404 protein-coding genes, 1 tRNA gene, 3 rRNA genes, 2 other RNA genes and 4 pseudogenes (2 of these 414 only partly in view) are annotated in these 461,373 nt (G+C 38.2%); 180 read left to right on the top strand and 234 right to left on the bottom strand.

Translation table 11 applies throughout. From position 1 onward, the window contains the following. The 3 genes from LW139_RS03805 to LW139_RS03795 form a co-directional block, all read left to right on the top strand. A protein-coding gene (locus LW139_RS03805; protein WP_166539499.1) for an efflux RND transporter permease subunit crosses the window boundary here: on the top strand, nucleotides 1-2,868 show its 3' portion. The gene continues 282 nt to the left of window position 1, outside the view; 2,868 of the gene's 3,150 nt are visible here — the last part of the coding sequence; its start codon lies beyond the left edge, outside the window; its stop codon occupies nucleotides 2,866-2,868. 631 nt (nucleotides 2,869-3,499) lie between these two features. Next, on the top strand, nucleotides 3,500-3,862 hold the full coding sequence (gene tomB, locus LW139_RS03800) for an Hha toxicity modulator TomB (RefSeq protein WP_109407971.1): 363 nt from the start codon (nucleotides 3,500-3,502) through the stop codon (nucleotides 3,860-3,862). Between the two features lie 46 nt (nucleotides 3,863-3,908). Continuing rightward, entirely contained in the window at nucleotides 3,909-4,112 is a 204-nt protein-coding gene (locus LW139_RS03795; protein ID WP_006535062.1) for an HHA domain-containing protein, read from the top strand. Between the two features lie 359 nt (nucleotides 4,113-4,471). On the opposite strand, the gene ffs is transcribed toward LW139_RS03795, so the two are convergent. After that, nucleotides 4,472-4,568: signal recognition particle sRNA small type (gene ffs, locus LW139_RS03790), an RNA gene on the bottom strand. A 320-nt stretch (nucleotides 4,569-4,888) separates the two neighbouring features. Between ffs and tesB the strand changes: the two genes are divergently transcribed. Then, complete coding sequence (tesB, locus tag LW139_RS03785; RefSeq protein WP_166539498.1) at nucleotides 4,889-5,764, top strand: acyl-CoA thioesterase II; 876 nt, start codon at nucleotides 4,889-4,891, stop codon at nucleotides 5,762-5,764. 43 nt (nucleotides 5,765-5,807) lie between these two features. Here the strand turns inward: tesB and amtB are convergent, their stop codons facing one another. The 5 genes from amtB to LW139_RS03760 all read right to left on the bottom strand — a co-directional run bounded on the left by amtB (nucleotide 5,808) and on the right by LW139_RS03760 (nucleotide 11,724). After that, nucleotides 5,808-7,100, bottom strand: coding sequence for an ammonium transporter AmtB (gene amtB / locus LW139_RS03780; RefSeq protein WP_227336449.1), 1,293 nt, complete (start codon nucleotides 7,098-7,100; stop codon nucleotides 5,808-5,810). 12 nt (nucleotides 7,101-7,112) lie between these two features. Further along, nucleotides 7,113-7,451 (bottom strand): P-II family nitrogen regulator, encoded by a 339-nt coding sequence (locus LW139_RS03775; RefSeq protein WP_227336448.1) that lies wholly within the window; start codon nucleotides 7,449-7,451, stop codon nucleotides 7,113-7,115. Between the two features lie 235 nt (nucleotides 7,452-7,686). Then, nucleotides 7,687-9,474 carry a SmdB family multidrug efflux ABC transporter permease/ATP-binding protein gene (locus LW139_RS03770; RefSeq protein ID WP_166539496.1) on the bottom strand — a complete coding sequence of 596 codons (1,788 nt, stop codon included), beginning with the start codon at nucleotides 9,472-9,474 and terminating at the stop codon, nucleotides 7,687-7,689. After that, a complete protein-coding gene (locus LW139_RS03765; protein ID WP_166539495.1) occupies nucleotides 9,461-11,206 on the bottom strand; it encodes a SmdA family multidrug ABC transporter permease/ATP-binding protein in 1,746 nt (581 codons plus the stop codon). The genes LW139_RS03770 and LW139_RS03765 overlap by 14 nt, the downstream gene beginning before the upstream one ends. A 56-nt stretch (nucleotides 11,207-11,262) precedes the next feature. Continuing rightward, entirely contained in the window at nucleotides 11,263-11,724 is a 462-nt protein-coding gene (locus LW139_RS03760; protein WP_036911686.1) for an Lrp/AsnC family transcriptional regulator, read from the bottom strand. A gap of 158 nt (nucleotides 11,725-11,882) precedes the next feature. Between LW139_RS03760 and queC the strand changes: the two genes are divergently transcribed. Continuing rightward, complete coding sequence (gene queC / locus LW139_RS03755) at nucleotides 11,883-12,581, top strand: 7-cyano-7-deazaguanine synthase QueC (RefSeq protein ID WP_166539494.1); 699 nt, start codon at nucleotides 11,883-11,885, stop codon at nucleotides 12,579-12,581. 149 nt (nucleotides 12,582-12,730) lie between these two features. Here queC and LW139_RS03750 read toward each other — a convergent pair whose 3' ends face one another. The 9 genes from LW139_RS03750 to bolA all read right to left on the bottom strand — a co-directional run bounded on the left by LW139_RS03750 (nucleotide 12,731) and on the right by bolA (nucleotide 23,741). Beyond that, entirely contained in the window at nucleotides 12,731-13,135 is a 405-nt protein-coding gene (locus LW139_RS03750; protein ID WP_247850635.1) for an acyl-CoA thioesterase, read from the bottom strand. A 245-nt stretch (nucleotides 13,136-13,380) separates the two neighbouring features. Beyond that, nucleotides 13,381-13,746 (bottom strand): ComEA family DNA-binding protein, encoded by a 366-nt coding sequence (locus LW139_RS03745; protein ID WP_432652209.1) that lies wholly within the window; start codon nucleotides 13,744-13,746, stop codon nucleotides 13,381-13,383. 293 nt (nucleotides 13,747-14,039) lie between these two features. Beyond that, nucleotides 14,040-15,917 carry a peptidylprolyl isomerase gene (gene ppiD / locus LW139_RS03740; RefSeq protein WP_166539492.1) on the bottom strand — a complete coding sequence of 626 codons (1,878 nt, stop codon included), beginning with the start codon at nucleotides 15,915-15,917 and terminating at the stop codon, nucleotides 14,040-14,042. Between the two features lie 476 nt (nucleotides 15,918-16,393). Then, on the bottom strand, nucleotides 16,394-16,669 hold the full coding sequence (gene hupB / locus LW139_RS03735; protein WP_036911695.1) for a nucleoid-associated protein HU-beta: 276 nt from the start codon (nucleotides 16,667-16,669) through the stop codon (nucleotides 16,394-16,396). Nucleotides 16,670-16,883: 214 nt separating this feature from the next. Beyond that, nucleotides 16,884-19,244 carry an endopeptidase La gene (gene lon, locus LW139_RS03730; RefSeq protein ID WP_109407980.1) on the bottom strand — a complete coding sequence of 787 codons (2,361 nt, stop codon included), beginning with the start codon at nucleotides 19,242-19,244 and terminating at the stop codon, nucleotides 16,884-16,886. 260 nt (nucleotides 19,245-19,504) lie between these two features. Further along, on the bottom strand, nucleotides 19,505-20,776 hold the full coding sequence (gene clpX / locus LW139_RS03725) for an ATP-dependent protease ATP-binding subunit ClpX (protein ID WP_036932880.1): 1,272 nt from the start codon (nucleotides 20,774-20,776) through the stop codon (nucleotides 19,505-19,507). Between the two features lie 144 nt (nucleotides 20,777-20,920). Then, on the bottom strand, nucleotides 20,921-21,544 hold the full coding sequence (gene clpP / locus LW139_RS03720) for an ATP-dependent Clp endopeptidase proteolytic subunit ClpP (RefSeq protein ID WP_004245088.1): 624 nt from the start codon (nucleotides 21,542-21,544) through the stop codon (nucleotides 20,921-20,923). A 256-nt stretch (nucleotides 21,545-21,800) separates the two neighbouring features. Next, complete coding sequence (gene tig, locus LW139_RS03715) at nucleotides 21,801-23,105, bottom strand: trigger factor (protein WP_166539491.1); 1,305 nt, start codon at nucleotides 23,103-23,105, stop codon at nucleotides 21,801-21,803. A 321-nt stretch (nucleotides 23,106-23,426) separates the two neighbouring features. Beyond that, nucleotides 23,427-23,741, bottom strand: a complete 315-nt coding sequence (gene bolA, locus LW139_RS03710; RefSeq protein WP_109407982.1) for a transcriptional regulator BolA — start codon at nucleotides 23,739-23,741, stop codon at nucleotides 23,427-23,429. A gap of 339 nt (nucleotides 23,742-24,080) precedes the next feature. Here bolA and LW139_RS03705 point away from each other — a divergent pair, with 339 nt between their 5' ends. Together LW139_RS03705 and ampG are read left to right on the top strand one after the other, a co-directional pair. Then, nucleotides 24,081-24,659 carry a YajG family lipoprotein gene (locus LW139_RS03705; protein ID WP_109407983.1) on the top strand — a complete coding sequence of 193 codons (579 nt, stop codon included), beginning with the start codon at nucleotides 24,081-24,083 and terminating at the stop codon, nucleotides 24,657-24,659. 55 nt (nucleotides 24,660-24,714) lie between these two features. Then, on the top strand, nucleotides 24,715-26,235 hold the full coding sequence (gene ampG, locus LW139_RS03700; RefSeq protein ID WP_166539490.1) for a muropeptide MFS transporter AmpG: 1,521 nt from the start codon (nucleotides 24,715-24,717) through the stop codon (nucleotides 26,233-26,235). Between the two features lie 109 nt (nucleotides 26,236-26,344). Here the strand turns inward: ampG and dbpA are convergent, their stop codons facing one another. Beyond that, a complete protein-coding gene (gene dbpA, locus LW139_RS03695; RefSeq protein ID WP_166539489.1) occupies nucleotides 26,345-27,718 on the bottom strand; it encodes an ATP-dependent RNA helicase DbpA in 1,374 nt (457 codons plus the stop codon). Between the two features lie 366 nt (nucleotides 27,719-28,084). Between dbpA and LW139_RS03690 the strand changes: the two genes are divergently transcribed. From LW139_RS03690 to LW139_RS03660, 7 genes are all read left to right on the top strand, one after another. Further along, complete coding sequence (locus tag LW139_RS03690) at nucleotides 28,085-28,846, top strand: outer membrane protein OmpK (RefSeq protein ID WP_109407986.1); 762 nt, start codon at nucleotides 28,085-28,087, stop codon at nucleotides 28,844-28,846. Between the two features lie 496 nt (nucleotides 28,847-29,342). Continuing rightward, complete coding sequence (gene cyoA / locus LW139_RS03685; protein WP_166539488.1) at nucleotides 29,343-30,293, top strand: cytochrome o ubiquinol oxidase subunit II; 951 nt, start codon at nucleotides 29,343-29,345, stop codon at nucleotides 30,291-30,293. Between the two features lie 4 nt (nucleotides 30,294-30,297). Beyond that, nucleotides 30,298-32,280: a cytochrome o ubiquinol oxidase subunit I gene (gene cyoB, locus LW139_RS03680; protein WP_166539487.1), complete on the top strand. Its 1,983-nt coding sequence runs from the start codon at nucleotides 30,298-30,300 to the stop codon at nucleotides 32,278-32,280. Continuing rightward, nucleotides 32,280-32,891, top strand: coding sequence for a cytochrome o ubiquinol oxidase subunit III (locus LW139_RS03675; RefSeq protein WP_072069390.1), 612 nt, complete (start codon nucleotides 32,280-32,282; stop codon nucleotides 32,889-32,891). Before cyoB ends, LW139_RS03675 begins: the two co-directional genes overlap by 1 nt. Beyond that, on the top strand, nucleotides 32,891-33,223 hold the full coding sequence (locus LW139_RS03670; RefSeq protein ID WP_006535101.1) for a cytochrome o ubiquinol oxidase subunit IV: 333 nt from the start codon (nucleotides 32,891-32,893) through the stop codon (nucleotides 33,221-33,223). Before LW139_RS03675 ends, LW139_RS03670 begins: the two co-directional genes overlap by 1 nt. 11 nt (nucleotides 33,224-33,234) lie before the next feature. Further along, nucleotides 33,235-34,119, top strand: coding sequence for a heme o synthase (gene cyoE, locus LW139_RS03665; RefSeq protein ID WP_072069392.1), 885 nt, complete (start codon nucleotides 33,235-33,237; stop codon nucleotides 34,117-34,119). Nucleotides 34,120-34,292: 173 nt separating this feature from the next. Next, nucleotides 34,293-35,663 carry an MFS transporter gene (locus LW139_RS03660; RefSeq protein WP_166539486.1) on the top strand — a complete coding sequence of 457 codons (1,371 nt, stop codon included), beginning with the start codon at nucleotides 34,293-34,295 and terminating at the stop codon, nucleotides 35,661-35,663. A 78-nt stretch (nucleotides 35,664-35,741) separates the two neighbouring features. Here LW139_RS03660 and LW139_RS03655 read toward each other — a convergent pair whose 3' ends face one another. Then, nucleotides 35,742-36,233, bottom strand: coding sequence for a YajQ family cyclic di-GMP-binding protein (locus LW139_RS03655; RefSeq protein ID WP_072063676.1), 492 nt, complete (start codon nucleotides 36,231-36,233; stop codon nucleotides 35,742-35,744). Nucleotides 36,234-36,460: 227 nt separating this feature from the next. Between LW139_RS03655 and panE the strand changes: the two genes are divergently transcribed. The 3 genes from panE to LW139_RS03640 all read left to right on the top strand — a co-directional run bounded on the left by panE (nucleotide 36,461) and on the right by LW139_RS03640 (nucleotide 38,734). Beyond that, nucleotides 36,461-37,381 carry a 2-dehydropantoate 2-reductase gene (panE, locus tag LW139_RS03650; protein WP_166539485.1) on the top strand — a complete coding sequence of 307 codons (921 nt, stop codon included), beginning with the start codon at nucleotides 36,461-36,463 and terminating at the stop codon, nucleotides 37,379-37,381. Continuing rightward, nucleotides 37,350-37,967 carry a protein deglycase YajL gene (gene yajL / locus LW139_RS03645; RefSeq protein ID WP_109407991.1) on the top strand — a complete coding sequence of 206 codons (618 nt, stop codon included), beginning with the start codon at nucleotides 37,350-37,352 and terminating at the stop codon, nucleotides 37,965-37,967. Before panE ends, yajL begins: the two co-directional genes overlap by 32 nt. A 440-nt stretch (nucleotides 37,968-38,407) precedes the next feature. Next, entirely contained in the window at nucleotides 38,408-38,734 is a 327-nt protein-coding gene (locus LW139_RS03640) for a phosphoribosyltransferase (protein WP_247850633.1), read from the top strand. 172 nt (nucleotides 38,735-38,906) lie between these two features. On the opposite strand, the gene thiI is transcribed toward LW139_RS03640, so the two are convergent. Further along, a complete protein-coding gene (thiI, locus tag LW139_RS03635; RefSeq protein WP_247850632.1) occupies nucleotides 38,907-40,358 on the bottom strand; it encodes a tRNA uracil 4-sulfurtransferase ThiI in 1,452 nt (483 codons plus the stop codon). 201 nt (nucleotides 40,359-40,559) lie between these two features. Between thiI and xseB the strand changes: the two genes are divergently transcribed. The 12 genes from xseB (at nucleotide 40,560) to LW139_RS03575 (ending at nucleotide 51,609) form a co-directional block, all read left to right on the top strand. Then, nucleotides 40,560-40,823, top strand: a complete 264-nt coding sequence (gene xseB, locus LW139_RS03630) for an exodeoxyribonuclease VII small subunit (RefSeq protein ID WP_109393245.1) — start codon at nucleotides 40,560-40,562, stop codon at nucleotides 40,821-40,823. After that, on the top strand, nucleotides 40,824-41,747 hold the full coding sequence (ispA, locus tag LW139_RS03625; protein WP_247850631.1) for a (2E,6E)-farnesyl diphosphate synthase: 924 nt from the start codon (nucleotides 40,824-40,826) through the stop codon (nucleotides 41,745-41,747). A 66-nt stretch (nucleotides 41,748-41,813) separates the two neighbouring features. Next, nucleotides 41,814-43,679, top strand: a complete 1,866-nt coding sequence (gene dxs / locus LW139_RS03620; protein WP_109407997.1) for a 1-deoxy-D-xylulose-5-phosphate synthase — start codon at nucleotides 41,814-41,816, stop codon at nucleotides 43,677-43,679. Nucleotides 43,680-44,226: 547 nt separating this feature from the next. After that, nucleotides 44,227-44,646: a D-ribose pyranase gene (gene rbsD, locus LW139_RS03615; protein ID WP_109407999.1), complete on the top strand. Its 420-nt coding sequence runs from the start codon at nucleotides 44,227-44,229 to the stop codon at nucleotides 44,644-44,646. Nucleotides 44,647-44,653: 7 nt separating this feature from the next. Beyond that, nucleotides 44,654-46,162 (top strand): ribose ABC transporter ATP-binding protein RbsA, encoded by a 1,509-nt coding sequence (gene rbsA, locus LW139_RS03610; protein ID WP_166539480.1) that lies wholly within the window; start codon nucleotides 44,654-44,656, stop codon nucleotides 46,160-46,162. Nucleotide 46,163: 1 nt separating this feature from the next. After that, nucleotides 46,164-47,129, top strand: a complete 966-nt coding sequence (gene rbsC / locus LW139_RS03605; protein ID WP_166539479.1) for a ribose ABC transporter permease — start codon at nucleotides 46,164-46,166, stop codon at nucleotides 47,127-47,129. A gap of 42 nt (nucleotides 47,130-47,171) precedes the next feature. Next, nucleotides 47,172-48,062: a ribose ABC transporter substrate-binding protein RbsB gene (gene rbsB / locus LW139_RS03600; RefSeq protein WP_166539478.1), complete on the top strand. Its 891-nt coding sequence runs from the start codon at nucleotides 47,172-47,174 to the stop codon at nucleotides 48,060-48,062. 75 nt (nucleotides 48,063-48,137) lie between these two features. Continuing rightward, nucleotides 48,138-49,064, top strand: a complete 927-nt coding sequence (rbsK, locus tag LW139_RS03595) for a ribokinase (RefSeq protein ID WP_247850630.1) — start codon at nucleotides 48,138-48,140, stop codon at nucleotides 49,062-49,064. Between the two features lie 4 nt (nucleotides 49,065-49,068). Next, nucleotides 49,069-50,076: a ribose operon transcriptional repressor RbsR gene (rbsR, locus tag LW139_RS03590; RefSeq protein WP_227336440.1), complete on the top strand. Its 1,008-nt coding sequence runs from the start codon at nucleotides 49,069-49,071 to the stop codon at nucleotides 50,074-50,076. A gap of 118 nt (nucleotides 50,077-50,194) precedes the next feature. Beyond that, on the top strand, nucleotides 50,195-50,437 hold the full coding sequence (gene vapB, locus LW139_RS03585; protein ID WP_088493701.1) for a type II toxin-antitoxin system VapB family antitoxin: 243 nt from the start codon (nucleotides 50,195-50,197) through the stop codon (nucleotides 50,435-50,437). Next, nucleotides 50,430-50,834, top strand: coding sequence for a type II toxin-antitoxin system tRNA(fMet)-specific endonuclease VapC (gene vapC / locus LW139_RS03580; RefSeq protein ID WP_166539476.1), 405 nt, complete (start codon nucleotides 50,430-50,432; stop codon nucleotides 50,832-50,834). The genes vapB and vapC overlap by 8 nt, the downstream gene beginning before the upstream one ends. A gap of 439 nt (nucleotides 50,835-51,273) precedes the next feature. Further along, entirely contained in the window at nucleotides 51,274-51,609 is a 336-nt protein-coding gene (locus LW139_RS03575; RefSeq protein ID WP_166539475.1) for a zinc ribbon domain-containing protein YjdM, read from the top strand. A 94-nt stretch (nucleotides 51,610-51,703) separates the two neighbouring features. On the opposite strand, the gene thiL is transcribed toward LW139_RS03575, so the two are convergent. The 10 genes from thiL to queA form a co-directional block, all read right to left on the bottom strand. Continuing rightward, nucleotides 51,704-52,687, bottom strand: a complete 984-nt coding sequence (gene thiL / locus LW139_RS03570) for a thiamine-phosphate kinase (protein WP_109408008.1) — start codon at nucleotides 52,685-52,687, stop codon at nucleotides 51,704-51,706. A gap of 103 nt (nucleotides 52,688-52,790) precedes the next feature. After that, entirely contained in the window at nucleotides 52,791-53,207 is a 417-nt protein-coding gene (gene nusB / locus LW139_RS03565) for a transcription antitermination factor NusB (RefSeq protein ID WP_109408009.1), read from the bottom strand. 28 nt (nucleotides 53,208-53,235) lie between these two features. Continuing rightward, nucleotides 53,236-53,706, bottom strand: a complete 471-nt coding sequence (ribH, locus tag LW139_RS03560; RefSeq protein ID WP_036932916.1) for a 6,7-dimethyl-8-ribityllumazine synthase — start codon at nucleotides 53,704-53,706, stop codon at nucleotides 53,236-53,238. Nucleotides 53,707-53,918: 212 nt separating this feature from the next. Further along, complete coding sequence (ribD, locus tag LW139_RS03555) at nucleotides 53,919-55,073, bottom strand: bifunctional diaminohydroxyphosphoribosylaminopyrimidine deaminase/5-amino-6-(5-phosphoribosylamino)uracil reductase RibD (RefSeq protein ID WP_166539474.1); 1,155 nt, start codon at nucleotides 55,071-55,073, stop codon at nucleotides 53,919-53,921. Nucleotides 55,074-55,143: 70 nt separating this feature from the next. Then, on the bottom strand, nucleotides 55,144-55,593 hold the full coding sequence (gene nrdR / locus LW139_RS03550) for a transcriptional regulator NrdR (protein WP_006535128.1): 450 nt from the start codon (nucleotides 55,591-55,593) through the stop codon (nucleotides 55,144-55,146). A 116-nt stretch (nucleotides 55,594-55,709) separates the two neighbouring features. Next, a complete protein-coding gene (gene secF, locus LW139_RS03545) occupies nucleotides 55,710-56,678 on the bottom strand; it encodes a protein translocase subunit SecF (RefSeq protein ID WP_099074192.1) in 969 nt (322 codons plus the stop codon). A 10-nt stretch (nucleotides 56,679-56,688) separates the two neighbouring features. Beyond that, a complete protein-coding gene (gene secD / locus LW139_RS03540; RefSeq protein WP_075672033.1) occupies nucleotides 56,689-58,536 on the bottom strand; it encodes a protein translocase subunit SecD in 1,848 nt (615 codons plus the stop codon). 32 nt (nucleotides 58,537-58,568) lie between these two features. Next, entirely contained in the window at nucleotides 58,569-58,904 is a 336-nt protein-coding gene (gene yajC / locus LW139_RS03535) for a preprotein translocase subunit YajC (RefSeq protein WP_006535133.1), read from the bottom strand. Nucleotides 58,905-58,989: 85 nt separating this feature from the next. Further along, nucleotides 58,990-60,132: a tRNA guanosine(34) transglycosylase Tgt gene (gene tgt, locus LW139_RS03530; RefSeq protein ID WP_109408011.1), complete on the bottom strand. Its 1,143-nt coding sequence runs from the start codon at nucleotides 60,130-60,132 to the stop codon at nucleotides 58,990-58,992. Nucleotides 60,133-60,315: 183 nt separating this feature from the next. Then, nucleotides 60,316-61,389 (bottom strand): tRNA preQ1(34) S-adenosylmethionine ribosyltransferase-isomerase QueA, encoded by a 1,074-nt coding sequence (gene queA / locus LW139_RS03525; protein WP_247850629.1) that lies wholly within the window; start codon nucleotides 61,387-61,389, stop codon nucleotides 60,316-60,318. Between the two features lie 107 nt (nucleotides 61,390-61,496). Here queA and LW139_RS03520 point away from each other — a divergent pair, with 107 nt between their 5' ends. From LW139_RS03520 to ydhT, 9 genes are all read left to right on the top strand, one after another. Beyond that, nucleotides 61,497-62,084 (top strand): ACP phosphodiesterase, encoded by a 588-nt coding sequence (locus tag LW139_RS03520; protein ID WP_166539472.1) that lies wholly within the window; start codon nucleotides 61,497-61,499, stop codon nucleotides 62,082-62,084. A 601-nt stretch (nucleotides 62,085-62,685) separates the two neighbouring features. Continuing rightward, entirely contained in the window at nucleotides 62,686-63,288 is a 603-nt protein-coding gene (locus LW139_RS03515) for a peroxiredoxin C (protein ID WP_109408013.1), read from the top strand. A gap of 302 nt (nucleotides 63,289-63,590) precedes the next feature. Then, nucleotides 63,591-65,351, top strand: coding sequence for a gamma-glutamyltransferase (gene ggt / locus LW139_RS03510; RefSeq protein WP_227336437.1), 1,761 nt, complete (start codon nucleotides 63,591-63,593; stop codon nucleotides 65,349-65,351). Nucleotides 65,352-65,961: 610 nt separating this feature from the next. Next, nucleotides 65,962-66,591 carry a ferredoxin-like protein gene (locus LW139_RS03505; RefSeq protein WP_247850628.1) on the top strand — a complete coding sequence of 210 codons (630 nt, stop codon included), beginning with the start codon at nucleotides 65,962-65,964 and terminating at the stop codon, nucleotides 66,589-66,591. A 53-nt stretch (nucleotides 66,592-66,644) separates the two neighbouring features. Continuing rightward, nucleotides 66,645-68,747: an aldehyde ferredoxin oxidoreductase gene (locus tag LW139_RS03500; protein WP_109408015.1), complete on the top strand. Its 2,103-nt coding sequence runs from the start codon at nucleotides 66,645-66,647 to the stop codon at nucleotides 68,745-68,747. Between the two features lie 22 nt (nucleotides 68,748-68,769). Then, complete coding sequence (locus LW139_RS03495; RefSeq protein WP_227336436.1) at nucleotides 68,770-69,483, top strand: YdhW family putative oxidoreductase system protein; 714 nt, start codon at nucleotides 68,770-68,772, stop codon at nucleotides 69,481-69,483. Nucleotides 69,484-69,549: 66 nt separating this feature from the next. Next, the gene (locus LW139_RS03490; RefSeq protein ID WP_109408017.1) at nucleotides 69,550-70,221 is read left to right on the top strand and encodes a 4Fe-4S dicluster domain-containing protein; all 672 of its coding nucleotides are present in this window, start codon (nucleotides 69,550-69,552) and stop codon (nucleotides 70,219-70,221) included. After that, entirely contained in the window at nucleotides 70,218-71,015 is a 798-nt protein-coding gene (phsC, locus tag LW139_RS03485) for a thiosulfate reductase cytochrome B subunit (RefSeq protein WP_166539470.1), read from the top strand. The genes LW139_RS03490 and phsC overlap by 4 nt, the downstream gene beginning before the upstream one ends. Before the next feature lie 25 nt (nucleotides 71,016-71,040). Further along, nucleotides 71,041-72,006 carry a protein YdhT gene (ydhT, locus tag LW139_RS03480; RefSeq protein ID WP_166539469.1) on the top strand — a complete coding sequence of 322 codons (966 nt, stop codon included), beginning with the start codon at nucleotides 71,041-71,043 and terminating at the stop codon, nucleotides 72,004-72,006. A gap of 76 nt (nucleotides 72,007-72,082) precedes the next feature. Here the strand turns inward: ydhT and brnQ are convergent, their stop codons facing one another. The 3 genes from brnQ to phoB all read right to left on the bottom strand — a co-directional run bounded on the left by brnQ (nucleotide 72,083) and on the right by phoB (nucleotide 75,914). Then, nucleotides 72,083-73,423 carry a branched-chain amino acid transport system II carrier protein gene (brnQ, locus tag LW139_RS03475; RefSeq protein WP_109408020.1) on the bottom strand — a complete coding sequence of 447 codons (1,341 nt, stop codon included), beginning with the start codon at nucleotides 73,421-73,423 and terminating at the stop codon, nucleotides 72,083-72,085. Nucleotides 73,424-73,902: 479 nt separating this feature from the next. Continuing rightward, nucleotides 73,903-75,201 (bottom strand): phosphate regulon sensor histidine kinase PhoR, encoded by a 1,299-nt coding sequence (gene phoR / locus LW139_RS03470; RefSeq protein ID WP_109408021.1) that lies wholly within the window; start codon nucleotides 75,199-75,201, stop codon nucleotides 73,903-73,905. 23 nt (nucleotides 75,202-75,224) lie between these two features. Further along, nucleotides 75,225-75,914 (bottom strand): phosphate regulon transcriptional regulator PhoB, encoded by a 690-nt coding sequence (phoB, locus tag LW139_RS03465; protein WP_072069424.1) that lies wholly within the window; start codon nucleotides 75,912-75,914, stop codon nucleotides 75,225-75,227. Between the two features lie 219 nt (nucleotides 75,915-76,133). On the opposite strand from phoB, the gene sbcD reads away from it, so the two are divergent. From sbcD to LW139_RS03450, 3 genes are all read left to right on the top strand, one after another. Continuing rightward, complete coding sequence (sbcD, locus tag LW139_RS03460) at nucleotides 76,134-77,366, top strand: exonuclease subunit SbcD (protein WP_227336434.1); 1,233 nt, start codon at nucleotides 76,134-76,136, stop codon at nucleotides 77,364-77,366. Further along, nucleotides 77,363-81,091, top strand: coding sequence for an AAA family ATPase (locus LW139_RS03455; RefSeq protein ID WP_166539467.1), 3,729 nt, complete (start codon nucleotides 77,363-77,365; stop codon nucleotides 81,089-81,091). The genes sbcD and LW139_RS03455 overlap by 4 nt, the downstream gene beginning before the upstream one ends. 130 nt (nucleotides 81,092-81,221) lie before the next feature. After that, nucleotides 81,222-81,821 carry a nitroreductase family protein gene (locus tag LW139_RS03450; protein ID WP_109408025.1) on the top strand — a complete coding sequence of 200 codons (600 nt, stop codon included), beginning with the start codon at nucleotides 81,222-81,224 and terminating at the stop codon, nucleotides 81,819-81,821. A 284-nt stretch (nucleotides 81,822-82,105) separates the two neighbouring features. Here LW139_RS03450 and LW139_RS03445 read toward each other — a convergent pair whose 3' ends face one another. From LW139_RS03445 to LW139_RS03430, 4 genes are all read right to left on the bottom strand, one after another. Then, entirely contained in the window at nucleotides 82,106-83,728 is a 1,623-nt protein-coding gene (locus tag LW139_RS03445) for a bifunctional metallophosphatase/5'-nucleotidase (RefSeq protein ID WP_166539466.1), read from the bottom strand. A 19-nt stretch (nucleotides 83,729-83,747) separates the two neighbouring features. Next, on the bottom strand, nucleotides 83,748-84,524 hold the full coding sequence (locus LW139_RS03440; RefSeq protein WP_109408027.1) for a ribonuclease T2 family protein: 777 nt from the start codon (nucleotides 84,522-84,524) through the stop codon (nucleotides 83,748-83,750). Between the two features lie 85 nt (nucleotides 84,525-84,609). Further along, nucleotides 84,610-86,565, bottom strand: a complete 1,956-nt coding sequence (locus LW139_RS03435) for a bifunctional 2',3'-cyclic-nucleotide 2'-phosphodiesterase/3'-nucleotidase (protein ID WP_166539465.1) — start codon at nucleotides 86,563-86,565, stop codon at nucleotides 84,610-84,612. Nucleotides 86,566-86,648: 83 nt separating this feature from the next. Next, nucleotides 86,649-87,827 (bottom strand): porin, encoded by a 1,179-nt coding sequence (locus LW139_RS03430; RefSeq protein ID WP_227336432.1) that lies wholly within the window; start codon nucleotides 87,825-87,827, stop codon nucleotides 86,649-86,651. 1,328 nt (nucleotides 87,828-89,155) lie between these two features. Between LW139_RS03430 and rdgC the strand changes: the two genes are divergently transcribed. Next, nucleotides 89,156-90,064, top strand: a complete 909-nt coding sequence (gene rdgC, locus LW139_RS03425) for a recombination-associated protein RdgC (protein ID WP_109408029.1) — start codon at nucleotides 89,156-89,158, stop codon at nucleotides 90,062-90,064. A gap of 317 nt (nucleotides 90,065-90,381) precedes the next feature. Here rdgC and LW139_RS03420 read toward each other — a convergent pair whose 3' ends face one another. Beyond that, on the bottom strand, nucleotides 90,382-91,083 hold the full coding sequence (locus tag LW139_RS03420; RefSeq protein WP_227336431.1) for a DAPG hydrolase family protein: 702 nt from the start codon (nucleotides 91,081-91,083) through the stop codon (nucleotides 90,382-90,384). A 92-nt stretch (nucleotides 91,084-91,175) separates the two neighbouring features. Between LW139_RS03420 and LW139_RS03415 the strand changes: the two genes are divergently transcribed. Further along, nucleotides 91,176-91,814: a TetR/AcrR family transcriptional regulator gene (locus LW139_RS03415; RefSeq protein WP_227336430.1), complete on the top strand. Its 639-nt coding sequence runs from the start codon at nucleotides 91,176-91,178 to the stop codon at nucleotides 91,812-91,814. 77 nt (nucleotides 91,815-91,891) lie between these two features. Here LW139_RS03415 and yedF read toward each other — a convergent pair whose 3' ends face one another. From yedF to exbB, 14 genes are all read right to left on the bottom strand, one after another. Continuing rightward, entirely contained in the window at nucleotides 91,892-92,134 is a 243-nt protein-coding gene (gene yedF, locus LW139_RS03410) for a sulfurtransferase-like selenium metabolism protein YedF (protein WP_006535172.1), read from the bottom strand. Continuing rightward, the gene (gene yedE / locus LW139_RS03405) at nucleotides 92,131-93,357 is read right to left on the bottom strand and encodes a selenium metabolism membrane protein YedE/FdhT (protein ID WP_166539461.1); all 1,227 of its coding nucleotides are present in this window, start codon (nucleotides 93,355-93,357) and stop codon (nucleotides 92,131-92,133) included. Before yedE ends, yedF begins: the two co-directional genes overlap by 4 nt. A gap of 209 nt (nucleotides 93,358-93,566) precedes the next feature. Then, nucleotides 93,567-94,586 carry a hydrogenase expression/formation protein HypE gene (gene hypE / locus LW139_RS03400; protein ID WP_247850627.1) on the bottom strand — a complete coding sequence of 340 codons (1,020 nt, stop codon included), beginning with the start codon at nucleotides 94,584-94,586 and terminating at the stop codon, nucleotides 93,567-93,569. Continuing rightward, a complete protein-coding gene (hypD, locus tag LW139_RS03395; RefSeq protein ID WP_075674243.1) occupies nucleotides 94,583-95,719 on the bottom strand; it encodes a hydrogenase formation protein HypD in 1,137 nt (378 codons plus the stop codon). The genes hypE and hypD overlap by 4 nt, the downstream gene beginning before the upstream one ends. Then, complete coding sequence (gene hybG, locus LW139_RS03390) at nucleotides 95,706-95,972, bottom strand: hydrogenase maturation factor HybG (RefSeq protein WP_072069437.1); 267 nt, start codon at nucleotides 95,970-95,972, stop codon at nucleotides 95,706-95,708. Before hybG (LW139_RS03390) ends, hypD begins: the two co-directional genes overlap by 14 nt. Next, nucleotides 95,963-97,198, bottom strand: coding sequence for a hydrogenase nickel incorporation protein HypB (hypB, locus tag LW139_RS03385; protein ID WP_247850626.1), 1,236 nt, complete (start codon nucleotides 97,196-97,198; stop codon nucleotides 95,963-95,965). The genes hybG (LW139_RS03390) and hypB overlap by 10 nt, the downstream gene beginning before the upstream one ends. 62 nt (nucleotides 97,199-97,260) lie before the next feature. After that, nucleotides 97,261-97,755 (bottom strand): hydrogenase-2 assembly chaperone, encoded by a 495-nt coding sequence (gene hybE / locus LW139_RS03380; RefSeq protein WP_166539458.1) that lies wholly within the window; start codon nucleotides 97,753-97,755, stop codon nucleotides 97,261-97,263. Further along, nucleotides 97,752-98,240, bottom strand: coding sequence for a HyaD/HybD family hydrogenase maturation endopeptidase (locus LW139_RS03375; RefSeq protein WP_109408036.1), 489 nt, complete (start codon nucleotides 98,238-98,240; stop codon nucleotides 97,752-97,754). Before LW139_RS03375 ends, hybE begins: the two co-directional genes overlap by 4 nt. Continuing rightward, nucleotides 98,240-99,943, bottom strand: coding sequence for a hydrogenase 2 large subunit (gene hybC / locus LW139_RS03370; protein WP_166539457.1), 1,704 nt, complete (start codon nucleotides 99,941-99,943; stop codon nucleotides 98,240-98,242). Before hybC ends, LW139_RS03375 begins: the two co-directional genes overlap by 1 nt. Then, nucleotides 99,940-101,121 carry a Ni/Fe-hydrogenase cytochrome b subunit gene (gene hybB / locus LW139_RS03365; RefSeq protein ID WP_109408038.1) on the bottom strand — a complete coding sequence of 394 codons (1,182 nt, stop codon included), beginning with the start codon at nucleotides 101,119-101,121 and terminating at the stop codon, nucleotides 99,940-99,942. The genes hybC and hybB overlap by 4 nt, the downstream gene beginning before the upstream one ends. Continuing rightward, nucleotides 101,108-102,121 carry a hydrogenase 2 operon protein HybA gene (hybA, locus tag LW139_RS03360; protein WP_036911746.1) on the bottom strand — a complete coding sequence of 338 codons (1,014 nt, stop codon included), beginning with the start codon at nucleotides 102,119-102,121 and terminating at the stop codon, nucleotides 101,108-101,110. Before hybA ends, hybB begins: the two co-directional genes overlap by 14 nt. Beyond that, nucleotides 102,118-103,242, bottom strand: a complete 1,125-nt coding sequence (hybO, locus tag LW139_RS03355) for a hydrogenase 2 small subunit (RefSeq protein WP_072069443.1) — start codon at nucleotides 103,240-103,242, stop codon at nucleotides 102,118-102,120. Before hybO ends, hybA begins: the two co-directional genes overlap by 4 nt. Before the next feature lie 1,927 nt (nucleotides 103,243-105,169). After that, nucleotides 105,170-105,598: a TonB system transport protein ExbD gene (exbD, locus tag LW139_RS03350; RefSeq protein WP_072069444.1), complete on the bottom strand. Its 429-nt coding sequence runs from the start codon at nucleotides 105,596-105,598 to the stop codon at nucleotides 105,170-105,172. Nucleotides 105,599-105,604: 6 nt separating this feature from the next. Next, nucleotides 105,605-106,624: a tonB-system energizer ExbB gene (gene exbB / locus LW139_RS03345; RefSeq protein WP_166539456.1), complete on the bottom strand. Its 1,020-nt coding sequence runs from the start codon at nucleotides 106,622-106,624 to the stop codon at nucleotides 105,605-105,607. A gap of 328 nt (nucleotides 106,625-106,952) precedes the next feature. Here exbB and metC point away from each other — a divergent pair, with 328 nt between their 5' ends. Together metC and LW139_RS03335 are read left to right on the top strand one after the other, a co-directional pair. Further along, nucleotides 106,953-108,143: a cystathionine beta-lyase gene (metC, locus tag LW139_RS03340; protein ID WP_166539455.1), complete on the top strand. Its 1,191-nt coding sequence runs from the start codon at nucleotides 106,953-106,955 to the stop codon at nucleotides 108,141-108,143. Nucleotides 108,144-108,267: 124 nt separating this feature from the next. After that, the gene (locus tag LW139_RS03335; RefSeq protein ID WP_109408041.1) at nucleotides 108,268-108,936 is read left to right on the top strand and encodes a DedA family protein; all 669 of its coding nucleotides are present in this window, start codon (nucleotides 108,268-108,270) and stop codon (nucleotides 108,934-108,936) included. A 161-nt stretch (nucleotides 108,937-109,097) separates the two neighbouring features. Here LW139_RS03335 and LW139_RS03330 read toward each other — a convergent pair whose 3' ends face one another. Then, nucleotides 109,098-109,880, bottom strand: a complete 783-nt coding sequence (locus tag LW139_RS03330; protein ID WP_166539454.1) for a class I SAM-dependent methyltransferase — start codon at nucleotides 109,878-109,880, stop codon at nucleotides 109,098-109,100. A gap of 180 nt (nucleotides 109,881-110,060) precedes the next feature. On the opposite strand from LW139_RS03330, the gene LW139_RS03325 reads away from it, so the two are divergent. From LW139_RS03325 to LW139_RS03315, 3 genes are all read left to right on the top strand, one after another. After that, nucleotides 110,061-111,218 carry an iron-containing alcohol dehydrogenase gene (locus LW139_RS03325; protein ID WP_247850625.1) on the top strand — a complete coding sequence of 386 codons (1,158 nt, stop codon included), beginning with the start codon at nucleotides 110,061-110,063 and terminating at the stop codon, nucleotides 111,216-111,218. Nucleotides 111,219-111,246: 28 nt separating this feature from the next. Next, complete coding sequence (gene dkgA / locus LW139_RS03320) at nucleotides 111,247-112,077, top strand: 2,5-didehydrogluconate reductase DkgA (protein ID WP_247850624.1); 831 nt, start codon at nucleotides 111,247-111,249, stop codon at nucleotides 112,075-112,077. Between the two features lie 214 nt (nucleotides 112,078-112,291). Continuing rightward, nucleotides 112,292-115,198: an inverse autotransporter beta domain-containing protein gene (locus LW139_RS03315; RefSeq protein WP_247850623.1), complete on the top strand. Its 2,907-nt coding sequence runs from the start codon at nucleotides 112,292-112,294 to the stop codon at nucleotides 115,196-115,198. Nucleotides 115,199-115,260: 62 nt separating this feature from the next. On the opposite strand, the gene LW139_RS03310 is transcribed toward LW139_RS03315, so the two are convergent. The 15 genes from LW139_RS03310 to ribF all read right to left on the bottom strand — a co-directional run bounded on the left by LW139_RS03310 (nucleotide 115,261) and on the right by ribF (nucleotide 137,075). Further along, on the bottom strand, nucleotides 115,261-116,484 hold the full coding sequence (locus tag LW139_RS03310; RefSeq protein WP_247850622.1) for a RhtX/FptX family siderophore transporter: 1,224 nt from the start codon (nucleotides 116,482-116,484) through the stop codon (nucleotides 115,261-115,263). A gap of 12 nt (nucleotides 116,485-116,496) precedes the next feature. Continuing rightward, on the bottom strand, nucleotides 116,497-117,903 hold the full coding sequence (locus tag LW139_RS03305; protein ID WP_247850621.1) for a PepSY-associated TM helix domain-containing protein: 1,407 nt from the start codon (nucleotides 117,901-117,903) through the stop codon (nucleotides 116,497-116,499). Continuing rightward, a complete protein-coding gene (locus LW139_RS03300; RefSeq protein ID WP_109408048.1) occupies nucleotides 117,900-118,154 on the bottom strand; it encodes a hypothetical protein in 255 nt (84 codons plus the stop codon). Before LW139_RS03300 ends, LW139_RS03305 begins: the two co-directional genes overlap by 4 nt. Continuing rightward, nucleotides 118,154-120,346 carry a TonB-dependent siderophore receptor gene (locus tag LW139_RS03295; RefSeq protein WP_227336423.1) on the bottom strand — a complete coding sequence of 731 codons (2,193 nt, stop codon included), beginning with the start codon at nucleotides 120,344-120,346 and terminating at the stop codon, nucleotides 118,154-118,156. The genes LW139_RS03300 and LW139_RS03295 overlap by 1 nt, the downstream gene beginning before the upstream one ends. 132 nt (nucleotides 120,347-120,478) lie before the next feature. Beyond that, the gene (locus tag LW139_RS03290; RefSeq protein ID WP_247850620.1) at nucleotides 120,479-122,119 is read right to left on the bottom strand and encodes an ATP-binding cassette domain-containing protein; all 1,641 of its coding nucleotides are present in this window, start codon (nucleotides 122,117-122,119) and stop codon (nucleotides 120,479-120,481) included. Next, nucleotides 122,109-123,803: an ABC transporter ATP-binding protein gene (locus tag LW139_RS03285; protein ID WP_247850619.1), complete on the bottom strand. Its 1,695-nt coding sequence runs from the start codon at nucleotides 123,801-123,803 to the stop codon at nucleotides 122,109-122,111. Before LW139_RS03285 ends, LW139_RS03290 begins: the two co-directional genes overlap by 11 nt. A 212-nt stretch (nucleotides 123,804-124,015) precedes the next feature. Then, nucleotides 124,016-124,909, bottom strand: coding sequence for an AraC family transcriptional regulator (locus tag LW139_RS03280; RefSeq protein ID WP_109393200.1), 894 nt, complete (start codon nucleotides 124,907-124,909; stop codon nucleotides 124,016-124,018). 501 nt (nucleotides 124,910-125,410) lie between these two features. Then, the gene (gene carB, locus LW139_RS03275; RefSeq protein WP_166539448.1) at nucleotides 125,411-128,638 is read right to left on the bottom strand and encodes a carbamoyl-phosphate synthase large subunit; all 3,228 of its coding nucleotides are present in this window, start codon (nucleotides 128,636-128,638) and stop codon (nucleotides 125,411-125,413) included. 17 nt (nucleotides 128,639-128,655) lie between these two features. Further along, nucleotides 128,656-129,819 (bottom strand): glutamine-hydrolyzing carbamoyl-phosphate synthase small subunit, encoded by a 1,164-nt coding sequence (gene carA / locus LW139_RS03270; RefSeq protein ID WP_166539447.1) that lies wholly within the window; start codon nucleotides 129,817-129,819, stop codon nucleotides 128,656-128,658. A 435-nt stretch (nucleotides 129,820-130,254) separates the two neighbouring features. Then, a complete protein-coding gene (gene dapB, locus LW139_RS03265) occupies nucleotides 130,255-131,076 on the bottom strand; it encodes a 4-hydroxy-tetrahydrodipicolinate reductase (protein ID WP_166539446.1) in 822 nt (273 codons plus the stop codon). Between the two features lie 224 nt (nucleotides 131,077-131,300). Further along, nucleotides 131,301-132,254: a 4-hydroxy-3-methylbut-2-enyl diphosphate reductase gene (gene ispH, locus LW139_RS03260; protein ID WP_109408056.1), complete on the bottom strand. Its 954-nt coding sequence runs from the start codon at nucleotides 132,252-132,254 to the stop codon at nucleotides 131,301-131,303. Beyond that, entirely contained in the window at nucleotides 132,235-132,705 is a 471-nt protein-coding gene (fkpB, locus tag LW139_RS03255; RefSeq protein WP_166539445.1) for an FKBP-type peptidyl-prolyl cis-trans isomerase, read from the bottom strand. Before fkpB ends, ispH begins: the two co-directional genes overlap by 20 nt. A gap of 69 nt (nucleotides 132,706-132,774) precedes the next feature. After that, nucleotides 132,775-133,290 (bottom strand): signal peptidase II, encoded by a 516-nt coding sequence (gene lspA, locus LW139_RS03250; RefSeq protein ID WP_072069464.1) that lies wholly within the window; start codon nucleotides 133,288-133,290, stop codon nucleotides 132,775-132,777. A 3-nt stretch (nucleotides 133,291-133,293) separates the two neighbouring features. After that, nucleotides 133,294-136,104: an isoleucine--tRNA ligase gene (ileS, locus tag LW139_RS03245; RefSeq protein ID WP_247850618.1), complete on the bottom strand. Its 2,811-nt coding sequence runs from the start codon at nucleotides 136,102-136,104 to the stop codon at nucleotides 133,294-133,296. Nucleotides 136,105-136,133: 29 nt separating this feature from the next. Continuing rightward, nucleotides 136,134-137,075: a bifunctional riboflavin kinase/FAD synthetase gene (gene ribF, locus LW139_RS03240; protein WP_109408058.1), complete on the bottom strand. Its 942-nt coding sequence runs from the start codon at nucleotides 137,073-137,075 to the stop codon at nucleotides 136,134-136,136. A gap of 430 nt (nucleotides 137,076-137,505) precedes the next feature. Here ribF and rpsT point away from each other — a divergent pair, with 430 nt between their 5' ends. Continuing rightward, nucleotides 137,506-137,766: a 30S ribosomal protein S20 gene (gene rpsT, locus LW139_RS03235; RefSeq protein WP_004248964.1), complete on the top strand. Its 261-nt coding sequence runs from the start codon at nucleotides 137,506-137,508 to the stop codon at nucleotides 137,764-137,766. Between the two features lie 72 nt (nucleotides 137,767-137,838). On the opposite strand, the gene nhaR is transcribed toward rpsT, so the two are convergent. After that, nucleotides 137,839-138,759, bottom strand: coding sequence for a transcriptional activator NhaR (gene nhaR, locus LW139_RS03230; RefSeq protein WP_166539443.1), 921 nt, complete (start codon nucleotides 138,757-138,759; stop codon nucleotides 137,839-137,841). Nucleotides 138,760-138,949: 190 nt separating this feature from the next. Then, nucleotides 138,950-140,128 carry a Na+/H+ antiporter NhaA gene (nhaA, locus tag LW139_RS03225; RefSeq protein WP_166539442.1) on the bottom strand — a complete coding sequence of 393 codons (1,179 nt, stop codon included), beginning with the start codon at nucleotides 140,126-140,128 and terminating at the stop codon, nucleotides 138,950-138,952. Nucleotides 140,129-140,579: 451 nt separating this feature from the next. On the opposite strand from nhaA, the gene LW139_RS03220 reads away from it, so the two are divergent. Next, complete coding sequence (locus LW139_RS03220; RefSeq protein WP_166539441.1) at nucleotides 140,580-141,425, top strand: DMT family transporter; 846 nt, start codon at nucleotides 140,580-140,582, stop codon at nucleotides 141,423-141,425. Between the two features lie 75 nt (nucleotides 141,426-141,500). On the opposite strand, the gene dnaJ is transcribed toward LW139_RS03220, so the two are convergent. The 5 genes from dnaJ to tal all read right to left on the bottom strand — a co-directional run bounded on the left by dnaJ (nucleotide 141,501) and on the right by tal (nucleotide 148,090). Then, complete coding sequence (gene dnaJ / locus LW139_RS03215) at nucleotides 141,501-142,640, bottom strand: molecular chaperone DnaJ (protein WP_109408062.1); 1,140 nt, start codon at nucleotides 142,638-142,640, stop codon at nucleotides 141,501-141,503. A 104-nt stretch (nucleotides 142,641-142,744) separates the two neighbouring features. Next, complete coding sequence (dnaK, locus tag LW139_RS03210; RefSeq protein WP_166539440.1) at nucleotides 142,745-144,670, bottom strand: molecular chaperone DnaK; 1,926 nt, start codon at nucleotides 144,668-144,670, stop codon at nucleotides 142,745-142,747. Nucleotides 144,671-145,159: 489 nt separating this feature from the next. After that, complete coding sequence (gene mog, locus LW139_RS03205; RefSeq protein WP_109408064.1) at nucleotides 145,160-145,747, bottom strand: molybdopterin adenylyltransferase; 588 nt, start codon at nucleotides 145,745-145,747, stop codon at nucleotides 145,160-145,162. 222 nt (nucleotides 145,748-145,969) lie between these two features. Then, on the bottom strand, nucleotides 145,970-146,953 hold the full coding sequence (locus LW139_RS03200; protein ID WP_166539439.1) for an SEL1-like repeat protein: 984 nt from the start codon (nucleotides 146,951-146,953) through the stop codon (nucleotides 145,970-145,972). A gap of 183 nt (nucleotides 146,954-147,136) precedes the next feature. Next, nucleotides 147,137-148,090: a transaldolase gene (tal, locus tag LW139_RS03195; RefSeq protein WP_109371855.1), complete on the bottom strand. Its 954-nt coding sequence runs from the start codon at nucleotides 148,088-148,090 to the stop codon at nucleotides 147,137-147,139. Between the two features lie 304 nt (nucleotides 148,091-148,394). On the opposite strand from tal, the gene yaaA reads away from it, so the two are divergent. Beyond that, the gene (gene yaaA / locus LW139_RS03190; protein WP_247850617.1) at nucleotides 148,395-149,177 is read left to right on the top strand and encodes a peroxide stress protein YaaA; all 783 of its coding nucleotides are present in this window, start codon (nucleotides 148,395-148,397) and stop codon (nucleotides 149,175-149,177) included. Between the two features lie 71 nt (nucleotides 149,178-149,248). On the opposite strand, the gene LW139_RS03185 is transcribed toward yaaA, so the two are convergent. The 4 genes from LW139_RS03185 to thrA all read right to left on the bottom strand — a co-directional run bounded on the left by LW139_RS03185 (nucleotide 149,249) and on the right by thrA (nucleotide 162,289). Beyond that, nucleotides 149,249-157,438, bottom strand: a complete 8,190-nt coding sequence (locus LW139_RS03185; protein ID WP_247850616.1) for an RTX toxin — start codon at nucleotides 157,436-157,438, stop codon at nucleotides 149,249-149,251. Between the two features lie 163 nt (nucleotides 157,439-157,601). Further along, nucleotides 157,602-158,894: a threonine synthase gene (gene thrC / locus LW139_RS03180; RefSeq protein ID WP_109408068.1), complete on the bottom strand. Its 1,293-nt coding sequence runs from the start codon at nucleotides 158,892-158,894 to the stop codon at nucleotides 157,602-157,604. 3 nt (nucleotides 158,895-158,897) lie between these two features. Beyond that, the gene (thrB, locus tag LW139_RS03175; protein ID WP_166539436.1) at nucleotides 158,898-159,848 is read right to left on the bottom strand and encodes a homoserine kinase; all 951 of its coding nucleotides are present in this window, start codon (nucleotides 159,846-159,848) and stop codon (nucleotides 158,898-158,900) included. After that, nucleotides 159,830-162,289, bottom strand: a complete 2,460-nt coding sequence (gene thrA / locus LW139_RS03170; RefSeq protein WP_166539435.1) for a bifunctional aspartate kinase/homoserine dehydrogenase I — start codon at nucleotides 162,287-162,289, stop codon at nucleotides 159,830-159,832. Before thrA ends, thrB begins: the two co-directional genes overlap by 19 nt. A gap of 811 nt (nucleotides 162,290-163,100) precedes the next feature. Between thrA and arcA the strand changes: the two genes are divergently transcribed. Then, a complete protein-coding gene (gene arcA / locus LW139_RS03165) occupies nucleotides 163,101-163,817 on the top strand; it encodes a two-component system response regulator ArcA (RefSeq protein ID WP_006535263.1) in 717 nt (238 codons plus the stop codon). Nucleotides 163,818-164,026: 209 nt separating this feature from the next. Here the strand turns inward: arcA and creA are convergent, their stop codons facing one another. After that, nucleotides 164,027-164,485, bottom strand: a complete 459-nt coding sequence (gene creA / locus LW139_RS03160) for a protein CreA (RefSeq protein WP_176694743.1) — start codon at nucleotides 164,483-164,485, stop codon at nucleotides 164,027-164,029. A 221-nt stretch (nucleotides 164,486-164,706) separates the two neighbouring features. On the opposite strand from creA, the gene robA reads away from it, so the two are divergent. Then, on the top strand, nucleotides 164,707-165,615 hold the full coding sequence (gene robA, locus LW139_RS03155) for an MDR efflux pump AcrAB transcriptional activator RobA (protein ID WP_166539434.1): 909 nt from the start codon (nucleotides 164,707-164,709) through the stop codon (nucleotides 165,613-165,615). A gap of 44 nt (nucleotides 165,616-165,659) precedes the next feature. Here the strand turns inward: robA and gpmB are convergent, their stop codons facing one another. Then, complete coding sequence (gpmB, locus tag LW139_RS03150; RefSeq protein ID WP_166539433.1) at nucleotides 165,660-166,307, bottom strand: 2,3-diphosphoglycerate-dependent phosphoglycerate mutase GpmB; 648 nt, start codon at nucleotides 166,305-166,307, stop codon at nucleotides 165,660-165,662. 51 nt (nucleotides 166,308-166,358) lie between these two features. Here gpmB and yjjX point away from each other — a divergent pair, with 51 nt between their 5' ends. After that, nucleotides 166,359-166,895, top strand: a complete 537-nt coding sequence (yjjX, locus tag LW139_RS03145) for an inosine/xanthosine triphosphatase (RefSeq protein ID WP_109408072.1) — start codon at nucleotides 166,359-166,361, stop codon at nucleotides 166,893-166,895. 107 nt (nucleotides 166,896-167,002) lie between these two features. Here the strand turns inward: yjjX and trpR are convergent, their stop codons facing one another. Both trpR and sltY read right to left on the bottom strand, forming a co-directional pair. Further along, entirely contained in the window at nucleotides 167,003-167,314 is a 312-nt protein-coding gene (gene trpR / locus LW139_RS03140; RefSeq protein WP_072063739.1) for a trp operon repressor, read from the bottom strand. A 100-nt stretch (nucleotides 167,315-167,414) separates the two neighbouring features. Further along, on the bottom strand, nucleotides 167,415-169,334 hold the full coding sequence (gene sltY / locus LW139_RS03135; protein ID WP_247850615.1) for a murein transglycosylase: 1,920 nt from the start codon (nucleotides 169,332-169,334) through the stop codon (nucleotides 167,415-167,417). 342 nt (nucleotides 169,335-169,676) lie between these two features. On the opposite strand from sltY, the gene ettA reads away from it, so the two are divergent. From ettA to LW139_RS03120, 3 genes are all read left to right on the top strand, one after another. Continuing rightward, entirely contained in the window at nucleotides 169,677-171,344 is a 1,668-nt protein-coding gene (ettA, locus tag LW139_RS03130) for an energy-dependent translational throttle protein EttA (protein WP_166539431.1), read from the top strand. 182 nt (nucleotides 171,345-171,526) lie between these two features. Next, nucleotides 171,527-171,814 (top strand): hypothetical protein, encoded by a 288-nt coding sequence (locus LW139_RS03125; RefSeq protein ID WP_247850614.1) that lies wholly within the window; start codon nucleotides 171,527-171,529, stop codon nucleotides 171,812-171,814. An 89-nt stretch (nucleotides 171,815-171,903) separates the two neighbouring features. After that, entirely contained in the window at nucleotides 171,904-172,479 is a 576-nt protein-coding gene (locus LW139_RS03120) for a type II toxin-antitoxin system PemK/MazF family toxin (RefSeq protein WP_247850613.1), read from the top strand. A gap of 217 nt (nucleotides 172,480-172,696) precedes the next feature. On the opposite strand, the gene LW139_RS03115 is transcribed toward LW139_RS03120, so the two are convergent. Beyond that, the gene (locus LW139_RS03115) at nucleotides 172,697-173,494 is read right to left on the bottom strand and encodes an energy transducer TonB (RefSeq protein WP_247850612.1); all 798 of its coding nucleotides are present in this window, start codon (nucleotides 173,492-173,494) and stop codon (nucleotides 172,697-172,699) included. Nucleotides 173,495-173,665: 171 nt separating this feature from the next. Here LW139_RS03115 and LW139_RS03110 point away from each other — a divergent pair, with 171 nt between their 5' ends. The 5 genes from LW139_RS03110 (at nucleotide 173,666) to LW139_RS03090 (ending at nucleotide 182,644) form a co-directional block, all read left to right on the top strand. Further along, nucleotides 173,666-174,214: an RNA polymerase sigma factor gene (locus LW139_RS03110; protein ID WP_166539428.1), complete on the top strand. Its 549-nt coding sequence runs from the start codon at nucleotides 173,666-173,668 to the stop codon at nucleotides 174,212-174,214. Beyond that, on the top strand, nucleotides 174,204-175,232 hold the full coding sequence (locus LW139_RS03105) for a FecR family protein (protein WP_227336409.1): 1,029 nt from the start codon (nucleotides 174,204-174,206) through the stop codon (nucleotides 175,230-175,232). Before LW139_RS03110 ends, LW139_RS03105 begins: the two co-directional genes overlap by 11 nt. A 103-nt stretch (nucleotides 175,233-175,335) precedes the next feature. After that, nucleotides 175,336-178,083, top strand: coding sequence for a TonB-dependent receptor (locus tag LW139_RS03100; protein WP_247850611.1), 2,748 nt, complete (start codon nucleotides 175,336-175,338; stop codon nucleotides 178,081-178,083). A gap of 63 nt (nucleotides 178,084-178,146) precedes the next feature. Beyond that, the gene (locus LW139_RS03095) at nucleotides 178,147-179,856 is read left to right on the top strand and encodes an ABC transporter ATP-binding protein/permease (RefSeq protein WP_247850610.1); all 1,710 of its coding nucleotides are present in this window, start codon (nucleotides 178,147-178,149) and stop codon (nucleotides 179,854-179,856) included. Then, nucleotides 179,846-182,644 (top strand): M16 family metallopeptidase, encoded by a 2,799-nt coding sequence (locus LW139_RS03090; RefSeq protein ID WP_247850609.1) that lies wholly within the window; start codon nucleotides 179,846-179,848, stop codon nucleotides 182,642-182,644. Before LW139_RS03095 ends, LW139_RS03090 begins: the two co-directional genes overlap by 11 nt. Nucleotides 182,645-182,795: 151 nt before the next feature. Here LW139_RS03090 and LW139_RS03085 read toward each other — a convergent pair whose 3' ends face one another. Continuing rightward, complete coding sequence (locus LW139_RS03085; RefSeq protein WP_075671373.1) at nucleotides 182,796-183,212, bottom strand: DoxX family protein; 417 nt, start codon at nucleotides 183,210-183,212, stop codon at nucleotides 182,796-182,798. 269 nt (nucleotides 183,213-183,481) lie between these two features. Between LW139_RS03085 and LW139_RS03080 the strand changes: the two genes are divergently transcribed. Beyond that, on the top strand, nucleotides 183,482-185,500 hold the full coding sequence (locus LW139_RS03080) for an NADPH-dependent 2,4-dienoyl-CoA reductase (RefSeq protein ID WP_166539424.1): 2,019 nt from the start codon (nucleotides 183,482-183,484) through the stop codon (nucleotides 185,498-185,500). Nucleotides 185,501-185,610: 110 nt separating this feature from the next. On the opposite strand, the gene sstT is transcribed toward LW139_RS03080, so the two are convergent. Further along, the gene (gene sstT, locus LW139_RS03075) at nucleotides 185,611-186,864 is read right to left on the bottom strand and encodes a serine/threonine transporter SstT (RefSeq protein WP_166539423.1); all 1,254 of its coding nucleotides are present in this window, start codon (nucleotides 186,862-186,864) and stop codon (nucleotides 185,611-185,613) included. Nucleotides 186,865-187,601: 737 nt separating this feature from the next. Here sstT and LW139_RS03070 point away from each other — a divergent pair. The 10 genes and pseudogenes from LW139_RS03070 (at nucleotide 187,602) to LW139_RS03025 (ending at nucleotide 193,490) form a co-directional block, all read left to right on the top strand. Then, a complete protein-coding gene (locus LW139_RS03070; protein WP_166539422.1) occupies nucleotides 187,602-188,258 on the top strand; it encodes a DedA family protein in 657 nt (218 codons plus the stop codon). Nucleotides 188,259-188,502: 244 nt separating this feature from the next. Beyond that, nucleotides 188,503-188,808 (top strand): DUF883 family protein, encoded by a 306-nt coding sequence (locus tag LW139_RS03065; protein WP_072071048.1) that lies wholly within the window; start codon nucleotides 188,503-188,505, stop codon nucleotides 188,806-188,808. 6 nt (nucleotides 188,809-188,814) lie between these two features. Continuing rightward, nucleotides 188,815-189,225 carry a phage holin family protein gene (locus tag LW139_RS03060; RefSeq protein ID WP_109410240.1) on the top strand — a complete coding sequence of 137 codons (411 nt, stop codon included), beginning with the start codon at nucleotides 188,815-188,817 and terminating at the stop codon, nucleotides 189,223-189,225. Continuing rightward, nucleotides 189,206-189,511 carry a YqjK-like family protein gene (locus LW139_RS03055; RefSeq protein WP_243733291.1) on the top strand — a complete coding sequence of 102 codons (306 nt, stop codon included), beginning with the start codon at nucleotides 189,206-189,208 and terminating at the stop codon, nucleotides 189,509-189,511. The genes LW139_RS03060 and LW139_RS03055 overlap by 20 nt, the downstream gene beginning before the upstream one ends. 184 nt (nucleotides 189,512-189,695) lie before the next feature. After that, a complete protein-coding gene (locus tag LW139_RS03050) occupies nucleotides 189,696-190,088 on the top strand; it encodes a DoxX family protein (protein WP_075671385.1) in 393 nt (130 codons plus the stop codon). A gap of 106 nt (nucleotides 190,089-190,194) precedes the next feature. Further along, nucleotides 190,195-191,125 (top strand): annotated as a pseudogene (locus LW139_RS03045) (integrase core domain-containing protein). Between the two features lie 84 nt (nucleotides 191,126-191,209). Beyond that, the gene (locus tag LW139_RS03040; protein ID WP_247851201.1) at nucleotides 191,210-191,512 is read left to right on the top strand and encodes a hypothetical protein; all 303 of its coding nucleotides are present in this window, start codon (nucleotides 191,210-191,212) and stop codon (nucleotides 191,510-191,512) included. A 355-nt stretch (nucleotides 191,513-191,867) separates the two neighbouring features. Further along, the gene (locus LW139_RS20615; RefSeq protein ID WP_244179701.1) at nucleotides 191,868-192,455 is read left to right on the top strand and encodes a hypothetical protein; all 588 of its coding nucleotides are present in this window, start codon (nucleotides 191,868-191,870) and stop codon (nucleotides 192,453-192,455) included. A gap of 96 nt (nucleotides 192,456-192,551) precedes the next feature. Continuing rightward, nucleotides 192,552-193,196, top strand: coding sequence for a hypothetical protein (locus LW139_RS03030; RefSeq protein ID WP_247850607.1), 645 nt, complete (start codon nucleotides 192,552-192,554; stop codon nucleotides 193,194-193,196). A 24-nt stretch (nucleotides 193,197-193,220) separates the two neighbouring features. Beyond that, nucleotides 193,221-193,490: pseudogene (locus LW139_RS03025) on the top strand (PAAR domain-containing protein). 90 nt (nucleotides 193,491-193,580) lie between these two features. Here LW139_RS03025 and LW139_RS03020 read toward each other — a convergent pair. Beyond that, nucleotides 193,581-194,483 (bottom strand): LysR family transcriptional regulator, encoded by a 903-nt coding sequence (locus tag LW139_RS03020; protein ID WP_023582840.1) that lies wholly within the window; start codon nucleotides 194,481-194,483, stop codon nucleotides 193,581-193,583. 113 nt (nucleotides 194,484-194,596) lie between these two features. Here LW139_RS03020 and LW139_RS03015 point away from each other — a divergent pair, with 113 nt between their 5' ends. Then, nucleotides 194,597-195,301, top strand: a complete 705-nt coding sequence (locus LW139_RS03015) for a pirin family protein (RefSeq protein WP_227336399.1) — start codon at nucleotides 194,597-194,599, stop codon at nucleotides 195,299-195,301. A 67-nt stretch (nucleotides 195,302-195,368) separates the two neighbouring features. On the opposite strand, the gene rnpB is transcribed toward LW139_RS03015, so the two are convergent. Continuing rightward, an RNA gene (rnpB, locus tag LW139_RS03010) (RNase P RNA component class A) lies at nucleotides 195,369-195,744 on the bottom strand. Between the two features lie 60 nt (nucleotides 195,745-195,804). Beyond that, nucleotides 195,805-196,683 (bottom strand): 16S rRNA (cytidine(1402)-2'-O)-methyltransferase, encoded by an 879-nt coding sequence (rsmI, locus tag LW139_RS03005; protein WP_194951798.1) that lies wholly within the window; start codon nucleotides 196,681-196,683, stop codon nucleotides 195,805-195,807. A gap of 61 nt (nucleotides 196,684-196,744) precedes the next feature. On the opposite strand from rsmI, the gene LW139_RS03000 reads away from it, so the two are divergent. The 4 genes from LW139_RS03000 to dolP all read left to right on the top strand — a co-directional run bounded on the left by LW139_RS03000 (nucleotide 196,745) and on the right by dolP (nucleotide 200,173). Further along, entirely contained in the window at nucleotides 196,745-198,514 is a 1,770-nt protein-coding gene (locus LW139_RS03000) for a penicillin-binding protein activator (RefSeq protein WP_227336398.1), read from the top strand. An 80-nt stretch (nucleotides 198,515-198,594) separates the two neighbouring features. Beyond that, nucleotides 198,595-198,972 (top strand): YraN family protein, encoded by a 378-nt coding sequence (locus tag LW139_RS02995; RefSeq protein WP_227336397.1) that lies wholly within the window; start codon nucleotides 198,595-198,597, stop codon nucleotides 198,970-198,972. Between the two features lie 22 nt (nucleotides 198,973-198,994). After that, a complete protein-coding gene (diaA, locus tag LW139_RS02990; protein WP_004245257.1) occupies nucleotides 198,995-199,585 on the top strand; it encodes a DnaA initiator-associating protein DiaA in 591 nt (196 codons plus the stop codon). Between the two features lie 9 nt (nucleotides 199,586-199,594). Then, a complete protein-coding gene (gene dolP / locus LW139_RS02985; RefSeq protein WP_036933029.1) occupies nucleotides 199,595-200,173 on the top strand; it encodes a division/outer membrane stress-associated lipid-binding lipoprotein in 579 nt (192 codons plus the stop codon). A 110-nt stretch (nucleotides 200,174-200,283) separates the two neighbouring features. Here the strand turns inward: dolP and ureG are convergent, their stop codons facing one another. The 7 genes from ureG to LW139_RS02950 are packed head-to-tail and all read right to left on the bottom strand — an operon-like array spanning nucleotide 200,284 to nucleotide 205,293. After that, the gene (ureG, locus tag LW139_RS02980) at nucleotides 200,284-200,901 is read right to left on the bottom strand and encodes an urease accessory protein UreG (RefSeq protein WP_006535303.1); all 618 of its coding nucleotides are present in this window, start codon (nucleotides 200,899-200,901) and stop codon (nucleotides 200,284-200,286) included. A 9-nt stretch (nucleotides 200,902-200,910) separates the two neighbouring features. Next, on the bottom strand, nucleotides 200,911-201,576 hold the full coding sequence (locus LW139_RS02975; RefSeq protein WP_162557008.1) for an urease accessory protein UreF: 666 nt from the start codon (nucleotides 201,574-201,576) through the stop codon (nucleotides 200,911-200,913). A 24-nt stretch (nucleotides 201,577-201,600) separates the two neighbouring features. Then, nucleotides 201,601-202,071, bottom strand: a complete 471-nt coding sequence (gene ureE, locus LW139_RS02970; protein WP_247850606.1) for an urease accessory protein UreE — start codon at nucleotides 202,069-202,071, stop codon at nucleotides 201,601-201,603. 26 nt (nucleotides 202,072-202,097) lie between these two features. Next, a complete protein-coding gene (ureC, locus tag LW139_RS02965; protein WP_247850605.1) occupies nucleotides 202,098-203,801 on the bottom strand; it encodes an urease subunit alpha in 1,704 nt (567 codons plus the stop codon). Next, entirely contained in the window at nucleotides 203,798-204,124 is a 327-nt protein-coding gene (locus LW139_RS02960) for an urease subunit beta (RefSeq protein ID WP_072069747.1), read from the bottom strand. Before LW139_RS02960 ends, ureC begins: the two co-directional genes overlap by 4 nt. A gap of 8 nt (nucleotides 204,125-204,132) precedes the next feature. Next, entirely contained in the window at nucleotides 204,133-204,435 is a 303-nt protein-coding gene (locus LW139_RS02955; protein WP_004908484.1) for an urease subunit gamma, read from the bottom strand. Between the two features lie 21 nt (nucleotides 204,436-204,456). Continuing rightward, a complete protein-coding gene (locus LW139_RS02950; protein WP_227336394.1) occupies nucleotides 204,457-205,293 on the bottom strand; it encodes an urease accessory protein UreD in 837 nt (278 codons plus the stop codon). Nucleotides 205,294-205,779: 486 nt separating this feature from the next. On the opposite strand from LW139_RS02950, the gene LW139_RS02945 reads away from it, so the two are divergent. Continuing rightward, on the top strand, nucleotides 205,780-206,670 hold the full coding sequence (locus LW139_RS02945; protein WP_109409280.1) for an AraC family transcriptional regulator: 891 nt from the start codon (nucleotides 205,780-205,782) through the stop codon (nucleotides 206,668-206,670). 2 nt (nucleotides 206,671-206,672) lie between these two features. Here LW139_RS02945 and mtgA read toward each other — a convergent pair whose 3' ends face one another. From mtgA to arcB, 3 genes are all read right to left on the bottom strand, one after another. After that, nucleotides 206,673-207,374, bottom strand: coding sequence for a monofunctional biosynthetic peptidoglycan transglycosylase (gene mtgA / locus LW139_RS02940; protein ID WP_109409279.1), 702 nt, complete (start codon nucleotides 207,372-207,374; stop codon nucleotides 206,673-206,675). Nucleotides 207,375-207,394: 20 nt separating this feature from the next. Further along, entirely contained in the window at nucleotides 207,395-208,045 is a 651-nt protein-coding gene (gene elbB / locus LW139_RS02935) for an isoprenoid biosynthesis glyoxalase ElbB (protein WP_227336936.1), read from the bottom strand. Between the two features lie 237 nt (nucleotides 208,046-208,282). Then, a complete protein-coding gene (gene arcB / locus LW139_RS02930; RefSeq protein WP_247850604.1) occupies nucleotides 208,283-210,619 on the bottom strand; it encodes an aerobic respiration two-component sensor histidine kinase ArcB in 2,337 nt (778 codons plus the stop codon). A gap of 673 nt (nucleotides 210,620-211,292) precedes the next feature. On the opposite strand from arcB, the gene gltB reads away from it, so the two are divergent. From gltB to LW139_RS02910, 4 genes are all read left to right on the top strand, one after another. Beyond that, nucleotides 211,293-215,753, top strand: a complete 4,461-nt coding sequence (gene gltB, locus LW139_RS02925; protein WP_247850603.1) for a glutamate synthase large subunit — start codon at nucleotides 211,293-211,295, stop codon at nucleotides 215,751-215,753. A 9-nt stretch (nucleotides 215,754-215,762) separates the two neighbouring features. Then, entirely contained in the window at nucleotides 215,763-217,160 is a 1,398-nt protein-coding gene (locus LW139_RS02920; RefSeq protein WP_247850602.1) for an FAD-dependent oxidoreductase, read from the top strand. 508 nt (nucleotides 217,161-217,668) lie between these two features. Further along, nucleotides 217,669-218,943 (top strand): C4-dicarboxylate transporter DcuC, encoded by a 1,275-nt coding sequence (gene dcuC, locus LW139_RS02915; protein ID WP_166539194.1) that lies wholly within the window; start codon nucleotides 217,669-217,671, stop codon nucleotides 218,941-218,943. Nucleotides 218,944-218,957: 14 nt separating this feature from the next. Next, nucleotides 218,958-220,226, top strand: a complete 1,269-nt coding sequence (locus LW139_RS02910) for an amidohydrolase (RefSeq protein ID WP_072069755.1) — start codon at nucleotides 218,958-218,960, stop codon at nucleotides 220,224-220,226. Between the two features lie 119 nt (nucleotides 220,227-220,345). Here the strand turns inward: LW139_RS02910 and sspB are convergent, their stop codons facing one another. From sspB to zapE, 5 genes are all read right to left on the bottom strand, one after another. After that, nucleotides 220,346-220,855, bottom strand: a complete 510-nt coding sequence (gene sspB, locus LW139_RS02905) for a ClpXP protease specificity-enhancing factor (RefSeq protein WP_166539195.1) — start codon at nucleotides 220,853-220,855, stop codon at nucleotides 220,346-220,348. A 6-nt stretch (nucleotides 220,856-220,861) separates the two neighbouring features. Beyond that, complete coding sequence (gene sspA / locus LW139_RS02900; protein WP_023582862.1) at nucleotides 220,862-221,503, bottom strand: stringent starvation protein SspA; 642 nt, start codon at nucleotides 221,501-221,503, stop codon at nucleotides 220,862-220,864. A gap of 657 nt (nucleotides 221,504-222,160) precedes the next feature. Further along, nucleotides 222,161-222,553: a 30S ribosomal protein S9 gene (gene rpsI, locus LW139_RS02895; protein ID WP_004245284.1), complete on the bottom strand. Its 393-nt coding sequence runs from the start codon at nucleotides 222,551-222,553 to the stop codon at nucleotides 222,161-222,163. A gap of 15 nt (nucleotides 222,554-222,568) precedes the next feature. After that, a complete protein-coding gene (gene rplM / locus LW139_RS02890) occupies nucleotides 222,569-222,997 on the bottom strand; it encodes a 50S ribosomal protein L13 (RefSeq protein WP_006535327.1) in 429 nt (142 codons plus the stop codon). Between the two features lie 434 nt (nucleotides 222,998-223,431). Next, complete coding sequence (zapE, locus tag LW139_RS02885; RefSeq protein ID WP_166539196.1) at nucleotides 223,432-224,547, bottom strand: cell division protein ZapE; 1,116 nt, start codon at nucleotides 224,545-224,547, stop codon at nucleotides 223,432-223,434. Between the two features lie 203 nt (nucleotides 224,548-224,750). Here zapE and zapG point away from each other — a divergent pair, with 203 nt between their 5' ends. From zapG to degS, 3 genes are all read left to right on the top strand, one after another. Beyond that, entirely contained in the window at nucleotides 224,751-225,155 is a 405-nt protein-coding gene (gene zapG / locus LW139_RS02880) for a Z-ring associated protein ZapG (RefSeq protein WP_036933053.1), read from the top strand. A 230-nt stretch (nucleotides 225,156-225,385) separates the two neighbouring features. Continuing rightward, nucleotides 225,386-226,777 carry a serine endoprotease DegQ gene (gene degQ / locus LW139_RS02875; protein ID WP_166539197.1) on the top strand — a complete coding sequence of 464 codons (1,392 nt, stop codon included), beginning with the start codon at nucleotides 225,386-225,388 and terminating at the stop codon, nucleotides 226,775-226,777. 207 nt (nucleotides 226,778-226,984) lie between these two features. Continuing rightward, nucleotides 226,985-228,055, top strand: a complete 1,071-nt coding sequence (gene degS / locus LW139_RS02870; RefSeq protein WP_109409270.1) for an outer membrane-stress sensor serine endopeptidase DegS — start codon at nucleotides 226,985-226,987, stop codon at nucleotides 228,053-228,055. Nucleotides 228,056-228,081: 26 nt separating this feature from the next. On the opposite strand, the gene LW139_RS02865 is transcribed toward degS, so the two are convergent. Further along, complete coding sequence (locus LW139_RS02865) at nucleotides 228,082-228,330, bottom strand: CPCC family cysteine-rich protein (protein ID WP_109409269.1); 249 nt, start codon at nucleotides 228,328-228,330, stop codon at nucleotides 228,082-228,084. Between the two features lie 37 nt (nucleotides 228,331-228,367). After that, entirely contained in the window at nucleotides 228,368-229,429 is a 1,062-nt protein-coding gene (locus LW139_RS02860) for a DUF2157 domain-containing protein (protein WP_247850601.1), read from the bottom strand. Nucleotides 229,430-229,730: 301 nt separating this feature from the next. Here LW139_RS02860 and LW139_RS02855 point away from each other — a divergent pair, with 301 nt between their 5' ends. Together LW139_RS02855 and LW139_RS02850 are read left to right on the top strand one after the other, a co-directional pair. Further along, entirely contained in the window at nucleotides 229,731-230,642 is a 912-nt protein-coding gene (locus LW139_RS02855; protein ID WP_247850600.1) for a hypothetical protein, read from the top strand. Next, nucleotides 230,635-231,939 carry an SIR2 family protein gene (locus LW139_RS02850; RefSeq protein ID WP_247850599.1) on the top strand — a complete coding sequence of 435 codons (1,305 nt, stop codon included), beginning with the start codon at nucleotides 230,635-230,637 and terminating at the stop codon, nucleotides 231,937-231,939. Before LW139_RS02855 ends, LW139_RS02850 begins: the two co-directional genes overlap by 8 nt. Nucleotides 231,940-232,018: 79 nt before the next feature. On the opposite strand, the gene murA is transcribed toward LW139_RS02850, so the two are convergent. The 7 genes from murA to mlaF all read right to left on the bottom strand — a co-directional run bounded on the left by murA (nucleotide 232,019) and on the right by mlaF (nucleotide 236,868). Beyond that, nucleotides 232,019-233,281, bottom strand: coding sequence for a UDP-N-acetylglucosamine 1-carboxyvinyltransferase (gene murA, locus LW139_RS02845; protein ID WP_109409265.1), 1,263 nt, complete (start codon nucleotides 233,279-233,281; stop codon nucleotides 232,019-232,021). 48 nt (nucleotides 233,282-233,329) lie between these two features. Further along, complete coding sequence (gene ibaG, locus LW139_RS02840; protein ID WP_006535338.1) at nucleotides 233,330-233,584, bottom strand: BolA family iron metabolism protein IbaG; 255 nt, start codon at nucleotides 233,582-233,584, stop codon at nucleotides 233,330-233,332. A gap of 141 nt (nucleotides 233,585-233,725) precedes the next feature. Further along, the gene (gene mlaB / locus LW139_RS02835; RefSeq protein WP_247850598.1) at nucleotides 233,726-234,019 is read right to left on the bottom strand and encodes a lipid asymmetry maintenance protein MlaB; all 294 of its coding nucleotides are present in this window, start codon (nucleotides 234,017-234,019) and stop codon (nucleotides 233,726-233,728) included. Between the two features lies 1 nt (nucleotide 234,020). Beyond that, a complete protein-coding gene (gene mlaC / locus LW139_RS02830; protein ID WP_227336387.1) occupies nucleotides 234,021-234,650 on the bottom strand; it encodes a phospholipid-binding protein MlaC in 630 nt (209 codons plus the stop codon). Between the two features lie 82 nt (nucleotides 234,651-234,732). Continuing rightward, nucleotides 234,733-235,269, bottom strand: a complete 537-nt coding sequence (mlaD, locus tag LW139_RS02825; protein WP_098941207.1) for an outer membrane lipid asymmetry maintenance protein MlaD — start codon at nucleotides 235,267-235,269, stop codon at nucleotides 234,733-234,735. Nucleotides 235,270-235,272: 3 nt separating this feature from the next. Next, nucleotides 235,273-236,052, bottom strand: coding sequence for a lipid asymmetry maintenance ABC transporter permease subunit MlaE (gene mlaE / locus LW139_RS02820; protein ID WP_072069768.1), 780 nt, complete (start codon nucleotides 236,050-236,052; stop codon nucleotides 235,273-235,275). A gap of 3 nt (nucleotides 236,053-236,055) precedes the next feature. Then, nucleotides 236,056-236,868, bottom strand: a complete 813-nt coding sequence (gene mlaF, locus LW139_RS02815) for a phospholipid ABC transporter ATP-binding protein MlaF (protein WP_072069769.1) — start codon at nucleotides 236,866-236,868, stop codon at nucleotides 236,056-236,058. 243 nt (nucleotides 236,869-237,111) lie between these two features. Here mlaF and LW139_RS02810 point away from each other — a divergent pair, with 243 nt between their 5' ends. The 12 genes from LW139_RS02810 to rnk all read left to right on the top strand — a co-directional run bounded on the left by LW139_RS02810 (nucleotide 237,112) and on the right by rnk (nucleotide 245,769). Further along, a complete protein-coding gene (locus LW139_RS02810; protein ID WP_247850597.1) occupies nucleotides 237,112-238,092 on the top strand; it encodes a calcium/sodium antiporter in 981 nt (326 codons plus the stop codon). A gap of 18 nt (nucleotides 238,093-238,110) precedes the next feature. Next, nucleotides 238,111-239,085 carry an arabinose-5-phosphate isomerase KdsD gene (gene kdsD / locus LW139_RS02805; RefSeq protein WP_109409260.1) on the top strand — a complete coding sequence of 325 codons (975 nt, stop codon included), beginning with the start codon at nucleotides 238,111-238,113 and terminating at the stop codon, nucleotides 239,083-239,085. Between the two features lie 27 nt (nucleotides 239,086-239,112). After that, complete coding sequence (gene kdsC, locus LW139_RS02800; RefSeq protein ID WP_109409259.1) at nucleotides 239,113-239,670, top strand: 3-deoxy-manno-octulosonate-8-phosphatase KdsC; 558 nt, start codon at nucleotides 239,113-239,115, stop codon at nucleotides 239,668-239,670. A gap of 16 nt (nucleotides 239,671-239,686) precedes the next feature. Next, nucleotides 239,687-240,265, top strand: coding sequence for an LPS export ABC transporter periplasmic protein LptC (gene lptC, locus LW139_RS02795; RefSeq protein ID WP_166539201.1), 579 nt, complete (start codon nucleotides 239,687-239,689; stop codon nucleotides 240,263-240,265). After that, entirely contained in the window at nucleotides 240,246-240,779 is a 534-nt protein-coding gene (lptA, locus tag LW139_RS02790; protein WP_109409258.1) for a lipopolysaccharide ABC transporter substrate-binding protein LptA, read from the top strand. Before lptC ends, lptA begins: the two co-directional genes overlap by 20 nt. A 6-nt stretch (nucleotides 240,780-240,785) precedes the next feature. Continuing rightward, nucleotides 240,786-241,511: an LPS export ABC transporter ATP-binding protein gene (lptB, locus tag LW139_RS02785; protein WP_072069775.1), complete on the top strand. Its 726-nt coding sequence runs from the start codon at nucleotides 240,786-240,788 to the stop codon at nucleotides 241,509-241,511. A gap of 59 nt (nucleotides 241,512-241,570) precedes the next feature. Further along, a complete protein-coding gene (gene rpoN, locus LW139_RS02780) occupies nucleotides 241,571-243,052 on the top strand; it encodes an RNA polymerase factor sigma-54 (protein WP_166539202.1) in 1,482 nt (493 codons plus the stop codon). Nucleotides 243,053-243,075: 23 nt separating this feature from the next. Next, a complete protein-coding gene (gene hpf / locus LW139_RS02775; protein WP_036913954.1) occupies nucleotides 243,076-243,363 on the top strand; it encodes a ribosome hibernation promoting factor in 288 nt (95 codons plus the stop codon). Between the two features lie 149 nt (nucleotides 243,364-243,512). After that, entirely contained in the window at nucleotides 243,513-243,980 is a 468-nt protein-coding gene (ptsN, locus tag LW139_RS02770; protein ID WP_023582879.1) for a PTS IIA-like nitrogen regulatory protein PtsN, read from the top strand. 79 nt (nucleotides 243,981-244,059) lie between these two features. Further along, entirely contained in the window at nucleotides 244,060-244,914 is an 855-nt protein-coding gene (gene rapZ, locus LW139_RS02765) for an RNase adapter RapZ (RefSeq protein WP_023582880.1), read from the top strand. Next, nucleotides 244,911-245,183, top strand: coding sequence for a PTS phosphocarrier protein NPr (gene npr, locus LW139_RS02760; protein ID WP_006535359.1), 273 nt, complete (start codon nucleotides 244,911-244,913; stop codon nucleotides 245,181-245,183). Before rapZ ends, npr begins: the two co-directional genes overlap by 4 nt. A gap of 175 nt (nucleotides 245,184-245,358) precedes the next feature. After that, the gene (rnk, locus tag LW139_RS02755) at nucleotides 245,359-245,769 is read left to right on the top strand and encodes a nucleoside diphosphate kinase regulator (protein WP_075671465.1); all 411 of its coding nucleotides are present in this window, start codon (nucleotides 245,359-245,361) and stop codon (nucleotides 245,767-245,769) included. Nucleotides 245,770-245,886: 117 nt separating this feature from the next. Here rnk and pmbA read toward each other — a convergent pair whose 3' ends face one another. Then, on the bottom strand, nucleotides 245,887-247,215 hold the full coding sequence (gene pmbA / locus LW139_RS02750; protein ID WP_227336385.1) for a metalloprotease PmbA: 1,329 nt from the start codon (nucleotides 247,213-247,215) through the stop codon (nucleotides 245,887-245,889). A gap of 187 nt (nucleotides 247,216-247,402) precedes the next feature. Between pmbA and yjgA the strand changes: the two genes are divergently transcribed. Continuing rightward, a complete protein-coding gene (gene yjgA / locus LW139_RS02745) occupies nucleotides 247,403-247,963 on the top strand; it encodes a ribosome biogenesis factor YjgA (protein WP_072069864.1) in 561 nt (186 codons plus the stop codon). 62 nt (nucleotides 247,964-248,025) lie between these two features. Here the strand turns inward: yjgA and LW139_RS02740 are convergent, their stop codons facing one another. The 10 genes from LW139_RS02740 to mreB all read right to left on the bottom strand — a co-directional run bounded on the left by LW139_RS02740 (nucleotide 248,026) and on the right by mreB (nucleotide 259,818). After that, the gene (locus LW139_RS02740) at nucleotides 248,026-248,319 is read right to left on the bottom strand and encodes a barstar family protein (protein ID WP_166539204.1); all 294 of its coding nucleotides are present in this window, start codon (nucleotides 248,317-248,319) and stop codon (nucleotides 248,026-248,028) included. Continuing rightward, a complete protein-coding gene (locus LW139_RS02735) occupies nucleotides 248,319-248,819 on the bottom strand; it encodes a ribonuclease (RefSeq protein ID WP_166539205.1) in 501 nt (166 codons plus the stop codon). Before LW139_RS02735 ends, LW139_RS02740 begins: the two co-directional genes overlap by 1 nt. Before the next feature lie 77 nt (nucleotides 248,820-248,896). After that, the gene (tldD, locus tag LW139_RS02730) at nucleotides 248,897-250,342 is read right to left on the bottom strand and encodes a metalloprotease TldD (RefSeq protein WP_166539206.1); all 1,446 of its coding nucleotides are present in this window, start codon (nucleotides 250,340-250,342) and stop codon (nucleotides 248,897-248,899) included. After that, a complete protein-coding gene (gene nit1, locus LW139_RS02725; RefSeq protein ID WP_088493815.1) occupies nucleotides 250,339-251,199 on the bottom strand; it encodes a deaminated glutathione amidase in 861 nt (286 codons plus the stop codon). Before nit1 ends, tldD begins: the two co-directional genes overlap by 4 nt. Then, on the bottom strand, nucleotides 251,196-254,996 hold the full coding sequence (yhdP, locus tag LW139_RS02720; RefSeq protein WP_247850596.1) for an AsmA2 domain-containing protein YhdP: 3,801 nt from the start codon (nucleotides 254,994-254,996) through the stop codon (nucleotides 251,196-251,198). Before yhdP ends, nit1 begins: the two co-directional genes overlap by 4 nt. Before the next feature lie 45 nt (nucleotides 254,997-255,041). Further along, on the bottom strand, nucleotides 255,042-256,511 hold the full coding sequence (rng, locus tag LW139_RS02715) for a ribonuclease G (RefSeq protein WP_072069784.1): 1,470 nt from the start codon (nucleotides 256,509-256,511) through the stop codon (nucleotides 255,042-255,044). Further along, nucleotides 256,508-257,095 carry a Maf family protein gene (locus tag LW139_RS02710; protein ID WP_166539208.1) on the bottom strand — a complete coding sequence of 196 codons (588 nt, stop codon included), beginning with the start codon at nucleotides 257,093-257,095 and terminating at the stop codon, nucleotides 256,508-256,510. The genes rng and LW139_RS02710 overlap by 4 nt, the downstream gene beginning before the upstream one ends. A gap of 53 nt (nucleotides 257,096-257,148) precedes the next feature. Continuing rightward, nucleotides 257,149-257,637 carry a rod shape-determining protein MreD gene (gene mreD, locus LW139_RS02705; protein ID WP_247850595.1) on the bottom strand — a complete coding sequence of 163 codons (489 nt, stop codon included), beginning with the start codon at nucleotides 257,635-257,637 and terminating at the stop codon, nucleotides 257,149-257,151. Between the two features lie 5 nt (nucleotides 257,638-257,642). Beyond that, entirely contained in the window at nucleotides 257,643-258,683 is a 1,041-nt protein-coding gene (gene mreC / locus LW139_RS02700; protein WP_109409250.1) for a rod shape-determining protein MreC, read from the bottom strand. Between the two features lie 91 nt (nucleotides 258,684-258,774). After that, nucleotides 258,775-259,818: a rod shape-determining protein MreB gene (mreB, locus tag LW139_RS02695; protein ID WP_023582893.1), complete on the bottom strand. Its 1,044-nt coding sequence runs from the start codon at nucleotides 259,816-259,818 to the stop codon at nucleotides 258,775-258,777. Nucleotides 259,819-260,506: 688 nt separating this feature from the next. On the opposite strand from mreB, the gene LW139_RS02690 reads away from it, so the two are divergent. The 4 genes from LW139_RS02690 to accC all read left to right on the top strand — a co-directional run bounded on the left by LW139_RS02690 (nucleotide 260,507) and on the right by accC (nucleotide 264,222). Beyond that, complete coding sequence (locus LW139_RS02690; RefSeq protein ID WP_247850594.1) at nucleotides 260,507-261,481, top strand: MDR family oxidoreductase; 975 nt, start codon at nucleotides 260,507-260,509, stop codon at nucleotides 261,479-261,481. Between the two features lie 430 nt (nucleotides 261,482-261,911). Further along, a complete protein-coding gene (gene aroQ / locus LW139_RS02685; RefSeq protein ID WP_072069788.1) occupies nucleotides 261,912-262,355 on the top strand; it encodes a type II 3-dehydroquinate dehydratase in 444 nt (147 codons plus the stop codon). Nucleotides 262,356-262,389: 34 nt separating this feature from the next. Continuing rightward, on the top strand, nucleotides 262,390-262,860 hold the full coding sequence (gene accB, locus LW139_RS02680; RefSeq protein WP_072069789.1) for an acetyl-CoA carboxylase biotin carboxyl carrier protein: 471 nt from the start codon (nucleotides 262,390-262,392) through the stop codon (nucleotides 262,858-262,860). 12 nt (nucleotides 262,861-262,872) lie between these two features. After that, entirely contained in the window at nucleotides 262,873-264,222 is a 1,350-nt protein-coding gene (gene accC, locus LW139_RS02675) for an acetyl-CoA carboxylase biotin carboxylase subunit (protein WP_166539210.1), read from the top strand. A gap of 72 nt (nucleotides 264,223-264,294) precedes the next feature. On the opposite strand, the gene LW139_RS02670 is transcribed toward accC, so the two are convergent. Then, nucleotides 264,295-264,753 carry an Lrp/AsnC family transcriptional regulator gene (locus LW139_RS02670; RefSeq protein WP_072069791.1) on the bottom strand — a complete coding sequence of 153 codons (459 nt, stop codon included), beginning with the start codon at nucleotides 264,751-264,753 and terminating at the stop codon, nucleotides 264,295-264,297. 343 nt (nucleotides 264,754-265,096) lie between these two features. Here LW139_RS02670 and LW139_RS02665 point away from each other — a divergent pair, with 343 nt between their 5' ends. The 9 genes from LW139_RS02665 to LW139_RS02625 all read left to right on the top strand — a co-directional run bounded on the left by LW139_RS02665 (nucleotide 265,097) and on the right by LW139_RS02625 (nucleotide 273,655). Next, nucleotides 265,097-266,320 (top strand): aromatic amino acid transport family protein, encoded by a 1,224-nt coding sequence (locus tag LW139_RS02665; protein ID WP_413685684.1) that lies wholly within the window; start codon nucleotides 265,097-265,099, stop codon nucleotides 266,318-266,320. A gap of 27 nt (nucleotides 266,321-266,347) precedes the next feature. Next, nucleotides 266,348-267,550: a MalY/PatB family protein gene (locus LW139_RS02660; RefSeq protein WP_166539212.1), complete on the top strand. Its 1,203-nt coding sequence runs from the start codon at nucleotides 266,348-266,350 to the stop codon at nucleotides 267,548-267,550. A gap of 332 nt (nucleotides 267,551-267,882) precedes the next feature. Beyond that, a complete protein-coding gene (locus tag LW139_RS02655) occupies nucleotides 267,883-268,131 on the top strand; it encodes a YhdT family protein (protein ID WP_109409245.1) in 249 nt (82 codons plus the stop codon). After that, nucleotides 268,121-269,566, top strand: a complete 1,446-nt coding sequence (gene panF / locus LW139_RS02650; protein ID WP_166539231.1) for a sodium/pantothenate symporter — start codon at nucleotides 268,121-268,123, stop codon at nucleotides 269,564-269,566. The genes LW139_RS02655 and panF overlap by 11 nt, the downstream gene beginning before the upstream one ends. Nucleotides 269,567-269,589: 23 nt before the next feature. Continuing rightward, nucleotides 269,590-270,471, top strand: a complete 882-nt coding sequence (gene prmA, locus LW139_RS02645; protein WP_166539213.1) for a 50S ribosomal protein L11 methyltransferase — start codon at nucleotides 269,590-269,592, stop codon at nucleotides 270,469-270,471. Between the two features lie 321 nt (nucleotides 270,472-270,792). After that, nucleotides 270,793-271,764 (top strand): tRNA dihydrouridine synthase DusB, encoded by a 972-nt coding sequence (gene dusB / locus LW139_RS02640; RefSeq protein WP_247850593.1) that lies wholly within the window; start codon nucleotides 270,793-270,795, stop codon nucleotides 271,762-271,764. A gap of 20 nt (nucleotides 271,765-271,784) precedes the next feature. Next, nucleotides 271,785-272,081 (top strand): DNA-binding transcriptional regulator Fis, encoded by a 297-nt coding sequence (gene fis, locus LW139_RS02635; RefSeq protein ID WP_004245342.1) that lies wholly within the window; start codon nucleotides 271,785-271,787, stop codon nucleotides 272,079-272,081. Between the two features lie 187 nt (nucleotides 272,082-272,268). Then, nucleotides 272,269-272,901, top strand: a complete 633-nt coding sequence (locus LW139_RS02630; protein WP_247850592.1) for a hypothetical protein — start codon at nucleotides 272,269-272,271, stop codon at nucleotides 272,899-272,901. A gap of 1 nt (nucleotide 272,902) precedes the next feature. Continuing rightward, a complete protein-coding gene (locus LW139_RS02625) occupies nucleotides 272,903-273,655 on the top strand; it encodes a DUF3307 domain-containing protein (RefSeq protein WP_247850591.1) in 753 nt (250 codons plus the stop codon). A gap of 4 nt (nucleotides 273,656-273,659) precedes the next feature. Here LW139_RS02625 and LW139_RS02620 read toward each other — a convergent pair whose 3' ends face one another. Continuing rightward, a complete protein-coding gene (locus LW139_RS02620; RefSeq protein ID WP_166539216.1) occupies nucleotides 273,660-274,187 on the bottom strand; it encodes an SMI1/KNR4 family protein in 528 nt (175 codons plus the stop codon). 137 nt (nucleotides 274,188-274,324) lie between these two features. On the opposite strand from LW139_RS02620, the gene LW139_RS02615 reads away from it, so the two are divergent. The 3 genes from LW139_RS02615 to LW139_RS02605 all read left to right on the top strand — a co-directional run bounded on the left by LW139_RS02615 (nucleotide 274,325) and on the right by LW139_RS02605 (nucleotide 278,103). After that, a complete protein-coding gene (locus tag LW139_RS02615) occupies nucleotides 274,325-275,083 on the top strand; it encodes a hypothetical protein (RefSeq protein WP_166539217.1) in 759 nt (252 codons plus the stop codon). Between the two features lie 343 nt (nucleotides 275,084-275,426). After that, on the top strand, nucleotides 275,427-276,665 hold the full coding sequence (locus tag LW139_RS02610; RefSeq protein WP_247850590.1) for a hypothetical protein: 1,239 nt from the start codon (nucleotides 275,427-275,429) through the stop codon (nucleotides 276,663-276,665). A gap of 247 nt (nucleotides 276,666-276,912) precedes the next feature. After that, nucleotides 276,913-278,103, top strand: coding sequence for a cyanate transporter (locus tag LW139_RS02605; protein ID WP_247850589.1), 1,191 nt, complete (start codon nucleotides 276,913-276,915; stop codon nucleotides 278,101-278,103). A 95-nt stretch (nucleotides 278,104-278,198) separates the two neighbouring features. On the opposite strand, the gene LW139_RS02600 is transcribed toward LW139_RS02605, so the two are convergent. Together LW139_RS02600 and LW139_RS02595 are read right to left on the bottom strand one after the other, a co-directional pair. After that, a complete protein-coding gene (locus LW139_RS02600) occupies nucleotides 278,199-279,146 on the bottom strand; it encodes a carbamate kinase family protein (RefSeq protein WP_227336379.1) in 948 nt (315 codons plus the stop codon). A gap of 323 nt (nucleotides 279,147-279,469) precedes the next feature. Further along, entirely contained in the window at nucleotides 279,470-280,204 is a 735-nt protein-coding gene (locus tag LW139_RS02595; protein ID WP_227336378.1) for a glycerophosphodiester phosphodiesterase family protein, read from the bottom strand. Nucleotides 280,205-280,378: 174 nt separating this feature from the next. On the opposite strand from LW139_RS02595, the gene ugpB reads away from it, so the two are divergent. From ugpB to LW139_RS02570, 5 genes are all read left to right on the top strand, one after another. Beyond that, nucleotides 280,379-281,683, top strand: coding sequence for a sn-glycerol-3-phosphate ABC transporter substrate-binding protein UgpB (ugpB, locus tag LW139_RS02590; RefSeq protein ID WP_166539221.1), 1,305 nt, complete (start codon nucleotides 280,379-280,381; stop codon nucleotides 281,681-281,683). A gap of 62 nt (nucleotides 281,684-281,745) precedes the next feature. Then, the gene (gene ugpA, locus LW139_RS02585; RefSeq protein WP_166539222.1) at nucleotides 281,746-282,630 is read left to right on the top strand and encodes a sn-glycerol-3-phosphate ABC transporter permease UgpA; all 885 of its coding nucleotides are present in this window, start codon (nucleotides 281,746-281,748) and stop codon (nucleotides 282,628-282,630) included. After that, complete coding sequence (gene ugpE / locus LW139_RS02580; protein ID WP_166539223.1) at nucleotides 282,630-283,478, top strand: sn-glycerol-3-phosphate ABC transporter permease UgpE; 849 nt, start codon at nucleotides 282,630-282,632, stop codon at nucleotides 283,476-283,478. Before ugpA ends, ugpE begins: the two co-directional genes overlap by 1 nt. Before the next feature lies 1 nt (nucleotide 283,479). Beyond that, nucleotides 283,480-284,580, top strand: coding sequence for a sn-glycerol-3-phosphate import ATP-binding protein UgpC (locus tag LW139_RS02575; RefSeq protein ID WP_247850588.1), 1,101 nt, complete (start codon nucleotides 283,480-283,482; stop codon nucleotides 284,578-284,580). A 494-nt stretch (nucleotides 284,581-285,074) separates the two neighbouring features. Beyond that, nucleotides 285,075-285,827: a M48 family metallopeptidase gene (locus LW139_RS02570; RefSeq protein WP_247850587.1), complete on the top strand. Its 753-nt coding sequence runs from the start codon at nucleotides 285,075-285,077 to the stop codon at nucleotides 285,825-285,827. 53 nt (nucleotides 285,828-285,880) lie between these two features. Here the strand turns inward: LW139_RS02570 and LW139_RS02565 are convergent, their stop codons facing one another. Further along, nucleotides 285,881-286,348 (bottom strand): MarR family winged helix-turn-helix transcriptional regulator, encoded by a 468-nt coding sequence (locus LW139_RS02565; RefSeq protein ID WP_247850586.1) that lies wholly within the window; start codon nucleotides 286,346-286,348, stop codon nucleotides 285,881-285,883. A 118-nt stretch (nucleotides 286,349-286,466) separates the two neighbouring features. Between LW139_RS02565 and LW139_RS02560 the strand changes: the two genes are divergently transcribed. Together LW139_RS02560 and panM are read left to right on the top strand one after the other, a co-directional pair. Continuing rightward, nucleotides 286,467-287,654 (top strand): MFS transporter, encoded by a 1,188-nt coding sequence (locus tag LW139_RS02560; RefSeq protein WP_247850585.1) that lies wholly within the window; start codon nucleotides 286,467-286,469, stop codon nucleotides 287,652-287,654. Between the two features lie 11 nt (nucleotides 287,655-287,665). After that, nucleotides 287,666-288,073 carry an aspartate 1-decarboxylase autocleavage activator PanM gene (gene panM, locus LW139_RS02555; RefSeq protein ID WP_227336372.1) on the top strand — a complete coding sequence of 136 codons (408 nt, stop codon included), beginning with the start codon at nucleotides 287,666-287,668 and terminating at the stop codon, nucleotides 288,071-288,073. A gap of 51 nt (nucleotides 288,074-288,124) precedes the next feature. Here the strand turns inward: panM and LW139_RS02550 are convergent, their stop codons facing one another. From LW139_RS02550 to ftsY, 5 genes are all read right to left on the bottom strand, one after another. After that, nucleotides 288,125-289,288 (bottom strand): glycerate kinase, encoded by a 1,164-nt coding sequence (locus LW139_RS02550; RefSeq protein ID WP_166539227.1) that lies wholly within the window; start codon nucleotides 289,286-289,288, stop codon nucleotides 288,125-288,127. A gap of 94 nt (nucleotides 289,289-289,382) precedes the next feature. After that, the gene (gene rpoH, locus LW139_RS02545) at nucleotides 289,383-290,237 is read right to left on the bottom strand and encodes an RNA polymerase sigma factor RpoH (protein WP_166539228.1); all 855 of its coding nucleotides are present in this window, start codon (nucleotides 290,235-290,237) and stop codon (nucleotides 289,383-289,385) included. 364 nt (nucleotides 290,238-290,601) lie between these two features. Then, complete coding sequence (gene ftsX / locus LW139_RS02540) at nucleotides 290,602-291,579, bottom strand: permease-like cell division protein FtsX (RefSeq protein ID WP_109409227.1); 978 nt, start codon at nucleotides 291,577-291,579, stop codon at nucleotides 290,602-290,604. Then, nucleotides 291,572-292,237 carry a cell division ATP-binding protein FtsE gene (gene ftsE / locus LW139_RS02535; protein WP_023583735.1) on the bottom strand — a complete coding sequence of 222 codons (666 nt, stop codon included), beginning with the start codon at nucleotides 292,235-292,237 and terminating at the stop codon, nucleotides 291,572-291,574. The genes ftsX and ftsE overlap by 8 nt, the downstream gene beginning before the upstream one ends. A gap of 5 nt (nucleotides 292,238-292,242) precedes the next feature. Beyond that, nucleotides 292,243-294,441 (bottom strand): signal recognition particle-docking protein FtsY, encoded by a 2,199-nt coding sequence (ftsY, locus tag LW139_RS02530; RefSeq protein WP_247850584.1) that lies wholly within the window; start codon nucleotides 294,439-294,441, stop codon nucleotides 292,243-292,245. Nucleotides 294,442-294,669: 228 nt separating this feature from the next. Between ftsY and rsmD the strand changes: the two genes are divergently transcribed. Both rsmD and LW139_RS02520 read left to right on the top strand, forming a co-directional pair. Next, nucleotides 294,670-295,254: a 16S rRNA (guanine(966)-N(2))-methyltransferase gene (gene rsmD, locus LW139_RS02525; RefSeq protein WP_072069813.1), complete on the top strand. Its 585-nt coding sequence runs from the start codon at nucleotides 294,670-294,672 to the stop codon at nucleotides 295,252-295,254. Nucleotides 295,255-295,271: 17 nt separating this feature from the next. Continuing rightward, nucleotides 295,272-295,568, top strand: a complete 297-nt coding sequence (locus LW139_RS02520; protein ID WP_109409225.1) for a DUF1145 family protein — start codon at nucleotides 295,272-295,274, stop codon at nucleotides 295,566-295,568. An 80-nt stretch (nucleotides 295,569-295,648) separates the two neighbouring features. Here LW139_RS02520 and LW139_RS02515 read toward each other — a convergent pair whose 3' ends face one another. Beyond that, complete coding sequence (locus LW139_RS02515; protein ID WP_208105130.1) at nucleotides 295,649-296,035, bottom strand: DUF2500 family protein; 387 nt, start codon at nucleotides 296,033-296,035, stop codon at nucleotides 295,649-295,651. A gap of 147 nt (nucleotides 296,036-296,182) precedes the next feature. On the opposite strand from LW139_RS02515, the gene LW139_RS02510 reads away from it, so the two are divergent. Then, complete coding sequence (locus LW139_RS02510) at nucleotides 296,183-296,809, top strand: lysoplasmalogenase (protein WP_166539736.1); 627 nt, start codon at nucleotides 296,183-296,185, stop codon at nucleotides 296,807-296,809. A gap of 180 nt (nucleotides 296,810-296,989) precedes the next feature. Further along, nucleotides 296,990-299,413, top strand: coding sequence for a zinc/cadmium/mercury/lead-transporting ATPase (locus LW139_RS02505; RefSeq protein WP_247850583.1), 2,424 nt, complete (start codon nucleotides 296,990-296,992; stop codon nucleotides 299,411-299,413). 89 nt (nucleotides 299,414-299,502) lie between these two features. Here LW139_RS02505 and tusA read toward each other — a convergent pair whose 3' ends face one another. Beyond that, complete coding sequence (gene tusA / locus LW139_RS02500) at nucleotides 299,503-299,757, bottom strand: sulfurtransferase TusA (protein WP_166539734.1); 255 nt, start codon at nucleotides 299,755-299,757, stop codon at nucleotides 299,503-299,505. Between the two features lie 205 nt (nucleotides 299,758-299,962). On the opposite strand from tusA, the gene LW139_RS02495 reads away from it, so the two are divergent. From LW139_RS02495 to LW139_RS02485, 3 genes are all read left to right on the top strand, one after another. After that, nucleotides 299,963-300,637 (top strand): 7-cyano-7-deazaguanine/7-aminomethyl-7-deazaguanine transporter, encoded by a 675-nt coding sequence (locus tag LW139_RS02495; protein ID WP_109409221.1) that lies wholly within the window; start codon nucleotides 299,963-299,965, stop codon nucleotides 300,635-300,637. 365 nt (nucleotides 300,638-301,002) lie between these two features. After that, entirely contained in the window at nucleotides 301,003-302,106 is a 1,104-nt protein-coding gene (locus LW139_RS02490) for a glycerol dehydrogenase (RefSeq protein ID WP_072069820.1), read from the top strand. Nucleotides 302,107-302,165: 59 nt separating this feature from the next. After that, nucleotides 302,166-303,311, top strand: a complete 1,146-nt coding sequence (locus LW139_RS02485) for a phosphoenolpyruvate-utilizing N-terminal domain-containing protein (RefSeq protein ID WP_247850582.1) — start codon at nucleotides 302,166-302,168, stop codon at nucleotides 303,309-303,311. A gap of 180 nt (nucleotides 303,312-303,491) precedes the next feature. Here the strand turns inward: LW139_RS02485 and glpC are convergent, their stop codons facing one another. From glpC to glpA, 3 genes are read right to left on the bottom strand one after another with little or no spacing between them, the layout of a single operon-like run. Further along, the gene (glpC, locus tag LW139_RS02480; RefSeq protein WP_109409219.1) at nucleotides 303,492-304,685 is read right to left on the bottom strand and encodes an anaerobic glycerol-3-phosphate dehydrogenase subunit GlpC; all 1,194 of its coding nucleotides are present in this window, start codon (nucleotides 304,683-304,685) and stop codon (nucleotides 303,492-303,494) included. Continuing rightward, entirely contained in the window at nucleotides 304,682-305,989 is a 1,308-nt protein-coding gene (gene glpB, locus LW139_RS02475; RefSeq protein ID WP_166539731.1) for a glycerol-3-phosphate dehydrogenase subunit GlpB, read from the bottom strand. The genes glpC and glpB overlap by 4 nt, the downstream gene beginning before the upstream one ends. Further along, nucleotides 305,979-307,637, bottom strand: coding sequence for an anaerobic glycerol-3-phosphate dehydrogenase subunit A (glpA, locus tag LW139_RS02470; RefSeq protein WP_198624321.1), 1,659 nt, complete (start codon nucleotides 307,635-307,637; stop codon nucleotides 305,979-305,981). The genes glpB and glpA overlap by 11 nt, the downstream gene beginning before the upstream one ends. A gap of 380 nt (nucleotides 307,638-308,017) precedes the next feature. On the opposite strand from glpA, the gene glpT reads away from it, so the two are divergent. The 6 genes from glpT (at nucleotide 308,018) to LW139_RS02440 (ending at nucleotide 313,478) form a co-directional block, all read left to right on the top strand. Continuing rightward, nucleotides 308,018-309,370 carry a glycerol-3-phosphate transporter gene (gene glpT / locus LW139_RS02465; protein ID WP_247850581.1) on the top strand — a complete coding sequence of 451 codons (1,353 nt, stop codon included), beginning with the start codon at nucleotides 308,018-308,020 and terminating at the stop codon, nucleotides 309,368-309,370. A 134-nt stretch (nucleotides 309,371-309,504) separates the two neighbouring features. Continuing rightward, on the top strand, nucleotides 309,505-310,584 hold the full coding sequence (gene glpQ / locus LW139_RS02460; RefSeq protein ID WP_109409216.1) for a glycerophosphodiester phosphodiesterase: 1,080 nt from the start codon (nucleotides 309,505-309,507) through the stop codon (nucleotides 310,582-310,584). A gap of 264 nt (nucleotides 310,585-310,848) precedes the next feature. Further along, nucleotides 310,849-311,406 (top strand): LemA family protein, encoded by a 558-nt coding sequence (locus LW139_RS02455; RefSeq protein WP_072069826.1) that lies wholly within the window; start codon nucleotides 310,849-310,851, stop codon nucleotides 311,404-311,406. Between the two features lie 36 nt (nucleotides 311,407-311,442). After that, nucleotides 311,443-312,516, top strand: a complete 1,074-nt coding sequence (locus LW139_RS02450; protein ID WP_109409215.1) for a hypothetical protein — start codon at nucleotides 311,443-311,445, stop codon at nucleotides 312,514-312,516. 9 nt (nucleotides 312,517-312,525) lie between these two features. Next, nucleotides 312,526-313,068: a LemA family protein gene (locus LW139_RS02445; RefSeq protein WP_166539729.1), complete on the top strand. Its 543-nt coding sequence runs from the start codon at nucleotides 312,526-312,528 to the stop codon at nucleotides 313,066-313,068. Next, complete coding sequence (locus tag LW139_RS02440) at nucleotides 313,065-313,478, top strand: hypothetical protein (protein ID WP_166539728.1); 414 nt, start codon at nucleotides 313,065-313,067, stop codon at nucleotides 313,476-313,478. The genes LW139_RS02445 and LW139_RS02440 overlap by 4 nt, the downstream gene beginning before the upstream one ends. A 43-nt stretch (nucleotides 313,479-313,521) precedes the next feature. Here LW139_RS02440 and epmA read toward each other — a convergent pair whose 3' ends face one another. Further along, complete coding sequence (gene epmA / locus LW139_RS02435; protein WP_109409212.1) at nucleotides 313,522-314,499, bottom strand: elongation factor P--(R)-beta-lysine ligase; 978 nt, start codon at nucleotides 314,497-314,499, stop codon at nucleotides 313,522-313,524. Between the two features lie 944 nt (nucleotides 314,500-315,443). On the opposite strand from epmA, the gene frdA reads away from it, so the two are divergent. From frdA to frdD, 4 genes are read left to right on the top strand one after another with little or no spacing between them, the layout of a single operon-like run. Continuing rightward, complete coding sequence (gene frdA, locus LW139_RS02430) at nucleotides 315,444-317,240, top strand: fumarate reductase (quinol) flavoprotein subunit (protein ID WP_109395364.1); 1,797 nt, start codon at nucleotides 315,444-315,446, stop codon at nucleotides 317,238-317,240. Further along, nucleotides 317,233-317,970, top strand: coding sequence for a succinate dehydrogenase/fumarate reductase iron-sulfur subunit (locus LW139_RS02425; RefSeq protein ID WP_247850580.1), 738 nt, complete (start codon nucleotides 317,233-317,235; stop codon nucleotides 317,968-317,970). Before frdA ends, LW139_RS02425 begins: the two co-directional genes overlap by 8 nt. Nucleotides 317,971-317,984: 14 nt before the next feature. Next, nucleotides 317,985-318,377 carry a fumarate reductase subunit FrdC gene (frdC, locus tag LW139_RS02420; RefSeq protein ID WP_036933153.1) on the top strand — a complete coding sequence of 131 codons (393 nt, stop codon included), beginning with the start codon at nucleotides 317,985-317,987 and terminating at the stop codon, nucleotides 318,375-318,377. Between the two features lie 14 nt (nucleotides 318,378-318,391). Continuing rightward, entirely contained in the window at nucleotides 318,392-318,751 is a 360-nt protein-coding gene (gene frdD, locus LW139_RS02415; RefSeq protein ID WP_006535438.1) for a fumarate reductase subunit FrdD, read from the top strand. A gap of 66 nt (nucleotides 318,752-318,817) precedes the next feature. Here frdD and sugE read toward each other — a convergent pair whose 3' ends face one another. From sugE to hydN, 4 genes are all read right to left on the bottom strand, one after another. Beyond that, nucleotides 318,818-319,132 (bottom strand): quaternary ammonium compound efflux SMR transporter SugE, encoded by a 315-nt coding sequence (gene sugE, locus LW139_RS02410; protein ID WP_072069833.1) that lies wholly within the window; start codon nucleotides 319,130-319,132, stop codon nucleotides 318,818-318,820. 130 nt (nucleotides 319,133-319,262) lie between these two features. Continuing rightward, nucleotides 319,263-319,553 carry a hydrogenase maturation factor HybG gene (gene hybG / locus LW139_RS02405; RefSeq protein WP_036933156.1) on the bottom strand — a complete coding sequence of 97 codons (291 nt, stop codon included), beginning with the start codon at nucleotides 319,551-319,553 and terminating at the stop codon, nucleotides 319,263-319,265. An 8-nt stretch (nucleotides 319,554-319,561) separates the two neighbouring features. Continuing rightward, nucleotides 319,562-319,903, bottom strand: a complete 342-nt coding sequence (gene hypA / locus LW139_RS02400) for a hydrogenase maturation nickel metallochaperone HypA (protein WP_109409209.1) — start codon at nucleotides 319,901-319,903, stop codon at nucleotides 319,562-319,564. Between the two features lie 72 nt (nucleotides 319,904-319,975). After that, nucleotides 319,976-320,533, bottom strand: a complete 558-nt coding sequence (gene hydN, locus LW139_RS02395) for an electron transport protein HydN (RefSeq protein ID WP_109409208.1) — start codon at nucleotides 320,531-320,533, stop codon at nucleotides 319,976-319,978. A 404-nt stretch (nucleotides 320,534-320,937) separates the two neighbouring features. Here hydN and LW139_RS02390 point away from each other — a divergent pair, with 404 nt between their 5' ends. Both LW139_RS02390 and LW139_RS02385 read left to right on the top strand, forming a co-directional pair. Then, on the top strand, nucleotides 320,938-322,551 hold the full coding sequence (locus tag LW139_RS02390; protein WP_109409207.1) for a sigma 54-interacting transcriptional regulator: 1,614 nt from the start codon (nucleotides 320,938-320,940) through the stop codon (nucleotides 322,549-322,551). 171 nt (nucleotides 322,552-322,722) lie between these two features. Further along, nucleotides 322,723-323,610, top strand: a complete 888-nt coding sequence (locus LW139_RS02385) for a 2OG-Fe dioxygenase family protein (RefSeq protein ID WP_247850579.1) — start codon at nucleotides 322,723-322,725, stop codon at nucleotides 323,608-323,610. Between the two features lie 22 nt (nucleotides 323,611-323,632). On the opposite strand, the gene LW139_RS02380 is transcribed toward LW139_RS02385, so the two are convergent. From LW139_RS02380 to fdhF, 4 genes are all read right to left on the bottom strand, one after another. Beyond that, a complete protein-coding gene (locus LW139_RS02380; RefSeq protein ID WP_247850578.1) occupies nucleotides 323,633-324,409 on the bottom strand; it encodes a MurR/RpiR family transcriptional regulator in 777 nt (258 codons plus the stop codon). A gap of 109 nt (nucleotides 324,410-324,518) precedes the next feature. After that, nucleotides 324,519-325,880: a 6-phospho-alpha-glucosidase gene (locus tag LW139_RS02375; RefSeq protein WP_247850577.1), complete on the bottom strand. Its 1,362-nt coding sequence runs from the start codon at nucleotides 325,878-325,880 to the stop codon at nucleotides 324,519-324,521. A gap of 14 nt (nucleotides 325,881-325,894) precedes the next feature. Then, nucleotides 325,895-327,472, bottom strand: coding sequence for a PTS transporter subunit EIIC (locus tag LW139_RS02370; protein ID WP_166539723.1), 1,578 nt, complete (start codon nucleotides 327,470-327,472; stop codon nucleotides 325,895-325,897). Between the two features lie 298 nt (nucleotides 327,473-327,770). Further along, nucleotides 327,771-329,915: a formate dehydrogenase subunit alpha gene (gene fdhF / locus LW139_RS02365; RefSeq protein ID WP_109409202.1), complete on the bottom strand. Its 2,145-nt coding sequence runs from the start codon at nucleotides 329,913-329,915 to the stop codon at nucleotides 327,771-327,773. A 529-nt stretch (nucleotides 329,916-330,444) separates the two neighbouring features. Here fdhF and eptB point away from each other — a divergent pair. Then, on the top strand, nucleotides 330,445-332,136 hold the full coding sequence (gene eptB / locus LW139_RS02360; protein ID WP_166539722.1) for a kdo(2)-lipid A phosphoethanolamine 7''-transferase: 1,692 nt from the start codon (nucleotides 330,445-330,447) through the stop codon (nucleotides 332,134-332,136). A 113-nt stretch (nucleotides 332,137-332,249) separates the two neighbouring features. On the opposite strand, the gene LW139_RS02355 is transcribed toward eptB, so the two are convergent. The 9 genes from LW139_RS02355 to LW139_RS02315 all read right to left on the bottom strand — a co-directional run bounded on the left by LW139_RS02355 (nucleotide 332,250) and on the right by LW139_RS02315 (nucleotide 344,598). After that, entirely contained in the window at nucleotides 332,250-332,825 is a 576-nt protein-coding gene (locus LW139_RS02355; RefSeq protein ID WP_109409200.1) for a tetratricopeptide repeat protein, read from the bottom strand. After that, nucleotides 332,816-333,919: a hypothetical protein gene (locus LW139_RS02350; RefSeq protein ID WP_227336363.1), complete on the bottom strand. Its 1,104-nt coding sequence runs from the start codon at nucleotides 333,917-333,919 to the stop codon at nucleotides 332,816-332,818. Before LW139_RS02350 ends, LW139_RS02355 begins: the two co-directional genes overlap by 10 nt. A 193-nt stretch (nucleotides 333,920-334,112) precedes the next feature. Then, the gene (locus LW139_RS02345) at nucleotides 334,113-335,309 is read right to left on the bottom strand and encodes a lactate oxidase (protein WP_247850576.1); all 1,197 of its coding nucleotides are present in this window, start codon (nucleotides 335,307-335,309) and stop codon (nucleotides 334,113-334,115) included. A gap of 127 nt (nucleotides 335,310-335,436) precedes the next feature. Then, a complete protein-coding gene (gene ycaC, locus LW139_RS02340) occupies nucleotides 335,437-336,060 on the bottom strand; it encodes an isochorismate family cysteine hydrolase YcaC (protein WP_166539719.1) in 624 nt (207 codons plus the stop codon). Between the two features lie 377 nt (nucleotides 336,061-336,437). Next, a complete protein-coding gene (narI, locus tag LW139_RS02335) occupies nucleotides 336,438-337,115 on the bottom strand; it encodes a respiratory nitrate reductase subunit gamma (protein WP_109409196.1) in 678 nt (225 codons plus the stop codon). Beyond that, on the bottom strand, nucleotides 337,112-337,837 hold the full coding sequence (narJ, locus tag LW139_RS02330; protein ID WP_247851200.1) for a nitrate reductase molybdenum cofactor assembly chaperone: 726 nt from the start codon (nucleotides 337,835-337,837) through the stop codon (nucleotides 337,112-337,114). Before narJ ends, narI begins: the two co-directional genes overlap by 4 nt. Continuing rightward, nucleotides 337,837-339,390: a nitrate reductase subunit beta gene (gene narH, locus LW139_RS02325; RefSeq protein WP_166539718.1), complete on the bottom strand. Its 1,554-nt coding sequence runs from the start codon at nucleotides 339,388-339,390 to the stop codon at nucleotides 337,837-337,839. The genes narJ and narH overlap by 1 nt, the downstream gene beginning before the upstream one ends. Further along, entirely contained in the window at nucleotides 339,390-343,151 is a 3,762-nt protein-coding gene (locus LW139_RS02320) for a nitrate reductase subunit alpha (protein WP_247850575.1), read from the bottom strand. The genes narH and LW139_RS02320 overlap by 1 nt, the downstream gene beginning before the upstream one ends. Before the next feature lie 52 nt (nucleotides 343,152-343,203). Continuing rightward, on the bottom strand, nucleotides 343,204-344,598 hold the full coding sequence (locus tag LW139_RS02315; RefSeq protein ID WP_166539716.1) for a NarK family nitrate/nitrite MFS transporter: 1,395 nt from the start codon (nucleotides 344,596-344,598) through the stop codon (nucleotides 343,204-343,206). Nucleotides 344,599-344,894: 296 nt separating this feature from the next. Between LW139_RS02315 and narX the strand changes: the two genes are divergently transcribed. Beyond that, complete coding sequence (gene narX, locus LW139_RS02310; RefSeq protein WP_109409192.1) at nucleotides 344,895-346,700, top strand: nitrate/nitrite two-component system sensor histidine kinase NarX; 1,806 nt, start codon at nucleotides 344,895-344,897, stop codon at nucleotides 346,698-346,700. 25 nt (nucleotides 346,701-346,725) lie between these two features. Next, complete coding sequence (narL, locus tag LW139_RS02305; RefSeq protein WP_082239485.1) at nucleotides 346,726-347,379, top strand: two-component system response regulator NarL; 654 nt, start codon at nucleotides 346,726-346,728, stop codon at nucleotides 347,377-347,379. On the opposite strand, the gene LW139_RS02300 is transcribed toward narL, so the two are convergent. Beyond that, complete coding sequence (locus LW139_RS02300) at nucleotides 347,376-348,278, bottom strand: LysR family transcriptional regulator (RefSeq protein WP_247850574.1); 903 nt, start codon at nucleotides 348,276-348,278, stop codon at nucleotides 347,376-347,378. The two genes, narL and LW139_RS02300, sit on opposite strands and share 4 nt — an antisense overlap. Nucleotides 348,279-348,389: 111 nt before the next feature. Between LW139_RS02300 and LW139_RS02295 the strand changes: the two genes are divergently transcribed. After that, nucleotides 348,390-348,830, top strand: a complete 441-nt coding sequence (locus LW139_RS02295; protein WP_247850573.1) for a PACE efflux transporter — start codon at nucleotides 348,390-348,392, stop codon at nucleotides 348,828-348,830. Nucleotides 348,831-348,868: 38 nt separating this feature from the next. Here the strand turns inward: LW139_RS02295 and LW139_RS02290 are convergent, their stop codons facing one another. From LW139_RS02290 to LW139_RS02260, 7 genes are all read right to left on the bottom strand, one after another. Beyond that, nucleotides 348,869-349,099: a hypothetical protein gene (locus LW139_RS02290; protein WP_072063842.1), complete on the bottom strand. Its 231-nt coding sequence runs from the start codon at nucleotides 349,097-349,099 to the stop codon at nucleotides 348,869-348,871. Between the two features lie 103 nt (nucleotides 349,100-349,202). After that, on the bottom strand, nucleotides 349,203-350,000 hold the full coding sequence (locus LW139_RS02285) for a sulfite exporter TauE/SafE family protein (protein WP_247850572.1): 798 nt from the start codon (nucleotides 349,998-350,000) through the stop codon (nucleotides 349,203-349,205). A 203-nt stretch (nucleotides 350,001-350,203) separates the two neighbouring features. Continuing rightward, the gene (locus LW139_RS02280) at nucleotides 350,204-351,949 is read right to left on the bottom strand and encodes an acetyl/propionyl/methylcrotonyl-CoA carboxylase subunit alpha (RefSeq protein ID WP_247850571.1); all 1,746 of its coding nucleotides are present in this window, start codon (nucleotides 351,947-351,949) and stop codon (nucleotides 350,204-350,206) included. 16 nt (nucleotides 351,950-351,965) lie between these two features. Next, the gene (locus tag LW139_RS02275) at nucleotides 351,966-353,543 is read right to left on the bottom strand and encodes a 5-oxoprolinase/urea amidolyase family protein (RefSeq protein ID WP_247850570.1); all 1,578 of its coding nucleotides are present in this window, start codon (nucleotides 353,541-353,543) and stop codon (nucleotides 351,966-351,968) included. A 14-nt stretch (nucleotides 353,544-353,557) separates the two neighbouring features. Further along, a complete protein-coding gene (locus LW139_RS02270; RefSeq protein ID WP_247850569.1) occupies nucleotides 353,558-354,364 on the bottom strand; it encodes a putative hydro-lyase in 807 nt (268 codons plus the stop codon). 2 nt (nucleotides 354,365-354,366) lie between these two features. Beyond that, nucleotides 354,367-355,152 carry a LamB/YcsF family protein gene (locus tag LW139_RS02265; protein WP_247850568.1) on the bottom strand — a complete coding sequence of 262 codons (786 nt, stop codon included), beginning with the start codon at nucleotides 355,150-355,152 and terminating at the stop codon, nucleotides 354,367-354,369. Between the two features lie 13 nt (nucleotides 355,153-355,165). Beyond that, nucleotides 355,166-356,416: an NRAMP family divalent metal transporter gene (locus LW139_RS02260; RefSeq protein WP_166539709.1), complete on the bottom strand. Its 1,251-nt coding sequence runs from the start codon at nucleotides 356,414-356,416 to the stop codon at nucleotides 355,166-355,168. Nucleotides 356,417-356,883: 467 nt separating this feature from the next. Between LW139_RS02260 and LW139_RS02255 the strand changes: the two genes are divergently transcribed. Next, nucleotides 356,884-357,543: a GntR family transcriptional regulator gene (locus tag LW139_RS02255; RefSeq protein WP_166539708.1), complete on the top strand. Its 660-nt coding sequence runs from the start codon at nucleotides 356,884-356,886 to the stop codon at nucleotides 357,541-357,543. Between the two features lie 136 nt (nucleotides 357,544-357,679). Here the strand turns inward: LW139_RS02255 and rrf are convergent. The 8 genes from rrf to pepQ all read right to left on the bottom strand — a co-directional run bounded on the left by rrf (nucleotide 357,680) and on the right by pepQ (nucleotide 367,459). Then, nucleotides 357,680-357,795 (bottom strand): 5S ribosomal RNA (gene rrf, locus LW139_RS02250). Between the two features lie 116 nt (nucleotides 357,796-357,911). Beyond that, nucleotides 357,912-360,988, bottom strand: a 23S ribosomal RNA gene (locus LW139_RS02245). 367 nt (nucleotides 360,989-361,355) lie between these two features. Then, a tRNA-Glu gene (locus LW139_RS02240) sits at nucleotides 361,356-361,431 on the bottom strand. 84 nt (nucleotides 361,432-361,515) lie between these two features. Beyond that, nucleotides 361,516-363,058 (bottom strand): 16S ribosomal RNA (locus LW139_RS02235). Together the 16S, 23S and 5S rRNA genes with 1 tRNA gene alongside form the textbook arrangement of a ribosomal RNA operon. Nucleotides 363,059-363,476: 418 nt before the next feature. Then, nucleotides 363,477-364,007, bottom strand: a complete 531-nt coding sequence (gene hemG / locus LW139_RS02230) for a menaquinone-dependent protoporphyrinogen IX dehydrogenase (protein WP_109408608.1) — start codon at nucleotides 364,005-364,007, stop codon at nucleotides 363,477-363,479. A 20-nt stretch (nucleotides 364,008-364,027) separates the two neighbouring features. Next, nucleotides 364,028-365,479, bottom strand: coding sequence for a Trk system potassium transporter TrkH (gene trkH, locus LW139_RS02225; protein ID WP_166539232.1), 1,452 nt, complete (start codon nucleotides 365,477-365,479; stop codon nucleotides 364,028-364,030). A 25-nt stretch (nucleotides 365,480-365,504) separates the two neighbouring features. Further along, complete coding sequence (locus LW139_RS02220; RefSeq protein WP_109408607.1) at nucleotides 365,505-366,125, bottom strand: IMPACT family protein; 621 nt, start codon at nucleotides 366,123-366,125, stop codon at nucleotides 365,505-365,507. Continuing rightward, a complete protein-coding gene (gene pepQ / locus LW139_RS02215) occupies nucleotides 366,125-367,459 on the bottom strand; it encodes a Xaa-Pro dipeptidase (protein WP_109408606.1) in 1,335 nt (444 codons plus the stop codon). The genes LW139_RS02220 and pepQ overlap by 1 nt, the downstream gene beginning before the upstream one ends. A 267-nt stretch (nucleotides 367,460-367,726) precedes the next feature. Here pepQ and fadB point away from each other — a divergent pair, with 267 nt between their 5' ends. Together fadB and fadA are read left to right on the top strand one after the other, a co-directional pair. Then, the gene (gene fadB / locus LW139_RS02210) at nucleotides 367,727-369,907 is read left to right on the top strand and encodes a fatty acid oxidation complex subunit alpha FadB (RefSeq protein WP_247850567.1); all 2,181 of its coding nucleotides are present in this window, start codon (nucleotides 367,727-367,729) and stop codon (nucleotides 369,905-369,907) included. Between the two features lie 11 nt (nucleotides 369,908-369,918). After that, nucleotides 369,919-371,082 (top strand): acetyl-CoA C-acyltransferase FadA, encoded by a 1,164-nt coding sequence (fadA, locus tag LW139_RS02205; RefSeq protein WP_166539234.1) that lies wholly within the window; start codon nucleotides 369,919-369,921, stop codon nucleotides 371,080-371,082. A gap of 143 nt (nucleotides 371,083-371,225) precedes the next feature. Here the strand turns inward: fadA and fre are convergent, their stop codons facing one another. From fre to pepE, 3 genes are all read right to left on the bottom strand, one after another. Continuing rightward, nucleotides 371,226-371,927, bottom strand: a complete 702-nt coding sequence (fre, locus tag LW139_RS02200) for an NAD(P)H-flavin reductase (protein ID WP_210812965.1) — start codon at nucleotides 371,925-371,927, stop codon at nucleotides 371,226-371,228. Between the two features lie 15 nt (nucleotides 371,928-371,942). Beyond that, nucleotides 371,943-373,412 (bottom strand): 4-hydroxy-3-polyprenylbenzoate decarboxylase, encoded by a 1,470-nt coding sequence (gene ubiD, locus LW139_RS02195; protein ID WP_166539243.1) that lies wholly within the window; start codon nucleotides 373,410-373,412, stop codon nucleotides 371,943-371,945. 119 nt (nucleotides 373,413-373,531) lie between these two features. Continuing rightward, complete coding sequence (gene pepE / locus LW139_RS02190; protein ID WP_023583493.1) at nucleotides 373,532-374,257, bottom strand: dipeptidase PepE; 726 nt, start codon at nucleotides 374,255-374,257, stop codon at nucleotides 373,532-373,534. Between the two features lie 287 nt (nucleotides 374,258-374,544). On the opposite strand from pepE, the gene rfaH reads away from it, so the two are divergent. Then, nucleotides 374,545-375,045, top strand: coding sequence for a transcription/translation regulatory transformer protein RfaH (gene rfaH / locus LW139_RS02185; RefSeq protein ID WP_109408601.1), 501 nt, complete (start codon nucleotides 374,545-374,547; stop codon nucleotides 375,043-375,045). Between the two features lie 63 nt (nucleotides 375,046-375,108). Here rfaH and tatC read toward each other — a convergent pair whose 3' ends face one another. The 10 genes from tatC to udp all read right to left on the bottom strand — a co-directional run bounded on the left by tatC (nucleotide 375,109) and on the right by udp (nucleotide 383,674). Continuing rightward, nucleotides 375,109-375,897, bottom strand: a complete 789-nt coding sequence (tatC, locus tag LW139_RS02180; protein WP_109408600.1) for a Sec-independent protein translocase subunit TatC — start codon at nucleotides 375,895-375,897, stop codon at nucleotides 375,109-375,111. Nucleotides 375,898-375,900: 3 nt separating this feature from the next. After that, nucleotides 375,901-376,419 carry a Sec-independent protein translocase protein TatB gene (gene tatB, locus LW139_RS02175; protein ID WP_166539237.1) on the bottom strand — a complete coding sequence of 173 codons (519 nt, stop codon included), beginning with the start codon at nucleotides 376,417-376,419 and terminating at the stop codon, nucleotides 375,901-375,903. Between the two features lie 3 nt (nucleotides 376,420-376,422). After that, nucleotides 376,423-376,692: a twin-arginine translocase TatA/TatE family subunit gene (gene tatA, locus LW139_RS02170; RefSeq protein ID WP_006535549.1), complete on the bottom strand. Its 270-nt coding sequence runs from the start codon at nucleotides 376,690-376,692 to the stop codon at nucleotides 376,423-376,425. A gap of 125 nt (nucleotides 376,693-376,817) precedes the next feature. Then, nucleotides 376,818-378,455 carry a ubiquinone biosynthesis regulatory protein kinase UbiB gene (ubiB, locus tag LW139_RS02165; RefSeq protein ID WP_072069492.1) on the bottom strand — a complete coding sequence of 546 codons (1,638 nt, stop codon included), beginning with the start codon at nucleotides 378,453-378,455 and terminating at the stop codon, nucleotides 376,818-376,820. Next, nucleotides 378,455-379,096, bottom strand: a complete 642-nt coding sequence (locus LW139_RS02160; protein ID WP_109408599.1) for a ubiquinone biosynthesis accessory factor UbiJ — start codon at nucleotides 379,094-379,096, stop codon at nucleotides 378,455-378,457. Before LW139_RS02160 ends, ubiB begins: the two co-directional genes overlap by 1 nt. 1 nt (nucleotide 379,097) lies before the next feature. Continuing rightward, nucleotides 379,098-379,853 carry a bifunctional demethylmenaquinone methyltransferase/2-methoxy-6-polyprenyl-1,4-benzoquinol methylase UbiE gene (gene ubiE, locus LW139_RS02155; protein WP_151434096.1) on the bottom strand — a complete coding sequence of 252 codons (756 nt, stop codon included), beginning with the start codon at nucleotides 379,851-379,853 and terminating at the stop codon, nucleotides 379,098-379,100. 83 nt (nucleotides 379,854-379,936) lie between these two features. Then, nucleotides 379,937-381,277, bottom strand: a complete 1,341-nt coding sequence (rmuC, locus tag LW139_RS02150) for a DNA recombination protein RmuC (protein ID WP_247850566.1) — start codon at nucleotides 381,275-381,277, stop codon at nucleotides 379,937-379,939. 102 nt (nucleotides 381,278-381,379) lie between these two features. Further along, nucleotides 381,380-381,910, bottom strand: a complete 531-nt coding sequence (locus tag LW139_RS02145) for a DedA family protein (RefSeq protein WP_109408597.1) — start codon at nucleotides 381,908-381,910, stop codon at nucleotides 381,380-381,382. A gap of 70 nt (nucleotides 381,911-381,980) precedes the next feature. Further along, nucleotides 381,981-382,763 (bottom strand): tyrosine-protein phosphatase, encoded by a 783-nt coding sequence (locus LW139_RS02140; protein WP_247850565.1) that lies wholly within the window; start codon nucleotides 382,761-382,763, stop codon nucleotides 381,981-381,983. A 152-nt stretch (nucleotides 382,764-382,915) separates the two neighbouring features. Beyond that, nucleotides 382,916-383,674: a uridine phosphorylase gene (gene udp / locus LW139_RS02135; RefSeq protein ID WP_023583501.1), complete on the bottom strand. Its 759-nt coding sequence runs from the start codon at nucleotides 383,672-383,674 to the stop codon at nucleotides 382,916-382,918. A 484-nt stretch (nucleotides 383,675-384,158) separates the two neighbouring features. Here udp and LW139_RS02130 point away from each other — a divergent pair, with 484 nt between their 5' ends. Continuing rightward, entirely contained in the window at nucleotides 384,159-384,551 is a 393-nt protein-coding gene (locus tag LW139_RS02130; RefSeq protein ID WP_109408595.1) for a YidB family protein, read from the top strand. Between the two features lie 92 nt (nucleotides 384,552-384,643). Here LW139_RS02130 and LW139_RS02125 read toward each other — a convergent pair whose 3' ends face one another. Both LW139_RS02125 and metE read right to left on the bottom strand, forming a co-directional pair. Next, entirely contained in the window at nucleotides 384,644-385,471 is an 828-nt protein-coding gene (locus LW139_RS02125; RefSeq protein WP_348983668.1) for a hypothetical protein, read from the bottom strand. 175 nt (nucleotides 385,472-385,646) lie between these two features. Next, nucleotides 385,647-387,920: a 5-methyltetrahydropteroyltriglutamate--homocysteine S-methyltransferase gene (gene metE / locus LW139_RS02120; RefSeq protein ID WP_247850563.1), complete on the bottom strand. Its 2,274-nt coding sequence runs from the start codon at nucleotides 387,918-387,920 to the stop codon at nucleotides 385,647-385,649. A 106-nt stretch (nucleotides 387,921-388,026) separates the two neighbouring features. Between metE and metR the strand changes: the two genes are divergently transcribed. Beyond that, the gene (gene metR, locus LW139_RS02115; RefSeq protein ID WP_166539240.1) at nucleotides 388,027-388,980 is read left to right on the top strand and encodes an HTH-type transcriptional regulator MetR; all 954 of its coding nucleotides are present in this window, start codon (nucleotides 388,027-388,029) and stop codon (nucleotides 388,978-388,980) included. Here metR and LW139_RS02110 read toward each other — a convergent pair. The 11 genes from LW139_RS02110 to LW139_RS02060 all read right to left on the bottom strand — a co-directional run bounded on the left by LW139_RS02110 (nucleotide 388,895) and on the right by LW139_RS02060 (nucleotide 400,589). Next, complete coding sequence (locus tag LW139_RS02110; protein ID WP_166539241.1) at nucleotides 388,895-389,767, bottom strand: carboxylate/amino acid/amine transporter; 873 nt, start codon at nucleotides 389,765-389,767, stop codon at nucleotides 388,895-388,897. The genes metR and LW139_RS02110 overlap by 86 nt on opposite strands. Nucleotides 389,768-389,769: 2 nt before the next feature. Then, nucleotides 389,770-391,419, bottom strand: a complete 1,650-nt coding sequence (locus LW139_RS02105; RefSeq protein WP_109408590.1) for a Na+/H+ antiporter — start codon at nucleotides 391,417-391,419, stop codon at nucleotides 389,770-389,772. 393 nt (nucleotides 391,420-391,812) lie between these two features. Beyond that, entirely contained in the window at nucleotides 391,813-392,316 is a 504-nt protein-coding gene (locus LW139_RS02100) for a GNAT family N-acetyltransferase (RefSeq protein WP_109408589.1), read from the bottom strand. 127 nt (nucleotides 392,317-392,443) lie between these two features. After that, nucleotides 392,444-393,790 carry an NCS2 family permease gene (locus LW139_RS02095; protein WP_109408588.1) on the bottom strand — a complete coding sequence of 449 codons (1,347 nt, stop codon included), beginning with the start codon at nucleotides 393,788-393,790 and terminating at the stop codon, nucleotides 392,444-392,446. A 342-nt stretch (nucleotides 393,791-394,132) separates the two neighbouring features. After that, a complete protein-coding gene (locus tag LW139_RS02090) occupies nucleotides 394,133-394,612 on the bottom strand; it encodes a DUF6392 family protein (protein WP_247850562.1) in 480 nt (159 codons plus the stop codon). Nucleotides 394,613-394,773: 161 nt separating this feature from the next. Then, nucleotides 394,774-395,283: a DUF6392 family protein gene (locus tag LW139_RS02085; RefSeq protein ID WP_247850561.1), complete on the bottom strand. Its 510-nt coding sequence runs from the start codon at nucleotides 395,281-395,283 to the stop codon at nucleotides 394,774-394,776. A 161-nt stretch (nucleotides 395,284-395,444) separates the two neighbouring features. Continuing rightward, a complete protein-coding gene (locus LW139_RS02080) occupies nucleotides 395,445-395,954 on the bottom strand; it encodes a DUF6392 family protein (protein ID WP_109408586.1) in 510 nt (169 codons plus the stop codon). 161 nt (nucleotides 395,955-396,115) lie between these two features. Continuing rightward, nucleotides 396,116-396,628: a DUF6392 family protein gene (locus tag LW139_RS02075; protein WP_166540364.1), complete on the bottom strand. Its 513-nt coding sequence runs from the start codon at nucleotides 396,626-396,628 to the stop codon at nucleotides 396,116-396,118. Further along, nucleotides 396,625-398,007 (bottom strand): S-type pyocin domain-containing protein, encoded by a 1,383-nt coding sequence (locus LW139_RS02070; RefSeq protein ID WP_166540363.1) that lies wholly within the window; start codon nucleotides 398,005-398,007, stop codon nucleotides 396,625-396,627. The genes LW139_RS02075 and LW139_RS02070 overlap by 4 nt, the downstream gene beginning before the upstream one ends. Before the next feature lie 441 nt (nucleotides 398,008-398,448). Further along, nucleotides 398,449-399,642, bottom strand: a complete 1,194-nt coding sequence (locus LW139_RS02065; protein WP_166540362.1) for an MFS transporter — start codon at nucleotides 399,640-399,642, stop codon at nucleotides 398,449-398,451. Nucleotides 399,643-399,842: 200 nt separating this feature from the next. After that, a complete protein-coding gene (locus tag LW139_RS02060; protein ID WP_109408583.1) occupies nucleotides 399,843-400,589 on the bottom strand; it encodes a sulfite exporter TauE/SafE family protein in 747 nt (248 codons plus the stop codon). A gap of 184 nt (nucleotides 400,590-400,773) precedes the next feature. Between LW139_RS02060 and LW139_RS02055 the strand changes: the two genes are divergently transcribed. Next, the gene (locus tag LW139_RS02055; RefSeq protein WP_069368071.1) at nucleotides 400,774-401,352 is read left to right on the top strand and encodes a helix-turn-helix domain-containing protein; all 579 of its coding nucleotides are present in this window, start codon (nucleotides 400,774-400,776) and stop codon (nucleotides 401,350-401,352) included. Between the two features lie 47 nt (nucleotides 401,353-401,399). On the opposite strand, the gene ilvN is transcribed toward LW139_RS02055, so the two are convergent. The 11 genes from ilvN to murQ form a co-directional block, all read right to left on the bottom strand. Further along, nucleotides 401,400-401,684, bottom strand: coding sequence for an acetolactate synthase small subunit (gene ilvN / locus LW139_RS02050; RefSeq protein ID WP_006535577.1), 285 nt, complete (start codon nucleotides 401,682-401,684; stop codon nucleotides 401,400-401,402). Nucleotides 401,685-401,687: 3 nt separating this feature from the next. Then, complete coding sequence (ilvB, locus tag LW139_RS02045; RefSeq protein ID WP_166540361.1) at nucleotides 401,688-403,385, bottom strand: acetolactate synthase large subunit; 1,698 nt, start codon at nucleotides 403,383-403,385, stop codon at nucleotides 401,688-401,690. 108 nt (nucleotides 403,386-403,493) lie between these two features. Next, complete coding sequence (gene ivbL, locus LW139_RS02040; protein ID WP_071788573.1) at nucleotides 403,494-403,592, bottom strand: ilvB operon leader peptide IvbL; 99 nt, start codon at nucleotides 403,590-403,592, stop codon at nucleotides 403,494-403,496. A 242-nt stretch (nucleotides 403,593-403,834) separates the two neighbouring features. Beyond that, nucleotides 403,835-405,346 (bottom strand): YfcC family protein, encoded by a 1,512-nt coding sequence (locus tag LW139_RS02035; RefSeq protein WP_166540360.1) that lies wholly within the window; start codon nucleotides 405,344-405,346, stop codon nucleotides 403,835-403,837. Between the two features lie 101 nt (nucleotides 405,347-405,447). Further along, nucleotides 405,448-406,395, bottom strand: coding sequence for a carbamate kinase (gene arcC / locus LW139_RS02030; RefSeq protein ID WP_247850560.1), 948 nt, complete (start codon nucleotides 406,393-406,395; stop codon nucleotides 405,448-405,450). Nucleotides 406,396-406,410: 15 nt separating this feature from the next. Continuing rightward, nucleotides 406,411-407,403, bottom strand: coding sequence for an ornithine carbamoyltransferase (gene argF, locus LW139_RS02025; RefSeq protein ID WP_166540358.1), 993 nt, complete (start codon nucleotides 407,401-407,403; stop codon nucleotides 406,411-406,413). A 135-nt stretch (nucleotides 407,404-407,538) separates the two neighbouring features. Further along, the gene (gene speFL, locus LW139_RS20665) at nucleotides 407,539-407,640 is read right to left on the bottom strand and encodes a leader peptide SpeFL (RefSeq protein ID WP_109372621.1); all 102 of its coding nucleotides are present in this window, start codon (nucleotides 407,638-407,640) and stop codon (nucleotides 407,539-407,541) included. Between the two features lie 306 nt (nucleotides 407,641-407,946). After that, nucleotides 407,947-408,735, bottom strand: coding sequence for a sulfite exporter TauE/SafE family protein (locus LW139_RS02020; RefSeq protein WP_247850559.1), 789 nt, complete (start codon nucleotides 408,733-408,735; stop codon nucleotides 407,947-407,949). Further along, nucleotides 408,735-409,586: a MurR/RpiR family transcriptional regulator gene (locus LW139_RS02015; RefSeq protein ID WP_247850558.1), complete on the bottom strand. Its 852-nt coding sequence runs from the start codon at nucleotides 409,584-409,586 to the stop codon at nucleotides 408,735-408,737. The genes LW139_RS02020 and LW139_RS02015 overlap by 1 nt, the downstream gene beginning before the upstream one ends. A 24-nt stretch (nucleotides 409,587-409,610) precedes the next feature. Beyond that, on the bottom strand, nucleotides 409,611-410,975 hold the full coding sequence (locus LW139_RS02010; protein ID WP_109408576.1) for a PTS transporter subunit EIIC: 1,365 nt from the start codon (nucleotides 410,973-410,975) through the stop codon (nucleotides 409,611-409,613). A gap of 42 nt (nucleotides 410,976-411,017) precedes the next feature. Continuing rightward, on the bottom strand, nucleotides 411,018-411,929 hold the full coding sequence (gene murQ, locus LW139_RS02005; RefSeq protein ID WP_166540377.1) for an N-acetylmuramic acid 6-phosphate etherase: 912 nt from the start codon (nucleotides 411,927-411,929) through the stop codon (nucleotides 411,018-411,020). Between the two features lie 269 nt (nucleotides 411,930-412,198). Here murQ and rhaB point away from each other — a divergent pair, with 269 nt between their 5' ends. From rhaB to LW139_RS01985, 4 genes and pseudogenes are all read left to right on the top strand, one after another. Beyond that, nucleotides 412,199-413,656, top strand: a complete 1,458-nt coding sequence (rhaB, locus tag LW139_RS02000) for a rhamnulokinase (RefSeq protein WP_166540354.1) — start codon at nucleotides 412,199-412,201, stop codon at nucleotides 413,654-413,656. 37 nt (nucleotides 413,657-413,693) lie between these two features. Beyond that, nucleotides 413,694-414,944 (top strand): L-rhamnose isomerase, encoded by a 1,251-nt coding sequence (locus tag LW139_RS01995; protein ID WP_109408573.1) that lies wholly within the window; start codon nucleotides 413,694-413,696, stop codon nucleotides 414,942-414,944. Between the two features lie 10 nt (nucleotides 414,945-414,954). Then, on the top strand, nucleotides 414,955-415,776 hold the full coding sequence (gene rhaD / locus LW139_RS01990) for a rhamnulose-1-phosphate aldolase (protein ID WP_166540352.1): 822 nt from the start codon (nucleotides 414,955-414,957) through the stop codon (nucleotides 415,774-415,776). 75 nt (nucleotides 415,777-415,851) lie between these two features. Further along, a pseudogene (locus LW139_RS01985) lies at nucleotides 415,852-416,082 on the top strand (L-rhamnose/proton symporter RhaT); the annotation flags it as partial. Here the strand turns inward: LW139_RS01985 and LW139_RS01980 are convergent. Continuing rightward, on the bottom strand, nucleotides 416,009-416,515 hold the full coding sequence (locus tag LW139_RS01980; RefSeq protein ID WP_247851199.1) for an AraC family ligand binding domain-containing protein: 507 nt from the start codon (nucleotides 416,513-416,515) through the stop codon (nucleotides 416,009-416,011). The pseudogene LW139_RS01985 and the gene LW139_RS01980 sit on opposite strands and share 74 nt — an antisense overlap. A 460-nt stretch (nucleotides 416,516-416,975) precedes the next feature. Then, complete coding sequence (gene rbsK, locus LW139_RS01975) at nucleotides 416,976-417,896, bottom strand: ribokinase (RefSeq protein ID WP_109408568.1); 921 nt, start codon at nucleotides 417,894-417,896, stop codon at nucleotides 416,976-416,978. Nucleotides 417,897-418,075: 179 nt separating this feature from the next. Here rbsK (LW139_RS01975) and deoC point away from each other — a divergent pair, with 179 nt between their 5' ends. From deoC to prfH, 4 genes are all read left to right on the top strand, one after another. Next, entirely contained in the window at nucleotides 418,076-418,744 is a 669-nt protein-coding gene (deoC, locus tag LW139_RS01970) for a deoxyribose-phosphate aldolase (RefSeq protein WP_072069516.1), read from the top strand. A gap of 55 nt (nucleotides 418,745-418,799) precedes the next feature. After that, nucleotides 418,800-419,576 carry a DeoR family transcriptional regulator gene (locus LW139_RS01965; protein ID WP_109408567.1) on the top strand — a complete coding sequence of 259 codons (777 nt, stop codon included), beginning with the start codon at nucleotides 418,800-418,802 and terminating at the stop codon, nucleotides 419,574-419,576. A 312-nt stretch (nucleotides 419,577-419,888) separates the two neighbouring features. Further along, nucleotides 419,889-421,025, top strand: a complete 1,137-nt coding sequence (locus tag LW139_RS01960; RefSeq protein ID WP_227336331.1) for an RNA ligase RtcB family protein — start codon at nucleotides 419,889-419,891, stop codon at nucleotides 421,023-421,025. Next, nucleotides 421,025-421,636 carry a peptide chain release factor H gene (gene prfH / locus LW139_RS01955; protein WP_166540350.1) on the top strand — a complete coding sequence of 204 codons (612 nt, stop codon included), beginning with the start codon at nucleotides 421,025-421,027 and terminating at the stop codon, nucleotides 421,634-421,636. The genes LW139_RS01960 and prfH overlap by 1 nt, the downstream gene beginning before the upstream one ends. Nucleotides 421,637-421,859: 223 nt before the next feature. On the opposite strand, the gene LW139_RS01950 is transcribed toward prfH, so the two are convergent. The 4 genes from LW139_RS01950 to dpaL all read right to left on the bottom strand — a co-directional run bounded on the left by LW139_RS01950 (nucleotide 421,860) and on the right by dpaL (nucleotide 427,323). Continuing rightward, nucleotides 421,860-423,134, bottom strand: coding sequence for an MFS transporter (locus tag LW139_RS01950; RefSeq protein WP_166540349.1), 1,275 nt, complete (start codon nucleotides 423,132-423,134; stop codon nucleotides 421,860-421,862). Nucleotides 423,135-423,229: 95 nt separating this feature from the next. Further along, nucleotides 423,230-424,816, bottom strand: coding sequence for an N-acyl-D-amino-acid deacylase family protein (locus LW139_RS01945; protein ID WP_109408563.1), 1,587 nt, complete (start codon nucleotides 424,814-424,816; stop codon nucleotides 423,230-423,232). A 73-nt stretch (nucleotides 424,817-424,889) separates the two neighbouring features. Then, complete coding sequence (locus LW139_RS01940; protein ID WP_247850557.1) at nucleotides 424,890-426,074, bottom strand: YgeY family selenium metabolism-linked hydrolase; 1,185 nt, start codon at nucleotides 426,072-426,074, stop codon at nucleotides 424,890-424,892. Nucleotides 426,075-426,105: 31 nt separating this feature from the next. Beyond that, entirely contained in the window at nucleotides 426,106-427,323 is a 1,218-nt protein-coding gene (dpaL, locus tag LW139_RS01935; protein WP_166540347.1) for a diaminopropionate ammonia-lyase, read from the bottom strand. Between the two features lie 363 nt (nucleotides 427,324-427,686). Between dpaL and LW139_RS01930 the strand changes: the two genes are divergently transcribed. The 5 genes from LW139_RS01930 (at nucleotide 427,687) to LW139_RS01910 (ending at nucleotide 435,049) form a co-directional block, all read left to right on the top strand. Beyond that, entirely contained in the window at nucleotides 427,687-429,489 is a 1,803-nt protein-coding gene (locus LW139_RS01930; protein ID WP_247851198.1) for a sigma-54 interaction domain-containing protein, read from the top strand. A 648-nt stretch (nucleotides 429,490-430,137) separates the two neighbouring features. Then, entirely contained in the window at nucleotides 430,138-430,710 is a 573-nt protein-coding gene (locus tag LW139_RS01925; protein WP_166540345.1) for a fimbrial protein, read from the top strand. Nucleotides 430,711-430,768: 58 nt separating this feature from the next. Beyond that, complete coding sequence (locus LW139_RS01920) at nucleotides 430,769-431,449, top strand: fimbrial biogenesis chaperone (RefSeq protein ID WP_166540344.1); 681 nt, start codon at nucleotides 430,769-430,771, stop codon at nucleotides 431,447-431,449. An 18-nt stretch (nucleotides 431,450-431,467) separates the two neighbouring features. Continuing rightward, the gene (locus LW139_RS01915) at nucleotides 431,468-433,978 is read left to right on the top strand and encodes a fimbria/pilus outer membrane usher protein (RefSeq protein ID WP_227336328.1); all 2,511 of its coding nucleotides are present in this window, start codon (nucleotides 431,468-431,470) and stop codon (nucleotides 433,976-433,978) included. A gap of 9 nt (nucleotides 433,979-433,987) precedes the next feature. After that, the gene (locus LW139_RS01910; protein ID WP_247850556.1) at nucleotides 433,988-435,049 is read left to right on the top strand and encodes a fimbrial protein; all 1,062 of its coding nucleotides are present in this window, start codon (nucleotides 433,988-433,990) and stop codon (nucleotides 435,047-435,049) included. A gap of 90 nt (nucleotides 435,050-435,139) precedes the next feature. On the opposite strand, the gene LW139_RS01905 is transcribed toward LW139_RS01910, so the two are convergent. The 8 genes from LW139_RS01905 to LW139_RS01870 all read right to left on the bottom strand — a co-directional run bounded on the left by LW139_RS01905 (nucleotide 435,140) and on the right by LW139_RS01870 (nucleotide 442,333). Next, nucleotides 435,140-436,276 (bottom strand): hypothetical protein, encoded by a 1,137-nt coding sequence (locus LW139_RS01905; protein ID WP_166540343.1) that lies wholly within the window; start codon nucleotides 436,274-436,276, stop codon nucleotides 435,140-435,142. Nucleotides 436,277-436,284: 8 nt separating this feature from the next. Beyond that, nucleotides 436,285-436,800 (bottom strand): fimbrial protein, encoded by a 516-nt coding sequence (locus LW139_RS01900; RefSeq protein WP_166540342.1) that lies wholly within the window; start codon nucleotides 436,798-436,800, stop codon nucleotides 436,285-436,287. Nucleotides 436,801-436,809: 9 nt separating this feature from the next. Further along, complete coding sequence (locus LW139_RS01895) at nucleotides 436,810-437,337, bottom strand: fimbrial protein (RefSeq protein ID WP_166540341.1); 528 nt, start codon at nucleotides 437,335-437,337, stop codon at nucleotides 436,810-436,812. After that, nucleotides 437,330-437,818, bottom strand: coding sequence for a hypothetical protein (locus LW139_RS01890; protein WP_109408553.1), 489 nt, complete (start codon nucleotides 437,816-437,818; stop codon nucleotides 437,330-437,332). The genes LW139_RS01895 and LW139_RS01890 overlap by 8 nt, the downstream gene beginning before the upstream one ends. Before the next feature lie 15 nt (nucleotides 437,819-437,833). Then, the gene (locus tag LW139_RS01885; protein WP_166540340.1) at nucleotides 437,834-438,568 is read right to left on the bottom strand and encodes a fimbrial biogenesis chaperone; all 735 of its coding nucleotides are present in this window, start codon (nucleotides 438,566-438,568) and stop codon (nucleotides 437,834-437,836) included. Nucleotides 438,569-438,589: 21 nt separating this feature from the next. Continuing rightward, the gene (locus tag LW139_RS01880) at nucleotides 438,590-441,094 is read right to left on the bottom strand and encodes a fimbria/pilus outer membrane usher protein (protein WP_432652200.1); all 2,505 of its coding nucleotides are present in this window, start codon (nucleotides 441,092-441,094) and stop codon (nucleotides 438,590-438,592) included. 38 nt (nucleotides 441,095-441,132) lie between these two features. Continuing rightward, nucleotides 441,133-441,717: a fimbrial protein gene (locus tag LW139_RS01875; protein ID WP_166540338.1), complete on the bottom strand. Its 585-nt coding sequence runs from the start codon at nucleotides 441,715-441,717 to the stop codon at nucleotides 441,133-441,135. Nucleotides 441,718-441,778: 61 nt separating this feature from the next. Next, nucleotides 441,779-442,333 (bottom strand): fimbrial protein, encoded by a 555-nt coding sequence (locus tag LW139_RS01870; protein WP_109408549.1) that lies wholly within the window; start codon nucleotides 442,331-442,333, stop codon nucleotides 441,779-441,781. 1,672 nt (nucleotides 442,334-444,005) lie between these two features. On the opposite strand from LW139_RS01870, the gene LW139_RS01865 reads away from it, so the two are divergent. The 6 genes from LW139_RS01865 to LW139_RS01840 all read left to right on the top strand — a co-directional run bounded on the left by LW139_RS01865 (nucleotide 444,006) and on the right by LW139_RS01840 (nucleotide 447,550). Then, nucleotides 444,006-444,260 (top strand): AHH domain-containing protein, encoded by a 255-nt coding sequence (locus LW139_RS01865; protein WP_247850555.1) that lies wholly within the window; start codon nucleotides 444,006-444,008, stop codon nucleotides 444,258-444,260. A gap of 5 nt (nucleotides 444,261-444,265) precedes the next feature. Then, on the top strand, nucleotides 444,266-444,811 hold the full coding sequence (locus tag LW139_RS01860) for a hypothetical protein (RefSeq protein WP_247850554.1): 546 nt from the start codon (nucleotides 444,266-444,268) through the stop codon (nucleotides 444,809-444,811). 41 nt (nucleotides 444,812-444,852) lie between these two features. Beyond that, the gene (locus LW139_RS01855) at nucleotides 444,853-445,098 is read left to right on the top strand and encodes a hypothetical protein (protein WP_166540335.1); all 246 of its coding nucleotides are present in this window, start codon (nucleotides 444,853-444,855) and stop codon (nucleotides 445,096-445,098) included. Beyond that, nucleotides 445,095-445,556: a hypothetical protein gene (locus LW139_RS01850; RefSeq protein ID WP_247850553.1), complete on the top strand. Its 462-nt coding sequence runs from the start codon at nucleotides 445,095-445,097 to the stop codon at nucleotides 445,554-445,556. Before LW139_RS01855 ends, LW139_RS01850 begins: the two co-directional genes overlap by 4 nt. Next, nucleotides 445,550-446,014, top strand: a complete 465-nt coding sequence (locus LW139_RS01845) for a DUF6396 domain-containing protein (protein WP_247850552.1) — start codon at nucleotides 445,550-445,552, stop codon at nucleotides 446,012-446,014. The genes LW139_RS01850 and LW139_RS01845 overlap by 7 nt, the downstream gene beginning before the upstream one ends. Nucleotides 446,015-446,395: 381 nt before the next feature. Beyond that, nucleotides 446,396-447,550 carry a PAAR domain-containing protein gene (locus LW139_RS01840; RefSeq protein WP_247850551.1) on the top strand — a complete coding sequence of 385 codons (1,155 nt, stop codon included), beginning with the start codon at nucleotides 446,396-446,398 and terminating at the stop codon, nucleotides 447,548-447,550. An 859-nt stretch (nucleotides 447,551-448,409) separates the two neighbouring features. Here LW139_RS01840 and LW139_RS01835 read toward each other — a convergent pair. Beyond that, nucleotides 448,410-448,934 (bottom strand): annotated as a pseudogene (locus LW139_RS01835) (tyrosine-type recombinase/integrase); the annotation flags it as partial. 497 nt (nucleotides 448,935-449,431) lie between these two features. Between LW139_RS01835 and LW139_RS01830 the strand changes: the two are divergent. Together LW139_RS01830 and LW139_RS01825 are read left to right on the top strand one after the other, a co-directional pair. Then, nucleotides 449,432-449,791 carry a hypothetical protein gene (locus LW139_RS01830; RefSeq protein ID WP_247850550.1) on the top strand — a complete coding sequence of 120 codons (360 nt, stop codon included), beginning with the start codon at nucleotides 449,432-449,434 and terminating at the stop codon, nucleotides 449,789-449,791. A 187-nt stretch (nucleotides 449,792-449,978) separates the two neighbouring features. Further along, nucleotides 449,979-450,881 carry an HNH endonuclease gene (locus LW139_RS01825; RefSeq protein ID WP_247850549.1) on the top strand — a complete coding sequence of 301 codons (903 nt, stop codon included), beginning with the start codon at nucleotides 449,979-449,981 and terminating at the stop codon, nucleotides 450,879-450,881. A 156-nt stretch (nucleotides 450,882-451,037) separates the two neighbouring features. On the opposite strand, the gene LW139_RS01820 is transcribed toward LW139_RS01825, so the two are convergent. From LW139_RS01820 to LW139_RS01780, 9 genes are all read right to left on the bottom strand, one after another. Next, a complete protein-coding gene (locus tag LW139_RS01820; protein ID WP_247850548.1) occupies nucleotides 451,038-452,108 on the bottom strand; it encodes a Shedu immune nuclease family protein in 1,071 nt (356 codons plus the stop codon). Nucleotides 452,109-452,332: 224 nt separating this feature from the next. Beyond that, nucleotides 452,333-453,169: a DUF932 domain-containing protein gene (locus tag LW139_RS01815; RefSeq protein ID WP_247850547.1), complete on the bottom strand. Its 837-nt coding sequence runs from the start codon at nucleotides 453,167-453,169 to the stop codon at nucleotides 452,333-452,335. Nucleotides 453,170-453,299: 130 nt separating this feature from the next. Further along, on the bottom strand, nucleotides 453,300-453,719 hold the full coding sequence (locus tag LW139_RS01810) for an antirestriction protein (RefSeq protein ID WP_247850546.1): 420 nt from the start codon (nucleotides 453,717-453,719) through the stop codon (nucleotides 453,300-453,302). A 121-nt stretch (nucleotides 453,720-453,840) separates the two neighbouring features. After that, a complete protein-coding gene (locus tag LW139_RS01805) occupies nucleotides 453,841-454,056 on the bottom strand; it encodes a hypothetical protein (protein ID WP_109407369.1) in 216 nt (71 codons plus the stop codon). Nucleotides 454,057-454,145: 89 nt separating this feature from the next. After that, nucleotides 454,146-454,595, bottom strand: a complete 450-nt coding sequence (locus tag LW139_RS01800; RefSeq protein WP_247850545.1) for a hypothetical protein — start codon at nucleotides 454,593-454,595, stop codon at nucleotides 454,146-454,148. A 56-nt stretch (nucleotides 454,596-454,651) separates the two neighbouring features. Continuing rightward, nucleotides 454,652-454,870 (bottom strand): hypothetical protein, encoded by a 219-nt coding sequence (locus tag LW139_RS01795; protein ID WP_109407367.1) that lies wholly within the window; start codon nucleotides 454,868-454,870, stop codon nucleotides 454,652-454,654. Nucleotides 454,871-454,896: 26 nt separating this feature from the next. Then, complete coding sequence (locus LW139_RS01790; protein WP_198801231.1) at nucleotides 454,897-455,577, bottom strand: helix-turn-helix transcriptional regulator; 681 nt, start codon at nucleotides 455,575-455,577, stop codon at nucleotides 454,897-454,899. Nucleotides 455,578-455,616: 39 nt separating this feature from the next. Continuing rightward, nucleotides 455,617-456,348, bottom strand: coding sequence for a DUF3944 domain-containing protein (locus LW139_RS01785; RefSeq protein ID WP_247850544.1), 732 nt, complete (start codon nucleotides 456,346-456,348; stop codon nucleotides 455,617-455,619). 166 nt (nucleotides 456,349-456,514) lie between these two features. Further along, the gene (locus LW139_RS01780; RefSeq protein ID WP_247850543.1) at nucleotides 456,515-457,507 is read right to left on the bottom strand and encodes a hypothetical protein; all 993 of its coding nucleotides are present in this window, start codon (nucleotides 457,505-457,507) and stop codon (nucleotides 456,515-456,517) included. A gap of 483 nt (nucleotides 457,508-457,990) precedes the next feature. Here LW139_RS01780 and LW139_RS01775 point away from each other — a divergent pair, with 483 nt between their 5' ends. Together LW139_RS01775 and LW139_RS01770 are read left to right on the top strand one after the other, a co-directional pair. Continuing rightward, on the top strand, nucleotides 457,991-458,590 hold the full coding sequence (locus LW139_RS01775) for an inovirus Gp2 family protein (protein WP_247850542.1): 600 nt from the start codon (nucleotides 457,991-457,993) through the stop codon (nucleotides 458,588-458,590). A gap of 105 nt (nucleotides 458,591-458,695) precedes the next feature. Further along, entirely contained in the window at nucleotides 458,696-458,905 is a 210-nt protein-coding gene (locus LW139_RS01770) for a helix-turn-helix transcriptional regulator (RefSeq protein WP_247850541.1), read from the top strand. Between the two features lie 194 nt (nucleotides 458,906-459,099). On the opposite strand, the gene LW139_RS01765 is transcribed toward LW139_RS01770, so the two are convergent. Beyond that, complete coding sequence (locus tag LW139_RS01765; protein WP_198801226.1) at nucleotides 459,100-459,492, bottom strand: hypothetical protein; 393 nt, start codon at nucleotides 459,490-459,492, stop codon at nucleotides 459,100-459,102. A gap of 321 nt (nucleotides 459,493-459,813) precedes the next feature. Between LW139_RS01765 and LW139_RS01760 the strand changes: the two genes are divergently transcribed. The 3 genes from LW139_RS01760 (at nucleotide 459,814) to LW139_RS01750 (ending at nucleotide 460,938) form a co-directional block, all read left to right on the top strand. After that, on the top strand, nucleotides 459,814-460,002 hold the full coding sequence (locus LW139_RS01760; protein ID WP_247850540.1) for a YagK/YfjJ domain-containing protein: 189 nt from the start codon (nucleotides 459,814-459,816) through the stop codon (nucleotides 460,000-460,002). A 95-nt stretch (nucleotides 460,003-460,097) separates the two neighbouring features. Further along, nucleotides 460,098-460,307 carry a helix-turn-helix transcriptional regulator gene (locus LW139_RS01755; RefSeq protein ID WP_247850539.1) on the top strand — a complete coding sequence of 70 codons (210 nt, stop codon included), beginning with the start codon at nucleotides 460,098-460,100 and terminating at the stop codon, nucleotides 460,305-460,307. 355 nt (nucleotides 460,308-460,662) lie between these two features. Continuing rightward, the gene (locus LW139_RS01750) at nucleotides 460,663-460,938 is read left to right on the top strand and encodes a hypothetical protein (protein WP_247850538.1); all 276 of its coding nucleotides are present in this window, start codon (nucleotides 460,663-460,665) and stop codon (nucleotides 460,936-460,938) included. Nucleotides 460,939-460,989: 51 nt separating this feature from the next. Here the strand turns inward: LW139_RS01750 and arsC are convergent, their stop codons facing one another. Beyond that, nucleotides 460,990-461,373, bottom strand: the 3' portion of a protein-coding gene (arsC, locus tag LW139_RS01745) for a glutaredoxin-dependent arsenate reductase (RefSeq protein ID WP_247850537.1). It continues 57 nt past the right edge of the window; 384 of the gene's 441 nt are visible here — the last part of the coding sequence; its start codon lies off the right edge, out of view; the stop codon is at nucleotides 460,990-460,992.

Genomic DNA, 461,373 nt, shown 5'->3' with positions numbered 1-461,373 from the left:
GAAGCAGGTACTGATCCTGATATTGCGCAAGTACAGGTGCAAAATAAATTGCAACTTGCTATGCCATTATTACCTCAGGAAGTGCAACAACAAGGGATTAGTGTTGATAAATCCTCAAGTTCATTCTTGATGGTTGCAGGTTTCATCTCAAATGACGGTTCAATGTCACAAGATGATATCGCAGACTATGTGGGTGCAACGATTAAAGACCCATTAAGCCGTGTAACCGGTGTGGGTGAAACCCAGTTATTTGGTACCCAATACGCAATGCGTATCTGGTTAGATCCAGATAAACTGGTGAAATATAACATGACAACACTTGATGTTATCGGTGCGATTAGAGCACAGAATAACCAAGTGGCAGCAGGTCAATTAGGGGGTACACCTCCTGTTCCTGGTCAGCGTTTAAACGTATCTATTATTGCTCAAACTCGACTTAATACCGCAGAGCAATTTGGCGATATCCTGATGAAAGTCAATACAGATGGTTCGCAGGTTAAGCTAAAAGATCTCGGTGTGGTTGAAATGGGTGCTGAAAGCTACAGTACTATTGCTCGCTTTAATGGCCTACCCGCTTCTGGTATTGGTATTAAATTAGCAACAGGTGCTAACGCATTAGATACCGCCACTGCTGTACGTGCTGCATTAGCTGAAATGGAACCGTTCTTCCCTGCGGGATTAGAGGTCGTTTATCCTTATGATACAACGCCATTCGTTAAGATCTCTATTTTCGAAGTGGTAAAAACACTTGTTGAAGCTATTATGCTGGTATTCGTAGTTATGTATCTGTTCTTACAGAACTTCCGAGCTACGTTAATTCCAACAATTGCAGTACCTGTTGTATTGTTAGGTACTTTCGCCATACTCTCAGCGTTTGGTTATTCGATAAATACCTTGACGATGTTTGCGATGGTGCTTGCCATCGGGCTTCTGGTGGATGACGCCATCGTTGTGGTAGAAAACGTCGAACGTGTTATGCAAGAAGAAGGTTTATCACCTAAAGAAGCAACACGTAAATCTATGGGACAAATCCAAAGTGCACTGGTGGGTATCGCCCTTGTGCTTTCTGCGGTATTTATTCCAATGGCATTCTTTGGTGGTTCAACAGGTGCGATTTATCGCCAGTTCTCTATCACCATCGTATCAGCAATGGTTCTGTCTGTTTTCGTTGCATTGATTTTAACACCTGCACTTTGTGCAACGATGTTAAAACCAGTACCAAAAGGCAGTCATGGTGTGCAAACAGGCTTCTTTGGTTGGTTTAACCGTACCTTTGAAAAAAGCAGCCATCACTATACTGATAGTGTATCCCGTACTCTTCGTGGTACTGGTCGTTACTTATTAATTTACGTTTTATTAGTCGCAGGCATGGCATTAATGTTTATTCGCTTACCTGCATCGTTCTTACCAGAAGAAGACCAAGGGGTATTACTGACAATGGTTCAGTTACCTGCTGGCTCCACACAAGAACAGACTCAAGACGTATTAGAAAGAGTAAATGACTACTTCAATACCGATGAAAAAGAACTCGTTAAATCCGTCTTTACCGTAAGTGGCTTCGGCTTCGGTGGTCAAGGCCAAAATATGGGTCTGGTCTTCGTTGTATTGAATGATTGGGATGAACGTAAAGCAGATGAAGACAAAGTTCCGGCAATTGTAGGGCGTGCCAATATGGCATTATCCCAAATTAAAGAAGCCTTTGTTTACTCATTTAATATTCCAGCAATTGTTGAATTAGGCTCTGCGGGTGGTTTCGAATTCGAGTTAGTCGATAAAGCGAATCTCGGTCACGAAAAACTCATGGAAGCACGAAATCAATTACTCGGAATGGCGGCACAACAATCTCAAATGTTGATGGGTGTGCGTCCTAATGGTCAGGAAGATACGTCACAGTATCGTCTATATATTGACCTAGAAAAAGCACAGGCTCAAGGTGTTGCAATCAGCGATATCTATTCAACATTAGGTACCATGTTTGGTGGTAGCTACGTAAACGACTTTATCGACCGTGGTCGTGTTAAGAAAGTTTATGTTCAAGCTGAATCACAATTCCGTATGTTGCCACAAGATATTGGTAATCTTTATGTTCGTAACAATGTTGGTCAGATGGTTCCATTCTCATCATTCATTGATACAAGTAAAGATCCTTGGTTATATGGCTCTCCACGTTTAGAGCGTTATAACGGTTTACCTGCAGTCCAAATTCAAGGTAGTGCAACACCGGGTCAAAGTAGTGGTGATGCAATGCTAATGATGGAAGATCTCGCAAGTAAATTACCAAGTGGTATTGGTTATGAATGGACAGGAATGTCATATCAAGAACGTTTATCTGGTAACCAAGCGCCTGCGCTGTATACCATTTCCTTGATAGTTGTATTCCTCTGCCTTGCTGCTCTTTATGAAAGCTGGTCAGTACCGTTCTCTGTTATGCTCGTGGTTCCTCTAGGTGTTATCGGTGCGCTGTTACTCACCACATTCCGAGGCCTTGAGAACGACGTTTACTTTAAGGTTGGGCTCTTAACAACCATTGGGTTATCGGCGAAAAACGCAATCTTGATTGTTGAATTCGCCAAAGACTTGATGGAAAAAGAAGGCAAAGGACTCATAGAAGCAACGTTAGACTCTGTTAGAATGCGTCTACGTCCAATTCTAATGACCTCTCTGGCCTTTATGTTAGGGGTTATTCCTCTGGTATTAAGTAACGGTGCAGGTTCTGGTGCACAGAACTCCGTAGGTACAGGTGTATTCGGTGGTATGATTGCCGCAACCTCCCTCGCTATCTACTTTGTTCCTATTTTCTTCGTCGTGATCCGTAGACGTTTTGCGAAGAAAAACGAAGATTTAGAGCATCCAAGTAATTCACACTAATTTGTCTGTGAATACAAAAAAGGTCGCATAAGCGACCTTTTTCTTTATCTATTGATATATCGTTTAAAATGAAAACTTATCTCAGTATATTATTTTTAAAAAATATCTCTTTAATCAATAAACTCATTTTATTTTTTTTCTTATATATGACTTTTTGTCAAAATCAAACAGAGTGTTATTTATAAATAACAGCGATAAATAGACCTCATTTACACGCTTAAACATGTAAAATACAATAAAAACAAAGATAATCATAATGTTAAAAAAACATCATCTTGATTGGAATATATTAATTTTTACGAAAATAGACAAAATTCTGTTGTTCAGATAGTGACTTATGCGATAATAGTGCTATATTAAGCAAAGAAGCATTTTATTGTGTATTTTTTAAACTCCTTTGTATGCAATGAGTATTTGATATCATCTTTTGATATGCTATTACTTTGTTAGAAATAATAAATATAATTATTAAACTCTTTTAGCATACGGGTAAATATAAATGCCCAATCTCAAGTTTGTGTTTTTTTATTAATCCATTAATGAATTATGTGATGTGTCTCATTAATAAGTCTAACTATACGTATTTACCATTATTAATGAATATTTTCTATTAATTCAGCCACGATAAGTTATGGACGAATATTCACCAGAAAAAGTAGATTTAGCTGAATTGTCGTTTTTATGTGAAGAGCTATTGCAGCAAGCTTTAGGCTCATTAGATAAAGGCAACACCGTTTGGCACAATGATCTGAGTAGCACAAAAAGCGTTGACCTTAATGTCTTAATTGAACACATTATGGACTTTAGTTGGAAATTTAAGATTAAATACCCTGATAAACAAGTAATTAATACTCTTATAGAAGAGTACCTTGAAGAAACCTATCGTTTATTTGGTAATACATCAATTTCTTACTCAGATATCAATAATTGGAAAGAGTTAAATCATTCACTTTTAACCCTTATAGCCAAAAACCCAAAAAGTTATATTAAGTAAATTTAATTATCTTTAGTTTTATTTTAAATAATAGAGAAAAGACAACATGACTAAGACAGACTATCTAATGCGTTTAAGAAAATGTACCTCAATCGAAACATTAGAGCGAGTAATTGAAAAAAACAAATACGAACTCTCTGATGATGAGCTGGAGCTATTTTATTCAGCGGCTGATCATCGTTTAGCTGAGCTCACTATGAATAAACTCTATGACAAAATTCCAGCATCTGTTTGGAAATTTGTAAGATAATTTAGTTCTATTTAATTACCTTAGTTTTATTTTTGCTATTTTTATTTTTTATAGTAGTAGGGTTATTAGTTCTTAATTTAGATATCGTTTTTATTCACGTTTTCTTATCAGTAGAATGATTACACACCATCATGCCGTTAACTTATTACGGCATGACTGCATTATCTTACTCAAAATCCCTCTTTCATATTATAAATATCATCAGCTATTTTCTAATAATGCATCCAGACATTGAATATATTATTTTCTACATACGTAATATTGATATTCAAAAACGGAGAAATAACACACAAAAAGCATTATTAGTTAGTGAAAAAATAAGAAGAGATAAATTTTAGAAGGCTAGAAATTGGGTGGGGCCTTGCCAGCGACATCCCGGCACACGCGACACCTGCCATGGCTGCTTCCTTCCGGACCTGACCGAGTTAACAAGTTAGCGTTGCGGGAGAACCAACAAGACCCCATAGATTGTCTTATTGCTAAGACGTCACGCATTATGTTTTAAACTCACAAAAATAGCAAGGACAGTGAGCCTAAGTGATGATTAATTACCCAAATTAAGGCTTATCTCTTATTCATCGACCTTTAACACTCTTTTTGCCTTTCTTGATATCCTCCCCGTCCTAAAGTGAAGCCATAAACAATAATCTCATTACCCATGTTCATTTATCATTAGATTGCTACCGAAGATAAAAAGGAGATTGTTTTTTTATATTCTTAGGATTGTATATAATCACTTTATAAAAAATAACCCGATCTAATGGTACAGGTACACTATGAGTCAAGCATTGAAAGATCTCATCAATTTAATGGCACTTGAAAAAATAGAAGAAGGTCTATTTAGAGGGCAAAGTGAAGATTTAGGATTACCACAAGTTTTTGGTGGTCAAGTTGTAGGACAGGCACTGTATGCAGCAAAACAAACTATTGCAGATAATCGCTATATTAATTCCTTTCACAGCTATTTTTTACGCCCCGGTGATAGCCATAAACCTATCGTTTATGATGTAGAATTTATCCGTGATGGAGGTTCATTTAGCACTCGTAGAGTCAGTGCTATCCAACAGGGTAAGCCTATTTTCTATATGACGGTTTCTTTTCAAGAGTTTGAGGAAGGTTTTGAACATCAAGATGCAATGCCTGATGTTCCTTTTCCCGATGAGCTTATCTCACAAGATGATATTTTGAAAAAATTGGCACCTAAATTACCAGAGCCGATTAAATCTTTAGCATTACGAGAAACTCCTTTTGAAGCACGCCCAGTACAATACTTTAGCCCTTTTGGCTATTCTAAAGCACCCGCTGAACGCTATGTTTGGTATCGCAGCCGTGGTGAAATGCCATCAGATCCTTTTTTACATCAATATATGTTGGGCTATGTTTCTGATTTTGACTTCTTACCCACAGCTCTCCAACCTTATGGTTTAGGATTTATGGATCCAAGCCTTCAAGTAGCGACAATAGACCATTCAATGTGGTTTCACCGTCCATTCCGCATTGATGATTGGTTACTGTATGTGATTGAAAGCCCATCGGCATCAGGAGGAAGAGGATTTGTTAGAGGTAAATTCTTTAACACGAATGGCCAATTAGTTGCTTCATCCGTTCAAGAGGGAGTTATTCGTCAAAAACGCCCTAAATATACAAAATAATTAAATAAGCATATTCCCCCCTCAAAAGAGGGGGAATAGACAATTACTGCTGATAAGCACGTTCACCATGAGAGGTTAAATCTAATCCATCATGCTCTTCTTCTTCAGAAACTCGTAATCCCACCAGCTTATCTGCGATTTTAAAACTAAGATAAGCTACAACTCCTGACCAAATCACTGTAATAACAACACTCATTAACTGTATTAAAACTTGCTTGCTTAATGTCATACCATCGCTATAGCCCACTCCCCCTAAAAATGAAGCCGTAAATATCCCCGTTAATAAACATCCCGCAATGCCACAAGTTCCATGGATGCCAAAAACATCACAAACATCATCAGCTTTTAGCCACCGTTTTAAAATAACAACACCCCAAAGTCCGATAATTCCACCTGTAACACCAATAAATAATGCGCCCATAACACCGACAGTGCCTGCAGCTGGCGTAATCGCCACCAGTCCAGCAATACAACCAGAGCAACTGCCTAACATTGATGGTTTTCCTCTAGTGATCCATTCTGATGCAGTCCAAGAAAGCACTGCCCCTGCCGTTGCAATCACTGTATTCAAAAATGCTAAGGCTGCAATTGCATTTGCACTTCCCGCAGAGCCTGCATTGAAGCCAAACCAACCAATATAAAGCACAGCCGTTCCAATAAATACCATCGGTAAATTATGAGGCTTAAGGGCTAAGTGTTGATAATCACGTCGCTTACCGAGTAAGTAAGCACCAACAAGGGCAGCAACAGCCGCATTGATATGAACCACGGTTCCGCCTGCAAAATCAAGTGCGCCATCATCAATTAGCCAGCCGCCTTCTCCCCATACCATATGAGCGATCGGAATATAAGAAAACGTAAACCAAATAACCGTAAAAATAACCAACGCTGAAAAACGGATACGCTCACCCAGTGCTCCAACAATCAAGGCAATCGTTATTACAGCAAAAGAGCCTTGAAAAGCAATGTGTACATATTGATTAATTGAACCTGAAACTGACGCTAAAGAAATATTACTTAAGAAAGTAAGTGACCACCCACCCCACACTTTATTACCCGCAGTAAAAGCTAAACTGTAGCCAAAAGTTATCCAAAGAATGATCACAACACTAAAGATCATCATCACTTGTGTTATCAATGAAAGTACGTTTTTACTTCTCAGTAATCCCCCATAAAACAGGGCAATACCAGGGATAGTCATAAAAAAGACCAGTGCAGTGCAAATCAACATAAAACCATTATCAGCTTTATCGATAACCGAGATTTCAGAGGCAAATGCTGATGAAGAAAAGTTTGTAAGTACTAACATTAATAATAAAGAAAGTAAGCTTTTCATCGAAATTCTCCTTTAAAGAGCCTCATCACCAAACTCACCCGTACGAATACGAACAGCTTGTAATAATTCCAAAACAAAAATTTTGCCATCCCCCACTTTGCCCGTATCTGTCGCTTGCATAATCGTTTGTATAACAGGCTCAAGTTGCTCATCACTGATGGCGAGTTCTATTTTCACTTTGGGAAGAAAATTAACTTCGTATTCGGCCCCTCGATAAAGCTCTGCATGCCCTTTCTGCCGCCCATATCCCTTTACTTCACTGATTGTCATCCCTTTTATACCTAACTCAGAAAGTAACTCTCTGACCTCTTCTAATTTAAATGGCTTAATTATGGCGATGATATATTTCATATAAACCTCGTCGATGTAAGAAAGAACAATGTTTATAGAGCAAAAGACATGCCAATTTTTAATGTATTGATATTTAAATAAAAATTTTAATTATTGAAAAATAAAACCAATAAATTCACCGTATTGGTGCAGACATAAACCTGCTATTTTGATAAAAGCAAAATAGTTGGGAAATAAAAAAGAGCACATAATTTTATGTGCCCTCTAAAAAAATCAAATATTAATTTTAAGTCAATTATTCTACTTCAACAGGATCTTGTTCTTGTAAAGATTCTCTAACCTGCTGTAATTGAAACATATTATAGTATCGCCCTTTTTGTGAGAGTAATTCCATGTGATCACCCTGCTCAACAATTGCACCACGATGAAGCACTACGATTTCATTGGCTTCAATAATAGTTGAAAGTCGATGAGCAATAACAATCAGGGTTGTTTTTTCTCTTACTACTTTTAATGCTTTCTGGATGGCTTGCTCTGTTCCTGAATCAATATTTGCTGTTGCTTCATCAAGAATAAGAATACGAGGTGGTATTAATAATACACGAGCTAATGCAAGTAACTGTTTTTGCCCCGCAGATAAGCGACTACCTTGTTCGCCAAGTTCTGTTTGTAATCCTTCTGGTAATGCTTTAGCCCATTGATCAAGCTGTACTGTTTCTAATACCTGCCATAAATGTGACTCTTCACATTCTCGCCCTAATGTAATGTTGTCATACAACGAACCTGATAATAAAACCGGATCTTGCTGCACCATAGCAATACCACTACGCAATGCATAATGAGAATAATCCTCTAAAGGTTGCCCATCTAAATAAATATTCCCTTTTTGCCAAGGGTAATTTCCCATCAACAGACTTGCTAACGTACTTTTACCACTCCCTGTATGTCCAACAAATGCCACAAAATGGCGAGAAGGAATAGTTAAATTGATATCTTTTAATACCCATTGTTCATCACGATAGGCAAACCATAAGGAATTAACATCAATATTGCCTTGGGTAATGATATGTGATGATGAGCCGTAATGTTGTGTAGGTGCATCCATCAATTCAAAAACACGTTCACCTGAAACAACCGCTTGTTGCAAAATGGACTGCTGTGATGTCAATGTGATTAACGGTTCATTTAATCGCCCCAAATAGCTAATAAACGCATAAATCACCCCAACACCAATAACCGCACTGCCTTGATAGCCAAATAGCATCAATAAGCCACATAAAACCAACGCAGAGAGCATACTTAGCAAAGGGCGCAATAACAGCCCATCGAGTTTTAATGCTTTCATACGGGCTTGATAATGCTGCCAGCTATCATCCGACATTCTTTGACCAAATCGAGCTTGTTGCCTAAATTGCTGGATCACTGACATTCCATTGATAACTTCATGGAAACCATCATTAATATTGGCAAGAAAATGGCGTACATTACGGACTATTGGTGTACTGAGCCGCTGATAAAGCATCATCACACCAATAACTGCTGGGAAGATAGTCATCGCTACCAATGCCATTTGCCACTCTAATAAGAACATAGCAATTAACATAACAACCACTAACGCAATGGCACGGAACAATGTCGGTAAGACGTTAACAAACAAATCTTTAATTGTTTCGGTATCATTCGTTACACGAGAAATTAATTGGCCTACGGGTTGATTATCAAAAGCACTTAATGGCTGTTTTAGTGCCGCGCTCATCACATCTGTGCGTAATTGTTGTACAACCCCAACAGCTGCATGATTAAATACAATTGCCTGATAATAATGAAGTGTCGCAGCTATTATTTGTAAAAGAATAAACGCCAATGCCAAACCTAATGAAGATGTTAATTCAACATTATTCGTAGCCACTTTTTGATCAATGAAATAACCAACAATTAATGGGCCACCCACCTCTGCAACTGCGGCTACCCACAACATAATGACGCCCCATGTCATAGGCTTGCGATAGGTTTTACCATAAGTTAAAAGACGCTTTAATGCAGGGAATAGCGCTTTAACGGATTTATTTTTACTTATCGTCATCCAGCGCGGCCTCTAATTGCTGATAATGGTACATATCTTGATACCAACCAGGTATTGAAATTAATTGTTGATGTGTACCTTGTTCTACAATTTCGCCTTGTTTTAGCACTAGGATATTAGTAGCACCAACCAAAGCAGATAAACGATGTGCACTGATAATCAACGTTCTATCTTTTCGCCATTGCGACAAATTTTGTAAAATTTGATATTCAGTTTGTCCATCAACGGCAGATAATGCGTCATCTAATAACAAAATTTCCGCATCTAAGAGTAGCGCTCGCGCAATAGAAATACGCTGTTTTTGCCCACCAGATAGCATCACACCTTTTTCACCTACCTGCGTTTGATACCCTTCAGGTAAACGCAGAATATCGTCATGAATATTGGCCAATTTAGCTACCGCTTCAATTTCGTCTTTAGTTGCATTAGGACGCCCTAATGCAATATTTCCTGCAATGGTATCTGAAAATAAAAAAGGTGTTTGATTAACCACAGCTAAACGCGCTCGCCATTCATCGAGTTTTAATTGATAAATAGGTATGGATTGAAAACAAATTTCACCTTCAGTTACATCGTAAAGTCGTTGAATAACGGTAAGTAGTGTACTTTTTCCACTTCCAGTCATCCCGCAAATTCCCAACATATCGCCAGGAGATAAGGTGAAATGAATATTCTTAAGCACATCCGTTGTTTGTTCAGGATACTGAAAGCGGTCGATATCAACAGACAATATCCCTCGACCTTGTTTTGGTGATAAATCACCATCAATCATATCGAGTTTTTCATTCAATAAGCTATTAATTCGGCTATAGGCAGCACTACCACGTTCAACAATATTAAACATCCATGCCAGCGCTAGCATAGGCCAAATCATTTGACCTAAATACATAACAAAACTGGTTAACTCACCTAATGTCATTTTGTCATTGAGTACCAAATAACTCCCACCAGCAACTGCGAGTAAATTAGCAAAACCGATCGCCATAAAAATGGTGGGATCAAACAAAGCATCAATTCTCGCAACTCGCATATTTTGACGCCCAGTTTCTTTTGCAACATCATCGAAACGAGAAGCATGCTGTTGTTCAAGTCCAAATGATTTGATCATGCGAATACTACTCAGGCTTTCTTGTGCTTGATTATTCAGTGAAGAAAAAAGTGCCTGAGCAGTTTTAAAACGGCTATGTAACTTATCACCATAACGTTTAATCAAAATGGCCATTAGTGGCATAGGTAATAGTGAAATTAGTGTCAGTTCCCAGCTTAACTGGATGCTCATCATCACAAGTACAGCAAGTCCCATTACCATTGAATCAACTAAAGTTAGAACGCCTTCTCCAGCCGCAAAAACGACTTTATCAACGTCATTCGTGGTACGAGCGATCAAATCGCCAGTACGATAACGATGATAGAAAGAAGAGGATTGCTGATTAAGCTGTTGGTAAATCTGCATTCGCAGTTTTACGGCTAATTGATAAGAAGCACCAAATAACCAAAGTCGCCAAAAATAACGCAAAAGATAAACCGCGAGGGCAATTAACACCATCACGCCAACCCAATTCATTACTTGGCTAAACGACAGACTATGGTTATCAACACCATCCACAATGATCCCTACAATTTTAGGAGGGATCACCTGTAATACTGCGATAACCATCAATAAGAAAATAGCACCGACATAACGACGCCATTCACTGAGGAAATACCAACTGAGCTGTGAAAATAGAGCCACGCCTTAAATCCTAAGGTTATACAAAAAATAAAAGTGCCAGTTGGTAAAGATGAACCTTATTCAGGTATCGGCATTGCCGTTGTGTATTTAATTTTTTCCATTGCGAAGTTAGAAGTCACGTCAATAAGACCAGGTACACCATTAACCATACGCTTATAAAACAAGTCGTAACTTTTCATGTCTACCACTTCAACATGCATTAGATAATCACACTCACCCGCCATTCGATAGAATGTCAGTACTTCTGGCATTTGCTTAACAAATGAAACAAATTGTTCGTACCATTCGCTATTATGTTGCTGTGTTCTAATCATAACAATAACTGTTAGACCTAGCCCAATTTTTTCACTATCAAGTAGGGCAACTCGCTTACGAATATACCCTTCATCCTCAAGTCGTTTCAATCGTTTCCAGCAAGGCGTTGAGGTTAGGTTAACAGCCTCAGCCAAAGTATTCAGTGAGAGGCTTGAATCTTCCTGTAATAGCGCTAATAATTTACGGTCAATCTTATCTAACATAGATACTCCTTCAAAATATGCCCCTACAAAAAATAATGATAACCTGCCCCTTACTATAAGAGTAATCATCTAATGATAAATCGGTAATAAATTGTCATAATATATGTACTTTTATGCGTACTAATCCTTATGTAAATTCAATTTTCAGGAGTATTCCGATGAAAAAAACGGTCGTTGTCTTTAGCGGTGGACAAGATTCGACAACATGCCTTATTCAAGCAAAAGAAAAGTACGATGAAGTACATTGCATTACATTTAATTATGGGCAACGCCATAAAGAAGAAATTGAGGTAGCACAAAGAGTAAGTCAATTACTGGGGGCAACTGCGCATAAAGTTTTGGATGTAAATTTACTCAATGAACTCGCTATCAGTAGCTTAACTCGCGACAATATACCTGTCCCTGATTTCAAAGAAAGTGAAGAAAGTGATATTCCAAGTACCTTTGTACCGGGTAGAAATATTCTTTTCCTCACTTTAGCTGCTATTTACGCTTACCAAATTGGGGCTGAAAGTGTCATTACAGGAGTTTGTGAGACTGATTTTTCAGGCTATCCTGATTGTCGTGATGAATTTGTCAAAGCACTAAATCATGCAGTCAATTTAGGTATTGCACGTGATATTAAATTCATCACTCCATTAATGTGGCTAGATAAAGCTGAAACTTGGGCATTAGCAGATTATTACCAAAAATTAGATTTTGTTCGTCATGAAACCTTGACTTGCTATAACGGTGTTCAAGGTGATGGCTGTGGCGAATGTGCAGCTTGCCATTTAAGACAACGCGGATTAAACACTTATTTAGCTGATAAAACGCAAATCATGCAGGCAATGAAACAGAAAGTAGGGTTAAAATAGTTACTGTAATATCGTCCACTGTTTGTTATCACTGCAACTTGTTGGCTTAGGCAGTGATAACCTCTCATGTATTACCACTGCCTTAAATTACGTTAAGTTAACTCATCTTGACCGCATTATTTTTATTTATAATACGAAATCACTTCGTATTATGATGATTGGCGCACATACTCTAGTTTTTCTCTTAGCTGATCCGTTAAGGTCAGTGCTTTTTTGGTATTGATGTCTACAAGAACAAAAGTGATTAATGCATCAGAGATAAGCGCACCATCTTTTTTTCTGACTATTTTTTGAGACAGTACACCACTTTTAATCCCGACTTCAGCAACTTCACAGTCAATAATCAACTCATCACCAAGACTTGCTGGTAAGTGATAATTAATATTGATATTAGCGACCACTAACGCCAAACCATTGCGCTTAAACCAAGCAAAATCTAAATGTTGTTCAATCCAATCCCATCGGGCTTGTTCTAAAAACTCAAGGTAACGTGCATTATTCACGTGTTCAAAAACATCCAAATGAAAACCATAAACTTTAATTAATGTACTCATACAAACTCATTACCTCTTGATTGTTATATTAAAATTTTTGATAACGTTTCTTTGCGATACAATAAATATAGTCAAAAAAATAAATTTAGTAATATCTCAATTTAGCTCTTTTATCTTTCACTCCATTTAACAAATCAATTCATGGAAATGTGTTTCTCTTATTACGAAGAGAAACACAAGTTATTAAACAATATTTATCTTTTCAATAAACGTGCTACATACAATATAAAATGCAAATTAGCTCATTAGTTTATGACGATAAAATCACGATTTTGTTCGACTAATTTCATCCCTATGCCAAATACTTTTTCAAGTTGTTCAATAGAGGTAAATCGACCCAATTGTTCACGGTAATCAATAATAGCTTGAGCTTTCGCTTTACCAATACCTTTAAGCCCCATTAACTCATCAACCGTTGCTGTATTTAAATCAACCTTACCTTCTACATTTGCTTTTACTTCTTTTACTTCTTTATCAACAGATGTGCTCGTTTCAATAGAAATCGAGGGGGTTGAAACAGGTGTTTCTTCTGCATAAGAAAGCGGTGAAAGTCCTAGTCCTAAAGCAAGGCAGATTGAAGCCATAAATCCTGATAACACTTTTTTATCCATCGTCATAATCATAATTTCCTTTTATAAAATAATTTTAAATTCAATAGCAAACAGTGTTTTCTGAATGCAAAAAAATAATGACAAGATATTGATAAACCTGCAATTACATAAAAATAAAATGTCGAGAGAATAGGAAAAATAAAATGAACAAAAGCTGAGTTACAGAAAAATTATCGGGGTTGCTCTCAAATATTCTTTTTTAAGAAAAATAGATATAAACACTCAATATCAATATTTGATATTCATAAAAAAACCCAGCCTAAGCTGGGTTTCTATTAAGATTTAAAGATAACTTATTGATAATCTTTGTCAAAGATCTCAATTTTAGCGTTGTCTTTTAAGTCACGTAAAATCAGTTGTAAGGCTTCTTCGCCCATCTGTGCACGATAGAGATTAGCCATAAACTCTAATTGCTCTGATGTTGGTTTACCATCTGTCACGCTATCTAATTGAATAAAGACAACCTTAGTGCCTGGCACATTAGTCATACCATATTCTTTTTTGCCGTCAGCAGGTTTAGGCATAGCAAAAATAGCGGTTTGAACTGCATCTGTCGCAGATGAATGAACAATGCTTTCCACATCACCAAAGGAAAGGTTAGCCACTTTTAGTGCTTCATCACCTTTGCCTTCTTTTAACGCAGCTAAAATTTTCTGCGCCTGTGTATTCATTGCTTGCGATGCTTTTTGCTGTTTAACAAGCATAACAACTTGATCACGCACTTTATCTAACGGTAGGCTTGCAGAAGGCTTATAACCCTCTACGCGCACGACAAATGCACTATCATTACCTAACGTCACCATATCTGAGTTCATGCCCATAGGGCCATTTTCATCAACTAATGAGCCACCAAAAATTAATTGGGTCAGTTTTTCATTATTTAATGGTGCTGGTACGCTATTTTCATCAAACCAATCTGTATCAACAACTGTCACATTACCCGCTTTAGCAGCAGGTGCTAATGTGTCGTTATCATTAGAGGCAGCCTGACTCACGCGTTGTTGCAATGCAAAGAAATCATCGATAGCTTTATTTTCGCGCATTTTTGCCAGTAAATCTGTTTTCACTTCGTCAAACGGTTTTACGACAGATTGTTTAATATCATCAAGGCGGAAAATTGCGTAACCATTGCTAATTTTAACAGGCGCAGAAAGTTGGCCTTTTTCTGTCAAGCTCGCATTAGCCAGTTCTGGTAATTCTTGCCCGATAGTTATCCAACCTAAAGAACCATTTTGTTTGGCGGAGAAAGCATCGACTGATTTCTCTTTGACTAACGTAACGAAGTCTGCACCTTTTTTCAGCTCTTCTTCTGCTGCTTTTGCGGCAGCTTCATCAGCTAATACTAAGATGCTGTATTGTTTCTGTCCCGCAGCAGTAAATTCATCGATGTTGCTGTCGTAATACGCTTTTGCTTCATCATCGGTAATATTAATACTATTAAGATCTTTTTGAGCATTTAATTGAATATAACTGACTTTAAATTGCTCTGGCGCGATAAACATTTGGTTATTTTGTTCATAGAACGCCTTCACTTCGTCGTCTGATGCCGTTTCTTTTTCAAGGAATGGCTGAATATCTAATGACGCTAAGCGTACGTTACGACTTTGCAGCATCAGTCCTGCAAATTCTTTAACTTCACTCTCTAAGGCAAAATCAGTGCCTTGGATAGAGAATCTTAATTGCTGATTGATCAGATTTTGGCGAATACCTTCAGCAAATGCATCTGCATCAATATTATTGCCTTTCAATAAATCGACGTATTTTTTATTGTCAAATTTACCATCAGTTTGAAAGTAAGGAAGCGCAAAAATTGCATCTCTAATTTGTTGATCGCCCGCTGAAATACCAAGATTTTGTGCAAATTGATCTAGTAATGCTTGATTAATAAGCAAATCAAGTGATTGTTGGCGGATTAGTTTCTGACCTTCTTCTGATGAAGCAAGAGCAGCAAAGTTTTCACCCATATCTTGTTGTAACTGAGCGCGACGTTGTTGGTAAGTTTGCTCTAATTGAGAACGGCTAATTTTATACCCGTTAACTTCCGCAGCATCATTAACGCCAGAACTAAAGAGATATCCGCCCACACCAGTTAGGACGAAAGAGAGGATGATCACAGCTAATAATATCTTGATAAATGGATTATTAGCAGTTGAACGAATGTTGTCCATCATAACGAGACGAGGCTCCGTTTGGTGAAATAAAAATTATTTTTATGAGTGTTACACGACTATTTTGAGCACAGCGAAAAGATAATATGCCCATGCTGGCTTAATATCAAAATATCGCGACACGCGACAATCGTTAAAAACAGCCAGTCCCGTATTCAATGTGCAGTCTTAAACACGCACTTTCTATCACTAAGAAAACTAAACAGCATTATTTGATTCATTGATTACGATAACCATTTAACTCACCACTGAATCATTCATTGTTGTCTATTTCAGTTATAGAACAACGCGACATTCTATCAAATGACTACTTTAGTTTCACGTCTTATCGCCAGAGAATTCAAGGTTTAATCGTGATTTAACACCTAAAAAAAGAAAAGCGCATCTCAAAAAGATGCGCTTCATTTTTTAATTGAGTCGTTTTCTGTTTATCCATAACGTTAAGTTAATAACCCTTTGGCAGAAAATTCGTTCAACTATTATTGATTAACTGCGTCTTTTAAGCCTTTACCTGCACGGAATGCAGGAACTTTTGCAGCTTCAATTTGAATTTCTTTACCAGTTTGTGGGTTACGGCCAGTACGAGCTGCACGATCACGTACAGTAAAAGTACCGAAACCTACTAATGCTACATCATCACCTTTTTGTAAAGATTCAGTGATAGAAGCAACCAGAGCATCTACAACACGACCAGCTGCCGCTTTTGAGATATCTGCATTTGCAGCAATTTTGTCGATCAGTTGAGTTTTATTCACGCTTTCATCCCCATAATTTTATGCGTTATTTTTCACCATTAATGGCAAATTTTGCAAACGTCGTTATATCAAGCCTTTTTAGATATAGCAAGACCGATAAAACAGCATTATTAATTAAAATCCCCATTAAATTAGCGACACAAAAAAAGGCTGGCAAGCTTTTATTACTTATCCAGCCTTTTTTTTAGCTATAATTTATGACTAGCATCACTTTTTAGTGTGATTTATCCGTCACAATTTCCATGCCAAACGGCGAGTTTTGTAGGGCTAACGATAAAACTTCCTCAATTGTTTTCACCGGGTGAATATCCAGGTCAGCAACAATATTTTCAGGAATTTCTTCTAAATCACGTTTATTTTCATCTGGGATAAGAACAGTCTTAATTCCACCACGATGTGCAGCAAGTAACTTTTCTTTCAGTCCGCCAATTGGCAATACTTGTCCGCGTAACGTAATTTCGCCCGTCATTGCAACATCCGAACGTACAGGGTTACCTGTTAGGCTTGATACCAATGCAGTACACATTGCGATACCCGCACTTGGACCATCTTTTGGTGTCGCACCTTCAGGAACGTGTACGTGCATATCACGTTTTTCATAGAAATCGCTATTGATACCCAGTTTATCCGCACGAGCACGAACAACTGTCATTGCTGCTTGGATAGACTCTTGCATAACTTCACCTAAAGAACCGGTGAATGTTAGTTTGCCTTTACCTGGTACACTAGCTGTTTCAATTGTCAGTAGGTCACCACCAACTTCTGTCCATGCAAGTCCTGTCACCATACCTACTCGGTTTTCAGTATCAGCACGACCGTAGTCCACTTTACGAACACCTAAATAGTCTTTGAGATTATCTTCGTTAATCTCAATATGTTTGATTGTGCTATCCATCAGCAGTTGTTTCACTGCTTTACGGCATAATTTAGAAATTTCGCGTTCTAAACTACGCACACCCGCTTCACGAGTGTAATAACGAATAATGCCCATAATGGCGCTGTCATGGATTGTCAGCTCACTTGGTTTTAATGCATTACGTTCAATCTGTTTTGGTAACAAGTGCTGTTTAGCGATGTTCAGCTTTTCATCTTCGGTATAACCCGATAAACGAATAACTTCCATACGATCTAACAACGGTGCCGGTATGTTCATGGAGTTAGATGTCGCCACAAACATAACATCAGACAGATCGTAATCAACTTCCAAATAATGGTCGTTAAATGCGATATTCTGTTCTGGATCTAACACCTCTAGCAGTGCAGATGCAGGATCGCCTCGCATGTCTGATGACATCTTATCAATTTCATCTAATAGGAAAAGTGGGTTTTTCACGCCAACTTTTGCCATTTTCTGAATTAATTTACCTGGCATAGAACCAATGTAAGTACGACGGTGACCACGGATTTCAGCTTCATCACGTACACCACCTAACGCCATACGAACATATTTACGGCCTGTTGCTTTAGCTATAGATTGGCCCAGAGAGGTTTTACCCACACCTGGAGGTCCAACCAAGCACAGAATTGGTCCTTTGATTTTGCTAACACGAGACTGTACCGCGAGATATTCAAGGATACGCTCTTTAACACGTTCTAAACCATAATGGTCAGTATCAAGCACTTCTTGCGCTTTCACTAAGTCTTTTTTAACTTTGCTACGGCTATTCCAAGGAACTTGAACCATCCAATCGATATAGCTACGTACAACTGTAGCTTCTGCTGACATTGGCGACATCATTTTTAATTTCTGAAGTTCTGCTTCTGTCTTTTCTTTTGCCTCTTTTGGCATTTTTGCAGCGTCGATTTTACGTTTCAGCGATTCCATTTCATCAGGTGCATCATCCATCTCACCTAACTCTTTTTGGATCGCTTTCATTTGTTCATTGAGATAATACTCTCGCTGACTTTTTTCCATCTGCTTTTTAACACGGTTACGAATGCGTTTTTCGACTTGTAGCAGATCGATTTCTGATTCCATCATCGCCATTAAGTACTCTAGGCGTTCAGTCACATCAGACATTTCAAGTACAGCTTGCTTATCTTTCAGTTTCAGCGGCATATGAGAAGCAATGGTATCTGCTAATTTTGCTGATTCTTCGATAGCATGTAATGAAGCCAATACTTCTGGCGGAATTTTTTTATTCAGTTTGATATAACCTTCAAACTGATTAATCGTTGTACGATTTAAGACTTCTTGTTCACGCTCATCAACCGCTGGCGTTTCAAGGTATTCTGCTTTCGCCTGAAAGTACTCACCATTATCAGATAACATCGTAATTTTGGCACGACGAATACCTTCAACAAGGACTTTTACTGTTCCATCAGGCAATTTTAGCATCTGTAAAACAGACGCCACTGTACCAACAGAAAAAAGATCATTAACACCTGGTTCGTCAGTAGATGCATCTTTCTGCGCAACCAGCATAATTTGTTTGTTGTCGTTCATCGCCGCTTCTAAGCAATGAATTGATTTTTCACGACCAACGAACAACGGGATTACCATATGTGGATATACAACAACATCACGTAGTGGCAATACAGGTATTTCAATACATTCTGGACGCTCAGGATTCATAGAGCTCTCTCTTCGTTTTTAGCTTAACGCTTTTACAGGTAATTTTATTCGCATGTCACCAAATAAAATTAATTCCACGGATTGTCAAAATATATAAGGGCACTTTTCTGACATTCAATAGCCTTACCCATTAAAAAAACAAAATGAGGGAAAATTCCCTCATTTTTATTGCGTTGGCGCGCTTTATCTTAAATTTCTCGTCTATTTAAGAGAAAATTACAGATAATGTCAGATAAGAGACATTGCCAAATTACGATGCATTATTCACCTGATGCCTGGTTTTCTGGTTGACTATAAATAATCAACGGCTCAGATTTTCCATTGATGACACCTTCATCAATAACAACTTTCTCTGCATTTTCAAATGAAGGAAGGTCATACATCGTATCAAGTAATGCAGCTTCAACAATTGAGCGTAAACCACGAGCACCTGTTTTACGCACCATGGCTTTTTTCGCGATTGCAGTCAGCGCTTCTTTACGGAATTCTAAATCCACTCCTTCTAACTTAAATAATGCCTGATATTGTTTTGTCAGTGCATTTTTAGGTTCTTGTAAGATTTGGATCAGTGCATCTTCGTTTAACTCACCTAATGTCGCAACAACAGGTAAACGTCCAATAAATTCGGGAATAAGTCCAAATTTAATCAGATCTTCTGGTTCAACTTGGGCTAATAATTCACCTTCGCTGGCTTTTTCTTTTTGGCTTTTGACTTCTGCACCAAAACCAATACCAGAGTGTGTATTTAAACGTTGTGCAACAACTTTATCAAGGCCAGCAAATGCACCACCACAAATAAAGAGGATTTTAGAGGTATCAACCTGTAAAAACTCTTGTTGTGGGTGCTTACGTCCACCTTGTGGAGGAACTGAAGCCACCGTTCCTTCAACTAGTTTCAATAATGCTTGCTGTACACCTTCACCAGACACATCGCGTGTGATTGATGGGTTTTCAGATTTACGAGTGATCTTGTCAATTTCATCAATATAAACAATACCACGTTGTGCTTTTTGCACATCGTAATCACATTTTTGTAGCAGTTTTTGAATAATGTTTTCAACATCTTCGCCCACATAGCCTGCTTCTGTCAGCGTAGTGGCATCTGCCATAGTAAAAGGAACATCTAGGTAGCGTGCTAATGTTTCTGCTAATAGCGTTTTACCACTACCAGTAGGTCCAATCAGCAAAATATTACTTTTTCCTAGCTCAACACCATTGGCTTTATCGCCATTACGCAGGCGTTTATAGTGATTATAAACGGCAACAGCCAGAACTTTTTTAGCCAATTCTTGACCGATAACATAGTCATCAAGGTGCTTACGAATTTCATGTGGCGTCGGCAATTCACTGCGTTCATGATGAGGCGCCAGTTCTTTTATTTCTTCACGAATGATATCGACACAAAGATCAACACATTCATCACAGATATAAACCGACGGACCAGCAATCAATTTCTTTACTTCATGCTGGCTTTTACCGCAGAAAGAGCAATACAGAAGCTTCCCTGAGCTATCTTTGCGCTTATCTGTCATCAGTCAACCTCACTTAGTTATTCTTCTTATCAGGTTATAAGAAGAAGAAAGACTTTTTTACATAGATATTGCTAGCCGTTTCCTTTGGATTAAAGGCTAACAAAGAAAACGTATTAATTCATTTGCTATTACAACGTGCTGTAATTAACTACGTTGTGTATAGACTTTGTCCACTAATCCGTATTCTAACGCTTCGTTAGCGGATAAGAAACGATCGCGCTCAGTGTCTCTTTCTATTTCTTCAATAGATTTACCCGTATGCTGAGCCATTAATTCATTCATACGCGATTTTACTTTCAAAATTTCTTGCGCATGAATTTGAATATCTGTTGCCTGACCTTGGTAACCACCTAATGGTTGGTGGATCATCACACGAGAGTTAGGTAAGCAAATACGTTTACCCTTTGCACCAGCTGATAATAAGAAAGCACCCATTGAACACGCTTGTCCCATACAAATCGTGCTGACATCCGCTTTGATGTACTGCATGGTGTCATAGATGGACATACCCGCAGTAATCACACCACCTGGTGAATTAATATATAAATTGATGTCTTTTTCTGGGTTTTCTGCTTCTAAAAACAGCATTTGAGCGACGATCAGATTAGCCATGTGATCTTCAACTTGGCCAGTCAGGAAAATGATACGTTCTTTTAATAAACGTGAATAAATGTCGTAAGAACGCTCTCCTCGCGAAGTTTGCTCTATAACCATCGGCACCAGAGCCATATTAGGTGCGAATTGTTCCTGTGTGTCGTTAAATGACATGTCTGTCTCCTATTGCATTCTTATTGGTGCCAATGACAACAATTTTACTTGAGATAATTGATCATGACCATTTCTAATGATCTAATCTCTCACAAGACATTCAAGGCGCCTCGCGAGGAGTGATAAAGAGAATATAGAATTATCTGGAGATAATCGCTCAGATTTCAAGGCTAATTTTGATAAATATATACAAACTGAAAAAAACCCGTGGTAAAAACCACGGGTTTTTGCTTAAAACCGATATCGCGGTTAAAAATTAACCCATTTGAACTTCGTTCATCAGTTCAGTGAAGTTAGTCTCTTTTTCAGTTACTTTAGCATTTGCTAAGATTTTTTCTACCGCTTGCTCTTCTAATGCAAGATTACGGATGTTATTCATCAGTTGTTCGTTCTTGTTGTAGAACTCAACAACTTCTGATGGATCTTCGTAAGCTGAAGCCATTTCGTCGATCAGTGTATTAACACGCTCGTCTTCTGCTTTCAGTTCATTACTATTGATCACTTCACCTAACAATAATCCAACGATTACACGACGTTTAGCTTGTTCTTCGAACAGTTCACGTGGTAATTGCAGAGCTTGTTTCTCGTCGCCACCAAAGCGTTGAGCTGCTTGACGTTGCAGAACTTCAATTTCGCTGTCTACAGCGGCTGCTGGTACGTCAACTTCGTTTGCTTTAACTAAGCCATCAATAACTTGTGTTTTAACACGAGTACGGATTGCATTTTTCAGTTCACGTTCCATGTTTTTACGTACTTCTGCACGTAAACCATCAACAGAACCATCAGCAATACCAAAACGCTTGATGAACTCTTCAGTTAATTCTGGCAGTTCACGCTCTTCAACTTTTTTCAGGTTGATAGCGAATTGTGCTTTTTTACCTTTCAGGTTTTCAGCGTGGTAATCTTCTGGGAAAGTCACATCGACTGTGAATTCTTCGCCAGCTTTATGACCGATAACGCCTTCTTCAAAACCTGGGATCATACGACCTTGACCCATTGCCAGTACGAAATCTTCAGCTTTTCCGCCTTCGAATTCTTCACCGTCAATAGAACCATTGAAATCAACAGTTACACGATCTTCTGCTGCAACTTCGCCGTCTTTGTCTTTCCACTCTGCTTGTTGCTTACGCAGTGTTTCTAACATGTTATCAACGTCTTCGTCTTTAACTGTGACAACGGGTTTTACAACTTCAATGCTTTCCAGACCTTTCAGTTCGATTTCTGGGAAAACTTCGAATTCCACAGAGTAAACAAAGTCTTCACCTTCTTTGTATTGCTCTGGTTTGTAGTCAGGCGCGCCAACTGGGTTTACTTTGTTTTCGATGATAGCGTTAATGAAATTACGCGACATTAAATCACCAAGAACATCATTCAGTACAGACATACCGTAACGCTGTTTAACCATAGACATTGGAACGTGACCTTTACGGAAACCATCAATGCGAACAGTTTTAGCAGCTTTTTTCAGTTCACTGTCTACAGCAGTTTGGATATCAGCGGCTGGTACGGTGATTGTGACACGACGCCCTAGGCCTTGAGTCGTTTCAACAGAAACTTGCATCTTGTTACCTCAAAATAAGTTTTAGTGCTCGGTCTACTTTAAAGGAAACTAATATGACATTGGCATATTTAGATTTATTTTCCTTTCAGAACCGGGGCCGCCACATTTAAAAAAACGAGGATCCCTGATATCAGAAGCATCCCGAAACCTTACTGAAAATTAGACGCGACATTATAACGATCTAGAGGGGTTGAGTCGAGAAAGAGCCGTTTTATTCCTCAATTTTTTCATAAAATCGAGTAAGTCGCCCCTTTTTCCCTCTATAAAGAACAAAAAATACGCATCTTAGGATCTATTTATTCACGATTAACGATAACATTGTTAATCTTCTTGGCTCCCACCACGACATCCAGGAGAGCGTAATGCTTTATCCTGTTGTTCATTCCATTCACTCAACGTAAAAGTATGCAATGCGAGAGCATGAACACCATTTTCCATTTCATGAGCTAAGGTTTGATACACACCACGATGGCGTGAGACGCTGCGCTTGTCATTAAATTCATCACTAACAATAATGACTTTAAAGTGACTTTCAGAGCCTTCAGGCACATTATGGCGATGGCTTTCGTTTATTACTTGTAAAAAATGCGGTGAAAAGCGTGAAATCAGCTTATTCTCAATATCATCACGGATCATTTCTGCCCCTAATACTCTGCCTTTATATCATGGCGAACAAAAAATAAGTCGACCAGATTATATTGATTAAGTCTTTATCAATACAAAATGATGAACTCATTCTTTTTTATTTTGCTGATGATAATCGCTTATTTTTCATCTTGAGTAAAACCATTGGCCGAATATTGTCAAATTCACGAGCAAAAATGAGGTTAATTTGAAATAAAATCAATTGATAAAATCAGATAATTTCGTTCGTTAAAGGGATATTAGCAACTTATCAGCAGTGGTATGATAGGCTAAAGTTTGAAGCCTATTCTACTTGTTAACACAACAGACATATTTAACCGAGATTACCTCATGATTAAAAATTTACTCTGTGCTGTTTTTGCATTAACACTGCTTTCAGGTTGTGCAACTCCTAGTAATAAACTCTCTATTGAGCCTGTAATGTCAGTCCCTGCGGCCGATCCAACCATGCGCCCAATTTCACTGAATATTTCAAGCCAAGACAAACGTACATCCAAAAACCTAGCGGAGATTAACCGTAATGGAAAACTGGAAATACTTGTTCCAACTCGTGATATTGCATTTTTAATGCAAGAAGTATTGCAAAAACAAATGACAGCTCGTGGTTTTATGGTGGGTTCTCCTGCTAGCGCTGATGTAATTATTGTTATCAATAAACTCAACGCTGATGTAGGTGAAGGAAGTGTTCGCCATAATATTAGTGCGAAAGCAGATATCTCAGTTATTGTTACCTTGCCAAATGGCAGTTCTAATACCAAAACATTCCGTACTAGCTACAATGTTCAAGGGCCATTTGGTGCAACTAATGAGAAAATTGCGGCTGCAATTAATAATGTCTTAAGTGAGCTCGTTAGCGATATGGCAAAAGACGCTTCAGTCAGTCAATTTATCAAATCTAACGCCCGTTAATTTATTAGAATAAACGACCTGTTATCTTAAACAGGTCGTCGAAAGGAATTCTTGCATGGTTCAGCCTGCCTTCAAACAAACCACTTGGTACAAATCATTTATTTTACTGTTACTTGGCTTTACTTCTGGATTACCACTTGCATTAACCGCAGGTACATTACAAGCATGGATGACAGTAGAAAACATTGATTTAAAAACCATTGGTTTCTTCTCATTGGTGGGGCAAGCTTATGTCTTTAAATTCCTCTGGTCACCCTTTATGGATCGCTATACGCCCTCTTTTCTTGGGCGTCGTCGAGGATGGATGTTACTTACCCAAATAGGGTTGGTAATGGGTATTGCAGGAATGGGGTTTTTAAACCCTAATGATCATTTATGGTGGCTTGCTTCTTTAGCTGTCATTGTCGCTTTTTGTTCAGCTTCACAAGATATTGTCTTTGATGCTTATAAAACAGATATTTTAAAGGCCGATGAACGTGGTACTGGGGCGGCAGTTTCTGTATTAGGCTATCGCATTGCAATGCTTGTTTCTGGTGGTATGGCACTTTGGCTCGCTGATAAATATATTGGCTGGCAAAATATGTACTGGTTAATGGCTGCTTTAATGGGAATTGGTATTATTGCCACACTACTCGCCCAAGAGCCAGAAACTGCGGTAAAACCCCCTCGTACACTCTATGAAGCCGTAATTGAACCCTTAGCTGAATTCTTCTCTCGTAATAATGCTTGGCTTATTTTACTCCTCATTGTTCTCTATAAAATGGGCGATGCTTTTGCACTGAGTTTAAGTACCACATTCCTTATTCGTGGCGCAGGCTTTGATGCTGGAGAAGTTGGTTTAGTCAACAAAACATTAGGACTTGCTGCCACGATTATCGGTGCCTTATTAGGTGGCTTATTAATGCGCCGTTGGAGCTTATTTAAAGCACTAATGATTTTTGGAATAATGCAAGGTGGCTCAAATATTGGCTATTGGTATCTCGCTATCTCAGAACAAAACATTTATAGCATGGGTGCCGTAGTCGCTTTTGAGAATATCTGTGGAGGAATGGGTACGGCTGCATTCGTTGCACTTTTAATGACTCTTTGTCATCTTTCTTTTTCAGCAACACAATTCGCACTTCTTTCAGCGCTATCCGCCATTGGTCGTGTTTATGTAGGCCCTGTTGCGGGTTGGTATGTCGAAAGTCATGGCTGGGAGGCGTTTTATCTTTTCTCTATCGTAGCTTCAGTTCCTGGCCTTATTTTGCTGATGATTTCAAAAAATACGCTTATGTACACGCAAAAAACAGGCGAATTTCTGAGAAGAACACAATTTATAAAACAATACCGCTTTGCTCTCTATGGTTTGGTACTCGCCGTTTTCTTCTTTATTTGTAGCTTAATTCTAGTTATTACCAATTCATTATCTAGTTTAGAGATGTTCCAATCTATTGATTTTATTCAATCAATAAATAATAAATTATTAGGCCATTGGGCTTCATCACTGTTTTTATATGGTGTTGTTGTTGGTGCAATAAGCCTCGTTGTAGGCACAATATTAGATTATTTAGCACTCAGAATAACAACACATTAATTTTGTTATATTTAGTGCAGTTAACGAAAAAAGGACAGTCTAAACTGTCCTTTTTCTTTATATTTATATTAATTTTGGTATTAGTAAAAAAAGTTACTGATTATTTAAATTATCTAAATAGTCTGACTTTGACCGATTTACCTTTAATTTTACCTTGTTGTAACTGTTTCCAAGCTTGCTTAGCAATTGATTGTTTTACTGCAACATAAGCATGTGTCTGATTAATCATAATTTTGCCAATATCAGCACCATTAAGACCCATATCTCCAGTTAATGCGCCTAAAATATCGCCTGGGCGCATCTTGGCTTTTTTACCACCATCGATACATAATGTTGCCATCGTTGCTTCAAGTGGCGCAATTTGTAGACCTGTAGGAACAGGTAACCAATTTATCTTCATATGAAGCATTTCTTCTAAAGCATTAGCACGCTGAATTTCTTCTGGTGCGCAAAAGCTAATAGCCAACCCACTTTCACCCGCTCTAGCTGTTCGACCAATTCGGTGAACATGCACTTCAGGATCCCACGATAATTCGTAGTTAATCACCATTTCTAACGCTTTAATATCAAGTCCACGAGCCGCAACATCCGTTGCAACTAACACACGACAACTCCCATTAGAAAAACGAATTAAAGTTTGGTCACGTTCCCTTTGTTCCATATCACCATGTAAAGCAAGCACACTTTGATTGCTTTCTGTCAGTGTTTCATACACATCTTGGCAATCTCTTTTTGTATTGCAGAACACCACGCAGGAAGCTGGTTGTTCACGACTTAACAATTTTTGCAACAATCCGATCTTGCCATGACGAGATATTTCATAAAATTGCTGTTCAACAGCTGGGAGCTCATCAACTGAATTTATTTCAATAGTGATAGGATTTTGCTGTATTTTACGACTGATTGCAGCAATTTCATTTGGCCATGTTGCGGAAAAAAGCAGAGTTTGGCGAATCGTTGGCATACGAGAAATAATATCATTGATATCATCAAAAAATCCCATATCCAGCATTCTGTCAGCTTCATCAAGCACTAACGTTTTTATATCATCTAAATTGACAGTCTCTTTTTTCAGATGATCAAGTAATCTACCTGGTGTTGCCACAATAATATGTGCAGCGTGAATTAATGAATCACGTTGAATACTAAAGGGAACTCCGCCACATAGAGTTAATACTTTAATATTAGGCAAATAACGAGCAAGGCGACGTAATTCATTTGCAACTTGATCGGCAAGCTCTCTTGTTGGGCATAAAATTAATGATTGGGTATTAAATTGTTTTGCATCAATATGTTGTAATACCCCCAAACCAAAAGCAGCCGTTTTACCACTACCTGTTTTTGCCTGAGCACGGACGTCTTTTCCTGCAAGAATAGCGGGTAAAGCGGCTTCTTGAACAGGAGTCATAGTTAAATAACCCAGTTCATTAAGGTTAGCGAGTTGTTCTGCAGGAAGGGCGTTAAGTTCAGCAAATGAGGTCACAATGAAAATTCCAAGTAAAGTAAAAACAAATATGGGCTAATGATACTATCCCTTTATTCTTGTGTCGTGAGGTATTTTTGCACTGTTTATATTACTTTTTCATCTAAGTGCCATTTTCTACCATTATCTCCTTAAATTTCCTCTTCTTATCAAAAATTTCTTTTTTATTTTTACTATTAACTCGAAAAAACAAATAAAAAATACAAAATTTCCTATTTTTTAAACTAATATCAAAATTCTAGAAATAGATCTTATTTAAAGCTCAAATTCCTACAAAATGGATTTTTATAGTTTATTATTCCAATAAAAAAGAAAAACTGAACATTCACCGCAACTATAATCGGCCATAAAACATCGAGATAATTTATGATCAAAAAACCATTTTTGTTTGTCATCGCAACTACATTCTCTTTATCTTCTCAAGCAACTTATTTAGGGGGATTTGCAAGCACAAGTATTAACTACTTGGATTGGACAACACATACAACACACAAAACAGGCAAAACTTCCCATAAAGATGACTTTGCCTATTTAGAACTTGAAGGTGCAGCTAATTTTTCATGGGGGGAGTTTTATGGCTTTTTCGATTTAGAGAATCCTTTTAATAAAAGAGAAACTCATCCGGGAGATAATCAACGCTATACCATTAAAAGTACTGCTCGTATTTATTTAGGCGAAAGTAACTTTAATTTATATGGACATGTTTATGGTACATGGTCTCTCCCCGGTAAAAAATATGGTGGTAACTTCCATGAAGTAAATACACTTTATGGCTTTGGCTATAACACACAAATTGCTAATTTATGGTTTAAACCTTTTATTGCCCTTCATTATGTCGATCAATCTAAATATTCAGGTAACAACGGTTATGTCGCTGGTTGGGTTGCTGGATATGATTTTAATATAAAAAATCAAAAATTTAGCCTAACAAACTGGCATGAAATGGAATTTCAACGACACAAGCGTTATGGCAATGGAGGTAAAAATGGCATTAATGGCGCTTTAGCCATTTGGTGGCATCCAACAACATCTATCACCACAGGAATTCAATATCGTTATGCTTATAAAAAGCTAGGAGAGAGTTTTCTGCAAGATGGCATTGTATATAGCTTGAAATATAACTTCTGATAGCAAATTGTTAATTTTTATTACAGCGGATCGATTTTTATCCGCTGTAATCCTTTTTTCTTGTTTTAATGAAAAAATTCTCATTGAATATAAATATTCAACAAATGATCTATTATCAACATTAAAAATCACATAGAAGGTAAATTAAGATATTAAACATCAGAATAAAAAGAATTTAGCTCATAAATTCTCCTCTGACCTCCCTGCTGTCACTTTTTTAATCAAAATACGTTTTCTTACATTTTTTATTGCATTTTTATTTGTAAAAATATGTATTTATTTTAGAAATATGGTACTTTATGAAATTATCGTTAATATCCAACAATTAAATTAACAATTATTTAATACTTTAATTACTCGTGATCACATTAACACAAAAGAACAACCAATCACCCACTTACCATTACAATTGTTTACACTGTCGCAACCTTACCGTAAAATGTCCTTACTGATACTGATGAAACAACAATAGAACCTTTGTCATTTAGGTCGTTGGATGAGACTTATGAAATACATAAAAAGTATTGGGACACTCTCGCTATTAGCCGCCGCTCTCTTATTAAGTGGCTGTGACATGGCGTTAATGGATCCCAAAGGCGCTATCGGCGCTGAGCAAAAAACATTAATCCTTATTGCACTTGGTTTAATGTTAATTGTTGTGATACCGGTAATACTGATGGTGATTGTTTTCGCTTATCGCTACCGCGAATCCAATACAAAAGCCACCTACCGCCCAAACTGGGCTCACTCAAATAAAATTGAACTCGTTGTTTGGACCGTGCCAATTATCATTATTGTGATTTTGGCAAGCATCACATGGAAAACAACCCATGAGCTTGATCCTTACAAACCCTTAGAGTCCTCAGAAAAACCGGTCACCATTGAAGTTGTTTCAATGGATTGGAAATGGTTATTTATCTATCCAGAGCAAGGTATTGCGACAGTCAATGAATTGGCTTTCCCTGCTAATGTGCCTGTTAATTTCAAAATCACGTCTGACTCAGTCATGAACTCATTCTTTATCCCTCGTTTAGGTGGACAAATCTATGCGATGGCTGGAATGCAAACTAAGCTGCACTTAATTGCTAATGAACCTGGTGAATATCCTGGGATGTCAGCAAGTTATAGTGGACACGGTTTTTCTGATATGAAATTTACAGCGATTGCGACACCTGATCGCGCCGGTTTCGACGCATGGGTTGAAAAAGTCAAACAATCGTCAGATACGTTAAATACGACCGCTGCATTTAATGAACTTGCTAAACCAAGCCAAAAAAATCCAGTGACCTACTATTCAAGCGTGAAGCCAATGTTATTCCAAGAGACCATTTCTAAATTTGGTCACACAGGTCATGGCGCTCACACCAGTGGCAATCAGACAGCACATACTGATGCAACAATGAATATGAACATGAGCCATGCGGCGCATGCAGGAGCAGAGGAATAAAGGCATGTTCGGAAAATTAACTCTTGATGCAATCCCGTTACATGAACCTATTATCGTAGTAACTTTACTCGGTATCGTTCTGGGCGGACTTGCTGTTGTTGGCGCACTAACTTATTTTCGTAAATGGAAATGGTTATGGAGCGAATGGTTAACCAGTGTTGACCATAAAAAAATTGGTATTATGTATATCATCGTTGCAATGGTCATGATGTTCCGTGGCTTTGCCGATGCCATTATGATGAGAAGCCAACAGGCGCTAGCATCAGCAGGTGAAGCGGGCTTCTTACCTCCTCATCACTATGATCAGATTTTTACCGCACACGGCGTTATCATGATTTTCTTCATGGCAACCCCTTTCGTTGTGGGTCTGATGAACCTCGTTGTGCCTTTACAGATTGGTGCTCGTGATGTGGCCTTCCCTTTCCTAAACTCGCTGAGCTTCTGGTTCTTCGTCGTTGGTGTGATACTTATCAACCTTTCTTTAGGTATTGGTGAATTCGCACAAACAGGTTGGTTAGCTTACCCGCCACTTTCTGGCTTGGAATACAACCCAGGAGTCGGGGTCGATTATTGGATATGGAGTTTACAGATATCCGGTATTGGTACGCTTCTAACGGGAGTTAACTTCTTTGCGACTATCCTGCGTATGCGTGCGCCGGGTATGAGTATGATGAAAATGCCAGTATTCTCTTGGGCTGCTTTATGTACTAACGTCCTGATTATCGCTGCATTCCCAATTTTAACCGTTACGATTACATTGTTAACATTAGACCGCTATCTTGGTACGCATTTCTTTACCAATGATATGGGCGGTAACATGATGATGTACATCAACCTCGTATGGGCTTGGGGTCATCCAGAAGTTTATATCCTTGTTTTGCCTGTATTTGGTGTGTTCTCGGAAGTCACCGCAACATTCTCTAAAAAACGGTTATTTGGTTACACCTCATTAGTTGGTGCAACTGTTGTTATTACCGTATTGTCATTTATCGTTTGGTTACACCACTTCTTTACTATGGGTTCAGGGGCTAACGTAAACGCCTTCTTTGGTATCGCCACCATGATCATCGCCATACCGACAGGGGTTAAGATCTTTAACTGGCTGTTTACGATGTATCAAGGCCGTATCGAGTACAAAAGCCCAATGCTATGGACTATCGGTTTCCTGATCACTTTCTCTGTAGGGGGAATGACCGGGGTTCTGCTGGCAGTTCCGGGTGCTAACTTTGTTTTACATAACAGCTTATTCTTAATTGCTCACTTCCATAACGTTATTATCGGTGGTGTGGTATTTGGCTGTTTCGCAGGTATGACTTACTGGTTCCCTAAAGCATTCGGTTTCACACTGAATGAAAAATGGGGTATTCGTGCATTCTGGTTCTGGTTTATCGGCTTCTTTATGGCCTTTATGCCACTGTATATTCTTGGCTTTATGGGTATGACTCGTCGTTTAAGCCAAAATATCAATCCAGAGTTTAACCCAATGCTGCTAGTTGCCGCGGGCGGTGCTGCACTGATTGCTATCGGTATTGCTTGCCAAGTTATCCAAATTTACGTGAGTATTCGCGACCGTGACCAAAATCGTGATTTAACAGGCGATCCATGGGGCGGACGTACTCTCGAGTGGTCAATTTCTTCACCTGCACCTTTCTACAACTTCGCTGTTGAACCGAATGTTCAAACTCGTGATGAGTGGTGGGATCAGAAAGAAAAAGGCACTGCTTATCAGCGCCCAACCAAATACGAACCAATCCACATGCCTAAAAATACAGGCGCTGGTGTGATTATTTCAGCATTCAGTTTAGTCCTTGGTTTTGCCATGATCTGGCATATCTGGTGGTTAGCTATCGTTGGTTTCGCTGGCATGATTGTCACTTGGATCGTGAAAAGCTTTGATACAGATGTGGATTACTATGTCCAAGTACCTGAAATTGAAGCTCTCGAGAATAAGCATTATGAAGAACTGAAAAAAGCAGGTGTGAAATAATGTCTACTCAAACTGTAAATAACACAAACGCCCATGAGCATCATGGGCACCACGATGCAGGAGCGACGAAAGTTTTCGGCTTCTGGATCTACCTAATGAGCGACCTTATCCTGTTTGCCAGCTTATTCGCCACTTATGCGGTGCTTGTTAACGGGATTGCTGATGGTCCTTCTGGTAAAGAAATATTTAGCTTACCTTTTGTTTTAGTTGAAACCTTCTTATTACTATTTAGTAGTATCACTTTTGGTTTCGCTATGCTGAGCATGAATAAAGGTAGCGTTAGCCAAGTTAATCTGTGGTTATTTGTTACTTTCTTATTCGGCTTAGGTTTCGTCATCATGGAAGTTTACGAATTCCATGAGCTAATCGCAGAAGGTTATGGCCCAGATCGCAGTGCATTCTTATCTGCATTCTTTGCTTTAGTGTCAACGCACGGTCTTCACGTAACAGCGGGTTTAATTTGGATTGTGATCCTAATGATCCAAGTATCACGCCGTGGTTTAACCGAAGTTAACCGTACTCGCTTAAGCTGTTTAAGTCTGTTCTGGCACTTCCTTGACGTTGTCTGGATTTGTGTGTTCACCGTAGTTTATCTGATGGGAGCGATGTAATGAGTCATCCAAATACTTCTCCTTCAGGCGCAAGCCACGGCAGCATGAAGTCTTACCTGATTGGCTTTATTCTGTCTGTTATCCTCACCGTTATTCCATTTTGGATGGTGATGGAAGGAACCGCGACACCAGCAACTATTCTATGGACTGTTGTCGGTATGGCAGTTGTGCAGATTGTTGTTCATTTAGTCTGCTTCTTACATATGAATACGTCATCAGAAGAGCGCTGGAACGTCGTTGCATTCCTGTTCACACTGCTTATTATCGGCATTGTTGTCGTAGGCTCGTTGTGGATTATGTACAACCTGAACATCAATATGATGATGGATTAAGAGTTGTCGCTATGATTAAGCAATACCTACAAGTCACCAAACCAGGAATTATTTTCGGAAATTTAATTTCTGTAATAGGTGGTTTCCTTCTCGCCTCCAAAGGTGAGATTGACTACCCCCTATTTGTCGCGACTCTACTTGGGGTGTCTCTGGTCGTTGCTTCTGGTTGTGTTTTTAACAACTATATTGACCGTGATATTGACCGTATCATGGAAAGAACGAAGAACCGCCCATTAGTTAAAGGATTAATTGACCCTCGAATTAGCCTGATTTATGCCTCAGTATTAGGTATTGCAGGTGTTGTGCTGCTCTATGTAGCAGCCAACCCGCTTGCAATGTTTATCGCTGTATTTGGTTTTATTATTTATGTTGGGGTTTATAGCCTCTATATGAAGCGTAAATCTGTTTATGGCACACTGATTGGAAGTTTATCTGGCTCTGCCCCTCCTGTTATCGGTTATTGTGCCGTTAGCGGTGAATTTGATGCGGGCGCGGCAATCCTATTACTTATCTTTAGTTTATGGCAGATGCCTCACTCTTATGCCATTGCTATTTTCCGTTTTAAAGACTACCAAGCTGCTAATATTCCGGTATTACCCGTTATTAAAGGGATCTCAGTCGCTAAACGCCATATCATTCTTTATATTCTGGCATTTATGATTGCAACCTTAATGCTGACGTTAGTTGGATATGCGGGCTATAAATATCTAATAGTTGCTTCTGCCGTCAGTATTTGGTGGTTGGGCATGGCTTTATCCGGTTATAAAGCAACCAATGATAAAGTTTGGGCACGAAAATTATTTATTTTCTCTATTGTGGCAATCACTTCATTAAGTGTAATGATGTCGGTTGATCCAACAAGCTCAACAGAAACTGTCTTTGCTTATTTAAGATAATGTATTTACTAAAGTAACCGAAAGACCAGTCAGTCTCCTGACTGGTCTTTTTTTATCCTGTTTTGCGACTAAAGAAGATATCAGTACAGTTTTGACTTTTTTGCATCCCATTTATTGATTAACCTCGTTATAAAATGCCATTACAATGGGGTATCAGTAATACGAGGTAATCCATGAATGATAATAAAATGACCCCATTAGAGCGCAAAGCAACATGGGGACTAGGCACTGTTTTTTCTCTTCGCATGCTTGGCATGTTTATGGTACTCCCTGTTTTAACCACTTATGGGCTTCAACTACAACATGCAACAGAATCTCTCATTGGATTAGCCATCGGTATTTATGGATTAACACAAGCGGTATTCCAAATTCCTTTTGGTATTTTCTCTGATAAGTTTGGTCGAAAACCTATGATTGTTTTCGGCCTAATAATTTTTATTGTCGGGAGCCTTATTGCAGCTCTTAGTGACAATATTTACGGCATTATTATTGGTCGAGCACTACAAGGTGCTGGAGCTATATCTGCCGCAGTTATGGCTTTACTCTCCGATCTAACTCGAGAGCAAAATAGAACAAAAGCAATGGCCTTTATTGGTATTAGCTTTGGGATAACCTTTGCTTTAGCCCTCGTTTTGGGGCCAGTCTTAACACATATTTTTGGTTTACATGGGCTCTTTTGGGGGATCGCCCTACTTGCCTTTGGTGGAATTATTATTACGCTTTTTACCGTTCCCAATAGTGAACATCATATTCTTAATCGAGAATCTGGTTTTGTCCGTGGCAGTGTAAAAAAAGTCTTATTTGATGCACAACTTCTTAAGTTGAATACGGGTATTTTTTCACTACATACTTTATTAATGGCGGCATTTGTTGCACTTCCTCTGGTTATGAGTAGCGCAGGTTTAGCAAAAGAAAAGCACTGGATTGTTTATCTTGTCACTATGCTTATCGCCTTTATTACCGTATTACCCTTTATTATCTACGCAGAAAAAAAACGTAAAATGAAACAGGTTTTCTTATTCTGTATCTTTTTACTGATTATCGCTCAAATTATTTTAATAAGCTCAGGCTCTAGTTTATGGCTGATTATTGCTGGCATTCAGGTCTTTTTTATTGGCTTTAATATTATGGAAGCACTACTACCTTCATTAATTAGTAAAGAAGCACCTGCTGGCTATAAAGGTACTGCAATGGGAATTTATTCCACTAGCCAATTTTTAGGTGTGGCATTAGGCGGTATTTTAGGTGGATGGCTTTATCAGCATTATGATGCACAAATCGTATTTCTGGGCTGTTTAGTGATTGGCATTATTTGGTTTTTGATTAGCTTAACTTTACGTCAACCCGCTTATGTGAGTAGTTTACGTATTGAATTACCATCTAATCTGTCTTTAGATCAGCAACAAAAACTACAACAAATATTTAAACAACAACCAGGTGTTAATGAAGTTGTGATTATTGCTGATGAGCAAAGCGCCTATATCAAAGTGGACACCAAACAAACACCGAGAGCAATATTAGAGTCTTTAATCCCTTCTGTTTAACTCACAATCAGTTTGCCTAATGAAAACAAAAATGCGCTGTTTATTCAGCGCATTTTTTATGACTAAATGAATAAATTGTTAGTCACGGAAGTTATTAAATTGGAATGGCTGTCCTAGCTCACCTTCTCGGACTAATTTCATTACAGCTTGTAAGTCATCACGGGATTTACCTGTAACACGAACTTGTTCGCCTTGAATTTGAGCTTGTACTTTTAATTTACTGTCTTTAATTAGCTTAACAATTTTCTTCGCTAATGCAGTATCAATCCCTTGTTTCAAGGTTGCTTCCACACTGTACATTTTTCCGCTGTGAGTCATTTCTTCAGGGATATTTAATACTGCACCATCGATCCCTCTTTTTGCCATTTTCTCACGCAGAATATCTAATAATTGCTGAACCTGAAATTCAGATACGCTGGTCGTTTTCACTGACTCTGCTTTTTCGTTTAATTCAAAACTGGCTTCGACATTACGAAAATCCCAACGAGTAGTCAGTTCACGTTGTGCGTTTTCAACCGCATTACGCACTTCATGTAAGTCAACTTCAGATACGATATCAAAAGATGGCATTCTTTCTTCCTCAATAAATAAATACAACCCAAATAATAGCTTCTTTTAAGGTTGCAAAAAAGCATTGCACATTCAATAACGGCTTTAACACTCAAATTCATACTGATAGTAAAGAGCAAACATACTTTAAACAGAGAAGCACAATCAATGTTATAATTTCAGAAAGATAGTCTAGTAACAGCAAGTCACCGCCTTACTCTATTACGATTTTCAAAAGAAGAGGCACAATGAAAATTACCGTTTTAGGATGTGGTTCAATAGGTAAACTTTGGATCGCCGCATTAACACTTCAAACTCATGAAGTACAAGGCTGGCTAAGAGTGCCACAACCTTTTTTAGATGTGAGTGTCGATAATATTAATGGTGAGCCTTTTTATCAGCGCATTATCGCGAATCAGCTTGAATGGTTAAAACAAAGCGAATTACTTATTGTTTGCTTAAAATCGTGGCAAGTCTCAGATGCTGTAAATGCACTTCTACCTTATTTATCTGCACAATGTCCTATCTTATTAATTCATAATGGTATGGGAACTGCTGATGAATTAACAGCAACACAACACTCTATCACTAGACCAATTTTGCAAGGCATTATTACTCACGGCGCTTATCAACAAGGCCAGAACGTTATTCATACAGCTACAGGTATAACACATATTGGCCCATTGAATGGTATTGCTCAGCAATATAGTCATTTAGCAGAAATACTGCATCATGCATTACCTGATGTTGCTTGGCACAATGATATTCATACCATTAGTTGGCTAAAATTAGCTGTAAATTGTGTTATTAATCCATTAACTGTTTATTATCAATGTCGTAATGGGGATTTATTGCGCTACCCTGAGCATATTCACAAAATTTGTGATGAAGTTTATCAAGTGATGGAGCGTGAAGGTGTTGTCCCTACATCTAAAACACATCTGCATGGCTACATTATTGATACCATAGAACAAACAGCAAATAATTATTCATCTATGTATCAAGATGTGAAATATCAACGCCACACAGAGATTGACTATATTACTGGTTATTTATTGCGTCGAGCGTCAGCACAAGGCCTTGTTTTACCAGAAAATAACCACCTTTTTCAATTTATCAAACAACAGGAAGGCAATTATGACCATATCAGCGATCATCTGCCTAGCTAATGGAAGTGAAGAAACCGAAGTCGTGACCACGGCAGATTTATTAGTTAGGGCCGGTATTCATGTTGTTCTTGCTAGTGCAGAAGATGATGTTGATGATCTTGTTATCACATGTTCTCGTGGTATTAAACTTGTCGCCGATGCGCCTCTAGTTCGTGTTGTTGATCATCACTATGACGTTATTATTCTCCCTGGTGGATTACAAGGTACTGAAACCTTAAGAGACAGCCCTTTAGTGGTTGAGAAAGTCCGCCGTATGCACAGTGAAAATAAACTTGTCGCAGCCATCTGTGCGGCACCTGCCATTATTCTTGAATCTCACAATATTTTCCCCATTGGCAATATGACGGGTTTTCCTGCATTAAAAGATAAAATATCACCGAAAAAATGGGTTGATTATCGAGTCTATTTTGATGAAAGAGTGAATTTAATTACTAGCCAAGCACCTGCAACATCTATCGATTTTGCACTAAAAATTATCGAGCGCTTAAAAGGCAAAGAAGTCGCTGCTGATGTTGCCAAACAACTCGTATTGCCACCCGGTATTTATAATTACCAAGATGAATTCACAGGTTTTGGGGATAGGTAAATAGATAGTTAGAACCGCAAATATATAATATTATTAAAGCGGTTCTATTTTCATTTCAGATATTCTTTATATTTCAGACATTCTTTATATTTAAACTATTTTCAACATATTAGTATTATGAGAAATGAATTTAGTTGCTCGACTAATACATAAGAATAAAATCTTATGGGTATAGATATTTCTGAAAATAAAATAATTGCTTTAAATACTCAGCATGAGCATCGAGTAATAACGAGTACTAATAAAAACCTTAAAGTTAGCATAATAGGTAAGAAAACAAGTTAACTATATTCAAAAGTTATCAACGAACTAAACTTGGTGATAGTAATAGAGATGGTAACCCTTATGCGTCATCTATAGCAGTACCATACTGCTTAGCAAGAAGGATCTCTCACCATTTCAGATCGAATTTTTACAAAAATGTATTTATTAAATGTACTGTGAAAGAAGTAATTAATAATTATTTTAATAAAGAAGTAAATAAAAAAGAACTTCATATAAAACCAATAAAAAGAACATTCTCTGAATTACAAAAGTTACCACCTAATACTATTTTTACAATGAAAAAAATTCCAAACAAAATTAGACACTACTTTTCCCCTTGGAAAACAAACCCATATTTCGATATTAATAGATTAAATCATTATAATGTTATTTTAATTGATGACTTACTCTCAACAGGAACAACATTAAATACAGCAACTATAGAATTAAACAGATCAGGGTTAACATGTTCTACTGCAATCTGCCTTTTAAGTAGTCTTTGAATTTGATCTCTTTTTAAGATTAAAATATATTCCTTAGTATAGATAATATTTCTAGCTTAAGAGCAAAGTAATCATCTGGAGAATGGCAACGACATTCCCCAACATAAAAGTTGTATAATTGAAAAAAACCACTTTATAGTGGCTTTTTTATCAACAATATAAACGTTATATATTATTTTTTACGATATACTTTAACGTTCTCAAAACCTTGCTCACGTAAATAAAGTGCTTGTAAACGGCTCATCATTCCGCGATCACAATAGAGCAAATAAGTTTTTGATTTATCTAAATCACCAAACTGAGTGCTTAATTTATAGAAAGGTAGTTCTTTAACATCAACACCGTCTATTTTTAATGGCGAATTTTCTTGCTCTTCAGGGGAGCGAATATCAAGAATAACGTCATTTGTACCGAATTCAGAGACCATTTCAACTTCTGTGACTTGCTGTACAGTTTCTTCGGCTATACGGCGAATATCCATATTCTTGGCATTTTCAACAACGTTATCAAGAATAGAAAAATCAAACTTCTCTTCTTCAGCTTCAATTTTCGCTTTAACGGCTTTCACTGTTGGGCTTTTTGAGATCACCCCACAGAATTCTGGCATTGTGCGAGCAAAATCTTCTGTGCCAATTTGACGAGCAATATTGATAATGTTCTCTTTATCATGAGTGATAAGAGGACGTAAAATTAACGTATCTGTCGCATTATCAATTAAACGTAAATTAGTTAAGGTCTGGCTAGAAACTTGGCCTAATGCTTCGCCCGTTACAATCGCTTGAACACCATAACGCTCTGCCACTCTTGATGCTGCGCGTACCATCATACGTTTTAGCACAACACCCATTTGCCCGTCATCGACCTTTTCTAAAATTTCTGCGACAACAGGTTCAAAGTCAACTGCAACGAAATGCACTTTATGAGAACGACCAAAACGATTCCATAAATAATGCGCAACTTGTTTAACACCAATTTCGTGTGCAGAGCCACCTAAGTTAAAGAAACAATAGTGAACTCGGCTACCTCGACGCATTAACATATAGCTTGATACACCTGAGTCATAGCCACCAGAGATCAGTGATAAAACATCTTCCTGTGTACCAATTGGAAAACCACCAATACCTTCATAGCGCGCATTCACTAGAATAAGTTTGTCATCTTCAATTTCTAAATTAATGGTGACATCAGGACGCGTTAACTTCACTTTTGCGCTTTCAACGTGTTGGTTAAAACCACCACCTACATAGCGCTCAACTTCATTAGAAGTAAAACTGTGTTTACCACGACGTTTTGCACGAACACAGAATGTTTTGTTTTCAACTAAATGCTTAAATGCTGCAAAAGTTTGCTCAAAAATATTATGTAAGTCGGTATAAGGATGTTCTTCGACTTGTAAAAAGTGATGAATACCAGGAATACGTGTTAAAGCATCACATACAGCTTCGCTTTTACTTTCGTCTTTACTCACCACCACAATGTTATCCCAATTACGGACAACTGTGATTTCATCGCCTAATGTATTAAGTACATTACGAATATTGCTAGTGAGGATCTTGATAAAACGTATACGAACGGATTGGCTTTTGATCGTAATTTCGGGGAATAATTTAATAATAAACTTCATAGTCAATGGTCATAGGTTATTAAGTAGAAACATAAACTACAGTGATGTAAATTGACTGGAGTTTATAAAAGTCACAAAGTATATCACCAATATTTAGGGCTCACCCGCAAAAATCATCGACTGAATAAGAAATTTTCATCTCACTTGTAGTAAGATGATCGCTATTATTCAGCGCTAACATGCTTTATTATCAAAAATATTATGGCTAAGAAAACGACACCAATTAACGAAGACATCGCACAAACACCAAGTTTCGAAGCATCTATGCAAGAACTTGAGCAAATCGTAAACCGTTTAGAATCCGGTGAACTCCCTTTAGAAGAAGCGCTTAATGAGTTTGAACATGGCGTTCGTCTAGCCCGTGTTGGACAAAAAACATTACAAGACGCAGAACAGCGTGTTCGTATTCTTCTTAAAGAAGATGATAATGCAACTCCTGATGATTTTATCCAAGAGGCAGAATAATTGAGTAACGCAACTTCAAGTACGGATGCGTTCCGTCATAAATTAGATTCCGCCCACCAGCGTGTTGATGATGCATTAAACCAAGCGCTATCCACCTTACCATTTACTGACATGCCACTAGGTAAAGCCATGCATTATGGCGCCCTTTTAGGTGGAAAACGCTTACGCCCTTTCCTTGTTTATGCTGTTGGTGAAATGTTTAAAGTCCCTGCGCTAAACCTTGATGCTCCGGCAGCTGCTGTGGAATGTATTCATGCTTACTCCCTTATTCATGACGATTTACCTGCAATGGATGATGATGATCTGCGTCGCGGTAAACCAACATGTCATATCGAATTCGGTGAAGCCAACGCTATTTTAGCAGGTGATGCACTACAAACTCTGGCTTTTGAGATCTTAGCAAAAAATCCAATGCCTGATGTTTCTATGGCTGATCGCGTTGCAATGATTGCTGAATTAGCCACAGCGAGTGGTCTTTCAGGTATGTGTGGTGGTCAAGCACTTGATCTGGAAGCAGAAGATAAATCCATTGATCTCGCCTCTCTTGAAAAAATCCATTTACACAAAACAGGTGCATTAATTCGTGCAGCTGTTCGTTTAGGTGCATATAGTGCAGGCTCTAAAGGCCATGATGTATTACCTGCATTAGATAAATATGCTCACTCCATTGGCCTTGCCTTTCAAGTGCAAGATGACATTTTAGATGTCATCGGAAGTACCGAAGAAACTGGAAAACGCCAAGGTAGTGACCAAGAGTCAGGAAAAAGCACATATCCTGCACTCCTTGGATTAGAACAAGCTCAAAAGAAAGCACAGGAATTGTATAACGAAGCACTGGATGCCTTAGCGTTTCTTGAGCAATACGAGTACGATACGACCACGCTTAAACAATTAGCGAGTTTTATCGTCGAACGGAAAAACTAATAAAAAATAAAGAGAGCAGCTTACCTGTTCTTTCCCTATTACAAGTGATTAATTAATAGGCATCACATGAGCATTGATATCGAAAAATATCCCACATTGGCGTTGGTTGAAACACCAGAAGATTTGCGCCTATTACCAAAAGAGAGTTTACCTAAACTCTGTGATGAGCTAAGGCTATTTCTTCTTAACAGTGTCAGCCGCTCAAGTGGTCACTTCGCCTCAGGTTTAGGTGCTATTGAGTTAACGGTTGCTCTCCATTACGTCTATAAAACCCCTTTTGACAACCTTATATGGGATGTGGGGCATCAAGCCTATCCCCATAAAATCTTAACAGGTCGCCGTGACCGTATTGATACAATTCGCCAAAAAAATGGATTACATCCCTTCCCTTGGCGTGAAGAGAGCGAATACGACAAACTTTGTGTCGGTCACTCTTCAACCTCTATCAGTGCAGGTTTAGGTATGGCTGTTGCCGCTGAACAAGAAAAACTGAATAGAAAAACAGTTTGTGTCATTGGTGATGGTGCAATTACTGCGGGTATGGCTTTTGAAGCAATGAACCACGCAGGTGATATTGAACCAGATATGCTCGTTGTTCTTAATGATAACGAGATGTCGATTTCAGAAAACGTTGGTGCGTTGAATAATCATCTTGCACAATTGTTATCTGGCAAACTGTATACCACTTTGCGTGAAGGTGGAAAAAAGGTCTTTTCTGGTATTCCACCAATTAAAGAATTACTGAAAAAGACTGAAGAACATATCAAAGGCATGGTCGTTCCTGGCACCATGTTTGAAGAGTTAGGATTTAACTATATTGGTCCTGTTGATGGTCATGATGTTATTGCGTTAGTACAGACTCTCGCTAATATGCGTGATCTAAAAGGTCCTCAACTTCTGCATATTATGACCAAAAAAGGTCGTGGATATGCCCCTGCTGAACGTGATCCGATTAGCTGGCACGCTGTACCTAAATTTGATCCACAAGCAGGTACATTACCTAAAAGCCCTAATGCACGACCTACCTTTTCCAAAATTTTTGGTGACTGGCTATGTGAAGAAGCCTCAACCGATCCAAAATTGATGGCAATTACTCCAGCTATGCGTGAAGGCTCGGGTATGGTGCGCTTCTCAAAAGAATACCCATCACAATACTTTGATGTTGCTATCGCAGAACAACACGCCGTTACCTTTGCAGCAGGTTTAGCCATTGGTGGCTATAAGCCGATTGTTGCTATTTACTCAACATTCTTACAACGCGCTTATGACCAAGTGATCCACGATATTGCCATTCAAAAACTGCCTGTTTTATTTGCTATTGATCGTGGTGGTATTGTGGGAGCAGATGGTCAAACTCACCAAGGTGCTTTTGATCTCTCATTCTTACGCTGTATTCCTAATATGGTCATTATGGCGCCAAGTGACGAAAATGAGTGTCGCCAAATGCTTCACACCGGTTATCACTATCAAGATGGCCCTGTTGCTGTACGCTATCCAAGAGGCTCTAGTATTGGTGCGCAATTGCAACCACTTGATCCACTGCCTATGGGTAAAGGTATTATTCGTCGTCAAGGCAAAGGTATTGCTATTCTAAACTTTGGTACATTACTACCAGAAGCGTTAGAAGTCGCTGAAAAACTTGATGCAACGGTAGCCGATATGCGTTTTATCAAGCCTCTTGATAAATCACTTATCCTTTCTCTGGCTGAACAGCATGATATGTTGGTAACACTAGAAGAAAATGCCATTATGGGTGGCGCGGGCAGTGGTGTTAATGAATTACTCATGCAAGAGCGTTGCTTAGTACCTGTTTTAAATCTAGGCATTCCTGATTTGTTTGTACCACAAGGTGGACAAGAAGAGATCCGAGCAGACTTAGGACTTGATGCTGTTGGTATTGAGAAATCTATTACGGATTATCAAGCTAAATAACGTCTTAAATGCCCGTTTTAAACGGGCATTTTTCTATGCTAATCACTTACCAAAACGACTATTAAATCTTTGATTACTAATTCTTTTATTCATTTTTGAATTACAATTTGGGCATAAGTGTTGTTTTTTACCATCGATAGTCCATGTGTAATATTTCCTTTTAAAACTAAGGTTACAAACATCACAATGGCTAGGTTTAAAAATAGCGGACACCAAAGCAAAAAAAATAATAATACCAATTATCCATCCCATACAGCCCCCTTGCATAAGGAAAACTTAATAATAAATTAAACCTAGTACTATTATTACTCAAACTCCTCTATGTAATATGTCGTCTATAACTCATATTTTATGAAAATCACTGCAAATAAAACATTCTCTTATTGAATCCATTCAGCATTAATTTATTCAATCAGTTAGATTTTTCTTTCTTTTTGCTTGTCAACGAAACGTTTCGATCATGCTCACAATCTGAATAAATCAAACTTGTTTTCCCCCTTTTCTTTTCTACTATATAAGTAGCGAAACGTTTCGCTGAGGAGGAAATATGAAAAAAGGCGTATTACTAAATAGTCCTATTTCTAGCGTAATTTCACGTTTAGGACACACTGACAAAATCACTATTGCAGATGCCGGATTACCCATTCCCTCTTCTGTTGAACGTATTGATCTCGCTCTAACACAGGGTATTCCTGACTTTATGTCAGTATTGCAAACAATCACTCATGAAATGCAAGTTGAAGCAGTGATGCTGGCGGAAGAAATTAAGACCATTAATCCCCTCCTTTTTAATGAGATAGTCTCTTACCTCTATTTATTAGAGCAAGAACAGAAGAAACCCATTCAAATAATGTATGTTTCACATGAAGCATTCAAAAAACAACTTACTGAAAATAAAGCTGTTATTAGAACAGGTGAATGTACACCTTATGCCAATATTGTGTTGTTTTCTGGTGTGACTTTCTGAGGACAATATGAAACCTTTACTCGAACTTAAAGATATTGATAAGTCATTCCCGGGTGTAAAAGCACTATCAGGCGCTACATTGCGCATTTATCCCGGTCGAGTGATGGCCTTAGTGGGTGAAAATGGTGCTGGCAAATCAACGCTGATGAAAGTACTTACTGGCATTTATAAAAAAGATGCTGGCGAGGTAATTTATCAAGGTGAAAGTTGTGCTTTTAATGGCCCCAAATCTTCCCAAGAAGCAGGAATAGGCATTATTCACCAAGAGCTTAACCTTATTCCTGAATTAACCATTGCAGAAAATATCTTCCTAGGTCGTGAGTTTACGCGTGCTTTTGGCGCCATTGATTGGAAGAAAATGTATGCAGAGGCTGATAAGTTATTAGCCCGATTAAACCTTGCATACAGCAGTCACCGTTTAGTGTCTGAATTATCGATTGGTGATCAGCAAATGGTAGAAATTGCCAAGGTACTTAGTTTTGGTTCCAAAGTGATTATTATGGATGAGCCAACGGATGCATTAACTGACACCGAAACGGAATCGCTATTTAGTGTTATTCGAGAACTAAGAGATCAAGGTTGTGGCATTGTTTATATCTCACATCGCTTAAAAGAGATCTTTGAGATTTGCGATGACGTGACCGTACTTCGAGATGGTCAATTTATTGGTGAAAAACCCGTTAGCACATTACAAGAAGATACGCTCATTGAAATGATGGTTGGCCGTAAGTTAGAAGACCAATATCCTCGTATCAACATCCCCCAAGGCAAAACCAAACTCAATGTCATTAACCTCAGTGGTGAAGATGTTCACGATGTCAGTTTCTCATTACATGAAAGTGAAATTCTCGGTATTTCAGGTTTAATGGGTGCTGGTCGTACAGAATTAATGAAAATTATCTACGGCGCATTACCCAAAACCAATGGCACCGTAGAGCTAGATGGCAAACCCTGCCAAATCAAAAAACCGGTTGAAGGATTGGAACACGGCATTGTTTATATCTCTGAAGACAGAAAACGAGATGGCTTAGTGCTAGGTATGTCAGTGAAAGAAAATATGTCACTGACCGCACTTCGTTATTTTAGCCGTGGCATGGGAGTACTCAATCATAAAGAAGAGCAACTCACTGTCGGTGATTTTATTAAATTATTCAATATAAAAACCCCTTCAATGGATCAAACAATTGGCTTTTTATCAGGGGGAAATCAACAAAAAGTGGCTATCGCAAGAGGCCTGATGACTCGCCCTAAAGTGCTTATTCTTGATGAACCCACTCGTGGTGTAGACGTTGGTGCTAAAAAAGAAATTTATCAGCTAATTAATAAATTTAAACAAGAAGGATTAAGCATCATATTAATTTCTTCTGAAATGCCTGAGGTAATGGGAATGAGTGACCGTATTTTGGTGATGCATGAAGGTCGTATTAGCGGTGAGTTTTCAGCTCACAATGTCACACAAGAAATGCTAATGGCAGCCGCTGTTGGTAAACAATATGACGCTAAGGTAGGAGTTTGATATGAGCACGAATTCAATTCCAGCGTCAAAACGTTGGTTTTCAAAAGCATGGCTATTAGAGCAAAAATCACTGATAGCATTACTACTTCTGATTGTTGTCGTTTCCACACTCAGCCCTAATTTCTTTACCTTAAACAATATATTCAACATTCTTCAGCAAACATCGGTTAACGCCATTATGGCGGTTGGCATGACGCTGGTCATTTTAACCTCTGGTATCGACTTATCTGTTGGTTCATTGCTTGCATTAACCGGTGCTGTTGCTGCTTCTATGGTTGGCGCTGATATTAATGCCCTTGTTGCGGTTATCGGTGCATTAGCACTTGGTGCAGCTATTGGTGGTGTAACAGGGATTATCGTGGCAAAAGGTAAAGTTCAAGCCTTTATTGCTACATTAGTCATGATGTTATTACTGCGCGGTGTTACCCGTGTTTATACCGACGGCAGCCCAATTAATACTGGATTTAGCGATAATGCCGATCTCTTTAGCTGGTTTGGTATTGGTCGTCCATTTGGGATCCCAACTCCAATCTGGCTCATGATGATTGTCTTTTTAAGTGCATGGTATTTATTACATCACACCCGTTTAGGTCGTTATATTTATGCGCTTGGGGGAAATGAATCAGCAACACGTTTATCTGGTATTAGCGTCGATAAAATAAAAATTATTGTTTATGCACTGTGTGGTTTGTTAGCTGCCCTTGCTAGCGTAATTGAAGTTGCTCGCCTTTCATCAGCACAACCGATGGCTGGTAATGGTTATGAGTTAGATGCCATTGCTGCGGTTGTTCTGGGTGGTACCAGCCTTGCGGGTGGTAAAGGCCGTATTATCGGTACGTTAATTGGTGCACTTATTCTAGGCTTCTTAAATAACGCACTGAATTTATTAGGAATATCATCAAACTATCAAATGATAGTAAAAGCGGTGGTCATCTTACTTGCTGTTTTGGTAGATAACAAAAAATAACTCTCTATTCTCTTAATCCGAACCCCGACAGGAACTTATATTATGAAACTCAAAAAAATGGCGACACTTCTTTCTGTTGTTGCGTTAAGTGCCACAATCAGCGCTAACGCGTTTGCAAAAGAATCTATCGCACTTGTTATCTCTACACTCAATAATCCATTCTTTGTCACCATGAAAGACAGTGCACAGAAAGAAGCAAATCGTTTAGGTTACGATTTAGTTGTGCTTGACTCGATGGATAACCCAGCTAAAGAGCTTGCTAACGTGCAAGATTTAACCGTAAAAGGCACACGCTTAATGCTCATTAACCCAACAGACTCAGATGCTGTAGGTAATGCGGTTATTTTAGCGAATAAAGCTAAGATCCCAGTTATCACCTTAGATCGTGTTGCAAACAAAGGTGAAGTTGTCAGCCATGTTGCTTCTGATAACCGCCTTGGTGGTAAAATGGCGGGTGACTATATTGCTGAAAAAGTGGCCAATGATGCCAAAGTTATTCAACTAGAAGGGATCACTGGAACCTCTGCATCTCGTGAACGTGGTGAAGGTTTTAAACAAGCGGTTGATGCTCACAAACTGAATATACTTGCCAGCCAACCTGCTGATTTTGACCGCACAAAAGGTCTTAACGTGATGCAAAATCTATTAACTGCTTATCCTGCGGTTCAAGCTGTTTTTGCACAAAATGATGAAATGGCATTAGGTGCATTACGTGCATTGCAAACCGCGGGTCGTAGCGATGTATTAGTGATTGGTTTCGATGGTACAGATGATGGGATCAAAGCGGTAAACCGTGGCATGTTAGGCGCAACCATTGCTCAACGCCCAGACCAAATTGGTATTATCGGCATCCAAACTGCAGATAAAATTCTCAAAGGCGAAAAAGTGGATGCAACAATCCCAGTCGAACTTGAGTTAGTTATTAAAAAATAACAACAAATGCCACGGAGTGATGTTGCTCCGTGGTGGCTTTGATCATTAAAACACGTTTTCACAAGGATAAAGGCTATGACAACACCTCGCCTTGCTGTTCTAGGTAGCATTAATGTTGACCACATTATGAATATTTCAAAATTTCCAAAACCAGGTGAAACCATTATTGGTCATCAATACAAAATAGCCTTTGGTGGTAAAGGTGCAAACCAAGCTGTTGCTTGTGGTCGCAGTGGCGCCGATATTACCTTTATTGCTTGTGTCGGTGATGATGCGATTGGCAGTGAGATAATCTCACAATTTAAAACAGATAATATTCATATTGATGCAATTAGTATTATTCCGCAAACACCAACAGGTGTTGCGATGATCCTTGTTAATGAGCAAGGTGAAAACGTAATTAGCATCATTGCAGGTGCTAACGGCGCACTAACACCTATACATCTTGAGCAATATCATCATGTTATTGAACACGCTGATGCCTTATTAATGCAGTTAGAATCACCGTTAGATACCGTATTTGAAGCAGCTAAACTGGCAAAATCACATCATACAAAAGTTATTTTAAACCCAGCTCCAGCTCAACCTTTATCTGATGAATTTCTGAATTTTATTGATGTTATCACCCCAAATGAGACAGAAGCCGAAATATTAACTGGCGTTTCTGTGCATGATGAAGCGGGTGCTGCAAAAGCAGCCGATATTTTACATCGTAAAGGTATCAAACAAGTGCTTATCACTTTAGGTAGCCGTGGTGTATGGTTTAGTGAGCAAGGAAAAGGGATGATAATTCCTGGATTTCGTGTCGATGCTGTTGATACCATTGCCGCAGGTGATACATTTAACGGTGCATTTGTCACAGCAATATTAGAAGGCAAACCTTCTGTTGAGGCTATTCGTTTTGCCCATGCAGCGGCTGCCATTGCAGTTACACGTCATGGTGCGCAATCTTCAGTCCCTTGGCGTCATGAAATCGAATCATTTTTAGCAGAGCGAGCATAGTACTTTGGCAACAATGAAAGATGTCGCCCGTTTAGCGGGCGTTTCAACATCAACAGTCTCTCACGTTATCAATAACAATCGTTATGTCAGTGAAGGGATCCGTAAAAAGGTTAATGATGCTATTCAAACCCTAAATTACGCCCCTTCTGCTTTAGCACGCAGTTTAAAAATGAACTGTACTCACACCATTGGTATGTTAGTAACAGCAAGTAGCAACCCTTTTTATGCCGAGGTTGTGCGGGGTGTTGAACGCAGTTGTTATGAAAAAGGCTATAGTTTGATTCTATGTAATACCGAAGGTGATTATGAACGAATGGATAGTAGCCTTGAAACCTTGCTACAAAAGCGTGTTGATGGCCTATTGTTGATGTGTACGGAAGCCAGAGCGCCCTCTCATGAAGTGCTAAATCGTTATCCTCGTTTGCCTATGGTCATGATGGATTGGTCCCCATTTGAATATGGTGGAGATATTATTCAAGATAACTCCCTGCTTGGGGGAGAAATTGCTACCAATTATCTGATTGAAAAAGGCTTTACTGAAATTGCCTGTATTGCAGGTCCACAAGATAAACTCCCAGCAAAACATCGTTTGCAAGGCTATTACAATGCGATGCAAAAAGCAGGACTCGCTATTCGAGAAGAGTTTGTGTTAACCAGTGATTTTGAATTTGCTGGTGGATTTAGCGCAATGCAAAAATTACTCTCACATTCTGTCTTACCACAAGCGGTTTTTACCTGTAATGACGCAATGGCAGTTGGTGCTTATCAAGCTATTTATCAAAAAGGTTTGCGTGTACCTGATGATATCTCAGTGATGGGCTATGATGATATAGATCTAGCCTCTTATATGATCCCTCCTCTTTCTACTATCCACCAACCCAAAGATGAATTGGGTAAACTGGCTGTCAGCCAATTATTACATCGTATGGAAAATATCGATGCTGATGACAATGTTTTGGTTCTTACTCCCAAACTTATAGAGCGTGGCTCGGTAATAGAAAATAAAAAATAATCTATTAACATTAATGAGTTAAAACTTTTCGTATAGATTTTATACAACTCATTTGGTATCCTTTCTAAACTGCTATATACTTATGCTATATAGCAGTTATTGAAAGGAGGCTATCATTATGATCCAGCATGGCAAAGTATTTATGAGCAATAGAACACAAAATGTTCGTTTACCTGCTGATACTCGTTTTCCTGATGATGTAAAAGACGTTGTGGTTCGTGTAAAAGGAAAAGAGAGAATTATCACACCGATACAGAATGCATGGGATAGCTTTTTCTTATCTGAAAAGTCTGTAACAGATGATTTTTTATCTGAAAGACCAGATCAAGTCACAAGCGAAAGAGAATCCTTTGATGATTAAATATCTGCTAGATACGAATATTGTTATATTTACAATTAAACGTAGACCTGAATTTCTGTTACCAAAATTTAATCAGTATGTTGAACAGCTAGCTATTTCAACAATAACACTTGCTGAACTACTATATGGTGCTGAAAAAAGCTCAAATTCAGCAAAAAATTTAGCTACTGTTAATGATTTCGTTTCTAGACTAAATGTTTTACCTTATGACGAACTTGCAGCCTTTCACTATGGTGATATAAGAGCAACACTCGAAAAGCAAGGTAAACGCATTGGTGATAATGACTTGCATATAGCAGCACATGCCAGAAGCAAAGGATTAATCGTCGTTACAAATAATACCAAAGAGTTTGAGAGAGTTGATGGTTTAAGGATTGAAGATTGGACTCATCATTAACTCAAATACCAAACTTATAGAGCGTGGCTCGGTGAGTTATTTTGTCAAATAATAACAAGAAGATTAACACTATTAATAATGATGCTCTCTTTTAAGATGAGGGCATTTATTTTTAGTTATATTTATCAAACTATCACTTTAATATCATAAAGTTAAGTAATATTTAAAACTACTTTTATTTATATTTATTTTCTATTTAACTCTCTATATCTAGCCTACTTTTTCTCACTTCTTACGTCATAACCTATGAAAGGTGCAAATTTCCATCAAATCCATTATACTATCGCCCTTTCGCATTATCTGATGCCAGATCATTTAGGGCATTACTTTAAATTTTTCATGCTTAAACGATAATGTGTCCTTTAATTTATGGGGCAAGTGTTATCCTCATTTTGACGATTAATCACTTCCCATTTTGATAAAATTTGAGAGTATTATTATGTCATTACCTTCTTGTCCTAAGTGCAATTCAGAATACACCTATGAAGATGGTGCAATGTATGTTTGCCCTGAATGTGCGCACGAGTGGAACGATGCTGAACCTGTCGTTGATACCGATGAGCTAATCGTTAAAGATGCTAACGGCAATTTATTAGCTGATGGTGATTCAGTAACCGTGATTAAAGATCTAAAAGTTAAAGGTAGCTCAACCATGCTAAAAATCGGTACTAAAGTAAAAGGTATCCGTTTAGTGGAAGGCGACCATAATATTGATTGTAAAATTGATGGCTTTGGGCCAATGAAGTTGAAATCTGAATTTGTGAAAAAGAACTAAAATAAGAGATTATTAATAATCTTTTTAAATATAAATTTAGATATTATCAAGATCATCAAAGGCGCTAATAAAGCGCCTTTTGATTAAAGTAAGGTTACTCGTTAGCATCACTAAAGTGATCAAACCCTTTAAGATTAGGGTGTACATCTTTACCATCACGTAAGTAACGGATCCCTTCAGCAATCGGCATAATTTGCCCAATACAATGAAAATCGGCTCCAGTATGCGCTAATGCAATCTCTAGCGCGCCACGGTTGATTTCAGGTACCGTAAAGCATAATTCGTAATCTTCACCGCCACTTAATGCCCAAATCTCCGCTTGTTCTTCGCTTACTTCCGCTTTCATCGCTGGTGAGTAAGGTAATGCGTCTAAATTTAAGCGCGCACCACAACCACTTGCCGTAAGAATATGGTTCAAATCAGAAATAAGTCCATCAGAAATATCAATCGCAGATGTTGCTAAATGGCGCAATGCTTGGCCTTGTAATAAACGAGGCTGAGGACGCAAATGCCTTGCGACAAAATAATCGCTATGTTCTTTTTCTGCTGGTTGTAATCTATTTTGTAGGACGGCAAGCCCTGCTGCACTATCACCTAAAAATCCAGTAACGTAAATCCAATCACCTATTTTAGCACCTGAACGTAATAATGCCGTTCCTTGAGGAACTAGTCCTTGTATTGTGATTGTTAAACTTAAAGGTCCACGAGTCGTATCACCGCCAATTAACTGGATTGCATAATAATCTGCTAATGCAAAGAAAGAACGACTAAAAGCCTCAAGCCATTCACTGTTTGTATCAGGTAATGTTAATGCCAGAGATGCCCAAGAAGGATCAGCGCCCACAGCGGCTAAATCACTAATATTTACAGCTAGCGCTTTATAGGCTAAGTCTTCAGGTGAGATAGAAGGAAGGAAGTGAATGCCACTGACTAAAGTATCGGTACTAATCGCAACTTGCTGCTTTTCGGGTACTGTCAATATTGCGCAGTCATCACCAATACCTGTACTTACGTCTTTTCGTTTTACAGGCTGTGACGTGAAATATTGTTTGATAAGGGAGAATTCACCACAAGGCATTATCAATTTCCTATTTAGCTGTGCCTACTAAACTCGTTTTATTAAACAAAAGGCCGGAAATACCGGCCTTGAATTATTTACCATAGAGGAAACGTGAAAAACGTTATTTTTTACGTCGTACTATTGGTGCTGCTTTATCAAGCACGCCATTAACAAACTTATGGCTATCATCAGCACCAAATACCTTAGCCAGTTCAATCGCTTCGTTAATCGCAACTTTGTAAGGAACATCTTCGCGGAAGCTGAGTTCAAACATTGCTAAACGTAAAATTGCTTTTTCAACTTGACCAAGTTCTTCAAGTTGGCGGGATAAATAAGGCTCCATTGCCTTATCTAAACGTGTTGCATTAATGGCAACACCCACTAAAAGCTCACGAAAATAAGCAATATCTACACCTTGGGTATCCTGCTCGGATAAAAACTCCAATTCCACATCCGCGATGTCATTTCCGGATAATTGCCATGAGTAGATAGCCTGAACAGCACACTCACGAGCACGACGACGAGCAGCAGGTTTCACAAAATTCCCCTTTAGTTAAAACAGATGATTAGCCTTTTATGGCTTTAAGTACATTGATCATTTCAAGTGCTGTCATTGCAGCTTCAGCACCTTTGTTGCCCGCTTTGGTTCCAGCGCGTTCAATAGCCTGCTCAATATTTTCAGTGGTTAAAACACCAAAAGTCACAGGGATCTCACTTTGCATTGCAACTTGAGATAAACCAGAGCTACATTCGCCAGCAACGTATTCAAAATGTGCGGTTCCACCACGGATAACAGTACCTAACGCGATAACTGCATCGTATTTGTCGCTTTCAGCTAAAGCTTTAACTGTTAACGGTAGCTCGTAAGCACCAGGAACCCAAACGACGGTAATATTTTCAGAGGAAACTTGTCCAATACGTTCTAATGCATCAACCGCACCTTCTAATAAGCTGTCGTTGATGAAATTATTAAAACGGGCAATTGCAATTGCTACGCGTGCGTTTGGCGCCGCGACAACACCTTTGATTACGTTCATAGGTTACCTTTTTCTCCTATCCGCGGGGCGCGGATTTTATCATATTCTTTCCCTTACTGCGCTCTGTTTTATTATTACACAGCAAAGGAGCCAAAAACCCTTGATAAATCAAGGCATTTAGTTGGCTGATAACGATGTCGTAACGACAGGAAATAACACACACAGCGCTATTTTACTACAAATAGCGCCGTAGACACACTTATTTGCGTCTATTAATAACGAGGTTTTAAACAAACTCTGATATCAGAGCCAATCTGTTGAAGAGAATCTACTGTAAATTCAGGTGCTTCGGATAATGATGAAAGGGGCGAAAGTGCAAATAAACCTCGTGCATCATTCCCTAAAATTTTAGGTGCGATATAGATAATAAGTTCATCAACAAGCCCAGCTTCTAATAATGCGCCAGCAAAATGTGCCCCACTTTCAACCCATACAGTATTGATATTGCGTTTACCCAATTGCATCATTAATAAAACTAAATCTACACCACTGTTTTTACCATTCGTTGGTAATAGAATTTCTGAAACATTGCCTTGCCAATCACTTGGCTGTGATTTTGTACGCGCTAACCAGCATTCGCCTTCGATTTGAGTAATTTTATGATTGTCTGTTACTCTATTTTGGCTATCAGTGACAATACGAATAGGTTGGCGTAATGTTTCTTTAGGATAAACAGCTTTGATTTCATCTGAAAGCTCATCCCAACGCACATTCATGGAGGGATCATCTGCTAATACTGTCGCACTAGTAGTCAAGATAGCACTTGCTTGTGCTCTGAAATTTTGTACATCACGGCGGGATGCTTTAGACGTTATCCATTGGCTTTCTCCCGATGCTAATGCTGTTTTACCATCTAAAGACGCGCCAAGTTTTAACTGAACGTAAGGAAAGCCGGTTCTCATTCGTTTGAAAAAACCAACATTCAGTTTTTCAGCTTCTTGCATTAATACGCCATGTGAGACATCAATTCCCGCTGATAGTAATTTGTGCAATCCACGACCTGCAACTTGAGGATTAGGATCTTGCATCGCAGCAACAACTCGTTTTACCCCGGCATTAATCAAAGCATCAGCGCAAGGTGGTGTTTTACCGAAATGGCTACAAGGCTCAAGCGTAACATAAGCTGTTGCCCCTTTTGCTTTATCACCAGCCATTTTCAACGCATTAACTTCTGCATGTGGGCCACCAGCATGATGATGATAACCTTCGCCAACAATGTCGCCTTCTTTAACAATCACACAGCCTACATTCGGATTAGGTGATGTTGTAAAGCGACCTAATGCAGCAAGCTCAATCGCTCGACGCATGTAGTATTCATCGTTCAGGCTTTCATTTTCGTGTTGGTTGTTGCTGTTGTTATTTGTCATAATAATTACATTTAATTTTATTATTTATCGTTATTTTTCAAATTATTAAATAAGGCACAGTATTAATATATTAATCCTGTAATTTTGCGATTTCTTCACCAAAATCACGGATATCCTCAAAACTACGATAAACAGAAGCAAAGCGAATGTAAGCCACTTTATCGAGTTTTTTTAGTTGTTCCATTACAAAATTGCCAATTTCTTTTGAAGGTATTTCCCTTTCACCTGTTGCTCTTAATTGTGATTTGATATGGCTTATCGCAGCTTCAACATCATCCGAACTAACAGGACGTTTTTCTAATGCTTTAAGCATACCTCGACGAAGTTTCTCTTCATCAAAAGGCTCACGAATTTCATCACTTTTCACAACACGAGGCATCACTAACTCTGCTACTTCAAAGGTAGTAAAACGTTCATGACAAACAAGACATTGGCGACGACGGCGCACTTGTGAACCATCACCAACAAGTCTGGAATCAATTACCTTGGTATCTACGGCTCCACAAAATGGGCAATGCATAGTTATTCCTACTTTTGACAATACTCATAAACAGTGTACCTGTTCAGTGAACAAAAAACACCCTGTCAGTATACACTGGCAGGGTGTTTGCGATGTTTTATCAGAAAAACGCTCTATTATGGTAAGAGTGTTGTCTGATCGGCACCCTCTTTTTCCACTTTCTGTACAATCAGGTGTTCACGTTTCATTCCCATTTTCAGTGCTAATGCAGAAGCCACATAAATGGAAGAAATAGTACCTATTGAAACACCGATTAACATAACTAAAGAGAAGCCTTGAAGCATTGAACCACCAAAGATATACAGCATTAATACAACCAGTAATGTTGTTGCTGATGTCATGATGGTACGGCTTAATGTCTGTGTCAGAGAAACGTTCATAATTTCATATGATGTTCCTCGACGAATTTTACGGAAGTTCTCACGAATACGGTCTGATACAACGATACTATCGTTCAGTGAGTAACCGATAACAGACATCAATGACGCCACAATGGTTAAGTCAACTTCTATGTGGAACAGTGAAAGAACACCTAGTGTTATCACCACGTCATGCGCAAGTGCAATAACAGCACCTAACGCCAAACGCCATTCAAAACGGAATCCAACATAGATAAGAATACAGATAAGTGCGGATAATAACGCCATTGCACCTGTTTGAGCCAATTCACTTCCCACACTTGGCCCAACAAATTCAATACGTTTTACCACAGCATCGTTATCAACTTTAGCATTGATAACATCGATAACTTTCTTACCTAATTCTTGACCAGCCTGTCCTTCAACAGGAGGCATACGCACCATAATATCGCGGCTGCTACCAAAGTTTTGTAACAGAGGGTCTTTAAAGCCCGCTGCATCTAGGCTATCACGCATTTTATCAAGGTCGGCTGGTTGACTGAGATTGATCTCAATTACTGTACCACCTGTAAAATCCAGTCCCCAGTTAAATCCTTTCACGGAAATGATAGCAATTGATGCTATCAAAAGCAGAAACGAAATACTAAAGGCGACGTTGTCCCAACGCATAAAGTCAATGACTCTACGACCATGGTTTAATTGTTCAACAGTATAATCCTGTGCCACAACGTGCTCCTTAAATAGACAGTTTCTTAACGCGTTTACCACCATACAGCAGGTTTACAATCGCACGAGTACCGACGATAGCGGTAAACATGGATGTTGCAACCCCGATTGCAGTTGTGATAGCAAAGCCTTTGATTGAGCCGGTACCGACTGCATAAAGGATCACCGCTGTAATTAATGTGGTTAAGTTCGCATCAATAATACTGGAGAAGGCACCTTTATAACCTTCATGGATTGCTTGTTGTACTGATCGACCATTACGTAACTCTTCTTTGATACGTTCGTTTATCAGTACGTTGGCATCGACGGCGACGGCAAGTGTTAATACGATACCCGCAATACCCGGCATGGTCAGTGTTGCACCCGGTAATAGTGACATTACCCCAACGATTAACACCAAGTTTGCCATTAATGCAGTACTCGCAATCACACCAAATTTACGATAATAAATTATCATAAAGGCAACTGACGCAATCAGACCCCATAAACACGCTTCTAAACCTTGGGTAATATTTTGCAGACCCAAAGTTGGACCAATCGTTCTTTCTTCAACGATTTGAATAGGTGCAATCAACGCACCAGCACGTAATAACAGTGATAATTGACGTGCTTCATTCGCATTTGAAATACCTGTAATACGGAAGCTATTCCCTAAACGACTTTGAATATTCGCAACGTTGATAACTTCTTCACTTTTAACCAATACAGCGCGATCGTTCTCATCACGTTTACCGCTGTCTTTATACTCTACAAAAAGAGTTGCCATCGGTTTACCGACGTTATCTTTTGTAAAGTTAGACATGATAGAACCACCCGCACTATCAAGTGAAATATTCACTTGAGGTTGACCATATTCATCAGCCTGAGAGGTTGAATCAGTAATGTGGTCACCTGTTAAAATAACGCGTTTATAAAGAATAGTTGGTCTACCTTCACGGGTATATTTCACTTCGGAGTCGCCCGGAATACGGCCAGTCTCTAAAGCAGAAGGATCAACGGTAGTATTGACTAAGCGGAATTCTAATGTTGCTGTCGCACCTAAAATTTCTTTAGCGCGTGCGGTATCTTGGATACCCGGTAATTCAACAACAATTCGGTCAGCGCCTTGGCGTTGAACTAATGGCTCAGCAACCCCTAACTGGTTAACACGATTACGTAAAATGGTAATGTTTTGCTGTACTGCATAAGTACGCGCATCACGTAAACGTTCATCAGTAAAAATAGCTCTTAATGAGTTATTAGCACCATCTCTAAAAATGAGATCTTGGTTACGACGAGTCAGGTAATCTGAAGCTTTAGAGCGATCATCCGAGTTACGGAAACGGATTTCAACGCCATAGTTATCCGTTTTACGAATAGAAGAATACGGAATGCCTTCGTCGCGTAATAATGTACGCAGACTTTCAACATTTTGTTCTTGAAGTTTACCTAGCGCAGTTTCCATATCAACTTCCATTAGGAAGTGAACACCACCACGTAAGTCTAACCCTAGTTTCATCGGTTCACCGCCAATGGCTTCTAACCATTTAGGTGTTGCCGGTGCAAGGTTAAGCGCAACAATGAACTGGTCGCCTAATGCAGGCAACAACACTTCACGAGCACGTAATTGAATGTCAGGGTTACCGAAACGAGCCAAGATTGCACCATTTTCAAGTGCAATAGATTTCGCTTCAATTTTTTCTTTATCTAATAAAGATCGAACTTGATCCAGTGTTTGCTCATTGGCGGCGGTTCCCCGCGCGCCAGTGATTTGAACAGCCGGATCCTCACCATATAGGTTAGGAAGTGCGTAAAGCAGACCGATGAGGATAGCGGCTATCAACATCAGGTACTTCCACAAAGGATAACGGTTTAGCACGGCAGTTCCCTTTTCCCTTTGGGGAAATGTAATTAAATAGCTTTCATTGTGCCTTTAGGTAATACAGCGGCAACAAAGTCACGTTTGATAGTTACTTCAGTTGTTTCATTCAGAGCAACAACGATATAGCCGTTATCTGAAACCTTAACAACACGACCGATTAAACCACCCGTTGTTAAAACTTCATCACCTTTACCGATAGAATCCATCAGTTTACGATGTTCTTTAGTACGTTTTTGCTGTGGACGTAGGATCATAAAATAGAAAATCAGAATAAAGATCACTAACATCGGTAAAATAGACATAAAGCTAGCTTCAGGTGCTGCTTGTCCAGCAGAAGCTACAGCATCAGAAATGAAAAAACTCATTCACTTTTCCTCATTGTTGTCGATATCGACGATATTCAAGTTATAAGCCCAATATCATACACAGAATTGGGCTTTCTCGTATACATTAATCACACTTACTCGCACTGCCATTTAGCGGTGGTACGGGTTTTCCAATACGTTCGTAGAATTCATGTACAAACTCTTCAAAACGCGAGTCTTCAATAGACTGACGAATTTCAGCCATCAAACGCTGATAATAACGCAAGTTGTGGATAGTGTTCAGCCTTGCGCCTAAAATTTCGTTACAACGATCAAGGTGATGTAAATAAGCGCGACTATAATTTTTACAAGTATAGCAATCACAATGTTCATCTAATGTTGATGTATCTGAACGATGTTTTGCATTACGAATTTTTATCACACCATCAGTTACAAATAGATGACCATTTCGTGCATTTCGTGTCGGCATAACGCAGTCAAACATATCAATACCGCGACGCACACCTTCAACTAAATCTTCTGGTTTACCAACCCCCATTAAATAACGCGGTTTATTCGCAGGAATTTGAGGGCAAACATGCTCTAAAATACGATGCATATCTTCTTTAGGTTCACCGACAGCAAGGCCGCCGACAGCGTAACCGTCAAAACCAATTTCGACTAGCCCTTTTACGGAGATATCACGTAAATCTTCGTAAACACCGCCTTGAATAATACCGAATAATGAATTTTTGTTATTGAGTTCATCAAAGCGTTCACGACTACGTTTAGCCCAACGTAATGACATTTCCATTGAATTTTTTGCGTAATCCCAGTCTGAAGGATATGGCGTACATTCATCAAAAATCATCACAATATCAGAACCTAAGTCGTATTGGATTTCCATTGATTTTTCTGGGCTTAAGAAAATCTTTTCACCGTTAATAGGGTTACGAAAGTGAACACCTTCTTCTTTAATTTTACGCATTGCGCCTAAACTAAAGACTTGGAAACCACCTGAATCCGTTAAGATAGGGCCTTGCCATTGCATGAAATCATGTAAATCACCATGTAATTTCATGATTTCTTGACCTGGGCGTAACCATAAGTGGAAGGTATTACCTAAAAGAATTTGCGCGCCTGTCGCTTTAACTTCTTCAGGCGTCATTCCTTTTACAGTACCGTAAGTACCCACTGGCATAAATGCAGGTGTTTCAACAACACCACGTTCAAAAATAAGGCGACCACGACGAGCATTACCGTCGGTTTTATCTAATTCGTATTTCACTCATCCTCCAAGCATCAGAAAAACAGTCCAATGCACAATAAAAAACAGCACATTCTAATCATTTGTTAGACGGCTGTATATGTTACTTCAACAAAAACCCATGCTTAGCCAAAGGGATTAAGCCATAAAATTGAAATAACACTTCATAAAATGAAGAAAATCGTTAAAAAGAATAATAAATCTTTATTCTTGTCCGACTTTTTCATTGATAGCTAAAGGATTACGCGTAATAAACATCGCATCACCATAGCTGAAAAAACGATACTCTTGCTCAACAGCTTCTTTATAAGCATTCATGGTATTTTTATACCCAGCAAAAGCAGAAACCAGCATGATTAATGTTGATTCTGGTAAATGGAAATTAGTAATCAACGCATCAATAACTTGGTATTGGTAACCAGGATAAATAAAGATTTGAGTATCATCAAAGAAAGGAGCAATTAACGCATCGTTTGTTGCTTTCGCTGCACTTTCTAATGAACGAACAGAAGTTGTGCCTACAGCAATCACACGATTACCGCGCGCTTTACACGCTAATACAGCATCAACCACGTCTTGTGGTACTTCTGCGTATTCAGAATGCATTGTGTGTTCTTCAATATTATCAACACGTACAGGTTGGAAAGTTCCTGCGCCAACATGCAGTGTGACAAATGCCATCTCAACCCCTTTTTCTTTTAAGGCTTGAAGTAATGGTTCATCAAAGTGCAATCCTGCAGTAGGTGCAGCAACGGCACCTGGGCGCTCGTTATAGACCGTTTGATAAAGCTCTTTATCCGATTCTTCATCAGGACGATCAATATAAGGAGGTAAAGGCATATGCCCAATACTATTCAGAATGGTGAGAATATCTCTTTCATCATCAAAGCGAATTTCAAAAAGCGTATCATGACGCGCAACCATAGTTGCTTGTACACTTTCATCCTCGCCTAACACAAGAACTGCACCTTCTTTCGGCGATTTAGAGGCTCTAACATGAGCAAGCACGCGATGCTCATCGAGCATACGCTCAATTAACACTTCGATTTTACCGCCTGACGCTTTGCGGCCATAAATACGCGCAGGGATCACGCGAGTATTATTAAAAACCAGCAGATCACCAGCATTTATTTTATCTAACACATCGGTAAAAATACCGTGTGATAAAGCACCAGTCTCACCCTCTAAAGAGAGCAAACGACAACCGCTGCGTTGAGGTTGTGGATAGTGAGCAATCAAGGCTTCTGGCAATTCAAATGTAAAGTCTGATACACGCATAATTAAACGACTACTTTCATAAAAAACAGGCGGACTAGTCTAGTGCTGCCAGCTTATCAGTGCAACAAAGAAGCCCTTTTTTATTCAAAAAGCGCTATGATGATCCAATGAATTATCTCGCTCACCTACATCTGGCCTTTAGAGCAAAAAGCTCTCTATTAGGTAATATGATGGCAGATTACGTCAAAGGCACGCCTAGCTCTGATTACAGCCAAGCTGTTATTGAGGGCATTCGCATGCATAGACGCATCGATGTGCTCACAGACACTCACCCGTTAGTAAAACAAGCTCGTTTGTTGTTCCCTGCCGAATATCGTCGAGTCGCCCCTATAACTTTAGATGTCTTTTGGGACCATTTTCTCTCCTTAAATTGGCCTCAATTCGAACCAAACATGTCTTTAACTGAATTCGTCACTAAAACACGAAATATTATTGAGCCAGATTTATGGCAAACACCTGAAAAATTTCAAGAACTCAACGAATATTTGTGGTCACAATCTTGGTTAATTCGTTACGCTGATAAAACGTATATAGCTCAAACATTAAAAGGAATGGCGAGAAGAAGGCCACGATTAAGTGCGCTAGCTGGCTCTTATATTGCACTTGAAACCCATTATGATGAATTAAGTGAGATTTTCTGGCAATTTTATCCACAATTGCTAGAAAGAGCACAACATCATCAACTGGATAACTGATACATTTAACCGCTATTTTGAGTTTCATCTTGTTGTCATATCGTAGGATTACATTCGTGATATCAAAGAGATGCTAAGTCAATTTATCATATTATTCGTAACGATTTGTTAACAAGCATAGTATTCATTTTCAAAGTTGATTAGAATGAATGGTTATACAAGGAGTCATAAATAATCCTACTTTGTTGTATTAAGTTGATAGTTATAATCTATCAAATAGATTGTTTTGTTTTACTTTATCAATAGCGATTGATTATTTATGCTGTAGTCATTATTTAAAAACAGGGTATACACCCTGAATTTGCTCTAAATAGTTCAAGATGTGGCTAGGCGACAAGTAAATGAGCCGCTAGGAGCATACAAAAGTATGTGACTAGTGCTAATGAACGCACTCAACAACGCTACAACTAGAAATATGATGAGCATAAACAGGGTATACACCCTGAATTTACTCTAAATAGTTCAAGGTGTAGCTAGGCGACAAGTAAATGAGTCGCTAGGAGCATACAAAAGTATGTGACTAGTGCGAATGAACGTAGTCAACAACGCTACAACTTGAAATATGACGAGTATAAACTCTTTCAATTTACAGGAGTACATTATGGTTCTGGTTACTCGCAAAGCCCCTGATTTCACAGCTGCTGCCGTTTTAGGTAATGGCGAAATTGTTAACGATTTCAACCTGCATTCATTTATCAAAGGCAAACCTGCCGTTATTTTCTTCTGGCCAATGGATTTTACTTTTGTTTGCCCTTCAGAACTGATTGCATTTGATCACCGTTTTGAAGAATTCAAAAAACGCGGTGTTGAAATCATCGGTGTTTCTATGGACTCAGAATTCGTTCATAACGCATGGCGTAAAACTCCTATTGATGACGGTGGTATTGGTGAAGTTAAATATCCAATGGTTGCTGATATCAAACATGACATCATCAAAGCTTACGGTATTGAACACCCAGAAGCTGGCGTTGCACTGCGTGGTTCATTCCTGATTGACAAAGAAGGTATTGTTCGTCACCAAGTCGTTAACGATCTGCCATTAGGTCGTAACATTGATGAAATGATCCGTATGGTTGACGCTCTGCAATTCCACGAAGAACACGGCGAAGTTTGCCCTGCTCAGTGGGAAAAAGGTCAAGAAGGTATGGGCGCATCTCCAGACGGCGTTGCTAAATATCTAAAAGCAAACTCTGGCAAACTGTAATTTAACAGTAAGCTAAAGCATTTCTAAAAGCCTGTGAAAACAGGCTTTTTTTATTGTTTATCGCCACATTTAGCTATTCTTAGCTCATCCCCTTATTACCATTATTAATTATCCATAATCTTATTATTTTCCAGCTTAAAGAGAATTTTGTGATCATCACATCAAAAAAAATTCTCCTCAGCAATAACCTCTCTCTATACTTATTGTTACGCAATTGTTAATTAATATTAATAACAGCGTATACCACTCCTATTTTATTTGTCTTTATTCAAGATAACTCACTGTTATTAATGGAGATAATAATGATTATTATAAAAAGAACTCACCTGCTGTTACTCACTACCCTTTTTTCACACTCACTTTATGCAGCCTATGAGCCTGCTGTTGAAGCACAACATGGTATGGTTGTCTCTTCTCAACATTTAGCATCCCAAGTAGGGAATGATATTTTACAAAAAGGAGGGAATGCCATTGATGCGGCTGTTGCTGTTGGTTATGCCCAAGCTGTAGTAAATGCCTGCTGTGGTAACATTGGTGGTGGTGGTTTTATGACCATACACCTTGCTGATGGCACAAATACCTTTATTAATTTTAGGGAAACAGCACCCACTGCGGCTTCTAAAAATATGTATTTAGATAAAGAAGGTAATTTAATTAAAGATGCCAGTTTATACGGTTATCTCGCATCAGGTGTACCTGGTACAGTCAAAGGTCTTGATTCTGCGTTAGAAAAATACGGTACACTTTCACGCAAAGATGTCATGGCGCCAGCCATTAAGCTTGCAAGAGAAGGCTATATTTTAACGCGTGCTGATACGGATGTATTAGAAACAACAACAGAACGCTTTAAGCAAGATCCTGAATCGGCAAAAATTTTCTTAAAACCAGATGGAACGCCATGGCAACCGGGTGATCGTCTCATTCAAACTGACTTAGCCAATACACTTGAACTAATTGCAAACCAAGGTGCTGATGCATTTTATCAAGGTGAAATCCCTAAAAAAGTTGAAGAAGCATCGAAACAACATAATGGCCTGTTAACTCAAGAAGATTTTGCTAACTTCACGATTACAGAAACCAAACCTATCACCTGCACTTATCGAGGTTATGAGTTTATTTCTGCACCACCGCCAAGTTCAGGGGGTGTCACTATCTGTCAAACGTTGAATATTTTAGAAGGTTACGATCTTAAATCGATGGGCTTTAACTCGGCTGAATATGTTCATACTCTGACAGAAGCAATGCGCCATGCTTATATGGACAGAAATACGTTTCTTGGTGACCCCCAATTTATTAAAAACCCAACAGAAAAGTTATTAAGTAAAGCTTACGCCACCGAACTTCGCCAACAAATTAAACCGAATAAAGCAACGCCATCAGAAAATGTACAACCCGGCATAGCTCCTCATGAAAGTCCTGAAACAACACACTACTCAGTAATGGATAAAGACGGCAATGCAGTTTCGACCACTTACACCATTAATGGTCGCTTTGGTGCCGTTGTTATTGCCCCTGGCACTGGCTTTTTCCTCAATAATGAGATGGATGATTTTACAACCAAAGTTGGTGAAAAAAATCTCTATGGTTTAGTGCAAGGTGAACGCAATAGTATTGCACCATTAAAACGCCCACTATCATCAATGAGCCCAACAATTGTCACTAAAGAAGGCAAACCTTTCCTTATTTTAGGATCGCCAGGAGGTTCACGTATTATCTCGATCACCTTACAAACGGCACTTAATATCATTGAGTTTGGAATGCCCCCACAAGAAGCAGTTAATAGCCCTCGCATTCACCATCAATGGTTACCGGATGAGGTTTATTATGAGCAACGAGGATTATCAAAAGACACTTTAGAAAAACTCTCTGCCATGGGATATAAAATGGTAGAACAAACCCCATGGGGAGCCGCTGAACTCATTATGGTTGGGCTTCCTGGAGAAGAAGGTGTTATCCCTGCATCATCAGGCAATGATTCTGCTGTTTCTGGTGCAGTACGTGAAGGTTATCTTTATGGATCAAATGATGTTCGTCGCCCGGCGGGGAAAGCTGTAGGTTACTAGTCCCTAAACCACATAATGATATTAATATAAGAAACCTTCTCTCAATTAGAAAAGGTTTCTTTTTTTATAAAAATGATCTAGTCATGGTTTTACAATTTATTCATATATTATTCTATTAATAATAATCAATATCAATTTTTGACTAAATAAACAATTAATATCAAATATCAATTTATTATTAAAACAATAATATTAGATAGAATATAAGAGCAAATCACCTTTAATTTAATTTCAATAATAGAATATATATAAATGGTATTTATTCTCTTTCTTAATTACAGATAAAAATAATAATCATTTAATTAAATAAAATTAATAGTATGCGCTATTTTTATTTCTATGATAGCAGTCACAGTATTAATTTATTAATACCCACACTATCAAAGAGGATAATAGAAATACGTAAAAAATGGAGATAACACATTGTAAACACAAATATTTAACATTTCATCACAATGTATTTTTATCATAAAAGAGTTGAAATTTATAATATATCCCTTAACGATAGCGTTATTATATTTTTTATATAACGGTAAAGCAAGCGGATAAATAAATAATTTATCATCACAACTTATTTCTTATTAAATTAGTTAAGCGGAGATAAATATTAATGTCTGATACACATCATCGTCCATTATTAGATATTGGGCTATCAAGACTAGAGTTTCTGCGAATATCCGGTAAAGGGCTTGCAGGGATCACTATAGCACCCGCATTGCTTTCTCTTTTAGGTTGTAAGCAAGAAGAAATAGACAGCGGCATCATTCAATTAACCACAACACCTAAAGGCGTTTTAGTTACTAATCGAGCACGTTGCACTGGCTGTCACCGTTGTGAAACAGCATGTACAACATGGAACGATGGAAGTGTTGGTTCCTTCTTTTCTCGAACAAAAATTCATCGCCATTTCTATTTTGGTGATAAAGGTATTGGCTCCGGTGGTGGGCTTTATGGCGATTTAAACTTTACAACGGATACTTGTCGTCAATGTAAAGATCCAGAATGTATGAAGGTGTGTCCTGTAAAAGCTATCCGTTATCAAGAAGAGTTTGGTTGTATTGTCGTAGATACACGCCGCTGCATTGGTTGTGCTGCCTGTACAACGGCTTGCCCGTGGATGATGGCAACTGTCAATCCACAAACTAAAAAATCCGGCAAATGTAATTTATGTGGTGAGTGTGCATCAGCGTGCCCAACAGGTGCGTTGCAAATCATTGAATGGAAAGAAATTACTGTTTAATAAAATCCATACAATCACATCACTGAACCACATTTAGATTAGGAAGCAATATTATGATTAACGGCTGGACTGGAAATATTCTAAGAATCAATTTAACTACCGGTGCCATCACTCGTGAAAGCTCAAGTAAATTTAAATCCTTAATTGGTGGTATGGGCTTTGGTTATAAAATTATGTATGACGAAGTTGGTCCTGGAGTTAAGCCTTTTGATGAAGAAAACAAAGTTGTCTTCGCTGTAGGGCCTTTAACTGGATCAGGCGCACCTTGTAGCTCTCGCGTCAATATCACTTCTCTTTCCACTTTTACTCGTGGCAATCTCGTTGTTGATGCTCATATGGGCGGTTTTTTTGCAGCATGGATGAAATTTGCAGGCTATGACTCTCTGATTATTGAAGGTAAATCAGATAAGCCTGTTTGGATCCATATTGATGATGACCAAGTATCTATTGAAGATGCCTCTTTCTTATGGGGTAAAGGCGTTCGCCAAACCACAGAAGAGTTATGTGCTCAAACAAGCCCTGAAGCTTGTGTTGCAACCATTGGTCCTGCTGGTGAAAACCTTGTACCTTTATCTGGCATTATTAATAGCCGTAACCACAGTGGTGGTGCTGGTGTCGGTGCCGTATTAGGTTCTAAAAAATTAAAAGCCATTGTGGTAGAAGGTAGCCGTGGCGTTAACGTTGCTGATCGTAAAGCATTAAAAGAGCTTAACGACTACATGATGACGCAATTAATTGGCTCCAATAACAACCACGTTGTACCAAGTACACCACAATCTTGGGCTGAGTATTCAGATCCTGGCTCTCGTTGGACTGCACGTAAAGGACTGTACTGGGGAGCTGCTGAAGGCGGCCCAATTGAAACTGGTGAGATTCCTCCTGGTGATATCAATACTGTCGGTTTCAGAACCATGAAATCCACCTTTGACTTAGGCCCTGAAGCAGAAGAATACACTGTCAAAATGGGGGGATGTCACTCTTGCCCTATTCGCTGTATGGCACAACTTAACGTTCCACAAGCGAAAAAATTTGGTGTACCACAAACAGGTGGTAATACTTGTGTTGCTAACTTTGTTCACACAACTATTTTCCCTAATGGCCCAAAAGATGTAGAGAAAAAAGGGGATGGTAACGTTGTTGGTAACTTAGTGGGTCTGAATATTTTTGATGATATGGGGTTATGGTGTAACTACGGCCAACTTCATCGTGACTTCACTTATTGCTACACCCATGGTGTCTTTAAACGCGTTCTTTCTGAAGAGGAATATAATGATATTCCTTGGGATAAGCTTGAAGAAGGTAATCCTGAATTTATCAAAGATTTCTATTATCGCTTAGCGCACCGTAAAGGTGAATTTAGTCACCTAGCTGATGGCTCTTACCTAATTGCACAACGCTGGAATTTAGGTGAAGAGTATTGGGCGAACAAGAAAAATAAACTTTGGTCACCAATGGGCTTTCCTATTCACCACGCCAATGAAGCCTCTGCCCAAGTCGGTTCTATCGTTAACTGTATGTTTAACCGCGATGCGATGACACATACCCATATCAACTATATCGGTAGTGGTTTACCTCTGAAACTGCAAAAAGAGATTGCTGGTGAGCTATTTGGTTCTGGTGATGCTTTTGATGAAACCAAAAACTACACACCAATCAATAAAGCAAAAATTGCGTACACCAAATGGACAATTTTACGTAGTTGCTTACACGATGCAGTCACTTTATGTAACTGGGTTTGGCCAATGACGGTTTCACCTCATAAAAGCCGCAATTATCGTGGTGACTTAGAAATGGAAGCTAAATTCTTTACCGCTATTACAGGTGAACCAACAACCTCTAAAGATCTGGATTTGGCCTCAGAGCGTATCTTCACTTTACACCGTGCTTATACCGTAAAATTAATGAATACCATGGATATGCGTAACGAGCATGACCAAATTTGCTCATGGGTGTTCGATAAAGATCCTGATATTCCTGTCTTTACTGAAGGTACAGACAAAATGGATAGAGAAGATATGCAGCTTTCTCTCACCATGTTCTATGAAGAAATGGGCTGGGATCCGCAGTTAGGTTGCCCAACAAAAGAAACGTTGGTTCGCCTTGGATTGCAAGATATTGCTGACGATTTAGCGTCTCGTGGTTTATTACCAAGTTAATCGGTAAAAGAAGGAGATCATGATGATAGAACAAAATGCATCAGCTTCTATACCACCCGATATTGCTGATGATGCAGATATTGCGTTAGAGCAACCTGATATCTCTCGCCGCCGTTGGCTACTGCCACTATCAGAAACAGGTGTTGGACGCAGTACTAACACCACAACGGTACTTGAGGAAGAACAGGTTGAAGAAATCGCAGAATTATCTGCTGAACAACATCTAGCGAATGCAATACGTCAATGTTCAAAAGAAGGTGAACTGCTAGCTATTTCAACGCTGTATGATGCGCCCTATTCTCTTACTCAAGAAGATATTGTGCAGTTAGAAACCGCGTTAAAAAGCGACGAGTTTATTGATATCGCCCATTTAAGTCTCAATGGTGAGGATTATTTTTACTCTGATGAATTTATGTCAGATAACTTCGCACAATTGCAATTATTAAATCGTCACGCTGATATTTGTACCGCAATTGCTGGTGTTGTTCGATTTGAGTGCGAAACCTATCCTCGTCCATTGAAACAAAGCATGTTGATGTCTGAACCCTTTCATTATACGGCTTCAGAGATCGAAGATGCACTGACACTGATGAAAGACCACCCTGACTTTCAAGATATTCAACAAGTTTTAGCGTCTAACGATGCCCCTTATCTCTTTAGCAATAGGTTAATGAGTTATGGCAAAGCACGAGGCTTAACTGAATGGATAGAGGTAGAACAACATGAAAATCCTTAACGTTCTATCTTATCCACGAAATGTCATGTGGGTATTACAACATCATCAGACTGAGGAGCAAAAATAATGCGTGTTTCTCGCCGTAAATTTGTAGCAGGCATGGGATCGGTCATTTTTTTCAGTGCGCCACTAGGAAGCGCACTTGCGGCAACCGCTGAAAAGAAACCAATCCGTTATGCCATGATCCATGATGAGACGCTTTGTAATGGTTGTAATATTTGTGCCACTGCATGCCGTCGATTAAATAAAGTTCCAACAGGAATGGCAAGAATGGATATTGCTCATATTCCATTAAGCCTAAAAGAAGACAACGATAAGTACCATTTCTTTAGACACTCTTGCCAGCAATGTGAAGACGCTCCTTGTATTCCTGTATGCCCTACAGGTGCATCTTGGCGTGATGAAACCAATGGTATTGTGCGTGTAGATAAAGAGAAATGTATTGGCTGTAGCTACTGTATATCAGCATGTCCATACCAAGTACGTTATCTTAACCCAGTGACACATGTTGCTGATAAATGTGATTTTTGTCTTGAGTCTCGATTACAAAAAGGTTTCCCACCAATTTGTGTGAGTGCTTGTCCACAAAATGCCTTGTTATTTGGTAGAGAAGACAGCCCTCAAATTCAAGAATGGCTTAAAACACACGATTATTATATTTATCAACTTGATGGTGTAGGAAAACCCCATCTCTATCGCCGTGTAGGGCCTCACGTTCAAGAGGAGGGTAAAGTATGAGTATCGTCAATACCATGCCAGACAGTGCCCAGTTCCAAGCTGCACTAAAAGAGTATGTTTTAATTTATACACCAGATTATTTACCGCTTTGGCTTATTGTTGCGGGTGTATTATTCGTTGGCATGCTACTCGTGCTCGCACTTCATGGTTTTTTACGCTATCGCTTTGCTACACCACATGGTCAATCACATAAAGAAGAGAAGCTCTACCTTTACTCTAAAGCCGTACGTTTATGGCATTGGAGTAACGCCTCTTTATTTATTTTATTGCTTCTTAGCGGTGGCATTAACCATTTCGCCCTACTTTCTGCTCACGATACAGCGTTATTAGTCAGTGTGCATGAAATCTGTGGTTATCTTCTCTTGGTGTGCTGGTTATCTTTTGTATTCATTAATCTTGTCGGCGGTAATGGTAAATTTTATCGCATTGATGGTAAAAACTGGTTTCAACGTGCTTTTATGCAAACCCGTTTTTATCTCTATGGAATTATTAAAGGAGAAGATCACCCTTTCCCAGCAACGCCAAATGTGAAATTTAACCCACTGCAACAAATGGCTTATTTAGGTGTGATGTATGCATTAGTTCCACTCCTTTTGATAACCGGTGTTTTACTTCAAAATCCAGCATTTATTCCTGCTGATGCCGTAATGTTTAAAGCTTGGTTATTAATCGCGCACCAAATATTAGCAGTATGTAGTGTCTTTTTTATTATTGGTCACCTTTATCTGTGTACAACAGGAAAAACACCATTCCAAACATTTCGCAGTATGGTTGACGGTTACCATAGACACTAATTAATACATGGATTAAGGAGCTTATATGTCAGTCCCTTCAAAGGAAAATATTAGATTAACAAAAGAAGACTTACGACAACTGCATGTTTCAACTTCGCTTTATCGTTGGTTTTTACGTTATTTTCCTGATGGAGGCACTTACGGTGCTATTCATAGTGAGTTAATAAAACAGCGCCGTACACAGTGGATAGAAAGCTTTATTCAATATATTTATTTACGTCATTTTAGTGAAGCCTCCTTTGCCAAACAGGAACAAGAAGTGATGGAAAACATCTTGTTCCTGCTCGGCAATGAACAACAGCAAGGCGTGACATTACAACGTCTGCCCTATCACAACACTTTGCCAGCTTCTGAAAATATTCAATTTTCTACCGAATGGCATCAATTGATCTTAAAAAGTCAGCAACTAAGCACTGATCTCGCTTTGTGTGGCAATAATAACATCGTGGCTTTTTCTGGTGATGAAAATAGCATTTCCAACACAGGTTATAGCAATCAATTGATGAATACTGGTTTTGCAGGGAAAGTGTGTAATACAGGAAATCAGTGTCGTATTGGTAGTTTAGGTGGACGCTCTCGTATTTGTAATAGTGGCAATGATGTCAAAATTTATGCCTCAGGTAATGGCGTTCATATCGCCAATAGCGGTATGCGTAATTTTATTACAGCCTCTCAAGATCGAGCAAAAGTCACCAATACAGGTGATTTAGCGCAAATCAATGTTACAGGAAATAACTCTGTAGCCATTAATACAGGTGATAACTGTAAAGTCACGGTATCTGGCGACGACAGTATTTGTATCTCAACAGGTGATCTCCATCAGTTCTGCTTAGGAAAAGGCGGTAGTGCAGTTATTGCTTATCATGACGGCAATCGTACTCGTTTTAAGATCTTCTATGAAGGTGAAGATGGGATCGTCGCTGGTATTCATTACTATTTAGATGAAGACCAGCATCCTGTTGCACAGAAAACAGAACTCGACTTCTGTTAATTAATACCTCAAATATATATCATTAAAAAAGGGAAACTTTCGTTTCCCTGTTTATTTTTACAATCAATATACTTTATTACTTATTAATGGCTTCAGTATGGATCACTTTTTTACTCTGTGAGCCTGCCACTTTATCGTAAATACCACAGACAACAATCGTCACTAATACTGGGATCAACCACGCTAAACCTTGCTCACTCAACGGTAGTTTTGTCGCCCATTCTGGTAATAAGTGTTTCAAATAATCAGATGCTTTAATGGCATCAAAAATGCCGAAAAACAAACTAACCGCCATTGCTGGTGCGATAATACGGCTTGGATTATTCCACAGGCGTAATGTGAAACTCATTAAAATAATCACAATACAAGGTGGATAAATCATAATCAGCACAGGGATAGAAAACGCGATCAGTTTGCTCAAGCCTAAGTTTGAAACAACAGCTGAGAATATCGCTAAAATCAACACTAATACACGATAAGAGATAGGCAAATAACGGCTAAAGAACTCTGCACATGCACAGGTTAAACCAACCGCTGTCACCATACAGGCTAAGAAGATCAAGACAGCTAAGAAGAAGCTACCAAAGTTACCGAACGTATATTGAACATAAGCATGTAGAATATCTGCACCATCTTGAGCGCCCGGAATAATGCTGCCACTGCTAGAGCCTAATTTAAATAAACTCAAATAAATTGCAGTTAATAATATACCTGCAATAATTCCCGCCCACATAGTATAACGCGTCAACAGCGATGAATTATCAATACCTCGAGAGCGAGCCGCATTAACAATCACGATACCAAAAACCATAGCCCCCAATGTATCCATGGTGAGGTAACCGTTAATAAAGCCCTGAGTTAATGCCATATCTCGATAAGCTTCTGTAGCAGGAATAGCACCACCAGCAGGCCAAAATATCGCGGCAACACCTAATACCGCCAATGCCAAAATTTTAATCGGTGCCAATATATGACCAACACTATCTAGTAATTTCCCCGGATAAAGCGAAATACCAATAACAATTAAAAAATAGACAATACTATAAATCAGCAATGACATTTCAGTATCACCCACTAAAGGAGCAATACCCACTTTAAAAGAGACGGTTGCAGTACGTGGTGTTGCGAAAAGAGGACCAACAGCAAGATAAGCAACAATTGCTAATAACAGCCCCATTGATTTACCAATAGGTGTACTTAATGCTTCAATGCCTCCACCAACTTTAGCTAATGCAACGATGGTTAATACAGGTAAACCAACACCAGTAATAAGAAAGCCGATTGCAGCTGTCCAAACAAATTCACCGGATTGTAAACCCACCATAGGAGGAAAAATAATGTTGCCAGCACCGACAAAAAGGGCAAAGGTCATAAACCCTAATGCCAGAATATCTCTGGAAGTTAATCTATGTGCCATAAGTTTTGTTAATATGTAGTTACAATAATGGTTAAATAGCGCCAAGATGGCGCAACATAAAATCAACAATATCTATTTGAGCTCATATCATTATTATTCAGGATAATATCCACATATAATCATTTCATGCAGAGCAATTAGGTATCAAATAGAAAAAATTGCCGATAACTGGGCACAAGTAAAACTTTTATAATGAAAAAAGGCAATAGCCAATCCAAAAACCAGAATAATCATCTAAACTATTTTTCAGAGGTAGTTATAACTATCATATATCACCGAATATACATGATATGATTTGTGCATTTTATCACCAATAATATTGGTCATTAGCCATATTTAAAGTTCTTATTAATTAATAATATTAAAATTTAACGCTACGATATTAGTTTTTATTGACATCGAAAAGAGTGATAAAAAGACAAAAAGCCTTTATCACTAATTAAACATTAGATGATAAAGGCTTTAAATAGAAAAGCTGATTAGTGTACTTTTTTAGCAGATAGTAAGGTTTGAGGCAGAATAAAAGAAAACGTACTTCCACTCCCAACTTTACTTTCAATATTCAATTGTGAATGATGATGAAGCAGTGATTTTTTCACAATTGCCAACCCTAATCCTGTACCACCAGAATGACGAGAGCGTGCCTTATCAACACGGTAAAAACGTTCTGTTAAACGTGTTAAGTGTTCAGCACTGATCCCTGAGCCATTGTCGGAGACACTAAATAACATACCTTGAGGAATTTTCTTCCAGCTGACTTTTATTGTTGTGCCTTCTTCTGTGTGATTAATCGCGTTATAGACTAAATTAGAAACGGCACTACGCAATTGCTCTTCATTACCACGTACAGCCCACTGTTCATCAATATCAAAGGTAATATGATGTTGGCCTTGGCTTAGTGAGTTTGCCTCTTGTTGCAATAAAGTTAAAATGGCGGGTATATCGACAATCTTATTTAAATCAATATGAGGAGCTGATTCAATACGGGAAAGTTGTAAGAGCTGCTTTACCAACGTATCCATCCGTTTAGCTTGTTCCTGCATTGTCATTATCGCTTTATGTTCTGCGGGTTTTTCTGCACTATTTTCTTCCATCATTTCAAGATAGCCTTGAATAACGGTTAAAGGCGTTCTTAATTCGTGGCTCACGTTGGCAAAAAAATCACGTCGTGCATTTTCTAGTTTATTTTTTTCTGTCACATCTCGCGCTACCATTAGGCGCTGATCTTCGCTATATGGCATCACACGAAATTCCACAATAGAGCCATTATTAAGAGAAATCGTTAAAGGGTGACTAAAATCGCCTGCGGTAAAATAGTGCAAGAAATCTGGGTAACGTAATAAATTAAAAATATTTTGCCCGTTGTCTTCTGGCCAGCGAAAACCTAATAAATGTTGAGCTAAGCTGTTACACCAAAAAATATTACCTTCATTGGTCATCATTACAACCGCATCAGGTAGGCTTTCAGCCCCGCTTCTAAAACGCTTAATTAAATCACCTAATTCTCGACGTCGCTTACGATTACGTTGCTGTGTTTGTCGAATACCATAAAAAATAGGCTCCCATCCTCCTCTGCCTTCGGGGGGTAAGACTGAGCGATCGAGCCATAACCATTTAGACAATTTCATCAAATTATAAGCATGCCAAACCAAAGCACTAAGAAGTGATACCACCAGTAGCCAAGGAAGATGGCCAATAAAAAGCGATAATACAAAGGCAGGTAAGCAAAATAGACATAGCCCCCAGACGAGGGCTTTCCATGATAGTCGTTCTAACACCTGACGATTACTCCCATATTGACTTAGAAACGGGCAGAGAAGCGATATCCCGTTCCACGTACTGTTTGTATCATTCGGTCATGACCATCTTCTTCAATGGCTTTACGTAAACGACGAATATGCACATCCACAGTACGGTCTTCGACATAAACATTCGTTCCCCAAACATAGTTTAGCAGTTGTTCTCTGCTATATACGCGTTCAGGATGAGTCATAAAAAAGTGCAGGAGTTTAAATTCGGTAGGCCCCATATCAATCGGTTTATCTTGACTCGTTACTCGATGAGAAACAGGATCAAGCGATAATCCATTGAATTCAATGATATCTTCCGCTGACATCGGTGATAAACGTCGTAAAATTGCCTTCACACGGGCGACAAGCTCTTTAGGTGAAAAGGGCTTGATAACATAATCATCAGCTCCCGTTTCTAAGCCTTGGACTTTATCTTCTTCTTCCCCTTTTGCCGTTAACATAATAATAGGGATGTCACGAGTATTACTCTCTCGCTTCATCTGTTTTATTACCTGTAAACCGGAGCCTCCGGGGATCATCCAATCTAATAAAACCAGATCAGGGTAAGGATCGATAAGAAAACTCAATGCAGAATCATAATCTTCTGCTTCAATTGGTTGAAAACCATTTTGTTCTAAAACAAAACAGATCATCTCTCGAATTGCGGTTTCATCTTCAACAACAAGAATACGCCTTGCCATACTCTATCCTGTGTAATGTATATAGAGGGTCAAAATGATTATGATGCAGTTTTATGACAGATTTATGACTAACCTTAACATTACTGAAATACCATGGTGTTGTTAAGGTAAATAAATCATTTTTTGGTGAAAAATCGCTCAAAAAAAGGCTTACTGTTGAGTTTTCACTAAAAAAGCAAGGTGCGCTATACTCTGAGCAAATAAAAAAGAGGGATAGCAATGCGGATTATTCACACATCAGACTGGCATTTAGGGCAATATTTTTTTACTAAAACCCGCGCACAAGAACATCAACAATTTCTTGATTGGTTATTAGTACAAATTAAGGTTCATCAAGTTGATGCCCTAATTGTTGCTGGTGATATATTTGATACTGGCTCACCCCCAAGCTATGCCAGAGAGCTGTATAATCGCTTTGTTGTTGCAATGAGAGACACACAATGCCAATTAGTTATTTTAGGTGGCAATCACGATTCCGTCGCAACACTCAATGAATCTAAATCACTATTGGCATGTTTAAATACCACTGTTATTGCCAGTGTTCATACCGAAACGCCGCAAGCACCGTTAATTCTTCGTCAAAAAGATAACGCGCCAGGAGCATTACTGTGTGCGATCCCCTATCTACGCCCTAGAGATATGATAACTAGCCGAAGTGGGCAATCCGGTGCTGAAAAACAAAACGCGCTAAAAGAAGCGATTGCTGATTATTATCAAGTTCAATATCAAGCAGCTCTCGATTTACGTGAACAATTGAACGCCAAGATCCCTATTATTGCGACAGGCCATCTGACAACGATTGGTGCAAGTGTGAGCGATTCTGTACGTGAAATATATATCGGTACTTTAGAAGCCTTCTCTGCAACCCTATTTCCTGAATTTGATTATATTGCTCTTGGCCATATTCATCGCCCTCAAGTGGTGAATAAATCAGGACATATTCGTTACAGTGGTTCACCAATTCCTTTAAGTTTTGATGAGAGTGGACAACAAAAAAGTGTCTGCCTTATCGATTTTGAGCAAGATAAATTAGCTGAGCTTACGCTACTCCCTATCCCCGAATTCCAGCTATTGCGTACAATTGCAGGATCATTAAAAGAAATAGCCACACAGCTTGAAAATTTTAAAAACCAATATGCTGAAACAGAGACGACTATCTGGTTGGATATTGAAGTTTCTACACAAGATTATCTCAGTGATATACAAACTCGTATTCAAGAGTTAACTAACAACCCACTTTTTGATGTGGTTTTATTAAGAAGATCTAGAAAACAACGCCAAGTGCTCACTCAAAATGAAAAAGAAACACTGACAGAATTAACGGTCTATGATGTTTTTGAAAGACGTTTAGAACAACATGAGTTTGATTCAGAAGAAACTAAAACGCGATTAACCACATTATTTAAACAAGCAGTTGAAATGGCAGAACAAGAGGATAACGAAGTAAAATGAAAATCTTAAGTCTGCGCTTTAAAAATATTAACTCCTTAAAAGGTGAATGGAAAATCAACTTTAACCAAGAGCCTTTTGTTAGCAACGGATTGTTTGCGATTACAGGCCCTACCGGTGCGGGAAAAACCACCCTTTTAGATGCCATTAGTTTAGCGCTTTATCATAGAACCCCTCGATTAGATAAAGTAACACAATCTCAAAATGAATTAATGACGCGCCATACCGCAGAGTGTTTAGCCGAAGTTGAATTTGAAGTCAAAGGTGTCGCTTATCGTGCATTTTGGGAACAACGCCGTGCTAATTATAAAGAAGATGGCAATCTTCAGGCACCACAAGCTGAACTCGTCAAAATAAATATCACTGGGGGGGAAGACAAAATATTAGCGAGCAAGATAAGCCAAGTAAAAGAGATGATCATTAATATTACAGGGCTGGATTTTGACCGATTTACTAAATCAATGTTGCTTTCACAAGGACAATTTGCAGCATTTCTTAATGCAGATGACAAATCTCGCGCGGAGTTACTCGAAGAACTCACTGGTACAGATATTTATCGTCATATTTCCCAATCAATCTTTAAACATTGGCGAGAAGAAGAACAAACGTTAAAAACACTCAAGCAACAGGCTGAAATGATGGCATTATTAGATGAAAATGCCCGCCAAGCTTTATTAACGGAACAAACAGATCTTTTTGCTAAAGAGAGCCTCTTACAAAAAGAACAACAGGAATATCAAGTAGCAAAACAGTGGCAAGAAAAAGAGATTGAACTCAATAAAAACAAAACTTTTGCGCAAACTGAGGTTAATTTAGCACAAGAAGCATTAGTGGCAGCAAAACCTGATATTCAACGTCTTGAAAATAGTGAACCTGCAGAAAAAATTCGCCCGATTTATGATGAAAAAAATCGCCTATTAAAAGAACAAGCCTATATTGAGTCGCAACTCTTAGCATTAAAGGCCGAAAAACAGCTTATTGAGCAACAAAGCCAACCAATTAATCAGCATTTAACCGAAGCACGTAACACATTTAAACAACACGATGAGAAGAAACAGCAAATATTACAACTTATTCGTGAAAAAGTGGCGCCATTAGATAATCAATTAGCCTTGCTACAACAAGATATTTCAGCAAAAACACAACAAAAAAATGCATTCGAAAAAACACAATCAGAATATCTGGAAAAAATTCAATCAACAGCACACCAACTAACAACATCACAAAAACAAGCCAGTGAATTAAATGATTATTTAAACCAACATACGGCTTATGCTCAACTTGCTGAAAATCTACCTTTATGGCAACGCTATTTTGAGCAATATGATGAAATCACAGAAAAATATTTTGTGAGCAAAAAGAGTGAAAAAACAGAGCAAGAAAAAGAACACACTCTCAAACTCGGCTTAGAAAAAGCAACTAAAGCGCTAGAGCAACAACAGCACAGTCTTAATTTACAGCAACAGCAATTAAAGGAGTTGGAAACACAACTTGAGCAACAAAATAAAGCTGATGCCATTACAGCTATCCCTTCTCGTTTACAGCAAATATCACAACAAAGAAATGCCCTTGCTAAACTGATGGGATTACAAGCTCAATTACAACGAGCGATAAAAGCAGAACATCAGTACCAAAGAACTCTGTCAGATAATCAGCAAAAAATAGTTATGTTGACTGAGAGTATTCACAAAAATGATATTGTTTTAAAAGAGAAAGAACAGCATCTTAAAGATTTAAATGATAATTATCTTTTAATACGAAAGTTAGCAGAATATGAAGAAGAGAGACAACGTTTAGTTAAAGACACCCCATGTCCTGTTTGTGGTTCAACGGAACATCCTTATGTTGAAAAATATAAGGAAATTAAACCAGACGAAACAAAAACACGATTAGATCTTTTAACGCAACAAGTTCATACATTAACAATAGAGTTAGTGGAACAAAAAACACAATGCGCTAACTATCAAGCCCAAAACAAAAAACTCAATGAAGATAGTGAACAACTCACCCAAGATATAACGACATTAAAACAACAATGGCAAACCTTAGCCCAAACACACGCATTGCCTGATGTTGACTGCAAAGAAGATACTTTAACTCAATTAGATGCCAAGCTTGAAAAAGAAGATAATTTGCTGACGCAAAAACGAGTAAATTACCAAGCATTAGAAGCAAAACTTCAGCAAGAATACAAACTGTTATCTGATACCAAAGAGCTGTTTAATCAACAACAGCAAGCGATTCTTCATCAACAAAATCAATTTACTCAACAACAAAAAGAAGTCATCAATAAACAGCAACAAACAGCACAATATTTGCAACAACAGACACAATTAGCACAAGAGATACAATCTCGAGTTGAACAACAAGGTTATCAGTTATGCCAATTTGAAGAAAAAAACCAATGGCTTAATGCGCGTAAAACAGAGAGTCAACAATATCAATCGACATTAAAAGCACATCAGGAATTACTGCAAATAATTCGTGAATTGTCATTAACGCAAGAAGAGAGAAAACGCTATTTAGCTAAAACTCAAAAAGAACTTGAGCGTGTTTTAATCCACTTTAAACAACTACATCAACAACAAGAACAGTTGAAAGCACAACGCCAAGCGTTATTCGGGACACAAACCACAGAAGATGCGCGTAATGAGTTAGAACAAAAAAGTCAGTTATTACAAAAACAAATTGAGCAATATAGCGAAGAAAAAAACCAACTTGAAGTTCGTCTAAATCAACTTATTGGTCAATATCAGGAAAATGAAAAATCGTTACAACGGCTTCATACACTTTCACAAAGCATTATTGAGCAATATCACAATACGTTAAAAAACAGCCCCTTTGCTGACGAAAATGCATTTTTAGCATCCTTGTTATCAGTCGAAGAAAGAAACCGTTTACAAGAACAACAAAAACAACGGCTTGATAAACTACTACAAGAAAAAACACGTTTAGATACACAAGAAAAGACATATCAACAACATTTGTCACAACAGCCATTATTGGCAACACAGCAAAACATCGAACAAATTAATGCTCAATTATTGCTGTTAGAAACACAAATAACCCACTTACAAGAGACAAAATTTCGCATCCAAGAGCAACTACGCACTGATGAAGAAAAACGCAAAGAGCAACAAAGTCTATTGACCCATATTGCTAAACAGCAAGCTCAATTTGATGATTGGAGTTATTTAAACGAATTGGTGGGCTCTGCTTCAGGGGATAAATTTAGCCGTTTTGCTCAAGGATTAACGCTCGATCATTTGATTTATTTAGCTAACCACCGTTTAGAAAAACTACATGGACGTTATTTCTTACAACGTAAAACACCTGCAAGCCTTGAACTACAAATTGCAGACACATGGCAAGCAGATGCATTGCGAGATACACGTACTCTCTCGGGAGGAGAAAGTTTCTTAGTCAGTTTATCGCTCGCTCTCGCACTTTCTGATTTGGTCAGTAATAAGACACAGATTGAGTCACTATTTCTAGATGAAGGTTTTGGCACACTCGATCCTGATACGCTAGATATCGCATTAGATGCACTCGATAGCCTTAATGCTTCTGGCAAAATTATTGGTGTGATTAGTCACGTAGAAGCCATGAAAGAACGCATTCCGGTACAGATCAAAGTGAAGAAAGCCGGTGGATTAGGTATTAGCCAGCTTGCTCCTGAGTTTAGATATGAAGATAAACAGAATCTAAATCAAGCAGTTAAAAACTAAGTCGAATATTTTGACGTAACTGATTAAATTTTTTATATATCAATAAATCACCAATAGCCCCTATAGTATGTCCATAGATTAGCCCAAGCTAAGACACGCTTTAAGCGCTTAAATTTATCAAGGAGACATCATGTCTAACGCATTTACTGATTTAATGAAAAAACGTAGAACAATTTATCATTTAGGTAATCAACTTCCAATTAGCGAAGACAGAGTCACGGCGATTATCAAAGAAGCGGTTAAAGAGAGTCCAACTGCATTTAACTCACAAACATCTCGTGTGGTTGTTCTGTTTGGTGAACAACATCAAAAACTGTGGGATATCGTTAAAAATACCCTGAAAAAATTAGTACCCGCAGAAGCATTCAGTGCAACTGAAGCAAAAATTAATAGCTTCGCCGCAGGTGCTGGTTCAATTTTGTATTTCGAAGATACTGATATCGTAAAAGGTCTGCAAGAGCAATTCCCACTGTATGCTGAGAACTTCCCTGTATGGTCAGAGCAAGCAAGTGGTATGGCACAACTTTCTGTTTGGACTGCATTAGCAGCAGAGAACGTAGGTGCTTCATTACAACACTACAACCCAATTATTGATGACGAAGTTCATGCAACTTGGGATCTGCCAAAAACATGGAAATTAAGAGCTCAAATGGTCTTTGGTTCAATTGAACAAGAGGCTGGTGAGAAGAATTATATGGAAGATGATTCACGCTTTAAAATCTTCAAATAAGTGTTAGAACAGACATCTGACAAAAGACCCTAAATAATACCCTCTTTTTTTACTTTCATTCCTTGCCCACAGCCACTGTGGGCTTTTTTTTATTATATGCCCACAAAGCAAGAATGGCAGCCTTATACCACCACTCTAAAAATTCCATAAAAAAAGAGCAAAGTGCGCAATGAATACAAAGGTAGGGATGGACCCTTTGTGTTCAACACTTTGCTCTCTTTATTTATTTACGCACCCCTTACCAAAGTAAAAGGTGCGATTTTCACAAGGCGTATGAAAATACGTTATTTACGTGTGATGTTATTCGCTTTTGGTTGAGCAATTGGAGACTGCTCAGCAAAGTATTTCACGACTGCATCAACATCTGGCACGCTGTAAACTGGATCTTTACCTTCTTTCAGTACAGAGAAGTTACTACCACCTGTTGCTAAGTATTCGTTAGCCACAACACGGTAAGATGCTTTCATATCCACTGGTTTGCCGTCAATTTTCATTGATTCAACGATAACACGGTTACCATTAGATGCTTTGCTATCCCATGTGTACTGGAAGTTACCTGAAATCGCTAACACTTGTGGACGTGAACGATCCCACTGTTGTTCTAACAGGCGCTTGATTTGCTCACCCGTTAATGTTTGAGTTAACAGTACGTTAGAGAATGGCTGTACAGTGTAGATTGCGTTATAAGAAACATCACCACCGGTCATATCAGCACGAATACCACCGCTGTTCATAAACGCGATTTGTGCGCCACCCATATCTTTTGGTTTAGCCGTATATAAATGTGCATCAGCAATCACTTGACCCAGTGCAGATTCACCCGCATCGTTAGTTTGCTTAGTTAAATTGCCTTCTAACTTACCGATAATGCGGTTAGCTAATGGGGTAGCAATTTTTTCGTAAGCTTCTAACAGTTTAGTGATTGCTGGATCTTTTTCGTATTTACGGTTATCAACCCAAATGTTACGAGCTTCGATATCAACAACATCTTTCGTTGTTTTATCCAATTTCAGGTCGATACGCGTTAACATTGCACCATTAGACTGTGCCGATGTCACTGATTTACCGTTGATAGTACAGTTGTAAGCTTGGTGAGTATGACCAGTAACAACGAAGTCGATAGCTGGATCTAATTGCTCAACAACACCCAGAACTTTACCTGTAATACCATTACATGCGTTGATATTAACTGGACCACCATCACGACGCTGTGCAGCACCTTCGTGGATCAGAACACCAATTGCTTGAACGCCTTTTGCTTTTAACTGAGGCACTAATGCGTTAATTGTTTTTGCTTCATTGTGGAAGCTTAAACCTTCGGTTCCTTTAGGTGTTACGATAGCCGCAGTACCTTCTAAAGTTAAACCGATGAATGCAACAGGAATACCGTTGAATTCTTTAATAACGTATTCTGGGAATAATGTTTTGCCAGTTTCGTTAACAATAACGTTAGCTGCTAAGTATTGGAAATCTGCGCCTTTAAACTCAGTTGGGCCTTGGCACCCCGTTACTGGGTGGCAACCACCGTTTTGTTTACGCAGTAATTCGCCCATGCCTTTATCAAATTCATGGTTACCCACAGAAGTTGCTTCTAAGCCTGCTAATGATAATGCTTCAATTGAAGGCTCATCATGGAACATTGAAGATAACAGTGGGCTTGCACCAACCATATCACCCGCCGCAACAACGATGTTGTTCGGGTTATCTTTCTTCATTTCTTTAATTAACGTAGCCATATGCTCAATGCCACCAGGTTTGTTTGGACCTGGCGCTTTTAGCGCACCGTGGAAGTCGTTCATTGCGATAACGCGCACATCAACAACATTAGCTTCGTCGTAGTTCTTTGCACAACCTGCTAATAAGACTGAGCTTACAGCAAGTGCAACGAGTTTATATTTATGGTTCATTTAAAATTTATCCCTAAGATCAAAATTCACGTTTCGGACAATCAATTACTTCGAAATCTTTGCTATAACAGATATAGAATTCATCTCGATTAATTTGAATTTCTTTATCCTTCAGTGATGGATTGTGTTCTTTTAAGAACTTAATCAATGCACTATTTGAAGGACGGCCTTCTGGTAATACTAACGCTTCATACAACTCTTTTTGTTTACCAAAGAATGCATCTGGTGTATCAAACGCACAAACACCATGTTTTTCCCATTCGCCTTGTAACAGATCGATACCCGGAGAATCACACAGATAAGGTTTGATAGCAGAGTATTCTAAAGGTGGTAAATCGCCTTTACATAAACGAGGATGCTTGCGTATGTCTTTCCAATCACGGCAGTCTTCCCATGATTTGCCATCACAGGTTTCAGCCCACAGCCCATGAACAATCCAACCAAATTTATTATCTGAGAAGCATTGGATTTCAAATTTATCGTACTCACGTTTTGCACGATCTTTTTCATTATCGTTATTTAAACGTTTAATATTATTACTTTTATAATCACAAAAAGCCGGTGAGTAGTTAATCGCTAACTTAAAGTAATCTGTTGATGCTGTGCTGTTTTGACCATAGCGATCATTAGAAGCAATGTAGTCGTAAGGTGCTGTTGGAGCATCAGGTAAAATACAAGATACGCCTTCAACTAATTTAGCTTGAGGTTTTAATGGTTCTGTAATTTCAGGTGCTTGCGTTGCACATCCTGCTAACACTAACGCAAAAGCAGCAGGCAATAGCTTCATAAAGCGCATAAAATCCCCTTAAAGAGTCATAACACCACTCTTTTGGTTCAAAAAGGTAAGAAAAAACCTGCCCTGAACGGGCAGGTTTAATTGCTTATTTCTTCTCAGTTAAATCGATTTTGTAAATTGCAAAACCAATTTCATCATTTTCCACGAAGGTCATTGGATATTGAGCGAAATCTTTAATAAATGTAGCCGCTTTTTCACTTGGTGAAGTTTCAAAACGGACATCTAACGCTTTATCAGTCTTAATAGGTAAGAATGACCAGTTGTTAGCGGCTTTAGTCGCAACTTCACCTTTTTCTTTAGTTTGTTTAGCAATGTAAGAAGCTAAGATTGCACGGTTTTCATCTGGAGATGCAAACGCAATATTCGCTTCACCTGTACCAGCAAACTTACCGCCGTATCCACGGTAGTTATTTGTTGCGATCAGGAATGTTGCTTTAGGATCGATTGGTTTGCCTTCGTAAGTCACTTCTTTGATACGATTCGCATCTTTATTAACGACTTGGCAATCAACGTCATATTTAGCTGGTTGAGTTAAGTCAACTTTATAGTTCACACCACTAATGGTGTCGAAGTTATAAGTACGGAAACCATCCCAGTTGATCAGTTCTTGTGGTTTAGTTGAGTTAGGATCAACTTGGTTCCACATACCCGCTGAACATTCTAACCATTCAACAACATCCGCACCGGTCGCTTTAACAACCACTAATGTGTTTGGATACAGATATAAGTCTGCAGCGTTACGGAATGTTAAGTCACCTTTTTCAACTTCTACGAAGTCTGCTGGTGCATTTTTACGACCACCCGCTTTAAATGGCGCAGCTGCACCTAATACTGGTAAACCGTCTAAGTTCGGATCACCTTGAATAAAGTGTTTGGTGTAATCAACTTGTGCATCATTAACAATTTGTACAGTTGGATCACTTTGTACTAATGCTAAGAAGCTGTACATGTTGGCAGAAGCTTTACCAATGTGTTTACCCACGAAATCACGGGTACCTTGGTGTGCTTTTTCGATGATTTGAGCTAATTCAGCATCACGTTCAACTAATGCTTTTTTGTTTGCTTTATCAAAGATAGGACGCGCTTCACCTGTTGCTTCAGTCATCACCCATTTACCGCTGTCGTTATTGATAACCATATCAACAACACCTAAGTGATCACCCCATTGGCCAGGCATAACAGCAGGAACACCGTTTACAGTACCTTTCGCTGTATCTACGCCTTTAATACCTTCAAATTCTTTGCTTGGGAATACGCCGTGAGCGTGACCAAACATGATTGCATTGATGCCTTCAACTTCACTTAAATAATAAACAGAGTTTTCAGCCATTGCTTTGTACGGCTCTGACGCAAAACCAGAGTGAGGAATAGCCACAATCAGGTCAGCACCCTCTTTTTTCATTTGAGGGACGAATTTTTTCGCTGTTTCTGTAATATCATTTACAACGACCTTACCATCCAGATTGGCTTTATCCCAGATTAAGATCTGTGGTGGTACGAAGCCGATATAACCAATCTTGATAGTGTGTTCTTTACCATCACGATCTTTTACTGGTGTATCAACAATGATATAAGGTGTGAAATAGTTTTTGCCTGTTTTCGCATCCATCACGTTGGCGTTGATGTAAGGGAATTTAGCACCAGCAATGGCTTTTTTCAGGTAATCTAAACCATAGTTAAATTCATGGTTACCAAAGTTACCGACTGTGTAGCCCATGGTGTTCATCAGCTGGTGAGCTGGATGAGATTCGCCTTTTTCTAAGCCTTTAGCTGCTTGGTAGTCAGCCAGTGGGCTACCTTGGATCAAGTCGCCGTTATCAACTAAAATCGCATTGGTTGCTTCAGCTTTTGCTGCTTTAATTAAATTAGCAGTACGGACATAACCAAACTGTTCTGTTGGTTTGTCTTTGAAGTAGTCAAAGTCGATTAAGTTACTGTGAACATCAGACGTCTCCATAATACGAAGATCGACTGTCGCAGCATTCACGTTGAATGCGACAAACATTGCTAATGTTGAAATTTTCAACACATTCTTAACCATTACACACCCCTTATATATTGGTTAACAGGAGAGCAAAATGGCTCTCCTTTCGTTACTTCTGTCAAACAGTCTCTTTGAAAGGACTAGAAGTACAGACGCATACCTGTTTCGAAGATATATTGTTTTTTATCTTCATACTTCACGTTATCGCTACGAGCATCATCGTATGCCATTTCAGCGAATAAACGTAAGTTGTTATATTTAGATACTGCAAAACGTTTATCTACACCCACAGTATAGGTTTCTTTTTTGTAGTTGAACGTGTTTGCATCACCATCACGCAGGTAGTAACCCGCATACATACCACTTTCGATACGATCCCAGTGCCATTTCACACCAACACCGTATAAGTCAGCTTTCCAGTCGCCTTTAACAGAACTCCAACTAGTCGGAGCTTGATTTGCTTCTAAAGCAAAACCGTTATTTTTACCACGAGATTGACCATAGTCTAAACCGATAGAAAATTCACGGCCAGGGAAGAAGTATTCCGCACCAAAAGCTAAAATACTATTCTCTGGGTTTTTACCTTTATTTGGACTATTTTTAGAGGTAGTTGCTTCACCAGTAGCTGAAGAGTAGCCAGCATCAAATTCTAAGCCAAAGGTTGATTTATAAAAACCAACGATAGAATATGCACGAGTAATATCACCCGCTACACGGCGACCATCTTCACCTGTTTTACCTGTCACTGTACCCGCTAATTTAAAGCCTTCATAACGGTTAGTTTCTAAGAAAATAGTTTGTGGTAAACGGGTCATAAAGTTGTTTTTACCAACACCTTTTCCATCAGCATAGCCATTGTGATAACCTACTGAACGACCTAATACATCGCTGAAGTAGAATACACCGGTGTTACCATAGCCGTAGCTTGATTTTTTCACCCAGTCGATCGGAATATAAGTACGACCAAACTGAATTTGACCATAATCACGATGAGAGAAACCGACATAACCTACACGGTTGTACATTTCAAAGTTTGATTTAGGGTTGTCACTGTTAGTTTTTTGAGTGTCTGAACCCCACTCTAATTTACCAAATACTTTGATATCGTTAGTCAGTTCGTGTGAACCAAAGAAACCGATACGGCTACCGTCATCATTCATTTTCATTTCATGATTTTGGCTAGTCACTTGTGTTTTTAAACGGAACTGACCGTTTACATCAAAACGTGTACCTTTATCGTTATACACGTTTACTGCGTTTGCAGATCCAGAAAGAACCAACAAACCAACCAGTGCTGCTAGAGGCTTCAAGCTTTTCATGATTAAAATACCCATCTATTTTCTATAGTTTTATGATTTCCTTTAAGGTCAAAAATAATACCGCCGTATATAGTTGACCTGAGATTCGGACAAAAGATCTCTGCCACGAATTTCGAAAAAGAAAATCGCTCTCACAATTGATAATTTTTATAGCTACTAATTATGACTCTACAAAATTTTCTTAAAGGTTTTAATTTCCTTGACACAGACGTAATCACCAATAAGACACAAAAATAATATCCTCATTATATTTAAATAAGGGCATTGCTTTTATTTCTGTTAGGAAAAGAAATAGGTCGTTGAGTTTTCGTTGGCATGTTACTCAAAAAAAAGCCCTTCTTTCGTGATGTAGCCCACAATTACACCAACATGCAATTTCACGGTTACATACCTAAGTGATAGGTATCACAATTAAAGGTAAAGATACGTGTTTTTTGAACTAAATCAACTTTTTAAAAATAACATTTTTTGATTTTTCTTTTAGATTTCATTTTGTTACAAGACTATTTTTTTTGCTAATAAAAAATTTATCCCCCTATTTAATATATTTAAAAGGAAGTATTAATTTTAACCACTAAATAAATAACACTAAAGATTTAAATATTGTTATCCCTAATTAATAATTTTTTATCTTTATATTTATTTCTTATTTAAATAAAAGCAAAATCACATTTAAATACAATTTAACTGGTGGTAACGAGTAACACTCACTCAAAAAAAGAATAATTAACTACAAATATTAAAAAGAGAAGCACAAGAATACCATTCAATCACAATATCTAATCAATACGTACAAGTAACAAAGAAACACAAGAAAACATTACAAATTCTAAACTATAACCATGGTTAATATAAAAAGCCCAATTGTGCTATTTTGACAATATTTAAAAAACAAATATTCAATTTTGTGATACAGATCACCTAGATGTTTGTGAAAAATCACTCTTTATATTTTCCTGTTTTTGTGACAATTATCACATGAGTCCGTCAAGAAGATTTTTGTTTTGTAAATTAATGCAGGGATAAATCTGAAAATGATTTCATATTGTAAACAAAAAATGGCTAAAAAATGAAATTATGTGATTATTGTCACATAAGAGCTTGTACTAAAAATCTCGTTATTTCAGTATTAATATTCTTCGTTAATTCAATATAAATAAGAATAAAACTCATTATCATAGAGTAGATTTACTAATTATTCGTTTCAGCTTTTTTTTCTTTTTTATTAAATAACATTATGGATATTTTCTTTTAAGGGATATTACCTTTTAGATACCCTAAACATTCAGTATCATAATGCGGTAAATAATGATTAAGGGGAATGTCAGATGCTGTGGTTTAAAAATATTTTGGTCTATCGCTTAAATAAAGAGATAGCACTGTCAATGGATGAGTTAGAACAACAGCTTGCTTCATTGGCATTCACACCTTGCAGTAGCCAAGATATGACCAGAACAGGTTGGGTTTCGCCTATGGGCGATCGTGGTGAAGCACTTATTCATGTTGCTGGTAAGCAAGTGATGATATGTGCACGAAAAGAAGACAAAATCTTACCTGCAACAGTGATTAAAAACGCCTTACAAGACAAAGTTGAAAAACTTGAAGGTGAACAAGGGCGCAAACTGAAAAAAACAGAAAAAGCGACCCTAAAAGATGAAGTAGTTCACACATTACTTCCTCGTGCTTTTAGCAAATTCTCACAAACTTTTATTTGGTTAGATTTAGAAAAACAATTAGTCATTGTTGATTCAGGCAGTGCAAAACGTGCTGAAGATAACTTAGCTTTGTTACGCAAAACCTTAGGTTCATTACCTGTTGTTCCTCTGAACTTTAATGAATCTGTTGAATTAAAAATGACTGAGTGGGTACGCTCTGGAGAACTTCCAGCCGGTTTTACCTTAATGGATGAAGCAGAGCTAAAAGCCGTACTAGAAGAAGGCGGTGTTATTCGTTGTAAGAAACAAGAATTAGTCTCTGATGAAATTGCGACACATATTGAAGCAGGCAAATTTGTCACCAAACTTTCTGTAGATTGGGAAGATCGCCTTCAATTTATGCTATGTGATGATGGCTCTATCAAACGCATTAAATTCAGTGAAACTTTACGTGAGCAAAATGATGATATCGATAAAGCCGATTTTGCCCAACGTTTTGATGCCGACTTTGTTTTAATGACCGGTGAATTAAGCGCTTTAATTGAACGAGTCACTGAAGTTTTAGGCGGCGAAGCAGAGTAACCCGTATAGAATGCAACAAGCAGATCAGCCATCCCGCTGATCTGCCCGCAATACTCTTCTACTCATTCATTGACTCTTCTACTCATTCATTGACTCTTTTACTCATTCATTGACTCTTTTACTCTTTTACTCTTTTACTCTTTTACTCTTTTACTCTTTTACTCTTTTACTCTTTATATCCTATTGAATACTCTAAATAATTCAAGATGTAGCTAGGCGACAAATGAACGAGTCGCTAGGAGCATACAATAGTATGTGACTAGTGCGAGTGAATGCCGTCAACAACGCTACAACTTGAAGTATGACGAGTATTGTTATTACCAAGGCAATGCGCCCTTCTCCCCATTCGCATGCTCACCGTAATACAATGACGGCAAGAAACGAGAAAGATAAGTAAACTCGTTATAACAGTGCTGCAATAACCCAAAAGCTATCTCATCCGATAATTCCACTGCTGGATTTTCTAATGAGTGACCTAAATAAAAACGGCTTCTTAATACACATCCCCAATCCGTATCTCGCGTTAAATGCACCATTTTACCATCGGTAGGATCACCATTTTCATCGGTTTGCACATCAGAGCCAAAACCGATAGTGGCACATACTGCACCAGAAAGTGCGCCTGTTTTATAGGCTTCTTCTAACAATGCGTTATCAAAAAAATCTTTCGCATCATGGAATTTAAGTTGTGCTCCAACAGGTGGAATATCACCTAAGGACTCAACTGCCTTAATTGATGCACCGATATAACTCTTTCCTTTTATCCATTTATCATCCCAACCATTGTGAGCAACATGATCATGAGGATGCCACCAGCGAATATGTTGTGATGTTTCAAAAAAGGTAAACCACCACTCTAGCATTTTACCTTTACAACCATGCAAATCGGTACGTACTGCAACTGTTAAATGCCCAGCGTCATCCCTTTCAATTCCCATTTCTAAGCGTAATGGCGCGGGTGATAAAAGCTCGTTAATGTCATTTAAAGCCCAAGGTAAATGTAATGTTTGTTTTTTCATTTTTTCAACTCCGACAATTAGGAAACTCAATTAGTTTCCTAATTGTTTTATCCCTATAGAGTGATAAAATCAACTAAAAAAGAGGCTAAAAAATGACAGATAGCAAAATTAATCAAAAACGAGGACGCCCTGCCCGCCCTCAAGAAGAGATCCGCCAAGAAATATATGAAGCGACCATAAGTTTGCTTTTGGAGCAGGGTTACAGCGCAACAACCATTGATGCAATTGCAAAACAAGCAAGCATTGCCAAAAAAACGATTTATCGTTTTACCAAAGATAAAGAAGATTTAGTGGAACAAATTGTGTTGTCATGGACAGACAGTTTCGTCGCTATTTTTCATGATAAGGCCACTGATTTTGATGAGTTTATCCTGTTGTTATCACAACATTTAAACAGCATGGTTCAAACGGTACTTAATCATAAAGCCGTCGGTTTATATAAGTTATTACAAGAGGATTTTCCTAGCCGTGAAGTGCTTATGGAAAAATATCAACGCAGTGGGATATTAAGAGGACGCAGTTTACTCACGCAGTGGTTACAGCAACAAGAAAAAAACGGAATAATTAGATCTTACGACTATGCTACATTAAGTGATCTTTTATTAGCCATGGTGATCGCAGAGCCTTTACGACAAATTGCATTAGGGATCGTTCCACCGACACCAAAATCAAATTTTGATCTACGAATTCAGCAAGCGATACAACTCATTACACCAGTGTTAAAACCTTAGAAATAAAAACAGCAAGCCACCTTTTATTGATGCACTTGCTGCTTCTATTGCTAGTCTTTCAACAAAATAATCTGAAATTATTTTTGAATTAAATAACGGATCGTCGGACCATCTTGTTGAATATCTAATACGGTATATCCGTAATTTTTAGCATCAAGCGGAATATTGTTGATTGATTGAGGGCAATCACTCACCACTTCTAATATTTCGCCTTTTTTCAGTGATGGCATGGCTTCAAGTGTTGCCACCGCAGGATAAGGACAAGGTTCACCGACCATATCTAGACGATAATCAGGAATAATAGTGTCTTTCTGGCTCATGCGATTTCCTTATTAATCTGCGTTGAAATAGATTGTGCTTGTTGGGCTTTTTTACGGAAAAAGTGTTTTTCCCACCAAAGTAATAACACAAATGACACACCAAGCATTAGATACGTCACACCTAATCCCCCCACAGGGCCAAAGGTATCAAGTAAATTAATCTTGTCATAATCCGTTGCGATCACTGAGGCAAAATCATCCCAGTAGTAAGCTAATAATGTAGAACCGATAACGTTACCCAATCCAACCCACCAAAAGTGAATTTGACCTTCCACTGCACGATACATCCAGCCAGTTTCACATCCACCAGCAAGTACAATACCGAAACCAAAGAGTAAACCACCAATGACAGCATTCGGCCCTGCCCACATAATTTTAGGTGCAGCACCTAATTGGACATAGCTGAAGATCCCAATCGCGCTCACTGCCATACCAATAATAATCGCTTTTGCCATATGGGTTCTGCCCGTTATCCATAAATCACGGAAAGCAGAAGTAAAACAGATTTGCGCTCGTTCGATTAAAATACCAAAACCAATACCGCCTAACATAGCAAAGCCTAGTTTTGGTGAATCAAAAAGAATAATTAAAGACCACGCAATCATGGCAAAAAAGATAACCATTCCCAATCTAAAGCGACGTTTTGCACGTTGTTTATCTTGAGTAATCGGTGAAGCTTGACTGACTTTTTGTAGTTTTACGGGAATACGAAACAGTGGCATCAATGAAAGCTTGGCACCAAAATAAGAACCGATTGCCGTTGCAACCGCAAAAAACCAAGCATGTAAAGAGAACTGAGGAATACCCGTAAAGAAAGCCGCAAGGTTACATCCCATTGCTAGACGAGCACCAAAACCAGCGATGATCCCGCCAAGCACAGCTTGAAAAATACGAATTTTATGTTGAGGATGGCGAAGTTTGACGTTGTTGGCCCAAAGAGCAGCCATAATACAACCTCCAAACATCCCGATAATCATCACACCATCAATACGCGTTAATGGCGTACCTTCAAGGCCGATAATTTTAAAATAACCCCATTCTTCAGGATGAGCACCAAACCATTGCATTACGTGGCCGCCCCAACGAGTAAATTCCCCCGTGACAGCCCAAAAAGTGCCGGTTAAACCAAAGTAGTAAGTTGATAAGATACCTGCCGCAATAACAGCTGGAAGAGGCTTCCAAAAACGGATCAGGTATTGAGATTTAAATTCTGACCAAGACATGTTTTTTCCTAGAGCTTACCTCTACGAGAGACCCTCTCCACGCAGTAGGACTGGCCGAACATGTTACTCCAATAATTTTTTTATCAAAGAGTCAGTATTCAGATAAATGAAGGAAATTTGCGTTATAACAAAGTTTTTGTAACAGATAGATAACTTATCCCACTTATAAATTCAGCATAATTTTTATTTATAAGTGGGGGAAGAAGTGCTTAGCAAATACGAGGTAAAGGCTCGTTATAAGGTAAATCAAGAATGCGACTTGTACCGAAAATCCCAGTTAAACGAATATAGTTATCCGTTGTCACTTCACCGATAGTACAAGCATCTTTACCTAAAGGGTGTTGATGTAAAGCGTCAATAACTTGTGCTTCAGCGTCAGGTGATACCACTAAAACAATTTTACCTTCGTTAGCAAAATTAAGTGCTTCTAGGCCTAATAATTCGCACACACCACGAACGGCTTGTTTCATTGGCAATTTGCTTTCATGTACATTCATGCCACAACCGCTGGCTTGGGCAAATTCATGCAAAATGGCCGTTACTCCACCTCGAGTTGCATCACGTAATGCCTGAATACCTTCAATTTGGCGTAAAGGTGCAATCATTGGTTCAAGCACAGCGCAGTCACTTTGTAGATCCGCTTCTAATCCTAAATTTTCACGAAGATTAAGGATTGTTGCACCATGATCACCAATTGTACCACTCACTAAGATCTTATCGCCGGCTTTGATATTACTTGCGGCCCAATTAATTTGAGTTGGAATAACGCCAATGCCCGCAGTATTGATAAAGATCTTATCTGCGGCACCACGAGGAACCACTTTGGTATCCCCTGTGACAATTTGTATTCCTGCTTGTGAAGCGGCTTTTGCCATCGCTAATACAAGCACTTCAAGGGTTTCAAATGGCAACCCTTCTTCAAGAATAAAACCACATGATAGATAACGAGGTACAGCACCACCGACGGAGAGATCGTTAGCTGTACCGCAAACAGATAATTTACCAATATTTCCACCGGGGAAAATAATGGGATCGATAACATAGCTGTCGGTACTAAAAGCAAGACGATCGCCAAGAGCCGTTAACTCATTTAACGCGATCCGCGCTTGATCTTCTTTTTCATTTAATAACGGATTATCGAACGCTTTTAAAAACAGGCCTTCGATCAGTTGTTGCATACCTTGCCCACCATTACCTTGGGCTAAGGTGATTTCATCAGGTTGTTTCATATATTACCTTCACGGCGATACTGATAATAAGCCGCACATGCCCCTTCTGATGACACCATTAAAGCACCTAATGCGGTTTCTGGTGTACAGCTTTTGCCAAATAGAGGGCAATCCGAAGGTTTGCATCGTCCTGTTAATACATCGCCACAGCGAGATTGTGGATTATCTGCCACTTTCTGCGGTGCAGGTGTAAAACGTAATTCAGCATCAAACTCAGAATAAGCTGGTGTTAATTGAATACCTGACATTGGGATCTCACCCAACCCACGCCATTCACTGGTTTCTTTTAACATAAACACTTCGCTAAGTGCTTTTTGAGCCAACTTATTACCTTCATTCGGTACAATGCGACTATATTGGTTTTCAATACTTAAAACATAATCTGTATTTTCTGCTTTTGCTTTAAGTTGTTTAATGACCATCAGTATAGCTTGCAATAAGTCTAATGGTTCAAATCCTGTCACCACAAAAGGCTTTTCAAATTCATCACATAGCGGTTGATATGGTGTACATCCAATCACCATACTCACATGTCCCGGTGCAATAAAGCCATCAATGCGAACATCGTCTTGCTCTAGTAAACAACGCAAAGTAGGTACGATAGTAATGTGCTGACAAAATAGAGAAAAGTTTTTAAGTCCACGCAATTTTGCTTGTTGTAGCGTCATTGCAGTACTTGGCATAGTTGTTTCAAAACCTAAACCGAAGAAAACAACTTGCTTATCTGGGTTATCTTGTGCAATTTTCAGTGAATCAAGCGGTGAGTAAACAATACGAATATCGCTGCCTCGACGACGCGCATCCAGCATTGAACCATTACGACCCGGCACACGCATTGCATCACCAAATGTGCAAAAAATCACGTCAGGACGTGCTGCAATTTCTAAACATGCATCAATTCGTCCCATCGGTAATACACAAACGGGACAACCCGGCCCGTGAACAAATTCAATTTCTTCTGGTAATAAGCGATCTAAACCAAATTTAAAAATGGCATGAGTATGCCCACCGCACACTTCCATTATTTGTAATGGACGTTTAATAGGGTGAGGCCATTGTGAAATAGTTTCACGAATTTGGGCTAGTAAGGCTTTCGCAAGTTCGGGATCACGAAATTCATCAACGTACTGCATCATCAGCCTCTTCGAGGGTCACACCATAGACATGCTGTAATGCATCAAGAGTATCTTGTGCTTCTTGCTCATCAAGAATACTCATGGCAAATCCCACATGAATAAGTACCCATTTGCCTAATAATTCATTTGGTTCGCCTTCACATACCATTGAAATATTAACAGCACGTTTGACGCCACTGACTTCGGCATAAGCGAGTTGGTGGACGTCTTCGCCCACCTCAACAATCTTAGCTGGAACACCTAAGCACATAAACGACTCTCCAACCAAGCTAACCACTCTTCCATGCCTTCGCCTGTTGTTGCTGATAACGCGATAATTTCAATATTTGGATTAACACGGCGAGCTGATTCAATGCAAGCTTGAACGTCGATATTCAGATGTGGCACTAAATCAATTTTGTTGATAATCATTAAATCAGCCGCAGCAAACATATGCGGATATTTCAGAGGCTTATCTTCACCTTCAGTGACAGAGAGAATAGCCACTTTATGCTTTTCACCCAGATCAAAACTGGCTGGGCACACTAAGTTACCCACGTTTTCAATAAAGAGAACGCTGTTATCTTGTAAGCCTAATTGGTGTGTCGCATCATGCACCATTTGTGCATCAAGATGACAACCTTTGCCTGTATTCACTTGGATCGCAGGTACACCTGTTTCACGGATACGATCAGCATCATTGGTGGTTTGTTGATCGCCTTCGATCACGGCACAAGGGACACGTTGCGCTAACTGTTTTAACGTTTGTGTTAACAGTGTGGTTTTACCTGAACCAGGACTTGAAACTAAATTCAATGCCAACACATTTTGTTGTTCAAAATGTTCACGGTTATGAACAGCAATTCGGTTATTTTTATCTAACACATCCATTTCAATTTTCAGCATACGCTTTTGGCTAATACCGGGAGCATGTGTTCCTGCTTCACCTTGGCCATAATGCATATTCTGATTTTCAATCACTGGGCTAAATTGCTCTTCGTGCTCGTGTTCATGATCGTGGTCATGTGCATGATCGTGATCGTGGCTGTGAGAATGGTGATGAGAATGTTCATGGCTATGATCATGAGCATGGTCGTGATCATGACTGTGAGAATGATCGTGTTCATGATGAGCGTCATGTCCATGATGATGCTCATGGAAAACAGGAGTTTCATTTAGCTGTGTATCGTTATGAAAATGAAGATGAACATCACCACTGTTATGATAATAGTGGTGATGAACGATGATAGGCTGACCATTGGTTTCGTAGTTATGCTTATGCTTTTGTTCAGACTTATCAATATATTTATGAACAGTATTCGCTGGAGTAGCCTTGTGTTCATGATGGTGATCATGCCCATGATGGTCGTGATCATGATGATGACCGTGGTCGTGATGATCATGGTCGTGAGAGTGATGATGGTGGTGCTCATGTGAATGAGGCTCTACGCCTTCAATTCTGACATTGCCTTCGCCACAACCGCAAGTGCTACACATATTCTGACTCCTGTACTATTCAATAAGAAGAATGTGACTCTGTGTCGCGTAAAATTTCTACACTATGATCTTAACTGACCACGGAAGAGAGAACGACGACTTAAATCAACTTCTGCTACGGATTGTGTCTGAACAGGAAGAGAAAGTGCCATTTTTACACTATTTTCAACCAACTCAACAGCATGTTCACCTGTTAGGTGTCTATCAAGTGGTGACATTAATGAACAAGCAAGATATTGCATACCACCCGCAAGCTCACCCACAACAAACTTAATCTGTCCACAAGGTAATTCTAACCCGATACGATCACCCACTTTTCGATGTGGCCATTCTTGTGAAGGTCCCGGAAAGACGACAATCTCTAACATCCAAGGAGTAAGAACAGCTCCAATCCACTGATTTTCAAATAAAGTAAAGCCCCCTGCTTTTACGGGAATACCTTCGCGATAAAAAGGAAGCCCTCTCATCTCTTTTTCAGCAATTTCACTAAAACGTGTTTCAAGTTGCTCAACAGGCGGCTCGTCATATCCTAGAATATCCCAGCTTAATTCACTCATGCTGTTACCTCTTTAGGTGTGACAGGAATACCGTATTCACGCAAAATATTAACCACATGCTCTAATGCAATTTCCATTGATTTTTCACCAATGTCAGACAATGACATGCTTGGCTCTAATGATGCAGGTTCAATACCCACTAAAATAAGCTTACGAGGAAATTCATCCGTCATACGTAAAGCCATTAATACATCAGATAAACCTAATTGATGAGGAGAAATTTTCTGCGTAAAAAGTGCCGGAACATCATCATCATGTAAGATAAAAATACTACCCGGTTCATGATTACTTCTTACCGCATCGGCAACAATCAGGAGGTCTCTTGCTGCAATATCTTGCAAAATTTCCATACCTGATGTGCCACCATCAATAACATCGACGTTCTCTGGTAAAGAGAAGCGCTCTTCGAGCGCCTCTACTATACGAACACCAATGCCTTCATCGCTTAGTAATAAATTACCAATACCTAAGACGAGAGTTCGCATTATAATACCTTCACCTTACTTAGCTCTTTACCTGTTAAATCAACCATATGCACAGCACATGCCATACATGGGTCAAAGGAGTGGATCGTTCTTACCACTTCTAACGGTTTTTTCGGATCAGCAACAGGTGTACCCACTAGTGATAACTCATAAGGGCCTGGTTCATCATTAAAGTTACGAGGACCCGCATTCCATGTTGATGGAACTACTGCCTGATAGTTAGTGATTTTTCCGTCTTTAAACACAATCCAGTGAGATAACATACCACGAGAGGCTTCTTCGAAACCGACACCACGATACTCTTTACCTGGTTCAAACTCTGGTTTAATAAAGGCAGCTGTATCACCACGGCCGATATTATCAACCAGTGATTGCCATAAAGAAGCCAGTGATTCTTGTAACACACACGCATGGACGGTACGCCCAATAATGCGTCCCCAAGTCGATTCTAGTTGCTCTGTTACCAGTGTTTCATTGGTTAATTGAGTATAGATCTTGTTGATGTCGTTGTAGTTTCTAACCGTTCCTTCGTGCTTACCTGCTAAACCACACACTAACCATGCTAACGTACCGACTTCTACAGGCTTGCCGTAGAATGTAGGGGATTTAACCCATGAGTATTTATTGTTCTCATCCCAACCGGTGTATTTAGGACGAGTTAACCCTTCCCATGGTTTTAAAGGTTCATCATCTTCATACCATGCGTGTTTACCACTTTCTTCGATACCGTCTTTCAGGTTCTGATCTTTCCAGTCTTTAATTGGACGGTAGGTCGAGAAATCAACCCCTTCCATATAACCACCAGACAGTAAGAATTCCGTGTTATTACCATTAATTGGTAATTCAGGTACAGACAGATAGTAGTTTGCACCTTTACCGATTTTTAACCATTCAGGGTAATAAGCGGCGAAAATAGCAGTATCCACTTTATAAACTTGGTTAACGAAATCACCCAGCTTATCGATAAAGCTTTTCACGTACATTAAACGTTCTAGGTTGAGAACATTTGGTGCATCAAGGTTAATCGGGTTAGCCACACCACCCACGGCCAAGTTTTGGATATGAGGTGTTTTACCGCCCAAAATAGCCACAATACGGTTTGCATCACGTTGGCACTCAAGTGCTTGTAGGTAGTGGGCAACCGCAATTAGGTTAACTTCTGGTGGCAATTTCATGGCTGAGTGACCCCAGTAGCCATTAGCAAAAATACCTAACTGGCCGCTGTCCACTAAACCTTGGATTTTTTTCTGTACTTTTCTGAATTCTTCAGCAGAGTTCAGATGCCATTCAGAAACCCCTTTTAACATCGCTGATGCTTTTTCAGGATCAGCTTGTAATGCAGATGTGATATCAACCCAGTCCATCGCAGAAAGCTGATAGAAGTGAACGATATGGTCATGGATGATATGTGAACCTAAAATCAAGTTACGGATATACTGCGCATTCACAGGAATATCCATACCTAAAGCGTCTTCTACAGCACGTACTGAGGCAATTGCGTGAACTGTCGTACAAACACCACAAATACGTTGCACGATAATCCATGCATCACGAGGATCGCTTCCTTTTAGGATCTCCTCCATTCCGCGCCACATGGTACCGGAAGACCAAGCCTTAACAACTTTTCCGTTATCAATTTCACAATCGACGCGTAAATGCCCTTCAATACGGGTAATAGGATCAATAGTAATGCGTTGGCTCATGATTTAACCTCAGCCTTTTTTAATTGTATATTTGAGTCTGTTTGTGCAGGTAAAACCGGCAGTAAACGGATAATAAGAATGTAAGCTGTTACTTCAAATGCAACGAAACCAATAGAAATCAGCAATTCACTTGCTGTTGGGAAATAGTGGTAACCATTGCCTGGATTGTAAGCAACTAAAGAGTAGTTCATACGCCACATCGCTGCGCCGATTAAGATAAAGACAGCACAGACAAACAGCATTCTTGGACTACGGCGGTTATTATTTAAATGCATCAAAATAAGAGGAAGTAATAACAATGCACTTTCAGCAATAAATAACCATGAGAACATATCCCCATTTCCGATATAACTCAGTTTACCGTTCCAAATAACTTCGCCCCAGCGACAGACCAAGAACGCAATCAGTAACACTTCGATTACGCGTGTTAACTTGGTAAATAACGGTGTTTCATCATCATTCATGGTACGGCTTGCTTTTAGCAAAGAGCCTTCAAAAATAACGATAGTGAAACCAAGGAGGAAAGCCGTTAACAGAGAAAACAGCGGTAACATCTCATAAGATTGCCACAGTGGATGTACTTTCCAACCCGCTGAAATCATTAATGATCCCATTGAAGATTGGTGCATGGTTGGCAGTAAAGCACCAAGACCAATAATAAAGAACATCGCTTTGTTAAGACGTTTCAACGACACTTTCCAGCCTAAACGCTCTAATAACGCAGGTAAGAATTCTAATGCCATCACCATAATATAGATGGTCATACAGGTCGCTGTTTCAAACAACACTGAGTTAACGTTAAAGTATTGCGGCATAAAAAAGTGAGGCATGTTCCAATAACGACCAATATCAATAGCAATGGATAAACCACCTAATGAATAGCCGAACAAGCTCGCTAATAATGCAGGACGCACTAATGGGTGAAACTCGCCTTTATTAAAGACATAAACAGCCCATGCAAGTGCCCAACCGCCACATGCAAAGCCAGTTCCTATCAATAAGTCAAAAGCAATCCAAATACCCCAAGGATATCCCCCATTCAGGTCAGAGACATCACCCAGACCTAATACCAAACGCTTACCAATAAGAATAAAACCGAGCACAGCAAGCGGTAAAAACACTCTTACAGCGAGAGTAAATAACTTACCGCCAAGTGGACGAGGATCATGACTCGACATCGTTATCCTCCTTGTGGTGTTCTTGCTCTTGTTTTTTACTATTACGGTTAACCAAATAGGTGATCCCTGCTAGGGCCGCTATTGGTAATACCATGCCTTTATAAAGCGTGTGTTGAATATGTTCAGAACGCGCACCTGTAGATAATGGTGCTACTTCTGGCATACCTAAATTGTCAAAAGGTACCGCTGAAAGTACCATAACTTGCGTACCGCCACCTTCAAACTCGCCATAGATATGATCTTGATATTCAGGAATTTTATGCAGATAAGTATCGCCACCACTAATGGTTTGACGTGGGTAATGGTATTCCTCACCCGCTTTTTTCGCTAAACGACGTTTTGCTTCTTCAAGCAATTCTTCTCGTGTACCGAAAATAACCGCACCTGTTGGGCATACTTCAACACAACCTGGTAATAAGCCTTTGTCTAAACGCTCAACACCTTTTTGGTTACAAAGCTCACATTTATAGAGCTTACCAAATGGATCGTCATAATCGTATTTTGGAATGTTATAAGGGCATCCCACCATACAGTAACGACAACCTGTACAGATATCTGCGTGATAATGGACAATACCGGTTTTTGGATCTTTGGTTAATGCAGAAACAGGACAAACAGAAACGCAGTTTGCATCAACACAATGCATACATTGTTTCTTAATAAAGGCATAACCGTTTTCCAGTTGGTCTTTATTTTCACCAGTACCATCACGCCAAATTTGAATAATGTTATTTGTGTAAGGACTTAATTTGTCATTGTTTGACCAAATCGGATCACCATTGGCGTAAGTATCACCACGCTCCATTGGCTCCGGGTGATTGATTTCCTGACATTTTGTGACACATGCTTGACAGCCTACACATAATGTAGAGTCATAGAGCATACCGAGAGACCCAGGAATTGGGGGACGGTTCTGCGCCGCAGCATGACTCGCAGTGGGAGCCATTCCCGCAAGGAGAACCCCACCTGATGCCAGCTTAAAGAAATGACGCCTATTCACCGTTTATCCTCCTGTGAGGCTCCTGTGGCATTCTTGTCACGGCCTAATTGACGCACAGCCATCACACTGACACCGGCGACAGCACCTACGACAGCACCGAGCAAGCCCGCAGCACCATAAGACACACCACCACCTTCTTTCGCATTAACATCAGGTACTTGCGCTTTTGGTGTTGGCTGATAAACATTCGCTAATTGGAAAATACCTTTAGTAAAGCCAATCCCTTCTTCGTTACATCCGTAACAAGGATGACCGATACCCACAGGCCAAATTCCACCACCGACATCACAGAATTCCAATGTTGGGCAGTTACCATAGGTTTCAGGGCCTTTACAGCCTAAATGGTATAAACACCAACCTTGACGATGACCTTCATCACCAAATTCTTTAGCAAAACGACCCGCATCAAAATGAGGGCGACGTTCACAGTTTTCGTGAATTAAACGCTCATAAGCAAAAAGCGGTCTGTTTTTGCTATCTAACTTAGGCAATTTGTTGAAAGTAATAATATGTGCAACAGTTGCTAAGAAGTTATGTGGATTTGGTGGACATCCTGGAATATTAATAACAGTTTTACCCGGTAAAATTGCTTCCAATGATTTAGCACCTGTTGGGTTACCCCCAGTTGCTGGCACACCCCCCCATGCAGAACATGAACCAATTGCAATAATCGCAGCAGCCCCTTCAGCGGCTTCTTTGATATGCTCAAGAATAGGTTTTCCTGCAACCATACAGTAAACACCGCCATCTTTGTCTGGGATTGAACCATCGACAACGAGAACGTACTTACCTTTATATTTCTCCATCGCATTGTGTTTATTTTCTTCAGCTTGATCACCAAAAGCTGAAGAAAGCACTTCATGATATTCAAGTGCGATAACATCAAGCACTAGGTTTTCCAGAGTCGGGTGAGTTGCACGTAATAAAGACTCCGTACACCCTGTACACTCCTGAGCACCAATCCAGATAACGGGTGGGCGTTCAGATGACGCCATTGCTTCTGACATTTCTGCGGCTGCTTTGCCGCTTAATCCCATGGTAGCTGACAACGCAGCACACAATTTCATAAAATCGCGTCGGTTAATACCATGATGGGAAAAAACATTATTCCCCAAGGCCATATATCTCTCCTGATATGATGATTTTTAATTGGAATAATTTTAAAACACCGCCTTTTTAACACTCCGACACAATAATGACTTGATCATTATCAAGCGATAATTCATTAAAAAATAAATTATTCTTTTATGTGAGTAAAAACGTTTCAGCAATATAAGGTTTAATGTCTATTTTTTATATATTTCGTCATTTTAAAATTATTAAAATGCTATTTAATAATGATAATTTAAGTAGAAATAATTCTCATTACCTCAATAATCATGGGGGTGTAAAATTATTAATCATTATAAATCAGTAAGATATAAATCCATTAAAAAACACCCAATTTATAAGACAATATATTTAAAATAATACAAAATTAATAATTAATATTTTCAATTTTCTGGAAAATTTTATTAAAAATAAGTTTTAATATATTTTTTAATTATAATGATGACTCTTGTTTTCATATTATCAACCTTTATATTACATCATAAATAATGTTAAAAATTGCATTTCATAAACAAGAAATCATTACATTAATATATTTAATTTCAGCCTATTTTAATTACTAATTTATCCAATCTTCATTTGTTATTATTTTTTAATCATTATTACTCTGTTTACTTTTCAATCAAAAATTAACCTATTTTTCTTATCATTTTTCATATAGTTATATGTATATTCGTTTTTGGAATAAGCTAATACCCTAGCGTAAAATCGCTATAAAATTAAATACATATCGATATACAGTTACATTCAAAAGATAAGATCATTAATAATTACTAATTAGTAATCATTCGGGATAATTACATTGAGTTATTTTATAACATATCGAGTTTATAATGAAATTAACCTAAATAAATTTTCATGTTAAATCCATGTTGTTATTGTGGATAAAAAAAGCACAAATTATCGATAAAAAATCCCCAAATAAAGCATATTTCGTTTTTTTGTGAGAATAGATAAAAAAAGTGGTCATAAATCTAAAAAATAGAAAAGCTCTTTGTTAACTGTTTGTAGTTTTCAATCAGACAAAGATCTTATAAAGAATAGGAGATAAAGAAAAAGATAAAAGCAAAGCACATCCCCTATTTAGGAACGATAAGAACGATAGGAACGATAAGAACGATAGGAACGATAGGAACGGATAGGAACGGATAGGAATAATGATAACAACCGAATCAGTCAATAAAATAAAAAGCCATAACACCGAAATGTTATGGCCTTTAAATTTATTAAAATAATAAAATGCTATGTGTAGTTCTCTGCCTTTCACGTTTTATTTTACTCACCGCTTATCAAAAATAAGAAGTGGTTTGAATAAGTAAATAAAATCTACTTACCAGAAATTGGAATGACTGAAAACAACGGTCTACCTGGTGCAATAAAAAAATAAGTATCCAAATACGGATAACTTAGATAATAAACAAATTAGGCGTTCTTGCACGTTACAAAATGTTTCAATTTGTAACGTGGGTGCATTATATCCAATAAGATTTTTTGCGCAAGCATTTTTACACTTAAATCAAATTCACATAAAAACATTACCAATCATATGGTTATAGAAAAATTTAACTTAAAAAACAAAATATCAACAAATCAAAAAGTGAAAAAAAATGAAGAGTTAATGAATATTAATGTAAGGTAAGTTGAAATAATAATATCTACTTAGCATTAATTGATTCAGCACGGTATTACCAAGTAAACTTAATTAATTATTTATTCTTAAAGTTAACCTACCTATTATTAATATTATTTAAGACTAAAGCTAAATTTTATTCTAACTCAATTTTATTAATTATCTCATTAATAACAAAAAACAATAAAAAAATATAAGTATGATTTTTTGCACAATAAAAAAGCACCTTATTCATCATTTTACAACGACAAATAAAGTGCTTTTAAAATAGCGTAATAATACTTAGTTGAATAGCGTATTTCTAAACTTTAACCGCCTGTAGAGACTGTTTCCATCCCTACTAATCCAACTTTGAGATACCCTGCCTTTCTTAACGAATCCATTGCAGCCATTAACGTTTCATAATCAACGCTTTTATCTGCTTGGAAAAAGATGGTGGTCTCTTTATTTGCTTGTGTCATCGTATCTAACACATTAGCCATCGTTTCATGCGTGACCATTTCTTCACCAATGAAAATTTGCTTATCAGACTTAATGGTCAAATAAACAGGCTTTTCAGGGCGTGGCTGTGGTTTTGCACTTGAAGCGGGTAAATTTACTTTTATATCAACGGTAGCTAAAGGCGCGGCTACCATAAAGATAATGAGCAGAACCAACATGACATCAATAAAAGGCGTCACATTGATATCATGTAATTCATTATCATCACCTGAATCATCACCAAGACGCATTGCCATAATTCATTACCTTGCTTTGCTGTTTTCGATATCTAAGTCACGGCTAACTAATGTCACCACACCTGTTGCAATATCACCAATTTCACCACGATAACCTGCGATCATACGAGCAAAAATATTATAAATGATAACTGCTGGGATAGCGGCAATCAGACCAATCGCAGTCGCTAATAAGGCTTCTGCAATCCCCGGAGCAACAACCGCTAAGTTAGTCGTTTGAGAATGTGCAATACCAATAAAGCTGTTCATAATTCCCCAAACCGTACCAAAAAGACCGATAAATGGAGAAATTGCACCGATAGTGGCTAAGTAGCCATTACCACGGCCTAATTCACGAACAATGGCAGCAACTCGACGTTCCATACGCATTTCAACACGTTCTTTAATGCCTGATGCCACTTTACTTTCTTGAGAGTAAGTACGCTCTAATTCAGCATCATTAAAGAAATCAGCAGTCGCGCTCTTATTACCAAATTTTTTGCTAATGGTTAAAGCATCATTAAGTGATTTAGCATCAACTAATTGCGCTGTTTCATTTCTTAATCGACGACGTAATGAGAGTAAATAGCTTCCTTTGGCGAAAAATAACGCCCACGTCACAATAGAAGCTAACAGTAAGCCAATCATGACACTTTTAACGACTAAGTCGGCATTACGATACATGCCCATTACAGATAAATCTTCTGCAAATCCACCACCAGCAACCATTTCTGGCTCTACTGCTGGTGATGTATTTTCTGTCGCAGACGGGGTATTTTCCGTGTTTTCTGCGTTTTCAACCGTTGCAGGTAAAGTATTTTCACCCTCAGGCTTAGCAGGTTCAGAACCTGGTACTTTAGCCTCATTGCTGGTATTCGCAGATGAGCCTGTTGTTGGTGTTGCGGTTGTAGCAGTTCCCTGTGTAGAAGCTGTTGAAGAAACGGCAGCAGTAGTTGGCTGTTCAGTTGGTGTGGCAGGAGTCGTATCCGCAAAAGCAGAGCCTGTCAGACCGATTGCCAATAGAATAGAAGCTGTCAAATTACGCATCAGTTGGCCTTTTACTCTCTTTTTTATCTATTTATTTATTCAGCAATGACGTTTTCCGTCACTACTTACCCAAAATCGTTCGCTTACAATCATCCTGTTTGCCATCAGGAAAGAGAAAACGCTCAAATGATATCAAACATGAAGCATTTTGATAGTAATTATCATTACTATTTGGCTATTTTTTTTTCATTTGTCGATTTTTAAGACAAATTATCGTTATTTCACGTAACGTGAAATTTTATCAACTACATCGATCGCCTTTTGTACTTATCCAAAAAATGAATTAACGTGAAGTAAACACACCATCAATTAAAAGAAGGTATTAAGGATGACGCTAAAAAAACAAGAAACCTCACTCCTCCTTTCTGGACGAGCTAAAAAATATTCCCTCGGCGCAGTAAATCCAATTATACAACGTACTTCATCTGTTATTTTTGATTCAGTTGCACAAAAACGTGAAGCAACTAAAAAACGTGCTGAGGGTACACTTTTTTATGGGCGTCGAGGTACTACCACTCATTTTGCCTTACAAGAAGCCCTAACTGAATTAGAACAAGGTGCAGGTTGTGCACTTTTTCCTTCAGGTGCAGCAGCTATTACGCAGTCTATACTCGCGTTTGTTGAGCAAGACTCTCATATTCTTGTGACTGGATCAGCTTACGATCCAACGCAAAACTTTTGTGATCACCTCTTACGTAAGTTTTCAGTCACAACAACCTATTTTGATCCATTAATAGGTAAAAACATCAGTCAACTACTGCGACCTGAAACAAAAATTGTTTTTCTTGAATCCCCCGGTTCAATTACGATGGAAATTCAAGATCTACAAGGAATAGTCAGCTCCGTTCGCCAATATAATCCTGAAATCATTATTATGATTGATAACACTTGGGCGGCAGGATTGCTGCTTAAACCACTTACTTTTGGTGTCGATATTTCAATCCAATCTGCCACAAAATATATTAATGGCCACTCTGATGGCATGTTAGGCTTTGCTGTAGCGAATGAACGTTGTTGGGAACAATTACGAGAAAATGCCTATCTATTAGGTCAATGTGTTGATCCTGATACTGCTTATATGGCAGCAAGAGGATTAAGAACATTACCAGTGAGAATGAAGCAACATGAGCAAAGCGCATTGGAAGTTGCTCGTTGGCTAAAACAACATCCATTAGTTGATAACGTTTATCACCCTGCGCTAGCCTCTTGTCCAGGACATGAATATTTCCAGCGTGATTTCACAGGTAGTAACGGATTATTCTCTTTTAGTTTGAAGAAAGCTCTCTCACCTGAAGAATTTGCGATTTTTTTAGATAATTTTTCATTATTTAAAATGGCTTTCTCATGGGGAGGATTTGAATCTTTAATTTTAGGCTATCAACCTAATGACATTAAAGCGATGCGCCAATATGAAACACAACCTACATTTACTGGCACATTATTCCGTGTTCATATTGGATTAGAAAATGTAGATGATTTAATTGAAGATCTTGAACACGCATTTTTACGTATTTCTTAATTAATCATTAAATTTTTATAAAAAAAAATCTATCCCTGTGGTTCCACAGGGATTAAATCAAACTGTTGTCTTTATTTTGCGTTAGAATAACGAACATAAAGTTCTTTTTAATGCGAGTTCGCTAATGGGTACATTAAAAGAGATAATTCACGCATTAATGCAACACGATTATATGGTGTTGGCTAATCCTAATGTGTTATGGGTTATCTATATTGTTCTTTTTGTTATTATTATGCTGGAAAATGGGGTATTACCCGCAGCATTTTTACCAGGAGATACACTGCTTATTCTTTGTGGTGCCTTAATTGCAAAAGACGTTTTACACTTCTTTCCGACAATCATTATCTTAGGTACTGCCGCCAGTATTGGGAGTTGGCTTGGATTTTTACAAGGCCGCTGGTTAAGTGACACAAAAATCGTTAAACGTTGGATGGCTCAATTACCTGAGCAATATCACCATAAGGCAAATGATCTTTTCCATCGCCAAGGTTTGTATGCACTATTAATTGGTCGCTTTATCGGTTTTGTACGAACATTATTACCAACGTTAGCAGGCTTATCTGAATTACAACAACGTCGCTTTCAAATATTTAACTGGTTAAGTGGCTTTTTGTGGGTAGGTATTATTGTGTCGCTAGGTTATGTATTGAATTTAATTCCCTTTATTCAAAAGCATGAAACACTAGTGATGAATATTTTGATGACATTGCCTGTATTGCTCTTAAGTGCAGGTTTAATTGGCTCTATCGTAATGTATATTCGCCATCGTAAAAATAGCACCAGTAATAAATAATTCAAAAAAAACGCCATTATTTTAAACATCATAATGGCGTTTTTAATCATCTAAGACTTCAAAAGTTCAGTTGTTCATTGTTTTATCTCCTAACCTATTAATATCTAACTAAAAATCCATTTACATTAATTACAATCATGGTCTTTTTACTCTATTTATCTTTAAAGCTTAATCGCTTTTGAAGCAAGGAATGTAGGAATATAGCTATCAACGAGAAAACGAGCATGAGGAGCAAAATCTTCAACAAAATCTTGTAATAGAAAACCTGCCGCTAATTGTCCACCAATAAGATCAGTTAAAGAATGACCAAATACAAGCCCATCACCTTTTGCCACTTTTTCTTGCAGAATATCTGAAGGTAATGAACCTTGATCACTATACGGTAAGCGGTAAGTGGGTCTCATTAATCCCTGAGAGCGTAATTGCGGATCTCTATCATCAACAAATACAACTGGGTTATAAAAACTCGCCATCAATACACCGCCTTTCTTCAAAACACGGTAGCATTCTTGCCAAACAAGATTTACATCTGGTACATATAAATTGGAAATAGGATGAAAAATAATATCAAAACTTTCATCAGCAAATGCGGTTAGATCTGCCATATCACCTTGAACTGCGACCAAATCTAACTGATGCTTTTGCGCCAATTGGCTATCTTTACTTAATTGCCCTTCTGATAAATCAAATACTGTCACAATGCCACCAGCAGCCGCTAAAATAGGCGCTTGTTGCCCACCTGCAGACGCTAAACAGAGTATTTTTTTACCTTTAATATCTGTTAGCCACTCACTCTTAACTGGGTTAGGCGTTAAATGGACTTTCCAGTCGCCTTGCTTTGCAGCAATAATTTCTTCATCGCTTACAGGCTTAGACCACTGATTTTCCATCGCAGCTTGTTTATCCCAATGTTCTTGGTTTAATGTTAAATAATGACTTTTCATATTACTCCTTATAAATTAACTACAATATGAACTGTTGTTGTTATTAAGAAATTTAATTCAACGCTCATTTTTACAACCTTACAGTTATAGTTATGTCATGCAATTTCGTCTAGATACAGTGAAAAAAACTTTCCTGATTAATTGTCATACTGCAGAACATTAAATTATGGTGGAAACAAAATGCAAAACTTTACTTATTACTCACCGACTCGTCTTCATTTTGGTCAAGGCCAAATAGAAAAATTACGTTCTGAAATAGGCAAAAATGAACGTATCTTATTAACTTATGGCGGCGGTAGTATTAAACGCAATGGCGTATTAGACGAAATTTATACTGCACTTCCCGGCCATCAAATTCATGAATTTGGTGGTATTGAACCCAATCCTTCTTATGAAACATTGATGAAAGCTGTCTCTTATGCAAGATATCACGGTATCACGCATTTATTAGCCGTAGGGGGCGGGTCGGTTATTGATGGGACAAAATTTATTGCAGCTGCTGTACCCTATCAAGGTGAGCCATGGGAAATTGTCACTAGTCGCGGTAAAGTCATTGAAAAAGCACTACCTTTAAGTTGCGTATTAACGCTTCCAGCAACTGGCACAGAAACAAATAGTTTTTCAGTTATCAGTAAAAAACAGACAAAGGATAAACAAAGTTTTGCCAGCCCTCATGTCTATCCTCATTGCGCCATTTTAGATCCAACAACTACCTATTCTTTACCCCCAAGACAAACGGCTAATGGGGTTGTAGATGCTTTTATTCATATATTAGAGCAATATCTCACTTATCCTGTGAATGCTCGTGTACAAGATGAATATGCAGAAGGCCTTTTACGTATTTTGATTGATCAAGGGCCAAAAGCGCTGACATCACCTACAGACTATGATATCCGTGCTAATATAATGTGGACAGCATCACAAGCCCTTAATGGCATCCTTGGTGTTGGTGTTCCTCAAGATTGGGCTACACATGCATTAGGTCACGAACTCACGGCTTTACACGGGCTTGATCATGCACAAACTCTCGCCATCGTTTTACCTGCCTTATTAAATGAAAAACGACAGGCTAAATACGAGAAGTTAATCCAATATGCACAAAAAGTCTGGGGTATAAACCAAGGTTCTGACGCTTTTAAAATTGAAACTGCGATTAATGAAACTCGAAAATTCTTTGAATTAATGGGACTTAGAACTCGACTGGCTGATTTCAAAATTACTGAAGAAGATATACCTGCTTTAGTGCGTAAATTGGAAGAACATGGACAAACCGCACTAGGCGAGCATCAAGATATCACATTAGAAATCAGCCAACGTATTTATACAGCGGCACTCTAAGTTCTTTAATGCGACTTTGGAGACAGAAATGGATAAACCTAAACTGATCAAGTTATCTGATGGAAATGCTATCCCACAACTTGGGCTTGGTGTTTGGCAAGCAGATAATCATCAAGTTGTTAACGCAATTCATCACGCTCTTGATACAGGCTATCGCCTTTTCGATACCGCAGCGATTTACCACAATGAAGAAGGTGTCGGTAAAGCGCTAAAACAGACCACGGTTCCTCGTGATGAACTCTTTATCACTACAAAATTATGGAATAACGATCAGACCCATGCCCGTGGTGCCGTATTAGAAAGCCTCCAGCGTTTGCAACTTGATTATATTGATCTCTATTTAATGCATTGGCCTGTACCTTCACGCGAACTTTATGTTGAAGCGTGGAAGCAAATGATTATTCTGCAAAAAGAAGGGTTAGTAAAAAGCATTGGTGTCTGTAATTTCAAAGAAGAGCATCTTGAACGTATCATTACTGAAACCGGTGTTACCCCTGTTATTAATCAGATTGAAATTCATCCATTAATGCAACAAGCACCATTAAGAGCATGGAACACGACTCACAATATTGTGACTGAATCTTGGAGCCCATTAGCCCAAGGTGGAGAAGGCGTATTTGATCAACCAATTATTCAAAAACTGGCTGAAAAATACCATAAAACACCCGCTCAAATTGTATTACGTTGGCATTTAGATAGTGGACTGGTGGTTATTCCAAAATCTGTCACTCCTTCTCGTATCGAAGAAAACTTTCACATTTTTGATTTTAAATTAGAAAAAGAGGAAGTTGTGGAGATAATAACACTCGACAAGAAAAAACGTTTAGGGCCTGATCCTGATATTTTTGTTGATATCTAATTTCTTCATATTTATCCTAAAGCCAATATAAATGAACATATTGGCTTTTTATTTATCAATTAAAACCCTTAAAATCCCCCTCTTTTTTTATAAAACAACCTGTCATTTTTTCAATTACCTTATTTTTATATATTTATGTTTCCTTTTTGATATCGAAAGTTTATATAAATCAGAAAATCTCATCACTATTTATTTATTGCGATGAGTTTTAAAAATGAAAACACAAAAACGGGATTTCACCCTCCCCATATCTTCTATTACAAAAAAAGTAACTTGGATAAATATTTTTATTCAAATAGCTTTCCCTGTATCAGCTACACTTCCTTATTCTGCTTTTGCACAAGATAATCAAACCAAAAATCAAATTAACAGTTCTAATAATGGGCACTTTCTCCCTATAACAGAAAAACATTCAAAATTAGCGCAACTTATTGTAAATAACAAAGATTTATTAAATAAAGAAACCAATGCAACACAATATGCTGTCAATCAAGTTACCAATAAAGCCAGCACTAAAATAGAGCAATGGTTAAATCAATTCGGAAATGCACGTATCTCTCTTGCAACGGATAATAAATTCACATTAGAAAATAGTGCTGCTGATTTTTTAATCCCTTTATACGAATACAATCAGAATATTATTTTTTCTCAAACCAGTTATCACCGTAAAGATTCACGTAGCCAGATAAATCAAGGCTTAGGATATCGTTACTTTACGGATAGATTTATGCTCGGTATTAATGCTTTTTATGATCATGATTTAACTCGTCATCATCGCCGCATTGGTATTGGTGCTGAACTATGGCGTGATTATTTGAAATTCAGTGCAAATCATTATTATCGGATATCAAATTGGCGTACTTCAAAGAGTTTAGAAAATTATGATGAGCGCCCTGCAAATGGCTGGGATTTAAGAGCTGAAGGATATCTTCCAGCTTATCCTCAACTCGGTGCAAAACTTATTTTTGAACAATATTATGGTAAAGAGGTTGGGCTATTTAATACAGATAGTCGACAAGAAAACCCCCATGCCTATACTGCAGGATTAACCTATACCCCAATTCCTTTAATAACGTTAAGTGCAGATCGTCGAATGGGTTTACATGATAATAGTGATAATACATTCGGTGTTAATTTTCAATACCGTTTAGGTGAATCACTCGCTTCACAATTTGATCCTGATAACGTACGTGCTATGCGTTTATTGTCAGGAAATCGTTATGATTTTGTCGATAGAAATAACGATATTGTTTTAGAATATAAGAAAAAAGCAACTATTTCATTTTCCTTTTCGCCCAATATCACTGGCTCTTCAAAAGAAGAAAAAGCACTTGATATTAAAATTAACTCAACTTATCCCATTAAAAATATAGAATGGTCTGCAAGTACATTTTTATCAAATGGCGGTAAAATAAATCATAAACAAGGTTTAAATTATTCGCTCACATTGCCAACATATATATCAGGTACACCAAAACAAAACACATATGTTATTAATGCTATTGCGATTGATGAAAAAGGCAATCGCTCTGAGTCTGTCCAAGGAGAAATTATTGTTAATCAAAGTGGAATTAACATAAACAATAGTCAATTTGGATCTGATAGACAAATATTGATAGCGAATGGTCACTCTACTCAAGCGCTAATTTTAACAATACGAGATAATGATAATTTACCTTTTGATGTTGAACCTGAAAAAATATTATTAGAAAAAAAATCAAATAATAAAGTAAGCTCAAGTCAATTAACCTCATTTTCTCGACTAGAAAAAGGAAAATATAAAGCAATAATAACCGCAGGAATATCCCCTGAAATTGTGAATATTACTCCTAGTTACCAAAATAATAAATTTAATCCTATTGATATTCAATTTATTGCTACTACTGATAATGCCACTATTTTAAAGGATAATTTGTCAGTAATAAAAAATAATGCATTAGCTGATGGTAAAGATAAAAACCAATTAAAACTGATTGTAACTGATAAAGAAAATCATCCTATTAATAATTTTATTGTTAATTTTACGGCTGACAATGGCGCTTTCATTCAACCTACGGGTTATACTTCATTAACGGGTGAAATCATTGTCCCTATTACCAATACACATCCAGGAAATACTACCATTAAGGTAAAAGTAAAAGAGATGGAATATCCTATTTCTGTTAATTTCACACCTGTTATTGATAAAGATAGCGCCCATATTCCACGTTCCTATTTAACCATTACCCCTGAAATTTCACCGGCAGATAATGTCACAGAAAAAACCATCAATTTGACTGTGGTTGACAAGAGCCTACTCCCTATTCCTAACGTAGAAGTTATTTTAAGGACTTTAGATCAGGCCACCTTTAAAAACGCAATTCTGACTACAGATAAAGATGGTAAAGCCAGTACAACAATGATCAGCAATGTTGCGGGTAAAGTCGTTGTAAAAGCAGAGGTGACTTCCACACATAACGTCACGGAAGGATCAACATTCTTTGCAAAGACCAAGATAGATGGGAATATTACTTCAATTATTCCAGCTCAATCACTTTACATTGCAGATGGACAAACTCGTGTTCTTTTTACCGCTGTTGTTGAAGATCAAAACCATAATCCACTTCCAAATGTAGAGGTAAATTGGTTTACCAATCAAGACAAAAACATCGTCAATATTGATAATGAAATATCAATAACTAATGATAAAGGTATTGCAGTTACCTCTATCTCAAGCACAGAACCTCTTGATGTTATTGTCACTGCAACTATAGATAATGATTCTTTGTCAGCTCAACCTATTACATTTGAATCAAAAGTAGCCAGTGAAGCACTCTCTCAAATTACTTTATCTCCAACAGATATCGATTCAGATGGTATAGATAAAGCTTTTTTATCATTAGAACTTAAAGATCAATGGGGAAATCCATTGCCTAACCAAAAAGTCATAGCCGTTTCTGATAAAGCGATCGTTAAATTTAGTGAAACAAAACAAGTTGCTCCAGGCCATTATGTTATTGAAGTAACAAGTACCACTTCAGGTAGGGTAAATTTATCTCTTAGCGTTAATGGTAAGAATTTTAAAATTCAAAAAGCATTACATATTAGTAATAATTCAGTTATCCAACCCGAAGTAGATTAAGCTCTATTTAGTTTTAATAAAACCTATAGCCCAAAAATACCCTTGTATCTTTGGGCTATCACTTAAAATACCTTACATTTTTCCTGATAACGGACATTAGCAATAGTCACTAACAATGCACCTAATGCAATGACAGCGGCTACCCCAAAGCCACCACTGTATCCAATAACGCTCGTTAAACTCACTAACATCATGGCACACGCCATTTCCCCTATATCGCGCATACTTTGTACAGCCGTCATATCTGTACCAGCTTGATTATCCGTTGACGCAAAATGCATACCTGCGGTCATAATAGCTACAGAAGTGATCCCTGATGATAAAGAGCCTAATACAATACATACAGCAACTATTGAAAGACTGATAGAGCCTGTTGATTGTGAAAGCCATAATAATGAGGAACCTAAAGCACACAGCAATCCTGCAGAAAAAGCACGCCACACACCAATTTTATTAATCAACCAAGCACCACCTCCACAGCCAAAGAAAAGGGTTACCATGCCACCCATCATGCCCATTTTCCCGATCTCTGCTAAAGACCAACCACTGTCACTTAAAAAGAGTTTTGCTAAACCAAAGCCCGAAACTGCGGTTACTGCTGAAAGCAATGTCAGTGTTAATAGTCTTACCGCACCTTTTCTACGTACCGTTTTTAATAGGCTTGCATTAGGTGAATCACCATTTTCACCCTCATCATATTTTGCTTTTTGACGAAATAACGTAATAAAAAATAAACTGATAGCGGGCACTGAGGCAAATAACAGTAATGCGGTATGTTGACCTAATTTATCAGTGAGGATCATCATACCTGCTCCTCCTAAGAAAAAGCCCCCCATCACACCTGCAATTTGAACAGCATTTATTTTCGATAATAACGTGCCACTCGCATGCTCAGCGGCCATACCATCTGTTGCAATATCCTGTGTAGCACTGGCTAATGAAGCGATAGCTAATAAAGTGACGCCCCATTTTGCCGTTTCGATAGAAATACCAATGATTGCTAATAATAATAAACAGAACGTCACTATGACTTGCATGGGAATAATCCAGCTACGGCGACGACCTAAAGATTTAAACCAATAATTATCAACCACTGGCGCCCATAAAAATTTTAATACCCATGGCAATCCGACTAATGGAATAAATGCGATTGCACTTAAAGCTGAACCTTCTTGGCGTAATAATGTAGGCAATGCATCCATCGCAATTCCCATCGGAATACCTTGTGCTAAATAAAGTAAACCTAGCGTTACCACTAATTGCCGATGTTTTAATAATTCTTGCATAACAGACTCCAATTACTGTCTTTTAAGTAGAAAAAGACCCATCAAAAAATAGAAAACGGCACTGATCAACAAGGCACAACTTACCCACCACAAAGCAGCATGAGTTATAAATAAGTGACTAAAGACACTGATAAATAAAACCACACTACTTATGGTTAAAATAAGAAAAGTAAGTTTGATCACTTGCGGATAAAACAAATAAAAAAGAAGCGTTATCAACCAAACACTAAAAAAAGGCAGTATCGGTGATAACGCGGAGAAAATAGCGATAGGAAGTAAACATATACTGGCAAAAATTAAACCAGAACAACTTCCTAACACTAAACGGGAACTGATATTAATGGGCTTTTTTAATACCCAAATTATTAATCCACTAAAGGTTAATACACAGGCCATCATTCCCATTAGGCAATGAAGTACCGATAAACTAAAGTTTGCTGAACCTGTCCATAAATATTGGCCATAATGCAAAGGTTGAATGGCAATAAAAGCACGCGTCCAAAATTGCTGAGACACAGCACTCTTTTCCGCAATCCAATGATTATCTAAGCCAGAAAAAAATAACTGCTCAAAATTAGCGGTGCTGGGTAAATATAAATTAATACCACTCACCGTAATTTGCTGTTCAGCATTACCTCTATTTTTCCAATTAATAGTTTCAGGAATAAAGTCTGCTTTTTCTTGTGAAAGTTGAATTAACAATGAGCTAGGAGAAGATGCAATAAACTCAGATGAAACGGGTGTTGATTGTCCCATTAATTTCATCATGACTTGTGCTGGTGCTTCTGGCTCCACATATTTTGCGAGCATTAATGTACCGAATGCCCCTAATCCTGATAATGCCCCCGTTAATGCAAACATTACGAGCCACGGATAACTCCATAATCCAATGACATTATGTAAATCAAAGAAAAACAGCCTACGCCCTTGATTAAAACGGAGTCGAAATAATTGATAGGCTTTACGGTGATGAATAACAATGCCAGTTATTAGTAATAGCGCAAAAACAAAACCAAATAAGCTAATAAATAATCGTCCAGAAAACCCCATAAATAGATTTTTATGTAAATTAACAATAGGAGAGATAACGTCTCTTACTGTAATTCCTTCACCCGTTTGTGCATTTAATTGCAGTGAACAATCGCCCATTCCTTGGCAAAAAGTGATAATTGGATAATCTATAGAGGGTAATTTCACACTATTAAAGCCATTTTCACCTAAGAAGTATTCACCTTTGGCTAATAACTGATCTAATGGTAATAATTCTTTATTTAAAGGCTTAAATTGAACCCATATATTTAAATTTTCATGCGCTAGTGACCATGTTCCCGTCAATAGAATAATAAATAATAGAATGCCAAATAAAGAACCTACTTGGCGATGAAGTTGTAAAAATTGGCGCTTTAATATTGCTTTCATAGAATAAATTCCAACAATATTAAAGGTAATGGCCACCAGCTCCATGCTCGCCAAAATACCTGTTTTCCATTCAGTGAGAATAAGCTAAAACAGAGCAATCCACATAAACAGATAACAGGTAAAAAGACGGCTGCATACAGGCAATTAAGAGGATCAGTGCTGGGATAAAATGTTGCTATCAGTAGTGACAGCGTAATACTTCCTATTACGCTGCCTAAAACTGCACAACTGATCAGCAATGCCTTTTGCATTAGAAATCAGCCTTGATATTCAACATAACGTTACGAGGTTCGCCATAACGGTTATTCCATTGAGGTGAGAAAAGGCTTGAGTAATAACGTTTATCAAAGACGTTATTAATATTTAATGCCGCAGACCAATGTTCATTAATTTGGTAACCTAAACGCGAATTAAATACCGCATAGCCACCTTGACGTAACGTAACTTCACCGTTTGTTTTGCTATATTCACTTTGCGCTTGAATACCACCGCCCACACTCCACTTACGCGCATCCCAAGGTAACTGATAATTTGTCCACACTCTTACCATGTGGCGAGGAACTAATGAGTTAAAGCTATTACCTTTATTCAGTGTGTCTTCTTTATATTCCGTATCGGTATAGGTATAACCGACAGAGAGATCCCAAAATGGCGATAAGTACCCCATTCCTTCAATATCAAAACCTTGACTAACAACTTTGCCGCCACTAATAAGATAGGTATTAAATCCCCCTCCAGGATGGGCCGGATCTTCTTGTGGATTATTTTTCATATCAATACGGAAAACAGCGGCGGAGACGTTAAGTCCACCATTCATCAAAGCGCCTTTGATCCCGGTTTCAACGGTTTGTCCTTCCACTGGTTTCAACATTTCACCACTCCAAGTTTTCCCTGTTTGTGGTTGATAAACCGTAGAATAACTGCTGTACCATGACCATTGAGGTGCAAAGTCCCAAATCAAACCACCATAAGGGGTGATTTTTCCATTTTCAGTAAACTTAGCTTGGGGTTTTGTCACTTCCCACCAGCTCGCTCTCGCCCCTGCAATCAATGTTACTGGCTCAATAAGTTTGATCCGCCCCATTCCATAGATGCCAGTTTGTTCCGTTTTTGTCGCACCTTGAGAGGAATAGCCCGTTATTTGTGGTTTCGGTACACTGTGAGGATCCCAGCGATAAATATTCACAGGTACATTGAGAGGATCTTTAAATTGACCAGTGTGCTGTTCTTCACTGGCCTTTGAGTAACTCATTCCCACTATCACGTCATGTTGTAAGCCCCAACCATTAATTTTTCCTGTGACATTGGTATCAAGACTGGTTTGATAGTTATGGAACTTGTATGCCCCTCCCATTAGCATGGCTCCATCACCAGTTTCAGGATCAATATTTCCCCATGCCCCTGCATACAATAAACGTGCTTTAGCATATTGATAATCGCCGTTGATTTTAAACAGCCAATCATCATTAATTTGATGTTCAATTCCGGTAAATAAACGAGTGGTATCCCATTTGAATTTATCCCAGTCAGCATCTAAATAGGTTTTACGAGAAAGGTGCAAATCGCTACCATCTTTTCCCATTGGCACACCTGCCATATTGGTGATGGAGTCTATTGTTTGATATTGAATACCTGTACGTAATAGTGTGTTAGCCGTTAAGTCCGCATCCACTGTGGCATAAATCAAGCGAGTCTTTTGATCTGAGATATCATAGAAAAAATCTTTATCTTCCCACGCCATTACGACTCGACCGCGCACACTGCCTTCTTGATTTAAACGCCCGCCCACATCGACTTCACCGCGATAACGGTTCCAACTTCCAGCCGTAAATGTTGCTTTTAGTTGATCGTCTAAAGGTGCGTGTTTACGTACCATATTGATGGTTGCCGCAGGATTTCCCATTCCATGCATTAATCCGTTAGAGCCTTTTAAGATCTCAACACGTTCATAAACAGCCATATCTTGTGGCGAACTTGCCATATTTCCCATTAAAGCAGGAACACCATCAAGCTCAAAAGAGTTAATTTGAAAGCCACGAGCGTAATAAGCCGTTGTTAATAAAACAAAAGGTGCGCTAGTAACCCCATTAGCACGAGTCATTACTTCATCAAGGGTATTTAGGTTTTGAGTTTCTATTTGCTCTCTGTCTATCACAGAGACAGTTTGTGGGATCTCTCTGGGCTTAAGCGCCATTTTACTTAATGTACTAACGCCGGGAGCAAGGCTATCGCGATGTTGTGCCGTGCTTTCCGTTACCACCAAAACATCGACTGCTTTATTATTTTCTGTTGCTGTATTTGCGATAGCAGAAAGTGAAAATAAAGCGGTAGAACACAAAATAGCGCATTGTGTTAATGCCAATTTATTTTGTGTACGTTGATTTAATACTGGTGATAATTTCTGTGTTTTATCTAAGTCAGCTAAAGAAGAAATGTAAACCATACCTATCCCAAAATATTCAAATGATAATGGTTATCACTCTATCAATTTTGGGATTAGGGTATTTTCGATTGCCAAATTATCTCTTTCGATTGCCAATCGATATTACTCAACAACTAATGAAGATCGAAAAACTCAATATGATCCACAAAAACGTGAGAACCATGTTGAAGATAACAACAATGCATCAGGAGAACCTTCTTCAATGACTTTTCCATCATCAAGCACAATGACATGATCCGCTCGTTTAGCAATATCCGGATCATGGGTGATCACGACTCGAGTGGATGTTAGGTTTTCAAGATAAAGAGCCACTTTTTCACGACTGACTGTATCAAGGCTTGCCGTAGGTTCATCTAAAAATAAGATCTTAGGATCGGCTAATAATGAACGCGCTAAACATAGTCGCTGTTTTTGTCCACCAGAATAACGATCTCCCTGATCGCCCACATCTTCATCTAAATCAGTTTGAGTCACCGATAAATTCAATCCATTAAGTAGATGTAAAATATCATTATCGCTGACAGTTGAGTTCTCATCTTGTAATAATGACCAACGCAATGAGCCTCTAATTAATTGGTTATGCTGAAATACGATTTGTCTTGTTCGCGCTAATACACTCTCAGATAAATCATTAACTTTTTTATCTCCATAAAAAACTTGTCCTTTATCTGCATCAATAAGACGCGCTAAAACACGTAGTAATGTTGTTTTACCTGCACCAGAACTGCCGACAATTGCCGTCATTTTTTTATCGGGACATAGCGCTGTTATGTTAGAAAGGATCGGCGTACCTAAACTATTATTCACATCCAGTTTTTCACAACGAATGTCATTGCTTTTAGGAATATCACTTTGTTTTGGACTTTGTAATGTGGGAGCATCCAACGCATTTTTTATTAAAGTAAGTGATTGTTTACTCTGTCTTAATGCCTGATCAATATGAGAAAGCTGAAATAACGGTTCAATAAAACGAGCAATTAATACTACGACCGCCAACCACTGCGTTAAAGTAAGAGTATTAGCATCAACATTCATTGCACCAATAACTAAAACGGCAATAAAAATAACCTGAATACAGAAAGAGAAAATCAGATGATAGGGTAAACTTCTTTGTAATAACTGCACTTGTTGGTGATGTTGTGCCAATAAATCTTGCTGTAACTGCTGCGAGAACAGCGTATTTTGTCCACTTTTTCGCAATAATGCCTGATGTTGTGCAAAATCAGCCAATGTTTTAGCCGCCACAGCCTCTGCTGTTTGCAGTGCCACTTCTTGTCTATACAGCCCTTTGGCACTGATCCGCATCACTACAACAAGTAATAATGCAGCCACGATAAAAATAAAAGCAAAAGTGGCGTTATAAAATAAAAGGCCAATAATTACAGTTAATGGTGTCACTACAACACTGATAACAGGAGCCAGTAAATGAGCAGGAATGCTCATTGCACTCATTGCAGCACCTGAGCATAACGTTTGTGCTTGAGGCGGTGGTGTTAAACTACGCGGTAAATGGCGGATCAACGCTTGAACTAAGATCCTCATCACCGTTGTACCTGCCAGAAAACCTTTTAATGTTGCAATATACTGAAAAACCAGAGTAACGAATGTTAATCCTGCCAATATCCATAAATATAGGCTAGCATCCTGATCCCAATAGATAATAATAGGCAATAATAATAAACCACATAACCCTTCTAAAATGGCACTAAAAACCATAAAACTAAGGGGAAATTTTAAAGATAAGAGTAATGAAACAAAGGGATTAGTCTTCATTTTGCTCTCCTTGTTTCTGAACAAAATCACTATAGCGCTCACAATTGAGTAGTAAATCATCATGATTTCCCATTGCGACTAACCTTCCATCAACCATAAATATCACTCTGTTAGCTTGTTGTGCCAAAACCAGTGAATGTGTGACGACTATCCGTGTCATGGTTTTATTTTTTAGCGCATTAAAAATATGTTGCGTATTATCAGGATCAAGCGCTGAAGAAGGTTCATCAGCCAATAACAAAGGACTATTGGCAATGAATGCACGGGCTATCGCCAAACGTTGAGCTTCACCACCAGAAAGTGGTGTTTCATCATTGATGATCGTTGATAAACCTTGAGGTAGAAGTTCAATGACTTGAGCAAAATGCGTTTCATTAATTGCCGATTGCAATTGCTCTTCGCTACAATGTGGATTAAATAACAACAAGTTATCTTTAATGGAGTAAGGTAGTGGTTGGCTGTTTTGCATCACCACTGTGGTAATTTGGTTTAATGCATGACGTGAATATGCTTGTAAGCGCTTATTCTCAATCATGATCTCACCTGATGTTGCATCCATAAATCGAGCAATAAGTTGTAATAAAGAGCTTTTACCTGCGCCGGAAGGCCCTACAATGGCAATAAACTCTCCTTTTTTAATTTCAAAATTAATATTATCAAGGATCTCTTTATCACCATACGAAAGGCAAACAGAATCTGCCGTTAACGCAACAGCATGAGATATCGTGTTTGTCGATAAATCACCATATTGCATTTCAGGTTGATTTAATAATTGTTGGATCCGCTGCGCTGATTTTTTCGCTCCACGTAAGGCGTCACCACCATGCCCCATAGCCATGACAGGCTCTGCAATACGTCTTAATAATAAAATAAACAGGAGTAAATCGGCCAATGGTAACGCTTGTTCAAAAATAGTAGCACCCAGTAATAGCCATCCCGTTAATAATGTTGCACTCAATAATAACTGGGTAAGTGATCCTAATAATCCGACTCTTTTAACCCAATTTTGAAAATGATAAACAAAATTAAATAATGCTTTCTCTGTTCTATCAACAATACCTTTATGCGGAAATTGACGTGCTACAAGTGGGTTTTCAGCAAGAAGTTGATAATCTTCAAAGAGCGTTTTCATTGCCTTATCACGTTGTTCACAATAAGTTTGATAACGTGAAGATTGAGTTTGTTTAAAACAAAAGTAAGCAATGATTAAAGGAATGAGAGAGAAAACCAATAAAAAAAGATTTACGGTTGATAACACGATAATGGCAATAATAGGAACAACCATTAATTGCACGATATCAGCGGGTGCATGAGCAATTAATTGATGTAGAGCTTTAATATCGCGCTGAACATATTGGTTAACACCATTTTTCCCTTGGCTAATAAACCAATTCAACGGTAATTTTTGCATTTTTTCTGATAATGCTAACCGTAATTGATAAGTTAATTTAGCATCCATTAAATGCGTTAAATGAAAGGCAATTGTCTGTGAAATAAGCCATACAACGCCACCAATAACCGCAATGGTTAACCAAAACGTATTAGCTGAAGGGAAAGAAATAATAAGTTGATAGAGTGCCAGCCAAGGTACTAAAGAGCTAAAACCAGCAACAGTTTGTAGTAACAGCGCACTTATTAATAAAGTGCGATAAGGACGCAACAACGCCCATAATTCATTATGCATAATAATCTCCACAACATCTTGTGGCACTATAGCGAAAAGGGTATTTACCCTCTAGCAACAAGACTTTAGATTGCGTGACTATTACTTTCGATTTAGAAGCATTTTGCTTATTTATTAAGCAAGGTGGGAAAGATAGAATTAATTAAGTGTTTAATAGATGGTAAATCAAGCGAAGAAGATAATAAATATACCGATAAACCTAATAAAATCAATTAAGGCGTGAAATGCCCTTTGCGTACATCTCCCGGCAATATACCAAAACGTTTGCGAAATGCGACAGAAAAATGAGCCGGTGTATACCCAACATAATAGGCAACACTTGAGATGGATTCTCCTTCATTTAGCAACATGTTATATGCGGTTTGTAAGCGATACTCTTGTAGCCAACCATAAACAGAATTACCAAATAATTGACGAAAACCTTGAGTGAGTTTTCGTGTATTTAATCCCACGCGTGCCGCTAATATTTCAAGTTTCGGTGGTGTTTCCATTTCAGCAATTAAAATCTCTTTCGCCTGTTTTAAGCTGTTTTTTTCACGCTGACTTAGTGGTCGATTCGCAGGCTCTTGCGCATGACATAAATATTGCAAACTTAATGAAGCAAACTCACACGCTTTGCCAGAATAATAAAGTGGTTTTAAAGAGTCGTGAACTGGATTTTGAAATAACTGCATGGTTAACGCTAAAAAAGTGTTATCCATAGTCAGATGATGCAACATGAGTGATTGGTTTTGTTGCAGTATGGGGGGCAATAAAATATGTTGTTGCTCAAGCCACTGAGATGATAATTGCAATAATGTATATCTTAGGGGATCGCCCGATTTAAACTGATTCAATAAAGAATAGCGTTCAACACTATTAGCAATAAAAATACTCGGTGTCGCTATCTCTATTTTCTGCCCATTGACACTTTCACTAATCACACTTCCACTATGAACAGCCACTAAATTAAAGCCGGCTTGATAAGTCTCTTCAATCTGCAGATCTTCCGTGGTTTCCAATACACCTTGGCGCAATAGAATTTGGTCTTGAAAGCGATATTCTTCAACCTGCTGATGCTTAGGTTGATAACCAATGTATGAATAGAATGAAGAGTGTTGAGACATAATAGAAAGATATCAGCAGAGTAAATAATCACCTATGTTGTCAAACATTTGACGAAATAGCAATCATTATCATTTATGCCGAATAATCTATTTTAAAGACAGGGTGCTTGTACCACAAATCTAACAACTTGAAGAAAAATTGAGGGGAGAAAACCGCCCCCCACCAAACTATTTATTGAACATCAAAATAGCTTGAACTACTGTGTCCCTATCACCAATGTTAAGAGAACCTAATTATTCACCAACAATCATAGTGAATGAAAGAACGGTCGCACAAATAACATTAATTCCAAATAAGGTTATTTTAGTCAATTTTATTGACTCCTTACTTGAAAAAAAAGATCCGCACCCACCTCTTTGTTTTGCAATCGCCCCAAATAAATTTATTTGGGGCTTTCTTTTTCTGCAAACTTTTCTTTTTTTAAATAGTGATAGAAAAATAAAAAATCCCGAATACAAGTTTCCTCATATTCAGGATCATTATTACGGCAACAAATAAACTTAAGCTTTATTTATCTTTCTGTGCATTTCTTGAACTGAAATAACACTGGACGTCGGATCCGCCGTTAATGACAGTGTTGTTGCAAATCCGCCATTTAACGTCGTGTCATAATGGACTTTATATCTTAATGCACTGCGGCGAATAATTTTAGAGTCTTCAATGGCTTGACGACCAGATGTGGTATTAACAATATAGTCATATTCACCATTTTTAATTCTATCTTCAATATGTGGTCGACCTTCATGCACTTTATTGACTAAGCGTGGATTTATTCCCGCTTCACCTAATACAATGGCTGTACCATGTGTAGCATCTAATTCAAATCCACTTTTTAGTAATTTCGTCGCCAAATCAACAACACGCTTTTTGTCACCTTCACGCACAGAAAGAAGGGCTCTACCTTTTTTCTTCATGGTAGAACTGCTGCCTAACATCGCTTTAGCAAAGGCTTGTGCAAAGGTTGCACCAACGCCCATCACTTCACCTGTTGAACGCATTTCAGGTCCTAAAATCGGATCAACGCCTGCAAACTTATTGAAAGGTAAAACCACTTCTTTTACCGAGTAATAAGGCGGAATAACTTCTTTTGTTACGCCCTGATCTTCAAGACTTTGACCAATCATGACACGCGCGGCGACCTTGGCTAATGGTACGCCTGTGGCTTTTGACACAAAAGGGACGGTACGAGCTGCACGAGGATTAACTTCAATAAGATAAACATCATCACCTTTCACCGCGAATTGTGCATTCATCAACCCTTTTACACCTAATTCAAAAGCGAGCTCACGAACTTGTTTACGCATCACATCTTGAATTTCTTTGCTTAGGGTATAAGCAGGTAATGAGCAAGCCGAGTCACCAGAGTGAACACCCGCTTGTTCGATATGCTCCATAATGCCACCAATCACGACTTGTTTACCGTCACAAATCGCATCAATATCGACTTCAATCGCATCATCAAGAAAACGGTCTAATAATACAGGGGCATCGTTTGACACACTGACAGCAGTTTGGAAATAACGACGTAAATCAACTTCGTCATAAACAATTTCCATTGCGCGTCCACCAAGGACATAAGAAGGGCGAACAACCAGCGGATAACCAATCAATTGTGCTTTTTCTACCGCTTCTTCTAAAGCAGTTACAGTGGCATTTTCAGGCTGTTTTAACCCTAACTTATCAACCGCTTTTTGGAAACGTTCACGATCTTCAGCTTTATCGATAGCATCTGGCGTTGTCCCAATGACAGGCACACCTTCTGCTTCTAGCGCTCTGGCTAATTTTAATGGTGTCTGTCCACCATATTGCACGATCACCCCTTTCGGTTTTTCGATACGTACAATTTCAAGCACATCTTCTAACGTAACAGGTTCAAAATAGAGTCTGTCAGAGGTGTCATAATCCGTTGAAACCGTTTCAGGGTTACAGTTCACCATGATGGTTTCATAACCGTCCTCACGTAACGCAAGCGCCGCATGAACACAGCAATAATCAAATTCAATCCCTTGACCTATACGATTGGGCCCACCACCTAAGATCATTACTTTAGGTTTGTTTTGATGTGGATTTGCCTCACACTCTTCTTCATAAGTCGAATACATGTAAGCCGTATCAGTAGCAAACTCTGCCGCACAAGTATCAACACGTTTATAGACTGGATGTAGCTGATATTGCTCTCTTAATTGGCGAATAGCGTGCTCTTTAATGTTAAGTATTTTAGCTAAACGCGCATCAGCAAAGCCTTTACGTTTTAACTGACGTAAGAAATCAGCACTCAACCCATTGATACCTATTTCACCGACTTTTTCTTCAAGACGAACAATTTCTTCAATTTGAACTAGGAACCAACGATCAATATTAGTGAGATTAAAGACGCCATCAATGGATAATCCCGCGCGAAAAGCATCTGCGATATACCAAATTCGGTCTGAACCCGCTTCTTTTAGTTCACGGCGAATTTTAGTTAATGCTTCGGGATCATCTAAATCAACTTTAGGATCAAAACCAGTCGCTCCAACTTCAAGGCCTCGTAACGCTTTTTGCATAGATTCTTGTAGCGTTCTACCAATTGCCATCACTTCACCAACAGATTTCATTTGCGTAGTTAATCTGTCATTTGTTCCTGCAAATTTTTCAAAGTTAAAGCGAGGAATTTTTGTCACAACATAATCAATAGAAGGCTCGAAAGAAGCTGGTGTTCTTCCTCCTGTGATGTCATTCATCAGCTCATCAAGGGTATAACCTACCGCTAATTTTGCGGCAACTTTAGCAATTGGAAAACCTGTTGCTTTGGATGCCAAGGCTGAAGAGCGAGACACACGAGGATTCATTTCAATAACAATCAAACGCCCTGTTTTAGGATCAACCGCAAACTGAACGTTAGAGCCACCCGTTTCAACACCTATTTCACGCAATACCGCCATCGAGGCGTTACGCATAATTTGATATTCTTTGTCGGTAAGTGTTTGTGCTGGCGCAACAGTAATGGAATCCCCCGTATGAATTCCCATTGCATCAAAGTTTTCGATAGAACAGACGATAATACAGTTGTCGTTTTTATCGCGCACAACTTCCATTTCGTACTCTTTCCAACCAATCAGTGATTCATCAATTAATAGTTCATTGGTTGGCGATAAATCTAAACCTCGAGTACAAATTTCTTCAAACTCTTCACGATTATAAGCAATACCACCACCGGTTCCCCCCATCGTGAATGAAGGGCGAATAATACAAGGAAAACCAACTTGTTCAGCAACAGCAAAAGCTTCATCAAGGTTATGTGCAATACCTGAACGAGCTGTATCTAAGCCGATTTTTTTCATCGCTTTATCAAAGCGTTGTCTATCTTCTGCTTTATCAATCGCATCAGCTGTTGCCCCAATCATGGTGACACCAAACTCAGCTAAAACACCTTGGCGCTCCAATTCTAAAGCGCAGTTCAGTGCTGTCTGCCCGCCCATTGTCGGTAATACAGCATCAGGGCGCTCTTTTTCAATAATCTTTCTCACAACTTGCCAGTGAATAGGCTCAATGTACGTTGCATCAGCCATTTCAGGATCGGTCATAATGGTTGCAGGATTTGAATTTACCAAAACAACTCGATATCCCTCTTCACGTAGAGCTTTACATGCTTGAGCGCCTGAATAATCAAATTCACACGCTTGTCCGATTACGATCGGCCCAGCACCTAAAATCAGGATTGTTTTGATATCTGTTCTTTTAGCCATTTTCTTTCGCTCCTGATTTATTTTGTTGTCACTGATTGCAGGTTTTGACGATATTGCGCGATAAGTTCGATAAAGTGATCAAAAAGAGGTGTGGCATCATGTGGCCCTGGGCTGGCTTCTGGATGGCCTTGGAAACTGAACGCTGGTTTATCTGTACGATGAATACCTTGCAAAGAACCATCAAATAGAGATTTATGTGTCACACGTAAATTGGCAGGAAGTGAAGTTTCATCAACGGCAAATCCATGATTCTGTGCTGTGATCATCACAGTATTTTTATCTAAATCTTTTACAGGATGGTTACCACCATGATGCCCAAATTTCATTTTGATGGTTTTTGCACCGCTGGCTAACGCTAAAAGCTGATGACCTAAACAGATACCAAAGAGAGGAATATCGGTTGTTAAAAACGTTTGAATGGCGTTAATGGCATATTCACAGGGCTCTGGATCCCCGGGGCCATTTGAAAGAAAAATACCATCAGGTGAAAGTGCTAAAACATCTTGCGCTGGTGTTTGTGCTGGTACAATGGTAACTCGACACCCTCTATCCACCAGCATACGTAAAATATTACGTTTCACACCAAAATCATATGCCACAATATGCAATGGCAATTCATTCGCTGATTTAGCTTTAGGTAATTCACTCTCTAGTGTCCAACTTCCTTGAGTCCACTGATAAGGTTGTTTAACGGTTACTGTTTTGGCTAAATCCATTCCTTTTAAACCCGGAAATGATTTAGCCTTTTCGAGCGCAACATGGGTATCTAGGCGTTCCCCTGCGATAATACAGCCATTTTGTGCGCCTTTTTCTCTCAATAAACGCGTTAGCTTGCGTGTATCAATATCTGCAATTGCAACGATATTATGACGTTTAAGATAATCAGATAATGTTTCTTGTGCACGATAGTTGCTCATCAGTAATGGCAAATCACGAATAATTAAGCCTTGAGCATGGATGGTTTCTGATTCTTCGTCTGAATGATTAACGCCAGTGTTGCCAATGTGGGGATAGGTGAGAGTAACAATTTGTTGGGAGTAAGACGGGTCGGTTAGTATTTCTTGATAACCAGTCATTGAAGTATTAAAAACGACTTCACCGATGGCGGCGCCTTCTGCGCCAATCGACTTGCCGTGGAATTCGGTCCCATCTTCTAGAACCAGTATAGCTGATTTAATCAAAACGCCCTCCAGAGAATAATAAATCACATTTCATGCATATTAATTCAGATTTAAGACTCTAAATCAATGCCAAAAACATAAAATTGGGCAAATTTTTGGCAAATTGGGCGCATTCTAAAGATCGAATAGGCAGATGTCTAGAAAAAACACCTTTTTAATTAAAAAAACATCAATCATTAGCAATTTAATTAACCAAGTGACAATTAACATAACAAATCTTACAGATTTAACCGTTTGCTTACCAAGATAATTTAAAATTTAGATTTCAAGAGGAAATAAAACAGAATCCTGTCCATTTCTAGAAAAAAAACAGAAAAAACAAGAGATAAATGATATAAACAAGAGGAAAGAGAATAAATACAACAAATAAAATAAAAAAAACCCATAATTAAACAAATAATTATGAGTTTTCAAATAATTACAAATAACAACTTATCATAATTCTTCTAAAGAAAGCACATCTTTCATGTTATATAGACCTGATTTTTTAGATCTTAGCCAAATAGCCGCCTTTACTGCACCATTTGCAAATGTCATTCGACTAGAAGCCTTGTGGCTTATCTCTACCCTCTCGCCAATGTCGGCAAAAATCGCAGTATGTTCACCCACAATATCCCCTGCACGAATAGTAGCAAAACCAATACTTTGAGGGTCACGCTCTCCCGTATGCCCTACTCGCTCATAAACAGCACACTTTTTAAGATCACGACCTAATGCATCTGCAATAGATTCCCCCATTGCTAATGCAGTACCTGATGGCGCATCAACCTTATGACGATGGTGCGCCTCTACAATTTCAATATCACTGTAAGATCCCATCACTTTAGCGGCTTTTTCGAGTAACTTAAGCACCAAATTAACACCAACACTAAAGTTGGCTGCAAACACAATAGGGATGATTTTTGCTGCATCATCTATGGCTTTTTTGCCTTCATCATCAAAGCCTGTCGTACCAATAATCATGCCTTTTTGTTGTTCTACACAAAATTCAATATGTGAAAGCGTGCCTTCTGGGCGTGTAAAATCAATTAATACATCAAATGCATTAGCTTGTGCTAATAAGTTATCAGTTACTATGACACCGATATGACCAATACCAGCTAACTCACCCGCATCTGAGCCAATTAATGAAGAATTTGTACGTTCAAAAGCAGCACCTAGCACAGTTCCTTCTTGTTGAGAAATTGCCTGAATTAATTGGCGTCCCATGCGTCCACCCGCACCAACAACAGCAAGACGAAGTTCTTTTGCAGACATAACTAAATTTCTCCTTAACAATGCTTATGATCTCTATTTATTGTTTACAGATTAGCGATGTCATCCGTTTGATGCCAGCATTTAACGTTCTAGATAAGAAAAACACACCAAACAGAGCTAATTATCAGTAAAAGAGATGAACAGCATGATTATTCATTTAACTTTAGGTATAAAAAAAGCAGAGATTTAAACTCTGCTTTTAAAAATCACGCTTTCTAGATGCCTTATTCGATAACTTTATAATCAAGTCGAAGTTCTTTTGGCACTTCAAAAACAATATTTTCTTCACGCCCAGATAGTTCGATCACTTCATCAGCACCAAAGCTTTTTAGACGCTCTAACACCTGCTGTACTAAAATATCAGGGGCTGAAGCGCCTGCAGTCACTCCGACAATATTGACATTAGTCACCCATGACTCATCAATATCTTCAAAGCTATCGATAAGATAAGAAGGTTTTCCTGCACGCTGTGCCAATTCTGCTAAGCGGTTTGAATTTGATGAATTCTTAGAGCCAACAACAAAAACAACATCTGCTTTTTCAGCAAGCTCTCTCGCTGCTTCTTGGCGATTGGTTGTTGCATAACAAATATCGTCTTTACGGGGGCCAATAATTTTGGGAAAACGTGCATTTAAAGCATCAATAACTTCAGATGTATCATCAACAGAAAGTGTTGTTTGAGTCATAAAGCAAAGATTGTCTTCATCTTTGACTTTTAGTTTCCAGACATCCGCAGGTGACTCAACTAAATACATTCCCCCTTCAGGGTTGTTGTATTGCCCCATTGTACCTTCAACTTCAGGATGTCCTGCATGACCGATTAGAATCGCCTCTTTGCCTTTACGGCTAGCTCTAGCCACTTCCATATGAACTTTAGTCACTAATGGGCAAGTCGCATCATAAAGCATCGTTAAATTACGTGAACGAGCTTCTTGACGAATAGCTTGAGAAACACCATGAGCCGAAAAAATTAAAATCGCGTTATCGGGTACTTCTGAAATTTCTTCAATAAAGATAGCGCCACGTTCGCGTAAGTCGTTAACTACATAACGGTTATGAACCACTTCGTGACGAACATAAATAGGTGCGCCATAGATTTCCAGAGCGCGGTCAACAATGCTGATAGCTCGGTCAACACCCGCACAAAAGCCTCGTGGGTTAGCCAGCAGTATTTGCATGTGTTGTTTCCTCCTCAGGATTGATGCTGACAACTTCAATATCAAATGTCACTTCTTCTGACGCTAATGGGTGATTAAAATCAACCGTAACAGAATCTTCAGTGACATTTTTTACAATGCCTGGCATTTCACTGCCATTCATTGCTGTAAATAGCATGATAGTACCAGTTTCTGGCACTCCAGACTCTGCAAAGTCAGAAGGCATAAAGTATTGGATCAAGTCAGGGTTATATTTACCAAAAAGATGTTCGCCAGCAAGCGTAAAAGTTTTTTTATCTCCCGTTGATAACCCCAATAATTCAGCTTCTAAGGCTGGCGATAAACTTTCATCACCTAAACGAAAAAGGGCGGGTTTACCATGTGCTTGCGTAGATTCAGCAACAGAGCCATCGGCTAACTTTAAAGTGAAATTCAACAATACCGCGCTGTTGTTGAGTACCTGCATAACCATACTAATACCTTCTATTAAGCGTAACCCCCGCCATAAGGCAGGGGTTATTTTAGTTAACTCATTGTCTGATTACTTTTGCTTTTTTGTATCTTGCGGACTGGCATTTTTATCAGGGAAAAAGCTTTCAATGATAATTAGCCCAGCACCAATACAAATACCCATATCAGCAATATTAAAAGTGGGCCAATGCCAATCTCCGACATAAACATCAAGAAAATCGATAACAAACCCGTGGATCAGACGATCAGAAAGATTACCCAATGCTCCGCCAATAATAAGCGCATAAGCAATGTTACTTAGTTTGGCATTCGCTTTATTTTTATACATCATTACTAATAAAGTAATGCAGATTGCTAATGCAATCAGTGCAAAAAACCAACGTTGCCATCCCCCTTTATCCGCTAAAAAGCTAAAGGCAGCACCATAGTTATGTGCGTAAGTGAAATTGAAAAAAGGCATCACAGCAACAGATTCATACAGACGAAATGTCTGCATGAAATACTGTTTTGTTCCTAAATCCAACACCACTACAGCAATTGCTAACCACAACCAGCGTAAACCTGTAGAGCAAAGTGTTTTCTTCATTAATTAAGCAAACTTACGTTCTTCACCGTTACCGGCTACGTTAGTAACACAGCGTCCGCATAATTCAGCGTGTTCCGCTACTTGACCGATATCTGTCGCATAATGCCAGCAACGAGGACATTTTTCGCCATCTGCTTTATTAAAGGCGATTTTTAAACCCGCCATATCAGAGGCTAATGCTGTTTCTGGTGCTTCATTAATATCTGCAACTGTCGCTTGAGATGTTAATAAAACAAAACGCAGTTCATTACCTAATGCATTTAATTTATTGGCTAAAGCGTTATCTGCATACAGTGTGACTGATGCTTCTAAAGAGCCACGTAATTGTTTATCTGTACGTGCTTGCTCTAACACCTTATTGACTTCACCACGAACAGCCAGTAATTCAGCCCAGTAATCATCATTTAAGGTTTCTGATGCATCTAAACCAAATAAATCGGTATACCACTCTTCAGTTAAGACATATTTTGCACGCTCACCTGGCAGTTCATTCCAGATCTCATCAGCAGTGAATGACATAACTGGCGCCATCCAACGAACTAATGCTTCACTGATGTGGAATAAGGCTGTTTGGCAACTACGGCGAGCAACACTATCACTTTTCGCGGTATATTGTCTGTCCTTGATGATATCTAGGTAGAAAGAACCCATTTCCACTGAACAGAACTGCATTAAGCGCTGAATAACATTATGGAAATCGTAGTTTTCATAGTGTTTTAGGATATCCGCTTGTGCTGCTTTCGCACGGCCTACTGCCCAGCGATCAAGTGTCACCATATCTTCTGGCTTAACTTGATGTTTTGCAGGATCAAAACCGTTCAAGTTTGCTAATAAGAAGCGCGCAGTATTACGAATACGACGATAAGTGTCCGCAGAACGTTTTAAGATCTCATCAGATACAGCGATTTCACCTGTATAATCGGTTGAAGCAACCCATAAACGTAAGATATCAGCACCCAGTTTATCCATCACATCTTGTGGACTCACTGTATTACCGATAGATTTAGACATTTTACGGCCTTGTCCATCTACGGTAAAACCATGTGTTAATACTTGACGGTAAGGTGCTTTACCTTTGATTGCCGTTGAGATCATCAACGAAGACATAAACCAACCACGATGTTGGTCAGAGCCTTCTAAATACATATCAGCTGAATTGCCATGGTATTCTGGGCGAGCATCAACGACTGTTGAGTGTGTTGATCCTGAATCAAACCATACGTCCAGTGTATCAGGCGTTTTCATGTAATCGTCAGCTTCATCACCCAATACTTCACGAATATCTAAATCCCACCATGCTTGGATGCCGCTAACTTCAACACGTTTTGCAACTTCTTCCATCAACTCTAAAGTGCGTGGATGTGGCTCTTGTGTCTCTTTATGAACAAACAGAGACATTGGAGTACCCCAAGTACGTTGACGAGAAATACACCAGTCAGGGCGGTTTTCAACCATTGACTCAATTCGTGCTTGCCCCCAATCAGGGATCCATTTAACACCTTTGATCTCTTTTAATGATTGTTGACGTAACCCGTTTTTATCCATGCCAATAAACCATTGTGGTGTTGCGCGGAAAATAACAGGTGTTTTATGTCTCCAACAGCAAGGATAACTGTGCTGCAACGCTTCGTGATGTAACAGAGCGCCTTTTTCTTTTAGCAATTCAACGATGACATCGTTCGCTTTAAAAACAAAAACGCCATCTAATGTTGGATAAGTGCCAGGTAAATAACAGCCATTTGGCCCAACTGGGTTTGCAACTTCTAAACCGTATTTTTGGCCAACCACAAAGTCATCAGGACCATGGCCTGGTGCAGTATGTACCGCACCTGTACCCGCATCTAAAGTAACGTGATCACCTAAAATAGCAGGAACATCAAAACCCATAAATGGATGATTAAAGCGTAGCAACTCTAGATCTGTACCTTTACATTCACCTAAAACAGCCCAGCCAGTTACGCCAATACGTTGCATCACGTACTCAACAAGATCTGCCGCTAAAATCACACACTCATCATTAAATGAGACTAAGGCATAATTAAATTCTGCATTTAAGGCGATCGCACGGTTAGCAGGTAATGTCCAAGGCGTTGTTGTCCAGATAACCAAAGAAATTGGTTTATCTGTTGCTGAACCAAATTTAGCAGCAACAGCTTTTGAATCTACGGCAGTGAAACGCACATCGATAGAAGGAGATGTTTTATCGTAGTATTCAACTTCAGCTTCTGCCAGTGATGAACCACACGCAGTACACCAGTGAACAGGCTTAGCCCCTTTTAACAGGTGACCATTTGCGATAATACGCGCTAATGCACGGATAGTATTCGCTTCTGTTTTATAGTCCATTGTAAGATAAGGTTTTTCCCAATCTCCTAGAACACCTAAACGAATAAAATCTTTTTTCTGTGCTTCGATTTGCTCGTAAGCGTATTTACGACATTCCTCGCGGAATTGTGCTGCCGATATTTTCTCTCCTGGTTTACCTACGATTTGTTCAACTTTTAGTTCGATAGGTAATCCGTGACAATCCCATCCTGGAATGTACGGAGAGTCAAAGCCTGACAGTCCTTTGGATTTAATAATAATATCTTTGAGAATTTTGTTTACTGAGTGACCAATATGAATATTGCCGTTGGCGTATGGAGGGCCATCATGCAAAATAAATGTTTTTTTACCACTTTTAGCCTGACGAATAGCTTGATACAAACCTTCTTTGTACCAACGTGATAACATCTCTGGCTCGCGCTTTGCTAAATCCCCGCGCATAGGGAACCCTGTTTCTGGTAAGTTCAGGGTATTTTTATAGTCACTCATTCGATTCTCAGTTCCAATTTTCCGCTAGTTTATGACTCCGACCGCTGCGATAAAAAATCCCTAGCAGTAGCCACATCATCTGCGATTTGCTGCTTCAATGCATCCAATGATGCAAATCGCTGTTCATTACGTAATTTCTTTCGTAACACAACATCAATACGACGTCCATATAAATCCATATTAACGTCGATTAAATGAACTTCTAATTGTACGCCCTTTCCTTGTACGGTAGGACGACTTCCGATATTTGCCACACCGGGTAAAGGTGATTGATTATCTGACAAATAGACATCAACGGCATAAACGCCTTTAACGGGTGCAACTAAGCGCTTCATTGGAATATTGGCTGTCGGAAAACCAATAGTTCTACCCAATTCATTACCATGAACAACTCGTCCACAAACACTGTAAGGGTGTCCAAGGAGTGATTCAGCAAGAACTAAATCATCATTGAGTAACGCTTCTCGTACTGCGGTGCTACTGATACGTAATCCTTTATCGCAATAACTTTCTGTATTTGCGACATCAAATCCATATCGAACACCTGCTTGTTGTAAAAAGTGGAAATCACCTTCACGATTTTTGCCAAAGCGAAAATCATCACCAATAGCAAGAAATTTCACCCCTAATTTATCGACCAGTAAGGATGAAACAAACTCTTCAGGTGTTTGTGCTGCAAATTGTTTATCAAATTTGACACACAAAAGGTAGTCAATACCGCATTCAGCCAAATACTTTATCTTATCTCGTAAACGAGTCAGACGTGCTGGTGCTTTTTCTGGTAAAAAAAACTCAAGCGGCTGAGGCTCAAATGTCATCACAACCGTGGGTAACCCTCGCTGTGAGGCTTCTTGCTTCAAGTGTTTCAATAATGCCTGATGGCCTCGATGGACACCATCAAAATTCCCAATTGTCAGAACGCAACCATGATGTAGCGCTCTAATATTCTGTATACCGCGAATTAGCTCCATAACTGGCTCAATACCGTGGAAATTATTGGATTATACCTTGTCAAAGGCTTGAGAGTAACCCAATATATCAATGTTTATTGATGAGTAATATCTCGACAAGTCGATTCACTATTATTCTTAAATGTGACTACTCACATTAAACAAAAATGGACTATCACTCACTTCTTGGTTATAAAATCGCATAAAATCAACCGTAGATCCTATTAGAATCTATTATTTATTACTCATATACACGATTTTGATGATTTTTTCACTCAAAAGACTGTATTCTACCCGTCTTAACTGATAAAATCTTGCGCCATCACAACGAAACAAGTGTCGCGTACAACGACGCTAATTTTGTATAAATCCATTGACAAACTTAGGTTGAAAAGGCATATTCCTTCACCTTTGTATTTGTCCTCGCTAGAATATATTTGGGAGTTGGAACTTGGCTAATATCAAATCAGCTAAGAAACGTGCGGTTCAGTCTGAAAAGCGTCGTCAGCACAACGCAAGCCGTCGTTCTATGATGCGTACTTACATTAAAAAAGTATACGCAGCAGTTGCTTCAGGTGATAAAGAAGCAGCACAAAAAGCATTTAATGACATGCAACCAATTGTTGACCGTCAGGCAACTAAAGGCTTAATTCACAAGAATAAAGCTGCACGTCATAAAGCTAATCTGCAAGCACAAATCAAAGCAATGTAATATTGCTTTCTTGTGTTATAAAAAACCGGCTTATGCCGGTTTTTTGTTTTCTACTTTTTAACCATAACTCACTTATGGATTTACAACACTCTTCTTATTCCCATTAAAAAGCTCTGAAAAATCAGTATTACAAACGCGCTGAACTGCTGGATGTTGGATCATTCGCTCTGCAAAAATCGCGTAATACTCTTCTTTTACAGTATCAAGCATCCCTATTTCTTCGATATTACTATGAGCAAAAGTTTCATCGGTATACAGTGAAGGTGCTACAAAAATGGCATTATAATTTAATCCAAATGCTTTCATTAATGCAGCATCATCAAACTCTCCCAAAATTTCCACTTGCAGATTTTTATTACGTATCCACGTTAACAAATGGCGACCTAACATATATCGACGACCAGGAATGAGTAATTTCCGTTCTTCTAAACATTCAGGGAACGGCTTTTCAGGAAGTGGATGGCTGCAAAAGAAACTCATATTACATTCACCGAGTTTTACAGAAAATAGGCCTTCTTGTTGTGAAGAATCCACAGGGCAATCCGATAAAATCATATCCAGCTTATGCTGACTTAATTGTTCTAATAATAATTCATGTGTTGATTCAAAACAGCGCAGATGAATTTGCTCATGATCAATCACCGCCGTTTCTAATACGCGACTGACTAATTGTTTAGATAATGCATCCGCAACACCGACATCAAACAACAAGTTCGATTCACGACTATAGTTGACGATATCCAGCATCTCTTGGCTTAGCATAAACATTTTATCGGCATAACGAAAAATAAGTTGCCCCAACTCTGAAGGAACTAACCCCCTTCCTTGGCGTTTAAACAACTTACCACCCAATCTTTCTTCTAATGCCTTAATTTGCCCTGTAATCGTCTGAGGTGTCAGATACAGAGCTTCTGCTGCACCTACAACAGAGCCTTCTTTACACACATGCCAAAAATAATAAAGATGGTTAAAATTGAGATGTGACACCCGCATAGTTATCTTCCTTTCAACTTCTGTGCCTTAAACACAGATTATGTAATAACGCATTAGTTTGCGATTGGCTTTCCTTGCATCCAATCCTCATAAAAACACCTACGGCACAATACACTGTATTGCACCGTAGATTTAAATATATAGCTCGGTATTTATTGTGTTGAGAAACTCAAATCCGTAATAAATTTCCTTATATTGACTTCGTTTTTGACTTCGGTAAAACAGAACGAAGCAACAAATATCCCACAACTGCAGCTACCGTTGAACCTACTAAAATACCCAGCTTAGAGTAGGTATCATAAGCTTCACTTGCACCATCAAATGCTAATCCTGCGATAAAGATAGACATAGTAAAACCGATACCACAGAGCACAGATACTGCAAATATTTGCTTAAGATTAATCGCATCTGGTAATTTTGCAATGCCTAGTTTTACCGAAACCCAACTAAAGAGGAAAATTCCAATCGGCTTACCCAAAAATAGTCCCAATGCGATACCTAACGGTAATGCGGATAACATGCCATCTAATGTCACGCCATTTAAGGAAACGCCCGCATTACTAAATGCAAATAGTGGCAAAATTAAATAGGCAACCCAAGGATGTAACACATGCTCTAATTCTTCAGAAGGCGAATCACCCTCTTTATTTCTTAATGGGATAATGAATCCGACAATAACACCCGCAATAGTGGCATGAATGCCCGATTTTAAAATACACACCCACAAAACGAACCCAAGAACTAAGTAAGCTGCAGTATTACCAACTTTACGCCAGTTCATTATGCCCAGAGCAATAACAATCAACCCAGCCAAAGCCAATGGCATCAGTGCAATACTCTTTGAATAAAAGAGTGCAATAATCACAATAACGCCTAAGTCATCGATAATTGCCAAGGCCAATAAGAAAACCTTTAATTCAACAGGGACACGTTTACCTAATAACGCCATCACCCCCAATGCAAATGCAATATCTGTTGCCGCAGGAATTGCCCAACCTTGTTGCCCTACAGCATCGATATGATTGAACATAAGATAAACCAATGCAGGCGCTAACATTCCGCCTACAGCGGCAATTGCAGGGAAAATGGCTCTATCACGTTGAGCTAAAGAACCTTCTTTTAATTCACGCTTAACTTCTAATCCGACCACCAAAAAGAAAATAGCCATTAAGGCATCATTTACCCAAAGCAGTAATGGCTTATCAAGTTCGAATGCACCAAACTTGAGCATAATAGGAATAGATAAAAACTCATTATACAAAGCACTTAGAGGTGTATTCGCCATAATTAATGCGATAATAGCAGCAATAATCAGAAGAATACCGCCTGATGCCTCTAATCTCAAAAATTGTCTAATAATTGCCGTCATAATATTAACCTCAAAATTACTAATCTTGTTAATAATATGCTAACCATGGATTCGTAAAAAACAGTTTATTCATGGACAATAGATCGTATTTTTCGAACTGATAGAGAAATATTAAGGAAAACAAGATAGATGGCCATAATTAATCAACATTATTTCTTAATGGAAAAATATAACAATAATTGGAAAATCAGATCACAACATATTGATAAGAATATAATTTTTTTACTTATTGCTAAAAATAAGCATCTAGCTCAATAAATACCACCAATCGATAAAATAGATCAAATATATTAATTTTTAATTATCAAAAAATAATATTATTTTTGTCTTTTCCATTTATAGCATCCTTAGATTATGAGAGAAAAGAAAATGTTATATATTTCACTATTTATCCATTGTGTTATGGTTTTATAAAAATAATTTTCGCTTTAGTACAAAGGCCTCTATCAATATGTCGATTACCGTTTTTATTGCCGTGCTATTTGCCGCTGTCTTCCATGCATGTTGGAATGCATTAGTCAAAGTAGGCAGTGATCGATTTCTTGGGATCTCGTTACTTACTTTTTTTTCAGGTATTGTGACAATCCCTGCTCTATTTTGGGTTGGACTACCTGATATAGGAGCATGGAAATGGCTTATTCTTTCCGTCCTATTTCATATTGGCTACACTCTTTCTTTAAGCCGATGTTATACCTTGGCAGACTTTAATCAGGTCTATCCGATTTCTCGCGGTAGTGCGCCATTAATGACTGCTGTCCTTGGCTTTTTTCTTTTTCATGAAACACTTCCTGTTAATGGCTTGATCGGCATTTTATTGATTATTTTGGGTATTATCCTTATTTCACGTAGCCGAAAAATAGCGACGTTTAATTTACGTAAAGATGCACTCTTTTTTGCGCTTCTTACCGCATTATTTACCGCAAGTTATACCCTATCTGATGGTAATGGCTCCCGAGTAGGAGAAACACCTTTTGCTTATATTTTATGGCTCTTCTTTTTAAATGGTATCGTAATGTATTTGCTGGCATGGCTCCGTTATCGCCAGCACTTAAAAGCCAAAATAAAAGATTATTGGAAGCCCGCATTTTTAGGCGGTGTCATGCAATTAATCAGTTATGGCATAGTGATATGGGCGATGAGTCATGCTTCTATTGTGCTGGTAGCGGCATTAAGAGAAACCAGCGTACTATTTGCTATGGTCTTATCTGTTTATTTGCTAAAAGAACAATTTAACCGCAAACAATTATTAGCGTGTTTAGTCATTTTAGCGGGTATTGTCGCCATCAAGATGGGATAATCTTGCGCCATATTCAAATAAAAAGGCCCGATGATAAATACTATCATCAGGCCTTTTTGAAAGAGGGAGTAAAAATTATTTCGTTAAATCATCAAAGAATTTTTTCACACCATCAAGGAAGCTTTTAGAGCGCGGTGTATTTTTCTCACCACTTTTACCACCAAATGATTCACCAAGTTGTTCCATTAACTCTTTTTGTTTCTCATTGAGTTTAACTGGTGTTTCAACAACAACACGGCACATCAAATCACCGATAGTGCTACTACGTACAGACTTGACGCCTTTACCTTTCATACGGAACATTTTGCCCGTTTGAGTTTCTGCTGGGATTTTAAGTTTTACACGGCCATCCAGTGTAGGAACTTCAATTTCGCCCCCCAAAGCAGCAATCGCAAAGTTAATCGGAACTTCACAATAAAGGTTATTACCATCACGCTCAAATATATGATGTTGGCGAACATGAACCTGCACATATAAATCACCTGCTGGTGCACCATTCTCGCCGGCTTCACCTTCACCACTTAAGCGGATCCGATCACCCGTATCAACGCCAGCTGGGATTTTAACAGACAGTGTTTTATAACGCTCAACACGACCATCACCATGACATTTAGAGCAAGGCTCTTTAATCACTTTACCGCGACCATGACACGTTGGACATGCTTGTTGTACAGTGAAGAAACCTTGACGTAAATGAACCTGACCCGCACCATGACAGGTAGAGCATGTTTCTGCCGAAGTACCTTCTTTAGCACCACTACCGTGGCATTTATCACAAGTTTCTAATGTCGGTATACGAATTTCTTTGGTCACACCACGAACCGCTTCTTCAAGCGTTAATTCCATGTTGTATTGTAAGTCAGAACCTCGTGATGCGCGTTGTTGACGGCGACCACCACCAAAAATATCACCAAAGACATCACCGAAAATATCACCAAAGTCAGCGCCACCACCGAAACCGCCACCACCTTGGCCACCAAATCCGCCTTGCTCAAAAGCAGCATGACCATATTGATCGTAAGCTGCACGCTTTTGTGCATCACTTAAAATTTCGTAGGCTTCTTTAATTTCTTTAAATTTTGATTCTGACTCTTTATCACCCTGATTACGGTCTGGATGATATTTCATTGCTAAACGCTTATATGCACGCTTAATTTCTTTTTCATCGGCGTTTTTGCTTAAACCGAGAACTTCGTAAAAATCTCTTTTTGCCATTCTAGATTACCCTTGACATAAGCACACGGGCGTAGAGTTTCCTCGACGCCCGTGTTCGGTATCAGTAACTATTCACAGTGAGTTACCGTGGCCCGTTAAGGGCATTATTTCTTGTCTTTGCCGTCAACTTCTTCAAATTCTGCATCGACAACATCATCATCTTTCTTCGCACTTGCATCTGCGCCAGCAGCATTACCTGCGGCACCCGCTTGTGCTTGTTGTTGTGCGATTTCTAACAGTTTCTCAGAAGCTTCAACTAATGCTTTAATTTTTGCTTCAATAGTGTCTTTATCTTCGCCTTTAGAAGCAATTTCTAACTCACTTACCGCTTTTTCGATAGCTTCTTTATCGTTCGCCGGTAATTTATCACCAGCTTCTTCAATTTGTTTACGAGTACCGTGAACTAATTGGTCTGCTTGGTTACGAGTTTGCACTAATTCTTCAAATTTACGGTCTGATTCTGCGTTGGCTTCTGCATCACGTACCATTTTTTGGATTTCTTCTTCATTTAAACCAGAAGAAGCTTTAATTGTGATGTTTTGCTCACGACCACTGTTTTTATCTTTAGCTGATACATGCAAAATACCATCAGCATCGATATCAAAAGTAACTTCGATTTGTGGCATACCGCGTGGCGCAGCCTGAATACCATCTAAGTTAAATTGACCCAGTGATTTGTTATCACTAGCACGTTTACGTTCACCTTGTAATACGTGAATAGTTACAGCAGATTGGTTATCTTCTGCGGTAGAGAACACTTGGCTATGTTTAGTTGGAATTGTGGTATTTTTTCCGATCAGGGAAGTCATTACACCACCCATTGTTTCGATACCTAAAGACAGTGGTGTTACGTCAAGTAACAGAACGTCTTTAACATCACCCGCTAATACACCGCCTTGAACAGCTGCACCCATTGCAACAGCTTCATCTGGGTTAACGTCTTTACGTGGTTCTTTACCAAAGAAATCAGCAACAGTTTTCTGAACCATTGGCATACGAGTTTGACCACCAACCAGAATAACGTCGTTAACTTCACTTACTTTCAGGCCAGCATCTTCTAATGCAACACGTACTGGTTCCATTGAACGCTTAACTAAATCTTCAACTAAAGATTCTAATTTTGCACGAGTTACTTTGATATTTAAGTGTTTAGGACCTGTTGCATCGGCAGTAACGTATGGCAAGTTAACATCTGTTTGTTGTGCTGAAGATAATTCAATTTTCGCTTTTTCAGCAGCTTCTTTCAGACGTTGCATTGCTAATGGATCGTTACGTAGATCAATGCCTTGTTCTTTTTTAAACTCATCAACTAAGTAGTTAATTAAACGGCTATCGAAGTCTTCACCACCTAAGTGAGTATCACCATTGGTTGACAGAACTTCATAGGTTTTTTCGCCATCTACTTCATCGATTTCGATGATAGAGATATCGAATGTACCACCACCTAAGTCATAAACTGCGATAGTACGGTTACCGACTTCACGATCTAAACCGTAAGCCAGAGCAGCCGCTGTTGGTTCGTTAATAATACGTTTAACTTCAAGACCTGCGATACGGCCCGCATCTTTAGTTGCTTGACGTTGCGCATCATTAAAGTAAGCAGGAACGGTAATCACAGCCTCAGTAACTGCTTCACCTAAATAGTCTTCTGCTGTTTTCTTCATTTTTTTCAGGACTTCAGCAGATACTTGTGGTGGAGCCATTTTATCGTTACGAGCTTCAATCCAAGCATCACCATTATCAGCCTTAACAATTTTGTAAGGCATGATAGCAACGTCACGTTGAACTTCTTCATCTTCAAAACGACGGCCAATTAAACGTTTGATGGCAAATAAAGTATTTTGTGGGTTAGTCACAGCCTGACGTTTTGCTGGCTGACCAACTAAGATTTCACCATCTTGTGCATATGCAACGATTGAAGGAGTAGTACGATCGCCCTCACTGTTTTCAATAACCCGGGCAGTTTTGCCATCCATTACAGCAACACAAGAGTTAGTTGTACCCAGGTCAATACCAATAATTTTACCCATTTAAACGCCTCCAAAGAGAATTCTTTATCAATTTGACTACCAATCTATATGAGGATGAATATTCATTTTTCAAGTCAAAAATTAATAGACTTAACAACATCATCTCAAAGCGGATATAAAATCAACGCAACTCAATAGTGGTAATTGCAGTTGAAAAGAAGATGGGGTCATAAATACATTCATCAAGGGGAATCATAAAAAAAAATGCAAAAAATGCGAAAAAATTGATCCAGCCAAGTCCAGATAAATTAAAAATCATTATTTATCAACATATTACACCAAGCACCAATAACATCACGGTGAATTAACATACAAACTTTAAGACTTAACTTAAAATGCGAGTATAACAAGTTGAAAATAAAGGTTTTTTAATAAATCACAAAGAAAAAAAGAGATTAAATAGAATGAGGTTATTTTTGTACTACTTGAATACAGTATGAATTCCAAGCATTCATACAAACAAACAGTTTAAATAACCTCTTAAATTATTTATGCAGAGGTAGAACGACGGGCTGATTTTGGTCTAAATGCTTTCACAATATCTTCATTTGTTTCAACGTAAGGGCCATCTAACAACTGGATACAATAAGGTACACTCGCAAAAATACCACTAACAATCACTTTGCCTTCGCTATCTTTTAACCCTTCTAACGTTTCTGCAATCGCTTTGGGCTGTCCGGGTAAGTTTAAAATTAATGCTTGGTTACGAATAACACCAACTTGTCGGGATAAAATTGCAGTGGGTACAAATTTCAGGCTAATTTGGCGCATTTGTTCACCAAAACCAGGCATTTCTCTATCTGCAATGGCCAATGTTGCATCTGGAGTAACATCACGGCGTGCAGGCCCAGTTCCTCCCGTTGTTAGCACTAAATGGCAACCTGATTCATCAACAAGTTCACAAAGTGTTTGCTCAATCATCAATTGTTCATCTGGGATCAAACGAGATTCGATATGAAAAGGCGTTGTTAACGCAGTTTTTAGCCAAGCCTCTAAAGCGGGTAAGCCTTTATCTTCATAAACCCCACTTGATGCGCGATCAGAAACAGAAACTAACCCTATGCGTAATTCATTCATATCAACCTCAATTAATCAATGACCATCTAACTTGCGCGCAGATATTACCATGAGAACACAAGAGAATTAAAAATAATCTCAATATATTAATGATGTTTAATATTTGATTATTGAGAACGGATAATAAAAATTGATAACTCTCTATTTTTATTTATCGTTAACTAAAATAGAAAAAGGGAGCGTAAGCTCCCCCTCTTTAATCCTAAATAATATTAATTAATATTATTCATCAATATATTTAGCTATATAAGACGCTGCTAAACTTTTAGCTTCTGCTAATTGTGCTGCATTTAATGCACGAGCAGTACGTTTTAGCATTGCTTCATCACCATCACCATTTTCAACAGCAACAGTAAACCATGCATAGGCTTCTTTCAGATCACGTTTAACGCCTTTACCGTAGTAATAGTTTAACGCAAGATTGTTTTGTGCAAGACCATTACCTTGAATCGCTGATTTTCTGTACCATTCAACGGCTTTACGTGCATCTTTAGCCACACCATCACCTTCATCGTACATCACACCTAAGTTATTTTGTGCGTCACGATTACCTTGGTTTGCAGCCTTCGTATACCAGAAAACAGCTTTAGCACCGTTACGCTCTACACCTTCACCGTCATCATAAGAGACAGCAAGATTATATTGTGCATCAGAGTGGCCTTGTTCTGCTGCTTTTGTATACCAGACAACTGCTTTTTCATGATCTTGTGCTACACCAATACCTTCATCATAAGAGATACCGAGATTGTATTGCGCATCACTATCACCTTGCTCACCAGCTTTAGTATACCAATACACGGCTTTCTCATGATCTTGCTTTACACCATCACCATCGTCATAAGAAACAGCAAGGTTGTATTGTGCTAAAGAAACGCCTTGAACCGCAGCTTTGTTATACCAATAAACTGCTTTTTCTGCATCGCGATCAATATCATCGCTCATGTCATACATAAGTGCTAAGTTTAACTGCGCTTCAGCATGACCTTGCTCTGCAGCTTTGGTATACCATTCCAGCGCTTTTTGCGCATCTTGTTCGACACCTTCGCCATTCTCATATTTTACGCCCAATTGATATTGAGACGCTGAATTTCCACCTTCAGCACTTTTTTCAATTGCAGGTAAAGAGAAAGCGGTTTTGCTCTCTGCCATTGCAGCGCCACCGAAAAATAACGATGCAAGTACCGTTGCCAAGACAATCTTTTTCATAATTCACCAATAATAAATAGAGTATTCTAATAATATATTTTTATAATTATTACTGGATAAATAATATATTCCAATCAATTTAATCTTAAAATTTTCTTAAATGTTATTTTGAGAAGAAAAAAATGAAAATACCCACCTGTAAAAGATGGGTATTTAAGATTTTTATAAGAATTTAACGACGAATTATAATAAATCCGCAATCATTTTCTCTAATTTTTCCTGATCGACAGCAAATTTACGAATACCGTCAGATAATTTATCTACTGCCATTGGGTCTGCATTATGCTCCCAATAGAATTGTGCTTCAGTGATAGCTTCTGGACGTGCTTTCACTTCACCTTTATAAGATAACTTATGTTCAACTTCACCTTCAGCTTCTGATAATTCTTTTAACAGAGCTGGTGCGATAGTTAAGCGGTCACAACCGGCTAATTCTAAAATCTCACCCATATTACGGAAGCTTGCGCCCATAACAACAGTGTTATAACCATGTTGTTTGTAATAATTGTAGATTTCAGTCACAGAAATAACACCTGGATCTTCAGCAGGTGCAAATTCTTTTTTATCTGTATTAGCTTTATACCAATCCATGATACGACCAACAAATGGAGAAATCAGGTAAACACCCGCTTCAGCACATGCACGAGCTTGAGCAAAAGAGAACAGTAAAGTCAGGTTACAGTTGATACCTTCTTTTTCTAATTGCTCTGCGGCACGAATACCCTGCCAAGTAGATGCTAATTTGATAAGAATACGGTCGTTACTAATACCTGCATCGTTATAAAGCTTCATTAAGTGGCGTGCTTTTTCGATACATGCTTGAGTATCATAAGACAGGCGAGCATCCACTTCTGTTGAAATACGGCCAGGGATCAGTTTTAAAATTTCTAAACCAATATTTACTGCCAGCTTGTCACAAGCATCAACGATTTGTTGTTCACGAGAATCGCTTTGTGAGCGTGCCCATTCAATCGCTTCATCAATTAATTTACGATATTCAGGAATTTGAGCTGCATTTAAAATTAAAGATGGGTTGGTAGTTGCGTCTTGAGGCTGATACAGTTTCATTGCTGCAATGTCGCCAGTGTCAGCAACAACTGTTGTCAGTTTACGCAAAGAAGTCAATTTGTTGGTCATTTTGTTTATCTCATCTACTAGGTAAATCTGTTTGCAGTCACCTGCGGATATCTATTGATAATAACATGGACTGCTCACACTACAAGACGCTTAGATTCATACAAAGCAATTATTTGAATGCCAAACGTTTTCGCGAAACAAAAGCGGAAAAAAACAGAAGAAGATCGCAGGCTGAATCGTTTTAATTGTCGATTTTTACCCCAAATAAGAGAAACCATTGTTTTTTCCTATTACTATAATTTAGCCTATTATCGAAAGAATTTGTTATATTTGATGAACATTAAAATAGCCAATTGAGGGAATTATGCTAATTACTATTTCACCAGCTAAAACACTGGACTTCGAATCGCCTTTAGCAACAACGCATTTCACCCAACCTGAATTGCTAAAATATTCCCAACAACTTATCGAAGAGTGTCGAAAGTTATCTTCAAGTGATATTGCAAGCTTAATGAAGATAAGCGATAAACTCGCAGGATTAAATACTGCTCGTTTTGGTGAGTGGCAACCTAATTTCACACCAGAAAATGCGCGCCAAGCTATTTTGGCATTTAAAGGTGATGTTTATACAGGCATGCAAGCTGAACTCTTTTCTGAAGATGATTTTCAATTTGCTCAACAACATTTACGCATGCTTTCAGGTTTATATGGTGTATTACGCCCTCTGGATTTAATGCAACCTTATCGTCTTGAAATGGGAATAAAGCTAAAAAATAACAAGGGCAGTGATTTATACCAATTTTGGGGAAACACCATTACAGAAGCATTAAATAAAGCGATTGAAGCACAAGGTGATAACGTTTTAGTTAATTTAGCCTCTGATGAATATTTTAAATCCGTTAACCCGAAAAAACTCAATGCTGAAATTATTAAACCTGTTTTTCTAGATGAGAAGAATGGGAAATACAAAGTCATTAGCTTTTACGCTAAAAAGGCGCGCGGATTAATGAGCCGTTTTATTATTCAAGAAAAACTCACTGACAAAACACAACTTAAAGAATTTGATTTAGAGGGTTATCAATTTAACTCTGCTGAATCTGAAGGTAATACCTTAGTATTTAAACGTACCGAATCACTAGTCAAATAAAAATATTGATCACGCATTATCTTACAAATAAAAACAGCACTAACATAAGTGCTGTTTTTTTATATTGAAGATCACAAATGTTTTGTCACTAATGGTAAAGGTGACCATATAGGTGATGGAATAAATTCACTACCTTGCATTATTGCCAATTGTTGCTCGTTAAATTGAGCCATTTCTTGAATAATTAAAGCAAGAGATGGTATAGAAAGCGTGCTTTGCTTTTCAATAACAGTAACTGAAGAATTAATCTCATCTTCTTTTACCCTTAAGGTTAAAGTAAATTGGTTATCTTGTGTTTTATACTGCCTTTCATCACCAATTTGAGAATAAATTAACCTATCATGCTCAGATAACCCAGAAATAAAAATATGGCTGTTTTTACCTTCATCATAAACAATAACTTCACCACAGCGTTTTTTTACAATATAAACATTACTGCCAGTTCCCCCACTTAAATAATCAAGGCCTGATCCCGAGATCAAAAGGTCATTTCCACTCCCTGCATTTAGGCTATCATTACCCTCTCCAGCAATTAAAATATGATGCCCATGATTAACCACAATACTATCGTCTCCTGCACCAGCATCTATCACAGAGCTATTTTTATTGTGATTAACAACAATATCATCCCCATCCATAAGGTAGAGAACTGACAATAGATCGGTTGCTTGGTTTTGTTGCTCTTGCAAGGAGGTAGAGATCGATATTAATTCAGAGTGAAAAGGATAAAGGGAATATGCAAGCAATGCCTCTTTATTTAAGCTCAGTGAGCCAGGGATCATAAGTACATCATCTTCTGAGCTGAGAGCTAAATTTAAATCATCGGTAGGTATAAGCAATTGTTGCTTATTCTCTTGTGTGGGAAGAGTAAAGACGACATTGTCTTTATCAATTAGGCGAATTTTCATACCAGAGTCAACAATAGATTGAAGATGTGATAATTCAAATACAAGTTTCAGGTGAGCATTCGGATGATAGCGGTGAGATAAAACACCATTATGAAACTTTAAATCAAACCCACTGATATCAGATAAAATAAAATTACTAATACAATCAGGAGTTAATTTATTTGAATTGTTAGAAAGAGAGACAGTGATTGTTTCATGTTTATCTTGCGCTAAAAATGTTTTGATTTGATAGCTATCATGACCTGAACTGAGTTTAATTAACGAATTAGGAGTAATACCAAGATAATAATTATCACAATCATTGCCATCAATAGTAAATCGTATGTTCTCATCGACAGAAAATCCACTGTAATGTAATTGGGGTAATAAGTTAATTATTATCATTTCATTAGGATATGAAATACTTAAAGAGTGATTATTATTATCTATATGAAAATGCTGAACATTCTTATTGTTACTACTGTATTGTTGTAAATAACTAAACTGATAAAATATATTATCTTTACTACTTGTACATTCTTTAGCTGTTAGCATAAATCCGTCATTCATAACTAAAGTATATCGATGAGATAATACTTGTCCTTCTTTATCTTTATAAACATTTTTTAATTTTATTGAATGATAGATTAAATCATTATTTTTATTTCCATCATTCACTTTCATATCAAATAAAATATCTTTTCCATAACGACGGATCGCAGAAATCTCATCAAAACGATAATTCAATTTTACAATACTGGCATTATCTTGAGAATCTTCATTAATAATTGTTTCAAACTGAATATTATAACTTTGTTCTAACGATGCTCTTAAAATAATATAACTATCATTCCCTTCACCACCTTCAGCATATCCTTCCTGTAATACTAAAGTATCATTTCCCCCTAATCCATATAATAAATCTGCCCCGCCACCACCATCTAAGTAATTATCCTCTTGATTGCCATAAATAATATCATTGCCTGTTTCACTCCCTATAACATTTTCAATACTGTCTAAATAAGCAATGACACTTTGATTTTGTAATACGATATTAGGCATAGAATCAATCAATTGCCTCGAGTAAAAGCCATCCTTATCTTGATAAAGAAAAAGTTTCGAGTGGAAATTTTGGCTATTTGTTTCTTCTTCTGACCCTTTGAACTTAACGTAATTATCTAATAAATTAACTTCATAACCCGTATATTTATTTTTTGTCTTAATAATACGGAGTGTGTCACATCCTCCACGCCCATAAAAACGACTAGCATAAAGAGGTGATTTCGAAGTAAATAAATTAAATGTATCATCTTTATTTCCTCCACTTATCCTTTTAGTTCCATTATAAATATCAAAGGTGTTTTTAGTATTTGAAGGAGCGACAATAATATCATCACCGTTATGAGTATTAAAATAAAAAACCTCATTTTCATTCCAACCCAAATTATAATATCTTTCATATTTATTAGCTTTTATTAAATCATTAGTTACTTTTTTTTCACCAAATAGATGAATGCTATTTTCTCGTGTTGTTTTTATTCTTCTGAAAAAATCATCATCAACAACCTCAGAGAATATAGGTGAATTATCATCTGAAATAATATCTATAGAGTAACGTTTCAATTCATTAATATAAAAATCCATATCAAAAATAAGTATTTCATTTGTGGCTATAGCTTCTTTAGGTAGATAATACTTATATTCTGTTTTTTCCGAACGTAAATGATAAGAGAGTGCTGCTATTTTTTCTGCTTCTTTTTGACTCATATTTAACGATATTCGCTGAGCAACATACTCACCAAAAGGATTTAAAATTGAATCTAATTTCTTACCCATTAGGTTTGGCACTATCTTATAATAATAACATTCTTGATATATTTGTTTCTCATTAGTATAGAAATAACGAGCAAAATTAAATTGCTTTCTTATTTCTTCAAGATAATTAGCTGCATTTTTATCTATCAATGATTCTAATTGCATTTTGGTTTCCAAATAGATAATTTCATTTTTTTTATCTGGTATAAGATCCCCCATCAAAAATGCATAAAAGCCATTATTCAGCTCTTCTAGTGGTGTAAAATGTACTTTTGTTTTTGCTTCCTCAATAAGCCTTGCTGCTGTATAAATTGAAGTTGCTAAAGCAATAACGGCACCTGCAACAATACCTATAGGGCCAGCAATAGTTGAACCTGCAAGCATCGCAATAGAAACCCCCAAAGTTACCAATCCAGACACTACAGCCAAAGATCCATTAACAATATAATCAATACGTTGCTTTTCACTATTTTCATCTGAAATTCGACTAAAATTATCGTAAGCATTATAAATATCGAAGCCAATAGAAAGTATATTCAGCCCAACACCTATTTTTGTGCTTATTTTATTAATATATTCCAATGGATTATGCCGATATTTTAGCAATCCTTTAGCTAATGAAATTTCAATTACTTCAGACAAACCATTGTAGACCATTTCAGACCACATTATAGCAAGGTTATTAATGATCTCTTGACGTTCTTTTGATGTCAACAATGGATTACTAAGTTGTTCAGCCAGCATAAACGTAGAATTAACTGACTGCCACATACTATAAGTAATATTAGCATAACCAATCTTACTTATTATTTTCATATGTCGTGGAATTATTGATGACTGTTTCCTTAATACATCCCAATCATTATTACTATATTCTTTATTTTCTAAATCAATAATTTTAGCTAATCTTTCATAAGCAACAATATAATCAATTCTATTAGTATCATTAGAAAGTAGATATTTAATTTTATCTTCTTTACTATTTAGTAAATAAGAAAATAGAGAAATTATCTGTTTGTCTTTTTCATTGCCAGAAATAGATAAAAAATAATCATTAAAATGATGAGGGTCGAAGGTGAGTTTTGACTCCCATTTATCTATTTTACTAAGATCAATTAAATCGATACTTTTTCCATTAATTATCGCTCCTACATTGACCAATAATTGCTTATCAAAAAAATGTTCATTTATTTTTAATTTTTCTTTATTAATTAATGGTTGGTTATTCATCTCCAATATATTTAATTGATTAAAGTTACTTGCTTTTTCTAAAGCCTTAGAGGGCGATGATGAATTTAGTATCTCTTTATGATGGATCATTGTGATAATATTTTGAAGTGAACTTATTATCCTTTTATAGTTTCCAAAATTAGAGATGTTATCTAATAACACTCTGTATAAATTACCTTTTTTATTTCTATCAAAAAATGAATCAAGTAAATTTCTTGAAAACAAACTTAATTTATTTATCAATGTTGGATTATCATAAATTGCATGAATCACCTCAATTGTTTTATTTGTTTTTTCAATTAATGTCAGCGATCCTTCTGATAAGGAAATCAATGATTGCCATTGTTGATATGTTATTCCCCCCATTAAATATTGATTAAATTTTTTATTAATCAGCGGATCATGTATCATTTGTGTTAACTTATTTTTTATTTTTATTTTACTTGAAACGTTAAAAAAAGCAGATAACTCATACTGATATTTTTCACATGCAGTATTTATGGAAATATCATTATTAATAAGCTTATCACTGAGCTCCTTTAATTTTTCCCTATGCTGTTTGATATTAACATTATCAATTTTATTGATGATAGAACCGAGTTGATAAAGATTAAGCCCATAATGATTAAGTTTAATGTAATTAAAGATATCTAATACTGTGATTTTATCTGAATAGTCATAAATAACAGTTTTAATATCTTTTTCATAGCCTAGTTTAAATTCTTTATTATCACGATAATTAGGATGTATTTTAGAAACAAATTGGTATAACCCTTCAGTTAATTTTTGATTTTCTTTTTTTATTTTTTCATTAAGTGAGATGGGTTCTATATTATTAGATTCTATCTCAGGAATGATGACATGAGATAGTAGAACATTTGCAAGTAAAGGTTTATCTATATGTTGTCGTTTGACTAAAGGTTTAACAATTACGTTATCCTTTGATAGAGATAACCTATTATCAATTATTTGATAAATAGGCATATTTAGTCGTTGAGCAATTCCTTCAATAAAAAAATCACCATATTGGTGACTTAACAATTTATCCTTTTTTGCAAAAACAATTGTTTTTTCATTAAAAAATTGATTTTCTAAAATAATATTATATAGTTTTTCGACTTCATCCTTTTGTCTAATTAATTCTTGATTAAAAAGACTTCTTTCACTATTTCCTGTTACTATTATTCTTATTCTATTTTTTAGACAATAATCCAAAAGATGACTTACTTCTGGCTTATCTTTTAGGTATGAGGTTAGCTCTTCATTTTTAATACCATTATAGAAATAATTTATAATATCTTCTTGATAATACATTTCTATATTATCAAGAATAATATTATCTATGATTTTATCAGTAAAGATAATATTTTCAGAAAATAAAAAATTTAAATTTTCTTTACTATCATCAAATAATAAATAACTACAATCTATTTTATTTTTATTTTGATTAAGTGATTTTTCTAAAAGAACACGAGGATCATCTTCATTAATAAAGAAATTATTTTGATAGTATCCATAATTTTTTTCACGGTAATTATTAAGAAAATAGTTTTCCAATTGAACCATTTCATGAATAATCATTTTATTGGTGAATTGCTGATTTATAAAAAAATCAAAATACAAATCTTGATAAGAGCTTAATTTATTACCTTTTTTTAAATCTATTTCATTTTCAATAAAGCCAATTAATTTACTTACATAATTATGATTTTTATATTCTAATAGTTTCTTATAGCTATCTTTTAAATGTAATCTATTTTTTTCTTCTAATAAAAGAGTATTTTTTAATTCTGGAATATCAATTCCTTTAATTACTTCATCTATATATTGATAATTCTCTTTAAATTCAATAGTATAATCATATCCATAAACTCCCATACTTCTATTTTCATCTAGTGACAAATAAGGACTTTCAATAATATTATTGTAAATGAAATTACTAACACCTTTATTAACTTCATTAATTTCATTAACCATTAATTGATAAAATTTTGCAGCAACTAAACTATTTTTTTTAGATAAGGCGATTAACTTATCTTTCCCATAAATTAACTTATCATAAAATAACTTACTTTCTATTTTTTCCTTTACTTTATTTAATATATTAAAAAGAGATATACCTTTATTATTATAATTAAAATATTCTATTTTGTTAATAAGAGATAAACTTGCTGACAACTTATCAAAATATATATTTCCTTCTAAGATATCAATTAAAGAAACTATTTCATTTAATAAAGTAGATTTGCTTCCTTTTAATAAATAACTATTAATCTTAATCAGATCACGATAGTATACATCACTAAATTCAATATAATTTTTGTTTATTATTATTTTTTGAAAATTATCAAACTCAGTTTCTTGAATATTTATATCACCATTATCATTTTTATTTAAAGTAATTTTACTGGCTTTTTCATTCTTTACGATCTGAGAAAAATGATTTTTTATTAAATAAATCCCTTCATCAAAATTAGAATTCTTTACAACAACTTCTATTATTTTATTGTTTCTTTTTAGCTCAACTATAAGATCACGATGTTCATTATAATGAAGAACACGCCCTGTAATATTTTCGTCAAAGGGTAATGCAAAACCTATTTTCTTTATATTCTCAGCAAGACCTTTATTTATCTCTACATCATTATAATCCCATACATTTCGGTAATTTGATTCTTTATTATTTATATACTCATCAAAAATAATATATTTTTCATTATCAATATCATGTGAGCCATAAAAATCCATTTTACTCGCTAAAATTTTATTTATAGATCCAACACTAGAATATTCTAATAATTCACTATTAGAATCAAACAAGGAAAATTTATAATAATTTTCAGAGTATTTTTTATATGAAATAGCAATAGCATGATCTTTAAATCCAATAATAGCATAATAATTATCATTATTTTTTATGATGTACTCTAAGTATTCATTAATTTTGTTTTTATCATATGCTATTTTTCTTATATGTGATCTTTTTAATCCTCGTTGTTCTAAAATTTTACTATATTCACTTGATTTTATTGAATCAAATACAAAATATTGTGCTTTTTCACTTAACCTTTCCATTTGGAAATGCTGAGAAAATATGATACTTTTTATTTCTTTAATTAGATTTAATATTTCATATTCCCGTATACTACTAAATAAAATTGAATCAAATTTATCGGCTATAATTTCTTGTTCATTTTGATAAGATCGTACATTCTCCTTTAACCAGAATAAATATTTATTCCCTCCTTCTAAACCACCATTTATAACTTCGACTAAATAGTTCAAACTCAGCCCATAACATAATCCATTAAGATTTTGAATATGACTAAAATCATAATTAGTTTCTGTTGAGGTAATTAAATTAACTCGGCTCATTATTTTTTCTAATGGTTTTAATAGATCCGTATATTGTGAAAACTTTTTCATAACATTATGTTTTATTTTAGTAATAAACCAACCTGTACCGATTTTATAAAGTAAATGTTCTCCACTATCAGTTATTTGCTCATATTTAGATTTTGCAATTGTAAATGCTTCTTCTATATCAGAGACATATATATGCAGTATTTTCTCTGTTTTGTTCAAGTTATCTCTAACAATAAAAATATTTTTATACGAATAACTCTCATTCAGTTCAATACTAATATCTTTATTGATACTTATTTTTTCTTTAATTTTAATATTATTGATTATCATATCAAGAATGTTTTTATTATTGATACTCCAATTTTCCGTATTATTAAAATGATCAGAATATTCTTTTTTATTATAAAATCGATAATATAAAAAGCTATCATCATTCTTAATACTTATAAGAGAATTGTTTTTATTTATTAGACTATTTTTATCATAAAAAAACTCAGCACATCCATTAAAATCAATAATTTTAAAACTATTATTTTCATTATCTATTTGTATAAATAGCTTTTTACTTTCAAATTCCAAATAGTAATCACCAGAAACATTATGCTGCATTAATAATTCCAATCGTTCTTTTTTTATTTTATTAGATCCTCTTCCTGCTAATTTTGCACTATTAACAAATAGTTCCTCTATGCTTTTATTGATTTTTTTTCTAATTAAATCAAGCTGTTTTGTAAATTCATTTTTATGATAAAGTGAAAAACTATTCTCTATTTTTTCTAAAAACTCATTCGCAGCATACTCATTTTTAGAAATGAAAATAGATATATAACTTTCTGTTAATATTCTTTTTACAGATTGTACTTTAAAAAAAAGTTCTGAATTATTTTCTTTTATATGATTTTCAATTTTTGATACAATTTCATTTATATTATCTTTGAATAGCACTTTTTTGAATCCATTCATATTTAATTTCCTTACATTTAATTAGACTGCTTTCTGGAAATAAAATATATATATTAATTTTTATTTTTTTTAAATACTTACTTTCCTATTTTAGATAAAAAAATAGCTCAATAAAATATTGAGCTATTTAATTAAATATAAATCTAATTTTTTAAAATAATGATTACTTAGGTGCTCTTTCAAGTAAGAATGCACGTAATTGAGCAAAATCAGCTGGTAAGAAATGTGATAACAGTTCTTTATCAGCCCGCTCTGCAAGCTCTTTAGGAAGCGGTAATTCACCGCCTAAAATGCGCTCTACACTTTCTTTAAACTTCGCTGGGTGTGCAGTACCTAAGAATAAACCGTATTCACCCTCTTGAAGCTCATCACGTAATAAACGATAAGCAACAGCTGCATGTGGCTCTGAAATATAACCTTTTTTTGCAAGCTCACGTACTGTTTCTTCAGTTGTTTCATCACTAACAGCACCATGAGATAAATCGGAGAGATCCCACTCTTTACGACGGTACAATTCTTCAATACGTGGCCAGTTATTAGGCTGGCTAACATCCATTGCATTAGAAAGTGTTGCAATAGTACGGTGAGGTTCCCATTTACCATTATCTAAATAGCGAGGGACCGTATCATTCACGTTTGTTGCTGCAATAAAGCGTTTAACAGGTAATCCTAAAGATTTAGCTAATAGACCCGCAGTTAAATCACCAAAGTTACCACTTGGTACAGAGATCACGAGTTGTTCATGTTTTTCAGCAGGAATTTGGGCAACAGCTTCAAAGTAATAACAAATTTGAGCCAATAGTCGGCTGATATTGATAGAGTTTGCTGAGTTCAAATACATTGTTTTCTTTAAGAACTCATCATCAAAAGCTTGTTTTACTAATGATTGGCAAGCATCGAAGTCATCTTTAATTGCAACAGTGTGAATATTTTCACCTAATGTACAGAACAATTTTTCCTGTAATGGGCTAATTTTGCCTTCAGGATAAAGAATAACAACTTGTACATTTTCTAATTTGTAGAATGCATGAGCAACGGCAGCACCAGTATCACCAGATGTTGCAGTTAAAATGGTTACAGGTTGATTGCCTGCAACTTCTGACAGCATCTGCGCCATAAAGCGGCCACCAAAGTCTTTAAATGCTAATGTTGGGCCGTGGAAAAGCTCTAAACAACTAATGTCGTCTTCAACCTGAGTCACAGGTGCAGGAAATGCAAATGCAGTGTTAATTCGTTTTGCTAATACATCAGCAGGAATTTCATCACCAATAAATGCCGTTAAAATACGGCTACTGCGTGTTGCAAAATCAAGCGCTAATAATTCATCAATTTCAGCTTTAGAAAACGACGGTAAGTCCTGTGGAAAAAAGAGACCTTGGTGTTTACCTAAACCTTGCTTTACCGCTTGAGCAAAGCTAACTTGCTCTTGATTATCTTTCAAATTGTATAATTTCATGACTTACCCTATCTGTCTTGCGCCACGCGTATCTAAACGGCAGATATGCACAAAACCTTCACTGTTTTGTACATAGTATTGTTTTAACCATTCGGCCATGTCTTGTGCGATTTCTAATGAATCAGTAATGGTAAAAAGAGTAGGGCCTGAACCTGAAATGCCACAAGCCAATGCCCCTTTCTTTTGTGAAGCTTCTCTGGCTTTTTCAAATCCTGGAAGCAACTGAGTGCGGTAAGGTTCAGCTATCACATCTTTCATTAAATTTGCCGCTAATTCAGGTTGTTGAGTATGACAAGCATGAATAAAACCAGATAAATAGCGTCCGTGATTAATGATATCTGCCTTAGCATATTCTTTTGGTAATATGGCTCTGGCTTGTGCAGTAGAGACTTTAATTCCTGGATAAGCCATTACCCAGTACCAGTCTTCAAATGTAGGTACAGATTGGCAAATGATACCATTTTGTTCAAGAATAAGTTGTAGGCCGCCTAAATAGCAAGGTGCAACATTATCATAGTGAACACTTCCTGAAATGCGCCCTTCCAATTCACCCATCATTAATAACAATTGTCTTTCGTTGAAAGGCTTTTTAGCGAATTCATTAAGTGCAACTAATGCAGCAACAACCGAACAAGCACTTGATCCTAAACCAGAACCAATTGGCATATTTTTTTCTAAAACCATTGCCACAGGAAGTTCTTTGCCTAGTTTCTCACAGAATAACTGCCAACATTGATACACAATATTTTGTTTAGGATCAGCGGGTAATTTGCTAACAAAGTGCCCTTTACTTTCCAGTGTAAATGATGAAGCGGCATCAACGGTGACACAATCGCCAAGCAATTGCCCATCAATAGGTGAAACCGCAGCGCCAAGAACATCAAACCCGACACTCACGTTACCTATTGATGCCGGTGCATAAACTTTAACCACGCTTAAACCCCCAATTTCCATGATAAGGTACGTAATACATCTGCAAACACTCCAGCAGCAGTAACATCATTACCCGCACCATATCCACGCAACACTAATGGAATTGGCTGATAGTAGCGAGTGTAAAAGGCTAAAGCATTTTCACCATTTTTTACTTTAAACAGAGGATCATTAGCATCAACAGCCATCATTTTAACTTGGCATTGACCTTCATTAATAACACCGACATAGCGTAATACTTTACCGGCTTTTTGTGCTTCTTCGACCTTAGCGTCAAATTCAACATCAACTTGAGGTAAACGACTTAAGAAACTTGCAACATCACCTGTGCTGTCAAATGAAGTCGGTAACACAGGCTCTACATCGATATCACTTAGCTCTAATTTATAACCTGCTTCACGGGCTAAAATCAGCAGTTTACGCGCAACATCCATACCCGAAAGATCATCACGAGGATCAGGTTCTGTGAAACCTTTTTCTTTCGCTGAAAACGTTGCTTCTGACAAACTCTTACCTTCGTCTAACTGGCCAAAAATGTAAGAGAGTGAGCCTGAAAGAATACCATTAAATTGAACCAACTCATCACCTGCATTAAGTAAGTTCTGTAGGTTTTCAATAACTGGTAAACCTGCACCCACATTAGTGTCATATAAAAATTTACGACGTGAAGCTTCAGCGGCTTGTCGGATTTGATAGTAATAATCCATCGACAGCGTATTCGCTTTTTTGTTTGGTGTAACCACATTAAAACCATTTTGTAAGAAATTTGCGTATTGTTGCGCAATTTCCTCGTTTGATGTGCAATCAACAATCACAGGATTTAAGAAGTGGTACTCTTTTTCTAAGCGAATAAGCTGACTAAAACTAAACGGCGTTTTAGCTTCTTTTAAAGCTTGTTGCCAATTATCTAAATCAATACCTTGCATATTCGTTAACATGGCGCGTGAATTAGCAATGCCACATACACGAAGATCGATATGCTTATTTTTCAACCATGCCTGTTGACGATGAATTTGTTCAATTAATGCATTACCGACACCACCCGCACCAATCACAAAAACTTCAACGATTTGATTTGTGTTGAATAGCATTTGGTGACATAAACGTACCGCATTAGTTGCTGAGTCGTTGGCAATAACTGCAGAAATAGAGCGTTCAGACGAACCTTGAGCAATGGCAACAATATTAATATTGCCTCGTGTTAACGCAGAGAAGAATCGCGCTGAAATCCCTTTCAGTGTACGCATACCATCACCCACGACAGAGATTATCGCTACGTTTTCCATGATATCTAATGGATCAAGTACACCATCTTTTAATTCTAAATAGAATTCATCTGATAATGCTTTTTGCGCTCTAATCAGTTCTTTTTGTGGTACGCAAAAACTGATGCTGTATTCAGAAGAAGACTGTGTAATAAGAACAACAGAAATACCAGCTCTCGACATCACAGAGAATACGCGAGCCGCCATCCCTACCATACCTTTCATACCTGGGCCTGATACGTTGATCATTGCCATGTTATTAAGGTTAGTGATCCCTTTAACTGGAGTACTCTCATCTTTTTGACCATCGCCAATCAGTGTACCCGGTGCATCAGGATTACCTGTATTTTTAATCAAACAAGGAATTTGGAACTGAGCGATTGGAGCAATAGTGCGAGGATGAAGAACTTTAGCACCGAAGTAAGACAGTTCCATTGCCTCTTGATATGACATGCCCTTCAATAAACGAGCATCAGGTACTAAACGAGGATCACAAGTATAAACACCGTCAACATCAGTCCAAATTTCACAGCATTCAGCACGCAGACAGGCTGCTAATACTGCGGCTGAGTAGTCTGAACCATTGCGACCTAATACAACCAGTTCATCTTTTTCATTACCTGCAGTAAAACCAGCCATTAAAATCATATCGTCTTTCGCGATATTAAGTTCCAAGATACGGCGAGTAGATTCAGGAATATCAACGGTAGATTCTAGATAGTGACCTTGTGCAAGTAAATTTTTTACAGGATCAATAACTGTGACATTATAGCCACGAGCTTGTAAAACAGACTCCATAATGGCGATAGAGAGCTTTTCACCACGACAAATCATTGCTGCATTAATGCTATCAGGGCATTGACCTAATAAAGAAATACCATGAAGGATGTGCCTAATTTCAGCAAATTCACGCTCAACTTTATCTTTTAAACGCTCATAATCGAAACCAGGCTGTTTTTCTCTTAAACCTTGTAATAAATTGGCAAAAATTTGTTCGGCTTCACGTACTTGAGTGAGAGGATCTTCGCCTTCTGCCGTTTTTTCAATCATTGCAACCAAATAATTCGTTATTTTGGCTGGTGCTGATAATACAAGAGCGACTTGTCCTTGCTCTCTTTTTTTCTCAGCGATATCAGCAACATTCAGCACACGCTCTGCATTGGCAACTGAAGTTCCCCCAAATTTTAACACTCGCATACAACTCTCCTGATTTTTCACCCAAAAAAAAACCCGCATTTCTCAATGCGGGCTTTTTCGATTTTCGTTTTTTATATGCGACAGCCCGTCCCGCAATATAAAATTCCGGTGGTGGTGGTAATAATTGTCATTTTAGCTGGGCTGTAAATACGCATAACTATCCTGTCTGTCTCAAATTTAGTTTGACTATATACTGGTTAAAGCAAAGCGAGAGAGATGTCAAATTTTTTCTTTTTTTTACACAAAAAATAAACCGTCACTTAAGTGAAATTTTTTCAAGCATTACCTCTATTGTAGTATAGATATTCCTATCACAAAGGGATAAACAAAGAAAATAAAGCTACTATTTTGGGGTTATTTGGATATTTGTACTTTTATAAGGAATAAGGTATTTTAGGCTCCTTTAATTTGTGTAACAAAACTGGTAAAAAAAATAATCCCCACTATATTTAACATATATTTTTCTTTTACATTACATAAATCAAATTATATAGTTAACTATTGAAATCAGGGTTAAGCTGTTATCTTGATTTTGATATGTGTCAACAAAAGTTAGCTTTTTAGATGGTATTTAATACAACTGGTGTTATATTGCTGTTAATAGACTATGGGCGTTTTGCATTCTGATTTTAGCGTTCATTGTCGATTAAAATCGTAATTTTTTTGTAATAACGTGATGGTTATTTATCGAATTTCAATCTGGGTCTAGTTTTTACGTGCTAATAACAAAAATGAATAACCACACAAGTGCACACACAGAAGTTAAACACAGATTTCCTTTTTCTATTTTTGGTAATTTTAGGTAGCAAATATGCAAACCCCGCACATTCTGATTGTTGAAGACGAAGTAGTTACTCGTAATACCCTGAAAAGCATATTCGAAGCTGAAGGGTATATCGTACACGAAGCCACTGATGGCAACGAAATGCACAATGTTCTATCTGATCATGATATTAATCTGGTTATTATGGACATTAACCTTCCTGGTAAAAATGGGCTATTACTGGCTCGTGAATTACGCGAACAGGCAAGTGTTGCATTAATGTTCCTAACAGGTCGTGATAATGAAGTAGATAAAATCTTAGGCCTTGAAATTGGTGCCGATGATTACATTACTAAACCATTTAACCCTCGTGAGTTAACGATTCGTGCTCGTAACTTATTGTCACGCACCATGAATTTAGTTAATGGCACAGAAGAACGCCGTTTAGTCGAAAGCTATAAATTCAATGGTTGGGAGCTTGATATTAACAGTCGCTCACTAATCAGCCCTGCTGGTGAACAATACAAATTACCACGCAGTGAATTTCGTGCGATGCTACATTTCTGCGAGAATCCAGGAAAAATCCAAACTCGTGCAGAATTACTGAAGAAAATGACAGGCCGTGAATTAAAACCTCATGATCGTACTGTTGACGTTACTATTCGTCGTATTCGTAAGCATTTCGAATCTACACCAGATACACCTGAAATCATTGCTACAATCCATGGTGAAGGTTATCGTTTCTGTGGTGATTTAGACGAGTGATTTGATTTTATCTCAAACACTTAACTAATAAAAACCCCCGAATATATTCGGGGGTTTTCTTTTATGTAGCATCGTATTAATAAAATAACAAAAGATGAAAATTGATCTCAACAACTATTTTGAAAAAAAATACAGCTATTTTTTAAAAAATATTTTAAACCTTATTCATATTAATTTTATTAATCATTAAGTTATCCAATTAATAAAAATCACTCTTTCCACGGCATAATAGGCACGGCACTGATCGCATTTTTTGGTGAGCCATCAATCACCTTATCGGAATAAGTTAAGTAAATCAGTGCATGACGTTCTTTATCGTAAAAACGGACAACTTGAAGCTTTTTAAAGACTAAAGATGTTCTTTTTTGGAAAACCACATCACCTCGGTTTTTTCCTTTAATCACCTTTTCACTTAATTCAATAGGCCCCACTTGCTGACAAGAAATTGCCGCATCCGCCGTATCTTCAGCAAGACCTAGACTTCCTGAGATCCCACCTGTTTTTGCACGACTTAAATAACAAGTCACATTCTTAACTTCAGGATCATCAAATGCTTCAATCACAATTTTATGGTTAGCACCAAAAAACTTAAATACGGTATCGACGTAACCAATTTCTTCCGCTTTTGCCATAAAAGAAAAAGGGAGTAAGATAGACACTGCTAGCATCTTTTTGAAATTTAACATATTTACTTTGTTCCATTGAAAAGATGAGAGAATAATTAGGCCTAGAATAAAACAATCTTTTGCTAACTGATAGAAGAATTTGTGTACATCAGTCGCCGAAAAAGACTATATTTTACGACTGTCTAACAATATAACTTGTTATAGATGTTCAGGCTATTTACCATCTACCGCAATAAATAAACGAATATGACTAAGGGAGATGTATGGATCAAACCAACATCATACGTGATTTGCTCGCTTGGCTTGATAGTAACCTCGATAAGCCATTATCCCTCGATAATGTCGCAACCAAAGCAGGTTACTCCAAGTGGCATTTACAACGCATGTTTAAAGAAGTTACAGGACAAGCGATTGGTTCTTATATTCGTTCAAGGCGTCTATCTCGCGCGGCTGTTGCATTACGTTTAACGAGCCGCCCCATTTTAGACATTGCTTTGCAATATCGTTTTGATTCCCAACAGACGTTTACCCGTGCTTTTAAAAAGCAATTTGATAGAACTCCAGCACTTTATCGTCGTACTGATGAATGGTGCGCGGTGGGAATTTGTCCTCCTATTACCTTAGATCCTCAAAATTTACCAAAATGGGAATTTGTACAATTACCTGAGAAAAAACTTATTGGTATTGAGCAAACATGTAGCCATACACTTGAGCAATGGGCTGAAGCTTGTTCCGATATGCGCCAAACATTCTGGCGTTACTATATGAGCAAAATAAATGCGGTTCCTCACCAAGTTTATGGCCTTCATCATGCACAACATAGTGATGAACATGAAGATGAGCAACGTGTGCTTTATACCACTGCTGTTGAACCTGATTATGCGACATTTATTGAGGATGATGCAGCCCATGAAGTCTCATTAGCAGGAGGTGATTACATTCGCTTTGATTTCGAAGGTGAGGCAAAACGAGGGGCAATGCAGGAGTTTTTATTCCTGATTTATGGTGTTTGTTTACCTAAAATGGGACTAACTCGCCGTAAAGGTTATGACGTCGAAAAATACTATCTTAAAAATGTGCGTTACAGCAATGAGATGGTGACAGAGCCACAAGATCATATCGAACGCTTTGAATATTACATCCCCATTAAACGTGAAGATGTAACGGCATAAGAAAAAGCTCTCTTGATAGTCACGTCAAAGAGAGCTTTTATTTTTTAGCGTTGAACTTCATCTAATGCTGTATCAGTAAGATGACTCACATCTCCAGCCGTTTCAATCACCCAACCACTGGCAAGCCAAGGGCTGTTTTGATAATCAACACGAGAAATTGAACAATTACGCAGTCTTAAACGACGTTCTGCATATGCAGGTAATCCCAAAACGGTACTCAGCAAACATCCTAATGCAATACCATGGCTCACTAATAATGGGCGGCTATTTTCGGGCAACTCAAGGCATTGATTTAACGCAGCCTGCATTCGGCTCGCTAATTCTGCCATTGATTCTCCTTGGGGAATTCGTCCATCAGGTGTACCATCAATCAAACTCTTGCGCCAAGCCTCTTCTTGTGTCTTTAATGTTGCGATCTCTCGCTGTTCAAGAACGCCCATATTGAGTTCACGTAAACGTGAGTCAGTTATCACTTCACAACCACAAGCTTGTGCAATGATTTCTGCCGTTTGACGAGTACGGCCAAGATCGCTTGAGATAATATGGGTAATACCTGCTGATTTTACTTTTTCAGCAACTTGCTGTGCTTGACGCACACCATTTGCTGTTAGTGGGCTATCAGATTGCCCTTGAATACGTCTCGCCACGTTCCATTCAGTTTCACCGTGGCGAACAAGATAGACCTGTAACATACATTTTTTCCGTTATACTGCTCTAATTTTTCAAAGGATGATTAATTCATTATGTATCATGTCATTGCAGCCACTACGAATCCAGCAAAAATCAACGCGATAAAACTCGCTTTTGAGCAAGTGTTCGGTAAAGATACCTTTGATATTGAAGATATTAATGTCGATAGCCGTGTTCCACAACAACCTATCGGAAACACAGAAACGAGAACTGGCGCACGTCAGCGTGTCATGGCAGCTCGTCAAGTTCGCCCTGAAGCAGATTTTTGGGTAGGTGTTGAAGCCGGTATTGAAGATGATATGACTTTTGCTTGGATTGTTGTCGAACATGGAAAAATTCGTGGCGAATCACGCTCTGCAAGTCTTATGCTACCAGAGCAGATCTTAAAAGGGATCCGTGAAGGCAGAGAGCTTGGTGATGAAATGGCTTTCTTAACTAAGATTGACAACATTAAACAACGTGGTGGTGCAATTGGTTATTTTACCGATGGCCTACTTAGTCGTACTTCTGTTTACCAGCAAGCATTAGTTTTGGCATTAGTGCCAGTAACTCATGATATCTATAAAGAACTCAATCAAAAAGAAGATTAATAATTAATCTGATATGTGTTTTTTAGGTAAATAAAGAAAGCAAAAAGCCATTTAATTATTTGATTAAATGGCTTTTTATCTTTCTAGCTCACATTATTATAATGCAACTATTTTTTCGTCATTAGCTCTTTTTCAAGCCATAACTTCACTTCATGTGGTGCCGTTTTTAAGCTATTAGAGCCTCTAGTAATAGTGGCGATACCAACGCCTAGCTCTTCTTTTAGCTCACGCTGACTTAAGTCTCCCCGCATTAGCTCTTGCACAATGCGTACTCGTGTCGCCAAAGCACTTCGTTCATCAGGTGTCATTAAAAGCTGTAAAATAGGAAAGTGCACATCTTGCTCAAATGCATGTTGTAATAACTCAACAAATCTTAGCCAGTGCTCATTCTCTTCAGGTGATAATGCAGGATCTTGCATCGTGAAAGCCTCTTTTTGCCACACTCATTAACTAGTACAAACTATATCATACTTTGCTAATGTACAAAGAGGCTCCCACGACAAATCGCCTTTTTATCCCTTAATAACGACTATTCCATTCATTCTCAGTTAATACTGGTTGTTGTTCACCCGCAAAATAACTATAAAAAACAGCAAAAGAGAGTACATTTTTGACATAACCACGGGTTTCTGCAAAAGGAATACTTTCTACAAACGCAATCGCATCCAGTTGGCCATTTGCATCAGATAACCAACGATCAACACGCGCAGGCCCCGCATTATATGCAGCACTTGCCAAAATACGGTTTTGGTTAAATCGCTGATAGACAGAATCAAGATAAGCAGTACCAATCTCAATATTTTTTACCGGATTTGTTAACTGCGCACTACTGACATAACCCGTAATACCCGCTTGTTTTACCGTAAATTCGGCCGTTTTTGGCATTACTTGCATTAAACCTGTTGCACCCGCTGAAGAGCGTGCTTGTGGGTTCCACGCGCTTTCTTGACGAGCGATTGCCATTGCATAATTGCGGTCTATCGATTTATCTTTCGTGTATTGCTCAAACTCATTTTTCCAAGCAAGAGGAAAACGTTCTTCTAAGTGATCCCACATTTTTCCTGTAATAGTGGCTTGCACTGCTAAATCAGCCCATTTTTGTTCAAATGCATAGCGTGCTAATTCAGACTGCATTTGTGCAGGTTGTGAAGCAACATAGTTTGCCCACTCTGAGCGCGCTAAGTTATCCATTTGCCAATACATTAATTCACGAACACGTTGTACTTCTGGCTGATTAGGGATACTTGATGAAACACTCGGTGCCTTATCTATCACCATCACATATGGCTTACCTAATTTGCTCGCGGCAACCATTGGATAAAAACCACGACTTTGCGTCAGCGCTTCTAAAATAGCTTGTGCTTCGCTATTTTTACCTTGAGATTGCAATACCATTGCACGCCAATAACGCCACTCTTCCTTATTTTTACTTTCAGGAGAGAGCCTTTCTAACCACAATGCCAATTCAGCAGGTTGATTTTGGCTTAATGCTAGGCGTACACGACGTTCACGCAGTGTATCTGATGCGGTATCTTGAATAACGCTGTCACGCCATTTCACCTGCTCAGGTGTAGCATAAGGCATATATTGCCACGCCACAGTATCACGCATTAATTGGCGTTCACTGGCCGTCATTTTTTGGGCATGTGCGATATTATCCAGTTGTGCTCTTGCCGCATCTGCATCTTTTCTTGCCCAACGTGAAAATGCCGATTGAATGATAGAACGAGTGAAATCGGTTGGTGAAAGCGCGGTTGCATAGCGCCCAACTAAGTTTGGATAGTCTTGTAATTCAACTAAAGCATCACTAATCGTTTGATAGTTTTCTGGAAGGCGTCTTGCTAAATAAGCCGCAAGTCCTGTGTTTCCATTTTTAATTGCTAAGTTAATTCGTTCTAATACTAACTCTGGTGTTAATTGATTAGCTTTTTGCCATTCATCAAAAAGAGGATCACAACTTGATGGCATTGATGTGCCATTTAGCCATGCTTCTTTAGCCCCTATCCATGCGGTTTGAACATCGCCGGTTGCCCACTTGGCATAATAATAGTTACATCTAGCTGCTTTGGGATTCGGTGGATTAGGGCTAAAAGTCAATAAATTTTGCCATTCTTGACGCTTAGCCAATTCATTTACAAATAACGAAGGAAGTGCTTTTGCTGGTGGTAATGTTGGGTATTTCGTGACAAATTCAGTCACCGCAGCAGGCGCAATAACATCAAGATTATCGGTGATTTGGCGATATTCCAAATAAGGATAAAGTGGATAATTTTCTAATGTCGGGAGTAATTTTTCAACTTCATCTGTTTTTTTAAGATCCCATGCAGCTTTAATCTCTTGATAGCGAACACGTTGTTCACTTAATGAATCTGCTTGTGCCCATGTTGAAAAACACAAAGCCCCTATTGCGACTGCTAATGACCACTTTTGCTTAACCACGTAATGTCTCCCACCTCAAATAAAACCACCAAATACTGAATACATTAGCTAATATGATAATCATTAACAATGTAAGTTCCCCTCTTTAAGAGAAATTTTCATTACTTTCAGAAGAAGCACGAAAGGTAGATAAAAACCTCGCTTTTGACTAAGGTTTTCTTTTATAAATCGGGTATACTGGCGACTTTCATCATTTTCGGGTCTTTGGCAAATTACTGACATTGACTTTGCTATTGTTCATTTAGGTGCTCTAAAAACGCAGCTTAATTACAAAAAATTTGTTTTTATCGCGAAAAATGGCACCTCAGAGAAAATCTCTTTTATAATCAAAGGGTAATTATAGTGGCTCAATACGTTTATAGTATGTTGCGTGTCGGGAAAATTGTCCCACCCAAACGACATATCCTTAAAAACATTTCACTCAGCTTCTTCCCGGGCGCGAAAATTGGTGTGCTTGGTCTAAATGGTGCCGGTAAATCAACATTACTTCGCATTATGGCGGGCATCGATACTGATATTGAAGGTGAAGCACGTCCACAACCAGGTATTAAAATTGGTTATTTACCACAAGAACCAAAATTAAACCCTGAACATACCGTACGTGAAGCCGTTGAAGAAGCCGTTAGCGAACTAAAAAACGCATTAAACCGCCTTGATGAAGTTTACGCGGCTTATGCCGATCCTGATGCTGATTTTGATAAATTAGCTAAAGAACAGGGTCAATTAGAAGCAATTATTCAATCTCATGATGGTCATAACCTTGAAAACCAATTAGAGCGTGCAGCAGAAGCACTGCGCTTACCTGAGTGGGACGCTAAAATTGAGAAACTTTCAGGGGGTGAACGCCGCCGTGTCGCTATCTGTCGTCTGCTGTTAGAAAAACCAGATATGCTGTTATTAGATGAACCCACTAACCACTTAGACGCAGAATCTGTGGCTTGGTTAGAACGTTTCTTACACGATTATGAAGGAACTGTTGTTGCAATCACGCACGACCGTTACTTCCTTGATAACGTAGCGGGTTGGATCTTAGAACTTGACCGTGGTGAAGGTATTCCATGGGAAGGTAACTACTCTTCATGGTTAGAGCAAAAAGACGCGCGCCTTGAGCAAGAAGCCGCAACTGAAGTTGCTCGCCATAAATCAATTCAAAAAGAACTTGAGTGGATCCGCCAAAATCCTAAAGGCCGTCAAGCAAAAGGTAAGGCTCGTCTGGCTCGCTTTGAAGAACTGAATAGCGTTGATTATCAAAAACGTAATGAAACCAGCGAACTCTTTATTCCACCTGGACCACGTTTAGGGGATAAAGTGTTAGAAATTAATAATCTAACAAAATCTTATGGTGATCGCGTTCTGATTGATGATTTAAGCTTCTCTATTCCTAAAGGCGCTATTGTTGGTATTATCGGCCCTAACGGTGCGGGTAAATCAACGCTATTTCGTATGATCTCAGGTCAAGAACAACCAGACTCAGGTACTTTAGTACTAGGCGATACTGTTAAGTTAGCATCTGTTGATCAGTTCCGCGACAGCATGGATGACAGTAAAACTGTTTGGGAAGAAGTCTCAGGTGGCCAAGACATTATGCGTATTGGTAACTTTGAAATTCCAAGTCGTGCTTATGTTGGTCGCTTTAACTTTAAAGGCGTTGACCAAGGTAAACGTGTTGGCGAACTTTCTGGTGGTGAGCGTGGTCGTTTACACCTTGCTAAACTACTACAAGTTGGCGGTAACATGTTACTGCTCGATGAACCAACCAACGACCTCGACGTTGAAACTTTACGTGCATTAGAAAATGCCCTGTTAGAGTTCCCAGGTTGTGCCATGGTTATTTCCCATGACCGTTGGTTCCTTGACCGTATTGCCACACATATCATCGATTACCAAGATGAAGGTAAAGTGGAATTCTTCGAAGGTAACTTTACCGAATATGAAGAATACAAAAAACGTACATTAGGTAACGATGCTATTCAGCCTCGTCGCATGAAGTACAAACGTATGAGTAAATAATCGAGTTTATTTACGATACTTGATACTAAAAAAGCAGAGATTATTCTCTGCTTTTTTATATTTAATTAGCTTGAAATTTAATAAATATATTTAAAGTTTAAAATAGAAAAAATAAAGTCTCATTAATCTAAAATAATCCCGAAAACACAGATATACCTCACCATTACTTAACGGATTATATTATGATAAGAATTAATTATTTTGAATTTTATAATTATCAATCTGAAATATTATTAGGTCATGTTATTCTAAATGGTATAAACGAAATCATCACTCCACTATTTAGAGATAATATTGATAAAGAAAATTTCCATCCTATTTTTATCACAAAATCATTTATAGGTAGAAAAGAACACCGATGGGAAATAAAAAGTTCAAAAATTCAAACTCTATCTGAGAATAATATTCTTATAAATATTTGGCTATCTCCAAGAAATGTTCAGATGATATTTACTTATCTCAAACATTAAAAAATAAAAATTATAAAAATGCTAAATCAATATTATATCTTGGTAAAATTATTATTGTTGAATTTGGGCATATCTTCTCATGTGTCACTTTGAATGCGGGTATAAAAACAAATAAACGCTATCCTGATAATATTCAACAGGGTGAAATGCATAAGAGAAGACCTGCGATTGTAGTAAAAGCTGATGACAGAGGGGTTAAAGTCATTCCACTCACATCAAAAAAGCCTCATGACTTAGCCGTTAATGCCTCTATTTTTAAATTATCAGATGATTCAATAAAAAACATTGGTGATCTTGCTAAAAAAGAAACTTATGCTTTATGTGATATGATCCAAACTGTTTGTGTTACGCGAATACTTCCTCCTTTATTTAAATTAAAAGGATACAATCAATATTATAGAAATGAGGATTATCGAGCTTCACTTTGTCGTGGAGATAAAAAATTATTAGATAAAGGGCTACTATCATCAATATCAAAAAATAAATTATATATAGAAATTGAAGAATTAAGAAAAACAAATAAAAATTTAGAATCAGAGTTATATTCTTTAAAAAATGACTTATTGATATTAAAAGAAATGTATATGTATAGCCATGAAAGCAATGCATTATATATTGATGAGGTTGATGATGAGATTTTATCATACAAAAACTCTATTAGATAATTATATTGCTGTCATATTTTCACTATGATACTCTTATTTCGTTGGTGGGAATAAAAGAGGCGGCAATCTTCCCCGCGACGCTGAAAAATTGCGATGCCGACGAACACAAAGATTAAAACTAAAAAACCACCTTATGGTGGTTTTTTAGTTTCTGTTTCTTTAAATTATTTATTTTAATAGTTAGTTTAATATGTAATAAATAATTATAAATAATAACTTAACTCTCTTGCCTATAATCAAAACTTAAAGGCGCAGTAAACGAAATATTACCATTTTCTAAACGATAGCTTTCAGGTGCGGGAAATGGCGAAGCGCGTTTAATCGTATTTAACGCTTCTCTATCAAGAATGCGATTACCTGATGATGTTTCCACTTTCGCATCTAACAACTCACCTTTTGCATTTAGCACAATAGAAACTTGTGTCACGCCTGTCGCTTTAAAACGTATTGCTGTTCTTGGATAACGTTTATACATCTCAATATGACTATGTATCAAACTTTCCCATCCCATTTGCCCACTTACAGAAGAGGAAGATAAACTATTAAATTGAGCACTACTGCTTGTATTAGAGCCAGAAATAGGCGCGCTTGTTACCTCCGATGGAGCTTCTGAGACAGGAAGATCATCAGGTACTTTCACCGCAACGGGTTTTGGCTTCACTACCGGTTTTACTTTCGGCTTTTCAGGAATACGCTCATAAGTGCCTTGTTCTACTACTGGCATTTTAGGTAAATCCAATACTTCTTTCACAGGTTCAGGTTCTGTTTCTGCGGGTTCAGGAACAGACATCACTTTTTCAGGCCCAACAGGAACATCTTTTGTTTCTGCCTGAGCTAATTGATAGATACCTAAATCCATTGTCATTGCGGGTGGTAAAACACCATGGCGTTCATCTTTAGAGGTTATCCAGCCAATGGCGACAACGACTAGCGTTGCATGAAATAAAATACTGGCAGTTAATCCACCAATAGAAAATGATCCACGGCGTGAAAAAGTCGCCGACATACTACTCATAATTCTTGCCTCTGATTTTCTTTCTGATGAATTATAGGCATAATACAAACACAAATGATATTGCTTATTATTAATAATACAATAAAAAATTAGCTTGATAATTATCATAACTTGTTCTCATGAGAAGCAGTAAGAGCTTATTATTTCACTCTTTTTTAGACACCAGAGATTATGGCTAGCGATAAATCATTGGCACAAAAAATTAGTTGTGCCTACCAATCAACCCATGGACAACTTGTGCGTTTTTTCCACAAACGTACGGGTAATTACCATGATGCAGATGATTTGTCTCAAGATGTGTTTACACTATGGCTAAACAGAAAAGAACAAACACCTGTGCAAGAACAGCGTGCTTTTTTGTTCAAAATAGCGAACCACGTTTTGATTGACCATTGGAGAAAAAAACAAAAGCAAAAAGATATCTATCAGGATGATTGTGAATTAGATGACGCTGCTCAAAGTTATGCCACGGAACTTGATCCGGGATATGTCCTTGAACATCAGCAGCGTTTAGATCTACTTAGTGAAGCAATTGAAACATTACCACCTCGCCGTCGAGAAGCATTTGTTCTTTATCGTTTTGATGGATTATCACAAAGCGAAATTGCAGAGCAAATGGAAATCTCAATCAGCATGGTGGAAAAACATATTGCGGCTGCCCTATTACATTGCAAAAGATATGTCGATGCAGGACAGGAGAAATGCACGAATGATGAGTAAGCCGGAAAAAAACATACCGGAAACTAAACCTCACACAGATGAGGGAGCAGATCATCTTTTTTTAGAAAATGATGATGAATTACTCAATGACTCTATTGATGAGCAAGCAGCTCTTTGGTTCACCCGACAACATAGCCAAAGAATGACTCCCAAGCAACGCCAAGAATTTAAAGAATGGATTGAAAATGATATAAATCGGCAAGCATATCAAGATATTGCGGGTATTTGGCGTCAATGTGATGCATTATCACGACCAACAATAACCACTGTTGAAAAGAAAAAGCGTTCTCTTTGGCGCCCCGCTATCCACACTACCGCAACTTTTTGCCTACTCACTGTCTTATATCTCCCTTATAGTCATTTACCCGCATTACTGATGGATAATATGACGCTTGCAACCAGTGACTTACCGAAAGAGATGACCTTAGCCGATGGCTCTAAAGTCTATTTAGACAGGAACACGCAAGTCAGAGTCGCTTATGTACAAGAAGAAAGACAGCTATGGTTAGATAAAGGGCAAGCCTATTTCAAGGTCAAATCAAATCCTTATCGCCCTTTTTATGTTCATGCAGATACCCGATTAATTAAAGTTGTCGGCACTGAATTTGAAGTCAGCCGCTATAATGACAACCAAATTAACGTTGCTGTTCATGAAGGTATCGTTGAGGTTAAAGCAACACCTAAATCCTCTCCTACATATTTGTATGCTGGCTCTCAAGCCACCAGCAAATTAACAAGTGACAGTTTTGTTATTTCTTCGGTCAATATTGATTCCGTGGGAAGTTGGCGTTTTGGTCAACTGCATTTCTTTGAACGTCCATTGAATGAAGTAATAACCAAACTCAAACCTTATCTTGATATCAATATTCAAATTTCCTCACCCGAAATTGCTAAAATGAAAGTCTCAGGGATCGCTAACATTAATGATGCCAAAGACTTTATTACCGCAATTCCACTTATATTGCCGGTTAATGTTGTTTTTACCGATAAAAATAATGCGTTAATTATCAATAAGTAAAAAGAAATATGAAAAATATTCTTTTTTACAGGTGAGGATAATTCTCATTTCACCCTCTTCCCTAGTAACAACAATTATTAAGTTAGTGAATGGGATTGGTGAAATGAAAATGAATAACAAAAAAGGGACCCTTAAGAGGTCTCTGCTAGCGTTGCTAATAAGTACCACTATTGCTGCACCTTGTGCTTATGCATCTACCGTTTCTGTGGCTTTACCAGAACAGTCTTTGGCTGATTCATTGAGTGCCATTGCAAAACAAGGGCAAGTACAAATTTTATTTGATGCAAATTCAGTTAAAAACCTGCGTGCTCCAGCACTTTCAGGTCAATTTGAAACACAAACTGCATTACAAAAAGTCTTAATTGGTAGTGGTTTAGAAATTATTCCACAAGGAAGTGGATTTGTTATTCGTCCTCTCGCCACGACTAACGCGATTGTCATTCCTGAAGTCAAAGTCACGGGTGTCGGTAGCAGTTATCACCCAGCTACCGATGTCATTTCCGCGCCACAATATATCACCGCAGAAGAGATAAAACAGCGTAATACTGGTGATGGAAACGTAACTGACTTACTGAAAAGTAACCCTGCTGTTCAATTTTCCAATAATGACAGCACATCAATGAATCAGGGTGAAATTAAACCTTCACGTATTTCTATTCATGGCTCTAGCAGTTATCAAAACTCCTATAAACTTGATGGTGTCAGTTTTAATAATGACTTTGACCCAGCAAACTCAGGTAATGGAGAAACCAACACTCGTATTAGTAGTGATGAGCAAGGTATGTATCTTGATAGTCGCTTAATTGATAGCGTCGCGGTTTATGATAACAACATTCCTGTTGAGTTTGGTGGTTTTACTGGCGGGACTGTCGAAGTACAAAGCCGTCGCTGGTCAGGCGAAACTCATGCCAATGCCTATTACCGCACTACGCGCTCAAGCTGGAACAATATTTTTACTGATCCAAAGCTGAATTTTGATACAGCTAATAATGATTTTAGTAACCCTGCTCGTTTCCAGAAAAAATATGATAAACAAAACTTTGGTGGTTGGTTTGAAACGAGTCTAACTGACAATACGGGGCTAATTTTCTCTGCATCACGTCGTGAATCAACCATTCCGATGATGATTAGTGCAGAGGGTGGAATTATCCTTACGCCAGATGGCCAGTTAGAACAAGTTGAACAAACGCCACACTATCGTGACCAAACCCGTACTTCCGATAACTATTTCATTAAATATTCGTGGGATATTTCAGAAAAACAAACCTTTGATTTATCAACAAATATCGCACGATACAAAAGCTATTTATTCTCAGGTTCAGTCTATAACTCAGGCTATGATAATGAGCATAATGGTTTAAGTTTTACTGCACTCTATAAGCATCAACTTGATCTTGGTTCATTAGAATTAACTGCGGGTTATCAAAACCTTGAAGACAAGCGTTCTAATGATCAAGACTACTTCGTCACCATAAAAGACTATACCGATTGGCAAAACCCACAGCAGATAAGCAGTGGTGGTCAAGGCGATTTGAAAAGCAAACAAGAAACCTACAATGCCAAAAGTATCATGCGATTTAACCCAATTGAATGGGGCTCAGTTAGCCACCAGCCAACAACAGGGTTTGAAATTAGCCGTACTAAAGGCTCTTATGTTCGAGACAAAACCTATTACAACCACACCTATACTGGCTCTACATGGGGCGATGAGTGGATGGGTTCATTACAACAAACAACCCGTTTCTTAGCAGGTACACATGATGCTTCATATACCAACTACGCAATTTATGTTGATGATAACCTCCAATATAAGCGCTTAACACTGCGCCCAGGTATTCGTTTGGATCGTGATGATTTTGTTCAAAAAAATAATATCTCTCCACGTTTAAGCGGAACTTATGATATTTGGGGCACTGGTAATACCTTAATTATTGGTGGCGTAAACCGTTACTATGGCCGTTCAATGCTGACTTATGCGCTTTATGGGGCACAGAACGCAGGCTTACAGCACTGCTACTTCTCTTGTGATAACGATAATCCAAGCGATTGGGAAAACCGTACCGACTTTGAAGGTGTTGATTCACTGAAAACACCTTATAACGATGAGCTAACACTAGGCTTGCAACAAGAAATTGCATCAACCACTTGGCGTTTACAATACGTTCATCGTGAAGGTCGTGATGAAGTTCGTAGTGATACAAAATATCCAAATGACAAAGATAAAATAAGAATTCGCCATTTTAATAATAATGGACGCAGTACTCACGACACCTTAACACTTTCTGTGAAAAACAGTCAGCCTTGGGAATTAGCGCAAGCTGATCATGTTTTTAATGCCTCTATTAGCTGGCAAAAAAGTAAAACAAATACGCCTAAAGACTCTGGTTATGCCAACTTTGATCCAAGTACACAAGGGATGAACTACGACAAAGTATGGTATGACGGAAAAATCATCAATGCCAAAGACTTACCTTCTGGCAACTTTAACTCACCATTAAAAGTCACCGCTGAACTCACCAGTGTTTGGGATGATTTGGATTTGACTTGGTATAACCGTCTTCAATGGAATGGCGCTCGTTCACAAGCGGAGAAAGCCAATAATGGATCCCCAAGACCAAGTGAATATGGCCCATTATTCGAATACAAAAAACGTAATTACAGCAGTCGTTTTTCTTGGGATACCAAATTGGGTTGGAAACCTGAATTTGCTTATGGCGTAGGTATCTCTGTTGAAGTGAATAACGTCCTTAACACTAAAAATGTAACTGACTACTTCACTTATCAAGATAAAGATTACAAATCGTATGAACCAGGTCGTCAGTTCTGGTTACAAGTCAGCTACGACTATTAATAAATTGACGAAGTTAATGTGAGCAACCAAGTCGATACACAATAAAAACATGACCAATAAGCAATGAAAACAATAAAACAATTTTTCTATTTAGTTTCACCTTTTTGGGGGCGGCGTGCCGCCCTTTACTGCTGGTTTCTATTGATTGTCTCTTTGACCTTAACCCTGTCATCCGTTTGGTTTAACGTCAAAATGAATGAATGGAATGGTAGTTTCTATAACGCATTACAACAACTTGATGGACAAGCTCTCTACAAGCTACTTCAACAATTTGTCATTATTATTGCAGGATTAATTACAGTCGTAGTAATGGGCGATTTCTTACGCCAAAAAATGGTTATTCGCTGGCGTGAAGGCATGACTGAACAAGTGCTCGATCGCTGGTTATCAAAAAATAGTAAACACTACATGTTAAGACTGACTTCTCAAGAGCCTGATAACCCGGATCAGCGTATTGCAGAAGATATTCGTTTACTGATTGAATCAACAATGCGTTTAACCGTGACATTTTTGCACTCGTTACTCACGCTTATCTCTTTTGCTACCATTCTTTGGTCACTGTCTGGCGCTATCTCTTTCACATTAGGAGGGAGCGAGTGGACAATTCCAGGGTATATGTTCTGGGCTTGTATTATCTATACCATTATCGGGATCACCATTACGCAGTTTATTGGCTCACCCTTGCGTAAGATTAATATGGATAAGCAACGCAAAGAAGCTGATTACCGTACTGCACTTATCACTCGTAAACAACATGGTGATGCGATTGCAGGTCAGCGTGGTGAAATGAGTGATCGCAATGAATTAATGGGTCGTTTTTTAGGGGTTATTCGTAACTGGAACAATCTTATCCGCTACGAAAGAAACCTTGCATTCTTCACTGTCGGCTATCAACAAGCCACTGCAATGGCACCGATTATTTTTGCCTTACCTAAATTCCTTGCTGGCGAATTAATGCTAGGGGGATTAATGCAATTAAGACAAGCCTTCTCTAGTGTTGCTGGTGCATTAAGCTGGTTTATTTTCTCTTATAAAGAGATTGCTGCATGGCAAGCAACGGTGACTCGTCTTTATAACTTCGTGGTACTCTTAGAGCATGATCATGAGCCAGAAGTTGCAGATTTAAATGATAAACAGACTAAATTGAAGGCCAATCTTTCTCTGTTTATGCAAGATGACAGCCTGTTAATTCAAGATATTAACTTCTCTGTAAAAGCAGGTGAGTTAACCGTTATTGAAGGTTGCTCTGGCTTAGGCAAATCAACACTACTTAGAGCATTAAGTGGGCATTGGCCTTATTTCAAAGGGGAAATTCAACGTTCACCAAATGTGTGTTGGATCCCACAGCGTATGTATCTGCCTTTTGCACGTTTAGACAGTTTGCTCGCTTATCCTTGTCAGCCTAATCAATTCTCCGCTAAAGAGTATGAAGAAGCACTTCATTTAGTGGGATTAGGCAAAATAAAAAATCAACTTTTACTAGAAACTGATTGGACAACACGCCTATCAGGTGGTGAGCAACAACGCCTTATTTTTGCCCGTTTATTACTCAATAAACCTGAGCTTATTTTATTAGATGAAACCACCTCTGCACTTGATGAGCAAAATGCATTAAACATGTTGCAGCTACTAAAACAACATCTGCCAACCGCAGGTATTGCCTTGGTCAGCCACCAGCGCTTTACACATGTGATTGCAGATAATGTGATTTCACTCAAAGCCCCTACCGTGTCCTCCTCTCAACCTGCTGGAGTTACCGAATATGTATCGTAAATTACTGATTGTTTCAGTCAGTCTTTCACTTTTAGGGTGTGCGACAAGCACTCCTAATCAAAATGACAAAAGTACGCTATTACTGCGTCCTGATGTCCGCCATTTTACCCTAGATAATGGTTTAGACGTCTACTTACTGCAACGCCCACAAACAGGTGTTGAAATGCGTCTTTTGGTAAAAAGTGGTTCGGTTCAAGAAGATGAAAAACAGCTTGGTTTTTCACACTTTACTGAACATATGGCATTTAAAGGTACAACCCATTTTCCGGGAACAACGGGCTTTAAACAACTCGAAAGCCTTGGCATGAAATTAGGTAGTCATGTTAATGCCGCGACAAGTTTAAATGCGACGACTTATAAACTGTCATTGCCGAATGCAAACCCGATCCAGATTAAAACGGGATTAAAGATCTTATCTGACTGGGCATTTGAAATGACATTTGACCCTATCGAGTTTGATAAAGAGCGTCCTGTTATTGTTGAAGAGTGGCGTTTACGCCAAGGTATCGGTTTTCGTATTAACCGCCAATTAGAAGAATTACGTTATTACGGTAGCCGTTATCTTGATCGTGATCCTATTGGCGATTTAGAAATCGTTAAGCATGGTGACGTGAAAGATGCAAAACGCTATTACGATACTTGGTATCAACCAGAAAGAATGGCATTAGTACTGGTTGGTAACTTTAATCAAGGTGATGCCATTGCCGATATCAAACAACTGTTTAACGCTAAAAATAGCGAAAACAAAGGAATTGATGATCCTTCTTGGCACAATTTTATCGACCATAAAGATCTACTGGTTAAAACAATTTTCGATAAAGAACAAGGTTCACGTATTTTACAGTTCACCTTGCAACGTACTTTGCCAGCACCTTTAAACAGTCGACAAGGCCAATATGAAGATTTAATGGATTCATTATGGCTATCAATTTTAAATCAACGTTTCTCAACTATCGTTGATAATGGCTTAATGGCTTCTATTAGCGCTAATGCACAAGGCGCAATGCTAGACTCTCGTCGTTCACAACAATTGATGATTGCGCACCCTAAAGGCAATGATTATCAAGGTGCATTAGATATCTTATTTACAGAAGTTCAACGCCTAGCTTCTGTTCCAGTGACTCAAGAAGAGCTAGATAATGCCCGTAACGCAATGCTAAAACGCCTAAGCCAACAAGCTGCGGGTGAAGAGCGTTACGAGCACGATTATTTAGCCAACCAAATCACAACAGCCATTGAATTGGATATGCCAATTCAAACTAAAAAACAGGCACTAAATTTAAGCTATCAATTAATCAATAAAGTGACCCCTGAAACATTGTCAGCTTATTTTTCTCAATATCTAAAACAGTCATCACCACGCGTTGCTGTGATTGGTCCTGATAATGATGCTAATTTATTTAATGCAACTAAAGCAACGCAACGTTGGCAAGAAATTAGACAGTCAAATCCAGGCGCATTTACCCTAAAAACACAAGCCGTTGTATTAGATATTAAACCTGAACTCACTGGTTCAATTGTTTCAACGCAATCACTCCCTATTGAAAAAACGCAACAGTGGACTCTGAGCAATAACGTAAAAGTAATTGTGAAAAATGACAGTTATCTCAAAGATAATATCCAAGTTTCACTGCGTATTCCTGGTGGTTCATCACTTGAAACAAATCAAAGCTTAGGCATGGTTCAATGGGCGTTGAAATTACCCGAAGTAAGCGGATATGGTAATTATAATGCGCGTGAATTAGCGTTATTTACCAAACAACACCAAATTAGTTTGCGCCCTTATAGCGAACTGTTATTTCATGGTTTTCGTGGCGAAGCACCAATTGATGAACTAGAAACCTTACTAACCTTAATGCATCTAAAAATTACCTCTCCACAGTTTAACGGTGAGAAATTAGAGCAACAAAAACAAGCCATGACATTAGGTATTTCAAAAACACCTGTTGAACGTACTTTCTTGGATAATATCAATAAAGAAAGCTATCAAAATGGCGAACGCTTAGTGGTTTCTCCGCAAGGTGCTTGGAAACAGTTTACTGCTCAACAATTACAGCAAACAAACCAAATGATCTTAGGACAACCGGCTGATATGACATTAGTTATCAGTGGTCCTGTCAATGTTAATCAGGTAAAACCTTTGATTGAACGCTGGGTTGCAAGTCTCCCGACACGCTCTGAACAGCGTCTATTCTGGGCAGATCCTGCCATTAATCCAAAACTGACTTCATTTAGCAAAACATACCCTATCGCAAGCAGTGATAAGAGTATGATTAGCATTCAATATGCAGCGCCAGCTCAATGGTCACAACAACAAGTACTTGCGCTAAATTTACTGGATACAGTGATCAGCCAACGTTTAAGACTCAACCTACGTGAAAGAGCAGGCGGAATTTATTCACTTGGGTTCTCTGAAATGTTAACGAAAGTGCCTACAAGCTACTATACCGGTCGTTTAAACTTTACGGCATCACCTGAGCGTGCAGATGAATTAATCGCCCTTGCTCGTAAAGTCGTGAATGAAGTTAAGCAGTCAGGTATTACAGAGAAAGAGTTACAAGAGGCTAAAAATATCTGGCTAACTGAAAATTCACAGGTAAATGACAGTGCAAGTTATTGGACAGAGGCGCTTGCTCAAGTTGCAACTGATGACCAACAGTATCAGCGCTTACTCACTGATCCTGCCATTATAAAAACATTAAGTGTTAACGATATAAACCAAGTAGCTCGCCAATGGTTAGGTGAAAATGAAAAGGTCTTTAAGTTAACGCCAGCAACTCAAAAATAAACATGACTTAGGTTTAAACCGATAAGCCATAAAGTTGCTTAAAGTAAAACGCCCAGATCGAGTGTGCATATAGCGTGAGATCTGGGCGTTTGTTCATCAATTTTAATCAAGTTACAGCAATTAAATTCAAATTTATTGACTATTAAATTTATTAATCTTTTTTAACTGCAAAACGACCACTACCTAAAAACATCACAGCAATCGCAGCGAATAGATAGAAACCTGCACTTTCTGGTGCCCATCCCCCTGTTTTAGGGTTTAATGCAAATAAATCACCAGAGTGAACCATTAAGACAGCAACAAACATTGTACCTGCTAAAACAAGTGCTGACGCACGAGTAAATAGACCGATAATCAATAAGATAGGCGCGACAACTTCCCCAATCACCGTACCATAGGCAATAAAAGCAGGTAGATTAAAATTAGCTAACATTCCTTGAATACCAGCTAATCCACCTGGTTCCATCTTATGAAGCCCATGTAATAACATTAAAACCCCAAGAGAAACACGTAATACAAGTTTACCTAAATCAGAACAGTCAACAAGTTGATTAAATTTATTAATCATAACGTCTCCAAATTCAAAATAGTGATGTGTGTTTTTAATACATATTAATAGGTACACTACATTATATGATGAAATATTATGAATGAGTGTGATTTTTATTATCACTATTTGTTCTCATTAAGTAATCACTTAGATTATTATTGCTTTATAACGTGCTATTCACCTTTTCCATGATTAAGATCACAACTTGTTAACATAATGAACTCTTAATCACTCACTTCTCGTTATGCTATAGATATCTCATCTGACCAGTCTAAAAAGGGTATCTGATGGCACATTATTCTCATCTATTTTCTCCCCTTGATTTAGGGTTTACTGTACTAAAAAACCGAATATTAATGGGCTCTATGCATACTGGTCTTGAAGAAGATCCTAAAGATGCCCCAAAGCTTGCACAATTTTATGCACAAAGAGCCGCCGCAGGCGTTGCACTTATTGTCACAGGCGGGATATCACCTAATAAGCAAGGTGTATTATTGCCGCACGCCGCAACATTAATGTCTGACTCCCAGCTTGCACCGCATCAATTGGTTACTGATGCCGTTCATCAGCAAGGTGGTAAAATTGCTTTACAGATCTTGCATACAGGTCGTTATAGTTACCAGCCTAACTTAGTTGCTCCTTCTGCTATTCAATCGCCAATAACCCCTTTTATGCCAACAGAAATGAGTCATGAACAAATCGAACAAACTATCAATGACTACATTCACTGTGCTCAATTAGCCCAAAAAGCGGGCTATGATGGCGTTGAGATAATGGGATCTGAAGGCTATTTAATTAATCAGTTTTTAGTCAGACATACTAATCAGCGAGACGATCAATGGGGTGGAAATATTGAAAATCGTTGTCGTTTCGCTTTACGTATTCTTAAAGGCATAAAAAAAGCCGTTGGTGAGCAGTTTATTATTATTTATCGCCTTTCTATGCTGGATTTAATTAAAAATGGTTCAGATGCATCAGAGGTTGTTTATCTTGCCAAAGCAGTTGAAAAAGCGGGTGCCACAATGATCAATACAGGGATTGGCTGGCATGAAGCTCGAATTCCAACGATAGCGACGATGGTACCAAGAGGCCAATTTGCAAATGTAACACGCGAATTAATGGGCAAAGTAAATATTCCTCTTATTACATCAAACCGCATTAACACACCACAAACTGCAGAAGCTATTTTAGCAGAAGGCTGTGCCGACATGGTTTCAATGGCACGCCCTTTTCTTGCAGATCCTGAGTTCGTTCTAAAAGCACAACTAGGACGTGAAGATGAAATCAATACCTGTATTGCTTGCAATCAAGCGTGTCTTGATGAAATATTTTCAGGGCAAACAGCATCTTGCTTAGTCAATCCTTTGGCTTGTCGAGAAACCGAACTTCTGGTTATTCCAACCCAACAACCTAAAAAACTCGCAGTTGTTGGCGCGGGGCCTGCGGGATTATCTTTTGCTATAACAGCGGCTAAACGTGGTCACCATGTAACACTCTTTGAAAAAGAAGATGTTATTGGTGGGCAGTTGAATATTGCTAGCCAAATTCCCGGAAAAGAGGAATTTAAGGAAACCTTGCGTTACTTTAAACGGCAGTTAGAACTCACTGGTGTGATTGTTAAAAATAATACTGAAGCCACTCCTCATCATCTTAAACACTTTGATGAGATTGTTTTGGCCAGTGGTGTAACACCGCACCTTCCTGATATAGAAGGCCGAGATAATACGATTGTTAAAACTTATTTGGATGTTTTAAAGCACCATCAACCTGTAGGTAAAAACGTAGTGATTATTGGTAGCGGAGGTATTGGCTTTGATACCGGTCTTTATCTTACGCAAAAAGGGCAATGCAGTAGCCTAAGCCCCTGTGCTTTTAACAAAGAATGGGGCATTGATCCAACGCTTTCATATCGTGGCGGTATAAAACCTGAAAATCACTTAAAAGATGATAATAAACAAATTGTTATGACTCAACGTAAAGCCGGAAAGATAGGATTGAATTTAGGTAAAACAACTGGTTGGATACATCGACTAACATTAGAGAAAAAAGGCGTTAAATTCTTAACACATTGCCATTATCAAAAAATTACGCCAGAAGGTCTTGTTATTGAACAAGATGGAAAACAACAACTTCTTGTGGCTGATAACATTATATTATGTACAGGGCAACGCGCTTATCATCCTTTGCTTACTTCTTTAGAAAATAGCCATACAAAAGTCCATCTTATCGGCGGTGCTAAAGATGCCAGCGCATTAGATGCAAAACGTGCTATTAGACAAGGAACAGAATTAGCTCTCAATATTTAATTCTTTTTCGGTGCTTGAGCAAAAAGAAACCCCACATAAAAATGTGGGGTTCTATTTTTTATTATTGATTATTATTTTTACAACTCTTCCTGTCTTACTACTTACCCTTTTTACCCATTATTTTTTTCAGTTAATGGATTATCTGAAATACGATTATCTTCTGCGATACAGACTGTTGCGGTAAAGAGAACATCTGTTGATGAATTCAGTGCGGTTTCAGCTGAATCTTGTAACACACCAATCATCACACCCACGGCAACCACTTGCATAGCGATATCATTACTAATACCAAACATGCTACAAGCTAGTGGAATTAACAGTAGAGATCCCCCAGCAACACCAGATGCACCACATGCACAAACTGCAGCAACAAGGCTTAGTAATAGTGCGGTTGGCACATCAACAGGCATACCCAGTGTATTTACTGCCGCTAATGTCAAAATCGTGATAGTAATTGCTGCACCACCCATATTGATGGTTGCACCTAATGGAATTGAAACAGAATAAGTGTCTTCATCTAAATTCATACGACGACACATTGCCATATTCACAGGGATGTTTGCTGCTGAGCTACGTGTAAAGAAGGCTGTTACACCACTTTCACGCAAACATGCCCATACTAATGGATATGGGTTACTGCGGATTTTCCAAAATACAATCAGTGGATTCACGACTAAAGCAACAAACAGCATACAGCCAATCAGTACAATCAGAACCTGTAAATAACCCGCTAAAACTTCAAAGCCAGTTGTTGCGATAGTTGACGACACTAAACCAAAAATACCGATAGGGGCTAAACGAATAACAACACGTACCAAGTTTGTTACTGCGTCAGCTAAATCTTGCGTTAAGGCTTTAGTGGTATCTTTTGCGTGGCGTAATGCCAAGCCCAGCCCGATAGACCACGCTAGAATACCCATATAGTTACCATTGATAAGTGCATCAACAGGGTTTGCTACCACATTAATTAATACGCCTTTAAGCACTTCAGCAATATTTTCAGGTGGTGACAGTTGTGATTCATTAACAACCAGCGTTAAAACGGATGGGAACATAAAGCTTGCAACAACTGCGGTTAACGCAGCAAAGAACGTTGCTAACAGATATAAAATTAATACTGGGCGAATATTCGATTTTTGCCCTTGACGGTGATTAGCAATCGAAGCCATAACCAGTACCCATACTAAGATAGGTGCTACAGCTTTCAGTGCACTAATAAACAGGGTACCGAGTAAGCTCATCATCTTGGCAGCTTCTGGTGCTAACCAAGCAAGTAAGATCCCTGCAACTAAACCAACGAGTATTTGTTTGACGAGGCTTCCCTTAAAGAACAGGCTGAAGACTCTGGATTGTTGTTTATCCATAGTTATTCCATTACTTAAAATAATATTTAAAAAAGGCATTATTGAGTGTTTGCAATGCCAGTATAAGGAATTGAATCGCGCTGAAAAGCTGATTATGCAAAATATACAGCATTAACCGTTTTTGTTAACAATAAAATAACATAACTGTGATCATAATAGGATTTTGTTCTTTTTAGTATACCAACGTGAAATGAAAGAAATTATTATTATCAGTAGGTTATACTTAGTTATCTTACTTACTTTTTATTTTATTTCTCTTCTTTTTGTTTTTTTTAATCAACTGATAGTCTTTTTTATTAACATTATCACTAACAATTATCCGCTCTGCTCACCTTTATTTTGAATAAATAACAAACAGAAAAAAGACGAACAATATAAACAAGATAAGGTTTTATTTTCTCTCAATTAATATTAAAAATTTATCTTTTATCATCTAAATAAAATACGAAACGCCGCTTTTTATTATCCATTATCTTAAGGTTTTCTTTTAAAAAATCCCCTACTCTGAACTCAAAAAGAGATTAGATGTCTATTTTTCAAGATCACATATCTATGGGTAAGTTATGTCGTAATAGAGTTGAAAAATTTTCTGTCTAGTTTTTCCTGATTTTGTTAGAGTGTTGCTGTTTTAAACGATGAAAAATAGACCCTATGAAGTGGAAAACGGGTAAATGGATTACAACACTTATTGAATTTATATTTACCCCCAAATGACTCAGTTTTAGGAAGCCTTTTATATGGAAATCGTAAGAGAGCTCTTCTTGGCGCTATGGCATCAAGATTACGAAACCTTAGCTAATCCTTCATTAATATGGATTATCTACATTTTATTATTCACCATACTATTCCTAGAAAACGGAGTATTACCCGCGGCTTTCTTACCAGGAGATAGCTTATTAATTTTAGTGGGTGTGTTAATTGCTAAAGATACAATGGACTTTCCATTGACCTTACTTATTTTAACCGCAGGTGCGAGTCTAGGCTGTTGGCTAGGCTATCTTCAAGGACGATGGCTTGGTAATACCAAATTAGTGCGTAGTTGGCTGTCGCATCTACCAGAACACTATCACCAGCGCGCACATGGGCTTTTTCATCGCCATGGCTTAGCCGCATTACTTATTGGTCGCTTTTTAGCGTTCGTTAGAACATTGTTGCCAACCATTGCTGGCCTTGCTGGATTAAATAATACCCGCTTTCAAATTTTTAATTGGCTAAGCGGTCTTTTATGGGTTGGTATACTGACCACATTGGGTTATTTATTAGGTAATAGTCCACTTTTTCGTCAGTATGAACACCATTTAATGAATATTCTTATGCTATTACCTGTTTGCCTATTAGTAATCGGTTTAATTGGTAGCATCTGGGTGGTTATTAAAAAGAAAAGAAAAGCTTAATACGAATTAAATATTATCAAGATATTCCGACAGTAATTACACAGCAAAAAATAATAGAGGCCTGTTTCATCTTATTGAGCAGGTCTTTTTTTTAGGATACACGCTTCTAAGCTCCTTTAATCCCGCCATTCAATTAAGATTTATCTCTTTTTTTTACCAATAGGTCGTTATTTAATTTCATTAAGCGGTAAAATTAGTCTATTGTTATAAGTACTACATTCTATCTCTATTAAAGGAGTTAATTATGTCTCAACAACGTTCAAATGAAGATCTGCGTAGTGAATTGAAATCTCTTGCTGATACTCTAGAAGAAGTGCTGAACTCCTCTGCAGATAAATCCAAAGAAGAAATCCAAAGCCTGCGTGCAAAAGCAGAATCGGCAATAAAAGGTTCTCGTGCAAAACTCAGTGATGCAGGTCGAGAAATTGTCGATAACACCAAAGAAATGGCAGGAAAAGCAGATAACTATGTTCGTGAAAATCCATGGACAGGTGTTGGTATCGGTGCTGCTGTTGGTGTTGTTCTTGGCGTTCTACTTGCAAAACGCTAATTTATAATGAGTGATACTCAAAGACCACAGGGCCCCGCATCTGGGGTTCTGAATTCTCTCAGTAGAATTGGTGCTATCGTTATAGGCATGGTTGAAACTCGCCTACAACTAATTGCCATTGAACTGGAAGAAGAAAAAACCACCCTGATCCAGCTTATTTTAATGGCTGGTGTCACACTGTTACTCACCGCTTTTGGCCTAATGAGCCTGCTTATATTGTTATTTTGGGTTATCCCCCCAGAATACCGAATTTATGCTTTAGCGGTTACAACCGCGATTTTGCTTTTCTGCGCCCTTATTGGCGCCATCATGACATTAAAAAAAGCACGAAATTCCACCTTATTAGGCGATACTCGCCAACAGCTGGAACTAGATAAACGTCTTTTGGAGCAATATCATGATGAACAAACAAAATAAGCAGAGTGTTCTTTCAAGACGTAAAAAGCTGTTGTTGAATAAAATTCAGCAACAGCGCTCTGATTTGGGGCAAAGTACACAAACTTGGCTTGATGTGACAGAACCTTATGATAAAGCGTGGCGAATTTTAGTCTCTTTAAAACCTGCATTTTTAGTCGGTGCGAGTTTTATCTCTCTTTACAGTATTAAACACCCTAAAAAAATCATACGGTTAGGACAACGTGCTATCGGTGCATTTGGCTTAATTCGGGCAATACAGAAGTCCTTCAAAAAAACCTCAGATTAAACATCAATTTTTTTGTCCAAGAATGTTAATTCTTCTTAATATCCTCTTTTTCAATTTCCCATTATTGTATATCTCACACCGTAGCCGTGGTTATTAATTCTAAAAATAGAAAATTAACCAGCGAAAATACAAATATAAACAGATATACATTGCAGATAATAGAGTTTAATTAGGAATAAATATCATGAAAAAATTTGAAGACATTGCGTTATTAATTGCCCGTATTTTAATGCCGATTTTATTTATCAGCGCAGGCTACGGAAAAATTGGTGGTTACGAAGGTACACAGCAATATATGCAAGCAATGGGCGTTCCTGGTTTCTTATTACCACTAACTATTTTATTAGAATTAGGCGGTGGATTAGCCATCTTATTTGGTTTCTTAACTCGCACCACAGCAATCTTTACCGCGGTCTTTACTCTTTTAACCGCATTACTGTTCCACAGTAATTTTGCTGAAGGCATGAACCAATTAATGTTTATGAAAAACATGACAATTGCAGGCGGATATTTATTACTGGTTGTGACAGGCCCGGGTAAATGGAGCTTAGATCGTATTTTCAATAAAAACTGGTAATAACGAATTTAGAAATAAAAAAGATCCTCTTGGGGATCTTTTTTTGCTATGAATGACCCGTCCTAAATAAGGTTAACACTTTTCCAATCTGAAATTGGAGAATGTAATGAAACCAATCACTAAACGAACTCAACGCGATTATTCTCTCGCTTTTAAATTACAGCTTGTTGACCAAGTTGAAAAAGGCGAATTAACCTATAAACAAGCTCAAGATCACTATGGTATACAAGGATGCTCTACTGTTTTAGTTTGGCTTCGTAAGCATGGTAGGTTAGATTGGTCAAACGGTACCCCTGATACTTTTTATAGAGGTTCAGCTATGACCCAATCTTCTGAACAACAAACGCCGGAACAACGCATTAAGATCCTTGAAAAGGAACTTGAAGAAGCTCGGCTTAAATCCGATTTTTTCGAAGCTGTGGTTAAAGTCATGGATAGAGACTTTGGAGTTCGTTTGTCAAAAAAGCGCAAAGCCGAGTTATTAAAGAAAAAACGGTTAAAAACCTCACCGTAACAATTGCTTGCCGTTTTATGCAGATCAGCCGACAGGCTTATTACAAGAGACTGGATAGAACTGAGGAACGAAAGAAAGCCGATTCGGCCATTATTGACGTTGTTAAATCTGAACGAGTCTTACAACCTCGACTGGGTGGGCGTAAATTACATTTTATTTTAAAGCAAAAACAGATGGTTATTGGTCGTGATCGGCTATTTTCTTTATTGAAGGAACATCAGTTACTGGTGCCTAATAAACGGGCTTATCATCGAACAACCTTAAGCCATCATCGTTTTTATCGGCATCCAAATTTAATTATATTCAATGCTCTATGACTGATGGGTATGATTGTTATCAAAATGCCTTAGCAGAACGAATTAATGGAATATTAAAAATGGAGTATCTACTGATAAAACCGAGTAATCTGGAACAAGCAAGAAAATTAGTAGAAGAATCAATTCAACTCTATAATGAAAAACGGCCACACTTATCGTTAAACTATAAAACGCCCGATGAAGTACATCGAGCGTTTTATGCCTGAAAAGTTGTCAACCTATATCAGGACTAGTCAATAGAACCGACTCCACCTCCGCCAGATTGGGTGACTTTTGAAATCAAAACAGTGATGAAAGAGAAATTTGGTGCTAATTCAACGCCCACAGGAGGAAAAGCTAGTGATTTCCAAGAAGACTATATAGGTAATATAAATAAACATTCTGTATTAGCTAAGCAATCTTTTTATAAAGGAGGTAATGAATATAGTTTAGGAAAAAAAGAAAGGGAAATTTTATTAAATATACTTGAATCCTGTGAAGAGAAAAATTTATTTGGATTTAAATTAACAGTAGGTATAGATAATAAATTTAATGTTTCTAATAACAATAAATATAATCAATTTTATATAATAGAGAATCTTAAAAATGACTAGACTCAATAAAGTTTTAAAATACATTGAAAAAGAAGTAGTTAATAAAACAATTAGAGATGTCTCTGATATTGAAGAGTTAATTAATGAAGAGATTATTGAGAATGTTTTGAAACTGCAAAATGATAATAGTTCTCACAAGGATAAATATATAAGATATATGACAATTTTAAAAATTGAATCCAGTGCTATTTCTATTATATATATATATCAAATATATAAAAACACAAATAAAGTACCATATTCTTTTGAGCGATTTTTTTATCATAAAAATATATGTTTTATTTTTTATTATTTTAATTGTTTAAATAGAAAAAGAAATTTTTTAAATCTTGCAGAACAAGGTGAAATCTTATTAATGAATTTTGCTTGTAATTATTTTAAGTCTAGCCAACTTTGTTACGATAGAATAATAGAAAATATTCAGTCAGGTAAAATGGCAAACTCACTTCCTATGTATACGCGACCTCAAAAATTAGGCGTATTAGCGATTGAAATGTTAGCCAGTGAAAAAAAGGAAACTATTGATTGGGAAAGTGCGGGCATTCCGATTGATCCTTTTTATCAACGCTTTTGCCAAGAGGCTCTCTATTGTGAAAATGATGAAATTTTAATCCCATGGCTGATGGAATTATGCGATAAGCATATTCAGTGGTCAGCATTATTTGGTGATTATGTTAATGAAAAAAGCACAACAGGTTATGAAATTGATATGGAAATACTCATTGCTTGGCCTTTTGAATATCAAGCCGTGAAAAATTTTCGTGCTCGTCATGGCTTAAGTACCCCCATAATCGATCATCCATTATTAAAAACACCGATGGCTATCGATCATCGACCTGATATGGTGGGTTGGTTAGAGACTATGCCTGAAATTTATCATCAAATTACAGATGATTTAATTAAAATAAACCCAGAGCTAAAAGTCATTCATACATTATTTTAGTCTTGATTAAAATTAAACTAAGGCTTTTGTTATAAAATGATACTGACAGCAAAAAGCAAACAGATAATTAAGGATAATATTCTTCAGGAATTCTATATGGAAGCAATAGAATTCCTTGAAGATGAGCATAAATTAGTGTTGGATTATTATAATATTAAACAAAAAGCACTATTGGAAATTTTGAAAAACAATTATCACTATTTTGATAAACAACATCGTACAAGCCAATATTTATGCGTTTTTCAAACTATATTAATGATTTATTTTGGTCAGTTTTATAAAAAATCTTTTTTTCATAAAGAATTAGAAATAAACATGAACAATGTTATCACTTATAGAAATAAAGAAAGTCAATCTTGGTTACAAGAAAAAATCAGACTTAAAAAAGATTTAATAGCAAAAGAAAATACTGATTATTTTATTGAGGATGTTAAAAACAGTTACTTTTATATCAGTACCGGACAATCAACATTAGAGAAAGAGATTGATAAATTTATTTTTAAAGATCCTCTTTGTCGATTTAAAAAACTGCAAAACGAAAAAAAACTATTTATTAATAATGCTATTAAAAATATTCAACCTTTATCTATAAATAAAAGTGCTATTACTTATCTCTGTATAATAGCTCAATATATTGATGAGTTAGGTTGTTTTCAAGATATATTACGGCCAAAGTGGTATGGAAAATTAGATTTTCCAGAACTTATTCCTTGGCAGTTTGGAATAAACTCAGGGAATTAATTAATAATAAAGAGAAAGTAAAAAATGCGTAGCACAATCCAAGGACGAAAAATCATTTAAAAAAATGATACTACTAATACTAAAGGAACCGTATTAAGCGGTTCTTTATTAGCAAAGCAAACACATGAAATTGCCTGTTTAGGCGATGAAGTTTATTGCCCTGCTTGTCAGCAAAAAGGCAAAATAATAGAGGGGGATACTATGATGAAAATAAACACTATTCCCGTCGCATTAGAAGGGCATAAAGTGCAATGCGGCTGTTTAAAGGGTTGTGTATTAGTGGCAGTGGAGTGATCCGTTTTTAATTAGGCGGAGACTTCCGCCTAATATTAGCATCTCTATTTTTATCGATATCTAAAACAGAAACATTATTAAGTACAAAAACTACTTTTTATTGTTTGCAAAGAGTTTTGGGATCTCGCGTAGACACCACGATTTAGCTTCGCCCATGCTATCTCTGCGCCATGCCATAATAATATTATTTTCATGGTGATATTCAGGGCCAACAACACGTAATCGCCCTTCTTTAATATCATCTTCAATTAAATCAATCGGCATTGTCGCCACACCTAAACCTGCAATTAATGCTCGGCGTTTATCTTCAATAGAACTGACCGTCAAACGGCGCTGTTTATCTAACAGCAATACTGTCAATACAGGGCGTTCTCTTGCTGTATCTGCAATCGCGATACCCCGATATTTTAAGCGAGTTTCTTCTGCTAATGGCTCTGGTTCGTTATGAATTGGGTGATCTGGGCTGGCAACGTAAACGCTAGTGGTATTGTATAAAGGACGAAAGTTGATTTCAGACGAGGTACGAAAATGCATATCCGGTGAAATCACAATATCACATTTACCGCTTTCTAAGCTTTCCCAAGCGCCCGCTAAGACTTCTGTTACTAAAGAGAGTTGCGTATTGGATTTTTCAGCTAATTTATCGACCAACGGAAAGAGCCGAGATGCAGGAGTGAGCGCTTCACAAACAATCGTGATATGTGGCTCCCAACCTCTTGCTAAGGCTTCTGCATCTGACGTTAATTTGTCAGCAGCCTCAAGTAATATGCGCCCTCTATCAAGAAGCATTCTGCCAACATTGGTAAATTTAGTTCTATGACCAGAACGATCAAAAAGGACAACATCTAAATCTTCTTCTAATTTTTGCATGGTATAACTGAGTGCCGATGGAACTCGATTTAGTTCATCAGCCGCAGCTGCAAAACTCCCTCTACGATCAATGGCATCCATGACTCGTAAAGATTCCAACGTAATTGCTTTGTCTTTACTCATTATACTTATCTCTATCAAATAATTTGATTATAGGCACCAGATTAACTTGCTAACAATAGACAGTCCATACCTCTATGATAAATATATTGATAATCTACTCGAAAAATACCGCTATGATAAAATACAGAACAGCACAACAGTGTGGTAAAGCGGATTATGGTTGGCTACAAGCTCGCTACACATTTTCCTTTGGCCACTACTTTGACCCTCATTTTTTAGACTATGGCACGCTAAGAGTACTCAACCAAGAAGTGCTTGCCCCAAATTCTGAATTTAAAGCAAAGACCTATCCTCATGTGGATGTGGTTAACCTTATTCTTCAAGGGGAAGCTACATACCTTGATAATATGGGGCGTACAGTAACGGCAAAAGAAAATGAGTGCTTACTTATTTCACCGCATAATACTGATACGTATATAGAGAAAAACAGTAGTCCTGATACGCCATTAACTCGTATTCAATTGTGGTTAAATGCGTGTCCACAACAAGAAAGCGTCGCCTCACAAAAATTGGTATTAGATGAAAATTTAAAATACCAATTATTAGCCTCACCTACCGGTGATGATGGCTCGTTAATGTTAAGGCAAACCATCTGGCTTTATCATATTCATTTGCAAGCAGGTGATGAAATTACACTGCCAATAAAAGGACAAAAAGGCTTTTTGCAATCCATAAAAGGTGGCTCCTATTTGCAAACATCAACACAAGAAAATGGACAAATTCAGTGTGGTGATGGAGCTTTTATTCAAGATAGCCATAGTATTACATTGAAAAGCTCGACTGAGTTTCGAGGCTTATTTATTGATATTATCTCGTGATAATCAATTTAGATGGGCTTAAAAACAGAAAACCCTCGAAACACAATGTGAATCGAGGGTTTTTTATGAGGTGAGTTGACCGTTAAGCCGGGTTCTGTCGTGGACAACCATTCATCTAGGCCAGAACTTGCGCGCTGGCTCCAGCAACCTACCCGGGTTCAATGCGGGCCGCACCATAAGAACCCCTATTTGGTCTTGCTCCGGGTGGAGTTTACCATGCCACAAACTGTTACCAGTTGCGCGGTGCGCTCTTACCGCACCCTTTCACCCTTACCTGATCCTGTAAACAGGCCATCGGCGGTTTACTCTCTGCTGCACTTGTCGTAGGCTCGCGCCTCCCAGACGTTATCTGGCACCCTGCCCTGTGGAGCCCGGACTTTCCTCCCCTCTATCCGTCTCCCCCGAAGGGACAACGATAAAGCAGCGGTTGTCTAGTCAACTCAGGGTGCGGATTATAGGGATTTTGGTAGAAAATGTATAGCAAAAGAAGCTAAAAAATCACTTTACTCGTCTTGAGCTTCACCATTTTGCTCAATGACATGTTTATAGAGTGCATTTTTCTTCACACCATAAATCTCAGCTGTGACTGCGGCTGCTTTTTTCAGTGGTAACTCTTTTTGTAAAATCGCCAATGTCCGTAATACTTCAGGAGAAAAATCGTCATCAACAGGTTTGTCATAACCCTCCACAATTAATACCATTTCACCTTTACGGCGGTTTTCATCTTCAAGAACCCATTTAAGTAATTCACCAACAGGCATGCCTTGAATAGTTTCCCACGTTTTTGTGAGCTCTCTCGCTAATACTACGTAGCGATCTTCACCCCAAACTGTCACCATATCAGCTAAACTATCTAACAGCCGATGTGTTGATTCATAAAAAATCAATGTACGGGGCTCTTCTGATAATGCACGTAAACAGTCCTGACGACTTTTGGTTTTTGCAGGTAAAAAGCCTTCGTAACAGAAACGATCTGAAGGAAGCCCAGCCGCAGACAGTGCCGTAATAGCTGCACAAGCGCCGGGTAATGGCACGACATTTATGCCATTCTTACGACATTGATTGACTAAATGATAGCCAGGATCGTTAATTAATGGTGTACCTGCATCAGAGACTAATGCGATACTTAGCCCCTGTTGTAATTTGCTAATTAATTGATCTGCTTTTTGCTGTTCATTATGATCATGTAACGCATACAAACGTGCGTTAATGGCAAAGTGCTGTAATAGAAGCCCTGTATGACGGGTATCTTCTGCAGCAATTAAATCGACATGAGACAGCACATCAAGTGCCCGCTGGGTGATATCGCCCAGATTACCAATAGGTGTGGGTACTATGTACAGTGTGGATGTCGTTACCGCTGCTCGATTAGGTTGATTCATTATTTATTCCGAATGACCGATTTAAAATTGAGCATAATTATAAAACATCACTGGGTACAGTATGCTTTCCTCAATTTTTGTGCGTTTTAAAACAGGTTTATCCTATACTGCGATACTCTCTGCGCTGATTATGTCAGGTTGTACCCTGACGGGGCAACAAGAACAACCTCTCACTCCCGCTGCAAAAGCAGAAATGGAGATGAAACAATTTCAAAAAGTGATTGATGACGCTCAAGGGCTGGCATCTTTAGATGTTATTAGAGCCTATATTGGGCTAGAAACATTAATTACTGATCCTCAACTGCATCAGAAAAATATTGATGATACATGGCTCACGCTAACCAAACTCACACCAGAACAACGTCGTGGTGTTGTTATCAAAGCCGATGAAAATACACTGCAAGGTTGGTTAGATTTACTGAACACCTATGAATACAACAAAGATGATGCTGATAAGTTATCAACAGCGGTCAGAGAGTGGCAGACACGCTATCCTCGTAATCCAGCTGCATTAACACTTCCAGCATCATTATTACGTCTTTCACAGCCTTCTGTGAGTGCAAGTAGCCAAATCGCATTATTGTTACCTTTAACTGGGCAAGCGAAAGTTTTTGGTGAAGCTATTCGTCAAGGCTTCCTTGATGCGCAAAGCGGTTTACCTCAGCCTCAAGCAATGCCAGCGCCACAAGCGCCTAAAAATGACGATAGCCTTAATTCAATTTTAGAAGAATTAGGTATCAAAAATACTGAAACACCAACAACTGATACAGCAACAACAGATACGGCAAAAGAAACAACAGAAAATACGCCAGCGACTCAAGATCAAGAAAAAGAGAGCTCAACATTTTCTGGTGATACGACATTACGCTTAGATCCTGTTGCACAAAACTCTCGCCAAGTGATTGTTTATGATACCAATAGCCAATCTATCGACGTTTTACTGAAAAAAGTACAGCAAGATGGTGCTAACTTAATTGTCGGCCCTCTGCTAAAACCTGAAGTCATGAAGACGATTGAGCTTCAAAGTGGCTTACCTGTATTAGCATTAAATGAATTAGACAGCGTTCCTTCAGCAACAACCGTTTGTTTCTTCTCTCTTTCACCAGAAGATGAAACCCGTAATGCGGCACAACATTTACGTCAGCAACAAAAATCAAATCCATTAATTATTGTTCCTGATAATAAATTTGGTCAAAGAATGGCACAAACATTTGCTGATGAGTGGCAACGCACTGGTGGTGGCACCGTTTTACAACAAACTTTTAGTTCTGTTGAAAGCTTAAAAGCCTCTATCAACCGCGGTGTAGGTATTCGCATGACAGGTACGCCTGTTCTACCAACGGCTAATGCACCTTTACCATTAGAGACTCAATCTATTCCATCAGCAGGTGGTGCCATTGATTCGGTTTATATCATTGCGACTAGTGATGAATTAACTTTAATTAAGCCAATGATTGATATGGCAATCAGCACCAAGAAACGTCCACCAATTTATGTGAGTTCACGCAGTAACCAAGGTGGAACAGGTCCTGATTTCCGTATGGAAATGGATGGTATTCAGTTTAGTGATATTCCATTGATGACTGGTGCTAATTTGCCGTTAATGCAAAAAGCATCAAGCAAATTTGCGAACGATTACTCATTAATGCGTCTTTATGCTATGGGAATTGATGCATGGTCATTAGCAAACAATTACAATGATCTGACAAAAGGCACATTGCGTTTTAATGGTATTTCAGGCTCATTACGTGTTGAAAACAACTGTACTGTTTATAGACAACTTCCTTGGATGCAATTTAAACAAGGTAAGATTGAACCTGTTGCACAGTAAGGCACGCATTTAATTATCATTAGAATAAACCGCCATAATGGCGGTTTATTTTATGAGTAAGATAAAGAAGGAAATCATGGATGATTTTTTCTAAAAGCCCTTATTTTTTAGGGCTATACTATGAGCAAAAAGCGCTAAAATATTTACGCCAACAAGGATTAATATTGATTGAGCGTAATGTCCGATATCCCTGTGGAGAAATTGATCTTATTATGCAGGAAAAGAGGACATGGGTATTTGTTGAGGTTCGTTTTAGACGTAACATCTTATTTGGTGATGCAATAAGCTCTATTACCACCTCAAAACGGCGTCGCTTATGGCGTACAGCAAGATGTTGGTTAGCACAACGCCAAGAAAGCATCGAGACATCAGACTGTCGTTTTGATATTTGTGCATTTAATCAACGCCAGCTAATATGGTTAAAAAACATTCTCGATTATACGGAATTTATTCGTTAAATTAGATTATATAGGTCTTAACGTGCTTGATAGAATCAAAGTCTGCTTTACAGAGAGTATTCAAACTCAAATTGCAGCAGCAGAAGCATTACCAGATGCCATTTCCAGAGCCGCCATGATGATGGTTCAATCTTTGTTAAACGGCCATAAAATATTAAGCTGTGGAAACGGTAGCTCAGCAGCAACAGCACAGCGATTTGCCGCAAGCATGATCCATCGTTTTGAAACAGAGCGCCCAAGCTTGCCCGCATTATCGTTAAACACAGATAGCGTTGTGATGACTGCAATTATGGGGAATCAGCAGCACGATGAAATCTATGCAAAACAAGTGCGTGCATTAGGACAAGCTGGAGATGTGCTACTTGCTATCTCAACTCACGGTAACAGCAGAAGTATTATTAAAGCCGTTGAAGCCGCTGTTACACGAGATATGACCATTGTTGCATTAACAGGTTATGATGGCGGAGAGCTTGCCGGATTATTAGGTCCTCAAGACGTTGAAATTCGTATTCCATCTCAACGCACCGTCAGAATACAGGAAGTTCAGATGCTAACAGTCAATTGTCTCTGTGATTTAATTGATAATACATTATTCCCACATCAGGATGACTAAGGAGTTACTATGAAATTGCTTCCTATCACTGCAGTGCTATGTTCTGCACTTTTACTGCAAGGTTGTATCGGCGCAGCGGTTGTCGGCACTGCCGCAGTTGCGGGTAAAACTGCAACCGATCCTCGCTCATTAGGGCAACAAGTTGACGATGGTACATTGGAAGCACGTGTTTCTGGTGCTCTAAACAAAAACGAACAGATCAAGAAAAGCAATTCACGTATCGTAGCTACAGCTTATCAAGGCAATATTCTGTTAACAGGTCAAAGCCCTGATATGTCTGTTGCGAATACTGCAAAACAAGTTGCAAGTAAGGTTGAAGGCGTAAATAACGTCTACAACGAAGTTCGCCAAGGCGAGCCTGTGACATTAGGTACAGCATCTTCAGATACATGGTTAACAACCAAAGTTCGCTCTCAGATTTTAGGCAGTGATTCAGTAAAATCTTCTTCTGTAAAAGTGATCACTGAAAATGGTGAAGTGTTCTTATTTGGTATTCTGACTCGCCAAGAAGGGGCTGCGGTTGCAAAAATTGCCAGCGAAACCAAAGGTGTAGTAAAAGTAACTACTGCATTTACTTACCTTAACTAATCTGATTACTAATATCGTTTTTATATTATTCTGACAGTATCGGTCTTTATAAAATGACCGATACTGTCAATTTCTTTCTCGGCTAAAACTCGTCTTTACTCAACAAGCTATTAGCGTCTTAGCATGCCTTTATCAATGATAAAATCGATAATAGTTTCCAAGCCGACTTTTTCTTTTAGATTTGTGAAAACATAAGGCTTCACTGGACGCATTCTTGCTGTGTCTGCTTCCATCACTTCTAATGATGCGCCAACATAAGGTGCCAGATCGATTTTATTAATGACTAATAGATCTGAGTGTGTAATACCGGGGCCACCTTTACGTGGAATTTTTTCCCCTTCAGCCACGTCAATCACATAAATAGTTAAATCAGCAAGCTCTGGGCTAAATGTTGCACTTAAGTTATCACCGCCACTTTCCACAAAAACGATATCTAGATTTTTGTGGCGCATTGCTAATTCTTCAACCGCAGCAAGGTTCATTGATGCATCTTCACGAATAGCTGTATGAGGACAACCGCCCGTTTCAACACCAATAATACGATCCGCATCTAATGCCTCAGCACGCGTTAAGATCTTGGCATCTTCTTGAGTATAAATATCGTTAGTGACAACCGCGATTTCATAAGTGTCACGCATTGCTTTACAAAGAACTTCTAACAGTGCCGTTTTTCCTGATCCAACAGGGCCACCAACACCAATACGGAGTGGTTGATTATATTCTTGCATATAGATTTCTCATGAACGAAAAAGTCGAGTGTATTGTGTTTCATGGCGACTACTGGCAATAATTTGCGCCGGTGTAAAACTCCCAATATCTTCAGTGGGCCAATGTGCGGATTGCTCAACAATCACAGGGATCTGCTCTGCTAATGTAAACAATATTTTCTGTCCTGCACTTTGCCCTAAAGGGATCAGTTTTACTCCTGACATCACCGTATTTTCAAGCCAACCCCAAGCGTAAGCACAACATAATTTTTCAGAGGAAATATTCCATTTCACAGCAGCTAACGCAAATGCCATCAGTTGTGTCTGTTTTACACAGGCTTGTAAGGTTTCATCTAACTCAATATCTAATTGAGGAAGTAAACGAGCGAAAGCAATACCTCGTTGGCGCTCTTCTTGTCGCAACTCTTTAGTTTCACGACTTGCGACAATAAAATCACACCAATGCTTCACTTCACTCATTTTGGCTTGTGCCAAATTTTCTTGTAATCGCCGTAAAATAGGGAGTTCTAACGTTGCTAAAGTGCCTGTCATTTGAGTACTTAGCCAAGCCGTTAACGTTTGAGGACAACAAACCCACCCCTTTTCAATTGCCCACTCTAACCCTTGAGAATAAGTAAACGATCCCACAGGTAAAGAAGGACTGACTAATTGATATAAGCGTAGATCTGCAAGCATCAATAGGCTCCCTTATTCAAATAATTAGTGATGATGATGCCCACCAGACGATCCACCATAAGCACCCGGCTCAGGTTGATATTTTTCCAAACCAACAACGACATTTGCCCCTAGGCCTTTCGCCATATCATCTAAAACATGATCGTGAAAATAGCGACACCAGCCAGCTTCAATTTGTAATGGAACATGACGATTACCTAAGTGATAACAAACCCGAGCCAATAACAGTGGATCTTCACTATATACCGTAGAAACTTGCTCTTTTGCGGCTTCAATTGTGACTAGCGTATTATCTTCTGCCAGTAAAATATCGCCCTCTTTTAACACCGTACCACGGGGTAAAAATAGCCCAGCTTCTTGCCCATCACTTAATGTGACTTTTAAACGGCTTTTGGTTCTTTCATCCATCGTTAAGCACAGAGTAAGAGCCGGTTGCTCTGGTGTTGATATTTCAAGTGCTTTTTGTTTATCAATAAGTTGAGTAAATCTTTTCATTCTCTACATTCTCGGTAAAACACTAATCAAAAGAGGAAATAGCGTTGTGCCATCGGTAATTGTGTCGCAGGTTCACACACTAATGGCACACCATCGGCTTTCACAATATAGGTTTGTGGATCTAGCTCAATATGTGGCACATAGCTATTGTGGATCATCGATGCTTTTGTCACGCTACGACAACCTTGGACACGACCAATTAAGCTCTTTAAGCCTAATTTTTCAGGTACACCTGCATCGATCCCCGCTTTCGACATAAAGACCATCGACGTCTGATATTTCGCTTTACCTAAACAAGCATACATTGGGCGATAATGCACAGGCTGAGGCGTTGGAATAGCTGCGTTAATATCCCCCATTGGTGCATAAGCCACCATGCCACCTTTCATGATCAATGCGGGCTTCACACCAAAGAAAGCGGGATCCCATAGAACCAGATCAGCCAACTTCCCTTTTTCAATAGAACCCACTTCATGTGCAATACCATGCGCTAAAGCAGGATTGATAGTGTATTTCGCCACATAGCGTTTAATGCGACAGTTATCACTTTCAGCAGTGTCACCTTCTAATGTGCCGCGTTGTAATTTCATTTTGTGCGCACATTGCCAAGTACGAAGAATAACTTCACCTACACGCCCCATTGCCTGTGAGTCTGACGACATAACAGAAATAGCACCCATATCATGTAAAATATCTTCCGCTGCAATAGTTTCACGACGAATACGAGATTCAGCAAAGGCCACATCTTCAGGAATAGAAGGATCAAGGTGATGACAAACCATCAACATGTCGAGATGTTCATCTACCGTATTAATGGTATAAGGCATTGTTGGATTTGTTGAAGCAGGTAAAATATTCGGCTCACCCACTGATTTAATCACATCTGGTGCGTGTCCCCCCCCTGCACCTTCTGTGTGGAAAACATGGATCACACGGCCTGCTATCGCTTTTACAGTTTCTTCATAAAAACCACCTTCATTTAAGGTGTCAGAGTGAATAGCGACTTGCACATCCATTTCATCGGCAACATTAAGGCAATTGTGAATTGCCATTGGCGTTGCACCCCAGTCTTCGTGAATTTTTAGACCAATAGCACCCGCTTCAATTTGCTCGCGAACCGCTTCAGGTTGACTCACACAACCTTTACCAAATAACCCCACATTGATAGGCAATTCATCAACGGCTTCTAGCATGCGGTGCATGTTCCAAATACCTGGTGTTACTGTAGTTGCATTCGTTCCAGCAACTGGCCCTGTACCACCACCAATAAAAGTAGTCACACCAGAGACTAAACCTTCTTGTGCTTGTTGAGGACAGATAAAGTGAATATGAGTATCAACACCACCAGCGGTAACAATTTTACCTTCACCCGCAACCACTTCTGTGGCTGGCCCTACAACAATATCCACATTAGGTTGTACATCCGGATTACCCGCTTTACCGATACCTACAATACGGCCATCTTTAATACCGATATCCGCTTTTACGATACCCCAATGATCTAAAATTATGGCGTTAGTGATAAGCACATCAACACACTCGGCGTTGACAACTTGGCTTTGCCCCATGCCATCACGAATAACTTTACCACCACCAAATTTAACCTCTTCACCATAAGTGGTGAAATCTTTTTCAATTTCAAGAAAAAGCTCTGTATCGGCTAATCGCAGACGATCGCCTGTTGTTGGGCCAAACATATCTGCATAAGCTTGACGTGAGATAGTTTTCATTTTTTCTCACTCTCCAATTTACCCATCACTTTGCCATGGAAACCATAAATTTCACGTTTTCCTGCAAAAGCCACTAATTCAACTGTACGGCTTTGACCAGGTTCAAAACGAACCGCCATACCTGCTGGAATATTTAAACGAAAACCCAATGTGCCTTCTCGCTCAAATTTCAACGCATCATTTACTTCATAGAAATGATAATGAGAACCCACCTGTACAGGTCTATCACCATGATTAGCAACTTGTATTGTTTTTGTCTCTCGGCCAGCATTAAGCTCAATATCACCTAACGTTTGGTTAACTCTAATTTCACCGGGTATCATGTTGTTACCTACACAATAGGATCATGGATAGAAACAAGTTTTGTACCATCAGGGAATGTACACTCTACTTGAATGTCTTTTATCATTTCTGGTACCCCTTCCATCACCTGCTCTGCCGTTAAAACAGTGCGTCCTTCACTCATTAACTGGGCAACAGTTTTACCATCACGAGCACCTTCCATAATGGCACAACTAATCAATGCAACCGCTTCAGGATAATTAAGCTTCAGCCCTCTCGCTAAACGTCTTTCAGCAACAAGACCCGCTGTAAAAAGCAGTAATTTATCTTTTTCTCTTGGTGTTAATTCCATTTCTGCTCCTAAAATTAACGATTATGTCGCCCATATACGAGGCGGCTCTGGGCAATACCCTAACCAGTGTTGTCTGACGGTTTGCCAAACTTGAGCAAAACACGCCATCATCGGCTCTGTTTGTGAACCTAATAACCGTAAAACTAAAATACCGTCTACATCGGTTAAACCATATTCGATAACAGGGTTGTAAGAGGCTGAAAAAGCCTCAACACATTGTTGAATAACATTTTTTAATTCATCAGATGTAGGATAAATATAAAGCGAACCCAACATGGGAAATTCGCGCATTGCGGCCGCTTTATTTTGTAAACCATTAACAAAAAGCGATTCTGTTAATGTCAGCTTTTCATCAATATAAAAATTAAAACGTCCTTTAACACTGCCATTTTCGAACCATTCATTTAAAACTGGGCGGCCAAAACATTGAATTTCCCAACCAATAAATTTGGCAGTCGATGCAATATGAATATGCGTTTCTAGATGTGCTCGCGCCTCAGGAAAAAAGATATTCTCCTGAGGAAGCCACTCTAAAAATCCATTCGGGGCGACCTTTAATGTTTGAATTTGATGAGCCACGCCACCCGCACTACGATAAAACTTGGTTGCACCAGGCGTGGTAAGCAATGCATGAGCTTCAGATTGAACATCAATATTGATCAATAACTTATCACCACCAACTACCCCACCTGGAGGATGGAGTAAATAAGTGTGTGCAATACCTTGCTCAGGATAAAAAGGACGCTGAACCATTAGTGGGCCGACATGGCGTTTTTCTGTAAGACGTGTCATTCCGCGTTTTACTTCATAACGTAAAACGATTTCAGCAAGCCAACCCTTCCCTGAAAAGTCAGACATACTCACTCCTGCCAACTCGGCAAAATTATCAATAAATCAGGAAAATACGTGAATACATACAGCGCTATCCATAAGATTGTGTCATTCAAAATCAAATAGAAAATAAGCTAATGAATGTTGGATAGGGTGTGGGTAAAAAGACAAACTGTGATACCCTAAGAACAGGATAATCCCCTTCGTCTGTGACGCGCGATTCTACACCTTATTTCGAAAAATGCGTTTTAAATAAATAGCAATTTATTTAGAAAAAATAACACTGATTAAAATAAATGTAGAAAATGAGCGTATATCTATATTGTCATCTTTCATCAACGGGATTATATTCTGTGCGACTGTCATGCAGTTTTGCATGATGGCACTCATTCTTAACTAGAATAATCTCTCTATTTATTCTAGATGTAACTTATTCGTTTATACAATAAATGAGTTCACATTAAACATTTAAGCAACATTGATGCTTAGCTTGCCTGCGGTATATTGGAGATTATGGAATACAAACACATTCTGTCCTCTAACCAAATGTCTTTAAAAACGTTTTACATCGAAAACCCGATGATAGCGATGGTTAGTGGCGCAAAAGGTACAATTTGCATCAATGGACAAACTATTGATGTATCAACCCATTTGACTCTTATTATTCCCAAATATAGCCAAGTTTCCTGTGATATTGTTAATCAATTCACCCATAAATCGATTGAGCTACATACCCTCGTTTTATGCGAAACAGAGCTTCAATCTGTCTTTTCTTTATTAAAGCCTCTAATTAAATCAAGCTCTCCACTAACAAGCCACCTTCCGGCTTATCATTTATCCACACCAGAAGTGGTAAAAAGCAACTTTGGCATACTCAAACAGTGCCTACCGCTACCTCATGGTTCTCCCTCTCAAGAAACCATGTTTATGCAACAGTGTCTGTTTTTTATTTTGATGGCGGTATATCAAGAAGGCATCGATATATTAAATATCTTCCGATTTAATTATGATGAACCCAAAAATCAGGCAATTACGCATTTAATCACACAAGATCCACAACGAAAATGGCATTTAGAAGATGTGGCAAAAACGCTATTTACCACCCCATCAACACTGCGTCGTCATTTAAATAAAGAAGGGGTTTCATTTTGCCAATTATTATTAGATGTTCGAATGGGGATTGCCTTAAATTATCTAACATTCTCTAATTATTCTGTCTTTCAAATCAGCCATCGTTGTGGCTTTGGTAGTAATGCCTATTTTTGCGATGCTTTTAAACGTAAATACGGTATCACACCATCACAATTTCGAATTCAGTCTCGAGAGGCTAATGATCCTTCTGCGATAACGAAATTGTCAGAAAAAATTGCAGAGCCAGATAGAAAAATATTTCAAACGTTATAATGTTATGACAAATCATTTTTCTTTAAAAAAGTGATTCCACCTAATAATCGCATTTGATTTAAGATCCACTGTTGCCGTTTTAAGACATAAGCTGAAGGTTTATTGACGTGATAGATGTGGGGATTAGGTAAAACTGCAGCTAATAGCGCCGCTTCTTGTTGAGTTAGTTGTTTAGCAGGCTTTCTAAAATAATGTTGGGAGGCCTGTTCTACACCAAAGATCCCATCACCAAACTCAACAATATTTAGATATACCGTTAAAATACGTTTTTTTGACCAGATGAGTTCAACAACAGGCGTCATGCCTGCTTCAAGCCCTTTTCTTATCCAACTACGGCCATCCCATAAAAAAAGGTTTTTGACCGTTTGTTGAGAAATTGTCGATGCACCCCGCAATGTTTTCCCGCCGTTATGATTTTTTTTGAAAACTTTCTCAATAGCATCAAAATCAAAGCCCCAATGTTTGGGGAAATTTTGATCTTCAGAAGCAATAACCGCTAAATACATCGCTGGTGCTATCTCTTTTTCACCAACCCAAGTGGAATGAGACACATAAGAGAAATCAAACTCACTCCAAGCAGAAATTTGTCTTTGGATCATAACAGCAGAAAAAGGCACTGGTAAAAAAGAAAATAGCACAACTATTAACAGCCATAAAGCAATTAGAATAATTAATAGTTTCTTTAACTTTCTCACCAGTGTCATCTGCTGTTTTCACCTATACATTAAGCCATTTCAAGGACTTTCTTAACCAATTTCTCAATACCTACCTGTGCTTGAGCAATAGACTGTGCAAGCATATATGCAGGAGTGGTTACTACTCGATATTCTTCATCAACAACAATGTCATCAACAGGGCAATCTATATGGACGCCCCCCATTTTTTCAATAGCACTGACCGTCGCAACATCATTTCCGATTGTTAATTTAACTGGAGCATTTAACATTTTCGGTAACATAACGGGAGCAATACAGATTAACCCTAATGGTTTTTTCTGTTGATGCATAGCTTGGACAAATCTTAAGAGATCTTTGTTAATTTCACACTCACTCCCTTTAGTGGCAAAGTTGCATAAATTCTTCGCAGCACCAAAACCACCAGGAATAATGACTGCATCAAAGTTTTCGGCCTTTGCATCTGATAAAGGGGATATTTTTCCACGAGAAATACGTGAAGATTCTTCCATCATATTTCTTTTTTCTGATTTTTCTTCACCTGTAATATGATTAATTACAGTTGGTTGTAAATCATTAGGTGAAAAATAATGAACCTCAGCATTATTTTGGCTCAAAGCAAGCATTGTTAGCACTGATTCATGGATTTCGCTTCCATCAAACACACCACAGCCACTTAAAATTACCGCAATTGATTTCATATCTTTCTCCATTTGTAGTAGATTACTAGTTACCCATTTATAGGTGTAAACACCAATCGCCATCACATATTTAAATGTTTCTTGTAACAAAAAAACTTATCTTTGCTATTTTGTTGCTTGTATGATGTATGGAATAGTTTCATCCTATTCGCCTATGTAATGAGAATCAAAAAAAGCGGATAGAAAAGTTTCCCTGGTGTTGGCGCAGTATTCGCGCACCCCAACCTTCGGTTGGGGTTATTTTTTTCTAGCCCCTGATAACCAGTTTCTTAAACTTTCCACATCCTTTCTCCAATCCTTCCCTAATTCATCTACCCACTCTTGCACATTGTCCCACCAAGCAGGTAATTCCGGTGATTGGATCTGTTTAGCGAGTTGCTGTAAATGTTTTAAACCAATAGAACCTGCTGCACCTTTGATTTTATGTCCTTCCTCAGTGATGCCCTTCTGATCGCGCGCTGTCAGATTAGATTCGAGGACTGACATATAACTTGGCATCATCTTTTCAAAAACATCTAAACCATCAGTGATTAATTGAGGTCCGACAAGTTCGATGTATTGATTCAGCATGTCTATATCTAATAACTCTTCATTTTTATTCAACAATTCCGATGGCTCATTACATGGCACAGAAACCGCACCATCTCCCCAGAATTTGTTGATAATTGCAGTAAGAGCATCTACAGAAAGTGGTTTACTCAATACGTCGTTCATTCCCGCATCTAAATACTCTTTTTTATCTTTCAAAACATTTGCAGTTAACGCAATCAATGGCGGAAGTTCATTACTGTCGAATTCTTGACGTAATTTTCTTGAAATATCAAAGCCTGTCATATCAGGTAATTGAATGTCTAATAGCACTAAGTCATATTCATCAGGCTTAAACATCGATAAAGCTTCTTGCCCGGTCATTGCTACATCAACGGTATTACCTAATTTCTCTAAAACTGAACAGGCAACAATAACGTTAAGCTCAATATCTTCAACAAGTAGAATATTTAACGCTGGCAATAAGAACTCATCATCATTCTCAATATCAAGATGCTCTTCAATCGCAGGAGCAACGATAGAGAGCGTGAAGACAGATCCCTTACCTAACTCACTCTCTACATGAATATCACCGCCCATATGCTGTGCTAGGCGTTTTGAAACAGCAAGTCCAATCCCCGTTCCCGTTGCAGAGCGTCCACCTTCGCTATCATTGACTTGATAGTACATGGCAAAAATCTTCTCAAGCTCACTTTTAGGGATACCGATGCCACTGTCTTTGACTTCAAAGAACAACTTATCAGAGGCTTCTTGCCAAATACGAACTTTGATTTCACCTTCTTGCGTAAATTTCACAGCATTACCGATGAGATTCCACAAGATCTGACGTAATCGAGTTCCGTCAGAAGTTATCTTATGCGGTAAGGTTTCTTCCGCTTCGAGTGTGAATTTCAATCCTTTTGGCTGTACTAACAATCCTGAAAGGTTTTCTAAATCAGAAATAAATTCAGTAAAATCGATTGGTTGGTTATCTAGTTGAATTTTTCTACGTTCAATCTTATCCATTTCAATCACGTCATTGAAAATATTACCCAACGTAATCGCACTCACATGGATCGTTTTTAAGTAATTGAGTTGCTCTGGTGAAAGTTCGGTATCCAATAAAATACGGCTTAACCCAACAATGCCATTAAGCGGTGTACGCAATTCATGGCTGATTGTTGAGATAAAGGTGGTTTTATCTCGGCTAGCGTTCTCTAACGCGTCTTGATAGCGCTTACGCTCTGTAATGTCACGTCCAAAGCCCATTAAACCATGACGCTTGCCAATACGGTCATAAAACGGCACTTTACGTAATTCAAAACAGGCTTTTCGCCCATCAGGGTAAACTAGCCACTGCTCATAGGTAAGTGAGACATTGTGACGGAAAACTTTCTCATCAGTTTCCATCACTTTTATCGCAATATCTTCGTCATACACATCAAGAGGTGTTAAACCGATAAGTTGCTTCTCACTTTTACCTGTCAGTAATTCTGTTGCGCGGTTACATCCTGAAAATTCATTATCTTCATTTCGGTAATAAACTAAGTCAGGAGAGGCATCAAGGAATGAACGTAGCAGTGAAGATTGTTGTTCCAGTTCTATTTGCGTCAACTCACGACGCTTCATTTCACTTTTGAGTTTTTCCAAAAGTTCAAGGTGCGCTTTTTCAACTTTTTCACGCTCTTGAATTTCCAAGTTTAATTGCTCAATATTCTCTTTTAATTGAGAATTAAGCTCTAAATCACGCTGTCGCATTACACCAAGTTTATCTACCATACGAGATAAACGACGTCGTGATTCTTCTAGTTGTTCAACGACAACTGAAAGAAAATAGACAGCCCAAGGCGTAATAATCAACCCAAAGAAAATAGAGCGAACAAGGTCAATACTGGTAACATCACCTGCAAGCAAGAATGTTACCGCCATTTGAACAACCATCGCTAAAACAACTAATGCGGAAGCTAACAACAATGAGAAGCGGATAAGCCCTAGCCTCATCATTAAGTCAACATAGTATTGGGCAAGCCCTTTGAGCAATTTCATTGAAAACTCCAATATATTGAATCTATGGAATGATAACCCAAAAATGAATTGGCGCAGTGGCGAACATTCAGAAATCTAATTAAGAGAGGCTATTTTTCATTATTTTATTTGATTTAACTGTTTATTTTCTCTCAACGAGCCTATCCGAGATATATGCATTCATAAAAATAATACAAAACCAAGTAACATAAACGATAGAGATAGCAACGATAAATAGACCTTATTAGAAAAAATGCAATTTGTCTTTTTTTATACAAAATGTATAAAAACAATAAAATTCCAAAATCAATATATTCATTAGAATAACTCACTATCCGTTTTTATCATTAAAGGATGAGATAAAGCTAAATCGCTGAAATAAAGTGATATAGCTCACATTAAAAAATCACTCCCTTACTATTTTAAAATAGAATAATTTATTTATTAATCAATATTTTAAAATAAAAATTTCCTTATCTGTTTTATCTCAGTCAAATATCCCTACACATTGACCTGATTTTTATTTATCGATAAGTTGAAAAGGCATTGCATAGCAATATAAAAAACACACCAAGCTAGGCAAACACAACATCACCCGACTGAGTACCCATAAATTTACCTACATACTTTGAGCCAAAACGTTCCTTTTGCGCTCTTTTTTGAGGTGCCCAGCAAACTAAGTAGGAAGCAAAAAATGCTCTATCAAAAGACACAGGAAAAAGACAATTGTGGGTTTGGATTGATCGCGCATATTGAAGGGCAAGCCAGCCATAAGATTGTCAGAAATGCCATACATGGTCTCGCCAGAATGCAACATCGTGGCGCTATTCTTTCTGATGGTAAAACCGGCGATGGTTGCGGATTACTCTTACAAAAACCAGAGCGTTTTTTCCAATTAGTTGCACAAGAAAAGGGCTGGCATTTAGCAAAAAATTACGCCGTAGGAATGCTATTTTTAAGCCAAGATCCCAATATTGCCACACAATGCCGTCTTATCGTCGAAGAAGAACTACAACGTGAAACACTTTCAATTGTTGGCTGGCGTAAAGTTCCTATCAACACAGATATTCTAGGCAGCATCGCTCTTTCTTCACTTCCTTTAATCGAACAAGTCTTTGTTAATGCTCCCGCAGGCTGGCGGATAAGTGATATTGAAAGACGACTCTTTGTTGCCCGTAGACGAATTGAAAAGCGTATCACTGACAGTGATTTTTATATTTGTAGCCTCTCCAATTTGGTGACGGTTTATAAAGGCCTTTGTATGGCCATCGATTTACCGCGTTTTTTTACCGATCTGGCTGATCTACGCATGGAATCTTCAATTTGTTTATTCCACCAGCGCTTTTCCACTAATACCACACCAAGATGGCCACTCGCCCAACCCTTTCGTTATTTAGCACATAACGGTGAAATTAATACCATCACAGGTAATCGCCAATGGGCCAGAGCCCGCGCCTATAAATTTCATACCCCGCTGATCCCTGATCTACAAAGTGCAGCTCCTTTTGTGAATGAAAGTGGCTCAGATTCAAGTTCACTCGACAATATGCTAGAGCTTTTTCTCAATGGAGGTATGGATATTGTTCGTGCTATGCGGTTACTCGTTCCTCCTGCGTGGCAAAACAATCCTCAAATGGATGATGATTTACGAGCGTTTTTTGATTTTAACTCAATGCACATGGAGCCTTGGGATGGTCCTGCCGGTATTGTGTTATCAGACGGTCGTTATGCCGCTTGCACTCTTGATAGAAACGGTTTACGCCCAGCTCGCTATGTGATCACCACGGATAACATCATTACTTGTGCTTCTGAAATTGGTATTTGGGATTATCAACCTGATGAAGTACGAGAAAAAGGACGTGTTGGCCCCGGTGAACTAATGGTAGTCGATACTCATCATGGCCGTATTTTACATTCAGCTGAAACCGATGAAGATTTAAAAAGGCGTCATCCTTATAAATTGTGGCTTGAACGTAACGTTAAACGTTTAACGCCATTTGAAGCACTACCAGAACAACAAGCAACCGGCCAACGCGCCTTTGATGACACATTATTAGCAACATATCAAAAACAATTTGCATATAGCCAAGAAGAGTTAGAAAACATTTTGCATGTACTTGCAGAAAACGGACAAGAAGCCACAGGTTCAATGGGTGATGACACGCCATTTGCTGTACTTTCTCAACGTCCACGTCTGATTTATGACTACTTTAGACAGAAATTTGCGCAAGTTACTAATCCACCAATAGACTCATTAAGAGAAGCCCATGTCATGTCTTTGGCAACATGTATTGGACGTGAAATGAATGTGTTTTGTGAAGCTGAGGGCCAAGCTCATCGACTCAGTTTTAAATCCCCTATTTTACTCTATAGCGATTTTCAACAACTTATTAATCAAGAAAGCCCTTATTACCGCGCAATTCATCTTGATATCACGTATCAACCAATAGGATCTAACCTAGAAACAGCCTTACACCAATTATGTGTAAAAGCACAACAGGAAGTTCGCAACGGTGCTGTTTTACTGATTTTATCAGATAGGAATATCGCAAAAGAGCGACTACCTATTCCTGCGCCTATGGCGGTTGGTGCAGTACAAAAAGCATTAGTAGATAATAACTTACGCTGTGATGCTAATATTATTGTCGAAACGGCCAGTGCCCGTGATCCACACCATTTCGCTGTATTACTCGGATTTGGTGCTACCGCGATCTACCCTTACCTTGCTTACGAATCTTTAGCTCAACGTGTTGATAAAAAAATCCTGCAAGGCTCTTATGCTCAAATGATGCTGAATTACCGTAATGGTATAAATAAAGGCCTGTATAAAATCATGTCTAAAATGGGCATTTCAACCGTTGCCTCTTACCGTTGCTCTCAGCTTTTTGAGGCGGTCGGATTAAACGATAACGTTGTTAATCTCTGTTTTGCGGGTGTTGATAATCGGATTAATGGCGCTGACTTTAGTGATTTTGAACAGGATTTATTTAATCTGTCTAAACGGGCTTGGTTAACTCGTTATCCTTTAGAAGCCGGAGGTTTATTAAAATACGCCCATAAAGGGGAATACCACGCTTATAACCCTGATGTCGTTCAAGCATTACAGAAAGCTGTAAATAGTGGGGAATACACCGACTATCAACACTATGCAAACCTTGTACAACAACGCCCAATAACAACATTGCGCGATATGTTAGTGCTTAATAACAAGGCAACAGCCATCTCAATTGAAGAAGTCGATCCTGAAACCGAATTATTTAAACGCTTTGATACTGCAGCGATGTCAATTGGCGCATTAAGCCGAGAAGCGCATGAAGCCCTTGCGCAAGCAATGAATACCTTAGGTGGTTTTTCGAATTCTGGAGAAGGCGGCGAAGATCCGACACGTTATGGCACCAATAAAGTATCACGGATCAAACAAATTGCTTCTGGCCGCTTTGGTGTGACCCCCTCTTATTTAATGAGTGCTGATGTTTTACAAATCAAAGTGGCACAAGGAGCAAAACCAGGTGAAGGCGGACAACTTCCCGGTGATAAAGTGACACCTTATATTGCGCAACTGCGTTATGCCGTACCCGGTGTGACCCTAATATCACCACCACCCCATCACGACATCTACTCAATTGAAGATTTAGCCCAGCTTATTTTTGATTTAAAACAGATAAATCCAACGGCGCTGATTTCTGTAAAATTGGTTTCAGAGCCAGGTGTTGGCACCATTGCTACTGGTGTTGCAAAAGCTTATGCCGATTTGATCACTATTGCAGGTTATGACGGTGGGACAGGAGCAAGCCCATTAACCTCTGTAAAATATGCTGGAAGCCCGTGGGAATTAGGTTTGGTTGAAACACAACAAGCGCTAGTGGCAAATAATCTACGTCATAAAATTCGTTTACAAGTCGATGGTGGATTAAAAACAGGTTTAGATATCATTAAAGCGGCGATCTTAGGCGCAGAGAGTTTTGGGTTTGGTACAGGCCCCATGGTGGCACTAGGCTGCAAATACTTGCGCATTTGTCATTTAAATAATTGCGCAATGGGTGTTGCAACCCAAGATGAAACACTCCGTCGTAACCATTATCACGGATTGCCTGAACGCGTTATTAACTACTTTCGTTTTATTGCGCAAGAAACTCGTGAGTTAATGGCATTACTTGGTGTGAGAAAAATCACGGATTTAATTGGTCGAACTGATCTGCTTTCATGCCTAGAAGGCGTTAGCAGTAAACAGCAAAAGCTCTCTTTAAGTGGACTGTTAGAAACAGTAACGCCACCATCAGGTTATGCGCTTTATTGTCAGGAAAACAATAATACTTATGATAAGGGCGAATTAAACCAGCGCATTGTTACTCAAACCCTTCAAGCCGTTGAGCAACAAAAAAGCCAAACCTATTATTTTAATATTCGTAATACTGATCGTTCTGTTGGCGCAACATTATCTGGCATTATTGCTAAGAAATATGGCGAAAGTGGCTTATCTGCAACCCCGATTAAACTTCATTTTACAGGAACAGCAGGTCAAAGCTTTGGTGTATGGAATGCACAAGGCGTTGAATTAACCTTAGTGGGTGATGCCAATGATTATGTAGGAAAAGGCATGGCGGGAGGACGTATTGTTATTTCTCCCCCTGTTGGCTCTGCCTTTAAAAATCACCATGCCACGATTATGGGTAATACCTGTCTTTATGGTGCCACAGGTGGAAAGCTTTATGCATCAGGTTTAGCTGGTGAGCGTTTTGCTGTAAGAAACTCTGGGGCAATTGCCGTGGTTGAAGGTGTCGGTGATAACGGTTGTGAATATATGACAGGTGGCATTGTCTGCATTCTGGGCAAAACTGGTATTAACTTTGGTGCAGGAATGACGGGTGGATTTGCCTATCTGTTAGATGAAGATTCAACATTATCACAACGGATCAATGCCTCATCTATTGAGTTGCTTCCTGTAGCATCCTTTGCCATTCTCGCTGAACATTTACGAGGCATGATTGCAGAGCATGTAAGATTAACAAGTTCACAGCAAGGTGAAATGTTACTTTCACAGTGGGAATATTGGTCACAACACTTTAAATTAGTTAAACCCAAATCCAGTGATGTCAATGCGTTACTCGGTCATCCTCGTCGTTCATCCGCTGAATTACGCGTTCAGGCACAATAGGAGAATATTATGAGTCAGAATGTGTATCAGTTTATCGACTTAAATCGTATTGAGCCGACCAAAAAACCATTAGCTATTCGCAAAATTGAGTTTATTGAAATATATGAGGCTTTTTCACCGCAACAAGCTTCTGCGCAAGCTGATCGCTGTTTAGGCTGTGGTAATCCATATTGTGAATGGAAATGCCCTGTTCATAATTACATCCCCAACTGGTTAAAGCTTGCAAATGAAGGGCGCATTATTGAAGCTGCTGAGCTTTCCCATCAAACAAACAGTTTGCCTGAAATTTGTGGTCGTGTTTGCCCTCAAGATAGGCTTTGTGAAGGAGCCTGTACACTCAATGATGATTTTGGTGCCGTAACGATTGGTAATATTGAACGTTACATCAATGACACCGCTTTAGCACAAGGATGGCGTCCCGACCTTTCTCACATCACAATGACAAATAAAAAAGTTGCAATTATCGGTGCAGGCCCTGCGGGTCTTGCCTGTGCAGATGTCCTTATTAGACAAGGTGTGAAACCTGTTGTTTATGATAAGCACCCTGAAATTGGTGGCTTACTTACATTTGGTATCCCTTCGTTTAAGCTCGAAAAATCGCTGATGATCCGACGTCGTGAGCTATTTAGTGAAATGGGGATTGAATTTTGCCTTAATACTGAAGTTGGTAAAGATATCACTCTAGATACCCTTATTACGCAATATGACGCTGTTTTTATTGGATTAGGTACTTATCACAGTCTAAGTGGTCATTTTTCCAATGAAAAGGCAGAGGGTGTTTATAGCGCACTGCCTTATTTAATTGGTAATACTCGTTATTTAATGGGATATAACGAAGATCCTCAAACACCTTATATTGACCTTAAAGATAAAAATGTTGTCGTATTAGGTGGCGGTGATACGGCAATGGATTGTGTCCGTACAGCCATTCGACAAGGTGCAAATAAAGTCACTTGTGTTTATCGCCGTGATGAAAGCAATATGCCGGGTTCAAAACGTGAAGTAAAAAATGCCAAAGAAGAAGGCGGTGAATTTTTATTTAATCTCCAACCTATGGATATTGAAGTCGATAATCAAAATAAAGTGGTTGGTATCCGTGTTATAAAAACTAAAAATGATAGAACATTAATTCCTATTGAAGGCAGTGAACATGAATTACCTGCCGATGCTGTTATTCTCGCATTTGGCTTTAAACCTGCACATTATCCATGGTTAGATGAAAATAATATTGAATATGCCTCTTCAGGACGAATTATTATTTCAAACAACCAAGAAATACCTAATCAAACAACAAATCCTAAAGTATTTGCTGGGGGAGATATTGTCCGAGGATCTGATCTTGTAGTAACAGCAATAGCTGAAGGAAGAGAGGCAGCAGAAGGCATTTTGCAGTATTTATCCTGTTAAATATCATTTATTTTTGATATTTAAAATAACAATTTCTCTTGCTAATTATCCCATTTAATTTAAGTGGGATAATTTTATTAATGTTTTATTACTATAAATAAATAATATTTAAGGATCATAAAAGTATCCCATAAATAATCATTCTCATTACCATTTAATATAAATTATTGAATAATATTTTGATAAAAATAGATATTCTTTTTTGTATCAAAATAACACTCTTAACCTATAGTAAATATAATTTGTTTTCGTATTTTTTACTTTATCTCTTTTTATTTAACTTTTCCGTCATCTTTTAATGATAATTGTTTTACAGCATTTGTTAATAACATCACAGTCTAAAAAAATAGATTTTATTTCGGCTATTAAATTTGATAACAATCAAATATTGTCAACCTACCAACTTCATAATGGAGTCACCTAATAACTTTACAGAAAAATATAATTTATTGATGTTAGGTTCGTTTTCACAATTAATAGTATTGTCATAATTAACTAGGGGATCACTATGGTGATGCAACTGATAGCAGTAGCCGTTATTATTGTAACTGTCTATTTGCTAATAAAAAAATATGAAACCCGAATGGTGCTAATTGGTGCGGGCTTATTACTCTGTATTTTAAGCCTAACCCCATTAGATGCGTTTACCGCATTTAGTGAGCGCATGGTGTCTTCATCATTAATTCAAGCAATCTGTTCGAGTATGGGTTTTGCTTATGTTATGAAATACACCAAATGCGACATGCATCTGGTTCATGTTTTATCAAAAGTAATGACTCGTCTGGGCTTCTTCCTTATTCCAGCCACTGTTGTCGTAACATACTTTATTAATATCGCAATCCCATCAGCAGCAGGTTGTGCGGCTGCGGTAGGTGCAACACTCATTCCATTATTAATCGCGGCACGTATTCACCCAGCTATCGCAGGTGGTGCAGTGTTATGTGGTACCATCGGCTCAATGCTAAGCCCAGGTATGTCGCATAACGCCTTCGTTGCTAACATGGCAAATATGGAAGTGGTTGATTTAATCGCTCGCCATAGCCCATACAGCTTAATGGCTGGTGGTATCGCTGCAGTTTCACTGGCCGTTGTCGCTTTAGTGAAAAAAGAGTTCAAAATGGCTTCTGCTACTGGTGATGCATCATCTTCATCAGCACAAGCAACGCCAGAAGCTGTTCGCCCTAACTATTTATATGCAACAGCACCTTTCATTCCATTAATCCTGTTAATTCTGCCATTCTTTGAGACATTCAGTACATTTAAACTGTCTGTTCCTGCGGCAATGTTAATCGGTTCTATCTATTCCCTGTTCATCACATTAACTAACCCTGCTCAAATTACCAAAGAGTTCTTTAAAGGTATGGGTAATGCTTATGGTGATGTATTAGGTATCATCATTGCAGCGGCCGTATTCGCAGCAGGTCTGAAAGCATCTGGTTTAATCGACGCGTTCATCAACTTCTTGACTCACTCTCCTGAATTTGCTCGCTGGGGTGGTACTTTAGGGCCGTTCTTAATGGGTATTATCACAGGTTCTGGTGACGCAGCAGCATTCGCATTCAACGAAACAGTGACACCTCATGCTGCACAATTTGGTTATGAAATCCCAGACATGGGTATGGCTGCGGCTTTATCTGGCGCATTAGGCCGTACAATGTCACCACTGGCAGGTGCAGCGATTGTTTGTGCTGGCCTTGCAAATGTTAACCCTATGGAAATCGCAAAACGTACTGCACCAGGTATGATTATCGGCGTCATCGCTGTTGCGTTATTCATGTTATAAGTGGAGAAATGAATATGTCAGCAATTACACTAGAAAAATTAATAAAATGGCGTCGTGAGTTTCACCAATACCCAGAAATTGGTTGGTCAGAATTTTTAACCACAGCGAAAATTGTCAAAGAATTACGTAGCTTAGGTTTAGAAGTTAAAGTTGGCCCAGACGTTATCAATCAAGAGTTTGCTTTTGGCCGCCGTCGTCAAGTTGTTGAAAAAGGCCTAGCTGTTGCAAGAGAGCATAAAGTTGATGAAGCTCTACTTGATGAAATGAAAGAACTAACAGGTTGTGTGGCTATCTTTGATAGCGGAAAAGCAGGTCCAACTGTAGCTCTGCGTTTTGATATCGACTGTGTGGGTGTTAACGAAGCAACAGAAGCTAAACACCGTCCTCATGCCGAGAACTTTGCTTCTTGTCACGCTGGCGAAATGCACGCCTGTGGTCACGATGGACACATTTCTATCGGTTTAGGTGTTGCTCACTGGTTAGTTGAAAATAAAGATAAAGTTGTTGGTAAAGTTAAAATCTTATTCCAACCAGCTGAAGAAGGTGTTCGTGGTGCTCGTGCGATGGCTGAAAGTGGTATCGCAGATGATGCCGATTACTTCTTAGGGGCGCACTTAGGCTTTATCGCAAATAGTGGTGAAATTGTTATTAATCCAACACATTTCTTATGTACTACTAAATATGACTTCCGTTTTAAAGGTGCGCCATCTCACGCAGGTGCAGAGCCAGAATTAGGTCGTAATGCATTAGCTGGCGCTTGCCACGCAGCAACACAAATGCTGGGTATTTCTCGCCATGGTAAAGGGATGTCACGTATCAACATCGGTGTATTAAAAGCCGGTGAAGGCCGTAATGTCACTCCAGCTAATGCTGAAATGCAAATTGAAGTTCGCGGTGAAAATGAAGAGATCAACAGTTTTATGGCTGCCAATGCAGTACGTATGGCTGAAGGTGCAGCGCATAGCTTCCAGTTAGAAATGGAAAGCGAAATTATGGGTGAAGCCGTTGACCTCACAAACGACCAAGAACTCATTGATGTCATGACCAAAGTCGTTGGTAAACATGCAGAGTTAACCGCCGTTGCTACTCGCCCATTTGGGGGAAGTGAAGATGCGACTGTATTAGCAAAACGTGTACAACGCTGTGGTGGTAAATCACTGTATTTCGTTGTTGGTGCCGATAGAACTGCAGGTCACCACCAAGCAGGCTTTGATTTCGATGAAAAACAATTAATGACTGCTGTTAATCTTTACACAGGCTGTTTAGAAGAGCTACTGAAATAGTTTTTCAGTAATGCAATTCAATAAAGCGCTCTATAGCAATATAGAGTGCTTTTTTTGTACATAAAAAAAGCCCAGTTCAAGTAAACTGGGCTTTTCATTCATACAAATAAGATACTCTCTTATTTCACAACACGTAATGACGGACGGCCTGTTGGACGAGGTGGCTCAGGATCATCATCCGGTGAAGATGTATCGGTTTCTACCGTACCATCAGTGACAAGCGATAAGCCTTCATTAACAGGCGTTAAAGTATTCTCTTCACTTTCATCTTCAGCAAACTGTAATGATGCACCAGATTCATAAGCTGGCTCTGGCTCAAACATCATTCCCGCACCGTTTTCTCTCGCATAAATAGCCATAATAGCAGCCATAGGCACTCGCACTTTACGAGGTATGCCACCAAAACTTGCACTAAATAAAACCTGATACGGTGTTAACTCTAAGCTATCTACAGCACGAGATGAAATATTTAGTACAATTTGACCGTCATGCGCATATTCCATTGGAACTTGAACACCATCAATATTCACATCAACAACTAAATGTGGTGTTAATTCGTTTTCAATGATCCAGTCATAATGCGCACGTAATAAATGCGGACGACGCGGAGACATATCCATAATCTCCATACTTTATTACCCTCTTGAAGGTAAGCGCATCTCACGCTCTGCTTCGGTTAATGAGGCGAGGAAAGAATCACGCTCAAAAACACGTTGCATATAAATTTGTACATCTTTAGCACCTGCACCACTTAAATCCACGCCTAATACTGGTAAACGCCATAGAAGCGGAGCTAAATAGCAATCTACCAAGCTGAATTCTTCACTCATAAAGTAAGGATATTCTTTAAACACAGGCGATACAGCCAGTAGCTCTTCAGCTAACTGTTTGCGAGCTGCATTGGCTTGTTGTTCTGTTCCTTTCTCAATGGTGTTCATTAGAGAATACCAATCATGCTCGATGCGATGCATCATTAAACGGCTGCTACCACGAGCAACTGGATAAACTGGCATTAAAGGAGGATGAGGGAAGCGCTCATCAAGGTATTCCATGATGATACGTGAATCATACAGAGTCAGCTCACGATCGACCAAAGTCGGCACACTTTGGTAAGGGTTCAGATCGATAAGATCCTGTGGAAGATTACCAGCTTCAACCTGTTCAATTTCAACACTGACACCTTTCTCCGCTAGGACAATTCTGACCTGATGGCTGAAAATATCAGTCGGACCGGAAAACAAAGTCATTACCGAACGTTTGTTGGCAGCGACAGCCATGAAAACCTCCAAGTTAATCAATTAAAGAAATGAATTGGCACAATACCTTTTCCATTTCCCCATTCCTAAAAGACAAGCACACAAACGCAGTTAACTTAAATAAGTCTCTAAGTTATTAACTACATTGGGTAACTACCTGTATAAAAAGTGTTATCGCGGGATAATCTTATTCTACAGAGTTAAAAACTCACCTGTCTTTGCGGCACATATCATTATCAAGTAATACCAAAATAATCATTCAACAATCATTATTGTGATAATAATTTTGGTATTGCTTTAAAATGAATAACAGACACTATTGTTGATACACCATCGGCAACATTGTGAAATTAGAGAAAGAAAGACACCGAAGTCCGTTATTCTACCAGAATTCATGTTACTTAGGGGGGCTCATGCAAATAATTCAATATAATATGCCACATTGCCTTAAAAGTAAGATTATAATATTAAAAAATAAAATTATTTAGATTAAATATCCAAAAAATGGGTTTTTTAATCGTTTGGTTATCTTACATAACACCTGTTTTCGTGACTATCGTCTTAATACATTAGCAAGATTATGTTTTTATTATCAATAAACACAAATTAATCAAAAATAAAAAACCCGCCTGTGAAGACGGGTTTTCAACATCAAATTGATATCTAAAAGATAACAAATTAACGTTTAGAGAACTGTGGACGACGACGTGCTTTACGCAGACCCACTTTCTTACGTTCAACAGAACGCGCATCACGGGTAACGAAACCAGCTTTACGCAGATCAGAACGTAGAGTCTCATCATATTCCATCAGTGCACGAGTGATACCGTGACGGATCGCGCCAGCTTGACCAGAGATACCACCACCTTTAACAGTGATGTATAAATCTAATTTACCCAGCATATCAACTAATTCCAGCGGTTGACGAACAACCATACGTGCTGTTTCGCGGCCGAAGTAAACTTCTAGGCTACGTTTGTTGATTACGATATTACCGCTACCTGGCTTAATGAAGACACGTGCGGAAGAACTTTTGCGGCGACCTGTGCCGTAGTATTGATTATCAGCCATTGCCTATTATCCCGATTAAATGTCCAGAACTTGCGGTTGTTGTGCCGCGTGGTTGTGCTCAGATCCTGCGTAAACTTTCAGTTTACGATACATCGCACGACCCAGTGGCCCTTTTGGCAGCATGCCTTTTACCGCGATTTCGATTACACGCTCAGGACTACGGGCGATCATCTCTTCGAAAGTCGCTTGTTTGATACCACCTACGTGACCCGTATGACGGTAGTAAACTTTGTCAGTACGTTTGTGACCAGTTACGGCTACTTTCTCAGCGTTTAAAACGATGATGTAGTCACCAGTATCAACGTGCGGAGTATATTCCGCTTTGTGCTTACCGCGTAAACGGCTAGCAATTTCAGTTGCTAAACGGCCTAAAGTTTTGCCGTCTGCATCAACAACATACCAGTCGCGTTTTACGGTTTCTGGTTTAGCTGTAAAAGTTTTCATTATTGAAAATTACCCAATGTTTAGTTACACGTTGGTGAACGCTCGGTTCAAATACTAATGAGGTTCACACGACTCTTGTGTCCAGCAAACCTACCCCTTCGAGTAGCACTGCTGACTCTAAAATGCGAGTTTTTTGGGAAATAAAAAACTTGCTGCAACGTGGGGTCGCAAGATTATAGAGAAGTCAGAAAAAAAAATCGAGTCATAATTGAAAAACAATTGAATTCTTTTTCAATATTTCAGTGAAAAAAACGAATTTAGCACTTTTTTCTGATTTGACTGATAAATTCTTGCTACCTGAAGAGAAGAATTGTTCCTTTCCAGAGCGTTTGTAAGCTGCCTAATGCTTTCTATTTTCATATAAAAAAACATCAAGCAACTTAACCTGCGCCATCCTACCATAATGAAAGATGACTTTCTTCAAGAATTAAACATTAAGCAAGATGAGGTTGCACCAAATATTCTTCACTTTGCATCTCTTGCAAACGAGAAAGGCAACGCTGATATTCAAACTGTAAAAAATCACCTTGGTAAATCGCATTCATTTCAACATCGGCATTGATAATCAGTTTCACTCTACGTTCATAAAATTCATCAACTAATGCTAAAAACCGACGAGCAACATCTTCATTTAACGCGTTCATTTGCGTCATTTCATGTAATAGAACTGTATGATAATGCTTAGAAAGCTCGATGTAATCAAGCTGGCTACGCGCTTCCACACATAAGGTTGCAAAATTAACTGCCAGTACACCATTAGCGACTTTTCTGACTTTCATCGGCCGATGATTAATGGTTAAAGTCACATCGGTTTGTGGTTCACTGGTGACTAAGTGAGAAAAAACCCTCTCCATTTCTTGACGGTTTTTATCACTTAATGGGGATAAGAAAAGATGTGCTTGTGTTAACGTTCTTAAACGATAATCAATACCTGCATCAACATTTAAAATGTCGCAATGATGTTTGATTTGTTCTATTGCAGGTAAAAAACGAGAACGCTGTAATCCGTTGCGATAAAGCTCGTCAGGAGGAATATTCGATGTTGCGACTAGAGTGATCCCTCTGGCAAATAACGCTTCTAATAACGTGCCTAAAATCATGGCATCCGTAATATCAGAAACAAAAAACTCATCAAAACAAAGTACATCTGTTTGTGCTTTAAAGCCATCAGCAATAATTTCTAGTGGATCTTCTTGTCCTTGTAAACTTTTTAGTTCTTCTTGAACACGTAACATAAAACGATGAAAGTGGAGTCGCAACTTTCGCTCTGTTGGTAAACTTTGATAAAACATATCCATAAGCCATGTTTTACCTCGTCCCACTCCGCCCCACATATATAAACCACGTTCTGGTGCAACAAGCTGTTTTTTTGTGCGAATTCGCCCGAACAATCGTTGTGTTAACGAATTTTTTTCTGGTGGAGTCTCTTTTAATAATGCATGGTATATCTGTTGAAGATGGAGAACAGTTTTTCGCTGAACATCGTCAGGTTGATAATCACCTTGCATCAATGCGGCTTCATAAAGTGATAACGGCGTACTAACAGTCATGAATGCCCTCTTATCCTTAATTTTCTGACATACTAGGTTGTGTCTGTCGAATGTCTCTATTATAAGCATTAAGAATTGTTTTAACATCAACGTAACACAGGAATTTCATATTAAGCTTAAGGATATTATTCCACCCATGCCTTTTAGCGGTTATGATGTTATAAGAATCCATCGTCCTCACTATTAGATGAAAAGGAGTTGCCATGGTTTGGGTTTATGCACTGATTGGATTAGTTGTAGGTCTTATTATCGGCGCACTCGCAATGCGTTACGGTAACAGCACCCTTCGCCAACAAGATGCTATAAAAGCAGAGTTAGATACAAAAAAAGAAGAACTGGATACTTATCGCAATGAGCTTGTCAGCCACTTTGCTAGAAGCGCTGAACTATTAGATAACATGGCGAGAGATTACCGTCAGCTTTACCAACATATGGCAAAAAGCTCTAATGAGCTCATGCCAGATATGCCAGCTCAAGATAATCCATTTAATTACCGATTAAGTGAATCTGAAGCAGCAAATGATCAATCCCCAATAAAAATGCCACCTCGTGATTATTCCGAAGGGGCATCTGGATTGTTCAGACCTACAGATAAAAAAGACAATTAATACTAAAACGCCACATTTATTGTGGCGTTTTTCTTTCTATTAAATACCATAAAATGGCAATTATTTGCTATGGTTTTAAAGATAGCTTTTGTCTTGTAAATCCGTGTAAAAGAAAGCAAAGTGCATCATGTCTTAATGAACTTTCCTTTGTTAGTACAGGTCTTAATGACATCGTGCTCATTTTGAGCAATAAATTTTATTTTGATAACTGTATCAAGAGACTCTAATTCATGTTGACTAAAAAAAGAAAATTATTACTTAGTGCATTAGCAATGAGTGTCGGACTTTCACTCTCAACTATCCCAGCAACCAGCATGGCTGCATTACCTGCAGTTATGCCGTCGGGAGAACAACTCCCAAGCCTTGCACCTATGTTAGAAAAAGTGCTACCAGCCGTTGTCAGTGTGCATGTTTCAGGAACACGAGTACAAAGCCAACAAGTGCCTGAAGAGTTTAAATTTTTCTTTGGTCCTAACTTTCCATCACAACAACAAAGTATTCGCCCTTTTGAAGGCTTAGGCTCAGGCGTCATTATTGATGCACAAAAAGGCTATGTATTAACCAATAACCACGTTGTTGATGGTGCAGATAAAATTCAACTACAAATTAATGATGGTCGTGAATTTAGCGCCAAATTAATTGGTAGCGATCCACAAACAGATATCGCCTTACTGCAAATTGAAAAACCAACAAATTTAACAGCAATAAAAATGGCGGACTCAGACCAACTGCGCGTTGGTGACTTTGCTGTTGCTGTCGGTAATCCATTTGGTTTAGGTCAAACCGCAACATCCGGTATTATTTCCGCGTTAGGCCGTAGTGGCTTAAATCTTGAGGGTTTAGAGAACTTTATTCAAACAGATGCTTCTATCAACCGTGGTAACTCTGGTGGTGCATTAGTTAACTTAAATGGTGAGTTAATCGGAATTAACACCGCTATTTTAGCACCAGGAGGCGGCAATATCGGTATCGGCTTTGCAATCCCAAGTAATATGGCACGAGATCTTAGCCAACAACTGATCTCTCATGGCGAAGTTAAACGTGGTATTTTAGGTATTCGTGGCACAGAAATGAATTCTGATCTGGCGAAATCCTTTAATATTGATGCACAACGTGGTGCTTTTGTCAGCGAAGTTTTACCTGATTCATCCGCAGCAAAAGCAGGTATTAAACCGGGTGACGTTTTAATTTCTGTTGATGGAAAACGTATCAATAGCTTTGCAGAGTTACGAGCTAAGGTTGGAACAACACCTCCAGGTAAAGAAATTCTGATTGGCTTAATCCGTCAAGGTAAACCAATGGATGTCAAAGTGACATTAGAGAAACAATCAGCAGATGCAACACGCGCAGATAACTTCTCTCCTGCACTACAAGGCGCCACATTAAGTAACTACTTAAACAAACAAGTCAAAGCTGTTGCTGTAGATTCTGTAGAGAAAGATTCAGCGGCGGCGGCATCTGGTTTACAGAAAGGCGACCTGATTATTGGTATCAATAATACGCCAATAGCATCATTAGGCGATTTACGTAAAGCCATTGATGCTAAACCCCCTGTTCTTGCATTAAACATACAGCGTGGTAATGATGAAATTTACCTGCTGTTACGTAATACACCGCGCTAAGAAGTAAGCTTTCACCTATCTAATTTATTGATTTCCTTAGCCCTGTAATATTGATTATAGGGCTTTTTTTTATGTTAATTTTTGATAAGAGTCATTAGCTTAAAATAGGATATTATGCACTGAGCGATGCTTTCATAAGTTAAACTATGCTATTCTCATCACTGCTACGCAAATAATCTCACGGTCAGACATAAATACAGGATTTTTATGTTAACTAAGTTACTGCGATCGACACTGATTGGCCTTTTAACAGCAGCAATTCTTTTGATTGCAGTCCCTTCGATTCGTCCTATTTTTATTGAACACCTTATTAATGGTGATTTTCTCAATGCGCCGTTTAGCTACAATACGGCGGTACGTCGTGCTGCCCCTGCAGTCGTCAATGTTTATAGCAGTACCATGGGAAGCTTTTCTCAAGAAGGTCGCGAACTGACCTCTTTAGGTGCTGGCGTTATTATGGATGGGCGAGGTTATATTCTAACAAATCAACATGTTATTAATAATGCTGATCAGATTATTGTTGCATTACAAAATGGTGATCTTTATGAAGGCTTACTTGTTGGTTCCGATCCTTTAACTGATTTAGCCGTTTTAAAAATCGATGCAGAGAAACTTCCGACGATCCCTATTAATAGTAAACGGATCTCACATGTAGGAGATGTTGTACTTGCTATTGGTAACCCATTTAATATTGGGCAAACCATTACTCAAGGGATAATTAGTGCAACAGGCCGGGTGGGGTTAAGTCCAACACGTTACCAAAATTTTCTACAAACAGATGCCTCAATTAATGAAGGCAACTCAGGTGGAGCACTTATTAATACAGAGGGCGAACTTGTGGGTATTAATACCATGACGTTTGACTCAGGAACCTACAATGGGTATCGCCCAAGTGCTGAAGGCTTAGGCTTTGCTATTCCAACCGAATTGGCTGTAAAAATCATGAATAAACTTATCCGTGATGGTCGTGTTATTCGTGGTTTTATCGGTATCACAGCTAAAGAATTACCAAGAATTCGCTCGTCAAATACTGATATTAAACAAATCCAAGGGCTACGTATTTTCCGGATCTCACCAAACAGTCCAGCAGATAAAGCAGGCATAAAAACAGGTGATATCATTCTTAGTATCAACCATGCTCCTGCAACTTCTGCCATGGAAATGATGGACTATATTGCAGAGACTCGCCCCGGCACAGTATTGCCCGTTACGTTATTACGTGAGGGTAATGAATTAAATGTTGATGTGACTATTTCGGAATACCAACCAGAATCGTAACTCACACATAATCTCCCTATAACCCGCTAATAGGGAGATTTCATATAAAATGTCGCACTTTGTAAGCAACTTTCTTGAAAACTTTCTGTATTACGATAATCTTCTAACGTGCTGTGATTACAACCGCTATATTCGCCTTCTTTAGTACCATCATTTTGCCAGCCACAAACCGGACAGATCTCAAAAAAGGCCTCATCTTTGTCTTTAAAGACAAGATAATGACAAGCAACACAACTCACTTCGAGTGGAAGGTGACAACTGCGTTTCTCTATCAAAGTAATCTCCTATTACAACAACGAATAAAGCGAAATTTTATTCATTTTTATTCGGTTTATTCGCGAGTGAATTATGTTCAACAGCATGCCAAATTTTTTCAGCTTTCCGTCCAATTAAAACCAATGAAATCGCTAAAATAAAGAAGAAAATCGCACTGTGTAAGCTATCCCAGAAATATTCAAAAAAACGAGTGTAAAGATTAATACCTAGGAATGTCAGGCCAAAGCCTCTTAACATGCCATCATCGGTTTTAAGACTGATATAGATACAAATAACGGAAACAATACCAAATAACAGTGCCCAAGGTAACAAATTCACACTTGAAGTACGATACCAAGTATCAGGATCATAATTACCAAAAATAGACATTATCCATAACGCAATAAAGAGATAAGTAAGTCCCATTATTTTTGTCATGGTAAATAAACGACGGTGTGCCAACACATTTTGTAAGAAATAACAGCCCGCTAATAATACTGCACCAAAGAGAACGAAACGAATAGGATAGTTCATCCCTAACCAATAAGCGCCCCAACCTGACATATAACCCGTTTCAGCGCCAAACCAATTCCCTAACATCAGTAAGAAAAATAACCACACCAACGAGGAACGACTGATAAAACCAATCACACCATAAATCACACAACCAATTAAAAAGAGAGGGGCAATATGACCACTTCCCGTATCCAGCAATTCTCCTAGTTGCCAAAGAAAAATAGCGGTAAACATCACACCTAAAAAGAGAATAAATTCAGTACTGTAATGCCATTGTGTTTCTTTTCGCTGACGTTTAAATCCCCAAAAATAAAGTATGCAGGCAATAAGTGCTGGAGATATCACACGCATAATTTCAGAAACACTAAAAATTTCAATTAAATAATAAACTAATGCGCTATCACTAAAGATACTACCAACAGCAATAATCAAGCACGCAATCGCTATCCAAAACGCGTAACGACTCAACCGTTTCCAATCAAAGGGAATGCATTGCAACGTACTTCCTAATTGCTGATGTTCTTGTTCTGAAATCTCACCAGATTGCTGCCATTTATCAAGTGCTTGGCGAATAAGGCGTTCTTGTTTCCTTGTTACCTGCATATTTGTTCCTTTCTTTCAGCTCATCGCGTTTTTTCTAAAATAGGTTTATTTTTCTTACTGTATCTTGCCACGAAAGAAATGCCTTATGAATTATCTGATTATTATCATTAAAAAATAATAAACATGTCACATTATAATGAAAGAAATAATACATGATTATTATATTTCTCTTGTCTATCTTATAGGTTAATAGTCCTAAATAGTTATTTATTATCGTATAGAGCACAAATCTAAACTCACCAGAAGAAAATTTAGAAATCCTGTGATATGTATTATTTAATAAAGTATAAAGAGGCATTCAATGAAAATAGAATTAGCTAAAAGTCTTGAGTTAAATAGAGATATCACAGCAGAAGATGCCGATAAATTATTCTCAGAAAATAGAATAACATCAAAACATCTTTTTGAATGTACTGAACCTGATTGTCACGCCCAAGTAACATGCGCCAATCTTGATAAACCTAGTCGATTACGTAAAAGGATCCCTTACTTTAAATTTGTTTCTGAACACAGTGATGCCTGCAAAATAGGAATTAGTGAAGAAAGTGAATTTCGTAAAATAAAGAAAACACATGAAGATCCTGAAGCACTCCCTTTTATTTTAGATGATACTATTGAACTTGATCTCTCATCTCCTTATAAAAATAAAATTCATGATGTACCTGTCTTAGAAGAAGATAATAGTATAAAAAAACGCTTAAAAAGAAAAGATGTTGATGAAGAAAATATAAATAAAACACGCCATGCAAGAAAGCGTTTATCTGGGCTAGTTAATGCTTTTATTAATAAAGAAAATTTCTTTCTAAATACTGCTGAAGGAAGAATTCATTTAAGAGACTTCTTCATTCATGTTAATGATAAAAAAGATCTCAGTGAGTATATCGATGAGCCACGAGTGTACTTTGGTAAGGCATGGATTAAACGGATAGATAATTATTACCTTGTTCGTTTTAATAATGAAATGCGAGCAGGTAATTTAAAATGTAAGCCAACATTTTTTATTACTGAGCGACTTGTCGATAGTTCAGAATATAAGAGAACATCTCGACAAGAATTAGATAAGATCGCTTTTTCTAAACCAGTACAACCCCTCTACTTATTTATATTCAGTGAATTACCACCGGTAAAAATGAATAGTAGTGATTTTATTAATTTCAAGTTAGATGATTTAACTTACCTATATTACAAAAAATGGGGCAAGAAAAATGAATGAAATATATGAAATAGCCTATTCAACAGTGACTAATCGACTATGTTTGTTTACAGGTACTGGATTTTCAAAGGCATTAACAAAAAATAAAGTACCTAGTTGGCAAGAATTACTTGAGAAAGTCTGTGATGAATTGAGTGGTTTAGAAAAGATAAAACAATCTTTATTCCCTAATAATGGTAAAAATCCATTAAGCTTAGAGGAGGCGGCTCAAGTTATTTATATTGAATACCAAAAAAGAGATAAAAATTTACATGAGAAAATTGCAGAAATTATAAAAGATATCAAATTATCTAAAAATAACGAACCTATAGAAGAATTCTTGGAAAATAATTCTCTGAGAATAATAACAACAAACTATGATAAATTGATTGAACATATGCTTTCAATTGATCATTGCCAATCCCTTGCTCCTGGATTACCAATTCCCAAATCGTCTTCAAAAATAAAAATTTATCACGTGCATGGTTCTATTGATTCACCAAGTAATATGGTTGTTACTTCTGATGATTATTTTAAATTTATAAACTATAACTCTTATTTTTCTAAAAAAATAAGCTCTATGATTTATGAAAATACAATTGTTATATTAGGCTATTCTCTTGGAGATACTAACCTAAAAGCAATTATTAATGAGTACAAAAATTTCTCACGGGAAAATGTTATTGGTTCTTCTATGTTTTTAGTATCTAGAAAGAAAATAGAATCCTACTTAAAAGAATACTATTTTCATTGCTATGGTATTAGAGTTATTGATGATTTAAATATTCATGATTTTTTTAAAAATTTAAATTCAAAAATAATAGAAGTAGAAAAAACCGTTGAAAGCTCAATAAAAAATATAAAAAAAGTATCACATGGAAATCATAGCTTTTCTGAAAAATTCTTAAGAGTAGAAAATAGTTTTTATGAAATAATAATATCATTAGCTGCCTTTGGTGCTAAAGTGACAGATAAAAAAACCATGAACATGATAGAGAAAATAATACAGGAAAAAATAAAACTAACGAGTGAAAATAGTGCTTGGGAACAATATGTTCATTTGGCAAATTGGCTAATCTATCTTGCAACTATCATTGAAATAAAAAGCACCCCATTAGAAGATATATATCTTAAAGCAGTATCTCATTCAATGGATCACATGACTAAAGATTATTCCATAGGATATTCTTGGCATGCTTATCGTGCATGGGAAAATAAATGGCCGTCTCTTATTGTATCAAATAGAGTTATGATAAAAAATTATGTTCGTGAGAATATTAGTAATAACGATGCTGTTAATTTAGTTAAAAACTTATAATTAATTTGAACTCAATAAAAAACCATAGCACAACAATGTACTATGGTTTTAAATGGCTAAAAAAGCTAGCTAAAATAAATTAGTCATTAGCGCGTAAACGTTCTATTTTCGCCCCTAATCCTTGTAATTTAGCTTCAATATTTTCATACCCACGATCGATATGATAAATACGATCCACAATAGTTGTACCTTCAGCGATACACCCCGCAAGGACTAAACTTGCAGAAGCACGTAAATCCGTCGCCATCACTTGTGCGCCTGAAAGTTTTTCAACACCATGACATAACACCGTATTACTTTCGATTTCAGCATGAGCACCCATGCGAATTAACTCAGGAATATGCATAAAACGATTTTCAAAAATAGTTTCTGTGATCATTCCTGCGCCTTCGGCAACTAAGTTTAAAAGGCTAAACTGTGCTTGCATATCAGTCGGGAACCCAGGATGCGGTGCTGTACGCAAGGTTACCGCTTTAGGACGTTTACCATGCATATCAAGGCTGATCCAATCTTCACCAACTTCTATATCTGCACCCGCTTCACGTAATTTCGCCAACACTGCATCTAACGTATCAGGCTTTGCATTACGACAAACAACGCGGCCACGAGAAACAGCAGCCGCAACTAAGAAAGTACCCGTTTCAATACGATCAGGTAGAATTTGATAAGTACCACCACCAAGGCGTTCTACACCTTCAATAGTAATACTGTCTGTACCTGCACCGCTGATTTTGGCACCTAATGTATTAAGAAAATTAGCGGTATCTTCAATTTCAGGCTCTCTTGCCGCATTCTCGATGATAGTTTTACCTTCGGCTAACACTGCTGCAGTCATAATAGTGATAGTGGCACCCACGCTCACTTTATCCATGACAATATGTGCGCCTTTTAATCGCCCATCAACACGAGCTTTTACATAACCTTCATCAAGCGTGATTTCAGCACCTAATTGCTCTAAACCTGTAATATGAAGATCAACAGGACGAGCGCCAATGGCACAACCACCGGGTAAAGAAACCTGACCTTGACCAAAGCGAGCAACTAACGGCCCTAATGCCCAAATAGAAGCACGCATGGTTTTAACTAACTCGTAAGGTGCACAGAATTCGTTGATATTACGAGCATCAACAAAAACAGAGCCGTTACGTTCAACATTAGTTCCTAAGCGATTAAGTAATTTAATCGTTGTATCAATATCTTTTAACTTAGGAACATTGGTTAATTCTACTGGCTCTTCGGCAAGGATCGCAGCGAACAGGATTGGTAATGCAGCGTTTTTTGCGCCTGAAATAGTGACCTCACCTGATAAACAGGTTGGTCCTTGTACTCTAAATTTATCCATCTGTAGAACTCTCTTTTTTATTTTGCTGTACGCTGTATACCTACTGAATCAAAGCCCGTTAAGTTTACGATCCCTCTTCCACTCTTCAGGTGTGTAGGCTTTAATAGACAAAGCGTGAATACGGTTATCTGCGATATATTCCATCAAAGGGGCATAAATGGTTTGTTGTTGTTTTACTCTGCTCATTCCCTCAAACATAGCGCCAACAACGACAACTTGAAAATGACTACCATCACCGTTAACGATGACTTCATCTAAAGACAGGCTGTCCATTAATACTTGTTTGATTTCATTTGTATCCATAATTGCTCAATCTCAACGTTAAAATAATAATCAGTCGTCTATCCTAATGGAATCCGCCCTACTCTTAAACCATCAAAAACCCCCTTAATGATAAAAGTATCACGAAGGGGGCGTTTTAATTGCTTTTAGTTAAAACCCGTATTAGGCAATATTCATAATTTCATCAAGATCATAGAGAGTAATAAGAGTCTGAAAACGCTCACTTACGCCTTGAATAATAAATTGGCGATGTTGTGCTTCCATCTCTGCTTTTAGGTGAACAAAAAGCGCCAATCCTGTTGAGTCGATATGACTCAATGCCGAAATATCAATAATATTGATATCGGTTAATAATACTTTACGTTGCTGCCAAGCAGGTAATAACGTTTCGCGATCTAACGTTCCTTGAAAAAAGAGGATATCGCCCTTTTTTTCCCAATTTAACGAGGACGACATGTTATTTTTTCTCATCCAGTGTGATTGGTGTTTTTGCACTAATTTCTAACTGTTTTGTTAAACCATCAACACCTTTAGAATTTAAAATATCTGACCACTCATTCTGTTTTGTGGTGATCATGCTGACACCTTCCGCAATCATGTCATAAGCTTGCCATTCGCCTGTTTTGCTGTTTTTACGCCATTGGAAATCAAGGCGAACAGGTGGGCGACCATTTTTATCAATAATGGTAACGCGAATAGTGAGGTTTGTTTTATCTGCGAACGGTTTTGCTGGCTCAATACGATATTCTTGTCCTTCATACATCGCTAATGCTTGACCATATACTTGAGCAAGGTACGCTTCAAATGCAGTAAAATAAGCATCGCGTTGAGCTGGTGTTGCAGTACGATAATGAGGCCCTAATACTAATGCACCCGCATATTTAATTTGTACATATGGCAATAATTCTTGTTGAACAATTTGGCGCAAAACTTCAGGATTTTTACGAATTTCAGGCTGTTCATTTTTTAATTTAGTAAACGTTTTTTGTGCGGCATCTTCCATCAGTATATATGGATTGGTTTTATCTACAGCCATCGCAAAAGGTGTAATGACTAACAGTGCGACCATCAATAAGCGTTTAAACATACTTTCGCTCTCCTAAAAAAGTTTTAATAATAGGATGCTTTACTTAATTAAATGTATAAATACATCCTATAAGAATTAATGATTAAGGTAATGCTGGATGTTCTTCAGTCGGTTCAGATTCAGATTTTGCTGAGCCATCACCATCTCCTGTTTTATAAAGGAACTGACCGATGAGATCCTCTAGTACCATTGCTGAATTAGTATTAGTGATCCGTCCTCCGTCTTTAAGCAGAGTAGAATCTAATGCTTCATCATAAAAACCTAAATTCAATGCAAGGAACTGCTCACCTAATAAACCAGATGTACGAATAGACAGTGAGCTACTTTCTGGAATGTGGTCATAAATACTCAGAATATCGAGCGCGACTTCAGGACGATAGTTCCCTTCATCTTCTTCTTTTAAAGTGATAGAAGAAACACGACCAATCACCACACCACCAATCTTAACTGGGGAACGTTCTTTTAACCCACCAATATTACCGAAGCTGGCATAAACGCGATAAGTTGGTTGATTACCCATTTCTTTAATATCAGCCACTTTTAGGCATAAGAAAATCACAGCGGCTAGCGCAATCAGAACAAATAGACCAACCCAAACTTCAATTTTTTTACTTTGCATGACTTAGTTCCCAAACATCAGTGCTGTTAGCACAAAATCTAAACCCAATACGGCTAACGATGAATGAACAACAGTACGTGTTGTTGCTCTGCTAATCCCTTCTGATGTTGGGATTGCGTCATACCCGTTAAAGAGCGCTATCCAAGTGACGGTAATGGCAAAAACGACACTCTTAATAAAGCAATTCACTAAATCTAATCGCCATTCAACGGCACCTTGCATAGATGCCCAGAAAAAGCCTTCATCGATCCCTTTCCAATCCACACCAACAATGGCACCACCCCAAATACCGATGGCAACAAAAATAAGTGAAAGCAATGGCATGCTAATTAAACCGGCCCAAAAGCGGGGTGCAACGACTCGCCGTAAAGGATCGACTGCCATCATTTCTAAACTAGAAATTTGTTCTGTGGCTTTCATTAAACCAATTTCCGCTGTTAATGCAGAACCTGCTCGGCCTGCAAATAATAATGCGGTTACCACAGGGCCCAATTCTCGTAACAAAGAGAGAGCCACCATCATGCCAAGACTGGCTTCAGCACTAAATGTTGTCAGTACAAGATAACCTTGTAATCCCAGCACCATGCCAATAAATAGACCAGACACCATGATGATTAATAAAGATTGAACGCCAACGTTATACAGCTGCTTCATTAAAAGAGGCCACTGTTTACGGAATTCTGGTTTACCGACTAATGCACGAAAGAGCATAATGCCAGCTCTACCGAATGTTGCAAAAATCGCTAACGCTCTAGCGCCAATACGAGCTAATAAATTTACCACGTACTAATTTCCTCGTCCTAATAGGTCGTCCTGATAATCTCCCGCAGGAAAACGGAAAGGTACCGGGCCATCAGCAATTCCATCTAAAAACTGTCTGACTTGCCTATCTGGGTTGTCCTGTAATTCTTTTGCACTACCTTGAGCAATAACTTTTTGCTCCGCAACAATATAAGCGTAATCGGCAATGCTCAACACTTCAGGTACATCATGAGAAACCACAACACACGTCACTCCGAGTGCATGATTTAACTCATCAATCAGCTTAACAAGTACGCCCATAGTGATAGGATCTTGCCCAACAAAAGGTTCATCAAACATAATTAATTCGGGATCAAGCGCAATGGCTCTGGCTAATGCGGCTCTTCGAGCCATACCACCTGATAACTCAGAAGGCATTAAACTTGCAGCACCACGTAAACCCACGGCTTCAAGCTTCATCATCACCGTTGTACGTATAAGCGCTTCAGGTAAATTTGTATGCTCTCTTAGTGGAAAGGCTACATTTTCAAATACATTCATGTCGGTAAAAAGGGCACCAGACTGAAAAAGCATACTCATTTTCTTTCTTGCGTGATACAACGCAGAACGTGATAGCGCCGGAATATTATCGCCATCAAACCAAATTTCGCCGCTATCAGGAAGAATTTGTCCTCCCATAAGGCGTAATAAAGTTGTTTTACCAATCCCAGAAGGGCCCATAATTGCAGTCACTTTTCCTCTAGGTACAACAAGGTTAATCTCAGAAAAGATCTTCCTACTACCACGAGTGAAGTTCATATTGCGCACTTCAATTAGATTGTCAGATTGTGCGTTCATGAATAAAACATCCTCAAGCCTGTCTGCATAAACAAATTTTTACGCTATTTTGGCAGGTCATTCGTTATGTTACAAAGAAATCACCACTATTTAGCAATTTATTGCACGGTTAATTTTACTTTTCGTGCTTGGCTAGTCAAAATATGGTGAATTAGCAAAACCTTTTGACAAAATGTTTTTTTATCAGCCCTGTCTTATTGGTTTTTTCTTTCTTTACTTGCTCATTGTCGGAAAACTGATGGCATGTTGATTACTTTGTCTCTTTTAATTTTTGGATTGATGCTACTTGTTTATGCATCAGACCGATTAGTCTATGGTGCGAGCGTTTTTGCGCAATCGTTAAAAATTCCCCCCGCCGTTATCGGTATTTTAATTGTAGGCACTGGCACATCATTACCTGAACTTTTTGTTTCTACCGATGCCTCGGTTCATAATTTACCTGACATTGCTATTGGTACTGCTATTGGTTCTACACTTACCAATCTTCTTCTTATTGCGGGCATTGGGGCGATGCTCTACCCCATGAACATACAATCTGCAGTACTGAAAAAAGAGCTTCCATTGATGATTATCGTCATCATGCTGGTGGGTATTATTTTATCTAGTGGAAACCTAGGGCTGAGAGAAGGTACTTTGCTCTTTTTTATTGGTTTTGCATCTATCTTTCTCATGATAAAAACGATGCATAAAACACTTACACAAGAGCGCCATGTATTACCTTTAGAAACCTTAACCCGTTTTGAATTACAGACAAATCCTCGTAATTCAGTTGCTCTTTTTTGGGTCGTTATTGCCTTACTGATTATTCCAGTTGCGACTCAAATGATATTAGATAATGTCTTTATTCTAATGCAACAGTATCATCTTAGTGGCCTTTTTGTTGGCTTAACCTTGCTATCTATTGGAACAAGCTTACCTGAATTAGCGACAACCATTGTTGCAGCGCTAAGACGTGAAAATGAATTAGCTTTAGGAAATATTATAGGTGCTAATATTTTTAACCTGACATTTGTGTTAGGAATGCCAGCATTACTTTCACCAAGTACATTTAATATCAATACGTTTTATTTTAGTTTTGCTGTACTTGGTGTGGCTAGTTTATTGTTCTCTATCTTTTCCTTAGGGCGGAAACGGCGCCTTAATCGAGGAAAAGGGATATTCTTATTAGTTTGCTTTATTGTTTATATTACGGTGTTGTGCGTTGCACATTCTCTCTTAACCTAAAATAAATGGTACAAAAAAATGACCGAGTTTGATTTTCAGCAAGCGGGCAAAAAAGTCCTTCATATTGAACGTGATGGGTTAGCTGAACTAGAACAATATATCAACGATGATTTTACGCTTGCCTGTGAAAAGATTTTTCACTGCCAGGGTCGAGTGATTGTGATGGGTATGGGTAAATCTGGCCATATTGGGCATAAAATTGCTGCAACATTTGCCAGTACAGGAACACCTTCTTTTTTTGTTCATCCCGGTGAAGCAAGTCATGGCGATTTAGGCATGGTCACAGAAAAAGATATTGTTCTAGCGATTTCAAACTCGGGTGAAGCCAGTGAGATCCTCGCCCTCATTCCGGTTCTGAAACGCAAACAGATAACACTGATTTGTATGACACGCACTCCTCAAAGTACAATGGGGAAAGCGTCTGATATTCATCTTTGTATCAAAGTTCCTAAAGAAGCCTGCCCTTTAGGACTTGCTCCCACAACAAGTACAACAGCAACATTAGTGATGGGTGATGCGCTGGCCATCGCACTTTTACGTGCGCGAGGCTTTACTGCTGAAGATTTTGCCCTTTCTCATCCTGGTGGTGCATTAGGTCGTAAATTACTCCTTCATGTGAGTGACTTAATGAATAAAGACGCTGATATCCCTCGCGTTACTAAAGACGCAACGTTACGCGAAGCACTTGTTGAGATTACCCGTAAAAAATTAGGTATGACGGTAATCTGCGATGATAGTATGTTGATTAACGGTATCTTTACTGACGGTGACTTACGACGCATATTTGATTTAGGAATTGATCTTAACAATGCCAAAATCTCTGATGTGATGACAAGAGGAGGTATTCGTATTCGCCCTGATTGTTTAGCCGTTGAAGCACTAAATTTAATGCAAGCAAAACATATCACCTCGTTGTTAGTAACAGAACAAGATAGTGATATCCTGTTAGGTGTTTTACATATGCATGATCTATTACAAGCCGGTGTTGTATAAGCTAGTCATAACGTTCGAAGGATAAAAATGAATACAATGATAGAAACTTGTTATGGTGCAGTAAGCGAGCAAGTCATCAAAAAAGCAGAAAAAATCCAATTGCTGATTTGTGACGTTGATGGTGTTATGTCGGACGGACTCATTTATATGGGCAATAATGGCGAAGAGCTAAAAGCTTTTAATGTCCGTGATGGGTATGGCATTCGTTGTTTGCTTACATCAGGCATTGAGGTTGCTATCATTACAGGCCGTCAATCTAAGCTGTTAGAAGATCGTGCTAAAACGCTTGGCATTACATATCTTTACCAAGGTCAGCATAATAAGCTTTTGGCGTATCAACAACTGTTAGATACACTAAACCTTAAACATGAACAAACTGCCTATATTGGTGACGACCTGATAGATTTACCTGTAATGGAAAAAGTTGGACTCTCCGTCGCGGTTGCCGATGCACATCCATTACTCACACCTCGGGCGGACTACGTTACTCGCATTATGGGTGGGCGTGGTGCAGTACGAGAATTATGTGATTTAATCCTTTTAGCTCAAGGTCGGCTTGAAGAAGCTAAAGGTCTTTCGATTTAACGTATAACGACACAGAATGAATAAATTAAAATCCTGGTTTACCTTAATTCTTGCAATTATCGCCCTTGGGCTAATTGGCTGGAACTATACTAACAACACTGAATTCGGTGATAGTGAAGTTGTTGATGATGGTCAACCAACTTATCAATCTAAATCATCGATATCTTTTGTTTACGAGCCAACAGGTATACTTGGATATAAACTCGTTGCTGATGATGTCAAAAACTATGCTCAGCAAAAGTTTACATGGTTTACTAACCCTGTCTTAACCACTTATTCGCCGACAGGGGATGCAACATGGACCGTGCGCGCCAATAAAGCCAAGCTAACCAACAGTAAAATGCTCTATCTTTATGGCGATGTTCAAATTGATAGCTTAGCGGATGACTCTCAACTACAGAGAATAAGCACTGATAACGCTATCGCGAATTTGGATACACAGGATGTTTCCTCTGATGATGAAGTGACTATTATCGGCGTCGGACTGAAATCAGTCGGCTTAAAAATGCGAGGCAATCTGCGCGAGAAACACGCAGAGCTGATTGAAAAGGTAAACACCTATTATGAGATCCCAAATGAATCAAAAAATCCGTAATACACTGATTATCGGTACATTATTAGCAATAAGTGTACCTGCGATGGCGCTTAAAGATGACACGCAACAACCTATCGTTGTCAATTCAGAAAAACAGTCGCTTGATCTAGAGAAAAATGTCACGACATTTACACAAAATGTTGTAATTAAACAAGGATCTATCGATATTCGTGCTGATAAAGTCGTTGTTACACGCCCTGGTGGTGACTCTAAAAAAATCGTCATTGAAGCATTTGGTAATCCCGTAACTTTTTATCAGTTACAAGATGATGGCAAACCTATCAAAGGTCGTGGCGACAAGATGACCTATGAAATGGATAAAGAATTGATGACCTTAACGGGTAAAGCCTATCTTGAACAATTAGACAGTAATATCACTGGTGATAAGATCACTTATCTCGTCCCAACTCAGCAAATGGAAGCATTTAGCGGTAAAGGTAAACAAGTTACCACTGTTTTACTGCCTTCCCAGTTGCAAGAGAAAGGTACTGGTGCTAACAACAAAGGTAAGTAACACTTTATGGCGCTGTTAAAAGCTGAAAATTTAGCAAAAGCATACAAAGGGCGCACCGTTGTCGGTGATGTTAGCCTGAATGTTAATTCAGGTGAAATTGTAGGCTTACTTGGCCCTAATGGTGCCGGTAAAACAACAACATTCTATATGGTTGTCGGCATTGTCGCTCGTGATGCAGGTAGTATTACTATTGATGATGAAGACATCACTCTGTTACCGTTACATGAACGTGCGCGTAAAGGAATAGGCTATCTACCTCAAGAAGCCTCTATTTTTAGACGGCTAAGCGTTTATGACAACATTATGGGAATTTTAGAAATTCGCCATGATTTAACACCAGAGCAGCGAAAAGATCGTGCAGAAGAGCTATTAGAAGAGTTCAATGTGAGCCATTTGCGTAACAGCTTAGGGCAATCATTATCAGGGGGCGAACGCCGTCGAGTTGAAATTGCACGTGCGTTAGCTGCAAACCCTAAATTCATTTTATTAGATGAACCTTTTGCTGGTGTTGATCCAATTTCAGTATTGGATATTAAAAAAATTATCCAGCATCTACGTGATTATGGATTAGGTGTACTGATTACTGACCATAATGTTCGTGAAACATTAGATGTGTGTGAACGAGCCTATATTGTCAGCCAAGGTCACCTTATCGCTCATGGTTCACCAGAAGAAATTCTTGAAAATGAGCAAGTTAAACGTGTTTACTTAGGTGAAGGCTTCCGCCTTTAATCTTAGATTCACTTTTACTCTGTCATGGATGACAACAGCCAAGGACTCATCGCATTATTATGAAACAAAGTCTGCAACTTCGTCTCAGTCAGCAATTGGCAATGACGCCACAGCTACAACAGGCTATTCGTTTGTTGCAACTTTCAACGCTTGAATTACAACAAGAAATTCAGCAAGCGCTTGAATCCAACCCTCTTCTCGAACAAGACGACGATCAACAAGATCCCATTTCAGATGATGCCTCTCATACAGAAAATCAATCTGACTCTACAACAGAAACAACAACTGAAAACGAAGTTGAAGAGTTTGACACACTGGATGCTTTAGAACAAAAAGAGATGCCTGACGATCTCCCATTAGACACTCAATGGGAAGAAATCTACACCGCGGGCACACCTTCTGGTACCAGTAATGACTATATGGATGACGAACTCCCACTGTATCAAGGTGAAACAACAGCTTCATTACAAGATTATCTGACATGGCAGGCTGATCTCACTCCGTTTACAGAAACAGACAGAGCCATTGCCATAAGTATTATCGATGCAGTTGATGAAACAGGATATTTAACTGTTACAACAGATGACATCCTGCTTGGAATGGGCGATGATGAGATAGAGCTTGATGAAGTTGAAGCCGTATTAAAACGTATTCAACGCTTTGATCCTATTGGAGTTGCAGCGCGTGATTTAAAGGAGTGTCTTTTGATCCAGCTTTCTGCTTTTTCAACAGATACCCCTTATCTTAAAGAAACACAGTTGGTCATTAGCCAACATTTAGAATTATTGGGTAATCGCGACTTTCGCCAATTGATGCGCCAAACGAAGTTACGTGAAGAGACATTAAAATCGGTTATTGAGATAATTCAATCACTTGATCCTAAACCTGGATTAAGTATTGATACAAGTGAGTCAGAGTATGTTATCCCAGATATACTGGTAAAAAAATCAGGTGAACGCTGGCAAGTTGAGTTAAATACAGATAGCATTCCTCGCCTACGTATAAATGAAACCTATGCTGCATTGGGTCAGTCAACTCAAAATGAGAGCGATGGAAAATTTATTCGTGACAATTTACAAGAAGCCAAATGGCTGATAAAAAGTTTAGAAAGCCGTAATGAGACATTATTAAAAGTCGCTCATTGCATTGTTGACACACAGCAGGCATTTTTCGAATTGGGTGAAGAGCATATGAAACCCCTCGTGTTAGCGGATATCGCTGAACAGGTTGAAATGCACGAATCCACCATTTCTCGAGTGACAACGCAAAAATTTTTGCATTGCCCAAGAGGAATTTTCGAATTGAAGTATTTTTTCTCTAGCCATGTGAATACTGATAGCGGAGGCGAAGCCTCTTCAACAGCAATCAGGGCTTTAGTGAAGAAACTAATCGCAGCAGAAAATCCAGCGAAACCACTTAGTGATAGTAAACTGGCTGATATGCTCGCAGAACTTGGTATCCAAGTTGCTCGACGCACTGTTGCGAAATATAGAGAGTCATTATCCATCCCGCCTTCAAATCAACGCAAAGAGTTGGTTTGAGCATAATTGAGAAGGAAGACACTATGGAACTTCAAATCACTGGTCATAACATTGAATTAACTGATGCTCTGCGTGATACCGTCAAAGCAAAAAGCGCGAAATTACCTCAGTTCTTTGACAAAATTAATAACGTTCAGGTTATCCTGAAAGTCGAGAAAGTGAATAAAATCGCTGAAGCGACCATTCAAGTTAATGGCGGTGAATTACATGCCTCTGCTGAAGCAGAAGATATGTACGCAGCAATTGATGGATTAATGGATAAACTGGCTCGTCAATTAACCAAACACAAAGATAAACTGAGACAACATTAATTCATTTCCCATTGCGAAATGGGGATACAATCGGCGAAGTTACTGCGTTGTTTATGACTCGGTTCAAGCCAACGCCTAATCAATATCAGTAACAAAAAACCAGATGTCACTTTGTGGCATCTGGTTTGCTGGTCTAAGTGAATAAGACAATGAATAACGATACAAAGATGAATATTAGCGACGTACTTTCTCTGGCATGTACACATAATGATGTACATTGCACGAGTAAAAAGCGCGCGTTAGAAATTATCAGTGAAAATGCAGCAAAAGCACTTAATTTACCCGAAACACTGATATTTGAAGCCTTACTGACGCGTGAAAAAGTCGGTACAACAGGGATTGGGGGTGGTTTAGCTATCCCTCATGGACGTATTGAAAGTGATGAAACAGAAAAAGTAGTTGGTGTGTTTCTTCACCTAAGCGAACCTATTGCCTTCGACGCTATTGATAATCAACCTGTCGATTTGTTGTTCGCATTACTCGTTCCTGCAACACAGTGCAAGGAACATTTACACACACTGTCTTTGATTGCAAAACAGTTGGCAGACAAAAACTTATGTCGCCGACTACGCTCCGCACAAAGTGATGAAGAGCTTTATCAGATTATCACAGAATAACCCCTACGGGTTTGTTGGGACGCGAATAGCATACAGTGGAATGATATTCATCACTGGGAAATTATAGGGGAGCTACCTCATGGTGCTGATGATAGTCAGCGGACGCTCTGGTTCAGGTAAGTCAGTCGCTTTGCGTGCGCTTGAAGACATGGGATTTTATTGTGTTGATAACTTGCCTGTTGATCTTTTACCTGAGCTCGCAAAAACACTGGCTGAACGTGATGCTTCTGCTGCCGCAGTCAGTATTGATGTCCGAAATATGCCAGAGTCGCCGGAGATCTTCGAAAAAGCGCTGGAAAGTTTACCCGCTGAATATTCTCCACAACTCTTATTTTTAGACGCAGATAGAAATACTTTAATTCGTCGTTATAGTGATACACGACGCTTGCACCCACTTTCGACCAAAAACCTTTCATTAGAAATGGCAATTGATACCGAAAGTGATCTGCTTGAGCCATTGCGATCACGTGCTGATCTCATCATTGACACCTCTGAGATGTCAGTCCATGAGCTTGCAGAAATGCTGCGGACTCGTTTATTAGGTAAACGTGAACGTGAGCTGACAATGGTCTTTGAATCCTTTGGCTTTAAGCACGGTATTCCTATTGATGCAGATTATGTTTTTGATGTGCGTTTCTTACCAAACCCACATTGGGACCCTAAGCTGCGCCCGATGACAGGCCTCGATCGCCCTGTTGCGGCATTTTTAGATAGACACACCGAAGTTCATAATTTTATTTATCAAACCAGAAGCTATCTTGAACTCTGGTTGCCGATGTTAGAAACCAATAACCGTAGCTACTTGACGGTTGCAATTGGTTGTACGGGGGGTAAACACCGTTCGGTTTATGTTGCAGAACAACTTGCCGACTATTTCCGCTCTAGAGGGAAAAACGTACAATCACGACACAGAACACTAGAAAAACGCAAATGACCCAATATCGACAAGTTGCGATTAAAAATCGACTCGGCATGCATGCAAGGCCGGCGATGAAATTGTTTGATTTAGTGAAAACATTTCAATCAACCGTCATTTTACGCAACAACGAAGGGGTTGAAGCACAAGCAGATAGTGTAATTGCTATGCTAATGTTAGATTCAGAGCAAGGCAGTCAAATTGATATAGAAGTGACAGGTAGTGATGAAAATGAAGCTATTGATGCTATTATCGCATTATTTGAATCAGGGTTTGATGAAGAATAATCGTAATAGAAAACAATAGATTAGCATTTCTTAACTAAATAACCCGAAAGAGACTGTGATCACTGTCTCTTTCTTTTTTATACAGAACCGCCTATTATCTCTTATATGAGTTTAACAACACCCCCACCTCACCCGTGGGGGTGTTGTTTTGCATTGGAATAAATTGGAGTGTGGTATGACAAAGCCAACAATTATCATCAACGAACTTGATGCTGAACGTTTAGATTCATTGCTAGAGCAACCGGCCTTTGCAGATAGCCCTATTGCTGAAGCCTTGAATGAAGAATTAGATCGTGCTGACATTGTTACACCAGCTGATATCCCTGCTAACATTGTCACAATGAACAGCAAAGTCCGCTTTATGGACTTAAAAAACAATGAAGAACGTACACGTACTTTAGTGTATCCCGCTTCATTAAAAGATAGCACCACTGAACTTTCAGTCATGGCACCAATGGGTGCTGCGCTACTGGGTTTAGCAATTGATGACGAAATCAGTTGGAAGCTGCCTAATGGCCTTGAAACTAAGGTTAAAGTATTAGAAATTCTATACCAACCTGAAGCTGCAGGTGAATTACACCGTTAAGTAGAGCTGAAGGTTCGCGTCTTATTTTTATCTTCTCAAATTGAAAAGCACACTGATAAACGCGATATCTCAGCCCATTGCGGGCTGAGATTAAAGGTTGTGAGGAGTGTCTAAAATTTACTCACCTGCAATACTCATTTCTGGTAATAACAACGATCCACACTGAACATTACTGCGCATCTCAATATCATCCCCCATAGTGGCAATATTAGCCCACATATCTTTTAGATTACCAGCAATAGTCACTTCACTAACAGGGTACTGAATTTCACCATTCTCAACCCAAAAACCGCTTGCACCACGCGAATAATCACCCGTCACGGTACTGACGCCTTGTCCCATCAATTCAGTAACAACAAGGCCTGTTCCCATCTCTTTTAATAGTGCATCAAACGATAAACCTTGTCCTGGAATATACCAGTTATGGATACCACCAGCATGGCCATTACTTTTTAAACCCAGTTTTCTTGCTGAGTAAGAGGTTAATAACCACTCTTGTAATACGCCATCTTTAATGATTTCGGCATCGGTTGTACGCACACCTTCGCTATCAAACGGTGTTGATGCCAGACCTCTCATTAAGTGAGGACGCTCTTGAATATTTAGCCACTGAGGGAAAATTTGCTTACCTAAACTATCGAGTAAACAAGAAGACTCACGATAAATCATACTCCCACTGATTGCCGCAACCAAATGACCAAAAATACCTGTCGCAACATCTGCCGCAAAAATAACAGGAGCTTTCATGGTTGGGAGTTTTCGAGGTGCAAGGCGAGATAAAGTACGACGAGCACACTCTTGCCCTACCCATTCAGGTGATGCTAAATCATCAAAACGACGGCTAATGGTATAAGCATAATCGCGCTCCATATCTTCGCCATCACGAGCAATCACACAACTCGACATTGAATAGCGTGAAGATGAATAGCTTTTTAATAAGCCAAGGCTATTCCCAAATACACGAGTTCCACTGTGGCTATTAAAACTGCCCCCTTCGGTATTAATAATTCGGCTATCACTGTCTAACGCCGCTTTTTCTGCTCTTGAAGCCAGCTCTATTGCCTTATCTGCAGTCACATCAGTTGGATGGTATAGATCAAGGAAAGGTGCATCAAATGCTAATAACTCTTTATCAGCAGGGCCTGCATAAGGATCAACAGAAGTATAACGCGCAATATCCACCGCAGCTTGTACTGCACGTTTAATCGCATCAGGACTTAAATCGGTAGAAGAAGCACTACCTTTGCGTTGTTGTTGATAAACCGTAATGCCTAACGCCCCATCACTGTTAAATTCAACATTTTCAACTTCACCATAACGTGTACTAACACTAATACCTGTTGATTTATTAATAGCGACTTCTGCACTGTCACACAGTTTTTCCGCCAGCTCCAATGCAAGCGAGACGGCGTCTTCAAGCTGTTTTACCTGATCTGAATTATTCATTGAGAACCATTTTTCCTAAGGAGAACATCACTTTTTACTTATTTTTAGCAAAGTAAATCAATTGACAGGTGGTCAACAAGCGATTTTCCCAGTTACAATAGAAGATATATGAATGTTATCACCCGTCGGGCTTTTGGTCATTCACCAAATCACACTCCCGGCTTACTCTGCAACAGGAATTTTTATTATGGCAAAGCAGCCTGAAGAGTGGCATTACCTCAATCCTGAATTTGACGATACTTCGTCAGAAGAGGAAGAAGAGGAAGAAATTATCTGGGTCAGCAAAAGCGAAATTAAACGTGATGCTGAAGCGCTCAAAAAACTAGGTACTGAATTAGTAGAATTAAGTGCGCAAGAATTAGAGCGTGTGCCATTAGATGAGAAATTATTAGCCTCTATTCAATTAGCACAAAAAGTACAGCGTGAAGCGCGCCGTCGCCAAATTCAATATATCGGAAAATTACTGCGCAATGTGGATGAAGATCCGATCCGCCAAGCGCTTGATAAACTAAAAAACCGCCACAACCAACAGATCTTAGTACTCCATAAATTAGAAGATCTGCGAATTCGCCTTGTCGAAGGTGGCAATGAAGTGATTGAAGAAGTCGTCGCTCTTTATCCAATGGCAGATCGCCAGCAATTGCGCACACTTATCCGTAATGCGAAAAAAGAAAAAGAAGCAAACAAGCCTCCAAAATCATTCCGCTTACTGTTTCAATATCTAAAAGATTTATCAGAATCAGCATAAAACCTGATCATCCTGAAAACGCAGTGTCAATTCAGCCTCACTGCGATTTTCAGGGCATATTTTTACTCTAAATTATTTTTGTGTATTTTATGCTCACAATGAAAGCTCAATACGTCTTTACCAAGTGTATTTTGTGCTTCTTGCATCAACTCAACTAAAGGCTGAAAATCGCTGGAATGATGAGGCAAATGCTTGAAAATGATTTTTACGGGTAATTCAATTTCTCCCATTAATACATCCCATAATGCATCTAAGTTATTACCAAAATGCTCATCTAACTGAAATTGCAATGCAAAATCCCGATAAAAAGCATCTCTATCTGCCAGCATCTTAAAATCAAAAACAACCTGTTTCATTAAGGGGCAACCTTTGTCATTGTACGATAATGATCTGTGGTGACATAAATAAGCCCATCATTCGAATAGAGCAATCTATCACTACCTCGATGACCACATTGATAATTTACATCGGCTTCATACCACTGGCGTCCCGCTTCTTCAGGCAACTGTTTTTCACGATTCATAAAACGATCGCCACCAATAGCCCTTCCTGGTAATACTTCACACAAATTACCTGCTTTTGCATTCCAGCCTTTTTCTCTTGCTTGTTTTTTAGTGAGATAAAAATCAGGTAGTTGTTGATGACGTTGCAAATAGTTAGCCACTGCGCTAGCTTGCGTTTTTTCATCGATAGACAGTGGAATTTGTGCCGGCTTATTGGTGCTATTGCTAGATGATGTTGGAATAGAAACTGACGATGAAGATACTGATGTTTCACTTTCGGGAAGCAAGCCCTTATAAAGAACACCAAATAAAACAGCAATAACAATAATAACTGGTAATAAACGTTTACCCATAAATTAGCACCTTCATGATAAAAAACTCCATCAATTGATGGAGTTTAATAAATACACTTAAATAACGATAGCAATAATTAAGCTGTACCACCTACCGTGATTTTATCCAGCTTCAAGGTTGGTTGACCAACGCCAACAGGTAGGCTTTGCCCTTCTTTACCACAAACACCGACCCCCTTGTCTAGCGCAAGATCATTGCCCACCATTGAGACTTGTTGCATAGCTTCAATACCTGAACCAATCAGCGTGGCACCTTTAATCGGTTTCGTTATCTTTCCGTTTTCAATTAAATAAGCTTCAGAAGTTGAGAAAACAAATTTACCCGATGTAATATCAACCTGACCGCCACCAAAATTAGGTGCATAAATACCACGATCAACACTCGCAATAATCTCTTCTGGTGACGATTTACCCGCTAGCATGTAAGTATTGGTCATACGAGGCATTGGAAGGTGTGCATAAGACTCACGGCGACCATTTCCTGTTGGTGCAACCCCCATTAAACGAGCGTTCATCTTATCTTGCATATAACCTTTTAAGATACCGTTTTCGATTAACACATTGTATTGACCCGGAACACCTTCATCATCAATAGCAACAGAGCCACGACGTCCTTCAATTGTGCCATCATCAACTATGGTACAAAGCTCAGAAGTCACTTTTTCACCAAGACGACCTGAAAATACAGAGGTTTCACGACGGTTGAAATCACCTTCTAAACCATGCCCAACAGCTTCATGTAATAACACGCCCGGCCATCCTGCACCTAGTACTACAGGCATTGTTCCAGCCGGTGCGGCAATTGCAGATAAATTCACTAATGCCATCCGCACCGCTTCACGCGCGTAAGTCACAGCATGGCTTTCACCATCAACTTTCATTAAAAAGTAGTCATAACCAAAACGACCACCGCCGCCACTTGCACCACGTTCACGTTTGCCATCTTCTTCCACCAGCACGCTGACAGAAAGGCGAACTAAAGGACGTACATCGGCTGCTAACGTGCCATCGGTTGCTGCAACAAGTACATGCTCATAAACACCGGTTAATGATGCATTAACCTGCTTAACACGTTTGTCTTCAGCTCTAGCAGCTTTATCTACCTCATGCAAGAGTGCAATTTTCTCTTCACGAGAGAGGCTTTGCAGCGGATCATTTAAGCTGTATAGCGGAGAATGTTGAATAGCACCTAAAGTATGGATATGACCATTACCTTTGGCCTGAACAATACTTCGTGCAGCATGCGCACTTTGGTTAAGTGCGTTAAGCGTTAGTTGGTCGGCATAAGCAAAACCGGTTTTTTCACCGTAAATTGCTCTAACGCCAACACCTTGATCAATATTGTAAGAGCCATCTTTAATAATCTGATCGTCGAGGATCCAAGCCTCGTGATAACTTGACTGAAAATAAAGATCACCATAATCAATTTGACGCTGTGCAAGCTGCTCTAGTGTTGATGCTAAATCATCTAAACTAAGTTTGTTTGCTTCCAACAGACTTTCGCTGACAACAGCTAAACTCATAATTCTTCTTTATCCTTAACTTTTTTGATTAAGTGGGTCAGTTTCGGGCGAAAACGGTTATGTTTCACGACCCGTATCTGTTCACGCATACCGTGTAAACTTTCGACACCAACATTCAGCGTTAGCGCACTGACAGCATCAGGATTCTTTTTCAAGACTTTTCCCCAGCCATCAATCGCCATGGTATGACCCCAAGTCCGGCGCGTATCATGTGTACCCACTTGTGCTGGCGCTAAGATAATACACTGATTCTCAATCGCACGAGCACGTAATAAAGGCTCCCAGTGCGCTTTCCCTGTTAAACGGGTAAAAGCCGCTGGTACAGAGATTATCTCTGCCCCTTTTTCTCTTAATGCTTGGAAAATACCAGGGAAGCGTAAGTCATAACAGATCGTTAAACCTAATTTCCCAACGGGAGTATCAACGACGGTTAAGCGCTCACCACGTTGATAAATAGAAGATTCATTATATTCGCCCTGTTCATCATCAATACTCACATCAAACATATGAATTTTATCATAACGAGCGCGAATAACGCCTTCATCATCGAAAACCAAACTACTGCTGGTAATTTGATCTGGGGAGTCTCGACTAATCAAAGGCATAGAACCGACTAAGATCCATACTTTGTAACGCTGAGCCATTTTAGCAATTGCATTTTGCAACGGCCCATCCCCCTGAATTTCAGCGTGTTTATGATAATCTTTAGAGTTCGAAAAAAGTAACGCATTTTCAGGTGTTAATACCAGCTTCACTGAATCGGGTAATTGCTTAATCTGTTGCTCGATTTGCGCCAGATTATTTTTTGTATTTTTTCCGCTACAAAGTTGCAAAAGTGCGACATTAACTTTTTTCATAACGCCTGATTCTCCTTAAGCTGACGCAGTACTTCGTCAATTTTGGGTTGTTCCATAGTTCCGGTCACATGATAACGGATAACTGAAATCTTACTCCAAAGTGGCCCCAGAACCTTTGATGCCGCAAATACTGCGGCGCCTGCAATTGGGTTTATTGCGAAAGCCGTGGCAACACCGACTGTAGCTGAAATCTCAGGGGTGACTACAACCTGTAGATCCATTTGACGTTCAAGTAAATCCACTTTCCCACTTATCGCAATATCAGCAATAACACCATCAACATGAACTCTCTCTGCATTCATAATACCTTGATTAATCGTAATTTCACTTTTAATCGAATCATATTCAAAATGCTCACTGAAAGTATCTCTAAAATCAAACTGCAATTTACGTAAAAGTGCATCAAAACTTACTAGTCGTAGTAATTTACCCGCTTGTCCTACATCGACTTTCTCTATGCGTCCTTTGCCTAAAACAGATTTAATATCACCATTTAAGTTCGCAATATTAAAATTCCACGGTGTATCATGCCATTGTAATGAAAAATCGGCAGAAAGCGGAGATTGTAAAATGGGTACGATATACCCGAAATAAGCGGCCAATTCATCAATTTCGTCAGCTTTCAGCTTACCGATTAATTTCGTCGTGTTATTTCCGTCTAGACCTTCAGACCACACACCATTAACCTGAAGCTCACCACTGCTATTTTCCAATTTACCGCCAGTTAAAAATAAAGCACCTTTATTTTGTTTTAACGAACCTTCAATTTTCCCTAAGAGTAAACCATTAATCCAACACTCCCGGCATTCAAAATCAATAGAAGGAATATTTTTCACTGAAAACTTCAATGCATTAGGATCATAAATATTGGCCATTTTTAATGGTTTTTCTTCTTGAGAAGTGGATGCACCATTAAAATAGAGATAATTAATATTTACTTGCCAAGGTGCTGATATTTTAGGAATAAATACATCACCTCGTAATTCACTTCCTGAAAATGCTAATTTTACACCATCACTAACTCGCATAATTTCAGTTTGTGGGTTATTCCATTTTTGCCCAGCAAAATTTAAATTGGGCAAACTGATATGCACATTATCAGGGAAACTCACTGCATTTTCAGAAGGTGTTAATGATGAAAAGGCAATTAATGTCGGTAACCATTTATCTCCTTCTAGTTCTTTAAGAGCAATGGTTAAACGTTGTTGTGAGCTTAACTCCGGTAACTTGAGGGTAGAAGAAACAAGGTTACCTTGTAATAAACAAAGTTGTTTACCTAATCCCCATTGGCTATTAAGTTTCCACTGTTTTTCAGCGTTAGCATTCACAGTCAAGGTTTCACTATTACCATTTGCTGAAATCACAATAGGGGAAGAGTTTTTTAGATCTAGAGTTTCAGGTACTGTTAATTTACTTTTTAATGTATTGATATTCCCTGTTAAATCAACTTGATAATCGACATCACCTTTTTCGGGGATCTTAACATTAACGTTGCCATTCCATGGGAATACACCACTAAATTTTTGCTGAATATCGCTAGGCAAGCCCTGAATTTTTTGAATATCCCATTGGCCTTTTAACCCTACATCTACTTGATAATTATCCACCGTATTATGGCTTGTAAATGAAAATGCGAGTGGCTGACCAAACCAATTAGCTGTTAATGTATCACTTTCAAGTTTGTCATTATGGTAACGAAATTGCCCGCTAACACCCTTTAACGTGGTATCCATAAAATTCAATGTGACATCATTATTTTTTAAATTTATCTCGCCAGATGCAACAACATCATCGCCGCCAAAAGGAATATCAAGCTTCAATGTGCCATTAATTTTTCCTGCCACTTTAAGCTCTTCAAGTGTATGACCAATACTCGCCATTTGAGAATCTAAGAAATACTCTTTCAGCTCATCACCCGTAGCTTGAATATCTGCATTAATTAAGATCTTTTCTTGTCGATAGCTCTCAATCACCGCACTTAAGTTCGTAGCAGTTGCTTTACCCACTTTCGCTTCTGACGATGACATCCATAACCCATCATTTTTAAAATCTAGATTAATATCGAGATCGAATAATGCAGGCCATTCACTATCAAATTTAAACGTAGCATGTTTAACAGGGGCATAAACTTGGAACCACCCTTTGTGATTATCAAAAGGAAAATCTGTCGGATCACCATGGAAGATAAATGTTCCATTGTCGATATTACCCGCAATAATCGCATCTGAAAGATATTGAGTAAGTTCTTTACCAACATACTCTTCTGGCAGATAACGCCATGCATCTCCGGCATTAGTCACTCTTACGCCAGATAAAATAGAAAGTTGCTGATCTTCACCTTGCTTTTCATAACGAAAATCTCCTGCAACCCATGCTGAAGTTGCTTGAATATCTAATCCTTGGCTCCAAAGTGATAAATTATCCCCAGAATGTTGCCAATAGAGTGTTCCTTTTCCTTTTTCGATATTCAGTGGTGCTTTAAATAATTCGCCAGTATCTATTTCACTGTCAGCTAGGGCAAAGTTAAGTTCACCACTTTGCATGCTCCCTTTTAATTGCCCACTGAAATGTTGCACTGATGGGATCTCTTGCCAACGCTTCCAACCTACATTTTCCCAAGAGAGATTAATCGCACTTTGCTCGAAGTGTTCAGGCATGAGATCTAAGGCAAAATCATTAACCACACCAGAAAATTGGCGATACTGCCACTGACGTACAAAATCAGGAGTTAAAAACGAAAATAATGGTAACAGTGAATACAGCCTATCTAACTCGATATTTTTAGCTCTAATACGCCATGCTTCATCATGTTGTTTTTCTTTCGGTTGATAGAGAACAGCTAAATAGCCATCAGGCCACTCTTCACCATCCATGGTAATTTTTCGAGTATAAGGAATATCAGCAAGCCAGCCATTCTCTTGTCTTCTCATGCGTAAAATTAAATCTTCAACATTTAATACATGTGAAGTACCTTCACTACGCCAATCCATTTCACCTTGATGAATTTGTAATTGGCTTCCCGTAATACGGCCTTTAGTAATTTCAATCCAGTTTGATAAGCTTGCTTTAGCTTCACCTAAACCACTATTATTTTTTACCCACTGGCTAAGCCAAGGTGAAATATCAATATCATCAGCAGTAAGAAACACCTTACCATTATCAATTAAGCCTTCATTCGTGGTATAGAGGTCGAGGCGAACTTTTAAACCACCATAGTGATTAATCGATGTATCAAGGGTGACTTCACCTTGAGCACGATGACGTTTTTTTTGATTCAGCCACATCAACTCAGGAATATGTAATGTACTGGTATCACCTGACGGGGTTAGAAAAATAAAACGGCTTTTGACTAGCTTAAAGCGATCGAATTGTTCAAGAAAAAGTGAAGAAATATCATCAGGTGCAGTTAGCGTAATATCGCCACTTTGCCCAGTAAAAATAGGCCGTTGGTAATTGACATCTAATTGATCAAAAGTCAGCTCACGAAAATGAGGACGGAGGGTCAATAATGAACGCCACACATCAAAAGAAAAAGTCACTTTTTCTGCGCTAACGTTTACATCTTTATTCTTAATATTAAGTCCGTTGACTTGAATATCAGGGCCAAAATTCTGCCATTCCCCATTAATTTTCGTTATTGAAACAGGGGTATTAAGTTGTTTTGTTAAATACGTTTCTATTTCAGGGCGATAATCATCTAAACGAGGCAGAAAATAGCGAAACCCGCTTAACACCAAGGCAAAAACGATGAGGCAAAAAACTGTTATAACTAACAGGTATTTAGGCAGCCGCTTCATTTTTGTCTCCTTTCTGCCATCATATTCATTAGGAAGGCGACTCCATTACATCATCACCACATCAAATTGCTCCTGACTATAGAGTAGCTCAGTTTGCACTTTTACTTGCTTACCTACGAAAATTTCAACCTCTGCTAATGCATGGGATTCATCACCTTTTAACGCATCAGCAACCGCCGTAGAGGCATAAACTAAGAATCGATCTGCATCAATCGTTTTATGTACACGCACTATCTCACGTAAAATTTCATAGCAGACTGTTTCAACTGATTTTACCGTACCTCGCCCTTGGCAAGTTGGGCAGTCATCACAAAGTACATGCTCAAGGCTTTCTCGTGTTCTTTTACGTGTCATTTCCACTAAACCGAGTTGAGAAAAACCATTAATGGTCGTTTTCACTCTATCTTTACTTAAGGCTTGTTCAAGTGATGCCAATACTCTGCGTTTATGTTCATCATTATTCATATCAATAAAATCAATAATAATGATACCGCCTAAGTTACGTAACCGTAATTGGCGAGCAATAGCTTGGCTTGCCTCAATATTAGTATTAAAAATGGTTTCTTCTAAATTTCGATGACCAACAAAAGCCCCCGTATTAATATCAATCGTCGTCATTGCTTCTGTTTGATCGATAATGAGGTAACCGCCTGACTTTAATTCAACTTTACGCTCTAAAGCCCGTTGAATTTCATTTTCAACACCATAGAGATCGAAAATAGGCTGATTCCCTTGGTGTAATTCAAGTTTAGCGGTTAATTCAGGAATGTATTCACCAATAAATTCCTGTAATTGATTATAAGTTAATTTAGAATCAACACGTATGCTATCTAATTCAGAGCCAGCAAAATCACGTAAAATACGCTGTGCTAAAGCTAATTCACCATAAATTTGAATGCGGGTTTTATTTCTTTTCTTACGCTCAATAATTTTATTCCACAAGCGTTTAAGAAAAGCGGCATCTTGCTTAATTTCATGCTCGCCAACACCTTCGGCGGCTGTACGAATAATAAATCCCCCATTTTCATCGCAATACTCTTCAACGAGTTGCTTTAAACGCTCGCGCTCTTCTTCGCTATCAATTCGTTGAGAAACACCTACATGAGATGCACCTGGCATAAACACTAAATAACGGGAAGGCAATGTAATATCGGTGGTCAGGCGAGCGCCTTTTGTTCCTAAAGGATCTTTAACCACTTGTACAATTAAATCTTGGCCTTGGTGGACTAATTGCGCAATATCACGAACATTAAACTTTTTCTGCTCTTCACCTGCGATACATTCAGTGTGAGGCATAATATCAGAAGCATGTAGAAAAGCGGCTTTATCTAGCCCGATGTCAATAAATGCAGCTTGCATCCCGGGTAATACGCGACTTACCCGACCTTTGTAGATGTTTCCGACGATACCTCGTTTCGCTTCTCTTTCGACATGAATTTCTTGAAGTATGCCTCCACGAATATAAGCAACTCGAGTTTCAGATGGCGTCACATTCACTAATAACTCTGCTGTCATGAAATCTCCTTCTCATTAGCTAGAGACAAAAATTGAGCTATCAATGCTTCGGTTTCAACAAGAGGTAATCCGACAACAGCATGATAACTCCCCTCAATCCGTTGAACAAAACGGCCTCCTTTTCCTTGAATACCGTAAGCACCAGCTTTATCCATTGGCTCTCCTGACTCAATATACGCGCTAATCTCACTCTCTGTCATCTTTCGAAAAGTGACGTGTGTGACGACTAATTGGCTCAATGTGCGTGTTTTATTAGAGATAGCAATTGCCGTCATCACTTGATGAGTTGCACCTGAAAGTGAACGTAGAATTTGTGCTGCATGGGCTTTATCACGCGGTTTTTCAAGAATATGACCATCATGAACCACAATGGTATCCGAGCCTAGAACAGGATAATCATAGGGTGCTTGTCGTACACCTTCTTGTGATTTTTCTTTTGCCAAACGAAGGACATAATCTTCTGGTGATTCACCTTGTTGCCAAATTTCATCAATAGCAGGGGTGATAATACTAAACTCAACATCTAATAACGCGAGAAGTTCACGTCTTCTTGGTGAGCTGGATGCAAGATAAAGCGTGGTCACAGATAATGTCCTCATGACGGTAACGCAAAAGAGACCGCCATAAGCCAATTAACTTAGTGAACTGAAAACTGGTGACGGACTTTGCGAAGTAAAAAATAAAGCCATGGCCAAAGAATACCACTGACTGGGCTATTCCAGAATACTTGAGGGTGAAAAGTCACTGGTGAAAGTAAAAATTCTGCCCAAAATACAGTAAGATCGACAACCACCACACTAAACATTATCACTAAGGCTTGTTGCCATAACGCTAAATTACAAAAAAGCTGATATTTAAAAGCAATAACATAACTCACTAACGTATAAGCAAGAGCATTCACGCCTAAGGTTGTTCCTTGAACTAAGTCCATAACCATACCCAATACAAATGCAGTTCCTACACTGACACGATGAGGGATCGCGGTCATCCAATAAATCAGAAACAACATTGGCCAAATAGGTCGATACACTTCTAACTGTTCTGGCCACGGCATAATCTGCAAAACAAGTGCAATAAGAAAAGAGAGCCAAACAATCCAACGCCCACGACTTTGATAAGGATTCATCGAGGTTACCTACTTCTTGTTGTACTAGGTGTAGCAGGTGTTGTGGCTGGCGGAGTTGTTCCATTACTTGCCTCTGGCGTATTGTCTAATGGCTCTTGAGACATAGAACGAGGAAGTGGAGGCCCTGCTTGCTCATAATTAGGTAAAACTTGTGGCATCAATTGCATTAGACGCTCATTCGCAGCGTGATACACCTCTGAAGGCAACGGAGGCTCCCCTGTTTTATCTGATGCATTCCATAATAAAAGTAAATAACGTAAACGCTGTAATTCAGCAGAAGGACGAACATTAATCACAGAATAAGCTCGTTGATTATCAACCTTAACTGAAGCAACAACACCAACTGGATACCCCTCAGGGAAACGCCCTCCAAGACCTGACGTAACTAAAACATCTCCCACACGAATATCAATATTAGCGGGTAAAGCTTCAAGTAATAAATCATCCGCACAACCTGCACCTGAGGCAATTACGCGAATATCATTACGTAAAACTTGCACTGGTAACGCATGAGAGGTATCACAAATTAATAACACTCGGCTCGTAAGCTCACTTACGGCAATGACTTGACCTACAACACCTTTATCACTAATGACCGGCTGTCCTTCATAGACACCATCATTAGTTCCTTTATCAATAACCACTTGATCTCGATAAGGCGTACTATTGCCAGACAGAACTTGTGTGACTGTCATTTGTTCATTTTGGCGAAGAGGTGAACCAAGTAATTCTCGTAAACGGGCATTCTCTTGCTTAAATTGCTCTAGTAGTTGGCTTTCTCCACTGCGAACTAACAACTCTTTTCTTAAAGCTTGGTTTTCAAATTGTAAACGCTCACGCGTTGCAAACGTTTCAGAAATTTGATCGAGGAAACGACGTGGACCATTTGCAAGAAAATAGAAGGGACTAACAGCAGTATCAAGATACTGGCGGACTTTAGAAAATGCACCAATACGGTTATCAGCAATCAATAAAGAGATAGCGACAACCACGGCGATTATTAATCTTAGTTGCAGGGAAGGGCCCCGACTAAAAATTGGCTTCATAAACTCTAAGATCACTCACACGGAGAAATTAAAAAACAGGCGTTAGTATTCTCACCAAGGGGGAATCCATTCTCCCTTGTTAGAATTAATCTCAATCTTCGCTAAACAGATCGCCACCGTGCATATCGATCATTTCTAATGCTTTGCCACCACCACGCGCAACACAGGTCAGTGGATCTTCAGCAACAATTACAGGAATACCCGTTTCTTCCATTAATAAACGATCAAGGTTACGTAATAACGCACCACCGCCTGTTAACACCATGCCACGCTCTGAAATATCAGACGCCAACTCTGGAGGGCATTGCTCTAACGCAACCATAACAGCACTAACGATGCCAGTTAATGGTTCCTGTAATGCTTCAAGGATTTCATTAGAGTTTAATGTAAAGCTACGAGGTACACCTTCTGCAAGGTTACGACCACGAACTTCGATTTCATTAACTTCATCAGAAGGATAAGCGGAACCGATATCGTGTTTGATACGTTCTGCGGTTGCTTCACCAATTAATGAGCCGTAGTTACGACGTACATAATTAATGATAGCCTCATCAAAACGGTCACCACCGATACGGACAGAAGATGAATAAACCACACCGTTTAATGAAATAACGGCGACTTCTGTTGTACCACCACCGATATCCACAACCATTGAGCCAGTTGCTTCAGAAACAGGTAAGCCGGCACCGATTGCCGCAGACATTGGTTCTTCAATTAAGAAAACTTCACGCGCACCCGCACTTAATGCTGATTCACGAATAGCTCTGCGTTCTACTTGAGTTGCTCCAACAGGCACACATACCAACACACGAGGACTTGGACGCATAAAGCTATTGTTATGAACCTGTTTTATGAAGTGCTGAAGCATTTTTTCGGTTACATAAAAATCAGCAATCACACCGTCTTTCATTGGACGGATAGCAGCGATATTCCCAGGTGTACGCCCTAACATCTGTTTGGCTTCATGCCCTACAGCTGCAACACTTTTTGATGTGCCAGCGCGATCTTGACGAATAGCGACGACGGAGGGTTCATCGAGAACAATACCCTGTCCTTTGACATAAATGAGGGTATTGGCGGTACCCAAGTCAATAGACAAATCGTTGGAAAACATGCCACGAAATTTTTTAAACATACGAAAGGATAATCCTGCAAGCCGGGACGGAAAAATCCGTCTACTCTATCAACCACAATAAGCAGCGACAAGGCGCGATTCACTACTTAGATTAAAGTGGACACGTAAATAATCATAAAGGCACAATATTCTACGTTACTTTTCCCAATTGGAGCAGAAAAAAACTGCATAAAAATGGGCTAATTAGAACGATTAACGCATAATTTCAATCCTACGCTGTTCATATTTAACTTATGTAACAATACAAACAACGCTTCTATCAATAAAGAAAAATCTGACTTCGTTGCCAAACTGTGACTCAAAAGCATCACTGCAAGTTCAAATAAAATTTATTCATTTGAATAAGCACAATTACTCTATTGATATTAAATAGTGTTTCACCGACAAAACTTGACTGAAAAAATAATAAAAGTATTCACCTCGAATACTTCATAAACAACGCATTATCTTTATTTCGAACCACAAAGGGAAATGCTTATTTTTATCCCATCATCAAACATTAACGGTGTTATCTAATAACCAAGATATAAAACTCAGAATAATCTCTGTACCAATAAACGTAGAACCCCCGTTTATACACTAAAAAAGGATTATTTGTCTCATTATTACAATAGATATTGTGCACAATCACGACGAGATCTAAAAAATCACTTATCATGAAACAAATAGAAATCGATAAGGGGTCAAGATGAAAGCATTATTAGTTGAACAGCACGACGATAAACTCAATGCCAATGTGCAAGATATCGATGAAAAAACATTGCCTATTCATGAAGTTATTATCGACATTCATTACTCTACACTGAATTATAAAGATGGGTTAGCGATCACTGGAAAAGGAAAAATACTACGCCAACTTCCAATGGTTCCAGGGATCGACTTTTCAGGTGTCGTTCATCACAGTGAAGATCCTCGTTTTCATATTGGTCAACATGTTTTATTAACGGGTTGGGGCGTAGGGGAAAATCATTGGGGTGGCCTTGCTCAAAAAGCAGGTGTAAAAGGTGATTGGCTCACTGCTGTACCTGAAGGACTATCTTTAAAAAATGCCATGATAATTGGTACAGCAGGCTTTACGGCTATGCTTTGTGTTATGGCATTAGAACAAGGTGGCATAACGCCTAAAAGTGGTGATATTTTAGTTACAGGCGCCAGTGGAGGTGTGGGAAGTACTGCCATTAGTTTGCTAACAGCTTTAGGCTACCAAGTTACTGCATTAAGTGGCAGAGCCAGCAACCATGACTATTTACGCAAACTTGGCGCCCAAAATATTATCACTCGCGAAGAGTTTGAATCTGCGGGCAGAGCTTTAGATAAACAACGCTGGGCGGGTGCAATTGATACTGTAGGTGGACAAATTCTTGCTAATATTTTGTCGCAAACAAACTATAACGGAACAGTCGCAGCTTGTGGGTTGGCGGGTAGCTTTTCTTTACCAACGACCGTGATGCCTTTTATTTTACGAAATGTTCGATTACAAGGTGTCGATTCTGTTTATTTTCCAGCGGAAAAACGCGCCCAAGTTTGGCAACGTTTACTAAAATTACTGCCAGAAACATTCTATCAACAAGCAATGACAGAAATTACGCTTGATGAAGTTCCACGTTATGCTCAAATGATTATGGATAATCAAGTGACTGGTAGAACGTTAGTAAAACTCTAATTTGTCGGTTTTACCTGCTTATTTCTGGCATTAATTCACTTCATTTAGTGCCAGAATGAGCATCTTTTTATATAAACAGGTGATAAACCTGTGACGCAGATCACGCTTTTAATATATATTAACGATTCATCTCAAAGAAGTTCAGATTTCTAGTGACATCAATAAATAACGTGATGTTATGATTATTTTTTCATCGCCGGTTTATTTTGCTTTCTTACGTTTACAATCTTGTAAAAACGTTTAACTTTTCATCAAAATACCCCCTTCCTTCCCTGATTAGACCAGTATTTTGCTGTTATCTTCTGTGAAATGTCTATAATGTCGGACTTTGTGATATGTATCGTTACATTGGATACAATAAAAGATGACAAAACGAAAAGCACAGGTTATTTTGTCATTTCGTTGACGAATTGACGGAGATAGAAGCATAATGTCGGAAAATTTTCATATTTTGCTCCTGAATGGTCCGAATCTAAACCTGCTTGGAACAAGAGAGCCGGAAACCTACGGACACTTAACTCTGGATGATATCGTTCAAAGTTTGTCAGCAGATGCTCAGGCATTAAATGTGAAACTTAGCCATTTTCAGTCTAATGCTGAATTTGAGCTGATAAATAAAATTCATGCGGCGCGGGGAAATACCGATTACATATTAATCAACCCTGCAGCTTTCACGCATACCAGTGTTGCACTGCGTGATGCATTATTAGGGGTGAATATTCCATTTATTGAAATTCACCTATCCAATGTCTACAGTCGGGAGCCTTTCCGTCACCACTCATATCTCTCTGATATCGCAACAGGCGTAATCTGTGGATTAGGTGCAGAAGGTTATCGATTTGCTTTACAGGCAGCGGTCAGCCGTTTGTCTTAATAAAAAACATCAAAAAAGAGTACGGAATCAACTCATGGATATTCGTAAAATTAAAAAACTGATCGAGCTAGTCGAAGAGTCTGGCATTTCTGAACTAGAAATTTCTGAAGGTGAAGAGTCAGTACGTATCAGTCGTAATACTGGTCTTCAGGGTCAAATGGCTCCTCAGCAATATTTTGCGGCACCAGCGGCACCTCAACCTGCGTTAGCAAATGCTGTTGCGCCAGTAGCACCAGAAACTCCAGCAGCGACTCCAACGCAAGAAATCAGTGGTCACGTTGTTCGTTCACCAATGGTCGGAACGTTCTATCGCTCACCAAGCCCTGAAGCTAAGAAATTTGTTGAAGTCGGTCAGCAAGTCAATGTCGGCGATACTCTGTGCATCGTTGAAGCAATGAAAATGATGAATCAGATTGAATCTGATAAAGCGGGTGTTGTTAAAACTATCCTTTGCCAAGATGGCGACAATGTTGAGTTTGACGCTCCACTCTTTGTTATCGAATAACGAGGCAGGTCCATGCTAGAAAAAATCCTCATTGCCAACCGTGGTGAGATAGCACTGCGTATCCTAAGAGCATGTAAAGAGCTTGGGATCAAAGCAGTCGCCGTTCACTCCACAGCAGACCGTGATTTAAAACACGTTCTGCTGGCAGACGAGACTATCTGTATTGGTCCCGCTGCTTCAGCAAAAAGTTACCTAAATATCCCTGCAATCATTGCAGCGGCTGAGATCAGTGGCGCACAAGCCATTCATCCAGGATACGGTTTCCTGTCTGAAAATGCTGATTTTGCAGAGCAAGTTGAACGCTCTGGCTTTATTTTTATCGGCCCAAAAGCTGAAACCATCCGCCTAATGGGTGACAAGGTTTCAGCCATTGAAGCGATGAAAAAAGCAGGTGTTCCATGTGTACCAGGATCAGACGGTCCTTTAGGTAACGACACTGCAAAAAATATTGAAATTGCTAAACGTATTGGCTACCCAGTTATCATCAAAGCTTCTGGCGGCGGTGGTGGACGCGGTATGCGAGTTGTCCGTTCTGAAAAAGATCTGGAACAATCAATTATAATGACGCGTGCGGAAGCAAAAGCGGCATTTAGCAACGACATGGTATATATGGAAAAATACCTTGAAAACCCACGCCATATTGAAATTCAAGTCATGGCTGATGGTCAAGGTAATGCTATCTATTTGGCTGAACGCGATTGCTCAATGCAACGTCGTCACCAAAAAGTAGTTGAAGAAGCACCAGCACCGGGTATTACCCCTGAAATCCGTAAAAATATCGGCGAACGCTGTGCGAACGCATGTATTGAAATCGGTTATCGTGGTGCGGGCACTTTCGAATTCCTGTATGAAAATGGTGAATTCTACTTTATTGAGATGAACACGCGTATTCAGGTGGAACATCCAGTAACAGAAATGATCACTGGCATCGACTTAATTAAAGAACAGTTACGCATTGCATCTGGCTTACCTTTATCAGTAACGCAAGATCAAGTTAATGTTCATGGTCATGCAATTGAATGTCGTATCAACGCAGAAGATCCAAAAACGTTCATGCCAAGCCCGGGAACTATTACTCGTTTCCACTCACCAGGTGGATTTGGCGTACGTTGGGAATCGCATATTTACGCAGGTTATACTGTTCCACCTCACTATGATTCAATGATTGGTAAATTGATCACTTACGGTGAAACACGCGAAATCGCGATCTCTCGCATGAAGAATGCGTTGGCAGAACTTATCATTGACGGTATCAAAACCAATGTTGAGTTACACCAGTTCATTATGAATGATGAGCAATTCCAAAAAGGTGGTACCAACATTCACTACCTTGAAAAACGTTTAGGTTTAGCTGAGAAGTAATTTTTTCACTTAACCAGAAAAGGCATAGTTTAATCACTATGCCTTTTTTATTGCTGATTTTCTGATAAGCATCTATTTAATAGGAAACCCTTTAAAGGGTTTTATTTCTCGAATGCTAAAACTGGTGTTCATCTCTTTGATATTGCCAATTGCTCGTACTTTCATCATGGAAACGTTATGAAAATCTTCCATGTCTTTAACGACCAATTGCAACATATAGTCATATCGACCTGAAATATTATGGCAAGAAATCACATTATCAATCTTCATTATCTCTTGTTCAAAGTGCGCCATATTATCTTCAGAATGCAAATCTAACGTAATATTCATAAAGGCATAAAAATTAAACCCTAAGTGCTTAGGATCAATGATGGCGCGATAATTCTTGATCACTCCTTTTTCTAATGCCTTTAATCGTTTCCAACAAGCGGGCGGAGACAAAAACACACGTTTAGCTATTTCAGCATTATTCAGTCGTCCTTCTTCTTGTAACAGCTTCAGGATCCCCATATCCGTTTTGTCAAGATCCATTCTATTCGCACCTCTGTGACATTAATCAAAATAACATTTTTATCAAAGATAATTAATTTATAACTCAATTTTAGCGAATTTTATTAATAAATAAGTTCGTCTAGCTTCCAATATGGAGAAATAATTAATCACACTAATTGCTAAAATTATTCTTGAAGTATCGTTATTCAGCTAATACAAAATGATTAGAAATCATGTTCCAAAAATAAACTTAACAAAACAAATACTATAAATTTTACTTTCACATGGGATCACATGTATGACCTTATTAGAACAAAAAGTTGATAGGGCCTCTCTCTCAAAAGAAGAATGGAAAAAATTAACACGATTCGATAATACTGATATGGGATGGATTATTATCAGTATTGGGATGGCAATTGGTGCTGGTATTGTGTTCTTACCTGTGCAAGTTGGCTTAATTGGATTATGGGTGTTTTTACTCTCTTCTATTATTGGCTACCCTGCCATGTATCTCTTTCAACGCTTATTTATTAATACCCTTGCCGATTCTAAAGAATGTAAAGACTATCCAAGTGTTATCGAAGGTTATCTTGGTAAAAACTGGGGAATGTTTTTAGGATTACTTTACTTCTTAATGTTAGTGATTTGGATTTTTGCTTATCCAACAGCACTGACTAATGATACAGCATCTTACCTACACACCTTTGGCGTAACAGAAGGATTACTATCAGAAAACCCTTTTTATGGCTTAATTCTTATCTCTTTTCTCGTCTTAATTGCATCACGAAGTGAAGAGTTATTATTTAAAATCTCAAGCTTTATGGTGTTATCTAAATTACTCGTTGTATTTGCACTGGGTGTCATGATGATAAGCATGTGGGATCTGTCGAAAAATATCGATACCTTCCCGCCTTTTAGCCTATTAATTAAAAACGCCATTATTACGCTACCTTTCACACTGACTTCTATTCTCTTTATTCAATCTCTTAGCCCGATGGTTATTTCTTATCGAGCTAAAAATAAATCAATTGAAGTCGCTCGTTACAAAGCCTTAAGAGCCATGAATATCTCTTTCGGTACACTATTTTGTGTTGTCTTCTTCTATGCTGTTTCTTTTACCTTTGCTATCGGCCATGACGAAGCAGTTAAAGCCTATGAGCAGAATATTTCGGCCTTAGCAATTGCAGCACAATTTATTGAAGGTGATGCGGCTAAATATGTCACTCCTGTTGGTGTTGCACTCAACATATTTGCTTTAATGACTGCATTCTTTGGCGTTTATCTAGGCTTTAAAGAAGCAGTGCAAGGCTTAGTCATGAATGCTCTTACTCGTATTATTCCCGCAGAAAAAATTAATCAGAAAATCCTCACATTATGTATTGTAATTTTTACTGTAATTATTGCATGGGGTGCAATTGTTCTTAATTTGCCAGTATTAATGTTCACTTCAATCTGCAGCCCTATTTTCGGGATTGTAGGTTGTCTTATTCCTGCTTATTTAGTTTACAAAGTACCTTCATTGCATCGTTATAAAGGTGGATCACTGTATTTGATTATCTTTACGGGCATTCTGCTTTGTATTTCCCCTTTCTTAAAATTTATTTAATTAAATTAGACGTATTAAAGGTTTACCATGAAATATAACTTTGATGAAATTATAGATAGAAAAGATACTGATGCTTTAAATTATGATGGTTGGCGCCAATATATTTTTAAGGCAGATAAAGATGCACAATTCGCCTTTGCTGATAATGAGTTTATTAGAATGTGGGTTGCGGATATGGATTTTTCTACTCCGCCTGAAGTTCTTGAGGCCATTAAAGCACGCCTAGATAGAAAGATATTAGGTTATACCAAAGTATATGATGATGAGTATTACCAAATATTTAAAGATTGGTGCCAAAGACATTACGATTGGGAAATTGATCCGCATGAAATTGTATTATCTCCAGGTATCATTCCTGCATTAAACCGCCTAGTACCTTTATTAATAAAAGAAGATGAAAGTATCCTTATTCAAACACCTTCTTATACACCATTTAAACAAGCGGGAGACTATAATTCTCGCCAAGTGATCTACTCTGATTTATTAGAAAAAGACGGTGAATACTCTATTGATTTTGCAGATATGGAACGCAAAATTAAGGATAAATCACTTAATATTAAGCTCTTTATTTTATGTAATCCTCAAAATCCAACAGGTAAAGTGTGGACTGAAGAAGAGCTCATTAAGATGGGAAAACTCTGTGTTGAAAATGATATTTGGATGATATCAGATGAAATACATTGTGATTTATTGCGTAATGGAGTGTCACACACACCTATTGCTAAACTCTTCCCTCATTATGAGAAAATTGTTACCTGTATGGCACCAAGCAAGACATTTAATCTTGCAGGTAATCTGATGTCTCATATCTTTATTAAAAATGAAGAAGTAAAAAAAGAATGGCTTCGCCTTTATGATGACTTTATTTCGCCATTAAGTTTAGTTGCAACAAAAGCTGCTTATTCTCAATGTGATGAATGGTTAAAAGCTCTAAGAAACTATCTCGATGATAACTTTAAATTAGTACAAGAATTTACTCAGGCCCATTTTCCAAAAGCAAACTTTAAAATACCTGATTCGACCTATTTAGCATGGATTAATTTGACTGAATATTTACCTGAAAATGTCGATAACCAACAACTTTCACTCTATTTTGCCAATAAAACAGGCATTTTATTAGAAGGTGGAAATATGTTTGTAAGTAATGGTGATAACTATATTCGTATTAATCTTGCTTGCCCTCGCACCATTATCAAAGAAGGCCTAGAAAGAATAAAAAATGCCCTTTAATTTTTAATTAATGAGATGAGTAAAACAAAGAAGAGCACCACATTTGATCAATCTATTTCAATGTCTGCTCTTCTTTTTTCCTATTTCAATTATCTTAAACATTCTATTTATGGTGATTATTTCAACACTTCATTTCTCAATTAATATAAAAAATCATCTCTATTTTTATTGCCCCATTAAATAGAGACTCAACAACAATCCTTTTAAAACAGTAAGATAGTCAGTTTCTAATATTCCCTCATGACTTTGTGATTAATTTTCACTGAATCAACACGCACTTTCCCGTACAATCCTCCCATTCATTTTTAACCCTATTAAGATTGGGAGAACAGATGGACAAACGTTTTGTTCAGGCCCACAAAGAAGCCCTTTGGGCCCTAATTTTAACTTTTATTTATTTGTTGGGTTGGTTAATTACCGCCTATTTACCTGATAACACACTAGGCATTACTGGTTTACCTATTTGGTTTGAGCTTTCATGCTTATTCTTACCTGTTTTGTTTTTTCTATTGTGCTATCTGATGGTGCGCTACTTTTTCAAAGATATGCCGTTAGGAGATGAGCATGACGATGCAAACTGAGGTCATAGTGCCACTGATTGGCTACCTTCTGTTGGTCTTTCTGCTGTCGGCTTATGCTTATCGTAAGCGTGAAAAAGGCGAGTTTCTTAACGAATATTTTCTGGGTAATCGCTCCATGGGGGGCTTCGTGTTAGCTATGACTATCACTGCCACTTATGTTAGTGCGAGCTCCTTTATCGGTGGGCCGGGTGCTGCCTATAAATATGGTATTGGCTGGGTATTGCTTTCGATGATCCAACTGCCCGCAATTTGGCTATCCCTTGGAGTATTAGGAAAAAAATTCGCCATTTTAGCGCGTCGTTATAATGCCGTTACCTTAAACGACATGCTATATGCGCGTTACAAAAGTCGTTTTCTCGTTTGGTTTTCCAGTTTAAGTCTATTAGTCGCTTTTGTCGGCGCCATGACAGTGCAATTTATCGGCGGCGCACGTCTATTAGAAACCGCAGCCGGCATCCCTTATGAGTTTGGCTTACTTATCTTTGGGATCTCGATTGCACTGTACACCGCAATTGGTGGATTTAGGGCTAGCGTATTAAACGATGCATTACAAGGCCTTGTAATGCTACTCGGTACTTTTATCCTACTGGTTGCCATTATCTATAAAGCGGGTGGTTTAGATATTGCGATACAAAAACTCAATACCATCGATCCGGCATTAACCTCACCTCAAGGTGCGGATGGCATTCTAACGGGGCCTTTTATGGCTTCATTCTGGGTACTGGTCTGCTTTGGTGTAATAGGCTTGCCACATACTGCAGTACGTTGTATCTCTTACAAAGACAGTAAAGCCATGCATAAAGGGATTATTATTGGCACTATTGTGATGTCATTATTAATGTTTGGAATGCACTTTGCTGGCGCATTAGGTCGGGCCATCATTCCTGATCTGACTGTCCCTGATCAGGTTATCCCAACGTTAATGGTTGAAGTATTACCACCTATTGCAGCAGGTATTTTCCTTGCAGCACCTATGGCTGCCATTATGTCTACGATTAATGCGCAACTGTTACAATCTTCAGCAACGTTAGTCAAAGATCTCTATCTCAATATCGCTCCTCATGCGATCACTAATGAGAAACGTATATCTCGTTTATCGAGCCTTTCGACCTTGATTTTAGGTGTGCTACTGCTGTTTGCTGCATGGAACCCTCCATCAATGATTATTTGGCTTAATTTACTCGCTTTTGGTGGCCTACAAGCTGTTTTCTTATGGCCTCTAGTTCTTGGCCTTTATTGGGAAAAAGCGAACCGTTATGGCGCTATTGCAGGCATGATCACAGGCGCCACACTTTATGCCACTCTTGCGACATTTAATATCCAAATAGCCGGATTCCACCCTATTGTTCCTTCACTGTTATTGAGCTTAGTGGCATTTCTTGTTGCTAATCGATTTGGAGAGCATACTCTGCCACAATCAACATCATTACAGTGAATTCGTTTTTAAAGAGATTAATTATGCCTTGGATACAATTAAGACTTAATGCAACTGCTGCCAATGCCGAAGCTATTGGTGATGAGTTAGTTGAAAGCGGTGCCGTTTCAGTGACTTTCCAAGATAGTCACGATACCCCTATATTTGAACCTTTACCGGGTGAAACTCGCCTGTGGGGTGATACTGACGTTATCGGTTTATATGATGCAGAAACTGACATGAAAATCGTTGTGGCAATGTTAGAAAATACGCCATTACTCGGTCAAGGCTTCCTGCACAAAATTGAACAACTCGAAGATAAAGATTGGGAACGTGAATGGATGGATAACTTCCACCCAATGCGCTTTGGTGAGCGTTTATGGATTTGCCCAAGTTGGCGTGAAGTGCCTGATCCTAATGCCGTCAACGTCATGCTAGACCCAGGTCTTGCATTTGGTACGGGTACCCATCCTACTACCTCATTATGTCTTCAGTGGCTTGATGGTTTAGATTTAGAAGGTAAAACGGTTATCGACTTTGGTTGTGGTTCTGGGATTTTAGCAATTGCGGCCTTAAAATTAGGCGCAGCTAAAGCAATTGGTATTGATATCGACCCACAAGCCATCCAAGCAAGCCGTGATAATGCACAACGTAATGGCGTATCTGACGCACTTACACTGTATCTTGCAAAAGACCAGCCTGATAACCTCAGTGCTGATGTTGTTGTGGCAAATATTTTAGCTGGACCATTACGTGAACTTGCACCTGTTATCAGTACACTGCCTCGTCAGGGTGGGCATCTAGGTCTTTCTGGTGTATTAGCGACACAAGCAGAAGGTGTCGCTGCCGCCTATGAAGGATTATTTAACTTAGATCCTGTTGCAGAGAAAGAAGAGTGGTGTCGTATTACCGGTGTGAAAAAATAACATAGAACAAATATTAACCAAAATGAGATAATCTCATTGCGTTAAAATTTCACTTAATTATTGTTTATCAGGCATTAATCACATTTTTGCCTGATAAACTCTACTTAGTTCCACTTGTTTATCAATTCTACATCATCAAATTTTAATTTTTTAAAAACACATAACATTATGTTTTTATTGATTAAATAATCAATTCATAAAAAATCAAGTGTAAAAAAGTAACTTTTTTTCGCAATTTGGTTAAACTTTGTCCTTTCATATCTGGCAAAAAATGCGTAATATACGCGCCCTTGCAGTCACAGTTTGGCCCTCTTTTCATCTATGCGAATCGGACAGTATCAGTTAAAAAATTGCCTTATCGCGGCTCCCATGGCTGGCGTTACAGACCGACCTTTTCGGTCGCTTTGCTATGATATGGGTGCGGGTATGACAGTTTCTGAAATGCTTTCTTCCAATCCTCAGGTTTGGCAGACAGACAAGTCTCGGTTACGAATGGTACATAGTGATGAATTGGGGATCCGCTCCGTACAAATTGCAGGAAGTGATCCCGTTGATATGGCGGCTGCTGCGAAAATAAACGCAGATAGTGGCGCTCAAATTATCGACATTAACATGGGTTGCCCTGCAAAAAAGGTGAATAAAAAGCTAGCGGGTTCAGCACTACTTCGTCATCCCGACCTTGTCGCAGAGATCCTCTCTGCTGTGGTTAACGCGGTAGACGTACCTGTTACTCTCAAGATCCGTACTGGCTGGTCACCTGATGAACGTAACTGTGTAGAGATTGCCAAATTGGCTGAACGTTGTGGTATTCAGGCTCTCACTATTCATGGGCGTACACGCGAGTGTTTGTTCAAAGGGGAAGCCGAATACGACAGCATTCGGACAGTTAAGCAGAGTGTTTCTATTCCCATTATTGCGAATGGAGACATAACAGACCCGCTAAAAGCCAGAGCAGTATTAGACTACACTGGAGCCGATGCTTTGATGATCGGTCGCGCTGCTCAGGGAAGACCCTGGATCTTTCGGGAAATCCAGCACTATCTGGACACAGGTGAACTGTTGCCCCCTCTACCGATTGTAGAGGTGCAACAAATAATGCAAAAGCATGTGCGTGAGTTGCACGACTTTTACGGTCAAGGCAAAGGAACTCGCATTGCACGCAAGCATGTCTCTTGGTATCTCAAGGAACATGCCCCTGATGACCAGTTTCGGCGCTCCTTCAACGCCATAGAGGATGCCAGCGAACAGCTGGAGGCGTTGGAAGCATATTTCGAAAATTTTTTGCGTAAATAAATAAAAGAGCTGACAGAACTATGTTCGAACAACGCGTAAATTCAGACGTACTAACAGTTGCCACCGTAAATTCACAAGATCAGGTGACCCAAAAACCTTTACGTGACTCAGTTAAACAAGCACTGAAGAACTATTTTGCTCAATTAAACGGTCAAGATGTTAATGACTTATATGAGCTAGTATTGGCTGAAGTTGAACAGCCATTGTTGGACATGGTAATGCAGTACACCCGTGGCAACCAAACGCGTGCAGCACAAATGATGGGCATTAACCGCGGCACACTGCGTAAGAAACTGAAAAAATACGGCATGAACTGATCCTAGTCAGTTAAGTCTATTTTTATAAAAAGCCTTTTCTGGTTTTCCAGAAAAGGCTTTTTTGTTGCTTGTTCTTCACGCTTTATCTATAAAGTTAATGAGCATGTTACCATATTCGGTAACATAGCATCATGTTACCATATTTGGTAACATGTTATTCATGCCATAAAATCATAAGAGCCAAAAGATGAATAAAGACATCGTAAGTGTCATTACAGGCGATATTATCGATTCTAAAAATATCTCCATCCCAAACTATGACCTGATGCTCTACACTTTGGAGCAGACAGTTCAATTACTCTCAGAACAGTTACCAATTAAATATGATAGATACCGCGGTGATTCTTTCCAGATTGTTTGCTTACAAGCATGGGATGCTATCAAAGTCGCTATCGTCATCCAATTAGCACTAAAAACGTCAAATCTAGAAATCAGTGCTCGTCAAAGTATTGGCATCGGCAAAATTGACTCATTGCGTAATGATGTAAGAACCTCAATTGGTGAGGCCTTTATTTTATCTGGCGAAGGACTCGATAAAATGAAAGGTGAAATTTTGACAATATCGGCATCTAGCTCAGATTTTCAACAAAATATTACCTTAGTCACTAAGTATTTAAATATACAACTCAAAGAAATTACTCGAGCACAAGCGCAAGTTTTACTTAAATACATGGTCAATAAAGATAAATCTCACTATGCTATCGCTGATGAATTAAAAAAATCGAGAAGTAATATTACTAGATTATTAAATGCTAGCCACTACCAGTTAATAGATGAATATATTCAATACTTTAATTATTTAATTAACAAGGTTTATTGATATGTATAATTTCGCGCTTCTTATTTCTCTCTATATTGCTCATATTGCTTTTGATTTTTATTTACAACCTAAAGCATGGATAGAAGCGCGAAATACTCTACATTACAAATCTAAAAAACTTTACCTACACTCGCTACTGCAAGGAGGAATAACCTTTATTATTCTAGTTTTAATGACGGAGATAAGTTTTGGTTCTATTTTTATTTACAGTGTAACTGTATTAATAACACACTATCTTTTTGATCTTGGAAAATCCTATACTGATAACTCTTTAAGATGGTTTATTACTGATCAAGCTCTTCATTTATTCGTAATTACCTTTTTATGGATAATATTGATTGATCAAAATACTCAGATATTCCATGAGCTTAGTTTTAAAAACATTAACTATAAATATTTGATTGTTATTCTTGCCTACATCATTATTTTAAAGCCGATTTCCATCCTTATTTATATGTTACTCAAAAAATGGACACCTGTCGCAGAGGAAGGCTCAACGCTCGTTTCTGCTGGTCAATCTATTGGTTATTTGGAAAGAATGCTTATTTTAACTTTCATTCTTTTAAACCAATTTGCAGCAATTGGTTTTTTACTAGCAGCCAAATCTATATTTAGATTTGGTGAGTTACAAAATGACCAAGATAAAAAACTAACAGAATATGTTATGTTGGGTACACTTATTAGCTTTAGCATCTCCATCCTTACTGGGCTTGCCACAACACACCTGGTAACTCAATTACCCATAGGCAAATAACCCATCAACTGTCTGAAATAAACGTTATATTCTCTGATGGAAACCCTGCCGGAAATGACTGGCAACATATTCGTTTTGATAGAACCCCTTCTAAAAACCCTGACAGATTTTCTGCAATAAATTCCACCTCAGAGGCTCTGGATGGAATAATGGCTATTGTCCATAAACAGCTATCATTAGATGAAACAACCCAAAAAAGTGTGTCACCATTGTCTGTCTCGCCAATAGGTAACAGCCCATTATTTTTAGGGTACAGATGAAAAGTATAATAATCAGGATCAGACTGTATTAACGAATCAAAATCCTTAAGAACTGCCTCTTTTTGCTGAAAGAAATTAAGATAGTCATCCTCACTAAATGGATTAAACAACGTAATAAAATTGGCTATTTGTCCTGATCCATATTGTGAAACAAATTCAATATAGTCTTGAGGAAAGGTGTATTGATTATCAATAAGTGGCCACTCCTTACCTTCACCTCGATTTATCGGACATAAAGGTATTGGTAACCACTGATTTAACGCAGTTAACATTCTATCCTCACTAATTTGATATCCATTTTATCGCTCAATTTATGGTATTTTATCTTTACCCTCTTTTTATCATAACTCAGTCCATTTTTATCACTTTAGCTACGTGATAAAAATGTGACACGAATAAGACCATAATAATGACAACACCTTCACATACCATTACTTTCATTGATAGTGCTTATCCTAAACCTCATGCAATCAAAGAATTTGCCTGGTCTGGACGATTAGATAAACATGGGCAACTTTGGTTTGATCTTCACCTTAGAAGTGCTGATTATTATTTAAGTGAGGGTGAGGATTATTGTGCAGATATAGATGATGATGAGTCAGAGGATGAACAAGAATATACCAGTCTTGCACACTGGCAAGATCAAATCGTTTGGGATAATTATCACTGCTGTACTCTCTCTTCCACTTATTGGTCTGACGATCAAGGTATTTTACTCAGCACAGGAAATACACCGTTCGATTTTGATAGCTTTATTCATCATCAATTTAATGTTGATATTGTTCCTCAAATTAATAGTGATACCGATGAGGATGAAGAAAGAGCAGAAGTCCCAGCTTTTAGTCTTTATTTATTAGGTCATGATGAGTGTACAAATCATCGAATTACCTTTCAACGCCAGAAAAATAATACTTTTCATATTGACTGGACAGGTAAAATTGCACTGACTTATGCGGGCTTCGATGAATTTATTCATCAGTTTATTGCAAAATTAGAAAATATTTCTTTTGATGGTTTTTATTTTCCTAAATCTTGGGATTTAGATAAAGCAACGATTGAGTTTAAAAAAGTGCTTGCTCATTTTGAACACTATGAATTCACATTAATTAACCCTAAAAGCCAAATCAAACAATGGAAATTGAGTTATATAGGTGGATCTAAACCGTAAAATTACCTATTTCTAATACTAGTATCAATATTCTATTTAGATAAACATTCCTTTACTAAAAGTTAATGTTTATCTTTATCAGTGAGTTATAAACAATATTATTTTTTATAAGATATAACAATAATAATCATTAACATAAAGTCGTATCTCACATTTTATCTCAACGACACTATTAAGAAACATTTTTCACCCACACTTCCTAAATAACAAAAATTATATTTTGTTTATATTAAATATTTATTATTTAAATCATGGTTTACAAAATGCGTAATTAAACTGTATCTATTAAAAGTTAATATCATGTATTATCTTCGCCATTATTGTTCTCCCTTTAGGTACTATGATGTCTAGCAATTCAGAAATTGACTATTCCAATAATGAATCAAAAAATATCTGTTTTTATATCATGCTATTAATAGGGGCACCTAGTTTTATCGTGCCGGAGTTATCCTTTTTTACTTTACCTATTATTATGTTTTCATCTGTTGCCTATTTTATCTATTTCCTTATTTCTGAAGGTCATGCATCAGAGATAGTTTGGGGGATACTAAAAGGCTTTTTGATCATTATTGTTGCCAGCATTATTCCTTTTATTGGGCCTATTATCCTGATTGGCTGGATAATTTATAATATTGCCAAGGCCGTGGACAGTATAAAAAGTCTTTTTCCTGAAGCCATTTTTAGTATCATTCTCTATGCTTGCTTGGCTTATCCCTTAATTGATTTATTAGCTAGTCGTTATGAAATTAATTATATTCCTCGTATCATTGCTGGTATTATTTATGTTGTTGTCGCATTTAACTACAATAATCGATTAAAAAAACAAGCCTCATCGACCAAAGATCAACTCTTTAAACTTTCATTAATGTGGATCTCTGCCCCTCTTATCGCCATCTTAATTATTACCATTGTTTCAGCAGTACGTTCAGCCTTTAGAACAGTGATCAGTACAACCACTTCTCCTATTCGAGTGACACAAAACGTCTCAGGTTATGTGCGTGGTGACACAATTGTCAGCAATTACACTCGTGAAGTTTCCAGAACAATTACCACTACCACAACTTCAATATTGCCAGGAGCTGGTGCAGTGACCGCTTCTGTTGCGGGAAACCTTACGCCTAAACAGCAAGATAATACCTCAAAAACATCATCCGAAGTCACCTATATGTCTCTGGCTAAAGTGACTGAATATCAAACAAATAAAGACCAACATTTTTATCATCATAGCGACTTAGATAATAAAAAAATAATACACTTCTATCAAAAAGCGATGAATGTATTGGGTGAACCGTTATTCAATAAAAACGATATTCGCTATTATTTTGATGAAACGGTATTTGGTAAAGGTGATCATGGTGTTATCTTAACAGAAGATGGCGTTTACTGCGTTCTGAGTAAATTATATGACTCTTTTTATCTTCCTTACGATGATATTGAGAATGTGATTGTCAAAGGAAAAATATCCAAAGAGATTGTTATTACTGATAAAAATAGTGAAATCTATACCATTACATTGACGCAATCGAACAAAGGTGCAGAAAAAATAGCACAACTTATTCGTGAATTTAGCTGTCTTTCATAACATAGCTATTCTCTCGTTTTTTTATTAAGGCAATAAACATCTTTAAATCTGTTTATTGCCTTATTTTATGATGAGCCTTTTTATCCATCATTAATGACCTTCTTGATATCCCTTACTGACACTCCTAACAATGCGCGTACCCCACATTAAAACGCTGTAAATAAAATTTAAATTACCAATATAGGCATTTGTTTATACAAATATTGTCTATACAATAGACAATATTTATGTTTATCAGGGAATTACAATGACTGCCTTACCACGAAAAAAAACATGGCAGATTGTCCTTACTATTATTTTAGTTGGGATAAACTTACGCCCCTTCTTAACTGGCCCAGGCCCTGTTATTGACAATATTATTGCTTCAACAGGAATGAGTTATAGCCAAGTCTCATTACTCACGCTATTACCCATGCTTTTAATGGGAATAGGTGCATTAATCGTTCCTTTTTTACAATCTTATATCCAAGTACGTAAAGGGCTGTTAGTGGCGATGTTGATGCTACTTATAGGCTCATTTTCTCGTGCTTATGTTTCTGATGGTCATCAACTATTACTGACAGCACTCTTTTGTGGTTTAAGTGTCGCTTATATTCAAGCGGTATTTCCTGGTATTATTAAAGGATGGTTTGGAAATAGAACACCTATTATGATGGGGTTATATTCCGCCATGTTAATGGGGGGAGGCGCACTAGGTGCTCAACTTTCCCCTATTCTCACCGCCCCCGATGGCCATTGGCAAAGTGCTTTGGCATGGTTTGCGCTTCCTGCTGGTTTTGCATTTGTTGCTATTCTTTTTTCTATTAAAAATAGCGCCACCTCTGCCAATAAAATATCACTAAATACCTTAATCTGGCGTCCTAGAACAGGGTTACTTATCTTAGGGTTTGGTTGTGTTAATGCAGGATATGCTTCAGTGGTGACATGGCTAGCACCTTTCTATCAATCGCTAGGAATGCCAGGCGCCCAAAGTGGCTCTCTAGTCGCTATCCTTTCCCTTTTTCAAGCATCAGCAGCATTAATTATTCCATTTTTAGCGGCTAAAAATCACGATCGGCGTTTTTGGCTAATGCTGACATTAATAAGCCAATTTATCGGATTTGGCGCAATAATGACGCTCCCCATGAGTGCGCCTTATCTTTGGAGTATTTTCTTAGGCTGTGGCTTAGGCGGATGTTTTTCCATGATGATGATCGTCGCACTCGATCATATCCCTGATCCCGCGCAAGCTGGTGCACTATCAGCATTAATGCAAGGTGGCGGTTTTATTATTGCCGCATTTGGCCCATTAGTTGCTGTGCTATTACGTCAACCTGATGGAAGCTTTACTTATGCATGGGCATTTCATGCCATTTTAGTGATTATTACGATAGGATTATTTTCACGATTAAACCCACGCCATTACGCAAAAGCCTATCCCGCCAATCACTCTATTTAATCATTTATAAAAAATATACAGATAAAATAAGCGCCTTACTTTTTACAGATAAGGCGCTTATTAAAGAGATAATCAAATATTACTTATGGAGATGATTAAGCAACAATATGTGTTCCTGTTTCACCTTTTAAAGCAGAAGCCAATTTTTCTGGCGTTGTGATAATCACTCTTTTTCCACCAGCAGCTAAAAATGACAAACTCGCTTCAATTTTAGGAAGCATACTGCCCGGAGGGAAATGCCCTTCATGCATATATTGAGTCATTTCTTCAACCGACGTTTCACCTAATGCTTTTTGTTCTGGTTTACCGAAATGAATACAGACTTTTTCAACACCTGTTGTGATGATAAGAATATCTGCATGTAATTCTTTTGCGAGCAATGTTGATGACAGATCTTTATCAATCACGGCATCAACACTTTGGTAATTTCCTTGCTCATTTTTAATGACCGGAATACCACCGCCCCCTACAGCAATCACAACATAGCCACATTCTGATAATGATTTAATTGCATTAGATTCAATTACATGCTGTGGAATAGGAGAAGCAACAACACGACGATAACCACGACCAGAATCTTCAACAAAATGCCATTGAGGGTTTTCTTGTTGTAATTGCATCATCTCTTGTTCAGAGAAAAATGCACCAATAGGTTTTGTCGGAGAAACAAAATTAGGATCGTTTTTATCTACTTCAACTTGTGTGATAAGGGTGATCGCTTGTTTATTTTGTTGAACACGAAGCTTATTAGTTAACGCTTGTTGTATTAAATAACCAATACCCCCTTGTGTATCAGCAACACAATTGGCTAATGGTGTTAATGGTAAACCTTCTTGTACATGTGCAACTTCCGCACGGCGTAAATCAAGTCCGACTTGTGGACCATTACCATGAGTAAGAACAATATTATACCCTTCAGCCACCATATCACTAATATGGGCTGCAACCTCTTGTACTGCTTGTTCTTGATGAGCGATAGACTGGCTAGCATTGTCTTTAATAATACTATTGCCTCCAATGGCAACAACAACGAGTTCTTTCATGTTTCACTCTCAATGATATTATTGGCAATTAAAGTAGAAATAATTCACCTCTACTCTCAGAGGTTGGGTTAATAAGGTCACCATATCGCTAACCACTTCCCCCATTTTTATTTTTTAATGAGATAAACATTATCGTATTGAACAATATCTATTCATTAATTGCGCAGGATAATAACAGAGAATGTAAATAAAACACCTATTACTCAATATTTCTCTTATTTAATTTCAGTAAATAGAATGAGGAAGAGAGGAGATGAAAGGCGTCATCAAACAGATCAATAACGCCTTATTCAGTACAAATAAGCGGGATAGTTAGTACTTTTTCATTTTGCTACATCATAAATATCTTGTTGATAAACATCAGGCATATCGGTAATTAGCATATCAACCCCCCATTGCTCAAAGTCTTTCACTTCTTCAGGATCATTCGGGGTATAACAATAAATTTCATAGCCGGCTTGTTTTAACAATTGCGCCTGTGCTTGCGTAAGGTATTTGTAATTACAATGCACACTAAAACCATCAATCGCTTTTAATGTTTCTAGCGCATTATCGGGGATCTCATCCCATAACTGGCCTCTACGAATAAAAGGTAGGTATCGTTTCATAACGATAAGTGCATGCGTATCAAAAGAAGAAAATAGAATTTGCTCATTCGGAATATCTGCACTTTTTATCATGTCAGAAACCGCTAAACATAAACGCTCAACATCATCGTCGGGCCAAGTTTTCAGCTCAATATTAAGCTTTGTTCCGGAACGCTTAATTAACTGTAGTCCTTGTCTTAAAGAAGGAATTTTCTCACCTTGATAAAGTGAACTAAACCAACTTCCTGCATCAAGGCGATGTAAATCATCTAAGGTATGAAAACGCACCGCACCTTGCCCATTCGTGCAACGATTAACTGTTTTATCATGAATAAGCACAGGAACATGATCCGCGGTTAATTGCACGTCCGTTTCAATCCATTCGCACCCGAAATCAATCGCCATTTTAAATGCAGCCAGTGTATTTTCAGGGGCTTTTCCAGAAAAACCTCGGTGAGCAGCTATCTTCATTTATCTCTCCTTTTCATTTGTGCCGACATCATGACAATCATTTATGACAGCAATTTGACAGTCATGCCATCAATAACTCTTCACTTAATTGTCACCCATTTGTCATAAATAACATTTAGGGTAATTCGCAGATTAGATTGCACCTTTAACTCTCGATTTAAAAGGAAATACTGCATGTCGATAAAATCAATAACGGGCCTTGCTGTTGCGATGACACTCTTTGCTTCACCTACACACGCAAAAACACAAATTGAATGGTGGCATGCTATGGGAGGAGCGCTTGGTCAGAAAGTTAATCAAATCGCTTCTGATTTTAATGCAAGCCAATCTGAATATGAGATAAAGCCTGTTTATAAAGGCACTTATGCTGAAACTATGACCAGTGCAGTAGCTTCGTTTCGTGCTAAAAACCAACCTGCTATTGTGCAAGTTTTTGAAGTCGGTACAGCCAGCATGATGGGTGCTAAAAAAGCCATTTATCCTGTTTATCAATTAATGGAAAAAACCAACGAGCCTTTTGATCCTAATAGTTATTTATCAACTGTCACTGGTTATTACACCACTAGCGACGGCAAAATGATGTCATTACCCTTTAATAGTTCAACACCTGTACTCTACTACAACAAAACACTCTTTAAAAAAGCAGGTATAGAGCAGCCACCAAAGACATGGAAAGAGATGGAAGCAGTATCTCAAAAACTGCTCGATTCTGGTGTTAAATGCGGATTTACCACCACATGGCAATCATGGACACAAATCGAAAACTTTGGGGCACGTAATAATTTGCCTATTGCGACAAAAAATAATGGTTTTGATGGCTTAGATACGACGTTTCTATTTAATAAATCCCCTTTCGTTGCTCATATTCAACAAATGGCAGATTGGTCTAAATCAGGTATTTTCAAATATGGCGGACGCCAATCTGATTCAATGCCTCTATTTTATACCCAAGAATGCGCCATGGTGATGGAATCATCCGCCGGTTTTGCTGGTATTAAAGAGAATATGAAAGGCATTGATATTGGTGTTAGCCAATTGCCTTATGACGATACGCTTGTACAAAAACCCGCAAATACCATTATTGGTGGAGCTTCGTTATGGGTTATGTCAGGGCGCCCAGATGCAGAATATAACGGCGTCGCCAAATTCTTCACCTATCTTTCAAGCCCTGAAGTACAAGCTGACTGGCACCAAGCTACAGGTTATCTTCCTGTTACTAAAGCCGCTTACGCATTGACACAACAACAAGGCTTTTATCAGCAAAATCCAGGGGCTGACACCGCAATATTACAAATGACAACCTCAGAACCGACTGCAAACTCTAAAGGATTACGCTTTGGTAATTTCTTACAAACACGCGAAATTGTTGATGAAGAATTAGAAAAAGTATGGTCAGGAAAACAGAGTGCTCAAGCTGCATTGGATAATGCTGTCACACGTGGAAATGAGCAATTACGCCGTTTTGAACGTACTCAATAATCATATTTATCAGGCGAGCTTAACAGCTCGCCTTCTGTTTTTATCGATTTACTGGATACTGTATGGCTTCTCAATCCATTTATTTTAAACAAAAATGGTTACCTCTAGCGCTGATTTTTCCTCAACTGGCTATCACACTTATCTTTTTTATTTGGCCTGCTGGGCAAGCTTTCTTTCAGTCATTTCAATTAGAAGATGCGTTTGGCCTGAGTAGCGAGTTTGTTGGTCTCGAAAACTTTCAGCGTTTATTTAGCAATAGTTACTATTTTGACAGTTTAATCACCACATTGATTTTTAGTATCAGCGTTGTCTTTCTCTCTATGTTATCTGCGCTTGTTTTAGCTGGCATTGCTGAGCAAATTTTACGAGGCAAACTGTTTTATCGTACGATCTTAATTTCACCCTATGCCATTGCGCCAGTTATCGCGGGTTTTCTTTGGTTATTTATGCTTGATCCTACGATTGGCGTATTAAGCCAATTATTAAAACAAATAGGCATTAATTGGGATCCCGTACTGAATACACATCATGCTATGTGGATGGTGATTTTAACTGCGACATGGAAACAAGTGAGTTATAACTTTTTATTTTTTCTCGCTGCCTTGCAATCTGTGCCTAAATCACTATTAGAAGCAGCCGCTATTGATGGCAGTGGGCCTATTAAACGCTTTATCACAATAAGCTTTCCGCTTATTTCACCGACCACTTTTTTCTTACTGGTAGTGAATTTTGCCTACGCCTTTTTTGATACTTTCGCCATTATTCATGCCATGACACAGGGTGGCCCCGGAAGTAGCACATCAACATTAGTGTATAAAGTCTATAACGATGGTTTTGTAGGATTAGATTTAGGCTCTTCAGCCGCACAATCCGTTATCTTAATGTTTATTGTCGCGATATTAACCGTGATCCAGTTTCGTTATGTTGAAAAAAAGGTGGCTTACTGATGGTTGAACGCAGACCTTTATTTCACGCTTTTTGCCACTTAATCCTCATTGTTGGCATTCTTTCTGTCGCATTTCCTGTATGGATAGCGCTTGTCGCTACAACACATCAAAATACCGAATTCGCCACAGGATCGCCTCTTTGGTTCGGCACTGAAGGTTTCAGTATTTTTAAAACCCTATTGTCACAAGCGGGTACAACGCAAAATAGTGCGATTTCAATTAACAGTATGTTGTTGAATTCATTAATCATGGCATTAGTGATCACTATCGGAAAATTAATAATTTCAATTTTATCAGCCTATGCTGTTGTATTTTTTCGCTTTCCGGGCCGTATGCTTGCCTTTTGGACTATCTTTTTTACATTAATGCTGCCTGTTGAAGTTCGTATTATGCCAACATTTGAGGTTGTTACTAACCTTAATATGCTGAACTCTTATGCAGGACTAACCGTTCCATTAATTGCCAGCGCTACTGCTACTTTTTTATTTCGGCAATTTTTTCTTACTATCACCCCAGAGCTTATTGAAGCAGCCAAAATTGATGGCGCGGGTCCGATAAGATTCTTTTTCACCATCTTACTTCCTCTTTCACGTACTAATATAGCCGCCTTGTTTGTTATCACATTTATTTATGGCTGGAACCAATATCTTTGGCCAATGCTTATCACAACAGATACCCACTATTACACTATTGTGATGGGTATTAAACAGATGGTTGCGGTTTCCGATGGTGTTATTGAATGGAATAAAATTATGGCAACCACATTAATTGCGATGTTGCCTCCTGTCTTTATCGTCATTCTGATGCAAAGAGCCTTTGTAAAAGGCTTTATTGATACGGAGAAATAACATGACAACCGTCACTCTTACTGATTTAGAAAAGCGTTATCCAAATGGTCATCAAGCTATTTCAAAATTAAATCTTTCTATTGAGCAAGGCGAAATGGTGGTATTAGTCGGCCCTAGTGGTTGTGGTAAATCGACATTACTGCGAATGATTGCGGGATTAGAAACCATTACACAAGGTGATTTACTTATTGATAATTTGCGTGTTAATGAACACGAACCCAGTGAGCGTGATATCGCCATGGTTTTTCAAAACTATGCTCTTTATCCCCACATGTCGGTTTATAACAACATGGCATATGGCTTGCGTAATCGAAAAACACCAAAAGCAAAGATTGAGGAACTTGTCACAAATGCAGCTCAAATGCTGGAAATCAGCCATTTACTTGATAGAAAACCTAAAGAGCTATCAGGTGGGCAACGACAACGTGTAGCAATGGGCAGAGCCATTGTCCGTAAACCTAAAGTCTTTTTATTTGATGAGCCACTCTCTAACCTTGATGCAAAATTACGTGTACAAATGCGCCTTGAGATAAAAAAGCTACAACGAAAACTCTCCACGACTTCGATCTACGTTACACACGATCAAGTTGAAGCCATGACATTAGCCGATAAGTTGGTGGTGCTAAATCAAGGAAATATAGAACAAGTGGGTACACCGTTAGATATTTATGAAAGCCCTGCTTCCGTATTTGTTGCTACTTTTATGGGTTCTCCTGCAATGAATATTTTAGACACTTCCATTAATCATGGTGTAATTGAAATCGCTGATGGGCACATTGCTGTTTCATCTCAGCACCTTCCTTATCAAGCAATTAAATTAGGTTTACGCCCTGAACATTTACTTATTAGCCGCCAGCATCCTATGTTCCATGTTGATGTTGAATTTATTGAAGCATTAGGTGCTGATGTTTTAATTTACGCCACAACCTGTTATAAACAAAAACAACCCGTTGTTATTCGCGCACCGAACGATCATGGTGTTAATATTGGCCACAAAATAGGTCTTACTATTCATCCTGAAAACCTACATTTCTTTGATGAGCAAACAGGAAAACGTATTAATCGCCCTTTTATGATCATCAGTGAATTAATGGTTTCATAAAATATTGATATCATTTTTTCATTTTCAGTTTAATCTGAATAGCGATGTGTAGAGCATCGCTATTTATTAAAAATAAAGCAATAAATATCAAAAATATAAACTTTGTCAGAATTAAACAAATAAAAACCCGCACTAAATGCAGTGTTATTTTGATAATATTCCAAATAAATAAAAAACAACATCACTTACACTTAAAGTAAGTACAATTAAATGTTTTATATAATATTTAACCAACAAAGCTTATCTTTTTAAACTTAGCCTACCAATTAATTATCTTAATTTTAAACAAGTTAAATTTATTAATCCGTTTTTTCATCATGTTAAGGAAAGAAATAATAATACATTTTTACTGAGAAAAGAAAAAACATATATTTAGATAATATTTTTTTCATAAAATGCCTATATTGCACCAATAGATAAGCACTGTTATTCTTCTGCTCGAATTTGATCTGCACTTATATAAACTGCCAAGCAGAAAAGGACTTAATTAAAAAATGAAAATTAAATTACTTGCTACAGTGATGGTATCAGCAGCACTACTCTCTGGTTGTCAAAACCTCAATACCGATATGCTGACTAAATCAGGAACCCAACTTTTCCAAGCTGCAACATTAAGCGATGATGATATCAAAGCACTCACCAATGATGCATGTAAAGAGATGGATGCCCAAAATAAAGTCGCTCCAGCCAATAGCACTTACACCAAACGCTTGAATAATATCGCTAAAGCGTTAGGTAGTGAAGTTAATGGCACTCCGGTAAATTACAAAGTTTACATGACTAAAGATGTGAACGCATGGGCTATGGCTAACGGTTGTGTTCGTGTTTATAGTGGTTTAATGGACATGATGACTGATAACGAAGTTGAAGGCGTTTTAGGTCACGAAATGGGTCATGTTGCTTTAGGCCATACCCGTAAAGCAATTCAAGTTGCTCACGCAACAGTTGCAGCACGTACTGCAGCAGCATCAGCGGGTGGCGTTGTCGCACAATTAAGCAGCTCACAATTAGCTGAAATGGGTCAGAAATTAATTAATGCTCAATTCTCACAACATCAAGAAACTGAAGCCGATAATTTCTCTTATGATCTGCTAACAAAACGTGGCGTTAATACTGCAGGGCTGGTTACAGGTTTTGAGAAGCTCGCTAAATTAGGTGGTGGTGATTCAAGTATGTTTGATTCTCACCCACCATCAAAAGAGCGTGCTGATAATATCCGTAATCGCATCGCTGCAGATAAAAAATAATGACCTTGCCCCTATATCTCATGATATGGGGGTTTTCTTTTCAGGTTTATTTATTACGACTGACGAAACCTATCCACAACATCGGTAAAAAAGCGTTTAATCGCCTGCTTTTCTTGCTGATCATATTGCTCAAATAGCGCAGACCATTTAGCTTGAGATTGTTGATGCAACACCTCATGAGCATGAAAAAGACGCTCTCCCTCAGCAGTTAAGATAAAAAATATTTCTTTTTGATTATCTGCCAACTTTATTTTTTCAATAGCCCCCTTTTTTTGTAAGCGGCTACAAATTTTTGAAACAGCCCCTCGAGTCATCGCCATATATTCACTAATAGTCGTCAGATTTCTCATGCTCTCCTCACCAATACAATGAATAACATGTAACTCTGTAAGTGAATAATTCTCTAATCCCTTCTCTTCTAATACTTTTTTATGCTCCTCATTGACATGTTCATCTTTAAGATGCAAGAAATCACTTAACCCTTTTAGCAAGTCTTGTGTTGTTACATTCTCTTTTGTCATTTTGTTTCCTTGGAAAAAATATTTAAAAAATAGTACCAAAAGTATTTACAACAATCAAAATATCGCTATTATCTATTTTGTTTCCACGGAAACAAAATAGATAAAGAGAGGCAATATAATGAAATTATCAATCCGCAGTTTGTTTTATCTCGTTTGCTTTAGCGCACTATTAGGCTCTTTAGCACAAAATATTTATACCCCTGTACTTCCCTTGATCCAACAGCAATTTAATACCACGTTATCACTGGTTAATCTGACGGTATCTGCATTTACTTTTGCTATGGCTGTAATGCAACTATTTTATGGTTCATTGATCGATAAATGGGGAAGAAAGCCAATTTTACTCAGTGGATTAGCAATTTCTATTGTGGGTGCATTGGGTTGTGTTTGGTCTGACTCTATTAGCTTATTGATTTTTTGGCGTGTGATCCAAGCTATCGGTATTGCGGCCATTCCCGTAGTTGCAGCAACTATTATTGGCGATCTTTATCAAGGAAACGATCGCGCAAAAGCAATGGGATCGTATCAAATGCTATTAGCACTAGCACCAGCTTGTGGCCCTTTATTAGGTGGATATTTAGCGCAACATTATCAATATCAAGGCATTTTTATTTTATTGGCTGTTATCGGTATCCTATTACTGACCACACATCTCTTTTATTTACCAGAAACACGTCCAGAACAGAAGGAAACCTTTAAAAGCTTATCAGCAATGCAACAAGTGCTGATGGCACCTGAGGGTAAATCTGTATTTGTCATGAGTTTTATGGTGTTTTATAACTATTTTTGTCTACTGGTTTTCTTACCCTTAATTGCCTTTCATCTCTATCAACTTAACAGCACTGAAATAGGTGGATTATATATGCCTATGTCAATTGCACTTATCTTAGGTAGCTATCTTTACCGTAGAATTTGCCATCTATTTAGCGCTGAATATGGTGTGATTATTACCTCTTGTATCAACCTGACTATGTTGACGTTATTTGCACTCTTTTGGCAAATCTCATTACCTATCATGCTTGGCTTAACTGTGTTATATGGGCTTTCTTTAGGCTTAACCATGCCAACGCACACTACATTATTAACAAGTTATTTTGGCTCAATGAGAGCAACTGCAATGGGGATTTATAACTTTATTCGTTATTGTGGAATGGCTACTGGCCCTATGATTTCGGTCTATTTTGTGACTGACAATAACTATGAGTATGTCTTTTATTCTTGTGTGATCTTAACGAGTTTGGCATTGTGTTTCACCATTAAGACCTTAATGTCTTCATTAAAAGAAAAAAAACAAACTACAAACTAACAGGATATTTCATGAAATTAACCATTGAAAAACTGGCACAGCTCTCTGAACAAGACCATATTGATTTAGGCAAAATTTGGCAAGATACACATTACCAATCAGCTCTAACAAATGAGATCAACAACGAGAATGTACTCTTTGTGGCAAGATTTAACGAACGATTATTAGCCGCTTGCTGGGTTAAACTATCGGATGAAAAAGCTGTTATCTCTGATTTTATGGTCAGAGAAGTGACACGCCGTCGCGGTGTTGGACATTATTTACTGACACAATGCTTATCTGCCTATCCTGATATTCACCATTGGCAGGCAATAAGCTTATCAGCGGAAGAAAACGGGTATGATATTGCTCATGCTTTTTTAACACATCATCAATTTAGTGCATCACCACAATCTGATCTTTATGCTCTCAATATTTGATAACGTTCTTATTCTAAATAATTCAAGTTGTAGCTAGGCGACAAGTGAATATTAGTCAACAACGCTACAACTTGAAGTATGACGAGAACGAGTAGTATAAAGTCTAGCTACATTATAAGCCGTCTCACTCAGATTCTTTTGCGCATTATGAAGTGCATCATCCAGTGTAGAAACACCCGGTACAATAGAGAAAACAGCATCAATTCCCTGCTGATGAACAACATCATAATCAGGTAGATAGCCACCGACTAAGGCAATGACAGGAAGGTGATATTTTTTAGCGAGCAGAGCAACCCCTATTGGCGTTTTACCTTGTGCCGATTGGCTATCCATTCGACCTTCACCGGTTATTACCAAATCCGCATCAATAAAATATTTTTCTAATTCAACCGCTTTGGCAACCAGTTCAACTCCCGGCGAAAGCGTTGCTTGCGTAAAGGCAAGTAACGGTAACGCCAATCCACCCGCCGCACCACTTCCAGCAATATTAATAAGATTGTGTTGTGTCATTTTCTCAAGATAAGTACCAAAATGATGTAAGGCTTTATCAAGTTGCGCAATATCATCTTTGGTCGCTCCTTTTTGAGGACCAAAAATAGCTGATGCTCCTTTTTCTCCACACAACGGATTTGTTACATCGCAAGCAAGCTCAATTTCAATATTTTTTAGTTTAGGGTTAAGAGTCGTGATATCAATAGAGTGAAGTTGTGCTAATGCCAGCCCACCAAAGGGCAAAGATGTACCAAACTTATCTTTGAGACCAAGCCCAAGTGCTTGCATCATACCTGCACCAGCATCATTTGTAGCACTTCCACCTAATCCCAATATGATTTTTTTAACGCCCATTTCAAGTGCAGCATTAATTAATTCACCCGTACCATAACTGGTCGTTAAATTGGGATTGCGTTGAGATGAGGGAATAAGATGAAGACCAGAAGCTTGTGCCATTTCAATCACGGCAGTGGTGTTATCCCCTAAAAGCCCCCAAGTTGCGGTCACTTGTTTACCTAAAGGTGAACATACTTGTGTCGATATAAAATGGCCTTGCGTTGCATCCACCAGCGATGTCACCGTTCCTTCGCCACCATCAGCCATAGGAATACAACAATATTGCGCATTGGGTAAATAACGTGAAAAACCTTGTTTTATTGCTGTTGCAACTTCTTTCGCACTTAAGCTTTCTTTAAATGAATCAGGGGCGATAACTATTTTCACGTTATATTCTCCAGACAATAAAAAAGCGATATTTTCATATCGCTTTTATAACATACTCTACTTTATGAGAGCGTGTACATGATCTGAAATGTGATTAATCTTCAATCGCTAAACGCAATTTCTTCATCGCATTTTTTTCTAATTGGCGAACACGCTCGGCAGATACACCATATTTTGTCGCCAAATCTTGCAATGTCGATTTGTTATCATCATCTAGCCAACGGGCACGAATAATATCTTGGCTACGTTCATCAAGAGTTTCAATTGCTGACGTCAGTTTATCTGTTGCATGATTATCCCAGTTATCTTCTTCAATGCCGTCAGCAAAGTCTGAAGACTTATCTTCTAAGAAAAGTACTGGAGCAATAGGATGTGAGTCATCACTATCATCAGCTGACATATCAAATGCCATATCTTGTGCTGACATTCGTGATTCCATTTCTCGGACATCACTTTCTGACACGCCCAATTCTCTTGCGACTAATTCCACTTCATCTTGATTAAACCAACCTAAACGTTTTTTATTTTTTCGCAGATTAAAAAACAGTTTACGTTGAGATTTCGTGGTTGCGACTTTCACGATACGCCAGTTACGTAGCACATATTCATGAATTTCTGCTTTGATCCAATGTACGGCAAAAGAGACCAGTCGGACACCCACTTCTGGGTTAAAACGGCGCACCGCTTTCATCAGACCAATATTACCTTCTTGGATAAGATCAGCTTGTGGTAAGCCATAACCTGAATAGCTGCGAGCAACATGAATAACGAAGCGCAGATGTGAAAGGATAAGCGTTCTTGCTGCATCCAAGTCACCATCGTAATGCAGCCGTTCAGCGAGTTCCTTTTCTTCCTCTGCGGTTAACATCGGATAGGAATTGGCTGCACGTATATACGCTTCGATGCTGCCTTGCGGAACCAATGCTAAGGATTGCATTTCTTTTGTCATTCAAATCCTCATAAAAATCAAATAAATAATTAAGATTATTACTGTAAGGGAAAACAGATGAGCCTTATAAATATAGCTTAAATAGGAAGTCAGTTAGGTTTTTTACGATGTGTTTTTATCATAACGACTATTTGACCAGCATAAAGATTAAAGGTTCATCTCGCATCTATGTTTACATATCTTTGTACTTTTCTATGCAGAAGCAAACATGATCGTTAGCTTGTCCCTAGAAAAGATTGCGAGCATTATTATGCCAGAGACGGGGCGTTGATAAAATGGCTGGGTGACGATATTAACGCAACCCAGCCTGATAAAAAACATTATCTCATTATTTAGAAGATAAGTATAAAAGTGCTCTAATTCATTATTCTGGTGTAAATTGACGCAAATGCTGCATTGTCGTCAGCCATGCAGCAAGCCAACCGATGGTCATCGCTACGAGTATAAGAATAATTGACTCATCAAATCCTAATCCTGAAATGGAAAAAGAAGTCCCAAATACCGTTGCGGCTTGAGTTACCACATCAGAAAGTTTCCACACTAATAGAGCAGAAAAAATCAGGGCAAACACAGCGCCAATAAACCCGAGAATTAATCCCCAATTCAGGAAAGGACGCATAATAAAACCATCGGTTGCACCAATAAGTTTCATAACATTAATAGTATCGCGACGACTGAAAATATTGAGGCGTACACTGTTGCCAATCACCAATAACAGGGCGACAACCATCAATGAACCAATCACCAAGGCAATTTGCCCTACTAATGAAGTTAACGTTGAGAGCCGAGCAAACCAACTGTCATCCATTCTGACTTCATCAACGCCGGGTATTTTCGCCACGGTATCACGCAAATTCACCATCAATTGTTGATCACTTGGCTCCATAACAGGAGTCACAATTGCTACCGCAGGCAGAGGATTCTCTTCTAACATATCTAACGCACTGCTAAAGCCGGACCAAGAACGGAATTCCACCAGCGAGTCTTGGCGTGAAAGATAGTTCACCTCACTCACTTTCTCTAGGGCTTCTATTTTTTTGATCGTGGCTTCAGCTAATGAATCATCAAGAGATTTATCAAGATAAACGGTTAATTGTGGAGTGGGATACCACTGCTCAGCCGCAGTTGAAACATTTTTCCACACAATATAAAAGATGCTAGGTAATGTTAATGAAATGGCGACTACCATTACCGTTAGAAAAGAAGAAAGTGGTTGGCGCAAAAAGTCAGCCATGGTATTACGCCATGCATAACGCCATTGTTCACGTCTTCCCCCTTTTAGTGCCTTGGTTTTTGCACCTGGCGTTGGCATTGATTTACGGGAACTTTTTGCTTTAGCCATTTTGTCCTCCCACCATTCTGCCTTGCCCTAATGTAAGAATGCGATAATTTCTGCGTTCAATCAAAGACATATCATGTGTTGCCATTAACACCGTAACACCAACACGATTAAACTCTTCAAAAAGACGCATGATGCCTTCTGAAAGCTCACCATCAAGGTTACCCGTTGGTTCATCCGCAAGTAAAACCGTTGGCTTATTCACAACAGCGCGAGCAATACCTACACGCTGTTGTTCACCACCAGAAAGTTGGATAGGATAATTTTTAGCTTTATCCAAAAGCCCAACTTTATCTAAAGCGGCAGAAACTCTGCGTCGAATATCCTCTTCACTTGCGCCAGCAATAATCAATGGAAGAGAGACATTGTCGTAAACCGTTCTGTCCATCAATAAATGGTGATCTTGGAAGATCATCCCAATTTGACGACGCAAAAAAGGGATCTCACTATTTTTCAGTCTGCTAATATCATGTCCAGCAAACCAAATAGCGCCATCACTAGGACGTTCTATTCCACAAATTAACTTAAGCAATGTACTTTTACCGGCACCAGAATGACCCGTTAAAAAAGCCATTTCTCCAGGACGAAGATGGAAATCAACACCCTGTAATGCTTGTCTTCCACCTAAATAAGCCTTGCTGACGTGTTCGAAGCGGATCATTACAACTACTCCTCGCGGGCAAACAGAGCCTCAATAAAATCGTCGGCCTTAAACGGACGTAGATCTTCAATACCTTCACCTACCCCGATATAACGGATAGGTATACTAAACTGATCGGCAATAGAGAAAATAACCCCCCCTTTTGCTGTACCATCGAGTTTAGTCAATGTTAATCCAGTTAGCCCAACTGTTTCATTAAAGAGTTTAGCCTGGCTCACTGCATTTTGTCCGGTACTTGCATCTAACGTCAGCATCACTTCATGTGGTGCTTCTTCGTCTAATTTTTTCATAACACGAACGATTTTTTTCAGCTCTTCCATTAAATGGGATTTATTCTGCAATCGTCCTGCGGTATCAGCAATAAGAACATCGACACCTTTTGCCTGTGCTGATTGAATTGCATCAAAAATCACAGATGCAGGATCAGCGCCTGTATGTTGTGCGACAACAGGAATATTATTGCGCTCACCCCAAACTTGTAACTGTTCAACAGCGGCGGCACGGAAGGTGTCACCTGCTGCTAACATGACAGATTTACCTTCAGCTTGGTATTGTCGCGCTAATTTTCCGATTGTGGTTGTTTTACCCACACCATTAACTCCGACCATCAAAATAACAAAAGGTTTTTTACCTTCAATATTTAATGGTTTATCAACTTTCGTTAAGATCTCGCCCATCTCTTCACGTAATTTGCCGTAAAGGGCTTCAGCATCTTTAAGATCTTTATGTGTTGCGTGTTTGGTCAGGCTGGTGATAATTTTTGTAGTGGTTTCCATTCCCACATCAGCAATTAAGAGTTGCTCTTCTAACTCTTCAAAAAGCTCATCATCAATTTTCTTACCACGAAATAGACCAAGAAATCCTGAGCCTAAGTTCTGGCGAGTTTTTAGCAAGCCTTTTTTCAGTCGGCTAAAGAAACCTTCTTTTTTAGGTTTTTCTTGCTCAACGACTTTATCTGCAAGCACTTCTTCGCGTAAAGATTCAATATCTTCTGCTTCTGCTTGCGCAATAGCGAGACGTTCGTTTTCTTCTTCTTGCGCTAAACGTTCCTGCTCCACACGTTGCGCTTCTAAACGTTCTTGCTCTGCTTTAAGTTCCGCTTGGCGCTGGGCTTCCTCTTGCGCAAGGCGTTCAGCTTCGGCTTCTTGCGCTAAACGTTCCTGCTCCACACGTTGCGCTTCTAAACGTTCTTGCTCTGCTTTAAGTTCCGCTTGGCGCTGGGCTTCCTCTTGCGCAAGGCGTTCAGCTTCGGCTTCTTGCGCTAAACGTTCCTGCTCTGCACGTTGCGCTTCTAAACGTTCTTGCTCTGCTTTTAGTTCCGCTTGGCGCTGGGCTTCTAAACGTTCTTGCTCTGCTTTTAGTTCCGCTTGGCGCTGGGCTTCTTCTTGTGCTAAACGTTGAGTCTCTGCTTCTTGCGCTAAACGTTCCTGCTCTACACGTTGCGCTTCTAAACGTTCTTGCTCTGCTTTTAGTTCCGCTTGGCGCTGGGCTTCTTCTTGCGCTAAACGTTGAGTTTCGGCTTCTTGCGCTAAACGTTCCTGCTCTGCACGTTGCGCTTCTAAACGTTCTTGCTCCGCTTTTAGTTCCGCTTGGCGCTGGGCTTCCTCTTGTGCTAAACGTTGAGTCTCGGCTTCTTGCGCTAAACGTTCCTGCTCTGCACGTTGCGCTTCTAAACGTTCTTGCTCTGCTTTTAGTTCCGCTTGGCGCTGGGCTTCTTCTTGTGCTAAACGTTGAGTCTCGGCTTCTTGCGCTAGACGTTCCTGCTCTACACGTTGCGCTTCTAAACGTTCTTGCTCTGCTTTTAGTTCCGCTTGGCGCTGGGCTTCTTCTTGTGCTAAACGTTGAGTTTGCGCTTCTTGAGCCTGACGTGCTTGTTCTGCATGTTCTGCTTCTAGACGCGCTTGTTCTGCCTCTATTTCTGCTTGGCGTTGTGCTTTTTCTTGTTCTAAACGTTGTTTTTCGGCTTCCAGTGCCAATCTATCTTGCACAACACGTTGCGCTTCTTGGCGCTCTGCCTCTAAACGCTCTTGCTCCGCTTTTAGTTCTGCTTGGCGAACAGCCTCTTCTTGTGCTTCTTTTGCCAAACGTTCTTTTTCTAAACGCTCTTCTTCTAAGCGTTGCTGCTCTTTCTCTTGCTCAATATTTTCTTCTTTGTTACGCCCAAAACCGAGCCACGAGAAAAAACCTTTTTTTTCTTTTGCCATTAGCTACTAAACTCCTCGCACTAAATCATGGCGCGATTACATTGACGATATTGAAAATAATAATGAAGTCTATCATTTGATCATGGATAAACGCATCTTTTATACGAATTTTATGGTAAATTATTCCGGATTAAATCAAGGGAAGTCATCAAGATATCAAGAGACACTGATCCCTTATTCCAAAAGACACTCCAGAAATCACGTTTAAACGATATAAATCAAAATAATATGGCCAAAAAACCACAAAAAGCCCCAATGGGACAAATTAGAATAATTGGGGGTAAATGGCGTGGTCGTAAACTTCCTGTTCTCGATAGTCAAGGATTACGACCAACAACCGATAGAGTGAAAGAAACGCTCTTTAATTGGCTTATGCCCATCATCCAAGATGCTCGCTGTCTCGACTGTTTTGCTGGTAGTGGTGGCTTGGGAATTGAGGCTCTTTCTCGCTATGCTCGTGAAACCACTTTTATCGAATATGAGCGTCCTGTTGCCCAACAAATTACTGCAAATTTAGCCTTACTTAATGCTGATAATGGACATGTTATTCAAGACAGCGCATTATCCTTTCTCGCAAAACAAGGCACGCCTTATAATGTCGTTTTCTTAGATCCTCCTTTTCATAAAGGCATGTTGTCTGACACTGTCCAATTATTAGAAAATAACGGTTGGTTAGCGCAAGATTGCTATATTTATATTGAGGAAGAAGTTAAAGCACAGACTTATACACTGCCAATCCATTGGACATTGCATAGAGAGAAGATCGCAGGGCAAGTTGCGTATCGCCTTTATATTCGCAGTTTATCTGCTTAATTTTTTATGGAGTTGTTATGTTAATCTTTTTTGGCCGATTTTTGATGGTCGGCGTTTGGGGCTTTCTATTTTTAAATATTATTTCCCCTTTTCCTAAACCATTAAAATACTTTATGGATATTGCATTGATTTTTATGGTAATTATGCATGGATTACAAATTGTCATGTATAAAGCAGGGCAACCTAAAGATCAAAAACCCTCCACTGGATTGCAATTTCGTATTTTCTTCTTTGGTATTTTTGAATTATTAAAAATACAAAAAGAATTACGAAAAGAATACGAAGAAAAACAGAAAAATAAAACAAAACAATAGCTGTGATCTTCGTATACCCTCGCAATTATCTGGGGTTACCCATCTACCCCAGAGCTTGCCAATCTTATAAATACTTTCGCTTATTTATTATTTTGCTCATCGATTGGCATATCTGTTTCAAACTGTACAAAACGACTGCCTTGCATAAATAAACGTCCTTTCATTTTAGGTTCGATATTTTGATAAGATGATTTATCAATATTCAAGAGCAAATCTTTACGTTCATCAGTGGTTAAACGAAAGGTCACTTGATAATAATGAGTTGTTTCTGGGCCATTCACATCATTTTCTCTTGAGCGTCGTTCATTAGCCACAATTTCTTTTTTATCAATGACTTCAACCATATAAAGTTTTACAGGTGAGTTATCGTCACTTATTCGTTGTTTTCGCTGTTCAAAAAAACGATAAGTTGCCGATGCGATAATTATAATCAGTACTGCAATACCAATAATCGCTGCTTTATTCATTACATTAATTCCTATCGTTATATGGATTAAAAAGTAGTGTGCTTTATATTATTTTAATAAGTCCGTCAGTTTCGTCATTAACCGCTATTCTTAAATTAAGCTTTCTGTTATGAATAATAAAACAGTTCTGAATATAAGGAAGATATTATGAGTTGGCCTTTTCTCGCGGTATTATTCTCCGGATGGCTTTATATTGATGCGGCATATCGTGGGCCGAATTGGCAACGATGGTTATTCCGTCCTATCACACTACTTCTTTTATTACTTTGGGCATGGCAAGTTCCCGAACACAACATTAATAGCTACCTGATTGTTGGTGCGTTATTAGCGACACTACTTTCTGATATCCTAAGAATATTTGATGGTAAGTATTTACTACCATCTTTCGCATTGATTTTTCTAAGCTACATTCTTTATATGGTGAGTTTTTTACTCCCATTACAACTCTCATTTTATCTTCCTTTACTTGGATTCGTTATTCTTGCTTTCATTATCATTTTAGCCATTGTTTGGACTAAGCTCGATAAATTAGCTATTCCAGCCTCCCTAACTTTATTAGCTGCATTTGCTATGTTCTGGGTGGCTGGTGAAAAATTCTTCTACTTAAGCAATGATTACAACTTATCAGTGATGATCGGATCATTATTGTTAGTGATTGCTTACTCAATATGGTTAATCAACCGATTCCGCTTCTCATTTTCAGCCTCAAAAGGGCTTGTCAGTGCCTGTTATTTTATTGGGCATTTCTTTATTGTTAGAGCCTTATTCCTTTAGTTTTCATCAACCCCTTGGTTTAAATATTTAAATCAAGGGGTTAGACTTCTAATTTAATTCGCACTTTTTGCCAATTAATTTCTGTCGCACATCTTGACTCTGGACTCTACTCCAAGCTGTAAAGTACTTATCAAATAAATGATTTTAGAACTTTACTTCGTTGAACAAGGAGAGCCAGTTATGACTAAACATGCTCATCAACACGATAATCATAAACATACCGATGCTTGTTGCTCAAGTTCTCAATGCTGTTCAGGCCACTCAGAGAATAGTACGCACTCACATACTGAAAGTGGACATTCTCATACCAAGATAGACAAAAGTGATCCTGAATGTGAGGATGAGCATCATCACGGACACTCCCACGAACATGATCACCAACATGATCACCAACATGATCATGATGGACACGATCATAACCATGATGGGCATAACCATGCTCATGGAAGCTGTGATATCAACGCTCCTGTTTCTAACATTGAGCCAGAAAAAGTCGCACAACAACGCTTTAGCTGGAAAGTACAAGGAATGGATTGCCCAAGTTGCGCTCAAAAAATTGAAACCGCAGCACTCAAAGTCACAGGTGTAAAACAAGCAAAAGTGCTTTTTGCCACTGAAAAACTGGTCGTTGATGCGGATAGTGATTTACGCGCTGATGTCATTGCCGCCATTAACAGTGCAGGCTTTGAGCTTTTTGACCTATCTTCACCTCAATCTCAAAAAGTGGCTAAGCAAAGCCTCTTAAAAGAAAGTTCATTTGTTATTGTATTGGCGCTTTTAATGGCGATTAGCTGGGGTACAGAATTTATTGATCCTCAAGCGGGTCGTGCAGCCTTTATCGCAACAACTTTAATTGGTTTATTCCCCATTGTGAAAAAGTCCTTACAACTTATTCGCAGTGGCACACCATTTGCTATCGAAACATTAATGAGCGTTGCTGCAATTGGTGCGCTATTTATTAATGCTACCGAAGAAGCAGCAATGGTTATTTTGCTGTTTATGATTGGTGAGATGTTAGAGTCTTACGCTGCAGGTCGTGCTCGTCGTGGTGTAAGTGCATTAATGGCACTAGTGCCAGAAGAAGCAACATTAATCAAAGATGGCAAAAAACAAACAGTTCCTGTTGCGCAACTGCGCCCTGGCGATATTATCGAAATCGCCCCAGGTTCACGTTTGCCAACAGATGCTGAATTAGTCAGTACATTTGCAAGTTTTGATGAAAGTGCATTAACCGGTGAATCTGTACCAGTAGAGCGTTTGCAAGGCGAAAAAGTGGCTGCAGGTTGTTTATCTGTTGATAGATCAGTGCAAATGAAAGTGGTATCTGAACAAGGGCAAAATGCTATTGACCGTATTTTGCAATTGATTGAAGAAGCTGAAGAGCGTAGAGCGCCAATTGAACGCTTTATTGACCGTTTTAGCCGTTACTATACACCTGCGATTATGTTGTTCTCTGCGCTGGTTATTATTGTACCACCATTGTTGTTCTCACAACCTTGGGAAACATGGATTTATCGCGGCTTAACACTATTATTGATTGGTTGTCCTTGTGCTTTAGTTATCTCAACACCCGCGGCTATCACTTCAGCATTAGCGGCAGCAACTAAACGCGGAGCACTGATCAAAGGTGGCGCAGCATTAGAACAATTGGGTACAGTTAATACTATCGCACTAGATAAAACTGGCACATTAACAGAAGGGAAACCTCAAGTTACTGACGTTGTAGCTGAAACCGGGTTTAATGAAAAAGATGTCCTAACTTTTGCATCATCCGTAGAAATTGGCTCTCATCACCCATTAGCAAAAGCTATTATCAATAAGGCGCAAGAAAACGGTGTGCTTGTTGTTGAGGCTGAAGATCGTAAAGCCTTAGCGGGCAAAGGCATTGAAGGTTATTTAAATAGCCAACATATTCTAGTGAGTGCGCCTGCTCAGTTATCAGATAACACATCGCTCTCTTCTCAGTGGCAACAAGAAGTTGCACGCCTTGAAGATGAAGGTAAAACCGTGGTTGTTGTATTAAAAGAGAGTCAGCTTATCGGTGTTATTGCTATGCAAGATACCTTACGCAATGATGCTGTTGAATCAATGAAGTTATTGAAAGAGATGAACATCAATGCCGTTATGCTAACGGGTGATAATCCAAGAGCAGCCGCGGCTATTGCGAAAAAACTGGGTATGGATTTCCGAGCAGGATTGCTACCTGAAGATAAAGTGACTTCAGTAATGGAAATCAGTAAAACACATAACACAATGATGGTGGGTGATGGTATCAATGATGCGCCAGCAATGAAGGCTGCAACTATTGGTGTTGCAATGGGAAGCGGTACTGACGTTGCACTTGAAACGGCTGATGCAGCCTTGACACATAATCGCTTAACGGGCTTACCTGAAATTATTAAGCTATCTCGTGCGACACGTAAAATCATCCGTGAAAACATTACGATAGCACTTGGTTTAAAAGCGATATTTTTAGTAACAAGCTTATTAGGAATTACAGGACTTTGGGTTGCTGTTCTTGCTGACTCCGGCGCAACAGCACTGGTTACAGCCAATGCAGTAAGACTATTAAGAGTAAAAATTAACGCCTCACATAAAGAGTAAGCACGTTAAAATAACAAAACCCAAACCTCAGTTAATCTGGAGTTTGGGTTATTTTTTAGCGTTAAGATTAGCAATATTTACAGCATAAATTACAAATTGCTCTCTTTTTTACGAATAAGATAACGATATGGTGCAGATTGTATCTCTTGATTTAATAAATCATGTTCCATAAAACGGCAAAATCCTGGAATATCACGCACAGTCGCAGGATCATCAGCAATCACTAATAACGTCTCACCTAATGCCATATTTCTTATGGTTTTACGCACTAACATCACAGGCTCTGGGCAACGTAGCCCTAGCGTATCTAATGTTTTAGTTGCATCGTCAAATTGAGCATTCATTCTATTAACCATTTTTCTTACACTGACAGATGCTATTATTATATCTCTCTTTCGTGTTCACATCACGGCACATTAAACGCAAGGGAATTTTCCCCAACCTTTGCTTTTGTTGCGCAACCAGCGTATTATGCGCATCCTCTCATTTAAGAGAGAAATCACTGTTTTATTGGGTTCCCTCACCCCAATCACTAAAAAGGTACAATTTATGTATACGTTTACTCCCCGCCAAAAAGCGGTGGCGCTGTTATGGCTTTCTTTGTTCCACATATTGATAATTACCTCTAGTAACTATCTTGTGCAGTTACCTATCTCCATTTTTGGTTTCCATACCACTTGGGGTGCCTTTACCTTTCCGTTTATTTTTCTGGCAACAGATCTAACGGTTCGTATTTATGGCGCACCACTTGCCAGACGCATTATTACCGCTGTTATGCTACCTGCATTGGCAATTTCTTACCTGATCTCAACGCTTTTTTTCCAAGGCAGTTGGCAGGGATTTGCCTCATTAGCTGATTTTAATATCATGGTGGCAAGAATTGCGACAGCAAGCTTTATGGCTTATGTGTTAGGTCAAATCATGGATGTGTCTGTCTTTAATCGTTTAAGACAACAACAAAAATGGTGGGTTGCGCCAAGTGCAGCAATGTTCTTTGGTAATTTACTCGACACACTGGCCTTCTTCTTTATTGCGTTTTACCGCAGCACTGACGCCTTTATGGCAGAAAATTGGGTAGAAATCGCCTTAGTAGACTATGTGTTTAAATTAACCATTTGTATGCTGTTTTTCTTGCCTGCTTATGGCGTTCTATTGAATTTCATTTTGCGTCACTTTTTCGCACAAGAAAATCAAAAACAAGATTATGCTGAGATCCGTTCATAATCAGGCACACCTCGCAAAATAATAATGAAATTAATGTCATTATTCCAATAATAAAGCTTCATAACTCAATTTTATGAAGCTTTATTCTGATTAAAATGTTTTATTATTTAATGTAAATATTTCATACCGTAATTAATTAGCGTGATTAGTTAAACAACTCACAAAATATTGCTTAAATATCATTATTACTATGTTTTTTGCATGCTAATATAAAATCCATTAATTATTTACAATAAATTATTTTATTCACCTATTAAACTGTTAATGTATTCTTGGATCGTCTCCATATTGTTATATGTCTGTTGGGATGACGAGCCCCACCATAAGGATTTTTTACTCTCTTTTGCGAATAGTAGGAGTCTATTATGTTAAAAGTTATTCAATCCCCCGCTAAATATATTCAAGGGCCTGATGCGTTATTTCATATTGGTAAGTACGCGAAGCCTTTTGGCAATAGAGCATTGATTATTGCTGATAAATTTGTCATGGAATTAGTCGGCAGTACCGTTAAAGACAGTATGTCTCAATATGAAGTGAATGGGCACTTTGAACTGTTTAATGGTGAGTGTACACATAACGAAATTAATCGTTTATCCGAACTCGCAAAAGCCCAAGCATCGCTTGTGATCATCGGCGTTGGTGGTGGTAAAACACTCGATACCGCCAAGGCTGTTGCTTATAAATGCCAGCTCCCAGTCGTGATATCCCCTACCATTGCCTCTACTGATGCGCCAACCAGCGCCCTTTCTGTTATTTATACAGAACTCGGTGCATTTGATAGTTATCTATTTTACCCAACCAACCCTGATGTGGTTGTTATGGATACTAATGTTATCGCTTCTGCGCCTGCCCGTTTATTAGTTGCAGGTATGGGGGATGCTTTAGCGACTTACTTTGAAGCGAGAGCCTGTAGCAACGCACAAAAACAAACTATGGCAGGGGGTAAGTCAACGCTTGCAGCGCTTGCTCTGGCTGAACTTTGCTATAACACTCTTTTAGAAGATGGCTATAAAGCAAAACTGTCGGTTAGCCGAGGAGTTTGTACAACGGCTGTCGAAAATATTATCGAAGCCAATACATTCCTAAGTGGTATTGGTTTCGAAAGTGCGGGCCTTGCTGCGGCTCATGCCATCCATAATGGATTTACTGCACTAGAAGAGTGTCACCATATGTATCATGGCGAAAAAGTTGCCTTTGGTACATTAGTGCAATTAGTGTTAGAAAATAGCCCATTAGAAGAATTAGAAGAGTTTCTCGACTTCTGTATTTTAGTGGGATTACCTGTCACCTTAGAAGAATTGGGTATCAATGCCACAGGCGATGAGCTGAATGAAAAAATCATGGCAGTGGCTGAGTTAAGTTGTGCTGAAGGAGAGACAATTTATAACATGCCGTTTGATGTTGATTCAGATAAGGTTTACGCCGCAATTTTAACTGCCGACCAATTAGGACGGGAATGGCTTTATTAAAGCCTGAGTAAACAGGGAGTCTTTATCTCCCTGTTTGTATTCATAAAAAAGGGTGCTTTATGGTCAGTATCGTATTAGTTTCAAAAAGCCTTACGCTTGCCAATGGTATAAAAGAACTCGTTAATCAGACTGTAGATCGCCAAGTAAAAATTGCCATTGCGACCAATAATCAAACACCTTTAGATCTCACAAATGAAGTGTCTCCAGAAACTATACTCACAGCAATCAAAAAGTGTTATAGCAAGCAAGGTGTACTCGTTTTACTCGATACTTATCACTCAGCGCAAAATGCCGCACTTGCAATCGCAAATCTCGAACATGCCGTTGCAGCAAATGTAACACTAAGCTCTGCTCCTATTGTTGAGGGAACACTAGCGGCAGCCAATAGCATTGCGCTCGGCGCTTCCCTTGAAGAAGCAGAAAAAGCAGCACATAAAACCATTACGATAAAGAAACTTCAATTAGGGGAAAATCTCCCTAACTTTAACATTCACCCCAAAAATACCAATTACGAACCTATTAGAATTATCACAGCGCCTGTTTGGCTCTACCCTTATCATCGCTTTGTTATCCCTAGAAAAAAAATATCTTCTCATTTATTACTCGAAGAGCAGAAACGCTTAGTTAAAGCGATTGAGCGTTCAAAAAAAGATATAGACTGGTTAACCGAAGAAACCTACCGCAAGATTGGCGAGCAATATACTCATATTTTTTCTAGTCATCGTTTCTTATTAGAAAATGCAGAATTACAACTAACTGTATGTAGCATGATAAGTAAACATCACTGTAATGCTGAGTTTGCCCTACAACAGACATTTATTGATTTAATAGATACTTATGCACAAATGGATGATGATAATATGCGTGCCAGAGAAAGTGATTTAGATGATATTTTATCTCGATTACTACGCTATTTGACGTCAGCACCACCACCAATAACGCCTCCTCCTTATCCGAATGCTATTCTAGTGACAAAACAACTTCATCCATCAACATTAATCGCACTTGATACCCATAAAATTAAAGGGATTTTATTAAGTCATGGGAATCCACTATCTAACACAACCGTATTAGCGAATGCATTAGATATCCCCATTATTAATGAGGCAGGAAAACAGGCATTATCGCTGACTGATGGGCAAAATATCACACTTAAAAAAGTCCAAAATATTTGGCTTTATCAAAACACCTATATCTCTCATTAAAAATAAAAGTATTTAAATAACCTGAGCTACACAATATCAGGTTATTTAATTTCCTTAATTTCTTATATTTCACATGTTTTTTAATAAGAATAAAAAAAGGGAATAAAAGATCCTCTTTTACTCCCTAGCTGCTTGCTATCTTAGTAATCAATTACTTTTTTATTATCTAATAGGCAATACTTATAATGCTCTTGCCAATAAACTAATGGGGTGTTCACATTTTTTCGTTGTTGACATTTCTATTTGCCATTTACAAGTTTCACAGTCTGTAATAACTAAATCACAACCACTCTCTTCAATTTGACGGAATAAGCCCGCACCAATGCCTTGAGCAACATCGTAATTTTCAGATTTAAAACCGTAAGTTCCGGCAATACCACAGCATTGAGAATCAAGAACAATCACCTCAACACCAGGGATACGTTTAATTAAATCAATGGAATATGCCGTCCATCCCATTTTTTCCATATGACAAGGGGTGTGATATGCCACTTTTAACGGGGTATGTTTCAGTGGTAATTCACGACCCTCTTCTAGTAAGCGATAAATATAACGTGTCGCTAATTCGATATTTTCACGTACTTTTGATGTATCAACATCAAGGATATGTTCATACTCATCACGAATAGTGAAGGTACAGGTTGATGATGTTGCAACAACAGGAATATTGTTTTCAACAATTTTTTCTGTCAGCGATTCGAGGTTCACAGCGGCTTGTTTTTTGGCTTGTTTAACAAAACCATTCGCAATTAATGCAACACCACAGCATTTTTCGCGTTTTAATAACTGAACGCCAATCTCCATTTTGTTGAATACTTTAACTAAATCTTTCCCTAATTGCGGGTGGTTATAGTTAGCATAACAACCATGGAAGAAGGCAACTTGATCTTTAAAGCGCGCCTGCTCTTCAACCTGTTTTTTCATCCATGTTCTAAATGTACCAAAAGAGTATTTTGGTAATTCACGACGATGGTCGATTTTAAGCGCTTTATCCAAGATTTTACGGACTGGTTTTAATCCGGTAATAGTATTTACTATCGGCGCCATTGGCGTTGATAATGTTCCCATTAAATCCGTATGACTTAAAATAGCATCCCGAATTTTAGGTGTTTTGGTGTTGTAGTTCAGTTTCGCACGCGAAATAATATCACCAATTTTTACATCTGACGGACATGCAACTTCACAACGCTTACAGTTAGTGCAATATTTCAATGCTTCATCATAAAGCATCGGATCTTTCAAGCGTAAACGCTCACCATCAGGGCCTGCTTGTTTAGGCCCAGGATAAAGTGGATTCACTTTTGCAACAGGGCAATAAGTTGTACAAACTGTACACTTAATGCAAGCTTCAAAACTGTTATCTTGTAAACTCATTGTGCTGCCTCCACAACCGCAGATGTGGTCTGTTCTGATTTATGATGCTGTAAAATTTGTTGCGCGGCATAAAGAGCGCTAATCATTGAAACACCCGCACCACAACCTTCATTTAGCGGATCAAATCCACCTAACACAGCGCCCACAGCATAAACATTGTCTAATACTTCACCATATTTCATGGGCCTTAATTGGCTATCGGTATTAACACCAAAGCGCATATAAGGCTGTTTCGCAAAGACATTCTCTTGTGTCCACTCATTACGAGGTAATGTCTCTAACAAATCCAGTTCCATTAAAGGCTCATAAACACGATCGAATTCGGCAATTAAGCCATTATTGAAAAAGCTTCCCGTTGCTAACACCACATGCTCACTGCGAATAGGAATATCAGTGTGATTTCTAGTATGAACGCCTGTAACAGTGTTACCCACTAAGTCAACTTCCTCCGCGCGATCACCAGGCATAATTAAACCACCCGCTTTTTGAAAACGCAGTTTTAATGCTTGATGTAGACGAATTCCTAATAGAGAAGGTGGCAATGTTGGTAATAGACAAATCGGTTTACCTACTAACTGTTGCAGTAATGTCACTGGCTCTTCAGCATCAAGCCCAATACATGCAGGTAAAATAATCGCCTCAACACTGTCATCAATGTGCTTTTTCAGTTCGTCAGCTAACGCTTGTGTGTTTTCTGGTTTATCTAAATAACGTGCAATATTAACTGCTCTAAATTCACTTGGATTATCACGCAATCTATCTAATAACGGTAAGTGGATATGATAAGGAATAGCTTCAACACCTTGCTCATTAAGCGTGTTGCTTGCAAATTGTGGCTGAAAATCTAAGAAACCTTCAATTCCTACCACAGCTAGTTTTTTCCACGGCAATGCTTTATCAATACCATGAATAGGAACTCGCATTGGACTCATCCAACTCATACGAGAGCGCCCTACTGGCGTAATACGATAATGGTTTTCATCACCATTACCTTGATACTCAAGACCACTTGTACTTGCCAACAATGCCTGAGCTTGTTCAATTAAAGTTGAAACTTGTATCTCACCAATACGGCTATACGGGTGTTTTGGCGCTAACTCTGCTAACGTTGCCAGTGCTTTTTTAGGCTGAGTAACCGCAGTTCCATCAGGTAGATGAGTTAATAAATCCAATGAACCTGATGAAAAATGCAACGCACTTTGACCATTACTAATGATTGCACAAGACTTACCGGCTTCGGCAAGACGAATACCAGCAGTTAATCCTGCCAGTCCGCTACCTATAATGATGACGTCAAATTTCATTATCTGCCTCCGCTGAAGCTGTTTTTTCAATCATATCTGCATCTAAACCACATAAACCTTGATAAACCCAACTGGTAAACTCACTTTCACGTAATGCATTGCCCCAAGCAATTGGTCGAATACCTTTCCAACGCTCATTCAGGAAATGAGCAAGTTGCTGCTCTGATTCATGAGGAGTAGTAACTTGTAAACGGTTTAATAATCCAGCGGCACGACAAGCACAGAGTTCACCTTGGCAAGTTCCCATACCCACACGAGTACGACGACGTAAATCAAGTAAGTTATTAACCGTTAAAGAGTTAACCGCATAGCGAACTTCAGCTGCCGTTACCGCTTCACATTCACATACTAAGCTTTTATCAATACGTTCATTGCTCAGTAATTTATTCGCTAAATCACCATGACGATAAACCGCTGAACCACGAATTGGTGCAGGTAATGAAACAACGCTACGTAATGCTTGCTCTGCTGATTGGCGAGAGCCAGGTAATGCCTCTTCTGCAGTAGTACATTTTGCAGAGACATTTAATTTCTCACAGATTTTATCTGTCGCCCATTCGGCCATTAAACGGTAAGTCATTAATTTACCGCCCGTAATGGTAATAAAGCCTTCTAATCCATCACGTTGCGCATGGTCGAGTAAAACAATACCACGGCTAACATTACGACCTGACGGATCATCATCACTTGCCACTAAAGGACGTACACCAGCATAAGCACGTAGAATTCGAGTTTGAGCCAGTTTTGGCGCTAACATTGAACCTTCACGAATAAGAATATCGACTTCTTCAGGGGTGACATACATATTGTCAATTTCATCGTAAGGTACGCGTGTTGAAGTTGTGCCAATTAATGAAATCGTATCGCCAGGTACTAAAATATCGGCATCCGCAGGTTTACGACAACGGTTGATCACCATATTGTTAATGCGATGACCCAAAATCAGTAATGCCCCTTTTGCTGGGAACATTCGAACTTTTAACTCACCGTATTCAGCAATTTTTTGTCCCCAAATACCGCCAGCATTCGCCACAATTTGTGCGCGGATTTCGTACATTCTTTTCGTTTGATGATCGTAAACTTTAACACCTTTAACACGATCACCTTCACGAATAAGGCCAACGACTTCATGATAGGTCAGGACTTGTGCACCATGTTCGCGAGCATCTAACATATTTGCTGCGGTTAAACGAAACGGATCAACTGTGCCATCAGGTACTTTAACTGCACCGATTAGATTCGGATTAACAGAAGGCTCTAAGCGAATAGCTTCTTCGGGTGAAATCGCTTGAGCATCAATACCTGCAGCTTGGCAAGCTTGAATAAAAGTCTGTTGAAACTCTAAAGAATCTTCGGGTAGGGTAATAAAAAGGCCATCCGTCTTTTCTACACAATGACGAGCGACCCGTTTTAAGATCATATTCTCTTCAATACACTCACGCGCTGACTCAGGATCGGTTACTGCATAACGCGCACCACTGTGTAACAACCCATGATTTCGACCGGTTGCACCGGTTGCAATATCGTGTCTTTCAAGCAGGACGCAACGTAATCCACGGCGTGCACAGTCTCTTGCCATGCCTGCACCGGTTGCTCCTCCGCCAATAATAATGACATCAGTTTCTGTCACTGGTGAACCGCTCATCATAGAGATGCCCTCTCACATTACATTCAGCAAACGCTTAATTATTCTTTAGCGTTAATTATAGTGTATAAGATACACAAAAAGTGTGGTTAATGTTTGATAATGAGCAAAAACGAAAGAGAAACGCTCACAAGTGAAAAGTTAAAACCACATCTGTGATACTAATCACAAATTATTTAACAAAAAGTATTTGATAAAGTTAACATATCACTCAAAATTGCACATCTTGAAAAATTATTCGACAACTGAGTAATACCTCACAGTAAATTTGATTGTATAAGTTTACTATTAAGTTCGTTAAAGAAAATTTTTTGATAATTTCACTGTTCGTTTTGTCATTATTTAATATCAACATATTAAAATAAAAGCCATCGGAGGCTAATATGTTAAGTCTGTTTAGACCTGCGCCACATAAAGCGCGTTTGCCAAAAGAGCAGATAGATCCCGTCTATCGTCGCCTACGCTGGCAGATCTTTATGGGGATTTTCTTCGGTTATGCTGCTTATTATTTAGTAAGAAAAAACTTTGCGTTAGCAATGCCTTACCTCGTAGAAGAAGGTTTTTCTAAAGGTGACCTAGGTTTTGCTTTATCAGGGATCTCAATTGCTTATGGTTTCTCTAAGTTTATCATGGGCTCATTCTCTGACCGTGCTAACCCACGTTATTTCTTACCAGCAGGTCTTATTTTAGCGTCTGTAGTGATGCTATTTATGGGCTTTGTGCCATGGGCAACTTCGAGCATTATGATTATGTTCGTTCTGTTGTTCCTTTGTGGTTGGTTCCAAGGTATGGGTTGGCCTCCTTGTGGACGTACCATGGTGCACTGGTGGTCACAGAAAGAACGTGGCGGTATCGTTTCAATTTGGAACTGTGCGCATAACGTCGGCGGTGGTTTACCTCCGTTACTATTCTTATTAGGTATGGCGTGGTTTAACGACTGGAAAGCAGCGTTATATATGCCAGCAATTGCAGCAATTTTAGTTGCAATGATCGCATTCGCATTAATGCGCGATACCCCTCAATCATGTGGTTTACCTTCAATCGAAGAGTACAAAAACGACTATCCACCTGATTATAAGGAAACTGACGAACAAGAACTGACTGCAAAAGAAATCTTTATGAAGTATGTGTTCCCTAACAAACTTCTGTGGATGATTGCGATTGCGAACGTGTTCGTTTACTTACTACGTTACGGCGTGCTGGACTGGTCACCAACTTATCTGCGTGAAGTAAAACACTTCGCAATGGATAAATCATCATGGGCTTACTTCTTATACGAATACGCAGGTATTCCGGGCACACTGCTGTGTGGTTGGATGTCAGATAAAGTATTCAAAGGTAACCGTGGTGCAACAGGTGTGTTCTTCATGACCTTAGTTACTATCGCAACTATCGTATTCTGGATGAACCCAGCGGGTAACCCGAATGTTGATATGGCGTGTATGTTAATTATCGGTTTCTTAATCTACGGTCCTGTTATGTTGATTGGTCTGCATGCTCTTGAGCTTGCACCGAAAAAAGCAGCAGGTACAGCAGCAGGCTTTACCGGTCTATTCGGTTACTTAGGTGGTTCTGTTGCAGCGAGTGCTATCGTAGGTTACACAGTTGACTACTTCGGCTGGGATGGTGGCTTTATGGTCATGATCGGCGGTAGTGCACTGTCTGTTGTGTTATTACTTATCGTGATGGTTACTGAAACCAAACACAAACGTGAAATGCTTCAGAAGTACGAATAATCGCTAACTGATTATTTATGAAATTAGCTAAATCTCATCTCTAAAACCAAGCCACATCAACTGTTTTGATGTGGCTTTTTTATTGCCAACTGTACATAACTTTATTGTACGTAGAATTAAAATGGAGCTGCTTTATGAGTACATCTTTTAGAATAAAACCGTTAGTTGCAGGCGTTCTTTTAACTCTATCTTTAAGTGCAATCGCACAAGCGGCAAGCGATAAGGTTGTTATCGCTCACCGTGGTGCAAGTGGTTATTTGCCTGAACATACGCTTCCTGCCAAAGCATTAGCTTATGCCCAAGGCGCAGATTATCTAGAGCAAGACTTGGTGATGACCAAAGACAACGAATTAGTTGTTTTACATGACCACTATCTTGATCGTGTAACAGATGTGGCTGATCGTTATCCTGATAGAGCAAGAAAAGATGGCCGTTACTATGCTATCGATTTTACGCTTGAGGAAATTAAAGGGCTGAAATTTACCGAAGGTTTTGACATTGTTGATGGTAAAAAGGTCCAAAGTTACCCAAACCGTTTCCCTATGGGTAAATCGGATTTTCGTGTACATACTTTCCAAGAAGAAATTGAATTTATCCAAGGTCTAAACAAATCAACAGGCCAAGATATTGGTATTTACCCTGAAATTAAAGCACCTTGGTTTCATGAACAAGAAGGTAAAGACATTACCACCAAAGTGCTGGAAGTACTTAAACAGTACGGTTATACGAAAAAAACTGACAATGTTTATCTACAATCATTCGATGCTAACGACCTAAAACGCATCAAAACAGAATTAATGCCAAAAATGGGCATGGACTTAAAACTCGTTCAGTTAATTGCTTATACCGACTGGAATGAGACTTATGAGAAACAGCCTGACGGTACATGGACAAACTACAGCTATGAATGGATGTTTAAGCCGGGTGCAATGAAAGAGATTGCCACTTATGCTGATGGAATTGGCCCTGATTACCATATGTTAGTGGAAGAAAACTCAACGCCAGAAAAAATTACCTTAACGGGTATGTCTGCTGATGCTCATGCGAATAAATTGACCATTCATCCGTTTACTGTTCGTATTGATAAACTTCCTAAATACGCAAAAGATGGTGATCAACTTTACGACATCATTTATAACCAAGCGGGTGCAGAAGGTGTCTTTACAGACTTCCCTGATTTAGGGGTTAAGTTCTTACAAAAACAAGCTAAATAAATCATCGCATTTTATTTACGCTCTAAATAATTCAAGGTGCAGCTAGGCGACAAGTGAATGAGATACTAGGCATACATTAGTATGTGGTTAGTGCAAGTGAACACTGTCACCAATGCTGCAACTTGAAATAGGATATTTGCGCCCTTTCTGATTGTATATTTCTTCATCTTTATCTAAGTTACTCTAATAATTTAATTAAAAAACCAAAATAACTTTTTAAGTTAGCTATCATCATTTCTTAAATACTTAGAAGAAGGGATCACAATGACAATAATGGCCATTATTTTACTCGTTCTTATCGTTCTTTTTATTAGTTGGGGTATTTCAATTTATAACCGTCTTATTGCGACACGCAATCAAGTCAGTAATCAATTTGCAAACATTGATGTTATTTTAAAACAGAGAGCAGACCAAATTCCTCAATTAATGGCGGTAGCTGAAAAAGCAATGGAACACGAAAAAAGTGTATTTATTGCATTAAGCGATGCAAGACAACGCTACTTTAAAGCACAAAATATTAATGAAAAAATCAGCGCATCAAATGAGATGAATACAGCACTACGAGGCATGATTGCCCTTGCTGAAAATTATCCGACGTTAATTTCTGGTGAACAATTAGCACTACTTCAAACCGGTGTTAGTGATGTAGAAAATAAAATTGCTCAACGTCGTGAAGGCTTTAATGATGCAACCACCAACTACAACACCGCAATAGAGATGTTTCCTGATAGCTTAATTGCTGGCCTTTTCCGCTTTGAACGCATGCAATTGTTAGAAATACCCAAAGAAGAAATGAAATTTGATGGTATTCATTTTAAATAACAATGAGTTAAATAACCGCATTAAGGATAAATTGCAGTGTTAATTTATTTTTTTATCGGCTGTACCGTAGGTGCATTAATCTATTTTTTACGCAGTAAACGTGCTCAAAAAAAGAAGAACAACTTAGGTATTGTTCCCTTTTTAGGGATAGCGTTTGTGGCTGGAAATTATCTGTTTTTTTCGCGAGAAAATGGCCTTTATCCTAGCGGTGAAGACTCTGTTGTTAATCTTATCTCCTGTATTGCATTCGCTGTCATTTTGATATTTTCCTATGGTATTTCAAATCATATTGGAAATATTGGTGAAAAAGCGATAAAAAATTATCATCAATTACAAATGGAAGGTGAGTCTAAATTTTCAGCACTTATTAACACCGTATTTATTAGCCTTTTACTGCTCTGTTTAAGCTTTGGCTTTTTTATTGACCATAGATTGTTCTTTTTAAGTTTCGTTTTAATGTTCGTTTATCAAATTGCCAAAAAAACACCTGAAAAGCGTTTTTTACGTTTTCAAAAAATTCTAGCGACATCTAAAATTCGCTCTTTAGCCATTGGGCTGGTTGAAATTGAAGGCAAGATAACTGCGGGTAAAAAATTAACGAGTCGCCTAGGTAAAAAAGAGTGCTATGGCTACTGCTATTATGAATATGACATATCGACAGATAAAGAAGGTAAGAAAAGCTATCGCCAAACACTCTGTGACAAAAAGATCAACAATTTCACTATGACAGATGATACCGGCTCAGTTCAAATTCTTGCAGCTGATAAACCTTTAGTTCATCTTGGCATCGATCCTCACCAAGATCTGGAATATAACAATAAACGTTTTAAGGAGTACATTTTAGAAGCTGATACCACTTATTTATTGATAGGAAATGCAGAGCCTATCAATGATGAAGTTGTTATCACACATAATGCTCCTCACTATCTATTAGGTTTATCCCCTCAAGATTATGTTGTTAGTTGGAACAAAGCACGCCCCTTTCGTCGTAACTCGGCTATCATCGTTATTATTGCTCTTTTTGTTATCTTATCCATTCTGGTGGTACCAATGGATTACCAAAACGGCATCCTAACACTTTATTTTAATAGCACCTCTTCATCTTGGTAATTGATTAATATGGAATGGCTTATTTTCATCATTTTTATTCTCGCTTTGGTTTATTTTTTAATACGCCAATTAGTGATGATTTATAACAACATGGTAATGCTAAAGAACAATTGCTATAAAGCCTTTGCAAATATTGATGTTTTATTAAAAAAACAAGCTGACTTGATCCCCATGTTGGTAGTAATTACACAAAAATCGATGGATCATGAGAAAATCTTATTTGAAAAATTAGCTGAAAATAGAGATCACTATTTACGCACTGATGTATTAGACCAAAAAGTTGATTTAGCAAATCAGTTATTACCTCAAATAAAAAAATCACTCATCATTGCTGAAAAATACCCTGAACTTATCAGCGGAAAAAATTTACATGTATTACAAGCACAAGCTAAAGAATTAGAAGAGTGTATTGCAGATAGACGTGAGTTCTTTAATCAATCCGTCACACTCTATAATACTGAAATACATATTTTCCCTAATGTATTGTTTAAATTGATTTTTAATTTTAAAGATATCCCTCTTTTCTATCCTAGTAGGGAGACAGATTTATGATAGAAATTCCTTTTTCATTTTTTGGTATTACCGATTGGATATTGGGTCTTGGTGATCCCATCATGATTATTATGCTTGCCACTTTTGGTACATTATTTTCAATGGCAATCATTTTGCCATTAATAAGTATCACTCCTTTAAAAAGATATATGCCACAAATTGCAGGAGGGTTATTTAGCTCGGTATTTGTCAGCTTAATGGTCTTGATTAGTTTTAATTTAATACTCGGTGTTAACTCTGCCTTAAAACTACTCTTAATCTGGTGGGTTATTTTATTTTCATGTATTACGTATTGGTTTATTAATTATCGCTATATGAAAGACGTAACCGGAAATAAATTTGCGAAGTTTCAAGAAAAAGCGCTTGAAGCAGAAGAAAAGCGAAGACAAAGCCGAAAATCAAAAAAATAAAAGAGAGCTTAAGCTCTCTTTTATTACGCTATCAATATCACGTTTATGCCCTGTAAACAGGAAATGCAATCACATCACTAAGACGCTCGACACCAAGAGCCAACATAATGAGACGATCGACACCTAAAGCAACACCAGAACACTCTGGTAATCCCGCTTCAAGGGCAGCTAAAAAACGCTCATCAATAGGTTGCTCAGGTAATCCCATTGCCACTCGCTGACGATTATCACGTTCAAAGCGATGACGTTGTTCTTGCGCATCCGTTAGCTCACGGAATCCATTCGCTAACTCCACACCTTTAAAATAGACTTCAAAACGTTCTGCAACACGGTGATCTTCTGAGCTAATTTCAGCTAATGACGCTTGTGACGCAGGAAAATGATAGATAAAGGTTGGTTTTTCTAAGCCGATATGTGGCTCAACCCCAGAGACAAATAGCAATTGAAGCAGTGTATCTTTATCTTCTTCAGTCTCGGCAATATTTGATAAATCTAGTTTTGCAGCCACTTCACGTAATTTTTCTTTATCAACTGATAAAGGATCGATATCAAGATAGCGCAAGAATGCTTGTTGATAGGAGAGTGATTCTGATGCTTCACAATCTAACACTTCTTGCAATAAATCATCGACTTCATTCATCAACCGGTACATATCAAAACAAGGGCGATACCACTCTAACATCGTAAATTCCGGATTATGATATCTACCGGCTTCCTCATTACGGAAGCAACGCCCCATTTGATAAATAGGCCCACTGTTTGCCGCTAATAGACGCTTCATGTGATATTCGGGGCTTGTCATCAAATAAAGCTTTAGCCCTTGTGAAGCACCTGGCCCGACAAATTGGGTTTCAAATGGGAAAAGATGAACATCGGTAACGGTAGCCTGACTCATCATAGGTGTTTCAACTTCTAACACACCACGATCAGCGAAAAAACGCCTAATATTACTGACTATTTTCGCCTTTTTCAGTAAGTTGGCGATTGAGGCGCTTGGCTGCCAATCCGCGATATCACTCATGAACGAAAAACTCCAACAGAAAACAAAGCGTGCAGTTTACTCGCATCCTCCTCAACAGACAAATTTCTCCCTAATAAAGAGGCGTTTCATTTTATGTTTATTCATTATCCTTATGGTTTTTTAAGTAAAAACACATAAGACAAATAAATGTAATTCTACAAAACATCTACTTTAAGGCACTTTTTATCGTCGAAATAAACATCAATCTAATGTACCAAAGACAACTCGTTAACTATTATTTTATAATAAAAGTAAATTGTAATAATTCTTTTTCTCAATTACGAATAACAATAAACTAACACAATGCTTATATTTGAATAGCCAATCTCATTTTAACTTCAACGTTAACTTTCTATTTAAATTTGCGTATTTTGACGAGTATTAAAAACCTTTAGAAATATTATTAATATTTTATTAACAATTAACAAGACAAACCGATTTGTTTTAGATAAATAGTAAAAAATTTATTTTAATTTTCAGAATGATTTTTTATTAATTTAAATTAGCCAAAGGAAAAGTAAAAACTTTTACTCTTTAAAATCAATAAATAACAAAAAAACCTTGTCATTTTCAATTAAAGTTATCTATACTTTAAAAACAGATTATTCATTACTATTTATAATTTTCAATTTAAAAAAATATATTCTATTTTACCCTCAAGTTTATCTGGGCTCTTATTATCAAAACCCAGAATTCTTGGCTTGGATCACACTTTTTTTGCGAAATACGGGAAAACCATCATTCATATCAAATTTCGGTGCCCCACATTTCGTTATACTAAAATTACAGTCAATGATAATAAAGATGTTATCAAGCGCAGTCACAAGGCAGTGAAACAATTTCGTTACGGATAGCTTAAAAAAATAGCATTACAAATTAATAATGTCAGTGAATTGAATTCTAGACAATTATTCCAATTTTCACTTGAACAATGGAGAAGCGCAGTGCAAACCTTTAATGCCGATATAGCGATAATCGGAGCCGGGGGCGCAGGCTTACGAGCAGCAATAGCTGCCGCGGAAGCGAATCCTCAACTGAAAATTGCTCTGATCTCAAAAGTTTACCCAATGCGTAGCCACACCGTGGCAGCAGAAGGCGGATCAGCAGCAGTGACTCAGGCTCACGACTCCTATGATTTCCACTTCAATGATACCGTTTCAGGCGGTGACTGGTTGTGTGAACAGGATGTCGTAGATTACTTCGTTGAGCATTGTCCAACAGAGATGACTCAACTAGAACTCTGGGGATGTCCTTGGAGCCGTAAAGAAGACGGGTCAGTCAACGTCCGACGTTTTGGTGGGATGAAGATCGAACGGACCTGGTTCGCAGCCGATAAAACCGGCTTCCATATGCTACATACTCTGTTCCAAACATCCTTAAAATATCCACAAATTCAACGTTTCGACGAACACTTCGTTCTCGATATCCTTGTTGATGAAGGTCACGCTCGTGGTCTTGTTGCTATCAATATGATGGAAGGTACGAAAGTTCAAATTCGTGCAAATGCTGTCATTATGGCAACGGGTGGTGCTGGACGTGTTTATCGTTTCAATACCAATGGCGGTATTGTTACTGGTGATGGTATGGGTATCGCTTTACGCCATGGCGTTCCACTGCGTGATATGGAATTTGTTCAATATCACCCAACCGGCTTACCAGGCTCAGGTATTCTGATGACCGAAGGTTGTCGTGGTGAAGGTGGTATTCTGGTCAATAAAGATGGCTATCGTTATCTGCAAGATTACGGCCTAGGCCCAGAAACACCATTAGGTAAACCAGAAAATAAATACATGGAATTAGGCCCTCGCGATAAAGTCTCTCAAGCATTCTGGCATGAGTGGCGCGCAGGCCGTACTATCAAAACTCACCGTGGCGATGTTGTTCATCTTGACTTACGTCATCTGGGTGCGAAAAAACTTCATGAACGTCTGCCATTTATTTGTGAACTGGCAAAAGCGTATGTGGGTGTTGACCCAGTTAATGAGCCAATCCCTGTTCGTCCTACTGCTCACTACACTATGGGTGGTATCGAAACCAACCAACAAACAGAAACTCGTATTAAAGGTCTGTTTGCAGTAGGTGAATGTTCATCTGTTGGCTTACACGGCGCTAACCGTTTAGGTTCTAACTCACTAGCAGAACTGGTTGTATTTGGTCGTCTTGCAGGTGAAGAAGCGGTTCGTTGTGCTCAAGAAGCGGCACCTGCTAATGCATCAGCACTAGATGCTCGTACTCGTGACATTGAAGATGGACTGAAAAAGCTGATGAACCAAAAAGGTTCTGAAAGCTGGTCACAAATTCGTGATGAAATGGGTGAGTCAATGGAAGAAGGTTGCGGTATCTACCGTACACCTGAATTAATGCAAAAAACCGTTGATAAACTGGCTGAATTAAAAGAACGTTTCAAACGTGTTGAAATTAAAGACACCAGTAGCGTCTTTAATACCGATTTACTGTATAAAATTGAGCTTGGCTTTGGTTTAGATGTCGCTGAATGTATGGCTCATTCTGCAATCAATCGTAAAGAATCTCGTGGTGCACACCAACGTCTTGACGAAGGTTGTACTGAGCGTGATGACGTGAACTTCCTGAAACATACTCTGGCGTTCTATAACCCAGAAGGTGCTCCTCGTTTAGAATATAGCGATGTGAAGATCACTAAGTCTGCTCCTGCTAAACGTGTCTATGGTGGTGAAGCGACTGCACAAGACAAGCAGAATAAGGAGAAAGCGAATGGCTGATGACATGAAGCACATTAAAATGGAAGTCATGCGCTATAACCCAGAAACGGACGAAGCACCTCATTTCGTCACTTATGATGTTCCTTATGATGAGCAAACCTCATTACTGGACGCATTGGGTTATATTAAAGACAATTTAGCGCCTGATCTTTCTTACCGTTGGTCTTGCCGTATGGCTATTTGTGGCTCTTGCGGCATGATGGTTAACAAAGTGCCTAAATTGGCGTGTAAAACCTTTATTCGTGAATATCCAAACGGTGTAAGAATTGAAGCTCTGGGTAACTTCCCTGTTGAACGTGACCTTGTTGTCGATATGACTCACTTTATCGAAAGCTTAGAAGCGATTAAACCTTATATCATCGGTAATGATCGTAAGCCTTCAGAAGGTCCGAATAAACAGACCCCTGCTCAAATGGCAAAATACCACCAATTCTCTGGTTGTATCAACTGCGGTCTTTGCTATGCAGCATGTCCTCAGTTTGGTTTAAACCCAGAGTTTATTGGCCCAGCAGCGATTACGTTAGCTCAACGTTACAACACAGATAGTCGCGACCATGGGGCAAAAGAGCGTATGCCTCAGTTAAATGGTGAGAACGGTGTCTGGTCTTGTACCTTTGTTGGCTACTGTTCTGAAGTCTGTCCAAAACATGTGGATCCTGCTGCCGCTATTCAGCAAGGTAAAGCAGCCAGTGCGCAAGACTTTGTCATTGCGATGCTGAAACCACGTTAAGGAGGAAACAAGACATGACAACAAAACGTAAGCCTTATGTTCGTGGTATGCAACCAAACTGGTGGACGAAACTCGGTTTCTATCGTTTCTATATCACCCGTGAAGGTACTTGTCTTCCACAACTTTGGTTCAGTCTGGTTGTACTGTTTGGTGTATTCGCACTGAAAAATGGACCAGAAAGTTGGGCAGGTTTCGTTGGATTCCTGAGTAACCCAATTGTAATGCTGATTAACATTGTGACTCTTATTGCGACAGTATTCCACACTGCAACTTGGTTTAAACTTGCACCAAAAGCTGTGGTTATCGTTGTTAAAGATGAAAAAATGCCTCAAGAACCCATTGTTCGTGGTTTTTGGGCTGTCACTATCGTTGTTACTGCCGCTATTCTGGCAGTGGCGTTAATGTAACCCAGGAGGAAATAATGAATCAGAATCAACTTCCTAAGCGCTCTGATGAACCTATTTTCTGGGGATTATTTGGTGCAGGTGGTATGTGGAGTGCGATTGTTTCTCCAGCAATCATCATCCTGCTCGGTATCCTAATCCCTATGGGTATTGCGCCAGAAGCATTTACTTACGAACGTATTATGGCATTTAGCCAAAGCATCATTGGTCGTCTGTTCTTACTGCTAATGATTATTCTGCCAGTTTGGTGTGCATTACACCGTATTCACCATACTTTGCATGATTTTAAAGTGCATGTACCTGCAAGCAAATGGGTATTTTATGGTGGTGCAGCAATTATCAGCGTTATCGCTATCATTGGTGTATTTACACTGTAATTGATTAATACGTAAGATAAAAAAGCCACTCAATTGAGTGGCTTTTTTATGGAAAACTGATGATAATCAACTCGCTAATTTCAGCCCAATAATACCGAAAATAATCATAGCTAAACTGAGTAAACGATAGATATTTGCAGACTCACCAAAAACCAAAATACCAAAGATCGCGGTACCCACTGCACCAATACCGGTCCAAATTGCGTAAGCTGTACCCGCAGGTAAGCCTTTCATGGCGTAAGACAACATTCCCATGCTCACAACCATGGCACTAATAGTGATAATACTTGGCGTTAAGCGTGTAAAACCGTGTGTATATTTAAGGCCAACAGCCCAAACGATTTCCAACAAACCCGCAACAAAAAGAATAATCCAAGACATAACGTCCCCTATCGATAAATTGGGGTCGTCCCCTGAATACAAAGACAAAAAGCTGGGTCGTCCCAGCTTTTAAAAGATGAAGTTTAAGTATAAGAAAAAGAAATTAATCATGCAATAGCATAAAATTAACTCAATTTTTTTTAGGTGCGCCCTCTTCACCATAAAGAAAAGCAGAGACATCATCCTCTACTTCTCCCATTGCCATCAAGGCATCCAGCGTCTCTTTTGCTTCTTCTTCATTGACGATACTCATGGCAAAACCCACATGTACTAATACCCACTTTCCAATCATCGTATGAGGCTCTCCCTCACAGACTAGTGCAATATTCACTTCACGTTTTACACCACAAACATCGACCATTGCATTTTCAGTGATTGTTTTTCCTACTTCAACAACCTGACCTGGAATACCAAGACACATAACAACCCCTATTCGATCTCTATTTGCTTTATTCGCATTGCATCATCATTTTCAACACGCATATTTTGGCTACCACAAGAAGGACATCCCGCGTTAAACGTTGAAACCGTCACGACTTGATGACAATCCCAGCACCACGCTTTTGCAGGAATAACTTCTATATGTAATTCACAGCCTTGTGCAATAGTGTCTCTACAAACAATATCAAAACAAAACTCAAGCGCACTCACTTCAACACAAGATAATGCGCCAATTTCCATCCATACACTTTTTACTTTTTTTGCATTATTTAATTTTGCCTGAGAATCTATTATCTCAAATGCACTTTGGCAAAGTGTGATTTCATGCATGTCGATACCTTATTGAAGCAGGATAAATAATAGCAACTATAGTATCAGCACATAGTTGCTTTATTATTGATCTTAAAACAACAATTCAGCACCGGTTTCAAAAGCTGCTTTACGACGACGCTCTTTCACCATATCTTCGAGTGCGTCTCTATCGATACACACTAAAGCATGCGTTGGGCAAACTTCAATACATGCAGGCCCTGCTTCTCGGTGATGGCATAAATCACATTTATTAGCTTCGGCCTTAAATGCATCAATAGTATTAAGCGCAGTTAATTTGCGCATGACTGGGCGTGAAACCACCTCCATAGTGCCATAAGGGCAAGCCAACACACAGGTTTTACAGCCGATACATTTATCCTGATCAACATAGTAATAATCTTTATTATGAATAATGGCACCATTCGGGCACACATTTGCACAAGGGGCATCTTCACATTGGTGACAGACAACTGCTGTACTAATTGAAAATCCTTTAACCACATGAATTCGCGGTTGAAAATTTTGCTCACTAATTTGCTCAATGGCTAAGTTATCTTGATCGGCTTGCTGATGTGAAACCACACAAGCTACCTCACAAGTATGGCAACCAATACATTTTTTAGGGTCTGCAATGATGAAACGGTTCATCATATTCTCCTGCTTTTTGTTATATATAGCCGTTATATATGGCGATAAATGCAACGCGTTATTCTAATTAAGAGTAATAATTAGAGTATCAATAGAATGAATCTAGCACGGTTCATGCCAATATATTTTTGATATAACTATTCCTTATTTTTCAATTAAATAATCTTTAAATAAAAATGATTATTAATTAATAAATAAGTCACTTCGTCAAATTATTCGACATTTTTGACGATAAATTAAAACGCTATATAATTTATTATATAGCTATTTGATAAGTTTATATTTTTAAGTTTCATTACAGATACAAAAATAGCGGGTTGGATCAAAAATGATTCAGTCATTGATATAAATTTATTATAAACCTACTACAATATAGCTAATTTTTTAGGGCAATCGGTGGTGTCATGAAATTAAGCAGTAACAATGCTGAAACTATGGAGAGCCTTCGTAATGAGCGTAACCAATATCGCATATTGGTTGATATCACAAACTCTGTATTAGCTCATCTAGACATGGATGGTCTTATTTCTGAAGTCTCTAAAGAAATACATCGTTTTTTTGGACTGAATCATATTAGTCTAATGTTATGCCGTACTTCATCACAAAATAGTCATGAAGGTATTCTTTATTCTAGCCGTTATCAGACTGGAAAATCAGTCATTCGCCAACAACGTAAGTTTAGTAGCGCGAATAACAAAGCAGAAGAAATTATTAATCAAAACAAACCTGTCTTAATTGATATTAATAATGAAGATCAAGAAGATGTTTTGATTAAGCGTCTAGTTAAGCAAAATATGCAGACGGCTTTGTTATTGCCACTAGCTTTTAATCATAAGCCACTTGGTTTATTAATTTTAGCACATGAAGTCGGTAGTGTTTTTACCGACGATACCTGTCAATTGCTACAACAGATTGCAGCTCGTATTGGTATCGCTATTGAAAACGCAGCTGCATATGAAGAAATAACGCATCTAAAAGACAGTTTAAAGAATGAGAATATTTGGCTTAATGAGCAAATAGATAAAAACGGATGCTTTAGTGAGATTATTTACCAAAGCGATGCCATGCATAATGTGCTCGAACAAATTGAATTAGTGGCACAAAGTGATAGCACTGTACTTATTTTAGGTGAAACAGGCACAGGTAAAGAATTAATTGCACGAGCTATTCATCGCCTTAGTCAGCGGAAAGGTAAGTCGATGATAAAGATGAACTGTGCTGCTGTGCCTTCTGGCCTATTAGAAAGCGATCTTTTTGGTCATGACAAAGGGGCATTTACGGGTGCAACCAATACGCATATTGGTCGATTTGAAATGGCGGATAAAAGCACTCTATTTCTTGATGAAATTGGTGATATGCCCATTGAATTACAACCCAAACTACTTCGTGTTCTTCAAGAGCGAGAAATAGAAAGACTGGGTGGTAATAAAGTTATTCCTGTTGATGTTAGGCTGATTGCGGCGACCAATAAAGATCTTCATGAATTAACTGATGAAGGTGAATTTAGAGAAGATCTATATTATCGTCTGAATGTTTTTCCTATTATTATTCCGCCGTTAAGAGAACGACCAGAAGATATTCCACTTTTGGTTAAACATTTTACACAAAAAATTGCACGTAGAATGGATAGAAAAATAGATTGTATTCCGGCAAATGCATTGGAACAATTAACTCTTTATCCATGGCCAGGTAATGTCCGTGAGCTTGAAAATATTATTGAGCGTGCGGTTATTTTAACCCGTGGTTCAACATTAAACCTTCAGTTAAAAGAGCTTCACATTAATAAGCCCTCTCGTTTAAAACAGGTACTGACTCAACCTTCATCCATTGAAAAGCGCATGCAAACTAATGCGCCAGAAAGTGATGATGAGGAGCGAGAAAGGATCATTCAAGCGTTAAGAGAAACCAATGGTGTTGTTGCTGGAGCCAGAGGTGCTGCTTTAAAACTAGGATTAAAACGAACAACGTTATTATCACGGATGCAACGCCTTGGTATTTCAATTCCGGAAATACTTTAATTCCAAAGTAATTTCTTCTTCAATTATTTAAGAAGAGTGTAATTAATTACACTCTTTTTTTATTAATTTGAAACTTATTAATCTCTATCTATAATTTAGTTGATTACATTTTATCAATTATTTCTCTAATTAATTATTAATAATATAAACCATCAATGGAGCATATTATATATGAATAGCCTGCTTATAAATAAAATTAATGAAATAAAAAAGGAATACAAAAATAACAAATATGTTTTTATTCCCCAAAATGTTGTTATTAACTTAATAAAGCAATTAGGTGCTGAAGAAAAAGATATCAATACACTAATAGAATACGGCGATTATTTAGCACAAGATCCTACTCTTTCGTTTCGTCACTCTCGAACAGGACGCTACCTTTTTGATAATGACATAGAAACTATCTCCAGATTAGAGTATCAACCTTTTGTTCTCTCTGAAGAAGATGGATTTATTCGTGAAGACAGTGGTGCGCAAAGACATTTTAGAGCACTTGATGATCGCTGGCAGAGCAATACAGCCTATCAAGCCTTGTTAAAATTAAAAATGCTATTAATTCAAGGAAATACATTTACTCCTCGTCACTTAACAGATCAACAATCGCCAAAATCAATATCAACTGTTTTTCATTTAAGATTAATTGCTCAACCAGACTCTTTAAGCGAGCTTTCAATTGAAGGAGTGCATAAGGATGGAGTTGACCACACTATGATTGTTATGATGAATAAGCATAATGTGAAGGATAATACTGGTGCTTTACGTATCCATTCACCACAAGAAGCTATAGGAACACCTTGGCAAGAAATTAACCCTGAAAATGTGCTTTATGAACACAATAATGCACAATATCTTGATGTTCTATTAATTGCAGATAATGAATTAAATCATAGTGGTACACCTATTTTTACTCATGATAATAAAAATCAAGCTTACCAAGACTTTATGGTTTTATTATCTCGTTATCCCACCGTTGATACTCACCCATCACATAAATTCGACTCAATGAATGCACACCCTGATTTACCCTTAACTCTTTATTTAAATCAGTCAGTTGCTTAGTCATAAATCGTTATTACATAAATTAAAATCGTTGAGCTCGGCTAAGTAACAAATCAATAATTAAGACTAGGTTTGATTCAAAGGACGAGCTTTCGATAGTGTCACAATGATAATTCACTGCATCGTCATAAATGGGGAAATGAATATCAGCAAGTTCAGCCAATGGATTGGCACTTGCGCGAGTAAATGCAACAATCTTCATACCAATACTTTTTGCTATTCTCGCCTTTTCAACCACTTGTTCAGTCTCTCCACTACGAGATATCGCAATAAAAACAGTATAGCGTGAAGCATTATTAATAAAGATATTCTTACTGTCACTCAATCCTGAGAGAAATGCATCCTTACCAATCAGCTGTAATCGCTTACTGATATATTCTGAGAATATATGAGAAAACCCTGCCCCATAAATAAAAAATGAATTCTTGCTGTTAATTAAATCAACAAAAGCGTGTCTTTTCTCATCTGAAATTAACGTGAAGGTTTTTAAATAATTCGCCAAAAACTGATCAAAAAGAGGCTCTGTTACCTCGTTTTCATTACTTTTCAATTGATGGGATTTTTCAGCCGTGGATAACAATTGTTTGCAGTAATAAACTAACTCACTATAACCAGAAAAACCTAATTTCTGGCAAAGTCGCATAATGGTCGTTGTCGAAACAAAATTGGCTTGTGCTAGCGCTCTGATCGTAAGTTTTCCAACTTGTGTTGGGTTATCAATTAAATAAGAGAGAATACGATATTCTGCGCGTGTTAATTCTGTTGCTCTTGAGAGTAAAGATGATAATCGTGCCGACATACCGGTTACCTTAATTGATACATCGTCCTTACCAACATAAAAGGAAAATGCTGTTCTGGTGATAGAACAGCATTTTTATTCAATTACTCGTTAACAGCAAGTGTTCAGATCAAACACGCTTACCATTTACATAAGCTTTACGTAATTCAGGCCAATATTCTCGATTTGCTTCGATCATATCATCAAGGATCTTCTTCGCGTGGATCACACTTGGCACCGTTTTATTTAGTGTAAATGCCTCAAGTGCTTTTTCGTAGCTACCTTCAAGGGTTGCCTCCACCAATAATTGTTCTGAAGCCAGTTGTTGCTCTAACAAAGTACGGTGGAAACGAGGAATATCGCCGATACGAATAGGTTCAGGGCCGTGAGACGTGATATAAGCCGGTACTTCCACCATCGCATCATAAGGTAAATCAGAAATTGCGCCTTTATTTTCAACAATCACCAAGTGGCGCTGACGTAAATCAAAAGCTAAAGAGCAAGCAACATCAACAATAAAGGCACCATGAACACCAACATGGAATGCATCGGGTAAAATTCCCGTCTCTTTATATTCTCGAGCAGCTTCAAACAGGCGTTTTTCACGACCATCCATCACTTCGTTTGCACGAGTGTAGTCAGGATCTTGATGTTCCACGATATAATTTGGCATCAAGTAGTACTGTAAATATGGGTTTGGAATATATTCAGGGAATGCTTCCATTAATGGCTGAATATGACGCCACGTTTTCACCCATGATGGATCAGAGTGTTGTGGATCAGTTTGAGCTGCATCTTCTGTTAAAAGACCATATTTAGCGATATGTTCACGTAATTCAGGCAGTTTTTCTTCACCTTTTACACGCACAGAAGTAAACCAACCAAAATGATTTAAGCCAAAATAATCCACATCTAAATCATGACGATCCACTTTTAATACAGCGGCCATATTACGCATTGCCGCAACAGGCATATCACAGATATTCAATACTCGAGCATTAGGGCGTAGACGACGCACACCTTCAGCAACAATCGCAGCTGGATTGGAATAGTTTACAATCCATGCTTTAGGAGAGGCATATTGTTCAACTAAATCAATTAGCTCAACCATTGGTAAAATAGTACGTAAACCGTAAGCAAGTCCTCCAGGCCCACAGGTTTCTTGCCCAACAACACCATGACGTAATGGGATTTTTTCATCCTGTTCACGCATTTTGTATTGACCCACACGCATTTGGGCAAATACAAAGTGAGCACCATCAAATGCAGTTTCCGGATCTGTCGTCACCGTAAATTTAATGGTATCGCTATGATCACGGATCACTTTTTCAACCACGGGTGCAATCGTATCTTGGCGCTCTTTATCAATGTCGTATAAACGAATTTCACTCAGTGGAAAATCCTCTAAACGTACCATTAAGCTTTTTACAATTCCTGGTGTATAGGTGCTTCCGCCGCCTGCAATACTTAAGATAAAAGGTGATTTCGTCATCTTACTTTCTCCTATTAAAGTGCGGCTTCGACCGCTTCACGCATTTTTTTCACATGTAATCCATAAACCACTTGAACATTATTACCGTGGCGCACAACGCCTTTAGCACCGGTTTTCTTCAAGATATCTTCATGAATTACATCGACATTTTTAACAATGACTCGTAAGCGGGTATAACAATTATCAACCACTTCAATATTGTCACGCCCACCTAGCCCTTCAATAATCTCTTCACCTAACTCATTAATACTTTCAGTTATTCCTTCAGGATTAGTGACTGTTTCTGTTTTTTTCTTATAGTCTTCTTTGCTGTATAAACGCGTCTCTTCATCATCATCTTCACGACCAGGGGTTTTAAGATTGAGTTTTAAAATCAAGGTTCTAAAGATAACGAAATAGAGAACTGACATAATCAAACCCACCACGATATACATAGGCCAATTTGATTTTTCAGTGCCTAACGGCAAGTTATATAAAATGAAGTCAATGACACCATTTGCACCAATCGCATGAACACCTAATAGGTAGAACAACATCATGCCAATACCCGTTAATACGGCGTGAACCAAAAACAAAACAGGAGCAACAAAGAGGAAGGAAAACTCAAGAGGCTCTGTCACCCCTAACAAGAAAGAAGTTGCAGCCGCAGGAATTAAAATTGCCTTTGCCATCTGCTTTTTCTCTTTTTTGGCCACAGAGATCATGGCAGCAGCCGCTGCCGTTAAACCGAACATTTTAGCGATACCACGAGCATCCCAAATCACAGTGCTACTGAGTTGTTTTACTTCAGGGCACGCCATTTCAGCAAAATAGATATTTCTTGCACCTTGGTAAGTTGTGCCACAAACATCAGCAACACCGCCTAGTTCGGTATACAAGAATGGGGTATAAACTAAATGGTGTAATCCCGTTGGGATAAGAATACGTTCTAAGAATCCATAAATCAGCGCACCAAAAGCACCAGAGTCATGAATAACAAGTGCCATTTTAGTAATACCTGCCTGAGCAAAAGGCCAGATTTCACACATTAAAACAGCGAGTGCAATGGTGAATGGAATAGCAATAATGGCGACAAAGCAGTGGCCAGAGTAGATAGCCATAATGCCGTTAAATTGACGACCTGAATAACGGTTATAAAGCCACCCAGATATTGCACCTGTTAAAATACCGGCAAATACCCCCATCTCGAGGACTTGAACACCTAATACCATGCCTTGGCCTGCAGCTCGCATCTCTTCTGTGCTAACCAACTTCCCTTGCAGTGTTAGCGTAATATTCATAGCATTTGTAAAAATAACAAACACCACTAAGCCAATTAATCCTGCATAACCTTTATCTTTTTTTGCTAAGCCGACAGGAATACCCACAGCAAAAATCAGCGCTAAATTGACTAAAATAGCAACAGATGATTTTGCGAGTAATTGTCCAATACTTTGAATAACCGGGTGATTTAGAAACGGAATATATTCCGCAAGATTGCCATTGCCAAAGACGTTACCTAAAGCGATATATAAACCAACAATAGGTAATATCAAGACGGGTCCATATAAGGATTTACCAAACGCTTGTAGGGCATTAATGAGTTTTTTCATACGGTATCTCGTTGTTGTTTTCTTACACTCATTTCCATGACAGCATCCTGCGCTGGCCTTAAATAAAAAGCAATTTATCCACTTGATTTAGAAACGGATTACGTTAAAAGTAACATGTTACTTTTTTTATTGTGAGCCAACGCATGGTGAATATTCAGACAGATAAAAAGGGGTTTTTAACGATAAGCTGTAGAAAAAAGATCTGATGACAATAAGAAATCATAAAAAAACCGAGCTTACTGACACAAGGTCAATAAACTCGGTCTTAAGGCAGAAAAACAATATTAATCAGATAAAATTAGCCCTCGGCGGCTTCTCTTAAACGACGTTTAATATTGCTATATTCCGTTTTCACATAGTGTTCTGCCTGAGCCTGCTCCTTGATTGGCTCAACACATACTGCACAATATTTATACTCAGGTGTTTTAGTAATTGGGCTTAAGTTTTCCGCAACCAGTTCGTTACAAGCACCAATCCACCATTGGTAAGTCATATATACCGCGCCTTTATTCGGTCTATCACTGACTGCAGCACGCGTAATTACTTTACCTTGACGAGAGCGTATCCAAACTAGCTCTTGATCTTTAATTCCTAGTTGTTTGGCATCTTCAGTGTTTAACTGAACATAACCTGGCTCATCAGCTAATGCCGCCAATGCTTTACAGTTACCCGTCATTGAACGGCAAGAGTAGTGCCCAACTTCACGGACTGTTGCCAGTACCATTGGGAATTCATCAGACAGTTTGTCAATTGGTGGCGCCCACTCACAAGTAAAGAATTGGCCTTTACCATTAGGGGTATCAAAGTTACCACCATCGTACAGATATTGTGTACCTGGGCTATCTTCTGTTGGGCAAGGCCATTGAATATAAGCCAAGTCCGCCATTTTTTCGTAAGTCGCACCATAATAAATTGGGCATAACTCACGCAACTCATCCCAAATTTCTTTGGTATTGTTGTAATGCATTGGATAGCCCATTGCTGTTGCCATCAGACTGATAATTTGCCAGTCTGTTTTCACATCACCAACAGGTTCAACCGCTTTATAGAAACGTTGGAAACCACGGTCTGCCGCAGTATAAACACCTTCATGCTCACCCCATGATGTTGCAGGGAAAATAACGTCAGCAATCGCTGCCGTTTTGGTCATAAAGATATCTTGGACTATCAGAAGATCCAGTTTTTCAAAGGTTCTACGGATGGTTGCCAAATCAGGCTCAGTTTGCAGTGGATCTTCACCCATTACATAGTGAGCTTTTAATAAGCCGTGATCGATATTGTGAGGAACTTCACTCAACGCATAGCCCACTTCATCAGGCATTGATTCAATGCCCCAGAACTTAGCAAATTTCTCACGTGCTTTTTCATCGGTAACGTATTGATAACCCGGTAGTGTGTTAGGTAATGCCCCCATATCACACGCGCCTTGTACGTTATTTTGACCGCGAACAGGGCCAACTCCGACATATTTTTTACCTAAATTACCAGTTAATAATGCCAAACTAGTCAGTGAACGGACCGTTTCAACACCTTGGTAGAATTGAGTTACCCCCATTCCCCAAAGAATTGTTGCTGTTTCTGCTTTTGCGTACATACGCGCAGCTTCACGAATGATTTGAGCACTTAAACCTGTCGTTTCTTCAACTGATTCAGGTGTATAGCTTTCAACTAATTTGCAATATTCTTCAAATTGCTCAGTGTGATTTTCAATAAAGGATTTATCATGCAATCCTTCTTCAATAATCACATGTGCAATCGCATTTAATAGCGCAATGTTAGAACCATTTTTTAAGCCTAAGTGTAAATCGGCTAAACGTGCTGTTTCGATGTAACGAGGGTCACATACAATAATTTTGGCACCCTTTTCTTTCGCCTTAACAATACGGCGAGCAACAATAGGATGCGAGTCTGCGGCGTTATAACCGAAGACAAATAGACATTTGGTATCCTCAATCTCGACGATTGAGTTGCTCATAGCACCATTACCGACCGAACGCTGCAGACCTGCAACCGAAGGGCCGTGTCAGACACGAGCACAGCAGTCTATATTATTATTTCCGATAACCGCACGAGCAAATTTCTGCATCACGAAGTTAGCTTCGTTACCCGGACCTCGTGATGAACCGGTTGTCATAATAGATTTAGCACCGTATTTCTCTTTGATAGCAAGCAGTTTGCTACTGGCAAACTCAATCGCTTCTTCCCAAGAAACCGATTCTAATTTTCCGCCTCTTTCACGACGGATCATAGGTGTTTTAAGACGTGGAGTCAGTATCTTAGTATCATGGATAAAATCCCATCCATAATACCCTTTCAGACACAGCTCACCTTGGTTTGTTAAACCATTGGCTCCTTCAGCGCCAATGATTTTACCGTTTTCCACCTTCAGGTAGATTTTGCATCCTGAGGCGCAATACGGACAGACCGTGATGACTTTTTTCATCAACATTGCTCCTGTGTTCATCAACTTTCAGGTTATTACCTGATTCTCTCCTTTATCTATGCAGAGAGTGTGCCAAATAAGCACGCTTTTTTAGCTTTTTGTAATACAATGAAAAATAAAGAAAAATAAATTTGATAAACTAATAAGCAAATAATGAATAATAAAATAACAGGGGGTGATCGACACTAATGACGATATTTATGTCGACTTTCGTTTCCATCAATATACGTTATACATAAGAACTTATAGCGAAAGAACATCTTTCATTTGATAAGAAATAACAATTGAGCAAATACGCCTTCTTATCTGCCTTTATCAAGGTCTTACCGTATATAATGATGACAATCTCCTAATATCTCTACCAATATTTCTATCTACTAAAACTATTTAAAATTAATAATTTTGATATTAATGTTATTCAAATAAAAAATTTTTAAACTTCAATAAAAAAAAGCACATAATACTGAACCTGAAAACAACATCGCGGTCATAAAGACCTCTACACCATACATTTTGATAATAATTGAACATGCAAAAATTAAAGTTTTTAAGGTTTTCGAAAGAAAATATTGCCCTTTTTTTAGCAGTCTACCTTGGTTTTTTTCTTAATCTTTCCGTTTACATTGGCCGATACGGCACACAGAATACAAACAACCCCCTCATTGATGCATTATATATTCTAGGTGAAATTGCCGTTAATATTGCCTTCACCTTCTTCTTATTACGATTACTCTCTTTCTTCGGCACTCTCTTTTTTAAAATAATTGCCTCTTTTATTCTCGTCGTGAGTGTTTGCGCTAGTTACTATATTTCTTTTTATGACGTCGTCATTGGATACGGTATTATCATTTCAACACTCACCACCGATACCGATTTATCTAAAGAGCTGGTTAGCCCAAATGTAATTATTTGGATTATTGGCTTGTCTATTTTGCCATTGGCGCTTATTTGGCTATGTAAAAAACCAGAGAAAAATCTCACGACTCAACAAAAGAAAAAAATCTGGATAAAAAATACGGCCAAAATGCTTGTGATCGCACTGGCTGTTTTTGCCTATTTGAAAACACTCGATTCAAGACAAAAAGCCTATGAAATAAAAAATAATTTGGATTTACCAAGTTATAGTGGCGGCTTAAGTTATGCATATTTACCAACAAATTGGATTATTCCATTATTTCAATATGCAATAACGCAGTATGACGATACGTTTAATAGCCAAAATATTTTTGATCCTGCCGAACACTTCACATACCAACCATCAAAGGCTAATGAAGATGTGTATGTTGTCTTTATTATCGGTGAAACAGCAAGATGGGATCATATGGGATTGTTAGGGTATGAACGCCAAACGAATCCTCTATTAAGCCAAGAAAAAAACCTTGTTGCCTTTAAAGGTATTTCTTGTGATACCGCAACAAAGCTCTCTTTAAAATGTATGTTTGTACGAGAAAACGGAACAGAAAGTAACGACCAACGGACATTAAAAGAGAACAATATTTTCTCAGTTCTAAAACAACTAGGTATGACATCAGAACTCTTTTCAATGCAAAGTGAATTGTGGTTTTACAATAAGCTTGATTTAAATAACTACGCCATGAAAGAGATGATGACAGCAAAAAATAGCAATTTTGGTAAAGAGCTTGATGACACCTTATTAATTGCTGAAACAGCAAATGCGGTTTCTCAGCATCCAAAGGGAAATCATTTAGTGATTTTACATACTAAAGGCTCTCATTTTATGTACTCACAGCGTTACCCTGAATCATTCAAAAAATATCAACCTGAATGTTTAAATGTGGATGATGAGTGTACTAAAGAGCAGTTAGTGAATGCTTATGATAACTCTATTCTTTATACCGACTATTTTATTGATGGTATACTCAACACATTACGCGATAAAAAAGCCATTGTGTTTTATACCTCCGATCACGGTGAATCTATTTCAGAAAAAGGTGGCTTACACGGCACACCAAAAGAAATTGCTCCACCGGAACAATTTAGAGTTCCTTTCTTAGTGTGGATGTCAGATAGCTATTTAGCAGAACCTCAAAATAAACAGTTATTTGATAACCTAAAACGTAATCAAGATACACAGCGCACGTTCTATCACCATAATATTTTTGATTCAATGTTAGGTTGCTTGGGTTATTCATCACCTGATGGTGGCATTAATAATCAAAATAACCTCTGTTTTGGTGATACACCATCAACCCAAGAATAATTTTTTTAAACTAACAATATTCTTTTAAGTTGATAGAAAAAATAAATTGATAGAAAAAACCCACGTTCAATATTGAGCGTGGGTTTTATTATTTAATTAAATTGAATTCTATTTTATTCCAAATCTTTTAATCTCAACTTAACTGTATCATCCCAATTTTTAATATAATCTTGACACTCTATACAACCTAAATCAGCCGCTTTTTTATAAAAAACTTTCGCTTTAGCAAAATCTAATGGAATTGAATGACCTAAAAAATATTCAGTTGCCAATGCTTTGTATCCATTGCTATATCCTGCATCACCAGCAAATTGGAAAAGGGTCATAGCCTTTTCAATATTATTAGCTTTATCATATATATAGCCTAGATTTACAGCAGATTGGCCTAAATAATTATCTTTTCTATCAATAGAACGTTGATAATATTTTTCAGCCTCCAAGCCGTTATTACTTTGATCATAGATTGTAGCAACCATCCAATTAGCATCGCTATTTCCATTATCTGCAAGTTTTATCAAATCATAAAATTCATCTGCTGTATTTGGCATATCAAGACTAAATGATGATAAAAAATCGGGATCATGTAAATAAACTTTATCTGGTACAAGAATATTAGCCATTATTTTTCCACTTAACATAATTGCCATACTAAAAAAAATGATTTGGCTCCATCTATTTTTTATAGCCATAAGTCACCATTATTAGGTAAAGTATTATTTTGTTGGGAAGAAAAATGGGTATTAAATACAATATCTGAAATTTCAGTATGATGGCCATCATTCCATACAACATCGCTTGTTAATAAAAATTGATTTCCATTTTCATCTATAACGCCATTTTTCTTATAATTTAAATTTATTGATTCTATGCCTGAGCACTCAATCTTAATCAATTCATCAGCATCTGTTTTTCCATCAATATTTTTATCTATCCATAGATTTAAAGAAGACCAGATTATATCGCTCTTATCAATTCTATTATCTTGATTGCTATCATATTGAGATAATGCTTCAAACCCGTGTTTTGCATAGCCCTCTGATATATTAGAAGTATTATTACCAAACATTTCATTCCCATTATCTATAACACCATTTTTATTTTTATCAAATACAAGGAATGCACTATTATTATCTATCCATCCTGTCGATTCTTTTACTTCATCATTATTATGATCAAAATGAATACTATCATCATCAGGTAATGTAAAAATCCCACTCTCTGTTAATGCAATAACTAATGGAGTTTCAGCTTCTTGCTGCTCCAGAATATACTCTTCTATTTTTTCAATAATTTTATTTGGTGTATCTCCCATTAGCTGCAATATATAGTCAGGATTATTCTCACCATTTTCCGTTAAAGCCAATAAATGGTTTACAAAATCAATGCAATTATTAGTTAGTAAATTATAGCTACTCGGGAAATGCTGATAACTTCCATTTTTCATTTGCTCAATAGCATTGCTAATACGGTCAGATATTTCTGGTGAATATAATGGAAACGTCATACTTGTCACTTTATTAGAGTCATATCCTTTAGAATCATGAAACGTTAGATTATCAGCGCCGCCTTCCATTTTAGTGTCACCAAGACCCCAACCTATTGATTCGCCCCTAAATTCCACCCAGACATGCCCAAATGAAGACTTACTTGTTTGATTGTTAATATCTGTATATAAAGTACCAGAAGGAGCAATATTTACTTTTATAGTATCCACAATTGGGTAATGTTTATTTTTTATTTCATCACGTTCTATAAGGCCAAAATCTTGTCCTACATTATCCATTAATAACTTTCCTTGATTATAAAATAATCCTGTAAAACTAATTCTCTTTTATATAAAAGTCAAAAAAAATAAAAGTTATTAAATTTATTAAAAATACTGTTATATTATCTTAAGTTATAATTTTAAATAGAAAATTAAACCGCACTTAATATTTAACTTAAGTGCGGCTTTTAATTATCTAAATTACATTTAATTATTGATTAAAACTGGCATCGGTATAAAGTGGAGTGGCTTGAATATCTTTTACTGTTTTCGCCCCACCTAACATCATATTAATTTTTAATTCTTTATTTAAATGTTGGATAACTGAATTTACACCTTCAGCGCCCCCTAAATTTAATCCATAAAGAATTGGACGACCAACAGCGACAACATCTGCACCACTGGCTAATGCTTTAAAGACATGTGAGCCACGACGTACACCACTATCAAAAACGATAGGAACACGTTTATTTACCACTTTTGCAATCGCTGGTAATACATCAATAGTGGCTGGTGCGCTGTCTAATTGACGTCCACCGTGGTTAGAAACCCAAATCGCATCTGCACCCGCTTTAATTGCCGTATCTGCGTCTTCAGGTGATTCGATACCTTTTACAATCACAGGTAAGCCAGACATTTTTTTCACATACTGAATATCTGCGGGTGTGAAGGCTTGTTTAGCTTGAGCATAAATTTCGCTAATACCCGCACCTTTACCTGTTTTCGATTTGTCATCACTGATTTTTGCAAACGCTTCTAAGTTGGCAAAACCTAATGGAAATTGGAAATTATTTTTCACGTCATCTTCACGATAACCACCCACTGATGAGTCGATAGTCATAATGATACCTTTAGCGCCATACTGTTTTGCTTGAGATAAAATATACTCGTTAAAGGCATCATTTTTACTCATATACAACTGGAAAAAGAAAGGATAACCCGGTTGAGCATCTGCCACTTCTTTAATAGTTTTATTACCATAAGTACTTAATGAAAAAATAGAGCCTGCTTTTGCCATACCTTTTGCTGTGGCGACTTCGCCTTGTTGATGTGCAAGCCCTTGAGCTGCCATCGGTGCCTGAATAATAGGCGTATCTAATTTAATACCCAAAAATTCTGTTTTTAAATCTAAGTCAGAAAATTCGATACCTTGTAATGAACGAGGCATAATATATTTTTTATCAAATGCCGTTGTATTTGAACGTAAATTATTTTCGTCTTCAGCACCACCTCGAATATAACCGAAAGCCCCTTTTTCCATATTCGCCTGAACTTGTGCTTCCATCACTTTTAGGTTAACTATTTTAATTGGGCCTTCTGCTGTACTTGCTTTATATTCAGCGGCTTGTGCAACGCCCACGCTTAATGCCATCGCAATAGCGGTTGTTTTTAATAATTTATTTTTCATTTCTGATCCATTTATTAATTTAATCATGGGATTATATTTATAATTTAATAAATTTTAATTTTCATTAAGTTATATTTACTGAAAAATAATATAAGCCCTATTTTTAGGAAAAACTTAAATTAATCACTTACTTTTTTGTTAAAGTATTATAGCTTGTCATAAGATTACGATAGTCTGGAATATGGTTAGCAAAGAGCGCACCTAATCCTTCAACATCATTACGCCAATCACGGTGTAACTCACAAGCTAAACCAAACCAGTTAATTAATTGTGCCCCTGCTTTTGACATTCTATCCCACGCAGAGTCACGAGCAATAGCATTGAAAGTCCCTGAAGCATCAGTGACAACAAACACTTCAAAACCTTCTTCAAGTGCTGATAATGCAGGGAATGCAACACAAACCTCAGTCACAACACCCGCAATAATTAGTTGTTTTTTACCTGTCGCTTTAACTGCTTTTACAAAGTCTTCATTATCCCATGCATTAATTTGTCCAGGGCGGGCGATATAAGGAGCTTCCGGGAACATCTCAACAAGTTGAGGCATTAGAGGGCCATTAGGGCCATCTTCAAATGAGGTGGTCAAAATGGTAGGTAAATTAAAGTATTTAGCGGCATTAGCTAATGCTAATACATTATTATTGAATTTATCAGGCTCGATATCTCTTACTAAAGAGAGTAATCCAGCTTGATGGTCTACCAACAGAACTGCAGCATTATTTTTATCAATACGATGATATGTAAAGCTCATAATAATCTCCGATAGTATAATAGAGTTAAGGCTCAATTAAATAATAGCGCCAAATTTACATGACAATACTCAGACCCTTTAAATTTACATTTTAATTTATTTATTATTAATAAATAATCGATTGTAAACTTTAAATATAATTAAATATCACGATATTTAATTAACTGATTATTGGTTTATATAAATTTATTCGTTTCGTTGAAAAGAATTATAAGTGTAATCATTCTTAAATGAATCTAAAGATTATTGTTTTAACCATTCAAAATTTTTGTTGATGTTTTAGGGCTGGAAAAAGAGATAAAAAAACCCCCGCGGGCGGGGGTGAGATAAGCGCAACTAAAAGGTCTCTAACTTACTATCAGGAGATAGATCATTCATTAATGACGATTACGCACAATTTGATAGCGACGAGTTAAGTACTCAACAGGTACGCTCCAAATATGGACTAATCGACAGAATGGGAATAATAAGAAAATCGTCATTCCTAAGAAAATGTGCAATTTAAATACCCATGCAACACCTTCAAGATTTGCTGAAGCACCACCATGGAATGTCACAATAGATTGTGCCCATGCCACCAGCTTCATCATTTCACTACCATCCATATGTTGTGCTGAGAACGGAATTGTTAGTAGACCTAATGCCACTTGAATAACCAGTAGCGTTAAAATCATAATGTCACCAAATGAAGATGTGGCTCTCACTCGTGGATTGGTTAAACGGCGTTTTAATAACATCACGCCCCCCACCAGCATTAACACACCACAAGTACCACCGCCTACCATCGCCATAATTTGCTTATATTCAATCGGTAAAAAAGATTCATACATCCAATGTGGTGTTAACATTCCCAGAAAATGACCAGCAAAAATACCGATGATCCCAACGTGGAATAAGTTAGATGCCAATCGCATATTTTTCTTGTCTAGCATCTGGCTAGAACCTGCACGCCAAGTGTATTGACCATAATCATAGCGTAACCAGCTACCGATAATAAAAACGGCACCAGCAATATAGGGATAGATATCAAAAAATAACATATTGATGTAATTCATTTTTGTGCTCCCGTATCCAACGAATTCCCCACATTGAGATATTGAACTGCCGTCTCTTGTGCAAAACGACGCTGATGTTGGCTAATATTGCTACTGCCACATTGCGTACCTTCTCCAAGGAACGTCACTTGTTCTTCTTCCCATACCGCATCTAACGCCGCAGGGGTATCATCTAAAGGCTCTTTTTCTACTTGAGCAGTGAGTTGTGATGCTTCTAGTCCGCTTTGTGAAAGACAAAGCAATACATCAAAGAGAGCGTGATAATCACTGCCTCGCTGTTTTAAACGCTCACCTAACAGGGCCAAAATAGGCGCAATATTGTTTAGCCCTTCTATACACGCTGTGGTAGGTAAAAGTGTTAAATACTCAAGGTAAGTAGGCAAATAGTCCGGGAGTTCACGGCTACTTAATGTGATCCCCGCTTGTTGATATTGATTTAACAGATCAACCATTGCCTGACCGCGATCGCGAGATTCACCATGAACATGTTCAAATAACAACAGTGAGCGTGCTCGACCTCTATCAAAAAGTTCACTGTAGTTAGATTGTGCATCTAATAACTCTTGTTGCGTTAATGCGTGAATAAACGCCATCAATTTTGCAACTTGAGTCACAGGAAGCTCATCGGCCTCCTGTAATGCATCAATAAGCTCGCCACGGTTATCCCATAATTCTTGAGTGGGATAATCTAAAAGATGAGAAATAACTTTCAGAGAGATCATCATATTTTCTCCTCTGAACGACGTTCATCCTGAGGTGTTCTTGAAGTGATATCAATCGCATCAATGCGATGACTATTAAACAAATTAAATTTGCTATCACTACCATGGCAACCATCACCAAAGCTAAAACCACAACCATTACGTTCTGGGAAAGCTTCTCTTGCAAGTTCTCGATGGCTTGATGGAATAACAAAGCGATCTTCATAATTTGCAATAGCCAGATAACGATACATCTCTTGTGCTTGCGCTTCAGTCAAACCGACTTGTTCTAGTGCACTTAAGTCTGTTTTTCCTTCTACAGTTTCAGCACGTTTGTAATGACGCATCGCGAGCATGCGTTTTAATGCTAATAACACAGGTGTAGTGTCACCAGCTGTCAATAAGTTAGCTAAATACTGAACAGGAATACGTAAGCTTTCTACATCAGGCAATACACCAGTATGAGGTAACACCCCCGCATCCGCAGCTGACTGAATAGGTGACAAAGGTGGCACATACCAAACCATTGGTAAGGTGCGATATTCAGGGTGTAGTGGTAATGCCAGCTTCCAATCCACTGCCATTTTGTAAACAGGTGAACGTTGTGCTGCATCAATCACACTTAACGGAATACCTTGCTCTTCAGCTGCTGCAATCACTTCAGGATCGAAGGGATCTAAGAAGATATCTAACTGGCTTTGGTATAAATCTTTTTCATTATCCGCACTGGCAGCTTGTGAGATTTTATCTGCGTCATACAGCATTACCCCCAGATAACGGATACGCCCTACACAGGTTTCTGAGCACAGTGTTGGCTGACCGGCTTCAATACGTGGATAGCAGAAAATACATTTTTCTGACTTACCACTTTTCCAGTTGAAATAGATTTTTTTATATGGACACCCAGTTAAACACATACGCCATCCACGGCATTTATCTTGGTCGATAAGTACAATACCGTCTTCAGCACGTTTATAAATTGCACCACTTGGACATGTCGCCACACAAGCAGGATTTAAGCAGTGTTCACATAAACGAGGTAAATACATCATGAATGTATTTTCAAACTGCCCGTACATCTCTTTTTGCATATTGGCGAAGTTTTTGTCCGCTGCACGTTTGCTAAATTCCCCCCCTAAATCGTCTTCCCAGTTTGGGCCTTTTTCGATTTTGGTCATGCGCTGACCGGTGATCAGTGAACGAGGACGTGCTGTCGGTAATGAGCCTTCTGGTGCATTTTTTAAATGCTCATAGTCATAATCAAACGGCTCATAGTAATCGTCCAATGCTGGAACATCTGGGTTGGCAAAAATTTTAGATAATAGACCAACACGGTTACCCATTCTTGGTACTAATTTACCTTTGATATTTTTGATCCAGCCACCTTTCCACTTCTCTTGGTCTTCCCAATTTTGGGGATACCCTGTACCTGGTTTGGTTTCAACGTTATTGAACCATGCGTATTCAACACCTTCACGGCTAGTCCAAACATTTTTACAGGTTACTGAACAGGTATGGCAACCGATACATTTGTCGAGGTTCAGTACCATACCGACTTGTGAACGAATTTTCATTATGCCTTCTCCTGTCCATTCAGGGTCTGTTGATAAGCATCACCTTCACCATCAAGCCAATCAATCTGTTTCATTTTACGCACCACAACAAACTCATCACGGTTAGAGCCCACAGTGCCGTAATAGTTAAAGCTATAAGCCAATTGAGCGTAACCACCAATCATATGGGTTGGTTTAGGGCAAACACGCGTCACTGAGTTATGAATACCACCTCGCATTCCGGTTATTTCAGATCCTGGTAGGTTTATTTGGCGCTCTTGTGCGTGATACATATAAATCATGCCATCAGGAATACGTTGACTGACAATGGCTCTTGCCGTTAACGCACCATTACTGTTGTACGCTTCAACCCAATCGTTATCGCTAATTCCCATCTCTTTGGCATCATCTTCACTCAGCCACACTACAGGGCCACCACGACCTAACGTTAACATGAGTAAGTTATCGCTATAGGTTGAGTGAATACCCCATTTTTGGTGAGGAGTTAGGAAATTCAGCGCTTTCTCAGGGAAACCATTTGGTTTTTTACCTTTAACCGCATCAATCGCTTTAGTATCAATAGGTGGACGGTAAACCACTAAGCTTTCACCGTAAGCACGCATCCACTCGTGATCTTGATACAACTGCTGGCGACCACTTAACGTACGCCAAGGGATCATCTCGTGAACATTGGTATAACAGGCGTTATAAGAGACATGCTCATCTTCAAGACCAGACCATGTTGGGCTTGAGATAATCTTACGAGGCTGAGCAACAATATCGCGGAAACGAATTTTCTCGTCTTCTTTCACTTTGGCTAAATGAGTGTGATCGCGTCCTGTCACTTTACTTAATGCATCCCACGCTTTTACAGCTACTTGACCGTTAGTTTCAGGTGCTAAAGAAAGAATAACTTCGGCTGCATCAATCGCGGTTTCAATTGCTGGACGCCCTTTTGCCACACCATCATGACGGACACGATTGAGTTTTTTCAGAAAATCGACTTCTGCTTGTGTATTCCAACTGATCCCTTTACCACCATTACCCAATTTATCCATCAGAGGGCCAAGTGAGGTAAAGCGAGCATAGGTATTTGGATAATCACGTTCAACAGGAATAAGGTGTGGTGCTGTTTTACCCGGAATAAGGTCACATTCACCTTTTTTCCAATCTTTCACATCGAAAGGCTGTGCCATTTCAGCGGCAGAGTCATGCTGAATAGGCAATGTCACTAAATCCGTTTCAACCCCTAAATGACCAACACACAATTTAGAGAAAGTTTTAGCAATGCCTTTATAGATTTCCCAGTCTGTTTTAGATTCCCAAGCAGGATCAACCGCGGCAGTTAATGGATGAATAAATGGATGCATATCCGAAGTATTCATATCATCTTTCTCATACCATGTAGCGGTTGGTAAAACGATATCGGAGAAGAGACAGGTACTTGACATACGGAAGTCTAAAGTCACCACTAAATCAACTTTACCTTCACCGCCTTTATCTTGCCATTCCACTTCTTGTGGCTTAACTTGGCCTTGCTCGCCTAAATCTTTACCTTGTAATCCGTTTTCGGTTCCCAGCAAGTATTTCAGTAAATACTCATGTCCTTTACCCGCCGAACCTAATAAGTTAGAGCGCCAGATAAATAAATTACGTGGGAAGTTTTGTGGATTATCAGGTTGCTCCGAAGCAAAACGAATTTCACCTGATTTCAATGCATTAACGGTGTAATCAGCGGCACTAACACCTGCATCTTGAGCTTTTTTCGCAATAGACAGAGGGTTTAAATTTAATTGAGGCGCCGATGGTAACCATCCCATACGTTCTGAACGCACATTCATATCAACCAAGCTACCACTAAAGCGTGATTTATCCGCTAGTGGCGATAACAACTCTGTTGGTGATACGGTTTCATAACGCCACTGACTGGAGTGATTATAGAAAAATGACGTACTGTTCATATGGCGAGGCGGACGTTGCCAATCAAGACCAAAAGCTAAAGGCAACCAACCTGTTTGTGGTCGTAATTTTTCTTGTCCAACATAATGTGCCCAGCCACCACCACTTTGACCGACGCAACCACAGAAAATCAGCATATTAATAATGCCACGATAGGTCATATCCATGTGATACCAGTGGTTAATACCGGCTCCCACAATCACCATAGAACGACCATGTGTTTTTTCTGCATTATCTGCAAATTCACGCGCAATACGGGTGATATCTTGACGGCCTACACCTGTCACTTTTTCAGCCCATGCTGGTGAATATGCTTTGATTTCATCGTAATTTGATGCGCAATTTTCATCATTTAAACCACGATCAATACCGTAGTTTGCTAATAGCAAGTCATAGACGGTTGTAACGTATTTTTCTTCACCGTTCGCAAGTGTAATACGCTTAGCAGGCAGTTTATGAACAATTACATCATCAAGGGCAACACCTTCAAAGTATTCGCTCTTGATGCCACCAAAGTAAGGAAATGCAACGTCAACAACATCATCGTGGTTCTCTAAAAGCCCTAATTGTAAAGTGACTTCTTCACCACTCTTACCGTCTTTGGGCTCAAGATTCCATTTAGCAGCGCCTTCCCAACGAAAGCCCATAGAACCTTGAGGAGCAATCAGTTGCTGTGTTTTCTCATCAATAGCAATGGTTTTCCACTCTGGGTTTTTCTCCTGATCGAGATTGTTCACTAAATCAGAAGCTCGTAACATGCGACCCGCAACTAAATTGCCAGAATCATGTTTATCTAACATCACTAACATTGGCATGTCAGTGTAAGTGCGCACGTAGTTACTAAAGTATTCTGTTTGGCGTTTAACGTGGAATTCGTTAAGAATAACGTGTCCCATCGCCATTGCCATTGCGCTATCAGTACCTTGTTTTGGATTTAACCATTGGTCACACAGTTTAGCGATTTCAGCATAATCAGGTGTTACCGCTACGGTTTTTGTTCCTTTGTAGCGAACTTCTGTAAAGAAGTGGGCATCTGGAGTACGTGTTTGCGGTACGTTAGAGCCCCAGGCAATCAGGTAAGATGAGTTATACCAGTCTGCCGATTCAGGAACGTCTGTTTGCTCACCCCATGTCATTGGTGATGCTGGTGGTAAGTCGCAATACCAATCGTAAAAACTTAAACATGCCCCGCCAATAAGTGATAAATAACGCGCACCCGCAGCGTATGACACCATCGACATTGCTGGAATTGGCGAAAAGCCGATAATACGATCAGGACCATATTCTTTAGCGGTAAATACGTTAGAAGCAGCAATAATTTCATTTACTTCAGACCATGAAGAACGAACAAAACCACCACGTCCACGCGCTTGTTTATAGCTTTTAGTTTTTTCTGGTGAGCTAATAATTGAAGCCCAAGCATCGACAGGATCACTGTGTTGTGCTTTTGCTTCACGCCATAATTTAATTAAGCGTTTACGTACCATGGGATATTTAACGCGATTCGCGCTGTATAAATACCATGAATAACTTGCACCACGAGGACAACCACGAGGCTCATGATCGGGTAAATCAGGGCGTGTACGCGGGTAGTCCGTTTGTTGGGTTTCCCAAGTTACTAACCCATTTTTGACATAAATTTTCCAGCTACATGAGCCTGTACAGTTAACACCATGAGTGGAACGGACAATTTTGTCATGTTGCCAACGACTACGATAACCATCTTCCCAGTCACGATTAACATTTAATTCTTGGCCATGATCCTTTGAAAAGGTATCGCCAAGCTGTTTAAAATAGCGGAATCTATCGAGAAACTTACTCATCAGATACTCTCCCAATGCGCGCGAGCGCTCTCACATTGCGTATAATTCGTCATTATTGTTTATTGTGTTTACGTCCATAGACCAACCAAGTGATCAAGACGCAGGCGATATAAAATAGAACAAAGATTTTCATGGCTCCGGCAGGTGAGCCAGTCATTGCAAGCGATGTGCCAAAGGCTTTAGGAATAAAGAAGCCACCAATTGCACCAATTGCAGAGATAAAACCAAGCGCTGCTGCACTTTCTGTCACCGCTTCTTTTTGAGCAGCTTCATCGCAAGCGCCTTGTGCTTTCATGCGATCAACAGTGATTTTTCTAAACACCACTGCAATCATTTGGAATGTAGAACCACTCCCTAAACCCGCAGTTAAAAACAGCACCATAAAGACGCCATAGAATGCGATAAATGAGCCACCAGCACCGTTTTCAGGTAGTGTTAAGAAGAGTAAAGCAGAGAAAATTGCCATGATGATAAAGTTAATCAGCGTGACTCTAATACCCCCGAATTTATCAGACAAAGCGCCACCTACAGGACGAGCTAAAGCACCTAATAAAGGTCCAAAGAAGGCATAATGCAAAATAACGATATCTGGGAATTGGGTTTTAGATAACATCGCAAAACCCGCAGAGAAACCAATAAATGAACCAAAAGAACACAGGTATAAGATACTTAATAGCCAGAGGTGACCCCGTTTTAAAACAGGTAATTGCTGGCTTAAAGAGGCTTTATTAGCCGCCAGGTCGTTCATACCAAACCATGCCGCAAATGTCAGAATAAATAAGAAAGGAACCCAAATCCATGCAGCATTTTCTAACCATAGACGTGAACCATCTGGCTGAACAACACCCGGACCACTAAACATTGCAAATACGCCAACGCCAATCACTAATGGTGCAACCAACTGCATAACGCTGACACCCAGATTACCTAATCCACCATTTAATCCTAATGCCCCACCTTGACGTGCTTTAGGAAAGAAAAAGCTGATGTTTGCCATACTGGATGCAAAGTTTGCTCCAGCAAAACCACATAACAGTGAAATAGCAATAAAGGTTGCGTAAGACGTTGTTGTATCTTGCACCGCAAACCCCAGCCAGAGACAAGGAATAATCAAAAATACGGTACTGATTGCAGTCCAGCGACGACCGCCAAAAATAGGAATAACAAAAGAATAAGGAACGCGTAATATAGCACCTGAGACTGAAGGCAGTGCAGTCAGCATAAACAACTGATCTGTGGTAAAGTTAAAACCTACTTTGTTCAAATTTACTGCAACCGCACTAAAAAGCATCCATACACAGAACGATAAAAGTAAACAAGGAACAGAAATCCATAAATTGCGTGAAGCGATCTTTTGACCAGTCTTTTCCCAAAAAGCTTTATCTTCAGGATGCCAATCTTCGATCACCCCTTTTCTCATTTTTTCTGGGTGTTGAGTGAGTGCCATAACAACCTCGATTAACGGTTAGATTGGCACCTTTTTACGATTAGAATTGTTAATAAGTCATGATCTGTATCAAGCAAACATTTGTTTGATTTTTAAGCTAAAGTGGTTATTTACACCTAAGTATTAATAGGGTTATTCCTGATTTGTCATTACAAATTATAAGGTTAAATAGAAAACACAATAATTTAGAGGTGAAATTACCCTTACCAGCTATTTAGAGGTAATACTTTAGTAGTATATGACATTTGATACCTTTTTAAGGCAAGATAGCGACGGAATCAACTTGGAAAAAAATGATGAGCACGCATAAAATCCAATGGCACTATCGTTTTTCAATTATTAATCAAATAGCGATATTAATGTTACTTTTCACTCTATTGGGTGTGGTAGGAATGGCGATTTCTAACCATATTATTTTGAGTGTACAAGGTAATGCTCATGCGATTAATAAATCTGGATCGCTACGGATGCAAAGCTATCGCTTACTATCTGCTTTACCTCTAGATGAACAGCATCGTTATTACCTTCATGAATTAGAAACCGATTTAGACAGCAATGAGTTACTCCAAGTCCTGAGTAATGCATCATTACAATCACAATATGCCCAGTTAAATACATATTGGAAAGAAACCTTAAAACCAACCTTGCTTTATGCACAACAACGAGATGATGCAAAACAAGAAGTCGCCTTGTTTGTTTCTCAATTAGACAAACTAGTATTAAGCATAGATCAGTTAACAGAACAAAAAATAAGGCTGGTAGCTTACACTCAGCTTATATTTACCGCACTGACACTCTTACTGTTATTTGGCTCTGTCTGGCATTTCCGCCGCCGTTTATTGCATCCTTGGCAACAATTAATGCAAATGGCGAATTCAATTGGTCATGGTAATTTTTCAGCCCGCTTCCACCAACGTGCTCATCATGATGAAATTGCAACATTAGGAATTGCACTCAATACCATGTCAGAAGAGCTTTCAACGCTATATAGCGAATTAGAAAAAAGAGTGGTCGAAAAAACGCACGACTTACAACAGAAAAACAAAGTACTCTCTTACCTTTATCATTCAAGCCAGCAATTACACTCCCCTGCCCCTCTTTGCGCTCGATTAAGACAGATACTATTTGAACTTCAACAAATTATTCCTGATACCTATTTGCAGATACGTTTATATGAGGATAATCATCACACACTGTTTAATGAAATCAGTTTAGAACCGCACTCACGTCCTGAGCATTGCCCAGATCAACAATGTGAGCGCTGTGATGAAACGGTTTCAGCCACTATTCCATTACGCAGTGAACTATTGCATTGGGAATTAGCTGATCAGATCCATCGTTATGGGTTATTTGTTATGCAACTACCCGAACACACAGTCCTGACTGACGAACAGAATAATTTAATGTTATTACTGACAAAACAAATCTCTGCCATGCTGGCAATGGAACAACAAAATGAGCAACAACAACAGCTTTTACTCATGGATGAACGCTCTGCTATTGCCCGTGAATTGCATGACTCTATCGCACAATCACTTTCATGTTTGAAAATGCAAGTCAGTTATTTGCAAATGCAGTCAGAAACCTTACCGGATAATTGCCAAAAATTACTCAAAGAGATGCGAGAAGAGCTTAACGTGGCTTATCGCCAGCTAAGAGAATTGTTAACTACATTTCGTTTAAAACTTACTGAGCCGGGATTATTAGCAGCATTAGAAAGTACATTGAATGAATTTAATCAGCGACTTGGGTTTGCTATTAATTTTGACTATCAATTGCCTGCAAAATGCGTGAATTCACATCAGAGTATTCATGTGGTTCAAATTGTACGTGAAGCATTGAATAATATATTACAGCATGCCAATGCCAACTGGGCTGAAGTCTCTTTATCTCTTAATAATGGCATTATTGAATTAAAAATTAACGATAATGGTGAAGGAATTAGTCCTAACCCTGAAAAATTAAATCACTATGGCCTTATTATTATGCGTGAACGCGCAAATAGCTTAAATGGCTCTTATACTATAAAAGTACGTGAACAGGGCGGTACTCAAGTGCTTGTTAAATTTCCATTAATCACTACTCATAAAGACCCTGTATAACATGGAGCAAGTCGTAATGAATAACATGGGATCACCCACAGAAAAAGCGACAATTTTACTCATTGATGATCACCCAATGCTACGCAATGGCGTAAAGCAACTCTTAAGTCTTGATACAACATTAACTGTCGTTGGGGAGGCGGGTGATGGTATTCAAGGCGTGAAACTCGCAGAAGAATTAGATCCAGATTTAATTTTGCTGGATCTGAATATGCCTGGAATGAATGGTTTTGAAACACTTGATCAGTTGAGATTAAAGTCATTATCAGGAAGGATCGTTGTGTTTAGTGTATCAAACTACAGCGATGATTTAGTGACGGCGTTAAAACGCGGTGCTGATGGCTATCTTTTAAAAGATATGGAGCCTGAAGAATTGCTTGCAGCACTTAAACAAGCGGCGGCCGGAAAAATGGTTGTCAGTCCTGCATTAACACCGATTTTAGCGGAATCATTACGTGAAGATCGTTCTGAAGGTGAGCGTGATATTGAACAGCTCACCCCGCGTGAACGTGATATTTTAAAACTAATAGCGCAAGGGCTATCCAATAAAATGATCGCACGTAAACTTGATATCACAGAAAGTACTGTCAAAGTACACGTTAAACATTTACTGAAAAAGATGAAGCTAAAATCTCGCGTAGAAGTTGCCGTTTGGGTTCATCAACAACGTGTCGATTAATCAAAATTAGGTACAATGGGCTGGTGGGTACTCATCAGCTCAACTAACTCTTTTGCCCCTTTTTGTAACGACTCCCCTTTTAACCACATGGCATGAATAGGCAATCGCAACTCATTTTTCGTATTTTTAAACTGAAGTTGTTTTAATTTACCTTTTTGCAATTGAGTATAAATCAACGAATATGGCAAATTACCCCATCCCATTCCCGCTTCAACCATACCTAATGCCATTTGAAAACTATCCGTTTGCCAATAATTTGTAGCCACTAATGAGCGCTCATCCCTCAACTCTTTGGTGTGACTTGCGATCATAATTTGGCGAACATTCACTAAATCCTCAATAAATACGCCAGAAGGGTGGGCTAATGCAATATGGCTTGCAGAGATCGTTGCCACCAATGACTCAGAGCCAAGATATTGAAACTGCTCATCACCATTCACATATAATCCCCCATAGACTAGGCATAATTGAATTTTATGCGAATGTAACATCTCAATAATGTCATCTTGTGCCGCGGTTATCACATTCACATTAAGTAATGGATAACGTTGCGTTAATTCAGATAACGCAGGTAATAAATAATCAGGATTAATATCAGCTGCAACACCAATATTTAAGACACTTTCGAGATCCATTGAAAGCTCTTGTGCATGCACTTGTAATAATTTTAATTGCTCTGCGATCATTCTGGCATGAGGCTCAAGTGCTTTGGCTTTTTCGGTTGGCTGAGGCTCTCGTGATGAGCGCTCAAAAAGTGCATAACCTAATTCAGCTTCCATATTGGCAATCGCCATACTAACTGCAGAAGGAACGCGTTTTAATGAACGTGCTGCCGCAGAAAAAGATCCCTTATCCATCACGGCTAAAAATATCGCAATATGTTCACTTGAAAACTGCATGTTCACTCCTGATGTTTCAGTTAAATTGATACTAGCTGACTTTTTCTGTCATTCTTGCTGATTTATCTTACGATGCTTAACAACACTAATCCACAGAAAAAAGAGAGTACAATGCAAGGTATCAAACGAAAAATTGTCTACGTGACAGCTTATGAGATCTTTGGGTGGGTTATTTCATCCGTTGGACTTGCTCTTTTGGCTGATAGCTCAACAGCAGTAACGGGCCCATTAGCACTTGTGATAACAACAATCGCGGTGAGTTGGAATTTTATTTATAACTGTATGTTTGAATTTTGGGAAAGTCGGCAGATTTCAAGAATTCGAACTTTTAGACGTCGTATTGTACATGCAATTGGATTTCAGCTAACACTGGTACTCTATTTAATCCCATTAATTGCCTGGTGGCTTAATGTTTCGTTATGGCAGGCATTAGTTATGGATTTTGCGCTGATCATCATTATCCCTTGTTATACTTTCGTTTATAACTGGGTATTTGACAAAGCATTCGGTTTACCAACATCTGCACTACCTGAAAATGCGCCAGTAGCCTAAACGACAAACGAATTAAGAAGAGTGATCTGCAATTAAGATCACTCTTTAACAGGATAGATATCTTCTAATGCAAATTGCTCAATACCCCCCTCTAATTCACAACGACCTAAACCAATATTTTTATCATCAGCCGTTGTTCTTTTGAGTAACTTACCTGTTACTTGAGAAAGTTGAGTATCTAACTCAACAACACGATAATATTCTTTCATATAGCTTTCTTCACCTAGCGCCATATAAACTAAAAATTCATCACCTATTTTAATGTTCATCTCGTTTCTACTTATTCTTAAAAGTTAATCTCATGATGATAGATTAGTTTAGTCTAACGAAAGGTAATAAGAGAAAAATTGACTCACTCGATCTTACATTAAGTTAATTTATTAACTTCCAACTCATCATAATGATGCTGATCAGAATAAAAGACAGTGTTAAGTATTGGAAAAAACGCTCTGATAAATACACTAAAAGATAGCGTGCTAGCGGAATAGAAAGTAATGATCCTAAACAGAGAATAAGTGCCGTGTGAACATCGGTATAACCACCAGCACTATAAGCGATAGCTGAGCCACCCGAAAGAATGGTGGTAATAAAAATAGAGGTACCAATCGCCTCCTTAATCCCCATTTGTGCAAAACGCATTAATACAGGCAATACCACTAATCCACCTCCAACTCCCGTCGCTCCAAGCACAAACCCTGCACTCATTCCTGGTACAAATAAGGAAGAAAAAGTAACAGATGAAGATGGTGGCAAAGAAATTAAAGGATCTGAACCTGTTGATCTTCTTATCATCCGTTGTAAAAACAAGATCAATGAAAATACGATGGCAACGATCATTAAAATATTAATACCAGATTCAACACGATCGTAATATTGAGGTTGCGATCCCAACCACGTCACCCCATAACTCGCTAAAAAAGTTGCAGGAAACATGATCATCAAAATTAATAATGCGGGTTTTAATGGAATATTACCTAAACGAAAATGGATATAAGAAGACGAGAGTTTCATTAGCATAGATAACAAATTAGCCGTTGCCACAGCCGCTAATGCATTCATTCCAAAAAGATAAATAAGAACAGGCAATAAAATAACGCCTCCGCCAACTCCGGTCGTTGTAATAACTAACCCTATTGCAGCGCCGATAAGCAGTTGTGAGACGAGTAACATCCTATTTCCTTTTGCTGATAATTTAGCGAGCCTAGATTATAGGCAAAATAACTTATAACCAAAAGGAATTAGATATAACAAATAGATATATAAATAAAGTTATTATAAAAAAGCCCTTTAATACGGAATTTACTCATATTCAAGGGCTAATATCAAAGGCAGTTATTATTCTTATTAATCAGTATATTAGTTATTTAACACTCTTAATTTATTTCAGCCAAAACGGTTTCTGCTGAAAAATAATCGCCTGTTTTAGCTTTTTGCTGTAATACCCCATCACGAGATGCGATCACCTGAACTTCCATTTTCATCGCTTCCATAATAGCAATAACATCACCTTCTTTGACTTTATCACCATCAGATAAGATCCAGCTATGTAATACGCCAGAGATTGGCGCTATCACCGCTTTTTCATTCTCTTCTTTCTCATGATTAGCACTAACAACTGTTGGTATTACCGCAGAAAGTGACAGTAATTGAGCAGGCAAAGCGAGTTCATGACGACGACCATCAATTTCAATAAAGGTACGAACTAGCTCTTCATTTTTTGCTGGTGTACTACGAGGGAAATGAATATTTTTTGCCTGAAAATCAGTTTCAATCCAACGAGTATGTACCTTAAAATCTTCAGTAAAATCGGTGTATTCCATCATTTCACAATGGAAAGGTAATACACTTGCCACGCCTTCTATTTTAAATTCCGATAATGCTCGACGAGCACGAGCAATAGCTTGTTCGCGAGTTGCACCCGTCACTATCAGTTTGGCCATCATTGAATCGAATTGGCGTGAAACCTGATTATTCTCAGCAACACCACTATCAACTCGCACACCGGGGCCTGAAGGCTGAGAAAAATGCGTAATTAAACCTGGTGTCGGTAAAAAACCTTTGGTGGGATCTTCCGCATTGATCCTAAATTCAAAAGAGTGGCCACGCGGGACAGGTGTTTTATCAATACTGAGTGGCAAACCTTCAGCAATACGTAACTGCTCGATAACTAAATCAATACCTGCGGTTTCTTCCGTCACTGGATGTTCTACTTGTAGACGAGTATTTACTTCCAGAAATGAGATAGTGCCATTTGCACTTAATAAAAATTCAACTGTACCAGCCCCGATATAGCCCGCTTTAGCACAAATATCTTTAGCTGACTGGTGAATACGTTCACGTTGTTCGTCTGTCAAATAAGGTGCAGGTGCTTCTTCAATCAGCTTTTGATTACGTCGCTGTAGCGAACAATCTCGTGTTCCGACAACAACAACATTGCCCAGTTTGTCTGCGATAATTTGTGCTTCAATATGGCGAGGTTTATCTAGAAATTGCTCAACATAACATTCGCCACGTCCAAATGCGGTGACAGCTTCTCGTACTGCGGAATGATAAAGCTCTTCAATTTCTTCCATTTTATGGGCAATTTTTAAGCCTCGCCCACCACCACCAAAAGCAGCTTTAATCGCAACAGGTAAACCATATTGCTTGGCAAAATCTAATACTTCTTTAGCATTATTAACAGGATCAGCAGTACCATTAACTAAAGGAGCACCAACTGACTGTGCAATTTTACGCGCTTTCACTTTATCGCCAAGTACCTCAATCGTTTCAGGATTTGGCCCTACCCAAATAAATCCGGCTTCTTGTACCGCTTTTGCAAAATCTGCACGCTCTGAAAGAAAACCATAGCCTGGATGGATCATCGTTGCTTTAGCTTTACTAGCAATATCAATAATTTTGTTGATATCTAAATAGCTTTCTTTCGGTAAATTACCATTGAGTCCATAAGCTTCATCAGCAAGACGAACATGCAGTGCATCAATATCATCATTCGCATAAATAGCAATTGAAGTAGCACCATAATCCTGACAAGCACGAATGATACGAACCGCAATTTCGCCTCGGTTTGCAATAAGTACTCGATGCTTCACTCGTTGTTTTTGGTTAATTGTTGTCATGAGTGGCATTCTCCTATCAATATTCTTGGAATTCGGTAATTGGATTAAAACGAATTTTAGCGTTAACAGGGATCTGCCCTGCGAGTGGTAAGTGATATTCAGCGACAGCACCAATAACAGGATAGCCTCCTGTTAATGGGTGATCGTTAAGAAACAAAACAGGCTGCCCATTAATTGGTACTTGTATTGCACCAATACAGGTGCCTTCACTTGATAATTCTTGTTGTTGCTCACGTGCAAGGGGCGTTTCGCCTAGTAAACGTAAACCAATACGATTAGATTGTGGTGTGACTTGCCACAATTGAGAGGTTAGCGTCTTTATTGCATCCACAGTAAACCAGTCAGTACGAGGACCTAAAACAATATCAAGAGTGACGATATCTCCTTGTTTTGGCAGTGTTAATATTGGTTGTTCCTCAACAATAACACGGTTTGATATGCTTTCGTTATTAAGGTGAAGTACATCTCCTTCTTGCAATGCACTAGGCCCAATTTGGGCTAAAGTATCAAAAGCATGACTACCTAAAACTTTAGGTAATTCAAACCCACCTCTCACAGCAAGATAGCTACGCACCCCTGTTGTTGGTATCCCTAAAATAATTTCATCACCACAACGAACATCTATTGGTTGATAGCTTGATAGATATTCACTCACTCCTGACTCAGGTTTTAATAAAATAGAACAATCCGCCCCAGTTAAGGCAATAACACAATCTTGTCGCGCTTTAAGTGTTAATCCACCTTGAGTTATCTCAAGTGCTACGAAAGTTGTCGGATTCCCCACCAAACGATTAGCCGCATGTAAAGCGGGTTTATCTAGTGCACCAGAAGCGGAAACCCCCATTGATGCAGCACCAATTCGTCCTTCATCTTGAAATAATGTCTGTAATCCTGCCGAAATGACATATAAGCCTTTATCATTTAATGAGATAGGAGAAGCTACTGCCGATTTTTTTTCAGGTAATGAAACTGTTATTGGTACTTTTTGTGCATCAATAAAATGCACTTCATTTCCCGGCAATAAAAAGGCAGGTTGTTTGCGTGATAGATCCCACATTTTTATTTCCGTAGTTCCGATTAACTGCCAACCGCCAGGACTTTGTTGTGGATATACACCACTAAATTCACCGGCTAATCCGACAGAGCCAGCAGGGATCCGTGTACGAGGAGTTTTACGACGAGGTACATAGAGCTGGGTTTCATCAGCGATCAGATAAGCAAACCCTGGAGCGAAACCGGTAAATGCAACTTGATAGGTTTGTTCAGTATGTCTGCGGATCACATCATTTATGGTTATGCCTAATAATTCAGCCACTTCACTAATATCTTCCCCTTGGTAATGAACAGGGATCGTTAATGACTGTGTTTGACGTGCCGATAGTGCTTTGATTTCTAATTGTCGGAGCTGAACAACAAGTTCTTCAGCCGTGATTAGCCATGGCGTATAGTGAATTAAGAGCGTTTTCGCTGCAGGTACAATATCTTCAATAGCAGCAATATCTGCTTGTTTAACAGATTCATACAATGCGAGCGTCTCTTTTAAAGAAGAAAGCTCGACAAGTAAATGAGATAAGTTAACGGGTAAAAAGCGCAAAGTATCTTCCTCCCTTATACGTGATAAGCTGCATCGGGCACATCGGTAATAAACATATGCCCTGGAGCATGGCTAAGTGCAAAAGGAACACCTGAGCGCATCACCGCCGCTTGTGGGGTCACACCACAAGCCCAAAACACGGGGATCTCGCCGTCTTCAATTCTCACTGGTGAACCAAAATCTGGCGACATAATATCTTTAATACCCAGAGCTTCAGGTGAACCAATATGCACGGGAGCACCATGTACCGAAGGAAAGCGACCACTGATCATTACAGCATCAGCAATTCTATCAGAAGGAATAGGACGCATTGAGACAACTAACTCGCCTTCTAATCGCCCTGCTGGACGACATAAGCGATTGGTTTTATACATCGGAACATTGCAGTTATCCGTGATGTGTCGGATTTCAATACCCGCTTCTAACATCGGCGTTTCAAAAGTGAAACTACAACCAATAAGAAATGTCACGAGATCAGAGTGTTGTGCCCATATGGCTCTAGCATCTGTAATTTCATCCGTTAATTTGCCATTTTCCCAAACACGATAAAGAGGAATGTCGGTACGCAGATCGGCGTCTTTCGCTAAAACAGTACGATAACTACCTGATTCGCAAACATCTAAGATAGGACAACTTTTAGGATTACGTTGTGCATAAAGTAAGAAGTCGAATGCCCAATCACGAGGCAAACTAATCATATTTGCTTGTGTCATTCCTTTTGCCATACCTGCTGTTGGCATAGCTAAACCATGACGAATTGCTAATCGAGCCTCTTGTGCTTTGGCGATTGCATCAGCAGCTGCTTTCATTAAATTTGTCATATTTACCCCTCACTTTTCAGTAAAGCAGACGCAAATGGTTTAATTACAACACCATGATCTATTAAAGTTTTTTTTACACTTTTGGCTAAATTGACTGCATCAGGACTATCACCATGAACACAAATAGAATCTGCATCTATAGCAGTAAAAATACCTTCTATAGACTCAATACCACCTTCTTGTACAAGTTGTAACATACGTTGTGCAACACGTTCCGGATCATATAAAACTGCGCCCTCTTTTTTACGAGAAACCAGAGTGCCATCAGCGTGATAAGCTCTGTCTGCAAAGGCTTCGGCTATTACACGAAGCCCTTTTTCTTTAGCAAAAGTAATCAAGGGTGATCCTGCTAAAGCAACTAATACCAATTGAGGATCTACAGCAAGTATCGCCTCAATAACCGCAAGCGCTTGGCGTTTATCATGTGCAATTGTGTTATAGAGTGCACCATGAGGCTTAACATAAGTCACGCTCAAACCTACTGCTTTAGCTAACCCTTGCAAAGCACCAATTTGATAAATCACATCAGCGGTTAATTCATCACTGGCAATGTCCATATTACGACGACCAAAACCCACTAAATCAGGATAAGCAACATGAGCTCCAATCGAGACATTATGCAGTTTTGCCGCTTTTAATGTTCTTAAAATTCCATCAGGGGAGCCAGCATGAAAACCACAGGCAATATTGGCACTACTGACTATTTCAAGTACCGCATCATCATTGCCCATTGTCCATTGACCGAAGCTTTCACCTAAATCACTGTTTAAATCGATGGTATTTATCATTGTTATTATTCCTTTAAGCAATATTGAGGTAGTTGAAAATCGCACCTACTGACATGATGCCCATATACCAAGTCAGTACACAGACTAAAATGCCTGACCATAACAGCCATGCTGGGTATTTATAGCCATTCATTAAGTCTTGACGACGCCATGCAACAAAAATAAACAGTGTCATACCAATAGGTAAAATTAGACCATTAAAACCACCGGCAAAGACTAATAAAGCAGCGGGCGCTGTTCCCATCATCATATAAATAGCTAATGAAACAGCAATAAAGATAATGGTTGCGATATTACGCTGGCGCTCAGTGATCCCTTTTTTAAACACAGTGATAAATGACATAGAGGTATAAGCAGCACCAATAACACTAGTAAGAGCGGCTGCCCATAAGATAAGACCAAAGATACGTAACCCAGTTAAACCCGCAGCATGTTGAAATGCTTGTGAAGCAGGGTTTGCAGCATGGCTAGAAATATCTAATGTTACACCACTAGCTACAACACCTAAAATGGCAAGGAATAAAATGTAGCGCATCAATCCAACAACTAAGATACCTTTTGTTGCAGCGCTCGATACGGCTTCAATATTCTCAATACCCGTCGTTCCCTTATCAAGAAGGCGATGAGCACCTGCATAACAGATATAACCCCCTACTGTTCCACCCACAATTGTGGTAATTGTGGCAAAATTAATAGAGTCAGGTAAAACCGTTTGTCTTAATGCTTCACCAATCGGTGGATTAGAAGCAAACATGACAAAAACAGTGAGTAAGATCATGACCATACCAAGAATAATAATCATACGATCAATAAAGTTACTGGCTTTGCGTGAAGAGAAAATATAGATCGCAAGTAATGCACTTAAGATCCCACCCCATTTAGGATCTAGCCCAACCATCGCATTAAGCCCTAATCCTGCACCTGCAATATTACCAACGTTAAAAACTAAACCACCGAAGATAACTAATATCGCCAGCAAATAGCCACTTCCCGGGATAGCTTTGTTGGCAATATCCGAAGCGCGCATATTGGTTACCGTGATCACTCGCCAAATACTTTGTTGCACAATAAAATCAATCACAATCGACGCTAAGATCCCAAACGCAAATGCGGCACCCATTGTCGCCGTAAAGGTTGCAGTTTGTGTAATAAAACCAGGACCAATTGCTGAGGTTGCCATTAAAAAAATAGCGGCAATCAAAGAAGAACGTCTACTTTTTATAAACGAAGTTGGAGCTGTATTTGCAGAATCTTGTGTAGCCATAAGCTACCCCCTTTATCATCATTATTTTAATTATTATTACTAAGGCAATTTGCATGCCATTGTTGAGCATGAATATCTGATTGTTAATCAGCTGATATTAGATTGTTGAACAATTAATAATAATAGATGAATAAATAAGCAAATAGATTTAAATATAGGATGATAAAAGTGCAAAGAAGATCGCATTTTTAACATTTTATTGACAATTGTAGGTAATTTATTCGTATCAAAAATGCACGGGAATGAAGCATAAAAAGATAAGATGCACAAAAATAGTGCATATAAATGAAGAAAAATAAATTTGAGTATTAAAAATTAATAAAGAAAAAATCAATTTTTTTAATAAAAACAAACTGAAAGCAATATTGTAGAGAGTGATAAGTGCAACATACAGCGACAATAGAGGTTATATATTGTAAAGCTCACTGATAGAATAGATGTTTCTATTAAGCTAATAGCAGAAGATAATGCAGAAAAAAACATCGCCACAAATTCTTTCTCAAAAAGTTGCCAATATTATTCGGCAAAAAATCACTATCGGAGAATTACCTCCTGGTGAAAGACTTTCAGAAACCGCATTAAGTGAAACGCTAGAGATATCTCGTAATACCTTGAGAGAGGTTTTTCGTGTATTAACTCAAGAAGGGCTGTTAACTTATAAACCTAATCGTGGTGTTTTTGTTTCAGTGCCAGATATGGCAAGTATCATGGATATTTATCGTGTAAGACGATTAATTGAATGTGATGCTCTGCGACATTCTTATCCTATGCACCCTGCCATTATTAGAATGCAAGATAGTGTCGATCAAGCAAAAAAGTTTCAAGAACAACAAGATTGGAGTGGTGTCGGAACCTGTAACATGCATTTTCATACCGCTATCGCTGAGCTTTCTGATAGTCCCAGATTATTTAAGCAATACCAGCTTATTTTAGCTGAATTACGCTTAGCATTCGGCTTATTAAATGATCCTCAATTGCTACATGCACCTTATATTGAGAAAAATGAACAGATTTTAATGCTGTTAATGGATGGCAAAGCGCAAGAAGCGGCGATGGCAATGGAAGACTATTTGGAAATTTCAGAAAGGACTGTGCTAGCTGCTTTTTCTCGTCATAATTTTTGTTAATTATTCAATTAATAATAAAATGCCCTATATTGGGGCATCTAAATAACGATAGCGTGATTTTTCATTATTATTCGATTTAAAAACTCTAAACGCAAAAAAGCCAACCCATTGGGTTGGCTTTCTCGTCTTATTTAATGCCTGGCAGTTCCCTACTCTCACATGGGGAGACCCCACACTACCATCGGCGCTACAACGTTTCACTTCTGAGTTCGGCATGGGATCAGGTGGGACCGCTGCGCTATGGCCGCCAAGCAAATTCTGTTTAATCACCCGTTACTCCGATTTCTCGTCATAACCAGCAATTTCAATCTTAAACAAGCTTACTTCATCTACTCTTTGTCTCTCAGACAAAACACCTTCGGTGTTGTCAGGTTAAGCCTCACGGTTCATTAGTACTGGTTAGCTCAACGTATCGCTACGCTTACACACCCAGCCTATCAACGTCTTAGTCTTAAACGTTCCTTTAGGTCACTCAAGGTGACAGGGAAGACTCATCTCGAGGCAAGTTTCCCGCTTAGATGCTTTCAGCGGTTATCTCTTCCGCACTTAGCTACCGGGCAATGCCATTGGCATGACAACCCGAACACCAGTGGTGCGTTCACTCCGGTCCTCTCGTACTAGGAGCAACCCCTCTCAATCTTCCAACGCCCACGGCAGATAGGGACCGAACTGTCTCACGACGTTCTAAACCCAGCTCGCGTACCACTTTAAATGGCGAACAGCCATACCCTTGGGACCTACTTCAGCCCCAGGATGTGATGAGCCGACATCGAGGTGCCAAACACCGCCGTCGATATGAACTCTTGGGCGGTATCAGCCTGTTATCCCCGGAGTACCTTTTATCCGTTGAGCGATGGCCCTTCCATTCAGAACCACCGGATCACTAAGACCTACTTTCGTACCTGCTCGAGCCGTCACTCTCACAGTCAAGCTGGCTTATGCCTTTGCACTAACCGCATGATGTCCGACCATGCTTAGCCAACCTTCGTGCTCCTCCGTTACTCTTTAGGAGGAGACCGCCCCAGTCAAACTACCCACCAGACACGGTCCCCGATCCAGATTATGGACCTAGGTTAGAACATCAAACGTTAAAGGGTGGTATTTCAAGGTTGACTCCATGCAGACTGGCGTCCACATTTCATAGTCTCCCACCTATCCTACACATCAAGGCTCAATGTTCAGTGTCAAGCTATAGTAAAGGTTCACGGGGTCTTTCCGTCTTGCCGCGGGTACACTGCATCTTCACAGCGAGTTCAATTTCACTGAGTCTCGGGTGGAGACAGCCTGGCCATCATTACGCCATTCGTGCAGGTCGGAACTTACCCGACAAGGAATTTCGCTACCTTAGGACCGTTATAGTTACGGCCGCCGTTTACTGGGGCTTCGATCAAGAGCTTCTCCCTAAGGATAACCCCATCAATTAACCTTCCAGCACCGGGCAGGCGTCACACCGTATACGTCCACTTTCGTGTTTGCACAGTGCTGTGTTTTTAATAAACAGTTGCAGCCAGCTGGTATCTTCGACTGGCTTCGGCTCCGTCCGCAAGGGACTTCACTTACCGCCAGCGTGCCTTCTCCCGAAGTTACGGCACCATTTTGCCTAGTTCCTTCACCCGAGTTCTCTCAAGCGCCTGAGTATTCTCTACCTGACCACCTGTGTCGGTTTGGGGTACGATTGTTGGTAACCTGAAGCTTAGAGGCTTTTCCTGGAAGCAGGGCATCAATTGCTTCACCACCTTAGTGGTTCGTCATCACACCTCAGCATTAAGTGACCGGATTTGCCTAATCACTCTGCCTACATGCTTGAACCGGGACGACCGTCGCCCGGACAACCTAGCCTTCTCCGTTCCCCCATCGCAGTTACCACCAGTACGGGAATATTAACCCGTTTCCCATCGACTACGCTTTTCAGCCTCGCCTTAGGGGTCGACTCACCCTGCCCCGATTAACGTTGGACAGGAACCCTTGGTCTTCCGGCGTGCGGGTTTTTCACCCGCATTATCGTTACTTATGTCAGCATTCGCACTTCTGATACCTCCAGCATACCTCACAGTACACCTTCGCAGGCTTACAGAACGCTCCCCTACCCAACAATACATAGTATTGCTGCCGCAGCTTCGGTGCATGGTTTAGCCCCGTTACATCTTCCGCGCGGGCCGACTCGACCAGTGAGCTATTACGCTTTCTTTAAATGATGGCTGCTTCTAAGCCAACATCCTGGCTGTCTGAGCCTTCCCACTTCGTTTCCCACTTAACCATGACTTTGGGACCTTAGCTGGCGGTCTGGGTTGTTTCCCTCTTCACGACGGACGTTAGCACCCGCCGTGTGTCTCCCGTGATAACATTCTTCGGTATTCGCAGTTTGCATCGAGTTGGTAAGTCGGGATGACCCCCTAGTCGAAACAGTGCTCTACCCCCGAAGATGAGTTCACGAGGCGCTACCTAAATAGCTTTCGGGGAGAACCAGCTATCTCCCGGTTTGATTGGCCTTTCACCCCCATCCACAAGTCATCCGCTAATTTTTCAACATTAGTCGGTTCGGTCCTCCAGTTAGTGTTACCCAACCTTCAACCTGCCCATGGATAGATCACCGGGTTTCGGGTCTATACCCTGCAACTCATTCGCCCAGTTAAGACTCGGTTTCCCTACGGCTCCCCTATACGGTTAACCTTGCTACAGAATATAAGTCGCTGACCCATTATACAAAAGGTACGCAGTCACCCCATCCTCAAATGTCCCGCTTGCTTTTACTGTCAAACTGGCTCGATTTTTTAACTTCCGTTGCTCGTGTACTTCTATGTACACTGCGCGACGGCTTGAAATAATCAACCCATTTTGTAGGTAAACGCTTCGCTGTTTTCGAGTGGTTTGTCCAATCACTCAGTGCAAGGCACTTGAGTGATGGGGCTCCTACTGCTTGTACGTACACGGTTTCAGGTTCTTTTTCACTCCCCTCGCCGGGGTTCTTTTCGCCTTTCCCTCACGGTACTGGTTCACTATCGGTCAATCAGGAGTATTTAGCCTTGGAGGATGGTCCCCCCATATTCAGACAGGATAACACGTGTCCCGCCCTACTCGTCGAGTTCACAATAACAGCATCTTCAGATACGGGGCTATCACCCTTTACTGCCGGACTTTCCAGACCGTTCTCCTGATGCTGCTATTGATTAAGACTCTGGGCTGTTCCCCGTTCGCTCGCCGCTACTAGGGGAATCTCGGTTGATTTCTTTTCCTCGGGGTACTGAGATGTTTCAGTTCTCCCGGTTCGCTTCATGACACTATGTATTCACGTCATGATAATATCCATTGGATATTGGGTTTCCCCATTCGGAAATCGTCGGTTATAACGGTTCATATCACCTTACCGACGCTTATCGCAGATTAGCACGTCCTTCATCGCCTCTGATTGCCTAGGCATCCACCGTGTACGCTTATTCGCTTAACCTCACAACCCGAAGGTGTTTCTTCTTGAAGACGTCTGGGTGGTGATGGCTGTGCAGATTACATTTCGTCGTTGGGCAGTGCTCGCCATGCTCACATACTCATGTATGTTGCGCTGACTGTGCGCTGGCCGCCTCGAACTGTAAATTGCTCGCTCATCCCACTTCGATGTCGAAAAACACATTCAAAGTTTGAGATTTTGAGAGACTCATCAATATACCTCGGTGATATATTGATTTGTTTTCAATTTTTCAGCTTGTTCCAGATTGTTAAAGAGCAAAATAGTTAAAATAACTTACTAAAATTATCTTAACTATTCTCTGATTTTCATCAGACATAGTGTGGTACGCCTTTCACTCATACCGCGCAATTGGCGTCCCCTAGGGGATTCGAACCCCTGTTACCGCCGTGAAAGGGCGGTGTCCTAGGCCTCTAGACGAAGGGGACTTCAGTCAGCTTCGCAGACGCGCTTTTGCTCGTTCTTCATCAGACAATCTGTGTGAGCACTACACATAACACGTATCTTTTAGGTAAGGAGGTGATCCAACCGCAGGTTCCCCTACGGTTACCTTGTTACGACTTCACCCCAGTCATGAATCACAAAGTGGTAAGCGCCCTCCCGAAGGTTAAGCTACCTACTTCTTTTGCAACCCACTCCCATGGTGTGACGGGCGGTGTGTACAAGGCCCGGGAACGTATTCACCGTAGCATTCTGATCTACGATTACTAGCGATTCCGACTTCATGGAGTCGAGTTGCAGACTCCAATCCGGACTACGACAGACTTTATGAGTTCCGCTTGCTCTCGCGAGGTCGCTTCTCTTTGTATCTGCCATTGTAGCACGTGTGTAGCCCTACTCGTAAGGGCCATGATGACTTGACGTCATCCCCACCTTCCTCCGGTTTATCACCGGCAGTCTCCTTTGAGTTCCCGCCATCACGCGCTGGCAACAAAGGATAAGGGTTGCGCTCGTTGCGGGACTTAACCCAACATTTCACAACACGAGCTGACGACAGCCATGCAGCACCTGTCTCAGAGTTCCCGAAGGCACTCCTCTATCTCTAAAGGATTCTCTGGATGTCAAGAGTAGGTAAGGTTCTTCGCGTTGCATCGAATTAAACCACATGCTCCACCGCTTGTGCGGGCCCCCGTCAATTCATTTGAGTTTTAACCTTGCGGCCGTACTCCCCAGGCGGTCGATTTAACGCGTTAGCTCCAGAAGCCACGGTTCAAGACCACAACCTCTAAATCGACATCGTTTACAGCGTGGACTACCAGGGTATCTAATCCTGTTTGCTCCCCACGCTTTCGCACCTGAGCGTCAGTCTTTGTCCAGGGGGCCGCCTTCGCCACCGGTATTCCTCCACATCTCTACGCATTTCACCGCTACACATGGAATTCTACCCCCCTCTACAAGACTCTAGCCAACCAGTTTCAGATGCAATTCCCAAGTTAAGCTCGGGGCTTTCACATCTGACTTAATTGACCGCCTGCGTGCGCTTTACGCCCAGTAATTCCGATTAACGCTTGCACCCTCCGTATTACCGCGGCTGCTGGCACGGAGTTAGCCGGTGCTTCTTCTGCGGGTAACGTCAATTGATAAAGGTATTAACTTTATCACCTTCCTCCCCGCTGAAAGTACTTTACAACCCTAAGGCCTTCTTCATACACGCGGCATGGCTGCATCAGGCTTGCGCCCATTGTGCAATATTCCCCACTGCTGCCTCCCGTAGGAGTCTGGGCCGTGTCTCAGTCCCAGTGTGGCTGATCATCCTCTCAGACCAGCTAGAGATCGTCGCCTAGGTGAGCCATTACCTCACCTACTAGCTAATCCCATATGGGTTCATCCGATAGCGCAAGGTCCGAAGAGCCCCTGCTTTGGTCCGTAGACGTCATGCGGTATTAGCCACCGTTTCCAGTAGTTATCCCCCTCTATCGGGCAGATCCCCATACATTACTCACCCGTCCGCCGCTCGTCAGCAAGAAAGCAAGCTTTCTCCTGTTACCGCTCGACTTGCATGTGTTAGGCCTGCCGCCAGCGTTCAATCTGAGCCATGATCAAACTCTTCAATTAAAAGTGTTTGATGCTCAAAGAAATCGAAAACTTAGCTATTCATAAATGAATTTACTTTTGTTGTTCACTCTTCAAGACTTGATACATCTAATATTTTAGAAGATATCGTCTCTGCGAGTGCCCACACAGATTGTCTGATAATTTGTTAAAGAGCAGTGCAACATTCGCTGCCGTTTCCGGTCTTCTGCGTTGTTGCGAGGAGGCGTATATTACGTTATTCCTCTGAAGAGTCAAGAGTTTTTTCAAACTTTTTTCTTTTCCCTTCGCTGTCCTTCGTGGCTGTTGTCAGCTCATCGTCGGTCAGTGGATGCGCATTATAGGGAGATCTCGGATTAGCGCAAGTGTTTTTTTAAAATAATTTTCCGTTCGTTCAAAACACCAACAAGACGTATAAAAACCCAACAACCAAGGTGGAATATCACTCAATTTTGGCAAAATGAGAGGCAAATTCGCTTACTTTATTCCAATCCGTATATTCAATTTCTTTTGTAGGATCAGTTTCACCTTTAGTCATCTTCATAATTAGCTGGATCATGACTCTATCAATCCATTTATAGCGAGGATAAAAAAGTGCACCAGCAAATACACCCGTTAACGTTGGCTTCCATGGGGTCTTATCTAGAAACTTACGCATATAAGCATTCGTCTCAGGTGTATTCTTTTCCTCTTTTCTGGCAGTAAGATTAACGCCAAAGAATGCGGTAGGCATACTATTCAATTGTGCAAGATGACGAGTGATAAATTTATCGAGAGCTTTATTAAAGTAACCATAACGAATAGAAGCACCCACTAAGACTTTATTATAAGCAGATAAATTTAAACTCTGCTGAACAGAGGTTAAATCTCTTACATCACATTCATAGCCGTGTTGTCTTAATTCATTCGCGATTTGTGTCATTATTTTTTTAGTTTGACCATCAGTACTACAATACAACAATAGCGCGCTCATACATCACTCCTTGTATTAGATTAATCACGCCAAAACGTTGGGGTAAATAACACTAATAATGTGAAAACTTCTAGTCGTCCAAATAACATTGTTACGACGAGTATCCATTTTGCAGCCGGATTCATTGTCGTAAAGTTATCAGCAACAATACCTAGTCCAGGCCCAAGATTATTTAATGTTGTTGCAATAGCAGAGAATGCAGAGAACTCATCAACCCCCGTTGCGATCAACAACATTAAGCTAATAATAAATACCAAAGCATAAGCGGAGAAAAATCCCCAGACGGCTTCAATAATACGTTCGGGTAATGCTCGATGGCCAAGTTTGATGGTATAAACTGCATTCGGGTGAACAAGACGTTTTAATTCACGATTCCCTTGTAGGAATAAAAGCAAGATACGAATGACTTTCAATCCCCCACCCGTTGATCCTGCACACCCACCAATAAAAGCAGAGCATAATAATAGAAGAGGTAGAAACGCTGGCCATTGTGCAAAACTGTCTGTTGCAAAACCAGCAGTTGTCGCCATAGAGACAACTTGGAAAAAGGCCTGGTTTATGGTTATCCATCCTGAATCATATACAGAATAAAGCCAAAGAATACCGCTACAGATAATGACTAATCCCAATTGAATTGAGATAAACATACGAAATTCAGGATCACGCCAATAAATATTAAGGCTTCTTCCTGTTAATACAGCAAAGTGTAAGCCAAAGTTACAACCGGAAATTAAAAGGAATACACCAATAATGATGTTAATGGTTGGGCTATTAAAATAACCAATACTGGCATCGTGAGTAGAAAACCCACCAATTGCAATAGTTGAAAAGCTATGAGAAATAGCATCAAACACATCCATGCCGGCAACCCATAACGCTAAAGCACAAATGATTGTAAGCAAGACATAAATAAGCCACAGTGCTTTTGCTGTTTCTGCAATTCGAGGTCGCATTTTATTATCTTTCAATGGCCCCGGCATTTCTGCACGATAGAGCTGCATTCCCCCAACACCTAAAAGAGGAAGAATAGCGACAGCTAATACAATGATCCCCATTCCCCCTAACCATTGAAGCATTTGTCGATAAAACAAAATAGCTTTAGGTAAGGAATCTAGCCCTACTAAGGTTGTAGCCCCTGTCGTAGTAAGCCCAGAAAAAGATTCAAAAAATGCATCTGTAATAGAAAGGTGTGGTTGCTCAGAAAAAATAAAAGGTAATGCCCCTACACTGCCCAATACAGTCCAAAATAAAACCACAATAAGAAAGCCCTCTTTAGGCTTTAGCTCACTTTTCTTATGTCGGTTGGGGATCCACAACATTAACCCAATGATTAATGCGACAATAAATGTTTGGCTAAATGCTCGTCCGGCACCATCTCGGTATATTAATGCAACAATACCAGGAATGATCATCGTGACAGAAAATAAGATAACGAGCAGTCCGACAATACGGGTTATTGAACGAAAATGCATTTAGCGATTTCCTTGGTAGCAAAGATTATTCATTTTTATCTAATGGGATTAATTGCATACTGCCACGACTCATATCGCGTAGTTTAATTTCCACTTCACCACTATGTACAGCTGGCAATGAAAGGGTAAATGTAACTTTATCAGTATATTCACTTGAGAGCACTTGCCCTTGATATTGTTCAACGACTTGTTCAAGTAATGAAACAAGTGAATATTCACACTCCACATTAAAGCGCAATTGTGGCACTTTTGTCTTTGTAGATAATATTTTTAATGCCTGCTGAACACCACTACCATAAGCACGAACCAACCCGCCTGTTCCTAATTTGATCCCGCCAAAATACCGAACAACCACTGCGGTTACTTCCCCCATACCACTTCCTAAGAGGGGAGCTAGAATAGGTTTTCCCGCAGTACCTGTTGGTTCACCATCATCAGAAAATCCTAATTGTTGCGAATCATCTGGCCTACCAGCAACAAAAGCCCAACAGTGATGTCGGGCATCAGGAAATTGCTCTTTGATAGATTGAATATAAGCTTTAGCTGCATCAATACCCTCAGTGTGAGCAATAAATGTAATAAAACGGCTTTTCTTTATTTCTTCACTGAACTCTACAGTTTCAGCGGGGATCAAATACGCTTTCATCAGGCTAAGTGTAAGTCTCTAGTCATATTTTCAATTTTGTTATCGTGGATAATAATATTATCTTCAATACGAATGCCACCAAAGGGTTTGAAGTGTTCAATTTGCTTCCAATTAAAATGAGTGCTGTATTTTCCTTCTTTCCAAGGCTCTAATAAAGAATCGATAAAGTAAAATCCAGGTTCAATTGTTAATACCATGCCTGGTTCAACAATACGGGTACAACGTAAGAATGGATACATAGCAGGAGCTGCTAAATGAGTTCCTTTATCATCTTGCATAAACCCAGCGGCATCATGAACTTGCAGACCTAAAGCATGTCCTAAACCATGAGGCAAAAATGGTGTCGTTAAGCCAGCACTCACCATCTCTTCTTCACTAACACCTTTCACAATACCGTATTTGTTGAGTAATCCAGCAATACGTTGATGCATTTGAACATGATATTCCGTGTAACGCACACCCGCTTTCATCGTTGCGATCAACGCTTGTTGTGCATCATTCATATCTTTAACTAAAGATGTAAATTCATGATTTTCTTTTGCACTATAAGTACGAGTTATATCAGCAGCATAACCATTATATTCTGCGCCAGCATCAATAAGGAAACTACGATATTCATCTGGTGATTCATGATCTAATTTTGTGTAATGCAACACAGCCGCATGCTCATTTAATGCAACAATATTCCCATAAGGTACATCGGTATCACGATGACCTGTTGCCATTAAGTACGCCATATTAATATCAAATTCACTTAATCCCGCTTGGAAAGCTTCGCGTGCAGCAATATGTCCATTCACTGCCATTTTCTGCGCTTCACGCATACAGGCTAATTCATAACCTGTTTTATAGGCACGATAGTAATGATAATAATTAAGAAGAGATTGATTATTAATATTATCAATACTCACACCTAATGATCCCGCTCGTTGCGAATTTGGGCCAATATAAGCAGTATTCTTATTAATATAAGGAGTAAGTTCTTTTTGAATATCATCAACATTTTTGAGATGAATTAATTCAATTTCATGCGTCCAATAGCTATTTGGTAGGGCTTCAACACTATGCCAATAATCAACTGGAGAATAAAACCATAATTTTGGTTTATTAACACCATCGACTAATAACCAGCAATGAGGTACATCAGTCACAGGTACCCATGCTTTAAAGTGTGCGTTAACTTTAAAAGGATAATCACTGTCATCAAGAAAAATACGAATAGGCTCACCAGAATGAATTAATACGGAATCAAGATGGTGTCTGGATAAAGCATCACGAGTACGATTTTGTAGAGTTTTGATATGTTCTTGGTACAGAGAGAGCAATTTTTCCATTATTAATTACCTTATCTTATTCATTGTTAATGATTCAGCTTAACACGCCAACTCTTTTAGTGGCTAACACCATAACAAAAATAGATTATTAGCGATTTATTTCACTTATTTTTATCAAATAGAGCAACAATATAAAATTCAATGAGTTAAATAATTTCACTGTGATCCCTCCTGCAGTTTTTTAATCAATTATTTGCATTTATTTAACATTGTATTCACACTCTTATTATCTGGTCATACCAGTCTATACTTTTAGGGAGAATACAAATGCTCTATCAAAGCGAAAATATTCAAGTCGATTGGGTGAAACAAGGTATTGTTGAACTCGTTTTTAACGCCAAAGGCTCTATTAATAAATTAGATACCAAAACAGTTGCGATGCTAAGCGAAGCTTTAACCGTATTAGAGGCAACACAAGATCTAAAAGGTGTTATTTTACGTTCTGAAAAACCTGCCTTTATTGTCGGTGCTGACATCACTGAGTTTCTATCCCTATTTGATGCCCCTGAAGAAGAATTGACTCAGTGGCTACACTTTTCTAATCAGATCTTTAGTCGACTCGAAGATTTACCCGTTCCCACCATCTCTTCTATCAATGGTTATGCACTTGGTGGCGGCTGCGAATGTGTACTTGCAACCGATTTCCGAATTGCATCCCCTGATTTACGTATTGGTCTCCCAGAAACCAAACTTGGGATCATGCCCGGTTTTGGAGGTTCAGTACGTCTTCCTCGTTTAATTGGTGTCGATAATGCATTAGAAATTATTACTGCGGGTAAAGATGTTGATGCTCAAACTGCACTTCAAAATGGGTTGATCCAAGCTATTGTGCCACTGGAAAAATTAAAAGAGAGTGCACTTTCTCTAATAGAGCAAGCGATTGACGGTAAGATTGATTGGAAGGCCGCACGTTATCCGAAAACAACGCCATTAAGATTGACAGAACTTGAACATAAGATGTCTTTTGGTGTGGCTAAAGGCATGGTGATGAAAGTAGCTGGCCCTCATTATCCAGCTCCGATCACCGCAGTAAAAACTATCGAAAAAGCAGCCTTCCTAAATAGAGATGAAGCACTCGCTCTTGAAACTGAAAATTTTGTCAAACTCACGCGCACTGATGTTGCTAAAGCCTTAGTTGGTATTTTTCTCAATGATCAGTATGTCAAAAATATCACAAAAAAACGGAATGCAGAATTACCTAAACAAGCAGCAGTATTAGGTGCGGGCATTATGGGCGGTGGAATTTCCTATCAATCAGCCTTAAAAGGTATTCCGGTTATTATGAAAGATATTAACCAAAAATCCCTTGAACTGGGTATGAATGAAGCGCTAAGCCTATTACAAAAACGCCAAGAAAAAGGTCGCATGACCGCTGTTGATATGGCCAAAACACTCGCCTCTATTCAACCAACACTAAATTATGCCTCTGTCAGCGATGTAGATATTGTGGTTGAAGCCGTTGTTGAAAATCCAAAAGTAAAAGCAGCTGTACTTGCAGAAACAGAAGCATTATTAGCAGATAACGCAATCCTTGCTTCCAATACCTCAACGATACCTATCTCATTGCTCGCAAGATCCTTAAAACGCCCAGAAAATTTCTGTGGTATGCATTTTTTTAATCCTGTCCATCGCATGCCTTTAGTGGAAATTATTAAAGGCGAAAAAACCAGTGAAGAGACCATTAACCGTATTGTTAGTTATGCAAGCAAAATGGGCAAAACACCTATTATTGTTAATGATTGCCCTGGCTTCTTTGTAAATCGAGTCCTCTTTCCTTATTTTGCAGGATTCTCTCTATTGCTAAGAGACGGTGCTGATTTTATTGCTGTTGATAAAGTGATGGAAAAAGTATTTGGTTGGCCAATGGGTCCAGCTTATTTACTTGATGTTGTGGGTATTGATACTGCTAATCATGCTCAAGCTGTTATGGCTCAAGGCTTCCCTGACAGAATGGGAACAATTGAACGAGATACTATTGCACTGTTATATGAACAACAGCGATATGGGCAAAAGAATAATCATGGTTTCTATAATTACACGGTTGATAAAAGAGGTAAAAAACAGAAATCCGTTGATGAACAAATTCAAACACTCATTCAACAAAATGTGGGTAAAGCACAAGAGTTTAGTCAAGACGCGATTATTGCTCGCATGATGATCCCAATGATCAATGAAGTTATTCGTTGTCTAGATGAAGGTATCATTGCTTCACCGGCCGAAGCTGATATCGCACTAGTATATGGCTTAGGCTTCCCTCCTTTCCGTGGTGGTGTATTCCGTTACCTCGATACTATTGGAACAGCGAAATTTGTTGCAGATGCACAACAATATGCGTCATTAGGGCCACTCTATCAAATCCCTGAAAGCTTAAAACAAAAAGCGCAACACAACGAAACCTATTATCCAAAACCCACAAAAGTAGATGTTAACATCAGAGAACTCGCTTAAGGAGAGATGAAATGGAAAAGGTTGTCATAATTGATGGTATTCGTACTCCTATGGGACGCTCTAAAGGTGGTGCTTTTCGCCATGTTAGAGCAGAAAATCTCTCTGCTCATCTGATGCAAGCACTACTAAAACGTAATCCTAATATTAATCCTAATGATATTGGCGATGTGATTTGGGGTTGCGTACAGCAAACCTTAGAACAAGGTTTCAATATTGCACGTAACGCTGCATTATTAGCCGAACTTCCTCATAAAGTGCCGGCGGTCACGGTTAATCGCTTATGTGGTTCATCAATGCAAGCATTACATGATGGCGCTCGCCAAATTATGCTTGGTGATAGCCAAGTGGCATTAATTGGTGGTGTTGAACATATGGGTCATGTGCCAATGACTTATAATGCAGATTTTAATCCATCACTTAATCTTTCTGTTGCTAAAGCCTCATTTTCCATGGGTTTAACGGCAGAAATGTTAGCTAAATCATTCCAAATTTCACGTGAAGAGCAAGATAAATTTGCTTATCGTTCTCACCATTTATCGGCTCTTGCGACACAACAAGGCTATTTTGATAATGAGATAGTGGCTATCAATGGTCATGATGCAGCGGGTAATTTCATCAATGTCAGAAATGATGAAGTTATACGTTATAACCCAAGTCTTGATGATTTAGCACAACTGAAACCTGTATTTGATCCCGCAACAGGCTCTGTAACAGCCGGAAATTCATCCGCAGTTTCGGATGGTGCATCAGCGATGTTTATTACCAGTGAACGTTATGCTAAAGAGCACAATTTAAAACCTCGAGCTGTTATTCGTGCTATGGCTGTTACAGGATGTGATCCCGCAATTATGGGTTATGGTCCTGTTCCTGCCACAGAAATTGCATTGAAAAAAGCAGGATTAGCACTCAGTGATATTGATATTTTTGAACTCAATGAAGCTTTTGCAGCACAATCATTAGCTTGTATGAAGAAAATGAATCTACTAGAGAGCCTAGATGACAAGATTAATTTAAACGGTGGTGCAATTGCCTTAGGACACCCTTTAGGCTGCTCCGGTTCACGTATAACAACCTCGTTACTCAATATTATGGAACGTAAAGATGCACAGTTTGGCTTAGCCACAATGTGCATTGGATTAGGGCAAGGTATTGCAACGATTATAGAACGTGTTTAATGCGATATTTTGTATATCCACGTTCTTATCGTTAGGTAAGTATTCTTTTCGATTGCATGGTTAGAAACCATTTTCCCGCCGTCAGGGGCGGGTTTTTTTTATGGTTTTAAAAACAAAATCGATAATAGCGCGGTAAAACGTTATCAAATAAATTCAAATGCATCACTAAATAAACGAGTCTTATCTGCATTACGTTCATTACAAAAGCGCTCTCTAGCTATTTTGGCCATTTCAAAACGCCCTGCAATGTAAATATCATATTCTGATAAATCACCGAAATCTTCGCTTATAGCGGTTAATACCGTACCTTTCCTACCTCGCCAAGTCTCATCTGGTTGTTCAACCACGGGGACAACGGTTAAAGAAGGATGCAACTCTGATAATTCTTGTAACTCATTGAGATCATAGAGGTGAACGCTTTCTCTTCCCCCCCAATAAATTGTAATAGGTCGCTGTGGATTTTCAGCTAATGCTGCCAGTAAAATTGAATGGGTATAAGAAAATCCCGTACCTCCAGCAATTAATAGTAGAGGACGCTGACTATCTTTTTTAAACCATGCATTTCCATGAGGAATATCAATGGTGAGTTGCTGTTTTTCTAAAATCACATCAAGCACAGCCATCGCATAAAGATTGAGTTCAGACGCACCAATATGAAGTTCAATAAAGTCTTTATTTTCAGGTATAGATGCAATAGAAAAAGGACGTTTATCACGTTCATCCATAACGGCTAAAAGATATTGCCCAGCCTGAAAATCAAATTCGCCATCGGGTAATAGCCTTACCCGATAAACCGTATCTGTCATCGGCTCAACAAGTGAGACTTTACAATTCAGTATTGCCATGTTGTTCCTCTGTTATTATTTAAGAATATCGAGCTGTTCCCAAATAGTATCGACTCGTTGCTTAATTTCATCAGACATCACAATAGGTCTACCCCATTCTCTATCTGTCTCACCCGGCCATTTGTTGGTTGCATCAAGACCCATTTTTGATCCTAATCCTGAAACAGGTGAAGCGAAGTCGAGATAATCAATAGGCGTATTTTCCATCATAATGGTATCTCTTGCAGGATCCATTCTGGTTGTGATTGCCCAAATCACATCTTTCCAATCTCTTGCATTGACATCATCATCGCAAACAATCACAAATTTGGTGTACATAAATTGCCGTAAGTAAGACCAAACTCCCATCATTACGCGTTTAGCATGACCCGCATACTGTTTCTTCATTGTCACAACCGCTAAACGGTAAGAACATCCTTCAGGAGGTAAATAAAAATCTACAATTTCAGGAAACTGTTTTTGTAATATCGGAACAAGCACTTCATTAAGTGCAACACCTAATACTGCGGGTTCATCAGGTGGGCGCCCTGTATAGGTGGAGTGATAAATTGCATCTTTACGGCGCGTTAAATGCGTAATGGTAAACACAGGGAAAGAATCAATTTCATTATAATATCCTGTGTGATCGCCATATGGTCCTTCTGGCGCAAGCTCGCCCGGTTCAATGTAGCCTTCAAGAATAATTTCAGCACTTGCAGGCACTTCAAGATCATTCGAAAGGCATTTTACAACTTCTGATTTATTTCCGCGTAATAAGCCTGCGAAAGCGTATTCCGATAATGTATCAGGTACTGGTGTTACAGCACCTAAAATAGTAGCGGGATCTGCCCCTAATGCCACGGAAACAGGGAATCGTTCACCTGGATGTTTTTGACACCATTCTTGAAAATCTAAAGCACCACCTCGATGCGATAACCAACGCATAATCACTTTGTTTTTACCCAGCACTTGCTGGCGATAAATACCCAGATTTTGGCGCTCTTTAAATGGGCCACGAGTCACCGTTAATCCCCAAGTAATTAAAGGTGCTGCATCTTCAGGCCAACAATGCATAACTGGGATCTTTGTTAAATCAACATCATCACCAGTTAAAACTACTTCCTGACAAGGTGCTTTACTCAAGCGCTTCGTTGGCATATTTAAAACTTGCTTAAACTTGGGCAGTTTATCAAAAAGATCACGAAAGCCTTTCGGTGGATCGGGTTCTTTTAGAAATGCCAATAATTTGCCGACTTCATGCAAAGCTTTAACATCATCTTGTCCCATTCCCATTGCCACACGCTCTGGTGTACCGAATAAGTTACAAAGCACTGGCATATCAAACCCTTTGGGATTTTCAAACAACAGCGCTGGCCCACCGGCACGTAAAGTTCTGTCCGCTATTTCGGTCATTTCAAGGTAGGGATCTATTTCAAAGGTGATACGTTTTAATTCACCCTTTTCTTCTAATAATGAAAGGAAATCTCTTAAATCGCGGTATTTCATCATAATCTTACGAGCCAGTGAGTGAAAGAAAAGAGGGCAATGCCCTCTTTGAGACGCTATAAGCTAAACGCATAACTCACTAAAATGCAATGCTTTTTATTTGATAGCGTTTACTATACTTATAAACAACGGAATGGAACCCATTCTGAAAGTAATTTAGTATCAAACTGTTCAGGAAAAGTTTTTCCATGTTGGAAGATTTTAAAACCTTCATTTTTAGCGCTGTAATAATGTAATTCTTCGCCTTGAATATATAAGTAACTTCCTTCACGGATAGCCACAACAATCTCTTCAGGGTTAATAGCACAAAATTCGGCAATACGCTCATCGCGTGTCTCACCCATATGGCCACTAATAGATGCATCAATGTAATGTGGGTTAATTTGAACAGGGAATAAGCCGAGCGATGGCATAATAACAGAGGAACGTACTGGCATATCATTAGTTGTACGAATTGTCGGAGTTGCAACGTTACAACCTGCGCTCCAACCAATATAAGGAATATTACGTTCACGGACAGCACGTTGAATAGGAACAACTAATCCTTTTTCATGCAACATTTGGTTTAATAACCAAGTATTACCACCGCTAACTAAAATGCATTCCGCATTATTGATTGCATCAACTTCTGAATCGAAATGCTCAATACAAGTCACTTCAATACCTAACACTTCTGATAAATCACGAGCACGTTGGTCATGATCAGAACGAATAACAGCATAGGCAATTAATACAGCAGAACGAATACCACGTTTTTTGATCATGCTATCGATATTATCTTTCGCATAACTTAACCATCGTGGATCCCCGGCAATTTTTCCGTTACTTAATAAAAAAACTTCCATTACAGAACCTCTTTATAATTATGAATAGAATTCTAAGATAATTATCTTGAAAGCTTTTTCTTGTTTTTACCATCACTTTTTTGTCAACTTGTTACCTCTATCTGAGATCCAACTGAAAGTAACAAAAACGACCTCTTTTATTGCGTATGAACACAGCTTTTCTGTTTTTTTTCCGGTATAAAATTGCGTTAGGCTATTTTTATTTAAACCCAATAGATAACTGTTACCTTAATTATAAATTTGCTATTATCACTTAAATTAAAATTAACTAACTTATTGTCTCTATTATGAAAAAATGGCACTTGCTGTATTGTAAGCGAGGACAAATTCCTCGCGCTATCGAACACTTAGAACGTCAGCAAGTGGGCTGTTTCACACCGATGGTTACCATAGAAAAAATAGTAAGAGGAAAACGCACAGCAGTAACCGAGCCTCTTTTTCCTAATTACCTTTTTATCGAGTTTGATCCTGAAGTGATCCATACCACGACCATTAACTCAACACGTGGAGTGAGCTCATTTGTTCGCTTTGGGCAATATCCTGTCACCGTTCCCCAAGATGTGATTGATACATTACAAATACCCCAACTTTCATCACTCACTTATAGCGAAGAAAATGTACCTCATAGTGGAGATAGCGTATTAATTACAGAGGGTATTTTTCAAGGGATCCAAGCTATATATCAAGAGCCTGATGGTGAGGCTCGCTCAATTTTGCTTTTAAACATATTAAATAGCGAAGTGAAAAAATCAGTGAGTAATAAAGAATTTAAAAAAGAGTCTCCCTAGAAAAAATTAACCCAGCTATTGCTGGGCTAATATCATATGATTTCAGGAAACTTGTTCCTAAAACTATTTTTGCTGTTCTGTTTCAGCTTCCGCCTCTGCTTCCTCAGCTTCTTCTTCAGGTGTTTTTCTTCGACCGTTACCCACATAAAAACGCGATACCATGACACCGATTTCAAACAGTAAGTACATAGGTATTGCTAATAAGGTTTGAGAGAAAACATCTGGTGGCGTCAATACCATACCAACGACAAAAGCACCCACAAGAATATAAGGACGTTTTTTCTTTAATGCTTCTGGAGTTGTTACACCACTCCAGCACAGTAAGATAATCGCAATAGGTACTTCAAATGCCGCACCAAACGCCATAAATAGCGTCATCACGAAGCTGAGATATTTACTGATATCTGGAATAAAGTTAACCCCTTCTGGGGTTGTATTAACAAAGAAGCCAAATGCAAGAGGGAACACAACAAAATAAGCAAACGCCATGCCGAGATAGAATAATACCGTACTTGAAACAAGTAACGGCAACATCAGGCGGCGTTCATGTTTATACAATGCTGGTGCGATAAAAGCCCATACCTGATAAAGGATAACAGGCACAGAAGCAAAAACGGATACCATGATTGTCAATTTAATCGGAGTCAAAAAAGTAGAGGCAACATCTGTCGCACTCATATTTGACCCTTGTGGCAACTTATCGAGTAATGGAGCCGAGACTAATTGATAGATATCGTTAGAAAAATAAACCAGCCCTAAAAAAACCACTAAAACAGAAACCAAGCTATACATTAAACGCTTGCGTAGTTCTATTAAATGGCTGATCAGCGGTTGGGTATCATTTACTGCCATGTTTTAATGCTCACCATTAACCTGATCAGTTATTTTTTTCTCTATCGTTACTGTTTTAGTAACAGGAACTTCTGTTTTTGTAACACTTTCTGCCACAACAGGTTTATGGCTGTTAGCATCATCATTAACTTCATCAGCTTCAGCAAGCGCAGCAAGATCAGAAGGTGAAGGTTCCGTAGAGTCGGTTTTTACAGACTGCTCTGTTGTTGAGTCTGGCGTTGAAGGTGCTTGATAAGTCTGCTTTAAAGACTGTGCAGCCTCTTTTAACTCATCCATAGACGCTTTTAACTCTGGCGATAGCGTTTGTAAATTTGCTTTCTCTTCAACTTTCTTCAAACTCTCTTGGAGTTCTTGAAGCTTCAGTTCTTGAGTTAGCTCATTTTGTACATTCGCAGCCAAAGAGCGTAGCGCTCTTACCCAGCCAGCAATTGTTTTTACTGCTACGGGCAAACGTTCTGGCCCCAGAAAAACAAGACCAATCACCATGACCAATAGCAGCTGACTAAAACCAATGTCAAACACGGTTTACACCTGCTCTTTGTTTTTGCTCTCAGTTGTAGACTTCTCTTCTGTTGAAGTCTTCTGCGCTAAATTTTTAGTATCAAAATCTGCGTCGTTATTTGTTTTTTCAGCGTTGTTGGTGTCTTTATCTGCAGCTTCGTCACCAATCGCTTTTTTAAAGCCTTTTACTGATGCACCTAAATCTGAGCCCAATGTGCGCAGTTTATTTGTACCAAATAATAAGACAACGATGACAGCGATGATGAGTAATTGCCAAATGCTAATACCGCCCATTTTATGTTCCTCAACTATTTTCGGGGTTATACTTAATAACAGTGCCCATTATATACAACGAATTCAATTTTCGGGAATCTCGAATTCATCTTTTAACTTGCTCAAAGACAAACTTTGATGCGTTTTTATTGTGCATTACCAGATCTAAACCAACCCAAAATCCATGCAAGAAGACCTAAACTGATAAAAACACTGAATAATGTTTTAAAACCAGAAACGAAAAACAGGCTACCGCATAAAAACAGTGTCGTACCTATACCCAATAAAAATAGAGACTGTCTCTGTTTGACTCTTTGCGAACTTATTTGTTCCGTCAATTTGTCTAGTGTTAACTTCATATTTTTATGTTGTTTCAGACTATCATAAACCAGCTCTGGTATCTCTGGCATTTTTTCAATCCAGTAAGGTGCCTTACTCTTTATGCCATTCATTAACGCTGTTATACCAATTTGGCTATGCAACCAATCTTCTAAGAAAGGTTTTGCCGTTTTCCATAAATCTAATTGTGGATACAGTTGCCGTCCAAGTCCTTCAACATAAAGCAATGTTTTTTGAAGTAACACTAACTGAGGTTGTACTTCCATATTAAAACGCCGTGCAGTATTGAACAGATTAAGCAACACATGACCAAATGAAATCTCAGACAGAGGCTTTTCAAAAATTGGTTCGCACACAGTACGGATTGCAAATTCAAAGTCTTCCACATTGGTATCTGCTGGAACCCAACCTGAATCAACATGTAACTCTGCAACCTTTCGATAATCACGATTAAAGAAAGCTAAGAAGTTTTCAGCTAAATAACGTTTATCTTCTTTATTTAATGAACCAACGATACCGCAATCAATGCCAATATAATATGGATTTTCAGGGTGATCATAACTAATAAATACATTACCAGGATGCATATCCGCATGGAAGAAACTGTCTCTAAACACCTGAGTAAAAAAGACTTTTACACCACGTTCCGCAAGAAGCTTCATATTCGTCTTTTGTGCATTCAACGCTTCAATATCAGAAACAGGAATACCATAAATACGTTCCATCACCATCACATTTTCATGGCAATAATCTGAATACACTTCAGGGATATAAAGCATTGAGCTATTTTCAAAATTACGACGAAGTTGAATAGCATTAGCAGCTTCGCGTAGTAAATTTAGCTCATCAAGTAATGTTTTTTCGTATTCGCGGATCACTTCTTTAGGTCGTAAACGACGACCATCAGGTAAAAATGGTAATAGGTTTGCCAAGCGATACATCAAACGGATATCCGCTTTGATCACAGGCTGAATATCGGGGCGAATAACTTTTAGCACAACTTCTTTGCCGTTTTCTTTTAATTTCGCTGTATGAACCTGAGCAATAGAAGCTGAAGCAAGAGGTGTTTCATCAAAATCATCAAACCATTGGTCGATAGGGCCACCGAATGAGTTTTCGATATATTGTCGTGCTTTTTTACCATCAAAAGGAGCAACTTTATCTTGCAATAGCGCAAGTTGATCAGCAATTTGAGGAGGAAAGAGATCACGTCGAGTTGATAACATTTGACCTAATTTAATCCAAACAGGCCCTAATGTTTGCAATGCGAGTCGTAAGCGTTCACCTAATGGTTTTTCTGGATGCTTATTTTTGATCCAAAAGAGTGCTCGGCATCCTAATCTTGCAGGTAAAGTAATTCGATGTTTAGGAATTAATTCATCAAGCCCATAAGATAAGAATACCTGAATAATATGATAGAGGCGCTTTAACTCACTAAGGAGCATTATTTTTTCTCCAATGTGCCTAACCGTTTTTCTAGTTCGGCTGTTTGCTGTGCAAGTTGTTCTATTTCATCATAAAAATGGACTGTTTCTAATGCACTAGGTGCGGTTTTCCACTCTTCAATTAACGCATCACGTAAATAACCTTTTTGGTGACTCAAGAGTGAAGAAAATAACTGAACGCCCTTTCCTGCAACAACAGTCAAACTTTGCGCTGCTATATCACCAATATAAGGCGCCAAATATTGCGCGGGTTCCCACTGCGCCATATCTAGCAATGCAGACCAATTTTGAACAACCTGCATATCACCATCAATAGTAATATCGCCACGATTGATCAGTTCTGACATTTTCTGGCGATCACGAAGCTTAATCAGTGTGAGTAATTTTGTTTTTATCAAACAATCAGTTTCATCATCCCACTGGCTTAATACATCAACTTGTTGTTCGCTAAAGACTAAGTAGATGGAACGAGGAAACTCATTGATAGAAAGCGCCAACACTTTGCCCGCAAGGCGATTGCGGGCAGGTTTAAGCACATTTTCCTGATATAAAACATGATTAAGAGCTGTCTCCATTGATGCTGTTAACAGCGGATACAGCACTTGAGAAGCAATATCATGAGAAAAAGTGGCTTTTTCCATCTCAGAATTTAAATCCTTTGTGTAGAGCAACTATACCGCCAGTCATGTTGGTATAGGTCACTTGGTCAAATCCCGCATCTTCCATCATACCTTTTAAAGTTTCTTGGTCTGGATGCATACGAATTGATTCCGTTAAATAACGGTAACTTTCAGCATCATTTACAATCACTTGACCAATTTTAGGTAGGATATGGAAAGAGTAAGCATCATAAATCTTACTTAAGGGATCAAGAACCGGTTTAGAGAACTCCAGCACCAACAAACGTCCACCTGGTTTCAATACACGAAACATAGAACGTAATGCTTTCGCTTTATCGGTCACGTTACGTAAGCCAAAGGAGATAGTGATGCAGTCGAAATGGTTATCAGGGAAAGGTAACTCTTCAGCATTTGCTTGTACGTAGTTAACATTACCGACAATACCGTGATCGCGTAGCTTCTCACGCCCCATTTTCAGCATTGAATCATTAATATCAGCTAAAACAACTTCTCCATTTTCACCTACTAGGCGAGAGAATTTAGCTGTTAAATCACCAGTACCACCCGCAAGATCAAGAACTCGTTGGTTACGTCTTACACCACTTGCTTCAATGGTATAACGTTTCCAGATGCGGTGAACACCGAAAGACATCAAGTCATTCATTAAATCATATTTAGACGCGACAGAGTGAAAAACCCTTGCAACCATGGTTTGTTTATCATCTTTGTCAACGGTTTGGAAACCAAAATCTGTTGTTTCCTTAGTTTGTTGAGTCATATTATTTGCCCGCTAATTAATCAAAATTTAGTAAATTCAGTACTGGTCTTATTTCAGAAATCTTTGTCTCTTTATTTTTCAAATCAATTAGACGTCGATTTTTCAATGAGATCATTATCAATCGTTTTTTTTATCTCTACCCCTAGGGATTTAAAGCCTTCCGCTTGACTGATAAGATTTCCGCGACCTTCAGAGAGTTTTTTCATCGCCAATAAATAGCCAGACTGCGCTTTTTGAATACTATTTCCTAGCCCTTGCATATCATCAACGAAAAGTCTTAATTTGTCATACATTTTAGCCGCTCTATCCGCAATTTCTTGCGCATTTTGGCTTTGATATTCATATCGCCACAATGCAGCTATTGTACGCAAAGCAACAAGTAAAGTAGATGGCCCAACTAACATTATATTGTTTTTCAATGCTTCTTCTAACAAGTCAGGAGAATGACCAATTGCAACAAGATAAGCTGGCTCTATGGGTATAAACATCAAAACATAGTCTAAAGACGTAACACCCGGTAGTTTATGATAATCTTTTACACTCAATCCTTTAATATGCGTTCTAATTGAGTTCACATGTGCATAAAGCGCCTGTTTACGTTCATTATCATCATGGCTACTAAAATACTTTTCATATGCCACCAGCGACATTTTAGCGTCGATAATGACATCCCTACCATGGGGTAAGTGCACAATAACGTCAGGTTGATAGCGACCGCCATTTTCATGGCGAATACTCACCTGCGTTTCAAATTCATGGCCTTCACGTAATCCTGAAGACTCTAATATACGCGCTAATACCGTTTCACCCCAATTACCTTGGACTTTATTGTCCCCTTTTAAGGCATTTGTTAGATTCACCGCTTCTTGTGCCATTTTGACATTTAATTGTTGAAGCTGGCGAATTTCATGAACTAAGGTATGTCGCTCTCTGGCTTCTTGCCCAAAACCATCTTGAACTTGGCGTCGAAAACTTTCCAATTGTTCACGAAAAGGTGACAGCAAATGCGTTAGTCCTTGTCGATTTAACTCTTCGGCTTTACGCCCACTTTGTTCAAAAATACGATTAGCCAGATTTTCAAACTGTGTCGCAAGCCGTTGCTCACTATTGACTAATAGTCGCTGTTTTTCTTCAGCAGATAAACGACTCTCTTCCCACCGCGTTGTTACTTCTCTTAATTCTGCTTCTTGAGAGGTAATAATTTCTCGTTGAGCGCGCAATTCTTGCTCTAGTTGTTCTATATGCTGTTGTAAAGAAGGGATAATTGCTGATTTTTCTTGGGCAACGGCAAGCTGTGTGTAGTTTTCACGCAGCATGGCTTCTTTATCAGCTAAACGTTGTTGGATAGACCACCAAACAAGCGCACCACCGACTAGCACACCGCCTAATAAACCAATGATCCCATATAACAACTGAATATCCACTAAAGTGACCTTTTTACTTTCCAGCGGGCTAAGTTAAAACGCATAGGTAATATTGTCTAGCAACAATTTACATCGTGACTTGATTTGCGATAAAGGACGCAGTTATCCCACCCATTTCGCAAGCCATTGCAAACCAAAGGCACCGGGCGCCAAAATACCAAATGCCCAGATCATGGCTGATGTTAAATTAGCAATTTGAAAATAACGCTGTGGCATTGCACAAATGCCCGCAACTAATGGAACAATCGCACGAAAAGGTCCAAAAAAACGCCCAATAAATACGCCCCAGATCCCCCAACGATTAAAAAATTGATGACCTCTAACAAGCGTTTGTGGTGAGCGCGAAATTGGCCATAAGTTTCTCACGCCCTCTTTATAGTGAAAACCTACCCAGTATGAGACCCAATCTCCGAAAAAAGCGCCTAATGCAGCAGCAAGCCAAATCGGCCAAAAAAATAAGCCACTTTCACCAATTAAAGCCCCTAATCCCAATAAAATAACCGTTGCGGGGATCAGCAAAGAGATAAAAGCAAGTGATTCACCAAAAGCAAGAAAGAACACGATAGGAATAGCCCAAATTTCGTGCTCTTTTACAAAGAGAGTAATGGTATGAATGATATCTTGTACTGTCAAAATAGAGGCCTTAAATCGGTTAACCTAAGTAAAATAAAACAGACTGATTAACCGAATATAAATCACTTTATTATTCAAGAAAATAATTTTGTAAGGCATCTCGGCTAGAAGCATCTAAACCGATATCTTTCTCTAGCCAAGTATCCACATTACCATAATGATGATTAATACTGGTTAACGCCGTTTGTAGAAATTCTTCTTGTACGGAATAAACATAAGCAAATTTATCAACAATATTTTCACTCATGGTCTTAGCATGTTCTTCTAGAAGGTAAGCACGATAAGGTGCCAATGTTTCATTAGTCAGTAGATAGTCTTCCATCACCACATCTAAAGAAGCACCTAATGCAAACAAGACTAATGCAGAACCAACGCCTGTTCTATCTTTACCTACTGCACAATGTTGCACTACGCCCCCTTTTTCAGGTTGCTTTAATAGCGTAGCCAGTTGTTTATATGCGGGATTATTGATAGGTAATAATTTATATAGCTGAAACATAAATGCTTTGGCATCAAATTGCTCTAATATTTCAGGTGTCAATTTTTCAAGATTAGCGGAGACTTCTTTTGATAATGGATTTGCAGGTGCGTGATAATATTGAGCACCTTCCCAAACCCGATCTGGTTTATCAATAATTTCGCCTGCGTCACGATAATCAATGATTTGAAAAAGATTTCTATCGATGAGAAGAGATTGATCTGTATGGGTTAATCTATCCAGTGATCCTGAGCGAAAGAGCATTCCAGGTTTAATAACACCACCATTACTTAATTTTTTTCCACCTAAATCACGAAAGTTGATCCCACCAACTAAAGGCAATACCGAAGGATGTGTTTGTAAGATATCAGTCATAACGCCTCTTCTCATTATTATGTTGTTAAATTCTTAAAGACCTTAACAGAAATCATCTTCTGTTGTCATGTCATATTAACGTGATGAATTACCATACAAAAAAAGCCCTTAATACTTTTGTATTAAGGGCTTTAGCATTCAATTGAAAACGCTTACTTCATTAAAATACGAGCTGCTTCAATAACGATACCAAGTGCATTATTTTCTGTTTTCTTCAGTAATTCTGCATCTGGAATTTCTTGCTGAGTACGGTTTACGATAACACCCGCAACCATACCTGCACGTAAACCTTGGCTTGCACACATTGTTAGTAATGTTGCAGATTCCATTTCATAGTTCATTACACCCATTTCTTGCCACTCTTTCATAGAGCCTTTGAAACGGCGAACGACACGGCCTGTATAAGTGTCGTAACGTTCTTGTCCTGGATAGAATGTATCAGAAGACGCAGTTACACCTACGTGTACAGTTGAGCCATTGTCTTTAGCAGCTTTGTACAGTGCGTTCATACATTCAAAATCAGAAACAGCAGGGAATTCCATTGGTGCAAAATGTAAGCTTGCGCCATCTAAACGAACTGCAGCAGTCGTCACAAGAATATCACCTACGTTGATATGTTCTTGAATTGCACCTGTTGTACCAATACGCAAGAAAGTACGAATACCTAATTGTGCTAATTCTTCAACTGCGATAGAGGTAGATGGACCACCGATACCTGTTGAGCAAACAATGACAGCTTTGCCATCAATTTCACCACGCCATGACGTGTATTCACGTAAAGAAGCCAGATGGACAGGGTTATCCATTAATTTTGCAATTTTTTCAACACGCTTAGGATCACCTGGAACAATTGCTAAAGTGGCACCCTGTAGGTCATTTTTGGTTAAACCTAAGTGAAATACATCAGACATATCGGACTCCTCAATGGGACAAAACCAATGATCATTAAATTAAGACTTACTTTATCAGCTTTACAGACCTTTTTAGTGACCAATATCACCTACAAGGTGCCAAACAAAGTAACAATTTCATAAAATTGTGATTATCATCACGAAATATAACGTTCGAAATACATTTTCAGCGAATACATTATCAATATTCGCTTACTTCAATCATTCACTAAAATAAACATTTCATTTATCAGTATAGACGACACAAATACCTTGATGCACATATACTCTAAATAATTCAAAATGCCGTTAACTAATACAAATAAACATACCCTAGCAAACATATACTCTAAATAATTCAAGATGTAGCTAGGCGACTAGTGTGAGTGAATGTTACAACTTGAAGTATGACGAGAAGCTTGAAGTATGACGAATATAACGCGTACACTACCCGCCCTTAAAACAAACATCTTAATGTGACAAACACCTTGTCACAGGAGTGAACATGAGCTTATTTAACCAAATTGCAAGCCTATTGGGTGGCGAAAAAATCAATCAATACAAAACTGTCCTCGACTGGGTTGAGTCTCAAGGTGGCATTGAAGGCTTAATAAAGCAATTTGATACAGCGGGTTTAAGTGAGCTGATCCAATCTTGGATAAGTACAAATACAAATTTACCTATCAGTGCTGAACAAATCGTAACTGTTTTCTCATCACCTGTTATTAATGAACTTGCGTCAAAGATTAATTTAAGTGCAACTGAAGCCTCTGAAATGGCAGCACAATATCTCCCTAAATTAATTAATAAAGTGACACCAGATGGAGTGGTACCTAAAGATTTAGATTTAGTCAGTGCGGGGATGGATATTCTAAAAGCGAAGATTTTTGGTGGTTAAATAAACAAACTGTTTTAATCGTACTTATTTAATGCGTTTTCCCTTACACCCCATAAGAGAAAACGCATCACATTCTTAATAATCAAAATTGATTACAGCAAACCTTCTTCAATTAACGCGTCATGAAAACGTTGCTTCTCTTCTGGCGTTGCTTGAATACGCTCTAAAGGCACATCCAAAGCATAAGGGATATTCTGTTGTGGCGAATAAACGGCTAATACATAAGTATTTCCATCTTTTTCAATTACAATAGGCGGTGTTTTTTTATTTCCTGAATAAGCAATACGAATATCTTTACCGTCTAAATTAAGATGATAAGTTGCAATAAATTGCTTATTACTCACAACCATTTTTGCTGGGATCGCTATTAATTTTAGCGGTTGAGTTCCCACTGATAATAAGGCTTTTCTCACTTTACTCGTCAATATTTGACGATAAATAAAAAAGATCACACTAATCCCAAATAAGCCGATAAAAATAACCGTACTAATTAGGCGAAGCCAAATATTATCTATCGCTACATCAACGGTCATTTTGCTAAGATCATTTGCATCAGCAACGGGTTCAACAAGTACATCCTTTGAACCTAAATCTAAAAAGGTAAAATTACGTGAAACCTCATTACCTTTATAACGCAAATCAACACTACAGTTAGTTAAAACAAAGAGTTGTGATCGACAAGAGCCTTTTACTGTAGCATTAATAGGAACCGCATTCTCACTGATTTTATAATCATAAAGAATATTAGGGATTTGATATGCACTAAATACAGTCAATGCTAACATCACAACCACTAAAAATAAGGTGCGGAATAGTCCACCATCTCCTCTTAGTGGAACCAATGTCAAAGGTCGAGTTGGAAAAGCATCTAATACTTTATCCGAAAGTTTAATGCTAGTTTGCACAATAATTATATCCATAAAATTAGCGAGTTCTCGCAGTATAACAACTCTCTAGAATATCAATAATAAGATTTGCTCCGAGTTTTAATTAATGCTCTTTTTTATTTATATAAAATTAGCCTGCTATTTTAATGATGTGACTTTTTATCAAAGTAACCATTCAAAAATAGCAGGCTAACAAGTAATTATTTTATTATGCGTTCTGGCGTAAATATTTAGCGGCTTCCACCATATTCGCTAATGCTGCGCGTGTTTCAGTCCAGCCTCGTGTTTTTAATCCACAATCTGGGTTCACCCATAAACGCTCTGCTGGAATACGTGATTGCGCTTTTCTTAATAATCCCACAATCCATTCTACATTTGGCACGTTAGGCGAGTGAATATCATAAACACCAGGCCCAATTTCATTTGGGTAATCAAAGTGTTCAAAGGCTTCTAAAAGCTCCATATCTGAACGTGAAGTTTCGATAGTAATCACATCCGCATCCAGTGCTGCAATAGAATCCATGATGTCGTTAAACTCGCAATAACACATATGCGTGTGAATTTGCGTTTCATCATCAGCGACAGCGGCACTTAATTTAAAGGCATCAACGGCCCAATCAAGATAAGCTTGCCATTCATCACGACGCAGTGGTAATCCTTCACGTAAGGCTGGTTCATCTATTTGGATGATACCTATACCCGCTTTTTGTAAATCATTGACTTCATCACGCAGTGCTAACGCAATCTGTTTTGCAATGGTTTCACGCGTCACATCTTCACGAGGGAACGACCAACATAAAATTGTCACTGGCCCTGTTAACATTCCTTTAACTGGCTTTTCAGTTAATGATTGTGCGTAAGTTGCCCAATCCACAGTAATCGCTTTTGGACGACTAATATCGCCAATAATCACTGGTGGTTTTACACAACGTGAGCCATAACTTTGTACCCACCCATTCTGTGTAAAGACATAGCCATCAAAGTGCTCACCGAAATACTCCACCATGTCGTTACGTTCAGCTTCACCATGCACTAATACATCAAGTCCTAGGTTTTCTTGCTCCGTTATCGCTTGCTTAATATGTTCACTAATGTTTTTGCGATAAGCTACTGTATCAATATTTCCTTTTTTGAAATCAAGGCGTACAGTACGAATTTCAGTGGTTTGAGGAAATGAGCCAATGGTCGTGGTTGGCCATAGTGGCAGATTAAACCGAGCACGTTGAACTTCTGCACGTTGGGTATAAGGTGAATTTCTTTCACTGTCTTGCACTTTAATCGCCTCTAAACGAGCTGCCACTTTAGCATTATGCACACGTGTAGAATGTTGGCGTTGGCGAATTGGGGCACTGTATTGTGCCAATTGATCATCATACTCGCCTTCGGACGCATTTAGTGCCTGAGTCAACAAAGCCACTTCTTCACATTTTTGAACAGCAAAAGCAAACCAACTTTTTACTTCATCATCAAGTTTAGTTTCTGCCTTTAAATCAATTGGGCTATGCAGTAATGAACATGAAGTTCCGATCCATAATGGACGTTTACCTTTTAGCGCAATGACTTGCTGATAACGAGTGCTCAAATCAGCTTTCCAAACATTACGGCCATTAATAACACCTAATGACAGCACCCAATCTTTGGGTAATGTTTGATGTAAATGTTGCAAATCATCCTGACCTGCTGAAAGATCAACATGAAGCCCATTAATAGGTAAGTTCTTAATAATATCAAGATGATGAGAAATACCATCAAAATAAGTTGTCAGCAGTAATTTAACCTGCCCCGCTAATGTTTGATAAGCAGTTTGGTATGCGTTTTGCCATTCAATTGGTAAATCCAATACCAATGCAGGCTCATCAATTTGTACCCACTCAATACCTTTCTCTTTTAATTCATTAATAACTTGTTGATAGATAGGAAGAATTTCTTTTAAAAGCGTTAATCGATCAAATTCAGGCCCTTTCACTTTGCCTAACCAAAGATAAGTCACCGGCCCCAGTAACACTGGTTTTATTTTATGACCAAGAGCTAATGCTTCATCTACTTCATCTAATAACTCTTTCCATGCAAAGGTAAATGATTGACCTTGTTGGAATTCCGGTACGATATAGTGATAGTTAGTATTAAACCATTTCGTCATTTCAGATGCAGCGGCAGGCTTACCCGTTGGCGCTCTACCACGCGCAACTCTAAATAATGTATCAAGATCTAATGAGCCATCTTCATTACGATGACGAGGTGGCACGTTACCTAACAATAAACTTGTTCCTAATACTTGGTCATACCAAGCAAAATCACCAACAGGTAATAATTCCACACCTGCATCTGCTTGTTGTTGCCAGTGACGAGCACGAAGTTCTTTACCCACTGCAATAAGTTCTTTTTGTGAAATCTTACCTGCCCAATAATTTTCTTGTGCCTTTTTTAGCTCTCTATCTAAGCCAATACGAGGGAAACCCAGTGTGTGATTGCGAATTGTCATAATTAAAATCCTGTTTTTAGCCGTCTAGATGTTTACACATCCATAATCTACAGGTAGTGTATAAATCACAAGCGCAAATTTTTCATCAACAACATGAAGGTTTCTCATGATAGAAATAAAACACTTAAAAACGATATTGGCACTAAAGCACACTGGATCTCTTGCTAACGCAGCAAATCAACTACATCAAACACAGTCGGCTCTTTCACATCAATTTAGTGAATTAGAACATCGTCTGGGTTATCGAATTTTTGTGCGTAAAAGCCAACCACTGCGTTTTACCTCACAAGGTGAAGTGTTGGTCAAATTAGCCGAAGAAGTTCTGCCTATCGTACGCAGAGCGATTGAAGCATGTAATGAGCCGGGGAGTTCAAATTTAAATATTGCGATTGAATGCCATAGTTGTATTCAATGGTTAACACCCGCATTACAGCAATATCGCCAAACATGGCCTGAAGTCAATGTCGATTTCCATTCGGGGGTTACGTTTGATCCACAACCTGCATTACTACAACGTGAATTAGATGTAGTGCTAACCTCTGATATTTTAGATGATGCACGTTTACATTATACCCCGCTGTTTGACTATGAAGTTAAGCTAGTTTTATCGCCTGAACACCCTCTCGCGAATAGATTACATATTCAGCCACAAGATTTAATTGCAGAAACCTTATTTATTTATCCTGTGCAAAGAGAGCGTTTTGATGTGTGGCGCCATTTTTTACAACCCGCAGGAATAACACCACATTTTAAACATGTCGATAATACATTGTTGTTAATTCAAATGGTTGCAGCTGGCATGGGGATCGCAGCTCTACCTCATTGGGCAGTAGAAAATTTTGAAAAACAAGGATTAGTGGTGACAAAAACATTAGGCGAAGGATTATGGAGCCGGTTATATGCAGCCAACCGTAGTGGAGAGCAACATCAACCGGCAATTCGTGAATTTATTCGTTTATCAGGTCAGCACGCTGTTAACAATCTTCCTTTTGTAAAACAGGTCGGTGTATCCAGCGTCGATGGATCCAAAGTGATGCAACAATCAGGCTCGCGCCTATGATGAAACTTGGCCAATTTGGATGTTGTTGCCAAATAGAGAAATTAACTAATAATCCGGCTGGAATCATCATGTTATTCATAATAGCTAAGGTTCCAGCATCAACTTGTGTGGCACCATAGTTCCACATGAAATAACCTATTCCAGAAGCCCCTATTCCTAACCAGAATAAAACACCCCATTGTAGCGATGTTGTTGGCATTTTCTGCCAATCAGCAAAACACAACGCACCAATCAGTGAAACGGCAACAGCACCAAGATAAAACCAAGAAAACGCATGATGTTGTGGAATTGGATGTACTTCCATTAATCGCTTATAACCCACCTGACCGATAGCAAAGAAAATATTAGCAAGTTGCACTAATAACAATCCATACCAAAAATCATCACTTAAATGGTCATAACGAATAATAGCGGCCCCTAACACGGCTAATAAGGAGCTGAATGCATAACCCCAGCGTAATTTTTGGCGTTCTAATAGATCATAAATTAACGTGACATAAAGCGGTGTTAATACGGTAAATAGTAAGAATTCTGCGACGGTCAAATAGTTATAAGCATGGAAGACAAACAGATACATGATACCAAGTTGGCAAGCTCCCACACTCATATAAAGCAAAATCACCTTAAAACGAATTCCCTTCCAACGTAAGAAAGGTAAAAAGACCAAAGCCGCTAAAGAAACACGGATCAAAACAGAGAGCCAACTATCAACCTGACCCGCAAGATACTCGCCGATCAGGCTAAAAGAGGCTGCCCATAACAGTGTTGTAATAATGAGCAACCACATAATTAACTATCTTTCTCAACTAACAGTGCTTCCATTAAATCCAATTCATGTAGCAACAATTGGAGTGTTTCATTACTGATTTTTCGCGTAGCCCTTAAATGGTAAAGCTCACCACGTTCAGCACGTAATGCAGTTAGTCGAAAACGTCTTTCAAGATCTTCTTCTAACATGTTATGAACCATTTCATCTTGGTTTGCAGTACGACGTCGTAAATAGCCTGTTACCCGGGAAGCAACTTCATTAATTTCTTCTGCATCAAGTTGCTCTTCTGTACTAGCAGCTAAACGCTCTTCCATTTTATTCAAGCTGACAATCGCCACTTCTGCCATAATTTTTCGCGCATAACGAACTTCATTTTTATCGGCTTCTTTATCCGTAGTTTTCACGCCTTTCAACAGGAAAGGAAGCGAAATAATACCGACAAGGATTGACAGTAAAATAACACCCGCTGCGATAAAGATGATTTGATAACGACCAGGGAAAGTACTGCCATCAGTTAAAAAGAGTGGAATAGAGAGCGCACCTGCTAGAGTAATCGCACCACGAACACCAGCAAATGACGAAAGCCACAGTTCACGCGTTGTATAATTGGCAAAATCAAGTGGGTGTTTTCTCATAAAGATACGGCTAATTTTTTTCATCAGCCATAACCATGTAAAACGTAAAATAAGTAATGCAAAATAGATGACAAATACGGCAGCAAACAACATCCACACTTCGACTTCTGGATCAAGGTCGGCCTGAATAACAGAGCTTGTCCAAATAATCGGAAGTTGTAAGCCGAGCATAATAAAGACAAGGCCGTTAAAGACAAATTCAAGCATTGACCACACGCTATCAGCACGTAAACGCATTGCGAGTGGTGCATTACGAATTACACCGGATTTACTGATAGTCATACCTGCAGCAACAGCAGCTAAAATTCCTGAAAAACCAATATGCTCTGCAATTAAGTAGGACGCAAAAGGTAGCAATAACATAAAGACGATTTGTGTAGCAGGATCATCACCACTCCAGCGACTCATTAATCGCAGAGATTTACTGTAAATCAAGGTGACGCCAATACCGGCCAATAATCCGCCGACAGCGACTTTAAAGAACTCAAGTGTCGCGCCCCCAACAGTAAACACCATGGTGCCCATTGCTACAGCAACCGCAAATTTCAAGGCAACCAGACCTGAAGCATCATTCATTAATGCTTCACCCTCTAAAATACCCATTATTCGCTTAGGTATTCGTCCTTTACCAACGATGGAAGAAAGTGCTACCGCATCCGTTGGCGAAAGCACCGCCGCTAATGCGAATGCAGAAATCAGAGGGATACTTGGCATCATCCAATAAATTAAATAACCAATACCAACAACAGTTACCATCACTAAAACAAGCACAAGAATAAAAATCTCACGCCCATTTTGAATAAATTCTCGTGTCGGCGTTTTCCAACCATCAACAAACAACAAAGGAGGGATCAATAGGACGAGGAATAATTCAGGATCAAAAGTGACATGTAAACCAAATTGAGGCCATGCCAATAAAGCCCCTATCACAATCTGTATTAATGGTAACGGAACACGAAAGGGAATTAGTTTTGTAATAACCCCCGAAACTGAAACCACCAGTATTAAAATCAAAATAGTAAAGAAAATTTCCATGTTACCCTTACATGCCTATTTTTATCCCAAAAACTTGTTATCTTTTCCTTAAAAAAGAAAACCCTACTGAATGATAAAAAAACACACCCTGCAAAAATTTATGCGCCATGCCTTTCTTTACCTTTCCTTATTTTAAACAGATCCCACACAGACTCATGTGTAATTATTTAAAATTAAGATTAATCGTATCTAACGCTACAAATTGCGCACTTCTCATTACTCTTTATTTATTAACGGCATTAAACATCGAAAGCATACGTTTTTATTTCTCTTTTTCCGTCTAAACGATGTAATTACTCGTATACAAACGTAAAACATTAAGAAATTAAATAAAAATAACAAATAAAAGACAATATCGATTAATTTTTAGAGCAATGTCGCTTATTCACATGATTATTCAATCGTTCTTAACATCGACATCATGACGACATCACAATACTTTCCATCTCTAAACGCCGCTTTACGGCGTATACCTTCAACTTCAAAGCCTAATTTTTTATATAAATGTAAGCCTTTTTCATTATCTGAATACACTTCCAACTCTAAACGCGTTGCGGCTAACCAATTGAATGCATAATCAATTGCTGTATTGATAAGTAACTTACCGACACCTTTTCCAGAATACTCTGCACCAACACCAATACCGAAACTGACAATGTGGCGACGACGAGGATGATTATCAATTATCAGAGCTAAATGCCCCGCAACTTGACCATCAATAGTTGCTACAAAATTAGGAATATTTTGTTCTGCAAATTCGAGTAATCTTTTTTTCCACATCGTCACAGAAGGGTAAGGAAATTGGCAAGTACAAATATATAAATCAGGATGAGTATATAACTGTTGAATTGCGGTTGCGTCGTCTGGCTCGCCATGGCGTATTTTTATTTCTTGCATATATTCTACCAATTATTTAAAAACTAAGCTTAATTTCGACAATAGCGAATTAAAGTAGATAAATAAATAGCAAAAAAGCGGAATATAGATATATTCCGCTTTTTGTCTTTAAAACCGATGATTCGAATTAAATCGCCCACTCGCCCGCATAAAATGCCACTAAAGCAATAGTAATTAATACTGTACCAATATTGAGTTTACGCCACTCGCCAGCAAATACTCGACCAATCACTAAACAGCCAAAACCTAACATAATGCCTGTAACGATATTGCATGTTAAAACAATAAATACAGCACACACCATGCCAGACATAGCATCAACAAAATCACTGAAATCTAATTTAGTGACATTACCTAGCATCAATAAACCTACATACATTAACGCAGGTGCCGTTGCATAAGCTGGAACTAAATAAGAGAGAGGCGATAAGAAAAGGATCAGTAAAAATAAAATACCCACCACTGTTGCGGTTAATCCTGTTTTACCACCAGCGGCGGTTCCTGCGGCTGATTCAACATAAACTGCAGCTGGGGCTGCACCAATCACACCCGCAAAAATACTACTGACGGAGTCAGAAGTTAGTGCTTTTCCGCCATTAATAATTTGTCCGCGTTTATCTAATAAATTGGCTTGCCCTGCCACCGCACGGATAGTTCCAGTTGCATCAAAAATCGCAGTCATTACTAATGCAAGTACACTTGGTAAAACTAAAGGTTGTAATGCTCCTTTAATATCCATTGCGAATAATAAAGAAAGCCCTTCTTCACCTAATTGAGGCATTTTAAAAACACCTTGGTATTTTACATTAGGATCGAAAATCAGACCAATAATCGAAATGGCAACAATCACTAATAGCACGCCACCCGGTACTTTACGCTTTTCTAATCCGAAAATAGCGGCTAATCCAGCAAGTGACATCAGAACAGAAAATGAAGTGAATTTCCCCATTGCAACAGGTAAACCATCAAATGGGTTTTTCACCACTAATCCAACACTGTTTGCTGCGATTAAAAGTAGAAATAGCCCTATCCCTATTCCTGCGCCATGAGCAATACCTGTCGGAATATTTTTTAATATCCAAGTGCGAATGCCAGTTAATGAGAATACGGTGAATAAACACCCCATTAAAAACACAGCACCTAAAGCAACAGGTACAGAGATGTTTTGTCCTAAGACCAAGCTGAAAGCGGTAAATGCTGTTAATGAAATAGCACAACCAATTGCCATAGGAAGATTTGCCCACAATCCCATTAGAAGAGAGCCCAATCCCGCGACTAAACAGGTTGCGATAAAAACCGCTGTATGTGGAAAACCGGCTTGCCCTAACATGCTAGGAACAACAATCACGGAATACACCATCGCCAAAAATGTCGTCAAACCGGCGATCATTTCTTTGCGAACAGTTGTACCGCGAGCTGTAAGTTTAAAATAGCTATCCAGTTTACCTGTGGTTGCTGATTGATTAGCAGACATTACATTCCTCTGACATAAAAACGGTTCACTCTCCAAAAAACGAAAACGATTACGTATCAATTAAAATAACCTCTTACCGATAAAAATCTTAAGAGGGAGTCAAAAGCAAACGTTTGGTTTTTCGTGTGGATTAAGTGAGAGAATTTGACGCAAACGATTATCTGGTGCTTTTAGGGTAAGAATCAAGCGAAAAAATACATTTTTAATAAAAATGTCATAAAAAGATAATTTAAAGTCAGAAAAAAAGAAAAAGAGGAAAAGAAGGGTGTCGTTACCACTTTTTAGTTCGCTAACTAACTCGCCCGTTTAACATAAAAGGGATTATTTGTAGTGATCGGTTTTCTACCTTTCTTCTAATAATTCAAATCCTATTTTTTTAACAAAATTTTTCAGGGTAGGATGAAAACTTGCTATTAAAGCAACTTTTTGATTTGAGTTTGTCTTCTCTTTTAATATAAACACTTCTGTCTTACCATAGAGAGTCCCTAAGATAATTCTTTCCAGTGTTCTCCTAATCGGATTGCCAATATGTTGATAAAGCCATTGGTCAGTCATAACCTGTTCTAACCCAAACGGGATTTTATTGGGGAATACCCAGCCATTTTTCATATCATCGGGGATTAATGTCAGTGACATTTGAGCAAGTTTTTTTGATGGATTTTCAAAAGCTAAAAAAACATACTCTTTACTCATTCGTAATATTAAAACATCATCACCCGAATTACCTTGCGGTTTAGTTTTATAAGGAATTAACCCATCATCATAAAGTTCATCATAGGTATCCCCTAATCGCCGTACTAAGGCTTCAATATTCACACTCATTGGTATAATCCTCTCGCTCTATTTAATCGGTGTATTTCTGCTAAAACGTTATCCAATTATGTTTGATAGGGTAATCATGCCTTAAAATCGTTTTGAAGGACGTGAGTATGGATAAACAGGCGGTTTTCGCCAACTAACTCGCCCGTTTAACATAAAAGGGATTAGCTGTAATGATCGGGCTTCCAACGAGCTTCTAAATCCTCTAATAATTCAAATGTTGTTTCTTGAACAAAATTTTTCATAGTAGGGTGAAAGCTCGCTATTAAAACTATTTTTTGATTTGAGTGAGTCCTCTCTTTTAATATGAACACTTCTGCCTTGCCATAGGGAATCCCTAAGATAATATTTTCAGGGGCTTGCCTAATTGGGTTACCCATATGCTGATAAAGCCATTGGTCTGTCATAACCTGTTCTAGCCCAAAGGGGATTTTATTGGGAAATACCCAGCCATTTTTCATATTATCGGGAATTAATGTCAGTGTAATTTGAGAGAGTTTTTTCGAGGGATTTTTAAAAGCTAAAAAAACATATTCTTTGCTCATCCGTAACTTTAAAGAATTATCACCTGAATTACCTTCCGGTTTGGTTTTATAGGGAATAAGCCCATCATCATAAAGCTCATTATAGGTATCCCCTAATCGCCACACTAAGGCTTCAATATTTACACTCATTGATATAATCCTCTTGCTCTATTTAATCGGTGTATTTCTGCCAAGATTTCATCCAATTATATTTGATAGGGTGATCATGCCTTAAAATCGTTTTGAACGACGTGAGTATGGATAAACGGACGACTTTAACTAACTCACTCGCCCGTTTAACATAAAAGGGATTATTTGTAGTGATCTGGCTTCCAACGCGCTTCTAAATCTTCTAATAGTTCAAATGTAATTTTTTTAGCAAAGCCTTTCATTTCAGGGTGATAGTTAACCAAAAGAGAGACTTTTTGATTTGAGTGAGTCCTCTCTTTTAATATAAAGACTTCTGATTTACCAAGAAAATTATTCAGTACTGTTTTTTCAGGAGCTCGCCTAATTGGATTACCCATATGCTGATAAAGCCATTGGTCTGTCATAACCTGTTCTAGCCCAAAGGGGATTTTATTGGGAAATACCCAGCCATTTTTCATATTATCGGGAATTAATGTCAGTGTAATTTGCTCTAATTTTTTTGATGGATTTTTAAAGGATAAAAAAACATATTCTTTGGACATTCTGAGAGTCACTTCATCATCACCCGAATTGCCTTGCGGTTTAGTTTTGTAAGGGATTAACCCATCGTCATAAAGTTCATTATAGGTATCCCCTAATCGCAGTACTAAGGCTTCAATATTTACACTCATTGATATAATCCTCTTGCTCTATTTAATCGGTGTATTTCTGCCAAGATTTCATCCAATTATATTTGATAGGGTGATCATGCCTTAAAATCGTTTTGAACGACGTGAGTATGGATAAACGGACGGTTTTCGCCAACTCACTCGCCCGTTTTATATAAAAGGGATTATTTGAAGGGGGTAGGTTTCCAGCGTTCCTCTAACTTTTCTAATAGCTCAAATGTTATTTCTTGAACAAAATTTTTCATGGTAGGATGAAAACTCGCTATTAAAGCGACTTTTTGATTTGAATTGGTCATTTCTTTTAATGTAAATACTTCTGTTTTTCCTAAAAAAAAACTTTTTAAAATATACCTCTCAGGCGTTCGCTTAATTGGATTACCTATATGTTGATAAAGCCATTGGTCGGTCATAACCTGTTCTAACCCAAACGGGATTTTATTGGGGAATACCCAACCGTTTTTCATATTATCAGGGATTAATGTCAGTGTAATTTGAGAGAGCGTTTTTAATGGGTTTTTAAATGATAAAAAAACATATTCTTTGCTCATCCGTAACTTTAAGGTGATATCACCCGAATTGCCTCGTGGTTTAGTTTTATAAGGAATTAACCCATCATCATAAAGTTCATCATAGGTATCCCCTAATCGCCGTACTAAGGCTTCAATATTCACACTCATTGATATAATCCTTCCTCTCTATTTAATCGGTGTAATTCTGCCAAAACCTTATCTAATTCTTCATCAGGAGTATTATATTCTGCTTTTAAACATCGTCGCTCTATTTCCCAATTTCGTTCAACCGCTTCTTTTAAATCCTGACCGTCATACTCTTTTCGACGCAGTTTTGTGTCATCGTTTAATTCAACCCAAGTATTATTTCTGCCACCGTAGGTTTCACTGCATTTTTGGTGTACGGATTTAGGGATAGCAACGGATGCCACGTTATCTAATGCTATATCTAATTGAGTATCACTTATTTCTGAATCTATATTTCTTAAATAAATTTCGACTGCGGCTTTTGACGGAATATGGTCAACTTCATAAATTCCCCCTTTAGAGAGTTTTTTTAAATTTCCGTAATAGTCGACTTCTAAAAAATTCACGATTCTTTTTTGAAAATAGACATAAATGGCGGGCACTTCCCCCCAAGGGTCGACAATAATAAAATCATTAAAATCGTCTTCTTCCAAGGGAAAGGTTTCGACCCAACCTTCTTGTCGTTCTTCAGGAAAACCAGGAGGCGCATTCAGCGATTGTTCAGGAATAGGGTTCGGTAAGCGCCAAATTTCTTGAGGTTCAGGTAACGGGAGTGGGGGCGTTGTATAGCCAAACTCACCCCCATCATGAATAAGCGTTTCTTGTCGTCCATTATCCAAACTAAACTTAACGGCATGAAAAGCATCACTGGTGTTTGAGGGGATATATTCTGCGGTATTCCCTACCATGTCCCAATGAAATGTTCCTTCAATATCAGGATCTAAGAATGTTGCTGTGCCATCTTCATGACGCTCAGCAAATCGGACTCTGACATGATTGAGTCCGCTGGCTTCATTGACAACATACCCAGCGACCTTGGTGGCATATCCTGTACTTTCATCATCAACAATCCTGAATCGAACGCCCGTGATGACGGTGCTTTTTTTATGAGCAAGCTGCCGTAAAGTGGCTTCTTCCGTATAATTTTGTCCTTTGACTGTCTGAGGTGATCGAGAAAAACCGCCGACTAAAAGGGGCGAATTTATCATTCTACTGATGAATAGTTGGTCTTCGTTTGGATCTCCAGCAGGCTCAGAGTGAAAAAGTAAGCCTAAAACCCCCCATCGAGAGGCAATCGCAATATCTTTAACGGCATTGAGGACACCTTGATAAGGCACGGGGGTAGGTTTAAAGATAGGCTTAGGTAATATGATGGATTTAGGTGACGCATAGGATAGTGAACGCGCTTCCATGAAAAGTTTAGCTGACGCTATGGAAACAGAAACAGGAGTTACCTGACCTCCTGCTGTCGTTTTTCCTTTATCTTCATCTCTTCGTCTATGAATAAAATATTCCGGCATTCATTACTTCCTAAAACAATAGTATTAAGTGAAATGAAAATATCTTAATTAATTGTTTTTATTGAATTCACTTCAAATAAGATAATAAATAGGTATATTTATCCATTATTAATCAGTTACTTAGATAAATAATACCGCTCGTTCCCTATGTGTGGCGATCAATGGTTTGCAGTATTCGTTATTTTTATCTGAAGATAATGTCGTCTTCTACTTCTAACGTTAGATGAATAAGTGTTGTTTTAGCAAACGACTTTCTGTTCAATATAGGCATTTCTAGATTATTCTTAATAAATTTTAAAATAAGTACAATTACGAAATATAATTATAATCATTTATAAAAAACAATAAGATAAAGTTAAATATTTAGAAATGAAGAAAAAAGAGATTTCCTCTATCGCACTCCTAACACCCTAAATGGAATACGATAGAAGAGGAATGATATTAAGATGAGCTACTACTACTATTGAGTGCTTCAACGCCTAGATTCCAACGTTCCATCGTTGATATTAAGAATAAGCCAGTCATGGCAACCAATAAAAATGGTAGTGAAGATGAAGAAATTTCTGACAACGCGCCAGCCAGCAAAGGCCCAGACAAATTACCAATTCCCCATAACATCGCCGCAGACGCATTTGCAACCATCAGATCATTACCTGAGAAATATTGCCCTATTTGTACTAATGCAATGGTGTATATCGCACCCGCTGTTGCCCCCAGCACCAGTAATAGAGGCCAAATCAAAAATGTATGAGACATCGTGATCGGTAATAATAAGCTTGCGAGTAAAGTCACCACACCACAAATTCGATATAACCGCGTTCTGTTCATATGATCAGCAAGCCAGCCAAATGGCATTTGCATAATGGCGTCACCGGCTAAAATAGCACTTATCATCATGGCTGCAATAGCTTCAGTATGTCCCATACTTAGGCCATAAATAGGAAACATAGAAAGTACGGTACCATCAAAAAAAGCAAAGAAAACAATACCGCCGCAGATTGCGGGTGCAACTTTAACAAAACGAATAATAGAAAAATTCGGCTCTTGCGTATCTTTTGGTAATTTATCTCCTGTTTTCTGATCCATCATTAAAAACAGGGCAATAGAGATAATATGAATAAAGACACTAATTAAAATAGGTGTTTTATCTGCGACGCCATAAAGCGCAATAATTGAAGGCCCTAATAACTGGCTGATAGTAAATACCGTAGTATATACCGCTAAAATTCGCCCACGTTTATTATCTGGTGAAAGCTCATTAATCCACGTCTCTCCTAAACAAATCATCACACCACTGGCAATACCAGTGATAAGTCGTAAAGGAAATAACAACTCTAGCGGTAAGCTTCCCATTAAGGGTAATAAACTGATTGCAGAAATAATGGTTGCTAAAAGCATCGCAAAGCGTTTACCAATCCATTGCACAATACGCCGAGCAAAAGGTGAAATAATTAACATCCCAATAGCTGGCGCGGCAGAAATAAGTCCGATGATAGATTCGCTAATACCCGCTAAATTAAGACGTAGTGCAACCATGGGAATAGTTAATCCGATAACAATCCCGATAACGCCAATGCTTACCGTGATAGTTGTTATCGCAAAAATTTCAGATTGGCGATAATTTTGATGTGACATGTTATTTTGTTTCTGTGAATAACAGAAACCTCTGTAATAAAAGAAAGGGGGTTAAATAAAATATTGTTGTATTATAGGGGATAAGAAATAGATAAACATGCTTAAAAAACAACATTAATCAGAGAAAGATCTCCATTTGACTCACGAAGATCTTTGCCTTTCACAATATTCTCACTTCGCCGTCATTTATCTTACAACGCTTAAGAAAAATAACGGTAAATAAGCACAGCACCAGATATCAATACAATAGTATAAATCACACTCATAAATCGTGCTTTCGACATACGTAATGTTAAATTTCGCCCTAACCAAACACCTGCAAACATGGCTGGTAAGAAAATAACAGCTAATTTAAGAATATCTAATTGCCAATAAATTCCTGCAAATAAAAAAATCACCACTCGAGTTAATGTGCTAAAACCGATCAACGTTGTTTGTGTAATGCGAAACTTATTTTTGTCTGCAATTCTGCCTGACAAGTAAATCGCATATAAAAATCCCCCACTACCAAACAACGCGCTAAATACACCGCCGATTAATCCAAAAGGATAAACTAAGCGTTGAGAAAATTGGCTTTCTTGTTTTTTCCAAAACAGTGCATAAATTGCATAACAAGCAGCAAATAGACCTAAAAGAAGAGAGAGTAAATCAGGACGTGTGGTTAATAAAATTGTTGCCCCAACAAGGCTACCAATAATAATAAGCGGGATAAGATAACGGATCTCTTTAAAATCAGCCTGCTTACCATCCCTTGCGACATTCACTATAGCTGCGCTTAAATCGATTAGTGCCAATAAAGGAACTATCATTGGCAATGGTAAATAAAGCGCCAAGACTGGCCCTGCAATTAATGCTGATCCAAATCCTGCCATACCAAAAATCACGTAAGCAAAAAATAAGGTGAATAGACAAATAAAAATATCAGCCCAACTGAGCAATTCCATCATAAAAAACCTTGAATAGTTATCATTTATGCAAAGATATTAGCGTAACTAGTAAAAATCGAACAGTGATCGTAAGACTATTCACAAAATACAGCAGAAACAGAACCTCATTTTTCCGAATACGGTTAATTAGTGTTATTATCTAATCGGAATGACACTTTTAAACTAACGATATTTTAAATTGGCAATGAACCCACAACCTCCTAAAAAAACAAATGAATACCTTGGTAATAAAGTTAAACAATTAAGACAATCTCGAAACTTGTCACTTAATGAGTTATCAAGAAAGTCAGGAATATCCAAGGCAGCATTGTCAAAATTAGAATCCGGTGATTCTAATCCTAGAATCGATACCTTAGAGGCTATCGCGATAGCCCTTGGCTTTCCTTTGGGAGATTTATTTAGTTTTACACGCGAAGAGTACCCTCGCTTAGAACGACATAAACCTATCGTGGGTGATTATGCCCAAGAGTTTAAATTCCGTATTGGTATCGGCAATATTACTGAGATTTGGCATATCGAGATGAAGCATGGCGCGATTATTAATAGCCCTGCTCACGCTGATGGTACTCAAGAACACATCATGGTCTATTCTGGTAAATTAATGATGCGTTTTGATAACGACGAAACGGTTTTATTAGAAACTGGTGATTTTTATGCTTTTCATGGTAATGCGCCCCACTCTTATATTTGTGTAGAAGGCCATTTGCGCGCCTCTGTAATTATGTCTAGCCCAAATCAACAGCATTACCATCATCGCCCTTAAGCACTATATTGGCTCGCTCTTAATGATAAAGAGAGAGCCAATCTACATTAATTTAAATAACTTTCCATTTGCTCAAAAACACGTAAGTCATCGCTGAATCTCACTTCTTTTACGTCTTCAAGCTTTTCTACCTGACTCACCATCTGCATTAGGCGATCATCTTTTTGCACTAATAGCCAAATCCGGCTTTTATCGCTATTTTTCATTGGTAAACACAAAATGCCATCGACGTTAAATGCGCGACGAGCAAATAGACCACAAATATGGGTCATAACACCGGGATGGTTGCGAACAATCAATTCCAGCGCGATAGGTTGTGATTGGTTTGACATAAATTAAGCTCCTATCATCTCAATATTTGCAGCCCCAGGTGGAACCATCGGGAATACTTTTTCGTGGATATCAATCATAACGTGAATTAAGCAAGGGCCTGGTTTTTCAATAGCAGCTTGCAATGCACTGGCGGGATCTGCTTCTTGATTTAAGTCACAGGTATCTAAACCAAAACCTTGTGCAATACGGATAAAATCTGTTTGGTAAGGGTAAGCCGCCGCATAAATGCGCTCTTCAAAAAACAGTGTTTGTTGCTGATGCACTAATCCTAATGCCTGATTATTAATCAAAATAATTTTGATATCTAATTGGTGTTCAGCCGCAGTGGCAAGTTCTTGAATATTCATCATAATACTGCCATCCCCTGAGAAGCAGAGGATTTTCTTACCTGGCTCAGCTAATGCGGCACCAATTGCAGCAGGTAAACCGAAGCCCATCGTACCTAAACCACCAGACGTTAACCATTGTCGAGGTCGATTTAACGGATACGCTTGCGCTACCCACATTTGGTGTTGCCCTACGTCAGTCGTAATAATGGCATCATCATCTACGCAATTTGCGGCCGCCAATACAATACCGTAACCACTCAGAATATTTTCAGAGTTTTTCATTTCTAATGGATATTCTTGTTTCAGTGTCGTAACACGTTCTATCCATTCATTACGCTTGTTTGTATTAATCAATGGTAATAACAGTGATAATACGGATTTCGCATCGGCGTGGATCGCAATATCAGGGCGTTTGATCTTACTAATTTCAGCGCGATCGATATCAACATGAATAATTTTAGCATTAGGGCAAAACTTCTCGGCTTTACCAATGGCACGATCGTCAAATCTAGCCCCTAATACAATCAACAGATCCGCTTCTTCCAAAATAAAATTGGTACTACGAGTCGCATGCATACCCAACATTCCCAAATACAGTGGATGCGAAGGTGGCATTAATCCTAACCCCATTAAGGTCATGGTTGTTGGCAGATTATTTTTCTCTGCTAATTCAATTGCTTCTTTACATGCTTCAGAGCTAATGATCCCCCCACCTAAATATAAAACAGGGTTTTTAGCCTGATTAATCATTTGCGCCGCTTGTATCACTAAATCAGTATTAAACGCGGGAACAGGATCTTTTTGTGGAATAGGCGGTAACGCTTCTAATGTAATTTTGGCTTGTTGAATATCTTTTGGTACGTCAACCCAAACAGGCCCCGGTCTTCCTGACATTGCTAAACGAAACGCATCACAAATAATTTCAGGTAACTCAGCAATATCACGAACTAAATAGTTATGTTTAGTAATGGGAATAGACATGCCGTAAGTATCAACTTCTTGGAAAGCATCAGTTCCAATCATCGCTGAAGATACCTGACCTGTAATACAAACTAAAGGAATAGAATCAAGCTTAGCATCGGCAATTGCTGTTACTAAATTTGTCGCACCCGGCCCACTCGAAGCAATACAAACAGCAGGTTTACCATTTGCACGGGCAATCCCTTGTGCAATAAAACCAGCACCTTGTTCATGGCGAGTTAAGATATGTCGAATAGATTTACTTTGGCTCAATGCGTCATACAACGGAAGCGCAGCCCCACCAGGAATACCCGCAACGGTCGTAATGCCTTGTCGTTCCAGTAAATAAACGATTAATTGTGCGCCAGTAAACGTTCTACTTGTTGTGGCGTTTTCTTGTTGATCACCCATTTTTATCTGTCCTTTGTTTTAAGCCGGACTTGATGGGCAGGTAGAAATGAAAAACCCCGCCCGGTTAGTGCGCCGGCGGGGTTTCGAAACTGTGTTGATTCGGACCCGTTACGGCGCTTTGCCGACGACCACCACCACACGCACGACAACCACAGCCGCGATGTGCGCTGTTAGTCGTAGGCTTTGTAGTAGAGTAGTGATGATCATGGGTTACCTATCAATTAATTTAATGATGTGTTTACGTGTTATCTGTATTTAAAAAAACATAACTTCTACAAATTAACAACCTTTTTTTTCGGTTTATTTTTTATCACCACTAAAAACGAGAGCTAGATCACTTCTAATGAAAATCAAAAAATAATGACGATAACAGCACAAAAAACCAGATTAATTTCATATTACAGAATAACCAAAAATCCTTTTATCTGCGTAAACACACCCACTCAATTTTATAAAAACGCAACTTGAACCAAGAGTAATGTTGCCGAAAGTACAAACATAAATACCACCATCGGCATAATAAATTTAAGCCATTTGTTATAGGAGATATCTAACATTTGCAAGGTCGCTAACACCAGTCCGGTAGGCGCTAAGAACAACATAATATATTGCCCCCAGTTATATGCTGATACCACCATATAACGAGGAACACCGACTGCGTCTGCTAATGGCGCCATAATTGGCATCGCTAAAACCGCAAGGCCAGAAGAGGAAGGAACAATAAAACCTAAACAAATAAAAACAACGAGCTGTGCTAATAAGAACAAGCTTGGTGGCATTCCTGCAACCATATGAGACATAAACTCAAGGATAGTATCGGCAATTTTACCTTGTTCCATCACAAGGTTAACACCTCGCGCTAAACCAATAATTAATGAAACGCCTACTAACTCAGATGCCCCATGAATAAATCCATCAATGGCCGTTTTTTCTTTTAATCCAGAGAGAAAAATAATGATGATGGCAATGGCTAAAAAGAGAGCAGCCATTTGTGGAAACCACCAGCCCATATCCATGACGCCCCAAACCATAATAGGAAAAGCGGCAACAAATAAGCAGAGGATCACTTTACGACGCCATGAAAATTCTAATATTTCGTTTGGATCGTAATTACTTAAAAAACGTTGTTTAAAACTTTCGGCATTCTCATAATTATAAGAAAAAGCAGGATCTTTTTTAATTTTTTTACAATACCAGTATAAATAAACCAAAACGCCAATCGTACCAATCACTAAGCCAATAGTACGAAAGCCGATCCCTTCAATAAAACTTATTCCTGATGCATTTGAGGCAATGACCACAGAGAATGGATTAACTGTTGAAAATCCAGCCCCCATTGAAGAAGCTAGAAAAATAGCCCCGACACACACAATAGCGTCATAACCCAATATTAAGAATATAGGGACTAATATGGGATAAAAGGCAACGGCTTCTTCTTCAATCCCACAACTTGTCCCGCCTATGGATAATATAATCGTGACACCAAATACCACTAAAAACTCTTTACCTTTGGTTCGATTTGCCAGTGCTGTTAAGCCCGCATTGAATGCACCAGTTTTATTAACAACCCCAATAAGCCCCCCCAAAACAAGAATGAAAACAATAACATCAGCCCCCTCTATCGTCCCTTTCACCATACTTTCGGTAATATCCATTATCCCTTTGGGTTGCTGTGCTACGCGTTCATAGGTTCCAGGTATCGCTATCGGTTTTTTAATTGTTCCATCAGTAAATTTATTAATTTCAATAGAGACATTTAAATCATTTAATGTCGCTTGAGTTGCAGGTAATACTTCATGAGAACCATCTATTTTCGCAACCACTAATGATGGCTCTGTTGAGTTATAACTTAATCGTTGATATTCGCCAGCTGGAATAATCCACGTTAAGCCAACCACAATTACTGTAATTGCAAATAAAATAGTAAATGCGGTCGGAAACGCAAACTTTTTAAGTTTCATAAGCGCCCTCGACTTAAATAAGAGGTAACTCTGCCAGTAGAAATAATATCTAACTGGCAGTGTTTATTTTTAGAATTAAATTTGGAATAATAAAAACAATATTAATTAAAGATAATTGTTGTGCCTGTTTTTCCTTCTAAAGCAGATAATGCATTATCTAAAGAAGTAATAATTGCTTGAGCATCCTTGTGACTTTCTTTTAGAAAATTAAGACAAGCTTCAACTTTAGGTAACATACTTCCTTTAGCAAATTGTCCTTGAGAAATATATTCTTGTGCTTGAGAGAGTGTTAATTTATCTAAATTCATTTGCTCTGGTTTATTAAAATTAATTGCCACTTTATCAACAGCCGTTAATATTAATAAAATATCTGATTTTAATTCGACAGCTAATTTAGCACTGGAGTTATCTTTATCAATAACAGCATCAATACCTTCTAATAACTCTCCTTTTCGAATAACGGGAATACCACCTCCGCCAACCGTGATCACCACAATATTGCGTTCAACTAACTGTTTAATAATCGGTGATTCTACAATTTCTAACGGTTTGGGTGATGGAATAACTCGACGATATCCACGCCCTGCATCTTCCATAAAGTGGAAACCATGCTCTTTTTGGATAGCCTCAGCTTGCTGTTGAGTATAAAACGCGCCAATGGGTTTTGTGGGTGATAAAAAAGCAGGATCGTTTTTATCAACAACTACTTGCGTCACAATGGTCGCACAGCCATGATCTTTATTCAGATTTCTCGTACATAACTCGTCATTAATCGCCTGTTGTAGATGATAGCCGATATAGCCTTGGCTCATGGCACCACATTCAGCAAATGGCATATAAGGCGTGCCAATATTCTGTTGCGATGCATAATCCATAGCTAAATTGATCATCCCAACTTGCGGACCATTTCCATGACCAATAATGACTTGGTAGCCTTTCTCAACCAAATCTACAATCGGCTTTGCGGTTTTTCGTACTATCTGTTTTTGCTCTAGTGGCGTACTGCCCAGTGCATTTCCCCCTAAAGCAATAAATACCTTTTTAGGCATTGTTAACTCCTTGCTTTAGCTCAAAGTCGCGAACATAACGGCTTTAATGGTATGCATACGGTTTTCAGCTTGATCGAAAACTTTTGATTGGCGAGACTCAAAAACATCGTCTGCCACTTCCATTTCACTCAAGCCAAATTTTTGATAAATATCTTCACCAATAGTTGTTAAGCGGTCATGGAATGAAGGTAAACAGTGTAAGAAAATAGCGTGAGGATTTGCCATTTTCATCATAGATCCATTAACTTGATAGGATTTTAATAAACGAATACGCTCACCCCATACACTATCTGGCTCACCCATTGAAACCCAAATATCGGTATAGAGAACATCCGCGTCTTTTGCTCCTTTTTCAATATCTTCGGTTAACGTGATAGAACCTTCGTTTTCTGCCGCGATTGCACGACATTCTTTCACTAGTTGTTCTTCTGGCATTAAAGATGCTGGCCCACATGCGGTAAAATGTAAGCCTAATTTCGCACAAACTACCATTAAAGAGTTAGCAACGTTATTGCGAGCATCACCAAAGAAAGTCAGTTTAAGCCCTTTTAAATGACCAAAATTTTCTTCAACTGTTAGCATATCCGCCAACATTTGAGTTGGATGGAATTTATCGGTAAGGCCATTCCATACAGGTACTCCTGATTTCGCTGCCAATTCTTCAACTAATGACTGATCAAATCCACGATATTCAATACCATCATAGAAACGCCCTAACACACGCGCAGTATCTTCAATAGACTCTTTTTTCCCCATTTGTGATGAGCCAGGATCAAGGTAAGTCACCCCCATTCCTAAATCATAACCCGCAACTTCAAAGGCACAACGTGTGCGTGTTGAGGTTTTTTCAAATAATAAAACGATATTTTTACCTTCTAAAGAGCGATGAGGCATACCCGCCATTTTTAATGATTTAAAATGTTTAGAAAGCTTTAATAAATATTGAATTTCAGCTGATGAAAAGTCGAGTAATTTTAAAAAACTTCTACCTTTAATATTAATAGACATAATAATCCTATCTCCTAATTATTCTGATAATAATAGAGTTAAAAATGATTTGTTATTTATAAAAAATAGAGGCTTCCCCAATAACACCCGTTATTAGGAAATATGCTTTATATTTTAATTGTATGAATAGAGGGCTTACCCGTTAAAAACGGAGAAATGAAAACATTGACGTTGTTTATACATCATAATGTGGGCAATACGTCTAATATGAGGTGTTTTCCTATTATTATTTTCCATAATACTAGTACCTTCATCTATAGGTATTAAATGAGGGTTACAGTGAAACATATAGGAATTAACATTAATGTGATTATCATCTCAATTATCTATTTATGACTAAAATCATATCTCATTAAAAACAAATAATAAATCAAACATTTCATTAACACACATATATTACATGGAGAATAAAATTTATATTAGAAGACTATCTCAATTAAATTAGCAAGATAATATAAAATAAACCAAGAAAAACCATTAGACTTTATTTTGTTATTATTTATTATATTTTATAAATGTTAATATTATTGATGTAATTTAACATTAAAATAATTTAGCTAGCATCATTACAGCACTACAAATAATTAAAATTAAAGTCGCATACTGAAACACCCTATCAGGCATTCTTATCAGCAACCATTTAGACAGCGGAATAGAGATCAACGAGCCTAAAAATAACAAAAGTGCTAAATGAATATCCGTATGCCCGTCTTGCATATAAGCCAGTGCAGAAGATCCCGATAACAATGTTGTGGTAAATATAGAAGTACCAATGGCCTGCTTAATAGAGAGATTTGCATAACGTAGCAATAACGGTAATACAACTACACCGCCCCCTACACCAGTTGCACCTAAAATAACCCCAGCCATAACCGCAGGAAGTAAAAGTGCTTTAATATTTAAAGGCGCTAGCTTTGTATTTTCAACCACAACGGGAGGTAATGAGAAAAACATTCTCTGTATAAAGAGAAAGAGAGAAAAAACAATCGCACCCACCACAAGCGCATTAATTCCCCACTCTACTTGTTGCTGATACTGCTCTAATGAACCTAAATAATTAACCAAAACACTAGCCAAAAAGGTACTTGGTAGCATTATTCCTAATACAATCATTGCTCTTTTAAAAGGAATATTACCAAGGCGAAAATGCATATAAGACGAGGTGACTTTCATCAACATAGATAATAAATTTGCAGTCGCCACAGCCATTAATGCATTCATACCAAAAAAATACGTCAATACAGGTAAAACAATAACACCGCCACCCACGCCCGTTGTGCTAATAATTAAACCAATAGCAGCACCTACCGCTAATGTGGTGATAAGTAACATTATTGATTTCCTTGCATGACAGCTTTTCGTCCTTTTAATAAGGCTTTTTCTGCTGACTCACTCGCCAGTGTCATATATTTAAAAAATAACACATCAAAAGCCACCATTTGTAAAACTTGTGGCGTGATGACACCCAATTGAGAGTGCTGTTCGTCATAGAAATAAGGCAACGTATAATCAGATAATCGCGTCGCTTCATCTTGCCCAAAACGGGTTAATGCCACCGTTAAACAGCCTTCATCTTTTGCTGATTTCAACATACGATTAATATCAGCAGTATTGCCTCGTGCGGTAACCGCGATAGCAAAGTCATCAACTGATAAATTGGCAGAATAAGCCAATTGAGCATGAAGATCCGAACTAAATAAGGCGTTTTTATTCACGCGAATAAGCTTATGAAAAATATCACTTGCTACGATCGCAGAGGCGCCAATACCAAACAGGACAATGCGTTTAGCTGAGACCATTTTTTCAGCCAGCAGATCAATACAATTAGGATCTAACAAAGCCAATGAGTCCTGAATAGCACTAGTAAATAGATGGCCTGTTTTTGAAATAATTAATTCTGTTGGATCTGTTTTCGCTAAATTACCATAGAGAATATCGCCACTGCTTTTTTGTTGCTTTTCTTCTGAAAGGTAATCAATTTTAAATTCAGGATAACCACGATATCCCATTTGACGAGAGAAACGGATAACAGAAGCACTGCTTACACCGGCTTTAAGTGCCAATTCAGCCGCATTCATACTGGCAATATTCTCACTATTTTCTAATAGATAATGAGCAATACGTTGTTCTGTACCTTTGCCCTGTATTAGCAAACTTTCAAGCTTTTTGGTCAGTGTCGACATTCTGTTATCCTTTTTATTTCTGACTTATTTCTCTGGATCAGTAAATCCCATTAGCATACTGGCAATAAAACCGACAATCCATGCACCTAATACTGCAATCAAGAACTTAATAATTTGACCATCACCGACTAACGGAATTAATGATAACCCAGCTGTACCAAATGGAATAATGATCCCAACTTGGAAATATGCCATTAATGCGCCACCCGCAGCACCACCAATACATCCCGCCACAAAAGGTTTTCCTAATGGAAGAGAAACACCAAATAATAGCGGCTCACCGACACCGAAAATACCCACAGGTAATGCGCCCATTAATGTTTTCTTTAAACGTTGATTTTTAGTACGTAGATAAACCCAAAAACAAGAGCCTACTTGTCCCATTCCGCCCATCGCTAAAATAGGGAATAGGTAATTTAAACCAAAAGTATTTAAGATTTCGGTATGAATAGGAATTAACCCTTGATGTAATCCTGTTAAGAGTAAAAATAAGAAACTTCCTCCTAAGGCAGCCCCAGTAACTACCGCACCACCACCTTGATTTAATAGTGATAATGATACGCCTTGCGCTAATAACTGATTAAGATAATGGCCAATAGGTTGGAATATCATAATTGCCACCAGTGAAGAGACTAAAATCGTCACAAACGGCGTTAAGATAAGATCAAGACTCTCTTTAACGATGCTACGAAACCATAATTCTAGTTTTGAAGAGAACACCACCACCATTAATACCGCAAAAATCCCGCCACTGTTTGGCTGTAATTTCTCGCCAAATAAAGTGATATCAGCAAGCCCCGGCATGGCTAATAACCCCGCCATTACCGCACCAATCGAAGTTGACGCTCCCAACTCTTTAGCTGTATTTATCCCAATCATAATAGAAAGATAGGCAAATACCGTACTACCAATTAATTTGAATAATTTAAATAGCTCAGGGAATTGCTCAACTAAGCCCGGTGCGACTAAACGGATAATATTAATTAGCCCCATAATCAAACCGCAGCCAATTAAAGCAGGAATTGTCGGAACAAAAATAGCCGCTAATGTATTTAACATGCGGCGTATCGAGAAGCCTTTTTTCACTGGTGTTGACGCAGGCTTATCTTCACTACTTGCTGAACTATTTTGCATACGTTTATTCATAATAGAATAAACTTTTGCGGCGGTTCCCATTCCGACAATCACTTGATGCTGTTCGCCATTAAATACAACACCTTTAACGCCTTCGACTTGTTTTAAAGCATCAGCATTAAATAGTGAACTATCTTTTAAAATCAATCGAATGCGAGTCATACAATGTGTTAGGGTTGCCACATTTTGAAACCCACCAGCGTGTTTTTCTATTTCTATTGCTAACGTGTCGAGGTGTTCTATTTTATTAGCCATATGTGTGCCTGCTAAAGTTCAGAGTATTTACTCATATTGTTATTAATTAAATAAGGCAAGTTGCTGTTGTAGCGAACGATTAGGATATTGCTGTGTAATTTGATCAACTTTCTCCACACTCAAGTGAAGTTCATACATTAAAATGGCTTTTCTAGGATGATAATTAACCATTTGTAACAGCGTTCTGGCTCTTTCATTAGAAATTCCGCACACTTCGCTGACAATACCTTCAGCACGACGTTGTAATTTCTCATTACTCGCGATCACATCCACCATCAGGTTTTTATGCACTTTTCCAAGCTTAGTCATTACGCTGGTGCTTAACATACCCAAAATCATTTTTTGAGCCGTGCCGCTTTTCATTCTTGTAGAGCCTGTTAATACCTCTGCGCCCACATCTGGCGCAATAGATAAGTCAGCAATTTCACTCATCATACTTTTGCCACGCGTGGTAATAGAGATAGTCAACGCCTTTAGTTTCTTACCATATTGCAACGCTGCAACCGTAAAGGGAGTTCGACCGCTTGCGGCAATACCAATAACAACATCTTTATCACTGACATGACGACGTTGAAGCTCTTCAATTGCCGCTTCTTGGCTATCTTCAATATTTTCAACCGCTTTTAACATTGCATCATGACCACCTGCAATAATTGCCTGCACTAATGTAGAAGGTACACCAAAAGTTGGCGGACATTCGGCACTGTCTAATACAGCTAATCGGCCACTCGTTCCTGCACCGACATAAAATATACGCCCACCTTTTTGTAAACGTTCAGTGATTTTTTCTACCGCATTGGCAATAGCGGGTAATTCTTTTTTGACTGCATTTGCAACCGTCATATCTGCACTATTGATTAATGTGACCAATTCCAATGCACTTAACTCTGAAAATTGGGTTGTTTCTTGGTTACTTTCATTTTTAAGACATTGGCTCAATGCATCTTCTTTCATCACAACAACCTTATGAAACTAAATTTCAATTAAAATTACATCCAATGAAATTATATTTCAATCCTATTTGTCATGATGGTGTGAAATGAATCACATTATAAAAAAGCCATAACGGATCTGTTTGAAATCTGATTAATGAAATTGTGAATAACATCACGTCGACTTTGGTTATTCTGCCAACTTTTCAGTTTATTGGCAGAATGTTTAACGCATCATTTTTGCCCGCTTCTTAAGATAGTTTCAATTTCTATATCACAGGAATTTAGACTATGAGTATCTGCTACACCGTTGCTATCGATCTTGGTGCTTCAAGTGGTCGCGTCATGTTAGCCAGTTTTGATAAAGTCCATCAGCAATTATCACTGACTGAAATTCACCGCTTTACTAATCGTTTTGCTATGAATGAAAGTCATACTTGTTGGGATCTGGATTTATTAGAGCATCATATCCGTACAGGCTTATCTTTAATAGAACAGCAAAATATTGTTATAAGCAGCATTGGTATTGATACTTGGGGCGTTGATTATGTGCTACTAAACGCACAAGGAGAGCGTATTGGTCTAAGTTATTCTTATCGTGATAAACGCACTGAAAATGTGATGCAACAAGTACAAAGCGATCTCAGTGCTGAATGGATCTATCAACAAACTGGTATTCAATTCCTTCCTTTTAATACTCTCTATCAACTAAAAGCTATGCAACTTGAAACCCCGCCATGGCTAGAGAGTGTGGCACATTTTGTGATGATCCCCGATTACCTGGCTTACCGTTTAACTGGCAAGCTTAATTGTGAATATACAAATGCCACCACATCACAATTAATCGATATAAACACAGGAGATTGGAATAAAGCACTGCTTGATTATCTGCAACTTCCTCATCATTGGTTTATGCCCATTAAACAACCCGGAAATACGATTGGTTATTGGAAAAATAGTAAAAACGAGGCAATTCCTGTTATTTCCGTTGCCAGTCATGATACGGCGAGTGCAGTAATTGCTACACCGTTAAAAAATCAACAGTGCGCTTATTTAAGTTCAGGAACATGGTCTCTAATGGGAATTGAACGCTTCACACCTTGTGTTTCAACCCAATCATTGCATGCAAATATCACTAATGAAGGAGGTGTTGAAGGTCGTTATCGTGTTCTTAAAAATATTATGGGGCTATGGTTATTTCAGTCTATTTGTAAAGAACACAACATTACTGATATTGCTGCATTAATTAATGATGTCGAACACATCACACCTTTTACTTACTTAATTAATCCCAATGATGAATGCTTTCTCAATCCAGATTCAATGAGTAAAGCAATCCAAGACTATTGCCAACAACAGGGAAAATCTGTTCCTAACACACCAGCACAATTGTCACGATGTATTTTTGACAGCTTAGCGCTACTTTATCGCTATGTTTTCCTTGAATTACAATCACTTAATTTTACACAACTAACACAATTACATATCGTTGGGGGCGGTAGTCAAAATGCGCTGCTTAACCAACTTTGCGCCAACACCTGTGGAATTCCCGTTATTACGGGCCCTATCGAAGCATCAACATTAGGTAATGTGGGCTTACAACTCATTGCGCTAAATGAGATTGAAGATATCAGCCATTTTCGCCACTTAATAAGCCAAAACACCACTCACACCACGTTTATGCCCCAAGCGCCACTAAACAAAAATACGTGGCAATCATTTTTACAACTTATTGAAATTAAACACTAAATATTTTTATACGCGATTGACGGATAAGGAAAGTGCTATGTCTAACATTAAAGAGAGCTATCAACTTGCCAAACAACGTTTTTCACAGATAGGTGTTGATACAGAAAAAGCTATTCAGGCAATGGATGTATTACCTGTGTCTATTCATTGCTGGCAAGGTGATGACGTCTCAGGATTTGAACCTTCAAATACCGCATTAACTGGCGGCATTCAAGCAACGGGGAACTATCCGGGTAAAGCGCGTAATGCTACGGAACTACGTGCGGATATGGAAAAAGCAATGAGCCTTATTCCTGGCTCAAAAAGAGTTAATCTTCATGCCCTTTATTTAGAATCCGATACACCTGTTGAACGCAATGAAATCAAACCTGTGCATTTTGCTAATTGGGTTGAATGGGCAAAACAACAAAACATTGGGCTCGACTTTAATCCTTCGTTTTTCTCTCATCCTTTAAGCCTTGAAGCTACATTAACGCACGCCAATAAAGAGATCCGCGATTACTGGATTGGTCATACCAAAGCATGCCGTCGCATATCAGCCTATTTTGGCGAGTCACTAAATACGGCTTCGGTGATGAACATCTGGATACCTGATGGTATGAAAGACACTCCTATCGATCGCTACGCCCCAAGACAACGTCTTGTTGAAGCGCTTGATGAAGCGATTAGCGAGAAACTCTCCACTAAACATCATATTGATGCTGTCGAAAGTAAATTATTTGGTATTGGCGCTGAATCTTATACCGCAGGCTCTAGTGAGTTTTACCTTGGCTACGCCATTACTCGTCAAACCGCACTTTGTTTAGATGCAGGGCATTTTCACCCAACAGAAGTTATTTCAGACAAAATTTCTGCGGTGATGCCTTACGTTGAACGCTTACTTCTCCATGTGAGTCGCCCTGTTCGTTGGGATAGCGACCACGTTATTTTACTTGATGATGAAACTCAGGCGATCGCAAATGAAATCATCAGACATAACTTACAAAACCGTGTTCATATCGGTCTCGATTTCTTTGATGCTTCTATTAACCGTATCGCTGCTTGGGTTATTGGTACACGTAATATGAAAAAAGCATTGTTACGAGCCTTACTCGAACCAACGCCAATGTTACGACAATTAGAAATTGATGGTGATTTCACAGCTCGCCTAGCCTTATTGGAAGAACAAAAAGCACTGCCTTGGCAAGCGGTTTGGGACGAATATTGTGAACGCCAAAATGTTCCTGTTGGTGATAAGTGGTTACAAGAAGTTCGTCATTATGAAAATAGTGTTTTATCAAAAAGATAAGGTGATCACCATGCAAAAAATTCTCACATCTTGTTTTGTGCAAGGCATGATCAAAGCGACCAGTGATATGTGGTTAAAAGGCTGGGATGAACGTAATGGCGGGAATGTCAGCTTACGTTTAACACCTGAGGAAGTTTTACCTTATCAAGGAGACTTTTATTCAACACCACGTTATATCGAAGTCACAGAACCCGTTAAAGAATTAGCAAATCAATATTTTATCGTGACAGGATCAGGTAAGTTTTTTCGCAACGTAGCACTAGATCCCGAAGATACCTTGGGATTAGTAAAAATTGATGAAGAAGGTCAGGGTTATCACATTATTTGGGGATTGATTAATGGTGGCGTTCCTACTTCTGAATTTGCAGCCCATTTTCAGTCACATATTACACGCTTAAAAGTTACTCAAGGGCAAAATCGCGTCATTATGCATTGCCATGCGACAAACTTAATTGCCCTTAGCTACGTACTACCGCTCGATAGTGCCACGATCACACGTCAACTTTGGGAAATGAGCACCGAATGTTTAGTTGTATTCCCAGATGGTATTGGCGTTTTCCCTTGGATGGTACCCGGAACAGATGGCATTGGGCTTGAAACAGCACGACAAATGGAAAAACATGGGCTGGTTTTATGGCCATTCCATGGCATTTTTGGCTCAGGCCCGACCCTTGATGATGCATTTGGCTTAATTGATACCGCTGAAAAATCAGCTGAAATTCTGGTTAAAGTGCTCTCTATGGGGGGAAAAAAGCAGACTATCTCTACCGAAAATCTCATTGCATTAGCTAAACGTTTTAATGTTTCTCCAATGCGCGAAGCACTGAAATAACACCTATTTCTTTGTGACAGAGTCGTTCCTTTGTCACAAAGAAAAACACAATAATAATGGTATGAGGAAAAACTCATGGGTAGTGGAATTATATTAGGCATTTTCTGGCACTTTGTCGGTGCCGCCTCCGCTGCATGTTTTTATGCTCCACTGAAAAAAGTTAAAAGATGGTCATGGGAAACCATGTGGTCTGTGGCTGGAATATTTTCTTGGATAATTTTACCTTGGACAATCAGCTACTTATTGCTCCCTGATTTTTGGTCATATTACGCGTCTTTTGGTAGTGAAATACTTGCATCATTTTTTGCTCATTACTTCCATCCGTTATAGTATTATATTTTCCTTCTTGTAACGTCACTAACAATTGAAAAAATAGACTTTCTTCTTCAGCAATGTCATTTCCTGTCACTTTACTTAATTTATCTATTATTTTTTGTGATTTTATAAAATTAGTTTTATTTAATAGCCAATGTGAACCTTTATCTTTATTATTTACAGGAAGAAATTGATTAATATTATTTAAATATTTAAACTCTGATATAGAGCGATATAGAACATTCGTTAAATTCAAACCTGAAACATTATCAAATAAATGGTAATCCTCAGATTTAATATAACAAACCGTTCCTGGACATAATGTATAAGGTCGGCCATTAAGGACATGTAATCCAATACCTTGCGTAACAATAAATATTTCACTGAAATCATGAGTATGTTCAGGAAATATCGGTTGTGGCATCCTAGGCTCTACAGCTATAGGTTGATTTGGTGCTGAAAAATAATCTTCACTGTATAATTTCATTTAGCCCCCTTAGCATAATTATTATTTACTTTCTCAAATAATTCTTTTATTAAGAAATACTTTTGAAAAATACGGTTGAAAAATAAAAATATAAAATAAAGTGGACTGCTAGGTAAAATAATAAGAACAACTAATTCTAAGCAGTAAAAATAAAAATCACCTTTAACATTCAGACAAGAAGCTTTTATTTTTGGCAAAAAATCAAAGAATAGCCTCATAAATTAATAAATTTGTGAAGTCACAGGCAATTAATAATGTATTAAATCTTATTTTCTCACTTAATTATTGCTCGATTTAACCGATATTCCCTCACCTATATAGATGAGGGAAATGATAACAATGTGGCTTAAACGATTAAATATTCAGAATAAGATAATATTCAAGATAAAATTAACCGTTATTTTTTATTTCCTAAAAACTGCCCAAATTCTTCAATACTCGGATAAGAAGATTGTGTGCCTTTTCCGGCAACACTTAAACCTGAAAACATCACCGCTTTATTTAATGCTTCTTCAATATTATTAGTGTGAACATAATAATGGGAAAAACAACCAATAAAAGCATCACCTGCTCCACTGGTATCTATCGCATCAACTTCAATAGCAGGAATGTATTTTTCAATGTCACCATTCATCCATAATGCGCCCTTTTCACCTAATGTGACAATGACATTCTTAAAGCCTTTTTGTAGTAAAGAACAAGCGGCTTCGCGAATTTCATCCATTGTGGTGATTGGCATACCTGTCAAAATTTCAAGCTCTGTTTCATTCGGAACAAAAAAATCACAACGGGCAGCAATATCAAGATCTAATGCTTTTGAAGCGGGTGCAGGGTTAAATAACACAGGAATATGGTGTTTGTTACCAAACTCAATGGCGTGATAGACCGTTTCAAGTGGGATTTCTAATTGCAGTACAATTATTTTGCATTTTTTCAGACTATCGGTCGCTCTATCAATATCTTCTGGCGACAAATGCTGATTAGCACCTTTAACAATTAAAATGCTATTTGACGATTGGGAAGTCACAAAAATAGGTGCAACACCACTTGTTGTACCTGGTACTTTTTCAACATAACGTGTATTGATGCCATAAGATCCTAAATTCATGATGGTGTTATCCGCGAAAATATCATCGCCGACTTTTGTTAACATCATCACTTTTGAATTTAATTTAGCAGCAGCAACCGCTTGATTTGCTCCTTTACCACCACAACCAATTTTAAATGCTGGCGCCTCAAGGGTTTCACCCTCTTTTGGCATCCTATCTATATAGGTGATCAAATCCACCATATTTGAACCAATCACTGCGATATCCATAGCGCCTCTTACTCTTATGTAAAATTTATAAATGTGAAAATAGTGACATTTTGATAGATGTATAACAGTATCATGTTATTTAAATATCATTTGTGATTGTTATCCCGTTAAAACAGCACTAATATGTTGCCAAACTAACATGAGTGATAAATAACAATCTTCTTATTAAGGAATATACAATGCGTCCATTAGCTAATTATATCGATCATACCCTTCTTGCTGCAGATACAACTGAAGCACAAATCAAGAAATTGTGTGCTGAAGCAGCTGAACACGGTTTCTTCTCTGTTTGTATTAACACTTCTTACATCCCTTTAGCAAGAACTTGCCTTGAAGGGAGCGATGTAAAAGTATGTTGTGTTATTGACTTCCCATTTGGTGCTGGTTTAACTGCAACAAAAGCATTTGAAGCCGCTGAAGCTATCCGCCAAGGCGCACAAGAAGTCGATATGGTTATAAACATCGGTATGTTAAAAAGCGGTCGTTTAGACTTCGTCAAACAAGATATTGAAGCTGTAAAAGCGGCTTGTGGTAACACAACACTGAAAGTTATTTTAGAAACTTGCTTATTAACTGACGACGAAGTACGTTTAGTTTGTGAAATGTGTCGTGAGATCCGCGTTGATTTTGTGAAAACATCAACAGGATACAGTACAATGGGCGCCACAGAACATCATGTTGCATTAATGCGTAAAACAGTAGGTGACGAAGTGGGCGTAAAAGCGTCTGGTGGTGTTCGCGATCGCCAAACAGCATTAAACATGATCAAAGCAGGTGCAACGCGTATCGGTGCTAGCGCAAGCGTCGCTATCGCAACAGATTCAGATGCGCCTGAATCAAACTACTAATTATTTAGCGTATATTTTCTTGGAGTACGCTATTCAATAACACAAGGATCCTTCGGTGATAGAGACCAAACAGCACGAACGTTTGCGCCGCCTCAGTGAATGTATAAAACGCTCAGGTCGCATACATCTTAAAGACGCCGCGAGGATCCTTGAAGTTTCTGAAATGACAATTAGGCGTGATCTTAGTTCTGACGCTGAAAATCCATTTCCAATGTCATTATTGGGTGGCTATATTGTTGCATTAGCCCAGCCTCATTTTGGATTAGTTTCAACATCATCCGATATTATTACACCAGATCAAACAGAAGAACTTCACATACCCAATCTTGCCGCCGGTATGGTCTCTGAAGGTGATGTCCTTTTTTTCGATAACGGACAATTAATTCCGACACTAATTGAACTTATTCCTGATAATCTGCATTTCACAGGGATCTGTTATTCTCATCGTGTATTTTTGGCATTAAGCCAGAAGAAAAATGCCACCGTATTACTCTGCGGAGGTGAATATCGCCCTAAAAGTGATTCATTCTACAATCCTACCCAACCTTCTTATCTTGATAGCATTAATCCTAAGAAAGCCTTTATTTCAGCTGAAGGTGTTCATCTCGATTTTGGCGTTACCTGCTATAACATCGACGATCTTTATATGAAGAAAAAAGCGATGGATAAATCTATTCGTAAAATTTTACTCACCAAATATCACTATTTTGATGAAACAGCGACAGGCAACATGGGCGATTTAGCTCAGTTTGATGTTGTTATCACTGATAGAAAATTAACAGATGATTACGAAGATTATTGCCGAAAAAGCTCAGTAAAAGTGATTTATTAATTAAAAGTAGAGAACTAACTAAAATAGATAATAAAGAAAAATCAACCTTAAATTAAATAAATTATATTTATTCTCTTTTATAAAAATAAAGAAAATTCACACCACTTTTTAATTGCTAATGCAAAAAAAAGTGGTTACTATGCCCGCGATTTATTATTTCTTATCCATTTCACTTAACTGCAAGGAGGTATCCCATGACAACTACAAATATGAATACTCTTTGCGGACAATCTCAGAAGTAATCTTTTTTCCTTCTTTTTGCTGTCCGCCAATCAATTTATTTTTTATCCTTTACATTATATGGATTGGTATATGGACAAGTGTGTTCATTATTTATCTGATAGCGTTTGTTATATCGCATCGGATAATACTTGGATTGAAAGCAAAGCAATCCAACAATTAGAAACAACGGCTCAACTTCCTGATATGACTTATGTCGCAGGTATGCCAGATCTACATCCTGGTCGTGGTTATCCCATCGGCGCAGCCTTTTTTTCTGTTAATCGTTTTTATCCTGCCTTAGTCGGAAATGATATCGGCTGTGGTATGACGCTCTTTCAAACGGAATTTAAAAACAGCAAACTTAACTTAGATAAAGCAGAAAAACAGTTGAGTGAAATGAGTGATATCGCACCTTCAGAATGGTTAGAAGCTCATCTACCAACTGAAATGCAAAACCACTCTTTTGCTGGCTCTTTAGGCTCTATTGGTGGTGGTAATCATTTTGCTGAATTCCAACAAATCGACCAAGTGATCAATGAAACGCTTTTTGCTGAAAGTGGTATCAATAAAAAACAGTTATTGCTATTAGTCCACAGTGGCTCAAGAGGTTTAGGACAATCTATCTTACGTGCCCATACAGAACAGTTTGGTCATAAAGGACTGACTGCTAACACTGAAGATGCAAATGAATATTTGCAAGCTCACAATAAAGCACTTGATTATGCAAAGCTAAATCGCCGCCTTATTGGTGAAAGAATGATGCGCCAAATTCGTACTCAAGGTGAAGTTATTTCTGATGTTAATCATAATCTTGTAGAGCCTTGTGAGTTATATGGTCAACAAGGCTGGTTACATCGTAAAGGTGCAACACCGGCACATCACGATATGGTGGTTATTCCAGGTTCACGCGGTGACTACAGTTATATTGTTAAGCCCATTGTGTCTGAATTAAGCCTTCATTCATTACCGCATGGTGCAGGCAGAAAATGGATGCGTACCGAGTGTAAAGGCCGTTTATCACACCGTTTTACCCCCTTACAACTTTCACGAACTGCATTAGGTAGCCGTATTATTTGTGCCAACAAACAACTGATTTATGAAGAAGCACCACAATCTTATAAATCAATTGAAACCGTGATTGAAAGTATGGTCAGCATTGGATTAATCGAAGTTATTGCACGTTTAAAACCCGTGATCACCTATAAAACAAGTGGGGAGATGGCGTAATGTTATTACAATTCACCTCCGCACAAGGCCCTGAAGAGTGCTGTTTAGCCGTTGAAAAAGCCTTAAATTACTTTTTGAAATCAACGACAAAACAGCAAGTGAACGTTACTGTTCTTGAAAAAGAACCTTCACGTCATGGCTTAAAATCTGCGTTAGTTTCTCTTGAAGGTAGTGATGCACAAGCTATTGCACAACAGTGGGCAGGTTCAGTGCAATGGCAATGTACAAGCACGTTACGACCACGACATAAGCGTAAAAACTGGTTTATTGGTGTTGCTTGTTTTGAACAACCAGATGAAATTAGCGACACAGAAATTGTCTTTGAAACTATGCGTTCAAATGGCCCCGGTGGTCAGCATGTTAACAAAACAGAATCGGCGGTCAGAGCAACACATATTGCCACAGGTATTAGTGTAAAAGTGCAATCAGAACGTAGTCAGCACGCTAATAAAAAGCTCGCTAAGCAACTTATTGCATGGCATTTAGAAGCTTATATGATGAAGCAACACGCCTCATTAAATAGTCAACGCCATATTGCTCATCATCGAGTGATCAGAGGTGATGCTACACTCTGTTTTAGTGGTAATGACTTTGTGCTTATAAGCAAATAATGTTATTAATCTAACAAAAGCAAAGCCACGATTTTTTTATCGTGGCTTTTTTTAAGACAAAAAGACCCTACAATAAGATTTTTTAATTTAAAAAATCAATAAAGCGTATAGTGAATTTTAATAAATAAATCTTACAGTTAAGATATTTATTCTATTTAATTAATCTTATTTATTTTAATAACATCACACTTATTCAAATATAAACGTTATTAATACTGATTAATTAAATTTCTGCAGGTGTATTTCTCATTTTAACAGTGAACGTCACAACAGCAGAGGCGACTAATGCAATTATCATAAACATAAATGCACTATCATAACTGCCACCACTCGCTTTAATTAAGAAGCCCATAACGGGAGCAGAAACAACACCCGCCATTTGGCCACCGAAGTTAACAATTCCCGAAGCACGGCCCATGATTTTATTTGGGATAGTATCCATTAAAATACCCCAGAACATTGCCATGGCGAAGAACATAAATAATGCTGAAATACACTGATATACAACAGCCATATCCGCACTTTCAACGGTATAAGTCATATATAAGAAGCCTGCTGCAATCACTGCGGTAACCATATATAACCATTTACGCTGTGATTTACATTTATCAGAAACATAACCACCTAATAATGTCCCACCAGCACCAAATAAGAATGGAATAGCTGCCATTACCCCGGTTTTAGCCAAAGAGAATTCACGAACAGTAATTAAATAGCTTGGTAACCAAGTTGAAAATCCCCAAAAGGTAATATCAAACAGAAACCAAATCGCTGCCATTTGCCATAATACGGGCATTTTTAACACATCTTTAAAAGGTACGGCTTCAACAGGTTTATCCGTTAATGTACCATCTGCCGCCAATTCATCGAGATCTTGCTGAGTAATACTTGGGTGATCTTTGGGATTATCACGAGTAAAGAAGTAGATACCTGCGGCAATTAATAAGCCCGGAATACCTAAGACAATAAAGACCATGTGCCAGCCAAAAGCGCCGATAATGCTGGCTGCAACAATGACGGCTAATGCTGGCCCTAAAGTATTTACTGTTGATTGAATTGCAGTAGCACGACCACGCTCTTTAGATGGGAAATAAGTTGAGATCATTTTCCAAGAAGCGGATGGGAAACAGCCTTCACCAATACCAAATAAGAATCGCACTGCTAACATTAACGGTAATGTAAACACCATCCCCGTTAAACTGGTAAATACTGACCACCAAGCGATACCAATTGCCATAATTTTACGCGCACCAAAACGGTCAGCTAAGAAACCACCCGGTATTTGGAATGCAGCATAACCGACAAAGAATGCACTGATGATTAAGCCTTGTTGAGTGGTATCAAGATTAAGATCACGCCCAATAAAAGGTAATGAAACGCTCATCACCATTCTATCTAAGAATGAAAGTAACCATGCTAACCAAATCAAAGATAAAACGGTGTAACGAGCTTTCCATGTTTTCTTCTGTTGAAGATCTGGAATAATATTTGAACTCATTTTCCTGTTCCTCAGGTAAGGGGAAACCATCACGGTTGAAAAACAACCGTGATAAACAGAGATAAGATTTAACGTTTAAGAGTGCTATTGTGTTGTTATGCTCTTAAAACATGACCGCTACAGGCGTAACTTTCGACTCCATTAATTAAAGCAATACGCCCATTGACCATCACCAAATCAATCCCTTCTGGGTATTGGTTTGGTTCAACAAACGTGCCTTTATCAATAATGGTTTCAGGATCAAACATCACAATGTCTGCCGCATACCCTTCTTTAATTAAACCTCTGTCGGTTAATCGAAGGACTTCCGCTGGTTTACCGGTCATTTTGCGGATAGCTTGTTCCCAAGTAAGGCATTTTTCTTCTCTGACGTATTTCCCTAAAACACGAGGGAATGCACCAAATACACGGGGATGAGGTTTCCCTGCGCCCATTAATCCATCAGTACAGACGTTTTGTTCAGGACGACATAAGAATTTGATAACGTGTTCTTCTGTACCGTAAAAATCCACCATTCCTACCGCATTTTCTTCTTCATATAGCAGGTCAAAGGTTGCGTTATACGGATCTTTACCTCGCAATTTGCCTAGCTCGACAAGGCTAAGCCCAACAGCATCTTGGTTTTTTTCTGTTTTAGAGCTAGTGACATAAATATTTTCTAATCCTGCGAAATCAATAAAGTTATCCCAACCTGGAATGCCTTTTTCGATATCTTCAATCATCTTTTTACGCAGTTCAGGAGAAGCTAAGCGTTCTAATAATTTCTCTGTACCTCCTGCGTGAACCCAAGGCGGTAAAATCACCCCAAGCATGGTACTGCCTGCCACATACGGATATTGGTCAAAAGAGATACGAATACCCTCTTTTTGGGCTTGCTCTAACATACCGAGCATTTCATCGATTAATCCCCAGTTTTTCTTACCACACACTTTCATATGAGAGATATGCAACCAAACACCCGATGCTTTAGCGATATCAATAAGCTCTTGAGTAGACTGAATAATATCGTCAGCTTCACTACGCTGGTGAACCACAAAAATACCATTGTGCTTCGCGGTAACCTTGCAAAGTTCGATCATTTCTGCGGTATCGCCAAAGGCGCAAGGCATATAAATCAATCCTGTTGATAAACCAAATGCCCCAGCTTTTAATTCACGCTCTAAGATCTCGCACATTTTGGCGACATCTTCACGAGTAGAGGGATTACCTTCTAATCCCATTGCTTCCATTCTGATATTGCCATGAGGCACAAGGTAAGCGAGATTAGTTGCTGAGCCTCTAGCTTCCAACATCCCTAAGTAACCTTCAGTATTTTTAAAATGCCAATCAATACTGTCAGAATCTCCATCTAATCCTGCAATATTCTTACGCCATGCAGAAATATACTGTTCTGGCAATGGTGCTAACGCGACACCATCTTGCCCTAACAATTCCGTGGTGATCCCTTGACGGATCTTTGCCGATAATGCGGGATTAAGTAGTGCAGAAAGATCCGAGTGAGTATGCGTATCAATAAAACCAGGACAAACTATCTTCCCAGTAGCATCAATTATTTGATCATTTGTTTTTGCATCACACTGACCGATTTTTATTATTTTGCCTTCATTAACCACGACATCAGCTTGAAATGCACTTGCCCCTGTTCCATCAATAACAGTGGCATTTTTAAATATTGTTTTCATTCTGTTATTTCTCCAAAGAGCATCTGGCTATTTCGCCAGATACTCTTCTAGTAAGGATTTATTTTAGTAAGAATTAAAGGTGATAAAGGCTGTTCATAATGCTGTAGTAACCGCTTGCTGCACCTTTTAGTTGTTCAATTTCGATATACTCATCAATGGTGTGCGCCAAATTTTCGCGAGATGGACCAAAACCGATAGTTTTAATGCCGGCTTCACCCGCGTAATGACTGCCATTAGTACAGAAAGAGTATTGTGTAACAGTAGGTTTAAAGCCCGACTCATATAGCCCTGTTAAAACGCTTTGTACATAAGGATCACTCTCTTCTAATACCCAACCTGGGAAGAAACGTTCACCTTCAATAGTGGCACCGGTGTAACATTTTTCAGTACCATAGGCATAAGAGACTTTAGCTTTAAAATCAGCATCTTGATTAGCCAGTTCGTCAATTGCTTTTTGTAATGGTGCGAGTACTTGTTCTTTAGTTTCACCCACTAACAAACGGCGATCATAAGTGGCTCGACAATATTCGGGTACAACCGAAGCTCCAGGATAAGGTGAGGATTTTATATCCGTCAGTTCTAAGATCCCTTTTCCTAATATCGGATGAACTGGTGGCGTTAAGGTTCTGATCTTCTCGATCAATTTTGCCATTTTATAAACAGAATTGATCCCCGCATCTGGATTAGCGGAGTGTGCTGGCTTACCGAAGGTTTCAACAACAATTTCGGCTCGACCTCGTTGGCCTATTTTCAGGTTTAATTCTGAGGCTTCACCAATCACCACGTAATCGGGTTTATAGCGCTCTGAAACCAGTCTTGCTGCCACACCTTCAAAGCATTCTTCATGCACAATACAAGAAACATAAATACGGCCAGCAAAATTTCGCTGATTATCTTGGCCATAAAAACCAATTGCCGAAATCATTGCAGCCACAGCACCTTTCATATCACTAGTACCACGACCATAAATCTTGCCGTCTTTTATTTCTGCACCATAAGGTTTTTCTTTCCAGTCATGCTCACTTACCGGTACAGTGTCGATATGACCATCAAAAATAAGGGTTTTCCCTGGGTGTTGGCCTATAATCCCACCAATAATATTGCCGTATTTATCAATATGAATATCATCAAAATCATAGCTTTTCATCATCTCTTCTATGACTTTAACAACGTTACCTTCTTCACCTGAATAGCTTTTTTGTTGGATTAATAATTGGCAATTCTTAATAACTTCATCAAATCGGTTTGCTGATAACATACTTTTTCACTCCAAAAGACTTATTTGTTTTTTAAAATTGTTTGAAGCTAGGCAACTCACCATCCCACACGATATCGCGATAACGCTCAGGATCTGTGTCACCTTCAGTGCTGATCACAAGCACTCTTGCATTTTCATCTAATCCCAGCTCTTCTTTCACGCTTTGATAAACCGGTGATTGCATTAAAATAGAGAGCAACCCTGTTGTCACAGCGCCAGATTCACCAGAAATGATGTGCGGATCACCGGGTAAAGGGTTTCCTAAAATCCGCATTCCCCTAGTTGCGACGGCATCAGGGCAAGAGAAAAATGCCGCTGAATAATCGCGTAATAAATTCCAACCAATACTATTCGCTTCACCACAAGCAAGCCCCGCCATAACGGTTTGCAAATCTCCGCCAACAGGAATGGCATCCGCTTTTCCTGATACGGCAGATTGATATAAACAGTCGGCAATACGTGCTTCTGCCACAATTACTTTCGGGGCTTGTTTGCCATAAGCAGCGGTTACCATGCCTTGCACCATACCCGCAAAAGAGCCCACGCCGGCTTGCACAAAAATATGCGTCGGTGGTACTTCATGTAATTGCGCGAGAGATTCCAGCATTAAAGTGCCATAGCCTTGCATGATCCATAGAGGGATCTCTTCATAGCCATCCCATGCAGTATCTTGAACCACGATCCAGCCATATTTTTCAGCCATTTCCGCCGTCATTCTCACTGCATCGTCATAGTTCATATCAACGATTTCAGCGACTGCACCTTCTCGTAAAATGGCATCCAAACGTTCTTGTGATGATCCTTTTGGCATATAGACCACTGCTTTTTGCTTTAACTGTCTTGCCATCCAAGCAACGCCACGTCCATGATTCCCGTCAGTGGTTGTCGCAAAAGTTACGCCATTTAACTTTTTCCTGATCTCATCACTGATCATTACTTCATAAGGTAATTCACTTATGTCCATTTCGAGGAAATCAGCAATATGGCGTGCCATCGCGTAAGCACCACCTAACGCTTTAAACGCCTTTAAACCAAAACGGAAAGATTCATCTTTGAGATATAATTCACCAACCCCAAAAGTTTTAGCTAACTGGGGTAAATGAAATAACGGTGTAGGTGCGTATCCTGGAATAGTTCGGTGAAAATCTAACGCTTTAGCTAACTCGTCATAATGAAAAGGGGCAAGCTCCGCGGTTGGTTTTCGCGTAAATGAACTTTGGTTAATCAGGTACTGCAATTGCTCCTGCATGGAATTACCTCTTAATCACACTTTAAAATTCGCGATAACCCAATATCGCGATTAATCGGAATACATAGGGTTATTCCCTATATCGCAATATGTATGCCAACTCACTCAAAAAGCATCCAATAAAAACATAATTAATTGATTTTAAATATATTTATTGTTTTAGTGATTAAGGAGGAAAATTCTTGAGACAGAAAAGCTGTGATCTAGACGGTTTTATTTAGCTGATAAATTATCAATAATAAGAAACTGTGTGAGCTTTATACAAAATAAAAGCAACCAATTGATAAATAACAATTAAATAAACATCAAAAATAGATGATGATAATTTATTATCAATAATGATAATTTTAAGGTGAGAATGTGATGCACTCATTACTTAGTACACTGCAAGATGAAATCAGTAAATATACCGATGCCATTGCGGGGATCACTGGCACTGATGTTGAAATTATTGATAACAATTTAATTCGTATTGCAGGTACAGGGCGTTACCGTTATATGCTTAATCAAGATGTCTCCAATAATGGACATATTTATCGCCATGTGCTGCAAGTACAAAAGACTATTTTGATTGAAGATCCGAAAGAAAATAGCCTCTGTCAACTCTGTCAAAATCGCTTAACCTGCACTGAAGAGCTTGATCTTAATGCCCCTATTTTTCTGAATAACCAAGTTATTGGTGTAATTGGAATTATCTGTTCTAACCGAGAACAGAAAATGTTTTTGATGAAGCAGAAACAAGCTTTTATCACCTTTATCGAACAGTTTTCAGAAATGATCTCAAGCCGTATTTTTGAATGCCTTGAAAGGCTTCGTGAACAAGAGCGATTTGGCACTTTTCGAAATTTAATTGATGTGATGGATAGAGGGGTAATTGCTATTGATAGCCAAGGTAAAATTTGGCACGCCAATCTTTCTGCTTTGCGTTTTTTTGATTGTGAGCTTATTGGTCAGTCTCTTGATATCGATATGACAGGCGATATCCTTTATGGTGATGAAGAAGCGTGGCTGATATTAAACCAGCAACGCTACCACGTTCTGTGTAAAAAAATCACCTTTTCATCGGTTGATAATGACCAACTTACCATGGTTATCTTTCATGATGCTCGTGATTATATGACGCAGGTAAATACCCTTTCCGTTGATGAAAACCCCCACTCTCCTTTAATTGGCAATTCACAAAACATGCTTCACTTAAAAAGTATGTTAAGTAAAGTTGCCGTAAGTCATGCTAGTGTGCTTATCACAGGAGAAAGTGGCTCAGGTAAAGAAGTGGTCGCTTATACTATTCATCAACAAAGCCTACGCACAAAGCAGCCCTTTATTACTATTAACTGTGCAGCCATTCCTGAACAACTCTTAGAAAGTGAGCTTTTTGGTTATGTACGTGGCGCCTTTAGTGGTGCTGATCCAAAAGGACGTATTGGTAAATTTGAATTAGCTCATGGTGGTAGCCTATTTCTTGATGAAATTGGTGATATGCCTTTACATTTACAAGCCAAACTTTTGCGTGTACTTCAAGAAAAAAGCATTACCCGTGTTGGCTCTAATAATCTAATTAATATTGATGTGCGTATTATTGCCGCCACAAACAAAGATCTGCGTGAAATGGTAAATAAAGGCCAATTTCGTGAAGATCTATTTTATCGTCTCAATGTTGTTCCGATCCATACACCAGCATTACGTGATCACAGAGAAGATATTGCAGAGCTAGCACAATTCTTTGCTGATGATCTGGCTTTAACCTATCAAAGGCCCTCCACGAAGATCCCCAACGTTGTTATTAACTACTTATATTCCTATGATTGGCCGGGTAATATTCGCGAGTTACGCAATGTGATTGAATATATGTATGTTATGCAAGGCGATACCGTCGATTTAAATCTCAGCCACCTTCCGCCTTACCTGTTAGAGACTTCTCATGGTGATATTTTAGAAAAAGAAAATTTTAATCGTGTCTATACCAAGACTAATCCCCCCCACGAACATCAAACTCAATCTTTAAACACACAAGAACTTCTCAAAACTAAAAGCTTAACATCAGAGTATCAAACCATTATTAGCATATTAGAAAAAACGGGAACAACATTGGAAGGAAAAAAGAAAGCGGCAGAAATCTTAGGAATAAGCATTGCCACTTTATATAGGAAAATGAAAATACGATAAAAAGTATTTAAGATGAAATTTTAAATACTTTTAAATTTAATCAAAAGATTTAAATAAAAATGAAAGATTTAATAACAATTATTTCTACTAATTATTCTATCTAGATTATTAGAAACTCTTCTTTTAATGACTACCTTTTATAAAGTATTGTCATCATGATATTTTAATATTAATGCTATTTGTAACAAAATATATTTTCCATAAAGTAAATTTAAACTATCTCCCTTTCTTCCTTACATCACATAAAAAACCAACCATATGAAAAATAAGAATAAATAATTTTATTTTTATTATCTTATTAATGTTTTTTCTAAATTACATAAGAAAACTTTGTAACACTGTACATGAGACATAATTAAATAAACTACATAGAATCCACCTGTACAAAAATTGAAGTTATTTTCTACATCCAGATTTAGTATTAATTATAAAAAGCAAAGTAATAAGAGTTGATTGTGAATTTTATGATTAATACTAAAAGCTATTTTATCTAAGGTTATATTTCTATTAGAACCATCTTTTTGAATTGCTTATATCTACTGGTGCTTTTAGTTAACTTATGAGCAATAAGGACAAACTAATCTTAGAGTAAATAGCACTTAATATGACTAATTAAACACTATTTATATCAATCACTAGGGGTCAATAATGCCTATTTTAACAAAAAAACTACTTCCAATGGCTTTCGTTATCTCAGCAATAACGGCAAGTGCAACAGTTTCTGCTGAAGAGCAAACAGGACAAATTTCTTTTACTGGTTTAATTTACGCATCAACTTGCACCATTGATATTAATGGCACTGGTTCTGACGGTAACGTCAATATGGGGCGCTATGCTACCAGTGAATTTGACGATGCCGGTAGCGAAGTGGGCGGAACTGGCGGTAATGGTCAATTAGATATCTCTTTAATTAACTGTCCACCTCAAGGTAAAGTTAAATTAAAACTAGAGGGTAAAACAGATAGTAGTTCTAATCAAATTTTAGCATTAGATAATCCTAATGATCCTAACACCGCAAAAAATGTCGGTATTCATATTTATGATCATGATGATTTAGATGATCCTTACCATATTAATCTTACTGAAGAATATGAAATTAAAGATAATGGCGATCTTAAATCTAAAACATTATCTTTTATTGCCAAATATGTCAGCACTGATAATGACGTTGAAGCTGGTCGTGCTGATGCAACATTAAATTATACTTTGACTTATCAATAATAAATAAATGCAGGTTAATTATTATATTAGCCTGCCTCAATTAAAGAGGTGCTTATCAATGATATTAAAAAAAACGCTGTTAGGACTAGGCTTAATATTTAGCTCAATCACATCTAGCTTTGCTGGATTTGGTTTAGAAACAACACGAGTTGTTTACAATGAAAGTAATAATAATGAAGGATTTGTTGCATTTAATAGCGATAAGAATACTAATTATTTATTACAATCTTGGGTCGAAGATCTTAATGGAAAACTTACACAAGATTTTGTTATTACACCACCATTAATTAAATTAATGGCTCAACAAAAAAACACATTACAAGTTACTAAAAATACCACCTTACCTAATGATATTGAATCTATGTATTGGATCAATGTTAAATTTGTCGCACCAAGTAATGAGAACTTAGAGAATGTACTTCGCTATTCTATGACTAATAGAATTAAATTAATCTACAGACCTCAATCTCTTAAAAATGCAAATATTGATAAAGAAATAAAAGCATTAAATTGGAATGTGAAAAATGAAAACCTCGTAGTATCCAATAAATCACCTTATTTTATTAATATTGGAAAGCTAATAATCGATGGTAAAGAGATTGAAAACACACCTAGTTTTCTTTTACCAAAATCAGAAACAACGATTAATGTAGGTAAAACACTTTCGAACAATAAGAAAATAGAATTATTTTATATCGATGATTTTGGAAAAAGCCTTCCAGTGGAATTCTCATTATAATAAGAGATATTATTCAATATGAAAAAGACAATGGATAATTATTTAAATAAATCGCCACTCAATTTATTTATTGTTGGCGTTTTATTCGCTTCTTTTAATACATCTGCAAACGATTATTATCCTGCTAATTTATTAAATATTGAAGGAAATACACAGCAAGTTACCAATGAAGATCTTAATGTCTTTAGAGAAAATAGTATTGCTCCCGATCGTTATACCGTAACACTTTTTGTGAATGAAAATCGCGTATTAACTCGTGATTTTGATTTTATTCTCATGGAAGATGAGAATGGTAATAAAATATTAGCACCTCGTCTTTCCGCTGAAGAATGGTATAACGCAGGTATTGATCTCCCTTATGATGTGATTAATAAAAACAAAAATAATGATTTTATTAATCTCAACGATATTAACAATGCCAGTGGCTATCTTGATTTAAATAGAAAAAAATATATTTTAACAATACCACAGTTATATGTTAACGAAGACAGATTAAAAGAAAATGAAATAAAAAATTGGGATTCAGGTATTCCTGCATTATTAGTTAACTATGCCTTATCTTCATTCAATAGCCGTACTCATGGTAATACAACAGACAGTTATTATGGCAATATTCAAACTCAAGTTAACTTAGGGCCTTGGCGCTTTAATAACTATTCAACCTGGACAAAGAATGAGAATGGCGATAAAAAATGGAATACGCTAAGTAATGTGATTTCTAGAGCAATCACCAGTATTAATAGTGAATTAATGATTGGTGATCTTTATTCTTCTTCACAACTGTTTGATTCAGTAAAATTTAGAGGTATTAAATTAGTTACTGATAGATTAATGACACCGACACAAAATAGAACTTATGCACCGAGTGTTTCTGGTATTGCCAATTCAGAATCTATAGTTACTATTACCCAAAATGGCCAAGTTATTTATAAACGCAGTGTACCTGCGGGGCCTTTTAATATCACTGATTATTATCCGATGAACAGTGGTGGAGATTTACATGTTAGCGTTACTGAAGCTGATGGTTCTGAGAAAAATTTCATAGTCCCCTTTTCTTCTATTGCCAATCTTGAACGAAAAGGCGAAATAAAATATAGCTTTTCGACTGGTAAATATGACGGTAACAATAGCGGTAATGGTGCTTATGTTGTCCAAACCGAAGCTTTCTATGGTTTAACCGATTACGTTACCCTTTATGGTGGTGTACTTATTGGTGAAAAATATCAATCTGTTGGTGTCGGTACAGGCGTAAATTTAGGTAGCTATGGTGCAATCACGACCGATTTACTCTACGCCCAATCTTCCACTAATCATGGCAATGATGCATTACATGGTAATGCCGTTAGAGTAAATTATTCTAAAAATATATCAGTTACAGATACAACGCTTTCGTTAGTCGGCTATCGTCATTTCGATGCTAACTTTCTTAATTTTACCCAAGCAATGGAACACAAGGACACAAAATATAATCCCAATAATGGATTAAAAAATGAATATACATTCTCCATTAATCAGCCTTTATTTTCTAATAGTGCTTCAATTAATTTAAACTCTGTTATTTATAAGTATGTCGATGGTAAAACTGTTCACTCTTATAATGCAGGTATTAATAGCTCTATAAATAAAGTTAACTATAGCGTTTATTACACTTATTATGATGGCAGTCGCTATAACGATAAAAATAAAAACAGTCATGATTTAAGTATGAATGTTAGTATTCCATTTTCATGGAATGAAAACTACATTTGGGCTAATTACGGTATTTCGACTAATAATGATAACCAAGTCTTACAAACTGCACGTCTAAGCGGAACCTATGGTGACAAAAACCAAGCCAATTGGGATGTTTACCAAGGATATGGCAATAAAGGTGTTAATTATAGTGGTGGTTTAAATGGCTCTTATAAAGCACAAAATGCTGTCGTTAATGCAGGATATTCATACACAGAAGATAAACAAAATATTAATTACGGCATTAGTGGAGCATTAGTCGCAACACAATATGGCGCGGTATTTACGCCCTCATTACAACAGACAAACGCATTAATATTGACCAAGGATACCTCTGGTGTAGAAGTGGTTAATGGCCAATCCATCAAAACAAACAATAGTGGATTAGCGGTTGTTTCCGGCATGTCTCCTTATCAAAAAAACAGCATTAGCGTGAATACTAATTCGATCCCGAGTAACACTGAAATTTCAAATAATATTATTAGTAATATTATTCCGACCAAGGGCGCATTAGTGTTAGCTGACTTTGATGCTAAAAAAGGATTTAAATTCCTACTGACATTACAAACACCGGATAAAAGTACCATTCCAATGGGCGCTAAAGCCGTGATTGATAATGATGATACACAATTAGTAGCAAGCTTCCATCAACTCTATTTTGTTGCCAATAAACCACAAGGCAACATTCAAGTTTCATGGACTATTCACGGTGAGCAGAAAACCTGTCACGCAACTTATGACATTAATAATAAAGCGCCAGTTAATGGTTTATATATTTTAGATACTGAGTGTAAATAAGGAAATAAAATGACTAATTTAAAAAATAAGATGAATAAATTATTATTTCTAATTTTTATTCTTAGTTTATCTTCTCTCTCATTTTACAGCCATGCGGCACCAGATTGTGTTAATAACGGCGGTATTAAACATGGCACAATGGATGCCAGAGGTGGCACAATTGAACTAAAAGGAATGGTCAAAAAAAATCAAGAGGTGGCGCGTTTTACATTTAAACGTGATGGCTCTGATGTTGCTGTTGCGGATTGCCCAGATGGTGCTGAGTTTTATGCTTATGCAACATATAGCGAGGCAAGTGGTGTAATGCCAACATATTATGGAGATATTGATGGTAGGCCCGCATATTATGTTGTACGCAATGGCCCTACAGTAGGCTTAGACGATTATGCTTATGTTCTAATCGAAAACCAATCTGGTCTTGCATTTAGAAGCCAACCTGGACAAGAAATCCCAGTTAATGCACCTAAACTTAATACCAGAGACGCCACAGTAATTGTTTACTCTACTAAAGATAATCCTAAATCACACCGTTTTACGACTCAATATATTGGCTCTATATTAATTAATCGGTTTAATTCAGGTGGTGGCACAACAGCGGTTGGTTTTAGTTATCGTCTATCGGTAAATATTATTAGTGCACCAACATCTTGTAGTGCAGAAAATACTAATCTTGAAATGAATTTGCCTAAAATGCCTATTACCGCATTTTCTGACATCGGTTTTCCTCGCGATAATCAGTATGTAGAAGATCATCTCAGAATAAACTGTACAGGTAACAGCTCTGCTAAAATTAAACTGATGGCACACAACACCACCAGTTATGATGGACAAAAAACGATTATCAAACCCGATAATGAAGGTGATAGGAATAATGCTAAAGGCATAGGCTTTGTAGTTTCATCCCCTTTAAATGATAATACGGTATTAATTAATAATCAGTTTGTAAAACTGGCTGATTTAACCAGTGGGATCAATAGTGTTCCATTAAAAGCTGAATATTATCGTTATGGTGATGAGATAAAACCCGGCAAACTTAGTGCCTCTACAAATTTTGTATTAGAGTTTAATTAAAAAGTCTTTGATAATTAAATAACCCACTATCTTTAAACAAAAAAAAACGCTATTAAATTTAATAGCGTTTTTTAAATCAATAAGAAAGAATTAAGGATAAGCAGCTATTAATACGGCTGTACCACTATAATTACCTCCACTAGCATTTGTTCCTTTTAAAATACTTTCTATTTGGATCTGCTTATATTGTCCAACTCTAGAAGTAAATTTTTGTCCTCGATTACCTGTCTCAGCATCAATCATTTGAATTTTGCTATAGATAGTTCTATTTGTACCATCGACTTTTAAAGGTAAACGTTGTTGAGGATCACCATCTTTGGTATAAAATAGTTCAAATTCAACAGGGGTTGGAACAACGTGATCACAAGAGAAATTAATTGGTCTAACAACTCGGCTTTCATACTTTTCAGCATTTAATACACCGTGATTAATAACCAAGTTATAACCTACATCAGTTCGACATTCTGCTGGTGATATCAATGTAGCTCCAAGTAACCTCATTGGTGCCGATGTACTGCTAATTGGCATGGATTGAGGTAATACTCCTTTAGCTAGAGACAGGTCGGATAAATTTGTCCAAGCCCTAGTATAGGCAGCAAATTCAGAGCTTGGAATAACAGTCACACCATCAATATTTCTTTTTTTAATATAAATTGTTATATAAAACGGGAATTGATAGCGAAAAGAATCAATTTTTTTAGTTGTAGATTTATTAAACTCATTTCTACAGTGAACCGCCGTAGAATTAGTTTCACTACTCCAATTATTTAATATGGGTGCTTCTGGTTTAATTGTAGCAAAAGTATTATAGCTTAATTGAAATGTCGCTTGATTATTAATTAAAAATGGAGCTTGTGGTGAATAAGTAAATATTCTATGAAAAGGAGTCCAGCTTTTAGTTTTTGCCCCAGGAAACACTTTAGAGAAATCACCATGGCACTTTACCATTCCTGAAAATCGAACTTGAGAAGCACCTTTTTCTATTTTATAAGTATTACCCACTTGATAGAAAAAATCACCATTTGACGCAATAGTGGGTGTTTTTGAGATTTTAGCATTATTAGCAGTTAAATCGATTGTATACCCATCAGCACTAGAAGTTATTGTATCTGTATAAACAACCGCATCTGCCGCAATACTGTTAAATGGAATAGAAAAACTAGCACCTAAAACAGCACTCAAATATAATGTTTTATATTTTTTTAAAAAAAATAAATAATTTTTCATACTAGCCTCTAATTATAATCAACTAATAACGAAACATTAGCTGTAAAAGGTCCCATTTTAAGCTGTGTGCCAGATCGATTTGATACTAACTGAGTGCTTAGTGATATTTTCCCTGAATTACTGCTACTAAGAATTGGTGTAATACGTTCATAACGCTGAACATTAATTTTACGTTTACCACTGGTAATATCAGAAAATTCAATTCCTAATTGATCTGTTGTTGTGGCTAATACATCAACACCATTATAAGAAAAATAACCATTATCTTTAGGAGAAAGATATAAATTCATCATTTTATTTAAGTTACAATCTTTAATTAATACATCAAAGGTTTTTGGTGGTGTTTTTACTATTGCGTTAACATCCACATTTTGAAAATCAATAAATAGCTCTTTGGCTCCTTTAGCATCCGTCACTGTACATGCAGGATTAATTAGTGTCGCATTAACTGTAATATGGATTTCAGCCGATGAAATAGGTACATATAATAAGCCAATAGTTAGCGCTAGTATTATTTTTTTCATTATCGCCTCCTATTGATAATCAATATTAAATGTAATGGTCGATGAAAATGCACCTTCTTTTAAATCCCCTGTAACAGGTGGACGTGCATAAACCTTAAAATTCAATAAATTTTGCTCATTTTGACCTGTCACTAAAACACGAGCCATATCAATTTTTTCATTAAATTTAATGACTGTATCATTGTTATCCAGTAGACCTAATAAAACATTAGAGCCACCTTCTGTTTTTAAATAGCTAATACCTTTATCTGTTACAAGAGTATTACTATTTAATTTTATTGAAATTGTTTTATTTAAATCACTCACATAACAATCAACAATGGGTATAGAAAAATCGACAGGTTGAGAACGTCCATATTCATAAAGATATTTACTACTAATTTTATTAAGCTGAACCTCTAAGTTATAAGGCGATTCAGGGAGCTTACATCCTGTAGAAACTAGATTTCCCATAAAAGAAATATCTAATGAACCACCTGCATAGCTATAAGTGGAGAGGCTACATAATGGCAATAGTAGATAAATCAATTTATTCATAATATATCTCCATCAGATAGCTATGAGCACCTAATTCTCGCGCTTCAAATTGCAATGCATTTCTACCATTTTGTAATGAAAATTTATGCTTTGATAAAACACGATCATACTCAATAAAAGATAAATTAATCGGTGTCGGTGCCGTCATATTTTTAACAGTCTGTGGAGAAAAAGAATTACCCATACCACATTCAGATAAATTCGCTGTAATTAAAAAAGCGTCATAACTTAGAAATTTATTTTTTGGACGATAACTTTTTATTTTGTAGTCAATAAAATCACAAGGCGAACTGACAAGATTAGCAGTGACATAAATATAACCACTGCTTTTATTATTATATGCGCTTTCTATCGTCTCAGTAGAATTTAATAAAGGTTTTGTTTCAATAGTAATTATTTTGGCATAGGCATAACTCCCAGATAATAAAATTATCATAGATAAACAGCTATTTTTTAGATAACGAAATTTCTGGGAATTCATATTCTATTCCTTATGTTACATTTCTTTTGCTACTGTGCATTTAGCTTGTTCACACTTAAATTGCAGCGTCGGTTTTCCGCCGTAATCATTAATAATGGTCATATAGGGAACATTCGTTTTAGGTACAGCGAATTCATGATCTGATTTAGGAGGGATCATCACAACGCTAAAGGCACCTGTTTCAGATGCTTTTTGTGTTGAAGCCAATCCAATCACAGTTAAATAAAAAGGTGTCACGTTATTCACGGTATACCCTTTCGCTGACGGTGTTAATGTCACACTATGGAACCACATGCTGTCTGCTTGGGACAGAATTTCTGCCGGACGATAAAACAATTTTACTCGACTTTGTAATGCAATTTGTAAAACGTTCGCTTCTTCAGATTTAGGTGGAACTTCACGTAAGTTATAGTAAAAAACAGTCTCTCTATCTTTTGGTAATGATGCGATAGAAGGTGTCGTACTAATTTGTACGATACTTGATGATTTAGGATCTAGACGCTGGATCGGCGGCGTCGCAATTAATGGTCCTGTTGTTAATTTTTTCTCATTAGCATCATCAATCCATGTTTGTGCTAAATAAGGAAGCGTTGGATTATCATTACGAATAGTAATGTTAATCGATTTTTCAGTTCCAGGAAAAATCACTCTCGTTCTATCTAGTGTTACTGCACTTTGAGCAACACTAGAGATCCCCATTAATGAGATGAAAAGAGTGGAAATAACAGTTTTATTAAATTCTTTTTTCATTTACGGTTAACCTTATTAGCATCACTTACATGGCATTAATAGCATTTGTGTTTTTGGATCAATGGTTTCAGGTAAATTAATGGTGCAACGCTTTTCATTTCCCCAGAAGACGCCCAGTTCTTCATTTTCAGCAACACCAACTACCCAAGCTATACCTTCGTCTCCAACAATACCTAATTCCACATTATCTTTATTACGAATACTTGCCCCAAATGGTGGATGTTTACCATCACTCATCTTAACTGTGGCAAATAGCTTATAGCCTTTAATTACTTTCATTTGACGATAACCAATTGCACCTCTTGTTAAAGTGACATCTGTCATCGTATCAATAGCATCATAATTATCCGGTAATGCACTCACATCAATCGCTGCTGATGAACTACGGAAACTAGTAACACTAGGTATAACAGCTAATCCAAATGCGTTAGTTTTTACTGATTCACCTTCAATCGGAACATCCGCTATTCCCGGAGTTTCAATAAGTAAGCGTGTATCCCCATAAGCAGGTTGATGAAGCACCAAACCATGAGATGTTCCTGTTAAACCACCTGAAAGTGTTCCGCTTAAACTCTTATATTGACTAGGTACATAACTTGCACTTGCTGCAAGGTTTGCAAGACTCATATCTTTACTAACATAACCACTAAATGAAGATTCTGAATCGACTTCTTTTCCATGTGTTAAGCCTGCATTCATACTGTAGCTTAAACCTTCATCATATCCACTATAGCCCACGTTATGGTTGTAGCGTCCTTTTCCATCTGTTTTTGTATATTGTTCAGAGAAAGTCAGGTTGCCACCTTGATCGAAAGGCACAGATACATACAAACTTAGCGTATCATCATTCACGCCTTCACGCTGAGAGCGAAAAGCTGAAAGTGTTAAGTTAATATCGCGGATCTTCACTTTAGATAAAGAGAATCGCGTATTTGCATAAATACCATATTGCGTTTGAGAGCGACTATTCCAGAAAGTATTATGTTGATAATTAAGCGATAATGAGAAATTATCAAAATATTTATTTAAATAAATTTGGTAACTTTCTTTTGGAGAATAAGCATCCTGCCCAGTTCTTCGCTCTTCCATAGCTTGACTTAAGGTACGATAGTCTTCATCCGTAAAACGATAACCAGCAAAGGTAATATTGGTTTTTACTTCATCAAATGATTTCGAGTAGTTCACACGATATGAACGACCTTGTTTATCACTCTCTGATAATTTGGCAAATGATTGGTTGATATCAAAAGAGAGCGCACCAAACATAGAAAGGTCACGCCCAACACCAACCGCAACAGATTGATAGTGTTGAGATAATTGGCTACCACCATATAAGCTCCATGCATTACTCACACCATAGGAAATTTCACCACCAATTGCAGTATCACCCGTTAATCTATGATCTTCATAACGTGATTTCCCCCCCACTAATTTATAGCGGATTTGCCCAGGGCGAGTTAAGTAAGGCAGTGTTGCAGTAGAAATAGTAAACTTACGTTCTTCACCATTATCTTCACGAATTGTGACATCTAGCTGCCCTTGGATAGAGCTATCCAAGGTCTGAATTCTAAATGGTCCAGGTGGAACCGTTGTTTCTAAAATAATACGATCTTGGCTTTTAACAATAATGGTCGCATTTGTTTTTGCTACACCAACAATTTCTGGCGCATAGCCCACCAACTTAGGTGGTAACATGCGATCGTCACTTTCTAAGGTGATACCAGTGTATTGCCAAGCATCAAATAATTGTGAATAAAAGTAGTTTTCACCAACAGTTAATGTCGCGGCCAACGCTTTAATAGAACGATAAGCATAGAAACGATTGAAATCAAAATTATGTGATTCATGTTTATCACTGCTATTTCCGCCGTTTTCTTTTTGGTAACTCATACTATAGTCACTACGAAAACGCCAAACGCCCATATTAAAACCACTGGTACCATTCATAGATGCATAAACAGATTTAGAACCTGAATTATATTTAGCACCGCTGAGTGATAACGTGTAATCAATAAATGCACCTACAATACCTTCTTCCCAACGCGAAGGAGGTACCCATGAAGGATCTGAATATTGTAACCACGTTTGTGGAACCGTTAATTTAAGCGCGAGTGCGGGCAAATCAAATGTTAAATTTGTCCCGGTTAATGGGGATAGATCTAAACATTGGCCATCATGGTGTGTTAGAACTTTTTTTTCTGCTTCTTCTGTTAACCCTAATTTTTCAAGATTATTACTAGGTACACAGACCGTATTAAATATATTTTCTGAAGATGCTGTTTTTTCAATTGGATAAACAGAGACTTTTTGACTAGGACCGATCCTTTCACCATTACTAAAAATAGTAAGATGGTAATCCCCTGGCATAATATAACCAGCACTATTAAATTGGCTGATATCAATATTTGCAGCATCGGAAGCATCAAGAATATCTGTATTAAATTCGACAGAATAAGCATAGAAGCACGGTGACATTGTGAGTAATAAAACTACTTTTGCCATATTTTTTGAAATTAGCATATTCATTCACCGTGATAATGTGATCAAAAAAATAAATTTATTATCTATTTATAATCGATTGAAAAATACACAAATGCAGAGTGTTTTCCTGCTTCTATTATTTGATTAGTAAAAGCAAGTTCAATTTGATAATTTAATATAGGTTCTCTTTTTGCATCTTTAGTATGATATATAAGATGATCAATATAATAAGGCTTATTAGGGGTAATTATATTCTCATCTTCATCTAAAATATAAAAACCTAATCCATTAGAGCTTCCAGACATCGAAAATATAGAATCATTATTAGCTTCTAATCCATTAAATTGAATATTTAATGCTTTCTTATCTGTATCACTATATTGACTAACACAACTCGATAATCTTATATAAAATTTCTTTCTTAAATTTTCTCTCTTTACTTTATTATCAATAGCAGATAACGATATATCTCCAAATTGGATATATTGGTAACGATCTTCCATTTCAATAGAGCAAGGCGATGCTATAATTGAGCCAACTAATGATGCATTACCTTTGAGAACTTTGGGTTTTACCACGTCATCAAAAGCAAAAGAGACTGATGATACAAAAAATAGTACTCCCATCGTATTTAAAATAGTCAGATACTTATTTTTATTAAATTTCATCATCTCATTACCATTATTTAAATATGTATAGGGGAAAATCCCCTATACATATATTGGTGCATTATTCGTATGAAATACGGAAGTCAGCGATAGCAGAGAATTCGCCTTCTTTAACTTCTTTAGATGCATCAACAGCTTTAGCTAAAGCAGTGAATTCAAGTACGTTAGTACCTTGTTTGTTACGCATTTTAGCTAAGATATCAGTAGCTTCACCAAATTTGTAAGTATCGATAGCGATACCAACGTTGTTAGCTTTAGTTCTGTCAGTTGCTAACAGTGTATTTGTTGCATCTGCATATGAACGTCCGTCAAATTGGATTTTCATAGTTTTAACAGGTAACCACTCGCCATTTTCGTCTTTTTTGAATTTGTCGAAGTTACATTGTTCTAATTTAATAGTGAATGCTCTTTCTCTTTCATTACCTTGCTCTAAGAACACACGAGAAATTTCACCAAATTTAACTGTTTGATTTAAACTTTCGTCAGCGATGTTACATGGAGAATCAACAACTGAACCAACGAAGTTAACTACGCCATTATTATCAGCAATAGAACCGAATGATGCTAAAGATAATGCAACTGCAGCGCCAACGATGCTTAATTTCTTAAATGTCATTATGTATACCTCAAAAGTAAGTTAATATCTGACTAACGTCATTTTTTTAAAATAGTAGAGCTTATCTTTATTAGATTAAGATGTTTAAAAAACTTAATCTAATTACCTAGATATTATTAATGGAATAATTAATTTATATTTTTAATTACTCCACCAAATTTCGTTACGCACATACTATAACTTGAAATATTTATTTTCAATTTGTAAAAGAACTTAAGATTAAATAAATAATAGTAATGATTTTTAATGAAATATAGGAATAAAAGATCAAATAACATCAAAAAACGATTAATAAAAAGTGCAATAAACTAAAAAGCGAATTAGGATAATCTGTATATGAACGAAGGATTAATTTATTAATACTCGTATTAGGATTAAAAACGGCATTATTTACTAGAAATTAAGACTATTCTTGGTCATTGATATTCAATAAGAAACAGCAAAATTACACGTAAAACACGTAAAACACACACATATTTAATTTCACAAACAAATTTGAAACAAATAGTAAACAAAATGCGCGGTGGATATATGTCAATAATTACATTTAATATCACCAACCCAGATAACGACTTAAATCAAAAAAATAATTTTAGAATTATTATCTAATAAATCTCATCATTAAGTCTTTATTCATCTATCTAAAATAGAACACCGACATAATTGTATGGTTATATTTTTACGTATGATTAAATTAAGTATCATTACCTAACCATTTGCAATCTCTTTTTTTCAGATAACAGAATGTTAATTGTTAAAAAAAGGTAGCAAAAACACATCTTATTCACAATTAACATTGATATACATAACTCAATTTAATATATTGAACCTCACTTAAATCAATCTATTTTTATTAAATGAAGTTCATTATCTTGATGTTATAAAAATAAACACCAAAAATAGAATATCTGGTAAATACTTATTTTTAGAATGAGAACGTAATTGTTTTTTATATTTTGCATAAATAATATTATCTATATTTCCTTCATAACCATTATTATCTTAATTCGATATGTATTAAACAATAATAGAAAAAAAGTAAATTTCTTCTCTCTGATAAGCTTTTCATAATCACAGGTAGGTTTGTACTATTCACTAACTGAGTAGTATGAATTGGCTAGCTATATTATAAGTAGAGTTATAATCAATTAAGCTTCTCTGTGTTGTATTGCGCACAATAGCTGTCACGCATTGTTATAATGGAGTCGCAATATCAAACTACCTGCCGTATCTATGCCTTTAATGAACCTAGGATAATGTAAGTTTTCAGTTCAGCCCACTCCCGTTGCCCTAAAGACTTTTAAGGGCTCGACAGCTATCTCCTTCTGACCACTTTTTATTAGTCGCGAGGCCATCACAGAGAAGCTTGTCGAATGTATTAAATTCTTTTTCTGTTCTTCTTTAGCTTGATACAGTGAGTGATCTGTTTTAATAAAACAGATCACTTTAATAATGGAATCTAATCCAATTATTTAGGTGCTAAATGAAAAAACAAACAAACAATATTTATACCACTGAGTTTAAGCAAGAGGTGGTCATATTAGTCACCGAGCAAGGTTATACCGAAGGAATTGGTAAATCATCCTGCTTTGATAAAAATTGAATATGGTATTGATGTTGCTGCCAACGGCATATTCTTGACTTGAGGAAAGCTGACAATGGTGTTAGTGCAATGGCAAGGCACCAAGGCAACCATCACGGATACACAGATGCGATTAGAAATGCTTTAGATAGAATAGATCTTAAACAATCTAAAGAAGTTATATCGCAACAAGTAGCTAACATACAAGATATAGCTAAAAAAGGCATAATGGATGGGAATATAATTAGATCTAAAGATATGTATAACACAAAAATATTTGGTAAGGATGTTAGCCAAATAGGAAGGCAAAGAGTGTTTGATTGTTGGAGTAAAATATTAGGGTGATATCAATGCATGAAACAATAGATTTTTATATGGAGCCAATGCTTTTTTTAAAAAGCTCTAATTTTCTTTCTGGATCTTCTGATAAATTAGAAGGATATGAAATTATAGAAGATAAAGAAAATGCTATAAAACTCCTTTTTGATCAAAATGTTTCAAGTCCATATGCAATTTGGAGCGATTTTTTTTCTGATCTCATATCTGAATTTTACCTTCATGAAGATTATAAAAAGGCAGATAAAAATATTCTTGACAGAACAAAGCTGTCAACTGAAGACTATGTAAAGGAAAATATTAGGAAAAGAAAATTATATCTCATGAGAAAGAAGCAAGGATTAGCTGACAATATCGAATATGATTCATTTTTAGAAGAAGTTAGTGATGAGTGTCATCATATGCTAAGTATGGCTAGTATTTATCGATATTTATTTTCTTTTAATGAGAGTTCTAAATTAGAAGAAATATTCTCCATATTTAAAAAAGGTTTTATGCCATGTGGTGTTACTAAGGATAAAAAAATAGTCGTTTTTAATCCAATGGTATTAAAACAATAGTTGGTATAGAAGCAATATCGACTGCCCGCAATTATATTTATATGGAAAATCAATATTTCCGTTATTCACCTCTTGTAACAACATTAACAGAGGCGGTAAAAAAGAGAAAAGCAGAAGGATATCATTTACCCCTGTATTTATTTGTGATGACAAATACCACGGCACTTGAAGAAATGAAAGTGGGGAGTTTTACGACTTACGATATGCTAAAAGAATTAAAGTACCCTGATTTGTCTCCTAATTTTTTTAAGAAAGACAAATTATCTGAAGATAAAAAAATGAAATGATAGAAAAAAGAATACCGGACTTAAATACGATTATTTGTACGTTAGTGTCGACTAATCCAGATATAACTCAAAAATCTCTTTGGCAACCGACTTATGTTCATAGCAAAGTATTAATGGTGGATGATGTTTTTCTGCCATTAGATCCGCAAGCAGACAATTGGTTTAAACAGGCGGTGCAATTAAGCGAACAGGATAATCCCAATTTTAATCAAATAGCGCAGCTTTATCGCCAAGCCGCTGAAAAAGACCATTACAAAGCGATAGGTAATTTGCAAGTTATGATAACTGAAGGGGATATTGATCCTTCCGTTGGTAAATATCGAACGGATGAAGTTATCGAGTTAGTCGAGCGCTTAATTCAAATGAATATTCCTTTTGGTTATTACATTATGGAGACTTATTTAGAAAGAGGATATGGTGTAGAGCAGGATAAAGGAGCCGCATTTAGTATATGTTAAAAGCTGCCGTGATGGAGGATCCCGAAGGACAATATGTAATAGGGCAAAATTTTATAAATATTCGAGTGCCTGAATTATATCGCCTAGATTTAGGGCGTGCGATGTTGGATCGTGCATCTCGTCAAGGTTTTAGTAAAGCCTCTTTTCGTTTAGCGATGAACTATTTGGTTGTTGATGAAAATTACTCGCAAGCTTTATTTTATTATCAAAAGACAGTTAAACAAGGAGATTCTCAAAGTGCTTATAATTTATCAGGAGCATTTAAAACGAGTGATCCTAATAATAGCTTGGATTATTTAGGACAGAAAATCGACTTAGAACGGTCTCGTCGTTATGCTTTGATTAATGACGAAAGAGATGAATACCCCAACGCCAAATTTTCCGATATTGATAAAATTGTCCCTCTTCCTCCTGCTGAACTGCCCGAATGGGATGGTACTTTTGAATATCAAAAATAGACTCAAAATCAATAATAGGGTTTAGGCTAAATATAAAAAAGACGCTCTTAGCGTCTAATTTTTGGTGCGGAGGCCAGGCTCGATCTTAACATTCAATGCATTTTTTTATTTAATATAAATTTATAAATAATTTTTTGTATACTTAAATTTATACTCAGTAGTTTGGGGTTTGAAAACTAGATTAATTAACACCATCCCCCCTCTTACATAAGCTGTTGCCATAATAGCATCTTTATCATTTTCATTGGATATTATTAATAACGTCAATACTCTACTCTTATCTATTGTAACTCTTAGTAATTGTTAAAAATAACTTGTCAATACCTTAACGCTGGTCAACAATAACATTTAACTTAAGTTCAATTACGTTTAGGGACAGATATGGCTATAGGATATTTTTTACGAGTTGGCGATAAAACAACCTGTGGCGGTCAGATTTTAACGGGTGATGATACCTTTCAATTTTATGGAAGGTCTGCTGCACGTCAAGGAGACATAGTAACCTGTGGCAAACACTCGGGAACATACAACATACTTGGTGGTGTTAGCAACGTATGGGGTAATGGTAGAATGATGGCTGGAACACTGGATAGCTTTAGCTCCTGTCCGTGTAAAGCAAGACTGATAAACTCCATCACAGATTGCTACAGTAAAGAAGATGAACCGATGTCTCGCGCATATAATCTTGTAGTACAAGATAAACCTATAGCTCCTCCGCACCAACACTTTAATAGTTCGCAATCTACATATAATGAGTATGCTATAGGAGTGTGTGATAGAGCTGATGAGCAGCTATCGGATGGAGTCTACGTTTGGACTGAAAGAGTAGAGGCAGGACACTCTTATATTTCAATTCACAAAGATAACCATATTCACGTTTTTACTTATGGTCGATTTGGGCGTACAGGTACTGCTGGCGTCGCTGGCGATGGTATTCTTATATATTTACAAGGTGAGGATGCTAGAAATTATTTTAGGCATGAGCTGTACAAAATGAATGCTCGTGTTTTTTCAATCAACGATGCAGATGTTGAAAAAACATATCAACATTTCTATTCATTATGGATAAATGGCACAAAACCAACATGGCTACCCCAAAATGCGGGGGAAGCGACAAAAAACTACGGTCATGTAATCGACGTCTATGACTTAAGTTCAAGCAATTGTACAACCCATACAGTCCATGGATTGAAGGCTGGGGGATCAAAAATATTCAATAGCAGTTATACCCCAACTAGAACCCAATATCCCATAGAAAGAGAAGAGTCTTTTGTTATCCCTTTATCGCTAGAAGATTACCTGGATAGTAAAAAACACGATTTTTCTTCACTGACTATTATTGAAATGACAGGTGTGTTTAAAGAAAAATATCCTAATATTAATAGCGGAAAACCCACTGAGAAAGGAGTTAAGCAATCTGGCTATGAAGCAGGAACCCAAAGCTTATCAACCGTAGGCTCGTCCGGTATTTCATCTGAGGGATCCAGAGGTATTTTTGGTAGCACTTTTGATGCAGAGACCCCTGATGAAAGCTAAAAGTATAGTAAAGTGGGCCTTAACGGTATTTATTATAATTACGAATTATTTAATTCTTTTTTTATTAAAGATGGGATATGCGGTTACTAAAAAATACCAACTTGATCAACCTTGGTCAGACCAACTAACGCCCCAAGGACTACAAGAAATTGCAGATATGTTAACTCAATCAAATGAATTGATTTCTACTTTTGCAATGCTGAGCTTTCCCACTAGTCTATTGCTAATAGTCATTATTCATAAGGTCTTAAAGTAGCATTTAAGTGCAACATATCACGCTACAGTATCCTGTTTTAGCCAAAGGTAAATACTATATAACGAATATTAGTATTTTTAATACCGTGAGCTAATCGGTAGAAATAAAAGGTAATATAAGTAAAGGGTTATAGCTCTGTTACCTCAGTCGTGTAATCAGGGCTTCGCTCAATATCAGGCAGGATTATCTAACAACCACCAGCTTTTAGAAGTGTACACCGATGAACACTGGCGCACACTTATAGTTAAACTATTCAAAATTAAATTTATTAACAATATCAAATAATTAATTACTATATTTATATGAAAGTGAACAGTATAAACAGTTATATATAAAAGTATTTAAAACCTAATTACCTAAAACAGTAAATAACTACATTTAGGTGGTGGGGATGTTATTCCCTGCCTGTGGATTGGGCGTAGTCGTAAGGCGAGATAAATCTTTGCCTATTGGTATCTAGATTAATCAGCCCACCATTGCAACATAAGCCGGCGCTCATCTAAATGATGTGATGTGTGCAAATAAGCCACTTTAACGTTATTTCTTTCCAAATGGCTAAGCTGTCTCTCGATAACGTCATCTGCCCAAAGCCCAGCTCCCCCCATAGCGCATAATAGCTGTCACACGCTGTTGTAAGCGTGCCACAATATAAAGACGTCCAGACATCTCTACGGCTTTAATGGGTTCTAGGAGATCGCGAGTTTTTAGTTCAGCAATATTACGTTTACCAATAGCAACAAAGATATTGTCCTCAAGGCTTTTGAGGACTCGATAACTATGCCCTTCTGACCACTTCTTATTGGTTGCATGCCAATCACGAGCTACCTTCTCAAAAGTATTAAATTCCTTTTGTTGCTCTTCTTTCACTTCTTTGCGTTTTTCGCTTGGATCAAATCCATTAGCAATTAACTTTCTGGCTGTATCTCTTTTCTCTCTGGCTTCTGCGAGTGAAATATCAGGGTAAACACCCAGCGCTAACATTTTTTGCTTACCGCCAAAGCGATACTGTAAACGCCAATATTTTGAGCCGTTGGTATGTACCATCAAGTGCATACCATCACCGTCTGTTAATTTATACGATTTATCCAAAGGCTTAGCAGCCCTGACTTTAGCATCAGTAAGAGCCATGATTTATCTCCTTCTGTTGGTACAAACTATTATCGAATCGAGAGATACCAACACATATACCAACAGCAGGTACTTGATGTGGGTTGACCTTAGTATACTTGGGAAGACTGAAAAGTGGGGAAAAGCCTTGTAGAACTGGGATTTTAGATACAAACAAGACGTCTTGTGACGTCCATTGATGTTCTTATGGTGCGAAGGCCGGACTCGCAAAGAAAGACTAACAACATGAAATTTAAATAATATATTTTTAGTGATTATTTTTATACCCGGAAATGTACCCACAATGAAAACATTGCATTAATAGATATAAAAATTAGAACAACACTTGGTTTATACTTTGTCAGCCTAAAACATGCTAATAAGTCAAAACAATGAAAACGATAAACGAGCTCAGAAAAGAAGCATCAAAATTTCGAGAACTACTTAACAACTGTGATAAATCAAATACATAACTTGTAATAGATTGCTTTCCAATTATGAGCTGCAAGCTTTCCTCAATGCTTTTAGCATACCATTTTCTAAAAAAATGGCCAAACCTTGAACTTAAAGGTGTATCCGCAGCAACAGGTAAGAGTGAAGAAATAACCCATTATTGGCTAGAGATCGACGATATTGTAATTGATATAACTGGCGATCAATACAATATGATTGATGATTGTGAGCTAAATAAAAAGATCATAAAAAATAGACCTTTTCCTTCAGTTCATGTTGAACACATTTCTCAAAGCTATCTATATATGTTATTCAAAATAAAAGAAAAAGAAACATTAACATCAGGATTTCCTGATATTAGAGCTGATTTCATAGAAAAAATGGAAATCAGCTATAAACAACTTTTGAATCCTAAGGCTATTTAACCAGCCACTGGAGTTTCATTTAATGATTTGATATAACTGGATAAATAATAGTGACCTTAGTTATAGTGCAACTGAGTTGAATTATAATCAAACCATTATTCAGAGACTCACATATTCGATATTAGATTTCAATGAATCAAAAAAATTAATGTAAGAACAACAAAATTACTTAAAAGGTAAATATGTTATGCCCATTAGTCAAAAAGTAAGACGAATTGTTTGGGTAAGAGATGGTGGTTGCTGTGTAATTTGTAGAGAAAGATTGCTCATTGAAGATGAGAGTGGGCTATCATCTCAGTTTATTGGTCAGGTAGCTCACATTGTTGCGGAACAGCCAGAGGGGCCAAGAGGGAATTCATCGTTAACTATTGAGCAACGAAATCATGAGTCAAATTTATTACTACTTTGCTGCAATCATCACTCAGAGATTGATTCTGCAGTAGAACGATTCTCTGTTGAAACCCTGTTAGCACTCCGGAGTGATCATTCTATTTGGCTAAAGGATAGATTCAAAGTCGAAAGTCCATGGAAAACTAAATTACATCATTTTTACTACCTAAATATTCCAAGATTACTTACCTTAGCAGCTCATGCTGGCTTCAAAATTGATCTATCTAAGTACAATAAAATCATTGCGCTACATGAGTTAGGATGGAACTTAAATTACCTGATGATAGCATTTGAAAATCTCTTTAAAAAAATAGAAATTAAAGCCATCACACCTGAAAAATTAATTGAGCTTGGACATCAAGGTAGAGGGGCAATTGTTGCCTTTGATCAGCAATTCCGTACAAAAAATATAGAAATGCCTAGGTCTCTAGATGCCTATGTACATGCGGTTCGTGGAAATATTTCGACAGACCCACAAATTTACACCTCATTCTCAGGAGTAAAAGCGACGCTTATCATTGATCCTCGTTGGATTACTACAAGCACAGCTTTTGTTCAGTTTCGCCCTTCAGGCGGACGAGGTAATTTCACTGGATTCGGTATTGTTAATCATATCGATGAGGTTCGTATAAGCATTACACCATTAGTGATTGGCTTACCTTCCAACCCATTTTTAGAAGCATTTTATGGCACCTCATAATTTTTAAAACAGAGTACAGGGGTAGTCATATTGTCTACTTCCCATTAATTGAGACACGTTAAATTAGAATTTTCTAACTGTTTTCGATATATCTCCGATGAAGCGCTACTTTGAACTTGCTGAACAAAAGCTATATTCTGATACTGTTCACGTAAACTATCGCGTTAACCTCCTAAGCCAAGTATCCCAAGATTCAATACGGATAGGTGGAGTCGAGCGCATTTCATAGTCATGGCGTTTTTTACTTTCCTCTAAATCGTTTACTGTACGCCCCCCAATAACAACAGAGCGAATGTATACATCTTTGTTCGGATCCACTTGTACGCATGATTCAGGCCCAACAAATGCATTATGAATTAAATCACCCGATAAAACTTTCATTCGTTTTTCATGGGCATTTTTCCTAAATAATTCATAATTCCTATAGATTATACCAAGCCTCTTTTGGATCTGTTCTGCGGCATCACTCACCTTATGGTTAAATGAGCCGTAGCTATTTGCATTAATTAAGTTAAAGTTAGCACCTTTCACTTCAATCAGTATGATATCCATACGCGACCTTCCTGTGAAAATTACAAAATCGATTGATCCGTCAGCTAACGGATATTCGGAAAAACAAATGTATTCATCACCGCGGACGTAAGCTTCTGCAATTAAAGATAAATCTTTTTTTAAAACCCTCTGTATTTCTTGTTCTTTTGCACCTGATTCAATTAGTTGAACAATTGAAGATTTGGGAATCATAGAGTGTAATATTTCACACTTGCGAGAAATAAACTCTGGTGATGGAATATAAGTTGAATCGACAAAAGGATCTCGAGCGTATCTTATTTTATCTGCTTGCTCATAAATTTTTCTGTTATTTATACTTCGTTCGGAAAGCTCATCTTCATCACAACCGAGTATGCCTAATACTTTTTTTCTTGATATTGATTCCCATTCTGTTTTTGGGCTTATACTCACAATATCAAACGTATCAAGCTCATGTGAGTTTCTTTCGTAATGCTCTATGAAAATGTCAGGTTGTGTAACTATCCCATGTTCAATGACTGAACTTATTATCTTTTCCACCCCATTAGTTACTGACAGGCCATCATTTAATGCCCCCAAGTCTGTTAACAATACAATAATTTTTTCTTGATTTATGTAACATCTTACTCTGCAAATTCCCCCAGCCCCTGAAGTTCTATTATTGCCAAAGTCGTGAACTAAATCTAATGTCTTCAATTTTAAAATATCCTTATGCTCCTTGAAATTGCCTTTCAATTTAAGACATACGAACTCACGTTTCAACTTAATGCTTATATGTATCCGCCTCTAGGACAAAACTGACAATCCGCAGTTGTTTGGTAAAATTGAACAACAATATAGCATTTTTAACAAAAAAATAAGGCCACCAGCAAATAAATAGCAAGCACATTATTTGATGAAAAACAATGTGCTACTATTATCTATATACTTTCCCTTCCAGAAAAATGTTCATGCATCTTTTCTGTCATTACCCACAGTGCCTTATTCAATTTAATATCACCATCAATGCCATTAACTGAACGAGTACGTGCTCGCTTACCTTTCGTATTCCTTCCCGATAATCCTCCCTTGATTAAATTCTCCTGCAAACGTTGGTATACCGTCCAAAGATCATCTTTCTTATCTTCCCAACGACGAGGTTGTAATACTTGGTTCTCTGTAATTGGTTGATGCTCCTCGCCATAACGATATGTGAGTGCAGCTTGCGCTAAGGCTTGTTGTGCTGGTGGCGGTAACAATAACGATTGCATTTGTTCTTGCTTTTCAGCTACTGCATCAAACGTTTCTAGTACTTCATATGCTCCCTCAATTACCTTGCCAACAACATCACCTTTGTGTGGCACTCGCACTTCACCGAAGGTATCACCGCACACTAGCCCATTCTGACATACCGCTCTAAATAAGCCCGGTAACATTTGATAACTGCTTGAGCCATCGTGACTATTTAAGAGAATAATTTCAGGTACTTGACTACCGGTAATTTGGTCATATCGTCTCAGGCGAAGCATGTGTTTGGTGTGCTCTCGACGACTAGCATCACGTACACGAGTCTGGCAGGCAAAGAACGGATAAAACCCTTCTTTTTGTAGGCTATCAAGTAAAGTAATAGTGGGGATATAAGTATAACGGTCACTTCTCGACTCATGTTTTTCTTCAGAGAAGACACTGGGTACGGTACAAAATAACTCTTCTGTTGTGAGTGGACGGTCACGACGAATACTGTTGGCACGCCCAAAGCGTGAGGCTAATCGACTCATCATCAATTCCTTAAATAATATATTGGATTAGGTGAGATAAATAAACGCGTTAAATACGGTGAAATAATGTCAATAGAAATAAGACAAATGGGTGAATGCAGAAAGGCAAATGTAAATGGGGGATAACGGATTAATCAATCAGGTAAAAGATGACCTCTGCTTCTGGGTGTTGCGAAGCAAAATCCTTCAGTTGATAAAAACGTTCACACATCACCTCACTCTCTGTTTTAAATGACCACAAGCTGAAAACTAATAAGCACACGACAATGCCCATCGCGTGAGGCGAAACCTGCGCTTCATGCCCGTTATGCGGATTGATTAATAGCAGCTTCTCTTCAAGCAAATCAGGGTAAAGGTAAGCGCCTTGATTTGATAACGTACAGAACGACCAAAAACCGCCGTGATAGTCAGGGCATAATTGGTCGAGGGTGTGAAAGATAACGGATTCTATTTTTAACCATTGTGGAATAGCACCAAAGTGCTGAAACCAAAAATTATCACGATGGTGTAACGAAACTTCTTTAGAGATAACGTGTTCAATTGAAGACATGATAAATTTCCTTGTTGAGGGCATAAAAAAACGAGGCGTGATGAGCCTCGTTATAGGGATTAAAATGTTAATGAAAGCAAATCAGGATGGAGTGAGTAAAACCAACGGCCCATCGCGATAGTTAGGGTTTAAAAAGCGCTTGTATGCTTTTATCCACCACACTGCCGACGATAACGGCACACGTAAACGCCGCACCCAAACGGGCTGTTTGACGGCTATCATCACTGAGTTCAGGGCGTTGCTGTAACGCTTCATCCACCGCTTTTTGGGCACAGTAGGCGGACGCTAAAACCACAAGTGCCCCACTGGCTTGGGCAACCCATCGACATAACGACATAGAAAAACCTCAAAAAAAAGCCACTCAATTTGAGTGGCATATAAAAAGGAAACGTGTTGATGTTAATAACGCTATCAACCTATATTGACTCATTGAGGGCCAGACCATGTATCTGATTGTAAGGTTAAAAATGACTCACAGTGTGGTTCACCCACTTTACACACTTTAGTGGCGATGGACTTAGCGGGCCATTGACGTGACGTGCTGTACTCAAGACCTTGGTTATCTAAACACGCCACTTTTAACCAATTCGCTTGTGCACCCGTATTAAAGTAAATACTGCTGATACAGGTAATTGCTTTTGGGGCAGGTTTATTCCCCGATTTTCGCCAATCAGTTTCTGAAATAAGTTGTCCTGCTGGCAATCCTGCACGCCATTTACCTTCCCGTTTATCATTTTCCACTTTTAACGTTTGTGCAAATTCAGGGGTTAAATAATAGGTATAACGGTCAGGTTGAACTTCACCGGGTAAATAAAGGGCACTTGCGGAAGGAATAATCACTGCACTCATCACGAATAAACTGATTTTCTTAAACATCATAAAATTCCTTAATGAATCAAATTATTAATACAATAATAAAAAGTACGTATTACTTATAAAGAAGAGAAAGTGGCTTTTATCATGGCGTCAGATATCCCACCGATAATCACCACCGTCATAAAGGCCATCAGCAGTCGCACCGCGCGTTGTAAGGGAATGGAGACATCATCGTGTAACCTATTCACCTTACAGCGTGCTTGGGCTTGGTAGGCGAGATAAAGCGTAGTGACGGTACCGAGTAAGCTTGCGACACCTCGATTGAATGAAAACATCATAAAACTCCTTATTGCTCACTGGACTAAGAGGGCGAAGTCAGTGCCTTGATATAGTGAAAGTGAGGTAATGCGGTAATAAATTGGGGTTGTTGTATTAGGTGTTCTATCTCCTTTTGTTTAATAAAGGTACGTTGGGTGACAAACACATCACTCATCTCTTTCATGTAGAAAACCTGTATCGCTTTCTCTTTGGCACCGCAAAAATACCAATAGCCGTCGAAGTAAATCAGCTTATAAGGCGCAATCCCTTTTACGGTCGTATCGCGATACAAAAATTGAATACAGCGTTTATCAATAATGGCTTGCGTCAATACAGCAAACGCGCCAAACAGCGAAGGTGAATGCTGAGGTGCCTCGTGATAAATCAGATAAGGTGGAGCTTCTTCGGTGTCTAATAACACCGAAATAAGCTTTCTATCGAGAGAAGGAAAGAACGGCACCATACTTGTCATGGACGCAAATTGCAGAATGTCTTTATCGGTTCTAAAAAGACGTTGTGATTTCGCTAACCCATAACAGCCGTCTTTGTATTCCAAGTCGAGATAAATCAATCGTTCATTAAAGTCACGCTGTAAAGTGCGCACTGACACATTAAACTCGTGTGCCAATGCCGTCAGCGACAGCGTTTCGCCTTTAAACAACTGCGTAATAATAAAGGCTAACCGTTGTGCTAAACGGTCATGACGATGTTGAGACAATGACATAGACGTTATTCCGTTAAAGCCAACAAGCGAAAAATGACGTTAGTCGTGAGAAAGGTGTTTTTGGCGTAAATAAGCCACAATAATGCAAGCCGGTACCGTGACACGATAGGCGGGGCCTGCGATATCAGACAGTAGCCAAGCAGAACTGAGAGCGAGACCAATAGGCCCAGCAATAAACGACAGCGCGCGTTGAGCCACAAACAGCGTGCCAAAGGTCGCTACACCGCCTAAGGCATTAATCACGCTGATAGCGGATAAGGTCGCAAGTTCTAAGGCCGCAAAACCGGATGTTCTAATGGCGGCCTGCATGGCAATTAACACCAATTGCGGGGTGGGATTGGTGAGATTTAATTGTAATTCTTGAGCCAGTGTTTTTAATTCCTCCTGTGTCATGTTATCTAAGCTTTTTTCAAAGACTTTTAATAAAAGATTTAATTCAATGGTTTCTGTTTCACTGTTTGTGGCGTAATTCACCGCCAACTTATCACAGACGTCCGTTAATATTTCACGGTATAGCACGCCTTTATTACCGCGAAATAAACTGACGACGCTATTAGCACCATAGGTTTGTAATTCAGCACAAATAGCAGGCCAATATTTTTGGTGATTAGGATAGAAGAGTTGATATTCAGGCGTGCTTGTTAAGGTTTCAGACCAACGTTTTTCACCGTCTTTAACATCATGCGTTAATACTGATAATAATAACGAGAGGTCTTCATTACTGCATTGCCCAATAAAGGATAAATCTGCATCAATACGATAAGTTGCCATCTTGGTATACCTCATTAAATATAAGATGGCATTACTATAAAACACCCGACTGACAGGATATGGCAGGCAAATTGATTATTTTTGAATAATAAAAAAGACTGAAACGACAGGGTGTGTCGCTTCAATGATAAAGCCTTTTGTTTGGCTTCGCGTGATTAATATATATCTAAGATTTTTTTGATTTATTCTTTTCCTTATCTTTTTTTAGTTTATTTTTTGCCATTTCTACTGATGCCGTACCACACCCTCTAAAATTCGGTATATAAAAAGATTTTTTTGCTAACGATATAAGGTAATTTTCAAAAAACTCTTTTTTATTGCTGTTATTAAAATAGTATTCATAATTTTCATTACCTTCATTAAAATCAGGGTAAAGAATAAGGGTTTTATCATTTTTTATGGATGCAATAGAAACCACTTTTTCATATTTCTTTTTTATCTTTCTTCTTGTGGTACTATCACCCATACTTTCATACTGTTCAGCCGGGTTGATATTTTCTTTCATTGTGAAATATAAAACCTCACCTGTTCTATTTTCTGATTTAATAACCTTTCGCCAAACACTGTTTATTTCCCTTATTAGTTTTTTATTAAAACCCTCCTCTTTTAAGTAAAAGTTAATATGAGCATAGCAGTTATTATTTTTCTTTTTTTTAAGAAGAACCCAGAAATAACCTATCACAAAATCTCGATAAAATGCACGAGAACGGATGTTATTAAAAAAACAAGATAATACCTTCTTATATTCATCATAAAAATCAAAATCAGGCTCATTATTAAATTGATCCATTCCTAACGAAAAACAGAGCATATATCTATTTTTATTTATCGTTGTAATTAGTTCATGATATTCTTTTATTTTTCTATATAAATAAGTTTTTTTATACATCTGTTCACGCAGTATGTAAATGAGTTGATGATTAATCTCCTCATTTTGTATTCCTCTTATTTTTATTCTATTAAAATATTCATAAATATACTCAACAATAGACATAAAGTATTTTTTTTCATTATGTTTAACTTCTGTAAAAAAACAATAATCCTGTTTTAACCTTCCTAGTTTTTCCAACAACTCTTTATCAACCTGAGTTTCAATATAAGCATCCTTCTTATCAGGTAAAACAAAGTAAAAATCCTCTCTCATTTCCTCTAAAATCATCACATAAACCTTATCTATTTAAAAACAAATGTTATCTAAAAAAATACAATTGTTATCATTTTAAAACACACAAGTTATCATTTTACATAGAAAGTACAAGGAAAAATAGATGATGATAATTAAAACTAATATCAGAGTAAAAAAGGGGAAAGGAAACGCAAAAAAAGAGGGTATAGAAAGCCTGTTTTTTCTCAACGATGACTGAGGGTAAACTCCCCTTTGTTGGTATAGTAATATACCTAAGATTATTACATCGTTATCTTTGTTACATATTCACCTTACTTATATAACGACCTTACTGATATATCTCTCAGTGATAAAGATAAGCAAGTCATCACTAAGCACTCTTTCAGTAAGATATATTAAGCATTCATATTAACTCACCAATAACTGTTCAATTAAACCATCCACAATAAGATATAAAGTTAAAAATAAATAAACCATCCATTGATATGAATAAACCCATTATCAAGGATAAAGATCATGCTTATTAACTACCCTGACGAGAGTTACAATTCGTCTTACCTCACAATCATTCGCGATGTGATTAATGATGCGATAAATTCATTATCACGTATTATTGCTATTCGTGTTGATCTACGCTTTCCTTATTCCTCTAGTGATATTCCACCTAATAATAAAGTGATGACTCGCTTTATCGAATCACTCAAAGCAAAACTAATCAGTGATACGAGAAGAAAAGAGAAAGCTTGGGGTAGGCGACTCAATAATCCATTACATTATGTTTGGGTAAGAGAATACGGTGAAAGGAATAAACAAAAGCATTACCACCTTCTTTTATTGCTGAATAAAGACATCTATTACACATTAGGTCGATATAATGAAAGTGATAATAGCTTATCTTCCATTATTCAATCTGCTTGGTGTAGCGTACTTAATATTAATTACCCTGCTAATGCTTCTTTAGTCCATTTTACAGAGTACGGGAAATATTATTTAGATGGAAACTCACCTTCTTTTAAACAAGACGTAAATTCCCTTTTAATGCGAGTTAAATACTTAGCTAAACACCACACAAAAGACTATAGCGATGCTTATCGTTCGATTGGTTATAGCCTCTAATAGTCTTTTTTTACACGGAAGAGTAATGATATAGAAGTCATACTCTTCCTTTAATTAAGAGACGACTTCTGCCTTTTCATTCCCATAAAAGACAGGAGCATTATTATGAATACACAACCCACTTCTTTACTAGACGGTGAGTTAATCGATATGAAATTTATTACTCAATTTACTAAACTCACCGATAAATGGTTTTATGCACTGATTCAAAAGGGTGAATTTCCTGAACCCATTAAACTAGGGCGAAGTTCACGCTGGTATAAATGTGAAGTAGAAAAATGGTTAGAAAAGAAGATTAGAGAATCAAGAAAGTAATTAACACCCTTCCCATTTTCGCTTACCTCGCTTATTTCTGAGTTAAATTATTCCATTACACTCACTCTTATCATGTTAATCATGAGGAATAACTGTATCTGTCGTTTCTATTATTAATACATTTATCTATTATCTGTAATCCACCGCCTAAATTATAGCGGTGGATTACAGCGATCATTAAGTTCATTATTTAATTAAGGTAACTCGACTTCACTTATACTTGGTGTTGCATTCGTGCTACCTTGATAAATATTGGCATATCCTTGCTGTGGATAAATAACCACGGCATTTTTTTCAATATCAAAATCGCAGTTAGTCATCTTAGGCATAAAGACTGCTTGCTTATTCTTAGCATTAACAACCCAGATACCACCTGATTCACAGTCCCTTCCTAACTGAGTTTGTACCACGCTATATCGCCCTTCCTCAGCTAAAAGCTCACATGAAATAGACTCATTACACCCCTCAAAAGGTGAAGATCCTTCTGAAGTCTTTACCGCTTCTAATTCATCCCAAGTTACTGCATAAGCATTTATAGATAACAGTGATAAACTTAATCCTAGTATCAATTTTAGCTTCTTGTTCATTACGACATCCTATTTTGTCAAATTTCAATGAAAAACATAAATTATCTTAATATTGTAGCCGTTTTTCTGATCTTTTTATCTCATTTACTCTTATAACTAACTTATAAAAATATTTTCTTTTCTTACCAATGAGCACTGAATTTAATCTATCACTTTATGGTATTATCTGAGCAATGATCATGTTTGGGTGAAAGAAACAGGAGAGGTAAATAATAAAAAGCACTACCGCATCTTATTGATAATCAATAAGGATATTTGGTCAACTTCAATCAGGATGACATCTGCTTAGGCATGTTAATACAATAAGCTTGGTGTAGTGCAATGAACATTACCTATCCTAAAAATCGTTATTTAGTCCATTTCCCAGAAAATCCAACTTATTGGCTTGACGCCAATTCAACTGAAATTGACAATCAAATTTCAGCATTAAATGAACGCTGTCTGTATTTATCAAAGCACCGCACCAAACATTACGGAGATGGTGAACGTTCATTCGGCTGTAGTCGGTAGTTTTTTACAACAAGGGGATATCTTTTGAAGAAGGGATATCCCGTTTCATTCTCGATATCCCTTCTGCCTTTAAACCTAAAGACAGAGGATTAAATATGCCTACGCAATCTATTTCGTTATTAGACGACCAATTTGTTGATATGATATTCATAACCCGTTTAACCGGGTTATCTGACAAATGGTTCTATAAATTCATCCAAGATGGTGAGTTTCCGAAGCCAATCAAACTGGGTCGAAGCTCTCGCTGGTTGAAGAGTGAGATTGAAAACTGGTTGCAGGAGCGCATTGCCAAATCCAGAGCTTAGCTACCCTTCCCGTACAAACCGCAACATCCATCGGAAATTCAACTATGAAAAAGTATCATGCCCACCATGAGGCATTACTACGCCATTACCAACACTGGTTGAATGGTTTTACCAAACTCGCGGTTTGTCAGTGAATGTACCACCCCCCTCATTAAGAATAGCCACCAGCTTATGGTGGCTGATATACGCTTTCCTGATAACGACAGCGGGTGTGCTGTCGTTCCTGTATGTCTACACCGCTTAATTCACGGTAAACGCTCCCTGAGGCATTATCAGTACAATCTGATATGGATGTGAGCCTAGAGGTCGATAACCGCCTACTGCACTGCTGGAGGGCATCCTACTTAGTGAGTGAATGCGACTTGAACAACGTTCGTTTGCCAACAAACTGATTTATCTGTTTAACAAGTTCAATAATCCTGAGCTATATCCCAAACTAATATGGCTGTGCTGGTATGATTTGATGCTAAGTTTTCCGTTAGATAATTGGCTGGGTGCTTTGAAGATGAAAACTGAAGAACAGCTAGTGGAATGGATAATTGGCAGGCAAATGGAGAACTGTGGGCTAGAGAGGATCATGGATGATTATGTGTTGTTTACAACAAAAAATTTTATTCAATTAAATACATAAAAACATAAAATATACTGAGTGTTGAAGTCACCAGCAACACTCAATTTTATGCTAATCAGTCTCTTCTTTTTTGTTTTTTATATTGTGACCACTAATCACTATTTGACCATCTTCCTTTATGAAATTACTCTTTAGAGATTGAGGTAAAATATCGAGGATTACCTCTGAAGGCCGGCACAACTTTACACCTAGAGGGGTGACAACAATCGGCCTATTAATCAATACTGGGTACTGCAACATGAAATCAATGAGTTGGTCATCTGTATAGCTATCTTGTTCTAAATTTAATTGCTCATACGGCTCAACATTTTTTCGTAATAACGCCCTCACTGTAATTTTCATATCGGCGATAAGCTGTACTAACACATCCTTAGTCGGTGGCGTTTCTAGATAGTAAATAATCGTTGGCTCAACACCACTATTGCGGATCATGGC

Origin of the sequence: Proteus vulgaris, assembly GCF_023100685.1 — a bacterium.
GTDB lineage: Bacteria > Pseudomonadota > Gammaproteobacteria > Enterobacterales > Enterobacteriaceae > Proteus.
This window is presented reverse-complemented; position numbering and strand designations above follow the sequence as displayed.

Coding starts and splice junctions, on each gene's coding strand:
- LW139_RS03325 (WP_247850625.1), top strand. CDS start 110,061: ATGCAAAACTTTACTTATTACTCACCGACTCGTCTTCATTTTGGTCAA.
- pepE (WP_023583493.1), bottom strand. CDS start 374,257: ATGGAAGTTTTTTTATTAAGTAACGGAAAAATTGCCGGGGATCCACGA.
- LW139_RS02350 (WP_227336363.1), bottom strand. CDS start 333,919: ATGGATAATGTAGGACAAGATTTTGGCCTTATAGAACGTGATGAAATA.
- brnQ (WP_109408020.1), bottom strand. CDS start 73,423: ATGGCACATAGATTAACTTCCAGAGATATTCTGGCATTAGGGTTTATG.
- ilvB (WP_166540361.1), bottom strand. CDS start 403,385: ATGGGTGATCAACAAGAAAACGCCACAACAAGTAGAACGTTTACTGGC.
- LW139_RS03660 (WP_166539486.1), top strand. CDS start 34,293: ATGAATGATAATAAAATGACCCCATTAGAGCGCAAAGCAACATGGGGA.
- panE (WP_166539485.1), top strand. CDS start 36,461: ATGAAAATTACCGTTTTAGGATGTGGTTCAATAGGTAAACTTTGGATC.
- LW139_RS02095 (WP_109408588.1), bottom strand. CDS start 393,790: ATGTCTGCTAATCAATCAGCAACCACAGGTAAACTGGATAGCTATTTT.
- LW139_RS03760 (WP_036911686.1), bottom strand. CDS start 11,724: ATGTTAGATAAGATTGACCGTAAATTATTAGCGCTATTACAGGAAGAT.
- dusB (WP_247850593.1), top strand. CDS start 270,793: ATGCGAATCGGACAGTATCAGTTAAAAAATTGCCTTATCGCGGCTCCC.
- mog (WP_109408064.1), bottom strand. CDS start 145,747: ATGAATGAATTACGCATAGGGTTAGTTTCTGTTTCTGATCGCGCATCA.
- LW139_RS01840 (WP_247850551.1), top strand. CDS start 446,396: ATGGCTATAGGATATTTTTTACGAGTTGGCGATAAAACAACCTGTGGC.
- degS (WP_109409270.1), top strand. CDS start 226,985: ATGTTAACTAAGTTACTGCGATCGACACTGATTGGCCTTTTAACAGCA.
- arcC (WP_247850560.1), bottom strand. CDS start 406,395: ATGCCTAAAAAGGTATTTATTGCTTTAGGGGGAAATGCACTGGGCAGT.
- rsmI (WP_194951798.1), bottom strand. CDS start 196,683: ATGAATCAACCTAATCGAGCAGCGGTAACGACATCCACACTGTACATA.
- dcuC (WP_166539194.1), top strand. CDS start 217,669: ATGGTGATGCAACTGATAGCAGTAGCCGTTATTATTGTAACTGTCTAT.
- LW139_RS01825 (WP_247850549.1), top strand. CDS start 449,979: ATGCCCATTAGTCAAAAAGTAAGACGAATTGTTTGGGTAAGAGATGGT.
- LW139_RS03655 (WP_072063676.1), bottom strand. CDS start 36,233: ATGCCATCTTTTGATATCGTATCTGAAGTTGACTTACATGAAGTGCGT.
- rbsA (WP_166539480.1), top strand. CDS start 44,654: ATGAAACCTTTACTCGAACTTAAAGATATTGATAAGTCATTCCCGGGT.
- tesB (WP_166539498.1), top strand. CDS start 4,889: ATGAGTCAAGCATTGAAAGATCTCATCAATTTAATGGCACTTGAAAAA.
- LW139_RS03435 (WP_166539465.1), bottom strand. CDS start 86,565: ATGGTTAAGAATGTGTTGAAAATTTCAACATTAGCAATGTTTGTCGCA.
- bolA (WP_109407982.1), bottom strand. CDS start 23,741: ATGATCCGTGATGATATTGAGAATAAGCTGATTTCACGCTTTTCACCG.
- LW139_RS03070 (WP_166539422.1), top strand. CDS start 187,602: ATGGAAATCGTAAGAGAGCTCTTCTTGGCGCTATGGCATCAAGATTAC.
- LW139_RS02065 (WP_166540362.1), bottom strand. CDS start 399,642: ATGTCACATCAAAATTATCGCCAATCTGAAATTTTTGCGATAACAACT.
- clpP (WP_004245088.1), bottom strand. CDS start 21,544: ATGTCATTTAACGACACACAGGAACAATTCGCACCTAATATGGCTCTG.
- dnaJ (WP_109408062.1), bottom strand. CDS start 142,640: ATGGCAAAAAGAGATTTTTACGAAGTTCTCGGTTTAAGCAAAAACGCC.
- lspA (WP_072069464.1), bottom strand. CDS start 133,290: ATGAAGAAAACACTTTGCTCTACAGGTTTACGCTGGTTGTGGTTAGCA.
- yhdP (WP_247850596.1), bottom strand. CDS start 254,996: ATGAAGCGGCTGCCTAAATACCTGTTAGTTATAACAGTTTTTTGCCTC.
- LW139_RS03015 (WP_227336399.1), top strand. CDS start 194,597: ATGATAAAATACAGAACAGCACAACAGTGTGGTAAAGCGGATTATGGT.
- aroQ (WP_072069788.1), top strand. CDS start 261,912: ATGTCGGAAAATTTTCATATTTTGCTCCTGAATGGTCCGAATCTAAAC.
- LW139_RS03420 (WP_227336431.1), bottom strand. CDS start 91,083: ATGAAAAAACAAACATTACATTTACCTTGGGCTTTAAATGACATTAAC.
- LW139_RS03115 (WP_247850612.1), bottom strand. CDS start 173,494: ATGAGTAGTATGTCGGCGACTTTTTCACGCCGTGGATCATTTTCTATT.
- queA (WP_247850629.1), bottom strand. CDS start 61,389: ATGCGTGTATCAGACTTTACATTTGAATTGCCAGAAGCCTTGATTGCT.
- trpR (WP_072063739.1), bottom strand. CDS start 167,314: ATGCAAGATCCTGCATTATCACCTGAAGAGAATGAGCACTGGCTAAGA.
- LW139_RS02565 (WP_247850586.1), bottom strand. CDS start 286,348: ATGACAAAAGAGAATGTAACAACACAAGACTTGCTAAAAGGGTTAAGT.
- LW139_RS03290 (WP_247850620.1), bottom strand. CDS start 122,119: ATGAAGACTAATCCCTTTGTTTCATTACTCTTATCTTTAAAATTTCCC.
- arcA (WP_006535263.1), top strand. CDS start 163,101: ATGCAAACCCCGCACATTCTGATTGTTGAAGACGAAGTAGTTACTCGT.
- fis (WP_004245342.1), top strand. CDS start 271,785: ATGTTCGAACAACGCGTAAATTCAGACGTACTAACAGTTGCCACCGTA.
- exbD (WP_072069444.1), bottom strand. CDS start 105,598: ATGGCAATGCGTCTTGGTGATGATTCAGGTGATGATAATGAATTACAT.
- LW139_RS01750 (WP_247850538.1), top strand. CDS start 460,663: ATGCGACTTGAACAACGTTCGTTTGCCAACAAACTGATTTATCTGTTT.
- rapZ (WP_023582880.1), top strand. CDS start 244,060: ATGGTGCTGATGATAGTCAGCGGACGCTCTGGTTCAGGTAAGTCAGTC.
- LW139_RS01980 (WP_247851199.1), bottom strand. CDS start 416,515: ATGCCACAACCGATATTTCCTGAACATACTCATGATTTCAGTGAAATA.
- hypD (WP_075674243.1), bottom strand. CDS start 95,719: ATGCAGTACGTTGATGAATTTCGTGATCCCGAACTTGCGAAAGCCTTA.
- LW139_RS03040 (WP_247851201.1), top strand. CDS start 191,210: ATGAAAGAGAAATTTGGTGCTAATTCAACGCCCACAGGAGGAAAAGCT.
- fkpB (WP_166539445.1), bottom strand. CDS start 132,705: ATGGTTATGCAGGTACTCAACAACAGCGCGGTATTGTTGAATTTCACT.
- LW139_RS02390 (WP_109409207.1), top strand. CDS start 320,938: ATGAAATTAAGCAGTAACAATGCTGAAACTATGGAGAGCCTTCGTAAT.
- panF (WP_166539231.1), top strand. CDS start 268,121: ATGCAAACTGAGGTCATAGTGCCACTGATTGGCTACCTTCTGTTGGTC.
- LW139_RS02655 (WP_109409245.1), top strand. CDS start 267,883: ATGGACAAACGTTTTGTTCAGGCCCACAAAGAAGCCCTTTGGGCCCTA.
- LW139_RS02140 (WP_247850565.1), bottom strand. CDS start 382,763: ATGACTGATATCTTACAAACACATCCTTCGGTATTGCCTTTAGTTGGT.
- fadA (WP_166539234.1), top strand. CDS start 369,919: ATGGAAAAGGTTGTCATAATTGATGGTATTCGTACTCCTATGGGACGC.
- LW139_RS02320 (WP_247850575.1), bottom strand. CDS start 343,151: ATGAGTAAGTTTCTCGATAGATTCCGCTATTTTAAACAGCTTGGCGAT.
- tig (WP_166539491.1), bottom strand. CDS start 23,105: ATGCAAGTTTCTGTTGAAACGACTCAAGGCCTAGGGCGTCGTGTCACA.
- LW139_RS03430 (WP_227336432.1), bottom strand. CDS start 87,827: ATGAAAAGCTTGAAGCCTCTAGCAGCACTGGTTGGTTTGTTGGTTCTT.
- LW139_RS02665 (WP_413685684.1), top strand. CDS start 265,097: ATGGGATGGATTATTATCAGTATTGGGATGGCAATTGGTGCTGGTATT.
- narI (WP_109409196.1), bottom strand. CDS start 337,115: ATGAATTACATCAATATGTTATTTTTTGATATCTATCCCTATATTGCT.
- kdsC (WP_109409259.1), top strand. CDS start 239,113: ATGAATACAATGATAGAAACTTGTTATGGTGCAGTAAGCGAGCAAGTC.
- deoC (WP_072069516.1), top strand. CDS start 418,076: ATGCGTCCATTAGCTAATTATATCGATCATACCCTTCTTGCTGCAGAT.
- ugpE (WP_166539223.1), top strand. CDS start 282,630: ATGGTTGAACGCAGACCTTTATTTCACGCTTTTTGCCACTTAATCCTC.
- LW139_RS02740 (WP_166539204.1), bottom strand. CDS start 248,319: ATGAAACAGGTTGTTTTTGATTTTAAGATGCTGGCAGATAGAGATGCT.
- ugpA (WP_166539222.1), top strand. CDS start 281,746: ATGGCTTCTCAATCCATTTATTTTAAACAAAAATGGTTACCTCTAGCG.
- LW139_RS01930 (WP_247851198.1), top strand. CDS start 427,687: ATGCACTCATTACTTAGTACACTGCAAGATGAAATCAGTAAATATACC.
- LW139_RS02035 (WP_166540360.1), bottom strand. CDS start 405,346: ATGAAACTTAAAAAGTTTGCGTTTCCGACCGCATTTACTATTTTATTT.
- LW139_RS03505 (WP_247850628.1), top strand. CDS start 65,962: ATGTCTGATACACATCATCGTCCATTATTAGATATTGGGCTATCAAGA.
- glpA (WP_198624321.1), bottom strand. CDS start 307,637: ATGATGAGCGGTTCACCAGTGACAGAAACTGATGTCATTATTATTGGC.
- yjgA (WP_072069864.1), top strand. CDS start 247,403: ATGGCAAAGCAGCCTGAAGAGTGGCATTACCTCAATCCTGAATTTGAC.
- LW139_RS03705 (WP_109407983.1), top strand. CDS start 24,081: ATGATTAAAAATTTACTCTGTGCTGTTTTTGCATTAACACTGCTTTCA.
- rdgC (WP_109408029.1), top strand. CDS start 89,156: ATGCTGTGGTTTAAAAATATTTTGGTCTATCGCTTAAATAAAGAGATA.
- LW139_RS02630 (WP_247850592.1), top strand. CDS start 272,269: ATGAATAAAGACATCGTAAGTGTCATTACAGGCGATATTATCGATTCT.
- lptA (WP_109409258.1), top strand. CDS start 240,246: ATGAATCAAAAAATCCGTAATACACTGATTATCGGTACATTATTAGCA.
- gpmB (WP_166539433.1), bottom strand. CDS start 166,307: ATGTTACAGGTCTATCTTGTTCGCCACGGTGAAACTGAATGGAACGTG.
- yedF (WP_006535172.1), bottom strand. CDS start 92,134: ATGAGCCAGAAAGACACTATTATTCCTGATTATCGTCTAGATATGGTC.
- LW139_RS02855 (WP_247850600.1), top strand. CDS start 229,731: ATGAAAATAGAATTAGCTAAAAGTCTTGAGTTAAATAGAGATATCACA.
- epmA (WP_109409212.1), bottom strand. CDS start 314,499: ATGAGTGATATCGCGGATTGGCAGCCAAGCGCCTCAATCGCCAACTTA.
- LW139_RS03455 (WP_166539467.1), top strand. CDS start 77,363: ATGAAAATCTTAAGTCTGCGCTTTAAAAATATTAACTCCTTAAAAGGT.
- LW139_RS01775 (WP_247850542.1), top strand. CDS start 457,991: ATGCTTATTAACTACCCTGACGAGAGTTACAATTCGTCTTACCTCACA.
- LW139_RS01995 (WP_109408573.1), top strand. CDS start 413,694: ATGTCTAACATTAAAGAGAGCTATCAACTTGCCAAACAACGTTTTTCA.
- pmbA (WP_227336385.1), bottom strand. CDS start 247,215: ATGAATAATTCAGATCAGGTAAAACAGCTTGAAGACGCCGTCTCGCTT.
- mlaC (WP_227336387.1), bottom strand. CDS start 234,650: ATGTTTAAACGCTTATTGATGGTCGCACTGTTAGTCATTACACCTTTT.
- vapB (WP_088493701.1), top strand. CDS start 50,195: ATGATCCAGCATGGCAAAGTATTTATGAGCAATAGAACACAAAATGTT.
- tatA (WP_006535549.1), bottom strand. CDS start 376,692: ATGGGCGGTATTAGCATTTGGCAATTACTCATCATCGCTGTCATCGTT.
- LW139_RS02295 (WP_247850573.1), top strand. CDS start 348,390: ATGCAAGGTATCAAACGAAAAATTGTCTACGTGACAGCTTATGAGATC.
- LW139_RS01860 (WP_247850554.1), top strand. CDS start 444,266: ATGCATGAAACAATAGATTTTTATATGGAGCCAATGCTTTTTTTAAAA.
- hybE (WP_166539458.1), bottom strand. CDS start 97,755: ATGAGTGAATTAAGCTGGGATATTCTAGGATATGACGAGCCGCCTGTT.
- LW139_RS02575 (WP_247850588.1), top strand. CDS start 283,480: ATGACAACCGTCACTCTTACTGATTTAGAAAAGCGTTATCCAAATGGT.
- hemG (WP_109408608.1), bottom strand. CDS start 364,007: ATGAGCGCGCTATTGTTGTATTGTAGTACTGATGGTCAAACTAAAAAA.
- udp (WP_023583501.1), bottom strand. CDS start 383,674: ATGTCTGATGTATTTCACTTAGGTTTAACCAAAAATGACCTACAGGGT.
- ispH (WP_109408056.1), bottom strand. CDS start 132,254: ATGCAAATACTGCTGGCTAACCCACGAGGCTTTTGTGCGGGTGTTGAC.
- LW139_RS01870 (WP_109408549.1), bottom strand. CDS start 442,333: ATGACATTTAAGAAATTAAGCATCGTTGGCGCTGCAGTTGCATTATCT.
- arcB (WP_247850604.1), bottom strand. CDS start 210,619: ATGAAATTGCTCAAAGGGCTTGCCCAATACTATGTTGACTTAATGATG.
- rng (WP_072069784.1), bottom strand. CDS start 256,511: ATGACAGCAGAGTTATTAGTGAATGTGACGCCATCTGAAACTCGAGTT.
- ubiD (WP_166539243.1), bottom strand. CDS start 373,412: ATGAAATACCGCGATTTAAGAGATTTCCTTTCATTATTAGAAGAAAAG.
- LW139_RS02505 (WP_247850583.1), top strand. CDS start 296,990: ATGACTAAACATGCTCATCAACACGATAATCATAAACATACCGATGCT.
- thrB (WP_166539436.1), bottom strand. CDS start 159,848: ATGGAAATTGGGGGTTTAAGCGTGGTTAAAGTTTATGCACCGGCATCA.
- LW139_RS02605 (WP_247850589.1), top strand. CDS start 276,913: ATGACTGCCTTACCACGAAAAAAAACATGGCAGATTGTCCTTACTATT.
- mreB (WP_023582893.1), bottom strand. CDS start 259,818: ATGTTTAAAAAATTTCGTGGCATGTTTTCCAACGATTTGTCTATTGAC.
- LW139_RS02945 (WP_109409280.1), top strand. CDS start 205,780: ATGGAATACAAACACATTCTGTCCTCTAACCAAATGTCTTTAAAAACG.
- dpaL (WP_166540347.1), bottom strand. CDS start 427,323: ATGCAGGAGCAATTGCAGTACCTGATTAACCAAAGTTCATTTACGCGA.
- gltB (WP_247850603.1), top strand. CDS start 211,293: ATGCTCTATCAAAAGACACAGGAAAAAGACAATTGTGGGTTTGGATTG.
- LW139_RS01945 (WP_109408563.1), bottom strand. CDS start 424,816: ATGAAAACAATATTTAAAAATGCCACTGTTATTGATGGAACAGGGGCA.
- LW139_RS03105 (WP_227336409.1), top strand. CDS start 174,204: ATGATGAGTAAGCCGGAAAAAAACATACCGGAAACTAAACCTCACACA.
- mlaB (WP_247850598.1), bottom strand. CDS start 234,019: ATGTCGTCCTCGTTAAATTGGGAAAAAAAGGGCGATATCCTCTTTTTT.
- LW139_RS02495 (WP_109409221.1), top strand. CDS start 299,963: ATGTATACGTTTACTCCCCGCCAAAAAGCGGTGGCGCTGTTATGGCTT.
- LW139_RS02910 (WP_072069755.1), top strand. CDS start 218,958: ATGTCAGCAATTACACTAGAAAAATTAATAAAATGGCGTCGTGAGTTT.
- argF (WP_166540358.1), bottom strand. CDS start 407,403: ATGTCTATTAATATTAAAGGTAGAAGTTTTTTAAAATTACTCGACTTT.
- vapC (WP_166539476.1), top strand. CDS start 50,430: ATGATTAAATATCTGCTAGATACGAATATTGTTATATTTACAATTAAA.
- LW139_RS02015 (WP_247850558.1), bottom strand. CDS start 409,586: ATGTCGACACTGACCAAAAAGCTTGAAAGTTTGCTAATACAGGGCAAA.
- sugE (WP_072069833.1), bottom strand. CDS start 319,132: ATGTCTTGGATTATTCTTTTTGTTGCGGGTTTGTTGGAAATCGTTTGG.
- LW139_RS03745 (WP_432652209.1), bottom strand. CDS start 13,746: ATGGATAAAAAAGTGTTATCAGGATTTATGGCTTCAATCTGCCTTGCT.
- ftsY (WP_247850584.1), bottom strand. CDS start 294,441: ATGGCAAAAGAAAAAAAAGGTTTTTTCTCGTGGCTCGGTTTTGGGCGT.
- dkgA (WP_247850624.1), top strand. CDS start 111,247: ATGGATAAACCTAAACTGATCAAGTTATCTGATGGAAATGCTATCCCA.
- LW139_RS02085 (WP_247850561.1), bottom strand. CDS start 395,283: ATGAGTGTAAATATTGAAGCCTTAGTGTGGCGATTAGGGGATACCTAT.
- LW139_RS03090 (WP_247850609.1), top strand. CDS start 179,846: ATGTATCGTAAATTACTGATTGTTTCAGTCAGTCTTTCACTTTTAGGG.
- rbsB (WP_166539478.1), top strand. CDS start 47,172: ATGAAACTCAAAAAAATGGCGACACTTCTTTCTGTTGTTGCGTTAAGT.
- LW139_RS02960 (WP_072069747.1), bottom strand. CDS start 204,124: ATGATACCCGGTGAAATTAGAGTTAACCAAACGTTAGGTGATATTGAG.
- LW139_RS03330 (WP_166539454.1), bottom strand. CDS start 109,880: ATGAAAAGTCATTATTTAACATTAAACCAAGAACATTGGGATAAACAA.
- ureC (WP_247850605.1), bottom strand. CDS start 203,801: ATGAAAACTATCTCACGTCAAGCTTATGCAGATATGTTTGGCCCAACA.
- LW139_RS01875 (WP_166540338.1), bottom strand. CDS start 441,717: ATGAAATTTAATAAAAATAAGTATCTGACTATTTTAAATACGATGGGA.
- hybO (WP_072069443.1), bottom strand. CDS start 103,242: ATGGCCTTGGGGAATAATGTTTTTTCCCATCATGGTATTAACCGACGC.
- accC (WP_166539210.1), top strand. CDS start 262,873: ATGCTAGAAAAAATCCTCATTGCCAACCGTGGTGAGATAGCACTGCGT.
- mlaF (WP_072069769.1), bottom strand. CDS start 236,868: ATGAACGCACAATCTGACAATCTAATTGAAGTGCGCAATATGAACTTC.
- sbcD (WP_227336434.1), top strand. CDS start 76,134: ATGCGGATTATTCACACATCAGACTGGCATTTAGGGCAATATTTTTTT.
- nrdR (WP_006535128.1), bottom strand. CDS start 55,593: ATGCATTGCCCATTTTGTGGAGCCGTAGATACCAAGGTAATTGATTCC.
- LW139_RS03415 (WP_227336430.1), top strand. CDS start 91,176: ATGACAGATAGCAAAATTAATCAAAAACGAGGACGCCCTGCCCGCCCT.
- LW139_RS01905 (WP_166540343.1), bottom strand. CDS start 436,276: ATGAAAAATTATTTATTTTTTTTAAAAAAATATAAAACATTATATTTG.
- LW139_RS02975 (WP_162557008.1), bottom strand. CDS start 201,576: ATGCTTGCAGATCTACGCTTATATCAATTAGTCAGTCCTTCTTTACCT.
- hypE (WP_247850627.1), bottom strand. CDS start 94,586: ATGAAACAACCTGATGAAATCACCTTAGCCCAAGGTAATGGTGGGCAA.
- LW139_RS01950 (WP_166540349.1), bottom strand. CDS start 423,134: ATGAGTTCAAATATTATTCCAGATCTTCAACAGAAGAAAACATGGAAA.
- ureG (WP_006535303.1), bottom strand. CDS start 200,901: ATGCAAGAATATAATCAACCACTCCGTATTGGTGTTGGTGGCCCTGTT.
- xseB (WP_109393245.1), top strand. CDS start 40,560: ATGGCTAAGAAAACGACACCAATTAACGAAGACATCGCACAAACACCA.
- LW139_RS02850 (WP_247850599.1), top strand. CDS start 230,635: ATGAATGAAATATATGAAATAGCCTATTCAACAGTGACTAATCGACTA.
- LW139_RS03375 (WP_109408036.1), bottom strand. CDS start 98,240: ATGCGAACTCTCGTCTTAGGTATTGGTAATTTATTACTAAGCGATGAA.
- lptB (WP_072069775.1), top strand. CDS start 240,786: ATGGCGCTGTTAAAAGCTGAAAATTTAGCAAAAGCATACAAAGGGCGC.
- LW139_RS02285 (WP_247850572.1), bottom strand. CDS start 350,000: ATGTTACTCGTCTCACAACTGCTTATCGGCGCTGCAATAGGGTTAGTT.
- LW139_RS02070 (WP_166540363.1), bottom strand. CDS start 398,007: ATGCCGGAATATTTTATTCATAGACGAAGAGATGAAGATAAAGGAAAA.
- LW139_RS03060 (WP_109410240.1), top strand. CDS start 188,815: ATGAGTGATACTCAAAGACCACAGGGCCCCGCATCTGGGGTTCTGAAT.
- LW139_RS02620 (WP_166539216.1), bottom strand. CDS start 274,187: ATGTTAACTGCGTTAAATCAGTGGTTACCAATACCTTTATGTCCGATA.
- LW139_RS01790 (WP_198801231.1), bottom strand. CDS start 455,577: ATGTCATTGTCTCAACATCGTCATGACCGTTTAGCACAACGGTTAGCC.
- carB (WP_166539448.1), bottom strand. CDS start 128,638: ATGGCTAAAAGAACAGATATCAAAACAATCCTGATTTTAGGTGCTGGG.
- LW139_RS02485 (WP_247850582.1), top strand. CDS start 302,166: ATGGTCAGTATCGTATTAGTTTCAAAAAGCCTTACGCTTGCCAATGGT.
- LW139_RS01830 (WP_247850550.1), top strand. CDS start 449,432: ATGCTTTTAGCATACCATTTTCTAAAAAAATGGCCAAACCTTGAACTT.
- cyoE (WP_072069392.1), top strand. CDS start 33,235: ATGATTAAGCAATACCTACAAGTCACCAAACCAGGAATTATTTTCGGA.
- ribD (WP_166539474.1), bottom strand. CDS start 55,073: ATGACAAATAACAACAGCAACAACCAACACGAAAATGAAAGCCTGAAC.
- LW139_RS02570 (WP_247850587.1), top strand. CDS start 285,075: ATGAAAATTAAATTACTTGCTACAGTGATGGTATCAGCAGCACTACTC.
- hybG (WP_036933156.1), bottom strand. CDS start 319,553: ATGTGTCTTGGTATTCCAGGTCAGGTTGTTGAAGTAGGAAAAACAATC.
- ribH (WP_036932916.1), bottom strand. CDS start 53,706: ATGAACGTAATCAAAGGTGTTGTCGCGGCGCCAAACGCACGCGTAGCA.
- LW139_RS02130 (WP_109408595.1), top strand. CDS start 384,159: ATGAGCTTATTTAACCAAATTGCAAGCCTATTGGGTGGCGAAAAAATC.
- rbsC (WP_166539479.1), top strand. CDS start 46,164: ATGAGCACGAATTCAATTCCAGCGTCAAAACGTTGGTTTTCAAAAGCA.
- LW139_RS03100 (WP_247850611.1), top strand. CDS start 175,336: ATGAAAATGAATAACAAAAAAGGGACCCTTAAGAGGTCTCTGCTAGCG.
- LW139_RS02020 (WP_247850559.1), bottom strand. CDS start 408,735: ATGTTACTTATCACCACATTAGCGGTAGGTGCTGCTATTGGTTTAATT.
- exbB (WP_166539456.1), bottom strand. CDS start 106,624: ATGCGTAATTTGACAGCTTCTATTCTATTGGCAATCGGTCTGACAGGC.
- rbsK (WP_109408568.1), bottom strand. CDS start 417,896: ATGGATATCGCAGTGATTGGTTCAAATATGGTGGATTTGATCACCTAT.
- LW139_RS03080 (WP_166539424.1), top strand. CDS start 183,482: ATGGCACATTATTCTCATCTATTTTCTCCCCTTGATTTAGGGTTTACT.
- cyoB (WP_166539487.1), top strand. CDS start 30,298: ATGTTCGGAAAATTAACTCTTGATGCAATCCCGTTACATGAACCTATT.
- rhaD (WP_166540352.1), top strand. CDS start 414,955: ATGCAAAAAATTCTCACATCTTGTTTTGTGCAAGGCATGATCAAAGCG.
- LW139_RS01810 (WP_247850546.1), bottom strand. CDS start 453,719: ATGTCTTCAATTGAACACGTTATCTCTAAAGAAGTTTCGTTACACCAT.
- ftsE (WP_023583735.1), bottom strand. CDS start 292,237: ATGATCCGCTTCGAACACGTCAGCAAGGCTTATTTAGGTGGAAGACAA.
- metE (WP_247850563.1), bottom strand. CDS start 387,920: ATGACAATTCGCAATCACACACTGGGTTTCCCTCGTATTGGCTTAGAT.
- LW139_RS01960 (WP_227336331.1), top strand. CDS start 419,889: ATGGACAAGTGTGTTCATTATTTATCTGATAGCGTTTGTTATATCGCA.
- clpX (WP_036932880.1), bottom strand. CDS start 20,776: ATGACAGATAAGCGCAAAGATAGCTCAGGGAAGCTTCTGTATTGCTCT.
- accB (WP_072069789.1), top strand. CDS start 262,390: ATGGATATTCGTAAAATTAAAAAACTGATCGAGCTAGTCGAAGAGTCT.
- LW139_RS02265 (WP_247850568.1), bottom strand. CDS start 355,152: ATGATAAATACCATCGATTTAAACAGTGATTTAGGTGAAAGCTTCGGT.
- LW139_RS02075 (WP_166540364.1), bottom strand. CDS start 396,628: ATGAGTGTGAATATTGAAGCCTTAGTACGGCGATTAGGGGATACCTAT.
- LW139_RS02660 (WP_166539212.1), top strand. CDS start 266,348: ATGAAATATAACTTTGATGAAATTATAGATAGAAAAGATACTGATGCT.
- LW139_RS02110 (WP_166539241.1), bottom strand. CDS start 389,767: ATGTGGTTGCTCATTATTACAACACTGTTATGGGCAGCCTCTTTTAGC.
- rpoH (WP_166539228.1), bottom strand. CDS start 290,237: ATGACAAAAGAAATGCAATCCTTAGCATTGGTTCCGCAAGGCAGCATC.
- LW139_RS01760 (WP_247850540.1), top strand. CDS start 459,814: ATGAACATTACCTATCCTAAAAATCGTTATTTAGTCCATTTCCCAGAA.
- LW139_RS03280 (WP_109393200.1), bottom strand. CDS start 124,909: ATGTCTCAACACTCTTCATTCTATTCATACATTGGTTATCAACCTAAG.
- LW139_RS02995 (WP_227336397.1), top strand. CDS start 198,595: ATGATTTTTTCTAAAAGCCCTTATTTTTTAGGGCTATACTATGAGCAA.
- LW139_RS02280 (WP_247850571.1), bottom strand. CDS start 351,949: ATGACAACAATTAACCAAAAACAACGAGTGAAGCATCGAGTACTTATT.
- LW139_RS03305 (WP_247850621.1), bottom strand. CDS start 117,903: ATGAAAGCAATATTAAAGCGCCAATTTTTACAACTTCATCGCCAAGTA.
- hybC (WP_166539457.1), bottom strand. CDS start 99,943: ATGAGCCAACGCATTACTATTGATCCTATTACCCGTATTGAAGGGCAT.
- dnaK (WP_166539440.1), bottom strand. CDS start 144,670: ATGGGTAAAATTATTGGTATTGACCTGGGTACAACTAACTCTTGTGTT.
- amtB (WP_227336449.1), bottom strand. CDS start 7,100: ATGAAAAGCTTACTTTCTTTATTATTAATGTTAGTACTTACAAACTTT.
- LW139_RS03775 (WP_227336448.1), bottom strand. CDS start 7,451: ATGAAATATATCATCGCCATAATTAAGCCATTTAAATTAGAAGAGGTC.
- lptC (WP_166539201.1), top strand. CDS start 239,687: ATGAATAAATTAAAATCCTGGTTTACCTTAATTCTTGCAATTATCGCC.
- dapB (WP_166539446.1), bottom strand. CDS start 131,076: ATGTCTGCAAAAGAACTTCGTCTTGCTGTTGTTGGTGCGGGTGGACGC.
- ileS (WP_247850618.1), bottom strand. CDS start 136,104: ATGAGTGACTATAAAAATACCCTGAACTTACCAGAAACAGGGTTCCCT.
- hypA (WP_109409209.1), bottom strand. CDS start 319,903: ATGCATGAAATCACACTTTGCCAAAGTGCATTTGAGATAATAGATTCT.
- fadB (WP_247850567.1), top strand. CDS start 367,727: ATGCTCTATCAAAGCGAAAATATTCAAGTCGATTGGGTGAAACAAGGT.
- LW139_RS02160 (WP_109408599.1), bottom strand. CDS start 379,096: ATGGAAAAAGCCACTTTTTCTCATGATATTGCTTCTCAAGTGCTGTAT.
- narL (WP_082239485.1), top strand. CDS start 346,726: ATGGGATCACCCACAGAAAAAGCGACAATTTTACTCATTGATGATCAC.
- LW139_RS03520 (WP_166539472.1), top strand. CDS start 61,497: ATGAATTATCTCGCTCACCTACATCTGGCCTTTAGAGCAAAAAGCTCT.
- nit1 (WP_088493815.1), bottom strand. CDS start 251,199: ATGAAAAAAGTTAATGTCGCACTTTTGCAACTTTGTAGCGGAAAAAAT.
- LW139_RS02455 (WP_072069826.1), top strand. CDS start 310,849: ATGACAATAATGGCCATTATTTTACTCGTTCTTATCGTTCTTTTTATT.
- LW139_RS03495 (WP_227336436.1), top strand. CDS start 68,770: ATGATAGAACAAAATGCATCAGCTTCTATACCACCCGATATTGCTGAT.
- LW139_RS01890 (WP_109408553.1), bottom strand. CDS start 437,818: ATGAATTCCCAGAAATTTCGTTATCTAAAAAATAGCTGTTTATCTATG.
- metC (WP_166539455.1), top strand. CDS start 106,953: ATGACGCTAAAAAAACAAGAAACCTCACTCCTCCTTTCTGGACGAGCT.
- ppiD (WP_166539492.1), bottom strand. CDS start 15,917: ATGATGGACAACATTCGTTCAACTGCTAATAATCCATTTATCAAGATA.
- ilvN (WP_006535577.1), bottom strand. CDS start 401,684: ATGTCAAACCAATCACAACCTATCGCGCTGGAATTGATTGTTCGCAAC.
- LW139_RS02810 (WP_247850597.1), top strand. CDS start 237,112: ATGTTGATTACTTTGTCTCTTTTAATTTTTGGATTGATGCTACTTGTT.
- panM (WP_227336372.1), top strand. CDS start 287,666: ATGAAATTAACCATTGAAAAACTGGCACAGCTCTCTGAACAAGACCAT.
- LW139_RS01880 (WP_432652200.1), bottom strand. CDS start 441,094: ATGAATATGCTAATTTCAAAAAATATGGCAAAAGTAGTTTTATTACTC.
- LW139_RS02610 (WP_247850590.1), top strand. CDS start 275,427: ATGTCTAGCAATTCAGAAATTGACTATTCCAATAATGAATCAAAAAAT.
- zapG (WP_036933053.1), top strand. CDS start 224,751: ATGGTTTGGGTTTATGCACTGATTGGATTAGTTGTAGGTCTTATTATC.
- LW139_RS03575 (WP_166539475.1), top strand. CDS start 51,274: ATGTCATTACCTTCTTGTCCTAAGTGCAATTCAGAATACACCTATGAA.
- LW139_RS02440 (WP_166539728.1), top strand. CDS start 313,065: ATGATAGAAATTCCTTTTTCATTTTTTGGTATTACCGATTGGATATTG.
- queC (WP_166539494.1), top strand. CDS start 11,883: ATGAAAAAAACGGTCGTTGTCTTTAGCGGTGGACAAGATTCGACAACA.
- LW139_RS02425 (WP_247850580.1), top strand. CDS start 317,233: ATGGCTGATGACATGAAGCACATTAAAATGGAAGTCATGCGCTATAAC.
- LW139_RS02355 (WP_109409200.1), bottom strand. CDS start 332,825: ATGGCTATAAAAAATAGATGGAGCCAAATCATTTTTTTTAGTATGGCA.
- frdD (WP_006535438.1), top strand. CDS start 318,392: ATGAATCAGAATCAACTTCCTAAGCGCTCTGATGAACCTATTTTCTGG.
- LW139_RS02515 (WP_208105130.1), bottom strand. CDS start 296,035: ATGAATAAAGCAGCGATTATTGGTATTGCAGTACTGATTATAATTATC.
- LW139_RS03515 (WP_109408013.1), top strand. CDS start 62,686: ATGGTTCTGGTTACTCGCAAAGCCCCTGATTTCACAGCTGCTGCCGTT.
- robA (WP_166539434.1), top strand. CDS start 164,707: ATGGATCAAACCAACATCATACGTGATTTGCTCGCTTGGCTTGATAGT.
- creA (WP_176694743.1), bottom strand. CDS start 164,485: ATGCTAGCAGTGTCTATCTTACTCCCTTTTTCTTTTATGGCAAAAGCG.
- LW139_RS01855 (WP_166540335.1), top strand. CDS start 444,853: ATGGAAAATCAATATTTCCGTTATTCACCTCTTGTAACAACATTAACA.
- LW139_RS02560 (WP_247850585.1), top strand. CDS start 286,467: ATGAAATTATCAATCCGCAGTTTGTTTTATCTCGTTTGCTTTAGCGCA.
- rbsD (WP_109407999.1), top strand. CDS start 44,227: ATGAAAAAAGGCGTATTACTAAATAGTCCTATTTCTAGCGTAATTTCA.
- hydN (WP_109409208.1), bottom strand. CDS start 320,533: ATGAACCGTTTCATCATTGCAGACCCTAAAAAATGTATTGGTTGCCAT.
- rhaB (WP_166540354.1), top strand. CDS start 412,199: ATGAGTATCTGCTACACCGTTGCTATCGATCTTGGTGCTTCAAGTGGT.
- LW139_RS02625 (WP_247850591.1), top strand. CDS start 272,903: ATGTATAATTTCGCGCTTCTTATTTCTCTCTATATTGCTCATATTGCT.
- frdC (WP_036933153.1), top strand. CDS start 317,985: ATGACAACAAAACGTAAGCCTTATGTTCGTGGTATGCAACCAAACTGG.
- LW139_RS03200 (WP_166539439.1), bottom strand. CDS start 146,953: ATGAAAAAGATTGTCTTGGCAACGGTACTTGCATCGTTATTTTTCGGT.
- rsmD (WP_072069813.1), top strand. CDS start 294,670: ATGGCCAAAAAACCACAAAAAGCCCCAATGGGACAAATTAGAATAATT.
- LW139_RS02105 (WP_109408590.1), bottom strand. CDS start 391,419: ATGGAAATTTTCTTTACTATTTTGATTTTAATACTGGTGGTTTCAGTT.
- LW139_RS02125 (WP_348983668.1), bottom strand. CDS start 385,471: ATGGATATAATTATTGTGCAAACTAGCATTAAACTTTCGGATAAAGTA.
- LW139_RS01895 (WP_166540341.1), bottom strand. CDS start 437,337: ATGAATAAATTGATTTATCTACTATTGCCATTATGTAGCCTCTCCACT.
- LW139_RS02595 (WP_227336378.1), bottom strand. CDS start 280,204: ATGAAGATAGCTGCTCACCGAGGTTTTTCTGGAAAAGCCCCTGAAAAT.
- LW139_RS03295 (WP_227336423.1), bottom strand. CDS start 120,346: ATGGTTTACATTTCTTCTTTAGCTGACTTAGATAAAACACAGAAATTA.
- tomB (WP_109407971.1), top strand. CDS start 3,500: ATGGACGAATATTCACCAGAAAAAGTAGATTTAGCTGAATTGTCGTTT.
- LW139_RS02520 (WP_109409225.1), top strand. CDS start 295,272: ATGTTAATCTTTTTTGGCCGATTTTTGATGGTCGGCGTTTGGGGCTTT.
- LW139_RS02955 (WP_004908484.1), bottom strand. CDS start 204,435: ATGGAATTAACACCAAGAGAAAAAGATAAATTACTGCTTTTTACAGCG.
- LW139_RS03095 (WP_247850610.1), top strand. CDS start 178,147: ATGAAAACAATAAAACAATTTTTCTATTTAGTTTCACCTTTTTGGGGG.
- eptB (WP_166539722.1), top strand. CDS start 330,445: ATGCAAAAATTAAAGTTTTTAAGGTTTTCGAAAGAAAATATTGCCCTT.
- LW139_RS20615 (WP_244179701.1), top strand. CDS start 191,868: ATGAATTTTGCTTGTAATTATTTTAAGTCTAGCCAACTTTGTTACGAT.
- LW139_RS01770 (WP_247850541.1), top strand. CDS start 458,696: ATGAATACACAACCCACTTCTTTACTAGACGGTGAGTTAATCGATATG.
- LW139_RS03085 (WP_075671373.1), bottom strand. CDS start 183,212: ATGATTAATAAATTTAATCAACTTGTTGACTGTTCTGATTTAGGTAAA.
- LW139_RS03000 (WP_227336398.1), top strand. CDS start 196,745: ATGCTTTCCTCAATTTTTGTGCGTTTTAAAACAGGTTTATCCTATACT.
- LW139_RS03335 (WP_109408041.1), top strand. CDS start 108,268: ATGGGTACATTAAAAGAGATAATTCACGCATTAATGCAACACGATTAT.
- LW139_RS03220 (WP_166539441.1), top strand. CDS start 140,580: ATGTCGATTACCGTTTTTATTGCCGTGCTATTTGCCGCTGTCTTCCAT.
- zapE (WP_166539196.1), bottom strand. CDS start 224,547: ATGACTGTTAGTACGCCGTTATCACTTTATGAAGCCGCATTGATGCAA.
- yedE (WP_166539461.1), bottom strand. CDS start 93,357: ATGTCTTGGTCAGAATTTAAATCTCAATACCTGATCCGTTTTTGGAAG.
- LW139_RS01765 (WP_198801226.1), bottom strand. CDS start 459,492: ATGAACAAGAAGCTAAAATTGATACTAGGATTAAGTTTATCACTGTTA.
- LW139_RS02375 (WP_247850577.1), bottom strand. CDS start 325,880: ATGACGAAATCACCTTTTATCTTAAGTATTGCAGGCGGCGGAAGCACC.
- rnk (WP_075671465.1), top strand. CDS start 245,359: ATGACAAAGCCAACAATTATCATCAACGAACTTGATGCTGAACGTTTA.
- LW139_RS01755 (WP_247850539.1), top strand. CDS start 460,098: ATGCCTACGCAATCTATTTCGTTATTAGACGACCAATTTGTTGATATG.
- ibaG (WP_006535338.1), bottom strand. CDS start 233,584: ATGGATACAAATGAAATCAAACAAGTATTAATGGACAGCCTGTCTTTA.
- ubiE (WP_151434096.1), bottom strand. CDS start 379,853: ATGACTCAACAAACTAAGGAAACAACAGATTTTGGTTTCCAAACCGTT.
- fre (WP_210812965.1), bottom strand. CDS start 371,927: ATGGCAATACTGAATTGTAAAGTCTCACTTGTTGAGCCGATGACAGAT.
- thiI (WP_247850632.1), bottom strand. CDS start 40,358: ATGAAGTTTATTATTAAATTATTCCCCGAAATTACGATCAAAAGCCAA.
- LW139_RS01915 (WP_227336328.1), top strand. CDS start 431,468: ATGAAAAAGACAATGGATAATTATTTAAATAAATCGCCACTCAATTTA.
- narX (WP_109409192.1), top strand. CDS start 344,895: ATGAGCACGCATAAAATCCAATGGCACTATCGTTTTTCAATTATTAAT.
- glpB (WP_166539731.1), bottom strand. CDS start 305,989: ATGAAATTTGACGTCATCATTATAGGTAGCGGACTGGCAGGATTAACT.
- murQ (WP_166540377.1), bottom strand. CDS start 411,929: ATGAAAGAAGATGCATTGAGCCAATGTCTTAAAAATGAAAGTAACCAA.
- LW139_RS02670 (WP_072069791.1), bottom strand. CDS start 264,753: ATGGATCTTGACAAAACGGATATGGGGATCCTGAAGCTGTTACAAGAA.
- ugpB (WP_166539221.1), top strand. CDS start 280,379: ATGTCGATAAAATCAATAACGGGCCTTGCTGTTGCGATGACACTCTTT.
- LW139_RS03795 (WP_006535062.1), top strand. CDS start 3,909: ATGACTAAGACAGACTATCTAATGCGTTTAAGAAAATGTACCTCAATC.
- rplM (WP_006535327.1), bottom strand. CDS start 222,997: ATGAAAACTTTTACAGCTAAACCAGAAACCGTAAAACGCGACTGGTAT.
- LW139_RS03185 (WP_247850616.1), bottom strand. CDS start 157,438: ATGAATGGATTCAAAAAAGTGCTATTCAAAGATAATATAAATGAAATT.
- ivbL (WP_071788573.1), bottom strand. CDS start 403,592: ATGATCATCACTACTCTACTACAAAGCCTACGACTAACAGCGCACATC.
- LW139_RS02060 (WP_109408583.1), bottom strand. CDS start 400,589: ATGATGGAATTGCTCAGTTGGGCTGATATTTTTATTTGTCTATTCACC.
- LW139_RS03670 (WP_006535101.1), top strand. CDS start 32,891: ATGAGTCATCCAAATACTTCTCCTTCAGGCGCAAGCCACGGCAGCATG.
- LW139_RS03030 (WP_247850607.1), top strand. CDS start 192,552: ATGGAAGCAATAGAATTCCTTGAAGATGAGCATAAATTAGTGTTGGAT.
- LW139_RS03445 (WP_166539466.1), bottom strand. CDS start 83,728: ATGAACCATAAATATAAACTCGTTGCACTTGCTGTAAGCTCAGTCTTA.
- LW139_RS02950 (WP_227336394.1), bottom strand. CDS start 205,293: ATGTCTGACTTTTCAGGGAAGGGTTGGCTTGCTGAAATCGTTTTACGT.
- LW139_RS02270 (WP_247850569.1), bottom strand. CDS start 354,364: ATGACAAATTTAATGAAAGCAGCTGCTGATGCAATCGCCAAAGCACAA.
- LW139_RS02290 (WP_072063842.1), bottom strand. CDS start 349,099: ATGAACATTAAAATAGGTGATGAATTTTTAGTTTATATGGCGCTAGGT.
- LW139_RS02090 (WP_247850562.1), bottom strand. CDS start 394,612: ATGAGTGTGAATATTGAAGCCTTAGTACGGCGATTAGGGGATACCTAT.
- LW139_RS02690 (WP_247850594.1), top strand. CDS start 260,507: ATGAAAGCATTATTAGTTGAACAGCACGACGATAAACTCAATGCCAAT.
- LW139_RS03770 (WP_166539496.1), bottom strand. CDS start 9,474: ATGACGATAAGTAAAAATAAATCCGTTAAAGCGCTATTCCCTGCATTA.
- ubiB (WP_072069492.1), bottom strand. CDS start 378,455: ATGCTCCTTAGTGAGTTAAAGCGCCTCTATCATATTATTCAGGTATTC.
- rbsK (WP_247850630.1), top strand. CDS start 48,138: ATGACAACACCTCGCCTTGCTGTTCTAGGTAGCATTAATGTTGACCAC.
- LW139_RS03315 (WP_247850623.1), top strand. CDS start 112,292: ATGAAAACACAAAAACGGGATTTCACCCTCCCCATATCTTCTATTACA.
- hypB (WP_247850626.1), bottom strand. CDS start 97,198: ATGTGTAGCACTTGCGGTTGTGGCGAAGGCAATGTCAGAATTGAAGGC.
- rpoN (WP_166539202.1), top strand. CDS start 241,571: ATGAAACAAAGTCTGCAACTTCGTCTCAGTCAGCAATTGGCAATGACG.
- tal (WP_109371855.1), bottom strand. CDS start 148,090: ATGACCAACAAATTGACTTCTTTGCGTAAACTGACAACAGTTGTTGCT.
- LW139_RS03490 (WP_109408017.1), top strand. CDS start 69,550: ATGCGTGTTTCTCGCCGTAAATTTGTAGCAGGCATGGGATCGGTCATT.
- LW139_RS03020 (WP_023582840.1), bottom strand. CDS start 194,483: ATGAGTAAAGACAAAGCAATTACGTTGGAATCTTTACGAGTCATGGAT.
- LW139_RS03050 (WP_075671385.1), top strand. CDS start 189,696: ATGAAAAAATTTGAAGACATTGCGTTATTAATTGCCCGTATTTTAATG.
- mlaD (WP_098941207.1), bottom strand. CDS start 235,269: ATGCAAAGTAAAAAAATTGAAGTTTGGGTTGGTCTATTTGTTCTGATT.
- LW139_RS02010 (WP_109408576.1), bottom strand. CDS start 410,975: ATGGCTAATAAAATAGAACACCTCGACACGTTAGCAATAGAAATAGAA.
- LW139_RS01800 (WP_247850545.1), bottom strand. CDS start 454,595: ATGTTTAAGAAAATCAGTTTATTCGTGATGAGTGCAGTGATTATTCCT.
- LW139_RS02260 (WP_166539709.1), bottom strand. CDS start 356,416: ATGGCTACACAAGATTCTGCAAATACAGCTCCAACTTCGTTTATAAAA.
- ydhT (WP_166539469.1), top strand. CDS start 71,041: ATGTCAGTCCCTTCAAAGGAAAATATTAGATTAACAAAAGAAGACTTA.
- sstT (WP_166539423.1), bottom strand. CDS start 186,864: ATGGATAAACAACAATCCAGAGTCTTCAGCCTGTTCTTTAAGGGAAGC.
- yaaA (WP_247850617.1), top strand. CDS start 148,395: ATGCTAATTACTATTTCACCAGCTAAAACACTGGACTTCGAATCGCCT.
- LW139_RS03750 (WP_247850635.1), bottom strand. CDS start 13,135: ATGAGTACATTAATTAAAGTTTATGGTTTTCATTTGGATGTTTTTGAA.
- LW139_RS01850 (WP_247850553.1), top strand. CDS start 445,095: ATGATAGAAAAAAGAATACCGGACTTAAATACGATTATTTGTACGTTA.
- LW139_RS01910 (WP_247850556.1), top strand. CDS start 433,988: ATGACTAATTTAAAAAATAAGATGAATAAATTATTATTTCTAATTTTT.
- LW139_RS02080 (WP_109408586.1), bottom strand. CDS start 395,954: ATGAGTGTAAATATTGAAGCCTTAGTACTGCGATTAGGGGATACCTAT.
- mtgA (WP_109409279.1), bottom strand. CDS start 207,374: ATGACACTGGTGAGAAAGTTAAAGAAACTATTAATTATTCTAATTGCT.
- LW139_RS03285 (WP_247850619.1), bottom strand. CDS start 123,803: ATGCATAATGAATTATGGGCGTTGTTGCGTCCTTATCGCACTTTATTA.
- dolP (WP_036933029.1), top strand. CDS start 199,595: ATGAAATTGCTTCCTATCACTGCAGTGCTATGTTCTGCACTTTTACTG.
- LW139_RS02300 (WP_247850574.1), bottom strand. CDS start 348,278: ATGCAGTTTTCAAGTGAACATATTGCGATATTTTTAGCCGTGATGGAT.
- nhaR (WP_166539443.1), bottom strand. CDS start 138,759: ATGCGGGTGTCACATCTCAATTTTAACCATCTTTATTATTTTTGGCAT.
- phoB (WP_072069424.1), bottom strand. CDS start 75,914: ATGGCAAGGCGTATTCTTGTTGTTGAAGATGAAACCGCAATTCGAGAG.
- LW139_RS01795 (WP_109407367.1), bottom strand. CDS start 454,870: ATGTTTTCATTCAATCGAGGTGTCGCAAGCTTACTCGGTACCGTCACT.
- ribF (WP_109408058.1), bottom strand. CDS start 137,075: ATGGAGCTAATTCGCGGTATACAGAATATTAGAGCGCTACATCATGGT.
- LW139_RS01920 (WP_166540344.1), top strand. CDS start 430,769: ATGATATTAAAAAAAACGCTGTTAGGACTAGGCTTAATATTTAGCTCA.
- LW139_RS03450 (WP_109408025.1), top strand. CDS start 81,222: ATGTCTAACGCATTTACTGATTTAATGAAAAAACGTAGAACAATTTAT.
- hybG (WP_072069437.1), bottom strand. CDS start 95,972: ATGTGCTTAGGTGTTCCAGCTAAGATTGTTGAGGTGGGCGAAGACGTC.
- cyoA (WP_166539488.1), top strand. CDS start 29,343: ATGAGACTTATGAAATACATAAAAAGTATTGGGACACTCTCGCTATTA.
- elbB (WP_227336936.1), bottom strand. CDS start 208,045: ATGAAATCAATTGCGGTAATTTTAAGTGGCTGTGGTGTGTTTGATGGA.
- phsC (WP_166539470.1), top strand. CDS start 70,218: ATGAGTATCGTCAATACCATGCCAGACAGTGCCCAGTTCCAAGCTGCA.
- rfaH (WP_109408601.1), top strand. CDS start 374,545: ATGAAAAAATGGCACTTGCTGTATTGTAAGCGAGGACAAATTCCTCGC.
- glpC (WP_109409219.1), bottom strand. CDS start 304,685: ATGAGTTTACAAGATAACAGTTTTGAAGCTTGCATTAAGTGTACAGTT.
- glpT (WP_247850581.1), top strand. CDS start 308,018: ATGTTAAGTCTGTTTAGACCTGCGCCACATAAAGCGCGTTTGCCAAAA.
- LW139_RS02735 (WP_166539205.1), bottom strand. CDS start 248,819: ATGGGTAAACGTTTATTACCAGTTATTATTGTTATTGCTGTTTTATTT.
- npr (WP_006535359.1), top strand. CDS start 244,911: ATGACCCAATATCGACAAGTTGCGATTAAAAATCGACTCGGCATGCAT.
- LW139_RS03310 (WP_247850622.1), bottom strand. CDS start 116,484: ATGCAAGAATTATTAAAACATCGGCAATTAGTGGTAACGCTAGGTTTA.
- dxs (WP_109407997.1), top strand. CDS start 41,814: ATGAGCATTGATATCGAAAAATATCCCACATTGGCGTTGGTTGAAACA.
- hybB (WP_109408038.1), bottom strand. CDS start 101,121: ATGTCGAGTCATGATCCTCGTCCACTTGGCGGTAAGTTATTTACTCTC.
- LW139_RS03055 (WP_243733291.1), top strand. CDS start 189,206: ATGATGAACAAACAAAATAAGCAGAGTGTTCTTTCAAGACGTAAAAAG.
- LW139_RS02255 (WP_166539708.1), top strand. CDS start 356,884: ATGCAGAAAAAAACATCGCCACAAATTCTTTCTCAAAAAGTTGCCAAT.
- speFL (WP_109372621.1), bottom strand. CDS start 407,640: ATGGAAAATAATAATAGGAAAACACCTCATATTAGACGTATTGCCCAC.
- narJ (WP_247851200.1), bottom strand. CDS start 337,837: ATGATCTCTCTGAAAGTTATTTCTCATCTTTTAGATTATCCCACTCAA.
- rpsI (WP_004245284.1), bottom strand. CDS start 222,553: ATGGCTGATAATCAATACTACGGCACAGGTCGCCGCAAAAGTTCTTCC.
- LW139_RS02490 (WP_072069820.1), top strand. CDS start 301,003: ATGTTAAAAGTTATTCAATCCCCCGCTAAATATATTCAAGGGCCTGAT.
- LW139_RS01845 (WP_247850552.1), top strand. CDS start 445,550: ATGTTAAAAGCTGCCGTGATGGAGGATCCCGAAGGACAATATGTAATA.
- LW139_RS03690 (WP_109407986.1), top strand. CDS start 28,085: ATGATCAAAAAACCATTTTTGTTTGTCATCGCAACTACATTCTCTTTA.
- prfH (WP_166540350.1), top strand. CDS start 421,025: ATGTTATTACAATTCACCTCCGCACAAGGCCCTGAAGAGTGCTGTTTA.
- LW139_RS03110 (WP_166539428.1), top strand. CDS start 173,666: ATGGCTAGCGATAAATCATTGGCACAAAAAATTAGTTGTGCCTACCAA.
- LW139_RS01925 (WP_166540345.1), top strand. CDS start 430,138: ATGCCTATTTTAACAAAAAAACTACTTCCAATGGCTTTCGTTATCTCA.
- narH (WP_166539718.1), bottom strand. CDS start 339,390: ATGAAAATTCGTTCACAAGTCGGTATGGTACTGAACCTCGACAAATGT.
- yjjX (WP_109408072.1), top strand. CDS start 166,359: ATGTATCATGTCATTGCAGCCACTACGAATCCAGCAAAAATCAACGCG.
- LW139_RS02385 (WP_247850579.1), top strand. CDS start 322,723: ATGAATAGCCTGCTTATAAATAAAATTAATGAAATAAAAAAGGAATAC.
- LW139_RS01900 (WP_166540342.1), bottom strand. CDS start 436,800: ATGAAAAAAATAATACTAGCGCTAACTATTGGCTTATTATATGTACCT.
- LW139_RS02100 (WP_109408589.1), bottom strand. CDS start 392,316: ATGCAAGAAATAAAAATACGCCATGGCGAGCCAGACGACGCAACCGCA.
- yajC (WP_006535133.1), bottom strand. CDS start 58,904: ATGAGTTTTTTCATTTCTGATGCTGTAGCTTCTGCTGGACAAGCAGCA.
- LW139_RS02615 (WP_166539217.1), top strand. CDS start 274,325: ATGACAACACCTTCACATACCATTACTTTCATTGATAGTGCTTATCCT.
- LW139_RS03675 (WP_072069390.1), top strand. CDS start 32,280: ATGTCTACTCAAACTGTAAATAACACAAACGCCCATGAGCATCATGGG.
- thiL (WP_109408008.1), bottom strand. CDS start 52,687: ATGCCTTGTGGTGAATTCTCCCTTATCAAACAATATTTCACGTCACAG.
- LW139_RS01865 (WP_247850555.1), top strand. CDS start 444,006: ATGGCAAGGCACCAAGGCAACCATCACGGATACACAGATGCGATTAGA.
- trkH (WP_166539232.1), bottom strand. CDS start 365,479: ATGCATTTTCGTTCAATAACCCGTATTGTCGGACTGCTCGTTATCTTA.
- nhaA (WP_166539442.1), bottom strand. CDS start 140,128: ATGACGGCAATTATTAGACAATTTTTGAGATTAGAGGCATCAGGCGGT.
- hpf (WP_036913954.1), top strand. CDS start 243,076: ATGGAACTTCAAATCACTGGTCATAACATTGAATTAACTGATGCTCTG.
- ptsN (WP_023582879.1), top strand. CDS start 243,513: ATGAATAACGATACAAAGATGAATATTAGCGACGTACTTTCTCTGGCA.
- LW139_RS02055 (WP_069368071.1), top strand. CDS start 400,774: ATGAACCCACAACCTCCTAAAAAAACAAATGAATACCTTGGTAATAAA.
- LW139_RS03440 (WP_109408027.1), bottom strand. CDS start 84,524: ATGCGCTTTATGAAGCTATTGCCTGCTGCTTTTGCGTTAGTGTTAGCA.
- LW139_RS02315 (WP_166539716.1), bottom strand. CDS start 344,598: ATGGCACTCACTCAACACCCAGAAAAAATGAGAAAAGGGGTGATCGAA.
- LW139_RS02220 (WP_109408607.1), bottom strand. CDS start 366,125: ATGAAAGCGTATTTGATCCCCGCTGAAACTGTAGAGTTCAGTGAAGAA.
- thrC (WP_109408068.1), bottom strand. CDS start 158,894: ATGAAATTATACAATTTGAAAGATAATCAAGAGCAAGTTAGCTTTGCT.
- LW139_RS03500 (WP_109408015.1), top strand. CDS start 66,645: ATGATTAACGGCTGGACTGGAAATATTCTAAGAATCAATTTAACTACC.
- thrA (WP_166539435.1), bottom strand. CDS start 162,289: ATGCGAGTGTTAAAATTTGGGGGAACTTCAGTTGCCAATGCAGAGCGT.
- ureE (WP_247850606.1), bottom strand. CDS start 202,071: ATGAAAAGATTTACTCAACTTATTGATAAACAAAAAGCACTTGAAATA.
- tldD (WP_166539206.1), bottom strand. CDS start 250,342: ATGAGTTTAGCTGTTGTCAGCGAAAGTCTGTTGGAAGCAAACAAACTT.
- LW139_RS02600 (WP_227336379.1), bottom strand. CDS start 279,146: ATGAAAGAACTCGTTGTTGTTGCCATTGGAGGCAATAGTATTATTAAA.
- degQ (WP_166539197.1), top strand. CDS start 225,386: ATGTTGACTAAAAAAAGAAAATTATTACTTAGTGCATTAGCAATGAGT.
- kdsD (WP_109409260.1), top strand. CDS start 238,111: ATGACCGAGTTTGATTTTCAGCAAGCGGGCAAAAAAGTCCTTCATATT.
- LW139_RS01785 (WP_247850544.1), bottom strand. CDS start 456,348: ATGGCAACTTATCGTATTGATGCAGATTTATCCTTTATTGGGCAATGC.
- mreD (WP_247850595.1), bottom strand. CDS start 257,637: ATGAATCCTTATCAAAGTCGTGGGCGTTGGATTGTTTGGCTCTCTTTT.
- LW139_RS02370 (WP_166539723.1), bottom strand. CDS start 327,472: ATGAAAAAACTCATTAATGCCCTACAAGCGTTTGGTAAATCCTTATAT.
- LW139_RS01885 (WP_166540340.1), bottom strand. CDS start 438,568: ATGAAAAAAGAATTTAATAAAACTGTTATTTCCACTCTTTTCATCTCA.
- lon (WP_109407980.1), bottom strand. CDS start 19,244: ATGAATCCTGAGCGTCCAGAATGTATTGAAATACCTGTATTGCCACTA.
- sspA (WP_023582862.1), bottom strand. CDS start 221,503: ATGGCTGTCGCTGCCAACAAACGTTCGGTAATGACTTTGTTTTCCGGT.
- glpQ (WP_109409216.1), top strand. CDS start 309,505: ATGAGTACATCTTTTAGAATAAAACCGTTAGTTGCAGGCGTTCTTTTA.
- LW139_RS02510 (WP_166539736.1), top strand. CDS start 296,183: ATGAGTTGGCCTTTTCTCGCGGTATTATTCTCCGGATGGCTTTATATT.
- LW139_RS03065 (WP_072071048.1), top strand. CDS start 188,503: ATGTCTCAACAACGTTCAAATGAAGATCTGCGTAGTGAATTGAAATCT.
- LW139_RS02380 (WP_247850578.1), bottom strand. CDS start 324,409: ATGTCGGCACGATTATCATCTTTACTCTCAAGAGCAACAGAATTAACA.
- LW139_RS03125 (WP_247850614.1), top strand. CDS start 171,527: ATGATAAGAATTAATTATTTTGAATTTTATAATTATCAATCTGAAATA.
- sspB (WP_166539195.1), bottom strand. CDS start 220,855: ATGGAGATTATGGATATGTCTCCGCGTCGTCCGCATTTATTACGTGCG.
- LW139_RS01805 (WP_109407369.1), bottom strand. CDS start 454,056: ATGTCGTTATGTCGATGGGTTGCCCAAGCCAGTGGGGCACTTGTGGTT.
- LW139_RS02920 (WP_247850602.1), top strand. CDS start 215,763: ATGAGTCAGAATGTGTATCAGTTTATCGACTTAAATCGTATTGAGCCG.
- LW139_RS02445 (WP_166539729.1), top strand. CDS start 312,526: ATGGAATGGCTTATTTTCATCATTTTTATTCTCGCTTTGGTTTATTTT.
- LW139_RS01815 (WP_247850547.1), bottom strand. CDS start 453,169: ATGAGTCGATTAGCCTCACGCTTTGGGCGTGCCAACAGTATTCGTCGT.
- pepQ (WP_109408606.1), bottom strand. CDS start 367,459: ATGGAAAAATTGCTCTCTCTGTACCAAGAACATATCAAAACTCTACAA.
- prmA (WP_166539213.1), top strand. CDS start 269,590: ATGCCTTGGATACAATTAAGACTTAATGCAACTGCTGCCAATGCCGAA.
- LW139_RS01780 (WP_247850543.1), bottom strand. CDS start 457,507: ATGATTTTAGAGGAAATGAGAGAGGATTTTTACTTTGTTTTACCTGAT.
- mreC (WP_109409250.1), bottom strand. CDS start 258,683: ATGAAGCCAATTTTTAGTCGGGGCCCTTCCCTGCAACTAAGATTAATA.
- tatC (WP_109408600.1), bottom strand. CDS start 375,897: ATGGCAGTAAATGATACCCAACCGCTGATCAGCCATTTAATAGAACTA.
- LW139_RS02860 (WP_247850601.1), bottom strand. CDS start 229,429: ATGCAGGTAACAAGGAAACAAGAACGCCTTATTCGCCAAGCACTTGAT.
- ycaC (WP_166539719.1), bottom strand. CDS start 336,060: ATGAGCTTTACATATCATCGTATTGATAAAAATAATGCTGCAGTTCTG.
- metR (WP_166539240.1), top strand. CDS start 388,027: ATGATAGAAATAAAACACTTAAAAACGATATTGGCACTAAAGCACACT.
- LW139_RS01940 (WP_247850557.1), bottom strand. CDS start 426,074: ATGTTATCAGCAAACCGATTTGATGAAGTTATTAAGAATTGCCAATTA.
- murA (WP_109409265.1), bottom strand. CDS start 233,281: ATGGATAAATTTAGAGTACAAGGACCAACCTGTTTATCAGGTGAGGTC.
- ggt (WP_227336437.1), top strand. CDS start 63,591: ATGATTATTATAAAAAGAACTCACCTGCTGTTACTCACTACCCTTTTT.
- yajL (WP_109407991.1), top strand. CDS start 37,350: ATGACCATATCAGCGATCATCTGCCTAGCTAATGGAAGTGAAGAAACC.
- LW139_RS02345 (WP_247850576.1), bottom strand. CDS start 335,309: ATGAAAAATAAATTATTAAAAACAACCGCTATTGCGATGGCATTAAGC.
- LW139_RS03300 (WP_109408048.1), bottom strand. CDS start 118,154: ATGCAAAAGGCATTGCTGATCAGTTGTGCAGTTTTAGGCAGCGTAATA.
- tusA (WP_166539734.1), bottom strand. CDS start 299,757: ATGAATGCTCAATTTGACGATGCAACTAAAACATTAGATACGCTAGGG.
- ftsX (WP_109409227.1), bottom strand. CDS start 291,579: ATGGCTAAAGCAAAAAGTTCCCGTAAATCAATGCCAACGCCAGGTGCA.
- ampG (WP_166539490.1), top strand. CDS start 24,715: ATGGTTCAGCCTGCCTTCAAACAAACCACTTGGTACAAATCATTTATT.